We start from the raw sequence: 455801 nt of genomic DNA, 5'->3' as shown, positions 1-455801 counted from the left end.
ATCGCCCGCAACCTGGGCCTGGTCGTCACCGGTTCCAGCGATTACCACGGGACCGGGAAGACCGGGCACCCTCTGGGCGTGAACACCACCGATCCGACCGAGCTGCACCGACTGCTGGAGAGGGCCGCAGCGGCGTCGGCGGCGGCGGGACGGCGTACTCCCGTGGTGGAGTTGCCGTGATCACCGGTGCGCTCTTCGCGGAGACCTTCGTCACGCTGTTCGTCATCATGGACCCGGTCGGCACGGTGCCGATCTTCCTCTCGCTGACCAGCGGCCGGTCCGAGGCGACCGCCCGCCGGGCCGCCTGGCAGGCCGTGCTGGTCGCCTTCGGCGTGATCGCGGCGTTCGCGTTCTTCGGTCAGGCCATCTTGGACTACCTCGGCATCTCGGTGGCCTCGCTGCAGTGCGCCGGCGGGCTGCTCCTACTGCTGGTCGCGCTGGAGCTGCTCACCGGCAAGTCCGACGAGGCGCCGACCAGCGGGGACACCAACATCGCGCTGGTCCCGCTCGGCACCCCGCTGCTGGCCGGTCCGGGCGCCATCGTCGCCACGATGGTCTTCTCCCGCCGCGTGCACGACTTCGCCGACTTCTCCGCCGTCGCCCTCGGCGTCATCGCCGTCCACGTCGCACTGTGGCTGGTGATGCGCTACTCGCTGCCGATCCTCAAGCTCATCCGCGAGGGTGGCGTCATGCTCGTGACCCGCATCGCCGGTCTGCTGCTGGCCGCGATCGCGGTGCAGATGGTCGAGGACGCGGTCCGGGTCTTCATCGAGACCGCGTAGCCCGGCGTACGACGCGGATCACTTGCGACCCAGCGACTGGAACCGCTGGAGCAGGCCCTTCGGGATCGCACGGGTCACGCCGACCACCGCCTTGTACTGCGCCGACGGGATCGAGAAGACCTTCTTCCTGCGGTAGTCCTTGAGCGCCGTCGCGACCAGGTCGTCGACCTCGAGCCACATGAACCCCGGTGCGGAGTCGCGCGCCACCCCCATCCGCTCGTGGAACTCGGTCTTGGTGAAGCCGGGACACAGCGTCATCACGTGCACCCCACGCTCGGCGTACTCGTGCGAGGCCCACTCGCCGAAGCTGTTCACCCAGGCCTTCGCGGCGCTGTAGGTCCCGCGCGGGAGGAACGCGGCGACGCTGGAGACATTGATGATGCCGCCGCGTCCGCGCGCCGCCATCGCGCCGAGCGCGGCGTGCGAGAGGCGCAGTACGGCGACCACCAACACGTCGAGCATCTCCTGCTCCTGGTCGGCGCTGTTGTCCAGGAACCGCTGCTTGAGGCCGAAGCCGGCGTTGTTGACCAGGAGGTCCACCGGGCGCGAGGCATCGGCGACGCGTTCCTCGACGGCCGCCAGCTGCGCGCGGTCCCCGAGGTCGGCCGCAAGCACCTCCACCTGGATCGCGTGCGCGTCGGTGAGCTCGGCGGCGACCTCCTCCAGGCGGCCCTTGTCGCGGGCGACGAGGACCAGGTCGTGCCCCTGGCCGGCGAGCTGGCGCGCGAAGGCGAGGCCGATGCCGGCGGTGGCACCGGTGATGAGTGCAGTCTCGGACATGCCGTCAGTCTGACACCGACTTCGCCGGGTGTCGGGCATGATGGTCCCGATGACCACCACGCTCGCCGTCGCCAACCAGAAGGGCGGCGTCGCCAAGACCACCTCCGTCGCCTCGCTGGGCGCCGCGCTGGCGGAGCTCGGCCATACGGTGCTGCTGGTCGACCTCGATCCTCAGGCCTGCCTCACCTTCTCCCTCGGGATCGATCCGGAGGACCTGGAGCTCTCGGTGCACCACGTGCTCACCAAGGGCACCGCACCGGCCGAGGTCATCGTGCACACCGACGACGGCGTCGACCTGCTCCCGGCCACCATCGAGCTGGCCCGCGCCGAGGCCGACCTGCTGACCCGGACCGGCCGCGAGCACGTGCTCAAGGCCATCCTGGAGGAGATCGACGGCTACGACTGGGTCCTGCTGGACTGTCCGCCGTCCCTGGGGGTGCTGACGGTGGCCGCGCTGACGGCTGCCAGCGGCGTCCTGGTGCCGTTGCAGTGCGAGACGCTCTCCCACCGTGGGGTGGGGCAGCTGCTCGACACCGTCCACGACGTACGCCGCTTCACCAACAAGGACCTCGAGGTGTGGGGCGTCCTGCCGACGCTCTACGACGGGCGCACCACCCACGCGCGCACGGTGCTCGAGACCATCTCGGAGACCTACGGGCTCGACGTGGTCGAGCCGCCGATCCCGAAGACCATCAAGTTCGCCGAGGCGCCTGCCGCCGGCCGTTCGATCCTCGCGACCTCCCGCTCGAGCAAGGGCGCGCAGGCCTATCGGGACGTGGCGCGCCACCTGGTCGAACGGAGCACGCGGGGCCGCCGGTCGTGAGCCGACATCGCGCACAGGTCCGGCCCCGATGGGGGCGGATCGGGCTGCTGACCGCGGCGACGGTGGTCACGCTCGTCGCCGTCCTCGCCGGGTTCGGGCTCTTCTCCAGCTCACCCGACAGGTCGGTGGCGACCGACCCAGCCGCCGCTGCCGCCTCCTTGCCGAAGAGCGCTGCGGCGCAGACGCCGAGCAGCTCGCCGTCCGCTGTCGCGACGCCGTCGGCGGTTGCGACGCCGAGCGTGGAAGCGACGGCTTCGGCTTCGGCTTCGGCTTCGGCGAAGGCCGCTGAGGCCCCGGAGAGCACCGCGCTCCCGGCGGGCTCGGGCAAGGGCGAGCGTGCGGTGTTCTCCCAGACCGAGCAGCGGGTGTGGATCGTGGGCTCGGACGGAACCGTCGAGCGCACCTATCCGGTCTCGGGCAGCGACGAGGACAACCTCCGCCCCGGCACCTACCACGTCTACGGCAAGTCGCGGTGGGCCGTCGGCATCGACGACTCCGGCGTCATGCAGTACTTCGTCCGCTTCGCGCACGGTACCGACAACGGCGCCTCGATCGGCTTCCACACCATCCCGACCAAGGGTGGCAAGCCACTGCAGACCGTCGCCCAGCTCGGCCAGCGCCTCTCGCACGGCTGCATCCGGCAGAAGACGTCGGACGCGATCGCGATGTGGGACTTCGCCTCGGTGGGCACTGAGGTAGTCGTCGTCGCCTGAGTTGAGTCGGGCCTGCGTCCGGGTTGAGTCGGGCCTGCGTCCGGGTCGAGTCGGGCCTGCGTCCCTAGTGGCGGAACGCAGGCCCGAGTGAACGCGGACGCAGGCCCGAATGAACGCGGACGGAGGCCCGAATGAACGCGGACGGAGGCCCGAATGAACGCGGACGGAGGCCCTAGTCGATCACTCCGCGGCGGGAGCAGCCTCGCCGGCCGGCTTCGTGCCGGAGGGGCGACGGCGGCGGCGACGGGCGCGGGCGGGCTTCGCATCACCCTCGCCGGCGCCGGCGTAGACACCATCCGCGACGGCGCCGTCCGCGACGGCTGAGTCGCTCGACGCGGCGGCGTCCGGCGTACCACTGACGACCTCACCGCCCCGCGAGCGGGTCCGGCTGCGCGAGCGGTTGCGCGGCGCGCGCTCGGCGCGCTCGCCGTCCTTGCTCGCCGGTCGCTCGGCCTTCGGAGCGGACTCGGCCTTCTTGAGCCGACCCTTCGTCCCCTTCGGAATGCCCATGTCGTGCAGGAAGTGCTCCGAGGAGGAGTAGGTCTCCACGATGGTGTCGAAGGGCAGGTCGAGGGCCTTGTTGATCATCTTCCACTTGTGCACGTCGGCCCAGTCGACCAGCGTGACGGCGATGCCGGAGGCGCCGGCCCGGCCGGTGCGGCCGATGCGGTGCACGTAGGTCTTCTCGTCGTCGGGCGTCGTGTAGTTGATGACGTGGCTGACGCCTGTCACATCGATGCCGCGCGCCGCCACGTCGGTGCACACCAGGATCTGCACCTTGCCGTCGCGGAAGCGCTGCATGGTCTTCTCGCGGGCCACCTGCGCCATGTCGCCGTGCAGCGCACCGGCGTTGAAGCCGCGATCGGTCAGATCGTCGGCGACCCGCTGCGCCTGCCGCTTGGTGCGGGCGAAGACGACCACCTTGTCGACACCCTCGGAACCGACCAGGATGCGGCCGATCATCTCCGGCTTGTCGAGGTCGTGGGCCTGATAGACGAACTGCGCGGTCGCCGGAACGGTGGCGTTCTCGTACGACGACTCGGCGCGGATGTTCATCGGGTGGCGCATGTGGGTGCGCGCCAGTGCCACGATCGCACCCGGCATGGTGGCCGAGAAGAGCATCGTCTGGCGGGTCTCGGGGGTGAGGCTGAGCAGCTTCTCCACGTCGGGGAGGAAGCCGAGGTCGAGCATCTCGTCGGCCTCGTCGAGGACCAGCGCGTGCACGTGGGACAGGTCGAGGACCTTGCGGTTGGCCAGGTCGATGAGCCGTCCCGGCGTACCGATGACGATGTCGACGCCGGTCTCCATCGCCTCGATCTGCGGCTCGTATCCGACGCCGCCGTAGACGGCCACGGTGCGCAGGCCGCGGTGCGAGCAGGCGAGCGTGATGTCGCCGTACACCTGCAGCGCCAGCTCGCGGGTCGGCGCCACGATCAGCGCCTGCGGCTTGCCCTGCGGGAGGTCGACGTAGTCCGGGTCGGTGGGGGAGACGCTGCGCTGGACGACGGGGATGCCGAAGGCGAGCGTCTTGCCGGTGCCGGTGCGCGCCTGACCGATCAGGTCGGTGCCCTGGAGGGCCACCGAGAGGGTCATCTCCTGGATGGCGAACGGCTCGACGATGCCCTTGCTCTCGAGCGCGTCGCAGATCTCCGGCATGACGCCGAGGTCACGGAAGGTGGTCATGGTGTTCAGATGTCGCTTTCGCTTGAGGGGAGCGGCTCTGACTCTCAACCAGGTCGTCTCAACCAGTCAGGGAAAGCGCAGTGCCGCGCACATACAGTGTCTGAGTCTATCGGTAGGGTGCTGCCGTGGTTGCATCCGTGGCTCCCGACCTGACCGACCCGCACTACCGTGCCGCCATCGTCGATCTGCTCGGCGCCATCGGGTACGGCGAGATCTCCGCATGCGAGCGCCTCACCGAGGACGCCGGTCGCGCCCCGTCCCTGGCCGACAAGCTGGAGCTGCTGCAGCTCGCCCAGGTGCAGTTCGCGCAGGTCCAGCCGATCCTGGACGGGCTGCGCCAGCTCGACGCCGACCCCTACGAGGCGATGGCGCCGTTCCGGGCGCCGATCGACGCCTTCCACGCCTACACCGCACCGGCCGACTGGTGGGAGTCCCTGGTCAAGGCGTACGTCGGCGACAATCTGGTGCGCGACTTCTATCGCGAGTTCGCGGTGCATCTCGACGAGCACACCCGCTCGATCATCGCCTCCACCCTGGCCGAGGAGCGCAGCGAGTTCGTCGTCGAGCGGGTGCGTGCGGGCATCGAGGCCGACCACCTCATCGCGGGCCGGCTGGCGCTGTGGGGGCGCCGGATCATGGGAGAGGCACTGACCCAGACCCAGCACGTCGCGGCCGAGCGAGAGACCCTCTCCGAGGTGCTCGCCGGTGGGGTCATCGACAGCCTGGACCTCGCCTCCATCGCCGAGATCTTCGGGCGGATCACGCGACGTCACATCGAGCGGATGGGCCGCCTCGGGCTGGAGCACTGAGTGCACCGAGGCCCAGCGCGGGTGACGCGACGGTAAAGAGAATGCCGTTCTTTTTCTCACTGCTCGCCGCCAGGCGCCGATGGAGAGTCCTGCGCCGTCAGGTCCGGAGTGTCTCCGTGGACGGCAGTTCCCCGGTCCTCCTACAGAAGAGTCTCCATGCCCCGCATCACCACCTCGTTGCGCCGACGTGTCGGCGTCGCCCTGGCCGGCTGCATCGCCGCCACGGGCCTCTCGCTCGCCGTGCCGGTCGCCGCGGCCCATGCGGTGACCCCCGCGTGCCAGATGACGTTCTCGCCTGCATCGATCCGGCCCGGTGAGACAACTACCCTCACCATCACAGGCGACCCCGACGTCACCAACTACTCGGGAATGATGACGGTCGGCGGGCACCTCATCGAGAACCCTGGCCCGTGGCTGCTGCCCGGGAACGGCTCAAGCGAGTGGTCCTACGATCTGTTGCAGATACTCGGGGGCGCCACGGCCCCGTCGGTCGGCTTCCGAGTCTTCCCTTACCCCACCCCGTCGGTCAGCGAGAGCAGCACCCCGCTGTGCAGCGGTGAGGTCCAGCTCGTCCCGGCGCTCCAGAACCAGGCGATCACCTTTCCGGGGATCCAGGACACGGCTCTCAGCGTCCACACCGTCACCTTGAACGCGAGCGCGGACTCCGCCTTGCCGGTCGCCTACAGCTCTCAGACCACGGGCGTGTGCACTGTCAGCGGCAGCGTCGTCACGCTGGTATCGCAGGGCAAGTGCACGGTCTCGGCGTCGCAGGACGGCAACGGCGTGTATGCAGCGGCTCTTCCGGTCTCGAACAGCTTCTGGGTGCAGCTCCCGCCGGCCTTCACCTTCGCCCCGATCGCCGACCAGCTGCTGAGCAAGGGCAGCATGAAGCTCAGCGCAGTGTCCCCCTCGGACGGCTTCATCGAGTACAGCGTCGCCGACAGCTCGGTCTGCTCGGTGCCGGTCTACGCCCGTCGTCCGGCCGGCACGGTCCGCCCGGCGAGGTCGATCGACACCGATGAGCTTACGTTCCACAAGCTCGGCACCTGCACCGTCACGGCGAAGCAGTACCAGTACATGGGATGGACCGGAGCGGGGCCGGTCACGCGGTCTTTCAAGATCGTCGACGCCACGCCTGCGCTCGCCCTCCAGGTACCCGACGGCGTGGCCCTCTCGCGCGGCAAGGCCGCCATCTCCGCCACCGCGTCGGCCAAGGTCACCTCCTCGACGCCGTCGGTGTGCACGATCGCGAGCGCGACGAGCGTGAAGCTCGTTGCGGCCGGCGCCTGCAAGGTCACCGCCAAGCTGGCCGGCGCTACCCCCGTCAGTCGGTCCTTCCCGGTGTGGGGCGCCCCGGCCATCCCGGCCGCGGGGAAGACGACCCAGACCGTGTCGGTGCTGGGCAAGGGTGAGTCCCACCTGCACGTCACCGCCAAGCCCGTCGGCGTCTGCGGTGCCAGCGACGGCGAGGTCACGCTGATCGCCCCCGGCTCGTGCAAGGTGCGCGTCGCCGACCACGGCACGACGGTGCGCTCCGGCACGATCGAGGTCGCCTTCGTCAAGAGCGCCAAGCCCTCCCAGCAGCTCAAGCACGGCGGCAAGGTGCTGTTCGCCTTCAACTCGGCCAAGCTCACCTCGGCCGCCAAGCACGCGCTCCACGCTCACCTGGCCACGCTGCGCACCGCCAGCACGGTCGTCGTCTACGGCAACACCTACGGGCCGGGCAAGAACAGCGCCCACAGCCGCAAGCTTGCCGCTGATCGGGCCCACGCCGTCGTCAGGTACCTGCGGGCGCACGGGGTGAAGGCCAAGGCCGTCACGGTCGCCGCCGCGATGCAGAACCCGGTCAGCAAGGACCCGGCGAAGAACCGCCGCGCCGACGTCTACTACACCGAGTAGAAGTCCGACCAAGCACACGACCGCGCCTCCACCCGGATCGGGGGAGGCGCGGTCGGGTGTTCGGGCGCTGCGGATCAGACGCGGCGGCGGTCCCGCCCGGTGAGGAACGAGGCCGCCATCACGGCCAGGGCGGCGACGACGACCTGCCAGACGTGGCGCCACCAGTCGACGCCACGCGTCATGTTGTCCCACTTGTCGCTGGGGCTGTCCTTGAAGATCGCGTAGTACAGCGTGTTGCCGACCAGCATGCCGATGATGCCGCACACCACCGTGAGCCAGAACGGGATGTTGTCGCGGTCGCCCGGGGCGAGCCACTTCCCGAGCGCGCCGATGATGATGCCGCCGACGAGTGTGACGATGATCGTCCAGAGCATGGTGCTTCCCTTCCGTGGGTCAGGCAGGGCAGGTACCCCAAGCCCGATCTTCCACCCGTCGCACGCCCGTCGCCGACGCCCCCGACAACAGCAGTACGCCGCCGCGTGACGCGACGGCGTACTGACGAGGTGGGCCGGCTGGGGCCGGGGGTCAGCTCCGGAAGCCGACCGTTCCGAGGGTGCCGCCGCCGATCTCGACGTAGGCGATCTTCTCGGCCGGCACGATGATGTGCTTGCCCTTGCGGTCGCGCAGGGTCAGCACGCCGCCGGCGGCGACGGCGTCGGCGACGAGCTTCTCCACCGACTCCAGGGTCTCGTCGGTCTCCACGACCAGCTCACGGGCGGCGTACTGGACGCCGATCTTGATCTCCACGTCGGACTCCTTCTCGGGGGTGGGACGGCTCAGTGCTCGTCGGTCTTCGGGTAGCCGGCGATGCCTCGCCAGGCGAGGCCACCGACGAAGTCGGCGGCGGCGTCCTTGTCCATCCGCCGCTGGCTGTCGAGCCAGAACCGGGAGGAGACCTCCGCCATTCCCACCAGGCTCGAAGCGAGGAGCAGCGCGGCCGGCTCGGGGAGCTTGGTGTCGGCCGCGATCACCTCCGCGATCGCCTCGGAGCACTCGTTGGTGACCCGGTCGACCTGCTCGCGCACGAGTGGCTCGTTGGTCAGGTCGGACTCGAAGACGAGCCGGTAGGCGCCGGACTCGGCGGCCACGTAGTCGTAGAACGCGTGCACCGTGCGGGCCACGCGCTCCTTGTTGTCGGTGGTGGAGGCCAGCGCCTCGCGGACGTTGCCGATCATGGCGTCGCAGGACTGCTCGAGCAGGGCCAGGTAGAGCTCCAGCTTGCCCGGGAAGTGCTGGTAGAGGACCGGCTTGGAGACCCCGGCGCGCTCGGCGATGTCGTCCATCGCGGCGGAGTGGTAGCCCTGGGCGACGAAGACCTCCAGAGCCGCGCCGAGGAGCTGGGTGCGGCGCTCGGATCGCGGCATGCGGGCGCCGCGTCGGCGTACCTCGTCGATGTCGTACTGGTCGGTGCTCACGCCGTCCTGCTCCCGCTCGGTCATGCCGTCGATGTTCAGGTCCGCAGCCTACTCTTGGGTAGGCCGATATCGGATGCCGGGACCGTGCCGACGCGCGTTGCGCGGTGCGGGAACATGGAGGCGAGGACGCGTGTTGGGGCGGGTGTTGCGCCACCCCGTGCGCCACCCGGAACCACACCCAGCCACACCCGAAGGAGCACCCCGTGCCGCTCGCACCGCTCGTGGAGCCCGCCGACGAGCTCACCATCGACGAGGTACGCCGCTACAGCCGCCACCTGATCATCCCGGACGTCGGCATGGCCGGGCAGAAGCGGCTGAAGAACGCCAAGGTGCTGGTGATCGGCGCCGGCGGCCTCGGCAGCCCGGCGTTGCTCTACCTGGCCGCTGCCGGCGTCGGCACGCTGGGCATCGTGGAGTTCGACGAGGTCGACGAGTCGAACCTCCAGCGCCAGATCATCCACAAGCAGTCGACCATCGGTCAGCCCAAGGCGCAGTCCGCCAAGGCCGCCGTCAACGAGGTCAACCCGTACGTCGACGTGGTGCTGCACGAGGAGCGCCTCGACAACGACAACGTGTACCGCATCTTCGAGGGCTACGACCTCATCGTCGACGGCACCGACAACTTCGCGACCCGCTACCTGGTCAACGACGCCGCCTACTTCCTCGGGATCCCCTACGTCTGGGGCTCGATCTACCGCTTCGACGGTCAGGCCTCGGTCTTCGCGGCCGGGCTGCGCAACTCCGACAACGAGGAGCTCGCCCAGGCTGCTGCCGACGCCCCGTGCTACCGCTGCCTCTACCCCGAGCCGCCGCCGCCGGGCATGGTGCCCTCCTGCGCCGAGGGCGGCGTGCTGGGCGTGCTGTGCGCGAGCATCGGCTCGATCCAGGTCAACGAGGCGATCAAGCTGCTGGCCGGAATCGGTGAGCCGCTGGTCGGCAAGCTGATGGTCTACGACGCCCTGGAGATGGAGTACCGCAAGCTGAAGGTCCGCAAGGACCCGAACTGCCGGCTGTGCGGAGAGCACCCCGAGGTCACCGAGCTCATCGACTACGAGTACTTCTGCGGCAACATCTCCGACGAGGCCGCGGACGCCGCGGCCGGGTCGACCATCTCGGTCAACCAGCTCGAGCACATGCTCAAGGAGCGCGAGGAGGGTGGCCGGGAGTTCGTCCTGGTGGACGTGCGCGAGCCGAACGAGTACGAGATCAACAAGATCCCTGGCTCGGTGCTGATCCCGAAGGGCGAGTTCCTCAACGGCAACGCGTTCGACGAGGTCGGCAGGCTGACCGACAGCGGCTCCAAGCAGCTGGTGCTGCACTGCAAGAGCGGGGTGCGCTCGGCCGAGGTGCTCGCGATCGCCAAGGGCGCGGGCTACAGCGATGCGGTGCACGTCGGCGGTGGCGTGGTCGCCTGGGTCAACCAGATCGACCCCGCGCAGCCCGCCTACTGAGCCGCGGGCGTCGACCTCCCGCCAACCCGAGCAGATGACCACGGACCGCCTCGACGAGTATGTCGAGGCGGTCCTGTCGTTGGTGGAGCAGGTCCCGCGAGGCCGGGCCACGACGTACGGAGCCGTGGCGGACGCCCTCTTCGACGTGTACGGCGGCGGCCCTCGCCAGCCCGCTGCGGTGATGGCGCGCCACGGTGGCGCGGTGACCTGGTGGCGCATCGTGCGCGCCGACGGCTCGTTGCCCGAGCGGCTCGCCGCCGAGGCGCGCCAGGCCTACCTCGAGGAGGGTACGCCGCTGCGTCCCTCGGGTGCGGTCGACCTGCGTGCCGCGCTGTGGCTGCCCGCCTGATGGGCACCGAGTCGTCGTTACCGACCGGTCACCGACATCATCGTCTCCGTGCTCTACCGACTGCTGCACGCCCTCGTCCCGCCGCTGCTGCGGCTGATCTGGCGCCCTCGGGTGACCGGCCGGGAGCGGGTGCCGCGCACCGGCGGGGTGATCCTGGCCAGCAATCACCTCAGCTTCGCCGACTCGGTGGTGATCCCGGCGACCTCCCCGCGGCCCGTGCGCTTCCTCGCCAAGCAGGACTACTTCACCGGCAGCGGGTTCAGGGGCGTCCTCATGCGAGCCTTCTTCACCGGCCTGGGCATGCTGCCGGTCGACCGCGACGACCCGCAGGCGGCCCTGGGGTCGCTGGACACCGCGCTGGAGGTGCTGGGCCGAGGTGAGGCCTTCGGCATCTACCCGGAAGGGACCCGTTCGCGCGACGGTCGGCTCTACCGCGGCCGCACCGGTGTGGCCCACCTGGCGCTGACCGCCGGCGTCCCCGTCGTACCGGTGGGCCTGCGCGGGACCCAGAAGCTCCAGCCGGTCGGATCCAGCGTGCCGAGGATCGTGCGGGTCGAGGTCGCCTTCGGCGAACCGATCCAGGTGGCCGGACGGTTCGAGGGGATGGCGCTCGGCAAGGCGCGGCGCGTCCTGACCGACGAGATCATGGCCGCCATCGAGGCCCTGTCCGGCCAGCAGCCGGCCGGCGTCTACAACGATCGCGCTCCCGACGCCTGAGGGTTGAGAACGACCTCGCCGGGGCGCACCATGGGGGAAGCGCCCACATAACGAGGTGAGGTCGATGGGCTCGACCGAATGCTTGAAGGAATCCGTCCAGCGCACCTACGACGGTCTCGCGGACCGACTCGACGCTGCCGCGCAGGTCACCTGCAGCGCCGATCACTCCCGGCGCGGGTGCCCGCCGATCGACATGCTGTGCGCCTGCGTGAGCCAGCACCTGCACGCCGTTGACGAGGTGCTGCTGCCGTGCCTGCCGATGCAGCGCGACACCCACGACTACCGCGCTGCCGAGCACGAGATGGCGATCGTCCTCAGCCACGTGAAGGCGCACGAGTTCGGGTCCAGCTACGAGACCGGGTTCTCGTGGTCGCGGGTGTGGGACGCCGTGCTCGACGCGATGGTGGCGCTGCGCCGCGAGGAGGAGGCAGTCGTGCTGCGGCTCGGCGACCTGCTGAACGACGACGAGCTGCGGACGATGACCGACCAGCTGGAGCACCGCGAGCCGTACGAGCCGACCCGACCGCACCCCTACCTGCCGCACCGCGGCACCGGCGGTCAGGTCGCGCGCCGCGTGATGCGCGTCGTGGACGGCTTCTGGGACGCCACCGAGGGCCGCTACGTGCCCGCGCCGGTCAAGGTCGTCCGCAAGCCGCCGGGCAGGGTGTCGCAGTACTTCATGGGCAACCCGCGGATCGGCGATCCGGGTGCCGACGACTGAGTGCTGCTAGCGCTCGGCGTGCCAGCCCCACTCCATCTCGGTCTCGATCCGTGTGCGGACCGCCGTGCCGGCCAGCTCCTCGACCACCGCCAGTGACAGATCGATGCCGGCGCTGATCCCGCCGGAGGTGCGGACCCGGTCCGAGCTGCGCACGTATCGCCGGTCCCGGACGATCGCGGTGCTCGGCGAGATCGCTGCCAGCTCCTCGAAGGCGTCGTGGTGGGTGGTCGCGGCCAGGCCGTCGAGCAGCCCGGCGGCGCCTGCCACCAGCGCACCGGTACACACCGTGAGCAGCAGCTGCGCCGGCGAGCTGCGGACGTGGGCGAGCACCCGCTCGTTCGTGGTGAGGGGTCGGGTCCCGGCCCCGCCCGGCACGATCAGGATCTCGGCGGCAGGCGCCTGCTCAAGCGTGTACGCCGGCAGCACCGCGAATCCACCCCGGCCGCGCGGACGCTCGGTCACGCCGACCGAGACGACCTCGAAGTCACCGGTCATCTCGCCGGCGAGGTTGAACACCTCGTAGGGGCCCGCGTAGTCGAGCACCTCCATGTCGTCGAAGGCCAGGATCGCCACCGTGCGTGTCATGGGGCTGATGGTGCCGCAGGGCGGACTGTCGGTGCACCATGATTCAGTGATCCCATGACCACGTCGTACCGGCTCGAGCCGCCGCCGGCACCCGCCGCCGTGCCTCCGCTCGACGAGCACCAGCGGCGGGTGGTCGACCATGCCGGTGGCCCGCTGCTGGTGCTGGCCGGTCCGGGCACAGGCAAGACGACCACGCTGGTCGAGGCGATCGTGGACCGGATCGAGCGGCGCGGGGCGCGGCCCGACCAGGTTCTCGCGCTGACGTTCTCCCGCAAGGCGGCCGAGCAGCTGCGCGACCGGGTGACCGCCCGGATGGGGCGCACCACCGGCGCCGCCCTGAGCTCGACCTTCCACTCCTTCGCCTACGGCCTGATCCGGGAGTTCTCACCGGCTGATCTCTACGAGCAACCGTTGCGGCTCCTGTCGGCCCCGGAGCAGGACGTCGTGCTGCGCGAGCTGCTCGTGGACCATCCCGAGTCCGTGCGTTGGCCCGAGGCGCTGCGCCGGGCGGTGGGCACCCGCGGCTTCGCGCGCGAGGTGGAGGCGGTGCTCTCCCGAGCGCGCGAGAAGGGGCTCGACGGTGCCCAGCTGCTGGCGCTCGGTCGCCAGGAGGAGGTGCCGGAGCTGGAGGCGGCCGGTCTGTTCCTGGAGCAGTACCTCACGGTTCTGGACTCCCAGGGCGCCACCGACTACGCCGACCTGATCCGGCGAGCGACCTTGGAGGCGGAGGCGCATCGTGACGTGCTGCGCGAGCGGTTCCGTCACGTCTTCGTGGATGAGTACCAGGACACCGATCCCGGGCAGGTGGCGCTGCTGCGAGCGTTGGCGGGGGAGGGGCGCGACCTGACCGTTGTCGGCGATCCCCACCAGTCGATCTACGGCTTCCGCGGAGCCGACGTGCGCGGGATCCTCGAGTTCCCGACCGCATTCCCGCGCAGTGACGGCCGTCCGGCCGACGTGGTGGCGCTGCGCACCACCCGCCGGTTCGGGCCACGCCTCCTGATCGCCGCCCAGCGCATCGCCGGTCGGCTCGGCCTGCCGGGCACGATCGAGGAGGGTGCCCGGCAGGCGTTCCTCCAGCCGGAGGCCGTCGCGGGCCCCCACGGCGACGGTCTGGTACGAGTGCTGACCTTCGACACCGACCGTGCGGAGGCCGAGCACCTGGGCGACCTGTTGCGCCGCGCCCACCTCGAGGACGGCATCGGCTGGGACGAGATGGCGGTCCTGGTGCGCTCGGGCCGCGCGACGATCCCGTCGCTGCGGCGCGCGCTCGGGGCGGCCGGCGTGCCGGTCGAGGTGGCCGCCGACGAGCTGCCGCTGGTCCGCGACCCGGCCGTGGCGCCCTTGCTCGAGGCGCTGCGGGCGGTGCTCAACCTGGACAACACCGACCCCGACGACGTCGACTTCCTCGACCCGGGCCGCGCCGAGGCGCTGCTCACCTCCGCCCTCGGCGGCCTCGACGCCGGCGACGTGCGTCGGCTCGGCAGGCGGCTACGGGTGCGGGAGAAGGAGATTGCCCACCAGCAGGGTCGCTCGCCCCGGCCCTCCAAGGAGCTGCTTCGCGAGGCGGTCGTCGACGCCTCCGTGCTGGCAGAGCTCGAGGGCCCCGAGGCGGTGCGTGCCCGGGCGCTCGCCGGTCTACTGCTGCGTGCCCGCGCGCAGAGCGACGCCGGTGCGACGGCGGAGGAGCTCCTGTGGACGCTGTGGTCAGGGACCGCCTGGCCGACGCGCCTGCGACGCGGCGCCGAGTCCGGCGGCGGCGCGGCCCGGCGTGCCCACCGCGACCTGGACGCGATCTGTGCCCTGTTCGAGATGGCGGCCCGGACCGAGGAGAAGCGCGACCACGTCGGGGTGCGGTCCTTCCTGGCCACGCTGAGCGCCCAGCAGATCCCGGCCGAGACGCTGGCCGACCGCGGTGCGCGCGGTGCCGCCGTGCGTCTGCTCACCGCCCACCGCTCCAAGGGCCTGGAGTGGCGTCTGGTCGTGGTGGCTCACGTCCAGCACGAGGGCTGGCCGGACCTGCGCCGGCGGGCCACCCTGCTCCAGGCCGACCGGATCGGCCCCGCCGCCGGCCCCGACGACGCCGGCACGCTGGTGCCGCCGGTCTCGGCGCGCGAGCTGCTGATGGAGGAGCGCCGACTCTTCTACGTCGCCTGCACCCGCGCCCGAGAACGGCTCGTCGTGACGGCCGTCGACTCGGCCGAGGACGACGGCGAGACGCCGTCACGCTTCCTGGCCGAGCTGGGCGTCAACGTCCGCCGGATCGTCGGCCGGCCGAAGCGGCCGCTGTCCCTGCCGGGCCTGGTGGCCGAGCTACGGCGCACGGTCGCGGACCCCGCGACCTCACCAGCGCTGCGCGACGCCGCCGCACGTCGGCTGGCCCGCCTGGCGGATGAGGTCCCCATCGCCGACCCCGCTACCTGGTGGGGCACGCGAGGGGTCTCCCGGGCACGGCGACCGCTGGTGCAGCCCGAGGATCCGGTGGCCATCTCGGCGACGATGCTGGAGTCGATCCTGACCTGCCCGATGCACTGGTTCCTCGAGCGGGAGGCTGGCGGCGTGCCGCCGGCCCACCAGAGTGCCAATCTCGGCCAGCTCATGCACGCGCTCGCCGAGCGCGTCGCCACCGGTGAGCTGCCCTCGGACGAGGGGGCACTGGAGACGCTGATGGAGCACGTCGACGCCGTCTGGGACCGGCTCGACTTCCGCACGCCGTGGTCCAAGGCCATCGAGTACGACCGCGTCCGGGCCGCCCTGGGACGTTTCCTGGACTGGCACCGCGCCAACCGCCGTACCGTGCTGGCGACCGAGCAGGGGTTCAGCACCGAGGTCGAGCTGGACGACGGCGAGAGGGTGGTGCTGCGCGGTTACGCCGACAGGCTGGAGCTGGACGCCGAGGGCGAGGTGGTCATCGTCGACCTCAAGACGGGTCGCCGTGCGCCCAGCGGCCCGGAGGTGCAGCGCAACACCCAGCTGGCGCTCTACCAGTACGCCGTCGACCACGGGGCGGTCGAGGGGCGCGTCGCCGGCGGTGCCGAGCTCGTCCAGCTGGGCATCCTCGAGGGCGGCCCGAGCGCCGTCGTGCAGTCCCAGGACCGGCACCCCGACGGTAGCCCCGAGCGGGAGGCGCTGCGCGCCGCACTCGCGACGACCGCGCAGCGCGTCCGACGCGAGGAGTTCCCGGCGATCGCGGGGGACCACTGCCGTGGCTGCGCCTTCCTGTCGCTGTGTCCCGCCAAGGGCGCCGGGGCGGTGATCGCATGACCCCCGTCGCCATCGGCACGCCGGAGGAGCTGGCTGCGCTGATGCAGACGCCGTACGCTCCCAGCCCGCAGCAGTGGGCGGCGATCTCGGCCCCGCTGGAGCCGGCCGTCGTGATCGCCGGTGCCGGCTCCGGCAAGACCACCCTGATGGCAGCTCGGGTCGTCTACCTGGTGCTCACCGGGCAGGTGCGTCCCGACCAGGTGCTGGGGCTGACGTTCACCACCAAGGCCGCCGCCGAGCTGCGCGACCGTATCCGCGCGGCGCTGGAGCGGGCGGGGGCATTGGAGTCGGAGAGCGAGGACGAGGACGTCCTCGAGCCGACGGTGGCGACCTACAACGCCTACGCCGCGAGCCTGCTCAGGGAGCACGGCCTGCGGATCGGCTTCGAGCCCGACACGCCCGTCATCAGCAACGCCTCCCGCTACCAGCTGGGTGCGCGGGCCGTGGAGCGCTTCAACGGAGAGGTCTACCGGCTCAGCGACCACCCGCCCACCGTCATCCAGTACCTGTTGGCGCTCGACGGCGCGATGAGCGAGCACCTCTGCGCGCCCGAGCAGGTCCGCGAGCTCGACGCCCAGGCACGCAAGCAGTTCGAGGCAGCGCTGGCCGCCGAGCTCGCCGGCAAGGCCCGCAAGACCTATCGCGAAGCGATCGAGAAGGCGATCACGACGATCGACCGGCGCACCGAGCTGCTGGAGCTGGTGGCCTCCTACCGTCGGTTGAAGCGCGACCTGGGTTGGATGGACTTCTCCGACCAGATCGAGCTCGGTGCCCGGCTCGCCACCGAGCAGCCCAACGTCGGTGCTGCCGAGCGGGAGAGGTTCCGGGTGGTGCTGCTCGACGAGTACCAGGACACCTCGGTCGCCCAGGCCGTGATGCTCTCGCGCCTCTTCGGCCAGGGACATGCCGTCACGGCGGTCGGTGACCCCAACCAGGCGATCTACGGCTGGCGCGGTGCCTCGGTCTCCAACATCCTCAACTTCGCCGAGACCTTCCCGACCCGCGACGGGCGCGACGTCGCGCTCTACCCGCTCACGGTCAACCGGCGGTCGGACCGTCGGATCCTGGAGGTCGCCAACGCGCTGGCTGCGCCCCTGCTGCGGGCCTATCCCCAGGTCGCGGCGCTCGAGCCTGCTCCGGGAGCCGGCGTCGGCGAGGTGGCGGCGGCCGTCTACGAGACCCAGGCCGAGGAGCTGTCGGCCCTCGCCGGGAGCGTCGCAGCCGCTCATCAGGGGTCCTGGGCGGCGATCGGCGTGCTCACCCGGGACAACAGCACCGCCGAGCTCGTCTTCGACGCGCTCACCAGCGCCGGCATCCCGGTCGAGATCGTCGGTCTCTCGGGGCTGCTGCGGTTGCCGGAGGTGGCCGAGGTGGTGGCGACCCTGCATCTTCTTCACGACGTCACCTCCAACGCCGCCCTGCTGACCCTGCTGAGCGGTCCCCGGTGGGCCGTCGGGCCGCGCGACCTCAAGCTGCTCGCCGTGCGGGCCGCGGAGGTGGCCGGCCGCGGCGGTCGCGGCGCGGAGGCGGCCGACGTGGAGGCCCACCTGCTCCAGATCGCCGACGGCATCGATCCCGCGGAGCTGCCGGCTCTCGACGACGCGCTCGCCGATCCTGGCGACCTCGACTACTCCCCGCAGGCCCGCGAACGGTTCGGGCTGCTCGCCGCCGAGCTGCGCCAGCTGCGCACGCACGTGGGCGAGCCGCTCCTCGACCTGGTGCGGAGGATCATCGACACCCTCGGCACCGATGTCGAGCTGGCCGCCGCCGTCAGTCCCGCCGCGGCCGCTCGTCGGGACAACCTCGACCTCTTCGTCAAGGCCGTGGCGGAGTTCCAGTCCGTCGATGGCGACGTCAGCCTGGCGGCCCTGCTCGCGTACCTGACCGCCGAGGACGACCAGGGCAACGGCCTCGACGTGGCCACCCCGACCGAGGCGGACTCGGTCAAGCTGCTCACCGTGCACCGGTCCAAGGGCCTGGAGTGGGACAGCGTCTTCCTGGTGGGGATGTGCGAGACGAAGTTCCCCTCGACCAAGGGCCGCACGCTGTGGACCTCCTCGCCGTCGGTGCTGCCGGCTCCGCTGCGCGGGGACGCCGCCGACCTGCCCCAGCTCGAGGGCTACGACAAGCAGGCCCTCGATGCCTACCGTGCCGCCGCCAAGGCCAACGACGCCGAGGAGGAGCTGCGGCTGGGCTATGTCGCCTTCACCCGCGCGGCTCACCGGTTGCGCGTCACCAGTCACGTCTGGACACCCCGGACGACGCCGCTGGGTCCCTCGCCCTTCCAGTCGCTCACCCGCGAGGTGATGGCGGGTTGGGGTGATGTCCTGCCCGACGGCGTGTCAGGTGGATGGCTGGACAAGCCGGAGCGTGGGACTGCCGCCAACCCCTACGCGCAGGTCGACCCGGCCCGGCCGTGGCCGCCCGCCGGCCCCGGTGCCGAGGCTCAGCTGCGGCTCCGGGCCGCGGAGCGGGTGCGCGATGCCGACCCTGTCGCGCCCGACCAGGATCTCGACATGATCGAGACGGCCATCGTGGAGGAGTGGGACGGCGAGATCGAGCGGCTGCTCGTGGAGGCGCGCCGCGAGAGTCGCAGCGTCATCGAGGTGGCGCGACCGGGCAGCCTGTCGGCAACGTCGCTGGCGCGGCTGCGGGACGAGCCCGAGGAGTTCGCCCGCGAGCTGGCTCGCCCGATGCCTCGGCCTCCGTCCTCCGCAGCGAGGTTCGGCACCCGCTTCCACGCCTGGGTGGAGGCACGGTTCGGCCAGCAGGACCTCTTCGACGTCGACGACCTGCCCGGTCGTGGTGACGTCGGCATCGAGGACGAGGTCGACCTGAAGGAGGTGATCGCCGCCTTCGAGGCCGGCCCGTTCGCCACCCGTGTCCCGCATCGCGTGGAGGCGCCGTTCGCGCTCGTCCTCGCCGGGCAGGTCGTCCGCGGTCGGATCGACGCCGTCTACCTCGACCCCGACGCCGGCCCGGGGGAGCGCTTCCTCCTGGTGGACTGGAAGACCAACCAACGCGCCACCGCCGACCCGCTGCAGCTGGCGATCTACCGGCTGGCCTGGGCGGAGCTGAGCGGCGTACCGCTCGACCGGGTCCGGGCCGGATTTCTCTACGTGCGCAGCGGTGAGCTGGTCGAGCCGGGCCCGCTGCCCGGTCGGGACGAGCTGGAGCGGATCGTGGCCGCGGGGGCCGGTCCGGGCGGCTGGTGAGCGGCGGCTAGCGTGCGGGTGTGAGCTATGTGCACGAGCGGTTGAGCAGCGCGCGGTACGACAGGGCATCCGCCCGGCGTGCCGACACCGACTGGATCGACGATCGATGGGCCGATCCGGCCACCCGGGTCATCGTGATGGCCGGAACGCGCATCCGGCCCGTGGACGGTGCGATCGCGTGGGTCTCGCCGGCCGAGGCCCCTGCCGGTGCCCGGCTGATGCTCGGGATCCGCGATGGAGTGGCGCACTTCGCCGTGGTCACCCCGGAGCAGTCGGCCACCGACGCCTGGCTGCCGCTGCGCTCGCTTCTGCCCGACCTCAGCGCCGAGGAGGCGCCGCTGATCCTGCACGCTGTCGGTCTGGCGGAATGGCTACGCGCCACCCGCTTCTGTGCGCGCTGCGGTCTGCCGCTGGACCCGGTCAAGGAGGGCCACGAGCTGCTCTGCGGGAACGGGCACACCACCTTCCCGCGCACCGATCCGGCCGTCATCATGCTGATCACCCACGGCGAGCCGGGCGCGGTCGACGAGCGGTGCCTGCTCGGTCGTCATCCGCACTGGCCCGCCGGTCGCTTCAGCACCCTGGCCGGCTTCTGCGAGCCGGGGGAGTCGCTCGAGGACGCCGTCAGGCGCGAGGTGAGGGAGGAGACCGGCGTCGAGGTCGCGGACGTGACGTACTTCGGCAACCAGCCCTGGCCGCTGCCCGCCAGCCTCATGCTCGGCTTCACCGGGGTGGCGGCCACCACCGACATCGTGTGCGACGTGGACGAGATCGAGGAGGCGGGCTGGTTCACCCGCGCCGAGCTGCGCGCGGGCGCGGCGAGCGGCGAGCTCGTCCTGCCCGGAGGCGTCTCGATCAGCAGGTCGCTGATCGAGGCCTGGTACGGCGAGGCGCTTCCCGGCAGCTGGTGATCCGGCCCGGCGCTGGTGGGGCCGGGGCCGGGGGCCTGCTCAGGAGGCCAGCGCCGCCAGCTTCTCCTTGACCGACGCGAGCGACGGGTTGGTCATCGACGTGCCGTCCGCGTAGACCAGGGTGGGCACGGTCTGGTTGCCGTCGTTGACCGACTCCACGATCTGCGCCGCCTCGGGGACCTGCTCGATGTCGACGACCTCGTAGGCGATGCCCTCGCGGTCCAGCTGTCCCTTGAGCCGCTGGCAGTAGCCGCACCAGGGGGTCGTGTACATCGTGAACGTCTCGGCAGCCATCAGGTGTTCTCGCTTCGGCTTCTAGGGGCTTCTTCTCTGGAATCAACCTAACCAACGGCGCGGATGTTCCCCGCGCGGCGGGTGAGCAGGGGGTGCCGCGTCAGCCGAAGGTGCGCACCATCAGGGTGTCCGCGGCGCTGAAGCCGGCACGGCGGTAGAGCGGGGTCGAGGCGGGGCTGGGGGAGAGCACGATCCGGGCGAGCCGGTGGTCCTCGGCGTACGTCGTGCATGCGCCGATGAGCGCCGCGCCGATACCGCGGCCGCGCTCGGCGGGGCGCACGAACAGATTGGCCAGGTAGCCCCACGCCGTCGGGAGGTCGACCGATGCGGGGTAGGGCATCCGCGTGAAGAGCGTCAGGTTCACCATGCCCACGGCCTCGTCGCCGGCTTCGGCGAGCCAGAACACCCGGTGCGACGTCTCTGCGGCGAACCACGAGGTGAGGCGTTCCGCGAAGCCCGGGTCCGCGGTGTCGGCGCCGTTCTCGGCCGCCCAGACCAACCGGAGAAGGCCGAATGCCGCGGCGTCGTCGGCACGGGCGATCCGCACGACGAACCCGCTCACGTCGCGAGCCTAGCCGCCGAGACGTCGGCTCGGCCCCGATCCGACGCTCCGGACTGTCGGACCCGACATCTAGGGTGTGGGCAGCACCCGTCCCCGACCCGAGGAGCCGCAACCTCATGGCCTCGCCCGCCGAACTCCTCGACGCCCTCGACCCGGAGCAGCGCCAGGTCGCCGAGGCACTGCGCGGGCCGGTCCGGGTGCTTGCCGGAGCAGGCACGGGCAAGACCCGCGCGATCACCCACCGCATCGCGTACGGCGTGGCCACCGGGGTCTACGCGCCGACCGAGATCCTCGCCGTCACCTTCACCACCCGCGCCGCGGGGGAGATGCGACAGCGGCTCCGGACGATGGGCGCCGGCAGCGTCCAGGCGCGGACCTTCCACTCCGCCGCGCTCCGCCAGCTGCGCTACTTCTGGCCGCACGTGCACGGCACCGAGCTGCCGCAGCTGATCGAGTCCAAGATCGGGCTGCTGGCCTCGGCCGCGCGGCGGCACCGCGTGCAGTCCGACCAGGCCCTGCTGCGCGACCTCGCCGCCGAGGTCGAGTGGGCGAAGGTGAGCAACGTCCACCCCGACGACTACGCGAAGGTCGCAGCGCGCCGGGGTCGTGAGGTCAACAACCTCGACGCCGCGACGGTCGGCCGCGTCTTCGGCAGCTACGAGGAGGTCAAGCGCAGCCAGGGCCGGATGGACATGGAGGACGTGCTGCTGCTGACCGCCGGCCTGCTCGCGGAGGACGAGCGGGTGGCGGCACAGGTCCGCCGACAGTACAAGTGGTTCGTCGTGGACGAGTTCCAGGACGTCTCGCCGTTGCAGTCAGCGCTGCTCGACCTGTGGTTGGGCGGCCGCAACGAGATCTGTGTCGTCGGCGACCCGGCCCAGACCATCTACTCCTTCGCCGGCGCCGACGCTCGTTATCTGCGCGACTTCGGTCGGAAGTTCCCGGGCACGACCTCGGTGGAGCTGGTGCGCAACTACCGCTCCACGCCCCAGGTCATCGAGGTCGCCAACACCTTGCTGCGGGGCTCGGCCAGCCAGGGCGTGGACCTGCGGGCGCAGCGCCCGGCGGGCCCCGCGATCACCTACCACCAGCGCTCCGACGAGGTGGCCGAGGCCGATGCGGTCGCCGCGGAGATCGAGCGGCTGCACGCGGCAGGCCGGCCGTGGTCCCAGATCGCCGTGCTCTTCCGGATCAACGCCCAGTCCGAGACGTTCGAGGAGGCACTGACCGGCCGGAGCATCCCCTACGTCGTGCGCGGCGCGGCCCGGTTCTTCGACCGTCCCGAGGTACGGGAGGCGGTGACACGGCTGCGCGGTGCCGCCCGCTCCGAGGAGGCAGGCGACCCTTCGACCGACGCGGGACAGCGCCTGCTCGAGACCACCCACGCGACCCTGGCCGGGATGGGCTGGACCCAGCGGCCGCCCGAGGCTCGCGGGCAGACGCGCGACCGGTGGGAGTCGTGGCAGGCCCTGGTCGACCAGGCGCACGAGTTCGCCCAGACGGGCGGTGACCTAACCGCGTTCGTCGCCGAGCTGGACCGTCGCGCGGCCGAGCAGCACGCTCCGGTCGCCGAGGGAGTCACGCTGGCGACCTATCACGCGGCCAAGGGCCTGGAGTGGGACTCGGTCTTCCTGGTCGGCCTGCAGGAGGGCACGTTGCCGATCAGCTACGCCCTCGATTCGCCATCGGCGGTGGAGGAGGAGCGCCGGCTGCTCTACGTCGGCGTGACCCGGGCCCGGCTGGACCTGCAGCTCAGCTGGGCGCTGGCGCGGCAACCGGGGGGTCGCGGGGCGCGCAAGCCCTCCCGCTTCCTCGACCCGTTGCTGCCGGCCTCGGCCCGGCCCGAGCCGTCGCAGTCGGCCAACCGGCGCGCCCGGATGTGCAAGACGTGTGGCCGCCCCCTCGGCACGGCCGCGGAGAAGAGCCGCGGCCGGCACGAGGACTGCCCGGCGGCGTACGACGAGGAGCTCTTCGAGCGACTGCGAGAGTGGCGTCGCGAGGCCGCCGGCAACAAGCCGGCCTTCACCGTGTTCACCGACGCCACCTTGGAGGCGATCGCCGAGGCCAAGCCGGGCTCGCAGGCCGACCTTCTCCGGATCAGCGGCGTGGGGCGTTCGAAGCTCGATGCCTACGGGCAGGACGTTCTCGCGTTGATCGCCGCATCCGCCTGAATTTCGGTGGCAGGAATTCGTCGAAAAAAGATCGTTTATTCGTTTGCCGCCTGATCGCGGGGCGGGATACGGTTCTTTCGCCCGAGTCCGAGACGACGCACCGAAGGAGGTGGCCCCGATGAGCACGATCACGATCAGCCCGTCCGTTGAGCCGTCCTTCGGTATGCCCACGTCCGGTCACGCCCTCGCTGCCGCGCAGCCGGCGTGCTGGTCGCCGGCCACCGGTGTCACGGCTGCCATCACGGGTGCCGACCGCACGTACGCCCTTGCCCAGGGTGTGCTGGCCTTCGCCACCAAGCGTCGCGATGGCATGGGTTCCCCCTCGAGTCCGCCCGACTGTTGAGAAGACAGCCGAGTCGCCTCCAGGCCGCGGAACCCGAACAACGGGATCCGCGGCCTTCTTGTTTTCCAAGAGCTCGACAGCACCCGCGGGCCGCACCCACAGATGTCCGAAACACACACCGCGATCAGGTCAGTGAAAGGAGGTGACACATGACCGCCGTACTCGAGCCCACGCTCGGTCTGCTCCACGACGAGGCCGATCGGGTCGACGACGAGCTGTTGCCGTGCCGGGCGAACAACCCGGAGCTGTGGTTCGCCGAATCGCCGCACGACGTCGAGTTCGCCAAGGCCCTGTGCCAGGCATGCCCGGTCCAGGAGCTCTGCCTGGAGGGCGCCCTCAACCGGCGTGAGCCCTGGGGCGTCTGGGGTGGGGAGCTCTTCCTCCAGGGGATCGTGATCCCGCGCAAGCGCCCGCGTGGCCGTCCGCGCAAGTCCGACGTCGCCGCGTGATCACGACAGCGACACCCTGACCCGACCGAACCGCAAGCACCACCTCTGGACACACGAGAACTGACATGAAGACTGACCGAATCAGGAGCAACACCATGAACTTGATGTTCGAAGATCTGGCGCGCGCGCAAATGTCCGCGCGCCTGGGAGAGGCGCAGCAGTGGCGCCGGGCTCGCGCCGTGACCCGGGCCCGCCGGCTCAGCCGCAAGGCGGAGAAGGCGGCACAGCAGGCGCGGCTGGCCCTGGCCCGCGTCCTGTGAGCGTGGGGCGGTCGCGCCGGCTGCAGCCGGCGACCGGCCGCCTCCGACACCCCTGATCGCGGGAGTGTGAACGATCTGCCCGTCCGAGTCCGACTCGGACGGGCAGATCCATGTTCGAGGCACGAGGAGGCGCCTAGATTGGCGTCATGGCACGCACCTGCGACCACTGCGGTCGCGTCGAGGAGGACCCGACGGCTCTCCTCACCTGGTCGACCGCTGTCGAGCGCGGGCGGACGAAGTGGTTCTGCGCGGAGTGTTCGCGACAGCACCTGCGCGCCATGGAGGGCAAGCTCGACTCCGAGTGGTGGTGACCTCACCCCGCCAGGGCGTCCCAGGCGCAGCCGCAGTGCGGGTGCCGCAGCCACCGCTGTTCGGTGAGCGGGGCGTCGGCCGCAGCGTCGCTCAACCGCACGGTGGCCGACCAGGTGCTCGGCTGCTCCCCGCGGGCATGGGCGAGGAGGTCGCGGGCGACCCAGCCGAGCCCGATCGCCAGCACGGCTGGGTTCAGCACCGGTGCCACGGCGGCTCGCGCCAGCTGGTCGAGCACGAGGCCGTAGCGGGGATCGCGCTCGCTGCGGGCGGCATCCGCGCAGCGCAGGCACGCCGTCTGCCCGGGGACGACGAAGGGTCCCAGCTCCCACCCCCAGGCAGTGGCGACAGCGATGAGGTGGGCGGTGCCCTCGCGCAGCAGCCGGTCGGTGAGATCGCGCCGCAGCGCGCCGTGGGCCAGGAGCAGGTGCACCGTTCCCTGCGGCTCCTCCGTTGCGATCCGGACACCGCTGTCCCGCAGGCGCACCGACGCGGCGTCGGTGAGTGCACGCGGACCGCTCAGCACCACCGACGGCGCCGGGGTCGGCTGCGTCGGTGGGGGTGGGCCGACCAGGCCCGCCCGCTGCAGCTGCGCGAGTGCGGCGCCGGCATTGGGCGGAAGCGATCCCAGCGGCCGACCGTGCTGCAGGTCGTCGAGCAGGGCCCGCACCTCGGGTAGGTCGGCCAGCACCGCCCGCCGCGGCGGTTCGAGCCCTACCTGCAGGTGGCGGTCGTCGCGACGTACGACGACCAGACCGGGGCGCAGGCGGAGGCTCACCCGCCCACTGTCACACGGATCCGCCGCGAGCGTGGCGCCTCATCCACAGGTTGCGGGACCAGGCCTGAGGCGTCTGATCCGTCACGACATCTGCCTAGGGCTCCGCGAGGAGACCGTAGACGGCGACATCCTGCCGGGCGTCGCCCACCTGCAGGGCTGCCCGCAACGTTCCTTCATGCGCGAAGCCGAGGCGCTCGGCCACGGCACGACTCCTGGCGTTCTCGGTACCGGTGCGAATCTCGGCCCGCCGGATCCCACGCTGGTGGAACAACTCGGTGAGCAGCGCGGAAACGGCTCGTGACACCGCACCCCGCCCCTCGTGGTCGGCATCGATCCAGTAGCCCAGTTCGGCGGTCTGCGCGTAGTCGTCGATGGTTGCGCCAGCCGCCCCGACGGCGACCCCGTCGACGACGATGACGCAGGGGATGCTGCGACCCTCGACCCACGCGGTCATGCCCTGCCGCGTGAACGCTCTCAAGCCCTCCACATCCGGCTCCGCGTGCGCCCACGGCTCCCACGAGCGCAGGCGCTCCAGGTTCTTCACCGTCAGGTCGTGCATCCGCTCCACCGTGGAGAGATCGCGTAGCGCCAGGGCGAGACCACCACCGAGGTCATGGGTGAACATCGGAGTCCGCATGACCGGCACGGTAGCGGGCGGGGGTCAGCCGATGGTGGCGTCGTCGAAGGACAGGAGACGAACGACCCCCAGGCCGAGGGCCTGGGGGTCGAAGTCTTCGCTCGAGGTACGCGAAGGCAGGGCCTAGGCCTTGCCGAGGATCCGGTTGAGGTTGGTGCCACAGACCGGGCAGACGGCCTTGGCCATCTTCGTGCCCTTGTCGTTCACCTTGATCTCACCGGTCGCCTCGCGCTTCTCCTTGCACTTGACGCAGTAAAACTCGCCGCTCCAGCTCTCCGCCATGACGGCCTCCTTGCCTATTTCTCTTGGTCGTCGCGACGGGGTCTGAGAGGGAAGCCCGCCGGTGCCCACGGCGTCTGCCGCAGCCGCATCGACCTTACGGCACACAGGGCCGCGTTGCGCAACACGGGCGGCACGCGTGTTTTCCGCGTGTCGCAGCGTGGATTCCGCCGTGCGGGGCATAGGAGAGACCCCCGGTGCCTGGATCGTCCTTCGCCTTCCCCTTGCGAAGGACGTCCGGCGGCGCCGGGGGTCTCCTCTGAACACGAACCTAGGAGGTCCGCCGGGACGGGTCAACGCCGGCCATCCTCAGCCTGTGGACGGTCTTGTGGAAAGCCTGGTGACAACTCGCCGTTCGCCGTGGAGGAACTGTGCGCAACCGGGGACGACGCTGTGGAATCCTGGAGGGCGGCGGCGACGGATCCCGCGCTGACCTGCACGGACGGATCTCCACGGGCTGTGGAGGAGAAATACCTGATCGAGGAGCGGCGTGTCGGAGCATGAGTACGACGCAGGACCGGTCGCGGCGCTGCGCCGGATCGCCTTCCTGCTCGAGCGCGGCCGCGAGGACACCTACAAGGTCAAGGCGTTCCGGGCCGCTGCCGCGGCGATCCTGCCGCTGGGCGACCGGGAGCTGCGCGAGCGGGTGGCCGCCCGCACGCTCACGGACCTGCCCGGTGTCGGTTCGAGCACTGCAGCGGTGATCGCCGAGGCGCTCGCCGGCGGCGTACCGACGCGGCTGGCCGACGCCGAACGCACGCACGGTGGCCCGCTCAGCGCCGGGGGAGCGGAGCTGCGAGCCCGGCTGCGCGGGGACCTCCACTCCCACTCCGACTGGTCCGACGGTGGCTCTCCGATCGAGGAGATGGCGTTCACCGCGATGGAGCTGGGCCATGAGTACCTGGTGCTCACCGACCACTCGCCGCGACTCAAGGTGGCACGGGGGCTCTCCGTGGAGCGGCTGACCAAGCAGCTGGGTGTGGTGGAGGCGGTCAACGAGCACATCGCGACCTCCGGGGCGGGGGACTTCACCCTGCTGAAGGGCATCGAGGTGGACATCCTCGACGACGGTGGTCTGGACCAGACCGATGCGATGCTGGAGCGGCTCGACCTGCGGGTGGCCAGCGTCCACTCCAAGCTCGCGATGGAGAAGGCGGCGATGACCAGGAGGATGGTCACCGCCATCTCCACCACCCGCATGAACGTGCTGGGTCACTGCACCGGCCGGCTGGTCACGGGTGGACGCGGCACCCGGCCCGGCTCGACCTTCGACGCGAAGGCGGTCTTCGGCGCCTGTGCCGAGCACGGTGTCGCGGTGGAGATCAACTCCCGGCCCGAGCGGCGGGACCCGCCGACCCGGCTGCTGGAGATCGCCCGCGACCTCGGCTGCCTGTTCTCGATCGACTCCGACGCGCACGCACCGGGGCAGCTCGACTTCCTCGTCCTGGGGTGCGAGCGGGCCGAGGCGGTCGGCATCGATCCCGACCGGATCGTCAACACCTGGCCCAGGGAGCGCCTCCTGGCCTGGGCCAACGGGTAGTTTGCACCTCATGGACCCCGCCGCTGCCGCCGCTCGGCCGGAGGTGGAGGTACGCCGGAGCAAGCGCCGTCGGCGGACCGTCTCCGCCTACCGCGAGGGCGACCGCATCGTGGTGCTGATCCCGGCGTCGATGTCGCGCCGCCAGGAGGCGGAGTGGGTGGAGACGATGGTCGCCCGGCTCGAGCGCTCCGAGCAGCGCAGGAAGCCGAGCGATGCCGACCTGCTCAAGCGAGCCCTCGGCCTCTCCGACCGCTACTTCGGCGGCCTCGCGATCCCGGAATCGGTGCGCTGGGTGGAGAACCAGAATGCGCGCTGGGGCTCCTGCACGCCACTGGACCGCACCATCAGGCTCTCCGCGCGCCTGCAGGGCATGCCGTCATGGGTGCTGGACTACGTGCTCGTGCACGAGCTGGCCCACCTGTTCGAGCCGAACCACAACGCCCGGTTCTGGGGGTGGGTGGACAGGTTCCCGCAGGCCGAGCGCGCCAAGGGCTACCTGGCCGGGTGGTCGGCCGCGGCCCGGCTGGAGGCGCCCCCCGGCGACGAGCTCGACTGACGCCGAGACGTCACCTTCCGCGGGTCGAGACGTCACCTTCGGCCGGTCGAGAGGCCCGCCGCCGCCACGGCGCGCTCGAAGGTAGGTCGGTCGAGCGCTGACCCTTCCCGACGTACGTGGTCGAGCACCAGCAACCGGTCCAGCCGGATCTCGCTGGCGCGGTGGTAGCGGTCCCAGCCTCCGGAGCCGATGTCGAGCCAGCGGTGGCCGAAGCGATCGGTGGCGACGCCGTCGCGGTCGTGCTGGAGGGCTCCGCGGTCGTGGTCCTTGCTGGTCAGCATCAGGGCCAGCCACTGCGAGCCGCGTGTCCCGACGATCAGCACGGGCCGGTCCTTGCCCTGGGTGGCGTCCTCCTCGAACGGCACCCAGGCCCAGCACACCTCGCCCGGTTGGGGGCGGCCGTCGGAGCGCGGCGCGTAGGAGATGTCATCGCCGGCGGGCCGGCCGAAGCGGCGCGTGGGCCAGAGCCGACGCAGGAGGCTACGCATGGGCGGGACGCTACAGCGGTGGCCACTCGACCCGCCGTACGTGACCTCTCAACCGGCGAAAGGTGACGTCTCGGCGAGGCGACGGCGGGCCAGGTCGATCAGCTCCAGCATGTCCGGGTCCTCGCTGGGCAGCGCCGCCACCGGGAACCACCGTACGTCGAGGGACTCCTCGGAGACGGCGGGTACGGCGCCGGCGGCGGCCACCGCGACGAAGCGCACGTCGTAGTGGTGCACGCCCGGACCGCAGAACGGCACCTCGTGGTCGCTGAGCTGCACCGGCGCCGGATCGAGCGTCAGGCCGGCCAGGCCGGATTCCTCGGACGCCTCACGGGTGGCGGCGGCGAGCAGCGAGGCGTCGCCCGGCTCCAGGTGACCGCCGAACTGGAACCAGCGCTGCGCCTTGGCGTGCAGGGTCAGCATCACCTGCGCACCGTCGGCGGAGAGCACCAGCGTCGAGGCGGTGAGGTGGTGGGGCCGGTCCTCGCGCAGCACGCCGGAGGCGTGCCGGGTCAGGTAGTCGACGTAGCGCTGCCGCAGCTCCTGCTGGCCCACGGTGGGCGGCGACCAGGAGGCGAGGGTCCGCAGCGCGTCCTCGCGCAGGCTCACACGTCCTCGCCGGCGTCGCCCGCCGAGGGCCCCGAGCCACCGTCGAGCAGCTTGCGCAGCTCGGCGTCGAAGTCGTCCTCGGTCAGCGCCTCCGGCGCCTCGGCGCCTTCACGGAAGCCGAGCGGGTCGTCCAGGTCCGCCGAGGTCGGCAGCAGCGCCGGCGACATCCACACGCCGTCGCGGGCCTCCACGCCCTGGCGGGTGCGCAGCGATCCCCACAGCGTCGCGGCGTCGCGCAGGCGGCGGGGGCGCAGCTCCAGGCCGACGAGGTTGGCGAAGACCTGCTCGGCCGGGCCGCCGGCGGCGCGGCGGCGACGGACGGCCTCCTGCAGCCTGCCCGCCGCGGGCATCCGGTCGGTGGTAGCCAGAGCCACCACCTCGTCGACCCAGCCCTCGACCAGCGCCAGAGCGATCTCCAACCGCTCCAGCGCCGCCTTCTGCTTGGGCGACTGGGGCAGCTCGAACATGCCTCCCTCGAGCAGCTGCTGCAGCGACTCGGGGTTGTTCACGTCCACGCCCCGCATCTGCTCCTCGACCCGCTCCTGGATGGCCTGCAGGTTGACCTCGACCCCGGCCGCGTAGTCGCGCACAGCGCCGATCAGGTGCTCGCGCAGCCAGGGCACCCCGGCGAACAGGCGCTGGTGGGCGGCCTCGCGCAGTGCGAGGTAGAGCAGCACGTCGTCCTCGCTGACGCCGAGACCCTCGGCGAACGGCGCGATGTTGGTCGGCAGTAGCGCCGCCCGACCGGGCGCGGCCAGCGGGACGCCGACGTCGGAGACGCTGAGCACCTCGTTCGCGAGGGCACCGAGGCCCGACCCGACCTGACTGGCGAGCAGGGCGCCCACGGCCTTGCCGAGGAAGCCCGCCATCGGCCCGGCCATCGCCGCGACCTCGGCGGGCAGCGCGCCGGAGAGGGAGGAGACCGACGACTCCGCGACCGGCTCGACCAGCTGCTTCCACACGTCGGTCGTGTTCACGATCCACTCCGCCTTGCTCCAGGCGGTGACGGTCACGATGCCGGAGGGGAACGCGGTCGTCTCCTCCAGCCAGTGGTCCGCCAGCTGTACGGCGTCGGCCACGGCGTCCTTCTGCCGCTGCGTGGGCGTCGGGTCGGGGGTGGTGGCGGCGTTCTTGCGGGCGGTGTCGAGGGCAACGTCCCAGTTCAGCGGGCCGTCGTAGGGCTGCATGAGGGACTGGATCTGACCGAAGATCTGGCTCAGGTCCATCCCGCCGGGAAGGCCGCCACCGGCGCCGAAGAGAGCCTCGAACGGCGTGCCCTTGAACGGGTTCTGCGGGTTCTGCGGGTCCTCGGGGCCCGGCGTCTCACTCATGCACCCAACGGTACGCGGTCGCCGGATAGGGTCGCCGTGTGAGTGCCGTGCGACTGGTCGACATCCGCGAGGCCCCTCTCGACGTCGCCGAGGTGTGCGCCGCGCTCGACGACCCCGCCAGTGGCGGCCTCACCGTCTTCGTGGGCCGGGTGCGCGATCACGACGGGGGTGCCGGGGTGACGGGACTGGGCTACAGCGCCCACCCGACGGCGCTGGACCGGCTGCGCGAGGTCTGCGAGCGGGTGGCCGCCGATCACGACGTGCAGGTCGCGGCGGTGCACCGCGTCGGCGACCTGGTGGTCGGGGACATCGCCGTGGTGGTGGCGGCCAGTGCCGGCCACCGTGGCGATGCGTTCGCCGCCTCCCGCGACCTGATCGACACCCTCAAGCAGACGGTGCCGATCTGGAAGCACCAGCTCTTCGCCGACGGGACGGACGAGTGGGTCGGCACGCCGTAGCGGAAGCTGTTGCTACAGCAGCGTCGGCAGCGCCGCGGTGGTCTCCAGCCGGTGGGTGTGCGGTCGGGCACGTCGGTCCCGAAGAGACGACGCTGACCGCGTGCCTGCGCCGTACGTGGCCCACCGCTCCGTAGTCTTGCCGGGTGGAGATCCTGCTCTGGCTGGTGCCCGCCGTGGTGGTCACGGTGGTGGCGATGGCGTGGGTCGGCTGGGTCGGCCGGGAGGGCCGGGGCGAGGTCGACCCGGACGTCGCCGTACGTCGGATGGCGGCCGCGCTGAGCAAGCCCACCCCGCAGCCGTACGCCGGCGGCCAGCGTCGCGAGCGCTCCACCGGCGTCGCCGTCCGGCCCTCGCGCCGACCCGCACCGACGCCCGGATCCGAGTCCGCTCCGGCATCCGACTCGGCGCCGAGCTCGGGGACCGCCGAGAAGCACGCCTCCTGACCCGCGCGACCGCCCTGGCATCGGTGTGCGTGCGTCTTGGACCCGGATGAGAAGGTGGCGCCATGAAGCAGCGCTCCGTGGCGGCCCTGATCGCGCTCTCCACCGTCGTCGTGCTGCTCCTGGTCGCGTGGCTGGCACCCCTGCCCTACAGCGTCTACCAGCCGGGCGTCACGCTCAACGTGCTCAGCGACGAGAGCCCCGACGGCAAGCCGATCATCCAGGTCTCGGGTCACCAGGTCTACCGCGACGGCGGTGAGCTGCGGATGACCACCGTCTCCGTCACCCGCCGTGACACCCGGCTGGGCCTGTGGGACCTGCTCGGCGCCTGGTTCAACCGCGACGCCGCCGTCTACCCGCGCTCGGCGGTCTACCCCGACACCTCGGGCACCGAGCAGGACGACACCACCGAGGGCGCGGTGCAGATGGCCAGCTCGCAGGACACCGCCACGGCCGTGGCGCTCAAGGAGCTCGGCGTCTCCGTGCAGCAGATGCTGGAGATCGTCGCCGTCGTACCGAAGTCACCGGCCGACGGCCACCTGCAGGCGCACGACCTGCTGGAGAAGGTCGACGGCGCGTCGGTCACCTCGCCCGACGCCGCGGTCAAGGCGATCCAGTCGGCACCCGCCGGCCAGCCCGTCGAGCTCACGGTCCTGCGCGGCGGCCAGCAGACGAACGTCACCTTCACCCCGGGGGAGAAGAGCGGCAAGCCCTACCTCGGGGTCTCGCTCGGCATGGGCTACAAGTTCCCCTTCGAGGTGTCGGTGGACATCGATCCGGCGATCGGCGGCCCGAGCGCCGGGCTGATGTTCTCGCTCGGCATCTACGACACCCTGACACCGGGATCGCTGACGGACGGCAAGCCGATCGCCGGGACCGGGGAGATCGAGACCGACGGCAGCGTCGGCCCGATCGGCGGCATCCAGCAGAAGATCCCGGCCGCCCGCAAGGCGGGCGCGAAGCTCTTCCTCGTCCCGGCCGACAACTGCAACGATGCCGAGGGCGCCGACAACGGCGGCATGCGGCTGGTCAAGGTGACCACGATGGATTCGGCCGTGAAGGCGATCCAGACCTGGGTCAAGGACCCGAACGCGACCCTGCCGACCTGTGGGAGTGCCTCATGAGTGAGTACGACGAGCAGCGCGACAACGAGCTCGAGGGCCTCGACGGGTTCACCGGGGAGCTCGACGACGACCTCGACACCGACCCGGCGCTGGCTGCGGCGGTGCTGGAGATCGAGGAGCACGCGGCGGGTGAGGGGTGGGACCGCCCGGCCCGGCTGTACGCGCTGGTCGACACGGCCGCGCTGGTCGCGCAGGAGCCGGCGCTGGCGTCGCTGATGGGGCTGGACGAGGCCTCGGCGCAGGGCTCGTTGACCCCGATCGAGCAGGACCAGCTCGCCCCGGAGGTCCAGCTCGAGGACGTCCTGCCCACTTTGGTGTGGCCCGAGGGCGTGGTCGGCTGCGCCGCCGTGGTCGAGCGTCTGGTCCTTCCGCCGGACGCGAGCGGGGAGATCCCCGAGGATCCGGCCGCTGCGGCCGCGTTCGCGGCCAGCCACCCGGCCCGGCAAGAGGTGCGCATCACCGCCGGGGTCACCCGCGCGGGTGCCACCTACAGTGCGCTGCGGCTGCGCTCGCACGACGACGCCGCCTCGGTCGCCGCGGGCGCGGACCTGGTGCCGCAGCTGACCCAGCTGCTGGCCTCGACGCTGGAGAGCGACGCGTGAGCACCCCCGCCGGATGCTCGCCGTGCCCGGCTCCGAACGGGGGCCCCGCATGAGCGAGCTGTACGACGACGACCCCGTCGGTGCCCCGCGGTCCTCAAGCCGCCTGCGGGTGTTCACCGCCTCTGCGCTGGTGCTGGTGCTCCTCATCGTGCTGGTCAACCGGTTCGCGGCGTTCTACACCGACCACCTCTGGTACGACTCGGTCCACGCCGGCCACGTCTTCACCACGCTGTTCTGGACCAAGGTCGGGCTGTTCGCCGTCTTCGGCCTGCTGATGGCGCTGGCGATCGGCGGCTCGATGGTGCTCGCCTTCCGCGCGCGGCCGTTCTTCAGCCCCGCCGAGGAGCACAGCAGCCTGACGCGCTACCGGGACGCTGTCACGCCGATCCGCACCTGGCTGCTGGTCGGGGTCAGCGTGCTGAGCGGCATCTTCGCCGGCGTCTCCGGAGCGGGCCGCTGGCGGCTGTACCTGCTGTGGCGGCACGGCGGCTCCTTCGGCCAGAAGGACCCGCACTTCCACAAGGACGTCGGGTTCTACGTCTTCGACCTGCCCTGGTGGCACTACCTGGTCGACTTCGCCCTGACCGCCACCGCGCTCGGCCTGGTGGCGGCGGTGGTCGTGCACTACCTGTACGGCGGCATCCGCCTGCAGGGCGGTGGTCAGCGGATGACCGCTGCCGCCCAGGCCCACGTGTCGGTGCTCCTCGGCGCGTTCGTGCTGCTCAAGGGCCTCGACTACTGGCTCGACCGCTACGACCTGGTGCACAGCAACGGGCCGCTGTTCACCGGGATCGGCTTCACCGACGACCACGCGGTGCTGCCCGCCAAGAACATCCTGAGCGGCATCGCGCTGATCTGTGCCGTGCTTCTCTTCGTCAACATCTGGCGCCGCACCTGGGAGCTGCCCGCCATCGGCCTGGCACTGCTGGTGCTCTCCTCGGTGCTGCTCGGACTGATCTGGCCGGCCATCGTGCAGGGGTTCCAGGTCAACCCGTCCCGCTCGGACAAGGAGCGGTCCTACGTCGCGGCCAACATCGCCGCGACGCGGACGGCGTACGCGATCGACGACGCCAACGTCGCGCAGCAGAACTACCCGGACACGGCCGACGCCTCGAAGGCCAGCGCCTCCGCACTGGACGAGCAGGCCTCCTCGCTGCCGGTAGCGGACCCGGTCGCGCTGCAACCGCAGTTCGAGCAGACCCAGCAGGTGAAGTCCTACTACCAGGTGACGAACCCGTTGGACGTGGATCGCTACACCGTCGACGGTCAGGACCGGGCGGTGGTGCTGGGGGTGCGCGAGGTCAAGGACGCCGGCATCACCGGCAGCGACCGCAACTGGACCAACCTGCACACCGTCTACACCCACAGCGACGGCGTGATCGCCGCCTACGCCAACCAGCGCGACAAGTCCGACACCACCGAGGGCCGCGACGTGCAGTGGGCGCAGAACAGCGACGTCGACGACCTCAGCGGCGGCCCCATCGAGGACCGGATCTACTACGGCGAGCACAGCCCGAACTACTCGGTCGTCGGGCGGCCGAAGGGTGCCTCGTCGGTGGAGCTCGATCTGGGCAGCAACGGCTCGGACAACGCCACCACCACGACGTACGACGGCAAGGGCGGGGTGGCGATCGACTCGACGTTCCGGCAGCTGCTCTACGCGGTGAAGTTCGGCTCGGCGAGCTTCCTGCTCAGCGAGCGGGTCAACGACCAGTCCAAGGTGCTCTACAACCGCGACCCGAAGACGGCTGTGCACAAGGTCGCGCCCTGGCTGACGCTGGACAGCAACCCCTATCCGGTGGTGACCGGCGGCCGGATCGAGTGGGTGGTCGACGGCTACACCACCACCGACGAGTACCCGGAGTCCGAGCGCGAGTCGCTGCGCACGATGACCGATGACGCCACCCAGGCCACGCCGGGGTTGCGCGCGTTGCCCAACGACGACATCAACTACATGCGCAACTCGGTCAAGGCGACGGTGGACGCCTACGACGGCACCGTCACGCTCTACGAGTGGGACCCCGACCCGATCCTCAAGGCGTGGGAGTCGGCGTTCCCCGGGGTGGTGAAGCCGAAGAAGGACATCCCGGCCGACCTGCTGCCGCACCTGCGCTACCCGGACTACCTCTACAAGGTGCAGCGCTACCAGCTGGCGCGCTACCACGTCACCAACGCCACCGACTTCCTGCGCGGTTCGGACCGCTGGCAGGTGCCGGAGTCGCCGTCGGTCGCGGGCCACCTGCAGACGCCGGCGCGGATGTTCCTGGACTCCTCGGACGGCAAGAAGACCTGGGCGATGACCTCGACGTTCGTGCCCGACAGCCGCAGCAACCTGGCGGCGATCATGACGGTCGACTCGGATGCGACGGCGTCCGACTACGGGAAGATCACCCTGCTCACCGGCTTCGACCAGAACGCCAGCGGGCCGGCGCAGGTGTACAACGCGTTCCGCAACAACACCAAGATCGCCGAGGTGATCGGCGCCTTCGCGCGCAGCGGCAGCTCGGCGGTCTACGGGAACCTGCTCACGGTGCCGCTGACCGGGACGGGATTGCTGTACGTGCAGCCGGTGTACGCCGTGCAGGCCACCGGGTCACCCTCCTCCTACCCCGTGCTCGCCTACGTGCTGGTCTCCTACGACGGCCAGCTCGGCTACGGCCCGACCCTGGGCGATGCGCTCACCGACGCACTGAAGAACGGGGGAGAGGGCAGCACCACCACGAGCCCGGGCGGCGGTACGCCGGGCTCGTCGACCCCCTCGCCCAGCGACTCGGCCAGTCCGTCGCCCACCGGCTCCACCACGCCCTCCGCGCCCACCACGCCGCCGGCCAAGAGCGGCGCCGCCGCCCTGCTGGCCCAGGCCAAGGACCTGTTCGCGCAGGCCGACGCCGCCGGGAAGGCGGGCAAGTTCACCCAGCGCGAGAAGCTGATCAAGCAGGCCGAGAAGCTGGTCTCGCAGGCCGCCGAGAAGCTGTCGGGCTCGTGAGCCACCCCCGATTTGGCTTCGGTAGGAGGGTGGAGTAATGTTCTATTCACCGACGCGGGGTGGAGCAGCTCGGTAGCTCGCTGGGCTCATAACCCAGAGGTCACAGGTTCAAATCCTGTCCCCGCTACAAGAAGAAGTTGAAAGAACCACGCTCCTCTGAGGAGCGTGGTTCTTTCTTTTCCCCACGAGAGTCGGCCAGACGGTCGTCCGAGGGCCAGGGTGCCACTCCGGCCGCTCTTCGGGAGCGGTTCGGCATGCTCGAGATGGCAGCGGGGCGATGAGGTCACCGGCTTCTGCTCGCCGCTCAAGGCAGCATCTATGCCGACGGGAACCAGCTGCGGCGCGCCGAGCTTGGTGAGCCGCGCTGAGGACCAGCCCCGGCGACGACGGGCCGTCGGCGGTCGAACGGACCTGGTTGGGTAGGAGCATGCAGACGCAGAACATGGGTGGTGCGGAGGCGATCGACGCGGTCGTGTTCGACGTGATCGGGACGCTTGTCGACGAGGACAGCACCTGGGCGAGGACCGCGCAGCTGCTCGCGAGTCAGGCGCAGTTGGCCTCATCGGAGGATCTGCACACGAGCTGGGCGCGAGCGTTGAACGAGCGCATGGACGCCGTGATCGACGGGACCGCGGCGTGGCAGCCGCACAGCCGGCTCGTGGTGGAAGCAGCCAACGAGGCTCTCGTGGCTCTCGGGGGCAGCGTGACAGCGGCGACCACGGCGCTGGTGACGGATCTGGACGCGACGTACCTCGCCTGGCCCGACGTCGCGACAGCGACGGCGTCCCTGCGACGCCGCCGGCTGGTGGCAGGTGTCAGCAACGGGGATCTCGACTGCCTGGGCCGGCTCGCGAACACCTGTGCGATCAGTTGGGACGTCGTGTTGTCCACCGGGAGCGTGCAGACGTTCAAGCCCGCTCCCGCGGCCTACCAGTATGCGATCGACACACTGCGGCTGGACCCCGGGCGCACGCTGTTCGTCGCCGCGCATCCGTGGGATCTGCGGGCCGCGGCCGAGCACGGCTTCCGGACCGCGTATCTCGGCAGACCCGGTGCCGAGCAACCTTCATCGACCGACCGGTTCGACCTCACGTTGCCCGACCTGGCGGCCCTGGCCGAGCAACTGTCGTAGCGACACGACCGACCAGGCGCGGGGTCAGTCGGCCCGGATCGAGCTGAGCGTCGCACTTCGGGCTGGCGCGAGCTGACCCCGACTACACCGTCAAGCCAGGCGCCTCGCCCCGCGTCGGTCGCAGAACACCCGCATCTTCGACTCGCGTTCGGACCGAGGAAGGCCGGGCGGCGTGCCGGGAGCCGCCGATCTGCGACCAGAGCCGCCGGCTTCCTCGACGAGCACATGTCGCCGACCTCGCGCAGGATCGCGGGGTGCCAGACTGGAGGGGTGAGTGTCGCCGCCGAGCAGAGGAAGACCAGACGCCGCGGGAGGCTGCTTGAGGAAGCGGTGCTCGACGCCGCCTGGGTCGAGCTCGGTGAGAATGGCTGGGCCGGTTTCACGATCGAGGCCGTCGCGGTGCGTTCGGGAACGGCGAAGTCGGTCATCTACCGTCGTTGGAGCAACCGTGTCGAGCTCGCCCAAGCACTGCTCGAGCGCGGTCGGACATCTGCCCCCGGGCCTGGCAGCCCTCGAGGCGAGTTGCGCGCCGACCTGCTTGGCTTTCTCCACGACACGGCGCAGTTCCTGTGCGGGCCGTTCGGAGATGCGGTGCGCGGCATCGCGTTGGAGGGTGATCCCTCCGCGCATCACAGCGTCTTCGGTGTCGAGGTGCTCGTCGAGCTGGTGGCGCACCACGTGGAGCAGGCGCGAATCCGAGGCGAGCTGAACGGCGTGCCCTCCGCCCTTTCGCTCAACCTCGGCCACGCGGTCCTCATGTGGGAGTTCGCCCTCAGGCGGCAGACGCCCACGCCGGCGCAGTTGGAGGAGTTCGTGGACACCGTGTGGCTGCCCGCGATCAGGGCCTCGATCCGGTGAACCCGGCTGGGACGGAGCGAGGGCGCCGGAACTGCGACGAGCTCCGGCGCCCTGCTCAGCCGAGCGATGTCGGCACTGCGTCAGCGCGGGGCTATCGGCGTCTGGTGACGGTCAGCTTCACTGCCTTCGACCTCGAGCCGGTCACGGTCGAGGAGCCGGCGTAGATCGCACGGACGTGGTGCTTGCCAGCGCCGAGCCTGGGCAGCCTCACAGCGATCCGGCTGCCCGAGACGGTGACGGACCTACGGTCACGGCCGTCGATCCTGATGGTGACCGTTCCACGCACCGTCGTCGGTGTCGAGGGACTGATCGTCACGATCGCCTTCACGCGCCTGCCCGTGCGGACGTGCGTCTTGGCCAGCTTCACCCGGATGCTCGTCGTCGCCTTGGTCGTCCCGGGCGGCGCGGGCTTCCTCGCCGTGAGGGTGGTGTCGCGGTACGGGGTGAGGACGACCGGGCCCATCAGGCCGGTTCGTTGCCAGTCCGGCAGCTGGTAGTTGCTGTCACCGGTGCTTCGCACGGCGTTGAACATCGTGGTCGCCACCCGCACGGTGAGGGTGTTGGAGCCGGGGTGCAGCGCGGTGCCGAGGTCGATGCGGCCCCGGTCGGCCTGGTTCACCACGACGTCGGCGCCGTTGACGGTGACGGTGGCGGTGTCCAGGACATCGCCGAGTGCCACGTAGGCGCCGTCGCTGGGCGACCAGGTGCTCGGCAGTGTCACCGTCGTGGTGTAGGTGCCGATGCCGGAGGACTTGGTGAGGTCGACGGGTCCGGTGATCTCACGCCAGGAGGGCAACCCACCGCTGCCATCGGCAGTGAGGGTGACGGTGGGCTGGGTCGTCTTCACGGTGGTGTACTCGTTCGCCCCCGGCGTCCAGGTCTGCGCCGTCAGCGTCCAGCTGTTCAGCGGCCGAGCCGCGGGCAGGCCGGTGACCTCGGTGGTCCGCGTCGACCCGTCGCTCAAGGCCGTCGTGTACCGGCCGTTCGCCACCGCCCTCACCGTCACCGTGGCACCGCTGGCGGCCGTCACGTCGGCAGTGCTTCTCGTGGCGTGCAACGTGGGGGCCGCACCCAGGCCGGCAGAGGCCGGGGCGAGGGCGAGGACGACCTTGTCGTGTGCCGGGATCCGTACGTGCACCCTGACCCCGGCGGTGTCGCTGGTGTAGGCGCCGATCGGGTCGATCTTCCCGGTCCAGGTGTCGAGGAGGTACGGCGTTCCGCTGCCGGTGAGGGTCAGGTCCGTCGAGACGGTGCTCTCCGAGCGGTTGTAGACGTAGTCGTAGCTGACCTCGGCGGCCTGGCGACGGACCAACCCCAGGGCAGAGGTCGGCTGGGCCGGCGTGATCGCCGGGTGGATGCCGGCGTCCTTCAGGGCTGCGGGCAGAGCCGCCTCGGTCGGGACTCGTGTCACCGTCGGCTGCGCGAGCAGCGTGGTGACGATGTCGGCGAGTTGGGCGGCATCCGGGTCAGCGCCGGTGGTGCTGGTGGGCGTCGCGCCGACGACGAAGATCCGCAGGCCGTCCTCGGCCAGGGTGACCAGGCGCTGCGCGTTCGCGACCGACATGGTGCTCTGGTTGTTCAGTACCAGCGCGTGGTAGTCGGAGGTGTCAGCGAACAGGTCACCGTCCGCATCAGGGGTGGCCTTCGCGAGAAGGGCGGGGCTGAGGTACTCGTAGGTGTAGCCGGCACTCGCCGTGGCCGAGCCGGATCCCAGCATGTGCTGGGTCGACTGCTGGGAGCCGACGCTGTTACCGGACAGGCCGAGGTCCTCGTAGTAGACCGCGACGTCGGAGGTGCTGTGACCTTGGCGAAGGACCTCTTGGGTGCGGGCGAGCTCGTCGTTGACGGAGGCGTAGTCAGGCCAGCTCGCCTGGCGCGGTCCGAATTCGTCGTTGACGTTGAGCGCCCCGTAGATGTCCCAGGGGTGGTAGCCGGGCCAGGTGCCGCCGTCGCGACCCGCGGTGCCGACGCCGGCGGGTGCGTCGCGGTAGGCGTATCCGTGCCACACGAGTTGGTTCACGCCTCCGGCGTAGGCCTGGTAGATGCTGTCGAGCAGACCCTGGGAGGACTTGCCGCCGACGGAGCCGGAGCCGTCGCCGCCCTGGCCGTACTGGCCGTTGATGTTCGGCCCGGCGACGCTTGAGCGGAAGTTGCCCAGGAACGCCGCGCAGCACTCCGTGGAGATCACGTTGCGGTTGCTCGCGTGCGCGCCGCCTGCCAGCACCTTGTAGTCGTCCTCGGCCAAGCGGTGCGCCGAGTCGCCGTTGAAGTTCAGCGACTCGCCCTCCGCAACGCCGGCCGCCGCGGCTGCGTCACCCGAGGCGATCGGGACGCCGTAGGACTGGACGCGGAACTGCAGGCCGTGGCTCTGCGCCCAGCGCTGCATCGGCGCCACGTACGTGGTTGTGTAGAGGTCGCTGAGCGTCTGGCGGTAGTCCTCTCGAACCTGGGCGCCGACACCGGCAAGGTCGAAGGCGGGGGTGCCGGTGCCTTGGATGCCGGCTCCGGCGAGCGCCGGGAGCAGGAGAGTCGGGTCGTAACCACGCAGGCTCTGGAAGGACTGCAGGAAGTTCCAGGTCCACTTCTCCGCGGTGCCGAGCTCGAGGGAGTCCTCGAAGATCGCGCCGCGGCCGATCTTGTCGAGGTTGGCCTGGACGGGGTCGGTCAGGATCTTGTCGTCCCAGAAGTTGGTCTGGACCGCGACGCCGTCGCGGTTCCAGTGGTCGACGACGTAGTTCGGCTGCGTCTCGGTGTAGCCGCCGCTTTGTGCGATCAGGCCGGACGCGGTCTGGAGGAAGTCGATGACCACCCATGGGTTGCCGTTCCCGGCGGGGAAGGCGTAGTCGAGCCTGCCCCCAAAGACCTGCCCCGTCACGTCCACCACGGATGCCGGGTCGAGCGCGACCGAGCCGATGGTGCTGGTCGAACAGGCACTCGCGCACTGCGCGACCAACGTCTTGATGCGGGTCGTCCGCGCGACGTCCACTGCCGTCTCGGACGTCGCATGGGCGTTGGCGAGGGGCGAGACCGACAGGTCACCGCAGGTGACGGTCCGGTCGCCCAGCCCCGTCACCACGACCTTCTCGACATCGGCGCCGGTGCCAACGGTGACGGTGTCCCCGGCGGCGAGGCCGCCCAGGCTCGTGACGTGCAAGACGCTGTCGCCTGCCGCGGACGGCGCGCACAGCGTGGTGGTCACCGACGGCGGGGCCGTCACCGGGGTGGGCAGCGAGCCTGTCCGGCTGGTACCAGGCGCGTCGAACTCCCTGCCATAGATGAGCTGCTGCTCGACCTGCGGCTGGTTGAAGCTGTTCAACGTCGGCACCGTCGGGGGGTACGCCGGCCCCAGGTTCTGGTCCACCTCGAGGCCCAACTTCGCGGCCTCGTCGGTGATCATTTCGATCTTGTGCTCCCAGTTCGGTGTGCCCCAGCCGTACTGGGCGAGGAACGCGTTGCTCTGATGTCCCGCGCCCGGCACGATCATCGGGTCGACCTCGACTCCGCCGGCGCCGCCGGCCGCGATATCGCGCAGCTCCCGGCGCAGCTCGTCATCGTCGGTGTAGGCGAGCGGCATCCACCAGCGATACATCGGCCGCACCGAGGCAGGGGGATGGGCAAACGACGCACGGGTCAGGCTCTCGGCCGACGTGGATGACACGGCTGCCTTGACGCTGACGGGAGCGGCGTGCGCTGGGCTCGCGGCGTGCGCCGAGCCGGCTCCGGGGGACAGCGACACAGCGAGGACCCCAGCCATCGCGGCCCCCAGTGAGATCCGCGCCCAGGAGTGGCGCGTGAAGGAGAGAGGATTCATGGAGCGCCCTTAATTGAAAGGTTTCAACAGAATGGTGACGGGCGCCACACTAGACCCGAGCCCGCGCTTTAAGCAACGGTCAGTTGCTAAGCGCGCCGCTCGCTGGTTCATGCGCTGGGAGTGCTCGGAGCCGGGCACGCGGCAGGCCCCTCGGGAGACGGATCAGGAGGTCCGCCACGCAGATCTGCGCGCAACAAGGTCCGCTTCCACCAATGCTCGGCCGAGGTCGCCGGCCGGCCAGTCATTTCTTCGGCGTTAAGGTCTGATGATCGTTCCATTTCCCCTCTATTCAGCGAATCGGCGATCTCGCAGCATGGCGTTGCCCGGGCTCTCGACCGTCAGCGGTCGAGAGCCTTCACACGTGAACACGAGGTTCAGATGCCCAACACCCCACGGCTTGGGAGAAGATTTCGCGCCCTTGCTACCTGTTTGGTCGCCACCGCAGCTGCCGGTCTAGCAGCCCTGCCGGCCTCGCCGAGCCAGGCCGCGTCACCCGACGGTGTCGTCGCCTCCGGATCCACCTGGGACGTCACCCGCGTCGCCGGTGGCTACGCGGTCACCCTTCACCTGTCCGCGCCGCTGCCGGTCCGCGACGCTGCGCCCGACCTGGTCGCCGACGGCGTCGACCTCGGCGCCGCGACCGAGTCCGCCGACGGCAAGACGCTCACCGTGAGCACCTCCTCGACCGAGGTCGCCAGCGCGAAGGACGTCAGCTGGCAGTGGTCCACCGGCGGACAGGACACCACGACCGGCCCCACCAGCGCTGCAGCCCTCCCCAAGGCGTCCAAGCTCTCCAAGAGCGTGCGCGCGGACGTCGTCGGCAGCGCCGCCAACGACGACCCGCTGACCATCGGCACCGACGCCTACTCCGTCTCCGACTACGACTTCGGCGCGCAGTCTCTTCCGCTGACCGACATCGGCGGCATCCGCGGCGAGCTCCAGGGCCGGATCTACCTGCCCAGTACGCCGGGCCCGCACCCGGTCGTGATCTTCATGCACGGCCGGCACAGCGCCTGCTACAACTCGGTGTCCCTGAAGGGCGTGAGCCAGTGGCCGTGCACCGTCGCCAGTGACGGGAGCCCGAACTATTCGATCCTGAGCTACGCCGGCTACGACGGTGCGGGCGACGCTCTCGCCGCTGATGGCTACACCGTGGTGTCGATCTCGGTCAACGCGATCAACGCCAACGACAACCAGCTCTCGCCCGATGACGGTGCGGCATCCCGCGGCCAGGCCGTGCTGGACACGCTGACCATGCTGAAGAAGGCGAACGCGGGCGAGAGCTTCACCTACCACGACGCCGCGACCAACACCGACAACACCCTCGATCAAGCGCTCGTCAACGGTGCCTCGGTCGCGTCCGGCGGCAAGAACGCCTCGCAGGGCGCGATCGCCCAGACCCTGACCGCCAAGGATCTCGTCGGAACGATGGACTTCAGCGACATCGGCGTGATGGGCCACTCCCGTGGTGGCGAGGGTGCTGTCACCGCAGCCACCCTCAACGAGGGTCTGGCGCACCCGTGGAACATCAAGTCGGTCTTCGCGCTCGCACCGATCGACTTCACGCGCGACACGCTGCCCGACGTCGACACCGCCACCCTGCTGCCGTACTGCGACGGTGACGTCTCCGACCAGCAGGGTCAGCACTTCTACGCCGACTCCCGGCACAACTTCGACGACAACGTGCTGCGCTCGGACGTCTGGGTGATGGGCACCGACCACGACTTCTACAACACCTCGTGGACGCCGAACTACCCGGGCGCCTCCGACGACTGGAGCTCCTCGCAGGACGCGGTCTGCGGCTCGCAGTCGCCGACCACCACGCGGCTCTCGCCGAGCCAGCAGTTCGAAGCCGGTTCGGCGTACGTCGCCGGCTGGTTCCAGCTGACGCTCGGCGGCCAGAGCCAGTTCCAGGGCATGTTCGACGGCTCCGGAACCGAGCCGGCGTCGGTCGCCTCGTTCGCCGACGTGCGCACGGTGGCCCAGCAGCCCGCCTCGATGCGTGACGACATCACGGACTTCGCCGCCACCAGCCCGCTCGTCGGGACCTCGGGTACGGCGACCGCTGTGGTCTGCGCCAGCCGGTACGGCCGCACCGTCCCGGAGCCGCTGCCGTCCTGCACCACGGCGGCCAACGACACGCTCAGTGCCGCGCCGCTGACCAGCCAGCAGCAGCCGTACTGGACGCCTGCCAGCTTCGCGCCGAACGTGCCGCTCAACCCGATGACGGACCTGAGCTGGACCGACGGCACAGGGGCACTGACGGTCACGGTCCCCGCGGCCAAGCGCAACGTCTCCTCCTACCAGGAGATGACGCTGACCATGTCGCCCGACCAGAGTGTGCCGACCGGCACCGACATGACGCTCGCGGTCAGCGATGCGGCCGGTCACACCTGGAGCAAGCCGGTCTCCTCGCTCAACATCTGGGCGGTCAAGCGGATGCCGGGCAGTGACACCACCACCGGGAACAAGCCGGGCAACCTGCACAAGCTCGTCCTGCAGCAGGTGCACGTGCCGACGGCCGACCTGGCCGCTGCGGGTCTCAACCTGAGCAACATCGCCCAGGTCAAGCTCACCGCCGCCCAGGGTCTCGACGCGACCCCGGCCGGAGGGGTCTACCTCTCCGACCTGACCTTCGACTCGAAGGGCGTCGGCACCCCCGTCGTGGAGAGCTGGCCGACGGTCAACGTGAACTCGACCAACATCGAGGAGGGCTCCGGCCCTGGCACGGCCGACGTCGCGGTCTACCTCGACAAGGCGGCGACCAAGCCGGTCACGACGTACCTCTCGATGATCGGCTCGGCGACCGGCAAGGTGGGTCTGGCCATGCAGAAGGTCACCTTCCAGCCGGGCCAGACCTGCCAGGCGGTCACGGTGCCGACAACGGGTGACAAGACGGCGGGTACGGCGCCGTCCACGGCGTACAAGGTCGACGTGTCGAACTCGACCAACGCCGTGCTCGGTGCGCAGGACTACGGCACCGTCACGGTCCGCGAGGACGACTACGTCGCGGATCCGAAGAATCCCGACACGACCATGGCCCCGGCGGTAGGCGTGCAGGGTGACGTCTGCAAGGAACTCGCCGAGAAGGCCGTGCCGGGTGCGCTCGTGCTCGACTCCAAGGTGGCCATCGGCAGCAAGGTGACTGTCACGGGCAGCGGCTTCCGGAACGGTGAGAGCGTCGCGTTCTCGCTGGGCAACACCGCGCTGGGCAGCGCTGTGGCGGGCCCGGACGGCGACGTCGCCACCGTCGTCACCATCCCGGCGGACACCGCCGCCGGCAAGGTCGTCCTGACCGCGCTCGGCGCCGGCTCCGGTCGCACCGAGCAGTCGGTCCTGGACCTGCGCGCCACGAGTGACAAGGTCACCGTCAGCACCTCGTCGAGCACCTACGCCTACGGCCGGCCTGTCACCGGCACGGTGAAGGTGGCCGGCGCGACGGGTGGCACCGTCCAGGTGTCCTCCGGCACGACCAGGACGAGCGTGAAGCTCGGCGCCACCGGCTCGGCGGCGTTCACGCTGGCAGCCGGCCTGCCGGTGGGAGCGGACACGGTGACCGCCGCGTTCGCCGGGTCCGACACGCTGGCCCCGAGCACCGGGACCGCTCGGGTGACGGTCGCCAAGGCCGCCTCGACGGTCGCGGTGACCAAGGCGAAGGCGAAGGGCCACCGCAAGGTGGTCCTCGAGGCCCTCGTCGGCGGCCACACCGGTGGGCTCGCGCCCACCGGGAAGGTCGTGGTGACGGTGAAGATCGGCAAGAAGCACCAGACCTTCACCGGCAACGTCACCGCCTCGGGCACGGTGTCGATCACCATGAAGATGAAGAAGGCGGGCAAGGCGAAGCTCGCCGTCACCTACCTCGGTGACGCGGACTACGCCACCAGCCCGACCGTCCACACGACGGTGAAGGTCCGCTCCTGACCGACAGATGAGTTGTGGTGCCCTCGCGCACCACGGACCTAGGGTGGCCCCGGCGTTCTGCCGGGGCCACCTGTTCGTGACAGCGCCGCCGTACCGCCCTCGACCGCCTCGCGGTGCTCGCCGTGTCAGCGGGCGGAGCGCCGAGGTGCCAGCGCGCTCGGCGCGCGGAGCTGCTTTCGCACCTCGGGCTGTCCCGACCGAGGCTCGGCATGAACTTCCTTGCGGCCGAGCGCAGCGGTGGGGACGTCCTTCGTCTCCCGGGCGGTGAGGGCCGACAGCGAGGCGACCACGGCGATGACGGCGGTGAAGCCGGCGGTCACGTACCAGCCGCCCTTCTGCACCCCGCCGAGCGCCGTCACGATGGTGGGGGCGAAGCCGGCCATCAGGAAGCCGATCTGGGTGCCGATCGCCATCCCGGAGAAGCGCACGCGGGTGCTGAACATCTCGCCGTAGAAGGAGGGCCACACGGCGTTCGCGGCGGCGTAGCCGCAGGAGAACGTCACCACCGCGAGAGCGAAGATCACCAGCTCGTTGCTCTGGCCCATCGAGAGCAGGTAGAAGGGCATGAAGACCGCGCTGGACAGGGCGCCGTAGACGAAGACCGGCTTGCGGCCGATCCGGTCGGCGAGTCGGCCGAAGAGGGGCTGGGTCAGCAGGGCGAAGGCGTTGGCCACGACCACCAGCCACAGCGTGATCGACTCGCGCAGGCCGACCTCCTTGCCGTACGCGATGGCGAGGTTGCCGAACACCGTGGAGACGGCGGCGATGGTGGCGCACAGGATCACGCGCAGGACGTCGGCCCAGTGGTCGCGCAGGAGGACGGCGACGGGCAGACGGGCGATCTCGCCCTTCGACCGGGCCTGCTCGAACTCCGGCGTCTCGTGCAGCCCGCGGCGGATGAAGTAGGCCACCACCACGACCAGAGCGCTGCACCAGAACGGGATCCTCCAGCCGTAGCTGTCCTTGATGTGGTCGGGCATGTTGACCACGGGGATGAAGATGAGGGCGGCGAGGATCTGTCCGCCCTGGGTGCCGGTGAGCGTCCACGAGGTGAAGGCGGCGCGCTGGTGTTCGGGTGCGTGCTCGAGCGTCAGCGAGCTGGCGCCCGACTGCTCGCCGGCAGCCGAGAGCCCCTGCAACACCCGACACAGCACCAGCAGCACGGGTGCCGCCCACCCGATCGCTCCGAAGGTGGGCAGGCACCCGATCAGGAACGTCGAGCCGCCCATCATCACCAGCGTCGCCAGCAGCACCCGCTGGCGGCCGATCCGGTCACCGAAGTGGCCGACGAACACGGCGCCGACGGGGCGTGCGACGTAGGCGACGGCGAAGGTCGCGAACGACATCACCAGCGACGAGGAGCCGCCGTCGGGGAAGAAGACATGCGGGAAGATCAGTGCCGCCGCCGAGCCGAAGACGAAGAAGTCGTAGTACTCCACCGCGCTGCCCATGAAGCTGGCGACGGCGGCACGCACAGGCGTGCGGGTGGGGGCGCTGGTTGCGGTGCTGCTGGATCCCGTCATCGGGTCCTCCTGAGGAGAATCGTGCCGCAGGCTGGGCCTGGCGGTCGAGCGGCTGGGCCGCTGGTGGTCGATCGAGTGCGGGTCAGTGTTCGGTTCGCTGCTCGGAGGCGGCGAGCTCGCTGAGGTGGGCGAGCATGCGCGGGGCATCGGGGTCGACGCCGGTGATCAACCGGAAGGCGTCGACCGCCTGGTAGGTCGCCATGTGACCGCCGTGGAGGGTGCGGCATCCGACGGCCCGCGCTGCTCGCAGCAGCGCGGTCTCGATCGGCCGGTACACGATGTCGGCCACCCACAGGTCGGAGTGGAGCAGCGTCGGGTCCAGCGGCAGACCGGGGTGCTCCGCCATCCCGACCGGCGTGCAGTGCACAAGGCCGTCGGCCTCGGGGAGCAGGGCCGCCAGCTTGTCCGCGTCGGCCGCGACGACCCGGGACTCGGGGAAGCGGGCGGCGAGCTCGGAGACGAGCCGCTCGGCCCGGACCGGGTCCAGGTCCACCACCGTCAGCCGGTCGACACCGAGCGTGAGCAGCGCGTCCGCGACGGCGGCACCGGCGCCGCCGGCACCGAGCTGCACGACCTCGCGGGTCGGCACACCCGGAAGCCCCGTGCGGACCGCTGTCGCGAACCCGGTGGTGTCGGTGTTGTAACCGACTGCCGCACCATCCTCGAAGACGACCGTGTTGACCGCACCGAGCCGCTGTGCGGTCGGGTCGACCCGGTCGAGGTGGGGGAGCACGAGCTGCTTGCACGGGTGGGTGATGTTCAGGGCGTCGTACCCGAGGGTGCGGGCGCTGCCGACCAGGTCGCCCACGGCCGCCGCGGGCAGCCCCAGGGCGGACAGGTCGATCGTCCGGTAGACGTAGGCGAGTCCGTGGGCCGCCGCCTCCCGCATGTGCAACAGGGGTGTCAGCGACGGCGTCACGCCGTTGCCGATCAGTCCGACGAGAAACGGGCGGGTCATGCTGCGGCTCCTTATGAACTATCCGGTACGTTCATATCTACGACAGCATGTGACGGCCCTCACGTCAAGCCGCAGGGGGAGTATTTTGCGGAGCCGGCCTCAGGACCGGGTGAGCCAGCCGACGACGACGTCGCCGAGGATGCGGCGGTGCCGCGCGCGTACGTCGGGGGCGAGCATGTCGCGCCCGAACAGGAAGCCGAAGGTGGCGGCGTTGGCGACCTGGAAGACGCAGTAGGAGCTGATCAGCATGTGCACGTCGATGGCGTCGACGTCGTTGCGGAACTCGCCTGCCACGCGACCGCGCTCCAGCACCTGGTCGAGCAGGCTGGCGGCAGGTGCGCTCAGGTCGCGCAGGGAGTCGACCTTGCGCAGGTGCTCGGCCTGGTGGATGTTCTCGGTCGAGACCAGCCGGATGAATGCCGGGTGGGCGTGATGGTGGTCGAAGGTCAGCTCGGCGATGCGGCGGATGGCCTCGGTGGGTGCCAGATCGCCCGCGTTGATGCTCTGCTCGGCGGCGCGGATCGTGCGATAGGCCGACTCCAGGACGGCGAGGTAGAGCCCCTCCTTGCCGCCGAAGTAGTAGTAGATCATCCGCTTGGTGGTGCGGGTCCGCTCGGCGATCTCGTCGACCCTGGCACCGCTGTAGCCGCGCTCGGCGAAGACCTCGGTGGCGACCTCGAGCAGCTCGGCGCGGGTGCGGTCCGCGTCGCGGACGCGCTCGGCGGGATCAAGGCGGGCCATGGCGACGAGGGTAGTGGCAGTGGATCTTCCCAGGGTCTCGTTTTGTATGTACCGTTTAGTACATTGCTGAGCTGGAGGAGGATCTCATGCGGACATCCATCGCCACCGTCTGCCTCAGCGGCGGCCTGGTCGAGAAGCTGCACGCCTGCGCCGAGGCAGGATTCGATGGGGTGGAGGTCTTCGAGCCCGATCTGATCGCGGCACCGCAGAGTCCCGAGGAGATCCGGGCGCTGGCTGACCGGCTGGGTCTGCGCCTGGATCTCTACCAGCCCTTCCGGGACGCGGAGGGCGTCGACGAAAGCACGTTCGCCACCGTGTTGCGGCGGGCGGAGGCGAAGTTCGCCTTGATGCGGCGCCTGGGGATGGACCTGATGCTGGTGTGCAGCAACGTGGGCACCGCCACGATCGACGACGACGAGGTCTCCGCGGGACAGTTGCGCCGGCTGGGCGACCTCGCGTCGTCCTATGGCGTCCGGCTCGCCTACGAGGCGTTGGCGTGGGGCCGGTACGTCGACGACTACCGCCGCGCCTGGCGGATCGTGCGGCTGGCCGACCACCCCGCCGTCGGGGTCTGCCTGGACAGCTTCCACATCCTCTCGCGGGGACACGACCCCCAGGCGATCGAGGAGATCCCGGCGGAGCGGATCTTCTTCCTGCAACTGGCCGACGCGCCGGCGCTGAGCATGGACGTGCTGTCGTGGAGCAGGCACCACCGGCTGTTCCCGGGGGAGGGCAGCTTCGACCTGACCGGATTTCTCGGGCACGTGCTGCGCGCCGGCTACACGGGCCCGCTCTCGCTCGAGGTCTTCAACGACACCTTCCGGCAGACCGATCCCCGGCGTACCGCACGGCAGGCGCTGCGTTCGTTGCGCTGGCTGGAGGACGGGACCGCGCGGGGGCTCGGCACCGCTGCCGGTCCCGGGGTGACACGGCTGCCCGAGGTCCCGGCCCCTGCCGGGTTCGACTTCGTCGAGGTCAAGGCCCAGGACACCGGTGACGTCGAGGTGCTGCTGGAGCAGCTCGGCTTCGACTTCCGCGGCCGGCACCGCCGCAAGCAGGTCCGGCTCTGGACCCGGGGCCAGGCCCGGATCGTGTGCAACGAGCAGCAGGCACTCGGCCAGCAGCCGCGGATCTCGGCGGTCGGCTTCGACGTCACGGACCCGGCCGCCGCGGCGCAGCGAGCCGCGAGGCTGCTGGCGCCGCCGGTGCCGCGCCGTACCTATGCGGGCGAGGAACTGCTCCATGGTCTCGTCGCGCCGGACGGCACGGAGATCTTCCTGGGGCACGGTGCCGGCTGGGTGGGCGAGTTCGAAGGCGGTGTGGAGCCGGCAGGACCCGCTACCGGATCGATCACCCACGTCGACCACGTGAACCTCGTGCAGCCGTGGCAGTCCTTCGACGAGGCGGTGCTGTTCTATGGCAGCGTCCTCGGCCTGGAGCCGCAGCCGGTCAACGAGGTCGCCGGCCCGGCAGGCCTGGTCCGCAGCCAGGTGATGTGCTCGTGCGGCCGCGAGGTCAGGCTGCCGCTGAACCTGCTGCCCGCCGGCCAGCAGGGTGATGCCCAGGGTGATGCCCAGGGTCATGCCCAGGGTCATGCCCAGCACATCGCACTGGCCTGCGACGACATCGTGGCGCTGGCTCGCCGCGCTCAGGAGCGCGGGCTGCGGCCCCTCGCCGTGCCCGGCAACTATTACGACGACCTGGTCGCCCGCTTCGACCTGGCTCCGGAGGAGGTCGGGACCCTGCGGGACCTCGCGTTGCTCTACGACTGCGACCCGAGCGGCGCGTACGTGCACTTCTACACCCCCACCGTCGGTGGCGTCTTCTTCGAGGTCGTCGAGCGCCGGGGCTCCTACGACGGGTACGGCGCGGGCAACGCGCCGGTCCGCCTGGCCGCGCAGGCCACCGGGTGAGCGCAGCGGCCGCAACCGCTCCGACAGCACCTCTGTCTCCGCGGCGGGCGACGGCCCTCGCTTCGATCAAGGATGATCGCGCAGCAGCGCGCGAGCGGACGTCCTTGCCTCGTCCCGCGCACGGACTCGGCTCTCTTCGTCCACGCCGAACACGCCCTCTGCGAGGAAGGCGGCATAGCCATGAGCGCGTCCGGGATCCACTCGGCGCTGGTCGAGAAGGAGGTCCGACTGGTCTGAGGGAAGCGTACGGCGCCGCCGTCGGCCCGGTCGCCTAGGCTCTCGCTATGTCGACTCTCACGCGCAAGGGTCAGGAGACGCGGGCCCGGATCGTGGACGCCAGCGCCCTTCTCATCCGTGAGGCAGGTGCCGGCGAGACGAGTCTCGATGACATTCGCGCCGCGACAGCTACCAGCAAGAGCCAGTTGTTCCATTACTTCCCCGGCGGCAGGGAGGACCTGCTGGTCGCCGTGGCAGAGCACGAGGCGGCTCAGGTGCTGCTCGCCCAGCAGCCGTGGCTCGACCAGCTCGGGCCCGACGAGGCATGGGTCCGGTGGCATCGCGCCGTCATCGACCATTACGTCGCCTTGGGTAGCAGGTGCCCGCTCGGTTCGCTGACCACCGAGCTGGGCAAGACCTCGCCGCGCTCGCGGCAGGTCATCACGCACCTGTACGACGTATGGCAGTCCAAGCTGGCCGCCGGCATCGATCGACGGCCGGACTCGACGACGGACGCAGAGTGCGGTGCGCGCGCGATCCTCGCCGCGATCCAGGGAGGCGTCTTGATGCTGCGCGTCACTGAGCGCGTGTCTTACTTGCAGGACGCCTTGGCGGTGAGCCTGGAGGCGTTGAATATCGAGGCGTAGATTGGACTTGCCAGTCCAGAAGATTCGACGCACTATTGGACTGTGAGGTCCAAAAAACACACCGGGTTGGGGCTCAGTCAGCGTGTGAGCGAGTCAGGCCTGCTGTTCGCGCCGATGACGGCCACCATGCTGAGCGCGGGAATGGCTGCTGGCAGGCTCACGCGACCCGTCGACGCCCACCGCCTGGTCGCGACGACGTCGATGCTGTCGGTGCTCGCCTATCTCAGCGCGCACCAGGTAGATCGTGTTCCTAGCGAGCGCGGCTACGTCGCGATGTCCTTCGCGCTTGCCGCGGCCGGAGCGGCGCCCACGTCGGCGACCGACTGACCGCGGTTTCCCTTTCCCCTGTTCTCGGTGCGCCCGCTCTGCCGGGAGCACCGACCAACGCCCTTGCACGCTCACTCGAGAAACGGAAACCTCCATGTCCAACTCCTTCGACTTCACCGACCGCAGCGTCTTGGTCACGGGATCGACCGGCGGCATCGGCCGCGCCATCGCTGAGGCGTTCGCGGAGGCGGGCGCAGCTGTCATCGTGACGGGTCGCGACGCCGACCGCGGCGCCCATGCCGTCGAGGTGATCAAGGCTCACGGCGGCGACGCTCGCTTCATCCGGGCTGACCTGGGTCGAGGCGGGTCTGCGATCGACGCCTTGGTGGACGAGGCTCTCGAGCGAGTCGGTCGCCTCGATGTGCTGGTGAACAACGCCGCCCAGCTCATCACGCCGTCTGCCAGCGTCGAGGTGAGCCAGGAGCTCATCGACGAGGCGTTCGCGGTCAGCGTCCGAGCACCGTTCCTGCTGACCGGCCGGATCGCCACCCACATGGCGCAACACGGCGGCGGCGCCGTGGTGAACCTCGGCTCGCTCAACGGCTTCCGAGGCTCTGCAGGTTCTGCGCTCTACTCGGCCACGAAGGCCACGATGCACTCCTTGACCAAGTCGTGGGCCGCCGAGTACGGACCTCAAGGTGTCAGAGTCAACGCCGTCGCACCAGGTCCGACGTTGACCGAGAAGGTGCGCGCGATGCAGGACTACCTCGCACCCATGATCGCTGCCATGCCCTCGCGACGTCCCAGCGAACTCGCCGAGGTTGCCGCGGCCGTGATGTTCCTCGCCTCCGATCTGTCCAGCAACACCCATGGCGCGATCCTCTCGGTCGACGGCGGGGCAGCAGCTCTCTAGCGCGTGGGCTACGACGCGGGGGCGCGGCGGGAGAGCCCCCGCGTCAGGCGGTTCGCGGACCGAGCCTCGCCGACGTTGCCTCCAAGTGCTCGGACGCGGCCCAATCGTGCAGCGCATTGAGCGCCGGCTCGAGCGCCGCTCCTGCGGCGGTGAGGTCATACTCCACGCGCGGCGGCACCTCGGGGTAGGCGGTCCGTCGCACGACACCATCGACCTCGAGTGCGCGCAGCTGTTGAATCAGCATCTTCTGCGACACGGCCGGGATCGCACGTTCCAGGTCGGAGAAGCGTCGGGGTGCCGCCACCAGTAGATGATGGATGATGAGCAGCTTCCAGCGACCCTCGATGACCGATATCGCGTGCTCGACCCGATCGATGCTGCACTCGACACCGTCGGCCGTGCTCGGGACGGACGCTGCGCGAGGCTCCGCACTGGATGCGTCCATACTTACTAATTTGTCAGTACTTCCCATATGGGGAGTGTAGTTCTTAGCGTCATGCCATGACGAGTAACAGCGCCAACAACCGCACCGATCGCCTCCAGTACCTGACTGACCGCATCGAGATCCAAGACGTGATCGCCCGCTATGGATTGGGACAGGACCTTCATGAGGACGGTGACAACGACGTGCTGCGAGAGTGGGACGCCGTCTTCGCTCCCGAAGGCCGCGCCGACTACTCGATCACGGGCGTACCCGATCTCGCCGACATCGGCTACCGCGAGCTGGTCGACTTCATGCGGCGCCCGGGCGGCTCGATGAGTGGTCTCAAGCGATGGCAGCACTTCCAGGCGTGGTCAACGGTCGAGATCTCGGGAGACACCGCCACCGCCCGCACTCCCCACATCCACACCCACCAGGGCGAGACGGACGGGCAGGGCTGGAACCTGATCCAGACCGGAATGTTCGTCGACCGTCTCGAGCGGCGGCCCGAAGGATGGCGCATCGTGCACCGCACTCTCGAGATCTTGTGGATGGACACTTTTCCGGTCGCGGCCTGATGGCGCGACCACCGGGTCCGGACCGCGAGTCCCGAGAGCCAGCCGCTGAAGCACGCGCCGACGCTTCCCGCCTCGGTACAGGAGCAACGTCAGGGTCAGCTTCTTTCCGCTGATGCCGGCAGTCTCGAGCAAGGCCCGCGCGACGCGGGGATCGGCAGATCCGCGAGCGTGAGTGCGACACCGACGACCGCCAGGAGTGCGACCGCGGCGATGGAGGGCAGTCATGCCTGCCCTCCGAGCTGTTGCCCGAGCATCGTGCCGAGGCGAACTCCCAGCACTGTGCCGACCGGGATGCTGCGTCCGATCGGTCCGCCGCGCGCTGCGGCGGAGGCTGTTCACACCGCTACCGGCTTCCACGGCAGGACCTGGCCATCGCGTGAGAGCTGCCCGTACAGGTTCGGATCGATGGATTCCATCAGCGCCAGGTCGACCAGCGGAACAGCCGCCTCTTGGGGGCTGGGGGCATCGCTGACGTCCCAGAAGGCTGCGGAGGTGGGCGTGTTCATCATGCCCGGACAGACGGCAGTCACGAGAGTTCCCCGAGCGAGGTGGGCTTCGCGATGTGTCCGTGCGACCGCGCGGATCGCGGCGACCTGGGCGACTTTCGAGGGGATGTTGATGAAACCGGGCCACGGCGTGCCTCGCACAGAACCGTCGGCGACCAGGTCGCGCCATCCGGCCACCGCTGCATCGACATCGTCGAGGGTGGCGTCGTCGGGAAACCTCTCGTGCAGCACCGGTGCGAGGTAGTTCAGCGTGCCTAGGGAGCTGGCAATGACCACGAACCGACCGTTGTCACGCAGAAGCGGAAGGAGCGCGCGCAGGATGCGCGTCGTAGCGAAGTTGTTGACCTCGACGTAGGGAGCGACGACAGCCGCGATGTCGTCGTCCGGTGCGACGCGCATGACGGCGTTGTTGAAGACGATGTCGACGCCGCCGTGACGCTCCCGCATGAGATCAGCGAGCTGCGGGGTGCGCTGAGGATCGCTGACGTCGAAGTGCTCGGAGCGGACCTGGGCGCCGGTGGAGGTGCTTGCTGCCTCGCACACCTCGGCGAGGCGATCGAGGTCACGGCCGGTCGCGTAGACGGTGTCGTGCGGGCCGAGTCGTCGCGCGAGTTCGCCGACGAGTGCTGCTCCGAGTCCTTGGGTGGCGCCGGTGATGAGCGCAACCCGACCTGGTTCGGTCATGTCCAATCTCCCTGCTGGCCGTGATGGGTAAGGGCTGGCGGCCGCGTAGCGAGTCGCGGCCGACGCTGGCGGAGCCGACAAGAGCGCTCTCACCGTGCCGCTTCCACCACTGTGGGACCTGCGTAGCCAAGCGGGGGAGTGCCGTTGATACTGGTGGCAACGGCACCCGGCTGGGCGTTGAAATCGCGGTCCGCCGACAGGCACCGTCGTGGGCATGACACCGATCCTCAGCTCGGTCCAGACCCGCATCGACGTGTCGTCGATCGAGGATGCGCTGCCCATCTACCAGGCGCTCGCCGGCACCGACGACGTACGGCGCCTCCAGTTCCCGCAGTTCGACCTGGCGATCGTCGGACCGTTCATGCTGCTGCAAGGCGAGGCCGAGACGCTGCGTGAGTACCACCGCGAAGCGACGCTCGTCGTCGCCGACCTCTCAGCCGCAGTCGACGCGTTCGTGCGCGCTGGCGGCTCGGTCCTCGACGGACCGGTCGACTCGGCGGGCGGATCGCGAGTGATCGTGGCGGATCCTGACGGCAATGTGTTCGAGTGCTACCAGCCGGGCCGGTGATCGTGCACCCTCTGGTCGCTTCACCGTCGGGCCCTCCCGCCAGGGCACGTTCTGCTCGTCACATCGCCCCAGCGCCTGCCACCTATGCTGGAGCCGTCTCCCGCCTGGTCGAGCGGAGTGCTCACGAGGAGAATCCCGCAGATCGCGGAAGGTGAGAGGTGCGTGCGAAGCAATGGCAGACCTGGTGCAGAGGACGGAGCTGGCCGGGTTCCTTCGCTCGAAGCGTGAAGGGACGAGGCCCGAGGCCCTGGGACTCGAGCCAGGCCCACGCCGCCGAACTCCCGGCCTGAGACGCGAGGAGTTGGCGCTGCTTTCCGGAGTGTCGACGACGTGGTACACCTGGCTCGAGCAGGCTCGACCGATCAGTGTCAGCCGGCAGGTCATCGAGAGTCTTGCGCGAGCATTGCAGCTGGGCTCGCTGGAGCGAGCGCACCTCTTCACCTTGGCGGGGCTAGCACTTCCGGTCGACGCGCCAGCGCCGCCAGAGGTCGACGACACGATGCTGCGCCTGCTGCACAGCTTGGCGCCGAACCCCGCCTACATCGTCAATCCGTGGTGGGACATCCTGGCCTACAACAGTGCCTACGAAGCGTTGATCGGCAGACTTGACGGGCTCTCGCCGCACGAGTTGAACACGATCTGGTTGATGTTCACCGAGCCTCGGATGGCCGCACTCTTCATCGACTGGAACGACGAGGTCCGACAGCTCGTGGGACAGCTTCGAGCCCACTTGGCCCGCAACCCCTCCGACCCCCGGGGCCCGGAGCTGACCGAAGCCCTCCAGGCGGTCAGCTCGACGTTCACACAGCTGTGGGCCGAGCAGCGCGTCGATCGGTTCAAGGGCTCACGGAAACGGTTCAGCCATCCTCGACTGGGACGCCTCGATCTCGACTATGTGAAGCTCGCCGCCACAGACCGCGACCAGCAGTTCCTGATCGCTTTCGTGCCCGCCGATGCGGAGTCAGCCGCCGCACTGGGCCGTCTCGCGTTGGATGGATCCGTCTCGTCCGCTGATACCTGAGCATGCGATCGACGACCATGCTGCAACGCAGCCGTTCCTCAGCGGGACCGGGTCCGGACAGGTCCAGCCTCGGAGGCTGAGCTGAGGACAACGTCCGGGGCCGCGCGAACGGCGCGCGTCGCCTGGATCCGGCGACTCCGCCAGCCGAGCGTCGGACCGGACCGGGCGGTGCACGGCAGTCAGCTGTCCTGGTCAGCGGCATCGAGGGGCGACCGACGCCGCTTCTTAGCCTCGGCCGCCACCGTCAGGTACCCGATCGGCGGCGGCACCTTCCGGCGCGCCCTCCCGAGCGCACCGCCAGCGGTGACGGCACGCCGCCGGCGGCCGGATTGCCCCGGCATCGGGTGGGAAGCACGACCGGATCCGCTCGACCGGTGTACCGTCCACCACAAGACTGCGATCGTTCGGCTCCACCGTGAGTCCGACAGGGCAGCAATCGTGAGGCGGTGGCCTGATGGCCGCTGAGACACAGCCCACCCGATTCGTGCTGAGCGTTCGCGCCACGCCCGGTCCCTTCGATGCGGTGTGGTGGCCGCAGAGCCGACGCCTCGACGAGGAGCTCAGTGACCTCTTCGCGCTGTGGCCACCGGGGGCCGGCCGGATCGCGCGGGTTCTCTACTCGCCACCGGATTGGGATGACCGTCCTCGATCCGTCCCGGTCGGGGCCGGTCGGATCAAGACCGGCTGCTTCCCCGACGACGACACCCAGCTCCTGGTGCTCTCGATGATCGACGGTCGGCGCCTCAAGGTCAGGGTCATCCAGCCCGACACCCCTGCCGAGCTGGCTGCCAAGCTCCTCGAGGATGCCGCTGCCGGCGACGAGGTCGGGCCGACGACCTCACCCGACGGTTCGGAATCGCGCGTTCGTTTGGCCGGTGCGCTCTGCAGTCGGCCGTCGGGGCGCCGCCATCACCCCTAGCCCCGGTCGGCACCCCGAGAGGCGGTGGGTAGCGTGGGGTTGCGACGACGCCAGCCGTACCTGGCTGCTCTGATGGCCCTGATGGGGATGGACGGGGCCGATCACCTGATCCTGCGCGTCCACGCCGGCGAGTGCTCGTCCATCGTGGTGCGCAACCGGTTCGACGACGCGATAGCGATCCTCGACCGGGCGCAGTTCACCCACGATGTGAGGAAGGACGTCAAGTCGCTGAACCTGCCCCAGGCGACGCATGAGTCCCGGTGGCCGCCGGGCGAGGAGACGCTCGCCGGCGATCGCGCCCAGCGGGGTCCGTGCCTGTAGCGTGGCCCGAAGCACCGTCAGTCACAGGCCCATCGAGGCTCCGGAGTCGGCGGCAATCGACAGGCGGTGGCTGATGGCCACGCAGCACGATCGCACCACACGTCGGCAGGATCGTCTCCGCTCGCGAGCGGGCTCCGCTCGCGGGGTCCTGGGCGAGCACGGATCGTGGTTCGTCGAGTTCGCGCCCGGGGTTTCCGGCCGCTAGACCCAGCCCGCCTTCCCGGCCGGCCACTCGACCCGCGGAAGGTGACGTCTCGGCGTCAGGCAGGACCGAGCCCTCGACGATCCAACAGCCGCAGCGCCCGGGTGAGTGCGCGGTGCTGCCGGTCGAGGGTGAGCAGCGCCGGTGCGCGGGGGTCCGAGTACGGCGCGAGCCGCGCCTGGTCCCGCCGTACCTCGCTCTCGGCGCGCGCCAGCGTGGCGTAGACCTGCGGGTCGGAGTCCAGCCCCTCGCGCTGGCGCACGAGCTCGGCGGCGAGGAGCCGCACGGCCGTCAGCTCGACCGGATCGAGCCGGCCGGGGTCGCGTGGTCGGCGCGGTCGCAGCCAGGCACGGTCCGCCCAGGTGGGTGCGACGGCGAGCGACGCGCTGGTCAGAGCCCGGTGCAGCGAGCGGCCGTATCCGCTGTAGAGCCCGATCCAGACCGCCACGTCGTACAGGGCCTGGCGGCGAGCGCTCGCCGTGATCGCGACGTGGTACGGCGCGATCGGGTTCGCGGTGGCGACGGCGAGCAGGGGCAGCAGCGCCGTCGACTTCGACAGGGTGCGCAACTGTGCCGGATCCGGTGGTTCGCCCGTGTCGCTGAGGCCGAGTCGCTCGGTGAGCTCGGCGCGGGTCAGACCGAGCGCGGCACGGAAGCGGGCCCGTCGCTTCGGCGCCACGTGCTCGGCCAGGAAGTGTCCGTAGGCCAGCAGCAGGTAGGCATGCAGCTCGACGTCGTCGATCCACGGCTCGGGCACGGTCCCGACCGGCGCGAGCTCGCGGCTGCGACTGCCGAACAGCGCCCGCGCGACGGCCGTGGCGACGACCGGTGAGCCCAGGTAGTTCTCCATCGGGTGCCGGGCCGCCGGCAGCGCGATGTCGAGCACCCAGGGGAAGCGGTGGGAGATTCCGCGCATCCCGGTGACCGGGTCGGCGCCTCCCCAGACGTTGAGCCACCATCCGACCCGCTCGGGCGGCTCGCGCAGCACCTCCAGCCGGTCGCTGCCGCGATGCAGGGCGAGGTGCCCCGCGGGCGAGCCGAGGGTGATCAGGCCGACGACGGTGATGTCCTCGGGCAACCGGGTGAGCAGGTCGGCGGCGATGATGCTGCCCAGGCTGTGCGCCACCAGCACGATCGGGCCGGACCGAGGAATCGTGGCGAGCACGCGGTGGAGCGTGTTGGCGCGGGTCGCGTCGTCCTCCAGGTACCGCCGCGCCTGCGGGAGGACGCGCATCGCCGCCGGTACCGTCTCGGCGGCCAGCGGCGTCATCCGGCCCGCACTATGGGCGCCGAGCGCGCGCTCGAGGTCGGCGGTCGCCCGTTCGACCTGCCAGCGCACCTCGTCGCGACGCTGGGGCGAGAGGTGTCGGTCGTCCTGCGGTGGCAGCGGGTGGTTCTCGTCGCTGGGATAGCGCAGGGTGTTGGGGTACTTGGGAGCGAGGCACTCCACGCCGTCCAGGCCCGGATGGCCGGCGTCGCGCAACGCCCGGTCCAGCACGTCGCGCCAGGCGTCGTCGTGTTCGGCACCGATGCCGTGGAGGTAGATCAGCGTGGGGGTCATGAGGTGGCCCATGATGCCGTGCCGGGCCGGCTTCACGGTCGCCCTGCCGGTGTTTCGCCGAGCCGAGTGGGTTGCCGGTGGCAGGCCGGTGGCTAGGAAACTGAAGGCGATCGGCTGCCTTTCCCCAGGTGAGGGCAGCCGCTCGCCGTCGGTTTCCCTCGACGGCCCCCCACACCCACGGCTCACGCACCGCCCCCTTGTGTACCGTGAGCCTGCGCGCAAGCGCGGGGCGATCGGGATCAGCGGCCGGCCCGGGTGGTGCGGGGAGGTGTCTGCGTCCTGGTGGGCGCCGCGGTCTTCAAAACCGACGAGGGCGACACAGTCGGTCTGGCGGGTTCGATTCCCGTCCACCTCCGCCGCTCGCCACCTCCGCCGCTCGCCACCCGGCGGCGCCCTCGACCCCGGATCAGCGCCGGCTCAGCGCCGGCTCAGCGCCTGACCAGCGTCCGGCGCTGCTCGGCATCCGCCCGCGTGACGCGGCGACGGTCCAGCTCCTGCAGCAGCGGCAGCGCGACCCGTCGCGTCGTACCCAACGCCTGCCGTGCCTCGCTCGCCGTGAACGGCTGCGGGAGCTCACCGAGCGCCACGACCGCTCGGTCGATCGCGCCGGCGCCCAGGTAGACCCCGCGTGCGAGCCGCAGGAGCTGCCCCCGCCGGGCCGCGAGCTGGAGCGCCTCCTCGCTCAGACCGAGTTGCTCGAGCTGCGGCAGCTCGGGGGAGTCGAACGGCGCGGCGTCGAGCCGCTCCTGGAGGCCAGCCAACGCCTGCTCCACCGCTGCGGGCAGCGCCGGTGCGTGGTCACGGTGGTGGACCCCGTCGGCATCGCTGCGCAGCTGCGGGAGCGTGGCCAGCAGCTGGTCGAGCAGTGCCGCCTCGGGAAGCGCCAGCCGGCGTACGGCGGCCGCGCGTGGCAGGCCCGGCCGCATCGGGTGCTGCGCTGCCCACTCCTGGACCGCCGCCCCGAGCTCGGCGCGCCAGTGGCCCCAGCGCTCGGAGGTCACCAGCCAGTCGCCCGCGGTGACGGCCTGCGGCGGTGTCTCCTCGGCGGGACCGAGCAGACCCGCGCGGACGAGGTCGGTGCGCCGGACGGCGCCCCGCACCGCGAGCTCGGTGCCGGGGCCCGGTTCGGCGAGGAGCCGGTCCAGCTCGGCCGCACGCCGGCGCCCGGCACCACGCCTGCCCAGCGGCGGCGGGAAGACGTCGACGAGCTCCACGCCGGTCAGGTGTCCCACCTGCCCCGGATCCCGCAGGAGTGCGCGATCGCCGACCCGCAGCGGCAGCTCGTGTGTCAGCGTCAACCGGGCCGTGTGGGGACCGAGCCGGCGCAGGCGGGCGGCGACGGCGGCGGAGCCGATGTGCAGCAGCGGTTCGCGGGGGAGCTGCTCGGCATCCGAGCGCAGCCGGACGTCGAGCTCGGCGGTGGAGTGCCACCGCCCGGTCGCCACCAGTGCCGCGCCGCGTGGGACGTCCTCGGGCGCGACGCCCCGCAGGTTGAGCGCCACCCGGGCGACGGCCGGTGCCGACTCGACGCTCGCCTTCAGCGTCTGGATGCCGCGCACGGTGACGTGCCGTCCCGACGGAACGACCTCGAGGGTGTCGCCGACAGCGACCGCACCGGTGGGCAGGGTGCCGGTCACCACCGTCCCCGACCCGCGCACGGTGAACGACCGGTCGACCCACAGCCTGGTGGGCACGGGCGGCGGCTCCGGAAGCCGGTCGGCGACGCGGGCGAGAGCGGTCCGGAGCTCGGCCATGCCCTCGCCGGTGACGGCACTGACCCCGACCGACTCCAGGGCCGCCAGCGAGGTGCCGGCGAGGTGGTCGCGCGCCTCGCTCTCCGCCAGCTCGACATCGCCCAGGTCGGCGCGGCTCAGCACCAGCAGACCGTGCTCGACCCCGAGCGCGTCGAGCGCCTGGACATGTTCGCCCGTCTGCTGGCACCAGCCCTCGTCGGCGGCGACGACGAGCATGACGGCGGGCACCGGGCCGACACCGGCGAGCATGTTGCTGATGAAGCGCCGGTGCCCCGGGACGTCGACGAACGCGATCGGCTCACCGCCGGGCAGGGTCATCCAGGCATACCCGAGGTCGATGGTCATGCCGCGGCGCTTCTCCTCCGACCAGCGGTCCGGCTCCATCCCCGTCAGCGCGCGGACCAGGGTGGACTTGCCGTGGTCGACGTGACCGGCGGTGGCGAAGACGTGCACGACTCAGTGCCTCGCGGAGGCGGCGGCCACGATCGCCTCGCTGATCAGGAGGTCATCGGTCGGGTCGACGCACCGCAGGTCGACCAGGCAGCGGTCGCGCTCGATCCGGGCGACGACACAGGGCCTGCCCAGCCGGAGCCGCGCCGCCAGCTCGGCCGGGAGCTGCACCGCCCACCCAGGAAGCGGGACGCCCGGCGCGCCACCGCCGCCCACCAGACCTGACACCTCGACGACCGGTGCGTCGACGCGGGCCGCGACCAGCCGCCCATGCAGGTCCTCGGTACGGCGTCGGAGGGTCTCACCCGAGGCGCGCAGCGCGGCGAGGACCGGCGTCACCGGTGCCGCGAGCGTGGCCTCGAGGGCCGCGATCGTCAGCTTGTCGACGCGGACGGCGCGGGCGAGCGGGTGGCGCCGCAGGGCGTGCACGACCTCCGCCCTGCCGAGCACGAGGCCCGCCTGGGGTCCGCCCAGGAGCTTGTCCCCGCTCGCCGTCACGATGGTTGCGCCCTGGCGCAGCCAGGTGGTCGCGTCGGGCTCGTCGGGCAGCGTCGGCTCCGGCTCCAGCAGCCCGGAGCCGATGTCGGCGACCACCGGTACGCCGAGCGTCGACAGCTCGTGGACCCCGACGGCCGAGGTGAAACCCTGCACGCTGAAGTTCGAGGGGTGGACCTTGAGGATGAAGCCGGTCTCCGGCCCGATCGCGTCACGGTAGTCCGCGAGGTGCGTCCGGTTGGTCGTCCCGACCTCGCGCAGACGCGCGCCGGTGCTCTCCAGCAGGCTGGTGAGACGGAATCCGTCACCGATCTCGACGAGCTCGCCCCGGCTGACGACGATCTCGCGGCCCTGGGCGAGCGTCGTGGCCGCCAGCACGAGTGCCGCCGCGCCGTTGTTGACGACCAGGGCGTCCTCGGCGGCGGGCACCCGGTCCAGCAGCGCCTCGAGCGTACGCCGACCGCGCCGGGCGCGGGACCCGTCCTCGACGGCGTACTCCACGTCGACGTACCCCGCCGCGGCCTCCAGGGCGCGGACGGCGTCCGGATGCAGGGGCGCCCGTCCCAGGTTCGTGTGCAGCACGACGCCGGTGGCGTTGAGGACCCTCCTCAGTGTCGTCCCGTGCTGCGGGAGCCGTTCGATCACCGCCCCGACGAGCAGCTCGGGAGCGAGCCGGCCGGCGCGGGCCTCCGCGAGGCTGCGCTGCACCGCCGCCTTCAGCAGCGTCGGATGGATGCCGCGGCCGGCCGCGACGATCGCCGGGTCGGCCAACAGCGCGTCGACGCGGGGCAGCCGCCGGCGCGGGTCCTGATGGTCGTGATGGGTCATCCCGGAGCTCCGTCGGTGGCCGGCGTCAGCCGACGACCAGCTCGTGCCCCTGGTGGGGGAGGAGCTCACCGATGACGGGTGCGCCCGGGATCTCCCCGGCGACCAGCAGACCGCCGGAGGTCTGCGCGTCGGCGAGCAGCAGCCGGTCGTCCTCGGCGACGTCGCCGTTCCAGCGCACGTGCGGCGCGACCCAGTCGAGGTTGCGCCGGGTGCCGCCGCTGACGTAGCCGTCCCGCACCGCCTCGCGGGCGCCGTCCAGGTAGGGCACGGCGGCCGGGTCGATGCGGACCGTGAGGCGGCTGGCGCGGGCCAGCTTGTAGGCGTGCCCCAGCAGGCCGAAGCCGGTGACATCGGTGGCGCAGCGGACGCCGGCGGCGAGTGCTGCCCGGGCCGCGTCGCGGTTCAGCGCCGTCATCGAGGCGACGGCCTGGGGGAACACCTCGCCGGTCGACTTGTGCCGGTTGTTGAGCACGCCCACGCCCAGGGGCTTGGTCAGCGAGAGGGGCACCCCCGCGACGCCGTTCTCCAGGCGCAGGAGTACGTCGGGATCGGCGACACCCGTCACCGCCAGGCCGTACTTCGGCTCCGGGTCGTCGATGCTGTGCCCGCCGGCGAGGTGACAGCCGGCGAGACGGGCGATGTCGGCGCCGCCGCGCAGCACCTCGGTGGCCAGCTCGATGGGCAGCACGTCCCGCGGCCAGCCGAGCAGGTTGATCGCCAGCACCGGCGAGCCGCCCATCGCGTAGACGTCGCTGAGCGCGTTCGCCGCCGCGATCCGCCCCCAGTCGCACGGATCGTCGACGACCGGGGTGAAGAAGTCGGAGGTCAGGATCATCGCTGTGCCCGACTCCAGCCGTACCGCGGCGGCGTCGTCGCCGTACTCCAGGCCGACCAGGAGCTCGATGTCGGAGTCGGCGCCCGAGGCGAGGTCGGAGGGGATCGCGGACCCGCCGCCGAGTCCGGCGACCATCTGCTCCAGCTCGCCGGGCGGGATCTTGCAGGCGCAGCCTCCGCCGTGGGCGAACTGGGTCAGCCGGATCTGCTGCGTGTCGCTCTGGGTCACGACGGCTCCCTTCCGCGGTGTCGAGACGTCCTGCGGGACACCCTAGATGCTCGCCGAAGTCCCGATCGGGGCGCACACCGCGACGAGAGGGCGGCGCACGGTTTGCCGCGGGCCCGGCTCGGGTACGGCGCAGCGACCGGGTCTGACGGGACGCGGCGCGACGACCGCGGAGGGAAGACGTTGTCGGGTTCCTCAGCGATCGGGCTCGGTGCCGTCCCGGCCACGCGATGGGCGGAGCTCGCCGAGCAAGCGGCGCGGGCCGGCCGCGATCCGGCCGCGGCGCTGCGGCTCGCGGCCGAGGCCGCCGGTGACGTCCCGCTCCCCGGCGGTGGTGCCACCCTCGATCGGTGGAGCGCCTTGGCCACGCTGGCAGGGGTCGACGTCTCGGTCGCCCGCACCTGGGAGCCGCACCTGGACGCGCTGGCGATCCTGGCCGAGGCCGGCCGCTTCGACCTGGCGACGGCGGGCTCCACGTGGGGCGTCTACGCCGCCGAGGGAGCCGGGCAGCGCCTCCGGGCGGAGCGGACGGGGCAGGGGTGGCGCCTACGCGGCACCAAGCCCTGGTGCTCGCTCGCCGAGGAGGTCACCCACGCGCTGGTCACCGCCTGGGTGGATGAGGAGCAGCGCGGGCTGTTCGCCGTACCGATGCGCGACCCGGCGGTGCGCGGCACCGACGGGCCGTGGAGCCCGCACGGGCTCGGCAACATCCGCAGCGCACCGGTCGAGTACGACGGCGCGGCCGCGGAGCCGGTGGGGGAGCCGAGCTGGTACCTGCGCCGTGACGGCTTCGCCTGGGGCGGCATCGGCGTAGCAGCCGTCTGGTACGGCGCAGCGGTCGGGCTGATGCGGCGCCTGCAGGAGCAGGCCGCCTCGAGGCGGCTCGACCAGGTCGGCGAGCTGCACCTGGGCCGCGCCGATGTCGCGCTCAGCTGCGCCGGCGCCGTCCTCGCGGACTCGGCGACGGCGATCGACGCCGGCCGCGCGAACGGCGACGCGGGCGCCCTTCTCGCCCTGCGCGTCAGGCACGCGGTGCACGAGGCGGCGGAGGCGGTGCTGCGCGAGGCCGACCACGCGATGGGTCCGGCACCGCTCGCCCACGAGGAGGCGTACGCCGATCGGGTCGCCGACCTGCGGCTCTACCTGCGCCAGCACCACGCCGAGCGGGATGCGGCAGCGCTGGGCAGGGTCGTGGCCGCGGCGAGGCCCTGGTGAGTCGTGTCGAGCCCTCGATGAGCCGCCCGAACTTCACCCACGACGGACCGGGGACGAGCGCGGCCAGCTGGCGGGCGCGGCCCGAGCGGGTCGGCCTGGAGCGGATCGACCTGGCGCCGTACGAGCGGGTGGTGGTCGTCGCAGCGCACCCCGACGACGAGTCGCTCGGCGCCGGCGGCCTCATCGCCGAGGCCGGCGAACGGGGCCTGGAGGTGGTCGTGGTGCTGGCGAGTGCGGGGGAGCGCAGCCATCCGCACTCGCCGACCCACACCCCCGCCGATCTGGCCGTGCGCCGCCGAGCCGAGGCCGATGCGGCGCTCGCGGCGCTCGCGCCCAGGGCCGAGCTGGTCTTCCTCGCCGCAGCGGACGGGGCGGTGGCCGACGCCGGGGACGACCTCACCGCGGCGATCGTCGAACGGATCGGGGAGGCCGGTCCCACGACCCTGCTCCTCGCCCCGTGGCGGCACGACGGGCATCCGGACCACGAGGCCGCCGGTGTAGCGGCGGCCGCCGCGGCCTGGCGCACCGACGCCGCCCTGCTCGAGTACCCGGTCTGGTGGTGGCACTGGTCCGACCCGCAGGACGCGCCCTGGGCCGCCCTGCGAAGACTCCCGCTGAGCGGACCGGCGCGTGAACGACGTGGACGCGCGATCGCCGCCCACCGCAGCCAGGTCCGGCCGCTGTCGGACCGACCGGGCGACGAGGTGCTGCTCACCGCCGAGATGCTCGCGCACTTCGAGGGCTCCGACGAGCTGTTCGTGGCGGAGCCCCCCGTCGACACCCGGCTGGAGAGGCTGCACCGCGACGCTGACGACCCCTGGGGCGTGGACGAGCGCTGGTACGAGGAGCGCAAGCGCGAGCTCGTGCTGGCCAGCCTCCCGGCGCGACGGTTCGAGCGGATCCTGGACATCGGCTGCTCGACCGGAGCCCTCACCGCGCGGCTGGTGGACCGGCTCGCGCCCGGCGGCGGCCTGGTCGCGCTGGACGCCAGCCCCTCGGCCGCGCAGGCAGCCGCTCGCCGGCTGGCCGAGCCGATCGCCGAGGGGACCGTACGGCTCGGAGTGGCCGAGGTGCCCGACGCCTGGCCGGACGACCCGGGGTCGGGCGAGCCGGGCGGTGCGCTCGGGTTCGACCTCGTGGTGATCTCGGAGGTGGCCTACTTCCTCAGTCCCCAGCGCCTGCGACGTCTCGCCGCACGGCTGGAGGCGTCGTTGCGCAGCGATGGCGTCCTCGTGCTCTGCCATTGGCGCCACCCCGTGGTGGGCTGGCCGCTGGACGGTCCGCGCGCCCACCGGCTGCTGATCGAGCAGTCGAGCCGGCCGGTGCAGGCCGGTTACGTCGATCGCGACGTGGAGCTGCTGGTCCTCGCCCACGACGCGGTCTGGCTGGAGCCCGACCGGTGAGGCGGATCAAGCAGCTGCACGTGATCGTCCCGGTCCACGACGAGGAGCATCTGCTGCCCCGGTGCCTGGCGGCGATCGGCCGAGCCGTGGAGGAGGTACGCCGACGTCCGCGGGCGCCAGCGGTCGACGTCACGGTGGTGCTCGATGCGTGCACCGACGACTCGGCCCTCGTCGCCCGGCGTGCCGGTGTGCGCACGGTGCGCATCGCTGCCCGCGAGGTCGGTCAGGCGCGGGCCGCCGGCGTGGCCGACGCGGTGGCCCGGGTCGGCGGCGGCCCGCCCACGGCGATCTGGATCGCCAACACCGACGCCGACTCCTGCGTGCCGGCCTCGTGGTTGACGGCGCAGCTCGACCTGGCCCGCGACGGCTTCGAGCTGATGGTGGGCCGGGTGCGGCCCGACCGGTCCGAGCTCGCGGACGAGGTGGTCTCGCTGTGGTGGCGTCGCCACCGCGCACCGGTCCGGATGCCCGTTCACGGCGCGAACCTGGGCTTCTCGCTGGCGGCCTACCAGCGGGCAGGCGGCTATCCGGCGGTGGGCGAGCACGAGGACGTCGCCCTGGTCCGAGCCGCCATCGACGCCGGCTGCCGGTGGACCCAGGCGGGCCCGTGGGTCAGCACCTCGGGCCGGCTCCACGGCCGGGTCGCCGGCGGCTTCGCCGGCTACCTGCGCACGCTCGCCGCGGAGCCCGACCCGGCGTGACGCCGGGCCGGGCTCCGCTGCTCTGCCTCGGGCGAGGTCGGCTCGCCGCTAGCTCGACGGGGTGGCGGCCAGGTCGTAGACGGTCGTGCCGCCGATCGTCGTGGCGGTGTAGTGCGCCTCCACCCAGGCGGTGATCTGCGAGCTCGCGCTGCCACTCTGGCCGCCCGGGCCGCCGCCGGTGCCGCCGGCGATGTAGTAGTGGATCCGGCCGGCCGCGACGTACGCCTCGAACTGGGCGAGCGTGGGGGACTCGTCGGTCCCGCTCCAGCCGCCGATCGCCATCACCGACTTCCCGGTCGCCAGCTCGAGCTCGGCGGCGCTGCTGTCCCCGGCGGTGGCGGCCGCCCAGGTCGTGGTCGTCGCCTTCAGCGCCGTGGTCAGGGCCGAGCTGGTGGTGACGCCCATGCCGCCCCCGCCCATGCCGCCGCTCATGCCGCCGCCCGTGTCACCGGTGGTCTCACCGGTCGTGCTGCTGCCGGCGCCGGTGCCCGACGTCGTACCGGTGGTGCCGCTCGGTGGGGTTCCGGTCGGACGCGTGCCGCTCGGAGCACCACCGGACCCACTGGACCCACTGGACCCACCGGACCCACCGGATCCTCCGGGGCCGGCTGAGCCGCCGGGCCCGCCCATGCCGCCCGTGCTCGAGGCGGCGACGGCCGGACCGACCGAGGGGATGCTTCCGGTGTGCGGCGAGGCGGCGGTGGCCACCGCGAAGGAGCCGGTGCCGAGCAGGCCGCTGATGATCGCTGCCGCCAGCACTCCTGCCGTCGCCTTGCCGAGCCGGCCCGGCGGGACCAGCAGCCCGGCGACGGCCACGACCCCCAGGACGATGATCGCGTAGCGCAGCTCGGGGTGCCACGAGGAGACGTGGCCCAGCAGCACGACGCTCCAACCGGCGGCGGCGAGCACCATGGCCGCCAGCCCGACGCGTGCCGCCAGCTCCTGGCGGCGCAGCCACAGCGCCCTGCCCCCGCTGGCGACCGAGCCGGCGATCGCCGGGGCCAGCGCCACCGTGTAGTAGGGGTGGATGGTGCCGCTCATGTAGCTGAACACCAGCCCGGTCACGACGATCCAGCCGCCCCACAGGAGCAGCGCCGCGCGGGTCCGGTCCGTCCGCGGGCTGCGACCGGCGGCCCACAGGCCGCCGATCAGGGCGACGCCGGCAGCGGGCAGCAGCCAGGAGATCTCGTTGCCCATCTCGCTGCTGAACAGCCGGTTCAGGCCGGTCGCGCCGCCGAAACTGGACCCGGCCGCGCCGCCGCTCATGCCCCCACCCCCGGCGCCGTCCTGGCCGAAGAGCCGCCCCAGACCGTTGTAGCCGAAGACGAGGTTGAGGACGCTGTTGTCGGTGGACCCGCCGATGTAGGGCCGGGCGGAGGCCGGCCAGACCGCCACCGCCGCGACCCACCAGCCGGCCGAGACGACCACTGCACCCGCGGCCATCAGGAGCTGCCCGATCCGGCGTCGCAGCGAGGTGGGGGCCGCGACCAGGTAGACCAGGCCGAACGCGGGCAGGACCAGGAAGCCCTGTAGCATCTTGGTCAGGAACGCGAAGCCGAGCGCGGTGCCGGCCAGCAGCAGCCACCTCGTCGAGGCATGCTCCAGGGAGCGGACCACGGCGTACGCCGCAGCGACCATCAGGAGCACCAGCAGGGCGTCGGGGTTGTCGAAGCGGAAGATGAGCGCTGCGGCAGGAGTGAGCGCGAAGGCGATGCCCGCCAGGATCCCGGCCAGGTGACCGGAGGTGCGACGTACGGCGCCGTACAGCAGGCCGACGGCGGCGACGCCCTCCAGCGCCTGGGGGACCAGCAGGCTCCAGCTGCCGAAGCCGAAGATCCGGGCCGAGAGGCCATCGACCCACAGCGCTGCCGGCGGCTTGTCGACGGTGATGGAGTTGCCGGCATCGAGGGAGCCGAAGAACCAGGCCTTCCAACTCTGCGAGCCGGCCTGCGTGGCTGCCGCGTAGAAGCTGTTGGCGTAGCCGCTGGCGGCCAGGTCCCAGGTGTAGAGGGCGGCGGTCGCCAGCAGCAGCGCCAGCAGGGCGGGCCGGGCCCAGGGCGGGTCCTCCTCGCGGCCGCGGACCAGCCGGGCCAGCCGGCCCCGGTCGGCTCGGGTGGGTGGTGGCAGGGGGTGGTCGAGCGAGGCTCGGCGATCCAGGACGGTGCTCATGAGGCTCTTCTCCCGTGGTAGGTGGTCGGTGGGTCAGCGAGCGGAGGGCTGGGGGAACACCCAGCGCCGGAAGGCGATGAAGCGGACGAGGGTGGCCAGCGCACTGCTCGCCAGCAGGACCGACACCTCGAGCAGCCGGCCCGGCTGGTCGACGAGGCGGTGCAGGAGCGTCAGCGAGCCCGAGGTCAGTCCCAGGCCGACGGCGAAGATCGCCAGTCCCTGCAGGTGGACCCCCGCGCTGGTCCTGCCGGTGAGGCCGAAGGTGAGGCGGCGGTTGGTGGCGGTGTTCGCCACGGCGGTGAGGAGCAGCGCGAGCAGGTTGGCGGCCTGGGCCCCCACGGGCCCGCGCAGCACGAGGAACAGCAGCAGGTACGCGAGCGTGCTCAGGACGCCGATGGCGGCGAAGCGGACCGCCTGGCCGGCCATACCGCTCGGGACGCCCGGGACGGCGAGCTCCTCCGCCTCCGGGTCAGCGCCGAGGCGCCGCCGTCCCAGCTGCGCGCGGACGGCGTCCAGGGGCAGCGCCCCGGTGGCGAGCGCACGACCGAGCCTGGCGATGCCCCTGAGGTCGGCGACGGCGGTGGCGACGATGTCGACGCGGCTGTCCGGATCGTCGACCCAGTCGACGGGGACCTCGGCGATGCGCAGGTCGGCCCGCTCGGCCAGCACCAGCAGCTCGGTGTCGAAGAACCAGCCGGTGTCCTCGACCAGCGGCAGCAGGTGCTCGGCGACGTCCGCCCGGACCGCCTTGAAGCCGCACTGCGCATCGGAGAACCGGGCGGCCAGCGTGCGGCGCAGGAGGAAGTTGTAGTTGCGCGAGATGAACTCCCGCTTGGCGCCGCGCACCACCCGCGACCCGCGGGCCAGCCGGGTTCCGATGGCGAGGTCGGAGTGCCCCGACAGCAGCGGCGCCACCAGGGGGAGCAGGGCGTTGAGGTCGGTCGACAGGTCGACGTCCATGTAGGCCAGCACCGCCGCATCGGAGGAGGTCCACGCCGCCCGGAGCGCACGGCCCCGGCCCTTCTCCTCCAGCCGCAGCACGCGTACGTCGCTCATCGCGGCCTGCAGCGTCTCGGCGATCGTCGGCGTGGCGTCGGTGCTCGCGTTGTCGGCGATGGTGATCCGGAAGGGGTAGGGGAAGCTGTGGCACAGGTGCGCGTGCAGCCGCCGTACTGATCCCTCCAGGGCGCTCTGCTCGTTGTAGACCGGGATGACGACGTCGAGAACCGGTCGGCCGGGGGTGGTGGCGGTCAGGGTGGTGCGGGGGCCGGGCATCCTCACCGGCGGCGCTGTCGTGGTCATGACACGAGCGTGCGGCGGTGGTTTATCGCCACCGTGTCGCGTCTTTATCGAAACCGTATGAGCGCCGGATCACACCCACGCACCGCCGGCGCCCGGGGGGTGCTACTCCACGGGCAGTCGCACCACGAAGGCGGTCTGTCCGGGCCGGCTCGTCACCTCGACGGTGCCGCGATGCGCCTCCACGATCGCCCGGACGATGGCCAGGCCGAGCCCGGTGCTCCCCGTGGCGCGGCTGCGCGAGGACTCCGCGCGGGCGAAGCGCTCGAACACCGTCGGCAACGCCGGCGCGGGGATGCCGGGGCCGTCGTCGAGGATCGTCACCACGGCGTTCAGCGGTGAGCTGGTGGTCAGGCTGGCCGTCACCGCGGTGCCCGGCGGGGTGTGCACCCGGGCGTTGGCGAGCAGGTTGGCGAAGACCTGGTGCAGGCCGTGCGGGTCGCCGTACACCCAGACCGGGTCGGCGGGCAGCCTGGTCCGCCAGGCATGGTCGGGGCCGCTCGCGGCGGCGTCGCTGACCACGTCGAGCAGCAGGTGGGTGAGGTCCACCGGCTCGTGGGCCAGCTCGGGTGCGGTGTCGAGCCGGGCCAGCAGCAGCAGGTCCTCGACCATCGCGGTCATGCGTGCGGTCTCCGACTCCACCCGCTCCATCGCGTGGGCGATCTCGGGCGCCGTGTCCTGGCGCAGTCGCCGGGTGAGCTCGGCGTAGCCGCGGATCGCCGTCAGGGGAGTGCGCAGCTCGTGGCTGGCGTCGGCGACGAACCGGCGGACGTTGGTCTCGCTCTCGTGCCGGGCGTTGAGGGCACCGGTGACGTGGTCGAGCAGCCGGTTGACCGAGCCAGCGACCTGGCCGACCTCGGTGCGGTCGTCGACCTCCCGCTGCGCGATCCGCTCGGTGAGGGCCACCTCGCCCTCGGCCAGGGGGAGCTCGCTGACCCGCTCGGCGGTCTGCGCGACCCGCTGCAGCGGCCGCAGGGTGCGCCGGACGAGCACGGAGCCGACGATGGTGGCCGCCACGATCGCGCCCGCCGCGACCGCCGCCTCGACGGCGATCAGGCGGTAGACCGTGCGCTGCACGTCGTCCAGGGGCAGACCGGTGACCAGGACGTCTCCCGAGGACGTGCGCACCGCCAACAGCCGATACTGGCCCAGCGTGCCGACACGGGCGGTGTGCGGCCTCCCGTCGGTGGGGATCTTCAGCAAGGAGGCGACCGAGCCGGTGGACACGTTCCTGATCGAGCCGTCGTCCTGCAGCACGCCGGCCTGCTGGATGACCGCATCGCTGATGCGCGCGCCGAGCGTGCCGGAGGCCTGGCCCGGCGCGAGCAGGAACCTGTTGCCCTGCGGGTCGGGCGCCGACCCGCCTCCGGACGGTGGCTGTCCCGCCTGGGCCGTACGTCCGCCGGCTGCCTCGAGCGAGGCGTCCAGGCGGCCGATGAGGAACCCGCGCAGGGCGAGCACGGTGACCAGCCCGACCGTCGCGAGCACGACGGCGAGCAGCGAGACCAGGACGACGACCAGCCGGACCCGGAGGGATCCGCGGCGCCGCGGCGGGCCGGTGGTCTGCTCGGCCATCACTCGGCGGGCTTGATCACGTAGCCGACCCCGCGCACGGTGTGGATCATGCCGGCACGCCCGGCGTCGATCTTGCGGCGCAGGTAGGAGATGTAGAGCTCGACGACATTGGTCTGGCCGCCGAAGTCGTAGTGCCACACCTGGTCGAGCAGTTGGCGCTTGGTCAGCACCCGCCTCGGGTTCTGCATCAGGTAGCGCAGCACCTCGAACTCGGTGGCCGTCAGCTCGATCCGGTCACCGGCCCGGGTGACCTCGCGGCTGTCGAGGTCCAGGGTGAGGTCGCCGACCACCAGGACGGTGTCGTCCTGGGCGGCGGCGGCACCGACCCGGCGGAGCATGCCCCGCACCCGCACCACCACCTCCTCCAGGCTGAAGGGCTTGGTCACGTAGTCGTCGGCTCCAGCGCTGATCCCGGCGATGCGGTCGGTGACGGCGTCGCGGGCGGAGAGGAACAGCACCGGGGCGGCGATGGTCTCGGCCCGCATCCGCTTGAGCAGCTCCAGCCCGTCGTATCCCGGCAGCATCACGTCGAGGACGGCGACATCGGGCCGGAACTCCCGCGCCACCCGCACCCCGTCCGGGCCGTCGGTGGCGGTGCGCACCTCCCAGCCCTCGTACCGGAAGGCCATCGCCAGCAGCTCGGAGAGGGTGTCCTCGTCCTCGACCACGAGCACCCGCATCGCAGATCCGTCGGCACGGGTCAGCTGGGCCTGCTCGCTCATCACACCTCCGTCGACGGCACCGGGTTCTCTGCTCAGGGACCCTAGCCGAGGGGTCGATCGTGCCGGCGTGATCGATCGCCGGCGGGACTAACCCTGCGGTCCGGCTGCCCCTATCGTCAGACCCATGACGCAGACCCCACTCGCCGACCCGTTGCGAGCGACGAGCAACGCGGGTCGGTGGGTGCTGGTCGCGACGATCCTCGGATCGGGGCTGGCAGGGATCGATCAGACGGTGGTCGGGGTGGCGCTGCCGACGATCGGTCGCGATCTGGGCGCTTCGTTCGCGGGGCTGCAGTGGACCGTGAGCGCCTACACCCTCACCCTGGCCTCGCTCATCCTGTGGGGTGGAGCGCTGGGGGATCGGTTCGGCAGACGTCGAGCGTTCCTGTCCGGCGTGGTGGCGTTCACCGCGGCCTCGGCGCTGTGCGCGGCGGCGCCGAACATCACGTTCCTGATCCTCGCGCGCGCCGTCCAGGGCATGGGAGGCGCGTTGCTGACGCCGGCGAGCCTGGCCCTCATCGAGTCGTCCTTCGTGCCCGAGGACAGGGCCCGCGCGATCGGCACCTGGGCAGGCTTCAGCGGTGTCGCGACGGCACTGGCCCCCTTCGTCGGCGGCTGGATCCTGGCGGCGGCTTCCTGGCGGTGGGTGTTCCTGATCAACCTGCCGATGGCGGCGCTGGTCATCGCCCTGACCCTGCGGCACGTCCCTGAGTCCCGACAGGACCGGCACGGCCGTGCGGCCGGCGCGCGGTCGGGTGCCTCGGACTGGCAGGGCGCGGTGCTCACGGTGGTGGGGCTCGGCACGCTGACGTGGGCGGCGCTCGGCTCCTCGGGGAGCGGCGCCGTGGCCGAGCGCGTCGCCGCCGTGGCCGTCGCCGCGGTGGCCTTCACCTCCTTCGTGCTGGTGGAGCGCCGTTCGGACCACCCGCTCGTGCCGCTCGACCTCTTCGCCGATCGGACCTTCAGCGTCACGAACGTCGCGACCTTCCTGCTCTACGGTGCGATCGGCTGCTTCTTCTTCCTGCTGGTGATCGCCCTCCAGCTCGTCTGCGGCTTCTCGCCGCTGGCGGCGGGGGCCGCGAGCCTCCCCGTCACGGTGCTGACCCTCGCGCTCTCCGCGCGCAGCGGTGAGCTCGCCGCTCGGATCGGACCACGCACGCAGATGAGCCTGGGACCGCTGGTGTGCGCGGTCGGCGTGGTGCTCACGCTGCGGCTCTCGCCGGACTCGAACTACTGGGTCGACGTCCTGCCGGCGGTCCTGCTCTTCGGACTCGGTCTCGTCACGTTCGTCGCGCCGCTGACCTCGACGGCGCTGAGCTCGGCGCCCACCGAGAACGCCGGCGTGGCCTCCGGCGTCAACAACGCGGTGGCCCGATCGGGAACGCTGCTCGCTGTCGCCGTCATCCCGGTCCTCACCGGGCTGAGTGGCGACGCGTTCGGTGACGTGGGAAGCTTCCGGGACGGCTATCGCGCCTGCACCTGGGCCATCGCCGCCCTGCTGGTCGGTGCCTCGGTGATGGCGGCCGTGGGCCTGCCGCGGGTATGTCCCCGGCTGCGAGCGCCCCGGTGCCGTCCCGATCCCGTCGCCGGATCGCCCGGGCACTGAGGGCCGGGCGGGTCCCGCCCGCCTGCCGGAGCCAGCGGCGTCGTCGGGTGACCCCGGTCACGAAGCGGTCGGCGGCGCCCGCCCCGCGCGACGCGTGCATCCGGTTTGAGCGAAGTTATTGCAACGATGCAAAACCGTGCGTAGTCTCTGCATCCAACGCGGCCGGCACCCCGGTCCGACTCCGCTCGGGTCTCCTCAACGACGATGGGAATTGCAGCAATGAACGTTCCGAACTCCCGCGCGGCCGGCCGCGTCGGCATGCGCCGTACCTCGGCCCTGGCGGCCGTCGCGGCGGCATCGGTCCTGGCGCTCTCGGCCTGTTCGGGCTCCGGTGACGACGCGGCGACCGCAGGCAGCAAGGACAGCGCGTCGAGCGCGCCGACCTCGACGGCGAGCTCGACCACCGCCTCCTGCTCGGCCGGCGCCACCAAGCTCACCTTCTGGGGCTGGCCGACGGGCTACGACCTGGCGGTCGACAAGTTCAACCAGACCCACCCCGACATCTGCGTCGACCTCGAGAACGCCGGCGCCGCGGGGGACGAGTACACCAAGCTGAGCGACACCATCAAGGCCGGCAGCGGCGCGCCGGACGTCGCCACCATCGAGTACTTCGAGCTGCCCTCCTTCGAGGTCACCAACAGCCTCGTCGACCTCTCGGGCTACGGCATCGACTCGGCCAAGTCCAACGAGGCCTCCATCGCCTGGCAGCAGGTCTCGCAGGGCTCCCACGTCTATGCCATGCCGGTCGACCTGGGGCCGATGGCGCTCTTCTACAACCAGAAGCAGCTCAACGCCGCCGGGATCACCCAGCCGCCCGCCACCTGGACCGACTTCGCGGCGGCGGCCGACAAGCTGCACGCCAAGGACCCCAAGGCGGCGATCACCAACTTCGACCCGGAGAGCCCGCAGGACGTGCTCGCCCTGATGCAGCAGTACGGCGCGTTCCCGTTCACCTACACCGGCGGCTCCAAGCTCGGCATCTCCTTCACCGGCGCCAAGCAGATGGAGTTCGCCAAGTACTGGCAGGACCTGATCGACAAGAAGGAGGCCACCACCGCGGCCGACTTCTCGCCGCAGCAGTGGGCCGACTTCGACAGCGGCGCCACCGCCTCGCGTCTCAGCCCGGCCTGGGGCCCGGTGGGCATGCAGCTGAGCATCAAGAAGACCATCGGCGACTGGCGCACGGCCACGCTGCCGCAGACGACCGCCGGTGGCAACGCCTCCGGTAGCTGGGGTGGCTCGACGCTGGCGGTCATCAAGGGCACGCCGCACGCCAAGGAGGCAGCCGAGTTCGTGAAGTGGTTCGGTGGCAGCGACGACGCCTGGCAGATCCTCAGCGGTGACGTGGCCGGTGCGTTCCCGGCGTACGTGCCGCTGCTGAACGACGCGACGTTCCAGGCGAAGAAGCTGCCGATCACCGGCGACTCCACGCCCAACGCGGTCTTCGCGACCGCGGCGCAGAACGTCCAGGCCGCTCAGTGGCCGCCGATCATGACGGCCGCGCTCACGCAGTGGACCTCGACCTTCGCCGGTGTCACCAAGGGCACCGAGACGCTCCAGCAGGCGTTCACCGCGTTCCAGTCCCAGCTGACCAAGTACGCCACTGCGCAAGGATTCAGCGTCACCGGTTCGAACTGACAGATCGCCGACGGGCGTCCCGCAGCTCCAGCGGGGCGCCCGTCACACGGCTTCACCGAGAAGGAAGCGGCCCCATGTCGCAGCAGTTGATCCATCCGCCGGCCCTCGGCGCGGTCGGCGACGACCGTGCCGGTGGGTCCAAGCGACCGCAACGTCGCCGCAGCGCCTCGTCCCGACGCGAGTCACGGCGCGAGCGCGCCGGTGCGGCGTTCATCGCCCCGCACATGCTGATGCTCGGGCTGTTCATGCTCGTGCCGACCGTCTACGCGGTCTACAGCAGCCTGTTCGCGACCAAGCTCATCGGCGGTCGCCAGTGGGTAGGCCTGGAGAACTACCGGACGGTCCTGCACTCGAGCGAGTTCTGGTCAGGGGTCGTGCGGGTGCTCGTCTTCGGTGCCATCCAGGTGCCGCTGACCCTCGCGATCGCCTTCGGCTTCGCGGCGCTCTTCGATGCGGGGGTCATCCGGGGCAGCCGCTTCCTGCGGACGATCTACTTCATGCCCTTCGCCGTACCCGGCGTGGTGGCCTCGGTGATGTGGTCGTTCCTGCTGCTCCCGGGCTTCGGGTCCTACGCCAAGGCGTTGGACCGGCTCGGTCTGGGGCACGTCGACTTCTTCTCCAGCCGGCTCATCCTGCCCACGATCATGCTGATCGTGATCTGGGAGTGGACCGGCTACAACATGACCATCCTCTACACCTCGCTGAAGTCGATCCCCAAGGAGGTGACCGAGGCAGCGATCATGGAGGGCGCGTCGCTGTGGCGGATCATCGTGCACATCAAGCTGCCGATGGTGATGCCCTCGATCGTGATGCTGGTCTTCCTCAACGCCGTCGGGGCGCTGCAGCTGTTCACCGAGCCGTCGATCCTGGCATCCTTCCAGCCGCAGGCGGTCTCCTTCGGCTTCACCCCGACCCTGTTCGTCTACCACACCGCCGTCGGCAGCGGGGAGTACGAGCTCGGCGCCGCCGCCGCCGTCATCCTGGCGCTGATCATCGGCGCACTGTCTGTCGCCGGCTTCGCCGTGCGCCGCAGGAACGGAGAATTCCGATGACCGCCACGTCGCCCTCGACGCCCGCCGCCCGCCGCGCCCGGAAGGCGCCCGCCGACCAGGTCTCGCCCCACCTCTACGGCCTTCGGCGTACGACGACGCTCGCGATCAACCTGCTCGCCATCGCCTTCGCCCTCTTCATCCTCGGCCCGCTGGTCTGGCTGGCCTTCAGCGCCACCAAGTCCCAGGCCGAGATCTACGACAGCTTCGGGTTCTGGTTCGCCGGCCCCTTCCGGCTGTGGCACAACCTGTCCGCCCTGGGTCAGAACGTCAGCGGCACCGGCATCTTCGTGCACTGGCTGGGCAACACCCTGCTCTACGCGATCGCGGGCGCCGTCGGCGCGACGGTCCTCTCCGCGCTCGCCGGATACGGCTTCTCCCGCTACCGCTTCCGCGGCGCGAACACCCTGTTCCTGGTGGTGATGGCGACCCTGCTGGTACCGCTGACGGCCATCGCGCTGCCGCTGTTCCTCTTCTACTCCAAGGTCGGCCTGGTCAACTCGATCTGGGGGATGATCCTGCCCAGCATGGTCTCGCCAATCGGGATCTACCTGATGCGCACCTTCATCGACGCCTCGGTGCCCAAGGAGCTGATCGAGGCAGCCCGGCTCGACGGTGCCTCCGAGCTGTGGATCTTCTGGCGGATCGGCCTGCCGTTGGCCTTCCCGGGCCTGATGACGGTGCTGCTGATCTCGATCGTGGCGATCTGGAACAACTACTTCCTGCCGCTGATCATCTTCAGCAAGAGCGGCCTCTACCCGCTCACCGTCGGGCTCTCCGCGATCTCGCAGGCCGCCGAGACCGGCACCAAGGCCGAGCTCGTCCCGGTGCTCATCACCGGCGGCCTGGTCACGGTGGTGCCGCTGATCGCGCTCTTCCTGCTGCTCGAGCGCTACTTCCGCGGCGGCATGCTGCAGGGCAGTGTCACCGGCTGAGGTGGCGCCGGCGCTCCCGCGACACGACGAACCTGGCGAATCCGCTCCGACATCGACGGTGTCGGAGCGGATTCGTCGTCCCGACGGCACGGCACACGGCAGGATGAGGGCATGGTGGGCAATGCGCAGGGCGGCCAGATGAAGGGGCCGGCCAGGCTCCGCGACGTCGCCGAGCGGGCGGGCGTCTCCATCCGCACCGTCTCCAACGTCGTCAACGGCTACGCGCCGGTCTCGGACCAGAAGCGCCGGCTCGTGGAGGCGGCGGTGGCCGAGCTGGGATATCGGCCCAACGTCTTGGCCCGCAACCTCAAGAACGGCCGCAGCGGGCTGATCGCGCTGGTGGTGCCCGAGCTGGACGTGCCGTACTTCTCCGAGCTGGCGCGCGCCGTCGTGACCAAGGCGCGCGAGTTCGGCTACACCGTGGTGGTCGACCAGACCGACGCGGAGCCCGACCGCGAGCGCGAGCTGATCCAGGGGGAGGGCGACGCGGCGCTCTTCGACGCCGTCATCCTCAGCCCGCTGGCGCTCTCGCAGAAGGACCTGCCGAAGCGCGACCCGAAGCACCCGCTCGTGCTGCTGGGCGAGCGGATCGCCGACAGCGAGTTCGACCACGTCACCATCGACAACGTCGCCGCGGCCCGCGATGCGACGGCCCATCTCTTCGACCTCGGCCGGCGCCGCATCGCCGCGATCGGCGACCAGCCCTACGAGACCGGCGAGACCGCACAGCTGCGCACCCGCGGATTCGAGCTCGCGCACGCGGAGCGCGGCGTCTCCGTGGACCGGTCGCTGCTCGTCCCTCGCCGTACCTTCCACTTCGCCGACGGGGCCGATGCCATGGAGGAGCTGCTCCGCCACCCGGGCGGACGGCCGGATGCCGTGTTCTGCTACAACGACCTGGTCGCCATCGGCGCCGTCCGGACGCTGCTCTCACACGGTCTGCGGGTCCCGGAGGACGTCGCCGTGGTCGGCTTCGACGACATCGAGGCGGCGCGCTACCAGACGCCCTCGCTCACCACGATCGCGCCGGACCGCCGGCAGATCGCGCGGCTGGCGGTCGAGCGGGTCATCGCCCGTCTGGGCGGCGCGGCCGAGGAGGAGCCGGCGGAGTTCTACGCGGACTACGAGCTGGTGGTCCGGGAGAGCACCACCGGCACGACCCGGTAGCCGGGCGGCGTGCCGCCCGGCCACCGCGTCAGTCGCGTCAGTCGCGGACGACGTCGATGGCGCCGCGGCCCACGACGCGGCCGTCCGCGTGCAGCAGCACGTGCAGCCGCGCCGACGACGTACCGGCGGGCAGCTCGGCCTGCAGGCGCACGCTCTTGCTCAGCACGAACGGCTCCACCTGTACGGCGTCGACATCGCCGCGCGGCGTCGTGGGCTCGAGACCGAAGACCGGTCCCCAGGCGCTGCTGACGGTGATCTCGAGCGGGTCGCTGCCATGGTGCGAGACGGCGACCTCGAGGTCCACGGTGCCGTCGGCGCTGACGATGTCGCGGCCCGGAGCGACGGGGGAGACCCCGAACACGGGCACGGTCTCGGCGTTGGCGTGCTGCGGCGGCCGGCCGCCGTGGTCCTTCATCGTGCGGTTGCAGTCGACGATGCCCGCCGACTCGTGCTCGATGTCGTTGAGCTCGGTCCACACCCAGCCGGCGATGCTGTCATGGCGACGCAGCTCCTGGGTCTGCCAGTGCAGGTTCCAGCCGCGATCGATCGAGGTCCAGCCGCCGCCGAACTCGCTGTTGACGAACGGTACGTCCCGCGGCACGGGGCCCTCGACCATCAGTCGCTTGTGCACGATGGTGTCGACGGCGATCGCGACCGGGAAGGTCGGCTCGTCGTCGGCGACCAGATCGGCCACCTTCCGGGCCCAGCCCGCGGGGTGCTCGTCGTACACGTGCCAGTCGATCAGGTCGGACTCCAGGTGCGTCCAACCCGAGTTGTCGACGACGGGACGGGTGGGGTCGAGCGCCTTGAGCGAGCGGTAGTCGTTGCGGACCACCTCCTGCTTGGCGGGATCCTCCGGCAACGCCCAGTCCAGGCCCCACTCCTCGTTGTACAGCCCCCACACCACGATGCTCGGGTGGTTGCCGTCGCGCGCGACCATCGGCTCGATCTGGGCGCTGAACGCGGCCGCGGCGGCGGTGGAGAAGCGACCGGTCGACGCCGGCTCGGCCCACACGAGCATGCCGAGGCGGTCGGCGTGGTGGTGGAACCGCGGGTCCTCGAGCTTGAGGTGCTTGCGGACCAGGTTGAAGCCGGCGTCACGGGCGATCTCCAGGTCGCGGACGAAGGCCTCGTCGGTCGGCGCGGTGATGCCGGTGGTGGGCCAGTAGCCCTGGTCGAGCACGCCGCGCAGCGAGATCCGCCGGCCGTTGAGGAGGATCTGGCCACCCCGGGTCTCGATGCTGCGCAGGCCGGTGGTGCCCACCACGACGTCCTCGCCGTCGGCCGAGACGACCGTCGCCCGGACGCGGTACAGGTGCGGGTCGGCGGGTGACCACAGGCGGGGCTCGTCGATGGTGAGCGGGACGCCCGCCCGCAGGGCGGCGGCGTCTCCCGTCCAGGTCGCGACGGCGCCTTCGCCGGTGCCCTCGACGGCGAGCGAGATCGACGCGTGGTCGGCGTACGCACCCGCGACCGTGCCCGAGACGCGGATGCCGTCGAGCTCGGCGGTGGGGACCAGTCGCAGTTCGCTGAGGTGGGTCGAGGGTCGCGCCTCCAGCCAGACGGGCTGCCAGATCCCGCTGGAGGCGGTGAAGGCGCAGCTGTCGTAGTCGTCGCGCGGGGTGCTGCGCTGCTTGCCGTGGGCGATGTGCAGCTTGTCGGCCGGTGCGTGCACGGCCACCACGAGCGCGTGCTGCTCGATGCCGTCCTCGAGGGCGTCGGTGACGTCGAGCTCGAAGGGCGTCGAGCCGCCGACGTGGCTGCCGACCTCCGTCCCGTCGACCCAGACCCGGGCCTCGTGGTGGACGGCGCCGAAGTGCAGCACCACCCGCTCGCCGCGCCAGGCCTCCTCGACCGCGAACGTCCGCCGGTACGCCGCGTGCTCGAGCCAGTGGGCCTCCACGCCCGACGCCGGGGTCTCCCAGGCGAACGGCACCTGGATCGACTCCTCCCAGCCCTCGTCTGCGGCAGGGTCGGCGATCATGCCGCGGTGGAAGGACCACGTCCCGTTGAGCGGCAGCCACCGGTGCGAGCGGTCGAACTGGGGGCGCGGGTACTCGGGGCGCGGGATCTCCGCGGACGAACCCACGCCTGCCGTGGCCCCAGAGGTGATCGTCATGGTCAGGTCCTTCACTCGTGTGCGGCGGGCTGGAGGTTGGAAGATAGCAGCATTTTTGCAACGTTGCAGCACTCTACTGAGTCGAGCACGGAAGAGCCCTCCGTGCGGCCCTTGCGGGCCTGCGGAGAGCGGTCCTACAGTGCGAGGCGTTCAACTCTGCAACGCTGCAATTTCGCTGGTTCCCCTCGCAACGACGCGACGACGGAGGTCACGAATGACACGACAGCACTACCTGGCGCGACGCCTATCGATGATCGGTGCCGCACTCCTGCTCGCCTTCGGGGGAGCGCTGCTCGCCCCAGGCCCGGCCACGGCCGCCACCACCTCGGGTGGCGTCCTCTACGCTCCCAGCACAGCGTCCGGCTCGACCGAGGACGCGAGCTATCCCCGCGTCATCCGGCTGGCGCACAACGGCTCGGCCAACGGCACCCTGCTCGCCACGTTCTCGCACTCGGGAACAGGCGTCACCAAGGCCAACTTCCCGATCTACCGCTCGACCGACGGGGGTGTCACCTGGTCCTCCTCGCCGATCAGCACGGTGACCGACACCCAGCACGGCTGGGACCTGGACGGGCCGACGCTCTACGAGCTGCCGCAGGCCGAGGGCAGCCTGCCCGCAGGCACCCTGCTCGCGGCCGGGACCGCGTGGAACCACGGTGACTACACCCAGCAGGCCGTCGAGGTCTTCGTCTCCACGAACCAGGGTGCGAGCTGGAGCTACCGCAGCTCGTGCGCGTCCGAGTCGGGGCTGGCCAACTCCACCGGCCACGGCATCTGGGAGCCGGAGTTCGACGTGGCCGCCAACGGCGACCTGGTCTGCTACTTCTCCGACGAGCGGCCCTCGACCAACGGCTACGCCCAGGTCCTGGCTCACGTGGTCTCGACCAACGGCGCCACGAGCTGGGGCAGCGAGGTCTACGACGTCGCCGTCCAGAACGGTGTCGAGCGACCCGGCATGGCGACCGTCGTCAACCTGCCCAACGGCACCTACGCGATGACCTACGAGGACTGCAAGGCGGGCTACGACCCCGACCAGGCCTGCGACGTCTACCTCAAGACCACCTCGAACGCGGAGTCGTGGAACCCCTCCAGCCTCGGCACCCGCATCCAGACCAGCGACGGCAGGTTCCTGCTGCACACGCCGTACCTGACCTGGTCCCCGGCGGGTGGGGCCAACGGCACCCTGATCGCCTCGGGACAGCGGGTGGTGGCCGGCACCGACGGCTCGCTGGTCGAGCAGCCGGAGAGCGGACACGTGCTCCTGGTCAACCACTCCCTCGGCACCGGATCGTGGGACGAGATCACCACGCCGGTGACGACGTCGCCGACGGGCGGATACGACGCCGGCGAGACGGCCTGCGCCGGCTACAGCTCACCGCTCCTGGCGGCGTCCACGGGCAACAGCTTCCTGATGATGGCCGGCGTGCACGTCTCCACGGGCAAGTGCGAGACCTCGTTCGGTACGGCGACGCTGCCCACGGCCCAGGGAACGATCACCGGACCCGGCACCACCGGCAAGTGCGTGGACGTGAACACCAACACCTCGGTGAAGGGGAACGCCGTCCAGCTCTACACCTGTGGGATCGCGACCGGGCAGCAGTGGGCGTTGGAGACCGACGGCACCGTCCGCGCCTACGACAAGTGCCTCGACATCGTCGGCAACGGCACCGCGAACGGCGCGAAGGTCGAGCTCTGGGACTGCAACGGGGTCGGCGGCCAGCAGTGGGTGGCGCGCAGTGACGGCTCCCTCTACAACCCGCAGTCGGGTCGGTGCCTCGACGACCCCGCGGCCGTGACCACCGACGGGACCCAGCTGCAGATCTACGACTGCAACGGGCTGTTCACCCAGCAGTGGCACGTGCCGACCGCGTGAGGGTTCGTCGGGCAGTCGCCGGCTGAGCACTCCGGGGTAGGCCCGAACACGACCGAGCACGACCGAGCACAACCGAGCACGACCGAACACACAGCGGAGCCCGGGCCGATCGGCCCGGGCTCCGTCGTCGCGGGCGCGACGTTGCCTGCCCGGGTTCGCCGGGAGGTCCGGTCAGATCGCGAAGATCGTCCATCCCGCAGCGGCCGACTCCCCGGGCGCCAGCACGATCAGCCCTGCCTCGGAGTTGAACGCGTCCGGTGCGCAGGTCATCGGCTCCACGGCAAGGCCGATCCGGCTGATGTCGGGCGCGTCCGGTCGGTCGGCGGTATGGATCTGCACCCACGGGCTCGCCTCGTCCCAGGCCAGCCCCACGCCGGTGCCCTCGGCCGTGGTGAGGCGGACGGTCGCGAGACCGCGCCGATCGCGGTCCAGTGCGGTGAAGGCGTGGTCGATGAAGGTGGCGCCGATGCGGCGCGCCGAACGGAAGTCGAAGGTTCCGTCGGTCGCGACGCTCTCGACGTACTGGGGGATCAGCCGGTCCTCGTCGACGACCAGGAACCGCTCCGCCGGCAGCTCGAGGGTCCAGTCGTCGACCCGACCCCTGCCGGCGACGAGGTAGGGATGACCGGACAGCCCGACCGGTGCGCGGGTGGTGCTGTCGTTGCGCGCCGAGATACGGGTGTGCAGGCCGTCGTCGGTGAGGGTGTGGTGCACCGTGACCGGCACCCGCCACGGGTACCCGGTCTGCGGCTCGATCGTGGCGGTCAGGACGACCTCCGTCGCCGACTGTTCGGCGATCGCGAAGTCGAGCCAGATCGCCAGACCGTGCAACGCGTGACAGCGGGCCGGCTCGGTCAGCGGGAGCCGGTGGGCGACGCCGTCGAAGGTGTAGCGGCCGTCGACGACGCGGTTGGGCCAGGGCGCCAGCGCGGCACCGCGGTACGCCGGCCGGACCTCGTCCGCATCGAAGGGGACGACCAGGTCCCGGCCGTCGTGTCGCAGTGCGCGCAGCGAGGCGCCGACGCTGGCGATGTGCGCGGTGTACCGGCCGTGTCGGAGCTCGACCTGCGCGCCGGACATGGGTCGACGATCGGTCATCGGCTGTGCTGCTCCTGCTCACGACGCGCGCCGGCCGACGGTGTGACGGTGAAGATCCGAGGTGGGGTGAAACCGTGCTCGGCGAAGGCCCGGGTGACCCGGTCGCCGATCTCGTCGGCGACCTCGGTGCGCACCAGTGCGATCGCCGACCCGCCGAACCCGCCGCCCGTCATCCGGGCGCCGATCGCACCGGCGTCCATCGCCGTGGTGACGGCCAGGTCGAGCTCGGGGACGCTGATCTCGAAGTCGTCGCGCATCGAGGCGTGCGAGGCCACCAGAAGCTCGCCGATGCCGGTCGCACCGGTCGTCCCGAGCACCTCGACGGTGTCCAGCACGCGTTGGTTCTCCGTCACGATGTGGCGCGCTCGTCGGAACGTCTCGTCGTCGAGGACGGCGCGCGCGGCGTCGAGGTCGGCCACTGCCACGTCCCGCAGTGCGCTCACCCCGAGCGCCGAGGCCGCAGCCTCGCAGGAGGCCCGGCGCGAGGCGTACCCGCCGCCGGCATGCGCGTGGGTCACCCGGGTGTCGATCACGAGGACGCCCAGGCCGGCGTCCTCCAGGCCGAGCGGCACGTTCCGGCTCGTGGCGTCGCGACAGTCCAGGAAGAGTGCCGCATCGCGCTCGGTGAGCAGCGATGCGGACTGGTCCAGGATCCCGGTGGGCGCACCGACCACCTCGTTCTCGGCCAGCTGGGCGGCCCGGACGAGGGTGGTCCCGTCCAGCCCCAGCTTCCAGCTGTCGTTGAGGGCGACGGCCAGCGAGCACTCCAGCGCGGCCGAGGAGGAGAGCCCCGCACCCGTGGGCACCTCGGAGACGAAGTAGGCGTCGAAGCCGGCCACCTCCCGCAGGTCGCCACCGACCCGGCCCAGCGCCCAGGCGGTGCCCAGCGGGTAGGCCGACCAGCCGGAGACCGAGGTGGGCCCGAGGTCGTCCAGGGAGATCTCGGCGTCCTCGTCGAATCCTTCGGAGGCCACCCGGGCCCGGCGGTCGGGGCGCAGCGCCAGGGCGACGTACGTGCGCTGGTCGATCGCGAAGGGCAGGACGAACCCCTCGTTGTAGTCGGTGTGTTCCCCGATCAGGTTCACCCGCCCCGGGGCCGACCAGACGCCGTCGGGTCGGTGGCCGAAGCGGTCGGCGAAGCCGGCGACCACGCGGTCGAGCGGGGTGGAACTCATACGGGGTTCTCCTGGTCGGCGCGAGCGATCGCCTCGCGGATCCGTTCGGCCTGGGTCTCGGGTGCGATGTCGGCCACCCAGGCACCCATCGCCGCCTCGCTTCCGGCGAGGTACTTCAGCTTGTCCGAGCCGCGTCGCGGCGAGGTCAACTGCAGGGTCAGCCGGATCTCGTCACGGTGGCTGTGCACCGGCGCCTGGTGCCACGCGGCGATGTAGGGGGTCGGCGTGTCGTAGAGCGCGTCGATGCCGCGCAGGAGCCGCAGGTAGAGCCCCGACAGCTCGTCGCGCTGCTCGGGGCCGGTGGCGGCGAAGTCGGGCACGTGCCGGTGCGGCATCAGGTGCACCTCGACCGGCCACCGGGCGGCGAAGGGCACGTACGCCGTCCAGTGCTCGCCCGCGAGCACGACCCGCTCGCTGCCCCGCTCGAAGTCGAGGACCTCGGCCAGCAGGCCGGCGCCGTACTGCTCGACGGAGTCGACCAGGCGGCGGGTTCGCGGGGTGATGTAGGGGTAGGCGTAGATCTGGCCGTGCGGGTGCTGCAGGGTCACACCGATCTCGCGGCCCCGGTTCTCGAAGGGGAACACCTGGGCGACCCCCGGAAGGGCCGACAGCGCGGCGGTGCGGTCGGCCCACGCCTCGATCACCGTGCGGGCCCGGGAGCGGCTGATGCTGCCGAAGGAGCCCTCCCGCTCGGGGCTGAAGCAGACCACCTCGCAGCGGCCGACGGCGGGCGCGGTGGCCCCCAGGCCGAGGGCCGGGAGCTCGGTGGCGCCCGTCGCCGGGCCGAAGCTGGGGGAGCGGTTCTCGAAGACGGCGACGTCGTAGTTCGACGGCACCTCGCTGGGATTGTCCGGTGCCTGCGGCGCCAGCGGGTCCAGCAGCGGCATCACGACCCGCCCCTGCCGGGCGGTGGCCACCGAGATCCACTCGCCGGTCAGCACGTCGAGCCGCATGTCGGCGGTGGGCGGTCGGGACTCGATCACCCGCAGGTCGGGGGCCCGGTCCGGCGGCAGCGTCGTGTCGGCGTCGTCGAAGTAGATCAGCTCGCGGCCGTCGGCCAGCGCATGGGTGCGCTTGATGATCGAACTCACGACCCAACGCTAGGAACTTTCGATACCGAAAGCAAGATGACTTTCGCATTGACAACCGACCGGACGACGTTGAACGATGCCCGGGTGCCTGTGCCCGACCAGTCCTCCGCGGCCGAACGACGGGCGCGGATGCTCACCGCCATCGAGCAGCGCGGCTTCGTCCGGGTGATCGACCTGAGCCGTCAGTTCGGGGTCTCCGCCGTCACCGTCCGTGCGGATCTCGATGCCCTCGAGGCGGAGGCGCACGTACGCCGGGTGCGCGGCGGTGCGATGCCGGCCGCCGCCGTACCCGAGCTGCAGGAGCGGCCCTACGAGGCCGGCCTGGAGACGCTCGGTGAGGACAAGCGCTCGATCGCGGCGCGGGCGGTCGAGGAGGTCCGTTCGGGGATGAGCGTGCTGCTCGATGTCGGCACCACCACCGCGGCGGTGGCGCGCGAGCTGCTGCGGCGCGAGGATCTCGAGGACCTGACGGTGATCACGAACGGCCTGCGCATCGCCCTGCTCCTCGAGCCGGCGGTCCCGCGGTTGCAGGTGGTGGTCACCGGCGGGACGCTGCGTCCGTTGCAGCACTCGCTGGTGGCGCCGCTCGCGGACGGGCTGCTCGCACGGCTCCACACCGACCTCGCCCTGATCGGCTGCAACGGCGTCGACGCTCGTGCGGGCGTCACCAACATCAACCTGCCCGAGGCCGAGGTCAAGCGAGCGATGATCGCCGCCGCCGCGCGGACGGTCGTCGTGGCCGACGGGTCGAAGGTCGGCCGGATCCACCTCGGTCAGGTGGCGCGCGCCGGCGACGTCGATCTGCTCGTCACCACCGCGTCCGCGCCGGCCGAGGCGCTCGCCGAGCTGCGCGCCGTCGACGGGCTGCGGACAGTCGTGGTGTCGGGGTGGGGTCAGTAGCGGAAGGTGCTGACCAGCCGGTCCAGGGTGGTGGCCATCCCGGCCAGCTCCGCGGCTGCCGCGGAGGTCCCCGCCGCACCCTGCTGAGTCTCCGCGGCAGCCCCAGCAACCTTGGTGATATCCGCAGCGATCCCGTTCGCACCCGTCGCAGCCTCGGTCACCGAACGAGCGATCTCATTGGTCGTAGCAGTCTGCTCCTCCACCGCCGAGGCAATCGTCCCGGTGATGTCATTGATCTGCCCGATCACCGCCGTGATCTGAGTAATCGCCTCCACCGCATTGGTCGTATCACCCTGGATCGCCTCGATCCGACGCCCGATCTCCTCAGTCGCCTTCGCGGTCTCCCCAGCCAACTCCTTGACCTCGTTGGCCACCACCGCGAACCCCTTGCCCGCATCCCCAGCCCGAGCCGCCTCGATCGTGGCATTCAACGCCAACAAATTGGTCTGCTGCGCAATCGAGGTGATCACCTTGATCACCTGCCCGATCTCCGCACTGGAGACCCCCAAGGAATCGATCGTGCCCCGCGCCGTGGTCGCCACCTGCACCGCATCCGCAGCCACCGTCGAAGCATCAGTCGCGTTACGAGCGATCTCCCGGATCGAGGACGACATCTCCTCGGCCGCCGTGGCGACCGTGGCGATATTGACCGAGACCTGCTCCGCCGCCGCCGAGACATTCCCCGCCAGATCCGAGGCCTGCCCCGTCCCCCGCGTCATCTCCCCCGACACAGCCGTCAACTCCTCAGCCGCAGCCGCCATCGACGTCGAGGTCTGCCCGATCTGAGCGATGCTGCCCCGCAACGCCCCCGCCAACCGCCGCAACGCATCCGCAACCTGACCCAGACCATCCTCCCCCGAAACCTCCAACTCACCAGTCAGATCACCAGCGGCCAACCCCTGGGCATAGGTCAACATCACCGCCACCCGCTGCGCATCCTCACTGGCCTTCGCCGCGACCTGCGCAGCACGAGCCCGCTCCTGCTCCGCCGCCGCCAACTCCCGAGCCCGCTGCTCAGCCTGCGCCGCATCAGCCGCCGCCCGCTGCTCAGCCTCCACCGCAGCCTCACGATCCCGCCGCTCCGCCTCGACCCGGGCCTCCCCAGCCACCCGCTCAGCCTCCGCAGCAGCCCGCTCCTCGGCCTGCCGAGCCTCCAACTCAGCCCGCTCCACCGCAGCCCGCTGCTCAGCCACCAACCGAGCCTCCCGCTCAGCCTGCGCCACCGCAGCAGCCTCATCAGCAGCATCCAACGACGAGATCACCGCATCGATCGAGGTCGCGATCGACCCGATCTCATCAACATTGCGATGCACCACCCGCTTCGAACGATCACCCGAAGCAATCGCCCGCAACACCACCACCACACGACCCAACGGCCCCGCAATCGACCGAATGATCAACCACGCCACCACCAAGAACAACACCGCACCCACCAACGCCACCAACGCCAAACTCAACCGCAACGAGCTCAGCTTTCCGTCGATGCCGGCCGACCGGGCGTCCAGCACCTGGTTCGCGAGCTTCGACACCCGCTGGAACCCGTCGTCGACCTTGGTGTACATGGCGTTGCCGCCGATCATCGCCGTCCGCGCCGACGCCAGGGTGTGGCCGGCCTGCAGCTGCGCGACCGCCTTGACCTCGATGTCGTCGTGGTAGGCGACGACGAGCTTCTTCAGCGACTGCAGTCCCGCGACCATCGCCGCGGCGTCGTCACCGGGGGTGGTCTGGGCGGCGGCGATCGCCGCGTCGAGGTGCTGGGTGGTCGCCGCGTAGTCGCTGGCGAGGTCGTCGATCATCTCCGCGACGGTGCCCGGCGACTCGGACTCGATCGGGGTCGCGCTCAGTGACGATTGGACGTCGTCGTCGCTGGAGACCCAGGTCGTGTACCCGGCACTCATCTCGGTCATCGCCTTGGTGGTGGCGGTGTTCTCCCGGACGGCGCCGATCGAGGGACCGACCCGCAGGAGTCCGATCGCCGACATGATCAGGAACACCGCGATGGCGATCGCGGCCATCGCCCACAGCTTCTGCTTGATCGTCACCGTGGTGAGGAGGCCACCCGCGCCGCGCCGTCGTGGGCCCTCCGACCCCTCGGGGCGCCGCTCGAGCCGGTCGGTCGGGGGCGTGGTCGGGCGCTCGGTCTCGCGCTCGAAGGCCAGCGTGGCCATGAGGGTCCTCCATCGGGTGTCCAGGGATTGCTCCTGGCTATCGGCCGCTCAGCGCCGGAGCGGAGCCAGTACGGCGTCGATCACACCCGGAGTCCTCAGGCCAGGATCGCCCTGGTCACCGCCGCCTGCTCGGCGAGCACCCCGCTGATGCTCTGCTGGGTCTGGTTGATCTCCTGGACCGAGGAGTCGATCCGGCGCAGCGAGTCGATCAGGCGGGTCACCTGGGACTGGATGGTGGAGACGTTGTGCTCGACGGTCGTCGTCGCCGCGGCGGTCTGGGAGGCCAGCTGCTTGACCTCGCCGGCGACGACGGCGAAGCCACGACCGGCGTCGCCCGCACGCGCCGCCTCGATGGTGGCGTTGAGCGCGAGCAGGTTGGTCTGCGAGGCGATCGTCTGGATGACCTTGACGATGTCGCCGATCTGCGCGCTCGCCACGCGCAGGTCCGCGATGTCCTGGTTGGCGCCGCCGACCAGGGCGCCACCCTGCTGGGCGACCGAGGTCGCCGCGACGACGTGCCGCTCGACCTCCTCGATCGAGAGGACGAGCTCCTGGCCGGCCCGGGAGAGGCGGCCGGCCGCCTCGAAGCGCTCGATGACCTGGCCGAGCAGGACGGCTGTGCTGCGCAGGGCGCTGCGGCGGCCCTCGGAGAGGACCAGGGTCCGGGTGGCGAAGAAGTCCATCGTGCCGACCACCTGGCCGCGCACGATGATCGGCAGGCAGACCCCCGACTTCACGCCGGCCCGGCCGGCGGCCGGCGCCCGGACGCAGTCGGTGAGCTCGGCGAGGTCGGGCACGAAGACCAGGTCGCGTGCCTTCCAGGCGCGGCCGGAGAGACCCACGCCCTCGACGAACGAGGCCGTCTGGGTGACCCGGCGGAACTCCTCGTTGACGCTGCCGGACTCCTGGACGAAGTGCAGCGCACGGTCACGGTCGTCGATGCGCCAGTACGACGCGTAGTCCCAGCCGAAGTCGCGCCGGATCGTCTCCAGCGCGAGCGACATCCCGTGCTCGGCACTGGTCGCCTGCGAGATCTCCTGCAGCACCGTGGTGACGGCGGCGATGTCCTGGGCGGAACGCTCCTGATCGGCACTGCTGGCGAGCCGGTCGATCGTCTGGGACACCAGGGTGCCGACGGTGCGCAGCGCGGCCAGGCGCTCCTGCGAGGGCTCGAGGCGCTCGGTGGTGAAGAAGTCCATCGTGCCGGCCACCTCGCCGGCGACGACGATCGGCATGCAGATGCCGCTGCGGACGCCGGCCCGTTGGGCGGCGGGCGCCCGGACGCAGTCGGTGAGCTGGCCGAGGTCGGCCACGAAGATCAGGTCGCGCGCACGCCAGGCCCGGCCGGAGAGGCCGATGCCCTCGGCGAACGAGGCGGCGCGCGTGACGCGGCGGAACTCCTCCCCGGCGTCGCCGGACTCCTGGGCGAACACCAGGGCGCGATCCTTCTCGCTCAGCGTCCAGTACGACGCGTAGGCCCACCCGAACTGCTCGCGGACGGTCCGCAGCGTCGTGTCGACGGCCTCGTCCACCGTCCGCGCGCCTCGCAGGGCCTCGACGACCGCGGTGATGGCCCAGGTGTTCTGGCGTGCCTCGGCGACGGTGGCATCCTCCGTCGGCTCGGTGAAGGACCGCGGGCTCGGTACTGCCAGGTTGACGCTCACTGTGCTCCTCGGGGGATTGCCTGGGGGAAAGCCGCGACCGGGCCGCGACGTGCCGTTCGGGCTCGTCGCGACGATCACTTCGTGAGCGTGCTTCTTGGGTACCGGTGCCGAGTCACGCGAAGACTGTGGGAAGACCTCGTCGAGGTAAGTCGGGCGTGTGCGGGTAGCAGGTGGCCGATCGGCCGGGTCGGCAAACGTGTGAGTCGTTTCAAGATTCAACGATCCGGGTGCTCCCGGGTGCGCGATCCCAGCCGCTGGCTCAGTGATCGGGCGCAACGCGCCAGCTCGTCCGGGTGGGGAGGGCCGGCGACATCGGTCGGGTAGGTGACCGCGAGCCCGGCGACAGGATGGTCGTTGTGGTCGAGCACCGGCATCGCGATGCTTGCCATCCCGAGGGTCACCTCGCCGTCCTCGACGGCGAACCCGCGGCGGCGCTGCTCGGCGAGTACGGCGCGCAGCGCGCTGGGGGACTGCGGGCCCCGGCCGGTGCGGTCGGCGAACGCGGCCCGATCCGGGTAGAGCGCCCGCACCTGGCTCGCGGGCAGGCCGCCGAGGATGGCCCGGCCGCTCGCGGTCAGGTGGGCCGGCAGCCGCACGCCGACGTCGGTCACCAGGGGCGGGCGACCGGGCGCGCGCTCCTCGACGACGTACAGGACGTCCCGGCCGTGCAGGACGGCGAGGTGCGCGCTGTGCCCGATCATGTCGACCAGCTGGGCGAGTGGCCGACGGGCGATCCGCTGCAGCGGTGCCTGACGGATGTAACCGCTGCCCGCCTCGAACGCCGCGACGCCGAGGCCGTACCGCCGCTCGTCGGCGAGATGCACGACGAAGCCCTCCTCGATCATCGCGTTGACCAGGTGGTACGCCGTGCTCCGCGGCAGCTCGCACGCCCGCATCAGCGCCTCGAGGGGGACCGGGTCGGCCTGGGTGGCGAGGAACCGCAGCACGCGCAGCGCCCGCGTCGCGGCCGGGACCTGACTCATGGGTCCGAGGGTGCCACGGTCGGAGCCGCCGGTCTCGGATCCCAGACAGTCCTTTGTCTCGGATACGAGACGGCAAGGCCTCTTCGGCTCTGGTGCCACGCCGGCGACGGGCATGGAATGTCAGCATGGTCGAACACATCACCGTCGGCGTCGGGCCGCTCGCGATCGCCGACGTCGTGGCGGTCGCCCGCCGAGGCGCCACCGTCGAGCTGAGCGCCGAGGCCCTCACCGCGATCGACGCCGCCCGCACCGTCGTCGACGCTCTCGCCGCCTCCGCCACGCCGGTCTACGGCGTCTCCACCGGGTTCGGCGCCCTCGCCACCCGGCACATCCCCGGGGACCTGCGCGCCCAGCTGCAGCGCTCGTTGGTGCGCTCGCACGCCGCCGGCTCGGGTCCGGCCGTCGAGCGCGAGGTCGTCCGCGCCCTCATGCTGCTGCGGCTCTCCACGCTGGCCACGGGCCGGACCGGCGTACGACGGGCGACAGCGGAGCTGATGGCGGCGCTCCTCTCGGCCGGCATCACCCCGGTGGTCCACGAGTATGGTTCCCTCGGCTGCTCCGGCGACCTCGCCCCGCTGGCCCACTGCGCGCTGGTCCTGATGGGGGAGGGCGAGGTGCTCGACGCCGGGGGCACGCGCCTGCCGGCCGCCCAGGCCCTGGCAGCGGCGGGTCTGGCACCGGTCGAGCTGGCCGAGAAGGAGGGGCTCGCGCTGATCAACGGCACCGACGGCATGCTCGGCATGCTGGCGCTGGCGATCGACGACCTGACCGAGCTGCTCAAGGTCGCCGACGTCACGGCCGCGATGTCGGTGGAGGGTCAGCTCGGCACCGACCGGGTGTTCGCGCCCGAGCTGCAGGCGATCCGTCCCCACCCCGGCCAAGCGGCCTCCGCTGCCAACCTGACGGCGCTGCTGCGCGACTCGGGGGTGGTGGCCTCCCACCGCGGCCCGGACTGCCACCGCGTCCAGGACGCCTACTCGCTGCGCTGCTCGCCGCAGGTGCACGGCGCCGCCCGCGACACGCTCGCCCACGCCGTCGCCGTCGCCGGACGCGAGCTCGCCGCTGCGATCGACAACCCGGTGGTGCTGGTCCCGACAGGGTCGGACGAAGCCGGCCGGGTCGAGTCCAACGGCAACTTCCACGGTGCGCCGATCGCCTACGTGCTGGACTTCCTGGCGATCGTGGCCGCCGACGTCGCCTCGATCGCCGAGCGGCGTACCGATCGCTTCCTCGACACCGCGCGCAGCCACGGCCTGCCGCCGTTCCTGGCCGACGACCCCGGCGTGGACTCCGGCCTGATGATCGCCCAGTACACCCAGGCCGCGATCGTCTCCGAGCTCAAGCGGCTGGCCCATCCCGCGTCGGTCGACTCCATCCCCAGCAGCGCGATGCAGGAGGACCACGTCTCGATGGGCTGGTCGGCGGCGCGCAAGCTCCGCCGGTCGGTCGACGGCCTCGCCCGGGTGTTGGGCATCGAGCTGATGACGGCGGCCCGGGCGCTCGACCTGCGCCGTCCGCTCGAGCCGTCGCCCGCGACGGGCGCCGTCGTCGCGCTGCTGCGCGGGGCCGGCGTCGCCGGTCCCGGGCCCGACCGCTTCCTCGCCCCCGACATCGACACCGCCTACCAGCTCGTCGTGGACCGCCGGGTGACGGCCGCCGCCACGAGCGTGATCGGAGAGCTCGCATGACCACCTCGACAGGCTCCACGAACCAGCGACTGCCCATCCACGCGGCCACCGGCTCGGACCTGAGCGCGAAGTCGTGGCAGACCGAGGCACCCCTGCGGATGCTGATGAACAACCTCGACCCCGAGGTCGCCGAGCGCCCCGAGGACCTCGTCGTCTACGGCGGCACCGGCAGGGCGGCCCGCAGCTGGGAGGCGTACGACGCGCTCGTGCGCACCCTGCGCGACCTCGAGCCCGACGAGACCATGCTGGTGCAGAGCGGCAAGCCGGTCGGCGTGATGCGCACCCACGAGTGGGCACCGCGCGTCCTGATCGCCAACTCCAACCTGGTCGGCGACTGGGCGAACTGGGAGGAGTTCCGCCGGCTGGAGGAGCTCGGCCTGACGATGTACGGCCAGATGACGGCCGGCTCGTGGATCTACATCGGCACCCAGGGCATCCTCCAGGGCACGTTCGAGACGTTCGCCGCCGTCGCCGACAAGAGGTTCGGCGGCACGCTGGCCGGCACCATCACCGTGACCGCGGGGCTGGGTGGCATGGGTGGTGCCCAGCCGCTGGCGGTGACCATGAACGACGGCGTGGCGATCTGCGTCGACGTCGACGAGTCCCGGATCACCCGCCGCATCGAGCACCGCTACCTCGACGTACGGGCCGACTCGCTCGACCACGCCCTGGCGCTGGCCACCGAGGCCCGGGACGCCCGCCGCGGCCTGTCGATCGGGCTGCTCGGCAACGCCGCCGAGGTCCTCCCCGAGCTGCTGGCGCGCCGCGCCCCGATCGACATCGTCACCGACCAGACCTCGGCCCACGACCCGTTGTCCTACCTGCCGGCGGGGGTGCCGTTCGAGGAGTGGCACGAGCGGGCCGCCAGCGACCCGGAGGCGTTCACGCAACAGGCCCGCGCCTCGATGGCCGCTCACGTGCGGGCGATGGTGGAGTTCCAGGACGCCGGCGCCGAGGTCTTCGACTACGGCAACTCGATCCGCGACGAGGCTCGCAAGGGCGGCTACGACCGGGCGTTCGAGTTCCCCGGGTTCGTGCCGGCGTACATCCGCCCGCTGTTCTGCGAGGGCAAGGGCCCCTTCCGGTGGGCGGCGCTGTCGGGCGATCCCGAGGACATCCGCAGGACCGACGAGGCGATCCTCGAGCTCTTCGGTGACAACGAGCGCCTGTGCAGGTGGATCACCATGGCGCAGGAGCGCGTCCACTTCCAGGGCCTGCCGGCGCGGATCTGCTGGCTCGGGTACGGCGAGCGCCATCTCGCCGGCCTGAGGTTCAACGAGATGGTGCGCAACGGCGAGCTCAAGGCGCCGATCGTGATCGGCCGCGACCACCTCGACTGCGGGTCCGTGGCCTCGCCGTACCGGGAGACCGAGGCGATGCTGGACGGCTCCGACGCGATCGCCGACTGGGCGCTCCTGAACGCGCTGGTCAACACCGCCTCCGGCGCGACGTGGGTCTCGATCCATCATGGCGGCGGCGTCGGGATGGGCCGCTCGATCCACGCAGGCCAGGTCTGCGTCGCCGACGGCACCGACCTGGCAGCGCAGAAGATCGAGCGGGTGCTGACCAACGACCCGGGGATGGGCGTGATCAGGCATGTCGACGCCGGCTACGACCGGGCCGCCGAGGTCGCGGCCGAGCGAGGTGTCCGGATCCCGGTCAGGGAGGGGTGACCCGATGGCGGACTTCGAGGGGATGTGGCGTGACCTCGCCCCCGTCGGGCGCTCGGCGTCCTCGGGCGGGTACTTCCGCCAGCCCTGGCTCTCCGCGGAGCTCGAGCTTCGCGCGTGGTTCCGCGAGGCGGCGGCCGAGCGCGGGCTCGACCTCGAGGAGGACCCGTTCGGGAACCTGGTCGCATGGTGGCACCCGGCAGCGAGGGACACCGGTGCCGACCGGGTGCTGACCGGATCGCACCTCGACTCGGTGCTCGACGGCGGCGCGTTCGACGGGCCGCTGGGGGTCGTGTCGGCCTTCGCGGCGATCGACCTGCTGCGGGAGCGTGGCGTGCTGCCGGCGCGGTCGCTCGGGGTGGCGGCGTTCGTCGAGGAGGAGGGCTCGCGCTTCGGCCGTGCCTGCCTCGGCTCCCGGCTCGCGGTCGGCACCGCCTCCTGGGACGACGCCCGCGAGCTCACCGACCGCGACGGCGTCCGGCTGGGCGACGTGGTCGAGGGCGCCGCGGACGGCGCTCGCTCGACGCTGCTCGACGGTGTCGGCAGCTATGTCGAGCTCCACGTCGAGCAGGGCCGTGGCCTGGTCGATCGCGACGCGGCGGTCGGGGTCGGTGGTGGCATCTGGCCGCACGGCCGCTTCCGGTACGACGTCGCAGGTCGCGCCGACCATGCCGGCACCACCCGGATGGAGGATCGCGCCGACCCCATGCTGACCTATGCGATGACGGTGCTGGCGGCGAACAAGCAGGCCCGGCTGACCGGCGCTCGGAGCACCTTCGGGCGGGTCGAGGTCCGTCCGAACGGCACCAACGCGGTGCCCTCCCACGTCACCGCCTGGCTCGATGCCCGCGCGGAGTCCGACGAGGCGCTGGCCGCCCTGGTCGCAGGGATCGAGCGCCAAGCCGTCGACCGGGCCGAGCGGGACGGCACCTCGCTCACCGTCACCGCGGAGTCGGTCAGCCGCGCCGTGACCTTCGACGTACGGCTCCGGGACCGGGTGGCCACCGCCCTGGCTCCGGGAGGGACCGCGCCGGTCCTGCCGACGCAGGCGGGCCACGACGCCGGCGTCCTGCAGGAAGCGGGGCTGCCCTCGGCGATGCTCTTCGTGCGCAACCCGACCGGCGTCTCGCACGCGCCGCAGGAGACGGCCGCGACGGCCGACTGCCTCGCCGGCGTGCAGGCGCTCGCCGACGTGCTCGCCGGGCTCGTCCGGTGAGCCGTTACGTGCTCGAGCGCGCCTGGGTGGGCGGCCGGGTGCGTGACGGCGTCGTGGTGGAGGTCGAGCAGGGCCGGTTCACCCGGGTCGTCCCCGACGCGGCGCCTGAGCAGAGCACGGGCGCCGTCCGGGTGGACGGCCTGAGCCTGCCCGGCTTCGCCAACACCCACAGCCACGCCTTCCATCGCGCCCTGCGCGGTCGCACCCAGGCCGACCGCGGCACCTTCTGGACCTGGCGCGAGCGGATGTACGCCGTGGCCGAGTGGCTCGACCCCGACTCCTACCGGCGGTTGGCCCGCGCGGTCTTCGGGGAGATGGTGGCCGCCGGCTACACCGCAGTGGGGGAGTTCCACTACCTGCACCACCAGGGTGACGGCACCCCCTACGCCGACCCGAACGCGATGGGTGAGGCGCTCCTGGCGGCGGCCCGCGACGCCGGCATCAGGATCACGCTGCTCGACACGCTCTACCTCTCCAGCGGGTTCGGCGCGTCGCCCCAGGGTGTCCAGCGACGCTTCAGCGACGGCAGCACGCAGGCCTGGCAGGACCGGGTCGAGGCCCTACGCGCCTCCCTCGATGCCCGAGCCGCCCCGGACGTGCGGCTGGGGGTCGCCGCCCACTCGGTGCGAGCCGTCCCCCGCGCCGCGCTGCAGGCCTTCGCGCCGTACGTCGCAGCGGGCGTGCCGGTGCACGTCCACGTCTCCGAGCAGGTCAGGGAGAACGAGGACTGCCGGGCGGCGTACGGCCTGACGCCCACCGGCCTGCTCGCCGAGCACGGCATGCTGGGACCGATGACCAGCGTCGTGCACGCCACCCACCTGACGGCCACCGACGTCCGGCTGCTCGGGGAGGCGGGTGTGTTCGCCTCCTTCTGCCCGACCACCGAGCGCGACCTCGCCGACGGGATCGGGCCCAGTCGCGAGCTGCGGGAGGCCGGCGCCGTGATCACGCTCGGCTCGGACAGCCACGCGGTGATCGACGCCTTCGAGGAGATGCGCGCGCTGGAGCTCGACGAGCGCCTGGCCACCCGCGAGCGCGGCCACTGGAGCGCCGCCGAGCTGCTGTGCGCCGCCACGGTCGACGGACACCGCAGCCTCGGCTTCGACGACGCCGGTGAGATAGCGGTCGGACGGCGCGCCGATCTGGTGACGGTCGACCCTGACTCGCCGCGGACCGCCGGCACGGGCGGCGACGAGCACGGCGCCGTGTTCGCTGCCGGTGCCGCCGACGTCGTCGGGGTGATGATCGAGGGCCGGATCGTGTTCGACGGCGACCATCGCGCGGTCGGGGCGGCCCTGGGCGAGGCGATCGGGGCGATCGAGAGGATCGGGGCGATCGGGGCATGAGCGAGGACCACCGCACCCTGCTGATCACCGGCATCGGCGAGCTGGTCACCAACGACCCGGCCGCGGAGGACCTGCTCGGGATCCGCGCCGGCGCCGCGCTCGTCGTCGAGGACGGCCTGATCGCCTGGATCGGCGACGCCGCCCGGGCGCCGGCCGCCGACGCGGTCGTCGACGCCGGCGGACGTGCCGTGCTGCCCGGCTTCGTGGACAGCCACAGCCACCTGGTCTTCGCGGGGGACCGGGCGGCCGAGTTCGCGGCGCGGATGACCGGCGAGCACTACTCCGCCGGTGGCATCCGCACCACCGTCGCTGCCACCCGGGCCGCGAGCGACGACGAGCTCGCGGCGGGCGTGGCGCGGCACGTCGGCGAGATGCGCCGGCAGGGCACCACCACCGTGGAGATCAAGTCCGGCTACGGGCTCACCGTCGCCGACGAGGAGCGCTCGCTGCGGATCGCGCGACGGCTCACCTCCGAGACCACCTTCCTCGGGGCGCACGTGGTGCCGCCGGAGTACGCCGAGGACCCCGCGGCCTACGTCGAGCTCGTCACCGGGCCGATGCTGGCGGCCGCGGCGCCGTACGCGACCTGGATCGACGCGTTCTGCGAGCGCGGTGCGTTCGACGCCGACCAGGCCCGCACGGTGCTCCGGGCGGGCGCCGCGGCCGGGCTGCGCGGGCGGCTGCATGCCAACCAGCTCGGGCCGGGTCCGGGCGCGCTGCTGGCCGCCGAGCTGGGGCTGGTGGCCGTCGACCACTGCACCCACCTCGGCGACGAGGACGTCCATGCGCTCCGGGAGGCCGGCACCATCGCCACGCTGCTGCCCGGCGTGGAGTTCTCCACCCGGCAGCCGTATCCGGATGCGCGCCGCCTGCTCGACGCCGGCGTACGGGTAGCGCTCGCCAGCGACTGCAACCCCGGCTCGTGCTACACCAGCTCGCTGCCGCTGTGCATCGCCCTCGCCGTCCGGGAGATGGGGATGAGTCCGGCCGAGGCCGTGTACGCGGCCACCGCCGGGGGTGCTGCGGCGCTGGGCCGGTCCGACGTCGGAGCGCTGGTGCCCGGAGCGCGCGCCGACCTCGTCCTGCTAAACGCGCCCAGCCACGTGCACCTGGCCTACCGGCCCGGGGTACCGCTGGTGCAGAGCGTCTGGGTCGGCGGCCGCGCTCAGCTGTAACGCGGTGTCCGGCACTGTTCTGCGGTGCTGCGACACCGCGGAACAGAGCCGGACACCGCGTTACAAGGCGATGTCGTGACCCGATGCCGCCTCAGTGGGTCGACGGCTCGGTCTTCACCTCCCGGCGGTCCTCGGACCACATCGTGTGGAAGGTGCCCTCCTTGTCCACACGCTGGTAGGTGTGCGCCCCGAAGAAGTCGCGCTGCCCCTGGATCAGGGCCGCGGGCAGCCGCTCGGAGGCCAGCGAGTCGAAGTACGACAGCGCGGAGGAGAACCCCGGAGCAGGTACGCCGGAGGCCGCCGCGATCCCGACGATGCGACGCCACGCGGCCTCGCCCTCCGCCACCGCGTCGGCGAAATAGGGGTCGGCGAGCAGCGACTCGAGCTCCGGGTTCTTCGCGTACGCCTCCACGATCCGGTTGAGGAACTGTGCGCGGATGATGCAGCCGGCGCGCCAGATCTTCGCGATGGCGCCCAGGTCGATGTCCCAGTCGAACTCCTTCGCCCCGGCCACGATCAGGTCGAAGCCCTGGGCATAGGCGACCACCTTGGAGGCGTAGAGGGCGGCGCGGACGTCGTCCTCGAAGCCCTCGGGCGCCTCGACGGGCTCCGGGCGGGTCTTCACGCTGGCTCGCACTGCCGCGCGCTGGGTGGGCTTGCTCGAGACGGCGCGGGCGAAGACGGCCTCGCCGATGCCGGAGACGGGGATGCCGAGGCCCACCGCGTTCTGGACCGTCCACACGCCCGTGCCCTTGGAACCCGCCGCGTCGAGGATCACGTCCACCAGTGGCTTGTGCGTCTCCGCGTCGGTCTGGGAGAGCACCTCGGCGGTGATCTCGATGAGGTAGGACTGCAGGTCGCCGTCGTTCCAGGACCGGAAGACGTCGACCAGCTCGGTCACGTCGTGGCGACCCACCCGGCGCAGCAGGTCGTAGGCCTCGGCGATCAGCTGCATGTCGGCGTACTCGATGCCGTTGTGCACCATCTTGACGAAGTGGCCGGCGCCGTCGGTGCCGACGTGGGTCACGCACGGCTCGCCCTCGGCCACCGCGGCGATCGAGCGCAGGATCGGACCGAGCGTCTCCCACGCCTCGGCGGAGCCGCCCGGCATGATCGACGGCCCGTGCAGCGCGCCCTCCTCGCCGCCGGAGATGCCGGTGCCGACGAAGTTGAGCCCGCGCTCGCGCAGCTCCCGCTCACGCCGGATGGTGTCGTGGAAGTTGGCGTTGCCGCCGTCGACGATGATGTCGCCCGGCTCGAACCGGTCGGCCAGCTGCTCGATGACCGCGTCGGTGCCCTTGCCGGCCTGCACCATGATGATCGCGGTGCGCGGCGTGCGCAGGGAGGCGACGAAGTCGTCGATGGACTCCGAGGCGACGAAGCCGAGGTCGCCGTGCTCGTTCATCAGCTCCTCGGTGCGGGCGTAGGTGCGGTTGTAGACGGCGACGGTGTTGCCCTCCCGCGAGGCCAGGTTCCGGGCCAGGTTGGACCCCATCACCGCCAGCCCGACCACGCCGATGTTCGCCTGACCGCCCGTGCCGTTCGTCTTCTCCGCCATGTCGCAGCTCTTCTCGTGCTCGGTGTTCGGCGACGCGGCCCGCCGGCCTGGAGGGATGCCCCTCGCCTCGCCCTTCTCCTCCAGCGTTGCAGAGCGGGCGCCGGGAATCCATGGTCGGCCGCTCGCAGCCGGTACGGCGAGCCCGGCCGACTGAACTGCGCCCCGTGCGGTCACTGGTGGGCATGACCACCGTGAGCCGCACCTTCACCGTCGAGCCGTCCCCGTCCGTCGTGATCGCCTACCTCCAGGACTTCGGCAACGCCGAGCAGTGGGACCCGGGAACCGAGCGGTGCACCCGCCTCGACTCCGGTCCGGTCCGGGTGGGGAGCCGGTGGCACAACGTGTCCAAGATCGCGGGCATGACCACCGAGCTGGACTACGAGCTCACCGAGCTGGCGGGGGACCGGATCGTCTTCGTCGGCCGCAACGACTCCGCTACCTCGACCGACACCATCACGGTGGCGCCGCACGGGACCGGCAGCGAGGTCACCTACGAGGCGGTCATCGAGATGAAGGGCGCGGCCAAGCTGGCGGCGCCGCTGGTGAAGCTGGTCTTCGAGAAGATCGGCAGCGACACCGAGGAGGACCTGACCAACGTCCTCAACGGGTTGGTGGGCTGAACCGCTGTCGGGCGGTTGTGACCCCTGGGGGTCACAACCGCACGATGTCGGGCAAAGCATCGCCCCCCAACCTGCGGTTCTGACCCCTGGGGGTCACAACCATCGCTCAGCCCCGCAGCGCCTCGGCGATCGGCGTCGCGCCGTTGCGGAACCCGATGGTGCGACCCACCGTGCTGTCGTCGGCCAGGGTGGCCGCCACGACGGCAGCGACGTCGGCACGGCTCACCGAGGTGTCGCCGTCGTCGTCGGCGGTGATCACGTCGATCCGGCCGGTCGGCTCGTCGAGGGTCAGACGGCCCGGGCCGAGCACGGTGAAGGCGAGCGAGGTCGAGCGCAGGTGGTCGTCGGCTGCCGCCTTCGCCTCGGCGTAGGCGAAGAACGAGTCGTCCGGGGGTACGCCGTGGTCGTGCCGTGCCCCGAGATAGGACACCATCACGTAGCGCTGCACGGCAGCCGCGACGGCAGCATCCATGCTGCGGATCGCCGCGTCCCTGTCCACGGCGTACGTGCGCGCGGCATCGCCGCCGCCGGCGCCCGCCGACCAGACCACCGCGTCGTGTCCGCGGAGGAGGTCGGCGAGGCCCTCCACGTCGAGCGTCTCCACGTCGGCCACCACCGGGTGTGCGCCGGTCGCCGCGACCTCGGCCTCCTGTGCCGGGTTGCGGAACACGCTGGTGACCTCGTCACCGCGCTCGACCAGCAGCGGCGCCAACCGCAGGGCCACCTTGCCGTGCCCACCCAGGACCAGGATCTTCGCCATGCTTCCTCACTCTCGTGTCGTCGCTCGTGCCGTCCCCTCCTGGCGACGGTAGCCCGTTCGCCTAGGCTCGGCGGATGAGCCGGTCGGAGCGGACCCCCGACGGTCACCACGTCGTGATCGACGGGCGGAAGTGGCGCGCCACGGACCCCGAGATCCCCGCTCAGCGTCGCGATGAGCTCACCCGCGTCCTGATGGCGTGGCGGCGCGAGGTGCGCCGTACGAAGGGGACCGCCGCCGAGGGGGCCGCCCGCCGGGGCGTGCAGGCCGCGAAGGTCGCCCTCGGCGAGCGCGGCACCCCCTGGTGGGAGCAGTCCCGAGCGGAGCGGCAGGAGAGGTGGAGCGCACCCGTGCCGGCGCCCGGCGAGCGGCCGGCCGGACCCGATCCGACGCCGAGCTGAGCAGCGCCGAGCGGTGGTGATCCCGGCGTCGGGTACCGGACCGGCGACAGACGTCCCACACGAGGAGCGCAGATGCGAGCAGTGACCTGGCAGGGCCCGAAGCAGATCAGCGTCGAGCAGGTGCCGGACCCGACGATCGACCAACCCACCGACGCGATCATCCGCGTCACCACGACCGGGCTGTGCGGCTCCGACCTGCACCTCTACGAGCCGCTCTCGCCGTTCATGACGCCGGGCGACATCGTCGGCCACGAGCCGATGGGCATCGTCGAGGAGGTGGGACCCGGCGTGACCAACCTCCAGCGCGGCGACCGTGTCGTGATCCCGTTCAACGTCAGCTGCGGCGACTGCTGGATGTGCGGCCAGGGCCTGCAGAGCCAGTGCGAGACCACCCAGAACCGGGAGCACGGCACCGGCGCGAGCCTGCTGGGCTACAGCATGCTCTACGGCCAGGTGCCCGGCGGCCAGGCGGAGTTCCTGCGGGTTCCCTACGCCTCCTACGGTGCGATCAAGGTGCCCGAGGGCCCCTCCGACGACCGGTTCGTGTTCCTCTCCGACGTGCTGCCCACCGCCTGGCAGGCCGTCGAGTACGCCGGGGTCTCGGGCTCCGACCAGACGCTGCTCGTGATGGGTGCCGGCCCGATCGGGGACATGGCCGCCCGGATCGCTCTGCACCGCGGCGTTAACGTGATCGTCGCCGACCGGGTGGCCGAACGGCTCGCCCGGGTCGCCGCCCGCGGCGCCGAGGTGATCAACGTGGACGAGGTCGGCAAGGACTTCGCCGACGAGGTCCGCGCCCGCACCCACGGCCGCGGTGCCGACGCGGTGATCGACGCCGTCGGGATGGAGGCGCACGGCTCGCCGTTCGTCGAGATGACCCAGAAGGTCGTCGGGCTGCTGCCCGACGCGATCGCGCAGCCGTTCATGAAGAAGGCCGGGATCGATCGGCTCGCCGCGCTCACAGCCGCCTTCGAGGCCGTACGTCGCGGCGGGACCGTGTCGATCTCCGGCGTCTACGGCGGTGCCGTGGATCCGATCCCGATGATGCAGCTGTTCGACAAGCAGGTGCAGCTGCGGATGGGGCAGGCCAACGTCCGCCGGTGGAGCGACGACATCCTCAAGCTGCTCGAGCAGGACGAGGACGTCCTCGGGGTGGAGTCGTTCGCGACCCATCACCTGTCCCTGGACGAGGCGCCGCAGGCCTACGCCGACTTCCGGGCCAAGAAGGACGGCATGGTCAAGGTCGTCTTCAACCCGTGAGGGGGAGCGGTCAGCGCCGGGTCGGGCTGACCGGTCCGCGTCGGGGCGTCGGCACGACGGTGTCGTCGCCCCCGGCCACCTCGGTGCCGGCGGCCGCGCGCGATCGCCAGGTCCAGTCGGTCGGCAGGGTGATGCCGTCCAGGCCGATCGCCTGATAGATCAGCCGGTAGGCCTCGGGGTTGCTGCGCCGCTGCTGGTCGAACATCCGGTGGAGGTTTGCCCACAGCGGGATGCTGTTCGGCGAGCCGAGATACTCACCCTCGCCGGTGCCCGGCAGCACGTTGGGGTGCAGCCCGGAGGCGGAGAGCAGCCGGCGGGGCCGGGCGTCCATGATCATCACGATCGACTCGATGCCGTTGGCCAGGGCGGCGGTGACGATGCCGTGGTAGAGCGCGGCCGAGCACAGCGTCGTGCGGCCGGGCGCGCGCCGTACGGCGATGGTCGCGACGTCCCAGGTCCGGTCGGGGTCGATGCCGGCGGCGCGGGCCGAGCGGATGCCGTCCACGCCCCAGGGCGGCCGGGCGGTGTCGTTGAGCGTCTTGAGGCCGGCGGGGCCGGGCGCGATGAAGCGCGTGGTCGCCAACGCCCAGCCGTTCTCGTCGAGCACCGTCATGAAGCCGGTCTGGGCGTCGTAGGCGCCGTACTCCCGCTCGAACTCCTCGGCGGTGTTGCCGTAGGTGCTGAGGAACACTTGGGCCTCGCAGGCCAAGGCTGCTTCGAGCTCGTCTCCGACCGGGTCGAGGACGAAGCGCAGAGGTGTGCCGGTCATCCAGATCTCCCTGTCTCGGATCGCCACGTCACGGTAGTGCATCTCCGGGTGGGTCCGTCGGCGGATGCGAGGACTGCCGCCCGATGCGCACCCGGGTGGAGCGCGACGGTGCGGGCGTCAGCGGATGGGAGAGCGCCTCCGGGCCGGTGTCCTCGCAACCGTCGGCGTGCTCCTGGGTCGTCCGGGGGCTGTCGGTGTACTCGGGGGCGTCCGGGATGTCCTGGGAGTGCTCGGCGTCCTCGGCGTCCTCGGCGTCCTCGGCGTCACCCGGCCCCGCGGCGCCGGCGGCCCACTCCCGCACCCACCGCTCCACCTCGGCGGCCGGCATCGGCCGGGAGAGGTGGTAGCCCTGGAGGCTGTCGACACCCATCGCGACGAGCGTGGCCAGGTCGGTGGCGTTCTCCACGCCCTCGGCGACGATGCGCATGTCGAGGGCGTGCGCGAGCTGGATCGTGGAGGCGACGATCATCCGGCTCCGGTCGTCGGTGGAGACGTCGTGGACCAGCGACCGATCGACCTTCAGCTCCTGCACCGGCAGGTTGCGCAGGTAGGTGAGCGAGGAGAACCCGGTGCCGTAGTCGTCGATGGAGACCTGGATCCCGTGCTCGCGCACCTCGAGCAGGATGTCGCGGGCGCGCTGGGGATCGGCCAGGAACGAGTCCTCGGTGACCTCCAGGACCAGCCGGTCGGCGGGCACGTCCCACTCCCGCAGGGCGTGGTAGAGGCGAGGGAGGAAGGTCTGGCTGAGCAGCTCGGGGGGAGCGCAGTTGATGGCCAGGCGCAGGTCCAGCCCGGCCGCCAGCAGCCGGTGCAGGTCGCGGACCGCCTGCCAGGCGATCGCGTCCGACAGCAGACCCATCAGGCCGACCCGGCGTGCGGCCGGCAGGAAGGCGATCGGGCTGAGCAGGCCCTGGGTCGGATGCCGCCACCGCACCAGCGCCTCCAGGGCGTGGACCTGCATCGTGGTGGTGTCGACCTGCGGCTGGTACCAGACCTCGATCTGCTCGTCGGCGATCCCGCGGCGCAGGTCCTCGGCGAGCTCGAGCCGGGACCGGGAGAACTCGTCGAGGTGGGCGTCGTAGAGTGCCGCGCCGGCGCGCGAGCTCTTCGCCTGGTACATCGCGACGTCGGCGCGCCGGAGCACCTCGCCGCTGTCGGTGTCACTGTCCTTGACCACCGTGATCCCGATCGAGCCGGCCGGGGAGATCTCGATCCCGTCGACCATGATCGGCTCGGCCAGCTCGCGCAGCACCCGGTGGGCCGTCTCGACCAGGGCGATCTCGTCCACCGTCTCCAGCAGGATCGCGAACTCGTCGCCGCCGAGGCGGGCCACCAGGCCGTCGCCCGCGACGGCCTCCTGCATGCGCACCGCGACGAACGTCAACACCACGTCGCCCGCGTGGTGCCCCAGGGCGTCGTTGATCTCCTTGAACCCGTCCAGGTCCAGCAGCATCAGGCTCAACGGGCGCCGCTCGGCCAGGCACCGGGTCAGGTGGGCCCGGACCGCCCGGCGGTTGGGCAGCTTGGTCAGGTCGTCGGTCTGCGAGAGCGCGAACGCCTCGGTGGCCCGGTTGGCGTCGCGCAGCGCGAGCACCATCCGCGCCCCGACGGCTGCCAGGGTCACGACAGCGGGCGGCACGGTGTAGAAGGCGAGGGTGTCGTCGGGCCGGATCGTGAGGACGGCCAGGGCGACCGCCCCCGCTGTCACCAGCAGGCGGGTGCCGGCCAGCTTCGGGATCGTGCGCAGCACGCGCTGCTCGGGACGGCAGGCCGCCGCGACCAGCAGGGCCCAGGCACCGCCCCACAGCGCGTTGCTGGTGTTGCCGAAGTCGTAGGTCGGGGCCGAGACCTGCAGGGCGAAGCCCGAGTCCGCGCAGGCGAGCAGCACGAACGCGGCGCCGAGCATCAGCGACTTGCGCTGGTCAGTGCGGGTCTGCAGCAGCGCCTGGCCGAGCACCACCATCGACAGCGCGAGGTCGGCGAGCGGGTACATCAGCGCGAGCAGCAGCGGCAGCCCCTCCTCGCCCGAGGCCAGCTTGATCGGTGTTACCAGCAGGAGCGAGGCCAGGCACGACATCGCGCCGCAGATCACCGCCACGTCGAGCCAGCTGCGGGTCAGGCGGCTCTGCTTCCTGTCCACGTCGAGGATCAGGTAGCCGACCAGGCCCAGGTAGGAGGCCAGGAAGAGCCATTCGCCGGGCGCTGGGAAGTTCTGCTGCTCCTCCAGGCTCGCCGCATTGACCACCAGCGAGCCCAGCGACCAGACCGTCACCGTGACCGCCAGCATCAGCAGCGGGATCCGGCGGGTGGGATAGAGGCGGGCGGCCAGGACCAGCCGGACCACCAGGAGCGGGAAGAAGGCCGTCAGCGTCGTCAGCAGGATCGCCTGCGCGGTCTGGTACGACGCCGTCTCGGCGATCTGGTTGGCAGCCAGGCCGCCGACCAGCACCACCCAGGAGAGCCGGCCGATGGTGCGGTGCGCGGCGGCGGTGCGCCGGCGCGTGCCGGCGACCGTGCCGGACGCGGGATGCGTGCTCGGCACGGAGGTCTCGGTCTCCTTGGCGCGGCGCTCCATGTGTCCCCTTACCCAGAGCTGGCGTCTTGTCGGCATTTCGGTTGCCGGTGCGTCGGTCGACGACCCGGTCGGTGCGGTGGCCCGGCGCTCGGTCCGGCGGCGGTCGTTCAGGGCAGATCGTCCTTCAGGCTCATCAGGAGCAGGTCGACATCGGTGGCCGTCGTGCGCGGGTTGACGAAGCAGAGTCGCAGCACCGGCTCGTCGCCGAAGGTGGTCGGCGTGACCAGCCCGAGGCCGCTGCGGCGCGCCGCCTGCGACCACTGCTCGTACTCGGCCGCACCCCATCCCGTACGGCGGAACAGCACCACCGACAGCTGCGGCGCGGTGGCCAGCTCCAGCGTCGGGCTGGCCTCGATCTGCTTGGCGGCGTAGCCGGCGGTCGTGAGGCATTGCTCGACAGCGTCGACGTACGCGTCGGTGCCGTTGGCCAGCAGGGAGGCCCACAGCGGCAGCCCCCGCGCGCGCCGGGTCAGGTGCACGGCGTAGTCGGCCGGGTTGTCCGCGGCCTCGTGGGCCGCCTCGAGGTACTCGGCCCGCTGGCGGTGGGCCGCGCGGGCACGGTGGGGATCGCGGTAGAGGATCGCCGCACACTCGTAGGGCGTGAAGAGCCACTTGTGCGGATCGATCGTGATGGAGTCGGCGCGCTCGATGCCGGCGAACGCCTCGCGATGGCAGGGCGAGAGCATGGCTGCGCCCCCGTAGGCGGCGTCGACGTGCAGCCAGACCTCCCGCTCGGCGCAGAGGGCCGCGATCTCGGCCAGCGCGTCCACCGCGCCGGTGTTCGTGGCACCGGCACTCGCGACCACGGCGACGACGTCGTCGGGGTCGTGCGCGTCGAGGACCGGAGCGAGATCGGCGGCGCGCAGCCGGCCGTCGGCCGTACCGGCCGGCACGACCTCGCATCCCATGATCGCGGCGGCGGCTCGCACCGAGGCGTGCGCCGAGGCGGACATCACGATGACGCCGGGCGGCGCGCCCGCCGCCGTACGGCGCCCGTGCCGGGCCGCGACAAGGGCGCTGAGGTTCGCCAGCGAGCCGCCGCTGACGAACGCTCCGTGCGCCTCGGCGGGGTAGCCGAGGAACGCGCACAGCCACCCGAGAGCCGCCCGCTCGGCCGTCACGACCGTCCCCGCCTCCAGCTCGCTGCCGCCGTACACCGATGCCGCCGAGAGGGCCGCGTCGGTCAGGACCGCGGCAGGCGTGGGAGCGCCCCCGACGAAGGCGAGGTAGCGCGGGTGGTCGGTGGCGAAGGCCGTGGGCAGGACGGCGTCGCGGACCCAGGCCCACGCCGCGTCGGTACCGATGCCCTCGCTCGCCAGCGCGGGCAGCGGCTCGGCTCCCGTCCCGGGCTCGCCGGCGCGGCCGTACGCAGGCACGGCTGAGGGATCGGACAACCGCGCGGCCGTCCACGCAGCGATGTCGTTGAGCGCTTCGCGATCCTGCGCGACGAACTCGTGCACATCGGCCTATCGGCACTCTCGGGGCAGGCCTGAGCCGTTCTATGCCGACCCGTCACCTTTCGCAGGTCGAGACGTCACCTATCGCGGGTCGAGTGTCCGGGCGATGGCCTCTCGACCCCCGATACGTGACGTCTCGGGGTTGGGTCACCGGGCCGAGCGCGCGTAAGCGGCCGGCGTGGTGCCGAGCAGCCGACGGAAGTGCCGGGTCAGATGCGCCTGGTCGTAGAAGCCGACCTCGGCGGCGACGACCGACGGTGCGGTGCCCGAGAGCAGCAGCCGGCGGGCGTGGTCGAGGCGGCGACCGGTCAGGTAGCGGTACGGCGCGATCCCGTAGGACCGGCCGAAGGAGCGGACCAGGTGCGTCGGGTGGGCACCCAGCTCCGCTGCGAGGTCGGCCAGCACGACCTCCCCGGCGAGCCGCTCGTCGAGGAGGCGACGCAGCCGGGCGGCGAGCGGCCGGTCGCTCGCCGCCGGACCGGCCCGGCGCGGGCGACGGTCGAGCCGTTCGTGCAGGGCGTCGGCGACCAGGGCCAGCCGCGCCTCGGCCTCGAACCGGTCGTGCCGGCGGCCGAGCGCGTCGTCCAGGCCGCGCACCGCCGCCAGCAGATCGCCGTCGCGCCACCCGGGCCGATCGACGGCAGCGCCGATCCGTTCGGCACCGAGGACCTCCTCCTCCAGGTAGATCACCCGCTTGCGGAAGCCGGCGCTGGTGGCGTTGTGCCCGTCGTGCGGCACGTGCGGCGGCAGCAGCGTCACCAGGGAGGGCATCGCGCCGTGGTCGTGCCGGCCGAGCTCGAACCCGATGGTGCCGCTGTCGACCACGAGCAGGGTCCAGGTGCCGTGCGTGTGCGGCGGGTAGGCGTGCCGCGGGAAGTGCGCATGCAGCACCTCGGCAACGCCGGCGATCTCCGGGCGCCAGGCCCTGATCGTCGCGGCGGAGCCCATGTCAAGAACGTACAAGACCGCTCCGCCCCTGCCCACGAGGATCGGGGCATGGGCAGCTACCCCTTCGACACCAAGATCGCCGTCGTCCTGCGCGAGGACCTTGCCCCGTGGCAGCGGGTGAACGCCGCCTCCTACCTGATCGGTGCCATCACCCACGCCTTCCCGCAGCTGGTGGGAGCCGGCTACGAGGACGCCGACGGGACGCCGTACCTGGCCACGCTCGGGCAGCCGCTCTTCGTCTTCGAGGGCGGCAAGGAGACCCTGGCCGAGATCCGCGAGCGAGCCGTACGCCGGGAACTCGCGCTCAGCGTCTTCACCCACGACCTCTTCGGCACCGGCAACGACGAGGACAACCGCGCCGCGGTCCGCGCCGTACGCGGGGCCGACCTGGATCTGGTCGGGGTGGCGGTGCACGGAGCGAGCAACGCGGTCGACCGGGTGATGAAGGGCGCCCGCCGACATCCCTGACAGGCCGCCGGCCGGCCCGGGAGCCTGGCCACAACCTGCCCGCAACCTGCGCGCGCGGGCGTGTGCCGTCCGCTTCACGCGCTCGATCGTGGATCCGGCGGGACGTGGGTGCAGGATGTGCCGGTGAATGACGCGCAGGTAACGACCGCTACCGGCTCCGGGGAAGCGCTCGAGGGCGGTCCCGACAGGAGGCACCGCGACCTCGCGCTGGTCACCCTCGGGGCCCTGGGGGTCGTCTTCGGCGACATCGGTACCAGCCCGCTGTACTCGCTCAAGACGCTCTTCTCCATCGACGACCACGCCATCAAGCCCACGCCCGGCGACGTGTACGGCGTGATCAGCATGGTGGTCTGGTCGGTGACGCTGATCGTCTCGATCAAGTACATCGGCGTGATCATGCGGGCCGACAACGGCGGCGAGGGCGGCGTGATGGCGCTGGCCGGCATCGCCCGCCGCGCGATCGGTGCGAAGAGCCGGCGGGTCGGGGTCGTGATCGTCCTGGCGATCGTCGGCGCCAGCCTCTTCTTCGGCGACTCGGTGATCACCCCCGCGATCTCGGTCCTCTCCGCGGTGGAGGGGGTCAGCGTCGCGGCGCCGAGCCTGACCCACCTGGTGCTGCCGATCTCGATCACGATCCTGGTGGTGCTGTTCGCCACCCAGCGCTACGGGACCCACCGGGTCGGTGCGTTCTTCGGGCCGGCGATGCTGGTCTGGTTCACCGTCCTCGCACTGGCGGGGCTGCGGGTGGTGATCCCACACCCCGGCATCCTGCGCTCGCTATCGCCGACCTACGCGCTGGCCTTCATGATCGAGCACCCGCTCATCACCTTCATCGCGATGGGCGCGGTGGTGCTGTGCATCACCGGTGCGGAGGCCCTGTACGCCGACATGGGCCACTTCGGCCGGCGTCCGATCGCCCTGGCCTGGTTCGTGTTCGTCTTCCCCGCGCTCGTGCTCACCTACATGGGTCAGGGCGAGCTGATCCTGCGCGATCCCAGCGCGATCTCGAACCCGTTCTTCCTCCTGGTGCCGGGCTGGGCACAGGTACCGATGGTCGTGATGGCCACGATCGCCACGGTGATCGCCTCCCAGGCGGTGATCTCGGGAGCGTTCTCGGTCTCGCGCCAGGCCACCCAGCTGGGGCTGCTGCCGTCCCTGACCGTGCGGCAGACCTCGGAGGGATCGGCCGGTCAGGTCTACCTGCCGGTGATCAACGCGGTGCTCTTCGTCGGCGTGCTGGCGCTGATGCTGGTCTTCCGCAGCTCGGACCGGCTGGCCACGGCGTACGGGGTGTCCGTCACCGGCGCGCTGCTCATTGACACGATCCTGATGCTGGTCGTCGCGCGGCTGCAGTGGAAGTGGGCGACCTGGCGCCTGGTGCTGTTCGCGATCATCTTCGGCGGGATGGAGCTCAGCTTCCTGATCGGCAACCTGAACAAGATCCCGCACGGCGGCTGGCTGCCGCTGCTCATCGCGACGGTGATGTTCACGCTGATGAGCACCTGGTACCGCGGCCGGGAGATCGTGACCGACAGCCGGGTGCACAAGGAGGGCCGGCTGGTCGACTTCGTGCAGGACCTGCACGAGCATCCGGTGCATCGCGTGCCCGGGATGGCTGTCTTCCCGCACCCCTCCAAGGAGACGACGCCGCTGGCGATGCGCGCCAACGTCGATCACATCGGTGTGCTGCACGAGCGAGTCGTCATCTTCACGGCGATCCCGCAGACGGTGCCGCACGTGCCCGTGCACAAGGCCTTCGCCTTCGACCCGCTCGGCTTCACCGGCGACGGCATCATGCACGTGACGATGCGCTACGGCTTCTTCGACCGCCCCGACATCCCCGCGGCCCTGCACGCCCACCTGCACGACTCCGGCTGGGAGTTCATCCCCGACCTGGAGCAGGTGACCTACTTCCTCTCCCGGGCGAACCTGGCCCCGCAGGCGCACCACGGCAAGCTGCCGCGGTGGCGCAAGGCGCTGTTCGTGCTGATGGCCCGCAACGCCGCCAACCCGGCGGAGTACTTCAACCTGCCCTCGGAGCGGGTCGTGGTGATGGGCTCGCAGATCGACCTGTGAGCCGCCGGAGTGCCCGGCCGGCGGAACGGCCGGGCGAACCGGCGAGCGGTCAGTACGTCCCCTTGATCACGAAGAACGACCCGCGGATCGTGCCGGCGAGCTTCGACTTCTGCCGGGCGAACTTGAACCCCGCCTCGGCGAGCTCCTCGGGCACCTCCATCCCCTCGGCGAGCTTGAAGCCGACCGCACGCTTGCCGGCGTCGGCCAGGGTGTAGAGGACGTTGACGATCAGGCCGGACTCGTAGATGACCTCGGGCCACTTGATGCCGTCCACCTCGATGTCGGCCACCTCCAGCGGTCGGGCCGCGAACTCCAGGCCGCGCTCCTCCTTCAGGATGCGCTCCACCCAGGCGAGCACCTCGGGCGCCTCCTGCGCGGGGACCGTCGTGTAGGTGTGGTCGTACTTGTTCTTGAAGTAGCGGGCCTCGTTGGCCCGCAGCCCGGCCAGGGCCTCGGCGACGGGGGAGGTCTCCAGACCGATCGTCGAGACGTCCTGGAAGTCGACTGCGTAAGACATGGGTGCTCCTCGTGGGCTGGTGGCAGGGCCAGCATGATGGTGTCGTCCTCACGACGATCGACGACCCGCGGATGTGACATCCCATCACAGAACCGGCCCGCGCCGGGGTGGGCGGTGGGCCCGGGTAGCGTCGGACGGCAGACGACGGGAGGACACCATGTTCCGCAACACCCTGGCCGCGACGACGGGCGCCGTCGCCGCGACCGCCCTGGTCGGCGGTGTGGCCAGCAAGGAGACCTCGGGTCCCTGGTACGGCGGCCTGCGCAAGCCGGCGATCCAACCTCCGGCCGCCGCGTTCCCCGTGGTCTGGACGGCGTTGTACGCCGGTATCGCCGTCGCCTCCGCGGTGGCGCTGGAGAAGGCCGAGGCCACAACGGCCCGTTCCTACCGCCGGGCGCTCGGCGCGAACCTGGTGCTCAACGCCTCCTGGACCTGGGTCTTCTTCAAGGCCCACCGCATCGGGCCGGCCACCGGCGTCGCGGCCGCCCTCGCGCTGAGCAGCACCGACCTGGCGAGACGCGCCGGGAGGATCGACCGGCGTACGGGCTGGGGGCTGGCCCCGTACGCCGGGTGGTGCGGCTTCGCGACGGTGCTCACCGCAGCCATCGGGCGGGCCAACGCAGACCGGTGAGGCCTGCCGCGCTGCGGCCGGGCTAGGGCGGCGGCCCTACCGCGGACGCAGGTGTCGCGCCTTGGCCACGTTGTAGACGCCGTAGCAGGCGAAGCCGAGCGCTACCAGCACCAGCAGGGCGGTGCCGAAGGGCGCGCCGCGAAGTCGCTGCAGGGCGCGGTCCAGGCCGCCGGAACGGTTCGGATCCTCGGTGATCGCCGCCCACACGAACAGTCCACCGATGATTCCGAAGGCCACGCCGCGGGAGGTGTAGCCGGCGCGGGCCAGCACGGTGATGACCCTGCCCAGGTCTCCTCGGGTGCCCCGCGCATCGAGTTCCTTGCGCCAGCCGTCGCCGAGCCCCTTGGCGATGCTGTAGCAGCCGTATCCCGCGACCGCCACGCCGATGGCTCCCACGATCACCGGGCCGCCCGGCAGGCTCATCAACCGAGCGGTCCAGCCCTTGGTGTGGCTGCTGCTGCCGGCGCCGAGCGCGATCTTCGCCGTACTGATCGCGAAGGCGGCGAACACGATCGCCTTCGCCGCCGAGCCCAGTCCGCTGCGCACCCGGTCGGCGCCGTCCTTGTCCTCGTGCCCGCCCAGTGCCGTGGCGACCTCCCACAGCACGAGGGCGCAGAAGCCGACGAACGCGATCCAGAGCACCGTATGGCCGAGCGGCTGACGCGCGACCTCGCGCAACGCCCCCTGGCGGGAGACCGAGGCCGAACGACCGCCGGCGACGGCCACCTGCACGGCCAACCAGGCGAGCACGACGTAGACCAGGCCGTAGACCGCGAAGCCCATCCGCGCGCCCCACTCCATGACGGGATGGTCGCGGGCCTGCGCCGCGACCGCGTCCGCTCGATGAACGCTCATCGCCACCTCCTCGCGCGTCAGTGCCCGGTGCGGGTCCGGCGGACACCTGCCCGGGGATGCGGTTCGCAGACTACTGCTGTGACGCCGGTGGGGCGGCCCCGTAGGTTGGGCCCATGACCCGCCCCCTTCGGATCGGCGTCCAGCTGCAGCCGCAGCACGCCGACTACCAGCAGATCCGTGATGCCGTCCGCCAGGCCGAGGAGCTCGGCGCCGACGTCATCTTCACCTGGGACCACTTCTATCCGCTCTACGGCGAGCCCGAGGGCAAGCACTTCGAGGCCTGGACCACCCTCGCCGCGTGGGCCGAGCAGACCAGCAGGGCCGAGCTCGGCGTGCTGGTGACCTGCAACAGCTACCGCAATCCCGAGCTGCTGGCCGACATGGCCCGCACCGTCGACCACATCAGCGACGGCCGGCTCCTGCTCGGCATCGGCTCGGGATGGTTCGAGAAGGACTACACCGAGTACGGCTACGAGTTCGGTACCGCCGGTGGCCGGCTCAACGACCTCGCCGAGGCGCTTCCGCGGATCGAGTCGCGCTGGGCCAAGCTCAACCCTGCCCCGACCCGCAAGATCCCGGTGCTGATCGGTGGCGGCGGGGAGAAGAAGACGCTGAAGCTGGTCGCCCAGCACGCCGACATCTGGCACTCCTTCGCCGACGTCGACACGCTCAAGCACAAGCTCGGCGTGCTGGCCGGACACTGCGAGACGATCGGCCGCGACGCCTCGCAGATCGAGATCTCGGTCGCTGCCAGCGACCTCGACGGAGCCAAGGAGCTGCGCGACGCGGGCGCGGAGCTGATCACCGTCGGCGTCGGCGGCCCCGACTACGACCTGTCCACCCTGGAGAAGCTGATCGCCTGGCGCGACAGCTGAGCGACGTCGGCGGCTCGGGCCGTCGGTGACACGTCACAGGTGTCACCGACGCCGCTAACTGTCACGGTGACACTTTGCGGGCGCGACCGCCACGCTCAGCTGGTGCTGTGCCCCTCGGCGAGGCCGATGGGCTGGATGCGCATCCGCGCCTCGGCGCCGACGTCGCGCAGCGCGTTCACCGCCTCCTCGGCGCTGGTCACGCTGAGGCGTCGGGGGAGCGCGGTCGGCACGGCATCGAGCAGATCATCGACGGCCACTTCGTCCAGCCCGGTGATGTGACCGAGTCGCCGTGCGACGCGGGCTCGGTCGCCGCCGACCGACAGCAGTCGGACGTTCGTCGTCCCGGGCTGCCGGAAGCGTGCAGTGCCCGCGAGCCGTGGCTCCTCAGGTGGCCGATCGTGCTCCCCGGTGGTGACGTAACGCCACCAACCGGGCAGCTCGAAGAGCATCAGGCCGCCGGCGACGGCGAGCCCCAGCGCCCAGCCGAGCCACCCGTGCCAGTGATGGACAGCTGTCCCGACGGCGGTGAACGCGACGATGAAGCGGATACGTGCCCGCCAGAGCATCGCGCCCACAGCCGGTGCACCGTTCCTGCCCATGACCGCATTGTGCCTGAACGCGTCGGCCAGGACATGCCGTTCGCAGGGACGACCCACCGCCCCAGGACGAGACGTCCCCGCGGAGCAGCGGGCGCCGCGAGCGGCTAACGTGGCCACCCGCTGTCCGGGTCGACGTGGGGAGAGGGTGTGCGTGAGCTCGTCGCCGAGGCGTTCCTCGCCGGCGCAGGCGTGGCAGCCGGCGTGATCGGCACCGCCGGTGGGATCACCTCGCTGGTGGCCTATCCGGCGCTGCTCGCCGTCGGCATCCCGCCGCTCGCGGCCAACGTGACCAACTCGGTGGCGTTGCTGGGCAGCGGGATCAGCTCGGCCTTGCGTGCCGGGCCGGACGTCGTCGGTCGCGGTCACGCGATCCGTGCGTGGCTGCCGGCGTACGTCGCGCTGTCGCTGGCCGGCGCGGCGCTCCTGGTCCTCACCCCCGGACGGGTCTTCGACCGGATCGTGCCCTACCTGGTGGCGACCGGCGCGCTGGTGCTGCTGCTCCAGCCCGCGATCAGCCGTTGGCAGCGCGACAGTGGCCGTGCGTTGGCGCGGCCGATCGTGGCCGTGGCCGGGGGTGCGGTCGCTGTCTACAACGGCTATTTCGGTGCCGGGGCAGGCATCTTGCTGATCACGCTCCTGCTGCTCACCGTCGAGCCGGTGCTGCACCGGGCGAACTCGTTGAAGAACGTCATCCTGGTCGGCTCCGACGTGCTCCCGGCCGTCCTCTTCGCGGTCCTGGGCAGCGTGGTCTGGCATGCGATGTGGCCGCTCGCACTCGGGGCCGTCGTCGGTGGCCTGATCGGGCCGGCCGTCGCACGCCGGCTGCCCGCGGCGATCCTGCGGGTGCTGATCGCGCTGTGCGGCTTCGTGCTGGCGGGCTACCTGCTGACGCAGTGATGCCCAGCGTTCCTCACACCAGCCCGCGCAGCTTCGCGGTGATGGTCTGCTCGGCCGCCTTGACCACCGCTCGGGTGACCAGGTCACCGAGGTGATCGGAGTCGTCCAGGCCGGTCAGGAGGGAGCGTACGTCGAGGTTCTCGATCGCCTGCCGTAACACCTCGTCGGTCGGCAGGGCCCGGTCGACGATGCTGTCGGGCAGCGCCCGGATCGCCAGCTTCGCCAACGAGTTGAGGTCGCTCGCGTCGAGGGCCTGGTCGATCAGGTCGGCGGAGGGCGGCAGCGTCCCGGCGCTCTTCATCCGAGCGACGGCATCGAGCAGCCCCGCCTTCAGTGCCGCGACCTGGGCGTCGCTCGGGTCGTCGTGGTGCTGGGCCAGGTCGAGCGTCAGTGCCTCGCGGGAGGTGCCGAGCCGGCAGGCAGCGCCGTCCAGTCCCAGCAGCACCAGCTCCTGCCCGAGTGCGTCGAGGGTGGCCGGCGTGCTGGTCGCCGAGCGGGCGGCACACGGATCGGCCAGCGCGTTCGGCGCGTAGCCGCCGCCTCCGTTCGCGACCTGCACGACCAGCACGATCGCGACAAGGGCGAGGGCGAGCAGGGGCAGCGCGAGCCTCCGCAGGCGTACGTCGAGGCTCATCGCGGCCTCCGTCGTACGGAGAGGGGGACCAGTGCGAGCAGGGCCAGGGCGCCGGCGATCAGGAAGGAGTCGCGGAAGGCGCGCGTGGCCGCGCGACGTACCTGGTCGTCCAGATCCCGCTCGAGCCGGTCGGCCGCCGGCCGGTCGCCGGGCGCGATGTCGAGCGACGCGAAGGCGGGGCGCAGGTCGGGGACCTGGTCGTGCTGGTCGGCGAGCCGATCCCCGAGCGCCTGGGCGATCGCGACCTTGTCGCTCGCCTGCAGCGGCGCGTCGAGGACGAGCGCGGTAACCGCCTCCTGCGCCGGCCCCTGGGCGGCCTCCAGGCTGGCGGTGAAGACAGGCGTCAGGACGAGCAGCCCCGCAACCACCCCCAGATGCCGGGCGGCGATCGTCCAGCCGCCGTGCACCGCTCGGGGAAGCCGGTCACGCAGGGCGGCGGCGGTCAGCCTGTCGACCGTCATGCCGAGACCGAGCCCGACGAGCGCCTGCGGTGCGATGGTCCAGGCGAGGTGGGCTGAGGGCGGCAGCGCCAGGGCGACCAGCCCACCGGCGATGAGCAGGCTCCCGGCGGCCGCCTCGACCGTCGGCGAGGCGCGCAGGCCGCGCACCAGCGGCCGGGCGGCCGCAGCGGCCAGGGGGATGACCGAGACGGTCAGGGCTGCGGTGGCAGGGGAGTGGCGCCACCCCTCCACCAGCAGCAGCACCAGCAGGAACAGCGCCGCCGTCAGCGCGGCCGAGAGCAGCGCCAGGGCGAGGTTGGGCGCGAGCGCGGGTGGATGCCGCTGCGGAGTCGCCGTACGCACGGGGCGGATGCTGAGGGCAGCGGGTACGGCGAGGACCGCCACCGGCACCTGCACCACGAAGATCGCCTGCCACGAGATCGCCTGGGTGAGTAGACCCCCGACGACCGGGCCGGCTGCCGTCCCGACCACACCGGCGGCGATCCACCAGCCGACGCCGGTGCGCTCACCCTGCACGCTCACCAGCAGCTCCAGCGCTCCGACCAGCGCGAAGGCACCGCCGAGCGCCTGCGCCGAGCGCGCGGCGATGAGCAGCTCCATCGAGCCCGCGAGCGCGCACGCCGCCGAGGCGGCCGCGAAGAGCGCGATGCCGGCAGCGCAGCAGATCCGCTGGTCGAACCGCTCGCAGAGCCGGGCGGCCGGCACCGCGCACACCGCCAGCACCAGATTGAACGAGATCAGCACCCAGGCGATCTGCGGCACGCTCCCGTGCAGCTTCTGCAGGATCGCCGGTAGCGCGAGCGTGACCACCGCCGAGTCGGCGAGCACCAGTCCGACCGTCAGCGCGAGCAGGGGGACCCGGGAGCGACGCACGGCACCATCCTTCCCTGTGGGCGGGGACGGCATGCGCTTCGTCCGCGGAGTCGACCGTGGAGTGGAGCGCGCACCGGGTGCGCCGTTCGCTCCGCGGTCCGCGATCGCCTGGAACGGATCACGCGGAGCGAGCGAAGAACTCCTCGACGCGCTGCGTCCAGACCTGTGGGTCTCGGCACGCCGGGTCGCGCTCGACCCAGCGCCACAGGGCGTTCAGCGTGTCGCGGACGGGGACGGCCGGGTCCGGGGAGCGGATCAGCCAGCCGAAGCGGTCGTCGTCAGCGTCGAACGCGGCAGCCGCCTCGGCAAGCCACCCCCGATGCTCAGCCGGCCAGAGCGCGCCGAGGGCCATCGCTCCGGTCACCTCGGCGAGGGGGACGAAGCCGAGCTCTCGTGCGGCGGCGACGGTGACCGGCTCCTGATCCAGCGGCTCGCCACCACGGTCGGCACGCTTGAACGCGCAGTGCCGAGGCCGCGTACGCCCGCTTAGCGTCCGGCGCTGTGTCGTGTCGCATCATGACCGAGAGGGCGGCGCTGTCGTCCTGCGCGACGTAGAGCCTCTCGCACGGATCGCACAGCGCCCACGATGCCGGCAGGATGTGACCTTCCCCGTGGACCTCGAACGTCGCCAGGCGGGGGTCGAGCGGGTGCTCCCACCCGACGTCGGTGCTTCCGCAGAAGGCGCACGAGCGTCCAAGGCGGTTGGCCGAGCGCTCGTCGGGGTCGCGATGGCCCGCCGTCATCGGTCCACCACCTCGCCTCGGTGGAGCGGAGTGTCTGCGGCACGGGCCGAGACGTCGCGGGCCCAGCGGCGCCAGTTCCGGAAGAGCGCGCCGATGACGAGACCGATCCCGGCGCTGCGCAGCAGTCCCGGACCGCGAACGGTCAGCGCGGCACCAACGAGCAGCACGGCCAGCACAGGCAAGGCTCGCCACCAGGCGGCACGCTTCGACGGCTCGGCGATCACCGGCACACCGTAGCGTCCGGCGGTGGGACTCACGGTGAGAACCGAGAGCCACCGTGGCGGGTTCCTGGTGATTCCGCGGCGGCACGGGCGGGTCGTCTCCTACGGTGGCCCCAGCAGACGACGACAGAAAGGGGCCCGACGGCGTGGCTGACGACTTCCTCGTGGGTCAGGTGGCAGAGGTGGTCCTGCGCATCCCCGGCAACGACGTGCCGGGCGAGATCGTCGCTGACAGCCAGGGCGTTCCGGAGAGGTTCATCGCCTTCGGGGAGGAGCCGCTCGAGCCCGGTACGTCGGTGCTCGTCATCGGCATCCGCGGTCCCCGGCAGGTCGACGTCATCGCCTGCTAGGTCCGCAAGCCCAGCAACTCGACACGCTCGATCAGGAGCTCGATCAGAAGAAGGTGTTCCATGTTCGGATGGCACGTCCCCGCGCCCGACCAGGCGATGTTGATCTCCGGTGGCAAGAGCCGCGGTGACAACCGGTTGCCGTTCCGTATCGTCACCGGGCACGGCGCCTTCGTCGTACCGGTCTTCCGGCGCGTCTCCTACCTGACGCTGTCGCTGATGGAGGCGGTGATCGAGGAGGCGTGCGTGACCCAGCAGGGCATCGGCCTCGCGGTCAAGGGCGTGATCGCGTTCAAGGTCGGCTCGGACCACGCGAGCATCGCCGCGGCGGCCCAGCGGTTCCTCGCCGACCAGGACCGGATGAGCGTGCTGACCGGGCAGATCTTCGCCGGGCACCTGCGCTCGATCGTGGGCTCGATGACCGTCGAGGACATCATCCGCGAGCGGCAGAAGCTCGCCGAGCAGGTGCTCTCGGCCTCCAAGCTCGAGATGGCCAACCTCGGTCTGGTGGTGGACTCGCTGCAGATCCAGTCCATCGACGACCGCGGCAGCGGCTACATCAACTCCCTGGCGGCGCCGCACCAGGCGACGGTGCAGCAGGCCGCCAAGATCGCGCAGGCGCAGGCCGACCAGCTGGCAGCGGAGGCGCAGCAGCTCTCGGTGCAGAACCAGGCCGAGTACGCCCGGGCGACGGCGGTGAAGCAGGCCGAGTACCAGTCGCAGATCGACCAGGCGCAGGCCACCGCCGAGCAGGCCGGCCCGCTGGCGGCGGCGAAGGCGCAGCAGGCGGTGCTGGAGGAGCAGGCCAAGGTCGCGGCGAAGAACGCCGAGTTGCGCGAGGCCGAGCTGGTCGCGGAGGTCGTCAAGCCGGCCGAGGCGGAGGCCGAGCGGATCCGTACCCTCGCTCAGGCGGAGGCCGACCGCACCAAGATGTCGGCCGAGGCCTCCGCCGCCGAGGGCCGGATCGCGCTCGACCAGGCGATCATCGCCCAGCTCCCGCAGATGATGAAGGCGGCTGCGGACGGCCTGGCCAACGCCAACCTCACCATCCTCAACGGCACCGACGGGCTCAACGACGCGGTCGCCCAGCTCGCCGCGCAGGGGTCCACGATCCTGCAGACCGTGATGACCGGGCTGGCCTCCAGCTCCGGCTCGGGCTCCGGCTCGGGCCCGGCGGCGCTCGCCCCCGGCTCCGGCGCCTCGACCAACGGCACCACCGCGAACGAGAACGGGCAGGCCACGCCGCACGCCTGAGCCGGCGCTTGACCTCAAGCGCTTGAGGGAAGGTTTCGTCGTGCCATGACCACACAGCACGATGAGTTCCACACCGGCCGCCGCGTCCTCGTCACCGGAGGCAACGGCTACCTGGGCAGCTGGCTGACGGCGCGACTGCTGCAGTCGGGCGAGCGCGTCCGCGTGACGCTGCGCTCGCCGGACCGGGAGGCGGGTCTGCGGTCCGCCCTGGCCCGGGCGGGGGCGGACGACGGCGACCTCGAGATCGCTCTCGCCTCGCTGACCTCCGCCGATGGCTGGGCGGCGGCCGTGGCCGGCTGCGATGTCGTCCACCACGTGGCGACGCCCATGATCCAGCCCACCGACCCGGCCGAGGTGGTCGTACCCGCCCGCGACGGCGCGCTGCACGTGCTGCGGGCCGCCCGCGAGGCCGGCGTACGCCGGGTCGTGCTCACCTCCTCCTTCGCGGCGGTGGGTTACACGCCCAAGCCGGTGCGCGACTACACCGAGGACGACTGGACCGACCCGGAGACGCCGGGCCTGCCGGCGTACCCGATGGCCAAGACGGTCGCCGAGCGTGCCGCGTGGGACTTCGTCGAGCAGTACGCCGACGCGCCGGAGCTGGTCTCCCTCAACCCGACCTTCATCCTCGGGCCCGCCCTGACCGCCGAGGCGCGCTCCTCGCTGCAGCTGGTCCAGGGGCTGGCCTCGGGACATCTCACCACCGTGCCGAAGCAGCGGTTCGGGCTCGTCGACGTACGCGATGTGGCCGCCGCCCACGTCGCCGCCATGGACGTCTCCGAGGCCGCTGGCAGGCGCTACCTCCTGCTCGCCGACGGTCCCTCGCTGACCTATCGCGAGGTGGCACGGCTGGTGCACGAGGCCGCGAGCACCTCCGCGACCGTCACCGAGGCGCCGGGCGAGGAGCCCACCGCGTTGACGATCCACAACGACCGGGCGAAGGCCGAGCTCGCCTTCCGGCCGCGGCCCGTCGGCGAGACGATTGCGGAGACCGTCGCCAGCCTGCGCGAGCTCGGACTGATCGGCTGACGACGCGGTCTTGACTTCAAGCGCTTGAGGTCGTCTCTAGTGGACCCATGGCACTCACCATCCAGGCGGTCGCACGGCGTACGGGTCTCAGCGAGCCGACCCTGCGCTACTACGAGCAGGTGGGGCTCATCGGCCCGGTCCCGCGCGATGCGTCCAGCGGTCACCGCCGCTACCGGGAGGCGGACGTGGAGGCGCTCGGCGTGCTGGCGTGCCTGCGGGCGATGGGGATGAGCATCGAGGACATGCGGGTCTACCAGGCCAACCGGGTCGCCGGCCCGGACCGCGCCGGCGATCAGCGGGACCTGCTGCTGCAGCACGCGGAGCGGGTCGAGGAGGAGATCGCCACGCTGCGGGTCCACCTGCGCTACCTCCGGGCGAAGGCGGCGCTGTGGGATGCCCGCGCCGCCCGGGACGAGGAGGCGGAGGCGGTCGCCGACCGGCGGGTGCAGGCAGTGCTCCCCGAGCTGGAGGGGACGCTGCGCCGGGCCACGGCCTGACGCTGGACCCGACTCTCATGCGCGCAGTCCGGGCCCGAGGGCAGCGAGGAGCCGCCAACCCGCTGAAGGCGCCGTGAAGCCGACGTGAAGCCGCCCTGAAACCGCGCCCGCCTAGCGTCGGGGTCACGCCGTCAGACCGATCGGCGCCGTACCCGAGGAGCCCCCGATGAGCACCACCACGACCACCGTCGCGACCAGTCCAGGGTCGCGCACCTATCCGTCCCTGCGCGCGGCGTGGATCCCGCTGGCCGCGCTCTGTCTGGCCTTCTTCGTCGAGATGGTCGACAACACCCTCCTCTCGATCGCGCTGCCCACGATCGGGCGCGACCTCGGCAGCGGCACCACCGCGCTGCAGTGGGTCACCGGCGCCTACTCGCTGACCTTCGGCGGTCTGCTGCTGACCGCCGGCTCGGTGGCCGATCGCTTCGGTCGTCGCCGGGTGCTGCTGGTCGGGCTCGCCCTGTTCGGTCTGATCAGCCTCCTGGTGGTGGCGGTCGACACCTCCGGCGAGCTGATCGCGTTGCGGGCCGCCCTCGGCATCGCGGCGGCGGCCATGGCGCCGATCACCAACTCGCTGGTCTTCCGGCTCTTCGACGACAAGGCGCTGCGGATGCGCGCGATGACGGTGATGATCATCGTCGGCATGTCCGGCTTCATCCTCGGCCCGGTCCTCGGCGGCACCGCGCTCGCGCACATCCGCTGGGAGTGGCTGCTGGTCGTCAACGCTCCGATCGCGCTGATCGCCTGCATCGGCGTGTGGCGCGGCGTCGCCCCCGACGACCGCGACGGCCTGACCGACGACGCCCTGGACCTGCCTGGTGCCGCGCTGAGCGTGCTGACCATCGGCCTGGCGTGCTACGCCGCCACCTCCGGCGTCGACCATGGCTGGTCCTCGGCCGCCACCCTGGCGTCCATCGCCGGTGCCGTGCTCGCCGGACTCGCCTTCGTCTGGCACGAGCGCCGTACGGCGTCGCCGATGCTCGACCTCACCCTCTTCGCGAACGGCACCGTCCGGGGCGCCACCATCGCCCAGGCGGGCACGTCGATCGCGATGGCCAGCGTGATGTTCGGCCTGATCCTGCACTTCCAGTACGCCTACGGCTGGTCGCCGGTCCGCGCCGGTCTGGCGAACCTGCCGATGATCGCCACCATGCTGGTCGCCACGCCGTTCTCCGAAGGACTGATCAAGCGCTTCGGACACCGCATCGCGTGCGTCGTCGGTGGCGTTCTCCTCGCCGGTGCCCTGGCTGGCATGGCCTGGGGCGTCGAGCACGGCTACCTCGCGATCGCCATCTCGATGGTGGTCATGACCGCCGGACTGCGGACCGTGATGACGATCTGCGCGGTGGCGCTGGTCGACGCGATGCCGAGCAACCGCACCTCGATCGGCGCCGCCCTCAACGACACCGCCCAGGAGGTGGGCACCAGCGTCGGCACCGCCCTGGTCGGCACCCTGATCGCCGCGCTGGTCACCACCTCCCTGCCGACGGGCACCTGGAGCTCCGCCCTGGTGGCCAGCTTCTTCCACGGCGAGCGGGTGACCTACGCGGTCCTGGCCGCGGTCGTGGGGGTGATCGCGATCGGTGGGGCGCTGACCCTGACCGACTCGCGCAGCGCCGACGAGCACGCCGACTGACGGTGCCCCTCGGCCGACGACGAAGGGCCCCGCCGACGCTGATCGCGCCGCCGGGGCCCTCCGCTGTTGCTGAGGTGCTACTTACGCTTGACCAGCGGCACCGTCCCCTCGAGGGACGCCGTGGCTCCGGCGCTGCTGGTGAAGGTGAGGACAACCGTCGCCTTCACCTTGTGGTGCTTGACGAGCTTGTGGCGGAGCTTGCCCTTGGTCCTGACCACCAGCGTGGCGGTCGTGCTCACGCTCCTGGACTTGTGCACGATGCCCTTGCCCGACAGCGACACGGTGCCCGGACCGCTGACGGTCACGGTGATCTTCGCCGTGCCCTTCTTGGTCCGCTGCACCTTGTCGACGTGGATCACCGGAGCGGTCGGGGTGACAGGCGTCGTCGTGCCCACCTTGGCGACCGAGACGGTCACCGGGTCCGAGGTGGTCGACTGGCCGGACGAGTCGGTCACCGTCGTGGCGAGGGTGACCTTCTTGCCGGCGTACGCCGCGCTCGGGGTCCAGGCGAACTGGTAGGGCGCCTGCGACTCGGTCTCGACAGGTGTGCCGTCGACCAGCAGGGTGGCCGAGGCGACCGCGAAGTCGTCCAGACCGCGAGCCAGCGGGAAGACCGGCTTCCCGACCGACAGCGTCGAACCCGCTGCCGGATCGATCAGCGCGGCGCTGGGCGCCTTGTCGGTCGTCGCACCGTACGTCGTGGGCGACGTGGTGAGCGGGACACTCGAGCGACTGGTCAGCGTGACAGTCGCCTTGTTGTCGGTGCCCACCCCGGAGATCGCCTCCGTGCCGGTGCTCGGGTCGGCCGGGCCGCCCGAGATCGGCGCCGGGTTGCCCAGGTAGCTGCCGGTGAGGACGAACGGAGCACCCGTCCGCACCGCGCTCTTGTCGGCGTTGGCGTTGTAGACCGCGAACCCGTTGCCGGTGATCGAGTCGGCGGAGCCGACCAGCGCACCGGTGGTGTCGGTGCCGGCGTCGGTGAGCAGCAGACCGTACGACTTCGACGGGTCGGCCTTGTAGAAGTTCCCGGTGATCCGGGAGCCGTTCACGTAGCCGGTCACGCCGGAGGTGTACTGGATGCCGGTCTGCGGGAAGAGCCTGCTGGAGCTGCCCTTCACGACGGTGTTGCTCACGTAGCCGTGGTTGCGGATGCCGGTGCGGACCAGGTTGTCCGCGCTGCCGTCCTTGCCACGCGCTCCGTCGAACAGGATGCCGCCGGACTGGTAGCCCTGGACGACGCTGTTGGCGACGGTGAGCTCGCTCTCCACGGTGCCGGGCCCGGCACCTTGGACCCACCCGGTCTTGACGATGCCCCAACCGTGCGGGTGATCGGCCAGCTCGTCGGCGGTCGCGGCGACCTTCATCGGACCGACGACCGAGTTCGAGATCCGACCGGCGGCCTGGAAGTAGGCGATGCCGGCCTCGGCCCAGGTGTTGCCGGCCGTCACCGTCACGCCCGAGATGTCGACGAACATCTCGTTGGTGTCGGTCGAGCCCAGCGACTGACGCGAGACGGTGATGACGTTGCCGCCGCCGTCACGCAGGTCCGGGACCTGGCCGGCCAGCGAGTCGACCGACTGGTCGGGCTCGATGGTCACCTTGTCGGCGCCGGCGCCCTTGATCTTCAGCGGCTTGTTGATGGTCAGGCCGTTGGTGGAGCCGTTGGCCGTCGGGCTCGAGGTGCTCGAGCTCGGCGTCGAGGACTCCTGGTACACGCCAGCGCAGACCACGATCGTGTCCCAGGGCTGGGCGTAGTTGACCGCGTCCTGGATGTGGGTGAACTGGGCGTTCGGGCACTGCTTCTTGTCGTCGTCGACGGTCCAGGTGGTGTTCTGCTTGGCGTTGTTGACGATGTCGAGCAGCTGCTCGTGACCGGGAGCGGCGTCGTAGGCGTTCAGGTACGTCGCCGGGTCCGTCGTGGCGTCGGGACCGTAGCCGGCACCGTCGGCCTTGGTGGCACCGTCGGACAGGATCTGCGAGCCCGTGGCCGTCTCCTGGAACCGGACGTCAGCCAGCTGGATCGAGCCCGAGGTCGGCGTACCGGCCACGCCGAACTGCAGCTCCAGGCCGGCGACCTTGCTGACGTCGACACCCTGAGCGGTGAACTCGGTCAGCGGCACCCGGATCTGGTCGAGCACGATGTGCGTGTTCGGCGTGTTGGTGCCGGTCGACATGTGCAGAGCGTTGCCCCAGCGGGGGTCACCCGCGTCGACGGAGGCGCTGTGGCCCTCGGTGTCGGTGAGGACGATCTTGAAGTTCTGCGTGGTCGACGTCGGGTCGTAGGACGTGGGCTTCTCGTTGGGCCAGCACGGCAGCGCCGTGGTGCAGCCGGTCGAGGTGGTGTCCTTGGTGCTGTTGCCGCGGTTGTCGGCACCCGGGTTGCGCAGGTCGAAGAAGTTGACCGACGCGTCCATGGCCAGGGCCTTGTAGCCGCTCATGTCCTGCGAGGCGGACGGGATCTGGGCGTCCAGCTTCGCCGTCGAGCTCGGGTCCCAGGCCAGCGCGAGCTGACGGCCGTAGGACTCGTTGACCGGCGAGTTCTCCCGCATGCCGTTGTTCTGGCCGCCGAGGCCGGTGTTGGCATCGGGCAGCGGGCAGGGCTTGGCGGCAGTGGGCAGGCCGGCCATGCCGAGCTGCGCCGGGGCGAAGTCCGTCGGCTCCGGGTTGCACCAGTCGTAGCCGGTGGCGGTGGCCGCCGGCTTCGGCGAGACGCCCGGGGACTGGGCGTAGGCGTCGGCGAAGCCGCTGCCGCTCAGCGTGCCTCCGAGGGCGTTCTCGGTGAGCGGGTTCTGCACCTCGGGGTCGATGACGTCGGTGCGCTCGGTCGGCGCGCCGAAGTAGGTGGTGTTGACCCGCTGGTTGCACGGGATCGCCGTACCGCTGGCACTGGTCGGGCAGGCGGTGGTGGGCACCTGCTTGCCGGTGGTGGTGTCGGACAGCTCGCCGGTCATGTACGGCTCGAAGGCACCCTCGCCACCGACGTAACGGCGGAAGAACGCTGCCATCGTGGCCAGACCGAGCTTCTCCTGATCGCCCATCAACGAGGGGTCACCGGAGATCTTGGTGTCCTTGGTGGGGTCGAGCAGGTTGTTGTCGTCGATGAGGTAGTTCTTGGTCGGGTCGCTCAGCGACGGGTCGGGGCTGGCGGTGCCGATCGCCTTCGTCATGTCCGTGGTCGCATAGGCGGCCCCGCTCAGGCGGAGGTTGTGCGGGTGCACGTTGTTCGCCGCGAAGGGGTAGGAGTTGCCGCAGGCCGCGTCGTTGTTGGCCTGGCCGTCGGCCCCGCCGTCGGCGTACCACACCGAGTTGTACCAGTTGTGGATCGCGCCCAGCTGCTCCACCTGGATCCGGGGGAAGGGGTCGTTGGGGTTGATGTACTGGCTGCGCTCGAAGAGCCGCGCACCCTGCAGGTTTGACACGTCGCCGTCACACATCGGCAGGATCGACATGAACGGCATGCCGTACGGCGCCTTGCGCTCGTAGTCGACCGGCGCGAGGGAGATGACGCCGCGGATGGGGTAGCGCGGACCGTCGGTGCGGATCCGGTTGTAGTCCAGGAAGTTCGCCACCGCGTCGCCGCCGCGGGAGTGGCCCATCAGGCCGATCCGGGACATGTCGAGGTGACCGGACAGCGTCGTGCCGACGGTGGTGTGGGCATCATCGGGGAGGCCGGCCGGCTGGTTCGCCTTGGTCAGCGCGTCCAGGGCGGCAGCGATGAGCATGCGGCGCGCGTGCATGCCCTTGCCCATGTTCGAGTCCTGGCGAAGCATCAGCTGGTCCTGCGAGAGCGAGAAGACCGTGTAGCCCCACGTCGCCAGGTTCTGCCCGAGGTAGGCGTAGCCGGACTCGTTGTGCTTGTAGACCGTGCAGGTCGGCGTCGTCGTCCCCGTGGGGGCGGAGACGTCGCAGGAGCCGTGGTTGCCGTGCACGATGAAGATCAGCGGTGACGGCGTCGTCCGCTTGCTGTAGTCAGGGGTGTAGAGCTGGCCCCTGATCTCGAGTTGCTCCTCGGCCTGGTTGCTGCCGACCGTCGGAGCCGCACCGCTGGAGTTGGGCTCTTGGATGTCGGCGACGCCGAGCTTGACCTCCTGGACGACGTTCCAACCGAACGGCCCCTCCTTGGTGGGGTCCGGCAGGGTGTCGGAGGTGGCGGTGGAGGGTGCGGTGGTCGCAGCGGGGGTGACCGATGTGGCGGCGGTCGCCGACTGCGTCGCGGCGAGTGGGGTGAGCAGGAGGGCACCGGCGCCGAGCAACGTCGCCAGCCTCCTGCTTCGCTTCCCGACCCATGTGGGGTTCACACGTGTCTCCTTCTGAGAAAATCCCGAGAGCAAGATGAGATTCAAAGGGAAAGGGGTGAGTGTTTCTGTAACGTTTCAAGCAGATTGATTCGGTCGCTCCATCCCTCGCTCCGCCGCCCGGTGGTACGCAATGGCCCGATAAATGGCCCGATGAATGGCCCGATGAATGGCCCGATGATGGGACCGAGCGTGGCTCGGCGCCGCCTGCCGGCCGCTTTCCGGAGTAGGCTGGGAGGGCCGACGGCTCCGGCATGGAGAGTGCGTCTTCGTCGTCTTCGGTGCGGGATCCGGTCCGATGACCGGGGACGGGTCGGGCGAGCGTGAGAAGCGATGCGATCAGCGGGAGCGATGCGCCCGACCGGGAACAGCACCCGCCGCGTCCCCGTGAGGTGATCGAGCGGATCGCCGGCAGCCTGGCGCTCGCGGTCGTCGTACCCGCGCTGCTGCTGTGGGCGATGATCGAGCTGACCGACGTGACCATCGCGATCCTGGTCTGCCTGGCATGGATGGTGCTCGCGATGGTCTGGCGCTACGCCACCGGGCGCGCGGTCTCCGGCCTGCTCCTGCTCAGCCTCGGCATCCTCACCGTGAAGACCGCCCTCACGCTGATCACCGGGAGCAGCTTCGTCTACTTCGTCCAGCCGGTCTTCGCCGACGCCGTGGTGGCCATCACGTTCCTCGGCTCACTGTGGACCCGCCGGCCGGTCATCGCCCGCTTGGCGCCGGACTTCTACCCGATGAGCACGGCGGTGGCGGATCGACCCGAGATCCGTCGACACTTCTGGCGGCTCACCCTGCTGTGGGGGCTGGTGATCCTGGTGAAGGGCGGCGTCACGCTGTGGCTGCTGGAGTCGCTGTCCACGGCTGACTTCGTCCTGATCAAGGGCGGTGCCATCGTCACCCTCACGATGACGGCGGCGGTCGTCACGATCGCGTGGTCGTACGTCGTGGTCCGCCAGCAGGGCCTGCTCCCCGAGTCGGGCGCCGCCGTGGCGTCGGCTGCGGCAGGCGTGCCGCGCGTGACCGAGTCGTGAGTCGGTCCCCGAAAGCCGGGGTCAAGCGCGACTGCCAGCCTTCGGGGATACTCACCCGGTGCCCAGGCGGGCGGGGTCCATGTGCGACGGCGTCACCGGCGTCGTCGGGGTCATCGGGGTCATCGGGGTCGGCGACCGTGATGCATCCGGCGGCCGCACCAGACCATCGAGCCGCTCAGCAGGCCGATCAGCGCGCCGACCAGCGCGGCGGGGATGCCGACCTCGAGGATCGCGACGGCAGCGGTCGGTAGGTAGACGCGTAGACCGAGGACGAGTCCGACGATCCCGCCCACGGCACCGAGTGCCGCCGCCCCGACCGCGGCGTGGCGCAGCACGAGCGGCAGCTCGTCGAGCGGCTCCACGATGTCTCGGGCGATGCGGCCCATGCGACGACTATGACGCCGCGCGGCCTGCCCGGGAAGAGGCGTGGCCGCGCAATCCGCGGTCCAGCAGCACCAGCAGGACGACACCCGCCGAGCAGCTCAGGATGATCAGGCCGATCAGGTGCATGTCCCCGTCGCTGGGCGACTCCCCGAAGGTCGCACCGAGCACTCCGGAGGCGAGGATCGCGCCGAGGTAGACGAAGGTCCGCGAGAGCCCCGACGCCGTCCCGAGCTGCGCGGGTGGCGCCTGGCGGTAGAGCACCTGCTGGTTGCTGATGCTGGCCAGACCCTGCCCGAGTCCGAAGACTCCGGCCATCACGAGCAGGTAGGCCAGTGGGCGCTCGGAGTCGATGCCCAGCATGAACGCTCCGCCGACGAGGGGGAAGACGCCGGTGAGCAGGAGTGGCAGCCAGACCTTCGTGGTCCGCGCGATGGTGAGCGAGACGAGACCGGCCAGGACGGCGGTGGGCAGCTGCAGGAAGCCGGCCTGGGAGGAGGAGAAGCCGGCGGCGTCCTGGACCCACTGGCTGTAGCCGTAGGTCATCGTGTAGCTGCCGAAGTAGAGCAGCAGCATCCGCAGGTAGGTGCGGGTCAGGGCGCCGTTGCCGGCGAGCATCCGGAAGTCGATGAACGGCTGCTGTCGGCGCAGCTCCCACCCCAGCAGCGCGCCGAACGCGATCAGCGTCGCCGGCAGCAGCCACCACACCGGGGCGTCGAGATGGATGAGGAACACCAACAGCCCGGCGATCGTCAGGCCGAACAGGCCGATGCCGATCGGGTCGAGGTCGCGGAAGCGGGCGTCGGTGCGCCGGCGGCCGCCGTCCGAGGGCACCCACAGGACCGTCATCACCAGGGCGAGCAGGGCGAGCGGGATGTTCACCAGGAAGATCGCGTGCCACCCGCCGAGCGCGATCAGCAGGCCGCCCAGGACAGGCCCGATGACCGAGCTCGTCAAGGTGCTGATCGAGATCCCCGCCAGCACCGCCGGCGGGGTCTCGATGCCCGCCCGGTCGGACCGTTCCCGCACCAGGGCCATCACCGAGGGGTACGCCGCCGACGTACCGACGCCGAGCAGGATGCGCGAGATCAGGACCGGTGTGAAGCCCGGTGCCAGTTGCGGCAGGACGCCGGCCGCCATCACCACGACCAGTCCCGCCAGGTAGACCCGGCGCGGGCCCATGATGTCGCCGATACGGCCCATCGTCGGCTGGGCGATCGCGCTGGTGAGGTAGAGGCCGGCGACCAGCCACAGGACGGTGGCGCTCGAGATGTGCAGGGAGTGACTGATGGGGGAGAGTGCCACCGAGATCATGGTGGTGTTGATCGGGTTGAGCAGGGGACCGATGAAGAGCGGGGCCAGGAAGCGCCAGCCGTAGACGCCCCGGGCGGTCGCCGGGTCGACGCGTGGGTCGGTCGGGGCTGAGGTCACGCGCGGGTCGCCTCGGTTCCGGTGATGCGCAACCAGAGGGCGACGCTGTCGCGCAGGGCGAGCTGTTCCTCGGGGGTGAAGCGGGCGGAGATGGTGTGGGCGAGCCAATCCTCCTTGACGCTGCGCGCGTCCTTCACCACCTGCCGGCCCCGCTCGGTCACGGAGATCACCCGGCGCCGGCCGTCGTCGGGATCGGCGGCGATCCTCACCAGACCGCTCTCCTCGAGGACGCCGACGGTGGCGCCCATCGACTGCGAGCGGACGCCCTGTCGCCGGGCCAGCTCGGTCACCGTCAGCGGACCGTCGCGGTAGAGGTAGCCGAGCGCCTCCGACTGGCTCGGCGTGAGGCCGAGCCGGGCGCCGTGCTCGCGCAGGGTCCGGGTCATCCGGCCGACCGTGGCCCGCAGATCCGCCGCCAGCTCAGCGAGGGCAGCCTCGGTCATCGGATCGGTCACGAGACCAGGCTAGCACAATATGAAGGTAAACTTCGTAGGTGTGCTTCATATCTCCTTGGCGTAGTACAGGCACGGCTCGGACTGGCCCGGGTCGGTGTCGCTGTACCCGTGCCGGACGTAGAAGCGCCGCGCGTCCACGTCCTGCCCGTCGACGTTGATCTCGACCAGCCGCCCGCCGCGGTGCCGTACCTCCGCCTCGACCGCCGCGAGCAACCGCCCACCGATCCCCTGGCCGCGTCGGTCGGGGACGACGTAGAGCTCGTCCAGAACGGCAGCCGCGCCGTCGTACCAGAGGCTCGGCCGCAGTGACACGAGCGCGACCGCCCCCATCGGTTCCTCGCTGAGCACGGCGAACGTGGCCGGTCCGCTGAGCAGTCGCCGCAGCCGGTCCACCAGGACCGCGACGCCGGGAGTGGGCGAGTCGAACTCCCGGTTGAACGCGTCCAACAGCTGTGCCAGCGCCGGCGCATCGTCCGTCGTCGCCACCCGGATGGCCATGACACGCACCTCCTCGCCGGCGCGTACGGCGGCGCCGTCCCCGGCATCATCGCCGATATCGGGCGACAGCGCCCTCGCCGAACTCATAGCCTTGCCGGGTGAGAGCTTCCGCGCGTCGCCAGCACCCAGGCGCCCAGCGGTGATCACCGTCCGTCACCACGTCATCCCCGACAGCGACCTGAGCTGGCGCTTCTCCCGCTCGTCGGGGCCGGGCGGCCAGCACGTCAACACCACCGACACCCGCGTCCAGCTGAGCTTCGACCTGGCCGGCTCGGCTGCGTTCCCCGACCGGCTGAAGGAGCGGCTGCTCGCCCGGCTCGGTGGCGAGGTGGTGGTGGTCGCCTCCGAGCAACGCTCGCAGCTGCGCAACCGCCGCGCGGCCGAGGAGCGACTCGCCCGGATCCTGGAGGAGGCGATGCGGCCGCCGCAGGCCGCACGGGTGCCGACCAAGCCGTCGAAGGGCTCCCAGCAACGCCGGATCAACCACAAGAAGCGCCGCAGCGAGATCAAGCGGCTCCGCGGTCGGCCCGACGACTGACGAAAGCCGTGGTCGGGTGCCGTGGTGAGCGCCGGCCACGTGACCCTCCGGCGTACGCTGACGGTGACCGACACCTCTTCCGGAACAGGCCCCCATGGACCGAGTACCTGCCCGCCGCCACCGCGTGCGCCGCCTGATCGCGCCGGCCGCGCTGACAGGGGGCCTGACCCTGCTGTCGGCCCTCGCGCCGACCGCCGCCTATGCCCGGGGCGGCGGTGGTCGCGGCGGCTTCGGCGGCGGTGGCGGTGGTGGTGGCTTCGGCGGTGGTGGCGGCGGCTACCACGGCGGAGGTGGCTTCTTCTTCCTCGGCAGCGGTGGTGGCGGAGGGGGTGGCCTCCTGCTGGTCATCGTGGTCGTGGTGGTCGTCTACCTGCTCTACAAGACCTGGTCCCAGCGGCGGCAGGCGAGGCGGACCATGAACACCACCAGCGACCGCGTCGCCCACCGCGCGGACCGTACGGCGCGTGCTCGGGCCGCGGCAGTGGAGGCGCACGTCGGCGCGTTGGCGACCGTCGACCGCACCTTCGACGTCGAGGCCCTCAAACAGCGTGCCACCTCGCTGTACATCACGGCGCAGCGCGCGTGGACCGCGCGCGACGAGGCGACGCTGCGCGCCATCCTCGCGCCCGTCCTGTTCGGCAAGTGGTCCGAGCAGCTCCAGGAGTACGCCTCGCGCGGCGAGGTCAACGTCGTGGAGATCGTGGACGGTCCGAGCGTGGAGATGGTCAACGTCGCCAACCGCAGCGGCGAGACCAGCGACACGGTGACCTTCCGGATCACCGCCACGCTCAACGACTACGTCACCAGCAGCTGGTCGGGCGCGCACGCGAGCCGCCGCGACAGCTCCTCGCGTCCGGTGGAGTACTGGACCCTGCGCAAGAACGCCGCCGGGGAATGGATCGTCGCGTCGATCGAGCAGGCGGAGGACGGAAGCCACCACCTGACCGACGCGATCGAGACCGACAGCTGGAACCAGAAGGCGGTGGCGCGCGAGGCGGTCCTCGAGGTCGCCCAGCGCACCTCGGCCGGTGGCGCCTCCGACGTCCTGTCGCTGACGAACGTGTCATGGTCCGATGCGGCCGACCGGGCGGCCGGCGATGTCAGCCTCGTCGACGGCCGCTTCGACAAGTCGGTGCTCGAGGTCGCGATCGCGCAGTTCCTCGAGGAGTGGCAGCTCAACGACGGCAGCCTCGACTTCACCGCGGTGCGCACCCGCAACCGCACGGTGATGCGCACGGCCGTCATCCGCGGCATCGAGGTGCGCGAGCTGGTCTCCCGCGAGCCGGTCGTCTTCCGGGTCGCCGTCGCGGCCGAGGGCGTCTACTACGAGGTCGACCGCCGGACCGAGGAGGTGGTGGCGGGCGACGCGCACGCCCCCCGGACGATCTCGCTCGTCTTCACGCTCCGGCTCGAGGACGCCACCGCGCACGGATGGTCCGTGACAGGGGTCGACGCCGTCGGCTGAGCGCTTCCCCTTGCGGCACGGGCGCAAGAGGCGAATGCTGGTCGTGGAGGCGACGCCCATGGCCGATCAGCGCACACCCGACGGAGTCCCGGTCCTCTCCCGGGGCAAGCACCGCAGCCCTCGACGCGGGGCGTGCTTCATGGAGATGGCCTCGTTCCTGGCCGGTGAGCCGTGGAGCGACCATCCCGCGTGCACCCATCCGCTGCTGGCCCAGCTGGCCCGGATGGTGAACGACTGCACCAGTGACGCCGAACGGGGTCGGCTGGTGCCGCACATCCCCTCCGTGGTGGGGCTGCGCGGGGACGGACTGGGCTGGGAGGTGTCGGTATCGGCCGCCGTCGCGGGGGCTGCGCTTCCGCAGGTCTCCGAGTCGTTCCAACGGCCGCTCGCGGTGGGTCTGCTGCGTTGTGAGGAGGTCGCGCAGGGCCTCGAGCCCGGCGCCGTCGTCGGCCTGGACGAGCTGCGCCGGGCGATCGCCGGGGCACCTCACGCCGGGGGCTGGGCGCGCTGGTTCATCGGGGAGGCGCGCCCGAGCCTCAAGGCGTTCCGGGAGCACACCGCACCGCACCTGATGAGCTGCGCGGTCCGCGGCGTTGCGGAGTACGCCGCGCCCGACGTGGACAGCCGGCTGCGCGGCCTGCTCGTCGGTGCCATCGCCGTCGCGACGTCCTACAGCTCCAGGACCAGCCTCGGGCAGCCGGCAGCGGCGCGCGAGACGCAGACGTACATGACGTCGTTCTCCGCTCGCTCGGCCGGCGTGAGGATGGAGTCCCGGTGGTCCACGACGCCCTCGAGCACGCCCGTCTCGCAGGTCCCGCAGGTGCCTTCCTGACACGAGGACAGCACTGTCACACCGGCGGCCCGGACGGTCTCCAGGATCGTGCCGTCGGGCGGGACGGTCAGGGTCAGCCCCGCGTCGGCGAGCTCCACCTCGAACGAGCCGTCGTCGGCGGCGTGCAGCGGCTCCGCGGGTGCGAAGTGCTCCATGTGCAGCAGCCCGTCGGGCCAGCCGGCGCACAGGTCGCTGACGGCGTCCAGCAGCGGGCCGGGGCCGCAGCAGTAGACCAGCGTGCCGTCACCGGGCGTCGGCAGGAGAGCGGGGAGTGGCAGGAGGCCGACCTCGTCCTGCGGGTACAGCCGCACGCGGTCGCCGTACGTCGCCAGCAGCTCCTGGGCGAACGCCATCGAGGCACCGGTCCTGCCGCCGTACGCCAGCTCCCACTGCGCCCCGGCGGCCTCGGCCGCGGCGATCATCGGCAGCAGGGGCGTGATGCCGATGCCGCCGGCCACGAAGAGGTAGCGCGGCGCGGGCAGGAGCGGGAAGTGGTTGCGCGGGCCGCGGACCTGGACCAGGTCCCCCTCGGCGAGCTTGTCGTGCACGAAGCTCGACCCGCCGCGACCCTCGGGCTCGCGCAGCACCGCCACCGTCCACGTGGAGGCGTCGTCCGGGTCGCCGCACAGGGAGTACTGCCGCACCAGGTCGCCGAGGTGCAGGTCCACGTGCGCACCGGGCTGCCAGGCGGGAAGCGTGCCGCCGGACGGGTCCACCAGCCGGAGCCGGCGGACGCCGTCGGCGGGCGCGTCGATCGCCGAGACCCGCAGTTCGAGCTCGTGCTCGGCGGCCGGGTCCGGGACGGTGTGCGCGGTGCTGTGCGCGGCGTTCTGCGCGGCGTTCTGCGCGGCGTTCACGACCTCACCAGCTCTCGGTCGGGGGAGACGGGAGCCGGCGCGATGTCGGCGCGATCGTCCTCCCGGCCGTGGGTGGCGGGGTGCGCGAGCAGCCAGTCCCACAGCTCGATCGGATCGGTCGCCTCGTGCGCGGTCCCGCACCAGCAGTAGCCGACCAGGACGTCGGTGTTGAGCTTCCAGACCACGCGGTAGACGGTGTGGCCCTTGAGCATCTTCGACGGCGGGGGCAGGTCCGCCTTGACCGGGGCTTCGGGTTCGGCCATCAGACCTTCGCCACCGTCTTCTGCGTCGCCTCGTCGCCGACCTCGATCAGCTTCTTCAGGATCCGCCGGGCGGCGAGGCCGCCGGTGTCGATGTTGATCGACAGCTCCTGGTAGTTCTCCTTCTCGCCCTCGACGACCTCCTCGAGGATGTTGAGGGCGACCACGTCCTGCATGACCACCGTGTGGTTGTTGGTGGCGAGGTACTCGGTGACCTTCTCGTCGCCGAGGGCGAAGTCGCGTGCGACCATCCAGAAGTCGTGGGTCGAGTGCTCGCTCTCCGGGGTGATCGCGTAGACCACCTCGACGTGGAAGGCCTGGTCGTCGGGCCCCTCGGCGGGCGGCACGACGCCGACAGGCGCGATCCGGCTGTGCAGCTGGTACAGGCAGGGGGCGTGGTACTCGACGTCCTGCCAGCGGGTGATCCGGCCTTCGATCCCGGTGGAGTTGGCGTAGAACGGCGGGCACTCCGCGTCGTCCATGTGCCGGCTGACGTAGACGACGTTGGCCTCTTCGTCCACCTCGGTGGTGATCGGGGTCTCGGCGACCTCCGGCGTACCGATGTACCCGCCGTGTAGGTAGGTCTCGTGGGAGAGGTCCATGAGGTTGTCGACCAGGAGGGTGTAGCGGCCCTTGATCGGCTCGCGACCGCGGACCACGGCGTAGTCGGGGCTGTCGAGCCACGGTGCCCGCGGGATCGACGCGGTGTCGGCCAGGTCGGCGTCGCCGATCCAGACCCAGACGAACGAGTCCTGCTCGTGCACGGGGAAAGACGGCACCCGGGCGGCCCGCGGGATCCGCTTCTGCGCCGGGGCTGCCACACAGCTGCCGGCCTTGTCGTAGGTGAAGCCGTGGTACCCGCAGATGATCTGGTCGTCCTTGAGATGGCTCAGCGAGAGCGGGTAGCGGCGGTGCACGCAACGGTCGGCGAGTGCCACCGCCTCGCCCTGCGAGGTGCGGTAGAAGACCAACGGCTCGTCACAGATCGTACGGCCGAGGAGGCCCTCGTCGATCTCGCTGCTGTAGGCGGCGACGTACCACTGGTTGAGCGGCCAGCTCGGCATGGGAGCTCCTGAGTGCTGAGGGAGTGGGTCTATAGGAACCTTGCGCCCCGGAGCGTGACGGCCGACACATGCTTTCCGTCTACCGGAAGACATACTGGTCCCGTGCCCGCCTCCACCGGTGCAGCCTCGCTGACCACCAAGACGCTCGATGTGCTCGCCGCCTTCACCAGCGCCCAGCCTCGTCTGAGCCTCTCCGAGGTCGCGCGGCGCAGCGGCCTCGCGCTCACCACGACGCACCGCATCGTCACCGACCTGGTGGGCTGGGGCGCGCTGGAGCGCACGCAGGCCGGTGACTACGAGCTCGGCCTGCGGTTGTGGGAGATCGCCTCGCTGGCGCCGCGCGGCCTGCCGTTGCGGGAGGTGGCGCTGCCGATCATGGAGGACCTCTACGAGGCCACCCACGAGAACGTGCAGCTCGCCGTCCGCGACCACCTCGAGATCGTCTACCTGGAGCGCCTCACCGGGCGCGGCGCCGTACCTGTCCTGACCCGGGTGGGCGGGCGGTTCGCGATGCACTCGACGGGGGTCGGGCTGGTGCTGCTCGCGCATGCACCGGCGCCCGTGCAGGAGGAGGTGCTCGGCAACCGGCTGCGACGCTGGACCCCGCATACGGTCACCGACCCGGTCCACCTGCGGTCGGTGCTGGCGGACGTACGCCGCCACGACGTCGCGATCAGCGATCGGCAGGTGACCTCCGACGCTGTCTCGGTCGCCTGTCCGGTGCGGGGCGCGGACGACAGCGTCGTCGCTGCCCTCTCGGTGGTCTTCCATGCCGTGGGCCCGATCTCGCCGCAGGCGATCACGCCGGCCCTGCGAGCGGCCAGCAGGACGATCTCGCGGCTCCTCGGCTCACCGACCGCTCGCCAGCAGCCGCGGGGCTCGCGCCGACGCCCGGGCGGCCCCAACAACGCCGAGAGGTCAGGTTTCGCGGGTTGAGTGTCCAGCTCGCTGGACACTCGACCCGCGAAACCTGACCTCTCGGCCTGCGGGGGACTTACTGCGGTGCGGAGGCCTCGGCACCCGCCACGAAGGTGTGGCTGTGCTGGCGGCCGCCGAGCATCAGCGCCGCGATCACGGCGGCGACCAGGGCGGCGATGCCGCAGACCAGGTAGCCGATGGAGTAGGCGTGCGACAGGGCGTGGAAGGCGACGTCCTTGAGCGGGTTGAGCTCCGCCGGGATCGCGTTCGCGCCCAGCGGGCCCGAGTTGACCGCGCCCTTGACCGGCGGCGGGACCTGGGCGGAGGAGTTGAAGGCCTCCATCGCGCTCTGCAGCTTCGGCGAGCCGGCGACCTTGGCGCTGATCGCGTTCGCGGCGTTGGTCAGCGCGATGGCGCCGACGATCGCCGGGCCCAGCGTCAGGCCGAAGTCGCGCAGCATGCTGGTCGCACCGCTGGCCATGCCGGCCTTGTCGGTGGGCACACTGTTGACGGCGACCACCGTGATGGCGGTGACGGCGGTCTTGAAGCCCGCGCCGATGACGAGCAGCGGGATGGCCATGACCCAGACGCCGGCGTGCGAGGCGGCGGGAAGTGCCGCCAGGGCGACATCGCCGACACCGATGAGACCCATGCCGGCCGCGAGCACCCAACCGGGGTTGTAGCGCTGCAGCATCCGTGCGCTGACCGGGAAGAGCACCACGCCCATGATGTTGAGCAGGACGAAGCCGCCGGCGGTCTTGAGCGGGGAGTAGTTGAGGATCGCCGAGAGCCGGATGCTGGTCGCGTATGCGGTGCCGAGGTAGGCGAACATGCCCAGGACCGTCACGACGGCCGAGACAGTGAACATCCGGTTGCTGAACAGGTCGAGCTGGATGAGCGGCTTGTCGACGCGCCGCTCGATCACCACGAACGCCACCATGAAGACGACCGCGGCGACGAAGCTGCCGATGACCCGACCGCTGCTCCAGCCGTCCTCAGCGCCCTGGATGACGCCGAAGAGGAGGGCGAAGAGGGCGATGGCGATGGTGATCTGCCCGGGCCAGTCGAGCGAGCGACCGACAGGGGAGGACGAGTTCTGCGCTGCCACCAGGGTGATGGCGGTGCTGACCGCCGCGAGGACTGCCATCGCCAGGAACGCGTACCGCCAGCTGGAGAACTCACCGCCGGAGTGGTGGATCTTGGCCAGGAGGCCGCCGATCAGCGGCGACATGAATCCGCCGGTGGTCAGCGCGGCGGCCCAGATCGAGATGGCATGGGCCCGATCCCTGACGGTGTGGGTCCCGGCCGCGATCATCGCCACCGAGGTCGGGAAGATGGCGGCAGCGCCGAGACCGGCGATGACCTGGCCGGTCAGCAGCACGCCGACCCCGCTGGAGGGCGTGAAGAAGCCGAACAGGCCACCGATGACCATCAGCAGCGAGCCGATCGCCAGCAACCGCTTGCGACCGAACAGGTCGCCGACGACGCCGAAGGTCAGCTCGAACAGGGTCACCGGCACCAGGAAGGCGTCGGAGACCCAGGTCAGCTGGGTCGAGGTGGTCCCGAGGTCTTGGTTGATGTAGCCGTTGATGACGGCGGGGATGCTGACGCCGACCTGGGCGACGAAGCACGCACCGACAGCGGCAACGAGCGTGCCTGCGGTCAGCTTGGGCAACATCGCCGGGGCGCCGGAGGCTGCGACGGTCTCACTCATAAGTGTGAAGCAAACCACACTGCGAGCTTGATGTACAGGTTTCCTGATTAATATGCTCGGCGTCCCGTTTGATATGCGAAAGCCCAGGTCAGGGCCGGTCCGGGTCCCCGGCGTCGGGCCGGCGCAGGGCCCGTCGGCACAGCTCGACAGCGCGTCGGAGGGCGTCCGCCTCGGACGCCGACATCAACGACAGCATCTGTCGTTCCAGGTCCACGACGGCGGGTCGCAGGTCATCGAGCAGCCGCTGGCCCTCGGCGGTCAGCGCGATCACCAGCCGGCGCCGGTCGGCGGGATCGCGGTGCCGCTCGATCAGCCCGCGGTCGAGCAACGCCGTGACCATGTCCGCCATGCTCTGGGCGGTGACGAAGGAGAGTCGCGCCAGGTGGGCGGCGGTCAGGTCCGGGTGACGCTCGAGCACCGTCAGCGCGGTGTACTGCAGGGCGGTCAGGCCGACCGGACGGGCGAGCTCGTCCAGCTCGGCGCGCACGGCGAGCTCGACCTGCTTCATCAGGTAGAGCAGCGTCGGCGGCGCGGCGGTCGGCTGCGCGTCCATCGCTTCGGCGGTGTCCGTCATCGCAGCCCCTTCTCCGCGCCGGTCGTCACCGGCGGATCGCAGCCATCCTAGAGAACCTCAGGACAGCCGGCTCAGCCCAGCCCCAGCACGCCGGCGGCGTTCTGCTTCAGGATCCCCGGAAGGTACGCCGGGTCGACGCCGAGCTGCTCGAAGTCCTCCAGCCACCGCTCGGGCGTGATCAGCGGGTAGTCGCTGCCGAAGAGCACCTTGTGGCGCAGCATGCCGCCGGCCGCGCGGACCAGCTCGGGTGGGAAGTACTTCGGCCGCCAGCCGGACAGGTCGATGAAGACGTTCGACTTGTGGGTGGCCATCGAGATCGCCTCGCCCTGCCAGGGCACCGACGGGTGCGCGAGGATGACGGTCAAACCGGGGAAGTCGGCGGCGACGTCGTCGAGCAGGATCGGGTTGGAGTAGCGCAGCTTGATCCCGCGCCCACCGGGCAGCCCTGCCCCGATGCCGTTCTGACCGGTGTGGAAGAGCGCCGGCACGCCGAGCTCCTCCACCGCCGCCCACAACGGGCGGAACGCCGGATCGTCGGGGGAGAAGGCCTGCAGGCTGGGGTGGAACTTGAACCCGCGGACGCCGTACTCCTCCACGAGCATCCGCGCGCGCCGTACCGCCGCCTCGCCCTGGTGCGGGTCGACCGATCCGAAGGGGATCAGCACGTCGGCGTGTGCCGCCGCCGCGACGGCGATCTCCTCGCTGGACAGCGCCGGGTGGCCGGTCGCGGTGGTGGCGTCGACGGTGAACACGACCGCCGCCATCCCTGCCGCGCGGTAGCGCGCCGCCAGGTCCTCCACCGTGGGCGTGCGACTCTCCGTCCCCTTGAAGTAGGCCGCGGAGGCGTCCATCAGCTCCTCGTCGAGCGCGTGGTGGCCGTGGTCGTCGGCCTCGACGTGGACGTGGACGTCGATCGCCGTGATCGCCTCGAGGTCGATGCGCGGCTCGTAGCGGGTCACGGGAACGTCGGCGGGGTCGGTCACGGGGTCGCCTCTCGCAGTCGGGACTTCACCAGCTTGCCGGACGCGTTGTGCGGCAGCTCGGGCAGGAACACCACGGTCCGGGGCAGCTTGTAGCGTGCCAGCCGGCCGTCGAGGTGGGCGAGGACACCCGCCTCGTCGAGGTCTGCGCCTGCGCGGACCACGACGAAGGCCCGGCCGACCTCGCCCCACCGCTCGTCGGGTACGCCGACCACCGCGCACTCGGCGATGTCGGGATGGCTGTGCAGCGCCTGCTCGACCTCGGCGGGGTAGACGTTCTCCCCGCCCGAGATGTACATGTCCTTGAGCCGGTCGACGATGCGGAGGTAGCCCTCCTGGTCGCGCACCGCCAGGTCGCCGGTATGCAGCCAGCCGCGCTCGTCGGAGGCCGTGTCGAAGGCGGCGGCTGTGGCCGCCTCGTCCTGCCAGTAGCCGGGGGAGACGTTCGGTCCGGAGACCAGGACCTCGCCGGGCTCGCCGACGGCTGTCTCGCGCTCGCCCTGCACGTCCTGGGCCACCACTCGCACATCGGTGAAGAAGCAGGCCGTGCCGGCCGAGCCGAGCTTGCGGACGCCGTCGGCCGCGCGCAGCATCGTCGTACCGGGGGAGGCCTCGGTCAGGCCGTAGCCCTGCACGATCATCAGGCCGCGGTCGAGCCAGGTGTGCAGCAGCGACTCGGGGATCGGCGCGCCGCCGCTGAGCGCCAGCCGCAGGCTGCCGAGGTCGGCCTCGCCGAAGCGCGGGGCGGCGGCCAGAGCGAGGTACATCGAGGTGACCCCGAAGAGCAGGCTGACCCGCATCGACTCGATCAGGTCGATCGCCCGGACGGGGTCGAACCGCGCCTCGATCAACGCGGTGCCGCCCTTGAGGATGGTCGGGAACAGCACCTGGTTGAGCGCGGCGGTGTGGAACAGCGGGGCGGTGACGAGTGCGACCTCCTCGCTGGTGAGGTCGATGTCGACGAGCAGGTTGGCGACGTTCCAGAACACGTTGCCGTGCGTCAGCATCACGCCCTTGGGGCGACCGCTGGTGCCGGAGGTGTACTGGATCATGAAGAGGTCGTCGAGGCCGATCGGCTCGTCGATCTCGCTCTCGTCCTCGCTCCGGAGGCCGTCCAGGCCCGCGCCGGCCGCGCGGGTGAAGACGAGGGTGTCGATCCCCAGCGCCGTGATGGCGGGGTCCTCGGTCGGTCCGGCCAGGGCGTCCTCGACGAGCAGCAGGCTCGCGCCGCTGTGGCCGAGCACGTGGGCGAGCTCCGGTGTCGCGAGCCGGGTGTTCACCGGGACGAACACGCCGCCGAGCTGCGCGGTGGCGAACATCGCCGTCACCATCTCCACGGAGTTGAGGCCGAGGAACGCGACCCGGTCACCGCGTCGCACGCCTCGCTCGCGCAGCCCGTGGGCCAGCTGGGTCGCCCCGCGGTGGAGGTCGGCGTACGTCGTCGGCACGTCGTCTTGGATCAGGGCCGCCTTCGCCGGTGTCATCCGGGCGCGGCGGCGGGTCCAGGAGCCGAGGCCGTTGTCTCTCATCGCGCCTCACCCCCGTGGTCGTCGAGCTGGTCACAGTCGTCGAGCTGGTCACGGTCGCCGAGGCCGACGCGCTGCTTGAGCGCGATCAGCTCGCGCAGGGCACGGTCCCGCCGGGCGAGGACGTCGCGCTCGCGGCCGGCCATCTCGGCCCGTACGCCGTCGACCAGCTCGGCGGTGAGCTCGGGGGTGAGCTCGGGGGAGCCGAGGTCGTTCCACCAGTCGACCATCGGCGGCCCGAGGTGCTCCAGCACGTGCGCCATCCCGCCGGGACCGCCGGAGAGGTGCTGGGTCGCGATGGGTCCGAGCAGTGCCCACCGCAGGCCCGGCCCGGAGGCGACGGCCCGGTCGAGGTCGGCCACGGTGATCGCGCCCCGGCGGACCAGGTCGTAGGCCTCGCGCCACAGCGCCGACTGCAGCCGGTTCACCACGTGTCCGGGCAGCTCGGCACGCACGCGCACCGGTTGACGCCCGAGCCGGGTCATCGCGGTCATGGTCGCCTCGATCGTCTCCTCCGACGTCGCGCGCCCGCCGACCACCTCGACCAGCGGGACCAGGTGCGGCGGGTTGAAGGGGTGCGCCACCACCACCCGCTCGGGGTGGCGGCAGGCGTCCTGGAAGGCGCTCGGCCCGAACCCGGAGGAGCTGCTGGCCAGCACCACGTCGGGCGCCGCCACCGCATCGAGGGCGGCGAAGAGCTCACGCTTGAGGTCGACCCGCTCGGGCCCCGACTCGATGACCAGGTCGGCCGGTGCGACGGCACCGGCGGGGTCGAGGTGGACGTGCAGGCGCTCCAGCGCGCCGGCGTCCGTGTCGAGCTCGACCAGGTGCGCCGCCACGGCGGTGCGCAGCCGGTCCTCGGCCGCCGGGTCGGGGTCGGCGGCGTGCACGGTCAGTCCCTTGGCCAGGGCCAGGGCGGTCCAGCTGCCGCCGATCGAGCCGGCCCCGACCACCGCGAGGGTGCTGATGTCGGTCCTCATGCGTGGGTCTCCTGGTGCTCGGGAGCGAGGGCGATGAACGGGTCGAGCACCGTCGGGTCCGCCAGGGCGTCACGGCTGACCACCTGTGCCGCCGGCGTGCCCTGCAGGATCCGCTTGACCGGCAGCTCCAGCTTCTTGCCGGTCAGGTTGCGGGGGACGGCAGGTACGCCGACGATCCGGTCCGGCACGTGCCGAGGCGAGAGCGCGGTGCGCAGCGCGGTCCTGATGATGCCGATCAGCGTCTCGTCGAGCGGCTCAGCGCCGGCGGTGGCGACGAAGAGGATCAGCTCGCCGTTGCCGCCGGCCGGGTCCTCCAGATGCACGACCAGGCTGTCGGCCACCCCGGGCAGCTCCTCCACGACCCGGTAGAACTCTGCGGTGCCCAGCCGGACGCCGCCGCGGTTGAGGGTGGCGTCGCTGCGACCGGTGACGACGCAGCTGCCGTCGGGCTCGAAGACGATCCAGTCGCCGTGCCGCCACACGCCGGGATAGGTGTCGAAGTAGGTGTCGCGCAACCTGCTGCCGTCGGTGTCGCCCCACAGGCCGATCGGCATGGACGGCATCGGCGCGGTGACCACCAGCTCGCCGGGCTCGCCGATCACCTCGCGGCCCGCCTCGTCGTACGCGTGCACGTCGACGGCGAGGGCGCGACCGGAGATCATCCCGGCCCGGACGGGCAGCAGCGGGTTGTTCTGGACCAGGCCGCTGCACACGTCGGTGCCGCCGCTGCCGACGTTGAGCTGCACCTGTGCGCCGAGATGCTCGCCGATCCAGGCGTAGCCCTCCGGGGGCAGCGGCGAGCCGGCCGAACCGACGACGCGAATCTTGAGATCGAGGTCGCGCAGGTCGAGACCGGCCGCGCGGCAGGCCATCACGAAGCCCGGGCTGGCGCCCATCAGGGTCGCCCCGGTCTCCTCGGCGAGGCGCCACTGCCAACCGAGGTCGGGGTAGGCCGGGTCGCCGTCCAGCATCACGATCGTCGCGCCGACCAGCAGTCCCGAGACCAGCGCGTTCCACATCATCCAGGCGGTGGTGGAGTACCACAGCATCACGTCGCCGGGGCCGAGGTCCCACGACAGCGCGTGGTTCTTCAGGTGCTCCAGGGTGATGCCGCCGTGTCCGTGCACGATGGCCTTGGGCTTGCCGGTCGTGCCGGAGGAGAACAGCACCACCAACGGGTGGTCGAAGGGCACCGGTGTGATCTCGGCGAGCGGCTCGACCACCGCGGCCAGCAGCGCCGGCCACGAGGCGGCGCCGGCCACGCGCCACTCGCCGTACTCGATGTCGATGACCGTCCGAACGCTCGGCAGGCCGGTGACCACCTCGGCCACCTGGTCGCGCCGGTCGATCGGCTTGGCGCCGTACCGGTAGCCGCCGGCGACCAGCAGCACGACGGGCTCGACCTGTCCGAAGCGGTCGACGACGCTGCGGGGGCCGAACTCGATCGCGCAGCTGGTCCACACCGCACCCAGGCCGGCGGCCGCCAGGAACGCGACCAGCGCCTCGGGGGTGTTCGGCAGGTAGCCCGCCACCCGGTCGCCGGGCCGCACGCCGAGGTCGACGAGGACCCGCCGGGCACGCGCGACCTGATCACGCAGCTCGCGCCAGCTGAGGTCGACGTCGGGCCGGGCCTGCGAGCGGCCCAGGACGGCCGGGCGATCCTCGCTGCCTTCGCCGGCACCGCGCAGCGCCTGCTCGGCGTAGTTGAGCAGCGAGCCGGGGAACCACCGCGCGCCCGGCATCGTGCGCTCGGCCAGGACAGCGCTCCGCTCGCCGTGCTCGGCGACGTCGAAGAACTCCCAGAGCGCGGCCCAGAAGCCGTCCAGGTCCTCGACCGACCAGCGCCACAGGTCGTCGTGGCCGCTCAGGTCGAGACCGTTGTGCTCGTTCACCCAGCGGAGGAAGCGGCCCACTCGCGTCGTCTCCAGGACGTCGGCGGGCGGCGTCCAGAGGATGTCGCCGGTCTGCACGCTCATCGGTCGGTCACCTTCTGGGCCCGGCCGTCCAGGAACGCCTGCATGCGCTGCTTGGCGTCACCGGTGCCCTGGGCGATGGCGGCCATCATCGACTCCATCACGTAGCCCTCGCGCGGGTTGGCCTCCGCGATCCGGGGGAGTGCCTGGACGATCGCGTAGTTGCTCTGCGGTGCGTTTTCCGCGATCCGGGCGGCCAGGTCGAGCGCGAGGTCCAGGCCGGCACCGTCGTCCGCGACGTACTGGGACAGGCCCACGGCGGCACCCTGCTCGGCGTCGTACCGGCGACCGGTCAACATGAGGTCGGCCATCCGGGCCACGCCGATGAGGCGCGGGATGCGCACCGAGCCGCCGCCGCCGACGAACAGGCCGCGCATCCCTTCGGGGAGGGCGTAGAACGTGGAGCGCTCGGCGACCCGGATGTGGGTCGCGGCGGCCAGCTCCAGGCCGCCGCCGATGACGGCACCCTTCAGCGCCGCGACCACCGGGACGGTGCCGAACTCGATCTGCTCGAAGGCGCGGTGCCACATCCGCGAGTGCCGGACGCCGCCGAGCGTGTCCCGCTCGGCCATCTCCGCCAGGTCGAGGCCGGCGCAGAAGTGGTCGCCGTCGGCCGCGAGAACGACGCACGCGACGTCCTCGGGCAGGTGGGTGAAGAACCGCTCGATCCCCAGCACGGTCTCGTCGCTCAGCGCATTGCGCTTCTCGGGTCGGGCGAGGGTGAGGACGGCGACCTTGCCGCTGCGCTCCACGCGCAGGGTAGGGGGCAGCTCGAGGGCGGAATGCGACACAGGACCTCCAGAACAAACAGGAATCCTGATTATTACAGCAGGCCGGCGGGTCGCACGCAAGGAGCGCCGACGGCGGGTGGCCTCCGCCGGTCGGCTGCTACGCGGTCATCGCTGAGCGGCGCGGGCCGCTGCTGCGCACTCCTTGCAGATCTGCGCGAGGTGGGTGTCCATCCGCAGCTCCCAGAAGGTGTGCCAGGTGACCGACGGCTGCCCGCAGGCGGTGCGGTGCTCGCCGTTGCGCCGGATGTGGAACGGGCCCCAGGCGGCGCGTCGCCCGTCGAACCGGCGCTCCGCATGCCGGGCGGTCAGCAGCCACTCGGTCGGCCGGGGGGTCGGCCGGCCGGCGGGGGCGGTGCGGCTGGCGGGAGCGGTGCGAGCGCCACGCGCCGCGGCGGCCGGCATGGTGTTCGAGGTGTCTGCAGGTGCTGTGGTCATCCCGGCCATTCCTCACTCGCGTGATGCAGTCCACTCGGTGGGACTGAATGTCTTTAGGTGAGACTAGGTGTCAACAGGCAGAATGTCCACCACCGAGAGGAGCTTTGATGAGTGCTGGCCGCACCGACATCGCCGACGTGGCGTTCCACCTGTTCGCCGAGCGCGGCTACGACGCGACCTCCGTCGACGACATCGCCGCCGCGGCCGGGGTGAGCCGCAGTACGTTCTTCCGTTCCTACGGCTCCAAGGAGGCGGTGATCTTCCCCGATCACGACGCCCTGCTGCAGCGCGTCGAGGACCGATTGCGCAGCTCGCACTCCGACTCGGCGCTCGCGGCAGTCGTCGATGCGGTCAAGATCGTGCTCTTCCACTACGTCGCCGAGGGCGAGCGCGCCCGGGAGCGCTACCGGCTCACGTCGTCGGTGACGGCCCTGCGCGAGCGCGAGCTCTGGGGTGGGCTGCGCTACCAGCGACTCTTCCGCACCTACCTCGGCCGATGGGGCGATGGCTCGGAGGCCGCCGAGCTCAACGCGGAGCTGATGGCGGCGAGCGTGGTCGCAGCGCACAACCGCGTGCTCCGGCGCTGGCTGCGCGGTGAGATCGAGGACCCGCAGCGCGAGATCGAGTCCGCGCTCGCGGTGGTGCAACGCACCTTCTCCCCGAGTGACGCGGCCGGCGGCGCTGTGGTGGTGGTGAGCACGGCTGCGCCGCTGGCCCGGATCGAGGCGGCAGTGCGGCAGGCGCTGGCGCAGGAGGGTGGGTGAGCGTGCGTCGGGTTGGCGAAAGCGCCCGCGACGTGGGTGGATGGTGCCATGACGACGGATGACCCGGGCGCTGAGCTCGCCCGCCTGCGCGCCAGCATCGACAACCTCGACGCCGCACTGGTCCATCTGCTGGCCGAGCGCTTCAAGTGCACCGAGCAGGTCGGGCGGCTCAAGGCCCGGGTGGGGATGCCGGCCGCCGACCCGGGCCGGGAGGCGGCCCAGATCGAGCGTCTGCAGCGGCTCTCCGACGAGAGCGGCCTCGACGCCGCGTTCGCGCAGAAGATCCTCGGCGTGATCATCGCGGAGGTCATCCGCAACCACGAGGCCTTCCAGGACGCCGAGTCCGCCGGCACCGACGGCTGACCACCGCCGAGGCGTCACCTTCCGCGGGGCGAGGCGTCACCTTCCGCGGGTCGAGTGGCCGAGCTCAGGAGGCGAGCCCGTCCGCGGTGAGCGCCGGCTCGTCCGGCGGCGCGGGGGTGAGGACCGCGTCCTCGATCAGGTCGGAGCGCTCGATGTCGGCCTCCACCCGGCGGAAGCGCAGCGCGAGCTGGCCCTCCCGGTCGTCCCCGACCAGGTCGACCGCGGCGACCACGAACAGCCTGCTGGGCCCGACGTACTCCACGTGGAGGTAGGTGATCCGCTCGATCTCCGGGTGCTCCAACATCGTGCGGAGCACCTCGCGCTGCATCTCCTGGCTGAGCCCCTGACCGAGGAGGTAGGCCATGTTGCGTCGCATCAGGAAGATCGCGACGACGGCCAGCAGCAGGCCGACAGCGATCGACCCACAGGCGTCGTACGCCGCCTCGCCGGTCGCCTGGTGCAGCGCGATCGCACCCCCCGCCAGCGCGATGCCGATCAGGGCGGACGCGTCCTCGAAGAAGACAGCGCGCAGGGTGCTGTCGGAGGTGCGTGAGACGTACCGGAACGGATGCAGGCCGAGCGTGCGGGCCTTGCCGTGGACCTGCCGGTTCGCCTGGAAGAACGAGGAGCCCTCGAGCAGGACGGAGATGCCGAGGATGACGTAGTTGATGGTGAAGCTGCCGGCGTCACCCGGCTCCGACAGCAGATCGGTGACCCCGTGCCAGATCGACACCATCGCGCCCGCCGAGAACAGGCCGAAGGCGGCGACCAGCGACCAGATGTAGGTCTGCCGGCCATAGCCCCGGGGGTGCTGGGCATCGCGGGGCCGGCGCCCGCTGCGCTCGGCGATGAGCAGGAACACCTCGTTGCCGGTGTCGGACCAGGAGTGCGCCGCCTCGGCGACCATGGCGGCAGAGCCCGTCAGCGCCGCGGCGACGCTCTTGGCCATCGCCAGCAGCGCATTGGCACCCAGCGCGATGACGACGGTCAGCGTCGACTCGCCCGAGCCGCCGCCCTGGTCCCGGGCCTCGGCCTCGAACGCTTCCACATCCACGACGCGACGGTACCCACGACGGCCGGACCCGAGTGCCGACGCACCCCGGCACCTGTCCGCACCCCCTCGCGGACGTGTCGCGATCGGGAGCGCAGGCACCCGGCACGGCGGTGATCAGCGGCCGAGGTCCTCGATCACCTCGACGCCCGGGAGCGTGCCGAGAGCCGGCCCGGGCACCAGCAGCTTCGAGCGCCGTACGCCGGAACCGAGCACGACGAACTCCGCCCGGGTCAGCCGCTCGTCGACCAGCACCCGCCAGGCGGCGGGCAGTCCCACCGGCGTGATCCCGCCGTACTCCATCGCCGACTCCTCGACAGCGCGCTCCATCGGCAGGAACGACGCCTTGCGCACGTCGAGCAGCCGCCGCACCAGCCCGTTGACGTCGGCGCGGGTGTCGGCCGGGACCACACAGGCGGCGATCCGCTCGTCCCCGGCGCGCTGCCCGGCGACCAGGACGCAGTTCCCGCTCGCCGCCAGCGGAAGGTCGTAGGCGGCCACCAGGGCGGCGGTGTCCGCCAGCTCCGCATCGATCGCGACCACGCCGACAGCGGCGGCGTCGGGCCACCCGATCAGCGCCGCTGCCACCGGGTCGGCGAGCAGGTCGGGGTGATCGTTCGCGGGCAGGGTGGTCAGATCGGCGATCGTCGGCAGGCTCATGCTCAGCATCCTCGCTCACGGCCACGGGCGAGCGGGCGTCGCCCGCCGACCGGCGTCACCCGGACGGCGGCATCGCTTAGGCTTTTCGCAGACCTTTGCGCCGACGGGAAAGGCGGAATCGGCGTTGCTTCCGTGCTCGAGCGCACCGCGTCCGGCTTCCTGCCGTCCTCGGCGACGGTCGTGCAGCACCTCGACCTGGGGTCGGTGCAGTTCACCCGCACCCACGCCCGGCTCCCGCGCGAGCCCGGTGCCGACTACCGGGATCCTGGTGACGCGCTGGTGTGGGCATTCGTGCTGCGCGGCAGCGTGTCGGTACGGCAGGCGCGGGCCGAGCTCGACACCGATCCAGGTTTGATGAGCGTCAAGCACTTCCGGCGCCCCACCAGCTTCCGCTACACCCCGGACTTCCAGGCGCTCTCGATCCGGATGGACGCGGAGTCGCTGGGGCTGGGACAGCGCACCCTCGACGCGCTGAGCAGCGTGGCGTTCCCGGTGGTCGGCGGCGTCCCTCGGATGCTGTGGGCGATGGCGAGCAGCGCGCTCGAGAACGCCGCCGACCTCACGCCCGCGACCTCGGGCGCGGTGGCGCGTTCAGCGGTCGACTTCACCACCGCGTTCGTCGACGACTTCGTGGGCCGCCTGACTCCGACCGAGGTGGAGCGGCGCAACGTGGTGGCGCTCGCCCTGCGGCACATCGAGGTCCACGCGGCCGACCCGCGACTGACGCCGGCCCGGGTCGCCGAGGGAGTGCACGTCTCGCTGCGCTCGTTGCAGAAGGCGTTCCGCGCCTGTTCCCGCTCGGTGGCGGGGAGCATCCTGGACGCCCGGCTGGCACGAGCCGCTCGGCTGCTCGCCGGCTCGGCGCCGGGCATCCCCGTCGAGCTGATCGCCGAGCGCTCGGGATTCACCTCGCCGGCACGGTTCAGCCGCGCCTTCCGTGAGCGCTACGAGGCCACGCCGACCCAGTGGCGTCAGGAACAGGCGGTCGCGACGGTGCCTCGCGCCCGCCGTGCCGAGCAGATTGACAGCACGCGAACGCTTCCTTGACATCGCGCGCACAGCCTCGGCGTCGGCCGGGTCCGGGGCCTAACCTCGACCCAGGCGGTCGCAACGGCCGAGCGAGCGCGGGTTGCCGGCGTGAACGGTCGGGCCCGTGCGCGACGCCGTGGCCCCGGCGCCTGACGCCGCCTCCCGACGGCGAGACCCTCCCACCCACCAGAGAAGAGATCCCCATGGCAGGAAACCCGCACCACCTCGCCCTCGAGCCCGCCGCGCAGGCGTTCGTCGACGCCACCAGCGAGCCACCGTTCCTCTACCAGCTCGCGCCGGAGGAGGGCCGCAAGGCCGTCGACGGCGTGCAGGACGAGCCGATCGAGAAGCCCGACATCGACGAGGAGTGGATCGAGGTCCCGGGCGGCCCGAGCGGGTCGGTCCAGGTTCGGATCGTGAAGCCCCGGGGCGCCGACGCAGCGCTTCCGGTGGTGCTCTACGTCCACGGCGCCGGCTGGGTCTTCGGCGATGCCCACACCCACGACCGGCTCGTCCGCGACCTGGCGGTCGGGACCGGTGCCGCCGTCGTCTTCCCGGAGTACGACCGCTCGCCCGAGGTGCGCTACCCGCACGCGATCGAGCAGTCGTACGCCGTCGCGCAATGGGTCGGGACCGCCGGGGCCGAGCACGGCTTGGACGGCAGCCGGATCGCCGTCGCGGGCGACTCGGTCGGCGGCAACATGTCGGCCGCGCTGACGCTGCTGGCCAAGGAGCGCGGCGACGTGTCGTTCCGCTTCCAGGTGCTGTTCTACCCGGTCACCGACGCGAGCTTCGACACCGAGAGCTATCACACCTTCGCGGAGGGCTACTTCCTCGCCCGCGAGGGGATGAAGTGGTTCTGGGACCAGTACACGACCAGCGAGGAGGACCGCGCCCAGATCACCGCCTCCCCGCTGCGTGCCTCCACCGAGCAGCTCACCGGCCTGCCGCCGGCGCTCGTCATCACCGCGGAGGCCGACGTGCTCCGTGACGAGGGTGAGGCCTACGCCGCCAACCTGCGCCGGGCCGGTGTCCCGGTCACCGCTGTGCGCTACCAGGGCATCGTGCACGACTTCGTGATGGTCAACTCGCTGCACGACACCCAGGCCGCGAAGGCTGCCGTCGCCCAGGCCGTGGCGGCGCTGCGGGGTGCGCTGCTCGACTGAGCGACGCCTCGAAGGAGCGGCAGCGCGCCTCACCTGCTCCAGTCGATGGCGTCGTACGCCGCCTTGAGCCGAGCCCCGCGGGCCGGGTCGTGCTGGGCCACCCAGGCGACCCGGCCCCGCAGGTGCTCGGCGAAGGCCGGGACGCCCTCACGGTTCTGGCTGCCGGGGCCGTACCGGCCGCAGTTGTGCAGGATCGCGCGCAGCAGGTCCACCTCCGCGCGGGCGACGTGCGGTCGATCGTTGATGACGAGCCCACCGAGCACCTGCCGTCCGCCGTGCATCATGACGGCCGTCTTGCGCTGGTTGAGTCGGAACCCCTCGTCGCGCACGACCTCCTCGATCGCCTCGAGCAGGCGCGAGGTGCCGGTCGACCAGCTGCGGCCGCCGGAGAACGCCAGGTCGTCCGCGTACCGGGTGTAGCGGCCGCCCCACGCCTGCGCGAGCGCGCTGAGCCGCACGTCGAGGCGGTACGCCGCCAGGTTGGCCAGCGCCGGAGAGGTCGGTGCGCCCTGGGGCAGGTGGGGTGCGGCGAGTCGTCGGCCCAGCCGCCAGTGGGCGGCGTGCAGCCGCTCGGAGGCCGGGCGCGGGATCGCCTGCCACACCGCGTGGGGCAGCACCGTCGTCGTCAGGCCCGCCAGGAGGTGCGCCACCGGCTCCGGGTAGCCGGCGGTCCGCCAGATCCCGTAGACCCGGTTCACCGTGACACCGGCGAAGAACGACTCCAGGTCCATCCGGATCACCACGGCCCGGCCGGCGTGCGGTGCGGCGTAGGACCCGACCGAGCCACCCGGCCGGAACCCGCGCGCGGCCGCGTGCGCCGGGATCGCGGAGAGCATCCGGCCCAGGAGCAGCCGCTGGATGTCCTTGAGCCGCTGCTTGGGAGCCTCGAGCACGCGGATGGCGCCGCTGGCAGCAACCCGGTGGCTCACCCGGTAGTGCTGCAACCGGGGCTCGTCGGTCTGCCGGGCCCAGCGGCGCGGGTCGGCGAACCAGTCCAGCTCGCCGCTGTCGACGCGCAGCAGCCCGGCGAGCGCGCCGATGTCGTCGAGCGCCGGCAGCTGCCAGCGGTTGGCCGCCATCCGGGTCGGGCTGACCGGCTGCAGCAGCGGCCGCGCGCGTCTGGCCTTGGGCTTGGCCGCTGCGGGACGGCTCGCGATGAGGGTGGCCAGCTCACGCGGCCTGTCCACGGGGGCGCGGGGGAGGAGGTCGAGGGTCTGCCGCGCCAGGGCGGTGAGCCAGCCGGTACGTCGGCCGAGGACCTCCACACCGCCCGCGACCAGCGCCTCCTCGGTCCACTCGCCGCCCAGGAACGCTGCGGCGAGCGCTCGCGCCAGGTCGGCCCTCAACGGCGGCGTCCTGCCCGGCGGCCGGGGTGCGGCAGCGCCGCCCGACCTGTCCCGTCGTGCGCGCGATGTCCTGCAGCGGAGCGCAGCCTGTCGCGCGCGGTGCTGAGCCCGGACGTACCGGTGGCCCCCGGGGTAGCCCCGGGGAGGCGGACCGATGACGCGCACCGGCCAACCGTCTCGAGAGGGCGCTGCCGCACGTCGGCACGATAGCGACTCCGGCAGCGCCCGTACGGCAGAACCGACGAGGACGGCGTGACTTCACCACCCTGCCTCGTATCGTCGGTGGACATGGACCCACGTGCGACGACGATGGCGATGTTGCGAGCCGCGCTGGAGCAGGAGCTGCCGGCGGCGGTGGCGCTGCGTCGCCGGATCCACGCGCAGCCCGAGCTGTCCGGGGCCGAGTGGCGCACCGCGGAGGAGGTCACGGCGGCGATCGGCGCCGGCGAGACCTCGGTCGTCGCCGAGACCGGCCGGCTGATCCGGATCGGGCGACAGGAGGGCCCGTGCGTCGCCGTACGCGCCGAGCTCGATGCCCTGCCGGTGATCGAGTGCACCGGATCCGACGACGCGTCGACCAACGGGCTGATGCACGCCTGCGGCCACGACGTCCACCTCGCTGCGACGGCGGCGTTGGCCAGGGCGGCGGCACGGGTGGACCTGCCGGTGCCGCTGCTCGTCATCCTCCAGCCGCGCGAGGAGAAGCCGCCGTCGGGCGCCCGCGAGATCGTGGCGACCAAGATCCTCACCGAGCACGACGTGCGGGCCGTGGTGGGAGCCCATGTCCAGCCGCTGCTGTCGCGGCGTACGGTGGCCGCCACCGAGGGGGCCGTCAACGCCTCGACCGACGAGCTCGAGATCCTGATCACCGGACGCGGCGGCCACGGCGGCTATCCGCACCTCACCCGGGACCCCGTGCTGGCGCTGGCCCAGGTCATCGTGGCGCTGCAGCAGGTCGTCAGCCGGCGGGTCGACCCGCTGCACGCCGCGGTGCTGAGCATCGGCGCCGTGCGGGCGGGGTCGGCTGCCAACGTCATCCCCGACGAGGCGCACGCCCACGGCACGCTCCGGCTGCTCGACGTCGCCGACCGGGCGCGCGTGCACGAGGAGATCACGACCATCGTGGACCGGGTGGCCGCCGGCTTCGGCTGTCGCGGCGAGGTGCGGATCCAGGACGGTGAGCCGGCCCTGGTCAACGACGCACTGCTGGCAGCGGGGACGCACCCGCGACTCGCCGAGCTCGGATTCGAGCTGACGTCCTCACTGCGCTCGTGCGGAGCCGACGACTTCTCCCACTACGGCGACGTGGCCCGCATCCTGATGATGTTCGTCGGCGTCGACCAGCAGCCCGGTCTCGCCGAGCCGGCCATCCTGCACCACGCCACGTTCCGGCCCACCGACGACGCCGTGGGTGATGTGGCACTCGCGCTCCTGGCCGGATACGTCGCGGCGCTGGACGCTTCGATCATCGGGTGAGAGGGCACTGACGAGCCATGACACGGACAGTGGGAGTCGAGGAGGAGTTCCTCCTGGCCCAGCGCGAGTCCCCGTACCTGGCCGCCGAGGGCGGTCAGGTGGTGGCGCGGGCCGAGCAGGCGACGCACGGGCGCTTCGACAAGGAGTTCATGCAGCAGCAGGCGGAGCTCGGCTCGGCGCCGCACGAGGACATCGGTTCGCTGCACGCCGATCTCCGCGCCCGGCGTGCTGAGCTCGCAGAGGCGGCGCGGGCCCGCGGCGTGCGTCTGCTCGCCTCGGCGACCAGCCCGCTGGACCAGCGCGTCACCACCACGGCAGACGCCCGCTACGAGCGGATGATCGACATGTTCGGCAGGCTGGCGCAGATGCAGCTCGCCTGCGGCATGCACGTCCACGTCTCGATCGACTCGCCCGAGGAGGGCGTGGCCGTACTCGACCGTATCCGCGGGTGGCTGCCGGTGCTGCTCGCCCTCAGCGCCAACTCGCCGTTCCTGGCCGGCCGCGACACGGACTACGCCAGCTACCGCAGCGTGCTGTGGGGTCAGTGGCCGACGGCCGGCGCGGCCGATGTGTTCGGCTCGATCGAGGGGTACGAGCGTGCGCGCGCTGCCCTCATCAGCAGCGGTGCCGCGCTCGACGAGGCGATGATCTGCTTCGACGCGCGCCTCTCCGCCCGCTACCCGACCGTCGAGATCCGGGTCTGCGACGTGTGTGCCGATGTGCGCGATGCGGCGACGATCGCCGCCCTGGCCCGGGCGCTGGTCTCGACAGTGGCCGACCAGGCCGCCGACGGCATGCCGGTGCCGGCGATCCGCAGCGAGCTCATCCGCGCCACCTCCTGGCGGGCCGCGCGGTGGGGCGTCGAGGAGCAGCTGGTCGACCCCGCCTCCGGTGCGCTCGTCCCGGCCTGGGAGCTGGTCGGCGAGCTGCTCGCGATGGTCGAGCCGGCCCTGAAGAGCACCGGCGACGACGAGCTGGTCAGGACCGGCCTCGCCCGGATCCGCGAGCGTGGCTCCGGGGCGCGGCTGCAGCGCGACGCGTTCGCGCGCGGCGGCATCGACGCGGTGGTCGAGGCGCTGGTGGAGCAGACGACCGCCTGAGGTCGAGTCGGGCCTGCGTCCGGGTCGAGTCGGGCCTGCGTCCGGGTCGAGTCGGGCCTGCGTCCGGGTCGAGTCGGGCCTCAGCCGTCGGCGGGCAGGGGGTTCTTCGGCAGCTTCTTGACCCGCGGTCGCCGCTTCGGCCGGTCCGGGATCATCGTGCGCATCTCCTCGAGCTTGCCCCAGCACAGCAGCCGGTCCTCGGCCTCCAGCACGTGCCCGGTGTTCGGGTTGGGGATCACCATCGAGCCGCGGTGCAGGGTGAGGACGGTGATGTCCCGCTCGCGCAGTCCGGACTCTCCGAGTGTCTTGCCGACGAGGTCCGCGTCGCCGTGCACCACGAGCTCTGCCACGCCGTACCCGGTGGAGACGGCGAGCCGCTCGCGCACGTCGATCTGCGGGAAGGCCACCTGGTTGTCGATGTAGTCGATGATCGCGCCGGCGACGTCGAGCTTGGTGGCCGTCTCGATGCCTTCCAGGCCGGGGGAGGAGTTGACCTCCATCACCAGCGGCCCGTCGACGCTTTCCAGCATGTCGACGCCGGCCACCTTGAGGCCCATGATCTGGGCGGCCCGCACGGCCGTGCGCTCGAACTCCTCGTCCAGCTCGACCCGTTCGACCGCGCCGCCCCGGTGGACGTTGGAACGGAAGTCCTCTCCCTGAGCCGTACGCCGCATCGCCGCCACGACGCGGTCGCCCACCACGAGCGCCCGGATGTCGCGCCCCTTGGACTCCTTGATGAACTTCTGGATCAGCACGTTGTGCCGGGTGGAGTGCAGCGTCTCGATGATCGCCTCGGCGACCTTGATGTCCGGCGCCAGGATCACGCCGATGCCCTGGGTTCCCTCGAGCAGCTTGATGATGACCGGCGCACCGCCCACCCGGTTGATCGCCGGCACGACGTCGGCGCGGTTCCGCACGAACGCCGTCGGCGGCATCGCGATGCCGTGTCGGGACAGGATCTGGTTGGCCCGCAGCTTGTCGCGCGAGTTGGTGATCCCGCTCGAGGTGTTGGGCGTGTAGACGTCCATCTGCTCGAACTGCCGCACCACGGCGGTGCCGTAGTAGGTGATGGAGGCGCCGATGCGCGGCAGGATCGCGTCGTACTCCGTCAGCTGCCTGCCGCGGAAGTGCAGGTCCGGCTCGTCGCCGGACAGATCGATCGCGAACCGCAGGGTGTTGAGCACCTTGACGTTGTGGCCGCGGTCGAGGGCGGCCTGACGCAGGCGCTGGGTGCTGTAGCTGCGCGGCGCGCGAGACAAGAGGGCGATCTTCACGAAGGGATCCTGGTTGGATGGGGACGTGTCCACGAACGATCCCACCCGCACCGTCGGCTGGCGTGAATGGGTCGGCCTGCCGGGCCTCGGGATCGAGTGGCTCAAGGCCAAGATAGACACCGGCGCCCAGACGTCATCGTTGCACGCCTTCGCCTTGGAACGGTTCGGGCGCGACGGAGAGGACTGGGTCCGGTTCGAGGTGCACCCGTGGCAGCGCAGCTCGGCCGATCCGGTGGTGGTCGAGCTGCCCGTGCATGACCGCCGGCACGTCCGGTCCTCCTCCGGTCACGTCGAGGAGCGGTACGTCGTCACGCTCGACCTGCGCCTGGACGGTCGGATCGTGCCAGCCGAGGTCACGCTGACGCGCCGCGACGCGATGGGCTTCCGGATGCTCGTGGGCCGTGAGGTGCTGCGGCGGGGGTTCCTGGTCGACTCGTCGGCCTCCTATCTGGGTGGGAGGCCACCCAAGGACGTACGCCGCGCCAACCGCCGTCCGGAGTGATGCCGAGGCGTCATCGTGTGACCGTCGAGGCGTCAACGTGTGACTGTCGAGGCGTCGGTGCGTGGTAGTTGAGTTGCGTCGAGGCGGATGTCGCTTCGGGGTTGGTCTGAGGAAAAACGGAAAGCGTGGGCTAGTCCCAGCGTGGCCCGGTGTCTTGGCCGGGTCGAGTGCCTTAAGCACAGTTGCGTCGGGCCACGATGGCTGTGATCCAGTACGACGAGATTTCCGCGCTGGTCCGGTTACGAGAACAGGGTTGACCACACACATCCGACCACCTAGGCTTCGAACATGCGTTCGAACTGATCTCTCTCGGTGGTGGTCCTCATGCATCAGATCCAGACGGCACTCGCCACGATCACTGCTGCCCTCGACCAGGCCACGGACGCGAACCCGGTCTTCCTGGGAACGAATGACAAGAAGGACGTGCTCGCCGCGCTGATGCGGTCCCGCGCGCGGCTCGAGGAACTGTACCTGCGGGTGGTCGCCTCCGCCGACGATGTCGCCGCCGAGGTCGGTGCCCGCGATGTCGCGGCCTGGCTGACCGCGCAACACCGGGTCGAGAGTCCCGCCGCGCACACCACCCTTCGGTTGGCCCGGGAATTAGAGGCCCGGCCGGTGGTGCGGGCAAGGCTCGCGCGCGGTGCGTTCAGTCTCGAGCACGCCCGCGTCATCCTCCGTGGCCTGGACGACCTGCCCGACGACCTACCCGCCGAGGTGTTGGCGCGGGCGGAGGTCACGCTGTGCGACCTCGCGAGTGAGCACCGGCCCAAGGACCTGCGCCGCCTCGCCACGCATCTGTTGGAGGTCGTCGCACCCGAGGTCGTGGAAGCTGCCGAGGCCGAGGCGATCCGTCGGCTCGAGGAACAGGCCCAGGTGAAAGCGTGCCTGTCGATCACCGACCAAGGTGACGGGACGACCCGGATCCACGGCATCGTGCCCGAGGTCGTGGGTCATCGGTTGCGGACCTACCTGCAGGCCTACACCCAGCCCCGGGTGGCGGCCCTGGAGGCCGACGGCCGGGTCCAGCCTCGGAGCCGGCTCCTCGCGCACGCGTTCGCCCAGCTCCTGGAGAACACCGATCCCACCCGACTCCCCGCCCACGGGGGTGACGCGACAACGGTGGTGGTGACCATGACGCTGGACCAGCTACAGGCCGACCTCGGTGTTGCTTGGCTCGATGACGGCACCCCCATCAGCACCGGGGAGACCCGCCGGCTGGCCTGTACCGCGGGGATCATCCCCGCCGTCCTCGGCGGAGCATCCGAGCCCCTCGATCTCGGCCGCACCCGACGACTCTTCACCGGCCCCCAGCGCAAAGCCCTCGCGCTACGCGACAAACACTGCCGAGCAGAAGGCTGCACCGTCCCCGCACCCTGGTGCGACGCCCACCACGACCAACCCTGGTCAACCGGCGGCCACACCGACCTGAATCACGGATCCCTCCTCTGCGGACACCACCACAGACGCGCCCACGACCCGACGTACGAGACGATCAGGCTCCCCGACGGGCGCTACCGCTTCCAACACCGAACCCGGACCGCCCTGCGCCGTTGAGACAGCAGGCCCCCGGGTCCCGCCCGGCCCGGTGCCGGTTCAGCTCACGGCAGAGAGCGCGATCCTGCGCAGATCGACGACCGTGTAGCCGGGCCAGCCGTGAATGGCCTGCGTCCACTCCTGCGGGAACGCCGTGTCGCCGTGATGGGCACCGAGCAGGCTTCCCGCGACCGCTGCCACGGTGTCGGTGTCGTCGCCGACACCGATGGCCAGGGCGAGGGCGTCCTCGACGTCGTGGTTCGCCCGCAGAATCGCGCCGTACGCGACCTGGAGGGTCCTGACCGTCCAGCCGTTGGGGTGGAACCGTCCCAGGTCGCCGCCGGCGGCCTCGCGCAGGAGCTCGCCCCAGCGGTGGGGGTCGCTGACCAGGTCCAGGCCGGCGGGGAGGTCGATGCCGCCACCGGAGACAGCGAGTCGGACGGCTTCGGTCCACAGCACGCAGGAGTCGGCCACGTCGGGGTCGGCGTGGGTGAGTGCCGCCACGGCGCGCGCCGTCTCGGCGCAGGCCGCCCGGTCCTGCAGGTGGGCGAGGGCCACGGGTGCCGTGCGCATGAGCGCTCCGTTCCCGGCCGCGTGCGGATGCGCCGCGGCATAGGCCGCGGCGCGTGCGGACATCGCTTGCCCGAGCTGCGGCAGGTCGTCGTCGGCGAGACCATCGAGCACCGCGCGTGTCTGGATCCCGACATCCGGGGGAGAGGTGCGGTACCAGCCGAGGAAGCGCCGTGCCACCTCATCGAGTCGCGTCGGCAGGTCGTGGGCCGCCTCCAGGCCCTCGGTGACGGCCACTGCCATCGAGGTGTCGTCGCTCCACTTGCCCGGATCGAAGTCCCCGAGCCCACCACCGAGCATCGCCGGTCGCTGCCCGGGTCCCAGCGTGACCCTGTCGAACTCGTACGGAACACCCAGGGCGTCGCCGCAGGCCAGCCCCACGAGTACGCCGCGGGCGCGATCCTCCGTCGTCATGCGGTCCATCACACCACCCCGGCGACTGGAGCCGATGCGGTGCAGACGGTTAGCATCGCTAACGATGACGACGGTGTCCGATGCCCCCGAGACCACTGGCGCAGTGCTTCGCCGCATCGCCGCCTCGGCGTTGCTGCCCGCCTTCGTCTACGAGATCGGCAACGGTGCGATCGCCCCGATCATCGCGCTGGTGGCGCTGGGTGCCGGCGCCTCCACCAGCGTCGCGGGGCTGATGTTGTCCCTGGGCGGCGTGGGCCGGATCCTCGGCGACGTCCCGGCGGCCCTGATCGTCGACCGGGTCGGGGACCGCCGCGCCATGTTGCTCGCCGCCGGCGTGACGACGCTGGCGCTGATCGGCTGCTGGACCGAGCACGGTCTGTGGATGCTGGCCCTCTCCCAGCTGGTGATCGGGATGTGCGGCGCCGTCTTCTACCTGGCGCGTCAGTCCTACGTCTCCGAGGTCGTGGCGGTGCACCAGCGCGCTCGCGCACTCTCCACGCTGGCCGGCGCCCACCGGGTAGGTCTCTTCGTCGGACCGTTCATCGGTGCGCTCGCCATCGAGCTGTGGAACACCCGGGCCGCCTTCGGCGTCGCCGTCGCGGCGACGCTGGTGACCGCCGTGATCCTGATCGTTGTACCGGATCAGGAGCATGCCGGGGACCGGCCGCCCGCGCACCGGGGTGGCACGACAGCTCGGGCGATGTTCGCCTCTCACCGCGAGCTCTTCCTCACGCTCGGCCTGGCGGTGCTCCTGGTCGGCGCCGTGCGCGCGGCACGGCAGACGGTCCTGCCGCTGTGGGCCTCCCACATCGGTCTCGATGCGACCGCCACCAGCCTGATCTTCGGTGTCGCGAACGCCGCCGACATGTCGCTGTTCTACCCGTCCGGCCAGGCGATGGACCGCTTCGGCCGGCTAGCCGTCGCGGTGCCCTCCATGATGCTCCTCGGCCTGGGCATGGTCACGCTTCCGCTCGCCCACGACGCCGTGTGGCTCGGGGTGATAGCCGTCGTGATGAGCATCGGCAACGGCATCGGTTCGGGTGTGATGATGACGATCGGCGCCGACGCGGCTCCGGCGGACGGGCGCACGACGTTCCTCTCGGTGTGGCGGCTGCTCAGCGACACCGGCAATGCCCTGGGGCCCGTGGTGCCGGCGGTCATCGCCGGGGTGGCGTTCCTGGGCCTGGGCGTCTCCGTGACAGGCCTGCTCGGGCTGGGTGCGGCAGCCGGCCTGGCCCGCTGGGCGCCGCGCTACTCGCCGTACGCGACTCCGTCGATGGCCCGCCGACACCGGGAGGATCGGGAGCAGGGGCCCGCGCGCTCGCCCGTCGGTCCCGCCTGACGCCGCGTTCCGCAGAGGCCGCATGCGCGCCCGCGAGCGGGGCACCAGTCAGACATGAGCGAGTACGCCGACGACGCGAACCCAGCCGACGTGGACGAGCAGTCGATCCCGCTCGGGGACGGCGAACCGGACGCGGTCGAGGATGCGCCGACACCTCACGACGAAGTCGACGACGCCGATCTCCTCGAGCAGTCGACGCCCGTCGGCGGTGAGGATGAGGACTATCCCAACGACCTCGAGGTCGAGCCGGACGTGTGAGCCGCCGGCGCGGCGTTCCTCACCGGGGGATGACGACCGCCCGCTCGCACGCGTGCGCCAACTCGCTGCGCACCGCCGGCGCGGTGTCGGGCAGCGCCAGCTCCAGCAGCAGCAGAGCGGCGCTGCGGGCCGCTCGGCCGGGGTGATCGCCGGGCAGCTCGGGCGCGATCGCTATCACCTCGACACACACGTCGAGCGCCAGGTCGCGGTCGGCGGGATGCAACCGGCCGGTGAGCGTGAGGAGCGTGTCGGTGTGGTCCATGGTGGTGACAACGAGAGCCCCGCCGAGCCGGTTACGTCTCGGAACGGGGCTCTCGTCGATCGGTCAGTGGCCGACGGTGAACCGCTGGCGCGGGTGGCGGGACTGCTCGATCTCGTCGACGTACGCGAGCGCGAAGTCGGTACCGGAGATCTCCGAGGAGCCGTCCTCCTTCGTGACCAGCACGTCGCCGCCGGTGCGATAGCTGCCGGTCGTCTCGCCGGGCGCGAACGAGCCGAACAGCGCGGCGGGGGAGACGTAGAACCAGCGCAGCTCCTCCGGGGTGCGGCGCAGGGCCTCGAGCACCTCCGCGTGCGCCGACGCCTCCGCCTTCCACTCCTCGTGGAAGTCAGGGGTGTCGATCAGCCGGGGACCTCCCTCGGCGACCAGCGAGCTGCCGGCACCGCCGACGAACGAGAGCCGTACGTCGTTCGCCAGCGCCGCCGCCACCAGCTTGGGCAGCACGTCGACGAGCTTCTGTCCGTCCACACCGGCGCCGTGCACGGCGACCACGATCTCGTCGCCGTCCTGACCGGCATGGCCCAGCACGTGGGTGTCGGTGATCGAGCCGGTGCGGTACTCGACGCCGTCGAGAGGCTGTTCGGGCAGGTTGCGGGAGTAGGAGATGACGGTGTGGCCGCGCTTGACGGCCTCGGCGGCGATGTTGCCGCCCGCGTAGCCGGTGCCACCGAAGATCACGAGGTTGCTCATACTTTCAACCAACCGCGTCACCTGCGCGCTGATTCCCGCCGATCAGGCCTGGGCGATCTTCTCGATCAGCGCGGTGGTCGAGATCGCAGGGGTGCGGGGTAGGTAGAGGACCTCGCACACGTCCTGGAACTCGTCGAAGCGGCCGGCCCAGTCGTCGCCCATCACCAGCACGTCGGCGCCGTACTTGAGGATGTAGTCGCGCTTGAGCTCCAGGCTCTCCTCGAGGAAGACCTCGTCGACCGGCTTGAGCGCTGCCACGATCGCGAGCCGCTCGGCCTCGCTGAAGACCGGGTCCCGGTCCTTCTTGCGCCGGTTCAGCTCGTCGGCGCTCACGCCGACCACGAGACGCTCGCCGTACGTCGCCGCGCGCTCGATCATCCGCAGGTGGCCGACGTGGAAGACGTCGAACGTGCCGAAGGTGATCACGGTGCGAGACATGAGGGGAATCGTCCCATGCGTGGAGCGACCCGGCAGAATCGAGCCCATGACGGCCGGCCCGATCACGGACACCTCTGCCGACGCGGTCCGACGTCGGGCCCTGCGCCGGATGCGCACCGTGGCGACCTCGCTGCTCGTGCTCGCCGCGATCGTCTTCGCGCTGACCCTGCACCGGGACGGCTTCCTCGGCTTCGTCAACGCCGGCGCCGAGGCCTCCATGGTCGGTGCCATGGCCGACTGGTTCGCCGTCACCGCCCTGTTCAAGCACCCACTGGGGCTGCCGATCCCGCACACCGCGCTGATCCCGCGCCGCAAGGACGACATCGGGCACAGCCTCGAGGAGTTCGTCGGCGAGAACTTCCTCGCCGAGGACGTGCTGCGCGACCGGATCGCCGTCGTGCAGCCGGCACTGCGGATCGGCACCTGGCTCGCCGAGGAGACCAACGCCCGTGCGCTGGTGGACGAGGCGTCCACCGTCGCGGCCGCGGCTCTGAGCCGGGTGCGGGACGACCACATCGCCGAGCTCGTCAACGACGTCCTCGTCCCGCGCCTGAGCGAGGAGCCGATCGCACCGCTGCTCGGCGGTGCGCTGGAGGGGGCGCTGGCGGACAACCTGCACCACGGTGTCGTCGACCTCGCGCTGGTGGAGCTGCACGACTGGCTGGCGGCCAACCAGGACACGGTGACCGACGTGTTGGGCGAGCGGGCGCCGTGGTGGATCCCGACGGCTCTGCGCGACCCGGCGGCGGCCCGTATCCACCTCGAGATCGTGCGATGGGTCGCCGACATCCGTGACGACCCTGACCACCGCGCCCGCGAGGCACTGGACAAGCTGCTCGGCGAGCTTGCCTCCGACCTGCAGCACGACCCCGCCACCCAGCAGCGGGCCGAGAAGTTCAAGGACCGCCTCCTGCAGCACCCGCAGGTGATCGCCACCTCGATCGAGCTGTGGGATGCGTTGCGCCGAGCCCTGAGCTCCGCCCTTCGGGACGATGACAGTGCGCTGCGGGCGCGGCTGGTCGAGGAGGCCACCCGTTTCGGTGAGCGACTGCGGACCGATGCCGAGCTGCGCGAGCGCCTGCAGGCGGTGGCGGCCGACGCCGTCGTCTACGTGGTCAAGCGCTACGGCAAGGAGGCGACGGCCGTCATCACGCACACCATCGAGCGCTGGGACGGCCGCGAGGCCTCGCGACGCATCGAGCTGCACGTGGGACGCGACCTGCAGTTCATCCGGATCAACGGCACCCTCGTCGGCGGTCTGGTCGGGGTGCTCATCCACGCTGTGACGACGCTGGTGGGCTGACCGGCCGACCCATCGATCCCAGGCCGATTTGCGTCATGGCGTGCGGATTCGCGCGAAAATTTAACAACTTGCGACGGAATCGAAACACCAGAGAGTGTCGCGAAGCCTGATCGGTGTCTAACATCACACTCGCTGTCCCGATGAAGGCGAGGAAGACGTTGACCACTGTTGTCCCGACGCAGGAGTCCCAGGACCCCGAGTCCCAGGGCGGGCTCCGTGAGGGCGCTCTGCACATGTTCGACACGATCATCATGGCCTTCGCCGGGAGCGCTCCGGCGTACTCGCTCGCGGCGACCACGCCGCTGCTGATCGGCGCCGCCGGCCTGTACGGGCCGGCCGCCCTGCTGTGGTGCGCGATCCCGATGCTCGGCATCGCCATCGCCTTCAGCTACCTGGGCAAGCTCGACGTGCATGCCGGCGCGAGCTACTCCTGGGTCGCGCGCGCTCTCCACCCCGCCCTCGGCTTCATCTCGGGCTGGTCGCTGGTCGTCTCGGCGACGATCTTCATGGTGGCCGGCTCGCTGCCCGCGGGGCAGTACACGCTCTCGCTCTTCTCCCATACCGCTGCGGACAACACCTGGGCCTGTATCGGCGTCGGCGCCTTCGTCTTCCTGGTGATGGCGGCGCTGGTCCTGCGCGGGGTCACGATCACCGCACGGGCGCAATGGATCATGACCGGCATCGAGGTCGCCATCCTGGTGGTCTTCGGCATCGCCGCCCTGATCCACGGTGGCGACGCCGCCTCCTTCCAGTGGTCCTGGCTGTGGGGCTGGGGGCACTTCGGCGGCATGAGCGGCTTCGCCGGCGCTGCCCTGATCGCTGCCTTCTACTTCTGGGGCTGGGACGTCACCGCGAACCTGTCCGAGGAGACCCACGAGAGCGAGAAGAACTCCGGTCTCGGGGGCCTGATCGGCGTCGTCGGCGTCTTCCTGCTCTTCGAGATCTTCACCATCGCGGTCAACATGATGTTCACCGCCCACCAGGTCCAGCACAGCGACAACCTGCTCGGCGACCTCGGCAACATGGTCGCCGGCAATTGGGCCGGCAAGACGCTGGTCTTCGCCGTGGTTCTCTCCACCATCGCGACGCTCGAGACCACGCTGATCCAGGTCACCCGCACGCTGTTCGCGATGGGCCGCGACCGCACCATCCCGAGCATCTTCGGCGTTGCCCACCGCCGCTGGCTGACCCCGTGGTTCGCCGTCGTCGTGGTGACGGTCGTCTCGCTGGTCCTCTTCGTCGCCTCGACCAAGCTCGGCGGCGTCTCGACGATCATGGGTGACGCGATCACCGCGATCGGCCTGCAGATCTGCATCTACTACGCCTTGGCCGGGATCGCCGTGGTGGTCGCCTACCGCAAGGTCGTGTTCACCAGCGTGAAGAGCGCCATCCTGGTCGGCCTCTGGCCGGCGCTCGGCGCGGTGTTCATGATCTTCCTGCTCATCCAGTCGTGCTTCGGGCCCAACCGGCTCTCCGGTGCGGAGATGGGCATCGGCTTCGGCGCGGTCGCGCTGGGTCTGATCCCGATGGCCTACTACTGGCTCTCCGGCAGCCCGTGGTTCCGCAACCCCGGCCCGCGGCTGGACGCCGTCGCCGAGACGGTGACCGAGGTGGGGCTCTGACCGACGGCGGCCTAGGGTGGGGTCATGAGTGAGAAGCCCGAGATCGACTTCGTCGACCCGACCCCGCCCACCGACCTCGTCATCACCGACCTGTCCGAGGGCGACGGCGAGGAGGCGGTGGCCGGCAAGACCGTCAGCGTGCACTACGTCGGTGTCGCCCACAGCACCGGTGAGGAGTTCGACGCCTCGTACAACCGGGGTGAGCCGCTGCGCTTCCGCCTCGGCATCGGGCAGGTCATCTCCGGCTGGGACCAGGGCGTGCAGGGCATGAAGGTGGGCGGACGGCGCCAGCTCGTCATCCCGCCCCACCTCGGGTACGGCGACCGGGGCGCCGGTGGCGTCATCAAGCCCGGTGAGACCCTGATCTTCGTCGTCGACCTGCTCGGCGTCAGCTGACGCGCGTGGCCGAACCGCAGGACGTCCCCATCCGGGACGAGTCGATCCGGCTGGGGCAGTTCCTCAAGCTGGCCAACCTGGTCGACAGCGGTGCCGACGCCAAGCCCGTCATCGCCGAGGGTGCGGTGCGCGTGAACGGCTCGGTCGAGACCCGTCGTGGCCGCCAGCTCCACCGCGGTGACGTGGTGGAGCTGGGCGGCGTGACGGCGCGGGTCGTGGACGAGGCGACCTTCGACGACGGTCTGCCCTGGTAGCCAGGTGGTGTGACATCCCCCGGTGGGTACCTCTTCGGAAACGAAGGGAGTGGCCATGTCCACCATCGGTTGGATCATCGTGGCGATCGTCGTGGTCGTCCTGCTCGTGGCTCTGGCGATGTGGGCCCGTTCGCGGCGCCACCAGAAACTGAGCGCGCGGGCCGCAGAGTTGCGTACCGAGGCGCAGCAGCACACCTCGGAGATCGGCTCGCACCGGCACCAGGCCAAGGAGGCGAGCGTTCGAGCCGACGCGGCCCGACTCGAGGCCGAGCGGGCTCAGCGCGAGGCCGACGAGGCCAACACGGCGCTCGCCCAGGAGGAGGCGCTGCACGAGGACCGACTCCGCGAGGCGGACCGTCTGGACCCGGCCGTGGACCACAAGGCCGACGACTACCACCCGACCTCGGGTGGGAGCCACCGAGCGCGCGACTGAGTCCGGGCCGCCTAGCGCTGCCGGCGGTCCCGATCCGATCGGGTCAGGGCCGCCGCAGCGGCGTGACCGATCCCGGCCCGTGACTCGGCCAGTCCGGGTCATCACCGTCCGGAACCGTGCCGAGGAACGAGAGCGCCGCGTCGTGCAGGTGACCGTTCGTCGCCAGGCCGTTGCCGCCCCACGGGCCATCGGTGCCCTCGAGCGAGGTGAACCGGCCGCCCGCCTCGGTGACGACGGGCACGAGGGCGGCCATGTCGTACAGGGCGAGCTCCGGCTCGGAGGCGATGTCGACCGCACCCTCGGCCAGCAACATGTAGGACCAGAAGTCGCCGTACCCGCGGGTGCGCCAGCAGCGTCGCATCAGAGCGAGGAAGTCGTCGAGGCGCCCACGCTGCTCCCAGCCGTCCAGCGAGGAGTAGGCGAGCGACGCATCCTCCAGGCGCCGTACGTCGGAGACCTGGTTGCGGCTCGCCTTCATCAGTGACTTGCCGGTCCAGCTCCCCTGGCCACTGCTCGCCCACCACCGCCTCCCCAGCTGCGGGGCGGAGACGACCGAGAGGACGACCTCGTCCTCGACGGCCAGCGCGATCAGCGTCGCCCACACCGGCACGCCGCGCACGTAGTTCTTCGTGCCGTCGATCGGATCGATGATCCATCGCCGGGACGAGGTGCCGGAGGAGCCCTCCTCCTCACCGGTGACGGCGTCGCGGCTGCGCACCCGCGAGAGCGTTCGGCGGATCGACTCCTCGACCGCCCGGTCCGCGTCGCTGACCGGGGTCAGGTCGGGCTTGGTCATGACGTGCAGGTCGAGCGCCTTGAACCGGTCGGAGCTGATCGAGTCGGCGTCGTCGGCCAGCAGGTGTGCCAGACGAAGGTCGTCGGTGTAATCGGTCGCCACCCGATCAGCGTAGTGGGCCGACGGCGGACGCGCCGGGACGTCCTCAGGTCCTTGTCAGCCGGGCCGTGCAAGATTCAACCCATGACGATCGACGGCCTTCCGCTCCATCCGCTCATCGTGCATGCCACCGTGGTCGCGCTGCCGGTGCTCGCGGTCCTCTCGCTTGCCTACCTCCGGCCTCGCTGGCAGGGCGGTCTGCGCTGGCCCCTGGCGGCGATGGGAGTCGTCTCGGCGGCGCTGATGTGGCTGACCAGCTCCAGCGGCGACTCGCTGAAGCACGATCGGTTCGACCACATCAGCGGCATCCTCGCCCAGCGCATCCACCATCACGAGGACCTCGCCGGGAAGCTCGGCGTCGCCACCTATGTCCTCGCCGCCGTCGCGGTGATCATGACGGTGGTGCGCGGCCGGTTGCCGGTGCCGGTGCTCTGGCTCGGCTCGGTGCTGCTGGTCGTCGGCGCCGTCGGGGTCGGCGTGCTCGTGGTGCTCACCGGCCACGCCGGTGCCGAGGCGGCCTGGGCGCAATAGGCTCCGCGCAGTGTGACTCAGGTCGCTCGCGAGCCTGCCGATCCGGTTCCCGTCCGAGCCCGCCGGTCCACGCGGGAGCGGCCCCTGCTCCCGCCGCGGAAGGAACCGACAGTGACCGTTGACTTTGCCGAGGACGTCAGGACCACCTCGACCGCCCCGACCACGCCGGCCACGCCGGCCGCGCCGGCCGCGCCGGCCGCGCCGGCCGCTTCGGCCGCTTCGGCCGCTTCGGCCGCTTCGGCCGCTTCGGCCGCTTCGATCGGCTACGGCGTGGTCGACGCCATGACGGTCGGCGCCCTCGTGATCGACCCGCGGATGCGGGTGCTGCACGTCAATCCGGTCTCCATCAGGGACCTGCAGGCGGACTCCGGCGAGCAGGTGACGCTGGCCTCCCTCATCGGCATGGACTTCGCGGCGATGCTGCCGGACCCGGACGTGGCCGCCGCTGTCGCGGACCCCGCCCGGTTGCCGTACCGCACTCTGGTCCCTCTCGGCGAGCGGACGCTCGAGGTCTCGCTCAGCGCCATCCGCGACGTGGACGGTCACTACCACGGTGCTCTGCTGATGGCGCCCGACGTCACGGACAAGCTCGCCGCGGAGCGCGCCTCGGCCGACGCGGAGGCGGACGGCGCCACCACCAACGCGCTGCTGACCGGGCTGGTGGGCACCGACACCCGCGAGGGCACGATGCAGTACGTGCTCGACGTGCTGGCGAGCCACTGGCGGCTGCCCTACGTCGCCTACTGGTCGGTCGGCGACGAGGGCGTGATGACGGCGATCCAGGATGCCGGCACCCCTGGCATCCGGGAGCAGGGCCGTGCGCTCGACGCGGCGGTCACGTGGGCCCGCGGCCAGGGGCTGTGCGGCAAGGCGTGGGCCAGCCGCGACCTCTTCTACATCGCGGACGTCGCGACCGCTACCGACGCCGACTGGGCGGGCGCTCGCGAGGCGGCCGCGGCAGGGGTGAAGTCGGCGCTCGCCCTGCCGATCACCACCCACGGCGAGGTGGTCGGGGCGATCGAGGTCGCCTTCGACTACGAGCTGCTGCTCTCCGAGCAGCGCAAGGCGGCGATCCGCAGCATCGCGCAGATCGTCTCCGATGCGATGGAGCGCTCCTTCGACAGCGAGCGCGCGCGGACGGAGGCCGCCGAGACCGAGCGTCGCGTCGCCGAGCTGCTCGGGTTCGTGCGTGAGGTGGCCGCCGGTGACCTCGGGTCCCACACGGCGGTCACGGGTGCCGACACGCTCGGTCAGATGGGTGCGGGCCTCAACGACCTGGTCAGCGCGTTCCGGTCCTCGCTCTCGCGGATCAACCAGACCGCCGACGCGCTCAACGCCGCCGCCGGTCAGCTGACGGCCGTCGCGCAGGGCATGGACGACGGGGCCGCGCAGACGACCGACCGCGCCGCCACCGCGTCGAGTGCCTCCGTGGAGGTCTCCGCCTCGATCCAGACCGTCGCCACCGCCGCCGAGCAGATGACCGCAAGCATCCGCGAGATCGCCCGGAACGCCACCGAGGGCTCCACAGTGGCGACCCAGGCGGTGGGCATCGCCGGCAACACGCAGGACACGGTCGCCTCGCTCGGCGAGGCGAGCGCCGAGATCGGCAAGGTCATCAAGGTGATCACCTCGATCGCCGCCCAGACCAACCTCCTGGCCCTCAACGCCACCATCGAGGCGGCCCGAGCGGGTGACGCCGGTCGCGGCTTCGCCGTGGTCGCCAACGAGGTCAAGGAGCTGGCCGGTCAGACCGCCAAGGCCACCGAGGACATCAGCTCCCGGGTGGCCGCCATCCAGGGCAGCACGACCGACGCCGTCCAGGCGATCACCGAAATCAGCAACGTGATCGCCCAGATCAACGACATCACCGGCACCATCGCCTCGGCGGTGGAGGAGCAGACCGCCACCACCAACGAGATCGCGCGCTCCGTCACCGAGGCGGCGAATGGGGCCAACAGCATCGCCGAGGACGCCACCCAGGTGGCTCGGGCCGCCGCCGAGACGCAGTCGGGCGCCCAGGACACGCTCGGCGCCGCGACGCGACTCACAGCGATGGCCGGCGAGCTGAAGGAGCTGGTGGGCCACTTCCGGCTCTGAGGGCCGGGCGAGGGTCGCGGGCGATCAGTACGGCGAGACCGAGCGGGCGTCCAGCAGACGCCGGAAGGAGGCGACCCGCTCGGGGTCGGCGTCGCCGCGCTCGACCGCCTCGTCCAGGCCACACTCGGGCTCGTCGGCGGCGTGGGTGCAGCCGCGCGGGCAGTCCTCGGTCATCTCGTCGAGGTCGGGGAACGCCTCGATCAGGTGCTCCGGCTCGACGTGGGCCAGCCCGAAGGACCGGATCCCGGGAGTGTCGATGATCCAGCTGGTGCCGCCCTCGGCGGCCGGATCCGGGAGCGCCAGCATCAGCGCCGACGTCGAGGTGTGCCTGCCGCGGCCCGTCACGGCGTTGACCACGCCGGTCTCGCGGTTGGCGTCCGGGACCAGCGCATTGACCAGGGTCGACTTACCCACGCCGGAATGACCCAGCAGCACGCTCGCGTGGCCGGACAACCGCTCGCGCAGCTCGCCGAGGTCACCGCCACGTCGGGTGACCACCCACGGCACGCCGAGCGCTCGGTACGTGGACAGCAGGGTCTCGGGGTCGGCCAGGTCGGCCTTGGTGAGGCACAGCAGCGGAGCGAGCCCGGCGTCGTACGCCGCCACCAGCGCCCGGTCGATGAGTCCGTGCCGTGGCTCGGGGTCGGCCAGCGCCGTGACGACCACGAGCTGGGTCGCGTTGGCCACGATGACCCGCTCGACGGGGTCGTCGTCGTCGGCCGTCCGGCGCAGGACCGTCGTGCGCGGCTCGACCTCGACGATGCGGGCCAGCGCGCCCTCCGCTCCCGACACATCGCCGACGACCCGCACGCGATCGCCCACCACCACGCCCTTGCGTCCGAGCGGCCGCGCCTTCACCGCCCAGACCTGGACGCCCGCGACCAGCAGGGTGAAGCGCCCGCGGTCGACGGTGAGCACGACGCCGTCGACAGCGTCGCCGAAGCTCGGCCGCTCCTTGGTGCGGGGGCGAGAGCCACGCCGGCGAGGCCGGTCGTAGTGCTCGACGTCCTGCTCCGAGTAGCGGCGGCTCAATCAGGCCTCCTGCGGTGCGCCGAACAACGCTGCCCAGAACGGCGCGAAGTCGGTGAACGTCTTGCTGGTGGTGGCGACGTTCTCGACCAGGACGCCGTCGACCGCCGCACCGATGATGACGCCGGCATGGGCCATCCGGTGGTCGGCGTAGGTGTGGAAGACGCCGCCGTGCAGGGTCGCCGGACGGATCAGCAGCCCGTCGGGCTCCTCGGTCACGTCGGCCCCGAGTGCCCCGAGCTCGCGGGCGAGGGCGGCCAGCCGATCGGTCTCGTGGCCGCGGATGTGGCCGATGCCGGTGAGGTGCGAGGGCGTCGAGGCGAGCGCGCACAGCGCGGCGATCGCGGGCGTCAGCTCACCGACGTCGTGCAGGTCCTTCTCCAGCCCCTGGAGCCGACCGGTGCCGGGGCCGGCCACGGCGAGGCCGTCCTCGACGTACTCGACCGTGCAGCCCATCGCCGTCAGGATCGCGCGTAGCTCGTCACCGGGCTGGGTCGTCACCCGCGGCCAGTCCCGGATCACCACGCGACCGCCGGAGACGGCGGCCAGCGCGAGGAACGGCGCGGCGTTGGACAGGTCGGGCTCGATCGCCCGGTCCACGGCCTTGACCGGGCCCGGTGAGACCGTCCAGCGGTCGGGCTCGCCCCCGGGATCCGACGGAGCGTCCACGACGACGCCGTGTTCACGCAACATCTCGACGGTCATCTCGATGTGGGGGAGCGAGGGCACCGGAGCACCGGCATGGCGTACGTCGAGGCCGCGCTCGTACCGCGCCCCGGCCAGCAGCAGTGCGCTGACGAACTGGCTCGATGCCGAGGCGTCGATGACGACCGTCCCGCCGGCGACGGCGCCGGTGCCGTGCAGGGTGAACGGCAGGCCGTCGCCGCTGACGTCGACCCCGAGGGTTCGCAGGGCCGTCAGGACCTCACCGACCGGGCGTTGGCGCATGTGGGCGTCGCCGTCGAAGGCGACGGTGCCGGTGGACAGCGCCGCGATCGGCGGCACGAAGCGCATCACGGTGCCCGCCAGGCCACAGTCGATGGTGGCGTCCGCGGTGAAGGCGGCGGGGGTCACCGCCCAGTCCGCCCCGTCGGTGTCCACCCGGGCGCCCAGCGACGCCAGCGCGGCCGCCATCAACAGGGTGTCGCGCGAGCGGAGAGCCCGGGAGACCACTGAGGGACCGTCGGCGATGGCGGCGAGCAGCAGCGCGCGGTTGGTCAGCGACTTGCTGCCGGGCAGCGAGACGGCCGCCGTGACCGGTGTGTGGGCGCGAGGCGCCGGCCAGGGGTCGGCGATCGGAGGCTGCGTCACGTCCGCAGCCTATCGAGGTCCGACCCCTGGTCCCCCCTCAGGCGATCTTCGCCTTCGCGGATTCGGTCACGGCGGCCGCCTGGTCGCGCGCCGCGGCGACGATGGCAGGGCCCTGCTTGCGGGCCCGCTTCCTCGCCTTCTCGGCGTTCTTGCGGGCGTTCTTCGCGGTCTTCTTGGCTTGCTTGCGCAGGTCCTTCGAGGTGCTCTTGGCCTGCTTGCGCAGGTCCTCGGAGGTGTCACGGGCGGTGCTGATCGCCTGGTCGCGCCAGTCCTCGAGGACGGGGCCGGCGTTCTTGCGAGCGGTCTTGGCGGTCTTCTTGGCCTGCTTGCGCAGGTCCTTCGAGGCGCTCTTGGCCTGCTTGCGCAGCTGCTTGGAGGTACGGCGGGAGGTGGTGACCGCCTGGTCGCGCCAGTCCGCCAGGACCGGTACGGCCTCCTCCCGGGCCGTCTCGGCGATCGAGGCGAGCTGGTCGCGTGCCGCGGCGGCGACGACCGGTGCCTTCTCCTTCGCCGTGTCGGCCAGGCTGCTGGCCAGCCCGCTCGCCCGCTCGGCCAGGTGCTGGGTCGTCTCGGAGGTCGCGGCCTGGTGGGCGGCGTCCACGATCGCGTCCTTGGCATGCTGACCGGCTGCGACGAGCGCCGTACCGAGCGCGCCCACGCCGACCTCGGCCTCGAGCGCGGCGACCTTGCCCTCCAGCTTGGCGGTGCTCGCCTTGTGGCCGATCTCGCGCTTGGCGTCGCCGACGGCGTGCTTCGCCAGCCAGGCGACGCCCGGCTTGCCGTCGGTGTCGCCGGCCGCGATGATCAGACCGCCGAGGAGGGAGAGGTTCTTGGCCAACTGGAGCTGCTGCTGGCGGCGTACGGCGGGATCCGACTCGTTCCAGAAGTCGTGGCCGGCAACGGTCGTGGGGACCAGTGAGGTCGCCAGCACGGCCGCGGAGAGCCGGGGGAACCGACCGGTGGCCAGGCACAGGCCGGCGGCCAGCTGGACGCCGGCATTGATCTTGACCAGCTTCTCCGGATCGTTCGGAAGGGGCAGGCCGGCTCGCTGTGCCAGCCGGATCAGCGGATCCGTGACCGGCTCTGCCTTGGTGGCTGCGCCGGACGAGTTCCGCAACGTGTTGATCGGACCGACCACGAAGACCGAGGCCAGCAGAGGACGCGCGATGGTGCGGCTGATGCTCATGGCGGCCCTGTTACCGAGAACCACCGGGGGTATGCGCTCACTGGCCCAACGGGGTGCTCGCGGTGCGGTGGAAGGTGTTGTTCCCGGGATCGTCGTCGGTGAAGTCGTCCGGCGTGAGCGAGGCGTCCACGCTCCACCCCTCGGCCACGTCGAAGTCGAGGTGCAGCATCTCGCCGTCACCGGTCACGCTGCAGGTCAGGTCGAGGCTGCCGAGCGGCGCGGCGGGCAGGGTGCAGCCGGCGAGGTCGCCGCCGAGGGAGTGGGCCTCCCCGGGCGCCCATCCGGCGATGCCGGCGATGTGCAGGTGCAGGGTGGCGGAGCGCCCGTCGGGGATGCCGTCGGCCACCAGCCGGATGTGTTCGTAGCCTGCGACCCCCGCCGTCAGGTGGGAGAGCGTGAGGTCGGAGACGGGTGGCTGCACGATGACGGTGACGGTGGCGGCCTGTGTCCCGCCCCGGCCGTCGGAGACGGCGTAGACGAACGAGTCGTGGCCGAAGAATCCGCTCGCCGGTAGGTAGGTGGCGGTGCCGTCGGCGGCCACGGTGAGAGAGCCGTGGGCCGGCTGGGTCCGGGTCGCGAACGTCAGGTGGTCGCCGTCCGCGTCGCTGGCGAGCTCGCCCAGGTGGAGGGTGAGCGGCTCGCCGAAGGCGATGGTCTCGGTGGTCGAGGCGACCTGCGGCACACGGTCGGGCAGCCGACCGATTGTCACGGTGACGGAGGCCGTCGCGGTGCCGCCGTGGCCGTCGGCGACGGTGTAGCCGAAAGAGTCCGCTCCGGTGTAGCCGGCCGCAGGGGAGTAGCGGACCACGCCACCGGAGACTGTCGCGGTGCCGTGCGCAGGTGTGGTGACGCGCTTGACGCGCAGTGGGTCGCCGTTCTCGTCGCGGTCGTTGGCCAGGACGTCGAGACGCGTCGCCGTACCGCGCTGCCAGGTGCCGGGGATGCGGAGCACGTCGGCCTGCGCGACCGGCGCTGCGTCGGGGGTGGTCACCTGGACCGAGCCGGAGACGGTGCGGCCGTGCGCGTCGGCGAGCACGTACGCGATCGTGTCGGTGCCGCGCCAGCCGGTGTCGGGCGTGTAGGTGACGGAGGTGGCGGGGCCGGTGCTCCCGGCGACGCCTCGGGACACCAGCCGCGCCAGCGGCCGGTCCGAGACACCGTCGCGGTCGATCGCCACGGTGCCGTGCGCACGCCGCACGACCCGGGCCGACTGCACCCGGAGCGGATCGCCGTCGGGAGCGACGGCCCCCTTGGTGAGCCTGATCGTCACCGGCGTCCGGGCCGCGGGTGCCCGGACGGGGGACAGCGGCGTACGGATGACGGGGTGCGACGGTCCTGATGACGCCGACGACGAGGAGGCGAACGGGCCGTGGGCTGCAGGGGCACTCGCCGGCGGTGTCGTCGCGGGGGCCGTCGCCGAAGGGTTCGACGACGCCCGTCCGGTGGGCCTGGGCGGCCGCGCCGCGCCGGGGGAGGCGCCTGCCTGCGGCGTCGGCGGTGCGGTGCTCGGCGCGTCGGCGGACGGCTGGGTGCGCGCGTCGGAGAGAGGCGCTGGCCCGCTCTGGGCGAGCGCGACGGCCGCGACCACCGCCGCGGCGGCGACGGCACCGGTGGCGCCGGCCGCGATCCGCCCCGCTGGGTGGTGGACCACCCAGTCCCGGGTCCGGTCGAGGAACACCGGCAGGCCGCCCTTGGCGGCTCCGACAGCGCCGAGGTGGGCGAGATAGCCGGCACCGGCCGACCCGAGCAGCATCGGTGCGAGAACGGCCCCGAGGTCGTTGTTGACCTCGGCCAGCTCGAGGTAGATGGCGTTGCACTCCCGGCACGTGGCCAGGTGGTCCTCCACCTTGGCGGCGTCGCGGCGCGAGACGCCACCGCGCAGGTACCCGCCGAGCTGCGCCCGGATCACCGCGCAGTCGTCCTCGATCGCCTCCTGTGCATGCATCGAGATGAACGCCTGGCGCAGGCCCTCGCGCGCCCGGTAGGCCAACGCGGAGACCGAGTTGGCGCTGATCCCCAGCAGCGGCGCGACCTCGGCGGGCTTCTGACCCTCCACCTCGGTGTGCCACAGCACCTGCTGCCAGCGCTCGGGCAGCGAGGCGAAGGCCCTGGCCGCGGCGGCGTTGTCGAAGCCCGTCACGGCCGTGTCCTCGAACGGCACCCCCGGGTCGTACGCCGCGAGGTCGTCGGTCGTGGTGAGTCGCGCGCCCGCACGCAGGCGGTCGACGTGCAACCGGCGCAGTGAGGTCAACAGGTAGGCGCGGAACGCCAGGTCGGGGCCGCCGCCGCGCTGGAGGACAGCGAGCACCTTGGCGAACGCATCCGAGACGAGGTCGTCCACGTCGCCGGCCGAGACCAGCTGGCGGGCCAGCCGACGTGCCGAGTCGACGTGGCGCTCGAAGAGCGTGCCGTAGGCCTCGAGATCGCCGCCGCGCACGGCGGAGATCAGCTCGGCATCACCGGGCTCGTCAAGCGGAGGCAGCTCGTCCGGCTGGCTCGGATGCGCATCACTCACGAGAAGGTAGACGCACGACTTCGCGAATCATGACGCCGGATAGACCACTTTCATGTCCCCGTTCTCCCGTCGGTTCCGGGGGCCGGGTCGCGACCAGGGGTGGCCGCCGTACCTTTCGTCGCAGAAAGTACGGCAACCCGGCGTCATGATCCGGCCTGTGATGCGTCTCATCGTCGCACGAGGCGGTTGAGATCGTGTCTGGAACGGACGAGAGAGGGCATCGTGGGGCTATTCGTGCGCGCGCGCAGTTCCACCGGCCTCCGGCAAGACGGTGCGGAGCTGACCGAGGAGATGCGGGCGCTGCTGGCCCCGCACTTCGAGGCGGTAGGGGAGGCACTGGCCGCCGGCATCTCGTCCGTCGACGCGTGCTGGGTGGTGGGCAGGACGCTTGCGGAGCTCGGGTCCTCCCTCGGTGAGGGTCTGGAGGGACTGCGTGCCACCACCCAGCTCGTGGCCAGGCGCGACCCGCTCTTCGAGGAGTCCCAAGCACTCTCGCTCACCTGGAGCGACGCGACGCTGTCCTACCTGCACGGCCTCTCCTGCGCCGACCCGCTGACCGGGCTCTCGACGCATGCGCATCTGCGGGAGCGGATCGCCGAGCTCTATCGCGACGCGGTCCTGAGCGAACGCGACACGCACGGCAGCGCCGGTCCGGACGTGAGCAACGGCCACGCCCTGGTCGTCGCCGACGCGGGCGGAGCGCTCGACCCGATCTCGGCGGCCCACCGGCTCTCCCTGCTCGGCCAGGTCGCCCGCTCGGTCTTCGCCGGCGAGACCATCGCTCAGGTCGGGCACGGCAAGGTGGTCGTGCTCGCCCCGCGCCGCGAGGCGCTTCCCGGACGCGTGGCGCTGCTGCGTCGGATGGTCTCGGCGCAGGCGCAGCGGGTCTGGGTGGAGGGCCTACCCTCGACCGACGCCGCGGCGGTCAGCCTGCTCGACGAGCTCGCCCGAGCCTGATCGCCGGCGGACCCAGCCCGGTCCGGGCTCAGCCGGGTCCGCAGGCCGCCCCGTCGCAACCGCCGGCGCGTCCCGGCGCCCACTAGTCTGGCCGCATGTGCGGCCGCTACGCGTCGAGTCGGGACGTGGACGATCTCGTCGAGGAGTTCGACGTCGCCGAGACCCACCTCGCGGAGCGCCTGCCCGCGTCGTACAACGTCGCACCCACCGACGAGGTGTACGCCGTGCTGGAGCGGCCGGCGCGGGAGGAACGGCCGCAGCAACGCCAGCTGCGCACCCTGCGGTGGGGACTGGTGCCGTCGTGGGCGAAGGACCCCGGCATCGGCTCGCGGATGATCAACGCGCGGATGGAGACAGTGGCCGACAAGCCCGCCTTCCGCAAGGCGTTCGCCTCCCGCCGTTGCCTGCTGCCCGCCGACGGCTACTTCGAGTGGTACGCGACCTCCCGCACCGACGCCAAGGGGAAGCCGCGCAAGCAGCCCTTCTTCATCCGCCCCCGCGACGGCGGCGTGCTCGCGATGGCGGGGCTCTACGAGATCTGGCGCGATCGCACGCTCGCCGACGACGACCCGGCCGCCTGGCGCTGGACCTGCACCGTCATCACGACCACCGCCGAGGACGACCTGGGCCGTATCCACGACCGGATGCCGCTCATGGTCGCGCAGGAGCGCTGGGGAGCCTGGCTCGACCCGTTGCACCCGGCCGCCGTCGATCTCCTGCAGCCCGCCCTGCCCGGCCTCCTCGAGGCCTACCCGGTGAGCAGTCTGGTCAGCAACGTACGCAACAACGGTCCCGAGCTCGTCGAACCGCTGCCGCTGGAGGAGTCCCTGCTGTGAGCACCCAGATGATCGCCACGCCGTACGGTGAGGGGCGCCTGGAGGCCAGGCGAGCGCGCTCGACCATCGCGACCGTGCTGCTCAGCCATGGCGCGGGCAACGGGATCGAGACGCACGATCTCCAGGCGCTGGCCTCGGCGTTGCCCGCCGAGGGATTCACCGTGCTGCTCTTCGAGCAGCCGTGGCGGGTCGCCGGGCGGCGGGTCGCCTCGCCGCCCGCCAGCCTCGACGCCGCCCTGACCGCCGCCGTCGACCACCTGCGGCTGCGCACGCCACTCGTGGTCGGCGGGCGCTCGGCCGGTGCGCGATCGGCGGCCCGCACCGCCCGGGGCCTGGGGGCCGCCGGGTGCCTCGCGCTCGCCTTCCCGCTGCACCCCCCGGGCCGGCCCGAGAGGAGCCGAGCCCAGGAGCTGGAGGGTGCCGGCGTGCCGACGCTGGTGATCCAGGGGGAGCGGGACCCGATGGGCGGCCCGGAGGAGTTCCCCGGCGAGCTGGGGTCGATGGACCTCGTCGTCGTACCGGGTGCCGACCACTCCCTGCGGGTGGCCAAGCGCGGACCGGTGAGCCAGGAGGAGGCGGATGCGATCCTGGTGGAGTCGACGCTGGAGTGGCTGGTGCGCGAGGTGGCGGGCGCCCGGGAATGAAGCCACACCGGCGATGCGTTGACTCGACATGATCACCTGCCTCGACCGCCCTTCGGTGACGGACACCGATCCCGGTTCCGGCCGCGTAGTCTTGAGCACGATGAGTGACACCTTCGATGACCTGACCGCCGGGCTCTCGCACGACGAGAGCGCGGCCGACGCGGCTGTGACCGCTGCCCCCGAGACGGACGGGGAGCGTGCGCTGAGGTTCGAGCGCGACGCGCTGCCGTTCCTCGACCAGCTCTACTCCGCCGCGATGCGGATGACGCGCAATCCGGCCGACGCCGAGGACCTGGTGCAGGAGACGTTCGCCAAGGCGTACTCCTCCTTCCACCAGTTCAAGCCGGGCACCAACCTCAAGGCCTGGCTGTACCGGATCCTCACCAACACCTTCATCAACAGCTACCGCAAGAAGCAGCGGGAGCCGCAGCAGTCGATGTCGGAGGACGTGGAGGACTGGCAGCTCGCGCGCGCCGAGTCGCACACCTCGCACGGGCTGAAGTCAGCCGAGACCGAGGCGCTCGAGCACCTACCCGACTCGCAGGTCAAGGATGCGCTGCAGCGGCTGCCCGAGGAGTTCCGGCTGGCCGTCTACCTCGCCGACGTCGAAGGATTCGCCTACAAGGAGATCGCCGAGATCATGGAGACGCCGATCGGCACCGTGATGTCACGCCTACACCGCGGTCGGCGCCAGCTGCGCGACCTGCTGTCCGACTATGCGCAGAAGAACGACCTGGCCTCGGCCGGGCGCGACGGGGGAGCGTCATGAGCCAGGACCACGTCCACGACGTCGAGATCTCGGCAGCGGAGTGCGCCGACTACCTCGAGCAGATCGTCTACTTCATCGACAACGAGCTCGACGAGGCGGACTGCTCGGCGGTGCGCGAGCACCTCGACTCCTGCAACCCGTGCCTGGCGAAGTACGACCTGCAGCGCACGGTGAAGCAGGTCGTGGCGCGCTCGTGCTCGGAGACGGCACCCGGCGAGCTGCGCGCGAAGATCATGCTGCGGCTGCAGCAGGTCCGCGTGGAGATCACCGAGCGGTGACCTCGCGCCCCAGATTCGCCCTCCCGGGTCGAGTTTGAGAGACTGGCCCCTGCCCTTCGTGGGCGACGTATCGATCCAGGAGGACACCATGGGCAAGACCGGCCGCAAGCGCCGCGCTCGCAAGAAGAAGGGCGCGAACCACGGCAAGCGCCCCAACGCCTGAGCGCAACTCAAGCACACGAGCCCCCGGCCTTCCGGCCAGGGGCTCGCTGCATTTCGCCGAGGCGTCACCCATCGCGGGTCGAGTGGCCACGATGCGACCAGACGAACCGGCGCCTGCCCGGGATCAGCGGCGGCGCAGGTCGGCGTTGCGGCGGCGGAGCACCTCCACCAGGGTGAGCAGCAGGTCGGCCCGCACCTCGGGCGGGTGCGGGCCGAGCGCGAGCTGGAGGTAGAGCGCGCGCAGGAACGCCTCGGCGTTGCCGGCGTCCGGCGCCGGGACGGCGGTCGAGGCGCCGATCCGAGCGACCCACGGCTCGACCACGGTGAGCGGCACGAGGTCGCGCCGCAGCACGGCCATGGTGGCGCGCGCGAGCCGATCCGGCTCACCCTGCCCGTACGCCGCGGCGACCGGCGCCAGCACCCGGTCGGCCACCACGTCCAGGATCACGGTGAGCTCGGGCGTGGCCACGTGCGGGGAGGACGCCAGCGTGGCCAGGGCGTCGGCACCGTGTGCCACGGCATGGGCCCAGCCCTTGCCCACCACGAACCCGCGCAGGTCACGCTCGCGCAGCAGCCAGGTGGCGACCCGATCGCCCCACTCGAGCACCTTGCCACCGGGGACGAGCGGGCGTTCGTTGTCGCGCGCGATGCAGGCACCGAGCACCAGGGCCGAGTAGCTGCGACGGAAGACGCTGTCGGAGTCGGCGTCGCCCAGGCCGACCACGAGGCCCGCGGCCATGCCGTCGCCGAGCCCGGAGAGGAGGTCGTCGTACACCCCCTGCGCGATCCAGGTGGACAGGGCCGGATGGGCCAACGCCTCCCGGATCTCGGGATCGGGGTCGCCGAGCATGCGGGTGAGCTCGGCGGTGAGCTCGTCGAGTGGGCGGTCGGAGGGCACACTCAGCCCCGTCTCGCGCACGGCTTCCCAATATGACCCGGACATGGGCCCATTGTTTCAGACATCTATCGTGGCGCCGTGCCCTCGTTGCCCGAGCTCGCCCGCAGCCACACGGATCTGGATGCCGACGACGTCAGCTGGCTGCAGCTGCTCATGGCGGATTGGCAGATCGTCGCCGACCTGTCCTTCGCCGACCTCGTGCTGTGGCTGCCGGACCGCGAGGGCAAGGGCCTGTGGGCGGCGGGACAGATGCGTCCGACGACCGGCCCCACCGCGTACGTCGACGACGTCGTGGGCACCTTCCTGCCCACCGGCCGCCGCCCGGTGCTCGACGAGGCGCTGACCCAGGGCCGGCTCGTGCGGGAGGGCGACCCGGAGTGGCGCGACGACGTACCCGTCCGGGTCGAGACCATCCCGGTGCGCCGCCAGCAGCGCGTCATCGCCGTGGTCAGCCGCAACACCAACCTGCTCGGCGTCCGCACCCCCAGCCGGCTGGAGCTGACCTATCTCCAGACCGCCGCCGACCTGACCCAGATGATCGCCGGCGGCCAGTTCCCCTCGGCCGGGCAGCGCAGCGACCACGCCGACACGCCGCGGGTGGGGGACGGGTTCCTGCGGGTTGATGCCGAGGGGGTCGTCGACTACGCCAGCCCGAACGCACTCTCGGTCTACCGCCGGCTCGGCCTGTCCGGGGACCTGACCGGCAGCTCGCTGGCCGAGCTGACCCGGCAGCTGGTGCCGCCCCGCGACCGGCCGGACGAGGAGACGCTGAGCGCCGTGCTGGGCGGCAGGGCCTATCGCGACACCGAGATCGAGTCGCAGGGGGTCTCCCTGATCGTGCGCGCGATCCCGCTACGGCCCCAGGAACGTCACATCGGCGCCCTGGTGCTCGTCCGTGACGTCACCGACCTTCGTCGACGGGACCGGGAGCTGGTCACCAAGGACGCCACCATCCGCGAGATCCACCACCGGGTGAAGAACAACCTGCAGACAGTGGCAGCGCTCCTGCGCCTGCAGGCACGGCGGATCGGCGAGCCCAGCGCGAAGGCGGCCCTCGACGAGGCCGTGCGCCGCGTCGGCTCCATCGCGCTGGTCCACGAGACCCTCAGCCAGCAGGCCGTCGAGGAGCGGGTCGACTTCGACGAGATCGCCGACCGGCTCGGCACGATGGTCAGCGAGGTCTCGGCGGTCGGCACTCCGGTGCGCGTGCACCGCGACGGGTCCTTCGGGTCGCTGCCCAGCGAGATGGCCACCGCCTTGGCGATGGTGGTCACCGAGCTCCTCCAGAACGCCGTGGAGCATGGCTACGGCGGTGGCGGCAGCATGCCGGAGGGTGGCATCGGCCGGATCGAGGTCCGCGTCAGCCGGCCGCAGGGCAGACTGCGGATCACCGTCGAGGACCAGGGCCACGGGTTGCCCCACGACTTCGACCTGGAGCGCTCCACCAACCTCGGACTCTCGATCGTCAAGACGCTGGTCGAGTCGGAGCTCAAGGGCACCCTGCGCCTCGCGCCGCGTGCCGGCGGACCGGGCGCGAGCGCTGCCATCGACGTACCGCTGGAGGAGTGAGCGCGACCGGGTGATGGAAGCGGTCAGGCGGTGGAGCGGACCCGCGAGCGGGCGTTGCGCCGCTTGAGGGCGCGTCGCTCGTCCTCCGACAGGCCACCCCAGACCCCGTGGTCCTGACCAGCCTCGAGCGCCCACTGCAGACACTGCTCGCGTACGTCGCAGCGTCGGCAGACGGCCTTGGCCTCCTCGATCTGAAGAATCGCGGGGCCGGTGTTCCCGATGGGGAAGAACAGCTCCGGGTCCTCGTCGAGGCAAGCCGAACGGTGGCGCCAATCCATGGCCGGGGGATCCCTACTTCCTACAACGTCTCGATGGGCACGATCCGTGCCGAACCTGCGCGCGGGCGTAGTTGTGTGAACGCCTTCACACGCGCAGACCCAAGGATTCCAACTATTGGAGCGTTAAACAAGGCCTGCAGGGGTGGGATTCCTCACCGCGATCGCCCGACTCGTAGGCTGGCGCGGTGCCCCGCCCCGTCTTCCTGACTGTAGCCGCTGCCCTCGTCGCACTCCAGGGCGTCGTCCTGGCCGTGTGGGCGGTGCTCGTCCTGGTGAACGTGTCGACGATGTCGGTCACCACAGCGATCTTCTTCCTGGCCTACGCCGCCGCCCTCGGGGTGTGCGCCGTGGGCCTGTGGCGGCTGCGCTCGTGGTCGCGCGCCCCGATCGTGCTGACGCAGCTGATCACGCTGGGGCTCGCGTGGGACTCGCGACATTCCAACGTCGCTGTCGCGATCGTGCTCGGCGTCGTCGCACTCGTCACGCTGGCATGCGTGCTGCACCCGGCCAGCCTCGAGGCGCTCTCCGTCGACGAGGTGCACTGAGCCCGTCCGGCTCCGAGGCGGATCAGTCCTGGTCGAGCGCTGTCCGCAGGTGCAGCAGGGTGCGGTTGAGCAGCCGGGAGACGTGCATCTGCGAGATGCCGACCTCCTCGGCGATCTGCGACTGCGTCATGTTGCGGAAGAAGCGCAACATGAGGATCTTCTTCTCACGGGCGTCCAGCGCGTCCAGGAGCGGCTTGATCGACTCGCGGATCTCGACATGCTCCAGGTGCTCGTCCTCGGCACCGATCGCGTCGAGCATCGTCGCCGAACCGCCGTCCTCGCCGTCCTCCCCGGCGTCGAGCGAGAGCGTGGTGTAGGCGTTGCCCGACTCCAGTCCCTCGACGATCTCCTCGACGGTGCAGCCGATCCGCTCGGCCAGCTCGCGCGGAGTCGGCGAGCGGCCCAGTGACTGGGTGAGCTCGCCGCTGATGCTGCCGATCTGGAGGCGCAGCTCCTGCAGGCGGCGCGGCACCCGGATCGCCCAGCCCTTGTCACGGAAGTGCCGCTTGATCTCCCCGATGACCGTGGGCGTGGCGTACGTCGAGAACTCCACGCCCCGTTCGGCATCGAAGCGGTCGACCGCCTTGAGCAGGCCGATGGTGCCCACCTGGACGAGGTCCTCGTGTGGTTCCCCGCGGTTGCGGAAGCGACGCGCGCAATGCTCGACCAGCGGCAGGTGCAGGCCGATCAGCTGGTCGCGGGCCTCCTGCTGCTCGGCCACCGAGCCACCACCGTGCAGGACCGTGAAGAGCTCGGCGCTGCGGCGCCGGGTCTCCTCGACGGCCGCATTGCGGGGGACGTCGGCGATGTCGTCGTCCCGAGACGAGTCGGTGGACATCTCAGACGCCGGTCTCCAGCGGCGCGGCGCTGAGCAGCAGGGTGATGGCGAACGTGCCCTCGGTGCTGGTGACCGAGGCCTCGGTGGCCAGCGTGGTGAGGACCTGCCAGGCGAAGTCCTCCTCGGCGGCGAGCTCCGGCGTGGTGCCCGGCGCGGAGACCCGCAGGGTGATGGCGCGCTGTTCGAGCCAGAACGCGGCCGTCAGGTCGGTGTCGACATCGGCTGCCTCGAGCACGAGGGCGCTGGCCTCGCCCACGGCCATCCGCAGGTCCTCGATGTCGTCGAGGGTGAAGTCGAGGCGCGCCGCCAGGCCGGCGCTGGCGGTGCGGAGCACCGAGACGTAGGCCGAGTCGGCGGGCAGCCGCAGCTCGACGTCGGCGCGACGTGAGGGGTGGGACATGGCGGCCATCCTTCCCTATCGCCGCGGTCGCCACACCTCCCGCGGCGCGATGGTCACTGGGCAGTGCTGAGGCAGCTGGTGACCTTCGTGCCGACGTCGTCCAGTGCCGACTCGTCGGCCTTGGAGCCCTTGTAGTTCTTGTCCCCGTCGACGAAGGCCTGGAGGGTCTTGTTCGACAGCTTCGAGTCGTGCAGCGCGGTGGCGAGGCAGTCGGCCGCCTGGGTGGAGATGGCGCTGGTACTGCCGAGGAGCTCGGCCGCCTTGCCGCTCTGCAGGGACTTCGAGATCTCGGCGGTGGTGGGCCGGTCGTTCGAGGAGCTGCCGCTGCCGCAGGCGCTCAGGGTGACGGTCAGGGTGGCGGGCAGGACCAGGGCGGCGAGAACGCCGCGTGCTCGGATACTCACACCCGCCAGCCTGCCCCGCAGCTTCCTTGACGAAACCTGGCGATCGGACGGACGTGCGCGGGGAGCGCCGGACCCGGAACGAACTCGACGCCGCTCTCGGCCCACTGGGTCCCGGTGGGACTCCGTGCGGGCTCGAGGCGGCGTCGAGTGAGAGGTTGTCCAGGTCGGCGACCCGGGACAGGCGCTCAGGCCTTCTTGGTCTCCCAGAAGATCTCGGCGATCTCGTCGATCTTCGCGAGCAGCTGGTCGGCGACCTCGCCGTCGAGGGTGCCCTTGGTGCCGGAGGCGCCGGCCAGCTTGGTGGCCTCGTTGAAGAGGGTGTGCAGCTGGGGGTACTTCTCGAAGTGCGGGGCCTTGAAGTAGTCGGTCCACAGCACCCACAGGTGGTGCTTGACCAGCTCGGAGCGCTGCTCCTTGATGATCACCGCGCGGGTGCGGAAGTCGGGGTCGTCGCTGTCGGCGACCTTGGCGATGATGGCCTTGATCGACTCGGCCTCGATGCGGGCCTGGGCCGGGTCGTAGACGCCACACGGCAGGTCGCAGTGGGCCGAGACCTCGAGCGTGGGGGCGAACATGCGCGCAAACATGCGGGTCCTCTTTCGTCGTCGAACGGATCGTCCTGACTGCGACACTACTCGCGTGTCGCAGCGCTCTCCACGGGTACCCACTCCTCGACCCGCCCGACCCGCCCGACCGGCCCGACCGGGCCGTGCCGCCCGTCCGGCTCTGGGCCTGGCCAGGGTGGTCGGAGCCTCGATGCAGCCCACCCTGCGTGCCGGCGACCTCCTGCTGGTCTCCTACCGGCGGCCGCCGGCGGTCGGCGGGCTCGTCGTCGCTCGCTTCGCCGACGGCACGATCGCCGTCAAGCGGGCCGCCGAGGAGCGCCAGACCCGCACCGGCGAGCCGGGCTGGTGGCTGCTCAGCGACAACGCCGCGGAGGGGGTCGACTCGCGTCACCGTGGGGTGGTCGGGCACGCCGAGGTCATCGCCGTACCGCTGGCCCGGTTGTGGCCGCGGCCACGGCTGCTCTGACCACCGCCGGAGCGAGACCGGATGTGACGTAGGCCATCGCGGGACGGTGCTGCAGCGGTCGGCACGGCTGTGCCAGACTGACGCGGACCGGGGGCGACCCTCTCGGCAGCGACTGTTCCGCGCTCGACCCTTCGCGCGACGCCTTTCCGCCCGCCCGAGATTCGAGAAGCTGCGCTCCCATGACTGATACCCGACCCTTCGCCGGCGACCCCGTCTTCGACCTGCACGTCGGCGGCAAGATGGCGATCGTCGCCACCGCCTCCGTCAACGACCGCGAGGCGCTGTCCAAGGCCTACACCCCGGGCGTGGCCCGGGTCTGCACCGCGATCGCCGAGGCCCCCGAGCTGGCCGAGACCTACACCTGGATCCCCAACACCGTCGCTGTCGTCACCGACGGCACCGCCGTGCTGGGCCTGGGGGACATCGGTCCCACGGCGGCGATGCCGGTGATGGAGGGCAAGGCGGTGCTGTTCAAGGAGTTCGGCGGCGTCGACGCCATCCCGATCTGCCTGGACACCACCGACGTGGACGAGATCGTCGCCACGGTCGCCGCGATGGCACCGAGCTTCGGCGGCATCAACCTGGAGGACATCTCCGCGCCGCGCTGCTTCGAGATCGAGGACCGGCTCAAGGAGCGCCTCGACATCCCGGTCTTCCACGACGACCAGCACGGCACCGCCGTCGTGACCCTGGCGGCGCTGGAGAACGCGCTGAGGCTGACCGGGCGCTCGCCGGGGTCGACCCGGGTGGTGATCTCGGGCGCGGGGGCCGCGGGGGTGGCGGTCGCCAAGATCCTGTTGGAGTACGGCGTGCAGGATCTCGCCGTACTCGACCGCAAGGGCGTGCTGCACGGCTCACGCGAGGACCTCACGCCCTCGAAGCGCGCGCTGGCGGCGCTGACGGCCGACCGGACCGGTCGCCGCGGCGACCTGGCGGCCGTGATGGCCGGTGCCGACGTCTACATCGGCGTCTCCGGCGGTTCGGTGGAGCCCGCGATCGTCGCCTCGATGGCCTCCGACGCGATCATCTTCGCGATGGCAAACCCCGACCCCGAGATCCACCCCGACCTGGCCCACCAGCACGCGCGGGTGGTCGCCACGGGGCGCTCGGACTTCCCCAACCAGATCAACAACGTGCTGGCGTTCCCCGGCATCTTCCGCGGCGCCTTCGACGCGCGGGCGAGCGCGATCACCGAGGGCATGAAGCTGGCCGCGGCGCGGGCGCTTGCCGACCTGGTTGGCGACGCGCTGACGGAGGACTACATCATCCCGGCACCGTTCGACCCCCGGGTCGGGCCGGCGGTCGCGGCGGCTGTCGCCGATGCGGCGCGCCGCGACGGTGTCGCCCGTCGTTGAGCCGAGACGTCACCTTCTGCGCGTCGAGACGTCACCTTTCGCGGGTCGACTGGTCAGGTCTCGCGGGTGGGGTGACCACTCGACCCGCCGTACCTGACCTCTCGACCCGCCGTTTGTGACCTTTCGACCTTGTTAGGTTGGTGAGCATGTTCGCCGTCTACGCCGAGAAGATCAGCCGTGAGGACCCGCTGAGCGGCCTGGTGGTGGGGGAGCGCCCCGATCCGGTCGCCCCCGACGGCTGGACGACCGTGACGGTCAAGGCCGCCAGCCTCAACCATCACGACCTGTGGTCGCTCAAGGGCCAGGGGCTGAAGCAGGACCGGCTGCCGATGATCCTGGGCTGCGACGCCGCCGGGATCGACGCCGACGGCCGTCCGGTGGTGGTGCACGCCGTCATCAGCGACCCCGACTGGGTCGGCGACGAGACGCTCGATCCCCGGCGGTCGCTGCTCTCCGAGCTGCACCAGGGCACCTTCGCCGCGAAGGTGGTGGTGCCGCGGCGCAACGCCATCGCGCTGCCGGAGGGCTACTCCTTCGAGGAGGCGGCCTGCCTGCCGACGGCGTGGTTGACCGCCTATCGGATGCTCTTCACCCAAGGCGGCCTCAAGGCCGGCGACTCGGTGCTCGTGCAGGGTGCCGGTGGCGGCGTCGCCACGGCGCTGATCACGCTGGCGCGCGCCGCCGGGCTGCGGGTCTGGGCGACCTCGCGCGACGAGGCCAAGCGCGCCCGCGCCCTCGAGATCGGCGCGCACGAGGTGTTCGCCTCCGGCGAACGGCTGCCGGCGAAGGTGGACGCGGTCATGGAGACGGTCGGCCGGGCGACCTGGGAGCACTCGATCCGCTCGCTGCGACCGGGCGGTGCGCTGGTGATCAGCGGTACGACGTCGGGCCCCGACGTCGACAACGCGATGCTCACGCACATCTTCTTCCTGCAGCTGCGGGTCATCGGCTCGACGATGGGCACCAGCACCGAGCTCGCCTCGCTGGTCTCGCTGCTCGATGCGACAGGCACCAAGCCGCTGATCGACCGGGTGCTGCCGATGGAACGGGCGCGCGAGGGCTTCGAGGCGATCGCCTCGGGCGACGTGTTCGGCAAGATCGTGCTCACCCGATGACCGGTCCATCGAACCATCTGGTCACCGGCGCCGGCTCCGGCATCGGACGGGTCGTCGCCGAGCGCCTGCTCGCGCGCGGCGATCGGGTGTGGGCGGTGGTCCGCACCCGCGGTCGCGCCCCGGAGGGCTGCGTCGAGGTGCTGGCCGATCTCGCCGACGCGCAGACGCTCGAAGCGATCGGCGAGGCGGAGCGATGGCCCGAGAGTCTCGACAGTGCCGTGCACGCTGCCGGCGTCGTGGAGCTCGGCCCCGTCGCCGAGCTGAGCGCCTCCGCCTGGCAGGACCAGTTGGCCGTCAACCTGGTCGCCCCGGCCCTGCTGACCCGTGCGCTGCTTCCGCGGCTGCGCGCGGCGCGGGGCACGGTCGTGCTCGTCAACAGCGGGTCCGGCCTGCGCGCCAACCCCGCGTGGGCGGCGTACGCGGCCTCGAAGTTCGGCCTGCGCGCCCTCGCCGACGCCCTGCGCGAGGAGGAGCCGCTGATCCGGGTCACCTCGGTCTTCCCGGGCCGGACCGCGACGGCGATGCAGGAGAAGGTGCACGCCCAGGAGGGCAAGGAGTACGACGAGGGCAGGTGGATCAGGCCCGAGACCGTCGCTGACGCCGTCCTCGGCGCGATCGAACTGCCGCGGGACGCGACGGTGCCGGAGATCTCGATCCGCCCCGGAAACTGACGCTTCGACCCGCGGAAACTGACGGCTCGACGGTCAGGCGCGCGACTGCCAGTGCAGCACACCGATGAGCACCATCCGCAGCCGGGTCCGGGTCGTCTCCGCCACCGCCGCCTCCTGCTCGCGGCGGGCGGCCAGGAGCTCCTCGGTGCCGGCGACCATCAGCATCACGATCAGCCCTGAGACGGCGCGAAGGTCGCGCGCCGACCAGGTGCCGGCATCGGTGAGGCGGGCGAGGTCGGTGGCCAGCTCGTGCTCGCACAGCTCGATCTCGCGCCGGATCGCCTCCCGGACGGTCGCCGGGCCCGCGCCGCGCTCCCGGGCGAGGAATGCGAAGTGCGCCCGCTGGGCGTGCACGTGCTCGACCAGGACGTCGACGGAGGCGTCGGCGACGCCGACGAGGCTGTCGAGCGCCTCGGGCTGACGGACCGCGCGCAGCATCGCCCGCAGCGAGACCAGGGACTCCTCGACCAGCGCGAGCCCCAGCGCGTCGATGGAGTCGAAGTGCCTGTAGAAGGCGGTGGGCACGATGCCGACCCGCTTGGCCACACCTCGCAGGGAGAGCCCGGCGAGCCCCGTCTCCGCGGTGAGCTCCAGCGCCGCGTCGAGGATCGCCCGGCGGGTGCGCTCCTTCTGTTCGGCACGGGTCTCGCTCACCGATCCAGCCTAGTGGGTGCGCGTCATCGAGTGCACATGCGTGCACTCGAGTGGCCCGCCTCACCTTTTCTGCCCTTGCCTTGCCGCGTCCGCGCTTGCGATAGTTTCGGTGTACGCATGTTCACCGAAAGCGAGGAGGTTCCGATGAGCATCGCCGGCACCCTGCTGAGATCACGGGCCGTCGCCGCCCTTGCCTCGCCGCACGGGATCGACCGCTACCTCGAGCTCGTCAACCCGATGTGGGCTGCGCACGAGGTGCGGGCCCGCCTGGTCGAGATCCGTCGCGAGGTCGACGTCCCCGGCGAGCCGGCGGTCGCGACCCTGACGTTCCAGCCGACCAGCACCTGGCGCGGTCACCGTCCCGGGCAGTACGTGCAGCTCGCCGTGGACCTGCCGGGCGCCCGCCGGCTCACCCGGTGCTTCACGCTCTCCAGCGCCGGCTCGCGTCCCGGCGAGCGCTTCAGCGTCACGATGCGTGCCAACCCCGACGGCGAGGTCTCGCGCTACCTGGTCGATCAGGCCGCGGTCGGGCAGGTCGTGCACCTGTCCCAGGCGGCTGGTGACTTCGTCCTGCCCGACGCGGTCCCCGAGCACGTCCTGTTCATCACCGGCGGCTCCGGCATCACGCCGGCGATGGCGATGCTGCGCAGCCTGCTGCTGCGCACCCACCGCGGCCGGGTCACCTTCCTGCACTACACCCGCTCCGCGGAGCACCAGATCTTCCGCGCCGAGCTCGAGGAGATCGGCACCACCGGGTACGGCGTGGACCTGCACCTGGTCTACCCCGAGCAGGGCGGTCGCAACTTCTCCCCGATGGAGCTGGAGCGGATCGTGCCCCACTTCCGCGAGGTCGACACCTGGCTGTGCGGACCCGCGGGTCTGGTGGAGGCGGTGCGTCCGGCGTACGAGGTGGACGGCGTGCCGAACGACCGGCTCCGGGTGGAGTACTTCAAGCCACCGAGGACCAGCGGTCTCGCCGGCGGCCGGCTCGCGTTCGACAGATCCGGGGTCGTCGCCGACAACTCCGGGCAGAGCATCCTCGAGCAGGCCGAGGCGGCCGGTCTGAGCCCGACCTTCGGCTGCCGGATGGGCATCTGCTTCAGCTGCACAGCGACCAAGACGGAGGGGAAGGTCCGCAACGTGCTGACCGGTGAGACCTCCGACCGTCCCGACGAGGAGATCCGGATCTGCGTGAGCTCGCCCGAGGGCGACTGCGCGATCGATCTCTGAGACCACTACTTCCGCACCTTGCCGTGCGAAGAAGGATGACTGAGGAACCATGCACAGCATCAAGCTCACGCCCGAGCAGCTCGAGGAGTTCGGCGCCGAGATGGACGCCATCCGGCGACGGATCGTGGCCGACCTCGGCGAGGCCGACGCCGACTACATCCGCAGGATCGTGAAGTACCAGCGCGGCTTCGAGGTCGCCGGTCGCTCGATGTTCTACCTGCCGCCGCTGTGGCCGGCGGCCGTCGCCGCCCTCTCGGTGTCGAAGATCCTCGACAACATGGAGATCGGCCACAACGTGATGCACGGCCAGTACGACTGGATGGGCGATCCCGGGCTCAACTCCCGGATGTATGAGTGGGACAACGTCTGCCCCAGCGACCAGTGGAAGTACTCGCACAACTACATCCACCACACCTTCACCAACATCCTCGGCAAGGACCGCGACATCGGCTACGGCGTCCTGCGGATGGACGAGGACCAGCCGTGGCATCCCTACTACCTGGGGAACCCGCTGTACGCCTTCCTGCTGATGATCTTCTTCGAGTGGGGCGTGGCTCTGCACGACCTCGAGGTGGAGAACCTGGTCGCAGGCCGCCGTACGTTCGAGGACAACAAGCCGCTGCACCGCGGCATCATGCGCAAGGTCAGGCGACAGGCGCTCAAGGACTACCTGCTGTTCCCGGCGCTCACCGGTCCGCTGTTCCCGCTCACGCTCGCCGGCAACGCGACGGCCAACCTCGTGCGCAACATCTGGGCCTTCAACATCATCTTCTGCGGCCATTTCCCGACCGGCGTCGCGACGTTCTCCATCGAGGAGACCGAGGACGAGAGCCGCGGGCAGTGGTACTACCGGCAGCTGCTCGGCTCGGCCAACATCACCGGCAGCCGTCTCTTCCACGTGATGAGCGGCAACCTGAGCCATCAGATCGAGCACCATCTCTTCCCGGACATCCCGGCGCGTCGCTACCCGGAGATCGCCGAGGAGGTACGCCGGATCTGCGAGAAGTACGACCTGCCGTACAACACCGGCCCGCTGCACCGCCAGCTCGGCGGCGTCTTCGGCAAGATCCTCAAGCTCGCCCTCCCGGGTCGACCGGGGCGTCGCAAGGACACCGCCCCGGACCGGGTCCCGGACGGCGCGGTGGCGGCCTGAGTCAGAACGTGGAGACTGGAGAGGTGACGACTCCGCGCCTGAGCAAGCTCGAGATCCGCAAGGACGTCCTCCAGGGTGCCGTCGAGGCGATGGCCTCGACCGTCGGGGAGGTCACCGGCATCGTGACCGGGGCGGTCAAGGACGTGGCCGCCTCGGTCGGCGGTCTGGCCACCGAGCTGTTCGAGCTGCGTGAGTCGGCGCGACGGGCCGCCGAGGACGGTGCCGACCCGGACGACGACACGATGTGACGCCTCGACCCGCGGAAGGTGACGCCTCGACCCGCGGAAGGTGACGCCTCGACCCGCGGAAGGTGACGCCTCGACCCACGGAAGGTGACGCCTCGGCTAGTCCTCGGGGTCGTCCAGACGCGCCAGCCAGGTAGCGAAGCGCTCGATCGGCGTCTCGAACTCCGGATGGATGTCCACGAAGGCCTGCAGTTGCTCGGCGAGCCAGGCGAGCGTGACCTCGTCGTCGCCGCGCCGGTTGACGAGCTCCTCGATGCCGCGGTCGGTGAAGTACATGGCAGCACCCTACAAACGCCGGACCGGCGCCATCCCACCACGGTGGGACGGCGCCGGTCCGGCGTTCGTTGCTCAGGCGAAGGCCTGGTCCAGCAGTTCCTTCTGCTCGGCCAGGTGCCGCTTCGACGTACCCACGGCGGTGGTGGTCGAGGCGGTCCGGGCGATGACCTGGACGGGTACGCCGAGCTCGGGCACCACGTTGAGGGCGAAGGTCGGCCACGGGCCCTGGTTGAGCGGCTCGTCCTGCACCCACCGGACGTTCTTCAGGTTCGGGTAGGTGGCCAGCTCCGCCTTCAGCTCCTCGGTCGGCCAGGGGTAGAGCTGCTCGGTGCGCGCGATCGCGACCTTGCTCTCCAGACCCCGCTTGCCGCGGTCGACCATCAGGTCCCAGGTCAGCCTGCCCGAGACCAGCAGCAGCGTCTCGACCTGGCTCTTGTCGGCCATCGCGTCACCGATCACCGGGCGGAAGCTGCCGCTGGTGAAGTCCGCCGGCTGGGCGGCGGCCTCCTTGCGGCGCAGCATCGACTTCGGCGTGAAGACCACCAGCGGACGGTGGTCCTCGGAGTGCGCGTGGGTGCGCAGCAGGTGGAAGTGCGAGGCGGGCGTCGACGGCTGGGCGATCTGGATCGCGTCGTCGGCGGCCATCTGCAGGAACCGCTCGATCCGGGCGGAGGAGTGGTCCGGTCCCTGGCCTTCGTAGCCGTGGGGGAGCAGGAGCACCACCCCGGAGTCCTGCTGCCACTTGGTGCGACCGGAGGTGATGTACTCGTCGATCACCGACTGGGCGCCGTTGACGAAGTCGCCGAACTGCGCCTCCCACAGCACCAGCGCGTCGGGACGGGCGACCGAGTAGCCGTACTCGAAGCCGAGCGCGGCGTACTCCGAGAGCAGCGAGTCGTAGACGTAGAACTTGGCCTGGTCCTCGGTGAGGTTGGCCAGCGGCGTCCACTCGTCGGCGTTCGTGCGGTCGATCATCGTGGCGAAGCGCTGCGAGAACGTGCCGCGGCGGGAGTCCTGGCCGGCCAGCCGGACCGGACGGCCCTCCATCAGCAGCGAGCCGAAGGCGAGCAGCTCGCCGGTGGCCCAGTCGATGCCGCCCTCGCTGATCTGCTTGGCACGACGCTCCAGCTGCGGCATCACCTTGGGGTGGACGGTGAAGCCGACCGGCGGCGTCACGTAGGCGTCCGCGACCCGCTTGAGCACCTCGTCGCTGACCGCTGAGGGGGTGGCGAGCGGTGCCTTGGCCGGGTACTGCGGCACTGTCTGCCAACCGCGGTCGGGCAGCGCGTTCGCATCCCGGACCGAGGTGAAGACCCGCTCCAGCTTGGCCTGGTAGTCGGCGAGCACCTGCTCGGCCTCCTGCACGGTGATGTCGCCGCGACCGATCAGCGCCTCGGTGTAGAGCTTGCGCACCGAGCGCTTCTTCTCGATCAGGTCGTACATCAGCGGCTGGGTGAACGACGGGTCGTCGCCCTCGTTGTGGCCGCGGCGGCGGTAGCAGATGAGGTCGATGACGACGTCCTTGTTGAACGCCTGGCGGTACTCGAAGGCCAACCGCGCGACCCGGACACACGCCTCCGGGTCATCGCCGTTCACGTGGAAGATCGGCGCCTGGACCATCCGGGCGACGTCGGTGGCGTACAGCGTCGAGCGGGAGCTGCTCGGGCTGGTGGTGAAGCCGACCTGGTTGTTGATCACCACGTGCACGGTGCCGCCGGTGCGATAGCCGCGCAGTTGGGAGAGGTTCAGCGTCTCGGCCACCACGCCCTGGCCGGCGAAGGCCGCGTCGCCGTGGACGAGCAGCGGCAGCACCGAGAAGTCGCCCCGGTCCAGGACGTCCTGCTTGGCGCGCGCGATGCCCTCCAGCACGGGGTCGACGACCTCGAGGTGCGAGGGGTTGGCGGCGACGCTCACCTTGATCTTCTCGCCGGTGCCGGCGACCAGCTCGCCCTCGGCACCGAGGTGGTACTTCACGTCGCCGGAGCCCTGCACCGTCCGCGGGTCGATGTTGCCCTCGAACTCGCGGAAGATCTGGCTGTACTCCTTGCCCACGATGTTGGCCAGCACGTTGAGCCGGCCGCGGTGGGCCATGCCGATCGCTACCTCGTCCAGCCCGGACTGGGCGGCCGCCTCGCAGATCTCGTCGATCACCGGGATGGCTGTCTCACCGCCCTCCAGGGAGAAGCGCTTCTGGCCGACGAACTTGGTCTGCAGGAAGGTCTCGAAGGCCTCGGCCTCGTTGAGCTTCTCCAGGATGCGCAGCTGCTCCTCGCGCGGGGTCTTGTCGTAGGGCCGCTCGACGCGCTCCTGCAGCCAGGCCCGCTGCTCGGGGTCCTGGATGTGCATGTACTCGATGCCGGTGGTCCGCACGTAGGCGTCCCGCAGCACGCCGAGGATGTCGCGCAGCTTCATGAACGGCTTCTTGCCCGCCGCGAAGGAGCCCACCGGGAACTCGCGCTCGAGGTCCCACAGCGTCAGGCCGTGGTTCTCGATCTCGAGGTCGGGGTGGGTGCGCTGCTTGTACTCCAGCGGGTCGGTGTCGGCCATCATGTGGCCGCGGACGCGGAAGGCGTGGATCAGCTCGCCGACCCGGACCTGCTTGGAGATCTGGTCGTCGTGGCTGGTCGAGACGTCCTGGTTCCACCGGATCGGGGTGTAGGGGATCCGCAGGCTGGCGAAGATCTCGTCATAGAAGCCGTCGGCTCCCAGCAGCAGCTTGGAGACGATGTTGAGGAACTCGCCGGACTGGGCTCCCTGGATGACCCGGTGGTCGTACGTCGAGGTCATCGTCATGATCTTGCTGACGCCGTTGGCGGCGATAGCGGTCTCGGAGGCGCCCATCCACTCCGGGGGGTACTCCATCGAGCCCACCCCGATGATGGCGGCCTGGCCGGCCATCAGCCGCGGCACCGAGTGGCTGGTGCCGAGGCCGCCGACGTTGGTGAGGCTGACGGTGGTGCCGGAGTAGTCGGCCATGGACAGCTTGTTGTCCTTGGCCTTCTTGATGATCTCCTCGTAGGCCGCCCAGAAGCCGGCGAAGTCGAAGGTCTCGCAGTTCTTGATCGAGGGCGCCACCAGCTGCCGCGTGCCGTCGGGCTTCTGCTGGTCGATCGCCAGGCCCAGGTTGATGTGCGGCTGGGCGACGAGCGTCGGCTTGCCGTCGCGCTCCTCGTAGGTGTTGTTCATCGCGGGCATGGCCTTGATCGCCTTGATGATGGCGTAGCCGATGAGATGGGTGAACGACACCTTGCCGCCGCGCGCCCGGCGCAGGTGGTTGTTGATGACGACCCGGTTGTCCCACAGCAGCTTCACCGGGATGTTGCGCACCGAGGTGGCCGTCGGCACGGACAGCGACACCTCCATGTTCTTCGCGGTGGCGGCGGCGATGCCCTTGAGGGTGGTGTAGGTCGGCTCGTCGGTGCTGCTGCTGGGAGCGGCCGGAGTGATCCGGTTCTCCTTCGGGACGGGGGTGGTGGTGTCCTTGGCCGGCTCGGCCGCCTGGCTGGTGGCCGGTCGGGGGGTGGCGACGGGCGCCGCGACAGGGGTGACGCCGGTGGTCGGGGAGGTCGCGGCGGCCGGGGCCGGCGCGGCCTTCACCGGCTCGGGAGCGATGCTGCCGTTGGCCGCGGGCTTCGCCGTACCGGTGTCGGACGGACCGCCCGGCGAGCCGTTCGCCTCGAAGAACTTCACCCAGACCGGATCGACGCTCGAGGGGTCCTTGGAGTACTGGTCGAACATCTCCTCGACCAGCCACTCGTTGGCACCGAACTCTGCGGGGACGTCGGTGGTGTTGTTGGATGGGTTGCCTGAGGACACGGCTTGGCTCGCCTCTTCCGGATGCGCGCGTTGGATGACTTCCGGGGCTCAAGGCTAGTCCCCGGAGGTCCCAAATGCTCGGGCCGGGTCGGACTTTGAGCCCGCGTGTTGTGAGGACCACACCCCGGCGTGTCGCCGCGGGTCGAAAGGGCCTCCTGCGATGGCTCAGGTCACGGGGTTGGCGACCTTCTTCGAGCCGTCGGAGCAGGTGGGGTAGATCGAGCGCGGGATGGCGTGGGCGACCAGGTCCGCGCAGGCGGCGGTGCCCTCCCCGTCGAGCGCCACCGACCAGTGACCGGCGTCGTCGGACCAGACCTGCCAGCCGCTCGGGTTGCCGGCGTACTGCGGGCAGGTCGGCGTCGTCGCGCCCCAGCTCACCTGGACGTACGCCGCCGCGATGCTGGCCCGCTTGAGCCGGACCTGGCCGATGCCCTCGCAGCCCGGGTCGTTCTGGAACTGGTCGTGCCACATCTGCCTGAGCTGGAGCCGGGCGAAGTCGCGCAGCCCCGCGGGTGCGTCGGGGATGGAGGCGTTGGACACCGGGAGCTGGAGCAGGCCGGTCTTGTCGGTGTAGGTGACCACCGGCGGCGAGGTCGCCGCCCGCGAGGTGGCGGTCCCGTTCGGGGTGGGGGTCGCGGTCCGGCTCGGCGTGGACTGCTCGGCGGCCGGCGTGCTGGCGGGCGGCGCGGGGGACGTCGCCGTGCCGCCCGCGCCGTCTGCACTGCCTGTGCCGCTCGTGTCGCTGGTGCCGCTCGGGCCGGGCGTGTCGCTCGTGGGGCTGTCGGCGCTCGTGGAGTTGAGCCCGCAGCCGGTCAGGGCGACGGCGGCGGCGGCCAGCGCGATGTGACGGATGAGACGCATGTGATCAGCATGGCAGGTCTTGTCCGGGTCCGGGGTCGCATCGCCGCCGGATGCGGGTAGTCTCGGGCCGCCAGTCGTGCTCCACCTCGTGGAGTCAGGGAACCCGGTGCGACTCCGGGACTGACGCGCAGCGGTGAGGGTGACGGGCGGGGCAGCATGCCACTGATCGGGTCGAGAGGCCCGGCCGGGAAGGCGCTCCGTGCCGGATGATCCCGAGTCCGAAGACCTGCTGGCCCTAGCGGCACCCGCCGCCGGGTCATCCGCGGGCCCCGCGTACGGGCTCCCTGACCGAAGGACCGCCACCGTGCTCCGCACTCGTCCCGATCGCTGCCCCGGGGTGCTGCGACCCTGGCGCGCCGACGACGGCCTGCTGGTCCGGCTGCGGCTCGTCGGCGGCAGGCTCGCGTCCTCGACGCTGACGGCGCTGTGCGCCGTCGCCCGCGAGTACGGCGACGGGCGCGTCCACCTGACCTCCCGCGCCAACCTCCAGCTTCGGGCGCTGCCCGCCGTCGCCGCCCCCTCCGGTGTCCCCTCCGGGGCCTCGTCCGAGGCCTCGCCGGGGGCCGCGCTGCCTGCCGAGGTCGTGACGGCGATCGAGGCCACCGGCCTGCTCCCCTCGCGCAGCCACGAGCTGGCGCGCAACGTGCTGGTCTCGCCGCAGACCGGCCTGGCCGGGGGACGGGCGGACCTGCGCCCGCTGGCAGCCGACCTGGACCGGCTGGTGTGCGCCGACCCGCTGCTGGCTGGTCTGCCAGGACGCTTCCTGTTCGTGCTCGACGACGGTCGCGGCGACCTCCTGGACCGATCCGCCGACCTCGGTCTGGTGGTGCTCTCGGCGGGCGAGGCCCAGCTGCGGATCGGGGAGGGCTGGGGGCCGGTGGTGCCGCTCGAGGCGGCAGCCGCGGCGCTGGTCGAGCTCGCCACGGCCTTCATGGCGGGGCGCGGTGAGGGACCCGAGGCGGCCTGGCACGTCCCCGAGCTCTCGGCGCCGCTGGGTCCCGCGTCACCCGCCGATCCACGTCTCCCGGCGCCCTCGCCGGCGCTGCCCTTCGGGCGGGTGGCCGGCGGCGTCCACGTCGGCGTACCGACCGGGGTGGAGCCGGCGCTCGCCGCCGAGCTCCGCGACCGTTCCGACGAGCTGGTGGTGACGCCGTGGCGCGGCGTCCTCGTTCCCGAACCCGAGGAGGACCGATGACCCTCGACGACCCCACCGTGGCGGTACGACGCCCGCGTCGGCACTACGACTACGTCACGATCGGGGCCGACATCTACGTCGACTCCTTCGCCACCATCCGGCGGGAGGCCGACCTGTCGGGCGTGCCCGCGGACGCGGAGCGGCTGGCGGTGCGGATGATCCACGGCAGTGGGCAGGTCGACCTGGTCCGCGACCTGGCCATCCACCCGGGCCTGGTGGCCGCCGCACGCGGCGCCCTGGAGGCAGGCGCACCGATCCTGTGCGACGCCACCATGGTCGCCACCGGCGTCACCCGCAGCCGGCTGCCCGCCGACAACGAGGTGCGCTGCTTCCTCGGCGATCCGCGGGTGCCGGTGCTCGCGCAGCAGTGGGGGACCACCCGGACCGCTGCAGCGGTCTCCCTGTGGGAGCCGCTGCTCGACGGTGCCGTGGTCGCCATCGGCAACGCGCCGACGGCGCTCTTCCACCTGCTCGAGCTGCTCCGCGACGGCGGCCCCCGCCCGGCCGCGATCGTCGGTTGCCCGGTCGGCTTCATCGGGGCCGCGGAGTCCAAGGAGGCGCTGATCGCCCTGGCCGACGACGGTATCGACATCCCCTATGTCACCGTCCGCGGCCGGCGCGGCGGCTCGGCGATGACCTCCTCGGCGCTCAACGCCCTGGCCCAGGAGGCGGAGTGAGCGCGCCCGGCACCTTCACCGTCGTCGGCATCGGTCCCGGCGACCCCGAGCTGATCACCCTCAAGGCCGCTCGGCTGATCGGCACGGCCGACGTCGTGGCCTACCACGCAGGCGTGCGCAAGCAGTCGCACGCCCGGCGCATCGCGGCGGGGCTCATCCCGGCGGGGGCGATCGAGGAGGAGCTGCGCTACCCGGTGACGACCGGCACGACCGATCACCCGGGCGGGTACGTCGGCGCGCTGGCCGATTTCTACGAGGCCTGCGCGGTGCGGCTCGCGGTGCACCTGGACGCCGGGCGCGACGTGGTGCTGCTCGCCGAGGGCGACCCGCTCTTCTACGGCTCCTCGATGTACCTGCACGACCGGTTCAACGATCTCTACGACACGGCCGTCGTCCCGGGGGTGCCGTCCTTCGCGGCCGCCACAGCGGCGGTCTCCGCTCCACTCGTGCGGCAGACCGACGTGTTGACGGTGCTGCCGGGCACGCTGCCCGAGCCCGAACTGGCCCGCCGGCTGGCCGACACCGACGGCGCCATCGTGATGAAGCTGGGCCGGAGGTTCCCCGCCGTCCGGCGTGCGCTGGCGGCTGCGGGCAGGCTCGACGGCTCGTGGTACGTCGAGCGCGCCTCGCAGCCCGAGGAGCGGTGGCTGCCGGTCGCCGACGTGGACCCGGAGTCGGTGCCGTACTTCTCCCTCATCGTGGTGCCCGGCGACAGCGCGCCGCGGGCGGACACGGGGCGGCTGCGCGCTTCAGCCGAGTCGAGCGCGAGAGCCGAGCTGAGCGAGGTGCCCGAGCCCTCCGACGGCCCCGGAACGGCGCCGGACCGGCGAGCCGAGCTGCTGGTGATCGGACTGGGGCCCGGGCCCGACGGCTGGCTGACCCCCGAGGCGAGCGCCGCCCTGGCGGAGGTCGAGCACGTCGTCGGCTACGCGCCGTACGTCGCTCGTGTCCCGCAGCGCGCCGGCCTGCAGCGGCACGCCTCCGGCAACACCGTCGAGGTGGACCGGGCCCGGTTCGCGCTGGATCTCGCCCGTGCCGGCGAGCGGGTGGCGGTGGTCTCCGGTGGCGACGCCGGAGTCTTCGGCATGGCCGCGGCGGTCTTCGAGGCCGTCGAGGACGATCAGCGCGCGGGGCGTGCCGCCGTACCGGTGCGGGTGCTGCCCGGCGTGAGCGCGGTCCAGGCCGTCGCCGCCCGCGCCGGAGCGCCGATCGGTGCCGACTTCGCCGTCGTCTCGCTCTCCGACCGGCTCAAGCCGTGGGAGGTGGTGGAGCGGCGGCTGCGGGCGATCGCCGAGGCGGATCTCGTGCTGGCCGTCTACAACCCGGCCTCGCGCTCGCGCACGACGCAGGTGGCTCGGCTGCGGGAGGTCCTGCTGGACCACCGCAAGCCCGAGACGGTCGTCGTCGTGGGCCGCGACGTCGGCCGGGCCGAGGAGTCGCTGAGCGTCACCACGCTCGCCGAGCTGGATCCCGACCGCATCGACATGAAGTGCCTGCTGATCGTCGGCGCCTCCTCGACCCGCGTGACGAGCGCCGGTCAGGTGTGGACGCCGAGGTACGTGCGGTGACGGGCATCGTCCACTTCGTCGGCGCGGGTCCCGGGGCCGCCGACCTGCTCACCGTCCGGGCGACCCGGCTGCTGGCGCAGGCGGAGGTGGTGCTCTACCCGGGCACCTACCTGGATCCGGAGGTGCTCACCCACGCCGGAGCCCGAGCCCGCCTGGTCGACACCCAGGACCTGGACCTGGACGCGATGACCGAGCGGATGGTCGCCGCGGTCGGCGAGGGACGCACGGTCGTCCGGCTGACCTCTGGCGACCCGTCGCTCTACTCCGCGCTGCAGGAGCAGACCCGGCGCCTGGACGCCGCCGGCGTGCCCTGGGACGTCACGCCCGGCGTCCCGGCCTACGCCGCCGCCGCCGCCCGGGTGGGGGCCGAGCTGACGGTGCCGCTGGTCGCGCAGTCGGTCGTCCTGACCCGGACGCAGGCGCGGTCGACGGCGATGCCGCAGACCGAGGCGCTCGCGGCCTTCGCCGCCACCCGCTCCACCCTCGTGCTGCACCTCTCGATCACCCGGGTCCGCCAGCTGATGGCCGAGCTCGTGGGGGAGTACGGCGAGGGCTGCCCGGTGCTGGTCGTCCACCGCGCGAGCCAACCCGGGGAGCTGGTGCTGCGAGGCACCGTCGCGACGATCGCCGACCAGGTCGAGGCCGCCGGCCTGCGGCAGGCGGCCGTGATCATGGTCGGCCGCGCGCTCGACCGCGACGGTGGGGAGTCCTACCTCTACGACGCGACGCGCGACCGGACCGCGAAGCGGGGGCGGCAGCACTGATGGAGCTCTACGACGCCATCAACCGCCGCCGCGACACCCGCCGGGAGTTCACCGGCGAGCCGATCGCCGACGACGTCCTGGCGCGGCTGCTCTCGGCCGCGCACTGCGCGCCGAGCGTGGGGATGAGCCAGCCGTGGGACTTCGTGCTGGTGCGCTCGCCCCAGACGCTCGAGGCGTTCGCGACGCATGTGGCCCAGGAGCGCGAGACGTTCGCCGCGACGCTGAGCGGCGAGCGGGCCGAGACCTTCGACCGGATCAAGATCGAGGGGATCCGCGAGTCGGGGCTGGGCGTGGTGGTGGGCTACGACCCCACCCGCGGGGGGCCGAACGTGCTGGGGCGGCATGCGATCGCGGACGCCGGCCTGTACTCGGCGGTCTGTGCCATCGAGAACCTGTGGCTGGCCGCCACCGCCGAGGGCGTCGGTGTCGGCTGGGTGTCGTTCTACCGGGAGGAGTTCCTGCGTTCGCTGGTGGGGATGCCCGAGCACGTCCGGCCGGTCGCGTGGCTGTGCGTCGGTCCGGTCGCCGACCTGCCCGACGTACCGGACCTGGAGCGCCACGGCTGGCGGCACCGCTCGCCGCTCGCGTCGGTCCTGCACCAGGAGCGGTACGGCGGCTGAACAGCCGTTCAGCGCCACGGGGAGCCCCGCCGTCATCCTTGCCGTCAGCGGGTCAGCGCCCACTGGGTCACCGTGCGCAGCGGTGCCCAGCCGCGGAAGGTGCCGATCGCGTCGACCTGCTCCACCGAGATCCGGGTCAGCTCGCCGCCCCGTTCGCGATGGTGCCCCGCCAGCAGCGCCTCGGTCTCCAGGGTCACGCCGTGCACGACCAGGCGTCCGCCGGGTCGCAACGCCGCCACGCAGGCCTCGAGCACGCCGGCGCGGGTGGCGCCGCCCCCGACGAAGATCGCGTCCGGCGCGGGCAGGTCGACCAGCGCATCGGGCGCACGACCGACGACGACCTCCAGGCCGGGTACGCCGAGGCGCGCCGCGTTGCCCGCGATCCGCTCGGCCCGTCCGGGATCGGCCTCGACCGCGACGGTCCGGCAGGTGCGGTGCGCCCGCATCCACTCGATCCCCACCGAGCCGGCTCCCGCGCCGACGTCCCACAGCAGCTGACCCGGCACCGGCATGAGCCGCGCCAGCGCGGAGGCGCGCAGATCGCGCTTGGTGAGCTGACCGTCATGCTCGAACGCCTCGTCCGGCAGGCCCGCTACCCAGCCCGCGGCCAGGGGACCCGCACAGCTGATCGCGATGACGTTGAGCCGCGGCGTGTGGGAGGGCGGTGACTGGGCCCAGTTGTGCGCGACCGACCACGAGCGGGTCTCCTGCAACGTGCCGAGGTCGCCGAGCACGTCGAGGAGCGACTCGCCGTAGCCGGCCCGGGTCAGGAGCTCGCCGACCCGGTGCGGCGTGTGCTGGTCCGAGCTGAGCACCAGGATGCGGCGACCCGGGGCCAGTTCGCGCAGCACCAGGGCGGGGTCGCGACCGACCAGGCTGACGACCGTGCACGACTCGGCCGGCCAGCCCATCCGGGCGCGGGCGAGCGCGATCGAGGAGAGGGCCGGGTGCACCTGCACGCGGTCGGTGCCGAGCAGGTCGATCAGGGTGCCGGCGATCCCGGAGACGAGCGGGTCGCCGGAGGCCAGGGCCACCACGTCGGCCTCGGCGTGCTCCTCCAGGAGCGCCGGGAGTCCCGCTCGCAGGGGCGAGGGATAGGGCACCCGGACCTGCCCGGGCGCAGCCGCGGAGGCGGGCGGGAGCATCGCCAGGTGGCGCGCGCCGCCGATGACCACGCCGGCCCGGGCGACCAGCTCCGGATCGGCGAGGTCGCCGTCGGCGGTGACGCCCACGACCGCGACCGGACGTCCGGCAGGCGACGGGGTGGCGGAGGACATGGGCTCAGACGCTATCGTGAGGCCCGGCACGAGGTGCCCCTACGGCCCAGCCTTCGGAAACGGTGGCGAAGACCGGCGGGGAGAATCTGGGAAGCCGGTGAGATTCCGGCACAGGCCCGCTGCGGTGAGTCCGGCCCACTCGATGAGTGGGACCGGGTGAGTCCGAAGACCGGCCTCGCGTCAGCCCACGACCATGGCGAGCGAGCGGGAGCCTCAATGCCGGTGCACTATCCCTTTTCTGCTGTCCTCGGCTGCGCGCCGGGCGAGCCCGACGGGCCGGCCTCCGCAGGCCTCGACGACATGGGTCTCGCGCTGCTCCTCACCTCGATCTCCCCGGAGATCGGTGGCGTCCTGGTGCGGGGTGAGAAGGGCACCGCGAAGTCGACGACGGTGCGGGCCCTGGCCAGCGTCCTGCCGCCGGTGCGGGTCTACGCCGGGGACCGCTTCTCCATCGACCCCGCCGATGCCGACGCTGTCTCCCCGGACGGCGCCTTCGGCGCCGCCTCGAGGGTCGAGACCCGGCCCGTGCGCCTGGTGGAGCTGCCGGTCGGCGCCACCGAGGACCGCGTGCTCGGATCGCTGCACCTGGAGCGCGCGCTCTCGCACGGCAAGGTGGAGTACGAGCCCGGCCTGCTCGCGCGTGCCCACCGGGGCCTGCTCTACGTCGACGAGGTCAACCTGCTGCACGACCACCTCGTCGACCTGCTCCTGGATGCGGCCGCGATGGGTCGGGTCAGCGTCGAGCGGGACGGCGTCTCGGTCGAGTACGCCGCTCGCTTCGTGCTGATCGGCACCATGAACCCGGAGGAGGGTGAGCTGCGCCCGCAGCTGCTCGACCGGTTCGGACTCACCGTCGAGGTCGCGGCGCCGCGCGATCCGGCGCTCCGGGTGGAGGTGGTGCGCCGGCGGATGGCCTACGACGCCGACCCCGCCGCGTTCGCCGAGCGGTACGCGGCGGCCGACGAGGAGCTGCGGTCCCGCGTCGCCGACGCCCGGTCGCGGCTGGCGTCGGTGCAGCTGGGCGAGGCCGCGCTGCTCACGATCGCCGAGGTGTGCGCGGCGTTCGAGGTCGACGGGCTGCGTGCCGACATCGTCACCGCCCGGACCGCCGTCGCGCACGCCGCCTGGTCAGGCCGGAGCGAGGTGACGAAGGCCGACATCCGTCGAGCCGCGCTGCTCGCGCTGCCGCACCGTCGGCGCCGCAACCCGTTCGACGCTCCCGGGCTCGACGAGGAGCTGCTCGATCGGATCCTCGGAGAGGACGAGCTGCCGCCCGAGCCGCCCCCGGCCCCCGATGGTCCCGACGGTGACGCGCCCGAGGATCCGGCGGCGACATCGAGCACGCAGGATGCTCCCGGCGAGCAGGACGGTGCCGGCGAGCAGGATGCTCCCGAGGATCACGCGCCGCAGGTCCCCGACCCCGAGACACCGGGCGAGACACCGGGCGAGACACCGGGAGACACCCCGGGAGCCGCAGCCACCTCCTCGACCACCGCGGCGCGTGCCGCCACGCCGTACCGGCCCAAGCTCCTCCAGGTCGCCGGCCTGGGGGAGGGCCAGCCGGGCCGCCGCAGCCGCGCCACCGCCAGCACCGGCCGACGGGTCGGCGCACGCCGTCCCGACGGTCCGACCGGGTCGCTGCACCTGGTCGAGACCCTGCTCGCCGCTGCCGGGAAGCAGAGCGGCCGGGAGCGGGTCGGCAGCCGGGTGGCGTTGCACGCCGAGGACCTGCGCGTCGCCGTACGGGAGGGCCGGGAGGCCAATCTCGTGCTGTTCTGCGTCGACGCGAGCGGCTCGATGGCCGCGCGCAAGCGGATGGGTCAGGTCAAGACGGCCGTGCTGTCGCTGCTGCTCGACGCCTACCGCCGGCGCGACAAGGTGGGCCTGGTCACGTTCCGCGGGGCGAGTGCCGAGGTCGCCCTGCCGCCGACGTACTCCATCGACATCGCCGCTGCCCGGCTCGACGAGCTCCCGGCGGGCGGCCGCACACCCCTCGCCGAAGGGCTGCTGGAGTCCGCCCGGGTGCTGCAGCGCGAGCGGCTCCGCGACCCGCGGCTGCGCCCGCTGCTGGTGGTCCTCACCGACGGCCGTGCGACGGGTGGTGCCGAACCCAGGGCGGCCGTCGCACGCTCGCTGCAGGCGGCGCGGTTCGTCGCCGGGCTCGGCGTGACGACCGTCGTGGTCGACTCCGAGTCCGGGCCGATCCGGCTCGGCCTCGCGGAGCGACTCGCCGAGGCCCTACACGCCGAGCACCTGCCGGTCGGGGACGTCAGTGCCGAGGCGTTGACGGCGACCGTCACCGCCCACACCGGGAAGGTGGCCTAGCCGTGCCCCAGGGCAAGCCGCTCGTCGTCCCCGACGACGGGCTGACCACCCGCCAGCGCCGCAACCGCCCGCTGCTCGCCATCCACACCGGCGACGGCAAGGGCAAGTCGACCGCCGCCTTCGGGCTGGCCCTGCGTGGCTGGAACCAGGGTTGGCGTATCGGGGTCTTCCAGTTCGTGAAGTCCGCCAAGTGGCGCATCGGCGAGCAGACGGTGCTCGAGCGGCTCGGCCGGCTGCACGAGGAGACCGGCGAGGGCGGCCCGGTGCAGTGGCACAAGATGGGCTCGGGCTGGTCCTGGAGCCGGCGCGAGGGCTCCGAGGAGGACCACGCGCTCGCCGCCGCCGAGGGCTGGGCGGAGATCAAGCGCCGGCTGGGTGCCCAGACGCACGACCTCTACGTGCTCGACGAGTTCACCTACCCGATGAAGTGGGGCTGGGTCGACGTCGACGACGTCGTCGCGACGCTGGCGAGCCGTCCCGGCTTCCAGCACGTCGTGATCACCGGCCGGGCGGCCGACCCGCGGCTGGTGGAGATCGCCGACCTGGTCACCGAGATGACCAAGGTGAAGCACCCGATGGACGCGGGCCAGAAGGGTCAGCGAGGCATCGAGTGGTGAGGCTGCCGCGCCTGGTCGTCGCCGCGCCCTCCACCGGCCAGGGCAAGACGACCATCGCGACCGGCCTGATGGCCGCGTTGCGCGCCGCCGGCCCGCACGGTCCAGGGCTCGCCGTCAGCTGTCACAAGGTCGGACCGGACTACATCGATCCCGGCTACCACGCCCTGGCCACCGGCCGGCCGGGCCGCAACCTCGACCCGCACCTGGTCGGCGAGGACCTGATCGCGCCGCTGCTGCTGCACGGTGCGCGTGTGCCCGTACCCGCCGACGTCGCTGTCATCGAGGGCGTGATGGGCCTGTACGACGGACGCATCGGCGCCGACGGCTTCGCCTCCACCGCGCACGTGGCGGCGCTGACGGCGACGCCGGTGGTGCTCGTGCTCGACGTCGGCCGGCTCTCCCGCTCGGCGGGTGCCATCGTGGCGGGGATGATCGCCTACGACCCGGCGGTCCGGATCGCCGGCGTGATCTTGAACCAGGCAGGCTCGGAGCGCAACGTCGCCGAGGTCGTGCGGTCGATCCGGGAGGTCCCCGTGCTCGGCGTCGTACGGCGCGACGAGCGGCTGGCGACCCCGTCGCGCCACCTCGGCCTGGTCCCGGTGGCCGAGCGCTCGGTGTCGGCCCAGACGGTCGCCCTGCTCGGCGAGCAGATCGCCGCGCAGGTGGACCTGTCCGCCGTGCTCGAGGTCGCGCGGTCGGCTCCCGCCCTCGACGCCGTGCCGTGGGCGCCGCCGACCACACCCGTCGCGCGAGCCGACGGTGCCCGACCGCGGATCGCCGTCGCCGGCGGGCGGGCGTTCACGTTCCGCTACGCCGAGACCGAGGAGCTGCTGACCGCCGCCGGGTGCGAGGTGGTGACGTTCGACCCGCTGACGGACGCCGCGCTCCCCGCCGGGACCAGCGGTCTCTACCTCGGAGGCGGCTTCCCCGAGGTCTACGCGCCCGAGCTGGCCGCCAACCGGGCGCTGATGGAGGAGATCCGCACCGCCGTCCGCGACGGGCTGCCGACGGTCGCCGAGTGCGCCGGCCTGCTCTACCTGGCCGAGTCGCTGGAGGGCACGGCGATGGCCGGCGTGCTGCCGACCACGGCAACGATGGGGCGGCTCACGCTGCGCTACCCGGTCGCGCTGGCTCCCGCCGACTCGCTGCTGACCCGAGCGGGCGAGCGGATCACCGCGCACGAGTTCCACAAGACCCGCGCCACACCGGGTGCCGGAGCGGGTGCCGGAGCGGGTGCCGGAGCGGGTGCCGGCTGGGGGCCGGCCTGGGAGGTGGACGGTGAGGCCGTCGGCTTCGGTGGCCCGAGACTGCACGCGTCGTACCTGCACGTGCATTGGGCCGGCCACCCGCAGCTGGCCCAGCGCTTCGCCGAGGCCGCGTCGAGTCGGGCCTGCGTCCCGGTCGAGTCGGGGCTGCGTCACCACGGTGATGCGGAGGCTCGCGACGGGCACCTCGACTTCGCCGTGAACGTGTACGCCGCAGCCCGCCCCGACTGGCTCGACGCAGCGCTGACCGAGAGCCTGGCGGGCATCGACTCCTACCCCGACCCGACCTCGGCGGCGGCGGCGATCGGCGCCCGTCACGGCCGCGCGCCCGACGAGGTGCTGCCGACGGCCGGGGCCGCCGAGGCCTTCACCCTGATCGCCCGGCTGCGGCCCTGGCGGCGGCCGGTGGTGGTGCACCCGCAGTTCACCGAGCCGCACGCGGCGCTGCAGCAGGCGGGGCACACGGTCGCCACCGTCCTGACCCGACCCGAGGACGGCTTCGCACTCGACGCCGGCCGGATCCCCGAGGACGCCGACCTGGTCGTCGTCGGCAACCCCACCAACCCGACCGGCGTCCTGCACCGCCGGGCGGCGATCGCTGCGCTGCTGCGCCCCGGCCGGGTCGTGGTGGTCGACGAGGCGTTCATGGACGCCGTCCCGGGGGAGCCGGAGTCGTTCGCCGACGCAGTGACGCCTGGAGTGCCACGCGATGACGTCTCGGCGGGCCTGCTCGTGCTGCGCAGCCTCACCAAGCACTGGTCGATCCCCGGCATCCGGGCGGGCTACGTGCTCGGTGAGAGCGCCCTGATCCGCGAGCTGGCCGCACAGCAGACCCCCTGGTCGGTCGGCACGCCCGCCATCGCCGCGATGCTCGCGTGCAGCAGCCCGCAGGCGCGGCAGGAGGCCGCGCGGCGCGCCGCCGAGCTGACCCGGTGGCGCACCTACCTCGTCGCGCAGCTGCACGAGCGCGGGCATCGGCCGGTGGACTCGCAGGCGCCGTACGTCCTGCTCCAGGCCGGCGCCGGCACCCATCGCCTGCTGCGCGAGCAGGGCATCGCCGTACGACGGGGCGACACGTTCCCCGGTCTCGACGATTCCTGGATCCGGATCGCTGTCCGGCCGCCCGAGCTCACCGACCAGCTGCTCACCGCCCTCGAAGGAGCCCTCCGATGACCCTCGTCCCGCCCTCCACCATCACCCGCGACCACGCCGCCAAGCGGCTGGCCGCCCTGGCGACGCCACCGGGTGCGCTCGGCCGCCTCGGCGAGCTCGGCGTGTGGCTGGCGGCCTGCCAGGGTCAGGTGCCGCCGCAGCCACTGGACGGCGCCGAGAGCGTGCGGCTGGTCATCTTCGCCGGCGACCACGGCGTCGCCGCGCACGGCGTCTCAGCGTTCCCGCCTGCGATCACCGGGGCGATGGTCCGCACGTTCCTGGCCGGCAAGGCGGGCGTCACGGCTCTCGCCCGCGCCCACCAGGTGCAGGTGCGCGTGCTGGACCTCGGCGTCGACGACGACTTCGAGGACCTCGACAGCGACCTCAGGGCGGCGCTGCAGCGGCACAAGGTCCGTCGCGGCAGCGGCGCCATCCACCTCCAGGACGCTCTCACCCGGGCCGAGACCGAGCAGGCGCTCGCCGCCGGTGCGGCGGTCGCCGGTGAGGAGATCGCTGCCGGTGCGCGCCTGCTGATCAGCGGCGACATGGGCATCGGCAACACCACCCCGGCCGCCGCGCTCGTCGCGGTGGCGCTCGGACTGCCGGCCGGCGAGGTCGTCGGCCGGGGGACAGGCATCGACGACGCCGCGCTCGCCCACAAGGCCGGCGTCGTCGATGCTGCCGTCGCCCGCGCGGGTGCACGCACCGAGGATCCGGTCGAGACCCTCGCCGCGCTGAGCAGCGCCGACCTCGCCGCCACCACCGGCTACCTGCTGGAGGCGGCACGCCGAGGGGTGCCGGTCCTGCTCGACGGCCTGATGAGCGTCGCGTGCGCGCTGACGGCGGATCGGATCGAGCCCGGCGCCGCGGCCTGGTACGCCGCCGGCCACCGCTCCACCGAGCCCGCGCAGAGCCTCGCGCTGGCGAAGATGGGCCTCGAGCCGCTGCTCGACCTCGGTCTGCGGCTGGGCGAGGGATCGGGTGCCGTCGCCGCCGTACCGGTCGTGCGCAGCGCGATCGCCCTGTTGCGCGACGTCGCGCTGCTCAGCGACCTGTTGCCCTGAGCTGCGTCATGATCGCTGACTCCTGGCGGCTCGCCGTCGGCACGCTCACGGCGGTGCCCGTCCGTCCGCCGACGGTGGTCGATCGGCGCCGCGCGGGACTGGCGATGGTGCTGGCACCGGTCGCGACGGTCCCGCTCGGAGCGGCCGCCGCGATCACCGGGTACGCCGGCATCCGCCTCGACCTGCCGCCGCCGGTGGTGGCGCTGCTCGCGGTGGGGGTGATCGTGCTCGGCAACCGCGCCTTCCACGTCGACGGCCTCGCCGACACCGTCGACGGCCTCGCGTCCTCCTACGACCGCGAGCGGGCGCTGACCGTGATGAAGACCGGTACGTCGGGGCCGGCGGGCGTGGTCGCCCTCGTCCTGGTGATCGGTCTGCAGGCGGCCGCGCTGGCGTCGGTGCTCGCGGGGCCGCACGCCCTGCGCGGTGCGGTGCTGGCCGGGCTGGGCGTGTGCGTCTCGCGCGCCGCGCTGGTCCTGTGCTGCGCCGCCGGCGTACCGTCCGCGCGGCCCGGCGGACTCGGCGACACCTACACCCAGGCGGTGCCGCGACCGGTCGTGGCGCTGGTCTGGCTGGCGGGTGCCGCGGTGCTGGCACTGGCGGCGAGCGCCGCCGGCCTGGACTGGTGGCGTGGCGTGGTCGCCGTCGCCGCGGCCGCCCTGGCGGTGGCGGTGCTGGTGGCCCACGCCGTCCGGCGGCTCGGGGGCGTCACCGGCGACGTCTTCGGTGCCGCCGTCGAGCTGGCGCTGGCCGCGCTCCTGGTAGGCCTGTCGTGACGGGGCTCGCCCGGGCGGGCGGACTGGTGCTCGGCTTCGCCGCCGACCGGGCGTTCGGCGATCCCCGGCGGGGCCACCCGGTCGCCGGCTTCGGCAGGTTGGCCGGCGCGCTGGAGCGGCGGATCCACGGCGACGACCGCGCTCGCGGCGTGCTCCACGCCGGGATCCTGGTCGGGGGAGCGGTGGCCCTGGGTGTCGCGTCCGAACGGGCCGTGGCGTCCCGTCCGCTGGCCCGGACCGCCCTGACGGCCCTGGCGACCTGGGTAGTGCTGGGCGGCCGCAGCCTCGAGCGGGAGGCAGCCGCCGTCCGGGCGCGCCTGGCCGCCGGCGACCTGCCCGGTGCGCGACGGCGGCTGACCCACCTGGTCGGTCGCGACACGGCGGCCTTGGACGAGGGCGAGGTGGCCCGTGCCGTGGTGGAGTCGATCGCCGAGAACACCTCGGACGCGGTCGTGGCGCCGCTGGTCTGGGGGGCCGTCGCCGGCGTCCCTGGCCTGCTCGGCTACCGGGCTGCCAACACCCTGGACGCGATGGTCGGCCACCGCACCGCCCGCTACGAGAGGTTCGGCTGGGCGAGCGCGCGGCTCGACGACGTGGTCAACCTGCCGGCGTCGCGGCTGGCCGGTGTGCTCGCGGTCGCGCTGGGCGAGGACCCGGGCAGCGCTGCCACCGCGTGGCGACGCGACGCCCGCCGGCATCCGAGCCCGAACGCGGGCGTGGTGGAGTCGACCTTCGCCGGCGCGCTGGGCATCCGGCTCGGGGGCACCAACACCTACCACGGTGACCGGGTCGAGCATCGCGCCGTGATGGGGGTGGGCCGGGCGCCGGAGCCGGTCGACATCGCGCGCGCGACCCACTTGGCCCGGCGGGTCGACGGAGCCGCGCTAGCGGTCGGGGCGGCCGCCGTCCTGGCCCTCGCCGTGCTCAGGAGGAGCCGTTGACCGCGGCGCGGCAGGCAGGTGCGCCCCTCAGCTCGCGGAGGCGGCCTTGCGCCGGCGCAGGATGATCACCTGCAGGCCGAGGATGACCAGGATCGCCAGGCCGATCGCGCCGTAGGTCAGGTAGGTCCCGAGGTGGCCACCGGGCTGGTAGGTGAGCGTGCCGGTGATGTCGGCCTTCTGGGTGCCCGACGCGATCGGGATCTTCCAGTTGTTGATCAGGTGGGCGTGCTTGGGGTCCTTCTGCACCACCGGAGCGTTGCTGACGCCCATCCAGTGGATCCGGTGATCGTGCCACTGGGCATGGTTCGTGTCACTGATCTTGACCCAGACGGGCGGCTTGGTGGCGTTGGCATCGGCGGGGATGGCGCCGATGGTCTGCTCCTTGTTGAGGTAGGTGGCCGGGGAGAGCTTGTTCTGCCACACGCCCTCAGAGGTGATCTTGAGGTACTGGTCGCCCTGGTAGCCATAGACGATCAGCGGGGTCGCACCCGTGTTCGCGACGTTGATGTCCTCGCCGTTGGAGGGGACCCGCACCCGGATGCCGGAGATGTCAGGGGCGACGGCCTTGAACGTCGAGACGTAGGTGGAGAATCCGTCGGCGTGGGCGGGCAGGGGCAGGAGGACGGCCAGGGCCAGCAGGAGGGCAGCACAGCGACGCAACGACGGGTCCTTTCAACGGTCTGCAGCGATGGTAGGCCGCCCCGTCCACACCTCACGGATCGGGAGGTACGAGGCCCCCGTTACAGTCGGTCCCCGTGGTGTCCAGAGTGCTCGAGCCGCGAGGCCGGTGGGTCAGGTTCGCGGCGGCGCTCGGTGCGCTGGTGGTGCTCGCGGTCATGGCGGCGGCCGCTCCGGCCTCCGCCCATGCGGTGCTGGAGGGCAGCACGCCGCCACCGGACGTCGTCCTCGCGACCGCTCCCGACAGCGTGTCGCTGAGCTTCGACGAGGCGGTGACCCTGCTGCCGACCTCGTTGCGCGTCTACGGACCCGACGGCGCCCGGGTCGACGCCGGTGACGTGGCCCACCCGGCCGGGAAGGGTCAGGCCGTCAGCGTGCACCTGCGCAGCGGCGGCGCCCAGGGCACCTACCTGGTCTCCTGGCGGGTGATCTCGGCCGACTCCCACCCGGTCTCGGGTGCCTACACCTTCTCGGTCGGCCGGACGAGCGCGGCGCCGGTAGCCCCGGACGATGCGACGAACAAGGGCGTGGCCGTGGCGCTGGGCGCCGCGCGGCTGGTCGGCTACGCCGGCAGCGCGCTCCTGGTCGGCACCCTGCTCTTCGTCGCCTGGTGCTGGGCGGAGGGCTGGTCGCTGCGACGGGTGCGGCGGCTCGCCGCCGTCGGCGCGGGGCTGCTCGCCCTCGGCACCGTGGCAGACGTGCTCCTCAAGGGCCCCTACGACGCGGCGCTCGGCTTCGGCAGCCTGGGCCAGGGCCGGCTGCTGCGCGAGGTGCTCGGCACGACGTACGGCCATGCGGCGATCGCCCGGCTGGTGCTGGTGGCGGCCCTGACACTCACCCTGCGGCTCTCGCGCCTGCCGCGGCTGCCCGTCGGTGTCGGGGCGGTGCTGGTCGGGGTGAGCTTCGCGCTGTCCGGTCACGCCGCGGCGGGCTCGGGCCGCGTCGTGGCGGCGCTCAACGACACCGTGCACGTCCTCTGCGCGAGCATGTGGCTGGGCTCGTTGGCGGTGATCCTGGTAGCGGTCCTGCCGCTGGCCGAGAACGCCGCGGCCGTCGTCGCGCGCTTCTCGGCGCTCGCCGCCGTGCTGGTGCTCCTGATCGTCGCCAGCGGGACCTATCAGGCCGTGCGGCAGGTCGGCTCCTGGGCCGCGCTGGGCGGCACCACCTACGGCCGCGAGCTGCTCGTCAAGATCGGGGTGGTGGCGGTCGTGCTGGTCGCCGCCGCCGGCTCGCGGGCCTGGGTACGGCAACAGCGGCGGACGGCCGGCTCGACGCGGATCCTGCGGCGTGCGGTCCTGGCCGAGGCGGCCGGGCTCGTCGTGGTCCTGGGCATCTCCTCGGCGCTGGTGGCCACCGAGCCCGCCAAGACGGCCTACCACCCGAGCATCGCGGCGAACCTCGTGCTCGAGGGCGACACGGTGCAGGTCTCGGCGGTGCCCACCGGGGACCGCCGGATGGAGCTGCACCTCTACATCTTCGGCAAGGACCAGCTGCCGACCGATCCCAAGGAGATCGACGCCACGCTGAGCCTGCCCGCACGGTCGGTCGGGCCGCTGCCGGTCACGCTGGTCAACGCCGGTACGGGTCACCGTCAGGGCAGCATCGCCGTACCGGTGTCGGGAACGTGGCGGCTCTCGGTGACGTTGCGGACCACGGCCGTCGACGAGGCGACCGGATCGGTCGCGCTGCCGATCAAGTGATCCGCGCCTGAGCGGATGATCGGGCGGGTCCGCCGGCCCGGGTGGTGCGTGCCCAGCGTGCCAGCAGGATCACCATCACCAGGACCGTCGCCGCCTCCGAGGTGGCCCAGGCGATGCTGCCGGCCAGGGTCTGGTCGCTGAGGGGATCGACCGCCCAGGACGGGTCCGGGTCGTCGAAGAACCGCAGCACCGGCCCGGTCGAGAACATGATGATCAACCCGAACACCGCGTGCAACGGGGTGGAGGCGAAGGTCTCCGCCAGCCGGCGCGGCGCCGGCCGGACGTGGGGGAGGGCGCGGGGCTCGCTGACCAGCGGGCCGAAGAAGAGGCAGCCGGTGAGGAGGAAGTGCAGCAGCATCACGTTGTGGCCCCACACCGTGTGCATCAGGTCCTGGAAGAGCGGGGTGAAGTAGATGCCGTAGAGCGAGGCGAGGAACAGGCACCATCGCACCGGCAGGCTCAGCAGGACGCCCGCCGCCCGACTCCCGGCCGCGGCCGGCAGCAACCGCCGGACCGCCGCCCCGCCCGGGCCCTCGGGGGCCGCGGCGAGCGCCAGCCGGTAGGGCGAGCCCAGGGCCAGCAGGATCGGCACCACCATCGCCAGGACCATGTGCTGGGCCATGTGCACGCTGAACAGCATCATGCCGTAGGCCTCGATGCCGGTGGTGGTCACCGCCTCGAGGAGCACGATGCCGGCCAGCCAGCTCAGCGTGCGTCCCAGCGGCCAGCGCCCACCGCTACCTGTCACGACCGCAACGCCGAGCAGGTAGCCGATCAGTCCGACCAGGCCGAGCAGCGGCACGATCGGCACCGGCTGCAGGTGGAACGCGACGAGCCGGGACAGGGAGGGTGCGCGATCGGGCATCCACATCGGACCGGTCATCGACCACATCCCGCCGGCACCCTGCATCCCGGGCATGTCATCCACCGAGCGCCACCTCGCCCCGGGACGAGCGGGCCTCGATCCGCTGCGCCCTCAGACGCAGCCCGTCGTCGTGGTTCGCCGCACCCAGGGCCCGCAGGGCGCGCGCGGTCAGGCCGGCGCCGCACCGCCGTACGGCGTGGTCGTCGGCGGCCAGCTCGACCAGCAGGTGGATCGAGCGCTCCAGCGCCCGAGCGCACGGCAGCAGCGGCGCACACCGGTACTGCAGGTCGGCGAGCTGGACCAGGAGGTGGTGGCGCTGGAGCAGGTGGCCTCGTTCGTGCTCGACGACGGTGCGCAGCTCGGCGGCCGTGAGGAGGTCGCGCAGCTGCGAGGACACCACGATGACCGGCCGGCGGCCGGGGACGCTGATGGCACTGCGCGTCTCGCTGTCGACCACCACCGTGGTCACCCGGCGAGCGGGCGCTGCCGCGCGACGACCGAGGGCGGCGGCGATGCGCACCCGAAGGTGGCTTCGGCGCAGGCTCCCGGTGGCCGCGCGATAGAGGACGAGGCCGATCATCGCGCCGCCCACCGCCGTCGCCAGGCAGGCGACGGCGGTGATCCCGAAGCTGTTGAGGGCGGAGTGCCAGGTGACCTGCTCGCGGACGCCGTGCGGCCGGTGGGCGAGCGCGACGGCCGCGCCGATCGTGCAGCCGAAGCTGACCAGCATCGCCGTGCAGCCACTCGCGAGCGCCCCGATCCAGATCATGATCGCCAGCCGCGGCAGCCGGCTGGTCCACCGCCGCCGGGTCACCGCCAGCGGGGTCGCGACCATGACCGCCACCGCGTAGAGCAGGAGCAGGCAGCCGGTGCTGACCAGGTCCGCGACCACGGCGTGGTCAGTCGGATCCGACGAGTCGGCGCAGCGCGGCGAGGTCCTCGTCGCTCAGGGCGCCGGCGAAGCTGAGCAGTGCGCCGGTCCGATCCTTGCTGCGCAGCAGCGCGGCCAGCATGTCGTCGGCGGTCAGGTCGGCGTCGTGGCGTGCCACGCTGAAGCGCAGCTCACCGCCGACCTTGGCCTTCTCCACCTCGCCCGAGCGACGCAGGCGGTCCAGCACGGTGAGCACCGTGGTGATCGCCGGCACCGGGCCACCGGCCTCGGCGAGGCGGTCGGCGACCTCGCGCGCCGTCAGCGAGCCGGGGGAGTGCAGGAGTACGCCGAGCACCTCGTCGCGCAAGGCGCCGTGGCGGCGACGTCCGCCGTCGTGCTCCGCTGTGGTCATCGGTCCTCCCGGGTCGTGCTGCTCGCGCCGCCATTCTCACCGATGGCAGCGCGGGGGCGAAGACGGCCGTGGGGCCGCCCGCTATCAGGCGCGACGCCGGACGACGGAGAGCGCCGCGCCGCCGAGGGCGCCGAGCGCGACGACGAGGGCGATGGTCGAGAGGATCAGCGGCGCGTGCGAGGAGTCCTCCTTCTCGACCACCGTCGCCGGTCCGGGAGAGGCGGACTCGGTGCCGGAGTCGCCGGCCGGGCTGCTCGCCGTCGCACTCGGGTCGGCGGCGGCGGACGGGGTGATGGTGAGGACCGGGGCCGGGTGCTCCGGCTCGTCCTGACCGGCGACGCTGTCCTGGATCCAGCGCACGACCGAGCCGTCGCTGTAGGTCTGCAGCGCCTTGAACTCCACCGTCCCGGAGTCGGGCAGCGGACCCACCGACACGTCGAACTCGTCGAACTCCCCGGGCTTGATCGCGTCGGCGGCCGAATCGGCTGTCCACACGATCCGGGAGACGGCCTGGGTGACCTGACCGTCGTCGCTGCTGATCGGCGTCTTCAGCTTCTCGTCGGTGACCTTGAAGCTCCACCCCGGGTGCGGCTTGACGCTCACCGAGGCGAACGGGTGGTCGGTGGGGAAGTAGACGGCGACCTTCGTGGTCGAGGCCGTGTCGGACTCCGTCGGCACCCGGAAGGTCAGCTTGGTGTATCCGCCCGCACTCGCGGTGCTCGGGTTCACGGTGACGTGAGCGGAGGCCGGCAGGGCGAGGCCGACCACCGCGAGTGCGGGGGCGGCGACGAGAGCGAGCCGGACGGCTTGACGACGCGTCATGGGTTCCTCGGGATCGTGATCTGGCTCCCGGGGATCGGGAGCGCCGGCCAGACTCTACAAGACGTAGAACGTTGCCGGTCGCAGGCCCGTGCCGCGGCCCGCCCGGTTCGCTCGATCCGCTCGGTTTGCTGGGTCCGCTGGGTCCGCTGGGTCCGTGGCGATTACCCGTGTCGATGCGTCGTGGCCACGGCGGGTGCGACCTGGTCCAGGAGGGGCCCGAGCGCTGCGTCGAGGAGCCGGTAGCGCACGACGCGTCCCTCGCGGCCCGCCGCGACGGCGCCGGCGTTGCGCAGCAGCCGTAGCGCCTGGGAGACGGCCGTGTCCTTGAGGCCGGTGGCAACAGCGAGATCCGACACCGAGATCGGACCGACCCGGTGGATGCACACCAGCAGCGCGAGGCGCGTCGGGTCGCCGAGCAGGGCGAAGCGCTCGGACCAGGTGCGGACCCCTGCGCCGTCCGCGAGCACCGCTATCGCGTCGCAGACGCGGTCGGCGTCGATGATCCGGTGGTCGGCGCGCTCTGCAGGGACGAGGTGCATGGGGCCATCCTCCCAGGCGAGGGCCCGACCCGCAGCAACCTGTCGCCTGATCAGCTCATCAGGTGGGAAGGCTTGACGCCTCGAGTCGCTGGACCCTAGGTTCGAACCGTCCGGCCAACGGCCGGATGATCCAGACGGAGCGAAGCCGGTGAGATCCCGGCGCTGTCCCGCAACGGTAAAGCCCTCGTGCGCGCATGCACGCAGGGACGAGCCCGGTCGCCTCCCCCGGATCGCCGCTGACCGTCCCGAGGAGGATGGCGATGTCGCCTTCTGTTTCCCCTGCCACGCCCCCGCGAGGCCACGTCCTGCTCCGTGCTCTGACCACCTGGACCGCCAAGGACTGGATCGAAGCCGGTGGCCTGCTCGGCTTCATCGTGCTGATGCACGTGGTCGGCTTCGGCGTCCTGATCCTCGTGGTGGCGCCGCAGCACTACAGCCTGGGGACCCAGGTCTTCAGCGTCGGGCTCGGCATCACCGCCTACACCTTCGGCCTGCGGCACGCGTTCGACGCCGACCACATCGCCGCGATCGACAACACCACCCGCAAGCTGCGCAACGACGGGATCCGCCCCAAGTCGGTCGGCTTCTGGTTCGCGATGGGCCACTCCACGATCGTCTTCGGCATGGCAGCGCTCGTGGCCGTCGGCGCCCACGCCGTCGGAGCCCTGGTCGACGACGACTCGAGCGCCCACCGGACGATCGGCACGGTCGGCACCCTCTCCTCGGGCAGCTTCCTCTACCTGATCGGCATCCTGAACCTCGTCGCGCTGGTCGGCATCTGGCGCGTGTGGCAGGGCCTGCGGCACGGAGAGTTCGACGAGAGCGAGCTCGAGGAGCACCTGAGCAACCGCGGCCTCTTCGCGCGCTTCCTCAACGGCCTCACCCGAGCGATCCGCAAGCCCTGGCAGGCCTACCCCGTCGGCGTGCTCTTCGGCCTGGGATTCGACACCGCCACCGAGATCACCCTGATGGTCCTCGCCGGCTCCGGCGCGGCAGCCGGCGTTCCGTGGTACGCGATCCTCGTCCTGCCCCTGCTCTTCGCCGCGGGGATGAGCCTGCTGGACTGCCTCGACGGACTGTTCATGTCGATCGCCTACGACTGGGCCTTCCTCAAGCCCGTCCGCAAGGTCTACTACAACCTCGCCATCACCGCGCTCTCGGTCACCGTCGCGCTGCTCATCGGCACGATCGAGCTCGTCGGCGTCCTCGACGGCAATCTCGGTTGGTCCAACCCGGTCACCGACTGGATCAGCGACATCGACCTCAACAACGTCGGCTTCATCATCGTCGGACTGTTCGTCGCCATCTGGGCCGCGGCGATCGCCTACTGGAACATCGCCAAGGTCGAGGACAGGTGGGGCCACGTCGGCGTGGCCGTGGGCTCCGCCGAGGACTGAGGCTCCACGGAGGACCGAACAGCGCCCGTCCGCCCACCCGGCGTGACGAATCTCATCGTGCCGAGGGATGAGACGGTTCGGATGGGAGGCCGATCCCAATTAGGCTTGCCTTAGTTCCGTGGAAAGGCTCTGACACTCATGCGCTCCCTTCGCGTCGCCGTCGTCGGCGGTGGACCGGCCGGCATCTACGCCGCCGACATCCTCACTCGCCAGTACGAGCAGGCCCATGTCGACGTCATCGAGCGGCTGCCCGCGCCGTACGGGCTGGTCAGGTACGGCGTGGCCCCCGACCACCCGCGGATCAAGGAGATCATCAAGGCGCTGCGGCGGGTGCTGTCCAACGACCGGATCCGGTTCCTCGGAAACGTGGACTACGGCACCGACCTCAAGCTCAGCGATCTGCAGCGCTACTACGACGCGGTCATCTTCGCCACCGGCGCGACCGCCGACCGGGCGCTGAACATCCCGGGCATCGAGCTCAACGGCAGCTTCGGCGCGGCCGACTTCGTGTCCTGGTACGCCGGCCACCCCGACGTCGCCCGCGAGTGGCCGCTGGAGGCCGAGTCCGTGGCGGTGCTGGGCGCGGGCAACGTCGCCCTCGACGTCGCCCGGATGCTGGCCAAGCCGGCCGACGAGCAGCTGACCACCGAGATCGCGGAGAACGTCTACCAGGGTCTGAAGGCCAACCGGGCCACCGACGTGCACGTCTTCGCGCGGCGCGGCCCGGCGCACATCAAGTTCTCGCCGATGGAGTTGCGCGAGCTCTCGCACTCGCCCTCGGTCGACGTGCTCGTCACCGAGGAGGGCTTCGAGATCGACGACGCCGGCCAGTCGGAGATCTCCTCGCACAAGGCCACCAAGCTCGTCGTCGACACGCTGCTGAAGTACCTCGAGGCCGAGCCGACCGGCGCGCCGCACCGGATCCACATCCACATGATGCAGAACCCCGTCGAGATCCTCGGCGAGGACGGCAACGTGGTAGCGATCCGCACCGAGCGCACCGAGTACAACGGCGACGGCACCGTGCGCGGCACCGGCGAGTACGTCGACACGCCCGTCCAGGCGGTCTACCGCGCGGTGGGCTACCTGTCGAGCAACCTGGCCGACCTGCCGTTCGACGACAACGCCGGCGTGGTGCCGAACGAGGCCGGCCGCGTGCTCGACCTCGACGGCGTCCAGGTCCCGGGGGTCTACGTCACCGGCTGGATCAAGCGCGGTCCCGTCGGCCTGATCGGCCACACCAAGTCCGACGCCAACCAGACCATCACCTGCCTGCTGGAGGACCTCGACAGCCTCGCCCCGGCCGAGGTCACCGACCCCGACGCGATCCTCGGCCAGCTGGCCGAGGCTGGTGTCGAGGTCGTCACGTGGTCGGACTGGGAGCGGCTGGACGCCCACGAGGTCTCGCTCGGCGAGGCCGCCGGACGCGAGCGGATCAAGGTGGTGCCGCGCGAGGACATGATGCGCGCGGCCCGCGGCTGAGGCGCACGAGGCGCTCGTCATCCTGTCCCGAGCCGACGCCAGGACCGGCTAGAGCCGCATCACCCGGCCGGCGATCACCAGGTGCACCTGGTCGCAGACCGCGGCGAGCTCCTGGTTGACCAGGCCGAGCAGGTCGCGGAACAGCCGGCCCGACCGGTGCGCGGGTACGACGCCGAGCCCCACCTCGTTGGTCACCAGCACGGTGTCAGCCGTGCGTCGGGTGAGGACGGCGGCGGCCTCGGCCACCAGCCGGCGGACCACCGCCGTCACCTCGGCCGGCGGCGCCTCCCACAGCTCGCGCTCGTCCAGGGTCGCCGTCAGCCAGGTGCCGAGGCAGTCGACGATCACGGGACCCTCGACCGCCAGCCCGACGGCCAGGTGGTGGGTCTCCAACGTCGTCCAGGACGCGGAGCGGGCTGCCCGATGGACAGCGATGCGATCGGCCCAGTCGGCGTCGTCGATCGCCGGGCCCGGCGCGACGTAGGTCACCGGGCCGGTGGCGGGGAGCAGCGACTCGGCGTGCCGGGACTTGCCCGATCGCACGCCGCCGGTGACCAGGGTCCTCATCCCAGCCCCCGTACCCAGGCGAGCGCCGCGTCGACCTCAGCGACCGTCCGGATCCCTGCGGGGGCGGGCGGCCGGCGCACCACGACCACCGGCACGCCCAGCACGCCGGCGGCCTCCACCTTGGCCCAGGTGTGACGACCGCCGGAGTCCTTGGTGACCAGCACGTCGACGGCGTGTGAGCGCATCAGCGCCAGCTCGCCGGCGAGGGGGTAGGGGCCGCGGCTGGAGATCAGGGTCCAGGCCGGCGGCAGCTCGAACGCCGGCTCGTCGACGACCCGGGCGAGCGTCGGCAGCGCGCCGAGCGCGGGGACGAAGCGCGCGAGCTCCTGCCGGCCCACGGTGAGGAAGGGCCGGGTGCCGAGAGCCGCCGTCCGGGCGGCCGCCTCCTCGTGGGTGTCGGCGTAGTGCCAGGATGCGTCGGGCTCCCAGCCGGGCCGCTCCAGACGCAGCAACGGCCGTCCGGTCGCCGCGCACGCGGAGGCAGCGTTCACCGAGATCCCGCGCGCGAACGGATGGGTCGCATCCACGACCGCGTCGTAGTCCGCCAGCGCTGCGACCAGGCCCGGCACACCACCGAAGCCGCCGATCCGGACCGGCCCGAGGGGCAGCCGGGGTCGTGCCACCCGGCCGGCCAGTGAGGACGTGACGTCCACGCCGCCCTCGACGAGCCGGGCGGCCAGGTCGCGCGCCTCCGCCGTCCCGCCGAGCAGCAGCAGCCTCACAGCACGTCTCCGGGCGGCAGCACGGGCAGTCCCGCCGGGGCACCCTTCATCGCCAGCTCGAGCAGGCCGTCGACGTCGAGGTGCTGTTCGACCAGGTCGCTGAGCAGGTCCAGCCGCGCCTCGCGGGCGGCGGGGAACGACGCCCGCGAGGCGACGCCGAGGGCGGCGCGCAGGTAGCCGGCGCGGAAGTCGTCGTCCTCGAGCCGACCGTGCACCATCGTGCCGCTGACAGCACCGGACGCGGTCTCGCCGCTGATCCGGCCGTGGTGGATCTCGTAGCCGGCCGGGTCGTGCAGCCGCAGCGTCTTCTCCGCCTCGAAGGCGGTCGTCAGGTCGAGCAGGCCCAGGCCCTTCACCGCGGCACCCTCAACGCCTTCCACACCCTCGGGGTCGCTGATCGATCGGCCCAGCATCTGGCATCCGCCACAGATGCCGAGCACGGGCCGCCCCGCCTCGGCGTGGGCGACCACGGCCCGATCCAGCCCCCGAGCGCGCAGCCAGGCCAGGTCGCTGATGGTGGCCCGGGTGCCGGGAAGCACCACCAGATCGGCGTCGGCCAGGTCCCGTGGCGAGGAGGCGAAGACGACGTCGAGCTCCGGCTCGAGGCCGAGCGCGTCGACATCGGTGAAGTTGCTGATCCGGGGGAGCCGGACCACCGCCACCCGCCGGGTCGAGGCGGCCGTCACCGCACCGTCCGCCCGCCTGCCGTCCAGGTCGAGCGCGTCCTCCGAGTCCAGCCACAGCGACGGATCCCAGGGGAGTACGCCGAAGGTGGGTCGCCCGGTCGCCCGGGCCAGCATCTCCAGCCCCGGTGCCAGCAGCCCGAGGTCGCCGCGGAACTTGTTCATCACGAACCCGGCGACCAGGGCCTGGTCGGCGGGCGAGAGCAGCGCCACGGTCCCCAACAGCGCGGCGAAGACGCCGCCCCGGTCGATGTCGCCGACCACGATCGTCGGCAGGTCCGCATGGCGTGCCAGCCCCATGTTCACGTAGTCGCCGGCGCGCAGGTTGATCTCGGCGGGACTGCCCGCGCCCTCCGCGACGATGACGTCGTAGCGCGTGGCCAGGTCGTCGAAGGCCTCGTGCGCCGAGCGGGCGAGGTGACGCCGGCCGTGCACCCAGTCGGCGGCGGAGACGGCACCGGCGGGCCGGCCCATGAGGACGACGTGGCTGCGTCGGTCGCTGCCCGGCTTGAGCAGCACCGGGTTCATCGCCGGCTCGGGCGTCGCCCCGGCGGCCAGCGCCTGCACCCACTGCGCGCGCCCGATCTCGGCGTACCCGTCCCCGGACCGCACGACCATCGAGTTGTTCGACATGTTCTGGGCCTTGTAGGGCGCCACCTTCACACCCCGCCGGGCGAACGCGCGGCACAGCCCGGTGGTGACGACCGACTTGCCGGCATCGGAGGTCGTGCCCGCGACCAGCAGGCCGTGCGGCCGGCTCATGACGCCTGCTCCGGCTGCTCGGGCTGCTCGCCGAGCCACCAGGAGTGCAGCAGGCGGCAGTCGTGGTTGGCCCACCACTGCAGGTCGAGACGATCGAGCCGGACCGTCACCGGGAGGGTCTCGCCCAGCCGTTGGCTGACCGTGTGGGCGGTGACCGGATCCCCGGCGGCCGACCCGGTCGAGACCTGGTCGAGCGTGAGGTGCGGGGTGGGGTCGGGATAGGCCCCGCCGTACGGCGGGTGGTCGGGGAACTCCTGCGTCAGCCTGGCGGTGAGGTCCCGGATCGGGTCCTCGGGCACCGGCCGCAGGTGGAGCAACCCGTCGGGGAAGGCGTGCACCGCGCCGAGGGTGACGTCGATCGGCTCGGTTTCGGCCAGCACCTCGGCCACCCGGCCCAGGTCGTCCGGCCCCGGCGAGGCCAGCCACGGCCCGAGCACGGTGATGTGGGCGTGCACGAAGGCCGGGTCGGCGGAGACGAAGGACGCGTCGTAGTGCCGCGTCCGGTCGCGCACCCAGGCGTCCAGCTCCGGGACCGGGAAGGCGAGCACGCTGTGCCCCGCCGGGATCTCGGTGCTCATCGCGGGCCCCGCAGGAGGTAGAGGTCCATCACCCAGCCGTCGATAGCGCGGGCGTGCTCCCGGGCGACCCGCAGCGAGGCCTCGCCGACATCGCCGAGGCGTCCGGCCGCGAGCTGCTCGCCGGGCGCGCCGAGGTTGGCGCCGTACCAGACCTGCCAGTCCTCCAGCCCCTCCAGATCCGGTGCCGAGCCGAGCATCACGACCAGGTTCCGCTGGCCGGCCGCGATGTCCTCGCGCAGCCGGCGGGCGGTGGTGAGGTGCACCGGCCGGCCGACCTCGTGCAGGACCATCCTGTGCCGGGCGGCGAGCAGCTGGGGCGCACTGATCCCGGGGATCACGTCGAAGGGGAGGCCGAGCTGCTCCACGACCCGGATCGTCGAGTCGTAGAGCGCGGGGTCGCCCCACACCAGGAAGCCGGCGGTGCCGCCGCGCTCCTCCAGCACCGCCCGGTAGGACTCCACCCGGGCGGTGTGCCAGGCCCGCACCGCCCTGTCGTAGCCGGCGGTCGCGGTGGTGGTCGCGGCGTCGCGGTCGCGCTCGGGATCGGGTACGGCGACGAGCTCGGCGCCGTACTGCTCGCACACGGCCCGCCTGATCGCCAGCAGCGGGTCCTCGGCACCCTTGGCGGCGGCGAGGACGTAGTCGCAGGACCGCAGCGCGTCGGCCGCCTCCGGCGTGACGTGCTGCGGACCCATCCCGAAGCCGATGACCCGCACGGTCGAAGCGCTCATCGGTCCTCCAGGTCTCCCTCGACCTCGAGGTAGACCTGCTGCAGCTGAGCCATCACGTCCGGGTCCGGCTCCTGCCACAGCCCGCGCTCGGCCGCCTCGTGCAGCCGCTCGACGATGCCGCGCAGCGCCCACGGGTTGGACCGCTTGAGGAACTCCTGGTTGGTCTCGTCGAGCACGTAGGACTGCGCCAGCTTCTCGTACATCCAGTCGTGCACCACGCCGGCGGTGGCGTCGAAGCCGAACAGGTAGTCGACGGTCGCCGCGAGCTCGAAGGCGCCCTTGTAGCCGTGACGCTGCATCGCGCCGATCCAGCGCGGGTTCACCACCCGCGCCCGGAAGACGCGGGCGGTCTCCTCGGCCAGGGTGCGGGTGCGGATCGCGTCGGGTCGGGTGGAGTCGCCGACGTACGCCTTCGGGTCGCTGCCGGTCAGCGCCCGCACCGTGGCGACCATGCCGCCGTGGTACTGGAAGTAGTCGTCGGAGTCGGCGATGTCGTGCTCGAGTGAGTCGACGTTCTTGGCCGCGACCTTGATCCGGCGGTAGTTGGCCCGCATGTCCTCGGCCGCCGGGGCGCCGTCCAGGCCGCGGCCGTAGGCGAAGCCGCCCCACACCGTGTAGACCTCGGCCAGGTCCTGGTCGTCGCGCCACGAGCCGGACTCGACGGCCTGGAGGATGCCGGCGCCGTACGAGCCCGGCTTGGAGCCGAAGATCCGGGTGCTCGCCCGGCGGGCGTCGCCGTGCTCGGCCAGGTCCGCGCGGGCGTGGGCGCGGACGAAGTTGGACTCCGCCGGCTCCTCGAGGTCGATCACCAGCCGCACCGCGTCGTCCAGCATCGCGACCACGTGCGGGAAGGCGTCGCGGAAGAAGCCGGAGATCCGGACCGTCACGTCGACGCGGGGCCGGCCGAGCTCCTCGAGCGGGATCACCTCGAGCTCGCTGACCCGGCGCGACGCCTCGTCCCAGACCGGACGTACGCCGAGGAGCGCGAGCACCTCGGCCACGTCGTCGCCGCTGGTCCGCATGGCGCTGGTGCCCCAGACGGAGAGGCCGACGCTGGCGGGGTACTCGCCGGTCTCCTCCAGGTAGCGCTGCAGCAGCGAGTCGGCCATCGCCTGGCCGGTCTGCCAGGCCAGCCGGCTCGGAACGGCCCGCGGGTCGACGGTGTAGAAGTTGCGCCCGGTCGGCAGCACGTTGACCAGCCCGCGCAGCGGCGAGCCGGACGGTCCGGGCCGGACGAAGCCGCCCTCGAGGGCGTGCAGCACGGCGTCGAGCTCATCGGTCGTGCGGGCCAGCCGCGGGACGACCTGGGTGGCGGCGAAGGTCAGCACCGCGCCCACCTCCGGTGACTCGTGCAAGGCGGCGACCGCGGCGGGGTCCCAGTCGGCCTTCTCCATCGCCTCGACCAGCTCGCGGGCCTGCGCCTCGAACGCGTCGGTCTCCACGGCACCGGCCTCCGCTGCCAGACCCAGCGCCGTACGCAACCCCGGCACCGCGTTCCCGACACCGCCCCACACCTGGGCCGCCCGCAGGACGGCGAGCACGAGGTTGACCCGCGCAGCGCCGGACGGGGCCGCGCCGAGCACGTGCAGACCGTCGCGGATCTGGGCGTCCTTGATCTCGCACAGCCAGCCGTCGACGTGCAGGATGAAGTCGTCGAACTCCTCGTCCTCGGGCCGCTCGTCCAGGCCGAGGTCGCGATGGAGCTCGGCGGCCTTCATCAGCGTCCAGATCTCGCCGCGGATCGCCGGCAGCTTGGCCGGGTCCATCGCGGCGATGTTGCCGTACTCGTCGAGCAGCTGCTCGAGGCGGGCGATGTCGCCGTACGCCTCCGCGCGGGCCATCGGCGGGACGAGGTGATCGACCAGGACGGCGTGCGCGCGGCGCTTGGCCTGAGCCCCCTCGCCGGGGTCGTTGACCAGGAACGGGTAGATCAGCGGCAGGTCGCCGAGCACCGCGTCGGTGCCGCAGGCGGCCGAGAGGGCGGCGTTCTTGCCCGGCAGCCACTCCAGCGAGCCGTGTTTGCCCAGGTGCACGACCGCGTCGGCCCCGAAGCCGTGCTGCTCGATCGGCGCGGCGAGCCAGCGGTAGGCGGCCAGGTAGTGGTGGGTCGGCGCCAGGTCGGGGTCGTGGTAGATCGCGACCGGGTTCTCGCCGAAGCCGCGCGGCGGCTGGATCATGATGACCACGTTGCCGGCCTGCAGCGTCGCCAGCACGAGCTCGTCACGGTCGTTGACGAACAGCGATCCGGGCGCCGGGCCCCACTGCTCGGTCATCGCCGTCCGCAGGGCGGGGGCGAGATCAGCTGTCCAGCTGCGGTAGTCCTCGGCGCTGACCCGCACGTGCGCCTCGGTCAGCTGCAGGTCGGTGAGCCACTCCTCGTCCTGCCCGCCGGCAGCGATCAGGGCATGGATCAGCGCATCGCCCGCCTCGGTGTCGTCGGCCAGGTCGAGCACGCCGAAGCCGTCGCCGACGTCGTACCCCTCCGCGCGCAGCCGGCGCAGCAGCCGGACCGCGGAGACGGGGGTGTCGAGCCCGACGGCGTTGCCGATCCGCGCGTGCTTGGTCGGGTACGCCGAGAGCACCAGGGCCAGCCGCTTCTCGGCGTTGGGGAGGTGCCGCAGTCGCGCGTGGCGCACCGCGATCCTGGCGACACGGGCACAGCGCTCGGGGTCGGCGACGTAGCGCGGCAGGCCCTGCTCGTCGATCTCCTTGAACGAGAACGGCACGGTGATGATCCGGCCGTCGAACTCCGGGATGGCGATCTGGGTGGCGGAGTCCAGCGGCGTGACGCCGTCGTCGGAGTCCGCCCACTCGGCGCGGCTGCTCGTCAGGCACAGCCCCTGCAGCACCGGGATGTCGAGGGCGGCGATCCGGGCGACGTCCCAGGCCTCGTCCTCGCCGCCGGCGCTCGCTGCGGCCGGGGTGCTGCCACCGGCCGCGAGCACCGTCACGACCAGCGCGTCGAGGGTGGCGAACGCGTCGTACAGCTCCTCGGGTGCGCTGCGCAGCGAGCTGGCGAAGATCGGGACGCCGACGGCGGTCCCGGTGGCGTCGACGGCATCGGCCAGCGCATGGGCGAAGCCGGCGTTGCCGCTCACCTCGTGGGCGCGGTAGTAGAGCACCCCGATGCGCGGGAGCGGACGCTCCGGGGAGTCCGGACGCTCGGCGTAGCCCCAGACCGGCACGCTCATCGGGGGCTCGAAGCCCTCACCCGTCAGCAGGACGGTGTCGCTCAGGAAGGCGTGCAGCTGGCCGAGGTTCACCGGGCCGCCCTCGGCGAGGTAGCGATGGGCCTGCGCCGCGAGGCCGACCGGCACGGTGGAGAGCTCCATCAGCTCGGCGCTGGGCGTGACCTCGCCGCCGAGCACCACCACCGGCGTGCCCGCCGCCCGCACCTGCGCGACACCCGGCCACAGGTCGTGCGGGGAGCCGAGATGACGTACGACGACCAGCGCCGCGCCCTCGGTGAGCGCCGTCAGGTCGGCGTCGCTGCTGCGAGCGGGGTTCGCCCACGCGTAGGCCGCGCCGCTGCCGCGGGCGGAGAGCAGATCGGTGTCGGACGTGGAGAGCAGCGCGATCCGGGGGGACGGCGTCGCGTTCAGCGCAGGGGACGGCACGGCCGGGTCTCCTCCTCCGGGGTTCTCGCCCCGGCTTGCGGTCGGATGGCGGGTGCGTCCGCTGGTGCGGAGGCCCCCGGCCCGCGGCCAGTGTCTGGCTGTCCCCGGAGGGATCACAGTGGCGGAACCGCCCCGGAGTCGCACCGGGTTCCTGCAGCCACGAGCGCCGCCAGCCTACGGGAGGGTGCCGCCATCACGCCCATGCCGACCATGGAACGCGTCTGCGGCGGCGGCGCGCACGCCTCCCGCCACGGGGTCTCGGCACACGACGCGCCGCAGGGAGTCGCAGGAAATGGTCACACCCGCCGATGAACACAGGGATCCTGTTCGCAGGGCCTCCGGGTGATTCCGGGTAACGGGGGCTCTACCAGCCCCTACCCACGAGCCGACCATCGGGAGCCCCACGGATGCCGACCTCATCCGCACGCGCCGCGCAGGTGCGCGAGTGGTCCTACCACCTGCTGATCCTGGCCCTGGGCATCGTCGCCGTCGTGGCGGCGGTCGCCGAGGTCGCGCGGGGCGGCGGTGTCGGGACGCACTTCGTCGCGGCGGCGGTGATCGGCGTCCCGCTGATCGTGGTCATCGCCCGCTTCCCGATGGTGCTCGATGCGGGGGCCTCCGGGATCGAGGTCGGCTTCGACTCCTCCGTGCTCATGTTCCTGCTCTGCACGATGGAGAGCGCCCAGGCGGTGATCGTGTGGAGCGCCGGCGTGCTGGCGACCCAGGCGCTGTCCGGGAAGCGCGCGGCGGCTCGGGTGTTCAACATCGGCGTCGGCATCGTCGGCGGCGCGCTGGCGACGGTCGTGTACGGCGCGATCATCGACGGCACCACCATCGAGTCACCGCGCGGCCTGCTGGCCGTGGCGCTGGCCGCCGTGACCTACTTCGTGACCGACTACGTGCTCTCGGCCGTCGCGATCACCCTCTCCAGCGGCTCCCCGCTCAGGTCGACACTGGTCCAGACCGGCACGGTGCCGGCGATCGCCTGCTTCGTCCCGCTCGACTCGCTCGGCTACCTCGCGGCGGTGGTCGCGCGGGCGACACCGTCGTGGACGCTCATCCTGTTCGGCATCCCGCTCGTCACGCTCCTGATCGCCACCAGGGCGGTGACCCGTGGCCGGGAGAACGCCCGCCGGCTGACGGTGCTCTTCGGGGCCGCGGGCCGGGCGCAGTCGCTGGCCGACCGGCAGGCGGTGGCCGAGGCGCTCGCGCGCGACGCCGCCGAGCTGCTGCAGATGAAGGACGTGCAGATCCGCAGTGCGGCCCCGGCCGAGGGCGAGATCGGGGTGGAGGTGCAGCTGGGGGAGGAGACCGCCTGGGTGGTCGCCCGAGCGGCGCACCGGGCCCGGGCCACCGTCACCGGGGACCAGCAGGCGCTGCGTGCGCTGGCGGCTGTCGCCTCGGACGCCATGGCCCGCATCGATCTCATCGACGAGATGCTGCACCTGGCCCGGCACGACCCGCTGACCGACCTGCCGAACCGTGCCATCCTGCTCGACCGGGTCACCCAGGCGCTCGAACGGGCCCGGGAGTCCAACACCCAGACGGCGCTGCTCTTCTTGGACCTGGACGGCTTCAAACCCGTCAACGACCGGTTCGGCCACGGCGCCGGCGACCTCGTGCTGGTCGACATCGCCGGCCGGTTGCGCGACTGCGTCCGCGAGGGCGACACGGTGGCGCGACTCGGCGGCGACGAGTTCGCGGTGCTGGTCGAGGACGTCGACCCTCTCGGCGTACCGGCGATGTGCCAGCGGATCCTCGCCGCCGTCGAGGAGGGCACGGTGGTCGGCGGTCAGGCGATCCGACTCGGCGTCAGCGTCGGTGTCGCCTTCGACCGCGGTCACGACACCGCCGCCAGCCTGCTGCGCAACGCCGACCTGGCGATGTACGAGGCCAAGGCCGGCGGGAAGGGCCGCTGCGTGGAGTACCAGCCGGCGATGGGCCGGGCACGGGTCGATCGGCTCGAGCTGATCGACGACCTGCGCGGCGCTGTCGAGGCCGACCAGATCGAGGTCGTCTACCAGCCGGTGGTCCAGGTGGCGACCGGGCGGGTCGTCGGCGCGGAGGCGCTCGCCCGATGGAACCGCGCCGGGGTCCCGGTGCCGCCGGACACCTTCATCGGCATCGCCGAGGAGACAGGGCTGATCATCGCGTTGGGCGAGGCGGTGCTGCGCCGGGTCGGCACCGACGCCGCCGCCCTGCTGGTCACCGAGGGCGAGCCGTTCTCGCTGAGCGTCAACATCTCCGCCGCCCAGCTGCGCAGCCCGGGCTTCATCGACACCGTCCGCTCCGCGGCCCGGGCCACGGCCGGGATGTACCTGATCCTGGAGATCACCGAACGGCAGGGCGTCGACCTCACCGGCGAGGTCCTCGCCGTGATGCGCGCGATCGCCGACCTCGGGGTGAGGTTCGCGATCGACGACTTCGGGGTCGGCTTCTCCTCGATCAGCTACCTGCACGAGCTCCCGGCGCGGGTGATCAAGGCCGATGCGGCGCTCTCGGCGAACATCGACCAGGACGACCGTGCCCGCGGACTCCTGCGCTCGGTGATGGAGATGGGCCGGACGCTGGGCTTCCACGTGGTGATCGAGGGCATCGAGCGCGCCTCACAGCTCGACATCATCTGCGAGGACGCGCCGTACAGCATGGTCCAGGGCTACCTGCTGCACCGGCCGATGCCGCTGGCGGACCTGGTGGCGCTGCTCCGATCGGAGTCGGCCCTCGAGCAGCCGCAGGTCTGACCGGGCCGCCGGAGCTGCCGAAATCACCACCGCCGGCCCCGCATGCGCAGGTCCGGCGGCTTCCGATGTCGCGCGACATCTCGGAGCGCCTTCGGCAGGATTCGAACCTGCGACACCTGGTACCGGAAACCAGTGCTCTATCCCCTGAGCTACGAAGGCATGCACCGCGAGCAGTGCGAGAGCGACCCTACAGCCCCCGGGCGACGAGGGTGAAACCGGGCACGTCGGGGCGCCCCGTCGAGCCTCTACCGATCCTCCACCGAGCCTCCGTCGAGCGGGGCGGGGTCCTGGGAGCGTGCACGACGGCGTCCGGCCGCGGGATATCGGTGCGGGGGTTGGGCGCGAGCGCCGATAGGGTTGACCGGTGACCCCTGAACAGCTCTCCACCGCGATCGTCGACGTCCTGACGACGCTGTCGGAAGATGGCGCGCTCGCCCTTCCCGACGGCGTCCCGACCAGCGTGACGGTGGAGCGACCCCGGCAGAAGGGTCACGGTGACTACGCCACCAACGTGGCGATGCAGCTGGCACGGCGCGCCGTGATCGGGGGCGCTGCCACGAACCCACGCGCGCTGGCCGAGCTGATCGCGACCGGTCTCAAGGCCGTCGACGGGGTGGCCGACGTGGAGATCGCGGGTCCGGGCTTCCTCAACATCACCGTCGAGGCCGGTGCGCAGGGCGTGCTCGCGGCCCAGATCGTCGCGGCCGGCGCCGGTTACGGCCACACCGACACGCTGCAGGGCCAGCGGATCAACGTCGAGTTCATCTCGGCCAACCCGACCGGCCCGCTCCACCTCGGCCACACCCGCTGGGCAGTGCTCGGCGACGCGATCGGCCGGGTGCTCTCGGCCGCCGGCGCGGAGGTCACCCGCGAGTTCTACATCAACGACCGCGGCGTGCAGATGAACCACTTCGCGGACTCGATCATCGCGGCGGCGACCGGTCAGCCCAAGCCGGAGGACGGGTACGCCGGGGCCTACATCAACGACCTGGCCACGGCGGTCGGCGACGCCGTCCCCGGGATCTTCGAGCTGACCGACGGCTACGGCGTGGAGGAGCGCCGCACCGCGGTGCGGGCCAAGGGCTACGAGCTCCAGCTCCAGGAGCAGCAGGACCAGCTCTCCTTCTTCAACACCCACTTCGACGTGTGGTTCTCCGAGCTGTCGCTGCACGACAGCGGCGACGGGTCGGGCGGCGTACCCGACACGCTCAAGAGGCTCAAGGAGCTCGGCCACGTCTACGAGGAGGGCGGCGCGCTCTGGATGCGCACCACCGACTTCGGCGACGACAAGGACCGCGTCCTGATCAAGTCCGACGGCGAGCTGACCTACTTCGCCTCCGACACCGCCTACTACCTCAACAAGCGCGCCCGCGGCTTCGACAGGTGTCTCTACCTGCTCGGCGCCGACCACCACGGCTACGTCGGCCGGCTCAAGGCGATGGCCGCCTGCGTAGGCGACGACCCGGCGCAGACCCTCGACGTCCTGATCGGGCAGCTGGTCAAGATCCTGCGCGACGGCGCCGAGCTCAAGCTCTCCAAGCGGGCCGGGACGATCGTGACGCTGCACGAGCTGGCCGAGGAGATCGGCGTCGACGCGCTGCGCTACTCGCTGGCGCGCTATCCCGCCGACAGCCCGCTGACGCTCGACGTCGCCGAGATCACCAAGGCGTCCAACGACAACCCGGTCTACTACGTCCAGTACGCCCACGCCCGCACCTGCCGGATGGTGGCCAACGCCACCGACCTCGGCATGGTGCTGCCGACCGGGGACGACTTCGACCCGAGCCAGCTCTCGCACGAGCGTGACGGCGAGCTGCTGCGCGCGCTGGCGGACTTCCCGCGCGTGGTCGCCAGCGCGGCCGAGCTGCGCGAGCCGCACCGCGTCGCCCGCTACCTCGAGGACACCGCCTCGACGTTCAACAAGTGGTACGACACCAAGGAGTGCCGGATGCTGCCGCAGGGCGACGAGCCGGTCGGCCCGGCGAACCTCGCCCGGCTGGTGCTCGTGGTGGCGACCCAGACCGTCATCCGCAACGGCCTGGGCCTGCTCGGCGTCACCGCGCCGGAGCGGATGTGAGCGGCCGATGAGCGGCCGCGTCCCGCCCGGCGACTTCGCCGGCACGTCTCCGGTGTGGCTGCGTGAGCCGGCCGACGTCAACGCCCTCGTGCCGCTGCTGTGGTCGCGTACGGCGCAGAAGGTCGACGGTGTCCTGCGCATCGGCGGTCTCTCCGTCGCCGACCTGGTGGCGAACGTCAACACCCCCGCCTACGTGCTCGACGAGGACGACTTCCGCACCCGTGCGCGCGCCTTCCGCGACGGGTTCGAGGGGTACGACGTCTACTACGCGGGCAAGGCGTTCCTCAGCACGGCCGTCGCCCGGTGGGTGGCCGAGGAGGAGCTCTTCCTCGACGTCTGCTCCGACGGCGAGCTGAGCGTCGCGCTGCGTGCCGGCATCGATCCGGGCAGGATCGGCTACCACGGCAACAACAAGTCGGCGATGGAGCTGCGGCGGGCCGTGCACGTCGGCGTCGGGCGGATCATCGTCGACTCCTTCGTCGAGATCGAGCGCCTGGCCGACATCGCCGCCCAGCTCGGCGTGGTCCAGCCGGTGATGGTCCGGGTGACGGCGGGGGTGGAGGCGCACACCCACGAGTTCATCGCCACAGCGCACGAGGACCAGAAGTTCGGCTTCTCGATCAGCGCCGGCGACGGGTTCGAGGCGGCGCGACACGTGGTCGCCGCGGCGAGCCTGGAGCTGCGCGGCCTGCACAGCCACATCGGCAGCCAGATCTTCGACACCTCCGGCTGGGAGGTCGCGGCGCGCCGGGTCCTGGGTCTGCACGCCCGGGTCGCGACCGAGCTGGGTCACCCGATGCCCGAGCTCGACCTCGGCGGTGGCTTCGGCATCGCCTACACGACGCAGGACGACCCGGCCGAACCGGCCGAGCTGGCCGCGCAGATCACCCGGATCGTGACGGGGGAGTGCGCCGCGCTCGGCCTCGACGTACCGCACCTCTCGATCGAGCCCGGGCGCGCCATCGTCGGGCCGGCGATGTGCACCGTCTACACCGTGGGCACCGTCAAGGAGGTCAGCCTCGACGGCGGTGCCCGGCGGACCTACGTCAGCGTCGACGGCGGCATGAGCGACAACATCCGACCCGCCCTCTACGACGCCGACTACTCCTGCACGCTCGCGTCCCGGCCGTCGACCGCGGCGCCGGTGCTGGCCCGCGTGGTCGGCAAGCACTGCGAATCCGGCGACATCGTGGTCAAGGACGAGTTCCTGCCCGGTGACATCGGCCCCGGCGACCTGATCGCGGTCCCCGGCACGGGCGCCTACGGCCGCTCGATGGCGTCGAACTACAACCACGCGCTGCGTCCGCCGGTGGTGGCGGTCAAGGACGGTGTCGCACGGGTGATCGTGCGCCGCGAGACCGTGGACGACCTGCTGGCGACCGACGTCGGCTGAATCCGTAACGCCTCCACAGCGTTCATAGGACGTCGAGCATCGGGTACCGGTTGATCTCCGACAGCAAGGAGGCAACCGATGGGTTTCGACGACAAGCTGGGCAACAAGGCCGAGGAACTGAAGGGCGAGGCCAAGGAGCGGTACGGCGGCGCCACCGGCGACGAGAGCACGCAGGCCGAGGGCAAGATGGACAAGGCGAAGGCCGACCTCAAGCAGGCCGGCGAGAAGGTCAAGGACGCCTTCAAGTAGGCCACTGGAGATCGCAGCGGAGCGGTCCGCCGTGGGTCGATGACGACCCTCATCCGTTCCGCCGGCAACGGGCCCCGGTTCCGCCGGGGCCCGTTGCCATGCGCGCTGCCCGCGGTCCCACCGTCCTGGGCTCGCGCGTCGCGGCGCAGCGGCTGTCCAGAGTCCTGACACGGTTCAGCCGCCCGGGCGCTTCGCCGATACGCTTGGCCGGTGAGCACTCAACCCGTGGCTTCCGCCTCCGTCCCCGGCGCGCGCCCCCTGGGCGTGGCCCTGCTGGGCTGCGGCGTCGTCGGCTCGCAGGTGGTCCGGCTGCTCGAGGAGCAGGCCGACGACCTGGCGGCGAGGATCGGCGCTCCGGTCGTGCTCAGGGGCGTCGCCGTACGGCGCCTGGACGCGCCCCGCGAGGTCGACGTACCGGCTGAGCTGCTCACCACCGACGGGCCGGCGCTCGTGGCCCGCGACGACGTCGACATCGTGGTCGAGGTCATCGGCGGCATCGAGCCGGCCCGCACCCTGATCCTGTCGGCGCTGGAGAACGGCGCCAGCGTCGTGACGGCCAACAAGGCGCTGCTGGCCGAGGACGGCGCCACGCTCTTCGAGGCTGCCGAGAAGGCGGGCCGCGACCTGTACTACGAGGCGGCGGTGGCCGGTGCCATCCCGATCCTGCGGCCGCTGCGGGACTCGCTGGCCGGCGACCGGGTGACCAAGGTGATCGGCATCGTCAACGGCACTACCAACTACATCCTCGACAAGATGGACACCTACGGCGCGGGCTTCGCCGAGGCGCTCGCCGAGGCCCAGGAACTCGGCTATGCCGAGGCGGATCCGACCGCTGACGTCGAGGCGTTCGACGCGGCCGCGAAGGCGGCGATCCTGGCGAGCCTGGCCTTCCACACCCGGGTGACCGGCAGTGACGTGCACCGCGAGGGCATCTCGGACGTCACCGCGGCCGACGTCGCCTCGGCGAAGGACATGGGCTGCGTGGTCAAGCTGCTCGCCATCGCCGAGCTCAAGCACGACGCCGACGGGCAGAGCGCCGTCAGTGCCCGGGTGCACCCCGCGATGATCCCCCGCGAGCACCCGCTCGCGAGCGTGCGGGACGCCTACAACGCCGTCTTCGTGGAGTCCGAGGCCGCCGGGCAGCTGATGTTCTACGGCCGCGGCGCCGGCGGAGCCCCCACGGCCAGCGCCGTCCTGGGCGACCTCGTGACGGTGGCCCGCAACCTGGTCGCCGGGACCAAGGGCGTCGCCGCGTCGGCGTACGCCGCCCGCGCGGTGCTGCCGATGGGCGAGACGCTGACCCGCTACCACGTCGCGATCGACGTCGACGACCGCGCCGGCGTGCTCTCCGCCGTCGCGCTGGCCTTCGCCGAGCACGGTGTCTCCATCCAGACCGTGCGGCAGGAGGGGCGGGGTGCCGACGCCCAGCTCGTGGTCGTCTCGCACACCGCCACCGACGCCCAGCTCAGCGCGACGGTGGAGCGGCTGCGCACCATGGACATCGTGCGCGACGTCACCTCGGTGATGCGCGTGGAGGGAGAAGAATGAGCACCACCAGCGCCCAGTGGCGCGGCCTCATCGAGGAGTACCGCGAGTTGCTCGACATCCCGGCGGCGACGCCCGCGATCACGCTGGGCGAGGGCGGTACGCCGCTGGTGCACTCGGCCTGGCTCTCCGGCGTCACCGGTGGTGAGGTCTGGATCAAGGTCGAGGGGGCGAACCCGACCGGCTCGTTCAAGGATCGTGGGATGACCGCCGCGGTCTCGGTGGCGGTGCACGAGGGCGCGAAGGCCTGCGTGTGCGCCTCCACCGGCAACACGTCGGCGTCGATGGCCGCGTACGCAGCCAAGGCCGGCATCACCCCGATCGTGCTCGTCCCCGACGGCAAGATCTCGGCGAGCAAGCTGGCCCAGGCGCTGGTCCACGGCGCCCAGGTGCTGCGGGTGCGTGGCAACTTCGACGACTGCCTCAAGATGTCGCGCGGTCTGGCCGAGCACTACCCGGTCGCCCTGGTCAACAGCGTCAACCCGGTCCGGCTGGAAGGTCAGAAGACCGCCTCCTTCGAGGTCGTCGACCGGCTCGGCGATGCCCCCGACTTCCACCTGATGCCGATCGGCAACGCCGGCAACCTGAGCGCCTACTGGCTCGGCTACACCCAGTACCTGGCGGCCGGCAGGGCGACCAGGACGCCCGTCATGCGCGCCTTCCAGGCCGAGGGTGCCGCGCCACTCGTGCTCGGCCACCCGGTCGAGCACCCGGAGACCCGCGCGACGGCGATCCGGATCGGAAACCCGGCGTCCTGGAAGCTCGCGGAGGCTGCCAAGGACGCCTCCGGCGGTCGCTTCAAGGCGCTCTCCGACGAGCAGATCCTGGCGGCGCAGGCCGAGCTGGCGCGCCGGGACGGGATCTTCGTCGAGCCGGCCTCGGCAGCCGGCGTGGCGGGCCTCCTCGACGACGTCGCGGCGGGGGACGAGGTGGCCCGCGGCTACGTCGGCAAGGTCACCGTCGTCACGGTGACCGGTCACGGTCTCAAGGACACCGTCACTGCGTTGGAGTTCTTCGGTGAGGTGCCCGACGTGGTCATCGATGCCGACATCGACGCCGCCGCGGCGGCCGCCGGCCTGATCTGACCGGCGGACGTCGATGGCACAGACGTTCGTCGCAGGACCGGTCACCGTCACGGTGCCGGCCACCTCGGCCAACCTCGGTCCCGGCTTCGACTCGCTGGGCCTTGCCCTCGACCTGCGCGACACCCTCGTCGCAGAGGTGCTCCCAGCGGGCCTGGAGGTGGAGGTCGACGGGGCCGGCGCAGCGGCAGTGCCGCGCGACGAGTCGCACCTGGTCGTCCGCTCGATGCGCGCAGCGTTCGCCGCACTCGGGGAGCAGCCGCCCGGGCTGCGGCTGAGCTGTCGCAACGTCATCCCGCACGCCCGCGGCCTGGGCTCCTCCTCGGCCGCGATCGTCGGTGGCATCGTGCTCGCGCGGGCCCTCGTCGCCGGCGGCGCCGACCGGCTCGACGACGACGCCGCCTTCCGGTTGGCCGCCGAGCTCGAGGGCCACCCGGACAACGTCGCCCCGGCGATGTACGGCGGCTTCACCATCTCGGGCCGCGAGGGTGAGGAGTTCTACTCCGTCCCCTCGCCGGTGGCCACCGGCATCGGTGCGGTGGTCCTCATCCCGCCGGGCGGGGTGGAGACCGTCATCGCGCGGGGCCTGCTGCCCGGCACGGTGCCGCACGCCGACGCCGCCGCTGACGCCGGCCGGACCGCGCTGCTGGTGGCGGCGCTGGCCGGCCGGCCCGATCAGCTGTGGCGCGCCACCCGCGACTACCTGCACCAGGACTTCCGGCGGCCGGCCATGCCCGAGTCGTTGGCCCTGGTCGACGCGCTCCGGGCCGACGGGGTGCCCGCCGTCGTCTCCGGCGCCGGGCCCACGGTCCTCGCCTTCACCGGCGGCCACGACGCCGACACCCTCCTCGCCCGTACGCCGCAGGGCTGGCTGGGCCGTGCCCTCGCCATCGACCCGACCGGTGCGCGGGTCGAGGAATGATTCGCGCCACACCAGTGCTACATTGTCCGGGCGCCGGGCTTCCGGCGTCGTACCCACCGCGCAGCAGCGCCTGATCGGCCTTCTGCACGCAGGGTGCGCACTTCCCTCCAGTTCCCGTGCAGATCTGCTCTGCACAACCGTCGAGACCGCAGGCCGGTCCGCCGTCGGGGAGGGAGGTTTCGACAAGACAAGCCATGGGCGGACCGTCCGGTGCGCCCGGCTGTGATACGTGGGAAGGACCTCACGTGACGGAAACCATCGAATCCACCGAGGCAGCGCCGAAGAAGAAGGCCGCCGGTGGACTCAACTCCATGCTGCTCGCCGATCTCAAGGCGATGGCCAGCGGCATGGGCATCGCCGGCTCGGGCAGCATGAAGAAGGCCCAGCTGGTCGAGGCGATCAAGGACGCGCAGGGCAGCCGCCCCACCCAGCGGGCGACGCAGCGTCCCGCGCGTGCCAGGGCCGAGAAGCCCGAGAAGCCCGAGAAGTCGGCGTCGACCGACGAGCAGGCGTCCTCCGAGCAGCCCGCAGCGGTCGAGAAGCCGGCGCGGACCCGTGCCGCCCGCTCCGGTCGCGGTGTCGAGGCTGCTGCGGCGGCCGGCGAGACGACGGCCGCGGCGACGGCACCTACCGCCACGCCGTCGGGCGACGGTGCGAACGAGGGCTCGGCCACCGGGGAGACCCGCCCGCGCCGCGAGCGGCAGCGCAAGCCGAAGGCCGACGCTGCGGCATCGTCCAGCGGCACCGAGGGCCGCACCGACGCGCCCGTCGAGAGCCGGTCCGCCGGTGAGCGCGAGTCCGGGCACGACGACGGGCAGCACGACGAGGGCCCGCAGCGCGAGCGCCAGTCGCGCCAGAACCAGAACCGGACCCAGGGGCACGGTCAGGGCCAGAGCCAGAGCCGCGCGTCGGGCGAGCGCGCCGGCAACCAGCACCACCAGGGCAACCAGGGCAACCAGGGAACCCAGGGCAACCAGGGAACCCAGGGAACCCAGGGCAACCAGGACAACCAGGGCAGCGCTCACAACGCCGCCAACAACGCCGCCAACAACAACGCTGCCGGCGACGTCGACGGCGACGGCAGCCGTCGCAATCGCCGTCGGCGCGGTCGCGACCGTGAGCGCAACCGTCCGGCCGGCGCCGTACGGGGGGACTTCGACACCGAGGTCCGCGACGACGACGTCCTCGTGCCGGCCGCCGGCATCCTCGACGTCCTCGACAACTACGCCTTCGTGCGCACCAGCGGCTACCTGCCGGGCCCCGAGGACGTCTACGTCTCGCTGTCGATGGTGCGCAAGCTCGGCCTGCGCCGTGGCGACGCGATCGTCGGCCAGGTGCGCCAGCCCCGCGAGGGCGAGCGCAAGGAGAAGTTCAACCCGATGGTCCGCATCGACAGCGTCAACGGGACCGACCCGGCGCAGGCCGCGAGCCGGGTCGACTTCGCCAAGCTGACGCCGCTCTACGCCAACGAGCGGCTGCGGATGGAGACCGACGCGGCCAACATGATCGGTCGGGTCATCGACATCGCCGCGCCGATCGGCAAGGGCCAGCGCGGCCTCATCGTCTCGCCGGCGAAGGCCGGCAAGACGATGATCATGCAGTCGATCGCCAACTCGATCACGATCAACAACCCCGAGTGCCACCTGATGGTCGTCCTGGTCGACGAGCGGCCCGAGGAGGTCACCGACTTCCAGCGCTCGGTCAAGGGCGAGGTCATCTCCAGCACCTTCGACCGTCCGGCCAGCGACCACACCATCGTCGCCGAGCTGGCGATCGAGCGGGCCAAGCGCCTGGTCGAGCTGGGCCACGACGTCGTGGTACTGCTCGACGGCATCACCCGCCTGGGTCGCGCCTACAACCTGGCCGCCCCGGCCAGTGGGCGGATCCTCTCCGGCGGTGTCGACTCGGCCGCGCTCTACCCGCCGAAGAAGTTCTTCGGCGCCGCCCGCAACATCGAGAACGGCGGCTCCCTGACGATCCTGGCCACCGCGCTGATCGAGTCGGGCTCGAAGATGGACGAGGTGATCTTCGAGGAGTTCAAGGGCACCGGGAACATGGAGATCCGGCTGCGTCGCGACTTCGCCGAGAAGCGCCTCTTCCCGGCGATCGACGCCATCCAGTCCGGCACCCGCCGCGAGGAGCTGCTGGTGAGCAAGGAGGAGCTGGCGATCATCTGGAAGCTGCGTCGCGTCCTCTCCGGACTCGACGGCCAGCAGGCCCTCGAGCTGCTGCTCGAGCGGCTGAAGAAGACGCACAGCAACGTCGAGTTCCTGATGCAGGTGCAGAAGACGACGCCGGGCACCGACGGCGACTGACCGTTCTCGGCCCGCGCGAGCGACGGCCGCCGCACATCGGACCCGCGAGGGAATTGGTGGGCGGCGGTCGTTGTTCGTAAGATTGCCCGTCGGTTCCGGTTCACGTCTCGCAGTCCGCGAAGGCGACCCGGCACCCCAAGAGATGAGGACACCATGAAGGCTGACATCCACCCGACCTACGTGGAGACCCAGGTCACCTGCACCTGCGGCGCCACGTTCACCACCCGCAGCACCAAGACCGACGGCGTCATTCGCGCCGACGTCTGCAGCGCATGCCACCCGTTCTACACCGGCAAGCAGAAGATCCTCGACACCGGCGGCCGCGTGGCCCGCTTCGAGGCTCGCTACGGCAAGAAGAACAAGTAGCGCCTTCCGAGCGCCGACCTTCTCCGTCCGGGGAAGGTCGGCGCTCGTCATTTCTGCACGTACAGGGTCCAACGTCCAGGAGGCGCAGATGGCGCAGTTCGAGGCAGTAGAGGGGCTCGTCGAGGAGCACGCCGCGCTGGAGAAGCGCCTCGCCGAGCCCGAGACGCACGCCGACGCACGGCTCGCGAAGCGGCTCAATCAGCGCTACGCCCAGCTCAACGCCATCATCGGCGCGTGGCGCGAGTGGCAGCAGCTCGCCGACGACATCGAGGCCGCCCGCGACCTCGCGGCCGAGGACCCGGCGTTCGCCGAGGAGGCCGAGGCCCTGACGGTACGCCGCGGCGAGGCCGAGGAGCGGCTGCGGCGGCTGCTGGTGCCCCGCGATCCGGCCGACGACAAGGACACCCTGCTCGAGGTCAAGTCGGGCGAGGGCGGGGAGGAGTCGGCGCTGTTCGCCGGCGACCTGCTGCGGATGTACACCCGCTACGCCGAGCGGCTGGGCTGGAAGGTCGAGCTGCTGGACGCGACGGAGTCGGACCTCGGCGGCTACAAGTCGGTCACGGTGGCGGTCAAGGCCAAGGGCACGCCCGAGCCGGGGCGGGCGCCGTACGCGCTGCTGAAGTTCGAGGGCGGCGTGCACCGCGTGCAGCGCGTCCCGGTGACCGAGAGTCAGGGGCGTGTGCACACCTCGGCCGCCGGCGTGCTGGTGATGCCGGAGGCGGAGCAGGTCGACGTCGAGATCAACGAGAACGACCTGCGCATCGACGTCTTCCGCAGCTCGGGGCCCGGTGGGCAGAGTGTGAACACCACCGACTCGGCGGTCCGGATCACCCACCTGCCCACGGGGATCGTGGTCAGCTGCCAGAACGAGAAGTCGCAGCTGCAGAACAAGGACCAGGCCCTGCGCATCCTGCGTGCCCGGCTCCTGCAGGCCGCTCAGGAGGCCGCCGACGCCGAGGCCAGCGACGCCCGCCGCAGCCAGGTGCGGACGGTCGACCGCTCCGAGCGGATCCGCACCTACAACTTCCCGGAGAACCGGATCTCCGACCACCGCACCGGCTACAAGGCCTACAACCTCGACCAGGTGCTCGACGGGGACCTCGGCCCTGTCATCGAGTCCGCCGTCGAGGCCGATCTGGCGGCGCGGCTCGAGGCCCTGGACAGGTGAGCGAGTCCGCCTCGCGCCGCGCCCTGCTGGCCGCGGCGACGCGGTCGCTCCAGGAGGGCGGCGTCGCCAGCCCGGCGTACGACGCGGCAGAGCTCCTCGCGCACGTGCTCGGTACCGACCGGGCCCGGCTCGTGCTGGTGGACCAGGTCGCTGCGGACCGCGTCGAGGCTTTCGAGCAACTGGTGGCACGCCGCGCCGCGCGCGAGCCGCTGCAGCACCTGACCGGCGTGGCGTACTTCCGGCACGTCGAGCTGGCGGTGGGGCCGGGCGTGTTCGTCCCGCGCCCCGAGACCGAGCTGTTGGCCGGGTGGGCGATCGACGCCCTGCGGCAGGCGCAGCAGGCGGCCGGCGGGTCGGGCGCGCCGCCGATCGTCGTCGACCTGTGCACCGGCTCCGGTGCCATCGCCAGGTCCATCACGGACGAGTGCGCGCCGGCCCGGGTGCACGCCGTGGAGCTGAGCGAGGACGCCTACGCCTGGGCCCAGCGCAATCTCGCGGGGACGGGTGTCGACCTGCGGCAGGGTGACATGGCGACGGCCTTCGCCGACCTGGACGGGACCGTCGACGTGGTGGTCTGCAACCCGCCGTACATCCCGCTGGAGGCCTGGGAGTCGGTCGCCGCCGAGGCCCGCGACCACGACCCGCACCTCGCGCTCTTCTCGGGTGACGACGGGCTCGACGCCATCCGCGTCCTGGAGCGACGAGCCGCCGCCCTGCTGCGCCCGGGAGGGGTGGTCGGCTTCGAGCACGCCGACGAGCAGGGTGAGCTGGCGCCGGCCGTCTTCAGCGCGAGCGGACGCTGGGCCGACGTACGCGATCACCGGGACCTGGCAGGTCGACCGCGCTTCGTGACCGCGAGGCTGGCACGATGACCTCCATGAGCACGCGCGTTTCCACCGGCACCGACGAGGAGCGTGAAACGGCGATCGCCGCTGCGACGCAGGCGTTGCGGGCGGGCGAGGTGGCTGTGATCCCGACCGACACGGTCTACGGGATCGCCGCCGACGCCTTCGACCCCGCGGCGGTGCGCAAGCTGCTGGCAGCCAAGGGCCGGGGCCGGGAGATGCCGCCGCCGGTGCTGGTGAACGCGGCCGCGACCGTCGACGCGCTGGCGGTCCGTATCCCCGACTGGGCGCGGGCCCTGTTCGTCGAGTTCTGGCCCGGACCGCTGACCCTCGTGCTGCACCAGCAGGCCTCCTTGCAGTGGGACCTGGGGGAGACCCGGGGGACCGTGGCCGTCCGCGTCCCGGACCACCCGCTCACACTGGAGATCCTCGGCCGGACCGGCCCGCTGGCGGTCAGCTCGGCGAACAAGACCGGCCACCCGGCCGCGCTGGACGCGGACGAGGCCGAGGACATGCTCGGCGGGGACGTGGAGGTGATCGTCGACGACGGCCCCGTGCCCGGCGGCGAGGCCTCGACGATCCTCGACGCCACCGCCGCCGAACCGCGGCTGCTGCGGCTGGGCGCGCTCGCCGTGGAGAAGATCGACGCCGTCCTGGCCCCGCACGGGGTCAGCGTCCAGGGCGTCGTGCGGGAAGACTGAGGTAGGAGAAGAAGCGTGCGCGCCTACCTCCTGCTCTTCCTCGTCGCCGGGGCTGTCACCTACCTGCTCACGGTGGTGGCGCGCGAGATCGCGCTGCGCACCGGTGCGGTGGCTCGCGTCCGGGACCGTGACGTGCACGACGAGCCGATCCCGTACCTGGGCGGCCTGGCCATGCTCGGCGGCCTGGGTGCCGCCTACGTGGTGGCGCGACACATGCCCTTCCTCACCGAGTCGCAGCCATTCGTCGTCCACGACGCCGGTGTCGTGCTGATCGCCGGCGCGCTGATCTGCGCGGTCGGGGTGATCGACGACATCTTCGAGCTCGACGCGCTCACCAAGCTCGGCGGCCAGGTGCTCGCCGTGTCCGTCCTGATCTACTTCCAGATCCAGTACACGTTCATCACCTGGTCCGACGGCTCGGTCTTCACCCTCGACCTGGCCCAGGGGGCGCTGTTCACCGGGATCGTGGTGGTGGCGACCATCAACGCCGTCAACTTCGTCGACGGTCTCGACGGTCTCGCCGCCGGCGTGGTCGGCATCGGCGCTGTCGCGTTCTTCCTGTTCTCCTACGAGCTGACCCGGGCCAACGGCCTGAGCCACGCCACCACCGCCGCCCTGCTCAGCGCCGCGCTCGCCGGTGCGTGCAGCGGCTTCCTGGTGCACAACTGGCACCCCGCCCGGCTCTTCATGGGCGACAGCGGCTCGATGCTGATCGGACTGGTCCTGTCGGCGAGTGCCGTGAGCCTCTCGGGTCAGTTCTCCTCCGAGCAGCTCTCCGAGGGCGCCGGGGGAGCGCGTGCCAGCCTGCTGCCGACGCTGCTCCCGGTGCTGCTGCCGGTGACGATCCTGATCGTGCCGTTCACCGACCTGGTGCTGGCGGTCGTACGACGTACGCGTGCAGGGCGCTCGCCCTTCGCCCCGGACAAGATGCATCTGCACCACCGGCTGCTGGAGATCGGTCACTCCCAGCGGCGCGCCGTGCTGATCATGTGGCTGTGGGCCGCGCTGATCGGCTTCGGATCGGTGCTCGCCAGCCTCTACACCGGTCCGTGGATGTGGGGTGGCGTCATCGCGATGGTGCTGGTGACGCTCGCCCTGACGTTCCTGCTGCCGAAGGTGTCGGCGCCCGGGCACCCGGCCCAGCCGGCGCTGACCAGCGGGCCGGACCAGGGTTGAACGATCCATTTCGGCATCGACCCGCGCTCGTGATAGTTTTCACGAGCGATCAGGTTCGGCTTAGAAACTGGTCGTTGCCCTGACCCCCACCGGAAACGGCCGCCGATGATGACGACCGAGTCGAGCAAGATGTTCCGCGCCTCGAGCGCCGGAACGCTGCTCGGTGCGGCGTCTGTCGCGGCGCTCGCCGGCATGGTCGTCGCCGTGGTCGCGGCACTGGTCAGTGGCGGGGGAGCCGCAGCAGCCGCGCTGGTCGGCACCGGTCTCACCTTCGGTGTCCTGGTCGGCGGCGCTCTGATCGTCGACCTCGTCGCGACCGTGATGCCGTCGGCGGCGCTGATCTTCGCGCTGCTGACCTACGCCCTCCAGCTCCTGTTGCTGCTCGTGATCCTGGCCGCCGTCGACCGCTCGAACGCCTTCGCCGCCGCGGCCGAGTCGCGCGCCCTCGGCATCGCCGCGATCTGCGTCGCGCTGACCTGGACCGCGGCCCAGGTGCGGCTGGCGGTGCGCCGTCGGATCCCGCTCTACGATCTGCCCGTCCAGCGCACCACCGCGGGTGAGCGATGAGTCACCAGTGCTGTTATTGTCCGGGGCGTGAACGACCCCGAGCGCTCGTCGCAGGACGATCCGCACGGGGACCCGTGGCGCGCCTTCGCCTACACGGTCTCCGGCGTGGCCGTCTACGGCCTCATCGGCTGGCTGCTCGATCGCTGGTTGGGGACCTCGTTCCTGGTAGCGGTCGGGATCTGCGCCGGAGCGGCCATGGGGATCTACATGACCTGGGCGCGCTTCAGCCGCTCCGCACCACCACAGCCACAGCAGCCACACCAGCACGACCCTCACCACAAGACATGACGAAGCAGGAGGCACAGTGAGTTCCGTGATCCGAGCCGAGGAGTTCAACGCCCCGGGCCCGGCGAACTTCGACCTCCCGGGCTTCTTCAGCATCGGTGGCCACGAGATCACCAAGGCGATGTTCCTGCTGGTGCTCGCCGCGATCGTCGTCTTCGGGTTCTTCTTCCTCGCGATCCGCCGCGGGTCGCTGGTGCCCGGTCGCCTGCAGTACGCCGGCGAGAGCGCCTACGGCATGGTGCGCAACAGCATCGCCCGTGACGTGATCGGCAGCCACGACTTCCTCCGGTTCGTGCCGTACCTGGTCACGCTGTTCTTCTTCATCTTGGTGAACAACCTGTTCGCCACCATCCCGTTCCTGCAGTTCCCGGCCTTCTCGCGTGCCTCGATGGCGTACGCGCTGGCGGCGGTGAGCTGGGTGGTCTACAACGCGGTCGGCGTCAAGAAGCACGGGCTCCTGGGCTATCTCAAGCTCCAGTGCGTCCCTTCGGGCGTCACGCCGTTGATGTACCCGCTGCTGATCCCGCTGGAGTTCTTCTCCAACATCCTGGTCCGTCCGGTCACGCTGGCCCTGCGTCTGTTCTGCAACATGTTCGCCGGCCACCTGCTGCTGCTGCTGTTCGCGACCGGCGGTCTCTACCTCATCCAGCACGTCGGTGGCGTCGGCTACGTCGCCGGCCCGCTCGCCTGGGTCCTGGCGATCCTGATCAGCTTCCTCGAGATCCTGGTCCAGTTCCTGCAGGCCTACGTCTTCACTCTGCTCAACGCGATGTACCTCCAGGGTGCGCTCGCCGACGAGCACTGAGATCCGCTCGGCGGATCGTCGCAACTCATCACACCAACTGCTTCGTCCGAAGCGGAAAACAACCGAAAGGAAGAGTCATGGGTGGCTCGCTCAACATGATCGGCTACGGCCTGGCCGCTATCGGCCCGGGTATCGGTATCGGTCTGATCTTCGCGGCCTACATCTCTGGTGTGGCCCGTCAGCCGGAGGCGCAGAGCCGCCTCCAGTCGATCGCGATCCTCGGGTTCGCGCTCGCCGAGGCCCTTGCCATCATCGGCATCGCCCTCGCCTTCGTTCTCAAGGCTTCGAACACCTGATCGGTCTCGGGCACCCAGCCCTCGGTCCATCACTGGTGAAGACAAGGTCAGGTAGATGAATTCAATGTTGATCGTCGCCGCTGAGAAGGAGAGCGAGAACCCCCTCGGCTTCGTGTGGGTGGAGTTCGTGCTCGCCCTCGTGGTGTTCGGCATCCTGCTCTTCCTCATCTGGAAGTACGTGACGCCGCGCTTCGAGCAGACCTTCAACGAGCGCGCCACGGCGATCGAGGGCGGGCTGGCCGCTGCGGAGAGCAAGCAGGCCGAGGCCGACGCCAAGCTCGCCGAGCTCGAGCAGCAGCTCGCCGAGGCGCGTCACGAGGCGGCGCGCATCCGGGAGGACGCGCGCGCCCAGGGTGCCCAGATCGTCGCGGAGATGCGCGAGCAGGCACAGGCCGAGGCGGACCGCATCGTCGAGCACGGCAAGACCCAGATCGAGGCCGAGCGCCAGCAGGCTGTCACAGCGCTGCGCGCCGAGGTCGGCACGCTCGCGACCGGCCTCGCCGGTCGGATCGTGGGCGAGAGCCTGGAGGACGACGTGCGGCAGAGCCGTGTCGTCGAGCGGTTCCTCGCCGACCTCGAGTCCGGGGTGAACTGATGGACGTGCGTGGTGCCTCCGCGGACGCCGTCGCGAGCCTGACCTCCGAGCTGGAGACCGTCGTCTCCGGCTCGGGGGCCTCGGCCGCCGCCGAGGTCGCGGACTCGCTGTTCTCGGCCTCGCAGACCCTGCGCGGTGAGGCGGCGCTGCGCCGGTTCCTCACCGATCAGTCGGTCCCGGAGGAGGCCAAGTCCGGCCTGGTGCAGCAGATCTTCGGCGGCAAGGTCGCCGCGGGTGCACTGCAGGTGCTCAGCGCCGCCGCCACGCGGCGCTGGACGCACGCGGGCGACCTCGCGGACGCGCTGGAGCACCTCAGCGAGCTCGCTCTGGTCCGCTCGGCCGGTACCGAGGCCAAGCGGCTCGCCGACGAGCTCTTCGAGCTCGGCCAGGTGGTGCAGCAGAACCCGGAGCTGCGCGACGCACTGTCCGACCCCAGCCGGTCGGCCGACGACAAGGCCGCCCTGCTCGACTCCCTCCTCGACGGCAAGGCCCTCCCGGCCACCGTCGCGCTGGCCAAGCAGTCGCTCGCCGGCACCTACCGCACCGTGTCGGTGGCGTTGGGCGAGTACGAGAAGGTCGCCGCGGCGGCCCACAACGAGGGCGTCGCGACCGTTCGCGTCGCCAAGCAGCTCAGCGAGGCGGAGACGAGTCGTCTCGCCGCCGCGCTCGAGCGGCACTACGGTCGCCCCGTGCACCTGAACGTGCTGGTCGACCCCTCCGTCATCGGCGGCATCAAGGTGGAGATCGGTGACGATGTCATCGACGGCACCGTGGCCAGCCGTCTCGACGACGCCCGCCGCGCCCTGGCCGGCTGACCCGGCCCCAGCACGCACCAGACTTAGAGAGAACGAGAGAGAAGGCACCTGAGATGACGGAGCTGACCATCCGTCCGGAGGAGATCCGCGACGCGCTGGCGAAGTACGTCGCCGACTACCAGCCGGAGGCCGCCAAGACCGAGGAGGTCGGCACGGTCGCCCAGACCGCTGACGGCATCGCCCGCGTCGCCGGCCTGCCCTCGGCGATGGCGAACGAGCTGCTGCAGTTCGAGGACGGCACCCTGGGCATCGCCCTGAACCTCGACACCCGCGAGATCGGCGTCGTCATCCTGGGTGACTTCGACAAGATCGAGGAGGGCCAGACGGTCCGCCGTACGGGCGAGGTCCTCTCGGTCCCGGTCGGCGACGGCTACCTCGGCCGCGTCGTGGACCCGCTCGGCAACGCGATCGACGGCCTCGGCGAGATCGCCACCGTCGGACGCCGCGCCCTCGAGCTGCAGGCCCCCGACGTGATGCAGCGCAAGTCGGTGCACGAGCCGCTCGCCACCGGCATCAAGGCGATCGACGCGATGACCCCCATCGGTCGCGGTCAGCGTCAGCTGATCATCGGCGACCGCGCCACCGGCAAGACCACGATCGCGATCGACACGATCATCAATCAGAAGCAGAACTGGGAGACCGGCGACCCGTCCAAGCAGGTCCGCTGCATCTACGTCGCGATCGGTCAGAAGGGCTCCACCATCGCCTCCGTGCGCGGTGCCCTGGAGGAGGCCGGTGCGCTGGAGTACACCACGATCGTCGCGGCCCCGGCCTCGGACTCGGCGGGCTTCAAGTACCTGGCCCCCTACACCGGCTCGGCCATCGGCCAGCACTGGATGTACGAGGGCAAGCACGTCCTGATCGTCTTCGACGACCTGACCAAGCAGGCCGAGGCCTACCGCGCGGTGTCGCTGCTGCTGCGCCGTCCGCCGGGCCGTGAGGCCTACCCGGGTGACGTCTTCTACCTGCACAGCCGTCTGCTCGAGCGTTGCGCCAAGCTGTCCGACGACATGGGCGCCGGCTCGATGACGGGCCTGCCGATCATCGAGACCAAGGCCAACGACGTCTCGGCGTTCATCCCGACCAACGTCATCTCCATCACCGACGGCCAGATCTTCTTGCAGTCCGACTTGTTCGCCGCCAACCAGCGCCCCGCCGTGGACGTCGGCGTGTCGGTGTCCCGCGTCGGTGGTGCGGCCATGACCAAGGCGCTCAAGGCCGTCACGGGCTCGCTCAAGGTCGAGCTGGCGCAGTACCGCGCCATGGAGGCCTTCGCGATGTTCGCCTCGGACCTCGACGCCGCCTCCAAGCAGCAGCTCGCCCGCGGTCAGCGCCTGATGGCGCTGCTCAAGCAGCCGGCGTACTCGCCGTACCCGATCGACGCGATGACCGTCTCGCTGTGGCTGGGCACCAGTGGTCGCCTGGACAAGCTGCCGGTCTCGGACGTCCTCAAGTTCGAGCAGGAGTTCCTAGACTACCTGCGCCTCTCGCACGAGGGCATCCTGGCGGGGATCCGTGAGTCGCTGAAGTTCGAGGACTCCACCGAGTCCCAGCTCGCCAGCGCCTACGACTCCTTCCTGGACCAGTTCGAGACCTCCGACGGCGAGTCGATCAAGTCGGGTTCCTCTCGTGCGGAGGCGCTCGAGGACGGCGATGTCGAGCAGGAGCAGATCGTCAAGCAGAAGCGAGCCTGAGCATGGCCGTATCGCTGCGTGAGTACCGCGCGCGGATCAAATCGACCGAGTCGATGAAGAAGATCACGCGCGCCATGGAGCTCATTGCTGCGTCGCGCATCATCAAGGCGCAGCAGCGGGCCAATGCGGCCGCGCCGTACGCCCGCGAGCTCACCCGCGCGGTCTCGGCGGTGGCGACGTACTCCAACGTCGACCACGCCCTGACCAGCGAGCCGACCTCACCGGACCGGGCCGCCGTCCTCGTCATCGCGAGCGACCGCGGCCTGGCCGGGGCGTACGCCGCCAACGTCCTGCGCGAAGCCGAGGGCCTGGTGGAGAAGCTGCGGGGGCAGGGCAAGAAGGTGGACCTGTACGTGTTCGGTCGCAAGGCCGAGGCGTTCTACAAGTTCCGCAACCGCCCGGTCGTCCGGTCCTGGACCGGCGGCTCGGACCAGCCGACCTACGAGGTGGCCCGCGAGATCGGCGAGACGCTGATCGAGGCGTTCCTCGCCGGTCAGGACCAGGGGGCCGACGGCGTGCACGAGGTGCACCTGGTCTCGACCCGCTTCCAGTCCATGCTGGTGCAGAAGCCGCAGGCCGTGCGCCTGCTGCCGCTGGAGGTTGTGGAGGGCGAGAGCGCTCCCGAGCCCGGTGACGTGCTGCCGCTCTACGAGTTCGAGCCCAGCGCCGAGCAGGTGCTGGACTCGCTGCTCCCGCAGTACGTCGTGAGCCGGATCTGGTTCGCCATGCTGCAGGCCGCCGCGTCGGAGCTCGCCGCGCGCCAGAAGGCGATGAAGTCGGCGACCGACAACGCCCAGGAGCTGATCAAGAAGTACACCCGGATCGCGAACCAGGCTCGCCAGGCCGGCATCACCCAGGAGATCAGCGAGATCGTCGGTGGCGTCAACGCCCTCGCCGACGCCAACGCTGCCAACGACTGAGACCCCTCGAGAAGGAAACCGAATCACCATGACCGCAACGGTTGACGAGACCCAGACCGCGACGGGGCGCATCGTCCGCGTCATCGGCCCGGTCGTCGACGTGGAGTTCCCCGTCGACGCGATGCCGGACATCTACAACAAGCTCGAGACCGAGGTCACCCTCGGTGACGAGACCACCACCCTTCCGCTCGAGGTGGCCCAGCACATCGGTGACGGCGTCGTGCGCGCCATCTCGCTGAAGCCCACCGACGGCATGGTCCGCGGCGGTGCGGTGCACAACACCGGCGGCCCGATCAGCGTCCCGGTCGGCGACGTCACCCTCGGCAAGGTCTTCAACGCCACCGGTGACATCCTCAACCTGGAGCCGGGCCAGACCGTCGAGGTCAACGAGCGCTGGGGCATCCACCGCAAGGCGCCGGCCTTCGACCAGCTCGAGGCCAAGACCCAGATGTTCGAGACCGGCATCAAGGTCATCGACCTGCTGACCCCGTACGTCACCGGCGGCAAGATCGGCCTGTTCGGCGGTGCCGGCGTGGGCAAGACCGTGCTGATCCAGGAGATGATCGCGCGTGTGGCCCGCAACCACGGTGGTGTGTCGGTGTTCGCCGGCGTCGGCGAGCGCACCCGCGAGGGCAACGACCTGATCCACGAGATGCAGGACGCGGGCGTCTTCGGCCAGACCGCCCTGGTCTTCGGCCAGATGGACGAGCCGCCGGGCACGCGTCTGCGGGTGGCGCTCTCGGCCCTGACGATGGCGGAGTACTTCCGCGACGTGCAGAAGCAGGACGTGCTGCTGTTCATCGACAACATCTTCCGCTTCACCCAGGCCGGCTCCGAGGTCTCGACCCTGCTCGGCCGGATGCCGTCCGCGGTGGGCTACCAGCCGAACCTCGCCGACGAGATGGGCACCCTGCAGGAGCGCATCACCTCGACGCGCGGTCACTCGATCACCTCGATGCAGGCGATCTACGTGCCGGCCGACGACTACACCGACCCGGCTCCGGCGACGACCTTCGCGCACCTCGATGCCACCACCGAGCTCTCGCGCGAGATCGCCTCGCTGGGTATCTACCCGGCCGTGGACCCGCTGACCTCGACGTCGCGCATCCTCGACCCGCAGTACATCGGTCAGGCGCACTACGACGCGGCGATCCGGGTGAAGCAGATCCTGCAGCGCAACAAGGAGCTCCAGGACATCATCGCGATCCTCGGTGTCGACGAGCTGTCCGAGGAGGACAAGATCGTCGTGCTGCGGGCGCGCCGCATCCAGCGCTTCCTGTCGCAGAACACCTACGTGGCCAAGCAGTTCACCGGCATCGAGGGCTCGACGGTCCCGATCGGCGACACCATCGAGGCGTTCAACAAGATCTGCGACGGCGAGTTCGACCACGTGGCCGAGCAGGCGTTCTTCATGTGCGGTGGCCTCGACGACGTCGAGCGCAACTGGGCCGACATCCAGAAGAACCTCTGAGTCATGGCCGAGAACCTGCAGGTGGAGCTCGTCGCGGCGGACCGGGTGGTCTGGAGCGGCGAGGCCACCATGGTCATCGCCCGCACGATCGAGGGTGACGTCGGTGTCCTGCGGGGTCACGCGCCGATGCTGTCGGTGCTCACCGACGCCGTGGTCGAGATCAGCCCGGTCGACGGCCCGGTGGTCGTCGCCTCCGCCGACGGTGGCTTCATCTCGGTCGCGAACGACCGGGTCTCGGTGCTCTCGGCACACGTGCTGCTCGCCGAGGAGATCGACGTCGACGCGGCTCGTACCGAGCTGGAGAAGGCCCAGGGCCTGATCGGGAGCGACGACGAGGCCGAGCAGCGCATTCGTCGCGCCGAGGCACGTATCCGCGCTGTCGAGAAGGCTCGCTGATACCTTCATGACCTGGTGGGAGTGGGTGCTGACGCCCCTCAGCGTCGTGCTCGCACTCTTCCTGGTCCTCGTGGTGGCGCTGATGATCCGTCGCCGGATCATCAGCCGTCACGGCGGCACCTTCGAGCTGAGCTACCGCGCCCGGGCGACCAGCCCCGGGCGCGGTTGGCTCCTCGGCGTCGGCCGCTACTCCGGCTCCACGCTCGAGTGGTTCAGGGTCTTCTCGCTCGCCCCGGTGCCCAAGCGGACCTGGGAGCGAACCGGCCTGGTCTATGCGGCCAGCAGGATCCCGCAGGGCGGTGAGGAGCTCGCGCTCTACCCCGACCACCTCGTGGTCGAGTGCCGCACCCTGGACGGTGCCCTCGTCGAGCTGGCCATGGCCCCGCAGTCGCTGATCGGGTTCCAGGCATGGCTGGAGTCCCGCCATCCCGGAACGGACTGGTCGCGCTGAGCGTCACCCCCTCGCCCCTCCGGAGCCGCAACGCCGTGGTGGCGGCCTTCGCCCTCAACGGGTTCCTCTTCGCCTCGCTGGTCTCCCGGCTGCCCGACGTACGCTCGGCACTCGAGCTGAGCAACGCTCAGCTGGGACTCCTGCTCCTGTCCGCCTCCGTGGGCAGCCTGGTGATGCTGCCGTTCTCCGGTCGGCTGATCGAGCGCTTCGGTGCCGCCACCGTCGTGCGAGTGGCCGCCGTCGGCGTCGCCGCGGGAGTGGTCGTGGCCGCTCTCGGGGCGACAGTGGTCGGCTGGGTCCCGCTGGCGGCGCTCGGCATGCTCTCGGAGGGCATGGGCCTGAGCGCCTGGGACGTCGCGATGAACGTCGAGGGCGCCGAGGTCGAGCGGCGGCTCGGGCGCACGATCATGCCGCGGTTCCACGCCGCCTGGAGCATGGGGTCGATCGCCGGGAGCGGGATCGGCATTCCGATGGCGGCGCTGGGCGTCCCGGCCGTGGTCCACCTCCTCGTGGTCGGCGTGCCGGCGTACGGCGGTGTCCTCGCGGCCTGTGGCGCCTTCCTCCCCGTGCAGACCCATGCGCCCGATCCGACGGTGCCCGGCGAGCGACGCGCCTCGGCCTGGCGCGAGCCGCGCACCCTGCTGGTCGGGGTGATGGTGCTGGCCTTCGCCGCCGTCGAGGGCTCGGCGAACGACTGGCTGTCCCTCGGGCTGATCGATGGGTACGACGTACCGCACTGGGTCGGCGTGGCCGGCTTCTCGCTGTTCGTGGTCGCGATGACGACGGGGCGCTTCGTCGGCCCGGTGGCGCTCGACCGGTTCGGCCGCGCACCTGTCCTCTGGGCGTGCACCGTCGCCGGACTCGTCGGCGTGCTGCTCACCGTCTACGGCGCCCACCTGGCGGTAGCGGCCGTCGGCATCGTGATCTGGGGCCTGGGCGCCTCCCTGGGCTTCCCGGTCGGGATGAGTGCCGCCGCCGACGACCCGCGCCGCGCGGCGGCCCGGGTCAGTGTCGTCTCGACCATCGGCTACGGCGCGTTCCTGATCGGGCCGCCGTTCCTCGGCGCGATCGGCGACCGGATCGGGACGTTGCAGGCGCTGCTGGTCGTCGCGGCGCTGATGGTGCCCGCTGCCTTCAGCGTGCTGGCGGCGCGTCCGCAGCGCGGGCCCGTCGACGCGGCTGACCTGACCGGCTGATCGCCGCGGGTCACTCGCCCCGCTCGCCGCCCGGCACCCACAGGACGTCGCCGGGCTGGCGGTTCGCGTGCCGAGCGAGGATGAACAGCAGGTCCGAGAGCCGGTTGAGGTAGGTGATCGCCAACCGGTTCATCGTCTCGCCGTGCGCCTCGTAGGCGGCCCAGGCAGAGCGCTCGGCCCGGCGGACCACCGTGCGGGCGACGTGCAGGTACGCCGCCCCCGCGGTGCCGCCGGGCAGGATGAAGCTGCGCAGCGCCGGCAGGTCGGCGTTGTAGTCGTCGCACAGCCGCTCGAGCCGGTCGACGTACTCCTGCTCGACCCGCAGCGGCGGGAACGCGGGCTCGGCGACGACCGGCGTGGAGAAGTCGGCGCCGACGTCGAACAGGTCGTTCTGGATCCGGGACAGGTCGGCGACCACGCGCTCGTCCAGGGAGCCCATCGCGATCGCGACGCCGATGGCGGAGTTGGCCTCGTCGACGTCGGCGTAGGCCGCCAGCCGAGGGTCGGTCTTGCTGGTCTCGCTCATGTCGCCGAGCCGGGTGGTGCCGGCGTCGCCGGTGCGGGTGTAGATCCTGGTGAGGTTGACCATGTGCCGACTCTAGGACGCGCAGAATGGGAGGCACCATGTCGACCACCTCCTGGCGCGCTCCGGCCGTCGCGATGCTCGCGGTCCTCGGCACCTGGCTCACCGCCTGGCGCCTCGAGGTGGCCCGGGGGCTCCACCTCGACGTCGTCGTCCTCGCGACGGTGCTCGCGGTGACGCTGGCGCGGGTGGTGAGCAGGGAGCGGCCGCGCGCGGCGGCGCCGTACCTCCTGAGGATCGCGACGCTGCCGCTGATCGCCCTGCTCGCGACCGAGGTCGGCCGGCTGCTGGTCCGCCACCCGGTCCTCGGTGGCGTGGCGTTCGTCCTGGTGCTGTCCGGGGCGGTGTACCTGCGACGCTTCGGCAGCTGGTGGACCCGGCTGGGCACGCTGGTCAGCCTGCCGTTCATCGCGCTGCTGGTGGTGCCCGTCCCCGTCGATGCGGGCACCGCCAGCACCTGGTGGCCGGCCGTGTTCGCGATGGTGGCGTTCGGCTGGGTGGTGGCGGTGCATCTGCTCGCCTGGGGGATCGGCTTCCTGCCGGCACCGCCCGAGGACCACGGATCAGACACCGCGGCCCGGTCGGGTCGGGCCAGCACGCGGATGGCTGCCCAGCTCGCCGTCGGTCTGGCCGTCTCCTACGGCCTCGGCCGGTGGCTGATGCCGGAGCACTGGCCGTGGCTGGTGCTGTCCTGCTACGTGGTGTGCAGCGGCAACCGCGGTCGCGGCGACGTCCTGCACAAGGGCGTGCTGCGGCTGGTCGGGGCGCTGGTGGGGACCGGACTCGCCACCGTGATCGCCGGTCGATTCGTCGCCGGCGACCGGTGGGCGATCGTGCTGCTGTTCGCCGTGATGGCTGCGGCGCTGTGGGCGCGCCAGCGCAGCTACGCCTGGTGGGCGGCGGGGGTCACGGCGATGGTCGCCCTGCTCCACGGGTACGTCGGGATCGGCGGCGCCGGTGAGCTGGGTCAGCGACTGATCGGGGTCGCGCTCGGCGCGGTGATCGGGGTGCTGGCCTCCTGGCTGGTCCTGCCGGTGCGCAGCCGGGACGTCTACCGCCGGCGTCGCGGCGATGCCCTGATCGCGCTCAAGGAGCTCCGGGACGCGCTGCGCGCGGAGGAGGGCGTCGCCCCCGCGCGGCGCCGTTACGAGGCGGCGGTGGAGGAGCTCGTGCTGCTCGAGCCGCTGTGGAAGGCGCACGGGCGGCTCCGTCCGCGGCATGCCGTCGCCCTGGGCGAGCCGGCGGCCCTCATCCGCCGGCTGGTCGCGCTGCGTGCCGACCTTGCCGGGCTCTCGGCACAGGAGGCACTCGGAGCGGTGACGGCGGCGCTGCGGGCGAGCCTGACCCGTCCGACGGCCACGAAGCCCACGCACACCGGTGGCGGCTGAGCCTCGCGGTCGGCGGAGTGGCATTTTCCACATCGCGCAGGGTTACCAGCCGGTAAGGAAGGGCCTAGTCTCCGTTTCATGAGCAGCGAGAAGCCCACCCCGGAGCGCGCGCCCAAGGATCGTCCGTGGGTGATGAGGACCTACGCCGGCCACTCCACAGCCGAGGCGTCGAACGCCCTGTACCGGACCAACCTGGCCAAGGGTCAGACCGGCCTGAGCGTGGCCTTCGACCTGCCCACCCAGACCGGCTACGACCCCGACAGCCCGCTCGCGAAGGGTGAGGTCGGCAAGGTCGGTGTGCCGATCCCGCACCTCGGCGAGATGCGCAAGCTGTTCGACCAGATCCCGCTCACCGAGATGAACACCTCGATGACCATCAACGCGACGGCGATGTGGCTGCTGGCGCTGTACCAGGTCGTCGCCGAGGAGCAGAACCCCGATCTCTCGCCGGAGCAGGTCGCGGCCCAGCTGGCCGGCACCACCCAGAACGACATCATCAAGGAGTACCTCTCCCGCGGGACCTACGTCTTCGGCCCCGAGCACTCCCTGCGGCTGATCAGCGACATGATCGCCTACACCGTCCACCAGATCCCGAAGTGGAACCCGATCAACATCTGCAGCTATCACCTGCAGGAGGCCGGCGCGACGCCGGTCCAGGAGATCGCCTACGCGATGTGCACCGCCATCGCCGTGCTCGACCAGGTGAAGGCCTCGGGCCAGGTCGGCGAGGACGACTTCGAGCGGGTGGTCGGGCGGATCTCGTTCTTCGTCAACGCCGGCGTGCGGTTCATCGAGGAGATGTGCAAGATGCGCGCCTTCGTCGAGCTGTGGGACGAGATCACGCGTGAGCGCTATGGCGTCACCGACGAGAAGATGCGTCGCTTCCGCTACGGCGTCCAGGTGAACAGCCTCGGCCTGACCGAGGCGCAGCCGGAGAACAACGTGCAGCGCATCGTGCTGGAGATGCTCGCGGTCACGCTGTCGAAGAAGGCGCGGGCCCGAGCGGTCCAGCTCCCCGCCTGGAACGAGGCGCTGGGGTTGCCGCGGCCCTGGGACCAGCAGTGGTCCCTGCGGCTGCAGCAGGTGCTCGCCTTCGAGTCCGACCTCCTGGAGTACGGCGACATCTTCGACGGCTCGCCCGTCATCGAGGCCAAGGTCCGCGAGCTGGTCGAGGGCGCCAAGGCGGAGATCGACCGGGTGCAGGCGATGGGCGGTGCGATCGCCGCCGTCGACTCCGGCTACATGAAGTCCGAGCTGGTCTCCTCCCACGCCCGTCGCCGGGCGGCCATCGAGGAGGGCTCGGAGATCATCGTCGGGGTCAACCGGTTCGACACCACCGAGCCCTCGCCGCTGACCGCCAACCTGGATGAGGCCATCATGGTCGCCGACCCGCGCGCCGAACAGGCGGCGCTGGCCTCCGTCGAGGCCTGGAAGGCCGAACGCGACCAGGCCGAGGTCGACGAGGCGCTGGCGGCACTCGCCGCCGCGGCCAAGGGCACCGAGAACCTGATGCCTTACACCCTGGCCGCCGCGCGCGCGGGCGCGACGACGGGGGAGTGGGCGGCCACGCTGCGTGGCGTCTTCGGCGAGTTCCGGGCCCCGACAGGGGTCCAGGGAGCGGTCGGGGCCGGTGACCAGGCCGGTGAGGCCGGGCAGGCGCTCGCTGCGGTGCGTGAGCGGGTTCGTGCCACCGGCGAGGAGCTCGGCGGCCGCCTGCGCGTTCTGATCGGCAAGCCCGGGCTCGACGGTCACTCCAACGGGGCCGAGCAGATCGCCGTACGGGCCCGGGACGCGGGCTTCGAGGTGATCTACCAGGGCATCCGGCTCACGCCGGAGCAGATCGTCTCGGCAGCTGTCGCCGAGGACGTGCACCTCATCGGCCTCTCCATCCTGTCCGGGTCGCACATGGAGCTGGTGCCCGACGTGCTCGCCAAGCTCGAGGAGGCCGGGATGTCCGAGGTACCGGTGATCGTCGGAGGGATCATCCCCGAGTCCGACGGTCGGGCGCTCCAGGAGATGGGGGTCGCAGCGGTCTACACCCCCAAGGACTTCGGGCTGACCGAGATCATGGACGGGTTCGTCGACGTCATCCGGAGCGCCAACCACCTCGACTGATCCGCGTGGGTGAGCACCGAGGGTGCGGACGCCGTCGTCGCGTCCGCACCCTCGGTGCCTCCGGCTGCCGAACGTCGATCAGAGCCGGTGATGCTGGTGCTTGTGGTGCCCGCGGTGCTTGTGGTGCTTGTGGTGACTCACACGCACGATCGCTGCACCCCCGCTCTGGGCGACGGTGGTGAAGGTGATGCCCTCGGGCGTGGTGAGCGAGTGCCCGGGCAGCAACTGCGCCTGGTCGCGATCGTCGAGGCCCACCACGTGGGCGTCGACGTTCTGCGCGCGGCCGCTTGCGGGTAAGGCGTCGACCAGCCAGGTCTGGGCGGTGTGCGGCTTGGTGTAGTGGATCAGCACACCGGTCTGGGCCGGGTCGAGAGCCGCGTCGACGCCGGTCCGCGTGCGGTACTCGATCCAGTAGACCCGTCCGTTGCGGCCCTTCACCGTGATGGCCTGGGTGCCGCTCGCGCCCTCGAGCGGTGCGAGCGTCACCGTCGCCCTCTTGTGCACGTGCTTGACCTTGCCGGGCAGCCAGTGCAGCTTCTTGAGCCGGGGCGCGCTGAAGCTGCCGGGTGCGAAGCGCGAGCCCATCGCGTCGTAGTCGTCGCCGTACTCCACGCTCGTGCAGTGACCGGCGAAGGAGGTGGTGACGCCGTGCTTGCGGCACTGCAGCAGGTGGGCGTGGTCCAGCCCGAGGTTGTGGCCCATCTCGTGGATCGGCGTCAGGTCGACAGCCATGAACCGGCCGCCTCCGGTCACCGTGTCGGAGTAGCCGTCGGGCCAGGTGGCGGTGAAGTCCTGGAAGATCCACCACGACGAGCTGACCGTCGAGGTGGTCAGCGTCGTGCCGGCGGGTGCCGTCGGCGGGGTGATGTGCGGCTGCCGGTACTCGTAGAGCACGATCATCTTGCCGGGCATCTGGCCGAAGCCGCTGTGCTTGGGGATCGGGCAGGGGAGTGCCACCACGACACGGCCGTAGTGCCGGGGCCCGTATCCGGCGCGCTTCGCGGCCTTGATCCCCACCCGCTCGTACCTGAGCTTGAGCCGGCTGCTCTCGCCGCAGGCCATCGGGCTCACCTTGATCGGGCGGGTCACGGAGCCGGTGATGCCATAGCGGCCGTGCGAGACGGTGTGGTACCAGGCAGCGGGGCCGGTCAGGATGCGGGAGCGCAGCGCGGCGCTGTCATCGGCGGCCGGGAAGCCGTTCCAGTACAGCTGGACGACGAGCGTCTTGGTGACGCCCTTGGGCTTGGGTGCCTTGGGATGGGCGACGGTGCGGGCGTCGGAGGAGGCGCCCGGCGAGGCGACCGGGGTGCTGACCGGGGCGCTGAGCCGGCCCACCGGCGGCAACGCCCGGGCCGCATGGGCAGCGGGTGGGGCGACGGGGGAGAGGACGACTGTCGCCCCGAGCGCGACGGCGGCCGACCAGGCGGGCAGACGTGCGCGGGGGGCGGACCGGCTGAGGATGCGGAGGGAGCGCAGCAACGAGACTCCTGACAGGTCGGACATACGGCGGCCGGTGGGGCGACCTCCGCAGCATGCCCATCGACGGGGCCGGCAAACCGACACCGTGACGGTCGGTGGTGCCGCCCGAAGTCCGGTCAGGCAGGAGCCCGGGTGCGGCTGACGTCGCGGGTCCGGACCACCGCGTCGAGGCTGAGCGGGCCCGAGACCCGGGCACTGCGCGCTGCGACCCGTTCCTCGACTCGCGCGACGGGGTGGATCCTCACGAGGCCTCCGGCAGCCGACGCAGGATCTCGGTGAGCATCGTGCTGTGGTGGTCGATGGTTCCGTGGATGCCGGTGAGGGCGGCGCTGTGCTCGTCGATGGTCCTGCCGATGTCCGCCAGGATGTCGTAGATCGCGACGATCTCGTCGTCGTGCTGGCGCAGCTTCGTCTCGAGCTGCGCGTTGCTCGGGGTCATGTCTGCTCCCTTCCCCCCGGGGCATCACCCGCCCTCAGGCTAGGTGCCCTGCTCGCCGGCCGGGAGGGGACGGCGCCCTTCTGTGGATAACCTCAGAAGAGCCGGTCCTCGGCGTTGTCGAGGCCCCGGAGGGCGTCATAGTCGACGACCGCGCAGGTGATGCCGCGGTCCTCGGCCAGCACGCGGGCCTGAGGCTTGATCGCCTGAGCGGCGAAGATGCCGCGCACGGCACCGCCGCCGGTCAGCAGGGGGTCGCGGTTGAGCAGTTCGAGGTAGCGGGTGAGCTGCTCGACGCCTCAGATGCAGTCGCTACCCGCCGCTACGCCGACGCCGAAAAACCTGGTTGTTCGCCTCTGGAAGACTGGCGGCATGTCCGTTCACGAGCTTGGTGTCGCGTACGAGATCAAGGTCCGCACTGAGCGTGACGCATGGCGTCGGAGGAAGGTCAAGGAGACCGAATTCCGCGTGTGGGACTGGTTGGTTGACGGCAAGTCGTTCAATGCCATGGTTCACGCTGGGTCCGGTACGAGCGTTCTACTCGATCTTGACTATCCGATTCGGACATGGCAGCTCGCTGTGTTGCTGGGCGAGGGGGAGTCGAAGGACCCGCGGTTCGGTATGCCGGATGGGCGCGTTGTCCTGATGCACTGCGAGTGTGGCGATCCGAACTGCTCCGCCATGACCGCTGACCTGATCATGACTGCCGAAACGGTCGCGTGGCGCCGCATCGGATGGCAGGTTGCGTATGAGGACTTCGATGCGCCGGACTCGGGATACCACCCAATCGAGCCGTCGCTCGATCTGGTCTTTTCCAGGCTTCAATACGAGCAGGTGCTGCGCGACTTGCTAAACGTTGAGTGAGTTCAGAAGAGCCGCTCTGTCGGGTCGTCCAGGCCCCGCAAGGCGTCGTAGTCGACGAGTGCGACGGTGATCCCTCGGTCCTCGGCCAACACTCGCGCCTGAGGTGCAATCGACTGCGCGGCCAGGATGCCGCGCACCGGCTTCAGTAACGGATCGCGATTCAGCAACTCCAGATACCGGGTCAGTTGCTCGACGGCGTCGATGTTCGCCTTGCGCTTGATCTCGACCGCGACATGCCTAGCGGCGCCTGTCGCGTACGATCCGTCGATCTCGCCACGGCGCTTGATCTCGACGGCGACCGAGAGGCCGGCGGCGTCGCGGCACATCAGGTCGACCGGACCGATCGCCGTGGGGAACTCCCGCCGTACCAGCGTCAGGCCCGGCGCGAGGGTGGCCGGGTGCTCGGCGAGCAGTTCCTGCAGGTGCTTCTCGACGCCGTCCTTCTGCAGGCCAGGGTCCACCCCGAGCTCGTGCGAGGAGTCGTGGTGGATCTCCTCGATCAGGATCCGCAGCGTGTCCTCGCTCTTGGCCGCGCTCACCGTCCACTCCGGGCGACCGTCCTCGCTCACCCCCTCCTTGAAGGAGCAGGGCGGTGACATCCAGTTCAGCGGCTTGTAGGAGCCGCCGTCGGAGTGCACGAGCACCGATCCGTCGTTCTTGATCATCAGCACCCGGGTGGCCATGGGCAGGTGCGCCGTCAGACGCCCGGCGTAATCGACCTGGCAGCGGGCAACGACGAGTCTCACGGGCCAGCAATCTACCGTCCCGCCCGCTGCTGGTCGGCAGCCGACCCGGACCCGATCGGCAGGTCGACTAGCGCGGTGCGGGGATGAAGGCCTGCGGGTCGTCCAGCTCGAGCGCAGGCTGAGGACGTCCGATGAGGTAGCCCTGGACGCTGTCGCAGCCCAGCGTGCGCAGGCGCTCCAGCTGGCTCGGGCGCTCCACCCCCTCGGCGATCACCGTCAGCCCGAGGATGTGCGCGGCGCTGATCACGCCGGAGACCAGCTCGGCGTCGGCGCGGTCCGAGTCGATCCGACCCACGATGCTCTGGTCGATCTTCAGCGTGCTCACCGGCAGCCGGCGCAGCATCGCGAGCGAGGAGTAGCCCGTGCCGAAGTCGTCCAGGTGGACCCGTACGCCGGCGGCCTGCAACTCGTGCAGCTGCTGGCTGGCCAGGTCGATGTCGAGGACGGCGCTGCTCTCGGTGACCTCGATCTGCAGCAGCTCGGGTCCGATCCCGGTTTCAGCGATGGCGGCGAGCACCGTGTCGGCCAGCCCCGGAGCGGCCAGCTGGACAGGCGACACGTTGATCGCGACCGACCAGTTGCGGCCTTCGTCGCGCCAGCGACGTGCCTGGGCGCAAGCGGTCTGCAGGACCCAGTCGCCCAACGCGTTGATCTGCCCGGTGTTCTCCGCCACCGCGACGAGCTCACCGGCGGAGACCGGCCCCAGCTGCTCGTCGGTCCACCGGACCAGCGCCTCGACCGAGGTGACCTGGCCGGTACGCAGCTCGAGCTTGGGCTGGTAGTGCAGCCGCAGCCGGCCCTGGTGCAGCGCTTCGGGCAGGCGCAGGCGGATCAGGGCACGCCGCTCCGGAGCCCCCGCCGCCTCCGGCGCGCTGAGCCGGCCGGTGCGGGCCTTGCCGGCGCGCTTGGCGTGCAGCATCGCCCCGTCGGCGTGCTGGAGCAGTGCGTCCAGCGGGCTGAGCACCGAGCTGGCGACGCCGAGGTCGGCGCCCATCGCCACCCCGACCGTGGCGGAGAGCTGGAGCTGGGTGTCGTGCAGGCTGAACGGCTGCTGGGCGACCTCGACGATGCGATCGGCCACGGCGGTGGCCTCGCCCTCGTCGACATCGAACAGGAGGACGGCGAACTCGTCGCCACCGAGGCGCCCGGCGAGGTCGTGCGGACGCACGGCGCGCGCGAGCCGGCGGGAGAACGCCATCAGCAGTGCGTCTCCCGCCTGGTGGCCGAGGGTGTCGTTGACCTGCTTGAAGCCGTCCAGGTCGACGTACAGCACCGCCATCCGGGCCGGGTCGACGCCGGTGGCGAGCAGCTCGGCACCGCGCTCGTCGAGCATGCGGCGGTTCGGGAGCCCGGTGAGCTGGTCGCGCAGCGCGATCTGGCGGAAGACCAGACCGACCTCGCGGAAGATCACCGCCACCGGGACGATGCCGATCGGCTCGAGGTCGCCGTCGACGATGAGGACGTCGTCGTCGCGCAGGCCGCGAGCGAGGATCTCCGCCGCCACGTCCCGCAACGGCAGGTCGGCCGGGAACGGTGCGCCGTTCCACGCCACGATGTCGCCGACCGCGGCGCGCGAGAGCAGCGCCCGGCCGAACCCCAGCCGGCCGCTGAGCATCGTCTCCAGGTGCAGTCGCGTGAGCAGCGCGGTGCCGTCGTCGGAGGTGACGGCCACCGCGCGCAGGTCGGGGTCGTCGCGGAAGGCGCGCTCGACGTCGCGGAGGCGTCTTTCGGCCGTGACCACGGGTACGGGCAGGCTGAGCTCGCGCAGCATGGGCACCCGTACGGTGGCCAGCTCGGTCGAGGCGGAGTCCGTCACATCGCAGGCATCGGCGGTGGGGTCCTCGGCCTGACCCGACGCCTCGTGAACAGCAGCCGAACAGCCCGTGTCCTCACTCATCCGGGTCGACGTGACGCCGATCACCTACTGGTTACCCGCGGGTAGCTGGAATGCCATGATGCCGCTATGACCGAGACGTCGCCCGAGCTCATCGCCCAGACGCTGCTCTATCCCTACCTCAACCACGCGGTGAAGTTCCTCCAGGACGAGTACGCCACCGCTGCCGACATCGACAACGGCATGCGCTTCGGATGCGGCTACCCGACCGGTCCGTTGGCCCAGCTCGACGCCATCGGCCCGGCCGTGGTGCGCGACGCGCTGGCGGCCCGTTTCGCGCAGACCGGCGACAGTCTGCACCGACCGGTCGCCCTGCTGGACCGGATCGCCGACGAGGGCGGAGCCTTCCATGCGGCAACGGGCGTCACCGAGGCGGCCGCGCCGGAGTTCAAGCGCGTCATCAGCCGGATCGGTGTGGTCGGCACCGGCACGATGGCGGCCGGCATCGCCCAGGTCTTCGCGCAGGCGGGGTACGACGTGGTCTTCGTGGGACGCGGTCAGGACAAGGTCGACGGCGTCGTGGGCTACGTCGCCAAGAACCTCGACCGCGCGATCGCGAAGGGTAAGGCGACCGAGGCGGACAAGCAGGCCGTCCTCGGACGACTGACAGGGGCGACCGAGCGGGCCGCCCTCGCCGAGGCGGACCTGGTCGTCGAGGCGATCGCGGAGGATCTCACCGTCAAGACCGAGCTCTTCGCCGATCTCGACGCCCTGCTGAAGCCGGGCGCCATCCTCGCCACCACGACCAGCAGCCTGCCGATCACCCGGCTCGCCGCCGCCACGCGGCGTCCCCACGACGTGATCGGCATGCACTTCTTCAACCCGGCGCCGGTGATGAAGCTCGTCGAGATCGTCACCACGCCCCAGACCGGTGCCGATGTCGACGAGACGGTCCGAGCCCTGACGTCCGCCGTCGGGAAGGTCGGCGTGAGCTGCGGGGACCGGGCCGGGTTCATCGTGAACGCCCTGCTCTTCCCCTACCTCAACGACGCCGTCAAGCTCGCCGAGACCGGCGTCGGGATCGACGTCATCGATCGGGCTGTCAAGGAGCAGGTCGCGCTCCCGATGGGCCCCTTCGAGCTGCTGGATGTCGTCGGCAACGACGTCTCGCTGGCGATCCAGCGCGAGCTCCATGCCGAGTTCAAGGAGCCTGGCCTGGCGCCTGCGGCGCTGCTCGTGGCGAAGGTCGCCGACGGCAAGCTCGGGCGCAAGACCGGTGAGGGCTTCCACTCGTACTGACGCCGCGGCAGGGGTACCTGCGGGCGCATGAGCGTCGAGACAGGTCGCATCACCACCGACATCCCCGCCCGACTCGACCGCCTCCCGTGGGCGCGGTGGCACTGGCTGGTCGTGATCGGCCTCGGCACGGTGTGGATCCTCGACGGGCTCGAGGTCACGATCGTCGGGTCGATGTCGGACGCGCTGAAGTCGGCGAAGACCGGCCTGGGCATGAGCGGGTGGGACATCGGCTTCGCCGGTGCCGTCTACGTCGCCGGGTCCTGCGTGGGAGCGCTCTTCTTCGGCCAGCTCACCGACCGGCTGGGCCGCAAGCGGCTCTTCCTGGTCACGCTGGGCGTCTACACCTGCGCGACGGTCCTCACCGCGTTCTCGCCGACCCCGTGGTGGTACTTCGCGGCGCGCTTCCTCACCGGAACCGGCATCGGCGGTGAGTACGCCGCGATCAACTCGGCGATCGACGAGCTCATCCCGGCGACCTACCGCGGCCGGGTGGACGTGGCCATCAACGGTTCGTACTGGATCGGCGCCGCCGGCGGTGCGCTGCTGACCATCCCGCTGCTCGACCCGAGCGTGATCGACGCCCGGATCGGTTGGCGGCTGGCCTTCGGGCTCGGTGCGATCCTGGCGCTGGCCATCCTGCTGGTGCGCCGCAACGTGCCCGAGTCGCCCCGGTGGCTGTTCATCCACGGTCGCGAGGAGGAGGCCGAGCAGATCGTCCGCGAGGTCGAACACACCGTCGCGCAGGAGAGCGGCGAGCAGCTGCGCGAGGTGGACGAGACCATCACGATCCGGCAGCGGCGCTCGATCGGCTTCGGCCTCATCGCCCGTACGGTGATCACCCGCTACCCGCGCCGTACCGTGCTGTGCTTCGCGCTCTTCGTCGGGCAGGCGTTCCTCTACAACGCCTTCTTCTTCACCTACGGCGACACCCTCTCCACGTTCTTCGACGTGAAGCAGACCGGCTGGTACCTGGCCGTCTTCGCGGCGAGCAACTTCGTCGGTGCGCTCGCCCTGAGCCCGCTGTTCGACCGGGTCGGGAGGGTCAGGATGATCACCGCGACCTATGTCGTCTCCGGCGTCCTGCTGGCCGTGACCGGTGCGATGCTCGGCGGCCTCAATGCCACCACGCTCACGCTGATGGGCGCGATCGTCTTCTTCATCGCCTCCGCCGGTGCCAGCTCGGCCTACCTCACCGCCAGCGAGGTCTTCCCGATGGAGACCCGGGCGCTGTGCATCGCGTTCTTCTACGCCATCGGCACCGCCGCCGGCGGTATCAGCGGGCCGCTGTTCTTCGGCTGGCTGATCGACCGGGCCTCGGCGGACAAGGACGTCAGCGCCATCGCGATCGGCTACTTCGTCGGCGCCGCGCTGATGGTGGTCGGCGGTGTGGTCGAGGCGTTCCTCGGGGTGAGGGCGGAGGGTCGGTCGCTGGAGAGCATCGCCCAGCCGCTGACAGCGGACGACGATCCGCAAGACTCCCCGAGCGGGCAGAATCAGGCCCATGCAGAGCAGCAGGCTGGAGGCGTTCAGCGACGGCGTCCTCGCGATCATCATCACGATCATGGTGTTGGAGCTGCACGCCCCTGACGGGCCCACGCTCCACGACCTGTGGAAGGGCGCCGGTCAGAGTCTGCTGACCTACCTGCTGAGCTTCGTCTACGTCGGGATCTACTGGAACAACCACCACCACCTGTTCCAGGTGGTCTCCCGGGTCGACGGGCTGGTGCTCTGGGCCAACCTGCACCTGCTGTTCTGGCTCTCGCTGTATCCCTTCACCACCAGCTGGATGGACGCACAGGACCTTGCGCGGGTGCCGACCATCGCGTACGGCGTCAACCTCATCGGTGCCGCGATCGCCTATTCGCTGCTGGTCCTGGCCATCCGCAGGCTTCCGTCGGGGGCGCACATCGGCGAGGTCTTCGGCAGCGACTGGAAGGGGAAGACCTCGATCGCGCTCTACGCGGTCGGCATCGCGCTGACCTTCGTCGTGCCCTGGGTCGGGGTGGTCCCCTACGTCGCGGTGGCGCTGCTGTGGCTCATCCCGGACCGCCGCGTCGAGCGCTGGCTTCAGCGCCACGACCAGGTGCCGACCGGCTGAGGGCCGGCACCTGGTCGACGGGCCTCCTCAGACGGTCGCGGCCGGCCTCCACGGCTTGACGTACGGCATCTCCGGCCAGCCCTCCCGGCCGGCCAGCAGCTCGATCGAGGCGGCTCCGTCGATCGCCTCACGAATGATGTCGGCATGACCGGCGTGCCGGGCCAGCTCCTCGAGGAGGTGGAACCACACCCACCGCACGGACCACGCCTCGACGTCCTTGGGGAACCAGGGGGCGTCGGGGACCGGTACGGGGGTGTCGAGGTCGACGGTGGTGATCGCGTCGAGCACCTGGGCGCAGACCTCGTCGTACGCCCCGAGGACGGTTGCCAGCGAGTCGGACTCCTCCCAGCGCCAGGCGTCCGCCCAGGCCTCGGCGGCGTCCGCGGACTCCGGCCGGGGACCGGGTGCAGCGAGTGCGGAGGCGAGCCAGCCGCGGGAGACGAAGGTGGTGTGCTTGATCAGGGTGCCGATGCTGAGCGTGCTGGCGGTCGGGCGCGTGCCGGCCTGCAGGTCGGTCAGGCCGTAGGCGGCGTTGCGGTAGGCCTCCTGCTGCTGGTGCAGGAAGCCCCGCAGGGCCGAGCGCTCGTCGGGGGCGGCGGGGGCGTGTGCGGACATGGTCGTGCCTCTCGATGGATGCGGGTGGTGGCGACGAGTCTGGCCGGCCAAGAGGACAGGATCGGTCCGCTATCGATGGCAGAGTGGTGCCATGAGCGAGGCCGGGACCACTGAGCGCGTGCTGCGGCTGCTGGGCCTGTTGCAGCAGCGTCCCGTCTGGACCGGCCCGGAGCTCGCCACCCGGCTCGGCGTGACCACGCGCAGCATCCGGCGCGACGTGGACAGGCTGCGGGCGCTCGGCTATCCGGTCAACGCCACCCAGGGCGTCGGCGGCGGCTACCAGCTAGGAGCCGGCCGGGCGCTGCCACCGCTGCTGCTCGACGATGAGGAGGCGATCGCCACCGCCGTCTCGCTGCGGCTCGCTGCCGGTGGAACCGTCACCGGCGCGAGCGAGGCCGCCGTGCGCGCGCTCACCAAGCTCGACCAGGTCCTGCCGCGGAGGCTGCGCGCCGGCGTGCGGGCGTTGCAGGGGGCGATCGCCACGCTGGACGGTCACCGGTTCGAGGTCGATGCCGAGGCTCTGCTGCTCCTCGCGCGAGCATGCCGCGACACCGTGCGGATCGAGTTCGGGTACGTCGACCTGGCCGGTGCTGCCACCCGACGCCGGACCGAGCCCTACCAGCTGGTCGCGACCGGCAGCCGGTGGTATCTGGTCGCCTTCGATCTCGACCGCGAGGACTGGCGCACCTTCCGGCTCGACCGGCTCCGCGATCCACGCATCACCACCCTGCGCTTCTCCCCGCGCGCGCACCCGCCGGCCGTCGAGCTGGTCCAGCGCGCGATCAGCGTGGCCGCCTACCCGGAGCCCGTGCGGCTCCTCCTGCACGCCGACGCCGAGACGGTGCGCCGCCAGGTGCCGGCGACGGTGGCGGTCATCGAGTCCCGCGGTCCGGGACGCTGCCTCTTGGAGGCGGGCGCGCGCGATCCCGCCTGGGTGCTGCTGCACGCCGCGCGGCTCGGCCACCGCTTCGAGGTGCTCGGGCCCGCCGCCGTCCGCGAGCTCGCCGCCGAGCTGGGACGACGGCTGGCGGAGGCGGCCGGCCCGTCGACCTCACACTAAGGTTGTCCCATGGGTGGAGTGGTCCTGCTGGTCGTCGTCCTCGCGGTCCTGGCCGTTGTCGTGGTCGCACGCCGGCGCAGCCGACAGGCGGGTCTGGAGCGCGCCGCCCGCGAGCTGGCGCCGGTGAAGCGACTGGCGCTCGAGGACGTCACGGCGCTCGGCGAGCAGCTGCGAGACCTGGATCTGGACACCGCGGCGATCCAGCTGGACGAGGGCGCCCGCGCCGACTATCAGCGCGCGCTCGACGCCTACGCGGCAGCCGGTCAGGCCGGCGAGGCCCTGACCCGCCCGGAGGACATCGGCCACGTCACCACGATCGTCGAGGACGGCCGCTACGCGATCGCCTGCGTGCGCGCGCGGATCGCGGGTCAGCCGTTGCCCACCCGCCGTCCGCCGTGCTTCTTCGACCCTCGGCACGGTCTCTCGGTCGAGGACGTGCCGTGGGCGCCCGGGGGAGGCGCCGTACGGCAGGTGCCGGCGTGCGCCCTGGACGCCGAGCGGGTCAAGGCGGGTGCCGAGCCCGACAGCCGCCAGGTGCTCGTCGGCTCGCGTCGGGTGCCCTACTGGGAGGGCGGCCGCGCCTACCAGCCCTACGCGCAGGGTTACTTCGGCGGCTTCGGCATGCTGGACTGGATGTTCATGGGCTTCATGTTCGAGGGCCTCGGCGAGGGCATGGGCGCGCTCGCGGCCGGTCTGGGCGAGGGCATCGGCGACGTCGCGGGAGGCATCGGCGACGGGATCGGCGACGTCTTCGGGGGCATCGGGGACGGCATCGGGGATCTCTTCGACGGCTTCGACCTGTGAGCGCGGGGACGCTGCACACCCTCCAGTACGGCGAGGGTGCGGGGGCGGTCGTCTTCCTCCATGGCCTCTTCGGCCAGGGTCGCAACTGGAACACCATCGGCAAGGCTCTCGCCGGCGACCGCCGGGTGATGCTCGTCGACCTGCCCAACCACGGACGATCGGCCTGGACCGACCGGGTGGACTACGTCCAGATGGCCGATGCCGTCGCCGCGGAGGTGCTCACGCCGCTGGCGGCCCAGGGTCCGGTCGCGCTGGTCGGGCACTCGATGGGCGGCAAGGTCGCGATGCTGGCGGCGTTGCGCCACCCCGAGCTGGTCGAGCGCCTCGTGGTCGTCGACATGTCACCGGTCGGCTACGGCACGGCGCGGGAGTTCACCGGCTACATCCGCGCCCTGCAGGGGCTGGACCTCGCGGCGATCAAGGATCGTGAGGACGCCGAGGCGGCACTGACGGCGGCCGTGCCGACGCCCTCGGTGCGGTCGTTCCTGCTGCAGAACCTGCGTCGCGACGGCGACTCGTGGCGCTGGCAGCCGAACCTCGCGGTGCTGGGCCGCGACATCGAACAGCTCTCGGGATGGCCGGAGGAGGTGGCGGACGCGCTGGCGCCGTACGCGGGCCCGGTGCTCTGGATCGCCGGCGCCGAGTCGGGCTACGTCAAGCCCGAGTACGACGCGGCGATGACCCGCCTCTTCCCGCGCAAGCGACTCCTCACCATCAAGGGTGCCGGCCACTGGGTGCACTCGGAGAAGCCCGAGATCTTCACCGAGGTGCTGCGCCGCTTCCTCGATTCCTGAGCCGGTGCCGGCAGCGGCCGAGCCCGACTGCAACGAAACCTCGCGCCGCCGCGTGAGTCGTGCATGGATGTAGGGGTGAGTGAGCGCCTCGCGCCGGTCGTGCCACCGTTCGACGAGTGGGTCGCGGCCCGGTCCACGGCGCTGCTGCGGTTCGCCTATCTGCTGACGGGCAGCCAGAGCGAGGCCGAGGACGCGGTGCAGAGCGCGCTGGAGCGGGCGCTGGCGCGGTGGCAGCGTGTCGCCCGGACCGAGGACCCGGAGACCTACGTGCGCCGGATGATCGTCAACGAGCACATCTCGCTGTGGCGGCGCTGGCGGCGACGGGTCTCACCGGTCGCCGTGGTGCGGGAGACGGTCGGCGGTCAGGCCGATCTCGCCGAGACGGTGGCCAGCGCGGACGTCGTACGCCGCCTGTGCGCCGCGCTGCCCGCCACCCAGCGCGCGGCGGTGGTGCTGCGCTACTACCAGGACCTGGACTACCGCGAGATCGCGGCGCTGCTCGGCTGTGCCGAGGCCACGGCGCGCTCGCACGTCCACCGGGCGCTGCAGGCGCTCAGGCATGAGCTGGCAGGGGAGGACGACGATGCGTGACGTGGAGGAGCTGATCCGCGAGGGTCTGGGTCGCCTCGCCGACGAGGTGGGCACGGCCGTGCCGCTGGCGCGACGGGCGCGTGCGGGACGCCGGCGACGGATCCGGCGGCTGGCGGCGGTCGGCGCCGCAGCGGTCGTACTGGTCGTGGCGGGTGGCCTCGGCGTGACGCTGCACGGCGGTGGCTCGAACGCTGCTCCCAGTGTGAGCACGCCGACCGGGCGCACCGGGCTGCCTCCCGACGGCTACCGCCTCGAGGTCTGGGAGGACGTCGGGGTCTATGTTCCGGTCGGCTGGGGATGGGGCGGCGCCCCCGGATCCTGCGGCGTCGGCCCGGCGGTCGGCGCCGACGGCCACCGGTTGAGCGGCACCGAGCGCAGCGACGGTGTCCTGCAGGGGTATGTCGGCCGCCCGGTGGCGCAGACGCCACGGTGTCCGCAGAGCGCCACGCGGGGGAGGAGCTCGGCGATGCCGTTCGTCTGGCTCGGGGCAGACGTCGAGCCGGGCTCCAGCGACCTCGGCCATGGCTTCGTGGCGGAGACCCGCCGGTTCGGCGACACCACCGTCACCGTGGGGAGCAGCGACGCCCGGCAGCGACGCACGATCCTCGCCTCGGCGCACCTGATGACCGGCGGCTCCTGCGCCGCTCGGTTGGCCTCGCCGCCCCATGCCGGCGGGCAGACCGCCGCAGGATCGGCTCCCGTGGCGATGACCGTGTGCGCCTACGCGCCCGCGCCGACGTCGGGCTACCGGCTGCTCTACCAGGACCAGCTCGGTGCCGGGCCCGCCAAGCAGCTGGTCGACGCGGTGGCAGCCGCGGACCCCGCCGGGGAGTTCAGCTGCTTCGGCGCCAGCGGTGGCGAGTGGGCTCTGCTCCGGTTGGCGTCAGCGGACGGCAGCCGCGACTATGTCGTGGACCTGTCGTGCCCCAGCATCGCCGATCCCACCGGGCTGCAGCACGAGCTCACCTCGGCCGACGTGCTGCCCTGGGCTGTCGACGGTGTCAACGCGGTCCTGCACGGCAGTCCGCTGATCGACGTGCCAGGGCGCCTGATCGGACAGTGACGCGCTACTCGCCGCCGGCCTGGCGGGCCCGGTAGGCGGCCACGGCGTTGCGGTTGCCGCAGGTCACCGAGCAGAACCGCTTGGACCGGTTGCGGGAGAGGTCGAGCACCACCCCGGCGCACTCGTCGTCGGCGCAGACGCCGAGGCGGCCGTGCTCGTCGGCACGGATCACGTCGATCATCGCCATCGCCGTCTCCACGCCGACCCGGACCGCCAGCGGAGCCTGGGGCGGCACCGCGTGGATGTGCCAGTCGAGCGGCGCGTGGCGGACCAGTTGCGGTACGGCGCGAGCCTCGCCCAGGATCGCGTTCACCAGCTCGACCGCTTCGTCGCGCTCGGCGAGGAGGAGCGTGCGCAGACGCTGTCGCAGCGCGCGGACCTCGTCGAGCTCGGTGCGGGTGCCGTCGTGGCGGCCGGTGTAGCCGAAGCGGTCGTAGAACGCGTCGAGCTCGGCGACGGTCGTGAGCGTCTCCGGAGGCTCGGCGCTGTTGACCAGCGCCACCGCGGCGAGCAGCGCCTCCTCGGTGTCATGGGCGAAAACCACATTGACAGATTACCCAACGACTTCGTAGCGTCATGACCAATGAGTACCATCACCGATGACAAGGCGACGGCGATCCGAGCCGAGAGGTTCGGCGCCGGCCTGTTGCTCGCCGTCGCCTCGGCCGTCAGCTTCGGTCTGTCGGGCTCGGTGGCCAGCAGCCTGTTCGACACCGGTTGGACGCCCGGATCGGTGGTGCTCCTCCGCGTCGGGCTCGCGGCGCTGGTGCTCGCGCCGTTCGGGCTGCGCTCCCTGCGTCGCAGCGGTACGCCGTGGCGCGCGGTCCGCCGCCAGGCGCCGACCATCCTGATCTACGGCCTGCTGGCGGTCGCTGCCTCGCAGTTCTGCTACTTCTCCGCCGTACGGCACATGGAGGTGGGTCCGGCGATCCTGGTCGAGTACACCTCGCCGGCGGCCGTCGTGGTGTGGCTCTGGCTGCGGCACGGCCAGCGTCCCACAGCGATCACCGTGCTCGGAGCCGTCCTGGCAGCCCTCGGCCTGGTGCTGGTGCTCGACCTGACGGGCGGCGGCATCGGGCTCAGCATCGCGGGCGTGCTGTGGGCGCTCGGGGCGATGCTGGGCGCGGCGTTCTACTTCGTCCTCAACGCCGAGGGTGGGATAGCGCTGCCACCGATCGCGCTGGCCTGGCTCGGGCTCGTCTCCGGCGCGGCCGCACTGGGCCTCCTCGGGGCGACCCGGCTCATGCCCGTGCACGCCGCGACCCACACGGTCCGGTTGGCGGACACAGACGTGCCGTGGTGGGTCGCGATCCTGGTGCTCGGGGTGGTGACCGCCGCGGTGGCGTACGCCACCGGGATCGCCGCCGGCCGGCTGCTCGGCGCCCGGCTGGCCAGCTTCGTGGCGCTGCTCGAGGTGGTCTCCAGCGTGCTGTTCGCCTGGCTGCTGCTGGCGGAGCTCCCGGCGGCCGTCCAGGTGCTCGGCGGCCTGCTCATCCTCGCCGGCGTGGTAGCGGTGAAGCTGGGCGAGCCCGCGGTCCGGTCTGACCCGGCGGCGGTCCGAGCGGAAGAGCCGGCGGTCGGGCGCTAGCGCTCGTCCTGGGCGCGCACGAAGACCTCCCGGACCAGCATCAGGATCGCCGCGGCCGTCGGGATCGCGAGGAGCGCTCCGACGACGCCGAGCAGGGAGGCGCCGACCAGCGCCGCGATGACCGTGAGCACCCCGGGGATCTCGACCGAGCGGGACATCACCCTCGGGTAGATGACGTAGTTCTCCAGCTGCTGGTAGGCGATGTAGAAGATCGCCGCGATGATCGCGGTCTGGATGGAGTTGCTGAAGCAGATCGCCGTCACGATGACCGCGCCGATCGTCGCGCCGATCATCGGGATGACGTCGGTGACCATCACCACGAAGGCGAGCGCCACGGCGTACTTGCTCATCCCGATCACCAACAGCAGCAGCAGCGAGCTGAGACCAGCGCACAGGGCGATCACGAAGGCGCCGGAGACGTATCCGCCGATGCCCTCGAAGATGCGGTCGCCGAGCTTGCTGACCCGGTCGCGCCGGGATGCCGGCGCGAGGTGGTAGATCGCCGACTTGATGGTCTGGAACGAGGCCAGGAAGTACAGCGTCATCACGGTGATGACGAAGGCGTTGAGCAGGGCCCCGAGGACGGCGAGGCCGACGCCGAGCACCCCACCGAAGACCTCGCTGACGAAGTTGCCACCGGTGACGAAGTCCTGGAGCTTGTCGATGAAGTGGTACTGGTCGTCGAGGTCGCGGATGCGCTGGTTGTTCTGCAGGCTGTGCAGCCAGTCCGGCGCGTTCTTGCCGATCGAGGTGACCTGGTCGGCGATGACCGGTGCGAGCGCGAAGACGAACAGCGCGATGACGGCGAGCACCGCGACGATCACCACCAGCACGGCCGCCGAGCGGCGAAGCCCGCGCCGCTCGAGGAAGCGCACCGCCGGATCGAGGCCCGCCGCGATGAAGAGCGCGACCACGATCTGGATGATCACGCCGCTGATCGTGACCACGATCTGGCCCAGGGCATAGGCGGTGAGCAGGCCGAGGCCGCCCAGCAGCCCCATCATGTACGGCGCCCGGCGGTTGAAGGGCAGACCCGGCCTGCCGAGCACCGGCTCGTCGTCGGTCGGGCCCTCGCTCAGCGCGGTCTCCGGAGGGCCGCCGGAGGCCGCGGCCTCACTCACTCAGCGTCCTCGGTGTCCTCGGCGTCCCCGCTGTCCTGCGCCGCGCCCCTGCCCTGCGGCGCCTCGTCCTGGGCGAAGCCGGCGATGAGGTTGGTGAGCGGAGCGAGCTGGGCTGTGATCGCGTCCCGGCGCTTGGTGAGCCGCTCCACCTCGGCACGGATCGCTGCCAGGCCGCGCTCGGCCTCGGCGTGCCCGGCCTGGCTGATCGTCTCGGCCTGGGCGCGTGCGCTGGTGATCAGCTGGTCGGCCTCCCGCTTGGCCCTGGCCAGCAGGCCCTCGGCCTCGCTCTCGGAGTGGGCGCGCTGGGCAGCGATCTGGGCCGAGGCCTGGCGAGCGCGCTCCTCGGCCGCGGTCGCACGCGCCTCGGCCTCCTCGACGAGCCGTCGCGTCTCGGCCATCGAGCTGTTGTGGTGATCGGTGGCCTCGCGGGCCAGCCGCTCCTTCTCCACGGCCAGCATCCGTCGGGCCTCCTGGACCTCGCGATCGGCACCGGCGCGCGCCTGCTCGACCTCGCGCTGCGTGGCCGCCCGCAGCTCGGTCGTCTCCTGCTGGGCCGCCAGCCGCAGCTGATCGGCCTCCCGCTTGGCGGAGGCGAGCAGATCCTCGGCCTCGCTGCGTGCGAGCGAGCGCTCCTGCTCGGCCTGCGCGTTCGCGCGGGCGCGGTGGTCGTCCATCTCCTGGTAGTGGGCCTTGCGCAGCTCCTCCACCTCGCGCTGCGCCTCGGCTCGCAGCGCGGCCGCGTCGCGGGTGGCCAGGCTACGGATCTCGGCGGCCTCGCGGTCGGCCGCGGCCTTGATCTCGGCTGCCTCCTCCTCGGCCAGACGCAACATCGCGGAGGCACGGCCGCCCAGACCGGCGTACGACGGGTTGGCGTGCTCGGCGAGCTCGTCGCGCAGCCGGGCGATCTCCTTCTCCGCCTCGGCGGCGCGCTGCTGGGCGCTCTGGGCCGCGCTGTGCGCGGCACCGTGGGCGGCGGTGAGCTGCTGGATCCGGGAGTCGACGGCGGCCGGGTCGTAGCCGCCGCGGCGCACGATCGGCAGCGGCGAGGACGACACGCCCGGTACGGCGGCCGGTGCGCCGCCCGGACGGCTCGCAGCGGCGCTCGGCGTCGGCGGCGAGGTCGGGCGCGCGGCGGGAGCGGCCCCTGTCGGCGGTCCGGACGGGCCGCCCGCGGGGCCGTTGCCGGCGGGTCCGCCCGGCACCCGGGGGAGGACGCGGGTCTCGTCGCCGGACCGGTCGGAGTCCTCGGATGCGCCCTCGGCGGACGTGGGACGGTCGGCTGCGCTCGGCGGGCTCGCCGGCTTCCCGGCGGCCTTGCCCGCAGCGGCAGCGCCCTCCTCGGCGGTCGTGGTCGGCTCGTCGTCGAAGATGGACAGGCCCTGATCGCTCATGGTCGGCGTTACCTCTTCCTTGCAGTGCGGGGAACTGCCCCCAAGCGTCCCACATCGGGGGTTGCCGTGCAGCGAAGCCGCCCCGGGACTCCCGGGGCGGCTTCGGTGGGCGTGAGCGGTGCAGGACTCAGATGCCGCGGAACCGGTTGATGGCCTCGAGGTGGGTCTCGCGCATCTGCTCGTCGAGGACGCCGAGACCCTCCTGCGGGGCGAGGGCGAGGACGCCGACCTTGCCCTGGTGCAGGTTGTGGTGGACGTCGAGGGAGGCCTGGCCGACCTCGTCGAGGGTGTAGGTCTTCGACAGCGTCGGGTGGATCTTGCCCTTGGCGATGAGGCGGTTGGCCTCCCACGACTCGCGGTAGTTGGCGAAGTGGCTCGAGATGATCCGCTTGAGGTTCATCCACAGGTAGCGGTTGTCGTACTCGTGCATGTAGCCGGTGGTCGAGGCGCAGGTGGTGATGGTGCCGCCCTTGCGGGTGACGTAGACCGAGGCGCCGAAGGTCTCGCGGCCGGGGTGCTCGAAGACGATGTCGATGTCCTCGCCGCCGGTGAGCTCGCGGATCCGCTTGCCCAGGCGCTGCCACTCCTTGGGGTTCTGCTCGGTGCCCTCCTCGTTCCAGAACCGCCAGTTCTCCTCGGAGCGGTTGATGACGAGCTCGGCGCCCATCGAGCGCACGATCTTCGCCTTCTCCTCGTTCGAGACCACGCAGATCGGGGTGGCGCCGCCGTTGAGGGCGTACTGGGTGGCGAACCCGCCCAGGCCACCGGATGCGCCCCAGATGAGGACGTTGTCGCCCTGCTTCATCGCGCCACCGTTCTTGGAGACCAGCTGGCGGTAGGCGGTGCAGTTGACCAGACCGGGGGAGGCGGCCTCCTCCCAGGTCAGGTGCTCGGGCTTGGGCATCAGCTGGTTGGCCTTGACCATCGCGATCTCGGCCAGGCCGCCGAAGTTGGTCTCGAAGCCCCAGATCCGCTGCGAGGTGTCGAGCATGGTGTCGTTGTGCCCGTCGGGGGACTCCAGCTCGACGCTGAGGCAGTGCGCCACCACGCGGTCGCCGGGCTTCCACTTGGTCACTCCCGCGCCCACCTTGAGCACCACGCCGGACAGGTCCGACCCCACGATGTGGTACGGCAGGTCGTGTCGCTTGGCCAGGTCGGACTCGCGGCCGTAGCGCTCCAGGAAGCCGAAGGTCGAGACGGGCTCGAAGATCGAGGTCCACACGGTGTTGTAGTTGATCGCCGAGGCCATCACCGCGACGAAAGCCTCGCCCGGGCCGAGCTCGGGCAGGGCGACGTCCTCGACGTGGATCGACTTGCGGGGATCCTTGTCCCGGCTCGCGATCCCCTCGAACATGTCGACCTCGTCCTTGTGGACGGTGGCGGCTCTGAAGTGATCCGGGATCTCCAGGTTGGCGAAGTCCTCCGAGGAGGCCTCGCCGCTGACGATCGCATCGAGGATGTGCTGCACGTCGTACTCCTGAGAAGAGGGCGGCCCGGCACCGGGCCCTGGCGTGAACGAGACACTACTGGCGGGTAACACCGACATGCCACAGGTGTGACTGAGGACACTACGCGTCTCGTAGCGGCCATGTTCTCGTCATCTGGCCGGGGCCCGGAGTACAGATGGCGTCGCTTTGCTGTGCGCGATCACGACCGTGCGGCGACGGACGGTCTCGACCGTCTTAGGAGTTGCTGTGAACCGCACGACACGCATCTCGGCAGCGGTGGCCGCCGTCTCGGCCGCCGCGGTCCTCCCGCTCGGCGCCTTCGCCGTCGGCGGGTCGGGCCCATCCGCCTGCACGCCTCACCGCGGCGCCGTCGCCGCCGCCCAGAACACGGTCGACCACGACCAGGCCGCGCTGGGCGCAGCGAGCAAGAAGAAGGCGAAGACCGCCAAGGCGAAGGCGAAGAGGCAGAGGGCGGTGGCCAGGGCCACCACCCGACTGGCCCGCGACGAGGCGGCCCTCGCCCGTGCCCAGGCGGCGCTGATCGCGTGCCAGGGCTCGCAACCGGTGCCGACCGTCACCGCGACGACGACGGCCACGGCCACCGCCACCACGACTGCCACCACGACCGCCACCGCGACCGTCACGGCGACGGCCACCGCCGTCCCGACGGTCCCGGCGTACGGCGGCAAGGCTCCGGCGGACGGCACGACGCTGTTCCCGATGACGAACCCGGACGGGACCACCATCACCTCGAACGGCCTGTGGGACGGCACCACGATCGTCGGCAGTGGCTACGGCTCGGGGCTCACGCCGGACACCGCCGACGGAGCCGGCTGGTTCTACGGCATCACCGACCGCGGTCCCAACGTGGGCGGCCCCGACGGCGTGAAGATGGACCCGGTCCAGGGCTTCCAGCCGGCGATCGGAAAGTTCCACCTCGAGAACGGCCACGCCGAGCTCGCCCAGGTGATCGGCCTGACCGGCTTCTCCGGCGCTCCGATGAACGGCCTGGTGCCGCCGGACGACGCCACCGCCCACGGCACGGGCAGCGACATCGAGGACCAGTACGGCGCCGCCGCACCGCACAGCGCCAACGGCATCGACTCCGAGTCGGTGGTGGTCGACCCGGCGGGTGGCTTCTACGTCTCCGACGAGTACGGCCCCTACATCGTCCATCTCGACGCGACCGGCAAGGAGACCTACCGCTACAGCCCCTACGTCGCCGCGGACCCGTTCGACGGCACGGCCGCCCACCCGGAGCACATCTATCCCCTGCCCTCCGAGCTGATCAAGCGCAAGGAGAACAAGGGCATGGAAGGCCTGACCCTCACCCCCGACGGGAAGTACCTCGTCGGCATCATGCAGTCACCGCTGGACTCCAACAAGGGCACCAGCGGGACGACCGCCGCCACCACCGCCAAGGGCGCCGTCGCTCGCATCGTCAAGGTCAGCACGACCGACCACAGCGTGCAGGAGTACCTCTACGCGCTGCACTTCACCACTGCCAACAACCCGACCGTCGAGGCGAACAGCGAGATCACCGCGCTGGACGCCACGCACTTCGTGGTCGACGAGCGCGACGGCTGCTTCGAGGGGACCGACGCCGACGACATCGCGGGCTCAACGGCCTGCCCGGCGGCGTCCGTCAAGGACCTGTGGAAGATCGACCTGACCGATGCCACCGACGTCGGGCCGCACTCGCCGCTGCTCGCCACCCCGCCCACGGTCGGCGGCTCGGTCGCGACGGTGACCTACCACAGCAACCCGGCGACGCCGTTGGGCACCGGCAACTCCGGTCTCAACATCAACGGCCAGAGCGTCGAGGACATCACCGGCGCCTCGCTGCCCACAGCGGCGGTCTCCGCGCTGCAGGCCGACGGGATCACCACCGTCGACTCGGGCAACCGCACCACGGCCGGTGAGCTGTTCTTGAACTACGCGGGCCTGGTCGACCACATCGATGCCGGCGGCCGGTACTTCGGACACGACAAGGTGGAGGGCGTGGCGATCGATCCGGCCGACCCGAACGTGGTCTACCTGGCCGACGACTCCGACTTCGGGATCACCGACGTGCCGGCGGACGCAGGGTGGCCGGCGGACAGCATCAGCCACGGGGGCGAGAAGCGCGTCCTCGGCAGCGGCGCCCTCAAGCTGCTGCCGGGCCCCGGCGGCCTCGGCACCGGTGCGCAGGACTTCGGCGAGATCATGAAGGTCGACCTCGCCCAGATCCCGGCCGGCTACCGGGGCTGAGACGCACCGATGGCGACGGGGCGCCGCCGAGCCGCGGCGCCCCGTCGCCGTAGGAGCCTCAGTGGCCGGGGTTCTCGGCCGGCTCGACGAGCTCGATCAGGACACCGCCGGCGTCCTTGGGGTGGACGAAGTTGATCCGGGAGTCGGAGGTGCCACGGCGTGGGGCGTCGTACAGCAGCCGCACGCCACGGCTACGCAGGATCTCGCTGACCTGCTCGACGTCGACCACGCGGTAGGCGAGCTGCTGGATGCCCTGGCCGTTCTTGTCGAGGAACTTCGCGATCGTGCTCTGCGGGGTCAGCGGCGCGAGCAGCTGGATCTTGGAGTCGGTCGATCCGACCGCGAGCATCGCCTCGGCGACGCCCTGCTCCTCGTTCACCTCGCGGTGGATCTCCTTGAGACCGAACGTCGCCTCGTAGAACGAGATCGCCTCGTCCAGGTCGGGCACGGCGATGCCGACATGGTCGATGGCGGTGAACAGGTGCTCGGGGATCTGGATGCTCATGGCCTCACTCTGGTGCACCCCCGAAGCACGAGGGAGGATGTGTGACGATGGGCACACCGCGGCAGCGCCCGGGCCCCTCCCGCTGATGCCTACCCGTCGGTAGTGTCGGTGGCACGCGTTTCGCACACCATGGAGGCACCATGTCCGGAAATGTCATCGTCGCGGGGGCCCGCACGCCGATCGGTCGTCTGCTCGGCGGCCTCAAGGGGTTCTCGGCGGCCGACCTCGGCGCCATCGCGATCAAGGCCGCGCTGGAGAAGTCCGGCGTGGCGCCCGACCAGGTCGACTACGTGATCATGGGCCAGGTGATCCAGGCCGGTGCGGGTCAGAACCCGTCCCGGATGGCGAGCGTGGGCGCCGGCATCCCGATGAGCGTGCCGACGATGACGATCAACAAGGTGTGCCTCTCCGGCCTCAACGCGATCGCGCTCGCCGACCAGCTGATCCGGGCCGGCGAGGTCGAGATCGTGGTCGCCGGCGGGATGGAGTCGATGACCAACGCGCCGCACCTGTTGCCGAAGTCGCGCGAGGGCTTCAAGTACGGCGACGTCGCCCTGGTCGACTCGATGGCCTACGACGCGCTGTACGACCAGTTCACCAAGCAGGCGATGATCGACCTGACCGACGGCTGCAACGCCGCGCGGGACAACTTCACCCGCGAGGAGCAGGACGCCTTCGCCGCCCAGTCGCACCAGCGTGCCGCCGCCGCGCAGAAGAACGGCGTCTTCGACGACGAGATCGTGCCGGTCGCCATCCCGCAGCGCAAGGGCGACCCGATCGTGATCTCTGCCGACGAGGGGGTGCGTGCCGACACCACCGTCGAGACCCTGGCCGGGCTGCGGCCCGTGACCAAGGGCGGCACCATCACCGCCGGGTCGGCCTCGCAGATCTCCGACGGTGCCGCCGCCGTGGTCGTGATGAGCAAGGCCAAGGCCACCGAGCTCGGCCTGGAGTGGCTCGCCGAGATCGGGGCGCACGGCCAGGTCGCCGGCCCCGACTCCTCGCTGCAGCTCCAGCCGGCCGCCGCGACCGCCAAGGCGCTGGCGAAGGAGGGCATCGGTGCGGCCGACCTCGACCTGGTCGAGTTCAACGAGGCCTTCGCGGCCGTGGGGATCGCGTCCGCCCGTGAGCTCGGGATCTCCGAGGAGAAGGTCAACGTCAACGGCGGCGCGATCGCGCTGGGCCATCCCGTCGGGATGTCGGGCACGCGCGTCGTCCTGCACCTGGCGAACGAGCTCAAGCGGCGCGGGGGCGGCGTCGGCGCGGCCGCGCTGTGCGGCGGCGGCGGACAGGGTGACGCCCTGATCCTTCGCGTGCCGAAGGCCTGACCGGGCCCGATGCCGGGACGCCGTGACATCGAGGTCGCCGACCTCGTCGAGACCGCCCGTGGAGGCCCCGGACACCGGGGCTCGCCGCGGGCGGTCGCTCGTCTCATCTCCCTGGTGGAGGACGCCGACGGCGTGGCAGGCCCGCTGCTGCGCGAGGTGATGGCGATGCTCTCGCCGCACGTCGGGTCAGCGCACGTGATCGGGTTGACCGGCGCTCCCGGCGTCGGGAAGTCGACCACCACCAACGCCCTGGTGGGCGAGCTGCGTCGGGCCGGCAAGCGCGTGGGTGTGCTGGCGGTCGACCCGTCCTCGCCCTTCTCCGGGGGAGCCTTGCTAGGCGACCGGATCCGGATGACCGACCACGCGGGGGACCCCGGCGTCTACATCCGTTCGATGGCCTCCCGCGGCCACCTCGGCGGCCTGTCGTGGAGCACCCCGCAGGCGATCCGGGTGCTCGACGGCGTCGGGTTCGACGTCGTGCTGGTGGAGACCGTCGGTGTGGGCCAGTCGGAGGTGGAGATCGCCGGTCTGGCCGACACCACGGTGGTGCTGCTCGCGCCCGGGATGGGCGACGGCATCCAGGCGGCCAAGGCCGGCATTCTCGAGGTCGGCGACGTCTACGCGATCAACAAGTCCGACCGCGACGGTGCCACGAAGGTACGTCGCGACCTGCGCAGCATGCTGGCCCTCGGCACCCGGGACGAGGCCGCCTGGCGGCCGCCGGTCCTGGCGATCTCCGCGCAGAGCCGCACCGGCCTCGACGAGCTCGTCGAGTCGCTGGAGAAGCACCGCACCTGGTTGGCGGAGTCCGGCGCGTTGGGCGCGCGCCGGGAGCGGCGGGCCCGGGAGGAGATCGAGGCGATAGCGGTGGCGTCGCTGCGGGCCCGCTGGGAGCAAGGAGGCCGCGAGGGCCTCGACGACCTCGCCGCGGCGGTGGCGGGTGGAACGCTGGACCCCTACGCGGCGGCCGACGCGCTGCTGGGCTGAGGTCGCCGGATTCGGGTGAGCCGGTCGCCAGGATGCGGGGGAGATCGTCGAGGCGTCCCGCTCGCCGATGGCGGTGAGCCGCATCGCACCCAGGAGTCGTCGTGGCCAAGCAGTTCGCCGGAGTCGTCAACCTCGACGTGCGGGACTCGGTCCCGGACTGGACCCCGTTCCGGGAGTCGGCGGCGCCGGATGGCGCACCGAACGTGCTGCTGGTCCTCTACGACGACACCGGGCTGGCCGCCTGGTCGCCGTACGGGGGTCGGATCGAGATGCCGACGATGCAGCGGCTCGCCGACAACGGCCTGACCTACACCCAGTGGCACACCACCGCTCTGTGCTCGCCGACCCGCTCGTGCCTGCTGACCGGGCGCAACCACCACCAGAACGGCTTCGCACAGATCGCCGAGGGCGCGCAGGGCTTCCCCGGACACACCGGTCACATCCCGATGGAGAACGCCACCATCGGCGAGGTGCTGCGGGAGAACGGCTACAACACCTTCTGGGTCGGCAAGAACCACAACGTGCCGCTGGACGAGTGGGCGATGGGCGCCACCAAGCGCAACTGGCCGCTGGCCCGCGGGTTCGACCGGTTCTACGGCTTCATCGGCGGCGAGACGAACAACTGGTATCCAACGCTGGTCGAGGACAACCACTACGTCGAGCAGCCCTACCTGCCGGAGGAGGGCTACCACCTGTCCAAGGACCTCGCCGACAAGGCGATCGGCTTCATCGCCGACAGCAGGACGACCGCCCCGGACAAGCCGTGGTACCTGTGGTTCTGCCCGGGAGCCAACCACGCTCCGCACCATGCCCCCGAGGACTACATCGCGAAGTACGCCGGTCAGTTCGACGACGGCTACGAGGCCTACCGCGAGTGGGTGCTGCCCCGGATGATCGAGCGCGGCATCCTCCCTCCGGACACGGAGCTGACCAGCATCAATCCGCTCCCGGGCGAGGCCGCACAGCCGATGGACCACGTCAAGCCCTGGGACACCCTCGGCGAGGAGGAGAGGCGCCTGTTCGCTCGGATGGCCGAGGTGTACGCCGGCTTCTCCGAGTACACCGACGCCCAGGTCGGCCGGATCGTCGACTACCTCGAGGAGACCGGCCAGCTCGAGAACACGATGATCATGTACTGCGCCGACAACGGCGCCTCGGGCGAGGGCAGCCCGGTGGGGACGGTGAACGAGAACAAGTTCTTCAACGCCTATCCCGAGGACCTCCAGCAGAACCTCGCGATGCTCGACCAGCTGGGCTCCCCGGACACCTACAACCACTATCCGACGGGCTGGGCGACGGCGTTCTCGACCCCGTTCAAGATGTTCAAGCGCTACACCTACCAAGGTGGTGTCGCCGACCCGCTCATCGTCTCCTGGCCGCGAGGCATCGAGGCCCGCGGTGAGGTGCGCAACCAGTACCACCACGCGGTGGACATCGTGCCGACCATCCTGGAGTGCGCAGGACTGGAGATGCCCGACGAGGTCCTCGGCTACGCGCAGACACCGCTGCCCGGGGTTTCCATGAAGTACTCCTTCGCTGCGGACGGACCGACCGAGAAGCACATCCAGTACTACGAGATGATGGGCACGCGGGCGCTGTGGCACGAGGGCTGGCATGTCGTCGCCCAGCGCGCCCCCCAGCAGGGCGGTGATGCCAAGGCCCTGGTCAACGACACCTGGGAGCTGTACCACTCCGCGGTCGACCGGGCCGAGGCCCACGACCTGGCGGCGGAGCACCCCGACAAGGTCAAGGAACTGGTCAATCTCTGGTACGTCGAGGCCGGCAAGTACGACGTCCTGCCGCTCGACAACCGGTCGATAGCCGATCTGGTGGCGGCGCAGCCGGTCGCCGAGATCCCCGAGGGCGGGATCTACCGCTACTACCCGGGCACGCTGCCGATCCCGGAGTTCAACGCGGCGGAGATCCGGGGCCGCTCGTTCAAGATCCTCGCCCAGGTCGAGATCGCCGATGGTGACGCGCACGGCGTACTGCTCGCCAACGGCGCCCGCTTCGGTGGCCACAGCCTGTTCGTGAAGGACCGCCGGCTCTGGTACGCCTACAACTTCCTCGGCATCCCGCCCGAGCAGCAGCTCTCCTCGCCCGACGAGCTCGCCCCCGGTCAGCACGTCCTCGGGGTGGAGTTCACCAAGGAGAGCCACGGGGAGCACGGGGAGGCCGTCGGGACCGCGACCCTCTACGTCGACGACACGGCCGTCGCCAAGGCGCCCTGGAAGACCCAGCCCGGCCACTTCGCCCTGTGCGGTGAGGGACTCAGCATCGGCGAGGACTCCGCCGACCCGGTCTCGAAGGAGTACAGCAGCCCGTTCGCCTTCACCGGCGGCCGGATCCGGGTGGTCGAGATCAACGTCGGCGACGACCAGTACCTCGATCGCGAGCGCGACTTCCACGCCGCGATGTCGCGCGACTGATCCGGCCCTCCGGATCAGGCCCCGACCCGGTCCGGAGGGCGTCGCCCCTAGAATCGGGGCATGACGCAGCAGCCCTTCTCCCGTCCCGGAGCGATCGACCTCGGCGCGCTGAAGCGCCCCGCTCAGCCGGCGGCCGGCGGCGCACCCGGCGGGGTGCCCGGCAGCGCGCTGGGGAGCGGCCAGGCCGGCGGTGTCACCGGCGGGACACCGGCCACGGGCGGCTCGGCGTACAGCGTCGAGCTGAGCCGCGACAACTTCCAGACCACGCTCGAGGCGTCGATGACGGCGCCTGTCCTGCTGATGTTCTACTCCGCCACCCGGATGCCCGAATCGGCGACCATGGCGCACGACCTGCGCCAGCTCTCCGACGAGTTCGAGGGCCGGTTCCTGGTCGGGCTGGTCGACATCGACGCCGCGCCCGAGATCGCCCAGGCGATGCAGATCCCCTCGATCCCGCTCCTCGTCGGCGTCATCGACGGCCGGCCGCAGCCGCTGCTGCAGGACATCGTCCCGATCGAGGAGCTGCGGACGATGCTGACCCAGGTCTCCCAGCAGCTGACGGTCTCGGGTCTCAGCGGGCGGCACCAGCCCCGTCGAGCCGAGGTCGGCGAGGGTGAGGAGGAGGCGCTGGATCCGCGCTACGCCGCGGCACAGGAGGCGCTCGGCGAGGGCGACATCGACAGAGCCGTCGCGGAGTACCAGAAGCTCGTGGACGCCAACCCCGCCGACAGCGAGGCGGCCGCCGGCCTGGCGATGGCGAAGGTGCTGCAGCGCACCCGCGGCGTCGACCTCAACGCCGCCCGGGCAGCCGCGGCGGCCGACCCCGACGACGTGGACGCGCAGACGCTCTGTGCCGATCTGGACCTGCTCGGCGGCCACGTCGAGGACGCCTTCAACCGCCTGGTCGGGCTGGTGGCGCGCAGCGCCGGGGACGAGCGGAACAAGGCCCGCGAGCACCTCATCGGTCTCTTCGGCGCCGTCGGGAACGAGGACCCGCGGGTGCTGAAGGGCCGGCAGGCGCTGGCCTCCGCGCTCTTCTGAGCCTGCGACGGTTGTGACCCCTGAGGGTCAGAACCGCATGTTGTCGGGCAAAGCTTTGCCCCCCAGCGTGTGGTTGTGACCCCTAGGGGTCACAACCGTCCTCCGGCCTCGAGGAGCGCGTCGAGCAGCGCGGTGATGGCAGGGGAGTCGGTCATGCTGCGCCGGTGCAGTGCCAGGACGCTGCGGGTCGGCACCGGATCGTTGGCCCGTACGGCGACCAGGTCGGCGGCCAGGGTGGCCCGACCCAGCCGCGGTACCAGCGCGATGCCCAGGCCCGCGCCCACCAGGGCAAGATGGGAGTCGAACTCCATCGCGACGTGCGCGATGCGCGGCAGCCGGCCGGTGCCGACGTACATCCGGTTGAGCCACTGCCGGCAGATGGTGCCCTCGGGGGTGGCGATCCAGCCCTCGTCGACCAGGTCCGCGGGCGTGACGGCGGGCTGCCGTGCCAGCGGGTGGTCCGCGCGCATGATCACGTCCGCCAGGTCGGTGCCGATCCGGGTCGCGACGACATGGTCGGGGATCTGGAGCGGTACGTCGCCCCAACTGTGTACCAGGCCGAGATCGGACTCGCCGCGGGCCACCAGGTCGATCGTGTCCCACGGCTCGCGCTCGGCGAGGGCGACCTCGAGCGTCGGGTGCGCGTCGAGGACGGGCGGCAGGGTCGGCGCCACCAGCCCGCGCATCGCCGTGGAGAACGCTGTCAGCCTGACGTCGCCCGCCACCGTCGCGGCCTGGCGGTGCAGGCCCGCCTCGAGTTCCTCGAGGTCGGCGAGCAGACGGGTCCCGCGGTCGACGAGGTGACGGCCGTGCCGGGTCAGCATCACGCCGCGCCCCACCCGCTCCAGGACGGGGACGCCGCTGCTGCGCTCCAGTCGCTTGATCTGCTGCGAGACAGCGCTCGGGGTGAAGCCGAGCGCTTCGGCCGCCGCGACGACCGAGCCGTGGGTGGCGACGGCTCGCAGCGAGACGAGGGCATCCAGATCGATCATGAAGTGATGCTACCGAATGGGATGCAGTTCTATTCGCTGGTGCTACAAGGTCTCGTTCGGCCACGATAGGTCCATGAGCCGTCGTGACTCACTCCTCGCCGCACTGGTCGCCTCCGTATGGGGCTTCAACTTCGTGGTGATCGACTGGGGGATGGGCGGCGTGCCGCCGCTGCTGTTCGCGGCGATCCGCTTCACCTTCGTCGCCCTGCCGGCCTGCTTCCTGGTGCCGCGGCCGCAGGCACGGTGGCGGACGGTGGCAGCGGTCGGGATCTTCATGAGCCTGGGCCAGTTCGGCTTCCTCTACGCCTCGATGCATGCCGGCATGCCGCCGGGACTGGCGGCGCTCGTGCTGCAGGCGCAGGTGGTCCTCACCGTGGTGCTGGCGGCGGGAGCGCTGCGTGAGCGCCCGTCGGTGGCGCAGATGGCCGGGGTGCTGCTCGGCGCCCTCGGCCTGCTGATCGTGGGGTGGGGCCGAGGCGGTCACGTACCGGCCGGGGCGCTGTTGCTGTGCCTCGCGGCCGCCGTGTCGTGGGCGATCGGCAACGTCGTGTCCCGGGCCGCTCGGATCAGCGGCGGTGGTCTCTCGCTCACCGTCTGGTCGGCCCTCGTCGTCCCCGTGCCGCTGCTGGCGCTCTCGTTGGTCCTCGACGGCCCGCATGCCGTGGGCGAGGGGCTGCAGGCGTTCGGCTGGCACGCCGTGCTCTCCACCGTCTACACCACCGTGCTCGCCTCGCTGGTCGGCTACGGCATCTTCAACACCCTGCTCGCTCGCAATCCGTCCTCGGCTGTGGTGCCGTGGGTGCTGCTCGCCCCGGTGGTCGCCGCAGCGACGGCCTGGCCGTTGCGGGGAGAGGTGCCCAACGGCGCCGAGCTCGCCGGTGGCGCGCTGCTGATCCTGGGCGTGCTGATCGCGCAGGGCGTGCTGCGGCGGCACGCGCCCCGTGCGGTGGTGGCGCGCGCTGAGGTGTCGCGGTGACGCGGACGACGAGCCGCTAGGACCGGCCGCTCTCGGTGAACGGCGACCCGTGGCCGTGCGCTCGCGCCAGCGCCGACTCGATCCGGCGGGTGGTGAAGTCCGCGGCCAGCTCGCGGACCTCGTCGAGGGACTTGAACGCGACGGAGCGGATCTCCCGCTCCTCGCGGACGATGCGCTCGAGCAGCGAGGCGTCGTGGACGCCACCGTCGAAGACCAGGCACAGGGCGTCCTCCCAGCCGCTCCACGGGGGCAGCCAGTCGGTGAGCAGCAGCTCACCGGCGGGGATCGTGAGGCCGAGCTCCTCCTCGAGCTCACGGGTCACGCCGGCGCGCGGGGACTCGTCGACCTCCACCACGCCACCCGGCAGGTCCCAGTCCTGCTTGTAGGTCAGCTGGCACAGGAGCACCCTGTCCTCGCCGTCGCGCACCAGCATCTGCCCGATCGCGCGCTTGCGTGGCAGGAACGAGTTCAAGATCGCGCGGAAGCCCTCCGGCTCCTGCAGCGGCAGGTCACTGGCGAGGCGGGCGTAGACGATCCGATCCACCGCGGAGCCCTCGATCGTCACCCCGCGCATCAGTCCCTCGCGTCGCATCCCCGACCAGGTGGCGGTCCGCTGCGCCTGGGCGTCCTCCGGGTCGACGAGTGCCTCCACCCGGGCGTGGGTGAGCAGCGCCGAGGCCACCTCGCGGCGTACGACGTCGACCGGCTCCGTGGCGGCCCAGGCGATCCGCGCGACCCCGTCGCCGACGGTCTCGACGGTCGTCAGCGGCTGGTCGGTCATGCGGTCACTGTAGCGGCGCCCTCAGGCTCCGGCGGGTCCACCTCCGCTCCCGCTCGGCGCAGCCAGACCGTCGCGAGCGGCGGGATCGTGATCGAGGCGCGGGCGGGCTGACCGTGCGAGTCGCCCACCTCCGCCCGCACCGAGCCGAGGTTGCCCGCACCCGAACCGCCGTAGGCGTCGGCGTCGGTGTTGAGCACCTCCTCCCACACGCCCTCGGCGGGCAGGCCGAGCACGTAGCCGTGCTGCGGGACGGGGGAGAAGTTGGCGATGCAGACCAGCGGCGAGGCGCTGCCCTCCGCATCCGGACCCGTGGACGCGAAGCGGGTGAAGGCGTAGACGTTGTTGGCGGTGTCGTCGGCGATGAGCCACGCGAAGCTCTCCGGCTCGTCGTCGCGCGACCACAGCGCCGGCGTGTCCCGGTAGAGCGCGTTGAGGTCACGGATGACCGCCTGCACGCCGCGGTGCTCGGGGTGCTCGAGCAGCCACCAGTCGAGCTCGCGCGACTCGGCCCACTCCGACTCCTGGGCGAACTCGCTGCCCATGAAGAGCAGCTGCTTGCCCGGATGCGCCCACATGAAGCCGAAGTAGGCGCGCAGGTTCGCCAGCTGCTGCCAGCGATCGCCCGGCATCTTGCGCAGCAGCGAGCCCTTGCCGTGCACCACCTCGTCGTGCGAGAGCGGCAGCACGTAGTTCTCCGACCAGGCGTAGCTGAGCCCGAACGTCATCTCGTGATGGTGATAGGCGCGGTGCACCGGGTCGTGACGCAGGTAGTCGAGCGTGTCGTGCATCCAGCCCATGTTCCACTTGAACCCGAAGCCCAGGCCACCGGCGTCGGTCGGTCCGGTCACGCCGGGCCAGGCCGTGGACTCCTCGGCGATCGTGGCGATCCCGGGGGAGCGCTTGTAGGCGGTGGCGTTCATCTCCTGCAGGAACTGCACCGCCTCCAGGTGCTCGCGGCCGCCGTGCTCGTTCGGCAGCCACTCGCCGTGGCCACGGCCGTAGTCCAGGTAGAGCATCGAGGCCACGCCGTCCACCCGCAGCCCGTCGGCATGGAACTCCTCGAGCCAGTAGACGGCGTTGGAGTAGAGGAAGTTGCGCACCTCGCGCCGGCCGAAGTCGAAGATGTGCGAGCCCCACTCGGCGTGCCAGCCCCGGCGGGGGTCCGGGTGCTCGTAGAGCGGGGTGCCGTCGAAGCGGGCCAACGCCCACGGGTCGGTGGCGAAGTGGCCCGGCACCCAGTCCAGGATCACGCCGATACCGGCCTGGTGCAGCCGGTCGACCAGGTACTTGAAGTCGTCGGGGTTGCCGAACCGGCTGTCCGGCGCGAAGTAGCCGGTGACGTGATAGCCCCAGCTGCCGCCGTACGGGTGCTGCATCACCGGCATCAGCTCGACGTGCGTGAAGCCGAGGTCGGCGACGTAGCCGACGAGCTCCTCGGCCAGGTCGCGATAGGAAAGCCCGCGTCGCCACGAGCCGAGGTGCACCTCGTAGATCGACATCGGCTGGTCGACGCCCTGGCGTCGAGGGCGTGCGCTCTGCCACGCGTCGTCGTCCCAGGTGTAGGACGACTCCCACACCACCGAGGAGGTGGCCGGCGGCACCTCGGCGTACGTCGCCATCGGGTCGGCCCGCTCGGACCACTGTCCGTCGGCGCCGAGGATGATGAACTTGTAGTGCGCGCCGGTGCCGACATCGGGCACGAAGATCTCCCAGACGCCGGACTCGGCGAGCATCCGCATGGGGTGCTCGCGGCCGTCCCAGGAGTTGAAGTCGCCCTTGAGCCGTACGCCGCGGGCGTTGGGCGCCCACACCGTGAACGAGGTGCCGCTCACCGGACCGGCCGGGCCGTCGTAGCGGTGGATGCGCGCGCCGAGGGCGCGCCACAGCTCCTCGTGCCGGCCCTCGTTGAACAGGTGCAGGTCCAGCTCGCCGATGCTCGGCAGGAACCGGTACGGGTCGTCGACGACGTGCTCCTCGCCCGCGTAGGTCACCGCCAGGCGGTAGTCCGGCACGTCGGCCAGCGGCAGCACGCCCACCCAGACGCCGTCGTGCTCGTGGGTCAGCGCGGCCTCGCCGCCGGGCCAGCGCACCACCACCGACTCGGCGAGCGGCTTGAGCGCCCGGACGGTGATCCCGCCGGCGTGCGGATGGGCGCCGAGCACCCCGTGCGGACTGCGGTGCTCGCCGGCCACGATCATGGCCAGCTCGTCGGTGGGGATGGGCATCACGGGCACGGTGGTCATGAAGCTCCGATCCGCGCGACCGCTGCCAACGGGATGTCGATCCAGCTGGGGCGGTTGCGCGCCTCGTAGACGGTCTCGTACACGGCCTTGTCGGCGACATAGGCGTCGAGCAGGATGCGCTGCTCGCGCGTCAGGTCCCCGCCGTAGGCCACCACGAAGTGATTGCGGGCCCGGTTGGCCCATTCGTCGGCCCGGTTGGCCAGCATCTCCTCGAGGTCCGAGGTGGTGCCCGGGTCGTCGGGTTGTTGGTGCAGCACGGCGTGCGGTGCGTAGTCGAAGGAGCGCAGCATCCCGGCGACGTCACGCCACGGCGAATCGGGCAGCAGCCGCTCGGCCAGCGGCTTGGCCGGCTCGCCCTCGAAGTCGACGATCTTCCAGCCCAGGGACGTGCGCAGCGTCTGACCCAGGTGGAGGTCGCCGTGGATCCGCTGCACGTCCAGCTCCTCCAGGTCCGCGACCCGGTCGAAGACCGCCCCGAGGGCCTCGCCGTACGGCGCGAGCTCGGGTACGGCGGCCATCGCGGTCTCCAGCCGTGCCCGCATCGCGGCGGCGAGCGCGATCGCCGCGTCCCGGCCGCGGTGCTCGACCGGGAAGTGGGTCGCCAGGTCGCGGTGCACCTCCGCCAGCGCCTCGCCCAGCCGGGCGGCCTCGGCGGCGAAGTCGCCGCCCGACTCCGAGGCGTGCACCTCGGGATCGGCGAAGAGGTTGCGCACCGAGGCCAGCGCCAGGTCCCAGCCGTCGCTGGCGGTGCGCAGGAACCGCTGCAGCATCGCCAGCTGGACGGTGGTGGGCCCCTCGCCGAGGTCGACGACCGCGTCCAGCCAGCCGTAGAGGTCGGCGATGTGGGTGCTCTGGACGTTGGTCAGCACCTCGTGGATCTGGATGTCGGGGTTCACCCCGGGGGTGACCTTGCGGAACACCTTCATGATGGCGTCCTCGCCGTACGCGACCGAGGAGTTCGACTGCTGCCCGGAGAAGAGCGTCGAGTGCGCCTCGAGGTCCAGGTCGTGCCCCGGCAGCCGGTGGAACTGCAGGTCGCTGTCGGCGTCGATGTGGCCGCTGCTCGCGGCGTGGAACGCCCGGTGCCAGCACGCCATCGCCTCACGGTCGTGCAGCGCGTCGTAGGCGTGCACCCAGCCGTAGTCCGGGTCCTGCCACCAGCCGACGAAGGCGTGGTCGAGCCGGCCCTGCGGGTGCTCGTAGAAGGCCAGCGGGATCTGGTACAGATCGCTGCCGCCCTCGGCGTCCTCGAAGCGGACCTCGACGAGGTGGATCACCACGTAGGGGCTGTTCTCCACCCGGCCGGGCACCTCGCCCACGACCAGGATGGCGCCGACGCTGAACGGGCGGCCCTTGCCGCCGAACCAGCGGGTTCGGCCCAAGTAGTCGACGAAGACCTTGGGGTCGAGCCTCCTCGCCTCGGGGGTCGGGGCCGGGAGGCCGTTCCCCTCGGATCCGGCCTCGGTAGTGCTCGGCGGTACGTCCGTCACAGCAGCGCTCCCTCCTCGGTCGGCTCGACGGGATCGACGAGTCGGAACCAGTAGAACCCGTACCCACCCAGCGTCAGGAGATACGGCAGCTCGCCGATGACGGGGAAGGAGACTCCGCCCAGCACCTCGACGAGCTGCTTGCCCTCGAAGCGGCGCAGGTCGATCTCGGTCGGCTGGGGGAAGCGCGAGAGGTTGTTGACGCACACGATCACCTCGGTGCGGCCGTCGGGGTGCTCGAGGTCGCGGCTGTAGGCCAGCACCGACGGGTTGGTGCCGCCCAGGTCGTGGAAGGTCCCCAGACCGAACGCCGGGTGCTGCTTGCGGGCGTGGATCATCCGCTGGGTCCAGCGCAGCAACGAGGACTGATCCTCCATCTGCGCCTCGACGTTGACCGCCTGGTAGCCGTAGACGGGGTCCATCACCAGCGGGCGGTCGAGCTTGCCCGGGTTGGCCGTGGAGAAGCCGGCGTTGCGGTCGCCGGACCACTGCATGGGGGTGCGTACGCCGTCGCGGTCACCCAGCCAGATGTTGTCGCCCATCCCGATCTCGTCACCGTAGTACAGCACCGGCGAGCCGGGCAGGCTGAGGAGGAGCGCGGTGAAGAGCTCGATCTGGTTGAGATCGTTGTCCAGCAGCGGGGCCAGCCGGCGGCGGATGCCGATGTTGGCCTTCATCCGTGGGTCCTTGGCGTACTCGCCCCACATGTAGTCGCGATCCTCGTCGGTGACCATCTCCAGGGTCAGCTCGTCGTGGTTGCGCAGGAAGATGCCCCACTGGCAGCCGGCCGGGATCGGCGGGGTCTGCTCCAGGATCTCCGAGATCGGGTAGCGGGACTCGCGCCGTACGGCCATGAAGATGCGCGGCATCACCGGGAAGTGGAAGGCCATATGGCACTCGTCGCCGCCGACCTCCGGATCGCCGAAGTACTCGACCACGTCGGCCGGCCACTGGTTCGCCTCGCACAGCAGCACCCGGTCGGGGTACTCGTCGTCGACGATCTTGCGGACCTTCTTCAGCATCTCGTGGGTCTCGGGGAGGTTCTCGCCGTTGGTGCCAGGCCGCTCGTAGAGATAGGGCACGGCGTCGAGGCGGAAGCCGTCGATGCCCATGTCGAGCCAGAAGCGCAACGCGTCCATGATCGCGTCGTGGACGGCCGGGTTGTCGAAGTTGAGGTCCGGCTGGTGGGAGAAGAACCGGTGCCAGAAGTACTGCTGGCGCACCGGGTCCCACGTCCAGTTGGACGGCTCGGTGTCGACGAAGATGATCCGAGCCTCCTGGTAGAGCTCGTCGGAGTCGGACCAGACGTAGAAGTCGCCGTAGGGGCCCTCGGGGTCCTCCCGCGAGGCCTGGAACCACGGGTGCTGGTCGCTGGTGTGGTTCATGACGAAGTCGATGATCACCCGGATGCCGCGCTCGTGGGCTGCGTCGAGGAACGCGTGGAAGTCCTCGACCGTGCCGACCTCGGGCAGCACGCCGGTGTAGTCGGCGACGTCGTACCCGCCGTCGCGCAGCGGGCTGGGGAAGAACGGCGGCAGCCACAGGCAGTCCACCCCGAGCCACTGCAGGTAGTCGAGCTTCTCGCTCAGGCCGCGGAAGTCGCCGGTGCCGTCGCCGTTGGAGTCCTTGAACGAGCGGACCAGGACCTCGTAGAAGACGGCTGTCTTGAACCATTCGGGCTGGATCGAGATGGGCTGGCTGGTGATCGGTGCCTCCACGATGGACGGGCTCGGGACGGGTGGCAGCGACTGCGCGCTCAAAGGCTGCTCCTGACGGTGAGGATGTGGGCGGACTCATGGCCCGGGTCGAGCCGGACGTAGTTGTCCCGGCCCCAGGTCCAATCCTGCCCGCTGATCTCGTCGTGGACGGCGTAGTACTCGCCCGCCACGCCCAGGTCCGCCGGATCGAGGTGGACGGTCGTCTCGCGCGTTCCGTGCGGGTCGAGGTTGATCACCACGATGACGGTGTCGGAGCCGGCGGTCTTGGAGAAGCAGAGCACGTGGTCGTCGTCGCTGCTGTGGACGGTGATGTTGCGCAACAGCTGGAGGGCGGGGTGCTCGCGGCGCAGCGCGTTGAGACGGGTGAGGTAGGGCGCCAGGGTGCGCTCCTCGGCCGCTGCCGCCGCCCAGTCGCGCGGGCGCAGCTGGTACTTCTCCGAGTCCAGGTACTCCTCGCTGCCCGGGCGGACGGCGACGTGCTCGAACAGCTCGTACCCCGCGTAGACACCCCAGCTCGGCGAGGCCATGGCCGCCAGGGTGGCGCGGATCTTGAAGGCCGCGGGGCCGCCGTACTGCAGGAAGGCGTGCAGGATGTCGGGAGTGTTGACGAAGAAGTTCGGCCGCATGAGGTGGTCGGACTCGCTCGACACCTCGCGCAGGTAGTCCTCGATCTCGGTCTTCTCGTTGCGCCAGGTGAAGTAGGTGTAGGACTGGTGGTAGCCGATCGCGCCCAGCCCGTGCATCATCGCCGGGCGGGTGAACGCCTCGGAGAGGAAGAGCACGTCGGGGTCGGTGGCCCGGACCTCGGCCAGCAGCCGCTCCCAGAACGCCAGCGGCTTGGTGTGCGGGTTGTCCACCCGGAAGATCCGTACGCCGTGGGCCATCCACAGCCGGACCACGCGCAGCACCTCGGTGAAGATGCCGTCGGGGTCGTTGTCGAAGTTGACCGGGTAGATGTCCTGGTACTTCTTCGGCGGGTTCTCCGCGTAGGCGATGGTGCCGTCGGCACGGGTGGTGAACCACTCGGGGTGTGCCGCCACCCAGGGGTGGTCGGGCGCACATTGCAGCGCCAGGTCCAGCGCGATCTCCAGGCCCAGCTTGTTCGCCCGGGCCACGAAGGCGTCGAAGTCCTTGAACGTGCCGAGCTCGGGGTGGATCGCGTCGTGGCCGCCGTGCCGGGAACCGATCGCCCAGGGGCTGCCGGTCCACTCCGCCGGCGCCGGGCCCGGGGGATCCATCACGGCGTTGTTGGGACCCTTGCGGTTGACCTCGCCGATCGGGTGGATGGGAGGCAGGTAGAGCACGTCGAAGCCCATCGCCGCCACCGCGTCCAGGCGCTTCGCGGCGGTGCGGAACGTGCCACTGCGCAGCCGTCCGGTCTTCGGGTCTGCGGTCGCACCCTCCGATCGCGGGAAGAACTCGTACCAGCTGCCGAACAGTGCGCGCGGCCGGTCGGCGTACACGGGGAAGGGCCCCTCGGTGCTGAGCAGCTGGCGCAGGGGGTTCTCGTACAGCACCCGGGCGAGCTCGGGGGAGGTGATCGCCGCGAGCCGCGCCTCGACCGGCCGGGTCGGGTCCCCGCACGCGTCCAGCGCGCTCTCCAGGACCTGCCGATCGGTCTCGTCGGCGACCTCGACCTCCACCTCGTCCAGCAGGAGCCGGCCCTCGGTGAACATCAGCTCGACGTCGACGCCGGCCTCGATCTTGATCGGCGCGTCGTGCAGCCACGTGGCCAGCGGGTCGGACCAGGCCTGCACCTCGAAGGTCCAGGCGCCCTCCTGGTCCGGGGTCACCCAGGCCTCGTACCGGTCCGTCCCCGGTGCGATCAGGCGCATCCGGGCGGGAGGCCGGCGCCCGCCAGCGGGGTCGATGGCGACCACCTCGCAGCCGAGCAGATCGTGGCCCTCCCGGAACACGGTCGCCCGAACCGGGAAGGGCTCGCCGAGCGTCGCCTTCGCGGGGTGGCGGCCGCGGTCGACGAGGGGCATGACGTCCATGACGGGTATGCGTCCGACCATGCACCCAAACTATCCAGAACCGGGCCCGACCATGCGGGCGCCCGGCGCCAGCCGGGAGGATGTGACGGTGATCTACCTCTACCGTCGCGCGGTGGCCGAGCTGCTCGGCACGGCGTTCCTGGTGGCAGCCGTCGTCGGCTCGGGCGTGATGGCCCAGCGGCTCTCGCCGGACGACGTCGGTCTGCAGCTGCTGGAGAACTCGCTGGCGACCGGTGCCGCGCTGGTCGCCCTGGTGATCGCCTTCGGTTCGGTCTCGGCGGCCTTCAACCCGGTCGTGACCCTCGTCGAGATGGCACTGGGCCGGCTCTGGCTCGCCGAGGCGGTGCTGCTGGTCCTCGCGCAGCTGGTCGGCGGGCTGCTCGGCGCGGTGGGCGCGAACCTCATGTTCGGCCTCTCGGCGGTGAGCGTCTCGCACCACCATCGGGCGTCGGGCGCGCACCTGTTCGCCGAGGTGGTGGCGACGGTCGGCCTGATGCTGGTCATCCACGGGGCACTGCGCCGTACCCATCTGGAGTCGGTGGCGATGGCGGTCGGCGCCTACATCGCGGCGGCGTACTGGTTCACCTCCTCGACCTCGTTCGCCAACCCGGCCGTGACGATCGCGCGGTCGCTCTCCGACAGCTTCGCCGGCATCGCGCCGGCGAGCGTGCCGCCGTTCCTGCTCGCCCAGGTGCTGGGCGGTGCGCTGGCCCTCGTCCTGATCCGCTTCCTCCATCCCCAGGAGTCCCGATGACCGCCACCGTGCTGTTCGTCTGCGTGCACAACGCCGGCCGTTCCCAGATGGCGGCGGGCTTCCTGCGCGCGCTGGGAGGTGATCGGGTGCAGGTGCTCTCGGCGGGCTCCCTGCCGGCCGATCGGATCAACCCGACAGCTGTCGCCGCGATGGCCGAGGTCGGCATCGACATCGCCGGGGAGCAACCCACGGTGATCACCGACGCGGCGGTCCGGCAGGCCGACGTCGTGGTCACGATGGGGTGTGGTGACGCGTGCCCGTTCTTCCCCGGCACGCGCTACGAGGACTGGCCGCTCGAGGATCCGGCCGGGTTGGGCATCGCGTCGGTCCGGCCGATCCGCGACGAGATCCGCCAGCGGGTGCTGGACCTGCTGGCCAGCCTGGACTGATCGCGTCACACGCCTCGACATCTGGCGATCCTGCGTTAGTTTCGAGGTATGCGCGCGATCCGTCGTTTCACGGTCCGTCCTGTCCTGCCCGAGCCCCTCTCGGCGCTCGGCACCCTCGCCGGCAACCTGCGCTGGTCCTGGCACGGGCCGGCGCAGGACGTCTTCGCGGCGGTCGATCCACAGCTGTGGCAGCAGGTGGAGCATGATCCGGTCCGGCTGCTGGGAGAGGTCTCCCGCAGCCGCTTGGACGAGCTCGCGGCCGACGAGGTCTTCCTCGACCGACTCCGGGAGGCCCAGCGCGACCTGGACCGCTACCTGACCGAGGACCGCTGGTACCAGCGGTCGGTCATCGGGTCCGAGCAGGGCGGACCCGCGGCGATCGGCTACTTCTCCCCGGAGTTCGGCGTGGCGGCGGTGCTGCCGCAGTACTCCGGCGGCCTCGGCATCCTGGCGGGCGACCACCTCAAGGCGGCCAGCGACCTGGGCGTGCCGGTCATCGGGGTGGGCCTGCTCTACAAGCACGGCTACTTCAGCCAGGGGCTCTCCCGCGAGGGCTGGCAGCAGGAGTCCTACCCGGTGCTCGACCCGGCCGGGCTGCCGATCGCGGCACTGCGCGAGCCGGACGGCCAGCGCGCCACCGTCACCATCGACCTGCCCGACGGGCAGACGCTCACCGCACGGATCTGGGTCGCCTCGGTGGGCCGTGTCCCGCTGCTGATGCTCGACGCCGACGTCGAGGAGAACAGCGAGGGCCTGCGGGAGGTGACCGATCGCCTGTACGGCGGGAACTCCGAGCACCGACTGCGCCAGGAGCTGCTGCTCGGCGTCGGGGGCGTGCGGGCGCTGCGCGTCTACAGCCGGCTGACCGGTGCGCCCGCCCCCGAGGTCTTCCACACCAACGAGGGCCACGCCGGCTTCCTGGGGCTGGAACGCATCCGCGAGCTGACCACCGACCCCGACGGCCCGCGGCTGGACTTCGACACCGCGCTGGAGGTGGGTCGCGCCTCGACTGTCTTCACCACCCACACGCCGGTGCCTGCCGGGATCGACCGGTTCCCGCGGACGCTGATCGAGCAGTACTTCGCCGAGGGCGGTGGCGCCGTTCCCGGGGTGCCGCTGGCGCGGGTGCTGGCCTTCGGCAGCGAGGACTACGAGGGCGGCGACCCCGGTGTGTTCAACATGGCGGTGATGGGCTTCCGGCTGGCCCAGCGCGCCAACGGTGTCTCCCAGCTGCACGGCCACGTCAGCCGGGAGATGTTCAACGGGCTGTGGCCGGCCTTCGACGAGGCGGAGGTGCCGATCGGCTCGATCACCAACGGCGTGCACGCACCCAGCTGGGTGGCCCGGGAGTTCTTCGCGCTGGCCCAGGCGGAGGGCGCCGACCCCGCCAGCGACGACACCGACGCATTCTGGGCCGCGGTGGACAAGGTGCCCGCCGAGCGCGTCTTCGCCACCAAGCGCACGCTGCGGGCGCGGCTGGTCGAGGACGCCCGCCGGCGGCTGCACGCCTCCTACCGCCGGCGGGGCCTGGCCTCGGCCGAGCTCACCTGGATCGACCAGGCGCTGGATCCGGAGGTGCTGACCATCGGCTTCGCGCGCCGGGCCGCGTCGTACAAGCGACTGACGCTGATGCTGCGCGACCCCGAGCGCCTGCGCCGGCTGCTGCTGGATCCGGAGCGGCCGGTCCAGCTGGTGATCGCGGGCAAGGCCCATCCCGCCGACGACGGCGGCAAGAAGCTGATCCAGGACATCGTCCGGCTCGCGGACGACCCCTCGATCCGGCACCGCATCGTCTACCTGCCCAACTACGACATCGGGATGGCCCAGCCGCTCTACCCCGGCTGCGACGTGTGGCTGAACAACCCGTTGCGCCCCTACGAGGCCTGCGGCACCTCGGGCATGAAGGCCGCGCTCAACGGTGGGCTCAACCTCTCCATCCTCGACGGCTGGTGGGACGAGTGGTACGACGGCGACAACGGCTGGGCGATCCCGACGGCCGACCCGTCGACGGCGTCGGGGGAGTCGCTGGACCAGGACCGGCGCGACGACCTCGAGGCCGCCTCGCTCTACGACCTGATCGAGCACGAGGTGGCGCCCCGGTTCTACGACCGCGGCGAGGACGGCGTGCCGGTGCGCTGGGTCGAGATGATGCGCCACACCCTGAAGTCCCTGGGCCCGAAGGTGCTGGCCACCCGGATGGTGCGCGACTACGTCCGCGAGCTCTACGCCCCCGCGGCATCGGCGGTGCACTCGCTCGTCGACCGCACGCAGGCGGACGGGTACGGCGAGGCACGCGAGCTGGCCGCCTGGAAGCAGCGCGTCCGCGCGGCCTGGGCCACCGTACGGGTGGAGCACGTCGAGGGCACCGCCCCGCGGCATCCCGAGGTCGGCGCGAGCCTCGAGGTACGGGCCTATGTGGCGCTGGGTGCCCTCACCCCCGAGGACGTGGAGGTGCAGCTGGTGCACGGACGCACCGACGACAACGACTGCATCGTCGCCTCCGCGTTGACGCCGCTGGAGCTCGTCGAGACCTACGACGGTGGTCGCTACTGCTTCGCCGGCACCGTCGCGCTGGACCGGCCCGGCTCGTTCGGCTACACGGTCCGCGTCGTGCCGCGCAACGCCCATCTCGCCTCGGCCGCCGAGCTCGGCCTGGTGGCGATCGCCTGATCGCCCGCGCTCGCCCGCGCTTCCTCAGCGGTCGAGCGAGCGCAGCACGAGGTAGGTCTTCGGCCCGAGCTCCAGCCGCTCCCCGGAGGTCACCGTCGTGCCCTCGGCGATGCTCGGGTCGGTCGAGAGCACCACCTCGCCGGCGTGCACCCACTCGTTGACCGGCAGGGTCACCTCGACCGGCTGGTCGGCGGCGTTGCTCCACAGCAGGAAGGAGTGGTCGATCTGCTGCTCCCCGTGCGGCCCGGGCGAGCGCAGCGGTGAGCCGGTCAGGAACGACCCGACGGTGGCGAGCCCGGTGTCGGCCCAGTCCGCATCCGCCATCTCACGGCCGGTCGGGTGCAGCCACACGATGTCCTTGGGGCCACCCAGGATCGTCGGCTTGCCCTCGAACCAGTGCCGCTGGCGCAGCACCGGGTGCTGACGGCGCAGCCGCAGCGCGGTCTTGGTGATCTCGTAGACGTCCAGCCACGCGTCGTCGGGGCGCCAGTCGATCCAGGAGATCTCGTTGTCCTGGCAGTAGGCGTTGTTGTTGCCCCGCTGGGTGCGTCCGCGCTCGTCGCCCGCCACGATCATCGGTACGCCGTTGGCGAGGCACAGGGTGACCATCAGGTTGGCGGCCTGGCGGCGGCGCAGGGCGGTGATAGCGCCGTCGTCGGTCTCGCCCTCGACGCCGTGGTTGCAGGAGCGGTTGTTGTCGCTGCCGTCACGGTTGTCCTCGCCGTTGGCCTCGTTGTGCTTGCGCTCGTAGGAGACGAGGTCGCGCACGGTGAAGCCGTCGTGGGCGGTGATGAAGTTGACCGAGTTGTACGCCGAGCGGCCGTCGTCGGCGTACAGGTCCGAGGACCCGGCGAGGCGGGTGGCGACGTTGCGCACGCCCCCCGAGCGGCCGCGCCAGTAGTCGCGGATCGTGTCGCGGAACTGGTCGTTCCACTCCACCCACGGCGGCGGCATCCGGCCGACCAGATAGCCGTCCATGGAGGCGTCCCACGGCTCGGCGATCAGCTTGACGTGCCGCAGCACCGGGTCCTGGCCGATCGCGATCAGCAGCGCGTTGTGGAAGTCGATCTCGTAGCCGGTGCGGCACAGTGCGGGCATGAGGTCGAAGCGGAACCCGTCGACGTGCATCTCGGTGACCCAGTAGCGCAGCGAGTCCAGGATGAGCCGCAGGGCGAGGTCGTCCCAGCTGTTGACCGTGTTGCCACAGCCGGTGACGTCCCAGTAGGTGTCGTCGAAGCCGGGCGCGAAGTCGCCGCCGCCGGTCGGGACCGGCGGGATCACGCGCTTGTAGAACCCCCGGTCGTCCAGCCCGCGGAAGGAGATCGTCGGCCCGAGCGGGCCGGCCTCGGCGGTGTGGTTGTAGACCACGTCGAGGATGACCTCGATCCCGGCTCGGTGCAGCGCCTTGACCATCTGCTTGAACTCGGTCACCTGGCCCCCGCGGTCGCCGGAGGCGCTGTAGGCGGCGTCCGGGGCGAAGTAGGAGACGGTGTTGTAGCCCCAGTAGTTGACCAGGCCGCGGTCCAGCAGCGCGGGCTCGGAGAAGAACTGGTGCACCGGGAGCAGCTCGACCGCCGTGATGCCGAGGTCCTTGAGGTAGTCGACGACCGCCGGTGTGGCCAGGCCGGCGTACGTGCCGCGCAACTCCTCGGGCACGCGGTCGTGCAGGTGGGTGAAGCCCTTGACGTGGAGCTCGTAGATGACGCTGTCGCGCCACCGCACCCGCATCGGGGTGTCGCCCTCCCAGTCGAAGGCCGGGTCGATGACCACCGAGCGGGCCGTCACCGGCGCCGAGTCGGTCGGGTCGAGTTGGGTTGGGTCGTCCCAGTCGTAGCCGAACAGCGCCTGCTCGTTGCGGATGGTTCCCGAGGTCGCCAGCGCGTACGGGTCGAGCAGCAGCTTGTTGACGTTGAACCGGTGACCCTGGGCCGGGTCCCAGGGGCCGTCGGCGCGGTAGCCGTAGCGCTGGCCGGGTCGGATGCCGGGCAGCCGGCCGTGCCAGATCCCCAGCGACTGCTCGGTCAGCCGGTAGCGGGTCTCCACCTCCTCGACCGACCCGTCGGACCCGTCCGAGAACAGGCACAACCACACCGCTGTGGCGTTGGGTGCGTAGACGGCGAAGTTCGTCCATTGCTCGGTCCACTCCGCACCGAGGGGCCAGTTGCGCCCCGGCCAGACGGTGGCGGACTCGCCGAGCTTGCTCCAGATACCGGGTTCCACTCGGAGCATTCTTGCGGATCGGCCCGCAGGCCAGGCCCTCCGGATATGCCCTAGGGTCGGCTCCATGACTGGTACTGGTGAGTACACCGGCGAGTTCGTCCGTCTCGAGGTGGCCGACGGGGTCGCGACGCTGCGGCTCGACCGGCCCACGATGAACGCGATCAGCTTCCAGGTGCAGGCCGAGCTCCGGGCCGCGGCCGAGGCGGCCACCGCCAGCCCCGAGATCCGGGCGGTCGTCCTGTACGGCGGCGAGCGGCTGCTGGCGGCCGGCAACGACGTCAAGGAGATGGCCCAGCTGTCCTATGCCGAGATGGTCGATCGCTCGGCCGGGGTGCAGGCGGCGATCACCGCCCTGGCGCAGATCCCCAAGCCGACGGTCGCGGCCGTCACCGGCTACGCGCTGGGCGGTGGCTGCGAGCTGAGCCTGGCCGCCGACCTTCGGTTCGCCTCGCCGAAGGCCGTCTTCGGTCAGCCCGAGGTGCTGCTCGGCATCATCCCGGGTGCGGGTGGCACGCAGCGGCTGGCGCGGCTGGTGGGGCCGAGCCGGGCCAAGGACATCATCTTCACCGGCCGGTTCGTCGACGCCGAGGAGGCCCTGGCGATCGGGCTCGTCGACCGCGTGGTCGAGGACCCGTACGCCGAGGCGCTGACCTGGGCGCGACAGTTCGCCCAGGCGGCGCCGTACGCCGTGCGGGCGGCCAAGGAGGCGATCGACAGCGGCCTGGCCAGCGACCTGGCCACCGGGCTGGAGATCGAGCGGCAGCAGTTCGCGGCCGTCTTCGCCACCGAGGACGCCCGGTCGGGGATGCGTTCCTTCGTCGAGAACGGGCCCGGCAAGGCCACCTTCGAGGGGCGCTGAGGATGGCCGAGACCAAGACCGCCGCGACGGGCATCGCCCGCGCCCGCACCGTGCTGGCCCAGGTCGTCTGGACGCTGGCCGTGCTCGCCGCACTGTTCCTGGCCCTCGGCGCCCTGCTGATTGCGGTCAAGGCGAACGGGGACAACGCGCTGGTGAAGTTCGTGCTGAAGGTGGCGGACGCGGTCGATCTGGGTCTGTTCGACCGCTACAACGGCATCAAGCAGTTCACCGGCCACAACGCCGCCATCAAGGATGCGTTGTTCAACTGGGGCCTGGGCGCGCTCGCCTGGCTCGTGGTGGGCCGGATCCTGGACCGGATCCTGCGCCCCGGACGCTGACGCGAACGCGTCCGATGACGCCGGTGTGACCTCCCGCACTGCCAGAGCGAGGAGGCGTGTGACATTCTGCACTGCGGGGCGCCGTGAACAGGTGCATACCCGCCGGTAACATCGGCGTCGTCCTACGACCATCACAGGAGGGGCCGCTCCGGCCGCACACCATGAACATTGTTGTCTGTGTGAAGTACGTGCCCGACGCGACGGCCGACCGCCGCTTCGAGGCTGACAACACCGTCGACCGCGTCGACGTCGACGGCCTGCTGTCCGAGCTCGACGAGTACGCCGTCGAGCAGGCGCTGCAGATCAAGGAGAAGCGCGCCGATGAGGAGATCGAGGTCACCGCGTTGACGGTGGGCCCCGAGAAGGCCGTGGATGCGGTCCGCAAGGCGCTGCAGATGGGCGCCGACAAGGCCATCCACGTCCTCGACGACGCCATCGCCGGCTCGGACTATGTCGGCACCTCGCTGGTGCTGGCCGAGGCGATCAAGAAGGCCGGCGGCGGCTCGGTGCCGGACCTGGTCGTGTGCGGCCTGGCCTCCACCGACGCCTCCGGCTCGGTGGTCCCGGCCATGCTGGCCGAGCGTCTCGGCGTCCCGCAGGTCACGCTCGCCTCGGTGGTCGAGACCCAGGGTGACCAGGTCCGGATCAAGCGCGACACCGACACCGCGACGGAGGTCGTCGGCGGCACCATGCCGCTGGTGCTGTCGGTCACCGACCAGTCGGGGGAGGCGCGCTACCCCTCGTTCAAGGGCATCATGGCGGCGAAGAAGAAGCCGCTGGAGACCTGGAGCCTGGGCGACCTGGGCGTCGACGGCGGCCAGCTCGGCCTGGCGGCCGCGTGGACCGCTGTCGAGGACACCGCTGCCCGCCCGCCGCGCACCGCCGGCGAGATCGTCAAGGACGAGGACGGCTCGGGCGCCAAGGCGCTGGCCGACTTCCTCGCCTCGAAGAAGTTCATCTGAGCACCGGCGAGATAGGGAGAATTGGACATGTCTGAGGTTCTGGTCCTCGTCGACGCTGTGCCTGACGAGCAGGGCAACGTCGCAGTGAAGAAGCCGACCTTCGAGCTGCTCACCATCGCCAAACGACTGGGCACGCCCTCGGCCGTCTTCGTCGGCCCGGCCGCGCAGGTCGAGACCGTCGCCGAGGCGGTGAAGAAGTACGGCGCCGAGAAGGTCTACGCGATCGACGACGCCGAGATCAAGGGTTACCTGGTGGCCCCCAAGGCCGAGGCGCTGCAGCAGGTGGCCTCGGGCAAGGACCTGGCAGCGATCCTGCTGGCCTCCTCCGCGGAGAACAAGGAGGTCGCGGGCCGGTTGGCGATCAAGCTGGAGTCCGGTCTGATCACGGACGCGGTCGATGTCGACGGCGGGGACGGGGGAGTCACGACCACTCAGTCGGTCTTCGCCGGCAACTACACCGTGCAGGCCAAGGTCACCCGGGGCACGCCGATCATCACGGTCAAGCCGAACTCGGCCGCGCCGGAGGAGTCGGCCGGCGCCGGGGCGGTGGAGAACGTCGCCGTGACGATCTCGGACGCCGCCAAGACCGCCCAGATCGTGGCGACCCAGCCGCGGCAGGCGACCGGCCGCCCGGAGCTGACCGAGGCCGCGATCGTGGTCTCGGGTGGTCGCGGCACCGGGGGCAACTTCGAGCCGGTGGAGAACCTGGCCGACGCCCTGGGGGCCGCAGTGGGTGCCTCGCGTGCCGCCGTCGACTCCGGCTGGAAGCCGCATTCCTTCCAGGTCGGCCAGACCGGCAAGGTCGTCTCCCCGCAGCTGTACGTGGCCAACGGCATCTCCGGTGCGATCCAGCACCGCGCGGGCATGCAGACCTCCAAGACCATCGTGGCGGTCAACAAGGACGAGGAGGCGCCGATCTTCGAGCTCGTCGACTTCGGCGTCGTGGGCGACCTGCACACCGTCCTCCCGGCGCTGACCCAGGAGATCAACCAGCGCAAGGGCTGAGAAGTCGACACAGCGGGCCGCCGGACCTCCGGCGGCCCGCTGTGTCGTGCAGCCGTCTGGGCCGTACCTGTGAATATCCCGGGGACGTGGCTCTGAAACCCGCAAATCACAGCAGTCACAGGTACAGTCACCGGGAATTCTCGGATCTAGAGGGGGAGGGCCGGTGCTGGCTCGACGATGGACGGTGGCAGGTGCCACCGCGGCGATGGCGACGCTGATGGCAGCGGCGGTCGTCGCGCTGCCCATGCAGGCCGACGGGGCGCCCGGGAGCACGCCGACCACGACGGCGAGCGCATCGCCGAGCGCGACCCCCACCACGACACCCACGCCGCCGGTGGTCAAGAAGCCGTGGATGCCCGACCTGGGGCCGGCCTTCAACAACCCGCTCGGGTCGCAGAAGCAGAAGTACGTCGTCAACACCCGCATCCTCAAGGCGGTCAAGCACGCGAAGCCGAACAGCACGATCCGCTTCTCGACGTACTCCTTCGACCGCGAGGACATCACCAAGGCGCTCTACCAGGCGCACAAGAAGAAGCACGTCAACGTGCAGGTGGTGGTGAACCACAACGTGGTTACGCCGAACGAGCTGTGGCTGCAGAGGCGGCTCGGCAAGAACACCAAGAAGTCCAGCTTCTTCCACATCTGCCGGGGTTCCTGCCGCGGCAAGGGTGGCGGCAACGAGCACGCCAAGATCTACTCCTTCAGCGCCACCGGCGGCGCCAAGGACCTGATGATCGAGAGCTCGGGCAACCTGACCAGCGGTGCGGCCGCGGGTCAGTGGAACGACGTCTTCTCGATCATGGGCAACACCAAGCTCTTCGACACCTGGGTGAAGGTCTTCAACCAGTACAAGAAGGACAAGCCGGTCAAGAAGCGGACGATCCTCTACAAGTCGAAGCAGCTCGACGTGACCTGGCACCGGCTCAACACCGCCGCGACGTCGCAGCCGATCGCGACCAAGGACAAGGTCACCACGATCAGCGCGCGGAAGAAGAAAAAGAAGAAGGCCGGCGACCCGGTCCTGGCGCGCCTCAACAACGTCAGCTGCAGCACCAGTGCCGCGCACGGCGACGGCAAGGGCCACACCGTCATCCGGATCATCATGTACGCCTGGTTCGGCAACCGGTCGGTGCCGATCGCGCGGAAGGTCGCGGCGCTCAAGCACGCCGGCTGCAACGTCGAGGCCATCCTGACCGAGCCCGGTGGGCAGACCGTCAGCATCCTGCGCGCTGCAGGGGTGCCGCTGCGCGACGCCGCCTGGAACTACGGCGAGAAGCTGGCCACCGACGGCTCGAAGCAGGTCTGGGGTCCGCGGCTGTACTCCCACCTGAAGTGGATGCTGATCAGCGGCAAGTACAACGGCGTCAACCAGGACATCGTCTTCGCCGGCTCGGAGAACTGGTCGGGCATCTCCTTCTCCAACGACGAGGTGACCCTGCAGCTGACCGGCGCCGCCTTCTACAAGGCCTACCTCGGCCAGTTCAACCACATGTGGACGACCAACGCCACGCACACCGAGACCGGCCGCGAGGACTACGGCTGGCCGCCGAAGCCCTGGAACTGACCCTCATCGGGACAGGTTCGAACCGGTCGTGGAGCTGACAGGGCTCACCCCGCTCGAGGGCGGCTGGTCCGGCGAGACCTTCCTGGCGGAGTCTCCCAGCGAACGCAGCGTGGTGCGGATCTTCGCGGGTCCGCGCCACGCGCCGTTCGCCGCCGAGGTCAACGCCGCGCTGCTGCAGCTGGTCCGAGGTCTGGTCCCCGTGCCGCGCGTGCTGGAGGTGAGGCACGCCCGCGCCGGCGCGCCGGCCCTGCTCATCACCGAGTACGTCGTCGCCACCCGGGCCGATCTGGTCCTGCCGGAGCTCGACCCCTCCCGCCTCGCCGATGCCGGAGAGCGGCTCGGACGGATCGCCGGCACGCTGGCGGGGATGCCGCAGACGCGTGCCGGACGGTTCGTCGACGCCGAGCTGAGGGTGGCACCGTTCGAGTCCGAGGCGGCTGACCTGCCGGCCTGGGTCGAGACGCACGCCGCGTCACTCGACTGGGACGCCGGGACGCTGGACAGGCTTCGCACGCTGGCCCTGCGTGCCCAGGACCTCCTCGACGGCGTCGGACGCACCAGCCTCGTCCACGGCGACCTCAACCCGAAGAACGTCCTGCTGGAGCCCGCGTCGCTCGAGGTCGCCGCCGTCCTGGACTGGGAGTTCGCCCACGCCGGGTCGCCGTACGCGGACCTGGGCAACCTGCTGCGCTTCGACCGTCGCGCGGCCTGGGTCGAGGGCGTGCTCGCGGGCTATCTCGCGGTCCGCGGTGGCGAGCGTGACGCGACCCTCGACCTGGCCCGCGCCGCCGACCTGGTGGCCTTGGTCGAGCTCGCCGGGCGCCGAGCGGCGAACCCGGTGGCCGCCCGGGCACACGATCACCTGCTGACGATCGCCGAGGCCGAGGACTGGCACGTCGTACCCTGTGCTCCATGAGCTCCGAGCAGGACATCCGCGAGGTCGCACTGCGGGCGCGCGAGGCCAGCTACGAGCTGGCGCTGGCCACCCGCGCCGTGAAGGACGCGGCGCTGCAGGCGATGGCCGACGCGCTGCTCGCCCGCGCCGAGGAGGTGCTGGCAGCCAACGCGGACGACGTGGCCCGGGCCGAGGAGGGCGGCACGCCGGCCAACATCATCGACCGCCTGCGGCTGACCCCCGAGCGGCTGGCGGGCATGGCGCAGGGGTTGCGCGACGTGGCCGGCCTGCCCGACCCGGTCGGAGAGGTGGTGCGCGGGTTGACGCTCGCCAACGGGCTGGAGCTGCGTCAGGTGCGGGTGCCCTTCGGCGTCGTCGGGATCATCTACGAGGCCCGTCCCAATGTCACCGCCGACGCGGCCGGCATCTGCGTCAAGTCCGGCAACGCCGTGCTCCTGCGCGGTTCGTCCAGCGCGAGGGCCTCCAACGCCTCGATCGTGGCGGTGCTGCGCGATGCGGCGGTGGCCGGTGGCCTCCCGGCCGACGCCGTCCAGCTCGTGCCGGGGGAGAGCCGGGACTCGGTCAAGGCGCTGATGCGCGCTCGCGGTCTGGTCGACGTGCTGATCCCGCGCGGTGGTGCCGGCCTGATCCGTACCGTCGTCGAGGAGTCGATCGTGCCGGTCATCGAGACCGGCGTGGGCAACGTGCACGTCTACGTGGACAGGGCGGCCGACCAGGACAAGGCTCTGGCCATCGTGCTCAACTCCAAGACCCACCGGACCAGCGTCTGCAACAGTGCCGAGTCACTGCTGGTCCACGCCGACATCGCCGAGGAGTTCCTGCCCCGGGTGGTCGCGGCGCTGCAGGCCGAAGGGGTGGCGATCCACGGCGACGAGACCTTCTGCGGCTTCGACGGGGTCACGCCCGCCACCGACGAGGACTGGGCATCGGAGTACCTCTCGCTCGACATCGCGGCGGCCGTCGTACCCTCGCTCGAGGCGGCCATCGGCCACATCCGGCGCTGGTCGAGCCAGCACACGGAGGCCATCGTCACCGAGGACCTCGGCGCCGCGCGGCGGTTCACCGCGGCCGTCGATGCGGCCGCGGTGATGGTCAACGCCTCCACCCGGTTCACCGACGGCGGCGAGTTCGGCTTCGGCGCCGAGATCGGCATCTCCACCCAGAAGCTGCACGCCCGGGGTCCGATGGGCCTGCCGGAGATGACCTCCACCAAGTACGTCGTCACCGGTGACGGCCAGGTCCGCTGAGCGACCCGGGCCCGGCCTCGGATAGGGTGTCGCCCATGTCGAGCACTGTCCTGCGCCTGGCCGCCGAGGCCGGCGAGCACCACGAGAAGGTCAACCACTGGATCATCGGCCTCATCGCCCTGGTGATCCTGTTCGGCGCGATGGGCGCGCTGCTGATCTTCGGCTCGGGTCGCGAGCACTCCTGAGTCGGCTGGCCGCCCGGTGACCGACCTCCCGCGCGCCGACGGGCCGGCCCAGGGGGACGCGTCGCTGCCCGCCGGCCCCCGACGCGTCGGAGTCATGGGCGGCACCTTCGACCCGATCCACCACGGCCACCTGGTGGCCGCCTCCGAGGTGCAGGCGTGGTTCGACCTCGACGAGGTCATCTTCGTGCCGACCGGTGACCCGTGGCAGAAGTCCGACCGCGAGGTCAGCCCGGCCGAGCACCGCTACCTCATGACGGTGATCGCCACGGCGGCCAACCCGCGGTTCACCGTCAGCCGGGTCGACATCGACCGGTCGGGCCCGACGTACACCATCGACACCCTGCGCGACCTGCGCGACTCCATGCCCGACACGGAGCTGTTCTTCATCACGGGAGCCGACGCGCTCGCGGAGATCTTCACCTGGCGCAACGTCGAGGAGCTGTTCGCGTTGGCCCAGTTCGTGGGCTGTACCCGTCCCGGGTACACCATGGACGAGGAGACCCTGACCAAGATCCCGTCCGACCGGGTCACCATGATCGAGATCCCGGCACTGGCGATCTCCTCGACCGACTGCCGCGAGCGGCACCGTCGCGGAGAGCCGGTGTGGTACCTCGTTCCCGACGGCGTGGTGCAGTACATCGCCAAGCACGACCTCTATCCAGCCAAACCCCAGCCCGATCGGAAGGGCCCATGACCGCCACCGACTACGCACTCGAGCTCGTCGTCGTCGCCGCCCGCGCGGCGTCCGACAAGCTCGCCTCCCAGATCATCGCGTTCGACGTCAGCGACCAGCTCGCGATCACCGATGCCTTCGTGCTCGCCTCTGCCGGCAACGAGCGGCAGGTGCAGTCCATCGTCGACGAGGTCGAGGAGAAGCTGCGCGAGCACGGCGCCAAGCCGATCCGACGCGAGGGCGAGCGCGAGGGCCGCTGGGTCCTGCTCGACTACGGCGACGTGGTGGTGCACGTCCAGCACGAGGAGGAGCGTCAGTTCTACGCCCTCGAGCGGCTCTGGCGGGACTGCCCGACGATCCAGCTGCCGGCCGACGTCATCTCCCACCAGCGCTAGGCGCAGCGTTGGGAAGACGACTGGTCGTGCTGCGGCACGGCCTGACCGCCTGGAACGCCGAGCGGCGCTTTCAGGGACAGGCCGACACCGACCTGACCGAGACGGGTGTGCTGCAGGCCAAGGCGGCCGCGGCGGCGTTGGCGGCGTATGGGCCGACGGCGGTGTGGTCCTCCGACCTCACCCGCGCCAAGGTCACGGCACAGTACGTCGCGGCGGCGTGCGGGGCCGAGGTGGTCCTGGACGCCCGCCTGCGCGAGGTGCACGTGGGCGACTTCCAGGGCCTGACGCACGCCGAGGCAGCGGATCGGTTCGGCAACGGGCCGTGGGACTACGGCGACCACGGGGGCGAGAGTGACGCCGCGACCGCCGAGCGGATGACGGCCGTGCTCGGTGATGCGACCGCGAAGCTGCGCGACGGCGAGACCGCCGTGCTCGTCTCGCACGGTGCCGCGATGCGCTGCGGCATGCTGCGCTTCCTCGGCTGGCCGCTGGAGCAGGTCCGCACGCTCGGGCCGCTGGACAACTGCGGCTGGATCGAGCTCGTCGACGAGCCCGGGACGTGGTCCGGGGGCGCGCCGTGGCGGCTGGCGGCGTACAACCGGGTGACCCCGATTTCCTGAACGGCTCCTCTCTCCGCTAACGTTCATCTTCGTCGCCGGGTGTGATTCCGGGCGGTTCCGGGGCTGTGGCGCAGCTGGTAGCGCATCTGCATGGCATGCAGAGGGTCAGGGGTTCGAGTCCCCTCAGCTCCACCGGACGATGGTCGCTGCGGCGGAGATCGTCGGCTTCAACTGAACACGGGGCTGTGGCGCAGCTGGTAGCGCATCTGCATGGCATGCAGAGGGTCAGGGGTTCGAGTCCCCTCAGCTCCACCGACAGGGTCCTCGACCCATGACCGCCGGGCTCTTCGGAGCCCGGCGGTTTCGTTTTCCCCGGGACCCTTCGAGGGCGGCCCTCCTGGAAGCGGGGCTTCCTCGAAGCCGGCCCCCATGACGACGAAGCGCCCCGGTCCTCGTGAGAGGTCCGGGGCGCTTGGCCGGTGATGCGCGAAGATCAGATCGCGCGGACGTTCTCCGCCTGCAGGCCGCGCTGGCCCTGGGTGATGTCGAACTCGACGTTCTGACCCTCGTCCAGGCTCTTGTAGCCCTGCGTCTGGATGGCGGAGAAGTGCACGAACACGTCGTCGCCGCCGTCGTGCGAGATGAAGCCGAAGCCCTTCTCGGCGTTGAACCACTTCACGGTGCCCTGAGCCATGTCTGTTCCTTGGTGATGATCGACGCCTCGAGTGAGGCGAGCGGTGGAGCTGAAGACATCCGGATTGCACCTGATGTCCAGCTGAGCCGGTGATACCAAGAACCAACAAGATGAGCCCGGGTGATGGTCACCGCGGGGGAGCGACCACGTGGTCGCTCCTTCAACGGGTACAACCCTACCAGTTCCTCGTCCTGCGACCAGATCCCGGCGGCTGCTCAGACGGCGAAGAACTCCTCGAGAACCACGTCGAGGTCGGCATCGAGGTAGCGCTCCAGGGGATTGGCGCAGCAGCAGGTCGGACCGAAGATGCGCCGCTCCTGGTCGTGGCAGACAGCGACGCCGCTGAGTGCCCCGAGGCTGCACATCGCGTGTACCAGCGAGGCGCGCAAGCGCCAGATCCTCGATCCCATGTCCTGCCTTTCCGACCGTACCCGCGCAAACCTGTGTGGGAGGAGAATGTAAAGCATGGTGTGACCCGTGTCACCAAGATCCGCGGGTCGATTTCGCTGACCGGAAGTTCGCCCTGGTATCCGGCGGGCGAGCGGACTTGACTGGCGGAACTGGCCTCGAGAAGGGAAAGTCCATGAGCAATCGGTGGGACGGCAAGATCTTCAGTGGCGGATTCGTCACGGGCAACGGAGGCACGGCGCAGGTGATCGCACCGGCCACCGGGGCGCCGATCGCGACCGTCGGCCGCGCCGACGTCACGGACCTGGATGCGGCCGTCGCCGCGGCCAAGGCCGCCCAGCCGGCCTGGGCGGCGCTGCCCTACACCGAGAGGGCAGCGGTGATGACGCGCGCAGCCGCGCTCCTGGAGGCGGAGCCCGAGCGGCTGATCCGATGGCTGGTGCCCGAGGCGGGGTCCGGCCAGGGCAAGGCCGGGTTCGAGGCCATGCTGGTCACCTCCGAGCTCAGCGCCGCCGCCGCGCTGGCGGCGCAGCCGTACGGGCAGATGTTGCGCAGCATGAAGCCGCGCGTCTCGATCGGCCGCCACGTCCCGGTCGGGGTGGTCGGGGTCATCAGCCCGTTCAACTTCCCGGCGATCCTCTCGATGCGTTCGGTCGCGCCCGCGCTGGCCCTCGGCAATGCCGTCGTGCTCAAGCCGGACCCGCGCACGTCGATCTCGGGCGGCCTCGCCCTGGCGGACCTTCTCGCCGAGGCAGGACTGCCCGAGGGGCTTCTGCACGTGCTGCCGGGTGGGGCCGACGTCGGTGCCGCGCTGGTCGCGCACCCCGACGTACCGTGCCTCTCGTTCACCGGGTCCACCGCCGCCGGCCGCAAGATCGGCGAGGCGGCCGGCCCGCTGTTGAAGAAGGTCCACCTGGAGCTCGGCGGGAACAACGCGCTGCTGGTCATGCCCGACGCCGACATCGACGCCGCGGCCTCGGCCGGCGCCTGGGGATCGTTCCTGCACCAGGGACAGATCTGCATGACGACCGGGCGACACCTCGTGCCGAAGGACAAGGTCGAGGAGTACGCCGCCAAGCTCGCCGAGAAGGCCCGTCACATCCCTGTCGGCGACCCCAGCGACCCGAACAACGCGCTCGGCCCCATCATCGACGAGCACCAGCTCAAGCGGGTCCACTCGATCGTCGAGGAGACCGTCGCCGCCGGGGCGACGCTCCTGGCGGGGGGCACCCACGAGGGGCTGTTCTACCGGCCGACGGTGCTGACCGACGTACCGCTGGACAGTCCGGCCTTCGACCAGGAGATCTTCGGCCCGGTCGCACCGGTGGTGGGCTACGAGACCCTAGAGGAGGCGGTCGAGATCATCAATGCCTCCGAGTACGGGCTCTCGGTCGCCATCCTGACCGCCAACCCGTTCCGGGCCTTCGAGCTCGCCGAGAGGATCAAGTCCGGCGCGGTCCACATCAACGACCAGACGGTCGACGACGAGGCCGTCGCCCCGTTCGGCGGCGCGAAGGCTTCCGGGGTCGGGGGACACTTCGGCGGCTCGGTCAACCTGGACACGTTCTGCGACGTGCAGTGGGTGACGATGCAGGGCGAGATCGAACGGTATCCGTTCTGAGGTGGTCTCACCGGCGGAGGGCGGTCCGGGTTCGGTGTTGGAAGCGGTAGCGGCCGTCGGGGAGTCGGGTGGTTTGGTAGGTGGGGTCGTGGGCTCGTCTGTGGTGGTGGCCGCAGAGGAGGGATCCGTGATCTAGGTCGGTGTGGCCGCCGTGGCTCCAGGGTTGGTCGTGGTGGGCGTCGCACCAGGCGGTGGGGACGGTGCAGCCTTCTGCACGGCAGTGTTTGTCGCGTAGTGCGAGGGCTTTGCGCTGGGTTGGGGTGAAGAGTCGTCGGGTGCGGCCCAGATCGAGGGGTTCGGAGTTGCCGCCGAGGACGGCGGGGATGATCCCGGCGGTGCACGCGAGGCGGCGGGTTTCGCCGGTGCTGATGGGGGTGCCGTCGTCGAGCCACGCGGCACCGAGGTCGGCCTGTAGCTGGTCCAGGGTCATGGTGACGATGACGGTGGTGGCGTCGCCGCCGTGGGCGGGGAGTCGGGTGGGGTCGGTGTTCTCCAGGAGTTGGGCGAAGGCGTGGGCGAGGAGCCGGCTGCGGGGTTGGACTCTGCCGTCGGCTTCCAGGGCGGCGATGCGGGGTTGGGTGTAGGCCTGCAGGTAGGTCCGCAACCGGTGCCCCACCGTTTCGGGGACGATGCCGTGGATGCGGGTTGTCCCGTCGCCTTGGTCGGTGATCGACAGCGTGGCCTTCGCGTTCGCGGCCTGTTCTAACCGGCCGATGGCTGCGGCTTCGGCGGCTTCGGCGACCTCGGGGGCGATGACCTCTAACAGATGCGTGGTGAGGCGGCGTAGGTTCTTGGGCCGGTGCTCACCGGCGAGGTCGCACAGGGTGACCTCTGCCTGGGCGAGGACCTCGGCGGGTAGGTCGTCGGGCAGGTCGTCGAGTCCACGGAGGATGACGCGGGCGTGCTCGAGACTGAACCGACCCTGTGCGAGCCTTGCCCGGACCACCGGCCGACCCTCCAACTCCTGGGCGAGACGTAGCGTGGCGTGCGCGGCGGGACTCTCGACCCGGTGCTGGGCGATCAGCCAGGCTGCGACATCGCGGGCACCGACCTCGGCGGCCACATCGTCGGCGGAGGCGACCACGCGCAGGTACAGCTCCTCCAGCCGCGTCCGGGACCGCATCAGCGCGGCGAGCGCTTCCTTCTTCTCATTCGTTCCCAGGAAGACCGGGTTCGCGTCCGTGGCCTGGTCGAGGGCAGCAGCGATCGTGGCGAGTGTCGCCTGGATCTGATGCATGAGGACCACCACCGAGAGAGATCAGTTCGAACGCATGTTCGAAGCCTAGGTGGTCGGATGTGTGTGGTCAACCCTCTTTCAACAAACGCGTTCGGCGGAGATCTCGTCGTACTGGATCACAGCCATGGTGGCCCGACGCAACCGTAGGGAAGGCACTCAACCCAGCCAAGACACCGGGCCACGCTGGGACTGGCCCACGCCTTTCGTTTGTCTTTGCACCGACCCCGCGTACAGACCGGTGTCGCAGGCCCGACTCAACCCGGACGCAGGCCCGACTGAACGTGGACGCAGGCCCGACTCAACCCGGACGCAGGCCCGACTCAACCCGGACGCAGGCCCGACTCAACGCCCGGTCACCTCCGGTTCGCCGCTGCTGAGTAAGGTCGCGCTGTGCTGTCCTGGTTCGAGCGGAACACCCACGCCGCGAGCGAGTGGACCCTCGAGTCTCTGGTGGCGGCGAAGGCCGAGCACCGGGTCAGCCTCGTCGTACCGGCTCGGAACGAGGCCGCCACCGTGGGGCGGATCGTCTCGCGGGCGCGGGAGGCGCTGATGGAGACGGCGGCGCTCGTCGACGAGATCGTCGTCATCGACTCCGACTCGACCGACGCCACGGCGCGGGTCGCCGCCGAGGCCGGGGCGGCGGTGTTCGCGGCGGGTGCGATCAGGCCCGAGCTGGGCACCTATCCGGGCAAGGGCGAGGCGATGTGGAAGTCGCTGTTCGTGACCCGCGGGGACCTGATCGTGTTCATGGACGCGGACCTGGTCGAGTGGGACACGCACTTCGTCCCGGGGCTGCTCGGCCCCCTGCTGAACCGCCCCGAGATCGAGCTGGTGAAGGGGTTCTACCGGCGCCCGGGCGAGCACGGCCTCGACGGCGGTCGCGTCACCGAACTGGTCGCCAGGCCGCTGATCGCGATGCACTATCCACAGCTCGCCGGGCTCGTACAGCCACTGGCGGGGGAGTGGGCGGTGCGCAGAAGCCTGTTCGAGACGCTCGCCGTGCCGGTCGGGTACGCCGTGGAGATCGCCGCGCTCATCGACACCCTGGGCGAGCGCGGAGCCGATGCGATCGCGCAGGTCGACCTCGGTCGGCGCGGGCACCGGCACCAGGACCTGTTCGACCTCGGCCTCATGTCGACCCAACTGTTGGCCGCCGTCGCGCGCCGACGGGAGGGCGTCCCGGGGGACCTGATCCCCGTCGAGCAGTTCCTGCCCGGCCCGGCAGGGGTGGAGCGGGTCACGCGCGACGTGCTCACCCACGAGCGACCACCGGCACGGGAGGCCCGATGACCCTGCGGCTGAGACGACACGTCTTCGGCGACGACGAGACGCTGATGATGGCGATCGTCAACCGCACCCCCGACTCGTTCTTCGACAAGGGCGCGACGTGGGCCGAGGACGCGGCGTTCGAGCGCGTCCGGCTCGTCGCCGAGCAGGGTGCCGAGATCGTCGACATCGGCGGGATCAAGGCGGCGCCCGGAGTGGAGATCGGCGCGGCCGAGGAGAAGGCCAGGGTGGTGGACTTCGTCGCCCGGGTGCGAGCGGAGTATCCGGATCTGGTGATCTCGGTCGACACCTGGCGCGCGGAGGTCGGCGCCGCGGTGTGCGAGGCCGGGGCCGACGTGCTCAACGATGCCTGGGGCGGCGCGGACCCGGAGCTGGTCGACGTCGCGGCGCAGTACGACGCCGGGATCGTGTGCACCCACACCGGTGGCGTCACGCCGCGCACCAGGCCCTACCGGATCGAGTACGACGACGTGATGCGCGCCGTCCTCGAGGACACGCTCGGCTACGCCCGGCGCGCGCTCGATGCGGGGGTCGCCCGGGAGTCGATCGTGATCGATCCGGCTCACGACTTCGGCAAGAACACCTTCCACTCCCTGGAGGTGACCCGCCGGCTCGGCGAGATGGTCGAGACCGGCTGGCCGGTGCTGGTCTCGCTGTCCAACAAGGACTTCGTCGGCGAGGCCCTGGACCGCCCCGTCGGCGAACGGCTGCTCGGCACGCTGGCAGCGACGGCGATCTGCGCGATGGCAGGGGCGCGCATCTATCGCGTCCACCAGGTGGAGGAGACCCGGCAGACCGTCGACATGGCGTGGACGATCGCGGGTCGTCGCCGGCCGGCCTCGTCGATCAGGGGGATCCAGTGAGGATCGTCCTGATGCCCGGGTGCCTGGCGCTGCTGCCGGAGTACGCCTCGTTGAACGACCCTGTCGCCGACCTGCGACGTGCGGTGCTGGAGGCGGTCTCCTGGCTCGGCGAGGAGGTCGAGATCATCGGCACCGAGCAGGGCCGGCGGGTCGCGGCGAGCGCGTTGGCGGCTCGGCCGCGGGTCGCTGCCGACACGGGTGAGGAGCGCAGCGTTCTCGTGGTCGCGAACGGCAGCGCCTGCCGCACGGAGCGAGCCCCGGGCTTCCTGGATCCGCGCGCCGAGGCGTTCGACAGCGACCTGGGCGCGGCCCTGCGTGAGCCGTCGGCGGCCGCGCTCGGCGCGGTCGATCGTCGCCTCGCCGAGGAGCTCTGGGCCGACGTCGCAGCCCTCCCGGAGCTCGCGGCACTGCTGGCCGAGGCGCGAACGGTCGCCGTCGACCACGACGTCGCTCCCTACGGCGTCCAGTACTGGGTCGTCCGCTGGGAGGCTTGAGGCAGGCTGGGGCAGGCTTGAAGCAGGGCTCAGAGCGGCGCCGGCGCGCCGCGGAAGGCCGCGTCGGTCCTGCTGACCCTGCTCGATCCGCCGGGCCTCAGGTCCCGGCCGGTCACAGGTCCAGGAACGAGACCCGGCTCCCGGCGACCAGCAGGACGCGGTGGTCCGGCAGCTCGAGGGTGCGGACCGAACCGGGGTCGTGGCCGGTGCTCACCCGGACCGTCCGGCTGGTCATGGTGCTGCCGTCGACGCGGTATTCGCCCAGGAGCACGCCGTGGCGCGTGGAGAACGCGGTGAAGGCCGTGTGCAGGTCGTTCGACCAGGTGAAGGCACGCGGGTCGTCGTTCGCGAGCGGCCATGTCCAGCTCGGCAGGGCGGCCGTGTCCAGACGCCGTACGTCACCGGGATCACTGATGTCGAAGAGCCCTACCTGCGCCTTCTCGTCATCCTCGTTCGCACCGGAGAAGGCGACGCTCTGACCGACGCCGAGCAGCAGATCGTCCCCGATCGGGTGGAAGTAGGTCGTGTAGCCCGGGAGGTGGAGCGCGCCGGCGATACGGGGATGGGCGGGATCCGAGAGGTCGACGGTGTAGACCGGGTCGGTCCGCCGCGCCGTGGAGACGATCGCCAGGTCGTCGAACCACCGTGCCGCTGTCAGCGTCTCGCCCACCCCCAGGCCCTCGACCCGGCCCAGCTCGACGAGCTCGCGGCCGAGCGGCCTGAGCGTCACGACGGCGCTCGCCTGCTTGCTGTCGCCGTCGTGGGTCACGGCGACGCGGAGGATGCCGCCGGCCTCGTCCATCGACCACCGACCCGCGAGGAAGCCCTTCAGCTCACCGGTCGCGACGTGGGTCGCTGCGGTTCCGGACAGGTCGAACTGGAAGATCGTCGTGGTGTCGCCCTCGTCCGAGGACGGGCCCGCGGATCGGACGGGTCCGGCCGCTCCGGGAGCGATCGCGCACGAGCCCGGCCCGCAGCCTGCGCCACCGGCGGCCAGATACAGGTGGTCCGCCGACTCATACGCGACGGTGGTCTGTCCGGCGATGCCGATCGCCGTGACCGCTGTCGGGGTGCGCACGTCGAACCCGACGACGCTCTCGGTGCCGAGTGCGAGACCCGACGGGGGCAGTGCCACCTCGGCGCAGTCGAGGAGGCGGCGGCTGCCCGACCCGTTGTCGTACGTCGGCAGCCAGTCGGCCAGGGTCGAGCGCGCCACGATCGCGCGGTTGCGCGTGAGCGCCTCCTCGGTGCTCAGGCCGGCGTGGGGGTGGACGAACGGCAGGCTCGGCGCACCTTGGGTGAGCACCAGTCGGATCGTCGTGCCGTGCTGGCGTGCCGAGACCGAGGTGCCGGAGTAGCGGACGTCCGAGAGCAGCGCCGGATGGTGCGGATCGGCGATCGAGACCGTCTCGACGCGGGTGCCTGCGGCGCGCGTCCGCTCGGTGTCCAGCCCCACGGCGACGACGGTCGTGCCGCTGAGCAGGATCTGGCCGCCGCTCAGCCGGGGGAGCCGGAGGTGTGACACGACGCTCACCGCCGAGCCGCTCACGTCGTAGGTGGTCAGGGTGCCGTCGGCGATCCGGACCAGGAGCGAGCCGTCCGTCTTGACCTCGTCGGGCTCGTCGACACCGGCCTCCTGGACGTTGGTGCCGGTGGCCGAGCTCGCCACACCCTCCGAGGGTCCGGCGACGGCCGGGGACGGCAGGCTCGCCAGCGGTGACCCGAGAGCGTCCCCGACGGCGGCCAGAGCGTGGACCGATGCTTCCAGGCCGTAGGCGCTCACCTGCTCGGCGGCCCGGCTGCGGTAGTCGGCGAGCAGCGCGGCGCACGACGTCGCGGGGTGGAGGTCGGCCTGGAAAGCGCTGGCACGCAATCCCGCGTCGGCGCCGGCGCCGCCGTCCCGCGCGCTGGAAGCGGCACCCTGGCCGGACCCACCACCGGCGCCACCGAGTCCGCCGAACAGGCCGCCGTGCGCCCCCACGGCGTACGCCGAGCCCACTGCCGCGACCACCCCGGCGACGAGCAGTGGGCGGATGACGAGACGCCGTCGTCGCGCCGACGCCTCGCGCCGCGCGGCCCGCAGCCGCGTCTCGCGGCGCCCGCGTGCGAGCAGGTCCTCCAGGGGAGCGTCCGGGACCGGGTACCGGGCCCACAGGTCGTCGAGGTCCGTCATGACCTGCCTCCGGTGACGTCGGCGAGATGGTCGTTGGCGCTCAGCTGCGCCAGGGAGCGGGCGAGTCGGCTCTTCACGGTGCCCGCGGGAATGCCGAGCGCGGCCGCGGTCTGAGCCTCGCTGAGCTGCACGAAGTAGCGCAGCACGACCACCTCGCGCTGCTCCTTCGACAGGGTCGCGAGCGCCCGGTGGACAGCATCGGCGATCTCGGTGGCCTCCGTGGTGTCGGCCACGGGCTGATCGGTGGCCTCGCGGGGACTGCGGATGCGGTGCCAGGCTGAGCGGCGGTCCGAGCGCAGCACGTTGAGCAGCATGCGGTACACGTAGCCGTCCCGGTTCTCGGCGGTTCGGACCAGGTGCCACTTGCGGTAGCAGAGCACCAGCGTGACCTGGACCAGGTCCTCGGCCTCGTCCGGAGTGGCGCCGAGGAACACGGCGGAGCGCAGCAGCGTCGGCCAGCGTTCGGCGACGAACGCGGCGTACTCCCGCTCGTGCTGCATCCCCGCCCCTCCCTGAACGCTGTCTGACAGTACGACGCAGCGAGTCGGTCGGTCGGTTCCCTGGGATTCAACGAAATGTGGGCGGCGCGCCGTCGAAGTTTTCTTGACTCTTTCAAGATTGCGGGGAAGACTCGCGGCCATGGCCCCGACCGACCGCTACGAGCAGCTGCTGCGAGGTGCCGAGCTGCGGGTCACCCGCCCGCGCCTGGCCGTGCTGCACGCGGTGCACGAGCACCCGCACGCGGATACGGACTCGATCCTGACAGCGGTCCGGGGCGACCTGCCGGAGGTGTCGCACCAGGCGGTCTACGACTCGCTCAACACGCTCACCTCGGCCGGTCTCGTACGCCGCATCCAGCCGCGCGGGACCGTCGCGCGCTACGAATCGCGCGTGGCCGACAACCACCACCATGTCGTCTGTCGCGGCTGCGGTGTCATCGCAGACGTCGACTGCGCGGTCGGGCACACGCCGTGCCTGACCGCCGCCGATGACCACGGCTTCGTCATCGACGAGGCGGAGGTCATCTACTGGGGCTTGTGCCCCGCCTGTACCACCGCGTCCGATAACCCGTCCGGAAAGGGATGACCATGACCCAGGAGAGCCCGCAGGGCATCGACCGCAAGGCTGAGAGCGGCTGCCCCGTCGCGCACGACGGCGTGACCAGCCAGGGCAGTGAGAGCGAGAACCCCGCGCTGCACTCGCCGACGCCGAAGACCGACCGCCGGCCGCACACCAACAAGGACTGGTGGCCCAACCAGCTCGACCTGAGCGTGCTGCACGCCCACTCGACGGCCGGCAACCCGCTGGGTGCCGACTTCGACTACGCCGAGGAGTTCAAGAAGCTCGACGTCGAGGCGCTCAAGGCGGACGTCGCCGCCGTGCTGAAGGACTCGCAGGACTGGTGGCCGGCCGACTTCGGCCACTACGGCGGCCTGATGATCCGGCTGAGCTGGCACGCCGCCGGCACCTACCGCATCTACGACGGTCGCGGTGGCGCCGGTGAGGGTCAGCAGCGGTTCGCTCCGCTGAACTCCTGGCCGGACAACGGCAACCTCGACAAGGCGCGTCGGCTGCTGTGGCCGGTGAAGAAGAAGTACGGCCAGAAGATCTCCTGGTCCGACCTGCTGGTGCTGGCCGGCAACGTGGCGCTCGAGGACATGGGCTTCAAGACGTTCGGCTTCGCCTTCGGCCGCCCCGACACCTGGGAGCCCGAGGAGATCATCTGGGGTCCGGAGGACACCTGGCTGGGCGACGAGCGCTACAGCGGCGACCGTGAGCTCGCCTCGCCGCTCGGTGCGGTCCAGATGGGCCTGATCTACGTCAACCCCGAGGGCCCGAACGGCAACCCGGACCCGGTCGCCTCGGCGCGCGACATCCGCGAGACCTTCGCCAGGATGGCGATGAACGACGAGGAGACCGTCGCGCTCATCGCCGGTGGCCACACCTTCGGCAAGACCCACGGCGCCGGTGACGCGGCCCTCGTCGGTCCGGAGCCGGAGGGTGCCCCGATCGAGCAGCAGGGCCTCGGCTGGAAGTCCTCCTACGGCTCGGGCAAGGGCATCGACGCGATCACGTCGGGCCTGGAGGTCACCTGGACCTACCACCCGACGCGTTGGGACAACGAGTTCTTCCACATCCTGTTCGGCTACGAGTGGGAGCTGTTCAAGTCGCCGGCCGGTGCCAACCAGTGGCGGCCGGTCAACAACGGCGGCGCGGGTCTGGTGCCCGAGGCACAGGGCGACGGCAAGCGCGAGCCGCGGATGCTGACCTCCGACCTGGCGCTGCGGTTCGACCCGGCGTACGAGAAGATCTCGCGTCGCTTCCTGGAGAACCCCGACCAGTTCGCCGAGGCCTTCGCCAAGGCCTGGTACAAGCTGCTCCACCGCGACATGGGTCCGATCAGCCGCTACCTGGGCCCGTGGGTGCCGGAGCCCCAGCTGTGGCAGGACCCGGTGCCGGCCGTCGACCACGAGCTGGTCTCGGACCAGGACGTCGCGGCGCTGAAGGCCACCGTCCTCGACTCGGGTCTGACCGTCTCGCAGCTGGTCACCACCGCGTGGGCGTCGGCGGCGAGCTTCCGCTCCACCGACAAGCGCGGTGGTGCCAACGGTGCGCGGCTGCGCCTGGAGCCCCAGCGCAGTTGGGCGGTCAACGCCGGCACCGGCGAGGTCATCGAGAAGCTCGAGCAGGTCCAGGCCGAGTTCAACGCCGGTGACAAGCGGATCTCGCTCGCCGACCTGATCGTGCTGGCGGGCAACGCCGCCGTGGAGAAGGCAGCCAAGGACGCCGGTGTCGAGGTCACCGTGCCGTTCCACCCCGGCCGCACCGACGCCAGCCAGGACCAGACCGACGTCGACTCCTTCCGGGTCCTTGAGCCGCGTGGCGACGGCTTCCGCAACTACGTCCGTCCGGACGAGAAGCTGCCGGTCGAGACGCTGCTGCTCGAGCGCGCCTACTTCCTCAACCTGACGGCGCCGGAGCTCACCGTGCTCGTCGGCGGTCTGCGGGCGCTCGGCGCCAACGCGGGCGAGAGCAAGCACGGCATCTTCACCGACCGGGTCGGCGTGCTGTCCACCGACTTCTTCACCAACCTGCTCGCCCCGGGCACCGAGGTGAAGGCGTCGGAGGGTGAGGCGAACGCCTACGAGATCCGCGACAGCGCCACCGGCGAGGTGAAGTGGACGGCGACCGCGAACGACCTGATCTTCGGCTCGAACTCCCAGCTGCGGGCGCTGGCCGAGGTGTACGCCGCCGACGACGCGCAGGAGAAGTTCGTGCGCGACTTCGTGGCGGCGTGGGTGAAGGTCGCCGAGCTGGACCGGTTCGACCTGAAGTGATCTGAGGATCTCCGCGCACGAGGGTCGGTCTCCTGGAGGCCGGCCCTCGCTGCGTCGTGCCGCCGGGGGCACCGGGCGGGGCCGGTCGGTTCAGGCGAGGGCGGCGACCGACCAGAGCCGGTGCTCGCCGGCGAGGCCCTTGAGCTCGGTGGTGCTGCGGAGCTCGAGGGTGAGGCCCGGCGCGTGGGCGATGACATCGCGGACGGCGTCGCTGACCAGGACGTCGTCGGCGGCCCCGTGCGCTGCGACCCGCGCGGCGAGGGCCACGTTGCGACCGAAGTAGTCGCCGTCGTGGGAGAGGACACGGCCGGTGTGGAGGCCGATCCGGACGTGGATGTCGGCCCGGCGCAGTCGGCGAGCGGCGGGAAGGCGTTCCTGGATCGCGAGCGCCGCCCGCACCCCGGCGAGCGCGTCGGGGAAGACGACCATGTAGCCGTCGCCCTGGGACTTCACCACGTGGCCGCGGCGGGCCTCGACCTCGCGACGGACCACCGTGTCGTGGGCGTGGAGCACCCCGAGCCAGCGCCTGTCGCCGAGCAGCTCGTTGCGGGCCGTGGAGTCGACGATGTCGGAGAAGAGCACCGTCACGGTGCCGTCAGGCGTGGCGACCCGCTCGATCTCGATCCGGTCCTCGGTGACGAGTCGGGCGAGATCGTCCAGCGAGGCGGCCACCAGACCGCTGACGCCGCCTTCGCGCCATCTCCCGGCCGTGCCGACCACGGCGCGGGCGGCGGTCCGGGCGACCCGGACCGCGCGGGGGTCCGACCGATCGCCGTCCGCCGTCGCCTCGAGTCGCAGCACCGCCGACTCCAACTCGGCGATACGGGCGCGCGCCGCGACGAGCTCGGTGTCGCGCCGCCGCAGCGCCACGCCGGCTCCGAGGAGGACGGCGACCAGGGCGGCCACCAGCGCGAGCGCCAGCGCCCAGAACAGCGCCATCAGCGCACCGCCATCAGGGCACCGCCATCAGGGCACCGCCCGGTCTGGTCAGGTGGTGAAGGCCACCAGCGCGACCGGATCCGAGGTCGGTGCCGGTGAGCCACCGGCCGGCTCGACGGTGATGCCGGCGCCCTCGGCGGCGGAGGCATCGCCATTGAGAGCGGTAGCGGTGCTGGTGCCTGGTGCCAGGAAGCCGGCCGGGACCATCGCGCCAGCGGTGTTCTGCAGCCAGACCTGGTAGACCTTCCCGTCCGGGGCCTGGCCCAGATCGTGGGCCTCGACCGCGGCCTCGTTCAGCGAGACCGAGCGGTAGACGGTGACGGTGGCGTTGCCCGGGCCGTGGGTGGTGAAGCGCTGGACGTCGGGAGCCCGCTCGATCTGCGCCAGCACACCTGACTCCGGCTGCTCGGCAGGGTTCGTCCACGGGTGCCAGACTGCACCACCGAGCGCGATCGCGACAACGGCCGCGGCGACGAGCCCGATCCACCGGCGCCGTACGCCGGTGGCGGAGCGCCTGATGGGTTCGACGACCGGCGGCAGGGGGCGGACGACCCGGATGCTGTCCAGCACGTGCTGGCGCAGCGCCGCGGGAGGCTCCGCCGTGTGCAGCTCGGCGAGGGTCGTGGCCGCCTCGCGCAGCCCGTCGACCTCGGCCTGGCAGGTCGGGCAGTCGGCGAGGTGACGCTCGAAGTCGGCCCGCTCCTCGTCGTCGAGGGCGTCGATGGCATAGGCGCCCGACAGGGCGTGGATGTCAGTGCTCATCGTCCGCTCCCCACTCCCATCGTGTCTCGTAGTCTGATCAGGCCGTCCCTGATCCTGGTCTTGGCGGTGCCGATCGGCAGATCGAGCGTCCGGGCTATCTCGGTATGGGTGTAGCCCTGCAGGTAGGCCAGCTCGACCGCCTCGCGCTGGACCTCGGTGAGCGTCGCCAGAGCGGACCGGACCCGGTGCGCCTCCAGCGAGGCCGTCGCGGCCTCGGCTGTCTCGTCGTGGCTGACCGACCGGTTGCGGTCGTGGTAGACCGCGTCGCGGCGGGTGGCCGACTCGGCCGAACGCACCCGGTCGACCGCCCGACGGTGGACGATGGTGAGGATCCAGGCCATCGGGCTGCCCCGGTCGGGGTCGAACCGCGATGCCATCCGCCAGACCTCGAGGAACGACTCCTGAGCGACCTCCTCGGCCTGCGCCGGGTCCCTGACCACCCGCACGGCCAGGCCGTACACCTTGGCCGAGACGGCGTCGTACACCTCGGCGAAGGCGCTCTCGTCGCCGCGCGCCGAGCGGCGCAGCAGTGCGGCCAGGTCGGGGCCGGACGGCACCCCCTCCTCGGGGGCGCCGCCCGGCACAGGCCTGAGGTCGCTCATCTCTCCTCGATCCTCGTCAGGCTGGCGTCACATGCCCTTGGGCATGAGCACCGAGTCGATGACGTAGACGGTCGCGTTCGCGGTGGGGATGTTGCCACACAACACCTTCGCACCATCGACGGTCATGCCGTTGGTGTCGCCCTTCACCGTCACCGTGTCCTTGTCGAGGGTGGTCTGGGTGCCGACGACCTTGGTCGGGTCGAGCTGGCCGGCCACGACGTGGTGGGTGAGGATGGCGGTGAGCATCTTCTTGTTGGCCAGGACCTTCTTCAGCGTCGCCTTGGGCAGCTTGGCGAAGGCGTCGTTGGTGGGGGCGAAGACCGTCAGGCCATCGGCGCCGTTGAGCGTGTCGACCAGGCCGGCCTTGCCGACGGCTGTGACCAGCGTGCTGAGCAGCGGGTTGTTGCTCGCCGCCGTCGCCACCGGGTCCTTGACCATGCCGTCGAAGGAGCCGGCGCCGCTGGTCGGGATCGAGGAGCAGCCGGGGCCGAACGTCTGCGAGCCGGCGTTCGTCATGCCGGTCGCGGCCGAGCTGGAGTCCATCGAGCTCGCGCCCATCGAGCTGGAGTCCATCGAGCTCATCGAGCTCGAGCTCGCGGTGCTGTCGGTGGCAGCGGTGTTGTCGTTGCTGCCGCAGGCGGTCAGACCGAGGCCGAGGACGGCGGCGGTGGCGAGGACGGTGCCGGAGCGACGCAGGGTGGAGATCTTCATGGTGATGCCTTCCAGGTGAGTCGAGCTCGGGTACGAGGTTCTGGCAGTGATTCGGAGCAGGTACGCCGATGGATGGGTGCGACTCACGCCACACTCACGGTGATCGTCTGCACGCCGCTGGCGCCGGACGGGAACGGCTCGGCCCGCACCGGCGTCTGGGTCTGACCCGCCCCGTCGACGACGCGGCAGGCCAGCGTGTGCGTGCCCGGAGTGGCCCGCCACGGGGCGTACCACTGCCGCCAGTAGTCGTTGCCGGCCGAGGGTCCGAGGTGCGCGGCCGTCCAGGGTCCGCCGTCGATGCTGACCTCCACCTTGGCCACACCGCCGTTCTGCTGGGCCCAGGCGACGCCGCCGAGCACCTGGTCGCCGCGCTTGACGCTGGCCAGCGGTCGCGGGGTGTCGATCCGGCTCGAGATCTTGATCGGTGCATCGGTGGCCCAGCCGCGGTCGGTCCAGTAGGCGCTGTGCTGCGCGTAGGTGGTCAGCGTCAGCCTGGTCACCCACTTGGTGGCGCTGATGAAGCCGTACAGACCGGGGATCACCAACCGGGCCGGGAATCCGTGGGCGCGGGGGAGCGGTGCGCCGTTCATGCCGACGGCGACCATGGCGTCGCGGCCGTCGGTCGCCAGGGCCAGCGGGGTGCTGATCGTCATGCCGGCGAAATCGGTGCTCAGGATCTGGTCGGCGGAGTGGCCGACCCCTGCCCGCTCGAGCAGATCGCTGAGGCGCACCCCGAGCCAGCGCGCGCCACCGACGTACGGGCCGCCGACGCTGTTGGAGACGCAGGTCAGGGTGATGTCGCGCTCGATCATCGGCATCGCCAGGAGCTCGCGGTAGTCGATCTCGAAGGGCCGGGCGACGTCGCCGTCGATGCGCAGGGACCAGCCGTCGCTGTCGACCACCGGCACGTCGAGGCGGGTGTCCACGCGGTAGAACCTGCTGGCCGGCGTGCGGAAGGCGGTGATGCCGGGGACGGTGCGGTCGATGCCGGCCGGGAACGCCGGCGCCGGCTCCGCCGGGGCCGGCAGCGTGACATCCTCGGCTCGCGCCCGGCGCGCGATCACCAGGCGACCCGTCTCGCCGAGCGCCGCGGCGAGCGCAGCCAGCGCGCCGAGGACGACGAGGGTCCGCCGGGAGGAGCGCGGGCCGCGTGTCTGCCCGCCCCCGACCGCCTCCCCGGTCGAGGAGGGGCGGACATGCCGCGCCTGCAGTCGCAGCACCAGCATGAGGGCGAGCACCGCCACGACACCCGCCACCAGGCTCGGCACGGCGGCGCCGGCCGAGGCCTCCGGACGCCGCAGCGCGCAGGCGGCGGCGATGCCGGCGAGCAGCACGAGGGCTGCCGCGCCGTACACCGCGCGCCGGCGGGCGAGGGGGCCGACGGCCGTGGAGAGCAGGAGCACCACCACCAGCACCGAGCCGACCAGGATGGTCTTGTCGTGGGTGCCGAAGTGGGCGATCGCCCACTCTTTGAGCGATGTCGGGGTACGGTCGATCACCGTGGAGCCGACCGCGAGCACCGGTGAGGCGGCCGGGGTCGTGAGGGCGGCGACGAGATGGCCGGCCGCGAGCCCGAGGCCGCCGGTGACGGGCCCCACGAGCAGCCACAGCGCCGTGGCGAACGCCCCGCGCCGCCGACCCGCGGGTCGGGGCGGTGCTGGGAGAAGCGGCGGTGGGTACTGATGGCCGGCCGGCTCGTTGCTCATGGAGGGTGTTCGGAGCCGGAAGTCGTATCGGATCGCCACCCATCCGGATCCGCCGCGGCCCCGAAGAACGCATGAGAGCCCACGACGGGTCCCCAGGGAGCGCGGAGGAACGGATGCATCACACGCGGGCGCGCGTAGCCGTGATCGGCTCGGGCGTGGCGGGACTCGTGGCTGCCTACGAGTGCCGCGTCGCGGCCGAGGTGACCCTGTACGAGGCCGCGGACCGACTGGGTGGGCACGCCGACACCCACGAGGTGCACGAGGGCGGACGCACCCTCGCGATCGACACCGGCTTCATCGTGCACAACCTGCGCACCTACCCGGTGCTGACCCGCATCTTCGACGAGTTGGGGGTTGCCACCCAGGCGTCCGAGATGTCGATGTCGATCAGCGACCCGCGCCGCGGCGTGGAGTGGGCCGGCGCCCGCGGGCTGCGGGGGATCTTCCCGACCGCGGCCCGGCTCACCGACAGCGGTCACCTGCGGATGCTCTCCGAGATCCCGCGCTTCCACCGTCGCGCGCGCACTCTTCTCGCGGCCGACGACGCGTCACCGGGCGGTGCCGACCAGACGCTGGCCGCCTTCCTGGCCGAGGGCGGCTTCTCGGCGCGGTTCGTCCGCGACTTCATGGAGCCGCTGGTCGCGGCGGTGTGGTCGTGTGACCCCCGGGTGGCGACCGCCTACCCGGCTCGCTACCTGTTCCGCTTCCTGCAGCACCACGGCATGCTCTCCATCACGGGCAGCCCGACCTGGCGGACGGTGACGGGCGGCTCGCGGGAGTACGTGCGCAGGATCGCCGAGCGGCTGGACGAGATCAGGCTCGGGTCGCCCGTCGCCGAGGTGCGCGAGCACAGCGGCGGCGTGCGTGTGCGCACCCAGGACGGCACCGCCCAGGAGTACGACGCCGTCATCATCGCCGCCCACCCGGGCCAGGCACTGGCGATGCTGCCCGATCCCACCGCGCTGCAGCGCGAAGTGCTCGGCGCGATGGGCTACTCCAGCAACAGCGCGCTTCTGCACACCGACACCTCGCTACTGCCCCAGGCCCGAGGCGCCTGGTCCTCGTGGAACTTCCGGCGCGTCCGCGACGAGGAGGGACCGGTGGTCGTCACCTACGACCTGACCCGGCTCCAGCGCCTCGACACCGACGTCCACTACCTGGTCACGCTCGGTGGGGAGGACCTGGTCGACCCCGCCACCGTGATCGACCGGATGTCCTACGAGCACCCCCTCTACACGCCGGAGTCGGTCGCCGCGCAGGCGCGACTGCCCGAGATCGAGACGCCGAGGGTCGCGTTCGCCGGCGCCTACCACGGCTGGGGTTTCCACGAGGACGGTGCCCGGTCGGGGCTGGAGGCGGCGCACCGGCTCGGCTTCACCACGCCGGTGCGGCTCGCCCCCGCACCCGGGGGCTCCGCAGCCGCGGCGCCCGGGTCCCCGACAGCTGCCACCGAGGAGCCCGTTTCCCGGCCGGAGCCGGTCGATCCGGTCGATCCGGTCGTGTACGCCACCACGGTGCGGCATCTGCGCCGTACGCCGTGGCGCCGGGAGTTCGTGCACCGTTCCAACCTCTGGGTGGTCGACCTCGACCGGCTGCCCCCGACGCGCACCCGTCGCGACCGGTGGCGGGCGTGGTGGCGCGGCAGCATCGAGCCGCGCGACCACCTCGGCGACCCGGCGCTCAGCGTGCGGGAGAACCTCACCCGCTTCCTCGCCCGGCACGACGTCGTCCTGGGTCAGGGTCGGGTGCTGCTCGCGGCGCACCCGCGGGCATTCGGCTTCTGCTTCAACCCGATCAGCGTGTTCTGGTGCCACCGCGAGGACGGCAGCCCGCTGGCCACCGTCGTGGAGGTGCACAACACCTACGGCGACCGGCATGCCTACCTACTCGACCCCGAGCGGCAGGAGCCGCTGGCCAAGCAGATGTACGTCTCGCCCTTCCACGGCGTCGACGGAGAGTACGACGTCCGAGCGCCCGTGCCGACCGATCGGCTCGACATCGCGGTGCGGCTGCGCACCGCCGGCGGCGCACCGTTCAGCGCCTCGCTGAGCGGCCGCCGGGTCGCGCCGGGGAGCGCGGCAGCGCGCGCCGCCGGCCTCGCCGGTCTCCGCGACGCCCTCCTGATCCGGCTCCACGGCATCCGGCTGTGGACCCGCGGTCTGCCCCTTCAAGCCCGACCCGTCCACCACCAGGAAGGCGTGCGATGACCACCACCGACCAGCCCGTGCAGAGCCCACGCGCCAGCTGGGCCCATCTCGACCGGGTGCCGAGCGGCCCGGCCGTCGCGGTCACCGCGAGGATCGCCCGGCGGCTCTTCGTGCACGCGGTCGAGCGACTCGACGTCACCGTGCGGCTCGAGGGCCGTACGGTGGGACGGGGCGGCCCCGAGATGGTGATCCACCGTCCCGAGGAGTTCTTCGCCCGGCTGGGTCGCGACAAACTGGTCGGATTCGGCGAGGCCTATCTCACCGGAGCGTGGGACGCGGAGGACCTCGCAGGCTTCCTCGCCGTGCTCGCCGCCGAGGTCGAGCACCTGACGCCGCGCTGGCTGCAGGCGGTGCGGGGTCTGGCGATGCCGCGCACGCCGGCACGCGACCGTGGTGCGCGCCGCGACACCCAGCGCAACATCGCGCACCACTACGACCTGTCCAACGAGTTCTTCGCGCTCTTCCTCGACCCGACCATGTCCTATTCGGCAGCCTGGTTCCGGGCCTACGCCGACGGCCGTCCGGCGATCGGCGACGACCTCGAGCACGCGCAGCGACGCAAGATCGACGCGCTGCTGGACCTCGCCCGGGTCGGGCACGGCACCCGGCTGCTGGAGATCGGCACCGGCTGGGGGCAGCTGGCGATCATGGCGGCCGAGCGCGGCGCTCAGGTCCACACCGTCACCCTCTCGGTCGAGCAGCGGGCGCTGGCCATGGAGCGGATCGCTGCCGCCGGGCTGAGCGACCGCATCGAGGTCGAGCTGTGCGACTACCGCGAAATCCAGGGCCAGTACGACGCGATCGTCTCGGTCGAGATGATCGAGGCCGTCGGCTGGCGGCACTGGGGGACCTACTTCGGCACCCTGGATCGGCTGCTGGCGCCGTACGGCGCTGTGGCCCTGCAGGCGATCACCATGCCGCACCGGCAGATGCTGGCGACCCGCGACTCCTACACCTGGATCAACAAGTACATCTTCCCCGGCGGCTTCCTGCCCTCGGAGGAGGCGTTGGCCCACAGCGCCGGTGAGCACGGCCTGCGGATGACCCACCGCACCTCGCTGGGTGCGCACTATGCGGAGACGCTGCGGCAGTGGGACGAGCGCTTCCGGGCGGCCAGCACCGAGGTGGCGGCGCTGGGCTTCGACGGCGTCTTCGAACGGATGTGGCACTTCTACCTGGAGTACTCCCGGGCCGGCTTCGTCGCGGGCTACCTCGACGACCTGCAACTGCGCTACGAGCGAGAGGCAACCGCATGAGCACCGCCCTTGTGTCAGGAGCGTCGGGCGCCGACCCGATCGCTCCGCGGCTGGCCGCGGTCGTCGAGCCGATCGTCGGGGAGCTGCCCGTCCGGCTGCGCGCCTGGGACGGCTCGTCCGCCGGACCCGAGGATGCCCCCGAGGTGGTCATCTCCTCACCCGACGCGTTGCGGCGGATGCTCTGGCACCCCGGCGAGCTCGGCGCCGCCCAGGCGTACGTCACCGGTGAGGCGGACCTGCCCGGCGACCTGGACGAGACGCTCTCCCTGCTCCTCTCCGTGGGCCAGACCGTCGGCCGACCCTCGTTGAAGGCGTCGGCGACCGCGTTGGCCCGGCTCACCGGCCTGGCCCGGGAGCTGCGCCTGGTCGGCGCTCCACCGGCCGCGCCGGTCACCCAGGCGCGGGTCCGCGGCCGGTTGCACTCCCAGGCCCGCGATCGCGAGTCGATCCACCACCACTACGACCTCTCGACCGACTTCTACGCGCTGATCCTCGACCCGTCGATGGCCTACTCCTGTGGCTACTACGCCGACGAGACGACGACGCTGGAGCAGGCGCAGCATGCCAAGCTGTCGCTGATCTGCACCAAGCTGGGACTCGAGGCGGGCAGCACGCTGCTCGACGTCGGCTGTGGATGGGGATCGCTGGCGATCCACGCGGCCCGGCACTTCGGCGCCCGCGTGGTGGGGCTGACGATCGCCGCCGAGCAGCAGCGCTTCGTGCAGGAGCGGGTCCGCGCCGAGGGGCTCGAGCACCTGGTCGAGGTCCGGCTCTGCGACTACCGCGACGCGACGGGCCACTACGACGCCGTCGCCTCGGTCGAGATGGGCGAGCACGTCGGCGAGCGCAACTACCCGACGTACGCCGCCGTCCTCGCGCGATCCGTCCGTCCCGGCGGCCGCGTGCTCGTGCAGCAGATGTCGAGGCGTGGCCGACGTCCCGGCGGCGGCGCGTTCATCGAGTCGTTCATCGCGCCCGACATGCACATGCGACCGGTCGGGGAGACGGTCGGCTACCTCGAGCGCGCCGGGCTGGAGGTGCGCGACGTGCACGCCCTGCGCGAGCACTACGTGCGCACCGTCGCGGGCTGGATCGAGCGCTTCGAGTCGAACCTCGACGCGATCACCGCCCTCGTCGGGCCTGAGATGGTCCGCGTCTGGCGGCTCTATCTGGTCGGCGGCTCGGCCGCCTTCCGCGACGGCCGGATGGGCGTGGACCAGATCCTCGCGGTCCGTCCCGGCGCGGCCCACACGCTGCCGGCCCGACGGGAGTGGTGAGTCGATGACGACGGCGTGGGAGCTGGTGCTGACCACGCTGGTCGCGGCCGCTGCGGTGATGACCGCAGCGGCCGTGTGGTCGCACCGCCTGCGGCGCTTCGCCGTCGTCGACGCCGCCTGGGGCGCCGCCTTCGTGCTGGTGGCGGTGGCCACCGCCGTGGTGGCCACGATCATCGGTGCCGACGGGGGCTGGCGGCGCTGGCTGCTGGTCGTGCTCGTCGCACTGTGGGGCCTGCGCCTGACCCGCCACCTGTGGAGCCGCGTCCGCGCGGCCGGGCATGACGACCCGCGCTACGAGGAGATGCTGGGCGGCTCGTTCCGCGAGGTCGGCTTCGGCACGGTCGTCCGCCGGGTCTTCGCGCTGCAGGGCTTCGCCGTGGCGCTGATCTCCGCACCGGTGGTGGTCGGCGTCGCCACCCACACCCGGTGGTGGTGGGCGGTCGCGCTGGGTGTGGGGGTGTGGGTGGTCGGCGTCGTCTTCGAGGCGGTCGGCGACGCCCAGCTGGCGGCGTACCGCCGCGACGAGCACCGTGGACCCGTGCTCGACCGGGGACTGTGGGCGTGGACCCGCCACCCGAACTACTTCGGCGACGCCTGCGTCTGGTGGGGCCTGTGGCTCGCCGGAGCGCTCGCGGCCGGCCCGATCGCCGGGCTCGCCACGCTGCCGGCGCCGATCGTGATGACGCTGTTCCTGACCGTCGTCACCGGCGCGAAGCCGACCGAGAAGCGGATGGAGGGCCGGCCGGGCTGGGACGCGTACGCCGCCCGCACCTCGATGTTCCTCCCGCGTCCGCCGCGGCGGTAGTCCCCGATCTGCGTCGGCAGGCCTCAGCGTGCCTGCCGGCGCAGCCCCGCCCCGCTCAGGGCCGCGGGGCGTCCTGCGAGACGGCCACCAGCCAGTGGTCGGCCACCCCGCCGAGGACGCGCACGTCGAAGCCGGCGTTCGCCGGCACTCCCACGCGCGCGGTGGCTGTCTGCGACCCACCGCTGTCGGACCGCGTGGGGACGCATGGTGCGCCGACCCGGAGGTCGATCCCGTCCAGCACCACGCGCACTGTTCCCGGACCTACGCACGTGACAGACACGGTCACCTGACCCGAGCCGGAGAACGCTCCTAGATCGCGGACCCCGTGTCCCTGGGTGGCCGGAACGATGGGGGTCCCAGCAGTGGTGACGGCAGCCAGCACTCCACGCTGTGACGAGTCGCTGCCGCAGGCCGCGAGAGTGAGTCCCACGATCATCGCCATCGTTGCTCCGGCGGCGATCAATCTCATCTGCTTCATCCCGGCCACGTGCTTCCCTCGCTGAGTGCGTCGAGTGCGGACGCGGGCTGGGGGCGGAGCCGGCGTGGCAAGACGCTGAGTCTGTTGGTATGACAAGTACCACCTGACCAACATGGTCATACCAAGATGATGTTAGTCAAGGAAAGCGTCGCAGGCGCGTGCGGTCTGCTCATCAAGGGATGCCGACCAACCGACGACCGGCTCAGCCCCGCCGCAGCTCCTCGTACGCCGCCAGCGTGTCGGCACGCTGCTCGGCGTGGTCGACGATCGGCGTCGGATAGCCGTCCGGCGGACCGTCCGGCAGCTTCCACGGCTCATGCACCGCACGGCCCTCCAGCGACCGCAGCTCGGGAATCCAGCGGCGAATGTAGGCACCGTCGGGGTCGAACTTCTTCGACTGGGTGACCGGGTTGAAGATCCGGAAGTACGGCGCCGCGTCGGTCCCGCAGCCCGCCACCCACTGCCAGTTGTGCTGGTTGCTGGCGAGGTCGCCGTCGATCAGGTGCCGCAGGAAGTGCCGGGCACCGTGCTGCCACTCGATGTGCAGGTCCTTGACCAGGAACGACGCGACCAGCATCCGGACCCGGTTGTGCATCCACCCCTGGGCCAGCAGCTGCCGCATCCCCGCGTCGACCAGCGGGTAGCCGGTCCTGCCCTGTCGCCACGCCTCCAGCCGCTCGTGCAACCCTGCCCCCGTGACGTAGGGGAGGCCCCGCAGCTCGGGGCGGAAGTAGTCGCGTGCGCTGGCCGGCCAGGCGTCCAGCACCGCCGCGTAGAACTCCCGCCACGCCAGCTCGCGCCGGAAGGTGTCGTCGTGCGGGCCCAGCCCGGCGAGCAGGGTGCGCGGATGGATGCTGCCGATCTTCAGGTACGGCGAGAGCCGCGAGCTGCCGTCCTTGTCCGCCCGTTCCCGGGCCTCGGGGTAGTCAGCGAGCCGGTCGCGGAAGTCCGCCCAGGTCGCCAGGGCTGCTGCCTCGCCCGCCTCGGGCAGCGCCGTGTCGCCGATCGCCGGCTCCTTCGGCAGCGGATCGCCGGGCACCTTGCGCGAGGAGGTGGAGAGCGCCCACGCGATCCCGTTCGCGTCGGTGTGCGCCGGACCGCGCCAGCCGTGCGCGACCCACGCCCGGTAGAACGGCCCGTAGACCTGGAACGCGCCGCCGGACCTGGTCCGCACGCGGCCGGGCGCGACGGCATAGGGCGAGCCCGTCGCCGTGAGGTCGACGGGCACGTCGAGCGTGCCGAGCGCCTGGCGCACGCGCTCGTCGCGCTCCTTGCCGTACGGCGCGAAGTCGGCGCTGATGTGGACGCTGCCGGCGCCCGTCTCGGCGGCGACCGCCGGCACGACCTGTTCGGGCCTGCCGTGCCGGACCAGCAGGCGGGTGCCGTGCTCGCGCAGATCCCTGTCGAGGGCGTGCAGCGAGCGCAGCACCCAGGCGGTCCGGACCGGTCCGGAGGCGCGCAGCAGCGCGTCGTCGAGCACGAAGAGCGGGACGACGCCGTCCTCGCCCGCTGCCTCGGCCGCGGCATCCAGGGCGGGATGGTCGCCGAGCCGCAGGTCGCGCCGGAACCACAGCACCGAGGCGCTCATGCCTCAGCGCCCCTGCGTGCGGCCCTGCGCGCGCCCCTGGGCGTGCCGCAGCAGCGCCGGGTCGTGCGCGTTGACCAGGAGGAGGCCGGGATCCTGGCTCGACCACAGCTCCGAGAGCCGCTCGTGGTTGCGGCGTACCTGGGCCCAGTCGTGGGCGAAGCAGCGCTCGGTGAGCCGCAACGGCAGCGGGACACGCCCTGCTGCGGTGAGCTGTCGCTGGTCGTAGAACGCGTCACCCGCGTGCAGTACCCAGTGATCGCCGGCATCGACGGCCACCGCTGCATGGCCGCGGGTGTGTCCGGGCAGCCCGATCAGCACGATCCCGGTGCCGATCTCGGTCAGCTCGCGGGCAGCGGGGAAGCCGCGCCAGGCCTCACCGGCGACGGGGGAGTGCTCGACGAGGTGGGGGCCGTGAGCGAGCTGCGCGGCGGCGTACCTCGCCTTCTCCAGCCGGGTCAGCGGCCGCTGGAGGGCGCGGGCCTCGGCGATGGTCAGGTGCACCCGGGCGTGGGGGAAGTCGCTCAGGCCGCCCACGTGGTCGCTGTCGCCGTGCGTCAGCACGATGTGGCGCACGTCCGCCGCCGCGAAGCCGAGCGCCTCGACCTGGTGCAGAGCCGTCTCCCGCGGCTCGAGCACCGGCCGGATCAGGTGGCGCCCCGGCCCCAGCCGACCGGCCGCGTCAGCCACGTCGGCAACGCCGAAGCCGGTGTCGACCAGCACCAGACCGGCGGTGTCGGTCTCCACGAGCAGCACGTGGGCCACCAGGGCCGGCGTCAGTGGCGGCCGCATGGTCCCGCAGTTGAGGTGATGGACGCGCATGTCGGCCAATCTAGCCACGTCCCGACGCCAGGTGGGACGTGCTGTGCCGGATATCCGACCGTCGGCACCGCGCACCTGACACACTCGGCACCGTGAGAGCCGTCACCACCCACGAGGGCCGACTCGAGGTCGCGCAGGTCCCTGACCTCGAGCCCGGCCCCGGCCAGATCCTGCTCGACGTCCGGCGCTGCGGCATCTGCGGCTCGGACCTGCACGCCCGCACGCACGGCGACGTCACCGCCGACGCGCTGGCACAGATGGGATACAACGACTTCATCCGCTCGCGGGACACCGTCGTGCTGGGGCACGAGTTCGTCGGGACGGTCACGGCGTACGGCCCCGGGACCCGGCGGGCCTGGAAGCCCGGCACCCGGGTGGTGGCGCTGCCGATGCTCGGCACCGGCGACGGCGTCCAGCTGACCGGGTTGTCCGCCAAGGCGCCCGGAGGGTACGCCGAGCAGGTGCTGGTCTCGGAGGCGTTCGCCTTCCCGGTGCCGGACGCGGTGAGCGACGACCACGCCGCCCTGGTCGAGCCGCTCGCCGTCGCGCACCACGCCGTGCGCCGCAGCGAGATCGGCAGGCGCGAGGTAGCGGTCGTCGTCGGCTGCGGCCCGATCGGGCTGGCGGTGATCCTGCTGCTCAAGGCGGCCGGGGTGCGGACGGTCGTCGCCTCCGACCCCTCCCCGGGGCGGCGGGAGCTCGCGCAGCGGTGCGGCGCCGACGTCGTCGTCGACCCGCGTGAGACCGACCCCTTCGACGCGTACGGCGAGCGCCGCGGCCACCTGCGCAGCGCCCAGGGGCTCTTCGACCTCGCGCTGGGCAGCATGCGCGCGGCCCGCCGCCTGCCGGGCTCGTCGTGGGCGAGGCTCATGCGACTGGCCGAGCGGACCGGTCAGCTGCCGAAGGGCCCGGTCGTCTTCGAGTGCGTCGGCGTACCAGGGATGATCGACACCATGGTGGCCACGGCGCCGCTGCGCTCGCGGGTGATCGTGGTGGGCGTGTGCATGGAGCCGGACACCATCCGTCCCTCGATCGCCATCGGCAAGGAGATCGACCTGCGCTTCGTGTTCGGCTACGACCCTGCCGAGTTCCACCAGACACTGCAGTGGATCGCCTCCGGGAAGGTCGACCCGTCGCCGCTGATCACCGGCACCGTCGGCCTCGACGGCGTGGCGGGTGCCTTCGCGGATCTGGCCGAGGCGGGGGAGCACGCGAAGATCCTGATCGACCCGCGGGCGGCGGCTGCTAGCTGAGCCAGACCACGGTGTTGACCCAGTTGGTCAGCACAGCCGCCACGCCCGCTCGGATGGCTCGCCCGGTGCGCTCGGGGGTGAACGAGGCGGGGTCGTGGGTGGGGGCAGTGCCCAGGCCCTCGCCGCGGTAGGAGGCGCCGGCCCAGTCGACGGCGGTGACGTTCTGGGTGGGCTCGGCGAGCTCGCCGCCGAGGATGAGGAAGCGGATGCCCGGGGCGCTGGCGGTGACCAGTGCCATCGCGTCGACGAGGCTGTCGCCGGCCGAGACCAGCAGGTCGGGCTCGGCCTTCATGGCCGTGCTCAGGTCCTGGAGGTTGTCGGCCGGCTTCGCCACCTTGATCACGCTCAGGTCCACCGACTCGGCCCTCGCCCAGGATCGGACTGCTGCCACCGTCACGGCGGCCTGCCTGTCGTGGGCCGCGGCGACCAGCTGCACGCGGTAGCCCTTCGGTGGGTGTACCTCGCTCCACGAGCCCGGCGCGGGGGTGAAGGTGCCCTCGGGCGGCGGCGGGGAGTCGGTGGCGACGAAGCCGGGGGCGAGCGTCCCGTAGGTGGTGGGGTGGTGCGAGAGGTTCTCGTCGTACAGGCCGGTGGGGCTGGCCGACGGGCTCGCTGACGTGCTCTGTGACGTGCTCGCTGACGCGTCCGGGGCGGTGGTGCTCGAGCCCGAGCACGCCGCCAGCGTCGGGAGGAGAGCGAGCGTCGCCGAGACGATGCCGAGACGGGAACGGTTGCCCATGCGGGGTCCTTCGTGACGGAGGAGAGGCGTCGGTGCGGACCATTCCTACCTGATGGGTAGAGCCGCTCGAGTATCGACCGACAGCTGTCACATCCCGGTCGTCGCGGGTTCACCGCCAGGTCGATCGCAGGTCGTCGGCCACCGCGACTCTCGGCGCGATCCGGAAGGAAGTCCGCTCGTGTCCCGTCTCCTCCACGGCCGCTGCCGCGACGCTGTCGCCCTGCTGCTCACGACCGTCGCGATGCTGCTGTTCGTGCTGACCGCCCTCGCCGGCCCCTCGCAGGCGCACGGTCTCACCTCGGTCGTGTACGTCGACATGACCTCGCCCGAACGAGGGGTCGTGCGGGTCGACCTCGGGCTGGAGTACGACCTGTTCGAGGTCTCGGTCGCCGACTACGAGCACGACGACGCGCTCTACCGCGCGGGCCAGCCGGCCTGGGACGACGGTGACGCGCCGGGCATGGCGAAGGCGATGGATGACAACAAGTCCTCGACGCTGAGGTACATCGCCGATCACTTCCACATCACCGGGAGCGGAAAGGCCTGCACCACCACCTCGGTGAGTGACGCGACCATCAAGATGCGCCAGGGTGTGCCGTACGCGTTCGTCGACGTCGACTACGCCTGTGATCCGAACGCCTCGGTGCACGACTTCACGACGACGTTCTTCAACGCCGACGAGGGCTACGTCAAGGGCACGACCACGATCGCCACCTACGACCTCGACATGCGCCACGGCAGCGCCGCGCTGGAGATGGACCAGACGTCGTTCTCCACCCACCAGAGCTTCGGCCAGCGCTTCGGCGAGTTCTACCGGCTCGGCACCCACCACCTGCTCACCGGGATCGACCACCTGCTCTTCCTCGCCGCCCTCATCGTCGGCTCGCGCCGATTGCGCGAGGTCGTGCTCGGCGCCACCACCTTCACCATCGCGCACCTGGTCACGTTGGCGCTGACCGCACTGGGGATCGTGCACGTCTCGGAGAACCTGGTCGAGCCGCTGATCGCGCTCTCCATCGCTGCCGTGGCCGGCTGGCACCTGGTCCGGTTGTGGCGTCGTGGCAGCCATGCCACCGACATCATCACCGCCAGTCGCAGCCACTTCGCCCTCGACCGTGCCGGCTATCTGCGTCTCGGCGTGGTGTTCTTCTTCGGCCTCATCCACGGGATGGGCTTCGCCGGCGCGCTCGGCATCGACAACCCCTGGTCCTGGACGCTGCTGTGGTCCCTGCTGGTCTTCAGCATCGGCATCGAGTCGGTGCAGATCGGTCTGATCGTCCTGATCTTCCCGATCCTGGCGCTCATCCGGCACCGCTCGCCCCGCGTCGGCCTGTGGGTCAGCGGCTCCGTGGCCGCCGTCGTGGCGATCTTCGGTCTGCTCTGGTTCGTGCAGCGGGTGTGGGACGTCGCCCACGGCGCGCAGCTGAGTTGAGCCGCCCCAGCGGTCCTGTCGCCGCGGCGACGCGCGAACCTGAGAGAACCTGAACGCCAGACTTAGTTCATCGTCTCGATGAACTTTCCCTCTCATTTACCTGATCCCGAGAGCCTCGCGGCGCGGTCCGTTGACCGCGACTTCATGAAGAGAACGGGATCACTGATGAAACTCAGCATTCTCGCCGAGCGCCCCGGCCTCGTCCGCCGCGGCATCGCGGCGATGGCGGTCGCCGGCCTCGGCGCCACCGTCTTCCTGGGTGTCTCGGGCACGACCGCCCAGGCGGCCGGCCCGAACAACGACCACGGCATCATCCTCGGCGTCGGTGCAGACGCCTCCCAGCGCACGCTGGCGTGGTACTCCCAGACCGGCGACGTCCAGCAGCTGGTCTACGGGCCGACCAGCACGTTCGCTGCCGGCACCGGCACGACGTCGGTCGACGTCACGCCGGTCGCCAACACCCAGGGGGCCACCACCGAGTTCAACGCCCACGCGGTGCTGAAGAGCCTCGCCGCCAACACGCAGTACTCCTACAAGGTGGGCAGCACCGCTGGCGGCTGGTCGCAGACCTTCACCTTCACCACCAAGTCCTCGACCTTCGACTCCGGGTTCTCGGCCGACTTCTTCGGCGACCCGCAGATCGGCGCGTCGGGCCAGGACAGCCTGGACGGCGACGGCTGGGTCCAGACCGTGAAGTTCGCACAGTCGCACGACACCGACTCCGAGCTGTACCTCTCCGGCGGTGACCAGATCGACGCCACCAGCACCAGCTCCACGGTGCCGGGCGGAACGGCGAACCTGCTCGAGGACCAGTGGAACAACTTCCTGCGGCCCTTCGCCCGCGGTGGCTCCGACATCGCGACCGGCGACGAGATCCCGTGGGCCTCCACGATCGGCAACCACGACGTCGCCACCAAGACCTACCAGCAGCACCTCGCCCAGCCGAACCTGACCGACGACTCCCGGTACTACTCCGGTGACCCGGCATCGGTCAGCGGCGGCGACTACTGGTTCACCTACCGCGACGTGCTCTTCATCGACATCAACTCCAACTCCTACGCGGCGACCGGTGGCACGCTCACCGGTGACCCGGCACACGTGGCGTACATCAAGAACGTCGTCGCCGCGCACGGTGCGGACGCCAAGTACAAGGTGCTCATCTACCACCACTCGATCTACTCGCCGGCCGACCACGCCAACGACGCCGACAACGCCCAGCGGCGCGCCGACTTCACCACCGCGTTCTCCCAGCTCGGGATCAACCTGGTGTTGCAGGGGCACGACCACTCCTACTCGCGCAGCTACACGATCAAGAACGGGGCGCGCAGCGGCGAGGCGGCCGAGCTCTCGAACGGCCAGTGGACCGCCGAGCAGTCCGACGCGGCCGGTAACCCGGACGGCACCACGATCCTTCCGGGCCCCGGGGGCGTCATCTACGTGACCGCCAACTCGGCCTCCGGCTCGAAGTACTACGACCTGACCGCGCCCGGCACCGCCAACAACCGCGACTACGGCCCGGACCAGTCCGAGAGCGCGGCCCAGGCCGCCTCGAACGGCGCCGTCAGCGGGGGCCACACCAACCACTGGGCCAACGCGGTGGAGAACCAGGAGCACGTGCAGAGCTACCTGCAGGTGAACTTCGGCGCCGACGGCATCAACGTCAAGGACGTCCGCAGCGGTGACACCGCCACCACCAGCGCCAACGCGGCGGTCCAGCGCGGCAACGTGCCGTGGGCCGGCAACGTCGGCAACACCTGGGCCGGTGCGGTCAAGGACGCCAACGGCGTGCTGACGACGCCGGCCGCGCCCGTCGACGCCACCGCCAACAACGCCTGGACGACGGCCCACCCGAAGGGCTCGCTGGTCGACCAGGTCACCATCGCGCAGTTCGTCGCGCCGAGCGCGGTCACCATCTCCGGCAAGGCCGACGTCGGCCAGACCCTGACCGCGAACCTCACCGGTGCGTTCACCACCGGCACCTCGGTGGCCTACTCCTGGAAGGCCGACGGCGTCGAGTTCGCGACCGGCAACGCCGCCACCCTCACCGCCGACGAGCGCGGCAAGCGGATCACCGTCACGGCGACCGGCACGCTCGGCGACTACGACCCGTTGGCGGTCACCTCGGCGGCCACGTCCGTCGTACCGGGCGCCCAGGGTCCGGCCGGTCCCGCCGGCCCCGCGGGACCGGCGGCCTCCATCACGTCGACCGCCCCGGTGATCAAGGGCAAGGCCAAGGTCGGCAAGACGCTCAAGGTCGTCACCGGCTCATGGAGCAAGGGCGCCAAGCTGACCACCACCTGGTACGTCGGCAAGAAGGCCGTGCACAACGGCTCCTCGCTCAAGCTGAGCAAGAAGTACGCCGGCAAGAAGGTCAAGGTCCTGGTGACCGGCGTCCTCGGCGGCGCGCAGGCGAGCAACTTCAGCGCTCCGACCGCCAAGGTCAAGAAGTAGCACCACCGGCAGCGTCGACCGCTGCCCCGATCGCCCCCAGGTCCGCCGGATCTGGGGGCGATCGCCTCTCCCGACCTGACCGGAGCCTGGGCATGACCTGATCACAACCTGGAGATCGGGGCGATCCGCGCGGTCGTGGTCTGTTGGCTGCCCTCCGTTCACCGACTGGTCGGGCAAAGGGAGCCGCGATGTAGACGGCCGATTCCAGACTCCAACCGCCGCGCCGAGCGGCGCAGGGAGGGTGGAACGTGGCAAGCACCGATGACGCGCGGATCGCTGTCGAGCGCGGGACCACGTGGCGCGATCTCCTCGCAGCCCGGCGGGTGCGCGCAGGCATCGCGGTGCTCCTCATCGCCGCGGTGGCGCTGACCCTCTACCTGGTGCGCCGGCCCAGCGCACCGACCTGGCCGGTGCCGCATGCCGACGCGTCGGTGCAGGGCACGCCCGTCACGGTCGGGACCGACGTCTGCGGCGCCGGCTGGACGGGGGGAAGGGCCGGGCGGCAGACCTTCGCGCTGTGGAACAACTCGATCGGCGGCGAGGAGGTCTACCTGCGCGACGCTGCCAGCCAGAAGGTCTACCTCGAGGTGGAGAACCTCGGCGCTGGGGTGACGCGCAGCGCGAGCACGACGCTGGCCCCCGGGACCTACCAGTTCTACTGCCTGCCCGACGACGGTGACCCGGTCGCCGGCCCCGCGCACGGCGTCATCGGCGCGGCACCCGCCGCTGCCACGCCGGGGTTGGTGCCGGTCTCCTCGGCCGAGCTGGTGCCGGCGACGCAGGCCTACACCGCGTGGATCCAGACCCGGCTGCCGGTGTTGCACCGGCAGGTGGGGGCCCTCGCCGCGGACATCGGCAGGGGCGATCTCGGAGCTGCCAGGAAGGACTGGCTGGCGGGCCATCGCACCTACGAGACCCTGGGCGCCGCCTACGACGCCTTCGGCACGTACGACGCGGCCATCAACGGCGATCACGCCGGCTTCCACCAGATCGAGGCGCTGCTGTGGGGCGGCGCCCCGGCAGCTCGGATCACGCAGCCGGCTGCAGCCTTGGTGAGGGCCGTCCAGCGACTGCAGCGGGCGTTCCCGACGGTGGCCGACCAGATGGGCACCCAGGCGATCGGACTGCGCTCGCACGAGATCCTGGAGAACGCCGTCCAGTTCGAGCTGACCGGGTCCACCGACCGCGGCAGCCACACCAACCTGGCCACCGTCGACGCCAACCTCACCGGCACACGCCAGGCGCTCAAGCCGCTGCGCCCCCTGCTCGGTCAGCGCGATCCCGACCTGGCGGTCACCGACCGGTGGCTGCAGCGCTCGCAGGCGCTGGTGCGCAGCTTCGACCACGGCGGCACCTGGACGCCGCTCGGGCGACTGACCCGTGCCCAGCACGAGGAGATCGACGCCGATCTCGAGCAGACCGTCGAGTACCTCTCCGAGGTCGCCGCCATCACCGAGCCCCGAAGGACCGATCAGTGACCTGCCCCTTCAGCAGCCAGCACGATGAGGCGCTCCCGGAGTCTCGCGCCGAGTCGCCAGGGCTCAGCCGCCGCGGGCTGATGGGCGGCGCGCTCGGCGTGGCGGCGACCGCCGCGGTGGTCGCCACGGCGAGCGGCCGGGCCCAGGCCGTCGACCCGTCGACGGCCGCGTCGGGGACGGCGAAGGCAGCCGCGGCGTACCCCTTCCAGGGTGAGCACCAGCAGGGCATCCTCACCCCTGTCCAGCGGCATGCCGCCTACGTCGCCTTCGACGTCACCGCCGCCGACCGGGACGAGCTGCAGGCCGCGTTGCGCGAGCTCACCGACCAAGCGAGGTTCCTCACCAAGGGTGGTATCCCCGCCGACCACGGGATCGGTGCGACCCCCGCCGACGACGGCATCCTCGGGCCGGTCGTCCCGGCCGACGCTCTGACCGCCACCGTCAGCGTGGGTGCCAGCCTGTTCGACGACCGCTTCGGGCTCAGCGCGCTCAAGCCCGCGCGGCTGCGGCGGATGGACGAGTTCCCCAACGACTCCCTCGACCGTTCGGTCTGCGACGGCGACCTGCTGCTGCAGCTGTGCGCCGACAACGTCGACACCGTCACCCACGCGTTGCGCCAGATCATGCGCTCGACCCGCGGAGCACTGCAGGTGCGCTGGCGCAAGGACGGCTTCATGTCGCCGCCGCGTCCCAGTGGCACCCCGCGCAACCTGCTGGGCTTCAAGGACGGCACCGCCAACCCCTCGACCGCCGACAGCGCGCTGATGGATCGGCTGGTCTGGACCAAGGCCGGGGGAGACGAGCCCGCCTGGGTCGCCGGCGGCAGCTACCACGTGGTGCGGGTGATCCGGATGCTGGTGGAGTTCTGGGACCGGGTCTCCCTGCTGGAGCAGCAGCAGATGATCGGCCGTGACCGGGTCACCGGCGCACCCCTGACCGGCACCCACGAGTTCGACGTGCCGGCGTACGCCACCGACAGCACCGGCGACGCCATCCCCTTCACCGCGCACATCCGGCTGGCCAACCCCCGCAACGGGAAGACCGACGACCAGCAGATGCTGCGCCGTTCGTTCAACTACGACGCCGGCACCGACGCCAACGGCCAGCTCGACATGGGCCTGATCTTCACCGCGTTCAACGCCGACCTCGACCGGCAGTTCGTGACCGTCCAGAAGCGCTTGGTCGACGAGCCGCTCGTGGACTACATCGCGCCGTACGGCGGCGGCTACTACTTCGCCCTTCCCGGCGTCCGGGACAGCGGCGACTGGCTTGGTCGGGGGCTGTTCGCATGAACCCGACCTCGATCAAGGAATGCACTCAAGAGAGGAAACCCAGGGAATGAGGAATCCCATCGTCCGCGGCTCCCGCCGGGCGAAGATCGCCGGCTTCGGCATCGCGGCCGCGGCGCTCGTCGGAGCGTCGTTCACCTACGTCTCGATGGCGACGGCGGACCCCGCCGACAACTCGGCCAACACCACCACCCCGATCAAGCACGTGGTGGTGCTCTTCGACGAGAACGAGTCCTACGACCACTACTTCGGCACCTACCCGAACGCGGCCAACACCGACGGCGTCCCCTTCACTGCCGCCACCGGTACGCCGCTGTCGAACAACTACGCCAAGACCCCCTCGCTGCTGAAGAAGACCACCGACGGCGGCACGAACCCGAACAGCACCGCGCCGTTCCGGCTGACCAACAGCCAGGCCGTGACCTGCTCGCAGAACCACAACTACACCCCGGAGCAGAAGGCGGTCAGCGGCATCAACGGCGCCACCAACACCGGCGTTCCGATGAGCACCTTCCCGGAGAACACCAGCGGCTGCGCCATCAACGGCAGCACGCCGACGAACATGGGCTACTTCGACGGCAACACCGTCACCGGGCTATGGAACTACGCGCAGAACTACGCGATGAGCGACAACTCGTGGGCGGACAACTTCGGTCCCTCGACCGTCGGCGCGCTCAACGTCGTCTCCGGCCAGACCGGCAACGCCACGGCGTACTCCTCGACCAGTGACGACTCCAACCCGACGGCGCTGACCAACGCGGGCACCGTCTCCGCCTCCGGCTTCTCGGCGATCACCGCGACCAGCACGGGCAACACCGGCACCGTCATCGGCGACCCCGACCCGGTCTACGACGACTGCGCCGACGCCGACCACACCGGCACCAGCAACCTGGTCGGCATGAACGGCAAGAACATCGGCGACCTGCTCAACGCCAAGGGCGTGACCTGGGGCTGGTTCCAGGGTGGCTTCACCCCGACGACCAAGTACACCGGCAGCGGCTACGCCAAGTGCGACTCCACCCACACCAACATCGCGGGCGCGAGCGACATCGACTACTCGCCGCACCACAACCCGTTCGCGTACTACAAGTCGACGTCCAACCCGCACCACTACCCGGGCACCCCGGGCGTGGCGATCGGTGCCAACGACCCGACCAACGACACCACCAAGACCGGCGCCAACCACCAGTACGACCTGAGCGCCTTCGACATGGCGCTGGCGAACAACCAGCTGCCGGCCGTGTCCTACCTCAAGGCCGCGCAGTACGAGGACGCCCACCCGGGCTACTCCGACCCGGTCGACGAGCAGCGCTTCGTCACCGACGAGATCAACAAGATCGAGCTCTCGCCGGAGTGGTCCTCGACCGCGATCGTCATCGCCTACGACGACTCCGACGGGTGGTACGACCACCAGCTGCCGACGATCATCAACGGCTCGAACACCTCCGACGACGTCCAGGTCTGCAACACGGCCGCCAACGCGAACAGCCCGATCGGTGGCATCGCCGACCGGTGCGGTCCCTCGCAGCGGCTGCCCTTCCTGGTCATCTCGCCGTACTCGAAGCAGAACTACATCGACCACACCCAGACCAGCCAGGCCTCGGTGGTGAAGTTCATTGAGAGCAACTGGAGCCTGGACCCGATCGGTGGCGGTTCCTTCGACACCACCGCCGGCACCATCACCGGCATGCTCGACTTCGCCAAGCCGCAGCAGCGCAGCGTGCTGCTGAACCAGAACGGCACCGTGGCCCGCATCGTCTCCGACAAGACGACCACCGGCGGCGGCACGACCACGTCCCCGGCTCCGACCGTCGCGCGGATCACCAAGATCGGGGTCGTCGGCGTGGACAAGAAGGTCAAGGTCAAGAAGAAGATCAAGGCCTCGTTCCTCTTCGCCGCGACCGGCACGGTCGCGGGTCCGGTCAAGCTCTACGACGGCAAGAAGGTGATCGCCTCGGGCAACGCCAGCCAGAACGTGGCGACGCTGAGGTTCAAGCTGAAGACCAAGGGTCTGCACAAGCTCCACCTGAGCTTCCTGGGCACGCGCTCGGTCAAGGCCTTCACCGGCTCGACCTTCAAGGTGCACGCCAAGTGAGCCAGTGAACGTGGCTGACTGAGACAGCGGATCGCCCCCGGACCCAGCTGGGTCCGGGGGCGATCTGTTCGCGGTCGAGAGGTCACCTTCGGCGGGTCGAGTGGCCGGAGTGGGTGGACACTCGACCCGCGAAAGGTGACGTCTCGGCGTCAGAGCTCGGGCATCGCGTCAGTGTCGGCGTGGCGGGGGACCAGCAGCGCCAGTCCGGCCGCGATCATCGAGGCGACGATGCAGGCGGCGAACAGCGCCCGGTAGGCGCCCAGCGTGGACCAGCCGACGGCCGTGCCGTCGATCGTGGCGACCACGACGTGGCCGGCGAGGACGGAGCCGCCGATCGCGCTGGCCAGCGACGTGCCCAGTGAGCGGGCCAGCGAGTTGAGCCCGTTCGCGGCGGCCAGCTCGGTGACCGGCGTGTGCGTGTTGATCAGGGTGGGCATCGCGGCGTACCCGAGCGCGACGCCGACGCCGATGACGGCGGTGCCCACGACGATCTCCCACAGGTGGCCGGTCAGGGCGATGCGGAGCACCCAGCCGAGGGCGACGACGAGGGCGCCGATCGCCAGCGTCCGCGGAGCGCCGATGCGGTGGATCATGGCCGCCGAGACGTTCGAGAGCAACAGCATCATCAGGCCCGCGGGCAGCATGCACACGCCGCTGACCAGGATCGAGGAGGCGAAGCCGTAGCCGCTCTCCTTCGGAGCCTGGACGTACTGCGCGGTGCCGATCATCATCGCGAACAGCGCGAACCCGAACAGGACCGAGGCGGTGTTGGTCAGCACGATCGGCTTGCGCCGCAGCGCCGCCAGGTCAACCAGGGGCTCACGGGTGCGGGTCTGGACGAGCCCGAAGACGAGGAGCAGGACGACGGCGAGCACCAGCAGACCGATCGTCTTCGGCGAGCCCCAGCCCCACGTGGAGGTCTGGGCGAGCGGCAGCAGCAGTGCCACGAGCGCCGCGCTCAGCAGGACCGCGCCGACGACGTCGACCCGGCCTCGGGAGCGGCTGGGAGCCTCGGGGACGACCAGGAGGATGCCGCCCAAGGAGAGGCCGCCGACGATCGCGGTGATCCAGAACAGCCAGTGGAAGTCGGCGTGCTCGCCGACGAAGCCGCCGATCGGCAGCGCGAGCGCGCCGCCGACGCCCAGCATCGCGCTGATCAGCGCGATCGCGCGCCCGACCTTCTCGCGCGGCAGGAGCGAGGCCAGCAGGCTGATGCCGAGCGGGATCGCCGCCATCGACGCCCCCTGGATCGCGCGACCGAGGATGAGGAGGGGCATCGCGGAGGTGACGCCGCACAGCACCGAGCCGACGACGAGTGCCAGCACGGCGACCATCAGCATCAGCCGCTTGCCGAACATGTCGCCGAGCCGGCCGAAGAGCGGCACCGCCACGGCGCCGACGAGCAGCGTGGAGGTCAGCAGCCACTCGACAGCGGCGCTGGAGGGGTGTGAGGGGATCTGCTGGGGGAGGATGCCGAGGATGGGGATCAGGAGCGACTGACACAGCGACACCGCGAGCGCCGCCGTACCGATGATGAGCAGCTCGAGGCGGGCGCGTCCGGGCGAGGTGTGGGAGGCGATCTCGGCTTCCCGGCTCATCGTCGTCATGGGCATCACGGTAATGGACGAAGCCTCCGCTTAGGCACTCGTCGCCGGGCGATGGGAGGCAGATCACGCCGGCCCGACGACGGAGATGCGAGACGCCGCTGACCCGGCGACGACCTTGACGAGATGGGGGGGTCCTCGCCGCAGGCCGCGCGGCAGGTCAGCGGCGCAGGGACATCTTCACACGGAGTGCAAGCGGTTCCAAATCATTCGGTAAATGAATTTTCGGTGCTGTGTACGCCCTGTGTGACGAGCGCCGCTCGTATATCCGGATCATCCCTCCGCATGCGCGGTGACTTGACGTTCGTCAAAAAATTCCGGGGCCTCCCGACAGATTCTCCACTCGGGCCGATTCGGGTTCCTCAACCCGTCCCACCGGTTAGAGTGACGAGGTTGCTGCCAGCGAAAGGGGTGCACGATGAGCGCTGAGCTCGTGGAGGAATCGGTAGCCACCGCCACCGTCGTCCCGCGCCGCCGGCGAACGAAGGTCGACAAGCACCAGCAGCGTCGCGACCAGCTCGCCGAGTCCGCGCTGGTGACGCTGGGGGAGCTTGGCTACGCGCGCACCAGCCTGCGAGAGATAGCGGCCAACTCGCCGTTCAGTCACGGCGTCGTGCACTACTACTTCCGCGACAAGTTCGAGCTGATCGTCTACTGCGTGCGATTCCACAAGTCGACATGCGTGTTGCGTTACGACGACGTGATCGAGGCGGCGGATTCCGCGCAGGGGCTGATCGACGGGTTCGTCGCCAAGCTGCGTGAGACCCTCGTCGAGGACGCCCCGATGCACCGGCTCTGGTACGACCTGCGCACCGCCAGCATGTTCGAGGAGCCGCTGCGCGAGACGGTCGCGCTCATCGACGGCTGGCTCCAGGACATGGTGTGGCGCGTGGTCACCCGCTACGCGAGCCTGGCCGACAGGGGCATCGCGGTGCCGCCCGCGACGGCGTACGCGATCGTCGACGGCCTGTTCCAGCAGGCGCTGCTCGGCATGCACGACCACGCGTCCGAGGCGGTGGACCGGATCGAGGCCTCCATCCGCGACCTGCTCCCCACCCTGCTCCTGCCCGCCTGAGTGGAGTACCCTGAGCGGGTGCAGACGAGCGCCCTTCTTCTTGCCATGCCGCGTTGATCCCTGCGATCGCGCGGCAACCCCTCCCTGCGAGGGGTTTTTTCATGTCAGGGGCACTCGAGGTCGAGCGGTAGAGGAACGGGAACGATGACGCAGGAGCAGCAGGAGACCGCGGCGTACGACGCAGCGGCGCTGCAGGAGAAGTGGCGACCGGTCTGGGAGCGGCTGGAGCCGTTCAGGGCCGGGCTGCGCGAGAGCAGTCCCGGCGTTCCTGCTCCCAAGCGGTACGCCCTGACGATGTTCCCCTACCCCTCCGGCGACCTGCACATGGGTCACGCCGAGGTGATGGCGCTGCACGACGTGATCGCGCGCTACTGGTGGCACCAGGGCTACGACGTCCTCAACCCGATCGGCTGGGACTCCTTCGGCCTGCCGGCGGAGAACGCCGCGATCAAGCGCAACGAGCACCCGGCGCAGTTCACCTACGCGAACATCGAGACCCAGGCCGAGTCGTTCAAGCGCTACGGCGTCAGCTTCGACTGGTCCACCCGGCTGCACACCTCCGACCCGGAGTACTACCGCTGGACGCAGTGGCTGTTCCTGAAGTTCCGCGAGTGGGGATTGGCCTACCGCAAGAACTCCCCGGTCAACTGGTGCCCCAACGACCAGACGGTGCTCGCCAACGAGCAGGTCCTGGCCGACGGCACCTGCGAGCGTTGCGGGGCGGTGGTGACCAAGAAGGAGCTGACCCAGTGGTACTTCAAGATCACCGACTACGCCCAGCGGCTGCTCGACGGGATCGACCAGCTGGAGGGCAGCTGGCCCGAGCGGGTCGTCCACTCCCAGCGCAACTGGATCGGTCGCTCGGAGGGGGCGCACGTCGACTTCGTGCTGCAGCTGGCCGACGGCTCGCAGCGCACGGTCACGGTCTTCACGACGCGACCCGACACGCTCTCGGGCGCGACGTTCATGGTGATCGCGGCGGACGCCGCGCTGGCCTCCGAGGTGGTCGCGCCGAGCCGCGCCGGTGACCTGGAGAGCTACCTGGAGGAGGTCCGCAAGGCCTCCGACATCGACCGCCTGGCCACCGACCGGCCCAAGACCGGCGTGGACCTCGGCATCACCGCCACGAACCCGCTGACCGGGGAGCAGATCCCGGTCTGGGCCGCCGACTACGTGCTGGCCGACTACGGCACCGGCGCGATCATGGCCGTCCCGGCCCACGACGAGCGCGACCGCGAGTTCGCCGAGGTCTTCGGCCTGCCGATCGTGCCCGTCTACGACCCCGAGCAGCCGTACGACAAGGCCGGTCAGGTCGCCGCCGCGATCGAGAAGCTGGAGTCTGCCGGCACCGGCGAGCGGACGGTCAACTTCCGGCTGCGCGACTGGCTGCTCTCCCGCCAGCGGTTCTGGGGCGCTCCGATCCCCATCATCCACTGCGAGGCGTGCGGCGAGGTCGCGGTACCGGAGGACCAGCTGCCGGTGCGGCTGCCCGACGACGTGCGCGGCGAGGAGCTCAAGCCCAAGGGCAGCTCGCCGCTGGCGGCGATCGAGGACTGGGTCAACGTCGCGTGCCCGCAGTGCGGCGGCCCGGCCAAGCGCGACTCCGACACGATGGACACCTTCGTGGACTCCTCGTGGTACTACCTGCGCTACGTCTCGCCACACCTGGACACCGCTCCCTTCGACGTCGAGGCGATGCGCGCGTGGGGTCCGATCGACCAGTACGTCGGCGGCGTCGAGCACGCCGTGCTCCACCTGCTCTACAGCCGGTTCTTCACCAAGGTGCTGCACGACCACGGCTACCTGGACTTCGAGGAGCCGTTCAGCCGGCTGATGAGCCAGGGCGTGGTGATCAACCAGGGCAAGAAGATGTCGAAGTCGCTGGGCAACGGCGTCAACCTGGGCGAGCAGCTGGACGCGTACGGCGTCGACGCCGTACGGCTGACCCTGGTCTTCGCCAGCCCGCCGGAGGACAACATCGACTGGGCCGACGTCTCGCCGGCCGGCTCGCTGCGCTTCCTGCAGCGTGCCTGGCGGCTGGCGGGCGAGGTCACCTCGGAGCCGGGCGTCTCCTTCGCCGGGGGTGACGTGGCGCTGCGCCGCGTGACGCACAAGACGCTGCACGAGGTCGAGCACCTCATGGAGACCTACCGCTTCAACGTGGTCGTCGCGCGGACGATGGAGCTGGTCAACGCGACCCGCAAGGCGATCGACAACGAGCAGGTCGGCCCGGCCGACCCGGCCGTGCGGGAGGCAACCGAGGCCGTCGCGATCCTGCTCTCGCTGGTCGCGCCCTACACGGCCGAGGAGATGTGGGAGCGGCTGGGCCGCAATCCCGACCAGACCGGCACCGTGGCCCGCGCCGGCTGGCCCGTCGTGGACGAGGCCCTGCTGGTGGAGGACACCGTCACCGCGGTCGTCCAGGTCGCCGGGAAGGTGCGCGCCCGGCTCGAGGTGTCGCCGGCCGTCAGCGAGGCCGACCTGGAGGCGGCGGCGCTGGCCGACCCGACGATCGCCGCCCTGCTGGACGGTGCGACGCCGCGCAAGGTGATCCTGCGCGCGCCGAAGCTGGTCAACATCGTCCCCTGAACCGTCGAGACGTCACCTTTCGCGGGTCGAGAGGTCAGTTCTCGGGCCACGAGTGGTCGTGGTCGGTGCCTCCGGCACCGCCCGAACCGGTCAGAGACTGAGCCAGCAGATAGCGGTCAGCAGCGCCACCAGGACAAGCACCAGGATGATCCCGTGCAGCTCGGCGGGGTCGCTGTTCGGCTCGCGTTCGTTGATCTCGATCGTCATGGTGAGCTCAAGTACCCCGTTCCACGGGAGTCTGTCGCTCCTCCACCCAACGGATAGGGTTTCGCCATGCCCTCGGCGCCGAAGGTCGCGGTCGTCACCGACTCGACCGCCCTCTATCCCTCGGGTGAGGCGCCGGACGGCGTGAGCGTCGTTCCCCTCGAGGTGATCATCGACGGGGAGAGCTTCCCCGAGGGCGACGAGCGGGCCTCCCCGGACGCGGTCGTCGCCGCCTTCGCCGCGAAGAGGAACGTGACCACCTCGCGGCCCGCGCCCGCCACGATGCGCGAGACCTACGCCCGGCTCGCCGCCGAGGGGTACGCCGAGATCCTCTCGATCCATCTCTCGGCCGACATGAGCGGCACCTTCGAATCGGCCCAGCTGGCCGCCCGTGAGTCAGCGATCCCGGTCGTCGCCCTCGACACCCGCGCCGTCGGCCCGGGAGTCGGCTTCGCCGCGTCGGCAGCCGTCGCCGCCGTACGGCGGGGTGCGTCGGCGACGGAGGCGGCGCTGGTCGCCAAGGCTCGTGCCGAGGCGACCCGGTCGCTCATCTACGTCGACTCGCTGGAGCCCATGCGCCGCGGCGGCCGGATCGGGACGGCGGCGGCCCTGCTCGGCTCGGCCCTGGCCGTCAAGCCGTTGCTGACCCTCGACGACGGGCGGATCAAGGTCTTGGAGAAGGTCCGCACCGCCCAGCGCGCGCTCGCTCGGATGGAGGAGCTCGCGCTGGAGGCCGCGGGGGACGGGCCGGTCGAGGTGGCCGTCGCGCACCTGGCGGCTGCCGAGCGCGCCGAGCGCCTCGCCGACTCCTTGTCGACCCGTCTCGGTGACCGGCTGCGGTCGCCGGTGCGGTGCGGCCAGGTAGGGGCAGGGCTCGGAGCGCACGTGGGGCCGGGGATGGTGGCCGTCGTGGTGACACCGGCGCTCTGAGCATCGTCCTACCGGCCGCACGAGGTCCTGCAACAGGCGCCGTCCTGGATGCTTTCCGTCCACAGGCGGTCGCTTTCGCGGCGTTGTCCCCAGTCGGGTCGGCAGGCCGCGCGGGGAGGCGGGAGAGTTCCTAGCGTCGAGCCATGCGCACACGACCCGACGCCCACCAGGAGGCGCTGGCCCGTCGGCTCGCCCTGCTGCGTGCCGATCCCAGCCCCGATCCCAGCCCCGATCCCAGCCCCGATCCCAGCCCCGATCCCAGCCCTGAGCCGGCCCCTGACGCTGCCGACGACGTGACGCAGGAGTGGTGGGGTGCCCACACCAGCGTCGCGATCCGGGCCGGCGAGAGCGGCGAGGCCGAGTGGGAACCGCCGCCGGTGCCGGCGCCCGGCCCGGTGACGGTGCCGTTCCCGGGCCGGCACGCGTCACGGCGATCCACCGCGATCGCTCCGCGACTGCCGGAGGTGCTCCAGGGCCGGGCACGACTCGGGACGGCGCAGCTCGCCGTCGTCGTCCTTGCTCTGGTCGTCGCCCTGGTGGCGACCTGCTGGTGGCTCGCCCGCGGTCGGGCGACCACGGTGGTGGCGACGCCGGCCGCCGCTTCGCCCCTGGTGACGCCACTGGGTTCGGCGTCGGCTGCCTCGGTGCCGACCGCCCCAACGGCGACCGCCCCCTTCGCCACCACGTCGGCGGCCACCACCTCGGCGGCCACCGCCCCGACGTCGCCGGCGGCGATGGTCACCGTGGACGTCGAGGGCAAGGTCGCGCACGCCGGCATCGTCGTCGTGCCCGCCGGCTCCCGGGTGACCGATGCCTTGCGGGCGGCCGGGGGAGTGCCACGCCACCGCGTCCTCGACGGGCTCAACCTCGCGGCCGTTCTCACCGACGGCCAGCAGATCGTCGTCGGTGCGGGTGGCGGAGTCTCCGGGGGCGCCGCGGTGGCCGGGGCCGGCGCCCAGGCGCCCGCGGGGGCGCCTGTCGGGACACCGACAACGCCCGCGTCGGTCGATCTCAACACCGCGACCGCCGAGCAGCTCGACACGCTCCCGGGCGTCGGACCGGTCACCGCTCAATCGATCCTGGAGTGGCGCGAGCAGAACGGCGGGTTCACCTCGGTGCAGGAGCTGCTCGAGGTCGACGGCATCGGTCCTGCCACGCTGGCCAAGCTGACGCCGTTCGTGACGGTGTGACGGGCGTGCGCGACCTCCGGCTGCCGTTGCTCGGTGCCTGTGCCTGGGTCGGCGGCCTGGCGGTCGAGGCCCACCTTCCGATCCCGCCCTGGGTGCTGATACTGCCGGTCGCCGTCGGTGCCACGATCACGGCAGCGTGCCGCCCGCGACTGCGGGCCACTGTCGTCGCGGCGCTGGCGGTGCTCCTGACCGTCGTGGCGGTGGCCGGCCTGCGGACGGCTCAGATGCGGCACGATCCCGTCGCGCAGCTGGCCCGGCGGGGTGCGGTGGCCGACGTGGTCGGCGTGGTCACCAGCGATGCGCGCACCGTGGTGGAGGCGCATGGCACCCAGCAGCTCCTCCGTGTCCAGATCCGGCGGGTCACGGGCCGCGGCCAGGCCTACGCGGTCAGGGCGCCGGTCATCCTGCTCGGTGACGATGCGTGGGCGGGTGTTCGCCTCGGTACGTCGATCACCACCTCCGGGCGGCTCGTCGCGGCGGACGATTCCGATGTGGCGGCGCTGCTGCTGGCCCAGACCGAGCCGCAGGTGGTCGCTCCACCCAGCGCGTGGTGGAGCGCGTCCTCGCGCCTCAGAGCACAGATCCGAGCCTCGGTCGCCGGAAGGCCCGCAGCGGAGCGGGCGATCGTGCCCGCCCTCGTGGACGGGGACGAGAGCGACGTCGACGACGCGTTGGCGGACTCCTTCCGGGCGACCGGGCTGACCCACCTGCTCGCCGTCTCCGGGACCAACCTGACCCTGGTCGTCGGCTTCCTGCTGCTGGTCGCGCGGTGGGCCGGGGTCAGAGGGCGTTGGCTCACCGTCGTGGCGGCATCCGGGATCGGCGGCTTCGTGCTGCTCGCGCGATCGGAGCCGAGCGTGCTGCGCGCCGCGGCGATGGGCGCCGTCGGGCTGCTGGCCATGGGACACAACGGCCGTTCCCGAGCGCTGCGCGGTCTCGGTGCCGCCGTGGTCGGTCTGATGCTGCTCGATCCCGTGCTGGCGGTCTCGCCCGGCTTCGCGCTCTCGGTGCTGGCGACGGCCGGGATCCTGCTGCTCGCGCCGGCATGGCGCGACGCGCTGGGTCGGTGGCTCCCGCGGTGGTTGGCCGAGGCCATCGCCGTACCCGCCGCGGCACAGCTGGCGTGCACACCGCTGATCGCCGTCATCTCCGGTCAGGTCAGTGTCGTCGCGGTGCCGGCCAACCTCCTCGCCGAGCCGGCGGTCGGCCCGGCGACGGTGCTCGGCCTGCTCGGTGGGCTGGTCGGGCTGGTCTGGCCCGGGCTCGGGCGCTGCTTCGGTTGGCTCGCCTCGTGGTGCGTGGCCTGGATCGTCGCGGTGGCCCGGCACGCCGCCGCGTTGCCCACCGCGGCGCTCGACTGGGGCACCGGTGTCATCGCGCTGACGGTGCTCACGGTGCTCACCGTGGCGGCGGGTCTGTGCGCGCCCCGGTTGCTGCGACATCGTGGGGTGGGTGCGGCGTGCTGTCTGAGCGTGGTGGTGGCGTCGGTGGTGCGCTGGCCGACCCCTGGCTGGCCCCCGGCCGACTGGGTATACGTCGTGTGCGACGTGGGTCAGGGCGACGGCACCGTCCTCCGGGTCGGCCCGCACACGGCCGTCGTGGTCGACGCCGGACCCGACCCGGGCCCGATGGATGCCTGCCTCGACCGACTCCAGGTGCGCCGGGTGGCGCTGTTCGTGCTCACCCACTTCCATGCCGACCATGTGGACGGGGTCGGCGCCGTCTTCGACGGTCGGCAGGTGGACAGGGTGTGGACGACCCGGTTGCAGGACCCGCCCGACGGCGTGGCGCTGCTGCAGCACACGGCGCGGTCAGCCGGGGTGGCGCCGGTGCCCGCGCCGTACGGCGCCAGTGTGCGGATCGGTGAGGTGACGCTCCAGGTGCTGTGGCCGCTGCCCGATTCGCCGACCGAGGGGCCCGGCGACGGGTCTACGGCCAACGGGGCGAGTGTGGTGCTGCTGGCGCTGACCCACGGCATCCGGATCCTGCTCACCGGCGACGTCGAACCCGACGGCCAGGAGGAGATCGCCCGGACGGTTCCCGGCCTGGCTGTCGACGTGCTGAAGATTCCGCACCATGGCTCGCGCTACCAGGACGAGGGCTGGCTGCTCGGGCTTCGGCCGAGGCTGGCGATCGCGTCGGTCGGGGCCGACAACGACTACGGCCATCCGGCGGCCTCCACGCTCGGTCCGCTGACTGCTGCCGGTATCCCGGTGCTGCGCACCGACCGCGACGGCACGGTGGCCGTCACGGTCGGTGCGAACGGGTTGGGCTATGCGACCCGCTGAGCTGTCACAGCGGCAGCTGGGCGACCTGCATGAAGTGGTCCGAGGCGACGTGGGCTGCGCTGTTGTAGAAGAGGTTGCGGTACCAGAAGGAGCCCTTCGGGGCGCCGTAGCTGAGGATCACGTCGCGACGGTGCGGGCTGGGCTTGACCGGGAAGTCGAAGTCGTTCGTGGTCGGGTAGGCCTGGTTGGTGATCGATGTCGTCGCGAAGGCGTCGTAGAAGCCGGCTCCGATGAACGTGCGGTGCACCAGGCCCTTGGGCTTGCTGTAGATGGTCGAGTTGCTGTCGCCCGCGAGGTAGACCGGCGAGCCGTCGCTGGCGTGGAGCGCCCCGACACGGGCGATGATCTGCCTCGCCTCCTGCACCCGGGTGTTCTCTCCCGCTGCGGAGGTGTTGCTGAACAGGTGCATCGACACGTCCCAGAACGTCCGACCGCTGCTGCGCTCGGTGAACTTCGCCCACTCGATGAAGCGACTGCCCGTGAGCTGGGCGTGGCCCTCGCTGGAGACCGTGTAGAGGTTGCTGTTGTAGAGGATCCGGGTGCCCTGGCTGCCGCTGCCCGCGAAGAAGGAGCGATAGTTGGGGTTGGCCGGCGTCATCCCGGTGCCCTGCGCGATGTCCTGGAGCTGGGACAGGTAGGAGTAACCCTGCGCATCCTTCTTCATCCCGCTGGCCTCCTGCAGGTTGACGATCCCCGCGCCGGAGCTCTTGATCGTGTTGATCACGTTCTGCTTGCGGTTGGCCCAGGTGTGCGGACCGGACTTGTCGAGGTCCGCGTCGCGGACGTTGAACGTCCCGATCGTCACCCGGGCGCTGCCGGTCGGGTGCGCCGTCACGGGCGCCTGGATCCAGTGCGTCGCGCTGCCGTGCTTCTTGCCGTGCTTGGGCACGGTGTAGACCTTGACGAAGGTGTAGTCACCCGAGGCCGGGGTCACCGACGGCGCGGGCGACACGACGATCGAGCGCTTCTTGCGCTTGGCGGTGTAGGTCGTCACGTCGGTCTGGGTGGTGCGTGAGGTGGAGGTGACGATCTTCCACTTCTTGAGGCGCTTGCTGCGCGACTTCTTCCACTTCCACTTCACCAGGATGTGTCCATCGGCGGTGTTGCTCAGACTGACCTTGTAGAGACCGTGGCCGTTGAGCGTGTCCGGATCCTGTCCGGGCGCGTCGACCGCGCGGTGAGCGACAGTCACCGCGCTGGGCGCAGCGGTCGGGGAGGTGCCGGCGGAACGGGCGTCGGCGGCGCCGGCGGCGAGCATCGGTCCCGCGAGCAGAGCCGCCGTGGCGGCGGCAAGGCAGCGATATGTCACGTGCATGGAGTTCTCCGTAGATGGTGGGGGGACACCGTCAGGGGCCTGTATCCGGCCTAGACCTTAACGATTCGGGTCGATCGAGGTGACGTGAACGGCGGGGATGGGTCCGCACGGACCGTGCCCAGGCGCCTGATCGGTCGGTGCCGTGTGGCAGGCTGGCCGCACCATGGCACCTCCTTCCGCACCCGCCTCGCCCCGGGCCGCCGACGTGCTCGGCCGGGTCACCCTGGTGACGGGCAAGGAGGAGTTCCTCAGCGAGCGCACCGTCCAGGCGGTGCGCGCCGCTGTGCGCGCGCACGACGACCAGGCCGAGTTCTCCGAGGCGGTCGCCGCCGACCTGACGCTGGCGACCCTCGGCGAGCTCAGCGCCCCGAGCCTGTTCTCCAGCGTGCGGTGCGTGGTGGTGCGGGCCTTCGAGCAACTCCCGGACGAGTCCGTCGCCGGGTTGGTCGACTACGCCTCCCGGCCCGCCGAGGAGGTCGCCCTGGTGCTGGTGCACGGCGGCGGCCCGCGGGGGAGCGGCACCCTCGCCAAGCTGCGCAAGCTGGCCACGGTGACCGAGGTGAAGTCCGAGGCGGTCAAGTCGTGGGACCTGCCCGCGTTCGTGGTCGGTGAGGGTCGGGCGCGAGGTGCGCGCGTCGACACCGAGGCCGCCGCCGCGCTGGTGCAGGCGGTCGGTGAGGACCTGCGGATGCTGGCCTCGGCGGTCCAACAGCTGGTCAGCGACTTCCCGGGTGCCCGGATCGGGACGGCGGAGGTCGCTCAATACTTCGGCGGCCGCGCGGAGGTGAAGAACTTCGAGATAGCCGACGCACTGCTCGCGGGTCAGCGGCTGCAGGCGATGGAGGGCGTCCGCTGGGCCATCGAGTCCGGCACCAGCCCTGTCTACCTGCTCAGCAGCGTCGCCGGACAGCTGCGCACGCTGGCCAACTACGTCGGCGGGAATCGCAAGGACATCAATCCCTACCAGCTGAAGAAGCTGCCGGCCGTCGCTCGCGGGTGGGACGACGCCTCGCTCGCCGCTGCGATCCGGGCCGTCGCACGCGCGGACGCCGACCTCAAGGGTGCCGCCAGCGACCCGGAGTACACCCTGGAGCGGCTCGTCCTGACCATCACCGGCCTGCGCCGCTGACGGCGTCACCGACGCTCGTCGCCCGGAAAGCCAGCAGGCCCCGCGCTGGTGCGCGGGGCCTGCTGGGCGGTGCTTGTGGTGCGACCTCAGAGCGAGGCGGCCTGCTTGGAGACGGCCGACTTGCGGTTGGCGGCCTGGTTCTTGTGGATGACGCCCTTCGAGGCGGCCTTGTCCAGGAGACGGTTCGCGTCCTGGCCGAGCTTGGCCGCGGTCTCCTTGTCCCCGGCCCGAGCGGCCTCGCGGAACTTGCGGATAGCGGTCTTCAGCTCGCTCTTGACGGCCTTGTTGCGGGCCTGGGCCTTCAGGGCCTGCTTGTTGCGCTTGATCTGCGACTTGATGTTCGCCATGTGCTTCTTTCAGTCCTTGGGTTCGGTCAGTCAGGTCTTCGGTGCGATCCGCCCGGCCCCTCGGGGAAATCAGAGGGGAGAGGCCCAACTGCGAACACGCGACCACCGAGGTTACCAGCGGCGCTGCTGACGCCTCAAATTCACCAGCCCCGCCGCTCGGCGAGCCAGCGGAAGAGCACGTCTCGCTGCCAACCGGCGATCGTCCGCAGGTACGGCGAGTTGCTCACCCGGGGGAGGTCCGCCGAGGCGGTGAAGTAGCCGAGCAGATGCGCGAGCGCCACGTCCACGTCCTCGGAGGCCACTGTCGAGAGCAGCGGGTGCTCGGCGAGGTGACCTTTCACGTCGAGCCCGTCGCCGCGCGGTCCGATGAGCAGGATCAGCGAGTCGAGCCACGCTGCGCCTCGCACCGGCCAGTTCCAGTCGCACAGCCACACCTCGCCCCCGTCGCCGAGCAGCAGGTTGTCGTCGCGCACGTCGCAGTGCACCAGCGTCTCGCCGGCGCTCACCTCGCCGATCCGCGCCGCCAGCGCCGCGCACTCGTGGGCGTGGGGCAGGCCGGCCAACCGGGTCGTCCACAGCTCGGCCCAGGAGCCGAGTTCCTCGGCATAGGTCGGTACGCCGAGGCCCGGCGCCGGGGTGAGCGCGCCGGCGGCGTCGACCAGCATCCGGGAGCACGCAGCCAGGTCATCGGGCGTCCAGGGCCGCAGCGGGGCCCTGCCCTCGACGTACTCGATGCCGAGCACGACCCAGTCATCGGCCTCGTGCACCCAGCGCAGCCGCGGCGCCGGCACCGTCGGCGGCAGCGTCCGCAACCGGCGGGCCTCGATCCGATAGGCGTCGGCGGCCACCTTCTGCGCCTTGGTGGAGGCCGCCTTGAGGAAGTGCCGCGAGCCGTCCGCGCAGGTCACCACCGAGGCCAGCCCGGGGGTGAAGCCCGCGTCGCAGGAGACCGCCTCGACGACGGGTGAGCCGAGCCGTCGCTCCACAGCGGAGCGGATCGCCGGTGGCAGGTGCACCCAGCCGAGGCGACGGGCGGTACGGCCGACGGGGAAGTCGACAGGGATCGCGCTCACCCGCACATCCTGACAGGATCGCCGGGTGCGTGGACGGCTCGGGATGCTGATGGCCCTCGTCGCGGTCGGGCTCGCCCTCGCGCTGTCCGCGTGCGGGGGTACGGCGGCGCCCGCGGCCGACCCCGCCGTCACGACGGCGGCCGCGCCGCCGGCATCGGCGGCCGTCGTGCCGAGCCCCGCTCCGTCCTTGAGCCCGGTGCCGCCCGCGGTCCTGGCCACCTCGGCGGCGCCGTCGATCTCCGTCCCGTCGCTCTCGATCCCCCCGCTGCCGACCTTCACCGCCCGCGGGCCCGTGGTCGGTGGTGACGCGAGCTGGCCGCAGTGCCCGAAGGGGATGGGCATCGCGCAGAAGCGCTCGCAGGGGGCGCCGATGCCCCTGGCCTCGGCCCGGTTCGTGATCCTGGGGCTGACCAACGGCCCGGGCTTCGTCGCCAACCCCTGCCTCGGCTCGCAGCTGGCCTGGGCGAGGGAGCGGCACCTGCTGGTCTCGGCGTACTCGGTGATCAGCGGCCCCTACGGCGACGCGCTCCAGCGCTACGGGAGCACCGGTCCCTACGACGAGCGGACGGCGGCCGGGCGGCTGGCCAACCTCGGGTACCAGGAGGCGCTGTTCAACATCGCGACGCTGCGCGGCGCCGGACTCCAGACCCCGTTCGTGTGGCTCGACGTCGAGCCGGTCACGGGCTTCGAGTGGTCGCAGGACACCGCCGCCAACGCCGCCGTGGTCAAGGGTGCGGCGCGCGGCTACACCGACCAGGGGTACGGCGTGGGCGTCTACTCGATCGGCTCGCTGTGGCAGCGCGTGGTCGGCGACCTGCGGCTCGGGCTCCCCGAGTGGCGACCCGCCGGCAGCCGGGGCCGCGCCGAGGCGCTGCGCCGCTGCCAGGGCGACTGGATGTTCCAGGGTGGCGCAGCGGCGCTGGCGCAGTGGGTGGAGCAAGGTCGCGACCGTGACATCACCTGTCCCGGGCAGTCGGCGTACCTGTCCCTTTGGTTCCATCAGTACTGACAGGGGACAATGGCCACACCATGACCGCACCTGTGCCCGGATCCACTGATCCAGCGATCATCCGCAACTTCTGCATCATCGCCCACATCGACCACGGCAAGTCCACCCTGGCCGACCGGATGCTGCAGCTGACGGGCGTCGTCGGCGAGCGCGAGGCGAAGGCGCAGTACCTCGACCGGATGGACATCGAGCGTGAGCGTGGGATCACGATCAAGTCCCAGGCCGTGCGGATGCCGTGGACGGTCACCCCGGAAGCGGCGGCCGAGCTGGACATCGAGGCCGGCACCTACGTGCTCAACATGATCGACACGCCGGGGCACGTCGACTTCACCTACGAGGTCTCGCGCTCGTTGCAGGCCTGTGAGGCAGCCATCCTGCTGGTCGACGCCGCGCAGGGCATCGAGGCGCAGACGCTGGCCAACCTCTACCTGGCCATGGGTGCCGACCTGCACATCATCCCGGTGCTGAACAAGATCGACCTGCCCAGCGCGAACGTGGAGAAGTACGCCGAGGAGCTGGCCAACCTGGTCGGCTGCGATCCCGCGGACGTGCTGCTGACCAGTGCCAAGACCGGCCTGGGCGTCGAGGCGCTGCTCAACGAGATCGTCAAGCAGGTCCCGGCTCCGGTCGGCGACCCCGACGCGCCGGCGCGGGCGCTGATCTTCGACTCGGTCTACGACACCTACCGCGGCGTGGTCACCTACGTCCGGGTCTTCGACGGCAAGCTGACCCACCGCGACCGGATCAAGATGATGTCGAGCGGTGCCACCCACGAGATGCTCGAGCTCGGCGTGATCAGTCCGGAGCCGCTCAAGGCAGCCGACCTCGGCGTCGGCGAGACCGGCTATCTGATCACCGGCGTGAAGGACGTGCGCCAGTCCCGGGTGGGTGACACCGTCACCAGCCAGCACAACAGTGCGACCGAGGCGCTCGGCGGCTACGAGCACCCCAACCCGATGGTCTTCGCCGGTCTCTACCCGATCGACGGCGACGACTACCCGACGCTGCGCGACGCGCTGGAGAAGCTCCAGCTCAACGACGCGGCGTTGACCTTCGAGCCGGAGACCTCGGGAGCACTCGGCTTCGGCTTCCGGATCGGCTTCCTCGGCCTGCTGCACATGGAGATCACCCGGGAGCGGCTCGAGCGCGAGTTCAACCTCGACCTCATCTCCACGGCGCCCAACGTCGTCTACCACGTGACGATGGAGGACGGCACCGAGATCGAGGTCACCAATCCCTCGGAGTATCCCGACGGCAAGGTCCAGGAGGTGCGTGAGCCGGTCGTCAAGGCGACCATCCTGAGCCCGAGCGACTACATCGGCACGATCATGGAGCTGTGCCAGAACAAGCGCGGCACCCTGCTCGGGATGGACTACCTGTCCGAGGACCGCGTCGAGATGCGCTACACCCTGCCGATGGGTGAGATCGCCTTCGACTTCTTCGACCAGCTGAAGTCGAAGACGAAGGGCTACGCCTCGCTCAACTACGAGTTCGCCGGCGACCAGGCCGCCGACCTGGTCAAGGTCGACATCCTGCTGCAGGGCGAGCCGGTGGATGCGTTCAGCGCGATCGTGCACCGCGACGCGGCGTACGGCTACGGCGTCATGCTCGCCGGCAAGCTGCGCGAGCTGATCCCGCGCCAGCAGTTCGAGGTGCCGATCCAGGCCGCCATCGGAGCCCGGGTCATCGCCCGCGAGACCATCCGCGCCATCCGCAAGGACGTCCTGGCGAAGTGCTACGGCGGCGACATCAGCCGCAAGCGCAAGCTGCTGGAGAAGCAGAAGGAGGGCAAGAAGCGGATGAAGATGGTCGGCCGCGTCGAGGTTCCGCAGGAGGCCTTCGTCGCCGCCCTCTCGACCACACAGCCCGCCGAGAAGTCCAAGAAGTAGGGTCGTCACCATGTCACGCAGTGCTGATATCTCCACCGTCACCCGGCGCTCGGCGATCCTCGGCGCCTGCGCCGTCGCGACGCTGGTCCTGCTGATCTCCGGTCACATCGGCTGGGGCATCCTCAGCGCTGTCGCCACCGTCGGCGGCGGCGTCGTCTCCGCAGGCTCGCTGGGCGAGCTGCGCTCCGGCCGTGCCCGGGCGGCGGTGGCGGTCCCGGCGGTCGTCGCACTGATCGCGCTGGTCGCCGCGTTCTGAGCGCGGCGCCGCACACTGTCACGGTGACAGTCCGGTGTCGATGATCCCGCCCGCACTGCGGGAGTACGCCGCCCGCGGGCCGGACTGGGCCGCCTGGCTCGACCGGCTCCCACGGCTGCTGACCGAGCTGCTCGAGGAGTGGTCGCTGCAGCCGGACGGCGAGGCGACGCACGGCAATGCCGCGCTGGTGCTGCCGGTCCGCACCGATGCCGGCCGGCGGGCGGTGCTGAAGGTCGGGTGGCCGCACCCCGAGGCCGAGCACGAGGCCCTGGCGCTGCAGCACTGGCACGGGCGCGGCGCCGTACTGCTGCTGCGCGCCGACCCGCACCGCTGGGCGCTGCTGCTGGAGCGGCTCCGCTCCGAGGACCTCGGCGAGCACTGGGACCTGCAGGCCTGCGAGATCGTCGGCGGGCTCTACGCCAGGCTGCACGTGCCCGCGCCGGCCCAGCTGCGGCGGCTCTCCGAACATGCGTCGCGCTGGGTGGAGGAGCTTGCCGCGATCGACCGCGCCGCGCCGATCCCGCGCCGGATGATCGAGCACGCCCGGGCGCTCGCGCGCGACTTCGCCGCGGACGAGGCGACCGACGGCCGGCTGATCCACACCGACCTGCACTACGCGAACGTCCTGGCTCCCCGGGAGGAGCGCGGCGAGAAGTGGTTGGCGATCGACCCCAAGCCGCTCTCGGGGGACCCGCACTACGAGGTCGCACCGATGCTGTGGAACCGCTGGGAGGAGCTCGAGGGCCGCGTCCGTGACGGCGTCCGGGACAGGTTCTTCGCGCTGGTCGACGCGGCCGGGCTGGACGAGGATCGCGCTCGGGACTGGGTGATCGTGCGGATGCTGGTGAACCTGAAGGACGAGGTGGCCGTCCCCGTGCCGGACCGGTCGGCGATCACTCGATGGATCACGCTGGCGAAGGCTGTGCAGTAGCCCGATCGCGCAGAGAGTGAATCCGTAACATCGGGATGGGAGGATGCCGGCCATGGCATCGGTGCTCTCCGTCAACGTCGGCCGGCCGCAGGACGCGGCCTGGGCCGGACTGGGCTACACCTCGATGGACAAGCGCGGGGTCGACGGCCCTGTCCGGGTGCATCGCAACGGCCTGGTCGGTGACGTGGTCTCGGACACCAAGCACCACGGCGGTCCCGACCAGGCGGTCTACGTCTTCGCCCGCGAGGACCTCGACCTCTGGGGTGAGCGGCTCGGTGCGAGGTTGCGCAACGGTCACTTCTCCGAGAACCTCACCACCGAGGGCATCGATGTCAACGGCGCGGAGGTGGGCGAGCGCTGGCGGATCGGTACGGCGGAGGTCGAGGTGTGTCACGTGCGCACGCCGTGCAACGACTTCAAGAACTGGATGGGCGTCACCGGGCACGACAACAAGGCCTGGGTGAAGCGCTTCGCTCTCGAAGCGCGGCCCGGACCCTACCTGCGCGTGCTCCAGGAGGGGGTGGTGCGGGCCGGGGACGAGATCGAGGTGGTGCACCGGCCCGGTCACGGGCTGACCGTCTCCACGCTCTTCAGGGCGCTCAACCTCGACCACTCGCTGCGACCCCTGTTCGACGTCCCGGAGATCCTGGCGGCGCTCGGCGCGGAGGGTCGTGCGAAGATCGAGGAGTACGTCGCCGCGACGGTTTGAGGCGCGAGCCGCTGGCGCTGCGATTGCTGGGGATCCCCACTTGATCCGTTCGAACAAATGTTCGAACATAGAGGAGTGACAGCCGCACTCCTCACCCCCGATCCGCAGGCCGACCCTACGGCCGCGATCGCCCGGCTGCGCGAGCGCATGCGCGGGATGGAGGACGGGCTCGCCCGGCCCGAGCTCGATGCGCTTCCGGGGCTCTCCCAGGTGATCCGGCTGCGGGTGGGCGGCAGCTACCAGGTCGACAGCGCCAGTCTCGCGCTGGCGCTGATGGCCGGCCCCTCGCGTGGCGGCGCCTGGTGTGCGGCGGTGGGGCTGAGCGACTTCGGTGCCGAGGCCGCCGCGGAGCTGGGGGTGGTGCTCGAGCGCACCATCCTGGTCCCCGACCCGGGAGAGGCGTGGTTGGAGGCGACGGCGGCGCTGGTCGACGTGACCTCGCTGGTGCTGGTCAGGCCGACCGGGCGGGTGTCGGAGGCCGCCGCGGCCAAGCTCTCCGCCCGGTTGCGCAAGCGTGGTGCCGCCCTGGTCTCGCTCGGGGCCTGGCCGCGGGCCGAGGCATCGGTGAGCCTCGTCGAGCCCCAGTGGGTGGGCACCGGCCGGGGTGAGGGCCATCTGCGCTCGCGCCGGGTCGTGCTGGAGGTCCGCAGGGGTTCCGCTCCGCCACGTCGCACGGCACTGCTGTTCCCTGGGCCCGAGGGTGTCGTCGCTCCCGGGCCTGCCCGCTGGGCCGGCCGCGAGGTCGCGAGCCGTGCGGTCGAGAGCCGTGAGGTCGGCTGATGACCCAACGCACGCTCGTGGTGTGGTGCGCCGACTGGCCTGTCGTCGCCGCGTTGGCCGACCGCGACCTGCCCGGGCACCTGCCCGCAGCGGTCTTCGCCGCCAACATCGTGCAGGCCTGCAACGGCGCCGCCCGCGACTTCGGCGTGCGGCGAGGCATGCGGCGCCGTGATGCGCAGGCCCGCTGTCCCGAGCTGGTGGTGCTCGACGAGGTCCCGGAGCGCGACGTTCGGCGCTTCGAGCAGGTGCTGGCGGCGCTGGAGGAGCTGCGTCCAGGGGTCGCCCCGCTGCGCCCGGGCCTGGCGGCGTTGAGGTCACCGGGCCGGTTCTACGGGGGCGAGCCCGAGGCGGGGGCGGTGATCGCGGAGTGCCTGGTCCGGCTCGGAGTGCGCGACGTGCGCATCGGTATCGCCGACGAGCTCTTCACCGCCGAGCAGGCGGCCCGCTGCGCCGGCGTACAGGAGAGCTTCGTGGTGCCACCGGGGGAGTCGGGGGTGTTCCTGCGCACCCTGCCGGTCGACGTGCTCGACGAGCCCGAGGCGGTGAGCCTGCTCAAGCGGCTCGGGTTGCCGGGGCTGGGCGATCTGGCGGGGCTGTCCGCCGCCGACGTCGAGGCGCGCTTCGGCACCCGGGTGGCATGGGTGCACCGGGTTCTGCACGGCGGCGGCGCACGACCGCTGACGACCCGCACGCCGCCGCCGGAGCTGGTCTGCGAGGTCGACTTCGAGCCCGCCCTGGACTCCGCCGAGGCGGTCTGCTTCTCCGCCCGTCGGACGGCGGAGCGGTTCGTCGCCCAGCTCGCCACCCGTCAACTGGTCTGCACCGAGGTCCTGCTCGCCGTCGAGGCCGACGGTGCCCTCGCCTCGGAGCGGCGCTGGCTGCACCCGCGCTGGTTCGCCGCCACCGACCTGATCGATCGGTTGCACTGGCAGCTGGTCGGCTCGCTGCGGGTGGGCGACATCCGCTCGGCCATCACCCGGGTGCGGCTGGTCCCCGAGACGATGGTCCCCGAGGCCGACCATGCCGACGGCCTGTGGGGCGGGACCGATGCCAGGGTCGAGCGTGGCATCGCCCGGGTGCAGGGCATGCTCGGTCAGGAGGCGGTGGTGGCACCGGTGCTCCAGGGCGGCCGCGGTCCCGCCGACCGACAGGCGCTGGTGCCCTGGGGCGAGCGGGCCAGGGCGCTGCGGCCGCGTGGGCTGCCGTGGCCAGGATCGATTCCGCCGCCGGCACCGGCCCGGGTCTTCCTCGCGCCGTGGAGCGCCGACGTGCTCGATGCGACCGGGCGTCCGCTCGCGGTGCTGCCGCGTGGCCGGATGACCGGTGACCCGGCCCGGATCAAGCCCGGTGACGCCGAGGCCTGGCAGCCGGTCGCGTCCTGGGCGGGCCCCTGGCCGGTCGACGAGCAGTGGTGGGAGGGCGGCCGGACCCTGGTGCGGTTTCAGATGGTCGGCGTCGACGGCCGGGCCTGGCTGGTCGCCTTCGACGGCAGCGGCTGGATGACGGAGGCGGCTTATGACTGAGCAGGTCGGTTCGTCGAGGTATGCAGGCCGGCCGAGGCCTCCCGTGGCGGACTCCGCGAGGGAAGCGGCGGTTCGGCTGCCTGCCTCGACGAACCAGCAGGTCCGCTGATGGGCTGGAACAACCCCGCGATGCCCTGGAGGGAGCTGGAGCGCCGGCTCTCCGGCAAGCCGCCGCTGGATCCGCACGGCGATGCCCCGATCTCCCGTCGTCGCCGGCGCCCCGGTCGCATCGAGGTGCCCGAGCCGCAGGGCGAGGTGACGCCGTACGCCGAGCTGCACTGCCACTCCAACTTCAGCTTCCTCGACGGAGCCAGCGGCCCCGACGCCCTGGTCGTGGAGGCGCTGCGGCTGGGCCTGCACGGGCTCGCCCTGACCGACCACGACGGCTTCTACGGCGCGCCGCTGTTCGCTGAGACGGCCAGGGCGGCCGACAGCAGGATCAAGACGGTGTACGGCGCGGAGCTCTCCCTCAACCTGACCGGGCCGCAGAACGGCGTGCCCGACCCCGAGGGTGACCACCTGCTGCTCCTGGCCCGTGACGTGGACGGCTACCGTCGCCTCGCCGGAGCGATGACCGAGGCACACCTGCGCGGTGACGAGAAGGGCCGGCCGGTCTACGACCTCGACGAGCTGGTCGACCGTGGCCGGGGCAGCTGGGTGGCGCTGACCGGCTGCCGCAAGGGCTTCCGCAGCCGCGAGCGGATCGAGCGGCTGGTGGACTGGTTCGGTGCGGACGGTGTCGTCGTGGAGCTGACCGACCGGGGTCATCCGGGCGCCTCCGCCGAGAACGACCTCCTGGCCGGGCTGGCCGCCGAGCTCGGCCTGCCCGTGGTGGCGACCGGCAACGTCCACTACGCCGTCCCGCTGCGACACCGCCTCGCCGATGCCATGGCAGCGGTCCGGGCCCGGCGCAGCCTGACCGAGATGGACGGCTGGCTGCCGGGCCCCTCGGCGTACCTGCGCAGCGGGGCGGAGATGGCCCAGCGCTTCCGCCGCTACCCGGGTGCGGTGGCACGCAGCGTGGAGATCGCCGACGCCTGCGCCTTCGACCTGCGCAAGGCCAAGCCCGCGCTGCCCAAGCGTGGCATCCCCGAGGGGCACACCGCTGCCACCTGGCTGCGGGAGCTGACCGAGCGCGGCTTCGCCGAGCGCTACGCAGAGCCCTTCGCCCATGACCCAGCGTTCGTCGCGAGGGCGCGCGAGCGGGTGGAGAGCGAGCTGGACACCATCGAGCGCAAGGACTTCCCGGGCTACTTCGTCATCGTGCACGACATCGTCGCCTTCGCCCACAGCCGGCGGATCCTGTGCCAGGGGCGGGGGAGCGCGGCGGCCAGCGCTGTGTGCTACGCCCTGGGCATCACCGCGATCGACCCGGTCTTCTACGGCCTGCCGTTCGCCCGGTTCATCTCCGAGCATCGCGAGGAGGAGCCGGACATCGACGTCGACTTCGACTCCGACCGGCGCGAGGAGGTGATCCAGTGGGTCTACGACACCTACGGCCGGCGCAACGCCGCGCAGGTCGCCAACGTCGTCGGCTACCGGCCCAAGATGGCGGTCCGCGACGCCGCCAAGGCACTGGGCTACTCGCCCGGGCAGCAGGATGCCTGGTCCAAGGAGGTGCAGTCCTGGACCGAGGTCGACGGCGAGAGCCTGCCCGGCCCGGTCAAGGCCCTGGCCGAGGAGTTCCTGGGAGCGCCGCGCCACCTGGGCATCCACTCCGGCGGGATGGTGCTGACCGAGGAGCCGGTCGGTGAGGTGGTGCCGATCGAGCGGGCCCGGATGGACAGGCGCACCGTGCTGCAGTGGGACAAGGAGGGCTGCGAGTACATGGGGCTGGTGAAGTTCGACCTGCTCGGCTTGGGCATGCTGGCCGCGCTGGACCACATGATGCGGATGGCGGCCGAGCACTGCGAGGAGCACTGGACCCTGGCGAGCATCCCCAAGGAGGAGCCGGCGGTCTACGACATGCTCTGCCGGGCCGACTCGATCGGCGTCTTCCAGGTGGAGTCGCGTGCCCAGATCGGCACCCTGCCGCGGCTGCAGCCGCGCCGCTTCTACGACCTGGCGATCGAGATCGCCCTGATCCGGCCCGGCCCGATCCAGGGCGGTGCGGTGCATCCCTACGTACGCCGAGCGACCGGCAAGGACCCGGTCACCTTCGCCCACCCGCTGCTGGAGCCGCACGAGGTGCTCGGCCGCACCCGCGGGGTCCCCCTCTTCCAGGAGCAGCTGATGGAGATGGGTCGGATCCTGGGCGACTTCAGCGTGGACGACGCCGATCTGCTGCGCCGGGCGATGGGCTCCAAGCGAGGAGTGGAGCGGATCGAATCGCTCAAGGAGCGGCTCTACCGAGGGATGCGGGCCAAGGGCCTGGTCGGCGAGGTCGCCGATGCCATCTACGTCCAGATCCTCTCCTTCGCCAGCTTCGGCTTCGCCGAGTCCCACGCGCTCTCCTTCGCCAAGCTCGTCTACGCCTCCTCGTGGTTCAAGCTGCACTATCCGGCCGCGTTCCTGGCCGGTCTGTTGCGCGCCCAGCCGATGGGCTTCTACTCCGCACAGTCGCTGACCCAGGACGCCCGCCGGCACGGCGTGGAGGTGCTGCGGCCGTCACTGCTGCACTCGGCAGCGGTCGCCGATCTGGAGAGGCTCGCGGCGCCGGCTCGGCACACGTCGCCGAAGGACTCCTGCCTCCACGACTGCTCCGCGGAGCCCACCTCGTGGCTCCCCGGCACCCCTGACCCGACCCCTGAGCACCGCCGCGACGGCGACTACGCCGTCAGGCTCGGTCTCGACACGATCCGCGGCATCGGCAAGGAGGTGGCGGAGCGGATCGTGGCGGCTCGGGCCGAGCGGCCGTTCCGCGACCAGCTGGATCTCTCCCGCCGTGCCGGGCTGGAGCGTCCGCAGCTGGAGGCGCTGGCGACCGCGGGCGTCTTCGAGGAGGCGTTCGGGGGCCAGGACAGGCGGCAGGCGCTGTGGGCCGCCGGCTGGACCGAGCGAGCCGACCAGCTCGAGGGCATGGACCTCGCCGTACCCGCGCCGGAGCTGCCCGCGATGGTCCCGGTGGAGCTCACCCTGGCCGACCTGTGGGCGACCGGGATCTCCCCGGACGCGCATCCCTTCGAGCACGTTCGGGAGCGGTTGCGCGAGTACGGCATCCCCTCGATCGCCGACCTGGCGCGGCATCGGCCAGGTCGCACGCTCACCGTGGCGGGCCTGATCACCCACCGGCAGCGGCCGGGCACCGCCGGTGGGGTGACCTTCCTCAACCTCGAGGACGAGACCGGGATGCTCAACGTGGTCTGCACCCCCGACGTGTGGAAGCGCCACCGCAAGGTGGCGACCTCGGTCTCCACGATGCTGATCGAGGGGCGGTTGGAGCGGATGGACGGCGTCACCAACCTGGTCGCCACCCGACTCGGATCGCTCGCCCAGGTCTACCCCGAGGCGGCTCGGGCGCTCGCCCAGCGGCATCGCTCCCGCGACTTCCGCTGACGCCTGCGACGCAGTCTCGCCGCTGGCCGAGGTCCGGTCTCGAGCCCGGGAAAGCCCGGACTCGGCATGCACCGGGCGAGAATGGACCCATGCCCTCCACCCTGCCGCCCGGCGACCCGGCCCCCGCCGACGGCAACCTTCCGGACTCGGCCCTCGCCACCCTCGGGGAGAAGGGGTTCGGCTTCTACGTGCACGTGCCGTTCTGCACCGTGCGATGTGGCTACTGCGACTTCAACACCTACACCGCCACCGAGCTGGGGCCCGGTGTCTCCCGGCAGACCTACGCCGACCAGGCGATCGCGGAGATCCGCCAGGCCCGGGCGGTGCTGGGCGACGTCGACCGTAGCGTCGACACCATCTTCTTCGGCGGCGGCACGCCGACGCTGCTCCCGGCGCGCGACCTGACCCGGATCGTGGCGGCGATCCGGGAGGAGTTCACGCTGGCTGCCTATGTCGAGGTCACCACCGAGGCCAACCCCGACAGCGTGACGCTCCAGGACCTCGACGAGCTGCGAGCCGGCGGTTTCACCCGGCTCAGCTTCGGGATGCAGAGCTCGGTGCCGCACGTGCTCGCCGTACTCGACCGCACGCACGACCCGCTGCGCGTCCCCGACGTGGTGGCGTGGGCGCGAGCGGCCGGCTTCACCGCGGCCGAGAGCGGGGGCGTCAGCCTCGATCTGATCTACGGCACACCCGGCGAGACGATGGCCGACTGGGAGCGCTCGCTCGAGGATGCCCTCGCCTGCGCACCCGATCACGTCTCGGCGTACAGCCTCATCGTCGAGGACGGCACCGCCCTGGCCCGCCGGGTCCGCCGGGGCGAGCTGCCGATGCCGGACGAGGACGACTTCGCCGACAAGTACGTCGTGGCCGACGAGCGGCTGCGGGCGCACGGACTGGGCTGGTACGAGGTCTCCAACTGGGCGACCTCGCCGGAGCACCGCTGCCGGCACAACCTGCTCTACTGGCGCGGCGGCGACTGGTGGGGCGTCGGTCCGGGCGCGCACAGCCACGTCGGTGGGGTGCGGTGGTGGAACGTCAAGCACCCCGCCGCGTACGCCGACCGCATCCGCGCCGGTCTCAGCCCGGCCCACGGCCGTGAGGTCCTCGGCGCGGAGGACCGCCGGGTCGAGCGGCTGATGCTCGAGCTGCGGCTGCGCGAGGGGGTGCCGCTCGACGTCCTCGACGACGCGGGCCGAGCAGCGGTGCCCGACCAGGTCGCGCGCGGGCTGGTCACGCTCGAGCAGGGTCCGGGTGGCGGGCGGCTGACGCTCACCGATCCGGGCAGGTTGCTGGCCGACGGCGTGGTGCGCGAGTTGCTGCTGTGACTGTTGGGACAATCCCGACATGGTTGACCGCTACTCCACCGACGTACTCTCCACCGACTGGCGCGCGCCGAAGAACGGCCGCGCCGTTCCCGCTCCGGCGCAGCTGGGCGCAGTGGTCGAGGACGTGCAGAGCGACTTCGTCGGCGAGATCGTCGCCGTGGACCGCCAGCTGAACACCGTCACGCTGGAGGACCGCCGCAACAAGCGCCGGGTCTTCGAGCTCGGCCCCGGCTTCCTGCTCGAGGGCCGGCCGGTCATCCTCACCGCACCGATCGCCGCCGCCCAGAGCAGCGGACCCAAGCGCACCGCATCGGGATCCATCGCCGTGGAGGGCGCGAAGGCGCGGGTGGCTCGGCAGAGTCGGATCTTCGTCGAGGGCCGGCACGATGCCGAGCTCGTGGAGAAGGTCTGGGGCGACGACCTGCGCATCGAGGGCGTGGTGGTGGAGTACCTGGGCGGCGTGGACGACCTCGCCGACCACCTCAAGGACTTCCGTCCCGGCCCCGAGCGGCGCGTCGGGGTCCTGGTCGACCACCTCGTGCGCGGTTCCAAGGAGTCCCGGATCGCCGAGGCGATCATGCGCGGGCCCCATGGTGCCAGCGTGAAGATCGTCGGCCACCCGTTCATCGACATCTGGCAGGCGGTCAAGCCGGATCGTCTCGGTCTGCGGGCATGGCCGCAGATCCCGCGCTCGATCGAGTGGAAGAAGGGGACCTGCCAGCACCTCGGCTGGCCGCACCGCGACCAGGCCGACATCGCGCGCGCCTGGAAGCACATCCTGGGCAAGGTCACGACCTACGACGACCTGGAGCCCGCGCTGCTCGGTCGGGTGGAGGAGCTGATCGACTTCGTCACGGTGGGGTGACGTGGCCGCGACCACTCGACCTGCGGAAGGTGACGTCTCGGCCTAGCACAGCCGCGGGTGCAGCTGCTGCCGGAGCAGCGCGCCCAGCTCGGCGCTGGAGCGCGCGGGCTGGGGGAATGCCAGTGTCATCCGGTGGCCGCCGTCGGCCTCGACCCAGTCGAGCTCGGCGTCAGCGGCGCTGAGCGAGGCGAGCGAGACCGCGACGATCTCGGCCAGGTGCCTGCCCCGGCGGCCGGCGACGGCCTGGCGCAGCTCCTCCTGGTGCGCGCCGGTGGCGTGCTCGCACCAGCGCTGCAGGAGGCCGCGGTTGAGCTCCAGGTCGGGGGCCGCGAAGGCCGCCGTCGGCACCGTGACCCGCTCGCCGTCGAAGGTGAGCCTCACCGCGTCGACGTCCACCACGACCACGTCGCGCACCTCGCCGCAGCAGTTGCATCGCTCCGCGCCCGTACGCCGTAGCCGTCCTGCCAGGGCCAGGCTCGCGGCACGCTCCCGCGATCGTTCGGGCCCGAGACCGCTCGCCAGGGTGAGCACGCATCCTCGGCCCTGGACCGCGGCCCGCGAGAGCGTCGCACCGACGCGGCACGAGAGCGTCGGCACGCCGTCCGCGTCGCTCAGTGCGAGCCGCGGGTCGTCGGCGGTGGGATCGTCCACCCGCTCCACGACCAGGTCGATGCCGGCCGGGCACGACAGGATGCTGCGGGCGGTCTCGGCGACGCTGACCGAGCGGGTGGCTGCCATGGCTCCTCCTCATTTAGGTAAGGCTCACCTAACCACAAGCGACGAGGGCGACACAAGGGTCCGCGGCAGTGGTCCTGCTTCCGCCACGCGCTAGCATTGGCACTCACCGAAGTCGAGTGCCAGCGCGAAGGGGAGACGATGCAGAACGAGCGACGCCTCGACGTGCTCCGCGCGATCGTCGAGGACTACGTCGCCACCGAGGAGCCGGTCGGGTCCAAGGCCCTGGTCGAGCGGCACGGGCTGGGCGTCAGCCCGGCCACGGTCCGCAACGACATGGCGGCGCTGGAGGAGGAGGGCTACATCGCCCAGCCCCACACCAGCGCCGGCCGGGTGCCGACGGACAAGGGCTACCGGCTCTTCGTCGACAGGCTCACGACGGTCAAGCCGATGAGCGCCGCGGAGAAGCGCGCCATCTCCAGCTTCATGGAGGGGGCCGTCGACCTGGACGACGTCGTGCAGCGCTCGGTGCGGCTGCTCAGCCAGCTGACCCGCCAGGTCGCCGTCGTGCAGTACCCGACGCTGAGCCGCAGCACGGTGCGTCACGTCGAGCTCGTCGCGCTGGCGCCCACCCGGCTGCTGGTCGTGCTGATCCTCTCGACCGGACGGGTCGAGCAGCGCGTGGTGGAGCTGAGCGTCGCCATCGACGACGAGATGCTGGCTCGGCTGCGCGGCTCGATCAACGCAGCCGCCGGTGGCGAGGTCATCGCGGAGGCGGCGACCCGGTTGCGCGAGATCGCCGAGTGCGACGACCAGCCCGACGGCGACGGTGCCGGCACCGGCGACGGCGCCACCTCGGCTGTGGTCAACACCCTGCTGGAGGCGATGAGCGACCACCGCTCGGATCAGCGGGTGGCGGTCGGGGGAACGCGCAACCTGGCCCGCTTCGGCGACAGCTTCGACACCGCCGTACGCCCGCTGCTGGAGGCGCTGGAGGAGCACGTCGTGCTGCTCAAGCTGATGGGCGAGGCCACCGCCGGCGGCCTCGTGACCGTCCGCATCGGCGCCGAGGGACCCTACGAGGAGCTCTCCCGCACCAGCGTCGTGACGACCGGTTACGGGCCCCGGGACGACGCGCTCGCCTCGCTGGGCATCGTCGGCCCCACTCGCATGGACTACCCCGGGACGATGGCCGCCGTGCGCGCCGTCGCCCGCTACCTCAGCCGCATCCTCGACGAGGCCTGAGCCCCGTCGGCACCTGAAATCGGGAAGAGAACACGTGGATCCCTACGAGCTCCTCGGCGTCGACCGCGATGCGGACGACGCGACCATCAAGAAGGCCTACCGCAAGCTCGCGCGGCAGTACCACCCGGACGTCAACCCCGATCCGGCGGCGCAGGAGCGGTTCAAGGAGGTCTCGCACGCCTACGAGATCCTCTCCGACCCGCAGAAGCGGGCCGCGTTCGACCGTGGCGGCGACCCGTTCGGCGGCGGCTTCGGCGCCGCCGGCCAGGGCTTCTCCTTCACCGACATCATGGATGCCTTCTTCGGCGGAGCCGGGCAGGGCGGGGCGGCCAGCGGTCGTGGTCCCCGACCCCGCGTACGCCGCGGCCAGGACGCGCTGATCCGTCTCGACGTCGAGCTGGCCGAGGCGGCGTTCGGCGTCACCCGCGAGCTCAAGGTCGACACGGCCGTGGTCTGCGACACCTGCCACGGCGCCGGCTCGGCGGCCGGGACCCAGCCGAAGGTCTGCGAGACGTGTCGCGGTGCGGGCGAGGTCGCGCATGTGCAGCGCTCGTTCCTCGGTGAGATCCGCACCCTGCGCCCCTGCGCCGCATGCCGTGGCTTCGGAACGATCATCGTCGACCCGTGCCGCGACTGCGGCGGCGACGGCCGGGTGCGCTCCCGCCGTACGCTCACCGTCAAGATCCCTGCCGGCGTCGACACCGGCACCCGCGTCCAGCTCGCCGAGCAGGGCGAGGTCGGCCCCGGCGGCGGCCCGGCCGGCGATCTCTACGTCGAGATCAACGTCGCCCGGCACGAGACCTTCACCAGGCACGGCAACGACCTGCACTGCACCGTCACCATTCCGATGACGGCCGCAGCGCTCGGCACCACCATGTCGCTGCCGACCCTCGAGGCAGACCTGCCCGACGCCTCGCCCGAGGACTCCACCTTCGACCTGGAGATCAAGGCCGGCACCCAGTCGGGCACCGAGCAGGTGCTGCGCGAGCGTGGGGTCCCCGGTCTGCGCGGCGGCCGCGGCAGTCTGGTCGTGACCATCCACGTCGAGACCCCCACCCGACTCGACGGTGCTCAGGAGGAGCTGCTGCGGCAGCTCGCCGTGGCGCGCGGCGAGGAGCAGCCGGAGGGCCAGCTGCGTGCCTCCGGCAAGGGTGTCTTCGGTCGCTTCCGCGACGCGTTCAACGGTCGCTGAGTCCCGATGAGCCTGCCCGTCCACCTCGTGCCGGACCTGGCCGGCGTCGCCGTCGGCGACGAGGTCGGCGTGGACGGTGACGAGGCGCACCACGCCGTCGCCGTACGCCGCCTGCGGGTCGGCGAGCGGGTGGTCCTCACCGACGGCCGCGGGGTCTCGGCGACCGGTGCGGTGATCTCGACCGGCAAGCGTGTCTTCGCCGTCGGGGTCGAGGACGTGGCGCGCACCCAGCCGCCGTCGCCGACGGTGACGGTGGTGCAGGCGCTGCCGAAGGGGGAGCGCGGCGAGCTGGCCGTCGAGGTCCTCACCGAGATCGGCGCCGCCCGGATCGTGCCGTGGGCGGCCGCTCGCTCGGTCGCGGTCTGGAAGGGTGAGCGAGCGGAGAGGTCGCTGGCGAAGTGGCGGTCCACCGCCCGCGAGGCGGCCAAGCAGGCGCGTCGCTCCTGGTTCCCCGAGATCGCGCCGCTGGCCAGTACCGCCGAGGTGGTGGCGTCGGTCGGCGCCGCCACCACCGCCGTCGTGCTGCACGAGGACGGAGCCGGTCGGCTGGCCGAGGTGGAGCTGCCCGAGACCGGTGAGCTGCTGATCGTGGTCGGCCCCGAGGGCGGCCTCGACGCGGCCGAGCTCGCGGCGTTCGAGGCCGCCGGCGCGACGACCGTGCGGCTGGGTGCCGAGGTGCTGCGCACCTCGACAGCGGGCCTGGCGGCGGTCAGTGCCCTGCTGGCGCGGACGCCGCGCTGGGCCTGACGGCTCGCCGAGGTGGGCAGCCGGACCCGCGGTTCCCGCGGTGCCTGCCGCACGGGAACCGTCGGCTCGACTGCATCCCGTGCCGAACCGGCGGCCGCGACCGCCGGCCGCGGAACCTCACTTCTTGGTGAACGTGATCGTCGCCTCGGGCGGCTTCGTGCCCTCCTTGTCGGAGTCGTCGTCGACACGGGCGGTGAAGGTGTAGGTGCCCGGCTGCAGCGCCGAGACGTTCACCTCGGTCTTCCACGGGTAGGCCTTGTCGAGCCAGCCGTCAGCTGTCGCGCTCCCGGAGACGACCACCCCGTCGATGGGCGAGTCGACCTCCCACGGCACGTTCGCCTCGGGGGAGTTGGCGGTGCCCTGGACGCTCAACGTGTCGCCCACGGTCGTGCCGTTGGAGGGCGAGCTGATGCTGACCGAGGACGGCGCCGCGCCGTCGCTCGCCTGCGACGCGGTCGCGGCGGACGAGGGGTCGGCGGTGTCGGAGGCCATCTCGGTGGCGGAGCCGGTCGCGGTGCCCGAGGCGGCCGACGGAGCGGGATCGTCGGCGGTCGCGTTCGAGTCGGAGCCGCAGGCGACCACGCCGGTGAGCAGGAGGCCGCCCACGGCGAGCGCGACGGCGGTACGGCGACGGAACGGCAGCACTGTCATGGGACGAGACTACGCATGCGCGGCCGCTGGGAGGAGGAAGATCGCGGCCCGGCGCCGGATCGGGGAACATTGCAGGTGTGTCGCGCGGTTGAACTGCGTAGCATGAGCAGCGCCGATCGTGCGCCAACCGCGAAGGAGAGGGCCCGAGCAAGGGCATCCATGACTGACCAGCAACACGTCCAGGCCGAGCGCCGGCCCACCACCAAGCACACCGTCGTGGTGCCCAACAGCGTCGACATGGTCAGCGTGCTCGGCCCTGCCGACGAGCACCTCGGGATCATCGAGAGCCACTTCGACGCCGACGTCCACGTCCGCGGCAACCGGATCACCCTGCACGGTGAGCCCCACGAGATCGCGCTGATCGAGCGCGTCCTGGAGGAGCTGGTGCAGATCATCCGCACCGGCCAGGGCGTCAGCGGCGAGACGGTCGAGCGGGTCATCAGCATGCTGCGGATGGAGACCACCGAGAAGCCTGCCGACGTACTCTCGCTCAACATCCTCAGCAACCGCGGGCGGTCGATCCGCCCCAAGACGCTGAACCAGAAGCGCTACGTCGACGCCATCGACAAGCACACCGTCACGTTCGGCATCGGTCCGGCCGGCACGGGCAAGACCTACCTCGCGATGGCCAAGGCGGTGCAGGCGCTGCAGGCCAAGCAGGTCAACCGCATCATCCTGACCCGGCCGGCGGTCGAGTCCGGTGAGCGCCTGGGCTTCCTGCCCGGCACGCTGACCGAGAAGATCGATCCCTACATGCGCCCGCTCTACGACGCCTTGCACGACATGCTGGACCCGGAGCTGGTGCCCAAGCTGATGGCTGCCGGGACGATCGAGATCGCGCCGCTGGCCTACATGCGGGGCCGCACGCTCAACGACGCGTTCATCATCCTCGACGAGGCGCAGAACACCACCCCCGAGCAGATGAAGATGTTCCTGACCCGCCTCGGGTTCGGCTCCAAGATCGTCGTGACGGGCGACGTGTCCCAGGTCGACCTGCCCACGGGGCAGCGATCGGGACTGCGGGTGGTCGAGGAGATCCTGGCCGAGGTCGAGGATCTCAGCTTCAACCGGCTCACCAGCCACGACGTCGTCCGGCACCGCCTGGTCGGCAAGATCGTCGCCGCCTACGACGACTACGATGCCCGCGGCGAGCAGCAGGCCGCCGACAGCGCTCGTACGGCGAGGGCCGCGCACACCAAGAGGGGCGAGAAGTGAGCATCGAGGTCCTCGACGAGTCCGGCTACGACCTGGACGTCGACCACCTCGCCAGGCTGGCCCGCTTCGTGATGGACAGCATGCGCGTGCACCCGCAGGCCGAGCTGTGCATCAAGGCCGTCGACGAGGCGACCATCACCGAGCTCAACGAGCAGTGGATGGAGAAGGAGGGCCCGACCGACGTCCTGGCGTTCCCGATGGACGAGCTGCGGCCCGGGCTGATCGACGAGGAGCCCGAGGAGGGTGTCCTGGGCGACCTGATGATCGCCCCCAGCGTCGCCGAGCGGCAGGGCGAGTCCTCGGGGCACGGCCTGGTGGCCGAGCTGGAGCTGCTCACCACGCACGGCATCCTGCACCTGCTGGGTTACGACCACGCGGAGCCCGACGAGCACCGCGAGATGTTCACCCTCCAGGCCGAGCTGCTGCGGGAGTTCGGCTCGCAGGCGCAGCCGCCGTCGGCGGACTTCGCCGTCGGCAACCCCGGCCACTGACGCGCTCCGGCATCCATGGGTGAGGTCTGGCTGGTCGTCGCGGCCATCGTCCTGGTCGTGCTGGCCGGGCTGTTCTCGGCCGCCGATGCGGCGCTCGCCTCCTTCTCGCACGCCCGTGCCGAGGAACTGCTGGAGGAGCGTCGCGCCGGCGCCAAGCGGCTGGAGGCGCTGGTCGCCGACCCGCCGCGCTACCTCAACACGGTGCTGCTGCTGCGGCTGCTGTGCGAGATCTCGGCGACGGTGATCGTCGCGCTGCTGGTGCGGCACTGGTACGGCGACACCGGCCCGGCGACGTACGTCACCGCCATCGCGGCGATGCTGGTGATCTCCTTCGTGGCGATCGGCGTCGCGCCGCGCACCGTCGGCCGCCAGCACAACGAGCGTGTCGCGCTGCTCGCCGCCGCGCCCCTCGTGGCGTTGACCAGCGTGCTGGGGCCGATCCCGCAGCTGTTGATCCTCGTCGGCAACGCGCTGACGCCGGGGCGCGGCTTCCGGGAGGGTCCGTTCTCGACCGAGACCGAGCTGCGCGAGCTCGTCGACCTGGCCGAGGCGTCCAACGTGATCGAGGGCGACGAGCGCACCATGATCCACTCGGTGCTCGAGCTCGGGGACACGGTGGCGCGCGAGGTGATGGTGCCGCGCGGCGACGTGGTCTTCGTGGAGCGGCACAAGAACATCCGCCAGACCCTCTCGCTCTTCCTGCGCAGCGGCTTCTCCCGGATGCCGGTCATCGACGAGAGCCTGGACAACATCGTGGGCATGGCCTACCTCAAGGACGTCGTCCGGCGCGACTTCGAGGAGCCCGAGGTGGAGTTCACCCAGCGGGTCGACGAGCTGATGCGGCCGGTGATGTGGGTGCCCGAGTCCAAGCCGGTCGATGACCTGTTGGCCGAGATGCAGCAGCGTCGCCAGCACGTGGCAGTCGTCGTCGACGAGTACGGCGGCACCGCCGGCGTGATCACCATCGAGGACATCCTGGAGGAGATCGTCGGCGAGATCACCGACGAGTACGACGTGGACGTCCACGAGCCGGTCCAGCTGGAGGACGGCTCGTGGAGGGTGCCGGCGCGGTTCCTCGTCGACGACCTGGAGGAGCTGATCGGCTTCGACGTCGAGGAGGAGGACGTCGACTCCGTCGGCGGACTGCTCGCCAAGCACCTGGGCGTGGTGCCCATCCCCGGATCGCAGGTGGAGGCCCACGGCCTGCGATTCACCGCCGAACAGACCGCCGGTCGCCGCAACAAGCTCGGCACCGTGCGGATCACCCCCGTGGAGGAGGAGTCCGATGACCGAGCCGACGCCTGAGAGCGCCGCCACGCCGACCGAGCTCAGCGCCGAGGACCGCAAGCTGGTGACCCTGGCGCGCGCCACCCGGGCCCGCACCGGTGCCGCCGAAGGCGCCGCGGTGCGCGACACCGACGGCCGCACGTACGCCGCCGCGACCGTGGCGCTGCCCTCGTTGCAGGTCTCCGCTGTCGGCGTCTGCGTGGCGATGGCTGTCGCCTCGGGCTCGAGGGGCCTGGAGGCCGTCGTGCTGCTCACCGACGCCGGTTCGGTCAGCGACGGTGACCTGGCGGCGGTGCGCGAGTTCGCCGGTGCCGACGTGCCGGTGCTGGTGGGGGATCCGCGGGGCGCCGTAGGCGGGTCAACCGCCTCGTGACGGTTTTGACCCCCAGGGGTCGAAACCGCAGGTTGTCGGGCGAAGCTTTGGCCAACAACGTTCGGTTCTGACCCCCAGGGGTCAAAACCGACGCCGGGCAGGTTCTGACCCCCAGGGGTCAAAACCGACGCCCGACACCTACTCCAGCGGCAGCGTGCCCAGCTCGATCGTCAGGTGGATGCCGTCGTCGTCGCGGTAGGCGGTCAGACCGGTCATGGTGGCCATGTCGACCTTCTTCTCCCGCATGTGCTCCAGCAGCTGGGCGAGCCCCAGGGCGAGGCGGGCCTGGGTCACGGGCTTGCTGCGCCACTTGACCTGGTTGGCCTCGAAGTACGGGGCTGCCTTCTCGGCGAGATTGGCGATGGCGTCGCGCTCGGCGGCAGTGGACATGGGGGTCCTTCGATGAATGGGGGTGGGTGGGGCTCGGCCGAAGTTTATCCGGGACAGCCGCTCGATCCGACCCCGATCGGCAGCGACCGGACGCAGGAGTAGGTTTACGCTCGTGACCATTCCCTGGGCGCAGCACGAAGCGGCTGTCGATCGGCTCAAGGCGTCGTACGCCGCCATCCCGGCGGGCGCGCCGGTGCGGTTGGCCAAGCGCACCACGAACCTGTTCCGCGCGCGCTCGGCCAGCAACGCCCCGGGTCTGGACGTCAGCGGCCTGACCGGCGTCATCGCCGTCGACCCCCAGGCGCAGACGGCCGATGTCCAAGGCATGTGCACCTACGAGGACCTGGTCGACGCGACCCTGCCGCACGGCCTGATCCCCTACGTCGTGCCGCAGCTGCGCACCATCACCCTCGGCGGCGCCGTGACCGGCCTGGGCATCGAGTCGACCAGCTTCCGCAACGGGCTGCCGCACGAGTCGGTGCTGGAGATGGACGTCTTCACCGGCGCGGGCGAGGTCGTCACGACGCGGCCGGGCGAGGAGCTGTTCGACACCTTCCCGAACTCCTACGGCTCGCTCGGGTACGCCACCAGGCTCCGGATCAAGCTGGAGAAGGTGCCGGGCTACGTCGCCCTGCGCCACCTGCGCTTCGACGATGCCGAGGTGATGGCCAAGACCATCGGCGCCATCGCCGAGTCCCGCGAGTACGACGGCCAGCAGGTCGACGGCCTCGACGGCGTCGCCTTCGCGCCGGGGGAGTACTACCTGACCCTGGCCCGCTTCACCGACCAGGCCGGGCCGACCAGCGACTACCACTCCGGTCAGGCGGTCTTCTACAAGTCGATCCAGCACCGGGCCGCGTCGGGCTCGGGGACCGACATGCTGACGATGTACGACTACCTCTGGCGCTGGGACACCGACTGGTTCTGGTGCTCCGGCGCCTTCGGGGCGCAGAACCCTCGCATCCGCCGGTTCTGGCCGGAGCGCTTCCGCCGCAGCGACGTCTACATGAAGCTGCTCGGCCTCGACCGGCGCTTCGACATCGCCGACCGGTTGGACCGCCGCGCGGGCCGGCCACTGCGCGAGCGGGTCGTGCAGGACATCGAGGTGCCGCTGGAGAACATCGGCGCCTTCCTGTCGTGGTTCGACGCCGAGATCGGGATGCGGCCGGTGTGGCTGTGTCCGCTGGTCGCGAGCAGGGCGTGGCCGTCGTACCCGTTGGCGCCGGGCCGTGTCTACGTCAATGCCGGGTTCTGGGGCACCGTCCACGTCGGCCCCGAGGCGGTCGACGCGCCGAAGAACCGCGCCATCGAGGCGAAGGTGCACGAGCTCGACGGTCACAAGAGCCTCTACTCGGAGGCCTTCTACGACGAGGCGACGTTCAACGCCCTGTACGACGGCGAGAACCTCGCCCGGGTGAAGGCGATCTTCGACCCGGGCAACCGAATGACCAATCTCTACGACAAGGTGGTGAGGCGACGATGAGCAAGCGGGGTATCGCGGAGATCATCGACGGATTCTTCGACGGCGGTCTTCCGATCAAGCTCTCGGCGTACGACGGCTCGGTGGCCGGCGACACGACGTCGAGCTACGGCATGCGGATCCTCAACAAGCGCGGGCTCGCCTACATCCTGACCGCCTCCGGGGACCTGGGCCTGGCGCGCGCCTACGTCAGCGGCGACCTCGAGATCGAGGGGACGCACCCGGGTGACCCCTACCCGCTCCTGAAGCTGATCGTCGGCAGTACCGACTTCGCCCGGCCGAGCGTGACCGAGCTCGCCTCGATCGTCCAGACGCTCGGCATCGGCAGCTTCGTGCCGCCCAAGCCGCCCGCTCACGAGCACCTGCCGGCCTGGCGCACCGCGGTGGAGGGCATCCGTTCGGCCGGTCTCAAGGCGCTCAAGCGGCACACGCATGAGCGCGACGCGGAGGCCATCCACCACCACTACGACGTGTCCAACACGTTCTACGAGTACGTGCTGGGGCCCTCGATGGCCTACACCTGCGCCGTCTTCCCCTCCGACGAGGCCACCCTCGAGGAGGCGCAGGCGGAGAAGTTCGACCTGATCTGCCGCAAGCTGGGGCTCAAGGCCGGCGACCGGCTGCTCGACGTCGGCTGCGGTTGGGGCTCGATGGTCCGCCACGCCGCGAAGCACTACGGCGTCAAGGCCCTCGGCGTCACGCTCTCCCGCGAGCAGGCCGACTGGGCGGGTGAGGCGATCAAGCGCGACGGTCTCGACGACATCGCCGAGGTCCGCTTCTCCGACTACCGCGACGTGGTGGAGAAGGACTTCGATGCGATCAGCTCGATCGGCATGACCGAGCACATCGGCGTGGCGAACTACCCGTCGTACTTCGGCTTCCTGCGCGGGCTGCTCAAGGACGACGGCCGCCTGCTCAACCACACGATCACGCGCAACGACAACACCAACAACGGTCCTGCCGGTGCCTTCATCGACCGCTACGTCTTCCCCGACGGCGAGCTGGCCGGCTCGGGCACGATCGTCGCCGCGGCCGAGGACGCCGGGTTCGAGCTGCAGCACCACGAGAACTTCCGCCGTCACTACGCGCGGACGCTGACGGGCTGGAACAAGAACCTGGTGGACAACTGGGACGCGTGCGTCGCCGAGACAGACCTCGGCACCGCCAAGGTCTGGGGCCTGTACATGGCCGGCTCGCGGGTGGGCTTCGAGCACAACGAGATCCAGCTGCACCACACCCTATTCACCAAGACGGTGGACGGCCGCACGAGCTACCCGATGCGGCACGACTTCCGCCCGGTCGAGCTCTGAGCCATCCGGCGCGTCGGCCGGGTCCGTCGAGGCGACTCGACGGGCCCGGTGGACGGCCCGAGCTTCGGCGACCGCGGCGCGGGGGCACCCAGGCCCTAGGCTTGCCCCGATGAGCACGCGGGCCCGAACCTACGAGGCGCAGGTGCTGCGCCGTGAGCAGCTGAGCGACCACTTCGTCCGGGTGGTCCTGGGCGGGGAGGGGCTCGGCGGCTTCGTCTCCACCGGCATCCCCGACGAGTGGGTGGGTCTGGTGGTCCCCGGACAGTTCCAGAGTCGCTACTACACGGTGCGTGGCTGGGACGGCGCCGAGCTGACGCTCGACATCGTCGTGCACGAGGTCGGGCTGGTGACCGAGTGGGCGCGTCTGGAGGGCGAGAGCATCGTCGGCCAGACGGTGACGGTGACCGAGCCCAAGGGCTCCTTCGCGCTGCCGGCGGAAGCTGGGTGGCTGTTGCTGGTCGGCGACCTCACGGCGCTGCCGGCGATCGCCCGGATCGCCGAGTCGACGACGCTGCCGACCCGGTTGTGGGTGGAGGCGCCCGACCGCGTCGAGGAGTACCTGCCCGCGGGCACCGACGTACGGTGGTCGAGGCCGCCGGGCGACGGCGCCTCCTCGCTGGCAGCGGTGGTGGAGGGCATCGACTGGCCCGCCGGCGACGGCTACTTCTGGATGGCCGGCGAGTCCTCCCAGATGCGCGCGATCCGCAAGCACCTGATGCGCGAGGTGAAGCTGCCCTCGACGGCGTACGACGTGATGGGCTACTGGCGCGGTGGTGCGCTCAGGCAGCCGCGTGCGGTGGACCCGGGCCCGATCTACCGGGCCGGCAAGGCGGCGGGCAAGTCGGACGAGGAGATCTGGGCGGACTACGACCAGGCAGCAGGCCACCAGGCTGAGGAGCAGCAGTGAGCACGTATCGCAGTGGATTCGCCTCCTTCGTGGGGCGCCCCAACGCCGGCAAGTCGACGCTGACCAACGCGCTGGTCGGCCGCAAGGTGGCGATCACCTCGGACAAGCCGCAGACCACCCGGACGGTGGTGCGCGGCATCGTGCATCGCGAGGACGGCCAGCTCATCCTGGTCGACACACCCGGGCTGCACCGGCCACGCACCCTGCTGGGCGAGCGGCTCAACGACCTGGTCGAGGCGACCTGGACCGAGGTCGACGTGGTCGCGATGTGCTTCCCCGCGAACGAGAAGGTGGGCCCCGGTGACAAGCACATCGCCGCCAACCTGGCGAAGCTGAAGAAGAGCATCGTCAAGGTGGCGGTGGTGACCAAGACCGACCTGGCCGGGCCGGACCGGATCGCCGAGCACCTCCTCGACATCGCGGCGCTGGGCGTGGAGATCGGCATCGAGTGGGCCGAGATCGTGCCGGTCTCCAGCGTCAACGGTGACCAGGTCGCCCTGCTCGCCGACCTGCTGCTGGCTCGGTTGCCGGAGGGGCCGCCGCTCTATCCCGAGGGTGAGCTCACCGACAGCCCGGACGAGATCCTGGTCGCCGAGCTGATCCGCGAGGCGGCGCTCGACGGCGTCCGGGACGAGTTGCCGCACTCGATCGCGGTGGTGGTCGAGGAGATGGGCATGCGCGAGGGCCGGCCCGATGACAAGCCGCTGCTCGACGTCCACGCCAACCTCTACGTCGAGCGCGACTCCCAGAAGGGCATCGTGATCGGGCACAAGGGCAGCCGGCTCAAGGACGTCGGCAAGCGCGCGCGGCTGCAGATCGCCGAGCTCCTCGGCGTACCGGTCTACCTCGACCTCCACGTGAAGATCGCCAAGGACTGGCAGCGCGATCCCCGGCAGCTGCGCAAGCTCGGCTTCTAGCGCCGAGACGTCAGGTATCGCGGGTCGAGTGTCCAGCCTCCTGGACACTCGACCTCCCAAATGTGACGTCTCGACCTAGGCGGAGGGTGCCCAGCAGATGCCGTAGGTCTGACCGGCCTTCCACTGCTCCGCGGTCGGCCACTCGTAGCCCCAGCGGTAGTTGAGGGCGTCGGAGGCGACCGCCTGCCCGGCCTGCTGGCAGGGCTTCTGGCCGGCCTCCTTGACCGCCGCCTCGCCCGGGTAGTCCCCGGCCGGGAGGTCGATCGTCTTGAGCGCCTTCCAGGAGTGCTTGGCGCGGCAGGGGACCCGATGGAAGCCGGCGGTGCCCGGCTGCGCGGTGCCGCACATCGCCCAGTCGCCGGCACGGGCGGAGCCGAGCACGCCCTTGAGCGAGCCCCTCATCGACGCCAGCTGCTGGTCGCCGTCGAGGGCTATCACGTCGCAGCGGTACCAGTCCGCGCCGGTCGAGGCCTGGGCGACGGTCGGGGTGAACCAGACGCCACGCAGCATGCTCAGCCGCAGCCTCTCCCGATCCCCACCAAGGTACGCCGGAAGCGCCGCGGGGCACCTCTTCGCAACCTGCGCCTGCACGCGGGCGGAGTCGACGGCGGTGAGGTGGCCGTCGATGGCGGTCGACAGCGTGCCGACGGCGTAGGTCTGGGCGGTGTGCGTACCGCTGCACGGCACGGCTGTCTCACCCGCCGGCAGGGTCGGTGCGACGGCCTGCTGGTAGGTCAGGGTGCTGCAGCCCGAGGCTGCCGGGCGCGGCACGGCGGAGGCCACCGGCGGTGGCGCCGAGGAAGCCGGCGCCTTCGGTCGGGCGCTGCTGCTGCCGCCGCAGCCGCTGAGCACGACCGCCAGCATCACGGTGAGGACGGCCGCGAGGGCGGCAGCGCCCGGCGCCGCACCGACGCGGGTAGGCATCCGGGTCATGTCGTGGTCCTCGCCCAGCACACCGACCGCCGGTTGCCGGCCTGCCACTCCTGGGCGCCGAACCAGGTGTAGCCGAAGTCGTAGCTCGCCGGGTAGCCGAGCCAGGCGTCGATCGACTCGGCGCAGTAGGACTTGGTCTTGGCCTTCGCGGCGGCGTCGCCCGGATAGGACGCGTCGGCCTCGCCGAGCTTGATCGTGGTCGCGGCGCGCCAGTCGTGCGACATCGAGCACGGCACCTTCGTCCCGGTGTCCACCGACCTGCCCCGGGCGCAGGCCATCCAGTGGTCGTCGCCGCGGCCACCGAGCAGGCCCTTGGTGCTGGTCGGCAGGTCGACGTACTCGTGCTGGGTGGCGGATCCGCCGAGCACGTCGCAGCGGTACCACCGGGCGCCGGCCGACCAGGCGTCCTGGCTCGGCCTGAACCACACCCAGGTGAGCAGCGACCGCATCGCCGTGCTCTCGTCGGTGCCGAGATGGATCGGGAACGCCGTCGCGCAGGTGGCATAGGCCCAGGTGTCGAGGGCGGGGTCGTCCCAGGCCGCCTTCGCGAACCGGGTCGGCAACGCACCCACGGCGAACGTCTCGGCGTCGTGGGTCTCGCTGCACGCGACCGGGGCGGTGCTGTTGCTCTTGTCGGCGACCTGCGCGCTGGTCAGCATCCGGCACACGCCTGTCGCAGGCGGGGTGGTGGACGCCGAGGCACCGTGCGCTCCGCTCGCGCTGTCGCACGCGGTGGCCGTCAGCACGACGGCGGCGACGAGGGCGAGCAGGCGGATCACGGGGCCCAAGGCTAGTGGTCGGGCGAAGCGCCTCGAAACGGGCGCCGGACCGGGCGCGCCCGTCGGCTCAGGCGGCCTCGGTGCCCAGGGCGCTGCGCAGGTCGCGCAGGATGCGGGTCAGCAGCCGGGAGACCTGCATCTGGGTCACGCCGAGCTCGGCGCCGATCTCCTCCTGGGTCTGGTCCTCGAAGAACCGCAGGTAGATGATCCGCCGGTCGCGCTCGGGCAGCTCCTTGATCACCGGCGCCAGCGCGGTGCGCGCCTCGGCGGCGTCCAGGGCGCGTACGTCGCCGGCATCGTCGGGGAGCAGCTCGCCCACGGTCGCCGCGCCGTCGTGGGAGACCGGCTGGTCGAGCGAGGTGGGGGTGAAGCAGCCGAAGGCGACGATGGCCTCGTCGTACTCGGCGGGGGTGATGTGCATCGTGTCCTGGATCTGCCCGTCGGTAGGCTCGTGGCCGAGCTCCTGGGTGAGGTCCTCGATGCAGCGGTTGACCCGCCACTGCAGCTCTTGGACGCGGCGCGGCGGCCGTACGGTCCAGCTGTGATCGCGGAAGTGGCGCTGCAACTCGCCGCGGATGGTCGGGACCGCGTAGGTCAGCAGGTCCTTGCCGAGCGTCGGGTCGAATCGGTAGACGGCCTTCACCAGCCCCTCGTAGGCGGCCTGGTGCAGATCCTCCATCGGGACACCGCGGCGGCGGTAGCGCGAGGCGACGGCCTCGGCCACGCCCCGGTTCACCAGCACGACACCGTCGAGCAGGGCGCGTCGCTCGTCCTCGTCATCGGTCGCATGCGCGTCGCGCAGCAGGGCCTCGGTGGTGCTGGCCCGGGCGGCGCGGCTGACACCGCGGTCGCCGTCGAGCCGGGGCCCGGTGCGCTCAGCCGATCGGCGGGAACGCGTGGTCGATGCTGCCATGTCCAGCCTCCATCCCGAGTAGGCGGTGGTCGTGCAGTTCCCTTCGAACCTAGCCCATACCCGGCCCGGCGCAACCCCTGCGGGAGCCGCGGGAGTGTCGCGCCGGGCGGGTCGGACGGGTCGGACGGGCAGGGATCAGACCGCTGCCTCGAGGGCGGCGTACTCCTCGTCGGTGAGCTGCAGCGCCGCCGCGGCGAGGTTGTCCTCCAGGTGGGCGACGCTCGAGGTGCCGGGGATCGGCAGCATCACCGGCGAGCGGCGCAGCAGCCAGGCCAGCGCGAGCTGCGAGGGCGAGGCGCCCTTGTCCGCGGCGATCGAGGCGAGCGGGCTGCCCTCCTTGGACAGCTCGCCGGTGGCCAGCGGGAACCACGGGATGAATCCGATGCCGTGGGCCTCGGCGTGGTCGAGCAGCTTCTCGGCGGAGCGGTTCGCCAGGTTGTAGAGGTTCTGCACGGTCGCGATCGTGGCTACCTTGGAGGCCGCCTCGACGTCCTCCACCGAGACCTCGGAGAGGCCGATGTGGCGGATCTTGCCCTCCTGCTGCAGCTTGGCCAGCTCGCCGACCTGGTCCTCGAGCGGCACCTCGGGGTCGATGCGGTGCAGCTGGAAGAGACCGATCTGCTCGACGCCCAGGTTGCGCAGCGAGAGCTCCGCCTGCTGACGCAGGTAGGCCGGACGACCGACGGGCGTCCAGACGTTCGGACCCTGGCGGGTCAGGCCCGCCTTGGTCGCGATCACGATGTCGTCGGCGTACGGCGCCAGCGCCTTCTTGATCAGCTGCTCGGCGACGACAGGGCCGTAGGAATCGGCGGTGTCGATGAAGTTCACGCCGAGCTCGACCGCTCGGCGCAGCACCCGCACCGCCTCGTCCGGGTCCTTGGGGTCGCCCCACACGCCCGGTCCGGTGAGCTGCATCGAGCCGAAGCCGAGGCGGTTGACGGTCAGATCGCCGATGGTGAAGGTGCCACTGGCGGCAACGGGAGTGGTGGTCATGACGCTGCTCCTTCGAAGAGATGGTCAGTCGGCGAGCAGGGCGGCAAGGGTGCCGCCGAGCTCGTGGGCGGCCTCGCGATGCTCGTCCTCGAGGTCACCGATGATCTCCAACACCGGCGCGGCCTGTTTCCATGCCAGCGCCGAGACGATGCTCTGCACCGATCGGACGGCCCCGGTGGTGTCGTAGCGCCCGTGTACCCACAATCCGTAGGGCTGACGACCACCCGCCGAGCGGGCACTGCCGTCGTCGCTCAATGCGCCGCCGATCTGCAGGAAGACGGTGTCGAAGAAGTGCTTGAGCGCGCCCGACATGTAGCCGAAGTTGGCCGACGTGCCGAGCAGGAAGCCGTCGGCGGCGAGCACGTCCTGCGCGCTCGCCTCCAGGGCGGGGCGGACCACCACCTCGACGCCGGCGACGGCGTCGTCCCGGGCCCCCGCCAGGACGCTCTCGGTCAGCGCCCGAGTGGTGGGCGTGGGGGAGTGGTGGACCACCAGCAGGCGTGCCACCGCCGCGGTCGCCTCAGTCCTCGGACAGGCTCTTGCCGGTGATGACGTCAGCCTTCACCTGCAACCACAGCGGGCGTACGCCGGCGGCCCAGGAGCGCAGCTCCTTCACCTCGGCCGGTACGTCCTCGTCGTGGTAGAACGCCTCGGCCCGGCCGCGCAGCACGACGCTCCAGCCCACGTGCGTCCCCGGGTCGAGGTCGTCGATCTCGACGGCGACAGGGCTCTCGTCGGTCTGCTCGGCGATCGAGGAGTGCGCTGTCGTGCGCATCCACAGCGCACCGTCGTGCGTGACGTAGTTGACCGGCAGGATCTCCGGCCCCGCGCTGGTGTTCCAGGCGATCCTGGCCAGGTCGCGCGTCTCGAGCCGCTCCCAGCACTCGGCTTCGGTGAGGTCCACGAGGTGTCGTCCCATGCCGCCAGTCTGGCAGAGCGGCGCACCCGATCCCAGGGCGTCGCGCCGGCGGTGCCGGCGCGCGCCGACCTTCAGTGCAGGCGTCGCCGCAGCTCGACCTGGACGCCGGCGATCCGGCTGCCGAGCCGGTCCAGGACGGCCACCACGTGCGTCGCGCTGGCCGGCACCGAGGACTGCGCCACCCGCACTCGCGGGCGGTCCATCTGGATCCAGCTGAGCAGGTCGCCGAGCATCAGGATGCCCAGCCGGTTGCCCCGGTGCTCCGGTTCCACCCGTACGTCGCCGTCCGCGGCGTGTTCCGGCGTCGCCTCGGCGACGGTGAGCTCGGCGCTGCCCGCGGCGGCGCCGTTGATGAGGTGGCGGGCACGGACCCGGTAGATCCGGGCCCCGTCGACGTCCTCGCTCTCCCGCAGCACCTGGTAGGAGGCGCCGTAGGAGGACGCGTCGTCGGTGATCCGGCGCCTGCGCTCGGCGGTCGCTGCCAGGTCGAGGCGGCGTACGGTTCCGGGCGTCCCGCGCTCGCCGAACCCTCGCCGCCAGAGGAACTCCTCGGCCTCCGAGGCCTCCCAGACCGTGGCGGCGACGACGGTGCAACCTTCGTCGGCGGCCCGGGCCAGCGCACGCGACAGCAGCTCCCGGCCCAGGCCGCTCGCCCGGTGCTCGGCCGCGACCGAGCCGTGCAGGACGGCGATCCGCTCCACCGCCCCGTCCGGATCGGTGGCAGCGTCCTCGGCGCGGCGGCTCACCACACTCCAGCCCACGGGGTGGACGAGCGCCCGGGCGCCCGGGCCCGCCACCCATATCCCGATGCCATGGCGACGCAGCGCGGCGAGCAGCGCGGGGCCCGAGATCGACGCCACGTCGCGCCCGGCCCCGATCAGCTCGGCGCGGTCGAGCCTGGCCAGCCGGTTCGCGAGGTCGAGGGTGACGGCGTCGGGATCGACGGCGACGATCTCGTACGGTTCCTCGGCAGGCTCCTCGGCAAGCTCCTCGTCGGGCTGCGGGACGAGCTCCTGGCCGGGCTCCTGGCTGGGCTCCTGGCCGGGCTCGCCGGTCGCGACAGGGGTGTCCGGCACGCCGTTCGCGACGGCAGGCTGAGAAGGGGTGACGGGGGCGTCGCTGCGGGCACGGAGCCGGCTCGACGCACGCGCGAAGAACTTCACGATGCGGGCATCGGCCGCAACCACCGCGACCTTTGGGGTAACGTAGCCTCGTCATGATGAGCGCGCTGCTTCTTCTTAGCTGCCGCGGCGAGGTCTGAGAGCCGGACCCCTCGCCGCGGAGGTTTCGCGCGTGCGCCGGCACCCGATCCCAGCTGAGCGAGAGACCATGACCAACCTGAGCAACAGCCGCAACTTCCAGAAGCCGTCGCCGATGCCGTTCGGCCGCTACACCGCGTTCGTGCCCGTCGACGTACCGGACCGGACCTGGCCGACGAAGAAGATCACGAAGGCCCCGCGCTGGCTCTCCACCGACCTGCGCGACGGCAACCAGGCGCTGATCGACCCGATGACACCGGCGCGCAAGCTCACGATGTTCGAGCTGCTGGTGCGGATGGGCTACAAGGAGATCGAGGTCGGCTTCCCGAGTGCGAGCCAGACCGACTTCGACTTCGTGCGCAAGCTCATCGAGGAGGACCGCATCCCCGATGACGTCCAGATCTCGGTGCTGACCCAGGCCCGCGAGGATCTGATCGAGCGCACCGCCGAGTCGCTGGCCGGGGCACCGCGCGCGAGCATCCACCTCTACAACGCCACCGCCGAGCTGTTCCGGCGGGTGGTCTTCGGCGTCACCGCCGCCGAGTGCATCGGCATCGCCACCCGCGGCACCGAGCTGGTGATGAAGTACGCCGAGAAGTACGTCGGCGACATCGTCGGCACCGGTGACTTCGGCTACCAGTACAGCCCCGAGATCTTCACCCAGACCGACACCGACTACGCCCTCGAGGTGTGCGAGCGGGTCTCGGACGTGTGGCAGCCGGAGCCGGGTCGCGAGATCATCCTCAACCTGCCGGCGACCGTCGAGATGTCGACGCCGAACACCTATGCCGACCAGATCGAGTACTTCGGCCGGGGGCTGACCCGCCGCGACGTCTCCGCCATCTCGCTGCACCCGCACAACGACCGCGGCACCGCCGTCGCCGCCACCGAGCTGGCCCTGATGGCCGGCGCCGACCGGGTCGAGGGCTGCCTGTTCGGTCACGGCGAGCGCACCGGCAACGTCGACCTGGTGACGCTGGGGATGAACCTGTTCAGCCAGGGCATCGACCCGCAGATCGACTTCTCCGACATCGACGAGATCCGTCGCTCCGTCGAGTACGCGACCAACCTGCCGGTGCACCCGCGTCACCCCTACGCGGGCGATCTGGTCTACACCGCCTTCTCCGGCTCCCACCAGGACGCCATCAAGAAGGGCCTGGAGGACCTCGACCGGATCGCCGCGGAGCAGGGCCGACCCGTGGGCGAGATCCCGTGGGAGGCGCCGTACCTGCCGATCGATCCCAAGGACGTCGGCCGCACCTACGAGGCGGTCATCCGGGTCAACAGCCAGTCCGGCAAGGGCGGCGTCGCCTACGTGCTGAAGGCCGAGCACAAGCTCGAGCTGCCGCGCCGCGCGCAGATCGAGTTCAGCCGCGTCATCCAGCAGCACACCGACGCCGAGGGCGGCGAGGTCAGCCCGGACAAGATCTGGGACATCTTCCGGGCCGAGTACCTGGACAAGGAAGCGCCGCTGAAGCTTAACTCGGTGCACACCTCCTCGGCGGCGGGCGAGAAGGACGCGCTCACCGTCAACGTGTACGTCGACGGCCAGCTGCAGACCCTCGAGGGCTCGGGCAACGGTCCGATCGCGGCGTTCGTGGACGCGCTCAACAACATCGCGGCCGAGCAGAGCCGGGACTGGGACATCCGGGTCCTGGACTACGCCGAGCACGCGCTGTCCTCGGGCGGCGACGCGCTCGCTGCCGCCTACGTCGAGTGCTCGATCGACGGCGCCATCTACTGGGGTGTCGGCATCGACGCGAACATCGTCACCGCCTCGCTCAAGGCGCTCATCAGCGCCGTCAACCGCGCCGGCTGATGCTGCGTCATGGTGTGCGGCGTCATGGTGTGCTGCTCAGAGGAGCAGCTTGGCGTGGTACTCCCGATGGTGGTCGGTGGCGGTCGTGTGAACGGCGCGGTAGCCGTGCGGCCGCAGGCCCGGGGTGGCGTACATCTGGTCGATCGGCAGGATGCGGTGGCAGCGCTGCCTGGTCGCGACCAGGCTGGACATCCCCGCACGGGTGAACGCGCACGCGGGTGTCCACTCGGCGTTGAAGTCGCCCGCCACGACGATCTGCCAGTCCGGGTGTCGGCGGCGCAGCTGCCGCAACCGGGTGACCTCCCGATCCAACGAGATCCGCCGCCAGGGCCCGGCAGAGATGCGCGGGTTGTGCACCGGCATCACGGCGACCTTCGCACCGGTGACCCGGTCGGCCAGCACCGGGATCGGCAACCTGATCCGCTGACCGTGGACGTAGCGGATGGTGAGGGACCCGCGCTCGAGGAGGGTGAACGCCGTGCGCCGGTAGAAGACCACGTTGTCGATGGCGTTGCCGCCGTCGACCAGCGCCCAGGTACTGCCGCCGAGACGGCGGAAGTCGCGCCGCTGGTCGGGCGCGGTCTCGGCGAGGACGCCGAAGTCGACATCGGCGCGGCGCAGGTGGGCGATGTCGGTGCGCATCCGCGAGCCTGCGGTGGCCCGGGCGTGCCGGTCGTGGTTGGAGCGCAGTGCGTTCATCCAGAAGAAGACCCGCGTCCGGCGCGGAGTCGTTGCTGGCTGGGCCGCCGCAGGCTGGGCCGGGACGACGACCGGTGGGGGCGCGGGAGCGGTGCCGTCGTCGGTGGGCGCCGGCTCGGCGGCAGCGGTGAGGGGGAGGACGGCGAGGAGTGCCGTGAGCACGGCGGAGCGCGTCGTCGTACGCCGGAGGTCCATGGTGCTCCCGATCGAACACCGGCCGGGTGACCTCGGGGTGGCGCCTCTCAGTCCTTCGAGCGAACCGCTTGCCGCAACTGGGTGGCCGAGTTGCGGATGATGTCGCCGATCAGCTCGGTGGTGCGCGGATCCTCCAGGGCGCCGTCGACGATGCGCAACACCGTGTCGGCGGTCATCTGGACGATCTCGTCGTGGAAGGGGACGTAGCGCAGCTTGCCGGTGGTGGGGTCGTTGCGGACCAGGTCGAGCACCATCGCCTCGAGCTCGGTGCGGTTCTCGTCGAGCGCGGCCTTCACGTTCGCGGCGTACGTGCCGGCCTGGATGACGTCGATGACCTCGTCGAGCACGGCGACCGTGATCGGCCGCTTGATCGTCTCGATGATCGGGTTGGAGAAGTGGTTGATCGTCTGGGCGGTGATCCGGTCCCCGAAGACGTTGTCGGTGCGGTCGGCGGCCCGGGCGAAGCGCGCGACCGCCACCAGGACGCCGAGCCACAGCGGGCCGTCGGGCACCAGCGGCAGCAGCGGTACCAACGCGATCACCTCCCACCAGTGTCGGCGCAGGTAGCGCCAGCCGATCCGGAAGCGCAGCCACCGCCAGCAGATCGCCAGGAGGAACAGCGCGCAGCCGATCGCGTCGGCGTACTGGAGCCAGGACGGGCTCGACAGGAGCAGCACGATGCCTGCGGCGAGGGAGACCCACGAGAGGATCACCAGCGCCCAGTCCAGCGGGCTCGCCGTCCGGCGGTAGCCGGCCCCCGCGACCGGTCGATGGGGGGAGACCGGGGTGGCGGTCGGCCGTGGGGCAGTCATGGCCGCACAATAGGAGACGTGCCCCTCTACCGCGACGATGCGATCGTGTTGCGCACCCACAAGCTGGGCGAGGCCGACCGCATCATCACCCTGCTGACGCGTCAGCACGGGCGGGTCCGCGCGGTCGCCAAGGGCGTGCGACGTACGACGTCGAAGTTCGGCTCGCGTCTGGAGCCCTTCACCCATGTCGACCTGCAGATCGCCGAGGGCCGCAACCTCGACACGATCACCCAGGCCGAGACGGTCGACCTCTTCCACGCCGGCATCGGTCTGGACTACGACCGCTACACCGCCGGCACGGTGATGCTGGAGACCGCCGAGCGGCTGGTGGTGGAGGAGCGGGAGCCGTCGGTGCAGCAGTACCTGCTGCTGGTCGGTGCCCTGCGCGCCCTGGCCGCCGGCGACGGCCGGCTGCCCGGTCAGGTGCTGGACTCCTATCTGCTGCGCTCGCTCGCTGTCGCGGGCTACGCGCCGAGCTTCGAGCACTGCGCCCGGTGCGGACTCGAGGGCCCGCACCGCTGGTTCAGCCCGTCGATGGGCGGCGCGGTCTGCACCACCTGCCGGGTGCCCGGCTCTGCGTCGCCCGCGTCGGAGACGCTCAGCCTGCTCGGCGCGCTGCTCTCGGGGGACTGGGAGGCGGTCGCCGCCAGCGACGAGCGCCACCGCCGCGAGGCCAGCGGTCTGGTCGCCGCCTACCTCGCGTGGCACCTGGATCGGGGCCTGCGGTCACTGGAGTACGTCGAGCGCTGAGCCGGCGCGCTCGCTGAGCCGTCCGCACTGCCCCCGCAGGTGGGAGCCTCCGGTACGCCGGCTCGTCCAGGGCGCGAGCGTTCGGGAGCGGCGCGCGGGGCCACCCGGACGGGTCGGGCCCGGTGGGCGATTAGGCTGCCCGACGTGCCGAAGCAGTTCCGCCAGCCGACCCCGCATCCCTCCGGCGCTACGCCGCCGCCGATCCCGCGGGACCTGGTCCCGCGTCACGTCGCCGTGATCATGGACGGCAACGGCCGCTGGGCCAAGGAGCGCGGACTGCCCCGCACCCGCGGTCACGAGGAGGGGGAGTCGAGCCTCTTCGACGTCGTCGAGGGCGCGATCGAGCTCGGCGTCAAGGCGATCAGCGCCTACGCCTTCTCCACGGAGAACTGGGCGCGCAGCCCCGACGAGGTCCGGTTCCTGATGGGCTTCAACCGTGACGTGATCCGGCGGCGTCGCGACGAGATGAACGAGCTCGGCGTCCGCGTGCGGTGGGCGGGCCGGGCGCCCCGGCTGTGGAGGTCGGTGATCAAGGAGCTCCAGGTCGCCGAGGAGCTGACCAAGGACAACGATGTCTGCACGCTGACGATGTGCGTGAACTACGGCGGTCGCTCGGAGCTGATCGACGCCACCCGTCGCATCGCCGCCGACGTCGCCGCCGGCCGGCTGCGAGCCGACAAGGTCGACGAGAAGGTCTTCGCCCGCTACCTCTACGTGCCTGAGCTGGCCGAGGCCGACCTGGTCTGGCGCACCAGCGGCGAGCAGCGGCTCTCCAACTTCATGCTCTGGCAGGCGGCGTACAGCGAGTTTGTCTTCACCGACGTGCTGTGGCCCGATGTCGACAGGCGGCATCTGTGGGCGGCCTGCGAGACCTACGCTCGCCGGGATCGACGCTACGGCGGGGCGCTGCCCAACGAACCCGTTTGACAGAAGTGAGAATCATTCTCATTATTGGAGGGTGAAGTCACCACGGCTCGTCGCCCTCGTCTCCGCCGTCCTGCTCCTGGCCCCGGCGCTGGCCGCGTGCGGCTCCTCGCCCCGGAGCAGCACCGACGTGGTCGAGGTCGTCGCGGGGGAGAACTTCTGGGGCGACGTGGTCCACCAGATCGGCGGCTCCCACGTGCAGGTCACCTCGATCATCACCGATCCCGACGAGGACCCGCACGAGTACGAGTCCTCGGATCGCAATGCGATCGCCGTCGCCACCGCGCGGCTCGTGGTGCGCAACGGCCTCGGGTACGACGACTTCCTCACCAAGCTGGTCTCCGCCTCCGGCGCGCACCCGAAGGTGCTCACGGTGGCCGACGTCGTGGGGATCAGCGGGACCGACGCCAACCCGCACCTGTGGTACGACGCACCCGATCTTCCCCGGGTCGCCGACGCGATCGCCTCCGAGCTCGCTGAGCTCGATCCGGCGAACAGGTCCGAGTTCGAGGCCAACGCCCGGACGTTCATCCGCAGCCTCGACCCGCTGCTGGCCGTGATCGGCCAGATCAAGAGCCAGTACGCCGGCACCCCCGTCGCCTACACCGAGCGCGTCCCCGGCTACCTCCTCCAGGCCGCCGGACTGCGGCTCGGCATCCCCGCCGGCTTCGCGCAGGCGGTGGAGGACGGCAGCGATCCGAGCCCACAGGACACCGTGGCGTTCAACGACGCCGTCAAGGACGGTACGGTCAAGGTGCTGCTGTACAACGCGCAGGTGACCGATGCGCAGACCACCGAGATCAAACGGTTGGCCACGGACTCCGGCGTACCCATCGTCGGAGTGACCGAGACGATGCCGCCGACCTACCCGCACCTGCAGGACTGGCAGCTCGCCCAGGCGAGGGACCTGCTCGCGGCACTTCAGAAGGCGAGCCGATGAGTCGAGGACCGGCGGTCCAGCTCGACGGAGCCGCTCTGCGCCGCGGTGACCGGCTGCTGTGGCGCGATCTGACGCTCGAGATCGCGGCGGGGGAGTTCGTCGCGATCCTCGGGCCGAACGGTGCCGGCAAGTCCACCCTGCTCAAGGTGCTCCTCGGGCTGCTCCCGCTCAGCGAGGGCACCGCCCGGGTCGCCGGCAGGCCGCCGCGGCGCGGCAGTGCGGAGGTCGGCTACGTGCCGCAGCAGAAGGGCTTCGACACCGATCTCGGCGCTCGCGGTCGCGATCTGGTGACGCTGGGGGTCGACGGCCACCGGTTCGGGCCGCTGCGGGCGCACGGCCGAGCGGCCCGGGTCGAGGCGGCCATCACCGCTGTCGGCGCCACCGCCTACGCCGACCGACCCATCGGCCGGCTCTCGGGTGGCGAGCAGCAGCGCCTGCGCATCGCCCAGGCGCTTGTCGGGGATCCGTCGGTGCTGCTGTGCGACGAGCCGCTGCTCTCCCTCGACCTCAACCACCAGCGCGGCGTGGTCGAGCTCCTCGACCGGCGCCGCCGTACGGCCGGGACGGCGGTGCTGATGGTCACCCACGAGATCAATCCGGTGCTGCCCTTCGTCGACCGGGTCGTCTACATCGTCGAGGGCCGGGTGGCCGTCGGTCGACCCGACGAGGTGCTCACCAGCGACCGGCTCTCCGATCTCTACGGCACCCGGATCGACGTCTTGCGGGTGCGCGACCGGATCGTCGTCCTGGGGGCCGAGACCGAGCCGCACCACGACCACGATCACTTCGTCGAAAGCCGCCGTCACGACGGCGACGCAGGGGAGTGGCACGCCCGGTGAACGACATCTGGACCTACCTGCACTACCCCTTCGCCCAGCATGCCCTGATCGCTGCCACCCTGGTGGCACTGGTCAGCGGCCTGATCGCGCCCTTCGTCGCGGCCCGGGACATGGCGTTCGCCGTGCACGGCAGCGCCGAGCTCGCCTTCCCGACGGCCGTCGCCGGCCTGCTGATCTTCGACGACGCGCTGACCGGTGCCCTGCTGGGCTCGGTGCTGGTGGCGGTGGCGATCGCCGTGCTCGGCAGCCGGCGCGGCGACGGCAACACGGCGATCGGCGTGATCCTGGCCTTCGGTCTGGGCCTCGGTGTCTTCCTGCTGAGCTTCTACCACGGCTACGCCAGCCAGGCGACGAACATCCTGTTCGGCTCGATCGTCGCCGTCACCGGCCGCGACCTGGCGGTGCTGGGGGCGGTGGCGGGGGTCGTCGGCCTGCTGGTGCTGGTGATCTACCGGCCGCTGTTCTTCTCCTCGGTCGATCCCGAGGTCGCCGAGGCGCGCGGGGTGCCGGTGCGTGCCCTGGGTCTGCTCTTCGTGCTGATGCTCACCGTCACCGTCACCGAGGTGGCCCAGGTCGTCGGGACGCTGCTGGTGCTGAGCCTGGCGATCACGCCCGCGGCCGCCGCCCGGCGCTGGACGGCGGCGCCGCTGCTGGTCTCGGCGCTCTCGGTGGTGTTCGCGCTGGTCGCCGCCGACGGCGGGTTCCTGCTCTCGCTGGCCTTCGTCGACTCCGGGGTGAAGGCGAGCGTGTTCATCACCTTCATCAGCTTCGGCCTGTACGTCGTGGCCCGGGCGGCGGCGCTGGTGCGGAAGGTCTGACTCAGGCCTTCGTCGCGGCCGCAGCAGCGGTCGCGGCGCACTCGGCGCAGGTCCCGAAGATCTCCACGGTGTGGTCCACGTCGACGAACCCGGCGTCGGTGGCCACCTGCGCTGCCCACGCCTCCACGGCCCTGCCCTCGACGTCCTCGGCCCTGCCACAGCTGCGGCAGACCAGGTGGTGATGGTGGTGGGCCGGCCCCTCGGCGGCCGACTCACCGCACAACCGGTAGGTGGTCTCGCCGCTCGCGGTGCGGATGACGTCGGCCTCGCCGGTCTCGACCAGGCCCTGCAGATGGCGGTAGACGGTGGCCAGGCCGACAGCGTCGCCGCCGGTGCGCAGGGTGGCGTAGACGTCCTGGGCGCTGTGGAAGCCGTCCAGGGAGCGCAGGGCGTCGCGGACGGCTCCGCCCTGCTTGGTCACGCGCTGAGATCGGGCCATGGTTCCAGCGTAACTGGTAATCGTTATCGCCACCCGATGGAGGCGCCGGCGTACGCGGTGAGCGGTCCCCAAGGAGCCTCGATAGGGTAGGAGCGCGTCACAGCCGGTGGCGCACGCTCCACTACCGATAGGACTCCCCGTGGCCAAGCCGCCCGCCTCCACCGTCGACCACGTCGTCTCGCTCGCCAAGCGTCGAGGCTTCGTCTACCCGTGCGGTGAGATCTACGGCGGTACCAAGAGTGCCTGGGACTACGGCCCGCTGGGCGTGGAGCTCAAGGAGAACATCAAGCGCCAGTGGTGGAAGTCCATGGTGCAGCTGCGCGACGACGTGGTCGGCCTCGACTCCAGCGTGATCCTGCCCCGCCAGACGTGGGAGGCCTCCGGCCACGTCGCGACGTTCACCGACCCCCTCACCGAGTGCCAGAGCTGCCACAAGCGCTTCCGCTTCGACCACCTGCAGGAGGCCTACGCCGAGAAGAAGGGGCTCGACGACCCGGATGCGGTCAGCCCCGCTGACATCGTCTGCCCGAACTGCGGCACCCGCGGCGCGTGGACCGAGCCGCGTCAGTTCTCCGGCCTGCTCAAGACCTACCTCGGCGTGATCGAGGACGAGTCGGGGCTGCACTACCTGCGTCCCGAGACCGCGCAGGGCATCTTCCTGAACTTCGCCAACGTGGTGACCTCGCAGCGGATGAAGCCGCCGTTCGGCATCGCGCAGATCGGCAAATCCTTCCGCAACGAGATCACGCCGGGCAACTTCATCTTCCGCACCCGCGAGTTCGAGCAGATGGAGATGGAGTTCTTCGTCAAGCCGGGTGAGGACGAGGAGTGGCACCAGTACTGGATCGACACCCGTACCGCCTGGTACCACGACCTCGGCATCCGCCCGGAGAACCTGCGGCACTACGAGCATGCCAAGGAGAAGCTGTCCCACTACTCCAAGCGCACGGTCGACATCGAGTACCGGTTCAACTTCGCGGGCTCGGAGTGGGGCGAGCTCGAGGGCATCGCCAACCGCACCGACTACGACCTCTCCACCCACGCCCAGCACTCCGGCGCCGACCTGTCCTACTTCGACCAGGCCAACAACGAGCGCTACGTGCCCTACGTGATCGAGCCGGCGGCGGGGCTCTCGCGCAGCCTGATGACGTTCCTGGTCGACGCCTACACCGAGGACGAGGCGCCGAACACCAAGGGCGGCGTGGACAAGCGCGTCGTGCTGCGTCTGGACAAGCGGCTCGCGCCGGTGAAGGTCGCGGTGCTGCCGCTGAGCCGCAATGCCGACCTCTCGCCGAAGGCGAAGGACCTGGCCGCGGAGCTGCGCCGCAACTGGATGGTCGACTTCGACGACTCCGGCGCCATCGGGCGCCGCTACCGCCGTCAGGACGAGATCGGCACGCCGTACTGCGTGACGGTCGACTTCGACACCCTCGAGGATCAGGCCGTCACCGTGCGTGAGCGCGACACGATGGCCCAGGAGCGCGTCTCGCTGGACCGGATCGGCGCGTACTTCGCCGAGAAGTTCCTGGCCTGAGACCCGGGGCGGGGGTGCATGATGAGCGCCATGGCTCGCCACGGATCCTCGTCGCGCCGCTCCTCGCGTCGGCTGCACGCGCTCGCGGCGGGAGCACTCCTGGTCGCCGGTACGGCGCTCAGCGGCTGCGGCGGCTCGTCCTCGGACGGCAACGGTGACGCGGCGAGCGGGTCGGCCGCCGTCTCCGCGAGCGGCACGGCCACGTCGGCCGGCGGCTATCCGACGGGAGTGCCTACCGGGATCACGCTGACCTCGCCGGGCACGGCGCTGCAGCTCGGACAGGCCGCGACGGTGGCCTGGCAGCCCACCCAGAAGCTCGTCGGTGTGCTGGACGTGACGGTGACGGCGGTGCACAGCACCACGCTGCGCAAGTCGTTCAAGGGCTGGGAGCTCGACGAGGCCACGAAGCAGACGGCGCCCTACTTCGTCACCGCGACGGTCCGCAACGCCGGTCGCAGCGACCTGGCGGGCGCCGCCGTCCCGCTCTACGGCTCGGCGGCCTCCGGTGCGCTGGTGGAGGCGTCCACCTTCGCGACCGACTTCAAGCCGTGCAGTCCCGGCATCCTGCCGACGCCGTTCCCGGCCGGTGCCAGCGCCCAGGTCTGCCTGGTCTACCTGGTTCCGGCCGCCGGCACCCTGAAGGGTGTGAGCTTCCGGCCGACCGAGGCGTTCGCGCCGATCGCCTGGACCGGCGCGGTCACCCCGCTGGGCAAGGGCGGCTCGTCCGGAGCGACCGGCTCGCCGAGCGTGGCGCCCAGCGGGGTGCCGAGCGGGCTGCCCAGCGGGTCGACGACGGCGTCGCCCGCCCCGGCCGGGAGCCCTGACGTGCACATGTCCGGCTCGCCCCTGCGCTGAGCATCTCGGCCGCCGCGGTTTGGGCGGGCAGCGGCCCGATGGCGAGAATGATCCCATGACGTCCTTGCGCCTCGGCAGCCTCGAGATCGCGACCCCCGTCGTGCTCGCGCCGATGGCCGGGGTCACCAACGCCGCGTTCCGACGGCTGTGCGCCGAGCAGGGAGCCGGGCTCTACGTCTGCGAGATGATCACCTCGCGCGGCCTGGTGGAGGGTGACCAGCACACCAAGGACATGCTCGTCTTCGACGAGCTGGAGACGGTGCGCAGCGTCCAGCTCTACGGGACCGACCCGGTCTACGTCGGCAAGGCCACCGAGATCCTGTGCGCCGAGTACGGCGTGGCGCACGTCGACCTCAACTTCGGTTGCCCGGTGCCCAAGGTCACCCGCAAGGGCGGCGGCGGGGTGTTGCCGTGGAAGCGCAACCTGCTGGGCGAGATCCTGCGTCATGCGGTCAAGGCCGCCGAGCCCTTCGGCGTACCGGTGACGATGAAGACCCGCAAGGGCATCGACGATGCGCACCTGACGTTCCTCGATGCGGGGCGGATCGCTGCCGAGAGCGGCGCCGCCGCGATCGCGCTGCACGGCCGGACCGTCTCGCAGGCCTACTCCGGGACCGCCGACTGGGACGCCATCGCCGAGCTCAAGGCGAGCGTGTCCGACATCCCGGTCCTCGGCAACGGGGACATCTGGGAGGCCTCAGACGCGCTGCGGATGATGGCGCACACGGGTGTGGACGGCGTGGTCATCGGACGTGGTTGCCTGGGACGGCCGTGGCTCTTCCGCGACCTTGCTGCCGCCTTCGGCGGTGAGCAGGTCGCGACCCTGCCGAACCTCGGCGAGGTGGCCGCGATGATGCGCCGCCACGCCGAGCTCCTGTGCGAGCACATGGGCGAGGAGCGCGGCTGCAAGGAGATCCGCAAGCACGTCGCCTGGTACCTCAAGGGCTTCGGCGCCGGCGGCGACCTGCGCCGCGACCTCGGCCTGGTCAAGACCCTCGCCGACCTCGACGCCCTGCTCGCGCAGCTCGACCCGAGCGAGCCGTTCCCGGTCTCCGAGCTCGGTGCGCCGCGCGGTCGCCAGGGTGCGCCGCGCGACAAGATCGTCATGCCCGAGGGCTGGCTCGACGACACCGACGGCGTCGGCTGCGCCATCCCCGAGGACACCGTCTCCGGGGGCTGAGCCACCGGCGTACGCGTCTCAGGACCCGGCTGGGGGATTTTCCGCCGCCGGAGTGCCTGTGTTGTACTCGTTGAAAGCCGAACCGACTCGGGACCGGTCGGCAGCCCCCCGTCAGCAACAGCAAAGGATCAGCGCTGTGGCCACTGGCCGCCACAAGCGGGACACCGATGCCCGCCCGTCGCGTCTGCGACGGACCCGTCTTCCCCTCCTCGCCGCACCCATCGCACTCGCGGTGACCGGCGGCGCCGTCGCCCTCGGGGTCGCCACCCAGGGAGCGACCAGCCTGGTCGCCAGTGACGCCTCCGACAGCCTGTCGCGGGTGGCGTCGAGCCCGTCCGCGAGCGCCTCGACGAGTGCCTCTGCCGTGCCGGTGGCGCCGTCGACGTCGGCGACCCCTGCGCCGACGCGGCGGCCGGTCGCCTCCCGATCGCTCTCGCGCACCCGGATGTACGCCGAGGTCGACCTCAACCTGTGGTCCGCCGCCGGCGACGCCGCCACGCTCGACGGCCAGCTGTCCGCCGGGGACCAGGCGGTCTACACCGGCATCCGGCGCAGCGGCCGCCAGCAGGTGGTCGTCGACGGCGAGACCCGGTGGGTCACCTCCGGTCATCTCTCGGGTGACAAGCCGGACCCGGCCGCCGGTGCGCTCTCGGACGCACCGTGCCCCGACGGCAGCGTGGAGCGGGGACTCAAGCCGCAGACCGTGCGGGTCTACCGGGCGGTGTGCCACGCGTTCCCCGAGGTCACCAGCTACCTCGGCTGGGGTGCGCGCTCCGAACACGACACCGGCAACGCCATCGACGTCATGGTCTACGGCGACAAGGCCCTCGGTGACCGGATCGCAGCCTGGGCGCAGGCCCACGCCGCCGAGCTCGATCTGTACGACATCTTGTGGTATCACCGCATCTGGACCCCCGTCCGGGCCTCCGAGGGCTGGCGGACGTTCGCCGATCGGGGCTCCGCGACGGCGAACCACATGGACCACGTCCACCTGGGAACGAACTGAGCCGGCGGGCCGCACCCGCCCGACCCGCTGTCGGTGCCTGGCCCTAGGGTCGGTGTCGATGGATGACCTCTACGACGCTCACGCTCGTGAGCGGCTCGTTCCCGAGCCGCCCAAGCGGGTCCTCGCGCCCGAGCGCACGCCGTTCGAGCGTGACCGGGCGCGGGTGGTGCACGCCGCCTCCTCACGTCGCTTGGCGGCGAAGACCCAGGTGGTCGGGCCGCAGTCGGATGACTTCGTCCGCAACCGGCTCACCCACAGCCTGGAGGTCGCGCAGGTGGCCCGCGACCTCTCGCGGGCGCTCAACGGCGGCCAGCCCGAGCTGGCCGACCTGGCCGAGACCGCCGCGCTCGCCCACGATCTCGGCCACCCGCCGTTCGGGCACAACGGCGAGGAGGTGCTCGCCGTCCTCGCGCAGGACGCGGGTGGGTTCGAGGGCAACGCCCAGACGCTGCGGATCCTGACCCGGCTCGAGGCGAAGACGTTCGATGCCGCCGGCGAGTCGGTCGGGCTCAACCTGACTCGCGCGACCCTCGACGCCTGCACGAAGTATCCGTGGGCCCGCAGCGAGCGGCCTGGGCCGAAGTTCGGCGTCTACGGCGACGACCTGCCGGTGTTCACCTGGCTGCGCGCCGGCGCTCACGCCCAGCAGCGGTGCGTGGAGGCCCAGATCATGGATCTCGCCGACGACGTCGCCTACTCGGTGCACGACGTCGAGGACGGCGTGGTCGCCGGTCGGATCGACCTGACAGCGCTGGACGTGGCGGCGGTCGGCGCCGCCGTACGGGCCACCTACCGCCCCGATCTGGACGACGCGCAGGTCGCTGCGACGCTCAAGGAGCTGACGGCGATCGGGTCGTGGCCGCTGCGCGGCTACGACGGCACCCGTCGCAGCCTGGCCGCCTTGAAGAACCTGACCAGCGACGTGATCGGGCGCTTCTGCGGGGCGGTCCAGCAGGCCACCTTCGAGGCGGCCGAGGGGCCGTTCACCCGCTACCGCGCCGACCTCGTCGTGCCGGAGGAGACGCTGCGCGAGATGGCGGTGCTCAAGGGCGTCGCGGCCCACTACGTCATGCAGACCGACGACCGGCGCGCGCTGATGGCTCGCCAGCGCGAGCTGCTGGCAGAGCTGGTCGCGGCGCTGCTCGACCGGGACGGCGCGGCGCTGGACCGGCAGTACGCCGAGGACTGGGCGCAGGCGCCCGACGACGCCGCGCGGTTGCGGGTGGTGGTCGACCAGGTGGCCTCCCTGACCGACGCCAGCGCCGTGGCCTGGCACGCACGACTGATCGGAGAGCGATGAACCCGCTGGTGTGGCTGCCGTTCGACCCCAGCGAGCTGGGCGAAGTGCCGTCCGGACTGCGCTACGAGGTGGTCGATCCCACCCGGGACGTGCCGGCCTCGGTGCGGGAGGTGGAGTTCTACGTCACGCCGTACAACATGGGGCCGGGCGTCGCCGACGTGCTCGCGCAGATGACCTCGCTCAGGGTGGTGCAGACGCTCTCGGCCGGCGTCGACAACATCCGGTCGCGCGTCCCCGACGGGGTCACGCTCTGCAACGGGCGTGGCATCCATGACACGTCCACCGCCGAGCTCGCCCTGACCCTGATCCTGGCCTCGCTGCGGGAGATCCCGACCTTCGTGCGCCAGCAGGATCAGGCGCGATGGCGGCGCGACGGCTTCACCGAGGCGCTGGCGGACAAGCGCGTCCTGATCGTCGGGTACGGCGCGATCGGCGAGGCGATCGAGTCCCGGCTGCTGCCGTTCGAGTGCGACGTGGTGCGGGTGGCGCGCTCGGCCCGGGAGGGGGTGCACGCGATCGCGGAGCTGCCGGAGCTGCTGCCGGACGCGGACGTGGTGGTGCTGATCGTGCCCTTGACCGACCAGACCCGCGGCCTGGTGGACGCGGCGTTCCTCGCCCGGATGCGGCCGGGGGCCCTGCTGGTCAACGTCGCCCGCGGCCCGGTCGTCGACACCGAGGCACTCGACGCTGCGCTCCGGGCCGGACGGATCCGGGCGGCGCTCGACGTCACCGACCCCGAGCCGCTGCCCGCCGATCACCCACTGTGGGCAGCGCCGGGTCTCTTGATCAGTCCGCACGTCGGTGGGGCGAGCAGCGCGATGTGGCCGCGCGCCCACCGTCTGGTCCGCCAGCAGCTCGAGCGCTTCGCCGCCGGCGAGCCGCTGGCCAACATCATGCGAGGCGACTACTGATGCTGCGCGTGGCGGCGGTGCAGGCCGAGGCACTGCCGGGTGAGGTGGACCGCAACCTGGCCTCGGCCGCCGACTGGGTCCGCCGGGCGGCCCGACGCGGTGCGGGGGTGGTCGTCTTCCCCGAGGCGTTCACCACCGGGTACGACGAGGCCGCCTTCGCCGACCTGCTCCACACCGGGCACCTGCCCGGCATCGACCTGGCCTGGGCGGCTCCCGTGCAGGCAGCGGTCGAGGACGGGGGAGTCACGGCGGTGCTCAACTCGCCGCTGGACCACGGCACGCACCGGACGCTGAGCAGCGTGGTGCTGCGTCCGGGCGAGCGGCCTGTCGCGGCGTACGCGAAGCAGCACCTCTACGCCTCCGAGCGGGCGTTCTTCACGCCCGGCGAGTGCGGGGCGAGCCTGATGACGGGGGAGCGCGAGCTGGCGCTCTCGGTCTGCTACGACGCGAACTTCCCCGAGCACGCCGCGGCGGCAGCGGGCGCCGACGTCTACCTCAACAGCGGCGCCTACTTCCCCGGCGGCGAGCACCGGCGCGACCTGCACTATGCGGCCCGAGCGCTCGACAACGGCGTCTACGTGGTCTTCGCCGGGCTGCTCGGGGCGCCGTACGGCTTCATCGGCGGGTCCGCCGTCTTCGATCCGGAGGGGCGCATCATCGACCGGGTGCCTCCCGGGACGGAGGGCCTGGCCGTGGCCGACATCGACCCCGAGCGGATCGCCGAGGTGCGCGGGACGCAGCGGATGTGGGCCGACCGGCGGCCGGGTCTAGGCGAGCGGCACCGGCTCGCTCCGGTGGGACCGTAGGATCTGCTCGTGCCAGGGAGGATCCGCGACAAGAGCATCCAGGAGGTGCGCGAGAAAGCGCGGATCGACGACGTCGTGAGCCAGTACGTCACGCTGCGCAACGCGGGCGGCGGCTCGATGAAGGGTCTGTGCCCCTTCCACGACGAGAAGTCGCCCAGCTTCCAGGTCACGCCCGCACGGCAGATGTTCTACTGCTTCGGCTGCCAGGCGGGTGGCGACGTGATCAGCTTCGTGATGAAGATCGACGGCCTCGGCTTCACCGAGACAGTGGAGCGGCTCGCGGAGAAGTACGGCGTGCCGCTCGAGCACGAGGAGGGCGACGGCCGCGAGGACCGCCCCCGGGGCCCGCAGCGTGGCAAGCTGATCGAGGCCCACCGGATCGCCGCCGAGTTCTTCGCCGAACAGCTGCTCACCCCGGCTGCGCTACCGGCCCGGCAGTTCCTCGCCGAGCGGAGCTTCGACCAGGCCGCCGCCGAGCGCTTCGGCATCGGCTTCGCGCCCACCGACGGCAAGGCGCTGCGCCAGCACCTGCGCGGTCGGGGCTTCTCCGAGGAGGAGCTGGTCGTCGGTGGCCTGACCCGCCACAACGGCTACGACGTCTTCCAGAGCCGGCTGATCTGGCCGATCCGCGAGTCGAGCGGCGACGTGATCGGGTTCGGCGCCCGCAAGCTCTTCGACGACGACCGGATCTCGGGCAAGTACATCAACACCTCCGAGACGCCGATCTACAAGAAGAACACCGTCCTCTACGGCATCGACCTGGCCCGCGAGGGCATGCGGAAGACCGGGCAGGCGGTGGTGGTGGAGGGCTACACCGACGTGATGGCCTGCCATCTGGCCGGGATCACGACGGCCGTGGCCACCTGCGGGACCGCCTTCACCTCCGAGCACGGCAAGGTCGTACGACGGTTCATGGCCGACTTCACCCAGTCCTCCGGGGAAGTCGTCTTCACCTTCGACGGCGACGCCGCCGGTCAGGCGGCGGCGATGAAGGTCTTCAGCGGCGATCAGGACTTCGTCTCGCAGACCTATGTCGCCGTCGCGCCCGAGGGGCTCGACCCCTGCGACCTGCGGGTCAAGCAGGGTGACGAGGCGGTCCGCGCACTCGTCGCCGGCCGACAGCCGCTGTACCGGTTCGTGCTGGGCAACGTCTTGGCCAAGCACGACCTCGACCGCGCCGACGGCCGGGTCGACGCGCTGCGCGAGGGTGCCCGGCTGGTCTCCAGCGTGCGCGACCGGTCCAAGGTGGACGCCTTCGCCCGCGAGCTGGCCTCGATGGTCGGCGTCGATCCGGAGCAGGCCAGCGCCGAGGTACGACGCGCCGGCGCCCGGGATGCCCGGTCCAGTGCGACGGCAGCAGGCGGCGTCCGCCGGGACGGCGTCGGTGCCGGGGGTGCCGCCGGTGTCGGGGGTGCCGCCGGTGCCGTTCCGCCCGGCACAGCGGAGGCGGCACCGGCGCGGCCGGCGACGCCGGACCTGCGCGACCCGCGCTTCGCCCTGGAGCGGGAGACGCTCAAGGTGCTGGTGCAGCACCCGATGGCCGTCGGCCGGCTCACCGGCGAGATCAGCGCCGCCGACTTCCAGCACCCCGCCTACCAGCAGGTCTGGGCGCTGATCGCCGCCGCCGGCGGACCCGGGGCCGGAGCCGGCGACGCGAGCTGGGCGGCGCGGCTCGCGGCGGCTGCCGGCACACCCCACCTGGCCGCGCTGGTGAGTGCCCTCGCCGTCGAAGCGCTGCCGTCGCGGCGGGAGGTCGACGCGGGCTACGTCACCGAGCACGTCGTCGCACTGCGGCAGGCATCGCTGCAGCGCCGCATCGCCGACGTGCACAGCCGCCTGCAGCGCACGAACCCGACCGACGACCCGGAGGCCTACCGGGCGCTCTTCGCCGATCTGCATGCGCTGGAGCAGCAGCGCCGTTCGTTGCGCGAGCGCGTCGGGATGCCCTGAGCAGCTGCTCCCCGAGCCGAGGACGGCCCCGATTTGCAGGTCTCACCCAAGGCGTTGCTAAGGTTTCGCCTGCTGCCGACGAGGTGGCTGATCCCCGATAGCTCAATTGGCAGAGCTTCCGACTGTTAATCGGACGGTTGTTGGTTCGAGTCCAACTCGGGGAGCAAGATGGAGGCGTGAAGACGCTGCTGACCTGCAGGAACGCAAGAACCCCAATCCGTGAAGGATCGGGGTTCTTTGCGTTGTTGACAAGTTATTGACGAAGAACCCTCGCTCAGACTGCCTCAAGCATGGTCAGGTTCGGCTTCGCGGTGGGCAGCACCGTCGCGGCAGCCGCTCCTGTCGGCACGGTCTTCCTCTTCACGTACCCGGCCTTATCGAGTACGACGGTGACTGGCTCAACCGGATGATCATGGATGACGACGACGTGCCGACCCATGACCCGCAGGCTCCTTGACTGCGGACAAGACGCTGGAGCGCGCTCTGTGCCGCGTGTCGAGGTCGTTCCGGAGGCGGTTGGACTCTTCGAGAAGGTTCGTCCCGCAGCGTGGGCAGGCGAGATCACGGTGACTGCGGCGCAAGGCATCAACCAGAAGGCGGTGTGTCGCGCAAGGCGGCAGACTGTGCGCATGGCGAAGCCCACGTCTCCAGCGTCGGAAAACGACGTCCTGTGGATATCTGACAATCCGAGGTACGGAGTCGTCCGACGGGTGCTCTTCTGTGGCGACTATGCGGCTCGGTTCGACGACCTGAACAGCGACTTCCGTGAGGTCGAGTTGGGCCTCTTCGAGCGCGGTGCCACAGGGTGGGAGAAGCTGAGCTCCCACGATGACGTCGACTATCCGTACGACGGCGGCTCGCCGTCCTACGGCGAGTCCGGCGGCTACCAGGTGTATGCCTACGGGCGGGCACAACCACGCGCGCGGGTCCGGATCGAGCTGTACGGCGGAGCCTGGACCGTCGAAGTGGATGCCGATGGATGGTGGCTGCTCGTGGCCGATGCGCCCCAGGAGGGCTTCGATGCGGCGATGGAGGCATACGACGCTCGCTCGCTGTCGATCAGGGCGGAGATCGAGGCGAGAGGTTCCTACTCGGAGTCGAGCGACGGCTCGGGGAGCGACGGCTTTATCGTCTACGAGCGCGCCGAGGACGTCCCGGTGGGACTCCGAGACGCCTTCCGCTCGCCGCTGCGGGTGACCGTCGAATGATCGGCCGAACGGATTGACGAAGAACTGACGAGTTAGTCGTCAATCTCGTGTGATTCGGCGTCCGGTCAGCACGCTGATTCGGGTAGTTGTTGAGCGGTGAAAGCGAGCGCTGTGGTCGTGCGTGATCGCGTGTAGATCTACTCGGACGGTTGTTGGTTCGAGTCCCACTCGGGGAGCGGAAAGAGGCTCTCTGACCTGCTGAGATGCAGACCAGGGGCCCTTTTGCTGTCGTGCTGCGCGCCGGGCGCGCACGGTCGCTGCGTGCTCCCGCTCGGTGGCCGACACGCACGACGCCGGCAACCGGGATGGGGACCTTGGTCCTTGATACTGTCCCGTGGCGGCACCGACGGGCCGCGGTCACGGGCACTGCGTGCACGACCGGCCGTAGCCCACCGCGGCGCACCGACGTTTCGACCCGGTGCCGGCGCGGCGGCGTCGCTCGCGCGGGCCACTCCACCCGGGCCAGCGCACCCGACCGCCCACCCAGCTCGGCTCGCCCCGAGCCCGCAACAGCTCGAGATACGTGACCAGCTTCCACTCGCTCGCCCGTCTACGCCGCCTCTGCACCGCAAGCCTCATCTGCCTCACCGTCCTGGTGACCACCTTCGTCATCCTCGCCGGCGCCGAAAGCCGACCTGCCGACGCTGGGACGAACCCGACGGTGGTCTCCGTCTCGGTCGACGGCGCCACCGCCGCAGCCGCGAACGGGAGCACGAGCACGATCAGCGTGTGCCCGCAGCCGACGAGCATCGACGTCCAGTTCCGCAACCGGGCCACCGGCGAAGCACTCAGCCACAGCCCCTACACGCTCGACTGGTACTCCCACGGCGTCAAGACCGGCCACATCGACGCAGCCACCGCGAACGACGGCCGCGTCGCCCGCACCCTGGCGCGCCCGGTCGGCGCGATCGAGGTCAGCGGCGAGGGCTACTCGCACTCGTTCGACCTCACCTACCGGGCCTGCAGGGTCTGGGTCTCAGGCGTGAGCGTCTCCGCGCCGTACGGCGTCCCGGGAGACCACCGAGCCCACGTCCGCGTCACGGGCACCCTGTACGCCGAGCATGACGACGGCACCCACGCGACGTTCCCGCAGGGACAGGTGACGGTGCGCGCGGGCGGCGCGGCCAGCCCGGCCGTGACCCTGCGCGCGAACGCCGCCGGCGTCTTCTCCGGTGTGGTCACCGTCCCGGCCACCTCGCCGTTGACCCTCACTCCAGCCGGCGCGCCGACCCCTCAGGTCCGTCCGGTCTCCTACGCCGGAGTGACCTGGGTCCTCGCCCCCACGACGACCGCACCGGTGCGAGTGCCCGCCTGGATGGCGCGGAAGCAGATCCGCTACAGCACGAGCCGTTCGTTCTCCCCGACCATCACCGACTACCGGGGCGGCTTCGCCGACCCGACGGTGATGCGGGTCGGCAAGACGTACTACGCCGCCTCGACGACCCAGTCGAACCTCAACCTGCCGGTGATGACCAGCGCGAACCTCGAGCGTTGGCAGCCCCGGGCCGCGCTGCCGAACTACTACGACTACTCGAGCTGGCGCAGCTACAACGAGGCCCTGACGAAGGCACCCGAGTGGGCCGCGAGCTTCGCCAGGCGTGAGAACGTGGAGCGGATCTCGCAGTGGGCGCCGTCGCTGGCTCGCGTGCACAAGCACCGGTACGTCGTCGCGTTCTCCGCGGCCACCCGGACCACCTCCGGTGATCGACGGCACTCCTGCATCGGTCTGGCCGTCTCCTCCGACCCGGCCGGCCCGTACCGGGCACGCAGCAGGCCGTTGTTGTGCGACCCGTCCACGCCGTTCGGCGTCATCGACCCCGACGTGTTCGTCGACCCGCACACCCACCACGCCTACCTGGTGTGGGCCGCCGAGGGGATCCCTCACCGACGGCGCGCCCAGCTCGCTATCAGGCGCCTGAACAATGCGGGCACCGGATGGGCGAAGGGGAGCCGACGGCACGACCTGCTCACCTTCACCCAGCCGTGGGAGGGCGTCATCATGGAAAACCCGTCGATGATCCGCTACCGCGGCACGCTCTACCTCTTCTACTCCGCCAATCGCTACCAGACCGGCCACTACGCCACCGGGTACGCCGTCTGCGGCTCCCTCGCCGGCCCGTGCACCAAGCCCCGTTCGAGCCCGCTCCTGGCCTCCCGGGGCGCGATCTCCGGCCCGGGCGGCGCGGACGCCTTCATCGACACGCGTGGCCGGCTACGGCTTGCTTACGCCGCGTGGACGCGCGGGCACACCGGCGATGAGACAGTGGGCCGACGTCTGCACATCGCGACACTGCACCGCAACGGGCACACCAAGCACCTGAGCGTCCGCCGGCTGACGCAGTAGCGGCCTCCCGGCGGATCGGCGATCACCCGTTTCCGGGGAGGATGCGGGCGCAGGGTCCGGTCCTAGGGTGCTCGGAAGGCGGAGCCGCTCGGCGAAGGTGTTCCGCGACTCGGAAGTGCCTCTCGGAGCGCAGTGTCATTCAACGCCGCTTCGCCGGGTCTGGACTCGGGAGTTCGGGATGGGTGTACGCAATGTCGCCGGCGCCAGGTGTCGCCCGCTGATCGGCTGGGTCCTCGCGCTGTGTCTGCCGGGCTTGGCCGGTCTCGCGTCGCTGACGGGCAGCTCGGCGGACGGGGCCGTGCCGACGCCGACCGGGAACGATGCCGTCCTCACCGTCGAGGTCGGGGGCGATCGCCAGGTCAGCGGAGCTGTCGGCCCGCTCGCGGGCGTGGTGCTGCAGCTGTTGGTCGACGACGCCGGCACCGCGGGCGCCGCCGTGGACCAGCCGTGGTCGACCTGTACCTCCGACGCGGCCGGCGACTGCAGCTTCGTCGTGCCCGACACGCAGACCCGTGGTGCCAACCGCGACCGCCGCTTCTGGGTCTCCCAGGTCTCCGCGCCGGCCGGCTGGTACACCAACCCCCGTCTCCGGGTCGGCTCCTCGGATGCGAGCACCTCCCTGGTGGCCACCTACCGGTTCCGGACCGGCGCACAGCTGCGAGCGGGCACCACCTACCGCTCCGGCAGCGACTTCATGACCGATCTCGGCACCGCGACGACGCAGCGCCAGTCCTCGGGCGGGGTGTGGCAGCAGTCGCGGGACAATCCCGCCTTTCCCGCCAAGTGCGGCCTCGACGTCGCCCTGATCCTCGACCTGTCCGGGTCGGTCGGCTCCGACCTGCCGAACCTGAGGGGCGCAGCGGACAGCTTCGTCGACAGCCTGGTCGGCACTCCTTCGCGGATGTCGGTCTTCTCCTTCTCCTACACCTCCCCGGCCACCGGTGCCAGCGCGAACTATCCCTCCCTGCAGCCGGTCTCGACGGCTGCCGGAGCCGCCACCGTCAAGGGTCGGTACGCCGGCTGGGCGGCCGGCGGCGGCACCAACTGGGACCGCGGCATCGCGTCGGCGGCCAATGCCGCCGACCACTACGACCTCGCTGTGGTCATCACCGACGGCAACCCGACGAACTACGGCACCCGGGTGGGCGGCAACGGCGCGCAGGGCTCGGGCAGCAACGACCGTGTTCGTGAGGACGAGGAGGCCGTCTTCTCCGCCAACGCACTCAAGGCCCAAGGGACCCGCGTCGTCGCCCTCGGCGTCGGTGCGGGTGTGACGGACGGCAACACGGCCCTGAACCTGCGCGCGATCTCCGGCGCGACCGCGTACAACGGAAGCAACCCCGACACGGCCGACTACTTCCAGGAGCCGAGCTACGCCGCCGCGGCCACCGCCCTGCACGCCATCGCCTTGGATTCCTGCGAAGGGTCGATCAGCGTCGTCAAGCAGATCGTCCCTTCCGCCAACACCGGCGAGGACGTCACCGGAGCGGTGCCAGCACCGGAGGGCTGGGCCTTCCAAGCGGCGGGCAGCCCCAACCTCGCGGTGACCCCCACCACCGCGACCACCACCGATGACGGCACCGGGAGCGTGAACTTCGATCTGGTCTTCTCCGGCGGCGCCGAGACCGGACCCGCCACCTTCGAAGAGACCCAGCAGACCGGATACACGCTGGTCACCCAGGGCGGAGCGAACGCCGTGTGCACCAACCTGAGCACCGGCGCGTCCGTCCCGGTCACCAACACCGGCTCGGCCACCCATCCGGGATTCACCCTCACCGCCGTCTCGCAGGCAGCGATCTCCTGCACCCTCTACAACCGGCCACCGTCGGTCCCACCCGAAGCCAGCCTCTCGGTCGACAAGCTCTGGACGATCGACACGGGCACCAGCGTCACCACCGTCCCCGACGGCAGCCAACCCGGCTTCCTCCAGTCGCAGCTCACGGTGACCAGTCCCGTCGACGGCCTACCCGAGGACCTCGGCTGGGGCGTCACCGCCAACGGGTACGAGGCCGGCGACACCCCGACCCTGGACGAGACGGCCACGGTGGACCGTCCCGGATGCGCCCTGGTCTCGCAGGCCGTCACCGAGGTACGCGGGGACACCTTCGACGCGCCGGTGCCCTACACCGCGTCGCTCAACCCGGGCGCCAACCACTACACGATCACCAACACCGTCCGCTGCACCACCCACCTGACCCTGGTCAAGGTCGTGGACAACGCCGACACCGGCCGTACCGGCGTCCCCTCCGACTGGAACCTCACCGCCACCGGCCCGAGCACCGTCACCGGGCCGGGCGGCAGCACCGCCATCACCGACCAGACCATCGCGCTGGGCGACTACACGCTCAGCGAGTCCACCGGCCCGAGCGGATACGAGGCCGGTGGCTGGGACTGCGTGGGCGCCGAGCAGACCGGCGACGACAGCATCTCGGCCACCCTGGGGCAGGACATCGTGTGCACAGTCGTCAACACCGCCCAAGCCGAACCGGCTCCTCCGCTCGGGCCGGGAACCCCCCACCTCACCACGCACACCTCGGCGAGGCGCGTCGCACCCGGCACCGGGTTCTACGACCGCGTGCACCTCAGCGACGTCAGCGGCAGCGCTGCCAGCTCGGGCCTCACCGCACAGGCGCGGCTCTACGGCCCGTTCCCCTCACGAGCCCGCGCCGCATGCACCCCCGCGCACCTGGCGCGCACCATCACCTGGCACGCCGTCAGCGGTACCAGCCACTCACCCAAGGTCCACCTCCGCAAGCCGGGCGTGTACACCTGGCAGGTCACCACCCTCGCCGACGCCGCCAACCGAGCGGCCACCCACCCCTGCGGGCAGAGCGCCGAGACCACGACGGTCGCCAAGCGCAGCTATACCGCTCCGATCATCGACGGCGGCTTCTCCGGCACCCTCACCATGCCGGTCAGCGCACGTCGTACGCCGTTCGTGGTCGCGATGCGCTCCATCGGGCTCGACGCGCCGGTGACCAGGGAGAGGATCTCCCGCGACCATATGACCCTCCCGCGAGACGTTGCCGACGTCGGCTGGCTGGGTCGCTCCGCGGGGGTCGGCGACCTGATCGGCACGACCGTCATCGCCGGCCACGTCTCCGACCGGCATGACCGACCCGGCGCCATGAACCAGCTCTCCGGGGCCCGTCGCGGTCGGATCGTGACGATCTCCCACGGTGGCCGTGTCTACCGGTTCGACGTCACTCACACCGCGTCCTACGCCCGGGGCGCGGCGCTGCCGCGTCGCTTCTTCGACACCACCGGACGCCACCGCCTCGTGCTGGTCAGCTGCACCGACCGGGTGGTCTATCCCAACGGCCACTTCCACTACACCCGCTATCGGGTGGTGGTCGCCGCACCGGTGGCCGTGGCCGGCCCCTGACCCCGCGCTCGACGGCGGAGCCGCGCACCCGTGGGAGCGCGCCGACGGCCTCGGCCCGTGCGCGCCCGGTGGCCTCGAGCGCCGCCGACCAGCCGTGGTCCAGGTCGCGCGGGGGAGCGCCTGGACATCGACGACATGGGTCAGCGGTTGGCCGAGCGGGGGCTGACCTACCTCGACCGAGGACCGTGACCGAGCCCGGCCCGGTCGGCGTCCTCGAGACGGTGCCGGATCCGTCGCAGCGCCGCCCCGACCACGGCGAGATAGGCGGGCGCCCACCAGGGGACGCTCATCGCGACCCGGCACGTCCCGGACGTGAGCGCATGGACCGAGTGCTCGGTGGCGTGCACGCCGGCCACCCGCCACGACCACGATCGGGTCGCTTCGTCCTCGTGCCACCCGTCGATCTCGAACCGGAGGCCCAGACCCACCGTCGTCGTGATCCGCCCGGTGGCTCCGGGGTGGAGCCGACCGCTTCCGTCGTCGAGCACCGCGGAGCGGAGCGTGGGACCCCATTGCGGCCACGCGGAGAGGTCGACCAACTCCTCCCACGCCACGGAGGCGGGAACGGCCACGCGGGTGCTCAGCACAGGACGCACAGCACGACCGTACGTCGTCGCCGGAGCGCAGCGCTGGTGGGCGGCGTTGGTGGGCGGCGTTCATGGGGTGACGTGCGCGGTCAGGCCTCGGGGAGGGGCGGGACAGCGCGTTCCGGGCCGACGCCCGTCGACTCCCGGACCACCAGCTCGACCCCCAGCCGCACGCGTCGGGGGGCCCGTCCGGCCGCCGGCTCCCCGGCGTCCTCCCCGGCGTCCTCCCCGGCGCCGAGCAGAAGATCCACGGCGACGCGCCCCGCGGCCGCCCAGGGCAGCCTGACGGTGGTCAGCGCCGGTGCCGTCAGCGTTGCGAGCGCGATGTCGTCGAAGCCCACCACGGAGATGTCCTCGGGAACGCGGATGCCCCTGCTCTGGAGGCTGCGGACGAGGCCGACGGCCACCAGGTCGTTGTAGCAGAGCACGGCGCTCGCGCCGCACGCCATGACGGTATCGACGGCCGCGGCGCCGCTGTCGTGCACCGGCCGGTGGTGGCCGAGGTCGACGATCCTGAGCCCCGGCACCGCGTGGAGCGCCGATCGGCGCTCGGCGTCGGCCCAGGCCGAGTGCGGACCGCCGACGTACGCGATCACCCGGTGGCCCAGCGAACGCAGGTGCGCGAGTGCGGCGCGAACGCCCGTCGGCGTCTCGAAGCTGACCGAGGGCAGGTCGCTGGACTCGCGGTTGATCAGCACGGTCGGGCCGAGGTCGGCGAGCCCGCCGAGGTCCGCCGTACCCATCCGCGGCGAGCAGAGGATTACCCCCTCGACCCGCTCCTGGACGCGGCCCGCCACCTCTGCCTCGAGCTCCGCGTCCTCCTGGGTGTCGGCGATCAGCACCGAGGACCCGAGCTCGCGGGCACGCGCATCCACCCCCTTCGCGATCGAGGCGAAGAAAGGACTCTCGATGTCAGGGACGACGAGCCCGATCATGCCGCTGTCACCGGTCGCCAGGGCGCGGGCGGCCTGGTTGGCCCGGTAGCCGAGCTCGCGCGCGGTCCGGAGCACTCGCTCGCGGGTGCCGGCGGCGACGACATCGGGATTGCCGAGGGCTCGCGACGCCGTCGCGGGCGAGACCCCTGCCGCGCGAGCGACGTCTCGCAACGTGACCATCGTGGGCCTCCGGCCGACCGTGAGCGCGATTCCCCCACCGCGCTGCGTCGTCGTAGTATGCCCTGAAGGCGGATGAAACCGCATTCATTTCGACGTTCGTACGCCGAGGAGGCGACCTCGTGGCACTCGCGCAGCCGACCCGTACCGGGCTGCACCCCGACCGAGCCCTGCCGAGCGGGACGGTGGAGCGCGGCATCGCCCGTGAGATCCTGGGTCACACGCGGGATCTGCCGATCGTCTCCATGCACGGTCACGTGCCGGTCGCCCTCCTGGAGGCCGATCAGCCGTTCGGCGACCCGGCCTCGCTGCTCGTCGTCCCCGACCACTACCTGGTCCGAATGCTCCTGTCCCAGGGCGTGGCGCCGGAGTCCCTCGGACTGCACCGGCCCGACGGCACGACGGCGGCCGTCGACCCGCGCGAGGTCTGGCGCGCCTTCGCCTCCCGCTGGCACCTGTTCCGGGGGACACCGACGAGGTTCTGGCTCGAGCACGTGTTCGCCGAGACGCTCGGGGTGGAGTGGCGGCTGTCGGCCGACAACGCGGATCGGGTCTTCGACGACATCAGCGCGCGACTGGCCGAGCCCGACTTCCTGCCCCTGGCGCTGCTGGACCGGTGGGGTATCGAGGTCCTGGCGACGACCGACGCCGCGGACGCGGACCTGTCCAGCCACCACCGACTCGCCGAGCGCGGGTACACCGACCGGATCGTGCCGACGTTCAGGCCCGACGCAGTGCTGCGCCTGGACCGCACGGACTGGGCTGACAGTCTGGCGCTCCTCGGCCAGCGGACGGGCAGCGAGATCGGCGGATACGCGGACTTCGTCGCCGCCCTGGAGCAGCGCCGGTGGGCGTTCGTCGAGGCGGGCGCGCGCGCCACCGACCACGGCCACGCCAGCGCCGACACCACGCCGCTGGACGGCTCCGAGGCCGAGCGGATCTTCGCCGCGGCCCTGCGCGGGGAGGTCACCGCACCCCAGGCGGACGCGTTCGCGGCCCACATGCTGTTCGAGATGGCCCGGATGTCGACCCACGACGGGCTGGTCATGCAGCTGCACCCAGGGGTGCTGCGAGACCACGACCCGCGGACGCAGGAGTCGTGGGGGAGCGACATCGGCTACGACATCCCGGTCAGCACCGAGTTCACCCGAAGCCTGCGACCGCTGCTCAACGCCTTCGGGCACCACCCGGACTTCACGCTGGTGCTCTTCACCGTCGACGAGACGACCTACAGCCGCGAGCTCGCCCCGCTGGCGGGTGTCTACCCGGCGGTGCGGCTCGGCGCGCCGTGGTGGTTCCTCGACAGCCCGGACGGGATGCGCCGGTTCCGGGAGGCGGCGGTGGACACCGCAGGCTTCTTCAACACCGCGGGGTTCGTCGACGACACGCGTGCCTTCCTATCGATCCCGGCGCGCCACGACCTCGCCCGCCGGATGGACGCGGGCCACCTGGCCCGGCTGGTCGCCGAGCACCGTCTCGAGCTCGACGAGGCCGTCGAGACGGCTGTGGCGCTCGCCCACGACCTGCCCCGAGCCGTCTACCCGACCCTTCCCCGAGGAGCGAGCAGTGCCTGACCCCGACCGCGACCGGCTGAGCATCGACGTGGTCGTGCTCGGCGAGGTGCTCGTCGAGGTCTCCTCGACCGGACCGCTCGTCGATGGAGCGGCCACACGGCTCGGTTTCTCCGGTGACGCCCTGAACGCCGCCGCGGCAGCCGCGGCGGCGGGGGCTCGCACCGCCTTGATCGCCAAGGTCCCGAGCGACGAGCTGGGAGACGCGCTGGTGGCGCGCGCCGGGGCGCTCGGCATCGACACCGGATGGATCGTGCGGAGCGAGGGTCAGCACGGCCTGTACCTCTCCCACGCGGACCCCGAGGGCCGCCGCGAGTTCACCTATGTGCGCACGGGCAGCCTCGGCTCGCAGCTGTCCGTGGCCGACCTCGACGACGCCCTGCTGCAGCAGGCAGGGGTGGTGCTGGCCAGCGGCATCACCTGCGCCGTCTCGACCAGCGCCGCCGATGCCGTCCGGCACGCCGCACGGCTGGCCCGGCGCTTCGTCTACGACCCGAACTTCCGGCCGCGCCTGACGGATCGGACCGCCGCCGCGGCGATGCTGCGGGAGCTGGCGCCGCTCGCCGAGGTGATCGTGCCGTCGTGGCCCACGGAGACGCAGCAGCTGCTGGACCTGACGGGTGCGGGTGCCGAGGCGGCTGACACACCGATGGTGGGGGCACTCGCCGCGCTGGGTCGTCTCGGAGCGAGGAGCATCGTGATGACCTGCGGGGCCGACGGGGCGCAGCTGTGGGACGCCGAGCGGGGCACGCGACACGTACCACCGACGCCGGCACCGGCGGTGGTCGACCAGACCGGGGCCGGGGATTGCTTCGGCGGCACGCTCGCGGGCCGGCTCGCTCTCGGCGACGACCTGGAGACGGCGGCCCGGTTGGCCGGCGCGGCGGCTGCGCTGTCGGTGCAGGGACAGGGCGGCACCGGCTTCATCCCCACCCTGGCGCAGACCCGGGCGGCGCTCGAGACGCACCACCCCGAGGCTGTCTCATGAGCCGGCTGTCTCTGCGGACCCTGCCGCGCGGCGGTGCTGGAGTGCGGGTGCCTGTCGACCGCCCCCGCCGGGTCGGCGTCGTACACCTGGGCATCGGCGCCTTCCACCGCGCCCACCAGGCCGTGTTCACCGAGGACGCCGCGCTCGCGGCGGGGGAGGACGACTGGGGGATCTGCGGGATCACCCAGCGCTCGGCCACCGTGCTGGACCAGCTCGTGCCGCAGGACTTCCTCTACTCGGTGCTGGAGCGCGGCGGGGACGACCGGGTCCGCGTCGTCGGCCAGGTCGCCGACGTGCTGTTCGCGGCCGAGAGTCCCGCCCAGACGCGCTCGGCGATCGCCGACCCGGGCGTCAGCGTGGTGACGCTGACGGTCACCGAGAAGGGCTATCGGCGGAGGGCCGACGGTGGCCTGGACCTTGCGGACCCCGCCGTCGCGGCGGACCTCTCGGGGGCGAGCAGCACCGCCGTCGGGCAGCTCGTCCGCGGGTTGCAGGCCCGGGCCCGCGGCGACGCCGGCCCGCTGAGCGTGCTCTCCTGCGACAACCTCGCCGGCAACGGAGGGGTGCTGAGGCGGCTCGTGCGCGAGTTCTGCGCCGCGCTCCCCGACGGCGAGGGGGAGGCGATCGGCGGCTGGGTCGAGGAGCACGTCGCGTTCCCGAGCTCGATGGTGGACCGGATCGTGCCGGCCACCTCGGCGCCGGACCGGGCGCTGGTCGCGCAGCGTCTGGGCGTGACGGACCACGGCGTCGTGGTGGCCGAGCCGTTCCGGCAGTGGGTGATCGAGGACGACTTCGCGGCACGGCGACCGGCCTGGGAGCTGGCGGGCGCGGAGCTGGTCGACGACGTCGCGCCGTACGAGCGGCTCAAGCTGCGCACCCTGAACGCCACCCACTCCCTGCTCGCCTACCTGGGTGCGCTGCGCGGCCACGCCACCATCGCCGAGGCCGTCGCGGACGAGGAACTGCGCGGCTGGGCGGAGGGCTTCATCCGCGAGGATGTGGCGCCGACGCTGGCGGCCGACGGTCTCGACGTGCTCGCGTACGGCGGGCAGGTGCTCGACCGGTTCGCGAATCCGGCCCTCCGGCACCGGACCGCGCAGGTGGCGATGGACGGTTCGCAGAAGCTGCCGCTGCGGGTACTGCCGACGGTGCGCGCCCGGCTCGACGCCGGCGCCACTCCCGAGGGTGGAGCACTGATCGTGGCGGCGTGGATGGCCTACGTGGCCCGCTGCCGCGACGGCGGCGCCTTCGTGCTCGAGGACCCGCTCGCGGAGCGGCTGCTCACCGCCGTGGGCGATCGGGACGACGCTGCCGGCATCGTCGACGCCCTCCTCGGCGTGGAGGAGGTCTTCGGCGCCGACCTGCGCGAGGTGGGCCGCTTCCGCGACGCCTTGACCGCCCATCTCCGGGCGCTGCTGACCGTGAGGAGAGGATCCGCTTCATGAAGATGAGCTTCCGCTGGTACGGCGAGGGCAACGACCAGGTTTCACTCAACGACATCCGGCAGATCCCCGGCGTCGAGACGGTCGTGTGGTCGCTGCACCACAAGGCCGCCGGGGAGGAGTGGACCCAGGCCGAGATCGATGCCGAGGTCGCGAGGATCACCTCGATCACACCCGAGGACGCCGCGCGGGGGGTCACCAAGACGTTGGACGCGGAGGTGGTGGAGTCGCTCAACGTGCACGAGTCCATCAAGCTCGGCCGCGACGTGCTGGGCCTGTCCCGCGACGAGGCCATCCACCACTACATCACCGCCATCGAGCGGCTGGGCCGGGCGGGCGTGAAGGTCGTCTGCTACAACTTCATGCCGGTCTTCGACTGGCTGCGCACCGACATGTTCCACCCGCTGCCGGACGGGTCCACCGCGCTCTACTTCGAGCGGGCGGTGGTCGACGCCCTGGATCCGGAGCGGCTGATCGCCGACGTCCAGGCCAACACCCATGGCCTGACCCTGCCCGGCTGGGAGCCCGAGCGGCTCGCCTCGTTCCGGGAGCTGAGCGCGGCGTACGTCGGCGTCACCCACGAGGACATGTACCGCAACTACCGGTACTTTCTCGACGCGGTCATCCCCACCTGCGAGGAGTACGACGTGGCCCTCGGCGTGCATCCCGACGATCCGGCGTTCGACGTCTTCGGGTGGCCGCGGGTGGTCTCGCGCAAGCAGGACCTCGCCCGGGTGCTGTCGCTCAACGACTCGCGCCACCACGGCCTGACGCTCTGCGTGGGATCGTTCTCCTCCCATCCGGAGGCCGATGCGGTGGATGCGGTGCGCACGTTCATGGACCGCATCCACTTCTCGCACGTGCGCAACATCAAGCACCTGCCGAACGGCGACTTCTCGGAGGTCGCGCACCGGGCGTGCGAAGGATCGGTGGACACCGTCGGCATCATGCGGGCCTACGCCGAGGCCGGATTCGCCGGCTACATCCGCCCCGACCACGGCCGCCACCTGTGGGACGAGAACACCACCAAGCGAGCGGGTCTTCGTCCCGGCTACGGCCTCTACGACCGCGCGCTCGGCATCCAGTATCTGCTCGGGGTCTGGGACGCCTGCCGGAGCTGACGGCGGGTGGCGAGCATGACGAGGGGCCGTTGCTCCCCCGTTGCTCCCGCGTTGCTCCCGCGCCTCTCGTCGACCTGCACCGGGACCGATCCCGGTGCAGGTCAGAGGCGTAGGCCGTGCGGGGCTCGAACCCGCGACCCAAGGATTATGAGTCCTCTGCTCTAACCGACTGAGCTAACGGCCCGCCGGGACCCTACCGGGCGAGGACCTGCCGTGCCGAGACAGCACCAACGCGACCAGGGTCGGGACAGCAGCCCCGACGCGGTCGGCGCACGGCTCAACCGGCGGAGATCAGGTACTGCCCGTCGGTGTAGGCCAGCCGGAGATGGACGTCCTCGGTGCGCTTGCCGGCACCGCGCAGGACGTAGGTGTAGCGGTAGGAGACGCCGAGCGGGTCGAGCGAGGGCACCACCTCCCCGACGCTCTGCACCTTGCGGACGTTGCCCCAGAACCGCTCATAGCCCTTCAGGCCACCGCTGGCCCGCTGGTACGCCGGAGTCAGCATCGCGAACCCCTTCGCCGGGTCGCTGCTCGCCGTGGCCAGGTAGGTGGACACGAACGCGCGGACCCCATCGGCCGTCGGCCCCGCCGGGGCGACCGACGCGCTGGTCGAGGGGTCCGACGAGGGACTCGGGCCGGTCCGAGGAGACGCCGTGGGGCCGCTGCGGCTCCACGGGTGGACCGCCACGAGTGCCACCAGGAGCGCGATCGCGACGGCGCCGCCGGCGATCGAGGCCCAGAGCCGGCTCGGCCGGCGAGGGGCGCCGGGGTGGCGTCGTCCGGGAACGGCGCGTGCCCGGGCGTGGGCGACGCGAGCGCGGGTCGGCGCACCCGCGAGACGAGCGGTGGCGGCGGCCGCAGGGGCGGCTGGCGTGGGTGGGACCGGAGCCGGCGATCCCGGCGGGGCGGCGCCGGGTGGCGGACCGGGAGGCGGGGTGGTGGGAGCGACGGCGGCGAGGGTCGGGAGCGTGCGGGTCGCCGCGGCCGGCACGCGCCGACCGGCGAGGAACTCCTGCACCTGCGCCAGCGACCAGCGCCGAGCGGGGTCCTGTGTCATCGTGCCCTCCACGAGGGGAGCGAGCCAGCCCGCGGCCTCGGTACGTGGCGGCTGCTCGTGCACGATCCGGTAGAGCGTGCCCATGACGTTCTCGCCGACCTCGTACGGCGGCCGGCCGGTCAAGGCGTGGAAGGCTGTCGCGCCGAGGGACCAGACGTCGCTCGCCGGTCCGGCGGGGGCACCGGCCGCCACCTCCGGTGCCAGGTAGGCGGGGGAGCCGGTCAGGAAGCCCGTCTGGGTCAGGGTGGCGTCGAGGTCGTCGCTGCGTGCGATGCCGAAGTCGGTCAGCTTCGCCTCGCCGACGGCGTCGAGCAGGATGTTCGACGGCTTCACGTCACGGTGCACGATGCCGGCCGCATGTGCGGCGGCCAGCGCATCGGCGATCTGGCGCAGCAGCGGCGCCGCGGCGTCAGGGGAGAGCGGACCCTCGGCGGTCACGTGGGCAGCCAGCGTGCTGCCCTCGACGTACTCCATCACCAGCCACTGGTCCTCGGCCTCGGTGACGAGGTCGTAGACGGCGACGACGTGGGGGTGGCTGAGCCGGGCCGCGAGCCTCGCCTCGCGCTCGGCCCTGGCTCGGGACGGGCTGTGCGCGGGAGCGAGGCGCTTGAGCGCGACGGGACGGCCCAGCACCTCGTCGGTGCCGAGCCAGACGGCCCCCATCCCGCCCCGGCCGAGCTCGCGCCCGAGCGCGTATCTGCCTGCGATCACCCTGCCGACTCTAGGACGCCGGGCCAGATCGACAGGCATGCCCGAGCCGCGGAACCGAATGGGCGCGGACGCCTCCGATGCGGCACGCTTGGGGTGAAGCTCCGGCCGGGTGCGCCCGGTCCACCCGTGAGAAAGGCCTGTCGTGTCCATCGATCCCACCCTCCTCGACGACCTCGAGTGGCGAGGCCTCGTCGCCGACTCGACGGACCGCGATGCGCTGCGCGAGGCGCTGACCGTCGGGAGCGTGAGGTTCTACATCGGCTTCGACCCGACGGCGCCCAGCCTCCACATGGGCAACCTCCTCCAGATCGTCACGGCGATGCGCCTGCAGCGCGCCGGGCACACGCCGTACGCGCTGGTCGGCGGCGCGACGGGCATGATCGGTGACCCGAAGGACTCCGGCGAGCGTGTCCTGAACTCCCTGGACACCGTCAAGGAGTGGGTGGAGCGCGTACGCCGCCAGATCGAGCCGTTCCTCTCCTTCGCGGGCGACCCCGGCTTCGAGGGTGCCAACGGCGCGACCATGGTGAACAACTACGACTGGACGGCGTCGCTGTCGGTCATCGACTTCCTGCGCGACATCGGCAAGCACTTCCCGGTCAACCGGATGCTCGCGCGCGACACCGTGCGCCGGCGGCTGGAGAGCGGCATCTCCTACACCGAGTTCTCCTACGTGCTGCTGCAGTCGATGGATTACCTCAACCTGTTCCGCGACCACGGCGTGACGCTGCAGTTCGGCGGCTCGGACCAGTGGGGCAACATCACCGGCGGCGTCGAGCTCATCCGGCGCGCGGAGGGCGCGACGGTGCATGCGTTCACCACGCCCCTGGTGACGAAGTCCGACGGCACCAAGTACGGGAAGTCCGAGGGTGGGGCGCTCTGGCTCGACCCGGAGATGATGTCGCCGTACGCGTTCCACCAGTTCTGGCTCAACGTCGAGGACGAGAAGGTCGGCGAGCTGCTGCGCATCTTCACCTTCCTCTCCCGCGAGGAGATCGAGGAGCTGGAGCGGCAGACGGTCGAGAAGCCGTTCCTGCGCGCCGGGCAGAAGGCGCTCGCCGACCACATGACGACGCTGGTGCACGGCGCCCAGGAGACCGAGCAGGCCAAGGCTGCCGCGGCGGCCCTCTTCGGCGGTGGCGACCTGACAGCGCTCTCCGGTGCGACCCTGGCCGCCGCACTGCGCGAGGCCGGCACCGTGCGCGTCGACCGGGCGGACGGTCTCGGCGTCGTCGACCTGCTCCTGGCTGCGGGTCTTGCCACGAGCAGGGGAGAGGCGCGCCGAACCATCGGCGAGGGGGGCGCCTACGTCAACAACGTGCGCGTCGAGGACCCCGAGGCGGTCGTCGAGGAGCGCGAGCTGGTCGAGGGCACCTGGCTCGTGCTGCGTCGCGGCAAGAAGCGGTTCGCGGGCGTCGAGGTGCACTGACGGCATCGACGCCGATTTGTGGTGGCGACCCGGAGTGCGTACTGTTCTCCGAGTCGCCAGGGAGCGGCGGGGAGCAAGATCCGGTTCCGGGTCGGGCTTCCGGCCCCGGGATGGCCGCCTGCTTCGTACCTCCCTCACCGGGTGGGTGCTCGTGTCTCCGGACAGGAGCCGAGATCCGGTGCTGGGGTGCGGGATACGGGTGTGGAGACTGAGCGGTTATCGCGAAATTGCGGGACGCGGTTGGTTTCGGCTAAAGTGGTTATCACTGCGGCGGAAACGAAAAGCGCGGAACGCGAAATTGCGGGAAGTGAAAGTCTCCGGTAAGGTACTGCCAGGCGGTAAGACGCCGGGTAAGATAGTGCAAGCCCCGTAGGGGAGATGCTCGTCAGGGTGTTGATCCGCGGTGCGCGTGTGATTCTTGAGAACTCAACAGTGTGTCATAGTCGACGAATTAGTTTGTTATGCCCTGTCACCTTTTGGGTGATGGTTTTGACAATGAATTCTGGCAATATGTCAGGTTCTCTTGTTCAGGCATCTCTTCTTCTCAGCTGGTCCTTTTGGGGTTGGTTGGGTTTTGTTTTTCTACGGAGAGTTTGATCCTGGCTCAGGACGAACGCTGGCGGCGTGCTTAACACATGCAAGTCGAGCGGAAAGGCCTTTCGGGGTACTCGAGCGGCGAACGGGTGAGTAACACGTGAGTAATCTGCCCTGCACTCTGGGATAGCCACCGGAAACGGTGATTAATACCGGATATGAGCCCTTCATGCATGTGGGGGGTTGGAAAGTTTTTTCGGTGTGGGATGTGCTCGCGGCCTATCAGCTTGTTGGTGGGGTAATGGCCTACCAAGGCTTCGACGGGTAGCCGGCCTGAGAGGGTGACCGGCCACACTGGGACTGAGACACGGCCCAGACTCCTACGGGAGGCAGCAGTGGGGAATATTGGACAATGGGCGGAAGCCTGATCCAGCAACGCCGCGTGAGGGATGACGGCCTTCGGGTTGTAAACCTCTTTCAGCACAGACGAAGTTCTATCTTTTTGGGTGGAGTGACGGTATGTGCAGAAGAAGGACCGGCCAACTACGTGCCAGCAGCCGCGGTAATACGTAGGGTCCGAGCGTTGTCCGGAATTATTGGGCGTAAAGGGCTCGTAGGCGGTTTGTTGCGTCGGGAGTGAAAACCCAGGGCTTAACCCTGGGCCTGCTTTCGATACGGGCAGACTAGAGGCATTCAGGGGAGAACGGAATTCCTGGTGTAGCGGTGAAATGCGCAGATATCAGGAGGAACACCGGTGGCGAAGGCGGTTCTCTGGGAATGTTCTGACGCTGAGGAGCGAAAGTGTGGGGAGCGAACAGGATTAGATACCCTGGTAGTCCACACCGTAAACGTTGGGCGCTAGGTGTGGGACCTATTCCATGGGTTCCGTGCCGCAGCTAACGCATTAAGCGCCCCGCCTGGGGAGTACGGCCGCAAGGCTAAAACTCAAAGGAATTGACGGGGGCCCGCACAAGCGGCGGAGCATGCGGATTAATTCGATGCAACGCGAAGAACCTTACCTGGGTTTGACATACACCGGAAAGCTGCAGAGATGTAGCCCCTTTTAGTCGGTGTACAGGTGGTGCATGGCTGTCGTCAGCTCGTGTCGTGAGATGTTGGGTTAAGTCCCGCAACGAGCGCAACCCTCGTCCTATGTTGCCAGCACGTGATGGTGGGGACTCATAGGAGACTGCCGGGGTCAACTCGGAGGAAGGTGGGGATGACGTCAAGTCATCATGCCCCTTATGTCCAGGGCTTCACGCATGCTACAATGGCCGGTACAAAGGGCTGCGATCCCGTGAGGGGGAGCGAATCCCAAAAAGCCGGTCTCAGTTCGGATTGGGGTCTGCAACTCGACCCCATGAAGTCGGAGTCGCTAGTAATCGCAGATCAGCAACGCTGCGGTGAATACGTTCCCGGGCCTTGTACACACCGCCCGTCACGTCACGAAAGTCGGCAACACCCGAAGCCGGTGGCCTAACCCTTGTGGGAGGAGCCGTCGAAGGTGGGGCTGGCGATTGGGACGAAGTCGTAACAAGGTAGCCGTACCGGAAGGTGCGGCTGGATCACCTCCTTTCTAAGGAGTCAGTGGCCATGGTGGCCTGCACAGTGGGTGTGGGCTGGTGGTGCTGCTCGTAAAGTGGAATCGTCGATGAAGGCCTGTTGCCGGGCTTGTGATGTCAGTACTGCTTGCCATGTGTTTGTGTGGTGGGTGTGGAACCTCGGATCGGGTGTTGGTGGTGGGTGTGGCACACTGTTGGGCTTTGAGGGATCACACTCCTCTTGCCTCCTTCTGTTCGTGGTCGCGCTTTTGGTGTGGTTGTGGGTGTTGGTGGGTTGGGTGGTTGATAGTTGGATAGTGGACGCGAGCATCTTATGCGCACTGCCTTGCAATGCTTGGCTCTTGCTTCACCAGGTGAGGGTTGGGTGGGTGGTGCGCGGTCTTTGTAGTATGCCTTTGAGTTTTTTTGACGAGAACAGTGTTTGTTGTTTTTGTTGAGTGTTTGTTTGGCAAGCTATGAGGGGCACATGGTGGATGCCTTGGCATCAAGAGCCGATGAAGGACGTACGAGCCTGCGATAAGCCCTGGGGAGTTGGCAACGAAGCGTTGATCCGGGGGTGTCCGAATGGGGGAACCCAGCACGAGTCATGTCGTGTTACCCCTGCCTGAATATATAGGGCAGGTGGAGGGAACGCCGGGAAGTGAAACATCTCAGTACCGGTAGGAAGAGAAAACAATAGTGATTCCGAGAGTAGTGGCGAGCGAAATCGGATGAGGCTAAACCAGCTGCGTGTGATACCCGGCAGGGGTTGCGTGGTTGGGGTTGTGGGAGCCTTCGGGTCCATCTGCCGGTGGGCCGCACAGTGAGAAAATGTCGTTGAATGCGAAGTCCGTTGGAAAGCGGTGCCGTAGAGGGTGATAGTCCCGTAGTGGTAAGACGATGTCTGTGGAGGGTTGTCCCAAGTAACACGCTACTCCTGGAATGGCGTGTGAATCTGGCAGGACCACCTGTTAAGCCTAAATACTCCTTGATGACCGATAGCGGACAAGTACCGTGAGGGAAAGGTGAAAAGTACCCCTGGCGGGGAGTGAAATAGTACCTGAAACCGTGTGCCTACAATCCGTCAGAGCCCGGCTGCCCTTTGGGTGTTGGGGTGATGGCGTGCCTTTTGAAGAATGAGCCTGCGAGTTAGTGGTGTGTGGCGAGGTTAACCCGTGTGGGGTAGCCGTAGCGAAAGCGAGTCCGAACAGGGCGTTTCAGTCGCATGCTCTAGACCCGAAGCGAAGTGATCTATCCATGGGCAGGTTGAAGCGCCGGTAAGACGGCGTGGAGGACCGAACCCACTTCAGTTGAAAATGGAGGGGATGACCTGTGGATAGGGGTGAAAGGCCAATCAAACTTCGTGATAGCTGGTTCTCCCCGAAATGCATTTAGGTGCAGCGTTGTGTGTTTCTTGCCGGAGGTAGAGCACTGGATAGCCGATGGGCCCTACCAGGTTACTGACGTTAGCCAAACTCCGAATGCCGGTAAGTGAGAGCGCAGCAGTGAGACTGCGGGGGATAAGCTCCGTAGTCGAGAGGGAAACAGCCCAGACCATCAGCTAAGGCCCCTAAGCGGTGACTAAGTGGAAAAGGATGTGGAGTCGCAGTGACAACCAGGAGGTTGGCTTGGAAGCAGCCACCCTTGAAAGAGTGCGTAATAGCTCACTGGTCAAGTGATTCCGCGCCGACAATGTAGCGGGGCTCAAGTCATCCGCCGAAGCTATGGCATTCACATGTTAGCTAAGCCGCTCCTTGTGGGTTGGTTCAGGTGTGTGGATGGGTAGGGGAGCGTCGTGTGGGCGGTGAAGCGGCGGAGTGATCCAGCCGTGGAGGCCACACGAGTGAGAATGCAGGCATGAGTAGCGAATGATGAGTGAGAAACTCATCCGCCGGATGATCAAGGGTTCCAGGGTCAAGCTAATCTGCCCTGGGTAAGTCGGGACCTAAGGCGAGGCCGACAGGCGTAGTCGATGGACAACCAGTTGATATTCTGGTACCGGCAAAGTAGCGCCCATGACGAGGCGCATGATGCTAACCACCCGAAACACCGTGATCTATGCCTTCGGGCGTGGGCGTGTGTGCGTAGCGTGGGACCCGAGTGTGTAGTAGTCAAGCGATGGGGTGACGCAGGAAGGTAGTCGATCCGGCGCGATGGTTGTCGCCGGCTAAGGATGTAGGACGCTGTCTAGGTAAATCCGGGCGGCTGTGTTTGATCACGTGTCTGAGATCTGATGGGGACCCGTTTGGGGAAGTCGATGATCCTATGCTGTCGAGAAAAACCTCTAGCGAGCTATGCGCCGCCCGTACCCCAAACCGACTCAGGTGATCAGGTAGAGAATACCGAGGCGATCGAGCGAACCATGGTTAAGGAACTCGGCAAAATGCCCCCGTAACTTCGGGAGAAGGGGGGCCGGATCCGTGAACCCACGTGCTGGGGGTAGCGGTGATGGCCGCAGAGACCAGGCCCAAGCGACTGTTTACTAAAAACACAGGTCCGTGCGAAGTTGTAAGACGATGTATACGGACTGACTCCTGCCCGGTGCTGGAAGGTTAAGGGGACCGGTTAGAGCGTGAGCTCGAAGCTGAGAACTTAAGCCCCAGTAAACGGCGGTGGTAACTATAACCATCCTAAGGTAGCGAAATTCCTTGTCGGGTAAGTTCCGACCTGCACGAATGGAGTAACGACTTGGGCGCTGTCTCAACCGTGGACTCGGCGAAATTGCACTACGAGTAAAGATGCTCGTTACGCGCAGAAGGACGGAAAGACCCCGGGACCTTTACTATAGTTTGGTATTGGTGTTTGGTTCGGCTTGTGTAGGATAGGTGGGAGACTGTGAAGCATGCACGCCAGTGTGTGTGGAGTCATCGTTGAAATACCACTCTGGTCGTACTAGATGTCTAACCTTGGGCCATGATCTGGTTCAGGGACAGTGCCTGATGGGTAGTTTAACTGGGGCGGTTGCCTCCTAAAATGTAACGGAGGCGCTCAAAGGTTCCCTCAGCCTGGTTGGTAATCAGGTGTTGAGTGTAAGTGCACAAGGGAGCTTGACTGTGAGACAGACATGTCGAGCAGGGACGAAAGTCGGAACTAGTGATCCGGTGTCGGCATGTGGAAGCGGCATCGCTCAACGGATAAAAGGTACCCCGGGGATAACAGGCTGATCTTCCCCAAGAGTCCATATCGACGGGATGGTTTGGCACCTCGATGTCGGCTCGTCGCATCCTGGGGCTGGAGTAGGTCCCAAGGGTTGGGCTGTTCGCCCATTAAAGCGGCACGCGAGCTGGGTTTAGAACGTCGTGAGACAGTTCGGTCCCTATCCTCTGCGCGCGTAGGAAACTTGAGAAAGGCTGTCCCTAGTACGAGAGGACCGGGATGGACGAACCTCTGGTGTGCCAGTTGTACCGCCAGGTGCATGGCTGGTTGGCTACGTTCGGAAGTGATAACCGCTGAACGCATCTAAGCGGGAAGCACGTTTCAAGATGAGGTTTCCCACCCTTGATGGGTTAAGGCCCCCTATAGACGATGGGGTTGATAGGCCAGAAGTGTACAACCGTGAGGTAGAGCTGACTGGTACTAATAGGCCGAGGGCTTGCCTTACAAATGCTCAACTGAACCAACAACCATGTTGGCTACTGCGTGATGTTCGCGTCCACGAACCGACTATCTCCACTGATTCTTGAATAGTGGCAGACGATGTAACCATGTTTTCCCCGGGCACGGCGCTGTGTGCGTGTGTGGTGGGGTCTAGGGTTACGGCGGTCATAGCGAAAGGGAAACACCCGGTCCCATCCCGAACCCGGAAGTTAAGCCTTTCAGCGCCGATGGTACTGCAACCGGGAGGTTGTGGGAGAGTAGGACGCCGCCGGACAAACATTCACGTAGGGGCCACCACCAGGTGGCCCCTACGCTGCATTTGAGCCCGCTTCGGGCTCGGCGACGATGGCGCGAGGCGCGCCGGTAAGGAAGGCTGTGTCCATGGCAGAGGAGCGACGGGGCGGACGCCCCGGTCAGGGTTCGGGACGCACGGGCGGTCGCCCCCAGGGTGGCGCGGGCAAGCCGCGGTCCGGCGGTAAGCCCGGTACCGGCGGCAAGCCGAGCTCGGGCAAGGCCTACGGCAGCTCCGAGCGTGGGCGTGGTCCCGCCGGTGCCAGCGATCGGGGGAGCAGCGCTGCCCGGGGCGGAGCTCGCGACGGGGCGCGCAGCGGCGGTCGGGACGGCGCTGCTCGCGGCTCCCGCGACGGTGGCGAGTTCCGGGGAGGAGGTCGTGACGGGGCATCGCGCGGCGGCGCGAAGGCGGGGCCGAAGGGCCCCGGCAAGGGGCCGGCGAAGCGGGACGGCAAGTCCGCTCCCTACGCGGGCAAGAGCGCTGCAGGTCGTGGTGGTGAACGCCGCGCCCCCGAGCGCGAGGTCAGGACCTCGGACCAGGCGGCGTACGACGGCCCCGACCTGCCCGCGGAGATCACGGGCAAGGAGCTGGACCGCGCCGTCGCCAACCAGCTGAAGGGTCTGCCGGAGAAGCTCGCTGCGCGGATCGCGCGCCACCTGGCCGCTGCCGGGATGCTGATCGACGAGGATCCCGAGCTTGCCTACCAGCACGCCAAGGCCGCCAAGGCGCGGGCGCAGCGGATCGCGGTGATCCGCGAGGCGCTCGGCGAGGCCGCCTACGCTGCCGGCCACTACGCCGAGGCGCTGTCCGAGCTGCGGGCCGCCAAGCGGATGAACGGTGCCACGGCGTACCTGCCGATCATGGCTGACTGCCACCGAGCCTTGGGGCACCCCGAGCAGGCGATCAAGCTCGCGCACAGCCCGTCGGTAGTGAACTTCAAGCCCGAGGCCAAGGCCGAGATCACGCTGGTCGAGGCCGGCGCCCGCCGTGACATGGGTCAGCTCGATGCAGCGCTGCGGGTCCTCGAGCTCTCGCCGCTGACCAACAAGACGCGCGCCGCGTGGGTCGTCCGGCTGCGCTATGCGTACGCCGACACCCTCGAGGCCGCCGGTCGGCTCAACGAGGCGCTGACGTGGTTCCACCGGACCCACGCGATCGACGCCGAGGACCTCACCGATGCGGCGGCGCGTGCGGCCGACCTCGAGCGCCGCATCGGGGACTAGGCACGGGCAGTCGGATCGCACGTCCCTGGGCGGCGGCTGCGGAGCCGGGAGGCATCCGCAGCCGCCGTCGCTGCCTCTCAGGAGTCGCACTGCGGGGTGGAGCGACGGCTGCCGGGCCACCAGTCGGGGAGCAGTGCGGTGTAGACGTGCAGGAACCGATCGACCCGCGGTCGCGGCTCCTGTACCCATCCCACGAGTAGTCCGACGGTCCCGTCCGCGATGAAGCGGGTCGCGGCGTCGGTGATCGCCTGGCGGGTCAGCCCCGATACACGCACCTCCAGGCCCGCGCCCGGCTGGTTGATCAGGTGGTGCCCGCTCTCCCGGAAGTGCTGGCTGAGCATCGGGCGGAGGCTCGCCTCTCCGCTGTCCTCCCCGAGGCCCCTGCGATAGATCTCCAGATGAGCCTCGATGTGGCGCAGGACGCCCTCGGTCACGGCCGTGACCGCCGCCGCGACGTCACCGTCCGGCGCCACCAGGCCCGCGCGCAAGGCATCGAGCTCCTCCAGCAGGGCCTGCTCGAGGAGGGTCGCCGGCGAGCTGGCGTGCTGGTAGAAGGTGGAGCGGTGCACGCCCGCCGCGGTGGCGACGGTGGTGACGCTGAGGTCGGCGACCGGGCTGTCGGTCGCGAGCCGGAGGATGGCACGGTGGAGCCGTTCGCGGCTGCGACGCTGACGTGGATCCATGGTGCTCCTCGGGAATGTTGTCCGACAGATGTTGGTTATGCGTATGTAAGCGACAGACGTCGGATAGAGGTCGGGACAAGCGTGCCCGGAAGGAGCATCACATGGCAACGTACGAGGTGGGAGACCGGTCGGCGATCGTGACCGGTGCGGGAAGCGGTATCGGCCGGGCCGTCGCCCTGAAGCTCGCTGCCAATGGCGCGGCCGTGGTCGTGGCCGACCTCAACGGAGAGGCGGCCGAGGCGGTGGTCGCCTCGATCGAGCAGTCGGGTGGCACGGCGGTCGCCCTGGTCGGCGACGTCGCCGACCCGGAGTTCCAGTCGGCGGCGGTGGTGGCCGCCGAGAAGCTGGCCCCCTTCCGTATCGCCGTCAACAATGCCGGCATCGGCGGTCCCGCGGCGACGGTCGCGGAGTATCCCGTGGAGGCGTGGAGCAAGGTCCTCGACGTCAACCTCAACGCCGTGTTCCACGGTCTCCAGGCCCAGATCCCCGCCCTGGTGCACAACGGTGGCGGCAGCATCGTGAACATGTCCTCGATCCTGGGAGCGGTCGGCTTCCCCGGCAACGCGGCGTACGTGACGACCAAGCATGCGCTCCAGGGCCTGACGAAGAACGCCGCTCTCGAGTACGGTCCCCAGGGCGTGCGGGTCAACGCCGTCGCGCCCGGCTTCGTGGACACTCCGGCCGTGCGCGACAGCCTCGATGAGGCGACGCGCACCGCCCTCGCGGCCAAGCACGCACTCAACCGGCTCGCAGAGCCCGAGGAGATCGCCGAGCTGGTCGCCTTCCTGGCCAGCGACGCCGCGAGCTTCGTGACCGGCAGCTTCCATCTGGTCGACGGCGGCTACACCGCCAGCTGATCGTCGAGGGGGCTCGCGCGATCCTCGGCGGCCTCGAACGCACGCAAGGGCGGGATGCGCTGGCATTCCGCCCTCACGTGCGTCACAATGGCCCCACAACTACATATGTGTCATTCAGGCACCGTCGATCGAACCCGTTCCGACGCCAGACCGCTGGGGAAGGCGTCGCTCGCGCCGGAACGAAGGAGAACAACGGTGACTGGATACACGACATCGCACAGCGCCACCCGTACCGCGACCAGGGGTGTGCTCTACGTGCACTCGGCGCCGTCGGCGCTGTGTCCGCACGTCGAGTGGGCCGTCGGCGGGGTTCTGGGTGTCGCTGTGAACCTGGACTGGACGCCTCAGGGTGCCCAGTCCGGCACCTACCGTGCCGAGCTCTCGTGGACCGGAGCGGTGGGTTCTGCTGCTGCCGTCACGTCGGCGCTCAAGGGCTGGAACCACCTGCGGTTCGAGATCACCGAGGAGTCGACGTCCGGCTCCGAGGGTGCGCGATTCTCCTACACCCCCGAGCTCGGCGTCTTCCACGCCGTCACGGGACTGCACGGGGACATCATGATTCCCGAGGACCGGTTGAAGGCAGCGGTGGTGAAGGCAGCACTGGGCGAGACCACCCTCATGCTCGAGATCGACAAGCTCCTCGGCAAGCCGTGGGACGACGAGCTCGAGACCTTCCGGCACGCCGGCGAGGGCGCACCGGTCCGTTGGCTTCACCAGGTCGTCTGAGGGCGGATCCCGAGGACCACTCGTAGGGGAGGCACCACCGCGCCGTACGGCTCAGTGGTGCCTCTTCTTGTGCGACGTGCCGTGGTGCTTGGCGTGCTTGTGCTTGTGGTGCTTCTTGGCGAGTGTCAGCCGGAAGGAGTCGGCCGGCACCACCGTGGTGGTGGTGGGCCCGGCGCCGTCGTTGGTGTAGAGCGTGCCGCGCAGCGTGAAGGTGCCCGGCACGGTGTTCGAACGGCAGATCGTCAGGCTCTTGGTGCCCGACTCCGGGTCCGCTCCCGACAGGATGACATCAGAGCCCTGGGACACGCCGCGCGGGTCGGTCACGAAGATCTCCAGGTCGTACTCCTGGTCGGCCGGCACCGTCACGGTGTAGTCATAGGAGTAGCTCTTGCAGCCCTTGCGCAGCTTCTGGTCGGCCATGTGGAGACGGCCGCTGATCGGCGTCGCGCTCTGGGCCGTCGCCGAGTCGCCCGGACCGAGGAGGCCGCCGAGGAGCGAGCCGAGATCACCCAGCCCACCACCGCCGCCGGTGCCGAGCAGGCCGCCGAGCAGGGCGAGGCCGACCGCGCCGTGATAGATCCGCTGTCGCTTCCCGAGACCGTGCATGAGCCCTCCCTGACCTGGCGTCCGTCCAGGAGGACCAACGCAGCAACGCGGTGAGTGGTTACGCACCACTCACCGCGTCGCGACACTCGGGAAGGGTCAGAGCGGGATGTTGCCGTGCGCTCCGCGGTGCACGCCCGCTGTCTGGACGGCCTCGTGCAGCGCGATGGCGATGGCGCTGCGGGTGGCGGTCGGCTCGACCACCGCGTCGACGACGCCGATCTCGACCGCCTTGTCGACCCCACCGGCGATGCGTTCGTGCTCGGCGGCGAGCTCCTCCTCGACCTGCGACCGGATCTCGGGAGAGACCTCGGCCAGGCGCCGGCGGTGCAGGATGCGGACGGCCGCGACCGCACCCATCACCGCCACCTCGGCGCCCGGCCACGCGAACACCTTCGTCGCGCCGATGGAGCGTGCGTTCATGGCGATGTAGGCGCCGCCGTACGTCTTGCGGGTGATCAGTGTGACCCGGGGGACCACGCACTCGCCGAAGGCGTGCAGCAGCTTCGCCCCGCGGCGCACGACGCCGTCCCACTCCTGACCGACGCCGGGCAGGTAGCCGGGCACGTCCACCAGCACGACGAGCGGTACGCCGAAGGCGTCGCACATCCGCACGAAGCGCGCAGCCTTCTCCGCGGAGGCGGAGTCCAGGCAGCCGCCCAAGCGCAGCGGGTTGTTGGCCACGACGCCGACGGTCCGGCCGCCGAAGCGCCCCAGGGCGGTGACGATGTTGGGCGCCCAGCGGGCGTGCAGCTCCTGCGCGGTGCCCTCGTCCAGCAGCGTCTCCACCAGCGGGTGGACGTCATAGGCGCGCTTCTTGGACTCCGGCAGGACCTGGCTCAGGTCGATGTCCTCGACCTGGTCGACCCGCAGGCCGCCCTGGTCGCCCAGGAGCGAGGCGACGGTGCGGGCCCGGTCGAGCGCCTCCTGCTCACTCTCGGTGAGGATGTGTACGACGCCCGAGCGACGACCGTGCGGCTCGGGGCCACCGAGCCGGAGCATGTCGACGTCCTCGCCGGTGACGGAGCGGACCACGTCCGGGCCGGTCACGAAGATCCGGCCCTCGGGGCCGAGGATGACCACGTCGGTCAGCGCCGGCCCGTAGGCGGCGCCGCCGGCGGCGGGGCCGAGCACGACCGAGATCTGCGGGATCTTGCCCGAGGCCTGGGTCATCGCCTGGAAGATGCGCCCGACGGCGTGCAGCGAGAGCACGCCCTCGGCGAGCCGGGCCCCACCGGAGTGCCACAGCCCGATGATCGGGACCTGGTCGGTCAGGGCGCGGTGGTAGGCGTCGACGACCACCCGGCAGCCGACGTCGCCCATCGCCCCGCCCATCACGGTGGCGTCGGAGCAGAAGGCGACGACCGGCGCACCGTCGACGGTGCCGCGCACCGCGAGCATGCCGGAGTCGTCGATCTCGGACAGCAGCTCGATCGAGCCCTCGTCGAGCAGCGCCGAGAGACGCGTCAGCGGGTAGCGGGGGTCCTCCTCGCGCGGCGGCTTGGCAGCCGCCGTGCGCGGAGCCGGTGCCGACGCCGGTGCCGCTGTGACGCCGGACATCAGATGCTCCCGAACGCGACAGCGACGTTGGCGCCGCCGAAGCCGAAGGAGTTGTTCAGCGCCACCGCGTCGCCGGCCGGCAGGTCGCGGGCCTTGGTCGGGATGTCGAGTTCGACCTTGGGGTCGAGGTTGTCGAGGTTGATCGTGGGCGGCGAGACCCGGTCGCGCAGCGCGAGCACGGTGGCGACCGCCTCCAGGGCGCCGGCACCGCCCAACAGGTGACCGGTCATCGACTTGGTGCTCGTGACGACCACGTTCGAGACGTGCTGGCCCAGGGTGGCGTGCAGCATCAGACCCTCGGCGATGTCTCCCTGGGGCGTGGAGGTGGCATGGGCGTTGACGTGGATGATGTCCGCTGGGCTGATCTCGGCCTCGGCGATCGCGCGCAGGATCGCGCGCGAGCCCCCGCGCCCGGCCGGGTCGGGCTGGGCGATGTCGTGGGAGTCGGCGGTGATGCCGGCGCCGAGCACCTCGGCGTAGATCCGAGCGCCCCGGGCCTGGGCGTGCTCGAGTCGCTCGAGCACGAGGACGCCGGCGCCCTCGCCCAGGACGAAGCCGTCACGAGCGGTGTCCCACGGCCGGCTGACAGCGGTGGGGTCGCCCCCCTCGGGCCCGGAGGCGGTCTTGGACAGCGCCATCATGTTGGCGAAGGCCGCCATCGGCAGGGCGTGGATCGCCGCCTCCGTGCCGCCGGCGACCACGACGTCGGCCCGGCCCAACCGGATCTGGTCGAGGGCGTGAGCGATCGCCTCGTTGCCCGACGCGCACGCCGAGACGGGGGTGATCACGGCGGAGCGGGCCCCGACGTACAGGCTGACGTTCGCCGCGGGGGCGTTGGGCATCAGCATGGGCACCGCGAGCGGGGAGACCCGCCGCGGACCCTTCTCCCGGAGAGCGTCGTAGTTGTCCAGCAGCGTGGTGACGCCGCCGATGCCGGAGGCCAGCGCGACGCCGACGCGGTCGCCGTCGAGACCCGACTCGGCCTCCGAGCCCGCCGCGCCCGAGAAGCCGGCGTCACGCCAGGCCTCCATGGCCGCGACCATCGCCAGCTGAGCCGAGCGGTCGAGGCGGCGTGCCTTGACGCGCTCGATCACCTCGGTGGGCTCGACGGCGATCCGGCCCGCGATCTTGACGGGCAGGTCCTCGGCCCACGGCTCGTCGAGGAAGCGGACCCCGGAACGACCCTCGAGGAGGGCCTCCCAGGTGGACGGAACGTCTCCACCGACCGGGCTGGTGGTGCCCAGTCCGGTGACGACGACTCGGGTGCGGCTCATGTGCTCTCCGGGAGATGGGTGGGGCAGGGTGTCAGGCGGCCTGGGCGCGCTCGATGTAGCTCACCGCGTCGCCCACGGTCTTGAGGTTCTTGACCTCGCTGTCGGGGATCGTCACGCCGAACTTCTCCTCGGCGGCGACGACGACCTCGACCATCGAGAGCGAGTCCACGTCGAGGTCGTCCACGAAGGACTTGTCGAGCTGGACGTCGTCGACGTCGACGCCGGCGACCTCGTTGACGATCTCGGCGAGCTGGCTGCGGATCTCTTCGGTGGTGGCCATCAGGCGACCTTTCTCTTCAGCGGGTACGGAACCCAGGGGTGAACTGTGGGGTGGCCGATCAGGGCACGACGACGACCTGGGCGGCGTAGACCAGCCCGGCGCCGAAGGCGATGAGCAGGGCGGTGTCGCCGGACTTCGCCTGGCCCTCCTCGATCAGCCGCTCGAGGGCGAGCGGGATGGAGGCGGCCGAGGTGTTGCCCATGGTCGCGATGTCGCGGGCGATGGTCACCGACTCGGGCAGCTTCATCGAGCGCGCGAGGGCGTCGACGATGCGCATGTTCGCCTGATGCGGCACGAAGCAGTCGAGCTCCTCGGGAGCTACGCCGGCCCTGTCGAGGGCCTCGAGGCCGATCTTGGCCATGGCGAAGGACGCCCAGCGGAAGACCGGGTTGCCGTCCATGACCAGGTAGGGCTGCGGGGCGTGGTCGGCGTCCGCGCTCCAGGTGAGCCAGTCGACGTCCTGCTTGATGAGGTCGGCCTGCTCGCCGGCCGAACCCCACACGACCGGGGCGATGCCGGGCTCGTCGCTGGGACCGACGACGGCAGCGCCGGCGCCATCCGCGAAGATGAAGGCGGTGCCGCGGTCGTGCACGTTGGTCAGGTCGGAGAGACGCTCCACCCCGATCACGAGGACATGGCGAGCACTTCCGCCGCGGACCAGGTCGTTGGCCATCGCGATGCCGTGGCAGAACCCGGCACAGGCCGCCGAGATGTCGAAGGCGGCGGGGTGATCGGTGCCCAGCTCGTCGGCGACGAGCGCGGCCACCGACGGCGTCTGCAGCATGTGGCTGACGGTGGCGACGATGACGCAGTCGACCTGCTCGGGCTCGAGGCCGGCGGCCGCCAGCGCCTTGCGTGAGGCGGCGACCGACATCATCTGCACGGTCTCCTCCGGAGCGGCCCAGCGGCGCTCGGTGATGCCGGAGCGGGTTCTGATCCACTCGTCGCTGGAGTCGATCGCGTCGACGATCTCGCTGTTGGGGACGACCCGGCTGGGACGGTAGCCGCCGATGCCGAGGATGCGGGCGTGCGGTGCGCCGGCGGGTGCCTGGAGAGCCATCAGAGGACACCCTCCGGGTGCAGCCGCAGCAGCGGCTGGCCGGGGGAGACCAGGTCACCGTCCTCGACCAGCCACTCGACCACCTGGCCGCCGTGCGCAGTCGGTACGTCGATCCGGTCGCGCAGGCTGGCGATGGCGCCGATCAGCGTGCCTGGCAGCAGCACGTCGCGGTCGCGCGCCTCCTCGGAGAGATGGAAGGTGCCCTTGGCGGGCGCCACCACCATCCGCCACGTGGGGCTGGTCTCGATGAGGCTCTTCTCGCCGTGCTTCTCGCAGAAGGCGCGAGCGTCGTCGAGCTGGTCGGGAGTCTTCAGCGCGAAGGTGTCCACGCCCTTCAGGGCGCGCTTGGCGATGCCGGTCAACGTGCCCGCGGGTGGCATCTCCAAGATGCCGGTGACGCCGAGGTCGGTGAAGGTCTCCATGCACAGGTCCCATCGCACCGGCCGGGCGATCTGGCCCACGATCCGCTCGAGCACCTGGGCGCCGTCGTGGACGACGCGACCGTCGCGGTTGCTCACGACCGGCGTACGCGGGTCGTGCACCGACACGCTGCGGGCCAGCCGGCCGAGCCGGTCGACGGCCGGAGCCATGTGCGAGGTGTGGAAGGCACCGGCGACCTTGAGGGGGATCACCCGGGCCTTGGCCGGGGCGTCGTCGGCGAAGGCGGCCAGATGGTCGAGCGTGCCGGCCGCGACGATCTGGCCGGGGCCGTTGTCGTTCGCGGCGGTCAGGTCGTGCTCGGCGATCTTGGCGAGCACCTCCTCGCGGTCCCCGCCCAGCACGGCGGTCATCCCCGTGGGCGTCACCGCCGCCGCCTCGGCCATCGCCTTGCCGCGCTCGCGCACCAGCACCATCGCCTGCTCGCCGCTGATGGCGCGGGCGCCCGCGGCCGCCGTCAGCTCGCCGACGCTGTGGCCCGCCACGGCGCCGATCATGGCGAACGCGTCGGCCGGGTGCGGGAACAGCTCCAACGCGGCGACCAGCCCGGAGGCCACCAGCAGCGGCTGCGCGATAGCGGTGTCGCGGATGGTCTCGTCGTCGGCAGCGGTGCCGTAGTGGGCGAGGTCGAGCCCTGCGACGGTCGAGAGCCACTCGAGACGGCCGGCGAACACAGGGTCCTCGAGCCAGGGGGTGAGGAATCCGGAGGTCTGGGCGCCCTGACCCGGCGCAACGATGACGAGCACGCCTCCACTCTGCCGGTCTACCTGGGGGTAAGCGCGTCCGAAGCAGACGAACTTGTCACCCGCGATTTTGTAGGTGTCCTACAAATCAGGCGTCGGCCTGCCGTCCGAGGATCAGCGCCGTGGCGAGGGTGAAGGAATCGCGTGGGCTCGACGGCTGCAGACCGGTGAGGTCGCCGACCTGGCGCAGGCGGTAGCGGATCGTGTTCGGATGGACGAAGAGCACGCGGGCCGCAGCCTCGAGATTGCCGCCGGCGTCGAAGTACGCCGTCAGCGTCTCGACCAGCGCCGCCCGCTCCCGCACGGGCCGGTAGACCTCCTCGATCAGACACGTGCGCGCGTCCTCGTCGCCGGCCAGGGCGCGCTCGGTGAGCAGCTCCTCGGAGAGCACCGGCCGCGGCGCTGTCGGCCAGCCGGGTGCGGCCCGGTGCGCCGCCACCGCACCGGTGGCGGAGGCATGGGCGGCCGCCATGTCGGGCGCGACGGGCCCGGCGACCACCGGGCCGGGCCCGAAGACGTCGGCCACCGCCGCCGCCGCGGCGTGCGGGTCGCTCACCTCGCCCAGGACGACCACCAGTCGCTCGCCCTGCACCGCGCACAGGGCGTGCAGGCGCGCCGCGCGGGCGTGGCGGCGTACCTCCTCGAAGAGATCGTTGTCGTCGCGGTCCCGGGGTGCCGTGCCGAGCACCACCATGATCGAGCCCCGGGCACCCCAGCCCAGGGCGCTCGCGCGGCCCAGGACGGCCTCGTCGGGGTCGGCGCGGAGCACCGCGTCCACGATGAGGGCCTCGAGGCGGGCGTCCCAGGCCCCGCGCTGCTCGGCGGCGCGCGCGTAGATGGCCGCCGTGGCGAAGGCGACCTCGCGGGCGTAGTGGCCGATCGCGGTGCGCACCTCCACCGCCTCGTCGGGCGGGAGCACGTCGTCGATGCTCTGCTCCACCACGTCGATCGAGAGCCGGACCAGGTCCACCGTCTGCTGCAGGGTGATCACCCCGGCGAGGGCGCGTGGAGCGGCACCGAACACACTGGCGGCGAGGTCCGACTTGACGGCGGTGCGCACGCCCTCGGCGTACCACTGCACGAATCCCTGGATACCCGCCTGCACGATCATGCCGACCCAGGAACGCTCCTGCGCCGAGAGGGCCGTGAACCAGGGGAACTCCGTCTCCATCCGTCCTGTCGCGGCGGTCGCGAGCCGTCCCGTGGCGCGCTGGAGCGCGCGGGCTCCGGGGACGGTGGCGATGCGTGTCACCTGCCGATTCTCCCACCCCGCGCGGTCGCTGCGCGCTCAGGGCGGGTACCTGCTTGGGCGATAAGGCTCCCCTCGGGTCGGGAGTGATGGTTGAATCGCGGAACTGGACAGCCGGTCAGGAATCCCGGACCGATGTCGGAAGGGGAGCCATGGCAGTGACGACATCGGCGGCGGCGCCGGCGACGCAGACGGTGACAGTGCACGGCCACCGCCGGGCGTACGCCTTCGGCGGTCGCGAGATCGGTACGGCGCCGGCGCTGCTCCTGCTGCACGGCCTGGGCTGCGACCGGCACACCTGGGACCCGGTCTGGGGCCGGTTGGCCGAGAAGTACACGCTGATCGCGCCCGATCTGCTGGGCCACGGCGAGTCCGACAAGCCGCGGGGCGACTACAGCCCCGGCGGGTACGCGAACGGCATGCGCGACCTGCTGACCATCCTGGGCATCGACAAGGTGACGGTGGTCGGGCACAGCTTCGGCGGTGCGGTGGCGATGCAGTTCGCCTACCAGTTCCCCGAGCGCACCGAGCGACTCGTGCTGGTCGACCCGGGCGGCCTGGGCCGTGAGGTCACGGCCCTGATCCGAGCCCTCGGACTGCCCGGCTACCAGCTCACCCTCGGGCTGCTGACGCTGCCGGTGCTGCGCCAGCTCAACACCGGCTTCCTGCGCGCTCTGAAAGCCACCGGGCTGCGCGACCTGCGAGATCTGGACGAGGTCGCCGACATCCTGGAACGGCTCAAGGAGCCGCGCAGCAGGTATGCCGTGCACAAGCTGGTGACGGGCGTGATGGACTGGCGCGGGCAGAACATCACGATGCGCGACCGTGCCTACCTCACCGAGCTGATGCCGCTATGCGTGGTGTGGGGGGAGGACGACCGGGTGCTGCCGGCCCATCACGCACAGGTCGCGCGCGAGTTCGCGCCGAACGCGCAGGTGACGGTGATGCCCGACACCGGCCACTTCCCGCACAAGGACCACCCGGACGCCTTCGCGGACCTGGTGGAGGAGTTCATCGGCTCGACCGTCCCGGCGACGTACTCCCGCGCTCGGTGGCGGCGCCTGCTCAAGGACGGTGGCCCCGGCCACCTGAGCCCGGTCGAACCGGCCTCGGAGCTGGCCTGACGCACCACGGCCCCCGCGAGCTCCGCGGGGGCCGTGGTGTCGATCAGCTCGGCTGCTGTCGCCGTCGGGCTCAGGCGTCGCCGCCCTCCTGGCGAACGCCCTCCATCGTGGTCGGGTCGTCGATCCGGTAGGTCTCGAACGCCTTGGCCACGACCGAGCGGTCGATCTTGCCGGCGTCGGCGAGGGCCTGGAGCGACTGCACGACCACCGACTGCGCGTCGATCTGGAAGAAACGCCGCGCCGCCGGGCGGGTGTCGGCGAAGCCGAACCCGTCGGCACCGAGCACGCGGTAGTCGGCCGGCACCCAGCGCGCGATCTGCAGCGGTACGGCGCGCATGTAGTCCGAGACGGCGACCACCGGCGCGTCGGAGCCGGACAGCTTCTGCGAGACGTAGGCGGTCCGGGCCTCGGCGGACGGGTTGTTGAGGTTCCACTTCTCGGCGGCGATGGCGTCGCGGGCCAGCTCGTTCCACGAGGTCACCGACCAGGTGTCGGCGACGACGCCCCAGTCCTCGCGCAGCAGCCGCTGCGCCTCGGCCACCCACGGGAAGCCGACGCCGGAGGCGAGCAGCCGCACCCGCGGGCCCTCACCCTCGCCGGCGGAGACGTGGTGGAGGCCCTTGAGGATGCCCTCGACGTCGACGTCCTCGGGCTCGGCGGGCTGGCTGACCGGCTCGTTGTAGACGGTGAGGTAGAAGATGACGTCCTCACCCTTGCCGTTCGGGCCACCGGTGCCGTACATCCGCTCGAGGCCGCTGCGCATGATGTGCGCGACCTCGTAGGCGAAGGCCGGGTCGTAGTGCACCACGGCGGGGTTGGTGGCGGCGATCAGCGGGCTGTGACCGTCGGCGTGCTGCAGGCCCTCGCCGGTCAGGGTGGTGCGGCCGGCGGTGGCGCCGACGAGGAAGCCGCGCGCCATCTGGTCGGCCATCGCCCAGATCGAGTCACCGGTGCGCTGGAAGCCGAACATCGAGTAGAAGATGTAGAACGGGATCATCGCCTCGCCGTGGGTGGCGTAGGAGGAGCCCGCCGCGATCGCCGAGGCCATCGCGCCGGCCTCGGAGATGCCCTCGTGCAGCATCTGCCCCGAGGTCGACATCTTGTACGAGAGCAGCATGTTGCGGTCGACGCCCTCGAACTGCTGACCCGCCGGGTCGTAGATCTTGGCCGAGGGGAACATCGCGTCCATGCCGAAGGTGCGGTACTCGTCGGGGGCGATCGGCACGATGCGCTTGCCGATGCCGGGCTCGCGCATCCAGTCCTTGAGCAGCCGCACGGTCGCCATCGTGGTGGCGATCTTGTTGCTGCCGGCACCCTTCTTCAGGTCCGCGTAGACCTTGTCGCCGGGGAGTTCGAGCGCGGCGGCGTTGTTGACCCGCTGGGGCAGCGAGCCACCGAGCGCGCGACGTCGCTCCAGCATGTACTTGATCTCAGCCGAGTCAGCGCCCGGGTGGTAGAGCGGGAACTTGCCGGTCGAGGCGTACTTCTCCTCGATCTGCTGATCGCTGATCGGGATCTCGAGGCGGTCGCGGAAGCGCTTGGCGTCCTCCACGGTGAGCTTCTTCATCTGGTGGGTGGCGTTCTTGCCCATCAGGGCGTCGATCGTCCAGCCCTTGATGGTGTGCGCCAGGATCACCGTCGGCTGACCGACGTGCTTGGTGGCCGAGTCGAAGGCGGCGTACACCTTGCGGTAGTCGTGGCCGCCGCGCGGCAGCTTCTCGATGTCGCGGTCGCTGAGGTGCTCGACCATCTTGCGCAGACGCGGGTCGGGACCGAAGAAGTGCTCGCGGTTGTAGGCGCCGTTCTCGACCGAGAAGGTCTGGAAGGCGCCGTCGGGGGTGCTGTTCATCTTGTTGACCAGGACGCCGTCGACGTCGCGGGCGAGCAGGTCGTCCCACTCGCGGCCCCAGATCACCTTGATCACGTTCCAGCCGGCGCCGCGGAAGTTCGCCTCCAGCTCCTGGATGATCTTGCCGTTGCCGGTCACCGGGCCGTCGAGCTGCTGCAGGTTGCAGTTGACGACCCAGACGAGGTTGTCGAGCTCCTCGCGGGCGGCGATGCGCAGCGCGCCCATGGACTCCGGCTCCGCCATCTCGCCGTCGCCGAGGAAGGCCCACACCCGCTGGTCGGAGGTGTCCTTGATGCCCCGGTTGTGCAGGTACCGGTTGAACCGAGCCTGGTAGATGGAGTTGATGCCGGTCAGGCCCATCGAGACCGTGGGGAACTCCCAGAAGTCCGGCATCAGGCGGGGGTGGGGGTAGGACGAGAGTCCCTGCCCGACGCCGTGCTGCACCTCCTGGCGGAACCGGTAGAGCGCCTCCTCGGAGAGCCGGCCCTCGAGGAACGCGCGGGCGTAGATGCCCGGGCTCGCGTGCCCCTGGATGAAGACCTGGTCCCCGCCGCCGGGGTGCTCCTTGCCGCGGAAGAAGTGGTTGAAGCCGACCTCGTAGAGCGATGCCGAGGACTGGTAGGTGGCGATGTGACCGCCGACCTCCAGGCCCTTGCTGTTGGCACTCGAGACCAGCATCGCGGCGTTCCAGCGGATCATCGAGCGCACCTTGCGCTCGGTCTCCTCGTCGCCGGGGAACCAGGGCTCGCGCTCCGGCGGGATGCTGTTGATGAAGTCGGTGCTCCGCAGGGCGGGTACGCCGATGGCGCGCTCGCGGGCGCGCTCGAGGAGGCGGAGCATGACGTAGCGCGCCCGGTCACGACCACGCGCGTCGACCATCGAGTCGAAGGACGCCAGCCAGTCCCCGGTCTCGTCCGGGTCGATGTCTGGCAGCTGGGTCGGCAGGCCCTCGTGGATGACGGTGGCCGGCGTGCCGGAAGGAGGGGTGGTTTCTTCGGTCACATTCGAATGGTGCCACTCGCCGGGGCATCGGAAAATTTACTGATGAGTACATGGTCACCGCCGTGCGGGCGTACTGGGGAAGGAGGCGTTCACGCGGGGTTCTCCACCAGGGTTCCTCGGGACCGCCGGACCTGGACGAGGCCGAGCCCTTCGGGCCCGTCGCGGTGGAGCGGCAGGCGCGGGTCGGCTCGGGCGACGGGGTACCTGACCGCTGCCCGGACGAGGACGGGGATGTCAGCGGAGTGGACCAGGGTTGCGCCCCCGGCCGTTCTCCGCTGGACTACTCACCGGCCCTCCGGGCCGGACCAAGACAGAAGACTGCACAGATGCTGCGACAGATGCGGAGGACGACGTGAGCGCGACCGCGGGTGGAGGCTCCACCCAGACAGGCCCTGCAGGTCCTGCAGAACGCCTGGGTATCAAGGCCGGAATGGTCATCCAGGAGCTCGGCTGGGACAACGACACCGATCACGAGCTCAGGGTCGCGATCGAGGACGCACTCGATGCCGAGATGGTCGATGGTGACTACGGCAACGTCGTGGACTCGGTGCTGCTGTGGTGGCGCGACGACGACGGCGACCTGGTCGACGGCCTGGTGGACGCGTTGACCGACCTCGTCGGCGGTGGGTCGATCTGGCTGCTCACGCCGAAGGTCGGGCGGCCGGGCGCGGTCGACCCCTCCGACATCACCGAGGCCGCTCCGATCGCCGGCCTCTCCCAGACGACGACCGCTGCCGTGAGCAAGGAGTGGGCGGCCACGCGTCTCCTGGCTCCGAAGAACGTCGGATGATCCTGCGACCCTCCGCGGCACTGGCGAAGGCCGTGTCGGCAGGGTCCGGCGCGCTGGTGCTGGCCGGATCCGGCGTGGTCAAGCCGTTCTCGCCGGCCGTCCTGGCGCGCCTGGCCAAGGCGGTGCGCGCGTGGGGGCTCGGTCCGGCGGGCGGCTTCACGATGCTGGCCACCCGCTATCCCGACCGGATCGGCATCGTCGACGAGCTCGGCGAGATCACGTACGGCGAGATCCACCGCCGTAGCAACGTCCTGGCGCGTGCGCTGGCCGCCCGTGGCGTCGGTGAGGGTGACGGCGTCGCGGTGATGTGCCGCAACCACCGGGGATTCGTCGAGGCGACGGTCGCCATCGCGAAGCTCGGCGCCGACGCGCTCTACCTCAACACCGCCTTCGCCGGGCCGCAGCTCGTCGACGTGCTGGCCCGGGAGAAGCCGCGCGTGGTCATCCACGACGAGGAGTTCTCCGGCCTGCTGGCGGATGCGCCGATCGAGCAGCGGATCATCGCCTGGACCGACAGCGACCCCGCCGCCCTGCCTGCCGAGACCCTGGACGCGCTCGCCACCGGCAGCGATGCCGACGCCGGCGACCTGGCGTCGCCCTCCCGGCACGGCCGGATCATCATCCTGACCTCCGGCACCACCGGTACGCCGAAGGGCGCCCCGCGCAACGAGGCAGGGATCGACTCCGCCATCTCGCTGCTCTCCCGGATGCCGCTGCGGGAGGGGTGGCGCACCCATATCGCGGCGCCCCTGTTCCACACCTGGGGATTCGCCCACCTGATGCTGGCGATGTTGCTCGGCTCGACGATGGTGTTGCGTCGGCGCTTCGACCCCGCCGACGCGCTCGCCGTCACCGAGGGCTGCGACTCGCTGGTGGTCATCCCGGTGATGCTCCAGCGGATGCTGGCGGTCGACGCCGACGTCGACCTGACTCGGCTCAAGGTGGTCGCCTCCTCCGGCTCGGCGCTGCCGGGGGACCTCGCGCTGGAGTGGATGGACCGCTTCGGGGACAACCTCTACAACATCTACGGCTCGACGGAGGTCGCCTACGCCTCGATCGCCACCCCGGAGGACCTGCGCGCCGCGCCCACCTCGGCGGGCAGGCCGCCGTGGGGCACGGTGGTCCGGATCCTCGATCCGTCGGGGCACGAGGTGCCGCAGGGCGCCCCCGGACGGATCTTCGTCGGCAACAGCCTGCTCTTCGAGGGCTACACCGGCGGCGGTGGCAAGGAGGTCGTGGACGGGCTGATGTCCTCTGGCGACGTCGGCCGCTTCGGGGCCGACGGTCGCCTCTACGTCGAGGGGCGCGACGACGAGATGATCGTCTCGGGTGGGGAGAACGTCTTCCCCCAGGAGGTCGAGGACTGCCTGGCGCGGCATCCGGCCGTCGTCGAGGTGGCCTGCGTCGGCGTCGACGACGACGAGTTCGGCAAGCGCCTGCGCGCGTTCGTGGTCGTCCGCGGCGAGGTCGGCGAGGACGAGCTCCGGGGCTGGGTCAAGGACCACCTGGCGCGCTTCAAGGTGCCGCGTGAGATCGTTGTCCTTCCCGAGTTGCCGCGCAATGCCACCGGCAAGGTGCTCAAGCGGGAGCTGGTGAACTGGGACACGGCAGGAGAGAGCAAGGCGTGAGCGGGCTGCAGATCGGCGGACCGGCACCGGACTTCACCCTGCGCGACCAGTTCGGCCAGGAGGTCACGCTCTCGGCCTACCGCGACAAGAAGGCAGTGGTGCTGTTCTTCTACCCCTACGCGTTCTCCGGGGTGTGCACCGGCGAGATGGCCGGCATCCGCGATCGGCTCGACGAGTTCATGACCTTCGACACCGAGACGCTGGCGATCTCCTGCGACCCGATGTTCGCACTGCGCGCGTTCGCCGACGCCGACGGGATCAACTTCCCGCTGCTCTCGGACTTCTGGCCGCACGGCGAGGTCGCTCGGGCCTACGGCGTCTTCGACGAGCGCACCGGAGCGGCCCGGCGCTCGTCGTACGTCATCGACAAGGCAGGCCGGGTGCGCTGGTCGGTGCACAACGCGAACGCGGAGGGCCGCGACCTCGGGGAGCACCTGCACCAGCTGTCGGTGGCGCTCGCCTGACCGTCCGGCCAGCGGCCGGGGCCCCACGGTCCCGGCGGTCTAGACCGCCCGGTCCCAATCTTGCCCGGATCGCGTGTGTGATCGCCCGGCACCTGTTAGATTTCAACTGTTGAGCCGGTGGTGACCCGAGACGCCACCGGCTCAACACTCCATTTCGGGCCATCGACACCGTTCCGCGGCGCTGGTTTGGCCCACGGACCCGCTCAGCCCGTAGGCTGTGGCGTCGCGTCACGGGCGCATAGCTCAGTTGGTTAGAGCGCCTGCCTTACAAGCAGGATGTCAGGGGTTCGAGTCCCTTTGCGCCCACCCCGAGGATCGGCGTCCGACCTGCCGGAACGGCGTTGTCGGACGTCGCCTCCTTGCTGCCCACCAGGTGATCATCAGCTCCGTTCAGCTGCGATCGGGCGGATGGCGGCCGATGCTGCAGAGCGCATGCAGGCGGGAACATCGCGTGGCTGCGGCGTCGGTGGAGCACTCCGCCCGTACATCGGGGTGCGGCTCGAACGACCAAGGAATGGGATGTCGCACGTGGTGCAGCTGCGCAACCGAGGAGTCGGCACGCCGATGCGAGCGGTGCTCGCCCTGGCGATCCTGTGGTGCGGCTATCCGCTCGTCCCGCAGGGAGCGGTGCGGGACGGGGTGTACGACGCCTTCGCCCTCGCCTGCATCGCCGTCGGGTTCTGGGGAGCGAGCCGGCTGCCCTCACGTGTTCGTGGACGCTGGATGGTCGTGCTGGCGGGCTTCGGGTGTTGGGTGCTCGGCGACGCCGTGTTCTCCCTGGAGCAACACGTGTTCGACATCGACTTCTATCCCGCGCCGAGCGACGCGGCCTATCTGGCCGCGTACGTCGTGCTCGCGTGCGGGCTGCTCCGGCTGATGCGCTCGGCGGCCACCCGTTCGGAGCTGACGCCGTTGCTCGACGCCGCGATCGTGACGGCTGGTTCCGGTATCGTCGTCGCGACCTTCTTCATCGCCCCGATCGCGAGTGATTCGACCCTCGGCCTTCCGGGCCGGATCGTGGCATCGGCCTATCCGGCCGCCGACGTCCTGCTCATCGGGGTGCTCGTCAGCCTGTGGACGATGGCCGGTCTGCACGTGGGCGCCTACCGGCTGCTGCTGCTCGCGCTGCTGGCGATGCTCGCCGCCGACGTCGTGTGGAACGTCATCGCGATGCGCAACCCCGAAGCGCTGACGCCCGCCTGGCTCGACCAGTTGTGGCTGCTCGGCTATCTTGCCGCGGCGGGAGCTGCCTGCAGCCGTTCCGCCGCCCGGGTCAACCGCCCTCCGCGCAGCGACCACCCGGTCTCCGCGCGTACGAGGATGCTTGCCTTGGGGTGCGGTCTGATGCTCCCGGGCTTGACCCTCTTCCTCGACGCCCTGTTCCGCCACCACGTTCCCTGGCAGCTGGTGTCCGTCGGCTCCGTCGTGTTGTCGACCCTCGTGCTCGTGCGGATGGGGCTGCTGCTCAAGACCGTCGAGGTCCAGGCCGTCCGGCTCGCGGCGCTGGCACGCAACGACGCGCTCACCGGCGCGCCGAACAGACGAACGTGGGACCACGAGCTGGGCCGAGCCGTACGGCGGGCCCGCGACGGTGATGGTGGCCTGTGCATCGCGCTGATCGACCTCGATCACTTCAAGCGGTACAACGACGAGTTCGGGCACCAGGCCGGCGACCGACTGCTACGCGGAGCGGTCGCGGCCTGGAGCGCGGTGCTCGAGCCCGAGGAGCTGCTGGCGCGCTACGGCGGCGAGGAGTTCGGGCTGCTGCTGCCCGGCTGCGACGCGGGCGAGGCAGCGCGACGCCTTCGGGACATGCAGAAGCGCATGCCCGAGGGGCAGACGTTCTCCGCGGGCGTGGTGGTCGCGCGGCCCGAGCTCGATCCTGAGGCGCTGGTGGCGCTCGCCGACCGTGCTCTGTACGACGCCAAGCACGCCGGACGGGCCTGCGTCCGCGTGGCAGACGATCGCTTCAGCGAGGAGGCGCTGCCGGCGGTCGACATCGCGCTCAAGCCGATCGTCGACCTCGAGTCCGGGCGTCAGGTGGGCGATCGGGCGTGCAGCAGCTTCGACGAGGGAACGGCCGAATCGGTGCTGGCCGGGGCCTACCGCGACGGATACGGTCCCGAGTTGGAGTCTGCCCTGGTGCGGGCAGTGCTGCGGCGCCCCCGTGCGGGCTATCGAGCAGTCCCGCTCAGCGCAGAGGCGCTGCACAGCCCGCTCGTACGAGCCGAGCTGGCGGGAGACCTCAGCGGAGTCGTCCTGGAGATCGCCTCGCCGACGGAGGCCGCAAGCCTCACCGGCCTCGAGGACGTGCTCAGCGACCTGAAGGCCCGCGGCGCCCGCATCGCCGTCTCGAACTGGGGGAGCGGCTACTTCGACGGGGAACGGCTGGCGCGGGCCCAGGCTGACGCCGTCCGGCTCGACCTCTCGCACCTGCAGGATCTCCTCCGGGAGGATCGTGAAGCGGTGATGCGCGCCAGCGTCCGCTGGGCGCACGAGCGGGGCGTCAAGATCGGGATCGTCAACGTCGTCACGCCGCAGGACTGGGAGATGGCGGCCGACCTGCGCTTCGACTTCGCGCAAGGGTCGTACTTCGACGACCCGTCAGCTCACCTGACGACTCCGTCCACCGTCGCGGAGTGACGCGCCGCCCGCCGACGGTGGACGCAGGCCCACGGGGACGAGCCGTCGGCGCGGAGCGGACAGCCGGCTCGATGCCGGACGCCGATGGTCAGGTGCCGGCGAGACTGCGATCCGTCTCCCGGGCTACTGTGCACCTCTGGAGACGGTCGAGACGCCGAAGCGCGAGGAGGTGGCAGCGTGAGCCCCGAGCGCACCGTGCGCGCCGACGCTCGCGCGAACCGCGAACGGATCGTCGAGGCGGCGGCGTCGTTGTACGCCGAGGAGGGGCTGGATGTCTCCTTCAACGCCATCGCCCAGCGAGCCGGCGTCGGCAGCGCGACGCTGTACCGGCACTTCCCTCACCATGACGAGCTGCGGCAGGCGGTCTACCTCGCCCGCGTGCACGAGTCGACGGTGCTGCTGAGCGAGCTGGCCTCGTCCGGCGACCCGGCCACGGAGCTGTGCCGCTACCTGACCTGGACGTTCCACACGGCCGACCTCTCGCTGATCGGGCTCGGGATGACCCCGGGTACCGGTTCGGCCGAGCTGCAGGAGGAGGCCCGGCGGGTCAAGCAGCTCCTCGACGAGCTCATCGGGCGCGCGCATGCGGCCGGCGTCCTCTCCGAGGGCTTGGGGCGCGGTGACGTGCTGGTGGCCGCCGCCGCGCTCGTCCAGGTCGCTCGCAACGAGGAGCTTCCCAGTGAGCGCAAGGAGACCTTCCTCGGCGTGGTGCTACGCGGCCTCGGCCTCACCGACTGAGGGGCGACGAGGCGGCCGTGGGAACAGCACGGTCACCGGTGCCGTGCGGGGCCGACGATGCGTCGCCAGCCAGGACCCGAGGATGATCGCCTGACCGATGATGACGTCGATCGCCCAGTGGTTGGCGGTCGCGACCACCACCAGCGCGGTGCCGATGGCGTAGACCACGCCGATCGTGCGCAGCACCCGCGATCGGGTCGCGCTCCAGATCGCGAGCGCCACCCATAGCGCCCAGCCCGCGTGCATCGAGGGGAAGGCGGCGAGCTCGTTGGTCATGCCGCCCAGACCCTTGGGAGCTGAGGCGTCGGTGCCCCACCAGCCGGAGTTGGCGTGCAGCGCCATCACGTCGGTGAAGCCGATGACCATCCGCGGTGGAGCGGTCGGCATGGTGAGGTAGAAGCCCAGCGCGATCGCGGTGG

The 455801-nt window shown here is 71.2% G+C and carries 409 protein-coding genes, 8 tRNA genes, 3 rRNA genes, 1 pseudogene and 3 riboswitches (2 of these 424 only partly in view); of the genes and pseudogenes, 255 read left to right on the top strand and 166 right to left on the bottom strand.

From position 1 onward, the window contains the following. Together P5P86_RS16070 and P5P86_RS16065 are read left to right on the top strand one after the other, a co-directional pair. Window positions 1-180 carry the 3' end of a PHP domain-containing protein gene (locus P5P86_RS16070; protein ID WP_280608458.1) on the top strand. 699 nt of this gene lie to the left of the window's left edge, so only the last 180 of its 879 coding nucleotides appear in the window; the start codon falls outside the window, past its left edge; its stop codon occupies window positions 178-180. Next, window positions 177-782: a MarC family protein gene (locus tag P5P86_RS16065; protein ID WP_280608457.1), complete on the top strand. Its 606-nt coding sequence runs from the start codon at window positions 177-179 to the stop codon at window positions 780-782. Before P5P86_RS16070 ends, P5P86_RS16065 begins: the two co-directional genes overlap by 4 nt. Before the next feature lie 18 nt (window positions 783-800). On the opposite strand, the gene P5P86_RS16060 is transcribed toward P5P86_RS16065, so the two are convergent. After that, on the bottom strand, window positions 801-1562 hold the full coding sequence (locus tag P5P86_RS16060; RefSeq protein WP_280608456.1) for an SDR family NAD(P)-dependent oxidoreductase: 762 nt from the start codon (window positions 1560-1562) through the stop codon (window positions 801-803). A 49-nt stretch (window positions 1563-1611) separates the two neighbouring features. Here P5P86_RS16060 and P5P86_RS16055 point away from each other — a divergent pair, with 49 nt between their 5' ends. Then, window positions 1612-2385 (top strand): ParA family protein, encoded by a 774-nt coding sequence (locus P5P86_RS16055; RefSeq protein WP_280608455.1) that lies wholly within the window; start codon window positions 1612-1614, stop codon window positions 2383-2385. Next, a complete protein-coding gene (locus tag P5P86_RS16050) occupies window positions 2382-3098 on the top strand; it encodes a L,D-transpeptidase (RefSeq protein WP_280608454.1) in 717 nt (238 codons plus the stop codon). Before P5P86_RS16055 ends, P5P86_RS16050 begins: the two co-directional genes overlap by 4 nt. A 180-nt stretch (window positions 3099-3278) precedes the next feature. On the opposite strand, the gene P5P86_RS16045 is transcribed toward P5P86_RS16050, so the two are convergent. Then, window positions 3279-4781 (bottom strand): DEAD/DEAH box helicase, encoded by a 1503-nt coding sequence (locus P5P86_RS16045; protein WP_280608453.1) that lies wholly within the window; start codon window positions 4779-4781, stop codon window positions 3279-3281. 125 nt (window positions 4782-4906) lie between these two features. Between P5P86_RS16045 and P5P86_RS16040 the strand changes: the two genes are divergently transcribed. Next, window positions 4907-5590, top strand: coding sequence for a ferritin-like fold-containing protein (locus P5P86_RS16040; protein WP_280608452.1), 684 nt, complete (start codon window positions 4907-4909; stop codon window positions 5588-5590). 156 nt (window positions 5591-5746) lie between these two features. After that, entirely contained in the window at window positions 5747-7489 is a 1743-nt protein-coding gene (locus tag P5P86_RS16035) for an OmpA family protein (RefSeq protein ID WP_280608451.1), read from the top strand. 74 nt (window positions 7490-7563) lie between these two features. On the opposite strand, the gene P5P86_RS16030 is transcribed toward P5P86_RS16035, so the two are convergent. The 3 genes from P5P86_RS16030 to P5P86_RS16020 all read right to left on the bottom strand — a co-directional run bounded on the left by P5P86_RS16030 (window position 7564) and on the right by P5P86_RS16020 (window position 8928). Then, window positions 7564-7863 (bottom strand): hypothetical protein, encoded by a 300-nt coding sequence (locus P5P86_RS16030; protein WP_280608450.1) that lies wholly within the window; start codon window positions 7861-7863, stop codon window positions 7564-7566. Between the two features lie 151 nt (window positions 7864-8014). Further along, window positions 8015-8236 carry a DUF3107 domain-containing protein gene (locus P5P86_RS16025; protein WP_280608449.1) on the bottom strand — a complete coding sequence of 74 codons (222 nt, stop codon included), beginning with the start codon at window positions 8234-8236 and terminating at the stop codon, window positions 8015-8017. A gap of 29 nt (window positions 8237-8265) precedes the next feature. Continuing rightward, on the bottom strand, window positions 8266-8928 hold the full coding sequence (locus P5P86_RS16020; protein ID WP_280608448.1) for a TetR/AcrR family transcriptional regulator: 663 nt from the start codon (window positions 8926-8928) through the stop codon (window positions 8266-8268). Between the two features lie 179 nt (window positions 8929-9107). On the opposite strand from P5P86_RS16020, the gene moeZ reads away from it, so the two are divergent. The 4 genes from moeZ to P5P86_RS16000 all read left to right on the top strand — a co-directional run bounded on the left by moeZ (window position 9108) and on the right by P5P86_RS16000 (window position 12142). After that, window positions 9108-10355 (top strand): adenylyltransferase/sulfurtransferase MoeZ, encoded by a 1248-nt coding sequence (gene moeZ, locus P5P86_RS16015; RefSeq protein ID WP_280608447.1) that lies wholly within the window; start codon window positions 9108-9110, stop codon window positions 10353-10355. Between the two features lie 34 nt (window positions 10356-10389). Then, on the top strand, window positions 10390-10704 hold the full coding sequence (locus P5P86_RS16010) for an MGMT family protein (RefSeq protein WP_280608446.1): 315 nt from the start codon (window positions 10390-10392) through the stop codon (window positions 10702-10704). Between the two features lie 48 nt (window positions 10705-10752). After that, window positions 10753-11421: a lysophospholipid acyltransferase family protein gene (locus tag P5P86_RS16005; protein ID WP_280608445.1), complete on the top strand. Its 669-nt coding sequence runs from the start codon at window positions 10753-10755 to the stop codon at window positions 11419-11421. A 64-nt stretch (window positions 11422-11485) separates the two neighbouring features. Next, entirely contained in the window at window positions 11486-12142 is a 657-nt protein-coding gene (locus P5P86_RS16000) for a hypothetical protein (protein WP_280608444.1), read from the top strand. Window positions 12143-12148: 6 nt separating this feature from the next. Here P5P86_RS16000 and P5P86_RS15995 read toward each other — a convergent pair whose 3' ends face one another. After that, window positions 12149-12727: a DJ-1/PfpI family protein gene (locus P5P86_RS15995; RefSeq protein WP_280608443.1), complete on the bottom strand. Its 579-nt coding sequence runs from the start codon at window positions 12725-12727 to the stop codon at window positions 12149-12151. Between the two features lie 54 nt (window positions 12728-12781). Here P5P86_RS15995 and P5P86_RS15990 point away from each other — a divergent pair, with 54 nt between their 5' ends. From P5P86_RS15990 to nudC, 3 genes are read left to right on the top strand one after another with little or no spacing between them, the layout of a single operon-like run. After that, entirely contained in the window at window positions 12782-15991 is a 3210-nt protein-coding gene (locus P5P86_RS15990) for an ATP-dependent helicase (RefSeq protein ID WP_280608442.1), read from the top strand. After that, the gene (locus tag P5P86_RS15985) at window positions 15988-19206 is read left to right on the top strand and encodes an ATP-dependent helicase (protein ID WP_280608441.1); all 3219 of its coding nucleotides are present in this window, start codon (window positions 15988-15990) and stop codon (window positions 19204-19206) included. The genes P5P86_RS15990 and P5P86_RS15985 overlap by 4 nt, the downstream gene beginning before the upstream one ends. Before the next feature lie 20 nt (window positions 19207-19226). Then, window positions 19227-20117, top strand: coding sequence for an NAD(+) diphosphatase (gene nudC, locus P5P86_RS15980; RefSeq protein ID WP_280608440.1), 891 nt, complete (start codon window positions 19227-19229; stop codon window positions 20115-20117). Between the two features lie 39 nt (window positions 20118-20156). Here nudC and P5P86_RS15975 read toward each other — a convergent pair whose 3' ends face one another. Then, window positions 20157-20411 carry a mycoredoxin gene (locus P5P86_RS15975; protein WP_280608439.1) on the bottom strand — a complete coding sequence of 85 codons (255 nt, stop codon included), beginning with the start codon at window positions 20409-20411 and terminating at the stop codon, window positions 20157-20159. A 100-nt stretch (window positions 20412-20511) separates the two neighbouring features. Continuing rightward, window positions 20512-20973 (bottom strand): GNAT family N-acetyltransferase, encoded by a 462-nt coding sequence (locus P5P86_RS15970; protein WP_280608438.1) that lies wholly within the window; start codon window positions 20971-20973, stop codon window positions 20512-20514. A gap of 116 nt (window positions 20974-21089) precedes the next feature. Between P5P86_RS15970 and P5P86_RS15965 the strand changes: the two genes are divergently transcribed. From P5P86_RS15965 to P5P86_RS15945, 5 genes are all read left to right on the top strand, one after another. Then, window positions 21090-23144 (top strand): ATP-dependent helicase, encoded by a 2055-nt coding sequence (locus tag P5P86_RS15965; RefSeq protein WP_280608437.1) that lies wholly within the window; start codon window positions 21090-21092, stop codon window positions 23142-23144. 118 nt (window positions 23145-23262) lie between these two features. Further along, complete coding sequence (locus P5P86_RS15960) at window positions 23263-23487, top strand: hypothetical protein (RefSeq protein ID WP_280608436.1); 225 nt, start codon at window positions 23263-23265, stop codon at window positions 23485-23487. A 149-nt stretch (window positions 23488-23636) separates the two neighbouring features. Beyond that, window positions 23637-23936 (top strand): WhiB family transcriptional regulator, encoded by a 300-nt coding sequence (locus P5P86_RS15955; RefSeq protein ID WP_280608435.1) that lies wholly within the window; start codon window positions 23637-23639, stop codon window positions 23934-23936. A gap of 65 nt (window positions 23937-24001) precedes the next feature. Continuing rightward, window positions 24002-24196 (top strand): putative WhiB-interacting protein, encoded by a 195-nt coding sequence (locus P5P86_RS15950; protein WP_512699387.1) that lies wholly within the window; start codon window positions 24002-24004, stop codon window positions 24194-24196. Between the two features lie 146 nt (window positions 24197-24342). Next, window positions 24343-24507 carry a hypothetical protein gene (locus P5P86_RS15945; RefSeq protein WP_280608433.1) on the top strand — a complete coding sequence of 55 codons (165 nt, stop codon included), beginning with the start codon at window positions 24343-24345 and terminating at the stop codon, window positions 24505-24507. 2 nt (window positions 24508-24509) lie between these two features. On the opposite strand, the gene P5P86_RS15940 is transcribed toward P5P86_RS15945, so the two are convergent. The 3 genes from P5P86_RS15940 to P5P86_RS15930 all read right to left on the bottom strand — a co-directional run bounded on the left by P5P86_RS15940 (window position 24510) and on the right by P5P86_RS15930 (window position 26202). Continuing rightward, a complete protein-coding gene (locus tag P5P86_RS15940; RefSeq protein WP_280608432.1) occupies window positions 24510-25283 on the bottom strand; it encodes a hypothetical protein in 774 nt (257 codons plus the stop codon). A 94-nt stretch (window positions 25284-25377) separates the two neighbouring features. Continuing rightward, window positions 25378-25920 (bottom strand): GNAT family N-acetyltransferase, encoded by a 543-nt coding sequence (locus P5P86_RS15935; protein WP_280608431.1) that lies wholly within the window; start codon window positions 25918-25920, stop codon window positions 25378-25380. A 123-nt stretch (window positions 25921-26043) separates the two neighbouring features. Continuing rightward, the gene (locus P5P86_RS15930; RefSeq protein ID WP_017934894.1) at window positions 26044-26202 is read right to left on the bottom strand and encodes a DUF5679 domain-containing protein; all 159 of its coding nucleotides are present in this window, start codon (window positions 26200-26202) and stop codon (window positions 26044-26046) included. Between the two features lie 487 nt (window positions 26203-26689). On the opposite strand from P5P86_RS15930, the gene P5P86_RS15925 reads away from it, so the two are divergent. Together P5P86_RS15925 and P5P86_RS15920 are read left to right on the top strand one after the other, a co-directional pair. After that, complete coding sequence (locus P5P86_RS15925) at window positions 26690-27739, top strand: PHP domain-containing protein (protein WP_280608430.1); 1050 nt, start codon at window positions 26690-26692, stop codon at window positions 27737-27739. A gap of 10 nt (window positions 27740-27749) precedes the next feature. After that, a complete protein-coding gene (locus P5P86_RS15920) occupies window positions 27750-28295 on the top strand; it encodes a M48 metallopeptidase family protein (protein WP_280608429.1) in 546 nt (181 codons plus the stop codon). A gap of 32 nt (window positions 28296-28327) precedes the next feature. On the opposite strand, the gene P5P86_RS15915 is transcribed toward P5P86_RS15920, so the two are convergent. From P5P86_RS15915 to P5P86_RS15905, 3 genes are read right to left on the bottom strand one after another with little or no spacing between them, the layout of a single operon-like run. Then, window positions 28328-28783: a type II toxin-antitoxin system PemK/MazF family toxin gene (locus P5P86_RS15915; RefSeq protein WP_280608428.1), complete on the bottom strand. Its 456-nt coding sequence runs from the start codon at window positions 28781-28783 to the stop codon at window positions 28328-28330. Window positions 28784-28831: 48 nt separating this feature from the next. After that, complete coding sequence (locus P5P86_RS15910) at window positions 28832-29389, bottom strand: NUDIX hydrolase (RefSeq protein WP_280608427.1); 558 nt, start codon at window positions 29387-29389, stop codon at window positions 28832-28834. Further along, window positions 29386-30720 carry a zinc-dependent metalloprotease gene (locus P5P86_RS15905; RefSeq protein WP_280608426.1) on the bottom strand — a complete coding sequence of 445 codons (1335 nt, stop codon included), beginning with the start codon at window positions 30718-30720 and terminating at the stop codon, window positions 29386-29388. Before P5P86_RS15905 ends, P5P86_RS15910 begins: the two co-directional genes overlap by 4 nt. A 38-nt stretch (window positions 30721-30758) precedes the next feature. On the opposite strand from P5P86_RS15905, the gene P5P86_RS15900 reads away from it, so the two are divergent. From P5P86_RS15900 to P5P86_RS15865, 8 genes are all read left to right on the top strand, one after another. Beyond that, window positions 30759-31178 carry a molybdenum cofactor biosynthesis protein MoaE gene (locus P5P86_RS15900; protein ID WP_280608425.1) on the top strand — a complete coding sequence of 140 codons (420 nt, stop codon included), beginning with the start codon at window positions 30759-30761 and terminating at the stop codon, window positions 31176-31178. Between the two features lie 143 nt (window positions 31179-31321). Further along, on the top strand, window positions 31322-31621 hold the full coding sequence (locus P5P86_RS15895) for a hypothetical protein (RefSeq protein WP_280608424.1): 300 nt from the start codon (window positions 31322-31324) through the stop codon (window positions 31619-31621). Between the two features lie 62 nt (window positions 31622-31683). Then, window positions 31684-32742 carry a YlbL family protein gene (locus P5P86_RS15890; RefSeq protein ID WP_280608423.1) on the top strand — a complete coding sequence of 353 codons (1059 nt, stop codon included), beginning with the start codon at window positions 31684-31686 and terminating at the stop codon, window positions 32740-32742. Next, the gene (locus tag P5P86_RS15885; protein WP_280608422.1) at window positions 32739-33344 is read left to right on the top strand and encodes a PPA1309 family protein; all 606 of its coding nucleotides are present in this window, start codon (window positions 32739-32741) and stop codon (window positions 33342-33344) included. The genes P5P86_RS15890 and P5P86_RS15885 overlap by 4 nt, the downstream gene beginning before the upstream one ends. Before the next feature lie 49 nt (window positions 33345-33393). Beyond that, window positions 33394-36330: a UPF0182 family membrane protein gene (locus P5P86_RS15880; RefSeq protein WP_280608421.1), complete on the top strand. Its 2937-nt coding sequence runs from the start codon at window positions 33394-33396 to the stop codon at window positions 36328-36330. Between the two features lie 53 nt (window positions 36331-36383). Beyond that, window positions 36384-36457, top strand: a tRNA-Met gene (locus tag P5P86_RS15875). 300 nt (window positions 36458-36757) lie between these two features. Next, window positions 36758-37462: an HAD-IA family hydrolase gene (locus P5P86_RS15870; protein ID WP_280608420.1), complete on the top strand. Its 705-nt coding sequence runs from the start codon at window positions 36758-36760 to the stop codon at window positions 37460-37462. A gap of 270 nt (window positions 37463-37732) precedes the next feature. Continuing rightward, entirely contained in the window at window positions 37733-38320 is a 588-nt protein-coding gene (locus P5P86_RS15865) for a TetR/AcrR family transcriptional regulator (protein ID WP_280608419.1), read from the top strand. A 91-nt stretch (window positions 38321-38411) separates the two neighbouring features. Here P5P86_RS15865 and P5P86_RS15860 read toward each other — a convergent pair whose 3' ends face one another. Beyond that, window positions 38412-41909 (bottom strand): glycosyl hydrolase, encoded by a 3498-nt coding sequence (locus P5P86_RS15860; protein ID WP_280608418.1) that lies wholly within the window; start codon window positions 41907-41909, stop codon window positions 38412-38414. Between the two features lie 651 nt (window positions 41910-42560). On the opposite strand from P5P86_RS15860, the gene P5P86_RS15855 reads away from it, so the two are divergent. Next, window positions 42561-46052: an Ig-like domain-containing protein gene (locus tag P5P86_RS15855; protein ID WP_280608417.1), complete on the top strand. Its 3492-nt coding sequence runs from the start codon at window positions 42561-42563 to the stop codon at window positions 46050-46052. Between the two features lie 125 nt (window positions 46053-46177). Here the strand turns inward: P5P86_RS15855 and P5P86_RS15850 are convergent, their stop codons facing one another. The 3 genes from P5P86_RS15850 to P5P86_RS15840 form a co-directional block, all read right to left on the bottom strand. Next, entirely contained in the window at window positions 46178-47575 is a 1398-nt protein-coding gene (locus tag P5P86_RS15850) for an MFS transporter (protein ID WP_280608416.1), read from the bottom strand. 82 nt (window positions 47576-47657) lie between these two features. Then, window positions 47658-48533: a shikimate dehydrogenase gene (locus P5P86_RS15845; RefSeq protein WP_280608415.1), complete on the bottom strand. Its 876-nt coding sequence runs from the start codon at window positions 48531-48533 to the stop codon at window positions 47658-47660. Window positions 48534-48632: 99 nt separating this feature from the next. After that, a complete protein-coding gene (locus P5P86_RS15840) occupies window positions 48633-49274 on the bottom strand; it encodes a TetR/AcrR family transcriptional regulator (RefSeq protein ID WP_280608414.1) in 642 nt (213 codons plus the stop codon). Window positions 49275-49360: 86 nt separating this feature from the next. On the opposite strand from P5P86_RS15840, the gene P5P86_RS15835 reads away from it, so the two are divergent. From P5P86_RS15835 to P5P86_RS15820, 4 genes are all read left to right on the top strand, one after another. Continuing rightward, on the top strand, window positions 49361-51187 hold the full coding sequence (locus P5P86_RS15835; RefSeq protein ID WP_280608413.1) for a bifunctional sugar phosphate isomerase/epimerase/4-hydroxyphenylpyruvate dioxygenase family protein: 1827 nt from the start codon (window positions 49361-49363) through the stop codon (window positions 51185-51187). Window positions 51188-51471: 284 nt separating this feature from the next. Beyond that, window positions 51472-52050 (top strand): TetR/AcrR family transcriptional regulator, encoded by a 579-nt coding sequence (locus P5P86_RS15830; protein ID WP_280608412.1) that lies wholly within the window; start codon window positions 51472-51474, stop codon window positions 52048-52050. A gap of 84 nt (window positions 52051-52134) precedes the next feature. Beyond that, window positions 52135-52377 carry a hypothetical protein gene (locus tag P5P86_RS15825; protein ID WP_280608411.1) on the top strand — a complete coding sequence of 81 codons (243 nt, stop codon included), beginning with the start codon at window positions 52135-52137 and terminating at the stop codon, window positions 52375-52377. Window positions 52378-52471: 94 nt separating this feature from the next. Then, window positions 52472-53230 (top strand): SDR family NAD(P)-dependent oxidoreductase, encoded by a 759-nt coding sequence (locus P5P86_RS15820; protein ID WP_280608410.1) that lies wholly within the window; start codon window positions 52472-52474, stop codon window positions 53228-53230. 43 nt (window positions 53231-53273) lie between these two features. Here the strand turns inward: P5P86_RS15820 and P5P86_RS15815 are convergent, their stop codons facing one another. Further along, the gene (locus tag P5P86_RS15815; protein WP_280608409.1) at window positions 53274-53675 is read right to left on the bottom strand and encodes a winged helix-turn-helix transcriptional regulator; all 402 of its coding nucleotides are present in this window, start codon (window positions 53673-53675) and stop codon (window positions 53274-53276) included. A 56-nt stretch (window positions 53676-53731) separates the two neighbouring features. Here P5P86_RS15815 and P5P86_RS15810 point away from each other — a divergent pair, with 56 nt between their 5' ends. Continuing rightward, entirely contained in the window at window positions 53732-54229 is a 498-nt protein-coding gene (locus P5P86_RS15810; protein ID WP_280608408.1) for a nuclear transport factor 2 family protein, read from the top strand. Window positions 54230-54564: 335 nt separating this feature from the next. Here the strand turns inward: P5P86_RS15810 and P5P86_RS15805 are convergent, their stop codons facing one another. After that, window positions 54565-55500, bottom strand: coding sequence for an SDR family NAD(P)-dependent oxidoreductase (locus P5P86_RS15805; RefSeq protein WP_280608407.1), 936 nt, complete (start codon window positions 55498-55500; stop codon window positions 54565-54567). A 133-nt stretch (window positions 55501-55633) separates the two neighbouring features. Between P5P86_RS15805 and P5P86_RS15800 the strand changes: the two genes are divergently transcribed. The 4 genes from P5P86_RS15800 (at window position 55634) to P5P86_RS15785 (ending at window position 58248) form a co-directional block, all read left to right on the top strand. Beyond that, on the top strand, window positions 55634-55987 hold the full coding sequence (locus P5P86_RS15800) for a VOC family protein (protein ID WP_280608406.1): 354 nt from the start codon (window positions 55634-55636) through the stop codon (window positions 55985-55987). Then, on the top strand, window positions 55956-57008 hold the full coding sequence (locus P5P86_RS15795; protein ID WP_348537905.1) for a helix-turn-helix transcriptional regulator: 1053 nt from the start codon (window positions 55956-55958) through the stop codon (window positions 57006-57008). The genes P5P86_RS15800 and P5P86_RS15795 overlap by 32 nt, the downstream gene beginning before the upstream one ends. Before the next feature lie 454 nt (window positions 57009-57462). Continuing rightward, on the top strand, window positions 57463-57927 hold the full coding sequence (locus tag P5P86_RS15790) for a DUF5994 family protein (RefSeq protein ID WP_280608404.1): 465 nt from the start codon (window positions 57463-57465) through the stop codon (window positions 57925-57927). A 33-nt stretch (window positions 57928-57960) separates the two neighbouring features. After that, window positions 57961-58248, top strand: a complete 288-nt coding sequence (locus tag P5P86_RS15785; RefSeq protein WP_280608403.1) for a hypothetical protein — start codon at window positions 57961-57963, stop codon at window positions 58246-58248. 260 nt (window positions 58249-58508) lie between these two features. Here P5P86_RS15785 and P5P86_RS15780 read toward each other — a convergent pair whose 3' ends face one another. Next, the gene (locus tag P5P86_RS15780) at window positions 58509-60011 is read right to left on the bottom strand and encodes an alpha/beta fold hydrolase (protein WP_280608402.1); all 1503 of its coding nucleotides are present in this window, start codon (window positions 60009-60011) and stop codon (window positions 58509-58511) included. 264 nt (window positions 60012-60275) lie between these two features. Here P5P86_RS15780 and P5P86_RS15775 point away from each other — a divergent pair. Next, window positions 60276-60367: transfer RNA gene (locus tag P5P86_RS15775), tRNA-Sec, on the top strand. A 72-nt stretch (window positions 60368-60439) separates the two neighbouring features. On the opposite strand, the gene selB is transcribed toward P5P86_RS15775, so the two are convergent. From selB to selD, 3 genes are read right to left on the bottom strand one after another with little or no spacing between them, the layout of a single operon-like run. Then, the gene (gene selB / locus P5P86_RS15770; protein ID WP_280608401.1) at window positions 60440-62218 is read right to left on the bottom strand and encodes a selenocysteine-specific translation elongation factor; all 1779 of its coding nucleotides are present in this window, start codon (window positions 62216-62218) and stop codon (window positions 60440-60442) included. Window positions 62219-62221: 3 nt separating this feature from the next. Then, window positions 62222-63538, bottom strand: a complete 1317-nt coding sequence (gene selA / locus P5P86_RS15765; protein WP_280608400.1) for an L-seryl-tRNA(Sec) selenium transferase — start codon at window positions 63536-63538, stop codon at window positions 62222-62224. Between the two features lie 25 nt (window positions 63539-63563). Then, window positions 63564-64601: a selenide, water dikinase SelD gene (gene selD / locus P5P86_RS15760; RefSeq protein ID WP_280608399.1), complete on the bottom strand. Its 1038-nt coding sequence runs from the start codon at window positions 64599-64601 to the stop codon at window positions 63564-63566. 180 nt (window positions 64602-64781) lie between these two features. Here selD and P5P86_RS15755 point away from each other — a divergent pair, with 180 nt between their 5' ends. From P5P86_RS15755 to P5P86_RS15745, 3 genes are read left to right on the top strand one after another with little or no spacing between them, the layout of a single operon-like run. Next, on the top strand, window positions 64782-65813 hold the full coding sequence (locus P5P86_RS15755) for an acyl-CoA dehydrogenase family protein (protein ID WP_280608398.1): 1032 nt from the start codon (window positions 64782-64784) through the stop codon (window positions 65811-65813). Continuing rightward, the gene (locus tag P5P86_RS15750; RefSeq protein ID WP_280608397.1) at window positions 65810-67216 is read left to right on the top strand and encodes a PIG-L family deacetylase; all 1407 of its coding nucleotides are present in this window, start codon (window positions 65810-65812) and stop codon (window positions 67214-67216) included. The genes P5P86_RS15755 and P5P86_RS15750 overlap by 4 nt, the downstream gene beginning before the upstream one ends. Beyond that, a complete protein-coding gene (locus P5P86_RS15745; RefSeq protein WP_280608396.1) occupies window positions 67213-67917 on the top strand; it encodes a glycosyltransferase family 2 protein in 705 nt (234 codons plus the stop codon). Before P5P86_RS15750 ends, P5P86_RS15745 begins: the two co-directional genes overlap by 4 nt. 48 nt (window positions 67918-67965) lie before the next feature. Here the strand turns inward: P5P86_RS15745 and P5P86_RS15740 are convergent, their stop codons facing one another. The 4 genes from P5P86_RS15740 to P5P86_RS15725 all read right to left on the bottom strand — a co-directional run bounded on the left by P5P86_RS15740 (window position 67966) and on the right by P5P86_RS15725 (window position 73682). Beyond that, entirely contained in the window at window positions 67966-70086 is a 2121-nt protein-coding gene (locus tag P5P86_RS15740; RefSeq protein WP_280608395.1) for a glycosyltransferase family 39 protein, read from the bottom strand. 33 nt (window positions 70087-70119) lie between these two features. Continuing rightward, window positions 70120-71388, bottom strand: a complete 1269-nt coding sequence (locus tag P5P86_RS15735; protein ID WP_280608394.1) for a bifunctional glycosyltransferase family 2/GtrA family protein — start codon at window positions 71386-71388, stop codon at window positions 70120-70122. Between the two features lie 102 nt (window positions 71389-71490). Further along, complete coding sequence (locus tag P5P86_RS15730) at window positions 71491-72960, bottom strand: sensor histidine kinase (protein WP_280608393.1); 1470 nt, start codon at window positions 72958-72960, stop codon at window positions 71491-71493. Further along, window positions 72960-73682, bottom strand: coding sequence for a response regulator transcription factor (locus P5P86_RS15725; RefSeq protein ID WP_280608392.1), 723 nt, complete (start codon window positions 73680-73682; stop codon window positions 72960-72962). The genes P5P86_RS15730 and P5P86_RS15725 overlap by 1 nt, the downstream gene beginning before the upstream one ends. 124 nt (window positions 73683-73806) lie before the next feature. On the opposite strand from P5P86_RS15725, the gene P5P86_RS15720 reads away from it, so the two are divergent. The 5 genes from P5P86_RS15720 to P5P86_RS15700 all read left to right on the top strand — a co-directional run bounded on the left by P5P86_RS15720 (window position 73807) and on the right by P5P86_RS15700 (window position 80077). Further along, a complete protein-coding gene (locus tag P5P86_RS15720; RefSeq protein WP_280608391.1) occupies window positions 73807-75288 on the top strand; it encodes an MFS transporter in 1482 nt (493 codons plus the stop codon). A 219-nt stretch (window positions 75289-75507) separates the two neighbouring features. Further along, the gene (locus P5P86_RS15715; protein WP_280608390.1) at window positions 75508-76926 is read left to right on the top strand and encodes an extracellular solute-binding protein; all 1419 of its coding nucleotides are present in this window, start codon (window positions 75508-75510) and stop codon (window positions 76924-76926) included. A gap of 74 nt (window positions 76927-77000) precedes the next feature. Next, entirely contained in the window at window positions 77001-77978 is a 978-nt protein-coding gene (locus tag P5P86_RS15710) for a carbohydrate ABC transporter permease (RefSeq protein WP_280608389.1), read from the top strand. Next, the gene (locus tag P5P86_RS15705; protein WP_280608388.1) at window positions 77975-78910 is read left to right on the top strand and encodes a carbohydrate ABC transporter permease; all 936 of its coding nucleotides are present in this window, start codon (window positions 77975-77977) and stop codon (window positions 78908-78910) included. The genes P5P86_RS15710 and P5P86_RS15705 overlap by 4 nt, the downstream gene beginning before the upstream one ends. A gap of 111 nt (window positions 78911-79021) precedes the next feature. Further along, window positions 79022-80077, top strand: coding sequence for a LacI family DNA-binding transcriptional regulator (locus P5P86_RS15700; RefSeq protein ID WP_280608387.1), 1056 nt, complete (start codon window positions 79022-79024; stop codon window positions 80075-80077). 37 nt (window positions 80078-80114) lie between these two features. On the opposite strand, the gene P5P86_RS15695 is transcribed toward P5P86_RS15700, so the two are convergent. Further along, on the bottom strand, window positions 80115-82196 hold the full coding sequence (locus P5P86_RS15695; protein WP_280608386.1) for a glycoside hydrolase family 2 protein: 2082 nt from the start codon (window positions 82194-82196) through the stop codon (window positions 80115-80117). 214 nt (window positions 82197-82410) lie between these two features. Here P5P86_RS15695 and P5P86_RS15690 point away from each other — a divergent pair, with 214 nt between their 5' ends. Next, window positions 82411-84069 carry a sialidase family protein gene (locus P5P86_RS15690; RefSeq protein WP_280608385.1) on the top strand — a complete coding sequence of 553 codons (1659 nt, stop codon included), beginning with the start codon at window positions 82411-82413 and terminating at the stop codon, window positions 84067-84069. A 171-nt stretch (window positions 84070-84240) separates the two neighbouring features. On the opposite strand, the gene P5P86_RS15685 is transcribed toward P5P86_RS15690, so the two are convergent. From P5P86_RS15685 to galT, 3 genes are read right to left on the bottom strand one after another with little or no spacing between them, the layout of a single operon-like run. Further along, window positions 84241-85149: an aldose 1-epimerase family protein gene (locus P5P86_RS15685; RefSeq protein ID WP_280608384.1), complete on the bottom strand. Its 909-nt coding sequence runs from the start codon at window positions 85147-85149 to the stop codon at window positions 84241-84243. A gap of 14 nt (window positions 85150-85163) precedes the next feature. Continuing rightward, window positions 85164-86342 (bottom strand): galactokinase, encoded by a 1179-nt coding sequence (gene galK, locus P5P86_RS15680; RefSeq protein ID WP_280608383.1) that lies wholly within the window; start codon window positions 86340-86342, stop codon window positions 85164-85166. Beyond that, window positions 86339-87433, bottom strand: a complete 1095-nt coding sequence (gene galT, locus P5P86_RS15675; RefSeq protein ID WP_280608382.1) for a galactose-1-phosphate uridylyltransferase — start codon at window positions 87431-87433, stop codon at window positions 86339-86341. The genes galK and galT overlap by 4 nt, the downstream gene beginning before the upstream one ends. An 84-nt stretch (window positions 87434-87517) precedes the next feature. Between galT and P5P86_RS15670 the strand changes: the two genes are divergently transcribed. After that, window positions 87518-88333: a DeoR/GlpR family DNA-binding transcription regulator gene (locus P5P86_RS15670; RefSeq protein ID WP_280608381.1), complete on the top strand. Its 816-nt coding sequence runs from the start codon at window positions 87518-87520 to the stop codon at window positions 88331-88333. On the opposite strand, the gene P5P86_RS15665 is transcribed toward P5P86_RS15670, so the two are convergent. The 3 genes from P5P86_RS15665 to P5P86_RS15655 all read right to left on the bottom strand — a co-directional run bounded on the left by P5P86_RS15665 (window position 88327) and on the right by P5P86_RS15655 (window position 93148). Continuing rightward, complete coding sequence (locus P5P86_RS15665; RefSeq protein WP_280608380.1) at window positions 88327-90501, bottom strand: methyl-accepting chemotaxis protein; 2175 nt, start codon at window positions 90499-90501, stop codon at window positions 88327-88329. The two genes, P5P86_RS15670 and P5P86_RS15665, sit on opposite strands and share 7 nt — an antisense overlap. Before the next feature lie 95 nt (window positions 90502-90596). Further along, complete coding sequence (locus tag P5P86_RS15660; RefSeq protein ID WP_348537904.1) at window positions 90597-92165, bottom strand: GAF domain-containing protein; 1569 nt, start codon at window positions 92163-92165, stop codon at window positions 90597-90599. A gap of 215 nt (window positions 92166-92380) precedes the next feature. Continuing rightward, on the bottom strand, window positions 92381-93148 hold the full coding sequence (locus P5P86_RS15655; RefSeq protein WP_280608379.1) for an IclR family transcriptional regulator: 768 nt from the start codon (window positions 93146-93148) through the stop codon (window positions 92381-92383). Window positions 93149-93273: 125 nt separating this feature from the next. Between P5P86_RS15655 and hutH the strand changes: the two genes are divergently transcribed. From hutH to hutI, 5 genes are read left to right on the top strand one after another with little or no spacing between them, the layout of a single operon-like run. Further along, window positions 93274-94836, top strand: a complete 1563-nt coding sequence (gene hutH / locus P5P86_RS15650; protein WP_280608378.1) for a histidine ammonia-lyase — start codon at window positions 93274-93276, stop codon at window positions 94834-94836. Continuing rightward, on the top strand, window positions 94833-96509 hold the full coding sequence (hutU, locus tag P5P86_RS15645; RefSeq protein ID WP_280608377.1) for a urocanate hydratase: 1677 nt from the start codon (window positions 94833-94835) through the stop codon (window positions 96507-96509). The genes hutH and hutU overlap by 4 nt, the downstream gene beginning before the upstream one ends. Window positions 96510-96513: 4 nt before the next feature. After that, window positions 96514-97722, top strand: coding sequence for an allantoate amidohydrolase (locus P5P86_RS15640; RefSeq protein ID WP_280608376.1), 1209 nt, complete (start codon window positions 96514-96516; stop codon window positions 97720-97722). Next, window positions 97719-99068, top strand: a complete 1350-nt coding sequence (locus P5P86_RS15635; protein ID WP_280608375.1) for a formimidoylglutamate deiminase — start codon at window positions 97719-97721, stop codon at window positions 99066-99068. The genes P5P86_RS15640 and P5P86_RS15635 overlap by 4 nt, the downstream gene beginning before the upstream one ends. Beyond that, a complete protein-coding gene (gene hutI, locus P5P86_RS15630) occupies window positions 99065-100243 on the top strand; it encodes an imidazolonepropionase (RefSeq protein ID WP_280608374.1) in 1179 nt (392 codons plus the stop codon). The genes P5P86_RS15635 and hutI overlap by 4 nt, the downstream gene beginning before the upstream one ends. A gap of 91 nt (window positions 100244-100334) precedes the next feature. Here hutI and gnd read toward each other — a convergent pair whose 3' ends face one another. Then, window positions 100335-101801: an NADP-dependent phosphogluconate dehydrogenase gene (gene gnd, locus P5P86_RS15625; protein ID WP_280608373.1), complete on the bottom strand. Its 1467-nt coding sequence runs from the start codon at window positions 101799-101801 to the stop codon at window positions 100335-100337. Window positions 101802-101983: 182 nt separating this feature from the next. On the opposite strand from gnd, the gene P5P86_RS15620 reads away from it, so the two are divergent. After that, window positions 101984-102421, top strand: a complete 438-nt coding sequence (locus P5P86_RS15620; RefSeq protein WP_280608372.1) for an SRPBCC family protein — start codon at window positions 101984-101986, stop codon at window positions 102419-102421. 106 nt (window positions 102422-102527) lie between these two features. Here P5P86_RS15620 and P5P86_RS15615 read toward each other — a convergent pair whose 3' ends face one another. Next, entirely contained in the window at window positions 102528-103181 is a 654-nt protein-coding gene (locus tag P5P86_RS15615) for an NAD(P)H-binding protein (RefSeq protein ID WP_280608371.1), read from the bottom strand. Between the two features lie 74 nt (window positions 103182-103255). Between P5P86_RS15615 and P5P86_RS15610 the strand changes: the two genes are divergently transcribed. Then, on the top strand, window positions 103256-103579 hold the full coding sequence (locus P5P86_RS15610) for a hypothetical protein (protein WP_280608370.1): 324 nt from the start codon (window positions 103256-103258) through the stop codon (window positions 103577-103579). Between the two features lie 72 nt (window positions 103580-103651). Continuing rightward, window positions 103652-104839 carry an alcohol dehydrogenase catalytic domain-containing protein gene (locus P5P86_RS15605; RefSeq protein ID WP_280608369.1) on the top strand — a complete coding sequence of 396 codons (1188 nt, stop codon included), beginning with the start codon at window positions 103652-103654 and terminating at the stop codon, window positions 104837-104839. Between the two features lie 10 nt (window positions 104840-104849). On the opposite strand, the gene P5P86_RS15600 is transcribed toward P5P86_RS15605, so the two are convergent. From P5P86_RS15600 to P5P86_RS15585, 4 genes are all read right to left on the bottom strand, one after another. Then, a complete protein-coding gene (locus tag P5P86_RS15600; RefSeq protein WP_280608368.1) occupies window positions 104850-105608 on the bottom strand; it encodes a hypothetical protein in 759 nt (252 codons plus the stop codon). A gap of 28 nt (window positions 105609-105636) precedes the next feature. Beyond that, the gene (locus P5P86_RS15595) at window positions 105637-108183 is read right to left on the bottom strand and encodes a putative bifunctional diguanylate cyclase/phosphodiesterase (RefSeq protein ID WP_280608367.1); all 2547 of its coding nucleotides are present in this window, start codon (window positions 108181-108183) and stop codon (window positions 105637-105639) included. Between the two features lie 107 nt (window positions 108184-108290). Next, window positions 108291-109643 carry a pyridoxal phosphate-dependent decarboxylase family protein gene (locus tag P5P86_RS15590; protein WP_280608366.1) on the bottom strand — a complete coding sequence of 451 codons (1353 nt, stop codon included), beginning with the start codon at window positions 109641-109643 and terminating at the stop codon, window positions 108291-108293. Window positions 109644-109787: 144 nt separating this feature from the next. Further along, window positions 109788-110588, bottom strand: coding sequence for a helix-turn-helix transcriptional regulator (locus P5P86_RS15585; RefSeq protein ID WP_280608365.1), 801 nt, complete (start codon window positions 110586-110588; stop codon window positions 109788-109790). 48 nt (window positions 110589-110636) lie between these two features. Here P5P86_RS15585 and P5P86_RS15580 point away from each other — a divergent pair, with 48 nt between their 5' ends. Together P5P86_RS15580 and P5P86_RS15575 are read left to right on the top strand one after the other, a co-directional pair. Next, window positions 110637-111056 (top strand): DUF2000 family protein, encoded by a 420-nt coding sequence (locus P5P86_RS15580; RefSeq protein WP_280608364.1) that lies wholly within the window; start codon window positions 110637-110639, stop codon window positions 111054-111056. Window positions 111057-111263: 207 nt separating this feature from the next. Further along, window positions 111264-113132 (top strand): potassium transporter Kup, encoded by a 1869-nt coding sequence (locus P5P86_RS15575; protein ID WP_446724945.1) that lies wholly within the window; start codon window positions 111264-111266, stop codon window positions 113130-113132. Between the two features lie 49 nt (window positions 113133-113181). Here P5P86_RS15575 and P5P86_RS15570 read toward each other — a convergent pair whose 3' ends face one another. Continuing rightward, window positions 113182-113649, bottom strand: a complete 468-nt coding sequence (locus P5P86_RS15570; protein ID WP_280608362.1) for a DUF8821 family protein — start codon at window positions 113647-113649, stop codon at window positions 113182-113184. A 157-nt stretch (window positions 113650-113806) separates the two neighbouring features. Here P5P86_RS15570 and P5P86_RS15565 point away from each other — a divergent pair, with 157 nt between their 5' ends. After that, the gene (locus P5P86_RS15565) at window positions 113807-114280 is read left to right on the top strand and encodes a TspO/MBR family protein (protein ID WP_280608361.1); all 474 of its coding nucleotides are present in this window, start codon (window positions 113807-113809) and stop codon (window positions 114278-114280) included. A 36-nt stretch (window positions 114281-114316) separates the two neighbouring features. On the opposite strand, the gene P5P86_RS15560 is transcribed toward P5P86_RS15565, so the two are convergent. Continuing rightward, the gene (locus P5P86_RS15560) at window positions 114317-115135 is read right to left on the bottom strand and encodes a DUF1206 domain-containing protein (RefSeq protein ID WP_280608360.1); all 819 of its coding nucleotides are present in this window, start codon (window positions 115133-115135) and stop codon (window positions 114317-114319) included. A 113-nt stretch (window positions 115136-115248) separates the two neighbouring features. Here P5P86_RS15560 and P5P86_RS15555 point away from each other — a divergent pair, with 113 nt between their 5' ends. Beyond that, a complete protein-coding gene (locus P5P86_RS15555; RefSeq protein WP_280608359.1) occupies window positions 115249-116010 on the top strand; it encodes an LLM class F420-dependent oxidoreductase in 762 nt (253 codons plus the stop codon). A gap of 95 nt (window positions 116011-116105) precedes the next feature. On the opposite strand, the gene P5P86_RS15550 is transcribed toward P5P86_RS15555, so the two are convergent. Continuing rightward, a complete protein-coding gene (locus P5P86_RS15550; protein ID WP_280608358.1) occupies window positions 116106-116609 on the bottom strand; it encodes a hypothetical protein in 504 nt (167 codons plus the stop codon). Between the two features lie 147 nt (window positions 116610-116756). Between P5P86_RS15550 and P5P86_RS15545 the strand changes: the two genes are divergently transcribed. Continuing rightward, window positions 116757-117506: a sulfite exporter TauE/SafE family protein gene (locus P5P86_RS15545; RefSeq protein WP_280608357.1), complete on the top strand. Its 750-nt coding sequence runs from the start codon at window positions 116757-116759 to the stop codon at window positions 117504-117506. A 13-nt stretch (window positions 117507-117519) separates the two neighbouring features. Here the strand turns inward: P5P86_RS15545 and P5P86_RS15540 are convergent, their stop codons facing one another. The 4 genes from P5P86_RS15540 to P5P86_RS15525 form a co-directional block, all read right to left on the bottom strand. Beyond that, a complete protein-coding gene (locus P5P86_RS15540; protein ID WP_280608356.1) occupies window positions 117520-118140 on the bottom strand; it encodes a hypothetical protein in 621 nt (206 codons plus the stop codon). Then, the gene (locus P5P86_RS15535) at window positions 118137-119474 is read right to left on the bottom strand and encodes an MFS transporter (RefSeq protein WP_280608355.1); all 1338 of its coding nucleotides are present in this window, start codon (window positions 119472-119474) and stop codon (window positions 118137-118139) included. The genes P5P86_RS15540 and P5P86_RS15535 overlap by 4 nt, the downstream gene beginning before the upstream one ends. Before the next feature lie 118 nt (window positions 119475-119592). Next, window positions 119593-119838, bottom strand: a complete 246-nt coding sequence (locus P5P86_RS15530) for a hypothetical protein (RefSeq protein ID WP_280608354.1) — start codon at window positions 119836-119838, stop codon at window positions 119593-119595. A gap of 375 nt (window positions 119839-120213) precedes the next feature. After that, complete coding sequence (locus P5P86_RS15525) at window positions 120214-120474, bottom strand: hypothetical protein (protein ID WP_280608353.1); 261 nt, start codon at window positions 120472-120474, stop codon at window positions 120214-120216. A 110-nt stretch (window positions 120475-120584) separates the two neighbouring features. Between P5P86_RS15525 and P5P86_RS15520 the strand changes: the two genes are divergently transcribed. From P5P86_RS15520 to P5P86_RS15500, 5 genes are all read left to right on the top strand, one after another. Beyond that, complete coding sequence (locus tag P5P86_RS15520; RefSeq protein WP_280608352.1) at window positions 120585-120788, top strand: NfeD C-terminal domain-containing protein; 204 nt, start codon at window positions 120585-120587, stop codon at window positions 120786-120788. Between the two features lie 60 nt (window positions 120789-120848). Continuing rightward, window positions 120849-122039, top strand: a complete 1191-nt coding sequence (locus tag P5P86_RS15515) for an SPFH domain-containing protein (protein ID WP_280608351.1) — start codon at window positions 120849-120851, stop codon at window positions 122037-122039. Window positions 122040-122084: 45 nt separating this feature from the next. Then, window positions 122085-123068: an NAD-dependent epimerase/dehydratase family protein gene (locus P5P86_RS15510; RefSeq protein ID WP_280608350.1), complete on the top strand. Its 984-nt coding sequence runs from the start codon at window positions 122085-122087 to the stop codon at window positions 123066-123068. Window positions 123069-123115: 47 nt separating this feature from the next. Next, entirely contained in the window at window positions 123116-123565 is a 450-nt protein-coding gene (locus tag P5P86_RS15505) for a MerR family transcriptional regulator (protein WP_280608349.1), read from the top strand. Between the two features lie 166 nt (window positions 123566-123731). Continuing rightward, window positions 123732-125201 (top strand): MFS transporter, encoded by a 1470-nt coding sequence (locus P5P86_RS15500; RefSeq protein WP_280608348.1) that lies wholly within the window; start codon window positions 123732-123734, stop codon window positions 125199-125201. A gap of 77 nt (window positions 125202-125278) precedes the next feature. On the opposite strand, the gene P5P86_RS15495 is transcribed toward P5P86_RS15500, so the two are convergent. Continuing rightward, window positions 125279-129499 (bottom strand): Ig-like domain-containing protein, encoded by a 4221-nt coding sequence (locus tag P5P86_RS15495; RefSeq protein WP_280608347.1) that lies wholly within the window; start codon window positions 129497-129499, stop codon window positions 125279-125281. A gap of 320 nt (window positions 129500-129819) precedes the next feature. On the opposite strand from P5P86_RS15495, the gene P5P86_RS15490 reads away from it, so the two are divergent. Beyond that, a complete protein-coding gene (locus P5P86_RS15490; RefSeq protein WP_280608346.1) occupies window positions 129820-130533 on the top strand; it encodes a VC0807 family protein in 714 nt (237 codons plus the stop codon). Between the two features lie 119 nt (window positions 130534-130652). Here P5P86_RS15490 and P5P86_RS15485 read toward each other — a convergent pair whose 3' ends face one another. From P5P86_RS15485 to P5P86_RS15470, 4 genes are read right to left on the bottom strand one after another with little or no spacing between them, the layout of a single operon-like run. Continuing rightward, window positions 130653-130919: a hypothetical protein gene (locus tag P5P86_RS15485; protein WP_280608345.1), complete on the bottom strand. Its 267-nt coding sequence runs from the start codon at window positions 130917-130919 to the stop codon at window positions 130653-130655. A gap of 7 nt (window positions 130920-130926) precedes the next feature. Then, window positions 130927-132345, bottom strand: a complete 1419-nt coding sequence (locus P5P86_RS15480; protein ID WP_280608344.1) for an MFS transporter — start codon at window positions 132343-132345, stop codon at window positions 130927-130929. Continuing rightward, complete coding sequence (locus tag P5P86_RS15475) at window positions 132342-132800, bottom strand: MarR family winged helix-turn-helix transcriptional regulator (RefSeq protein ID WP_280608343.1); 459 nt, start codon at window positions 132798-132800, stop codon at window positions 132342-132344. The genes P5P86_RS15480 and P5P86_RS15475 overlap by 4 nt, the downstream gene beginning before the upstream one ends. A 45-nt stretch (window positions 132801-132845) precedes the next feature. Beyond that, window positions 132846-133385, bottom strand: coding sequence for a GNAT family N-acetyltransferase (locus tag P5P86_RS15470; protein ID WP_280608342.1), 540 nt, complete (start codon window positions 133383-133385; stop codon window positions 132846-132848). A 52-nt stretch (window positions 133386-133437) separates the two neighbouring features. Here P5P86_RS15470 and arfB point away from each other — a divergent pair, with 52 nt between their 5' ends. Both arfB and P5P86_RS15460 read left to right on the top strand, forming a co-directional pair. Continuing rightward, on the top strand, window positions 133438-133836 hold the full coding sequence (arfB, locus tag P5P86_RS15465) for an alternative ribosome rescue aminoacyl-tRNA hydrolase ArfB (protein ID WP_280608341.1): 399 nt from the start codon (window positions 133438-133440) through the stop codon (window positions 133834-133836). A gap of 94 nt (window positions 133837-133930) precedes the next feature. After that, window positions 133931-135301 (top strand): TIM44-like domain-containing protein, encoded by a 1371-nt coding sequence (locus tag P5P86_RS15460; protein ID WP_280608340.1) that lies wholly within the window; start codon window positions 133931-133933, stop codon window positions 135299-135301. 669 nt (window positions 135302-135970) lie between these two features. On the opposite strand, the gene P5P86_RS15455 is transcribed toward P5P86_RS15460, so the two are convergent. From P5P86_RS15455 to P5P86_RS15445, 3 genes are read right to left on the bottom strand one after another with little or no spacing between them, the layout of a single operon-like run. Then, window positions 135971-136990, bottom strand: a complete 1020-nt coding sequence (locus P5P86_RS15455; protein ID WP_280608339.1) for a PDR/VanB family oxidoreductase — start codon at window positions 136988-136990, stop codon at window positions 135971-135973. Then, a complete protein-coding gene (locus tag P5P86_RS15450) occupies window positions 136987-137253 on the bottom strand; it encodes a hypothetical protein (RefSeq protein WP_280608338.1) in 267 nt (88 codons plus the stop codon). Before P5P86_RS15450 ends, P5P86_RS15455 begins: the two co-directional genes overlap by 4 nt. Beyond that, window positions 137253-138314: a Rieske 2Fe-2S domain-containing protein gene (locus tag P5P86_RS15445; protein WP_280608337.1), complete on the bottom strand. Its 1062-nt coding sequence runs from the start codon at window positions 138312-138314 to the stop codon at window positions 137253-137255. Before P5P86_RS15445 ends, P5P86_RS15450 begins: the two co-directional genes overlap by 1 nt. 102 nt (window positions 138315-138416) lie before the next feature. Here P5P86_RS15445 and P5P86_RS15440 point away from each other — a divergent pair, with 102 nt between their 5' ends. Continuing rightward, window positions 138417-139250: an IclR family transcriptional regulator gene (locus tag P5P86_RS15440; RefSeq protein ID WP_280608336.1), complete on the top strand. Its 834-nt coding sequence runs from the start codon at window positions 138417-138419 to the stop codon at window positions 139248-139250. Window positions 139251-139308: 58 nt separating this feature from the next. On the opposite strand, the gene P5P86_RS15435 is transcribed toward P5P86_RS15440, so the two are convergent. The 8 genes from P5P86_RS15435 to P5P86_RS15400 all read right to left on the bottom strand — a co-directional run bounded on the left by P5P86_RS15435 (window position 139309) and on the right by P5P86_RS15400 (window position 148205). After that, window positions 139309-140946 carry an MFS transporter gene (locus P5P86_RS15435; protein ID WP_280608335.1) on the bottom strand — a complete coding sequence of 546 codons (1638 nt, stop codon included), beginning with the start codon at window positions 140944-140946 and terminating at the stop codon, window positions 139309-139311. A gap of 88 nt (window positions 140947-141034) precedes the next feature. Next, window positions 141035-141520: a MarR family winged helix-turn-helix transcriptional regulator gene (locus P5P86_RS15430; RefSeq protein ID WP_280608334.1), complete on the bottom strand. Its 486-nt coding sequence runs from the start codon at window positions 141518-141520 to the stop codon at window positions 141035-141037. Window positions 141521-141591: 71 nt separating this feature from the next. Continuing rightward, window positions 141592-142458, bottom strand: a complete 867-nt coding sequence (locus P5P86_RS15425; protein ID WP_280611272.1) for an amidohydrolase family protein — start codon at window positions 142456-142458, stop codon at window positions 141592-141594. 41 nt (window positions 142459-142499) lie between these two features. After that, entirely contained in the window at window positions 142500-144029 is a 1530-nt protein-coding gene (locus P5P86_RS15420) for an acyl-CoA synthetase (protein ID WP_280608333.1), read from the bottom strand. Next, on the bottom strand, window positions 144026-145006 hold the full coding sequence (locus P5P86_RS15415) for a 3-hydroxyacyl-CoA dehydrogenase NAD-binding domain-containing protein (protein ID WP_280608332.1): 981 nt from the start codon (window positions 145004-145006) through the stop codon (window positions 144026-144028). Before P5P86_RS15415 ends, P5P86_RS15420 begins: the two co-directional genes overlap by 4 nt. After that, the gene (locus P5P86_RS15410) at window positions 145003-146982 is read right to left on the bottom strand and encodes an acetoacetate--CoA ligase (protein ID WP_280608331.1); all 1980 of its coding nucleotides are present in this window, start codon (window positions 146980-146982) and stop codon (window positions 145003-145005) included. Before P5P86_RS15410 ends, P5P86_RS15415 begins: the two co-directional genes overlap by 4 nt. After that, the gene (locus tag P5P86_RS15405; RefSeq protein WP_280608330.1) at window positions 146979-147770 is read right to left on the bottom strand and encodes a crotonase/enoyl-CoA hydratase family protein; all 792 of its coding nucleotides are present in this window, start codon (window positions 147768-147770) and stop codon (window positions 146979-146981) included. Before P5P86_RS15405 ends, P5P86_RS15410 begins: the two co-directional genes overlap by 4 nt. A gap of 105 nt (window positions 147771-147875) precedes the next feature. After that, the gene (locus P5P86_RS15400) at window positions 147876-148205 is read right to left on the bottom strand and encodes a hypothetical protein (protein WP_280608329.1); all 330 of its coding nucleotides are present in this window, start codon (window positions 148203-148205) and stop codon (window positions 147876-147878) included. Window positions 148206-148312: 107 nt separating this feature from the next. On the opposite strand from P5P86_RS15400, the gene P5P86_RS15395 reads away from it, so the two are divergent. Further along, window positions 148313-148969, top strand: a complete 657-nt coding sequence (locus P5P86_RS15395) for a TetR/AcrR family transcriptional regulator (protein ID WP_280608328.1) — start codon at window positions 148313-148315, stop codon at window positions 148967-148969. A gap of 48 nt (window positions 148970-149017) precedes the next feature. After that, window positions 149018-149332 carry a chorismate mutase gene (locus P5P86_RS15390; protein WP_280608327.1) on the top strand — a complete coding sequence of 105 codons (315 nt, stop codon included), beginning with the start codon at window positions 149018-149020 and terminating at the stop codon, window positions 149330-149332. A 64-nt stretch (window positions 149333-149396) separates the two neighbouring features. Here P5P86_RS15390 and P5P86_RS15385 read toward each other — a convergent pair whose 3' ends face one another. Together P5P86_RS15385 and P5P86_RS15380 are read right to left on the bottom strand one after the other, a co-directional pair. Beyond that, window positions 149397-150386, bottom strand: a complete 990-nt coding sequence (locus P5P86_RS15385; RefSeq protein WP_280608326.1) for a cation diffusion facilitator family transporter — start codon at window positions 150384-150386, stop codon at window positions 149397-149399. A 114-nt stretch (window positions 150387-150500) separates the two neighbouring features. Then, window positions 150501-151043, bottom strand: a complete 543-nt coding sequence (locus P5P86_RS15380; RefSeq protein ID WP_348537903.1) for a YbaK/EbsC family protein — start codon at window positions 151041-151043, stop codon at window positions 150501-150503. A 132-nt stretch (window positions 151044-151175) separates the two neighbouring features. Here P5P86_RS15380 and P5P86_RS15375 point away from each other — a divergent pair, with 132 nt between their 5' ends. Beyond that, complete coding sequence (locus P5P86_RS15375; RefSeq protein WP_280608324.1) at window positions 151176-152090, top strand: helix-turn-helix domain-containing protein; 915 nt, start codon at window positions 151176-151178, stop codon at window positions 152088-152090. Between the two features lie 185 nt (window positions 152091-152275). Further along, window positions 152276-153238 carry an alpha/beta hydrolase gene (locus tag P5P86_RS15370; protein ID WP_280608323.1) on the top strand — a complete coding sequence of 321 codons (963 nt, stop codon included), beginning with the start codon at window positions 152276-152278 and terminating at the stop codon, window positions 153236-153238. Between the two features lie 29 nt (window positions 153239-153267). Here P5P86_RS15370 and P5P86_RS15365 read toward each other — a convergent pair whose 3' ends face one another. Beyond that, on the bottom strand, window positions 153268-154584 hold the full coding sequence (locus P5P86_RS15365; protein ID WP_280608322.1) for a reverse transcriptase family protein: 1317 nt from the start codon (window positions 154582-154584) through the stop codon (window positions 153268-153270). A gap of 288 nt (window positions 154585-154872) precedes the next feature. On the opposite strand from P5P86_RS15365, the gene P5P86_RS15360 reads away from it, so the two are divergent. Further along, window positions 154873-156060, top strand: coding sequence for a M20 metallopeptidase family protein (locus P5P86_RS15360; protein ID WP_280608321.1), 1188 nt, complete (start codon window positions 154873-154875; stop codon window positions 156058-156060). A gap of 17 nt (window positions 156061-156077) precedes the next feature. After that, window positions 156078-157160 carry a carboxylate-amine ligase gene (locus tag P5P86_RS15355; protein WP_280608320.1) on the top strand — a complete coding sequence of 361 codons (1083 nt, stop codon included), beginning with the start codon at window positions 156078-156080 and terminating at the stop codon, window positions 157158-157160. 80 nt (window positions 157161-157240) lie between these two features. Here the strand turns inward: P5P86_RS15355 and rimK are convergent, their stop codons facing one another. Further along, the gene (gene rimK, locus P5P86_RS15350; protein ID WP_280608319.1) at window positions 157241-158434 is read right to left on the bottom strand and encodes a 30S ribosomal protein S6--L-glutamate ligase; all 1194 of its coding nucleotides are present in this window, start codon (window positions 158432-158434) and stop codon (window positions 157241-157243) included. A 25-nt stretch (window positions 158435-158459) separates the two neighbouring features. Here rimK and P5P86_RS15345 point away from each other — a divergent pair, with 25 nt between their 5' ends. Both P5P86_RS15345 and P5P86_RS15340 read left to right on the top strand, forming a co-directional pair. After that, window positions 158460-158936 (top strand): ATP-dependent zinc protease family protein, encoded by a 477-nt coding sequence (locus P5P86_RS15345; RefSeq protein ID WP_280608318.1) that lies wholly within the window; start codon window positions 158460-158462, stop codon window positions 158934-158936. A gap of 324 nt (window positions 158937-159260) precedes the next feature. Then, on the top strand, window positions 159261-160490 hold the full coding sequence (locus P5P86_RS15340) for an HNH endonuclease signature motif containing protein (protein ID WP_280608317.1): 1230 nt from the start codon (window positions 159261-159263) through the stop codon (window positions 160488-160490). A 39-nt stretch (window positions 160491-160529) separates the two neighbouring features. Here P5P86_RS15340 and P5P86_RS15335 read toward each other — a convergent pair whose 3' ends face one another. Next, window positions 160530-161453: an ADP-ribosylglycohydrolase family protein gene (locus P5P86_RS15335; RefSeq protein WP_280608316.1), complete on the bottom strand. Its 924-nt coding sequence runs from the start codon at window positions 161451-161453 to the stop codon at window positions 160530-160532. Window positions 161454-161517: 64 nt separating this feature from the next. On the opposite strand from P5P86_RS15335, the gene P5P86_RS15330 reads away from it, so the two are divergent. Both P5P86_RS15330 and P5P86_RS15325 read left to right on the top strand, forming a co-directional pair. Beyond that, window positions 161518-162795, top strand: a complete 1278-nt coding sequence (locus P5P86_RS15330; protein ID WP_280608315.1) for an MFS transporter — start codon at window positions 161518-161520, stop codon at window positions 162793-162795. A 54-nt stretch (window positions 162796-162849) separates the two neighbouring features. After that, the gene (locus tag P5P86_RS15325) at window positions 162850-163053 is read left to right on the top strand and encodes a hypothetical protein (protein WP_280608314.1); all 204 of its coding nucleotides are present in this window, start codon (window positions 162850-162852) and stop codon (window positions 163051-163053) included. Window positions 163054-163072: 19 nt separating this feature from the next. Here the strand turns inward: P5P86_RS15325 and P5P86_RS15320 are convergent, their stop codons facing one another. The 3 genes from P5P86_RS15320 to P5P86_RS15310 all read right to left on the bottom strand — a co-directional run bounded on the left by P5P86_RS15320 (window position 163073) and on the right by P5P86_RS15310 (window position 164461). Next, window positions 163073-163315, bottom strand: a complete 243-nt coding sequence (locus P5P86_RS15320; protein ID WP_280608313.1) for a hypothetical protein — start codon at window positions 163313-163315, stop codon at window positions 163073-163075. 63 nt (window positions 163316-163378) lie between these two features. Continuing rightward, complete coding sequence (locus P5P86_RS15315; protein WP_280608312.1) at window positions 163379-164023, bottom strand: NAD(P)-dependent oxidoreductase; 645 nt, start codon at window positions 164021-164023, stop codon at window positions 163379-163381. Between the two features lie 42 nt (window positions 164024-164065). Next, window positions 164066-164461 (bottom strand): FAD synthase family protein, encoded by a 396-nt coding sequence (locus tag P5P86_RS15310; protein WP_280608311.1) that lies wholly within the window; start codon window positions 164459-164461, stop codon window positions 164066-164068. Window positions 164462-164507: 46 nt separating this feature from the next. Between P5P86_RS15310 and P5P86_RS15305 the strand changes: the two genes are divergently transcribed. The 5 genes from P5P86_RS15305 (at window position 164508) to P5P86_RS15285 (ending at window position 168469) form a co-directional block, all read left to right on the top strand. Further along, window positions 164508-165764, top strand: coding sequence for a DUF445 domain-containing protein (locus P5P86_RS15305; RefSeq protein WP_280608310.1), 1257 nt, complete (start codon window positions 164508-164510; stop codon window positions 165762-165764). A 158-nt stretch (window positions 165765-165922) separates the two neighbouring features. Continuing rightward, window positions 165923-167386, top strand: coding sequence for an APC family permease (locus P5P86_RS15300; protein WP_280608309.1), 1464 nt, complete (start codon window positions 165923-165925; stop codon window positions 167384-167386). 24 nt (window positions 167387-167410) lie between these two features. Next, window positions 167411-167782, top strand: a complete 372-nt coding sequence (locus P5P86_RS15295; RefSeq protein ID WP_280608308.1) for an FKBP-type peptidyl-prolyl cis-trans isomerase — start codon at window positions 167411-167413, stop codon at window positions 167780-167782. 5 nt (window positions 167783-167787) lie between these two features. Continuing rightward, window positions 167788-168036: an RNA-binding S4 domain-containing protein gene (locus P5P86_RS15290; RefSeq protein WP_280608307.1), complete on the top strand. Its 249-nt coding sequence runs from the start codon at window positions 167788-167790 to the stop codon at window positions 168034-168036. A gap of 55 nt (window positions 168037-168091) precedes the next feature. Then, a complete protein-coding gene (locus tag P5P86_RS15285; RefSeq protein ID WP_280608306.1) occupies window positions 168092-168469 on the top strand; it encodes a hypothetical protein in 378 nt (125 codons plus the stop codon). Window positions 168470-168512: 43 nt separating this feature from the next. Here P5P86_RS15285 and P5P86_RS15280 read toward each other — a convergent pair whose 3' ends face one another. Next, complete coding sequence (locus P5P86_RS15280; protein ID WP_280608305.1) at window positions 168513-169367, bottom strand: inositol monophosphatase family protein; 855 nt, start codon at window positions 169365-169367, stop codon at window positions 168513-168515. Between the two features lie 81 nt (window positions 169368-169448). Between P5P86_RS15280 and P5P86_RS15275 the strand changes: the two genes are divergently transcribed. Together P5P86_RS15275 and P5P86_RS15270 are read left to right on the top strand one after the other, a co-directional pair. Beyond that, complete coding sequence (locus P5P86_RS15275; protein WP_280608304.1) at window positions 169449-169895, top strand: DUF2231 domain-containing protein; 447 nt, start codon at window positions 169449-169451, stop codon at window positions 169893-169895. Window positions 169896-170006: 111 nt separating this feature from the next. Continuing rightward, a complete protein-coding gene (locus P5P86_RS15270) occupies window positions 170007-171992 on the top strand; it encodes a methyl-accepting chemotaxis protein (protein WP_280608303.1) in 1986 nt (661 codons plus the stop codon). 24 nt (window positions 171993-172016) lie between these two features. On the opposite strand, the gene rsgA is transcribed toward P5P86_RS15270, so the two are convergent. From rsgA to P5P86_RS15250, 4 genes are read right to left on the bottom strand one after another with little or no spacing between them, the layout of a single operon-like run. Continuing rightward, window positions 172017-173024: a ribosome small subunit-dependent GTPase A gene (gene rsgA / locus P5P86_RS15265; protein WP_280608302.1), complete on the bottom strand. Its 1008-nt coding sequence runs from the start codon at window positions 173022-173024 to the stop codon at window positions 172017-172019. Then, window positions 173025-174332: a 3-phosphoshikimate 1-carboxyvinyltransferase gene (gene aroA / locus P5P86_RS15260; RefSeq protein ID WP_280608301.1), complete on the bottom strand. Its 1308-nt coding sequence runs from the start codon at window positions 174330-174332 to the stop codon at window positions 173025-173027. It abuts the gene before it with no gap. A gap of 37 nt (window positions 174333-174369) precedes the next feature. Beyond that, on the bottom strand, window positions 174370-175518 hold the full coding sequence (locus tag P5P86_RS15255; protein WP_280608300.1) for a DoxX family protein: 1149 nt from the start codon (window positions 175516-175518) through the stop codon (window positions 174370-174372). A gap of 37 nt (window positions 175519-175555) precedes the next feature. Further along, entirely contained in the window at window positions 175556-178033 is a 2478-nt protein-coding gene (locus tag P5P86_RS15250; protein ID WP_280608299.1) for a sigma-70 family RNA polymerase sigma factor, read from the bottom strand. Window positions 178034-178267: 234 nt separating this feature from the next. On the opposite strand from P5P86_RS15250, the gene P5P86_RS15245 reads away from it, so the two are divergent. From P5P86_RS15245 to P5P86_RS20110, 6 genes are all read left to right on the top strand, one after another. Then, complete coding sequence (locus P5P86_RS15245) at window positions 178268-178990, top strand: hypothetical protein (RefSeq protein WP_280608298.1); 723 nt, start codon at window positions 178268-178270, stop codon at window positions 178988-178990. A gap of 95 nt (window positions 178991-179085) precedes the next feature. Further along, on the top strand, window positions 179086-179826 hold the full coding sequence (locus P5P86_RS15240; protein ID WP_280608297.1) for an SOS response-associated peptidase: 741 nt from the start codon (window positions 179086-179088) through the stop codon (window positions 179824-179826). Continuing rightward, on the top strand, window positions 179823-180470 hold the full coding sequence (locus P5P86_RS15235) for an alpha/beta hydrolase family protein (protein WP_280608296.1): 648 nt from the start codon (window positions 179823-179825) through the stop codon (window positions 180468-180470). Before P5P86_RS15240 ends, P5P86_RS15235 begins: the two co-directional genes overlap by 4 nt. Window positions 180471-180498: 28 nt before the next feature. Beyond that, window positions 180499-181239 carry a sigma-70 family RNA polymerase sigma factor gene (locus P5P86_RS15230; protein WP_280608295.1) on the top strand — a complete coding sequence of 247 codons (741 nt, stop codon included), beginning with the start codon at window positions 180499-180501 and terminating at the stop codon, window positions 181237-181239. Next, window positions 181236-181517: a mycothiol system anti-sigma-R factor gene (gene rsrA, locus P5P86_RS15225; RefSeq protein WP_280608294.1), complete on the top strand. Its 282-nt coding sequence runs from the start codon at window positions 181236-181238 to the stop codon at window positions 181515-181517. Before P5P86_RS15230 ends, rsrA begins: the two co-directional genes overlap by 4 nt. An 88-nt stretch (window positions 181518-181605) precedes the next feature. Then, complete coding sequence (locus P5P86_RS20110; protein ID WP_369759046.1) at window positions 181606-181680, top strand: 50S ribosomal protein bL37; 75 nt, start codon at window positions 181606-181608, stop codon at window positions 181678-181680. 123 nt (window positions 181681-181803) lie between these two features. On the opposite strand, the gene P5P86_RS15220 is transcribed toward P5P86_RS20110, so the two are convergent. Beyond that, window positions 181804-182622: a DUF2785 domain-containing protein gene (locus tag P5P86_RS15220; protein ID WP_280608293.1), complete on the bottom strand. Its 819-nt coding sequence runs from the start codon at window positions 182620-182622 to the stop codon at window positions 181804-181806. A 33-nt stretch (window positions 182623-182655) separates the two neighbouring features. Between P5P86_RS15220 and P5P86_RS15215 the strand changes: the two genes are divergently transcribed. After that, complete coding sequence (locus P5P86_RS15215) at window positions 182656-184146, top strand: sensor histidine kinase (RefSeq protein ID WP_280608292.1); 1491 nt, start codon at window positions 182656-182658, stop codon at window positions 184144-184146. A 23-nt stretch (window positions 184147-184169) separates the two neighbouring features. Here the strand turns inward: P5P86_RS15215 and P5P86_RS15210 are convergent, their stop codons facing one another. Beyond that, complete coding sequence (locus tag P5P86_RS15210; protein ID WP_280608291.1) at window positions 184170-184424, bottom strand: WhiB family transcriptional regulator; 255 nt, start codon at window positions 184422-184424, stop codon at window positions 184170-184172. A gap of 185 nt (window positions 184425-184609) precedes the next feature. On the opposite strand from P5P86_RS15210, the gene P5P86_RS15205 reads away from it, so the two are divergent. Next, a complete protein-coding gene (locus P5P86_RS15205) occupies window positions 184610-184969 on the top strand; it encodes a hypothetical protein (RefSeq protein ID WP_280608290.1) in 360 nt (119 codons plus the stop codon). Between the two features lie 22 nt (window positions 184970-184991). Here P5P86_RS15205 and P5P86_RS15200 read toward each other — a convergent pair whose 3' ends face one another. From P5P86_RS15200 to sodN, 4 genes are all read right to left on the bottom strand, one after another. Beyond that, window positions 184992-185807: an RNA polymerase sigma factor SigF gene (locus tag P5P86_RS15200; RefSeq protein WP_280608289.1), complete on the bottom strand. Its 816-nt coding sequence runs from the start codon at window positions 185805-185807 to the stop codon at window positions 184992-184994. 1 nt (window position 185808) lies between these two features. Continuing rightward, entirely contained in the window at window positions 185809-186207 is a 399-nt protein-coding gene (locus P5P86_RS15195) for an ATP-binding protein (protein ID WP_280608288.1), read from the bottom strand. 53 nt (window positions 186208-186260) lie between these two features. Then, window positions 186261-186611 carry a hypothetical protein gene (locus P5P86_RS15190; RefSeq protein ID WP_280608287.1) on the bottom strand — a complete coding sequence of 117 codons (351 nt, stop codon included), beginning with the start codon at window positions 186609-186611 and terminating at the stop codon, window positions 186261-186263. A gap of 185 nt (window positions 186612-186796) precedes the next feature. Then, the gene (gene sodN, locus P5P86_RS15185; RefSeq protein ID WP_280608286.1) at window positions 186797-187186 is read right to left on the bottom strand and encodes a superoxide dismutase, Ni; all 390 of its coding nucleotides are present in this window, start codon (window positions 187184-187186) and stop codon (window positions 186797-186799) included. A 151-nt stretch (window positions 187187-187337) separates the two neighbouring features. Between sodN and P5P86_RS15180 the strand changes: the two genes are divergently transcribed. The 4 genes from P5P86_RS15180 (at window position 187338) to P5P86_RS15165 (ending at window position 190784) form a co-directional block, all read left to right on the top strand. After that, entirely contained in the window at window positions 187338-187643 is a 306-nt protein-coding gene (locus tag P5P86_RS15180) for a S24/S26 family peptidase (protein ID WP_280611271.1), read from the top strand. A 179-nt stretch (window positions 187644-187822) separates the two neighbouring features. After that, window positions 187823-188998, top strand: coding sequence for an NAD(P)-dependent malic enzyme (locus tag P5P86_RS15175; protein WP_280608285.1), 1176 nt, complete (start codon window positions 187823-187825; stop codon window positions 188996-188998). 146 nt (window positions 188999-189144) lie between these two features. Further along, a complete protein-coding gene (locus tag P5P86_RS15170) occupies window positions 189145-190113 on the top strand; it encodes a zinc-binding dehydrogenase (protein ID WP_280608284.1) in 969 nt (322 codons plus the stop codon). Continuing rightward, window positions 190110-190784 (top strand): SDR family oxidoreductase, encoded by a 675-nt coding sequence (locus P5P86_RS15165; protein ID WP_280608283.1) that lies wholly within the window; start codon window positions 190110-190112, stop codon window positions 190782-190784. Before P5P86_RS15170 ends, P5P86_RS15165 begins: the two co-directional genes overlap by 4 nt. Window positions 190785-190817: 33 nt before the next feature. Here P5P86_RS15165 and P5P86_RS15160 read toward each other — a convergent pair whose 3' ends face one another. Then, window positions 190818-191438, bottom strand: coding sequence for a TetR family transcriptional regulator (locus P5P86_RS15160; protein ID WP_280608282.1), 621 nt, complete (start codon window positions 191436-191438; stop codon window positions 190818-190820). Window positions 191439-191582: 144 nt separating this feature from the next. Between P5P86_RS15160 and P5P86_RS15155 the strand changes: the two genes are divergently transcribed. The 3 genes from P5P86_RS15155 to P5P86_RS15145 are packed head-to-tail and all read left to right on the top strand — an operon-like array spanning window position 191583 to window position 194069. Beyond that, window positions 191583-192668: a ferredoxin reductase gene (locus P5P86_RS15155; protein WP_280608281.1), complete on the top strand. Its 1086-nt coding sequence runs from the start codon at window positions 191583-191585 to the stop codon at window positions 192666-192668. A 49-nt stretch (window positions 192669-192717) separates the two neighbouring features. Continuing rightward, window positions 192718-193821, top strand: coding sequence for a fatty acid desaturase family protein (locus P5P86_RS15150; RefSeq protein WP_280608280.1), 1104 nt, complete (start codon window positions 192718-192720; stop codon window positions 193819-193821). 23 nt (window positions 193822-193844) lie between these two features. Continuing rightward, window positions 193845-194069 carry a hypothetical protein gene (locus P5P86_RS15145; protein WP_280608279.1) on the top strand — a complete coding sequence of 75 codons (225 nt, stop codon included), beginning with the start codon at window positions 193845-193847 and terminating at the stop codon, window positions 194067-194069. A 96-nt stretch (window positions 194070-194165) separates the two neighbouring features. Here P5P86_RS15145 and P5P86_RS15140 read toward each other — a convergent pair whose 3' ends face one another. From P5P86_RS15140 to P5P86_RS15130, 3 genes are all read right to left on the bottom strand, one after another. Beyond that, entirely contained in the window at window positions 194166-194342 is a 177-nt protein-coding gene (locus tag P5P86_RS15140) for a DUF6104 family protein (RefSeq protein WP_280608278.1), read from the bottom strand. Between the two features lie 72 nt (window positions 194343-194414). Further along, window positions 194415-198158, bottom strand: a complete 3744-nt coding sequence (locus P5P86_RS15135; protein WP_280608277.1) for a multifunctional oxoglutarate decarboxylase/oxoglutarate dehydrogenase thiamine pyrophosphate-binding subunit/dihydrolipoyllysine-residue succinyltransferase subunit — start codon at window positions 198156-198158, stop codon at window positions 194415-194417. A gap of 165 nt (window positions 198159-198323) precedes the next feature. Then, on the bottom strand, window positions 198324-199019 hold the full coding sequence (locus P5P86_RS15130) for a hypothetical protein (RefSeq protein ID WP_280608276.1): 696 nt from the start codon (window positions 199017-199019) through the stop codon (window positions 198324-198326). A 69-nt stretch (window positions 199020-199088) separates the two neighbouring features. Then, a riboswitch (cobalamin riboswitch) is annotated at window positions 199089-199253 on the top strand. Window positions 199254-199323: 70 nt separating this feature from the next. Here P5P86_RS15130 and P5P86_RS15125 point away from each other — a divergent pair. The 5 genes from P5P86_RS15125 to bluB are packed head-to-tail and all read left to right on the top strand — an operon-like array spanning window position 199324 to window position 203843. After that, window positions 199324-200214, top strand: a complete 891-nt coding sequence (locus P5P86_RS15125) for a ferredoxin-like domain-containing protein (RefSeq protein WP_280608275.1) — start codon at window positions 199324-199326, stop codon at window positions 200212-200214. Next, window positions 200211-200891 carry a precorrin-8X methylmutase gene (locus P5P86_RS15120; RefSeq protein ID WP_280608274.1) on the top strand — a complete coding sequence of 227 codons (681 nt, stop codon included), beginning with the start codon at window positions 200211-200213 and terminating at the stop codon, window positions 200889-200891. Before P5P86_RS15125 ends, P5P86_RS15120 begins: the two co-directional genes overlap by 4 nt. Further along, window positions 200888-202459 carry a precorrin-3B C(17)-methyltransferase gene (gene cobJ / locus P5P86_RS15115; protein WP_280608273.1) on the top strand — a complete coding sequence of 524 codons (1572 nt, stop codon included), beginning with the start codon at window positions 200888-200890 and terminating at the stop codon, window positions 202457-202459. Before P5P86_RS15120 ends, cobJ begins: the two co-directional genes overlap by 4 nt. After that, window positions 202456-203223, top strand: a complete 768-nt coding sequence (cobM, locus tag P5P86_RS15110) for a precorrin-4 C(11)-methyltransferase (protein WP_280608272.1) — start codon at window positions 202456-202458, stop codon at window positions 203221-203223. Before cobJ ends, cobM begins: the two co-directional genes overlap by 4 nt. Next, entirely contained in the window at window positions 203223-203843 is a 621-nt protein-coding gene (bluB, locus tag P5P86_RS15105) for a 5,6-dimethylbenzimidazole synthase (RefSeq protein ID WP_280608271.1), read from the top strand. The genes cobM and bluB overlap by 1 nt, the downstream gene beginning before the upstream one ends. A 44-nt stretch (window positions 203844-203887) precedes the next feature. Here bluB and cbiE read toward each other — a convergent pair whose 3' ends face one another. Further along, window positions 203888-205120, bottom strand: coding sequence for a precorrin-6y C5,15-methyltransferase (decarboxylating) subunit CbiE (cbiE, locus tag P5P86_RS15100; protein WP_280608270.1), 1233 nt, complete (start codon window positions 205118-205120; stop codon window positions 203888-203890). A 51-nt stretch (window positions 205121-205171) separates the two neighbouring features. After that, a riboswitch (cobalamin riboswitch) is annotated at window positions 205172-205312 on the top strand. Between the two features lie 24 nt (window positions 205313-205336). Between cbiE and P5P86_RS15095 the strand changes: the two genes are divergently transcribed. Genes P5P86_RS15095 through P5P86_RS15070 form a run of 6 tightly spaced genes read left to right on the top strand, consistent with a single transcriptional unit; the run spans window position 205337 to window position 213260 of the window. After that, on the top strand, window positions 205337-207445 hold the full coding sequence (locus P5P86_RS15095) for a VWA domain-containing protein (protein ID WP_280608269.1): 2109 nt from the start codon (window positions 205337-205339) through the stop codon (window positions 207443-207445). A gap of 2 nt (window positions 207446-207447) precedes the next feature. After that, the gene (gene cobO / locus P5P86_RS15090; protein WP_280608268.1) at window positions 207448-208062 is read left to right on the top strand and encodes a cob(I)yrinic acid a,c-diamide adenosyltransferase; all 615 of its coding nucleotides are present in this window, start codon (window positions 207448-207450) and stop codon (window positions 208060-208062) included. Beyond that, complete coding sequence (gene cobBC, locus P5P86_RS15085; RefSeq protein WP_280608267.1) at window positions 208059-210500, top strand: bifunctional hydrogenobyrinic acid a,c-diamide synthase/histidinol phosphate aminotransferase CobBC; 2442 nt, start codon at window positions 208059-208061, stop codon at window positions 210498-210500. Before cobO ends, cobBC begins: the two co-directional genes overlap by 4 nt. Then, the gene (gene cobT, locus P5P86_RS15080; protein ID WP_280608266.1) at window positions 210497-211543 is read left to right on the top strand and encodes a nicotinate-nucleotide--dimethylbenzimidazole phosphoribosyltransferase; all 1047 of its coding nucleotides are present in this window, start codon (window positions 210497-210499) and stop codon (window positions 211541-211543) included. The genes cobBC and cobT overlap by 4 nt, the downstream gene beginning before the upstream one ends. Window positions 211544-211551: 8 nt before the next feature. Continuing rightward, complete coding sequence (locus P5P86_RS15075; protein ID WP_280608265.1) at window positions 211552-212319, top strand: adenosylcobinamide-GDP ribazoletransferase; 768 nt, start codon at window positions 211552-211554, stop codon at window positions 212317-212319. Continuing rightward, window positions 212316-213260, top strand: a complete 945-nt coding sequence (locus P5P86_RS15070; protein WP_280608264.1) for a cobalamin biosynthesis protein — start codon at window positions 212316-212318, stop codon at window positions 213258-213260. Before P5P86_RS15075 ends, P5P86_RS15070 begins: the two co-directional genes overlap by 4 nt. 27 nt (window positions 213261-213287) lie before the next feature. Here the strand turns inward: P5P86_RS15070 and P5P86_RS15065 are convergent, their stop codons facing one another. Next, entirely contained in the window at window positions 213288-213920 is a 633-nt protein-coding gene (locus P5P86_RS15065; protein WP_280608263.1) for a hypothetical protein, read from the bottom strand. Window positions 213921-214018: 98 nt separating this feature from the next. On the opposite strand from P5P86_RS15065, the gene P5P86_RS15060 reads away from it, so the two are divergent. Then, entirely contained in the window at window positions 214019-215638 is a 1620-nt protein-coding gene (locus P5P86_RS15060; RefSeq protein ID WP_280608262.1) for a copper resistance CopC/CopD family protein, read from the top strand. On the opposite strand, the gene P5P86_RS15055 is transcribed toward P5P86_RS15060, so the two are convergent. From P5P86_RS15055 to P5P86_RS15035, 5 genes are all read right to left on the bottom strand, one after another. Next, entirely contained in the window at window positions 215631-216557 is a 927-nt protein-coding gene (locus P5P86_RS15055; protein ID WP_280611269.1) for a cytochrome c oxidase assembly protein, read from the bottom strand. The genes P5P86_RS15060 and P5P86_RS15055 overlap by 8 nt on opposite strands. Before the next feature lies 1 nt (window position 216558). Beyond that, window positions 216559-217395: a M56 family metallopeptidase gene (locus tag P5P86_RS15050; RefSeq protein WP_280608261.1), complete on the bottom strand. Its 837-nt coding sequence runs from the start codon at window positions 217393-217395 to the stop codon at window positions 216559-216561. Between the two features lie 7 nt (window positions 217396-217402). Further along, window positions 217403-217786 carry a BlaI/MecI/CopY family transcriptional regulator gene (locus P5P86_RS15045; RefSeq protein WP_280608260.1) on the bottom strand — a complete coding sequence of 128 codons (384 nt, stop codon included), beginning with the start codon at window positions 217784-217786 and terminating at the stop codon, window positions 217403-217405. Between the two features lie 84 nt (window positions 217787-217870). Beyond that, entirely contained in the window at window positions 217871-218608 is a 738-nt protein-coding gene (locus P5P86_RS15040) for a YcnI family copper-binding membrane protein (protein ID WP_280608259.1), read from the bottom strand. A 161-nt stretch (window positions 218609-218769) separates the two neighbouring features. Next, the gene (locus tag P5P86_RS15035; RefSeq protein WP_280608258.1) at window positions 218770-219147 is read right to left on the bottom strand and encodes an ArsR/SmtB family transcription factor; all 378 of its coding nucleotides are present in this window, start codon (window positions 219145-219147) and stop codon (window positions 218770-218772) included. Window positions 219148-219407: 260 nt separating this feature from the next. On the opposite strand from P5P86_RS15035, the gene nicT reads away from it, so the two are divergent. Further along, complete coding sequence (gene nicT, locus P5P86_RS15030; RefSeq protein ID WP_280608257.1) at window positions 219408-220544, top strand: Nickel transporter NicT; 1137 nt, start codon at window positions 219408-219410, stop codon at window positions 220542-220544. 138 nt (window positions 220545-220682) lie between these two features. Beyond that, window positions 220683-222026: an FAD-dependent oxidoreductase gene (locus P5P86_RS15025; protein WP_280608256.1), complete on the top strand. Its 1344-nt coding sequence runs from the start codon at window positions 220683-220685 to the stop codon at window positions 222024-222026. Window positions 222027-222074: 48 nt separating this feature from the next. On the opposite strand, the gene P5P86_RS15020 is transcribed toward P5P86_RS15025, so the two are convergent. The 6 genes from P5P86_RS15020 to cobN are packed head-to-tail and all read right to left on the bottom strand — an operon-like array spanning window position 222075 to window position 229686. Then, window positions 222075-222593 carry a bifunctional adenosylcobinamide kinase/adenosylcobinamide-phosphate guanylyltransferase gene (locus P5P86_RS15020; protein WP_280608255.1) on the bottom strand — a complete coding sequence of 173 codons (519 nt, stop codon included), beginning with the start codon at window positions 222591-222593 and terminating at the stop codon, window positions 222075-222077. Then, window positions 222590-223315, bottom strand: coding sequence for a cobalt-precorrin-6A reductase (locus tag P5P86_RS15015; protein WP_280608254.1), 726 nt, complete (start codon window positions 223313-223315; stop codon window positions 222590-222592). Before P5P86_RS15015 ends, P5P86_RS15020 begins: the two co-directional genes overlap by 4 nt. Next, window positions 223312-224760 (bottom strand): cobyric acid synthase, encoded by a 1449-nt coding sequence (locus P5P86_RS15010; RefSeq protein ID WP_280608253.1) that lies wholly within the window; start codon window positions 224758-224760, stop codon window positions 223312-223314. Before P5P86_RS15010 ends, P5P86_RS15015 begins: the two co-directional genes overlap by 4 nt. Continuing rightward, window positions 224757-225338, bottom strand: coding sequence for a 2'-5' RNA ligase family protein (locus P5P86_RS15005; protein WP_280608252.1), 582 nt, complete (start codon window positions 225336-225338; stop codon window positions 224757-224759). Before P5P86_RS15005 ends, P5P86_RS15010 begins: the two co-directional genes overlap by 4 nt. Continuing rightward, the gene (locus P5P86_RS15000) at window positions 225335-226069 is read right to left on the bottom strand and encodes a precorrin 6A synthase (protein WP_280608251.1); all 735 of its coding nucleotides are present in this window, start codon (window positions 226067-226069) and stop codon (window positions 225335-225337) included. Before P5P86_RS15000 ends, P5P86_RS15005 begins: the two co-directional genes overlap by 4 nt. Further along, entirely contained in the window at window positions 226066-229686 is a 3621-nt protein-coding gene (cobN, locus tag P5P86_RS14995; RefSeq protein WP_280608250.1) for a cobaltochelatase subunit CobN, read from the bottom strand. The genes P5P86_RS15000 and cobN overlap by 4 nt, the downstream gene beginning before the upstream one ends. Window positions 229687-229754: 68 nt before the next feature. Further along, window positions 229755-229863: riboswitch (cobalamin riboswitch) on the bottom strand. A gap of 230 nt (window positions 229864-230093) precedes the next feature. On the opposite strand from cobN, the gene P5P86_RS14990 reads away from it, so the two are divergent. After that, window positions 230094-232427 (top strand): putative bifunctional diguanylate cyclase/phosphodiesterase, encoded by a 2334-nt coding sequence (locus P5P86_RS14990; RefSeq protein WP_280608249.1) that lies wholly within the window; start codon window positions 230094-230096, stop codon window positions 232425-232427. Between the two features lie 86 nt (window positions 232428-232513). On the opposite strand, the gene P5P86_RS14985 is transcribed toward P5P86_RS14990, so the two are convergent. Next, window positions 232514-232586 (bottom strand) — tRNA-Arg (locus P5P86_RS14985). Window positions 232587-232791: 205 nt separating this feature from the next. Here P5P86_RS14985 and argS point away from each other — a divergent pair. From argS to P5P86_RS14865, 24 genes are all read left to right on the top strand, one after another. After that, window positions 232792-234504, top strand: a complete 1713-nt coding sequence (gene argS, locus P5P86_RS14980) for an arginine--tRNA ligase (RefSeq protein WP_280608248.1) — start codon at window positions 232792-232794, stop codon at window positions 234502-234504. Between the two features lie 7 nt (window positions 234505-234511). Then, entirely contained in the window at window positions 234512-235897 is a 1386-nt protein-coding gene (gene lysA / locus P5P86_RS14975) for a diaminopimelate decarboxylase (protein ID WP_280608247.1), read from the top strand. 78 nt (window positions 235898-235975) lie between these two features. Next, complete coding sequence (locus tag P5P86_RS14970) at window positions 235976-236146, top strand: CsbD family protein (RefSeq protein WP_280608246.1); 171 nt, start codon at window positions 235976-235978, stop codon at window positions 236144-236146. 225 nt (window positions 236147-236371) lie between these two features. Beyond that, the gene (locus P5P86_RS14965; protein ID WP_280611267.1) at window positions 236372-237694 is read left to right on the top strand and encodes a homoserine dehydrogenase; all 1323 of its coding nucleotides are present in this window, start codon (window positions 236372-236374) and stop codon (window positions 237692-237694) included. After that, window positions 237691-238776 carry a threonine synthase gene (gene thrC, locus P5P86_RS14960; RefSeq protein ID WP_280608245.1) on the top strand — a complete coding sequence of 362 codons (1086 nt, stop codon included), beginning with the start codon at window positions 237691-237693 and terminating at the stop codon, window positions 238774-238776. The genes P5P86_RS14965 and thrC overlap by 4 nt, the downstream gene beginning before the upstream one ends. Before the next feature lie 13 nt (window positions 238777-238789). Further along, on the top strand, window positions 238790-239695 hold the full coding sequence (gene thrB / locus P5P86_RS14955) for a homoserine kinase (protein WP_280608244.1): 906 nt from the start codon (window positions 238790-238792) through the stop codon (window positions 239693-239695). A gap of 245 nt (window positions 239696-239940) precedes the next feature. After that, the gene (gene rho / locus P5P86_RS14950) at window positions 239941-242010 is read left to right on the top strand and encodes a transcription termination factor Rho (protein ID WP_280608243.1); all 2070 of its coding nucleotides are present in this window, start codon (window positions 239941-239943) and stop codon (window positions 242008-242010) included. Window positions 242011-242163: 153 nt separating this feature from the next. Then, complete coding sequence (gene rpmE / locus P5P86_RS14945) at window positions 242164-242376, top strand: 50S ribosomal protein L31 (protein ID WP_280608242.1); 213 nt, start codon at window positions 242164-242166, stop codon at window positions 242374-242376. A gap of 88 nt (window positions 242377-242464) precedes the next feature. After that, window positions 242465-243544: a peptide chain release factor 1 gene (prfA, locus tag P5P86_RS14940; protein ID WP_280608241.1), complete on the top strand. Its 1080-nt coding sequence runs from the start codon at window positions 242465-242467 to the stop codon at window positions 243542-243544. Continuing rightward, complete coding sequence (prmC, locus tag P5P86_RS14935; protein ID WP_280608240.1) at window positions 243541-244416, top strand: peptide chain release factor N(5)-glutamine methyltransferase; 876 nt, start codon at window positions 243541-243543, stop codon at window positions 244414-244416. The genes prfA and prmC overlap by 4 nt, the downstream gene beginning before the upstream one ends. Before the next feature lie 5 nt (window positions 244417-244421). Continuing rightward, complete coding sequence (locus P5P86_RS14930; RefSeq protein WP_280608239.1) at window positions 244422-245090, top strand: L-threonylcarbamoyladenylate synthase; 669 nt, start codon at window positions 244422-244424, stop codon at window positions 245088-245090. Window positions 245091-245105: 15 nt separating this feature from the next. Continuing rightward, the gene (locus P5P86_RS14925) at window positions 245106-246266 is read left to right on the top strand and encodes a glycosyltransferase family 4 protein (RefSeq protein WP_280608238.1); all 1161 of its coding nucleotides are present in this window, start codon (window positions 245106-245108) and stop codon (window positions 246264-246266) included. A gap of 105 nt (window positions 246267-246371) precedes the next feature. After that, the gene (locus P5P86_RS14920) at window positions 246372-246833 is read left to right on the top strand and encodes a hypothetical protein (protein ID WP_280608237.1); all 462 of its coding nucleotides are present in this window, start codon (window positions 246372-246374) and stop codon (window positions 246831-246833) included. A 27-nt stretch (window positions 246834-246860) separates the two neighbouring features. Continuing rightward, entirely contained in the window at window positions 246861-247121 is a 261-nt protein-coding gene (locus P5P86_RS14915; protein WP_280608236.1) for an AtpZ/AtpI family protein, read from the top strand. A 16-nt stretch (window positions 247122-247137) separates the two neighbouring features. After that, window positions 247138-247923 (top strand): F0F1 ATP synthase subunit A, encoded by a 786-nt coding sequence (atpB, locus tag P5P86_RS14910; RefSeq protein WP_280608235.1) that lies wholly within the window; start codon window positions 247138-247140, stop codon window positions 247921-247923. A gap of 77 nt (window positions 247924-248000) precedes the next feature. Then, a complete protein-coding gene (gene atpE / locus P5P86_RS14905; protein WP_280608234.1) occupies window positions 248001-248219 on the top strand; it encodes an ATP synthase F0 subunit C in 219 nt (72 codons plus the stop codon). Between the two features lie 64 nt (window positions 248220-248283). Then, complete coding sequence (locus tag P5P86_RS14900; RefSeq protein WP_280608233.1) at window positions 248284-248814, top strand: F0F1 ATP synthase subunit B; 531 nt, start codon at window positions 248284-248286, stop codon at window positions 248812-248814. After that, complete coding sequence (locus P5P86_RS14895; RefSeq protein ID WP_280608232.1) at window positions 248814-249629, top strand: F0F1 ATP synthase subunit delta; 816 nt, start codon at window positions 248814-248816, stop codon at window positions 249627-249629. Before P5P86_RS14900 ends, P5P86_RS14895 begins: the two co-directional genes overlap by 1 nt. 53 nt (window positions 249630-249682) lie before the next feature. After that, a complete protein-coding gene (atpA, locus tag P5P86_RS14890; RefSeq protein WP_280608231.1) occupies window positions 249683-251323 on the top strand; it encodes a F0F1 ATP synthase subunit alpha in 1641 nt (546 codons plus the stop codon). A gap of 2 nt (window positions 251324-251325) precedes the next feature. Then, window positions 251326-252243: a F0F1 ATP synthase subunit gamma gene (locus P5P86_RS14885; protein ID WP_280608230.1), complete on the top strand. Its 918-nt coding sequence runs from the start codon at window positions 251326-251328 to the stop codon at window positions 252241-252243. A 28-nt stretch (window positions 252244-252271) separates the two neighbouring features. Next, on the top strand, window positions 252272-253714 hold the full coding sequence (gene atpD, locus P5P86_RS14880) for a F0F1 ATP synthase subunit beta (protein WP_280608229.1): 1443 nt from the start codon (window positions 252272-252274) through the stop codon (window positions 253712-253714). 3 nt (window positions 253715-253717) lie between these two features. Next, the gene (locus P5P86_RS14875; RefSeq protein WP_280608228.1) at window positions 253718-254110 is read left to right on the top strand and encodes a F0F1 ATP synthase subunit epsilon; all 393 of its coding nucleotides are present in this window, start codon (window positions 253718-253720) and stop codon (window positions 254108-254110) included. A 7-nt stretch (window positions 254111-254117) separates the two neighbouring features. Next, window positions 254118-254561, top strand: a complete 444-nt coding sequence (locus P5P86_RS14870; RefSeq protein ID WP_280608227.1) for a DUF2550 domain-containing protein — start codon at window positions 254118-254120, stop codon at window positions 254559-254561. Continuing rightward, window positions 254519-255757 carry an MFS transporter gene (locus tag P5P86_RS14865; protein ID WP_280608226.1) on the top strand — a complete coding sequence of 413 codons (1239 nt, stop codon included), beginning with the start codon at window positions 254519-254521 and terminating at the stop codon, window positions 255755-255757. Before P5P86_RS14870 ends, P5P86_RS14865 begins: the two co-directional genes overlap by 43 nt. Before the next feature lie 10 nt (window positions 255758-255767). Here P5P86_RS14865 and P5P86_RS14860 read toward each other — a convergent pair whose 3' ends face one another. Continuing rightward, window positions 255768-256346, bottom strand: coding sequence for a cob(I)yrinic acid a,c-diamide adenosyltransferase (locus P5P86_RS14860; protein ID WP_280608225.1), 579 nt, complete (start codon window positions 256344-256346; stop codon window positions 255768-255770). A 35-nt stretch (window positions 256347-256381) separates the two neighbouring features. Between P5P86_RS14860 and P5P86_RS14855 the strand changes: the two genes are divergently transcribed. Beyond that, entirely contained in the window at window positions 256382-257728 is a 1347-nt protein-coding gene (locus P5P86_RS14855; RefSeq protein WP_280608224.1) for an FUSC family protein, read from the top strand. A gap of 78 nt (window positions 257729-257806) precedes the next feature. Next, window positions 257807-259843 (top strand): ethylmalonyl-CoA mutase, encoded by a 2037-nt coding sequence (locus P5P86_RS14850; RefSeq protein WP_280608223.1) that lies wholly within the window; start codon window positions 257807-257809, stop codon window positions 259841-259843. 78 nt (window positions 259844-259921) lie between these two features. On the opposite strand, the gene P5P86_RS14845 is transcribed toward P5P86_RS14850, so the two are convergent. From P5P86_RS14845 to P5P86_RS14835, 3 genes and pseudogenes are all read right to left on the bottom strand, one after another. Continuing rightward, a complete protein-coding gene (locus tag P5P86_RS14845; RefSeq protein WP_280608222.1) occupies window positions 259922-261322 on the bottom strand; it encodes a metallopeptidase domain-containing protein in 1401 nt (466 codons plus the stop codon). Between the two features lie 241 nt (window positions 261323-261563). Continuing rightward, window positions 261564-261761 (bottom strand): hypothetical protein, encoded by a 198-nt coding sequence (locus P5P86_RS14840; protein ID WP_280608221.1) that lies wholly within the window; start codon window positions 261759-261761, stop codon window positions 261564-261566. A 92-nt stretch (window positions 261762-261853) separates the two neighbouring features. After that, window positions 261854-262057: pseudogene (locus tag P5P86_RS14835) on the bottom strand (endonuclease NucS domain-containing protein); the annotation flags it as partial. 73 nt (window positions 262058-262130) lie between these two features. Here P5P86_RS14835 and P5P86_RS14830 point away from each other — a divergent pair. Then, window positions 262131-262622 (top strand): hypothetical protein, encoded by a 492-nt coding sequence (locus tag P5P86_RS14830; protein ID WP_280608220.1) that lies wholly within the window; start codon window positions 262131-262133, stop codon window positions 262620-262622. Between the two features lie 2 nt (window positions 262623-262624). Here the strand turns inward: P5P86_RS14830 and nucS are convergent, their stop codons facing one another. Further along, window positions 262625-263368 carry an endonuclease NucS gene (nucS, locus tag P5P86_RS14825; protein WP_280608219.1) on the bottom strand — a complete coding sequence of 248 codons (744 nt, stop codon included), beginning with the start codon at window positions 263366-263368 and terminating at the stop codon, window positions 262625-262627. A gap of 67 nt (window positions 263369-263435) precedes the next feature. After that, a complete protein-coding gene (locus P5P86_RS14820) occupies window positions 263436-265265 on the bottom strand; it encodes a putative bifunctional diguanylate cyclase/phosphodiesterase (RefSeq protein ID WP_280608218.1) in 1830 nt (609 codons plus the stop codon). 66 nt (window positions 265266-265331) lie between these two features. Here P5P86_RS14820 and P5P86_RS14815 point away from each other — a divergent pair, with 66 nt between their 5' ends. Genes P5P86_RS14815 through P5P86_RS14805 form a run of 3 tightly spaced genes read left to right on the top strand, consistent with a single transcriptional unit; the run spans window position 265332 to window position 268599 of the window. Then, complete coding sequence (locus P5P86_RS14815) at window positions 265332-266501, top strand: 3-hydroxyacyl-CoA dehydrogenase NAD-binding domain-containing protein (protein ID WP_280608217.1); 1170 nt, start codon at window positions 265332-265334, stop codon at window positions 266499-266501. Window positions 266502-266528: 27 nt separating this feature from the next. Beyond that, window positions 266529-268088: an MFS transporter gene (locus tag P5P86_RS14810; RefSeq protein WP_280608216.1), complete on the top strand. Its 1560-nt coding sequence runs from the start codon at window positions 266529-266531 to the stop codon at window positions 268086-268088. Then, complete coding sequence (locus P5P86_RS14805) at window positions 268003-268599, top strand: TMEM175 family protein (protein WP_280608215.1); 597 nt, start codon at window positions 268003-268005, stop codon at window positions 268597-268599. Before P5P86_RS14810 ends, P5P86_RS14805 begins: the two co-directional genes overlap by 86 nt. 27 nt (window positions 268600-268626) lie before the next feature. Here P5P86_RS14805 and P5P86_RS14800 read toward each other — a convergent pair whose 3' ends face one another. Beyond that, window positions 268627-269214: a DinB family protein gene (locus P5P86_RS14800; RefSeq protein WP_280608214.1), complete on the bottom strand. Its 588-nt coding sequence runs from the start codon at window positions 269212-269214 to the stop codon at window positions 268627-268629. 91 nt (window positions 269215-269305) lie between these two features. Here P5P86_RS14800 and P5P86_RS14795 point away from each other — a divergent pair, with 91 nt between their 5' ends. The 5 genes from P5P86_RS14795 (at window position 269306) to P5P86_RS14775 (ending at window position 273526) form a co-directional block, all read left to right on the top strand. After that, complete coding sequence (locus tag P5P86_RS14795; protein WP_280608213.1) at window positions 269306-270274, top strand: helix-turn-helix transcriptional regulator; 969 nt, start codon at window positions 269306-269308, stop codon at window positions 270272-270274. Window positions 270275-270283: 9 nt separating this feature from the next. After that, entirely contained in the window at window positions 270284-271078 is a 795-nt protein-coding gene (locus tag P5P86_RS14790) for a hypothetical protein (RefSeq protein ID WP_280608212.1), read from the top strand. Further along, the gene (locus P5P86_RS14785; protein ID WP_280608211.1) at window positions 271075-271872 is read left to right on the top strand and encodes an alpha/beta fold hydrolase; all 798 of its coding nucleotides are present in this window, start codon (window positions 271075-271077) and stop codon (window positions 271870-271872) included. Before P5P86_RS14790 ends, P5P86_RS14785 begins: the two co-directional genes overlap by 4 nt. A gap of 75 nt (window positions 271873-271947) precedes the next feature. After that, entirely contained in the window at window positions 271948-272463 is a 516-nt protein-coding gene (locus tag P5P86_RS14780; protein WP_280608210.1) for a SigE family RNA polymerase sigma factor, read from the top strand. Continuing rightward, a complete protein-coding gene (locus tag P5P86_RS14775; protein WP_280608209.1) occupies window positions 272432-273526 on the top strand; it encodes a hypothetical protein in 1095 nt (364 codons plus the stop codon). Before P5P86_RS14780 ends, P5P86_RS14775 begins: the two co-directional genes overlap by 32 nt. A gap of 4 nt (window positions 273527-273530) precedes the next feature. Here P5P86_RS14775 and P5P86_RS14770 read toward each other — a convergent pair whose 3' ends face one another. After that, window positions 273531-274070: a CGNR zinc finger domain-containing protein gene (locus P5P86_RS14770; protein WP_280608208.1), complete on the bottom strand. Its 540-nt coding sequence runs from the start codon at window positions 274068-274070 to the stop codon at window positions 273531-273533. A gap of 39 nt (window positions 274071-274109) precedes the next feature. On the opposite strand from P5P86_RS14770, the gene P5P86_RS14765 reads away from it, so the two are divergent. Beyond that, a complete protein-coding gene (locus tag P5P86_RS14765; protein ID WP_280608207.1) occupies window positions 274110-275114 on the top strand; it encodes an EamA family transporter in 1005 nt (334 codons plus the stop codon). Here P5P86_RS14765 and P5P86_RS14760 read toward each other — a convergent pair. From P5P86_RS14760 to ccrA, 3 genes are all read right to left on the bottom strand, one after another. Then, the gene (locus P5P86_RS14760) at window positions 275111-276235 is read right to left on the bottom strand and encodes an AI-2E family transporter (protein ID WP_280608206.1); all 1125 of its coding nucleotides are present in this window, start codon (window positions 276233-276235) and stop codon (window positions 275111-275113) included. The two genes, P5P86_RS14765 and P5P86_RS14760, sit on opposite strands and share 4 nt — an antisense overlap. After that, entirely contained in the window at window positions 276232-277626 is a 1395-nt protein-coding gene (locus tag P5P86_RS14755) for a coiled-coil domain-containing protein (protein WP_280608205.1), read from the bottom strand. Before P5P86_RS14755 ends, P5P86_RS14760 begins: the two co-directional genes overlap by 4 nt. Before the next feature lie 127 nt (window positions 277627-277753). Next, window positions 277754-279094, bottom strand: coding sequence for a crotonyl-CoA carboxylase/reductase (gene ccrA / locus P5P86_RS14750; RefSeq protein ID WP_280608204.1), 1341 nt, complete (start codon window positions 279092-279094; stop codon window positions 277754-277756). Between the two features lie 226 nt (window positions 279095-279320). Here ccrA and P5P86_RS14745 point away from each other — a divergent pair, with 226 nt between their 5' ends. After that, on the top strand, window positions 279321-281324 hold the full coding sequence (locus P5P86_RS14745) for an esterase-like activity of phytase family protein (protein ID WP_280608203.1): 2004 nt from the start codon (window positions 279321-279323) through the stop codon (window positions 281322-281324). 58 nt (window positions 281325-281382) lie between these two features. Here the strand turns inward: P5P86_RS14745 and mce are convergent, their stop codons facing one another. Further along, window positions 281383-281829, bottom strand: a complete 447-nt coding sequence (gene mce, locus P5P86_RS14740; RefSeq protein ID WP_280608202.1) for a methylmalonyl-CoA epimerase — start codon at window positions 281827-281829, stop codon at window positions 281383-281385. Between the two features lie 140 nt (window positions 281830-281969). Between mce and P5P86_RS14735 the strand changes: the two genes are divergently transcribed. The 4 genes from P5P86_RS14735 (at window position 281970) to P5P86_RS14720 (ending at window position 287614) form a co-directional block, all read left to right on the top strand. After that, a complete protein-coding gene (locus P5P86_RS14735) occupies window positions 281970-283157 on the top strand; it encodes an acetyl-CoA C-acetyltransferase (RefSeq protein WP_280608201.1) in 1188 nt (395 codons plus the stop codon). Window positions 283158-283166: 9 nt separating this feature from the next. Next, on the top strand, window positions 283167-284144 hold the full coding sequence (gene meaB, locus P5P86_RS14730; protein WP_280608200.1) for a methylmalonyl Co-A mutase-associated GTPase MeaB: 978 nt from the start codon (window positions 283167-283169) through the stop codon (window positions 284142-284144). A 101-nt stretch (window positions 284145-284245) separates the two neighbouring features. Continuing rightward, a complete protein-coding gene (locus P5P86_RS14725) occupies window positions 284246-286573 on the top strand; it encodes an arylsulfatase (RefSeq protein WP_280608199.1) in 2328 nt (775 codons plus the stop codon). 60 nt (window positions 286574-286633) lie between these two features. Then, window positions 286634-287614 carry a co-chaperone YbbN gene (locus P5P86_RS14720; RefSeq protein WP_280608198.1) on the top strand — a complete coding sequence of 327 codons (981 nt, stop codon included), beginning with the start codon at window positions 286634-286636 and terminating at the stop codon, window positions 287612-287614. A gap of 89 nt (window positions 287615-287703) precedes the next feature. On the opposite strand, the gene P5P86_RS14715 is transcribed toward P5P86_RS14720, so the two are convergent. Beyond that, a complete protein-coding gene (locus tag P5P86_RS14715) occupies window positions 287704-288606 on the bottom strand; it encodes a LysR family transcriptional regulator (RefSeq protein ID WP_280608197.1) in 903 nt (300 codons plus the stop codon). A gap of 73 nt (window positions 288607-288679) precedes the next feature. On the opposite strand from P5P86_RS14715, the gene P5P86_RS14710 reads away from it, so the two are divergent. Beyond that, window positions 288680-289582, top strand: a complete 903-nt coding sequence (locus P5P86_RS14710) for an EamA family transporter (RefSeq protein WP_280608196.1) — start codon at window positions 288680-288682, stop codon at window positions 289580-289582. 16 nt (window positions 289583-289598) lie between these two features. Here P5P86_RS14710 and P5P86_RS14705 read toward each other — a convergent pair whose 3' ends face one another. Genes P5P86_RS14705 through P5P86_RS14685 form a run of 5 tightly spaced genes read right to left on the bottom strand, consistent with a single transcriptional unit; the run spans window position 289599 to window position 297829 of the window. Next, window positions 289599-290363 (bottom strand): NUDIX hydrolase, encoded by a 765-nt coding sequence (locus tag P5P86_RS14705; protein ID WP_280608195.1) that lies wholly within the window; start codon window positions 290361-290363, stop codon window positions 289599-289601. After that, entirely contained in the window at window positions 290360-292606 is a 2247-nt protein-coding gene (glgB, locus tag P5P86_RS14700) for a 1,4-alpha-glucan branching protein GlgB (RefSeq protein WP_280608194.1), read from the bottom strand. The genes P5P86_RS14705 and glgB overlap by 4 nt, the downstream gene beginning before the upstream one ends. Then, window positions 292603-294096 (bottom strand): maltokinase N-terminal cap-like domain-containing protein, encoded by a 1494-nt coding sequence (locus P5P86_RS14695; protein WP_280608193.1) that lies wholly within the window; start codon window positions 294094-294096, stop codon window positions 292603-292605. Before P5P86_RS14695 ends, glgB begins: the two co-directional genes overlap by 4 nt. Beyond that, window positions 294093-295853 carry a maltose alpha-D-glucosyltransferase gene (gene treS, locus P5P86_RS14690; protein WP_446724907.1) on the bottom strand — a complete coding sequence of 587 codons (1761 nt, stop codon included), beginning with the start codon at window positions 295851-295853 and terminating at the stop codon, window positions 294093-294095. The genes P5P86_RS14695 and treS overlap by 4 nt, the downstream gene beginning before the upstream one ends. Beyond that, window positions 295850-297829, bottom strand: coding sequence for an alpha-1,4-glucan--maltose-1-phosphate maltosyltransferase (locus P5P86_RS14685; protein WP_280608192.1), 1980 nt, complete (start codon window positions 297827-297829; stop codon window positions 295850-295852). Before P5P86_RS14685 ends, treS begins: the two co-directional genes overlap by 4 nt. A 67-nt stretch (window positions 297830-297896) precedes the next feature. Between P5P86_RS14685 and P5P86_RS14680 the strand changes: the two genes are divergently transcribed. The 3 genes from P5P86_RS14680 to glgP are packed head-to-tail and all read left to right on the top strand — an operon-like array spanning window position 297897 to window position 301621. Further along, window positions 297897-298562 (top strand): aquaporin, encoded by a 666-nt coding sequence (locus P5P86_RS14680; RefSeq protein ID WP_280608191.1) that lies wholly within the window; start codon window positions 297897-297899, stop codon window positions 298560-298562. Further along, window positions 298559-298951, top strand: a complete 393-nt coding sequence (locus P5P86_RS14675; RefSeq protein WP_280608190.1) for an arsenate reductase ArsC — start codon at window positions 298559-298561, stop codon at window positions 298949-298951. The genes P5P86_RS14680 and P5P86_RS14675 overlap by 4 nt, the downstream gene beginning before the upstream one ends. Window positions 298952-298999: 48 nt before the next feature. Further along, entirely contained in the window at window positions 299000-301621 is a 2622-nt protein-coding gene (gene glgP / locus P5P86_RS14670) for an alpha-glucan family phosphorylase (RefSeq protein WP_280608189.1), read from the top strand. Window positions 301622-301645: 24 nt separating this feature from the next. Here glgP and glgX read toward each other — a convergent pair whose 3' ends face one another. Then, on the bottom strand, window positions 301646-303841 hold the full coding sequence (gene glgX / locus P5P86_RS14665) for a glycogen debranching protein GlgX (protein ID WP_280608188.1): 2196 nt from the start codon (window positions 303839-303841) through the stop codon (window positions 301646-301648). Window positions 303842-303905: 64 nt separating this feature from the next. On the opposite strand from glgX, the gene P5P86_RS14660 reads away from it, so the two are divergent. The 13 genes from P5P86_RS14660 to P5P86_RS14600 all read left to right on the top strand — a co-directional run bounded on the left by P5P86_RS14660 (window position 303906) and on the right by P5P86_RS14600 (window position 312857). Then, complete coding sequence (locus P5P86_RS14660; RefSeq protein ID WP_280608187.1) at window positions 303906-304700, top strand: enoyl-CoA hydratase/isomerase family protein; 795 nt, start codon at window positions 303906-303908, stop codon at window positions 304698-304700. A 2-nt stretch (window positions 304701-304702) separates the two neighbouring features. After that, window positions 304703-305038 carry a hypothetical protein gene (locus P5P86_RS14655; protein ID WP_280608186.1) on the top strand — a complete coding sequence of 112 codons (336 nt, stop codon included), beginning with the start codon at window positions 304703-304705 and terminating at the stop codon, window positions 305036-305038. Between the two features lie 179 nt (window positions 305039-305217). After that, window positions 305218-306000 (top strand): electron transfer flavoprotein subunit beta/FixA family protein, encoded by a 783-nt coding sequence (locus P5P86_RS14650; protein WP_280608185.1) that lies wholly within the window; start codon window positions 305218-305220, stop codon window positions 305998-306000. Window positions 306001-306027: 27 nt separating this feature from the next. After that, window positions 306028-307005, top strand: a complete 978-nt coding sequence (locus tag P5P86_RS14645; protein ID WP_280608184.1) for an electron transfer flavoprotein subunit alpha/FixB family protein — start codon at window positions 306028-306030, stop codon at window positions 307003-307005. A gap of 184 nt (window positions 307006-307189) precedes the next feature. Continuing rightward, the gene (locus tag P5P86_RS14640) at window positions 307190-308569 is read left to right on the top strand and encodes a phospholipase D-like domain-containing protein (RefSeq protein WP_280608183.1); all 1380 of its coding nucleotides are present in this window, start codon (window positions 307190-307192) and stop codon (window positions 308567-308569) included. 28 nt (window positions 308570-308597) lie between these two features. Then, window positions 308598-309485: a phosphotransferase family protein gene (locus P5P86_RS14635; protein ID WP_280608182.1), complete on the top strand. Its 888-nt coding sequence runs from the start codon at window positions 308598-308600 to the stop codon at window positions 309483-309485. Beyond that, window positions 309482-310732 carry a glutamate-5-semialdehyde dehydrogenase gene (locus tag P5P86_RS14630; RefSeq protein WP_280608181.1) on the top strand — a complete coding sequence of 417 codons (1251 nt, stop codon included), beginning with the start codon at window positions 309482-309484 and terminating at the stop codon, window positions 310730-310732. The genes P5P86_RS14635 and P5P86_RS14630 overlap by 4 nt, the downstream gene beginning before the upstream one ends. 35 nt (window positions 310733-310767) lie before the next feature. After that, a complete protein-coding gene (locus tag P5P86_RS14625; RefSeq protein WP_280608180.1) occupies window positions 310768-310917 on the top strand; it encodes a hypothetical protein in 150 nt (49 codons plus the stop codon). A gap of 94 nt (window positions 310918-311011) precedes the next feature. After that, window positions 311012-311611, top strand: coding sequence for a nicotinate-nucleotide adenylyltransferase (nadD, locus tag P5P86_RS14620; RefSeq protein WP_280611265.1), 600 nt, complete (start codon window positions 311012-311014; stop codon window positions 311609-311611). Then, window positions 311608-311985, top strand: a complete 378-nt coding sequence (gene rsfS, locus P5P86_RS14615) for a ribosome silencing factor (RefSeq protein ID WP_280608179.1) — start codon at window positions 311608-311610, stop codon at window positions 311983-311985. Before nadD ends, rsfS begins: the two co-directional genes overlap by 4 nt. A gap of 8 nt (window positions 311986-311993) precedes the next feature. After that, window positions 311994-312605 carry a histidine phosphatase family protein gene (locus tag P5P86_RS14610; RefSeq protein ID WP_280608178.1) on the top strand — a complete coding sequence of 204 codons (612 nt, stop codon included), beginning with the start codon at window positions 311994-311996 and terminating at the stop codon, window positions 312603-312605. 59 nt (window positions 312606-312664) lie between these two features. Further along, a tRNA-Ala gene (locus P5P86_RS14605) sits at window positions 312665-312737 on the top strand. 47 nt (window positions 312738-312784) lie between these two features. Further along, window positions 312785-312857: transfer RNA gene (locus P5P86_RS14600), tRNA-Ala, on the top strand. Window positions 312858-313038: 181 nt separating this feature from the next. Here the strand turns inward: P5P86_RS14600 and P5P86_RS14595 are convergent. Next, window positions 313039-313239, bottom strand: a complete 201-nt coding sequence (locus tag P5P86_RS14595) for a cold-shock protein (protein ID WP_280608177.1) — start codon at window positions 313237-313239, stop codon at window positions 313039-313041. Between the two features lie 215 nt (window positions 313240-313454). After that, complete coding sequence (locus P5P86_RS14590; RefSeq protein ID WP_280608176.1) at window positions 313455-313628, bottom strand: hypothetical protein; 174 nt, start codon at window positions 313626-313628, stop codon at window positions 313455-313457. A 194-nt stretch (window positions 313629-313822) separates the two neighbouring features. Here P5P86_RS14590 and P5P86_RS14585 point away from each other — a divergent pair, with 194 nt between their 5' ends. After that, window positions 313823-315268, top strand: coding sequence for an aldehyde dehydrogenase family protein (locus P5P86_RS14585; protein WP_280608175.1), 1446 nt, complete (start codon window positions 313823-313825; stop codon window positions 315266-315268). A gap of 7 nt (window positions 315269-315275) precedes the next feature. Here P5P86_RS14585 and P5P86_RS14580 read toward each other — a convergent pair whose 3' ends face one another. Continuing rightward, window positions 315276-316505 (bottom strand): HNH endonuclease signature motif containing protein, encoded by a 1230-nt coding sequence (locus P5P86_RS14580; protein ID WP_280608174.1) that lies wholly within the window; start codon window positions 316503-316505, stop codon window positions 315276-315278. Window positions 316506-316895: 390 nt separating this feature from the next. On the opposite strand from P5P86_RS14580, the gene P5P86_RS14575 reads away from it, so the two are divergent. Genes P5P86_RS14575 through P5P86_RS14565 form a run of 3 tightly spaced genes read left to right on the top strand, consistent with a single transcriptional unit; the run spans window position 316896 to window position 319149 of the window. Beyond that, on the top strand, window positions 316896-317795 hold the full coding sequence (locus P5P86_RS14575) for a glucosyl-3-phosphoglycerate synthase (protein WP_280608173.1): 900 nt from the start codon (window positions 316896-316898) through the stop codon (window positions 317793-317795). Further along, complete coding sequence (folP, locus tag P5P86_RS14570) at window positions 317792-318655, top strand: dihydropteroate synthase (RefSeq protein WP_280608172.1); 864 nt, start codon at window positions 317792-317794, stop codon at window positions 318653-318655. The genes P5P86_RS14575 and folP overlap by 4 nt, the downstream gene beginning before the upstream one ends. Then, window positions 318652-319149, top strand: a complete 498-nt coding sequence (locus tag P5P86_RS14565; protein ID WP_280608171.1) for a class III extradiol ring-cleavage dioxygenase family protein — start codon at window positions 318652-318654, stop codon at window positions 319147-319149. The genes folP and P5P86_RS14565 overlap by 4 nt, the downstream gene beginning before the upstream one ends. Before the next feature lie 112 nt (window positions 319150-319261). Here P5P86_RS14565 and P5P86_RS14560 read toward each other — a convergent pair whose 3' ends face one another. Together P5P86_RS14560 and P5P86_RS14555 are read right to left on the bottom strand one after the other, a co-directional pair. Further along, window positions 319262-321322, bottom strand: coding sequence for a beta-propeller domain-containing protein (locus P5P86_RS14560; RefSeq protein WP_280608170.1), 2061 nt, complete (start codon window positions 321320-321322; stop codon window positions 319262-319264). Then, entirely contained in the window at window positions 321319-321822 is a 504-nt protein-coding gene (locus P5P86_RS14555) for a SigE family RNA polymerase sigma factor (protein ID WP_280608169.1), read from the bottom strand. The genes P5P86_RS14560 and P5P86_RS14555 overlap by 4 nt, the downstream gene beginning before the upstream one ends. Before the next feature lie 139 nt (window positions 321823-321961). Here P5P86_RS14555 and P5P86_RS14550 point away from each other — a divergent pair, with 139 nt between their 5' ends. Beyond that, the gene (locus tag P5P86_RS14550; protein ID WP_280608168.1) at window positions 321962-322408 is read left to right on the top strand and encodes a Fur family transcriptional regulator; all 447 of its coding nucleotides are present in this window, start codon (window positions 321962-321964) and stop codon (window positions 322406-322408) included. Beyond that, the gene (gene katG, locus P5P86_RS14545; RefSeq protein WP_280608167.1) at window positions 322405-324660 is read left to right on the top strand and encodes a catalase/peroxidase HPI; all 2256 of its coding nucleotides are present in this window, start codon (window positions 322405-322407) and stop codon (window positions 324658-324660) included. Before P5P86_RS14550 ends, katG begins: the two co-directional genes overlap by 4 nt. Before the next feature lie 90 nt (window positions 324661-324750). On the opposite strand, the gene P5P86_RS14540 is transcribed toward katG, so the two are convergent. The 5 genes from P5P86_RS14540 to P5P86_RS14520 all read right to left on the bottom strand — a co-directional run bounded on the left by P5P86_RS14540 (window position 324751) and on the right by P5P86_RS14520 (window position 329380). Next, entirely contained in the window at window positions 324751-325599 is an 849-nt protein-coding gene (locus tag P5P86_RS14540) for an adenylate/guanylate cyclase domain-containing protein (RefSeq protein WP_280608166.1), read from the bottom strand. A gap of 48 nt (window positions 325600-325647) precedes the next feature. Further along, a complete protein-coding gene (locus P5P86_RS14535) occupies window positions 325648-326361 on the bottom strand; it encodes an anti-sigma factor (protein WP_280608165.1) in 714 nt (237 codons plus the stop codon). Further along, window positions 326358-326963: an ECF RNA polymerase sigma factor SigK gene (sigK, locus tag P5P86_RS14530; RefSeq protein WP_280608164.1), complete on the bottom strand. Its 606-nt coding sequence runs from the start codon at window positions 326961-326963 to the stop codon at window positions 326358-326360. The genes P5P86_RS14535 and sigK overlap by 4 nt, the downstream gene beginning before the upstream one ends. A gap of 27 nt (window positions 326964-326990) precedes the next feature. After that, window positions 326991-327674: a fasciclin domain-containing protein gene (locus P5P86_RS14525; RefSeq protein ID WP_280608163.1), complete on the bottom strand. Its 684-nt coding sequence runs from the start codon at window positions 327672-327674 to the stop codon at window positions 326991-326993. Window positions 327675-327757: 83 nt separating this feature from the next. Further along, on the bottom strand, window positions 327758-329380 hold the full coding sequence (locus tag P5P86_RS14520) for a molybdopterin-dependent oxidoreductase (RefSeq protein ID WP_280608162.1): 1623 nt from the start codon (window positions 329378-329380) through the stop codon (window positions 327758-327760). A 113-nt stretch (window positions 329381-329493) separates the two neighbouring features. Here P5P86_RS14520 and P5P86_RS14515 point away from each other — a divergent pair, with 113 nt between their 5' ends. Genes P5P86_RS14515 through P5P86_RS14500 form a run of 4 tightly spaced genes read left to right on the top strand, consistent with a single transcriptional unit; the run spans window position 329494 to window position 334925 of the window. Next, window positions 329494-331587 (top strand): FAD-dependent oxidoreductase, encoded by a 2094-nt coding sequence (locus tag P5P86_RS14515; protein ID WP_280608161.1) that lies wholly within the window; start codon window positions 329494-329496, stop codon window positions 331585-331587. Then, window positions 331584-332843, top strand: a complete 1260-nt coding sequence (locus P5P86_RS14510) for a class I SAM-dependent methyltransferase (RefSeq protein ID WP_280608160.1) — start codon at window positions 331584-331586, stop codon at window positions 332841-332843. The genes P5P86_RS14515 and P5P86_RS14510 overlap by 4 nt, the downstream gene beginning before the upstream one ends. Next, on the top strand, window positions 332840-334120 hold the full coding sequence (locus P5P86_RS14505; protein ID WP_280608159.1) for a class I SAM-dependent methyltransferase: 1281 nt from the start codon (window positions 332840-332842) through the stop codon (window positions 334118-334120). The genes P5P86_RS14510 and P5P86_RS14505 overlap by 4 nt, the downstream gene beginning before the upstream one ends. 4 nt (window positions 334121-334124) lie before the next feature. Further along, a complete protein-coding gene (locus tag P5P86_RS14500; protein WP_280608158.1) occupies window positions 334125-334925 on the top strand; it encodes a DUF1295 domain-containing protein in 801 nt (266 codons plus the stop codon). A gap of 55 nt (window positions 334926-334980) precedes the next feature. Here the strand turns inward: P5P86_RS14500 and P5P86_RS14495 are convergent, their stop codons facing one another. The 3 genes from P5P86_RS14495 to P5P86_RS14485 form a co-directional block, all read right to left on the bottom strand. Then, window positions 334981-335166, bottom strand: a complete 186-nt coding sequence (locus tag P5P86_RS14495; RefSeq protein WP_280608157.1) for a hypothetical protein — start codon at window positions 335164-335166, stop codon at window positions 334981-334983. Window positions 335167-335605: 439 nt separating this feature from the next. Then, complete coding sequence (locus P5P86_RS14490; protein ID WP_280608156.1) at window positions 335606-336991, bottom strand: cryptochrome/photolyase family protein; 1386 nt, start codon at window positions 336989-336991, stop codon at window positions 335606-335608. A gap of 3 nt (window positions 336992-336994) precedes the next feature. Further along, on the bottom strand, window positions 336995-337810 hold the full coding sequence (locus P5P86_RS14485) for an MBL fold metallo-hydrolase (RefSeq protein ID WP_280608155.1): 816 nt from the start codon (window positions 337808-337810) through the stop codon (window positions 336995-336997). Between the two features lie 92 nt (window positions 337811-337902). Here P5P86_RS14485 and P5P86_RS14480 point away from each other — a divergent pair, with 92 nt between their 5' ends. Further along, on the top strand, window positions 337903-339063 hold the full coding sequence (locus tag P5P86_RS14480) for a zinc-binding dehydrogenase (RefSeq protein WP_280608154.1): 1161 nt from the start codon (window positions 337903-337905) through the stop codon (window positions 339061-339063). On the opposite strand, the gene P5P86_RS14475 is transcribed toward P5P86_RS14480, so the two are convergent. Next, the gene (locus tag P5P86_RS14475) at window positions 339056-339802 is read right to left on the bottom strand and encodes a type 1 periplasmic-binding domain-containing protein (RefSeq protein WP_280608153.1); all 747 of its coding nucleotides are present in this window, start codon (window positions 339800-339802) and stop codon (window positions 339056-339058) included. The genes P5P86_RS14480 and P5P86_RS14475 overlap by 8 nt on opposite strands. A 178-nt stretch (window positions 339803-339980) precedes the next feature. On the opposite strand from P5P86_RS14475, the gene P5P86_RS14470 reads away from it, so the two are divergent. The 5 genes from P5P86_RS14470 to P5P86_RS14450 all read left to right on the top strand — a co-directional run bounded on the left by P5P86_RS14470 (window position 339981) and on the right by P5P86_RS14450 (window position 348547). Continuing rightward, complete coding sequence (locus tag P5P86_RS14470; protein ID WP_280608152.1) at window positions 339981-341234, top strand: HupE/UreJ family protein; 1254 nt, start codon at window positions 339981-339983, stop codon at window positions 341232-341234. Between the two features lie 165 nt (window positions 341235-341399). Next, the gene (locus P5P86_RS14465; RefSeq protein ID WP_280608151.1) at window positions 341400-343685 is read left to right on the top strand and encodes a purple acid phosphatase family protein; all 2286 of its coding nucleotides are present in this window, start codon (window positions 341400-341402) and stop codon (window positions 343683-343685) included. A 248-nt stretch (window positions 343686-343933) separates the two neighbouring features. Next, window positions 343934-345163, top strand: coding sequence for an imelysin family protein (locus P5P86_RS14460; protein WP_280608150.1), 1230 nt, complete (start codon window positions 343934-343936; stop codon window positions 345161-345163). Next, window positions 345160-346455: an iron uptake transporter deferrochelatase/peroxidase subunit gene (gene efeB / locus P5P86_RS14455; protein WP_280608149.1), complete on the top strand. Its 1296-nt coding sequence runs from the start codon at window positions 345160-345162 to the stop codon at window positions 346453-346455. The genes P5P86_RS14460 and efeB overlap by 4 nt, the downstream gene beginning before the upstream one ends. Before the next feature lie 46 nt (window positions 346456-346501). Then, complete coding sequence (locus tag P5P86_RS14450) at window positions 346502-348547, top strand: phospholipase C (protein ID WP_280608148.1); 2046 nt, start codon at window positions 346502-346504, stop codon at window positions 348545-348547. Between the two features lie 149 nt (window positions 348548-348696). Here the strand turns inward: P5P86_RS14450 and P5P86_RS14445 are convergent, their stop codons facing one another. After that, entirely contained in the window at window positions 348697-350154 is a 1458-nt protein-coding gene (locus P5P86_RS14445) for an MFS transporter (protein WP_280608147.1), read from the bottom strand. Between the two features lie 415 nt (window positions 350155-350569). Between P5P86_RS14445 and P5P86_RS14440 the strand changes: the two genes are divergently transcribed. The 5 genes from P5P86_RS14440 to P5P86_RS14420 all read left to right on the top strand — a co-directional run bounded on the left by P5P86_RS14440 (window position 350570) and on the right by P5P86_RS14420 (window position 358427). Then, a complete protein-coding gene (locus tag P5P86_RS14440; RefSeq protein ID WP_280608146.1) occupies window positions 350570-351226 on the top strand; it encodes a TetR/AcrR family transcriptional regulator in 657 nt (218 codons plus the stop codon). 144 nt (window positions 351227-351370) lie between these two features. Further along, window positions 351371-353815, top strand: a complete 2445-nt coding sequence (gene leuS / locus P5P86_RS14435; RefSeq protein ID WP_280608145.1) for a leucine--tRNA ligase — start codon at window positions 351371-351373, stop codon at window positions 353813-353815. Between the two features lie 273 nt (window positions 353816-354088). Continuing rightward, on the top strand, window positions 354089-354949 hold the full coding sequence (locus tag P5P86_RS14430) for a DegV family protein (RefSeq protein ID WP_280608144.1): 861 nt from the start codon (window positions 354089-354091) through the stop codon (window positions 354947-354949). A gap of 143 nt (window positions 354950-355092) precedes the next feature. Further along, a complete protein-coding gene (locus tag P5P86_RS14425) occupies window positions 355093-356139 on the top strand; it encodes a helix-hairpin-helix domain-containing protein (RefSeq protein ID WP_280608143.1) in 1047 nt (348 codons plus the stop codon). Between the two features lie 5 nt (window positions 356140-356144). Continuing rightward, complete coding sequence (locus P5P86_RS14420) at window positions 356145-358427, top strand: ComEC/Rec2 family competence protein (RefSeq protein ID WP_280608142.1); 2283 nt, start codon at window positions 356145-356147, stop codon at window positions 358425-358427. Between the two features lie 4 nt (window positions 358428-358431). Here P5P86_RS14420 and P5P86_RS14415 read toward each other — a convergent pair whose 3' ends face one another. Further along, a complete protein-coding gene (locus tag P5P86_RS14415; RefSeq protein ID WP_280608141.1) occupies window positions 358432-359742 on the bottom strand; it encodes an endonuclease/exonuclease/phosphatase family protein in 1311 nt (436 codons plus the stop codon). Between the two features lie 163 nt (window positions 359743-359905). Here P5P86_RS14415 and holA point away from each other — a divergent pair, with 163 nt between their 5' ends. Continuing rightward, a complete protein-coding gene (gene holA / locus P5P86_RS14410) occupies window positions 359906-360871 on the top strand; it encodes a DNA polymerase III subunit delta (RefSeq protein ID WP_280608140.1) in 966 nt (321 codons plus the stop codon). A gap of 86 nt (window positions 360872-360957) precedes the next feature. Here holA and rpsT read toward each other — a convergent pair whose 3' ends face one another. Beyond that, window positions 360958-361218 carry a 30S ribosomal protein S20 gene (gene rpsT / locus P5P86_RS14405; RefSeq protein WP_280608139.1) on the bottom strand — a complete coding sequence of 87 codons (261 nt, stop codon included), beginning with the start codon at window positions 361216-361218 and terminating at the stop codon, window positions 360958-360960. A 140-nt stretch (window positions 361219-361358) separates the two neighbouring features. Continuing rightward, entirely contained in the window at window positions 361359-362291 is a 933-nt protein-coding gene (locus P5P86_RS14400; RefSeq protein ID WP_280608138.1) for a phosphotransferase, read from the bottom strand. Between the two features lie 25 nt (window positions 362292-362316). Between P5P86_RS14400 and P5P86_RS14395 the strand changes: the two genes are divergently transcribed. From P5P86_RS14395 to P5P86_RS14350, 10 genes are all read left to right on the top strand, one after another. Continuing rightward, window positions 362317-363300, top strand: coding sequence for a glycoside hydrolase family 25 domain-containing protein (locus P5P86_RS14395; RefSeq protein WP_280608137.1), 984 nt, complete (start codon window positions 362317-362319; stop codon window positions 363298-363300). Window positions 363301-363320: 20 nt separating this feature from the next. Beyond that, window positions 363321-365189 carry a translation elongation factor 4 gene (gene lepA / locus P5P86_RS14390; RefSeq protein WP_280608136.1) on the top strand — a complete coding sequence of 623 codons (1869 nt, stop codon included), beginning with the start codon at window positions 363321-363323 and terminating at the stop codon, window positions 365187-365189. A gap of 10 nt (window positions 365190-365199) precedes the next feature. After that, window positions 365200-365445, top strand: a complete 246-nt coding sequence (locus P5P86_RS14385; RefSeq protein WP_280608135.1) for a hypothetical protein — start codon at window positions 365200-365202, stop codon at window positions 365443-365445. 40 nt (window positions 365446-365485) lie between these two features. Beyond that, window positions 365486-366376: an aminoglycoside phosphotransferase family protein gene (locus P5P86_RS14380; protein ID WP_280608134.1), complete on the top strand. Its 891-nt coding sequence runs from the start codon at window positions 365486-365488 to the stop codon at window positions 366374-366376. A 52-nt stretch (window positions 366377-366428) separates the two neighbouring features. Beyond that, window positions 366429-367085, top strand: coding sequence for an MOSC domain-containing protein (locus P5P86_RS14375; protein WP_280608133.1), 657 nt, complete (start codon window positions 366429-366431; stop codon window positions 367083-367085). Between the two features lie 75 nt (window positions 367086-367160). After that, on the top strand, window positions 367161-367865 hold the full coding sequence (gene imuA', locus P5P86_RS14370) for a DnaE2-dependent mutagenesis accessory factor ImuA' (protein ID WP_280608132.1): 705 nt from the start codon (window positions 367161-367163) through the stop codon (window positions 367863-367865). Beyond that, window positions 367865-369388 carry a DNA polymerase Y family protein gene (locus P5P86_RS14365; RefSeq protein WP_280608131.1) on the top strand — a complete coding sequence of 508 codons (1524 nt, stop codon included), beginning with the start codon at window positions 367865-367867 and terminating at the stop codon, window positions 369386-369388. Before imuA' ends, P5P86_RS14365 begins: the two co-directional genes overlap by 1 nt. Before the next feature lie 108 nt (window positions 369389-369496). Further along, on the top strand, window positions 369497-372883 hold the full coding sequence (locus tag P5P86_RS14360) for an error-prone DNA polymerase (RefSeq protein ID WP_280608130.1): 3387 nt from the start codon (window positions 369497-369499) through the stop codon (window positions 372881-372883). Window positions 372884-372972: 89 nt separating this feature from the next. Further along, window positions 372973-374211 (top strand): radical SAM family heme chaperone HemW, encoded by a 1239-nt coding sequence (gene hemW / locus P5P86_RS14355; protein ID WP_280608129.1) that lies wholly within the window; start codon window positions 372973-372975, stop codon window positions 374209-374211. Window positions 374212-374230: 19 nt separating this feature from the next. Then, window positions 374231-375076, top strand: coding sequence for a DUF3097 domain-containing protein (locus P5P86_RS14350; protein WP_280608128.1), 846 nt, complete (start codon window positions 374231-374233; stop codon window positions 375074-375076). Between the two features lie 42 nt (window positions 375077-375118). On the opposite strand, the gene P5P86_RS14345 is transcribed toward P5P86_RS14350, so the two are convergent. Then, window positions 375119-375814: a hypothetical protein gene (locus P5P86_RS14345; protein WP_280608127.1), complete on the bottom strand. Its 696-nt coding sequence runs from the start codon at window positions 375812-375814 to the stop codon at window positions 375119-375121. A 138-nt stretch (window positions 375815-375952) separates the two neighbouring features. Between P5P86_RS14345 and hrcA the strand changes: the two genes are divergently transcribed. The 3 genes from hrcA to P5P86_RS14330 are packed head-to-tail and all read left to right on the top strand — an operon-like array spanning window position 375953 to window position 378935. Further along, window positions 375953-376996, top strand: coding sequence for a heat-inducible transcriptional repressor HrcA (hrcA, locus tag P5P86_RS14340; protein WP_280608126.1), 1044 nt, complete (start codon window positions 375953-375955; stop codon window positions 376994-376996). Window positions 376997-377030: 34 nt separating this feature from the next. After that, window positions 377031-378188 carry a molecular chaperone DnaJ gene (dnaJ, locus tag P5P86_RS14335; protein WP_280608125.1) on the top strand — a complete coding sequence of 386 codons (1158 nt, stop codon included), beginning with the start codon at window positions 377031-377033 and terminating at the stop codon, window positions 378186-378188. Between the two features lie 6 nt (window positions 378189-378194). Further along, window positions 378195-378935, top strand: a complete 741-nt coding sequence (locus P5P86_RS14330; protein ID WP_280608124.1) for a 16S rRNA (uracil(1498)-N(3))-methyltransferase — start codon at window positions 378195-378197, stop codon at window positions 378933-378935. Window positions 378936-379052: 117 nt separating this feature from the next. Here P5P86_RS14330 and P5P86_RS14325 read toward each other — a convergent pair whose 3' ends face one another. Further along, entirely contained in the window at window positions 379053-379586 is a 534-nt protein-coding gene (locus P5P86_RS14325) for a Gmad2 immunoglobulin-like domain-containing protein (protein WP_280608123.1), read from the bottom strand. Window positions 379587-379745: 159 nt separating this feature from the next. Here P5P86_RS14325 and P5P86_RS14320 point away from each other — a divergent pair, with 159 nt between their 5' ends. The 4 genes from P5P86_RS14320 to P5P86_RS14305 are packed head-to-tail and all read left to right on the top strand — an operon-like array spanning window position 379746 to window position 382952. After that, window positions 379746-380801 (top strand): PhoH family protein, encoded by a 1056-nt coding sequence (locus tag P5P86_RS14320; protein WP_280608122.1) that lies wholly within the window; start codon window positions 379746-379748, stop codon window positions 380799-380801. After that, window positions 380798-381292: an rRNA maturation RNase YbeY gene (ybeY, locus tag P5P86_RS14315; protein ID WP_280608121.1), complete on the top strand. Its 495-nt coding sequence runs from the start codon at window positions 380798-380800 to the stop codon at window positions 381290-381292. Before P5P86_RS14320 ends, ybeY begins: the two co-directional genes overlap by 4 nt. A gap of 15 nt (window positions 381293-381307) precedes the next feature. After that, window positions 381308-382597, top strand: coding sequence for a hemolysin family protein (locus P5P86_RS14310; protein WP_280608120.1), 1290 nt, complete (start codon window positions 381308-381310; stop codon window positions 382595-382597). Then, entirely contained in the window at window positions 382578-382952 is a 375-nt protein-coding gene (locus tag P5P86_RS14305) for a cytidine deaminase-like protein (protein WP_280608119.1), read from the top strand. Before P5P86_RS14310 ends, P5P86_RS14305 begins: the two co-directional genes overlap by 20 nt. A gap of 138 nt (window positions 382953-383090) precedes the next feature. Here the strand turns inward: P5P86_RS14305 and P5P86_RS14300 are convergent, their stop codons facing one another. Further along, the gene (locus tag P5P86_RS14300) at window positions 383091-383342 is read right to left on the bottom strand and encodes a hypothetical protein (protein ID WP_280608118.1); all 252 of its coding nucleotides are present in this window, start codon (window positions 383340-383342) and stop codon (window positions 383091-383093) included. Between the two features lie 112 nt (window positions 383343-383454). Between P5P86_RS14300 and P5P86_RS14295 the strand changes: the two genes are divergently transcribed. The 4 genes from P5P86_RS14295 to era all read left to right on the top strand — a co-directional run bounded on the left by P5P86_RS14295 (window position 383455) and on the right by era (window position 387956). Beyond that, window positions 383455-384825 carry an FAD-binding oxidoreductase gene (locus P5P86_RS14295; RefSeq protein WP_280608117.1) on the top strand — a complete coding sequence of 457 codons (1371 nt, stop codon included), beginning with the start codon at window positions 383455-383457 and terminating at the stop codon, window positions 384823-384825. Then, window positions 384822-386132, top strand: a complete 1311-nt coding sequence (locus P5P86_RS14290) for a class I SAM-dependent methyltransferase (protein ID WP_280608116.1) — start codon at window positions 384822-384824, stop codon at window positions 386130-386132. The genes P5P86_RS14295 and P5P86_RS14290 overlap by 4 nt, the downstream gene beginning before the upstream one ends. A gap of 109 nt (window positions 386133-386241) precedes the next feature. Further along, window positions 386242-387039 (top strand): siderophore-interacting protein, encoded by a 798-nt coding sequence (locus tag P5P86_RS14285; protein ID WP_280608115.1) that lies wholly within the window; start codon window positions 386242-386244, stop codon window positions 387037-387039. After that, a complete protein-coding gene (gene era / locus P5P86_RS14280; protein ID WP_280608114.1) occupies window positions 387036-387956 on the top strand; it encodes a GTPase Era in 921 nt (306 codons plus the stop codon). The genes P5P86_RS14285 and era overlap by 4 nt, the downstream gene beginning before the upstream one ends. Before the next feature lie 75 nt (window positions 387957-388031). Here the strand turns inward: era and P5P86_RS14275 are convergent, their stop codons facing one another. The 7 genes from P5P86_RS14275 to P5P86_RS14245 all read right to left on the bottom strand — a co-directional run bounded on the left by P5P86_RS14275 (window position 388032) and on the right by P5P86_RS14245 (window position 393680). Continuing rightward, window positions 388032-388889, bottom strand: a complete 858-nt coding sequence (locus P5P86_RS14275; RefSeq protein WP_280608113.1) for a septum formation family protein — start codon at window positions 388887-388889, stop codon at window positions 388032-388034. Beyond that, on the bottom strand, window positions 388886-389668 hold the full coding sequence (locus P5P86_RS14270; RefSeq protein WP_280608112.1) for a septum formation family protein: 783 nt from the start codon (window positions 389666-389668) through the stop codon (window positions 388886-388888). Before P5P86_RS14270 ends, P5P86_RS14275 begins: the two co-directional genes overlap by 4 nt. A 67-nt stretch (window positions 389669-389735) precedes the next feature. Next, window positions 389736-390581: a sigma-70 family RNA polymerase sigma factor gene (locus P5P86_RS14265; protein WP_280608110.1), complete on the bottom strand. Its 846-nt coding sequence runs from the start codon at window positions 390579-390581 to the stop codon at window positions 389736-389738. A gap of 135 nt (window positions 390582-390716) precedes the next feature. Next, entirely contained in the window at window positions 390717-391574 is an 858-nt protein-coding gene (locus tag P5P86_RS14260) for an aldo/keto reductase (RefSeq protein WP_280608109.1), read from the bottom strand. A 24-nt stretch (window positions 391575-391598) separates the two neighbouring features. Continuing rightward, window positions 391599-392081, bottom strand: coding sequence for a flavodoxin family protein (locus P5P86_RS14255; RefSeq protein ID WP_280608108.1), 483 nt, complete (start codon window positions 392079-392081; stop codon window positions 391599-391601). Between the two features lie 13 nt (window positions 392082-392094). Beyond that, a complete protein-coding gene (locus tag P5P86_RS14250) occupies window positions 392095-392493 on the bottom strand; it encodes a pyridoxamine 5'-phosphate oxidase family protein (protein WP_280608107.1) in 399 nt (132 codons plus the stop codon). A gap of 71 nt (window positions 392494-392564) precedes the next feature. Beyond that, window positions 392565-393680 (bottom strand): GNAT family N-acetyltransferase, encoded by a 1116-nt coding sequence (locus tag P5P86_RS14245; protein ID WP_280608106.1) that lies wholly within the window; start codon window positions 393678-393680, stop codon window positions 392565-392567. Between the two features lie 142 nt (window positions 393681-393822). On the opposite strand from P5P86_RS14245, the gene leuA reads away from it, so the two are divergent. Further along, window positions 393823-395571, top strand: coding sequence for a 2-isopropylmalate synthase (leuA, locus tag P5P86_RS14240; protein ID WP_280608105.1), 1749 nt, complete (start codon window positions 393823-393825; stop codon window positions 395569-395571). Between the two features lie 36 nt (window positions 395572-395607). Here leuA and P5P86_RS14235 read toward each other — a convergent pair whose 3' ends face one another. Both P5P86_RS14235 and P5P86_RS14230 read right to left on the bottom strand, forming a co-directional pair. Next, complete coding sequence (locus P5P86_RS14235) at window positions 395608-396432, bottom strand: endonuclease/exonuclease/phosphatase family protein (protein ID WP_280608104.1); 825 nt, start codon at window positions 396430-396432, stop codon at window positions 395608-395610. Window positions 396433-396512: 80 nt separating this feature from the next. After that, a complete protein-coding gene (locus P5P86_RS14230) occupies window positions 396513-397277 on the bottom strand; it encodes an ion transporter (protein ID WP_280608103.1) in 765 nt (254 codons plus the stop codon). 18 nt (window positions 397278-397295) lie between these two features. On the opposite strand from P5P86_RS14230, the gene recO reads away from it, so the two are divergent. From recO to P5P86_RS14205, 5 genes are all read left to right on the top strand, one after another. After that, entirely contained in the window at window positions 397296-398027 is a 732-nt protein-coding gene (gene recO, locus P5P86_RS14225) for a DNA repair protein RecO (protein ID WP_280608102.1), read from the top strand. 135 nt (window positions 398028-398162) lie between these two features. Continuing rightward, entirely contained in the window at window positions 398163-398954 is a 792-nt protein-coding gene (locus P5P86_RS14220) for an isoprenyl transferase (protein WP_446724944.1), read from the top strand. A gap of 31 nt (window positions 398955-398985) precedes the next feature. Next, window positions 398986-399891, top strand: coding sequence for a metal ABC transporter solute-binding protein, Zn/Mn family (locus tag P5P86_RS14215; protein ID WP_280608099.1), 906 nt, complete (start codon window positions 398986-398988; stop codon window positions 399889-399891). Continuing rightward, a complete protein-coding gene (locus P5P86_RS14210) occupies window positions 399888-400730 on the top strand; it encodes a metal ABC transporter ATP-binding protein (RefSeq protein ID WP_280608098.1) in 843 nt (280 codons plus the stop codon). The genes P5P86_RS14215 and P5P86_RS14210 overlap by 4 nt, the downstream gene beginning before the upstream one ends. Further along, window positions 400727-401548, top strand: a complete 822-nt coding sequence (locus tag P5P86_RS14205; RefSeq protein ID WP_280608097.1) for a metal ABC transporter permease — start codon at window positions 400727-400729, stop codon at window positions 401546-401548. Before P5P86_RS14210 ends, P5P86_RS14205 begins: the two co-directional genes overlap by 4 nt. A gap of 1 nt (window position 401549) precedes the next feature. On the opposite strand, the gene P5P86_RS14200 is transcribed toward P5P86_RS14205, so the two are convergent. Further along, window positions 401550-401987 carry a Fur family transcriptional regulator gene (locus P5P86_RS14200; protein WP_280608096.1) on the bottom strand — a complete coding sequence of 146 codons (438 nt, stop codon included), beginning with the start codon at window positions 401985-401987 and terminating at the stop codon, window positions 401550-401552. A 139-nt stretch (window positions 401988-402126) separates the two neighbouring features. On the opposite strand from P5P86_RS14200, the gene P5P86_RS14195 reads away from it, so the two are divergent. The 9 genes from P5P86_RS14195 to P5P86_RS14155 all read left to right on the top strand — a co-directional run bounded on the left by P5P86_RS14195 (window position 402127) and on the right by P5P86_RS14155 (window position 411693). Further along, entirely contained in the window at window positions 402127-403521 is a 1395-nt protein-coding gene (locus P5P86_RS14195) for a glycine--tRNA ligase (RefSeq protein WP_280608095.1), read from the top strand. Between the two features lie 30 nt (window positions 403522-403551). After that, window positions 403552-404376: a hypothetical protein gene (locus P5P86_RS14190; protein ID WP_280608094.1), complete on the top strand. Its 825-nt coding sequence runs from the start codon at window positions 403552-403554 to the stop codon at window positions 404374-404376. Between the two features lie 55 nt (window positions 404377-404431). Then, window positions 404432-405556, top strand: a complete 1125-nt coding sequence (dusB, locus tag P5P86_RS14185; protein WP_280608093.1) for a tRNA dihydrouridine synthase DusB — start codon at window positions 404432-404434, stop codon at window positions 405554-405556. A 136-nt stretch (window positions 405557-405692) separates the two neighbouring features. Then, window positions 405693-406562, top strand: a complete 870-nt coding sequence (locus P5P86_RS14180; RefSeq protein ID WP_280608092.1) for a VldE C-terminal domain-containing protein — start codon at window positions 405693-405695, stop codon at window positions 406560-406562. A 58-nt stretch (window positions 406563-406620) separates the two neighbouring features. Beyond that, window positions 406621-407862 (top strand): deoxyguanosinetriphosphate triphosphohydrolase, encoded by a 1242-nt coding sequence (locus P5P86_RS14175; RefSeq protein ID WP_280608091.1) that lies wholly within the window; start codon window positions 406621-406623, stop codon window positions 407860-407862. Continuing rightward, a complete protein-coding gene (locus P5P86_RS14170) occupies window positions 407859-408773 on the top strand; it encodes a 2-hydroxyacid dehydrogenase (protein WP_280608090.1) in 915 nt (304 codons plus the stop codon). The genes P5P86_RS14175 and P5P86_RS14170 overlap by 4 nt, the downstream gene beginning before the upstream one ends. After that, the gene (locus P5P86_RS14165) at window positions 408773-409579 is read left to right on the top strand and encodes a carbon-nitrogen hydrolase family protein (RefSeq protein WP_280608089.1); all 807 of its coding nucleotides are present in this window, start codon (window positions 408773-408775) and stop codon (window positions 409577-409579) included. The genes P5P86_RS14170 and P5P86_RS14165 overlap by 1 nt, the downstream gene beginning before the upstream one ends. A 9-nt stretch (window positions 409580-409588) precedes the next feature. Beyond that, window positions 409589-411529: a DNA primase gene (gene dnaG / locus P5P86_RS14160; protein ID WP_280608088.1), complete on the top strand. Its 1941-nt coding sequence runs from the start codon at window positions 409589-409591 to the stop codon at window positions 411527-411529. Between the two features lie 91 nt (window positions 411530-411620). After that, window positions 411621-411693, top strand: a tRNA-Asn gene (locus P5P86_RS14155). Window positions 411694-411803: 110 nt separating this feature from the next. Here the strand turns inward: P5P86_RS14155 and P5P86_RS14150 are convergent. Further along, window positions 411804-411968: a hypothetical protein gene (locus P5P86_RS14150; protein ID WP_280608087.1), complete on the bottom strand. Its 165-nt coding sequence runs from the start codon at window positions 411966-411968 to the stop codon at window positions 411804-411806. Between P5P86_RS14150 and P5P86_RS14145 the strand changes: the two genes are divergently transcribed. The 3 genes from P5P86_RS14145 to P5P86_RS14135 all read left to right on the top strand — a co-directional run bounded on the left by P5P86_RS14145 (window position 411967) and on the right by P5P86_RS14135 (window position 418466). Then, complete coding sequence (locus P5P86_RS14145; RefSeq protein ID WP_280608086.1) at window positions 411967-412737, top strand: hypothetical protein; 771 nt, start codon at window positions 411967-411969, stop codon at window positions 412735-412737. The genes P5P86_RS14150 and P5P86_RS14145 overlap by 2 nt on opposite strands. A 523-nt stretch (window positions 412738-413260) precedes the next feature. Continuing rightward, on the top strand, window positions 413261-415081 hold the full coding sequence (locus P5P86_RS14140; protein WP_280608085.1) for a glycoside hydrolase family 43 protein: 1821 nt from the start codon (window positions 413261-413263) through the stop codon (window positions 415079-415081). A 178-nt stretch (window positions 415082-415259) separates the two neighbouring features. Beyond that, a complete protein-coding gene (locus P5P86_RS14135; protein WP_280608084.1) occupies window positions 415260-418466 on the top strand; it encodes a sortase domain-bontaining protein in 3207 nt (1068 codons plus the stop codon). Window positions 418467-418633: 167 nt separating this feature from the next. Here the strand turns inward: P5P86_RS14135 and P5P86_RS14130 are convergent, their stop codons facing one another. Together P5P86_RS14130 and P5P86_RS14125 are read right to left on the bottom strand one after the other, a co-directional pair. Further along, the gene (locus P5P86_RS14130; protein WP_280608083.1) at window positions 418634-419062 is read right to left on the bottom strand and encodes an SRPBCC family protein; all 429 of its coding nucleotides are present in this window, start codon (window positions 419060-419062) and stop codon (window positions 418634-418636) included. An 80-nt stretch (window positions 419063-419142) separates the two neighbouring features. Next, window positions 419143-420168, bottom strand: coding sequence for a LacI family DNA-binding transcriptional regulator (locus tag P5P86_RS14125; RefSeq protein WP_280608082.1), 1026 nt, complete (start codon window positions 420166-420168; stop codon window positions 419143-419145). A gap of 119 nt (window positions 420169-420287) precedes the next feature. On the opposite strand from P5P86_RS14125, the gene uxaC reads away from it, so the two are divergent. From uxaC to P5P86_RS14105, 4 genes are read left to right on the top strand one after another with little or no spacing between them, the layout of a single operon-like run. Further along, window positions 420288-421739, top strand: coding sequence for a glucuronate isomerase (gene uxaC, locus P5P86_RS14120; protein ID WP_280608081.1), 1452 nt, complete (start codon window positions 420288-420290; stop codon window positions 421737-421739). Continuing rightward, on the top strand, window positions 421732-422724 hold the full coding sequence (locus P5P86_RS14115) for a PfkB family carbohydrate kinase (protein WP_280608080.1): 993 nt from the start codon (window positions 421732-421734) through the stop codon (window positions 422722-422724). Before uxaC ends, P5P86_RS14115 begins: the two co-directional genes overlap by 8 nt. Beyond that, window positions 422721-424169: a mannitol dehydrogenase family protein gene (locus P5P86_RS14110; protein ID WP_280608079.1), complete on the top strand. Its 1449-nt coding sequence runs from the start codon at window positions 422721-422723 to the stop codon at window positions 424167-424169. Before P5P86_RS14115 ends, P5P86_RS14110 begins: the two co-directional genes overlap by 4 nt. Then, complete coding sequence (locus tag P5P86_RS14105) at window positions 424166-425287, top strand: mannonate dehydratase (RefSeq protein ID WP_280608078.1); 1122 nt, start codon at window positions 424166-424168, stop codon at window positions 425285-425287. The genes P5P86_RS14110 and P5P86_RS14105 overlap by 4 nt, the downstream gene beginning before the upstream one ends. 110 nt (window positions 425288-425397) lie before the next feature. On the opposite strand, the gene P5P86_RS14100 is transcribed toward P5P86_RS14105, so the two are convergent. Both P5P86_RS14100 and P5P86_RS14095 read right to left on the bottom strand, forming a co-directional pair. Then, window positions 425398-425471 (bottom strand) — tRNA-Ile (locus P5P86_RS14100). 93 nt (window positions 425472-425564) lie between these two features. Further along, window positions 425565-427055, bottom strand: a complete 1491-nt coding sequence (locus P5P86_RS14095) for a serine/threonine-protein kinase (RefSeq protein ID WP_280608077.1) — start codon at window positions 427053-427055, stop codon at window positions 425565-425567. A 142-nt stretch (window positions 427056-427197) separates the two neighbouring features. On the opposite strand from P5P86_RS14095, the gene tyrS reads away from it, so the two are divergent. The 5 genes from tyrS (at window position 427198) to P5P86_RS14070 (ending at window position 435671) form a co-directional block, all read left to right on the top strand. Beyond that, window positions 427198-428484 carry a tyrosine--tRNA ligase gene (tyrS, locus tag P5P86_RS14090; RefSeq protein WP_280608076.1) on the top strand — a complete coding sequence of 429 codons (1287 nt, stop codon included), beginning with the start codon at window positions 427198-427200 and terminating at the stop codon, window positions 428482-428484. 581 nt (window positions 428485-429065) lie between these two features. Next, window positions 429066-430594: ribosomal RNA gene (locus P5P86_RS14085) — 16S ribosomal RNA — on the top strand. A 432-nt stretch (window positions 430595-431026) separates the two neighbouring features. After that, window positions 431027-434159 (top strand): 23S ribosomal RNA (locus tag P5P86_RS14080). Between the two features lie 154 nt (window positions 434160-434313). Beyond that, window positions 434314-434430, top strand: a 5S ribosomal RNA gene (gene rrf, locus P5P86_RS14075). Together the 16S, 23S and 5S rRNA genes form the textbook arrangement of a ribosomal RNA operon. A gap of 107 nt (window positions 434431-434537) precedes the next feature. Continuing rightward, window positions 434538-435671 (top strand): tetratricopeptide repeat protein, encoded by a 1134-nt coding sequence (locus tag P5P86_RS14070; protein ID WP_280608075.1) that lies wholly within the window; start codon window positions 434538-434540, stop codon window positions 435669-435671. 77 nt (window positions 435672-435748) lie between these two features. Here the strand turns inward: P5P86_RS14070 and P5P86_RS14065 are convergent, their stop codons facing one another. Then, window positions 435749-436354, bottom strand: a complete 606-nt coding sequence (locus P5P86_RS14065; protein WP_280608074.1) for a TetR/AcrR family transcriptional regulator — start codon at window positions 436352-436354, stop codon at window positions 435749-435751. A 101-nt stretch (window positions 436355-436455) separates the two neighbouring features. Here P5P86_RS14065 and P5P86_RS14060 point away from each other — a divergent pair, with 101 nt between their 5' ends. Then, window positions 436456-437211 carry an SDR family NAD(P)-dependent oxidoreductase gene (locus P5P86_RS14060; RefSeq protein ID WP_280608073.1) on the top strand — a complete coding sequence of 252 codons (756 nt, stop codon included), beginning with the start codon at window positions 436456-436458 and terminating at the stop codon, window positions 437209-437211. Between the two features lie 246 nt (window positions 437212-437457). Then, window positions 437458-437937, top strand: a complete 480-nt coding sequence (locus P5P86_RS14055; RefSeq protein ID WP_446724943.1) for a DUF3145 domain-containing protein — start codon at window positions 437458-437460, stop codon at window positions 437935-437937. A 51-nt stretch (window positions 437938-437988) separates the two neighbouring features. On the opposite strand, the gene P5P86_RS14050 is transcribed toward P5P86_RS14055, so the two are convergent. The 7 genes from P5P86_RS14050 to P5P86_RS14020 all read right to left on the bottom strand — a co-directional run bounded on the left by P5P86_RS14050 (window position 437989) and on the right by P5P86_RS14020 (window position 445147). Further along, complete coding sequence (locus P5P86_RS14050; RefSeq protein ID WP_280608071.1) at window positions 437989-438543, bottom strand: hypothetical protein; 555 nt, start codon at window positions 438541-438543, stop codon at window positions 437989-437991. A 96-nt stretch (window positions 438544-438639) separates the two neighbouring features. Beyond that, a complete protein-coding gene (locus P5P86_RS14045; RefSeq protein ID WP_280608070.1) occupies window positions 438640-440100 on the bottom strand; it encodes an acyl-CoA carboxylase subunit beta in 1461 nt (486 codons plus the stop codon). Then, window positions 440100-441374 carry a beta-ketoacyl-[acyl-carrier-protein] synthase family protein gene (locus P5P86_RS14040; protein WP_280608069.1) on the bottom strand — a complete coding sequence of 425 codons (1275 nt, stop codon included), beginning with the start codon at window positions 441372-441374 and terminating at the stop codon, window positions 440100-440102. Before P5P86_RS14040 ends, P5P86_RS14045 begins: the two co-directional genes overlap by 1 nt. A gap of 31 nt (window positions 441375-441405) precedes the next feature. Next, complete coding sequence (locus P5P86_RS14035) at window positions 441406-441654, bottom strand: acyl carrier protein (RefSeq protein WP_280608068.1); 249 nt, start codon at window positions 441652-441654, stop codon at window positions 441406-441408. Between the two features lie 58 nt (window positions 441655-441712). Next, entirely contained in the window at window positions 441713-442714 is a 1002-nt protein-coding gene (locus P5P86_RS14030) for a beta-ketoacyl-ACP synthase III (RefSeq protein WP_280608067.1), read from the bottom strand. After that, window positions 442714-443898 (bottom strand): acyltransferase domain-containing protein, encoded by a 1185-nt coding sequence (locus tag P5P86_RS14025; RefSeq protein ID WP_280608066.1) that lies wholly within the window; start codon window positions 443896-443898, stop codon window positions 442714-442716. Before P5P86_RS14025 ends, P5P86_RS14030 begins: the two co-directional genes overlap by 1 nt. An 85-nt stretch (window positions 443899-443983) precedes the next feature. Continuing rightward, window positions 443984-445147: a PucR family transcriptional regulator gene (locus tag P5P86_RS14020; RefSeq protein ID WP_280608065.1), complete on the bottom strand. Its 1164-nt coding sequence runs from the start codon at window positions 445145-445147 to the stop codon at window positions 443984-443986. A 149-nt stretch (window positions 445148-445296) separates the two neighbouring features. Between P5P86_RS14020 and P5P86_RS14015 the strand changes: the two genes are divergently transcribed. Then, on the top strand, window positions 445297-446268 hold the full coding sequence (locus tag P5P86_RS14015; RefSeq protein ID WP_280608064.1) for an alpha/beta fold hydrolase: 972 nt from the start codon (window positions 445297-445299) through the stop codon (window positions 446266-446268). A gap of 70 nt (window positions 446269-446338) precedes the next feature. On the opposite strand, the gene aceE is transcribed toward P5P86_RS14015, so the two are convergent. Beyond that, window positions 446339-449119, bottom strand: a complete 2781-nt coding sequence (gene aceE / locus P5P86_RS14010; RefSeq protein WP_280608060.1) for a pyruvate dehydrogenase (acetyl-transferring), homodimeric type — start codon at window positions 449117-449119, stop codon at window positions 446339-446341. A 352-nt stretch (window positions 449120-449471) separates the two neighbouring features. On the opposite strand from aceE, the gene P5P86_RS14005 reads away from it, so the two are divergent. The 6 genes from P5P86_RS14005 to P5P86_RS13980 all read left to right on the top strand — a co-directional run bounded on the left by P5P86_RS14005 (window position 449472) and on the right by P5P86_RS13980 (window position 455382). Then, entirely contained in the window at window positions 449472-449909 is a 438-nt protein-coding gene (locus P5P86_RS14005) for a DUF3052 domain-containing protein (protein WP_280608059.1), read from the top strand. Further along, entirely contained in the window at window positions 449906-451537 is a 1632-nt protein-coding gene (locus P5P86_RS14000) for an AMP-binding protein (protein WP_280608058.1), read from the top strand. The genes P5P86_RS14005 and P5P86_RS14000 overlap by 4 nt, the downstream gene beginning before the upstream one ends. After that, the gene (locus P5P86_RS13995; RefSeq protein WP_280608057.1) at window positions 451534-452001 is read left to right on the top strand and encodes a peroxiredoxin; all 468 of its coding nucleotides are present in this window, start codon (window positions 451534-451536) and stop codon (window positions 451999-452001) included. The genes P5P86_RS14000 and P5P86_RS13995 overlap by 4 nt, the downstream gene beginning before the upstream one ends. A gap of 232 nt (window positions 452002-452233) precedes the next feature. Then, a tRNA-Val gene (locus tag P5P86_RS13990) sits at window positions 452234-452307 on the top strand. Between the two features lie 213 nt (window positions 452308-452520). Beyond that, the gene (locus P5P86_RS13985) at window positions 452521-454644 is read left to right on the top strand and encodes a GGDEF domain-containing protein (protein ID WP_280608056.1); all 2124 of its coding nucleotides are present in this window, start codon (window positions 452521-452523) and stop codon (window positions 454642-454644) included. Window positions 454645-454821: 177 nt separating this feature from the next. Continuing rightward, window positions 454822-455382 (top strand): TetR/AcrR family transcriptional regulator, encoded by a 561-nt coding sequence (locus P5P86_RS13980; RefSeq protein ID WP_280608055.1) that lies wholly within the window; start codon window positions 454822-454824, stop codon window positions 455380-455382. On the opposite strand, the gene P5P86_RS13975 is transcribed toward P5P86_RS13980, so the two are convergent. Further along, a protein-coding gene (locus P5P86_RS13975; RefSeq protein WP_280608054.1) for a phosphatase PAP2 family protein crosses the window boundary here: on the bottom strand, window positions 455356-455801 show its 3' portion. 334 nt of this gene lie beyond the right edge of the window; the window shows 446 of its 780 coding nt (coding positions 335-780); its start codon lies beyond the right edge, outside the window — the gene reads right to left on this strand; it ends in the stop codon at window positions 455356-455358. The genes P5P86_RS13980 and P5P86_RS13975 overlap by 27 nt on opposite strands.

The organism is Nocardioides sp. BP30, from assembly GCF_029873215.1.
GTDB lineage: Bacteria > Actinomycetota > Actinomycetes > Propionibacteriales > Nocardioidaceae > Nocardioides.
The sequence above is the reverse complement of the archived record's forward strand: the minus strand, read 5'-3'. Positions and strand labels throughout refer to the sequence as shown.

What these genes read in the sequence shown, in the direction of transcription:
- P5P86_RS16060 (WP_280608456.1), bottom strand. Translation starts at nt 1,562, where the DNA reads ATGTCCGAGACTGCACTCATCACCGGTGCCACCGCCGGCATCGGCCTC.
- P5P86_RS16055 (WP_280608455.1), top strand. Translation starts at nt 1,612, where the DNA reads ATGACCACCACGCTCGCCGTCGCCAACCAGAAGGGCGGCGTCGCCAAG.
- P5P86_RS16045 (WP_280608453.1), bottom strand. Translation starts at nt 4,781, where the DNA reads ATGACCACCTTCCGTGACCTCGGCGTCATGCCGGAGATCTGCGACGCG.
- P5P86_RS16035 (WP_280608451.1), top strand. Translation starts at nt 5,747, where the DNA reads ATGCCCCGCATCACCACCTCGTTGCGCCGACGTGTCGGCGTCGCCCTG.
- P5P86_RS16030 (WP_280608450.1), bottom strand. Translation starts at nt 7,863, where the DNA reads ATGCTCTGGACGATCATCGTCACACTCGTCGGCGGCATCATCATCGGC.
- P5P86_RS16020 (WP_280608448.1), bottom strand. Translation starts at nt 8,928, where the DNA reads ATGACCGAGCGGGAGCAGGACGGCGTGAGCACCGACCAGTACGACATC.
- P5P86_RS16010 (WP_280608446.1), top strand. Translation starts at nt 10,390, where the DNA reads ATGACCACGGACCGCCTCGACGAGTATGTCGAGGCGGTCCTGTCGTTG.
- P5P86_RS16000 (WP_280608444.1), top strand. Translation starts at nt 11,486, where the DNA reads ATGGGCTCGACCGAATGCTTGAAGGAATCCGTCCAGCGCACCTACGAC.
- P5P86_RS15995 (WP_280608443.1), bottom strand. Translation starts at nt 12,727, where the DNA reads ATGACACGCACGGTGGCGATCCTGGCCTTCGACGACATGGAGGTGCTC.
- P5P86_RS15990 (WP_280608442.1), top strand. Translation starts at nt 12,782, where the DNA reads ATGACCACGTCGTACCGGCTCGAGCCGCCGCCGGCACCCGCCGCCGTG.
- P5P86_RS15985 (WP_280608441.1), top strand. Translation starts at nt 15,988, where the DNA reads ATGACCCCCGTCGCCATCGGCACGCCGGAGGAGCTGGCTGCGCTGATG.
- P5P86_RS15975 (WP_280608439.1), bottom strand. Translation starts at nt 20,411, where the DNA reads ATGGCTGCCGAGACGTTCACGATGTACACGACCCCCTGGTGCGGCTAC.
- P5P86_RS15965 (WP_280608437.1), top strand. Translation starts at nt 21,090, where the DNA reads ATGGCCTCGCCCGCCGAACTCCTCGACGCCCTCGACCCGGAGCAGCGC.
- P5P86_RS15960 (WP_280608436.1), top strand. Translation starts at nt 23,263, where the DNA reads ATGAGCACGATCACGATCAGCCCGTCCGTTGAGCCGTCCTTCGGTATG.
- P5P86_RS15955 (WP_280608435.1), top strand. Translation starts at nt 23,637, where the DNA reads ATGACCGCCGTACTCGAGCCCACGCTCGGTCTGCTCCACGACGAGGCC.
- P5P86_RS15950 (WP_512699387.1), top strand. Translation starts at nt 24,002, where the DNA reads ATGAAGACTGACCGAATCAGGAGCAACACCATGAACTTGATGTTCGAA.
- P5P86_RS15945 (WP_280608433.1), top strand. Translation starts at nt 24,343, where the DNA reads ATGGCACGCACCTGCGACCACTGCGGTCGCGTCGAGGAGGACCCGACG.
- P5P86_RS15935 (WP_280608431.1), bottom strand. Translation starts at nt 25,920, where the DNA reads ATGCGGACTCCGATGTTCACCCATGACCTCGGTGGTGGTCTCGCCCTG.
- P5P86_RS15930 (WP_017934894.1), bottom strand. Translation starts at nt 26,202, where the DNA reads ATGGCGGAGAGCTGGAGCGGCGAGTTTTACTGCGTCAAGTGCAAGGAG.
- P5P86_RS15920 (WP_280608429.1), top strand. Translation starts at nt 27,750, where the DNA reads ATGGACCCCGCCGCTGCCGCCGCTCGGCCGGAGGTGGAGGTACGCCGG.
- P5P86_RS15915 (WP_280608428.1), bottom strand. Translation starts at nt 28,783, where the DNA reads ATGCGTAGCCTCCTGCGTCGGCTCTGGCCCACGCGCCGCTTCGGCCGG.
- P5P86_RS15905 (WP_280608426.1), bottom strand. Translation starts at nt 30,720, where the DNA reads ATGAGTGAGACGCCGGGCCCCGAGGACCCGCAGAACCCGCAGAACCCG.
- P5P86_RS15890 (WP_280608423.1), top strand. Translation starts at nt 31,684, where the DNA reads ATGAAGCAGCGCTCCGTGGCGGCCCTGATCGCGCTCTCCACCGTCGTC.
- P5P86_RS15885 (WP_280608422.1), top strand. Translation starts at nt 32,739, where the DNA reads ATGAGTGAGTACGACGAGCAGCGCGACAACGAGCTCGAGGGCCTCGAC.
- P5P86_RS15880 (WP_280608421.1), top strand. Translation starts at nt 33,394, where the DNA reads ATGAGCGAGCTGTACGACGACGACCCCGTCGGTGCCCCGCGGTCCTCA.
- P5P86_RS15870 (WP_280608420.1), top strand. Translation starts at nt 36,758, where the DNA reads ATGCAGACGCAGAACATGGGTGGTGCGGAGGCGATCGACGCGGTCGTG.
- P5P86_RS15860 (WP_280608418.1), bottom strand. Translation starts at nt 41,909, where the DNA reads ATGTATCGCTGGTGGATGCCGCTCGCCTACACCGACGATGACGAGCTG.
- P5P86_RS15850 (WP_280608416.1), bottom strand. Translation starts at nt 47,575, where the DNA reads ATGACGGGATCCAGCAGCACCGCAACCAGCGCCCCCACCCGCACGCCT.
- P5P86_RS15845 (WP_280608415.1), bottom strand. Translation starts at nt 48,533, where the DNA reads ATGACCCGCCCGTTTCTCGTCGGACTGATCGGCAACGGCGTGACGCCG.
- P5P86_RS15840 (WP_280608414.1), bottom strand. Translation starts at nt 49,274, where the DNA reads ATGGCCCGCCTTGATCCCGCCGAGCGCGTCCGCGACGCGGACCGCACC.
- P5P86_RS15835 (WP_280608413.1), top strand. Translation starts at nt 49,361, where the DNA reads ATGCGGACATCCATCGCCACCGTCTGCCTCAGCGGCGGCCTGGTCGAG.
- P5P86_RS15830 (WP_280608412.1), top strand. Translation starts at nt 51,472, where the DNA reads ATGTCGACTCTCACGCGCAAGGGTCAGGAGACGCGGGCCCGGATCGTG.
- P5P86_RS15820 (WP_280608410.1), top strand. Translation starts at nt 52,472, where the DNA reads ATGTCCAACTCCTTCGACTTCACCGACCGCAGCGTCTTGGTCACGGGA.
- P5P86_RS15815 (WP_280608409.1), bottom strand. Translation starts at nt 53,675, where the DNA reads ATGGACGCATCCAGTGCGGAGCCTCGCGCAGCGTCCGTCCCGAGCACG.
- P5P86_RS15810 (WP_280608408.1), top strand. Translation starts at nt 53,732, where the DNA reads ATGACGAGTAACAGCGCCAACAACCGCACCGATCGCCTCCAGTACCTG.
- P5P86_RS15800 (WP_280608406.1), top strand. Translation starts at nt 55,634, where the DNA reads ATGACACCGATCCTCAGCTCGGTCCAGACCCGCATCGACGTGTCGTCG.
- P5P86_RS15795 (WP_348537905.1), top strand. Translation starts at nt 55,956, where the DNA reads ATGTGTTCGAGTGCTACCAGCCGGGCCGGTGATCGTGCACCCTCTGGT.
- P5P86_RS15790 (WP_280608404.1), top strand. Translation starts at nt 57,463, where the DNA reads ATGGCCGCTGAGACACAGCCCACCCGATTCGTGCTGAGCGTTCGCGCC.
- P5P86_RS15780 (WP_280608402.1), bottom strand. Translation starts at nt 60,011, where the DNA reads ATGACCCCCACGCTGATCTACCTCCACGGCATCGGTGCCGAACACGAC.
- selA (WP_280608400.1), bottom strand. Translation starts at nt 63,538, where the DNA reads ATGACCCATCACGACCATCAGGACCCGCGCCGGCGGCTGCCCCGCGTC.
- P5P86_RS15740 (WP_280608395.1), bottom strand. Translation starts at nt 70,086, where the DNA reads ATGAGCACCGTCCTGGATCGCCGAGCCTCGCTCGACCACCCCCTGCCA.
- P5P86_RS15735 (WP_280608394.1), bottom strand. Translation starts at nt 71,388, where the DNA reads ATGACCACGACAGCGCCGCCGGTGAGGATGCCCGGCCCCCGCACCACC.
- P5P86_RS15730 (WP_280608393.1), bottom strand. Translation starts at nt 72,960, where the DNA reads ATGGCCGAGCAGACCACCGGCCCGCCGCGGCGCCGCGGATCCCTCCGG.
- P5P86_RS15725 (WP_280608392.1), bottom strand. Translation starts at nt 73,682, where the DNA reads ATGAGCGAGCAGGCCCAGCTGACCCGTGCCGACGGATCTGCGATGCGG.
- P5P86_RS15720 (WP_280608391.1), top strand. Translation starts at nt 73,807, where the DNA reads ATGACGCAGACCCCACTCGCCGACCCGTTGCGAGCGACGAGCAACGCG.
- P5P86_RS15715 (WP_280608390.1), top strand. Translation starts at nt 75,508, where the DNA reads ATGAACGTTCCGAACTCCCGCGCGGCCGGCCGCGTCGGCATGCGCCGT.
- P5P86_RS15710 (WP_280608389.1), top strand. Translation starts at nt 77,001, where the DNA reads ATGTCGCAGCAGTTGATCCATCCGCCGGCCCTCGGCGCGGTCGGCGAC.
- P5P86_RS15705 (WP_280608388.1), top strand. Translation starts at nt 77,975, where the DNA reads ATGACCGCCACGTCGCCCTCGACGCCCGCCGCCCGCCGCGCCCGGAAG.
- P5P86_RS15700 (WP_280608387.1), top strand. Translation starts at nt 79,022, where the DNA reads ATGGTGGGCAATGCGCAGGGCGGCCAGATGAAGGGGCCGGCCAGGCTC.
- P5P86_RS15695 (WP_280608386.1), bottom strand. Translation starts at nt 82,196, where the DNA reads ATGACGATCACCTCTGGGGCCACGGCAGGCGTGGGTTCGTCCGCGGAG.
- P5P86_RS15690 (WP_280608385.1), top strand. Translation starts at nt 82,411, where the DNA reads ATGACACGACAGCACTACCTGGCGCGACGCCTATCGATGATCGGTGCC.
- P5P86_RS15685 (WP_280608384.1), bottom strand. Translation starts at nt 85,149, where the DNA reads ATGTCCGGCGCGCAGGTCGAGCTCCGACACGGCCGGTACACCGCGCAC.
- galK (WP_280608383.1), bottom strand. Translation starts at nt 86,342, where the DNA reads ATGAGTTCCACCCCGCTCGACCGCGTGGTCGCCGGCTTCGCCGACCGC.
- P5P86_RS15665 (WP_280608380.1), bottom strand. Translation starts at nt 90,501, where the DNA reads ATGGCCACGCTGGCCTTCGAGCGCGAGACCGAGCGCCCGACCACGCCC.
- P5P86_RS15655 (WP_280608379.1), bottom strand. Translation starts at nt 93,148, where the DNA reads ATGAGTCAGGTCCCGGCCGCGACGCGGGCGCTGCGCGTGCTGCGGTTC.
- hutH (WP_280608378.1), top strand. Translation starts at nt 93,274, where the DNA reads ATGGTCGAACACATCACCGTCGGCGTCGGGCCGCTCGCGATCGCCGAC.
- hutU (WP_280608377.1), top strand. Translation starts at nt 94,833, where the DNA reads ATGACCACCTCGACAGGCTCCACGAACCAGCGACTGCCCATCCACGCG.
- P5P86_RS15640 (WP_280608376.1), top strand. Translation starts at nt 96,514, where the DNA reads ATGGCGGACTTCGAGGGGATGTGGCGTGACCTCGCCCCCGTCGGGCGC.
- hutI (WP_280608374.1), top strand. Translation starts at nt 99,065, where the DNA reads ATGAGCGAGGACCACCGCACCCTGCTGATCACCGGCATCGGCGAGCTG.
- gnd (WP_280608373.1), bottom strand. Translation starts at nt 101,801, where the DNA reads ATGGCGGAGAAGACGAACGGCACGGGCGGTCAGGCGAACATCGGCGTG.
- P5P86_RS15620 (WP_280608372.1), top strand. Translation starts at nt 101,984, where the DNA reads ATGACCACCGTGAGCCGCACCTTCACCGTCGAGCCGTCCCCGTCCGTC.
- P5P86_RS15615 (WP_280608371.1), bottom strand. Translation starts at nt 103,181, where the DNA reads ATGGCGAAGATCCTGGTCCTGGGTGGGCACGGCAAGGTGGCCCTGCGG.
- P5P86_RS15610 (WP_280608370.1), top strand. Translation starts at nt 103,256, where the DNA reads ATGAGCCGGTCGGAGCGGACCCCCGACGGTCACCACGTCGTGATCGAC.
- P5P86_RS15605 (WP_280608369.1), top strand. Translation starts at nt 103,652, where the DNA reads ATGCGAGCAGTGACCTGGCAGGGCCCGAAGCAGATCAGCGTCGAGCAG.
- P5P86_RS15600 (WP_280608368.1), bottom strand. Translation starts at nt 105,608, where the DNA reads ATGACCGGCACACCTCTGCGCTTCGTCCTCGACCCGGTCGGAGACGAG.
- P5P86_RS15595 (WP_280608367.1), bottom strand. Translation starts at nt 108,183, where the DNA reads ATGGAGCGCCGCGCCAAGGAGACCGAGACCTCCGTGCCGAGCACGCAT.
- P5P86_RS15585 (WP_280608365.1), bottom strand. Translation starts at nt 110,588, where the DNA reads ATGGGCTCCGCCGCGACGATCAGGGCCTGGCGCCCGGAGATCGCCGGC.
- P5P86_RS15580 (WP_280608364.1), top strand. Translation starts at nt 110,637, where the DNA reads ATGGGCAGCTACCCCTTCGACACCAAGATCGCCGTCGTCCTGCGCGAG.
- P5P86_RS15570 (WP_280608362.1), bottom strand. Translation starts at nt 113,649, where the DNA reads ATGTCTTACGCAGTCGACTTCCAGGACGTCTCGACGATCGGTCTGGAG.
- P5P86_RS15565 (WP_280608361.1), top strand. Translation starts at nt 113,807, where the DNA reads ATGTTCCGCAACACCCTGGCCGCGACGACGGGCGCCGTCGCCGCGACC.
- P5P86_RS15560 (WP_280608360.1), bottom strand. Translation starts at nt 115,135, where the DNA reads ATGAGCGTTCATCGAGCGGACGCGGTCGCGGCGCAGGCCCGCGACCAT.
- P5P86_RS15555 (WP_280608359.1), top strand. Translation starts at nt 115,249, where the DNA reads ATGACCCGCCCCCTTCGGATCGGCGTCCAGCTGCAGCCGCAGCACGCC.
- P5P86_RS15550 (WP_280608358.1), bottom strand. Translation starts at nt 116,609, where the DNA reads ATGGGCAGGAACGGTGCACCGGCTGTGGGCGCGATGCTCTGGCGGGCA.
- P5P86_RS15540 (WP_280608356.1), bottom strand. Translation starts at nt 118,140, where the DNA reads ATGAGCCTCGACGTACGCCTGCGGAGGCTCGCGCTGCCCCTGCTCGCC.
- P5P86_RS15515 (WP_280608351.1), top strand. Translation starts at nt 120,849, where the DNA reads ATGTTCGGATGGCACGTCCCCGCGCCCGACCAGGCGATGTTGATCTCC.
- P5P86_RS15510 (WP_280608350.1), top strand. Translation starts at nt 122,085, where the DNA reads ATGACCACACAGCACGATGAGTTCCACACCGGCCGCCGCGTCCTCGTC.
- P5P86_RS15505 (WP_280608349.1), top strand. Translation starts at nt 123,116, where the DNA reads ATGGCACTCACCATCCAGGCGGTCGCACGGCGTACGGGTCTCAGCGAG.
- P5P86_RS15500 (WP_280608348.1), top strand. Translation starts at nt 123,732, where the DNA reads ATGAGCACCACCACGACCACCGTCGCGACCAGTCCAGGGTCGCGCACC.
- P5P86_RS15485 (WP_280608345.1), bottom strand. Translation starts at nt 130,919, where the DNA reads ATGGGCCGCATCGCCCGAGACATCGTGGAGCCGCTCGACGAGCTGCCG.
- P5P86_RS15470 (WP_280608342.1), bottom strand. Translation starts at nt 133,385, where the DNA reads ATGAGTTCGGCGAGGGCGCTGTCGCCCGATATCGGCGATGATGCCGGG.
- P5P86_RS15460 (WP_280608340.1), top strand. Translation starts at nt 133,931, where the DNA reads ATGGACCGAGTACCTGCCCGCCGCCACCGCGTGCGCCGCCTGATCGCG.
- P5P86_RS15450 (WP_280608338.1), bottom strand. Translation starts at nt 137,253, where the DNA reads ATGGCCGAACCCGAAGCCCCGGTCAAGGCGGACCTGCCCCCGCCGTCG.
- P5P86_RS15445 (WP_280608337.1), bottom strand. Translation starts at nt 138,314, where the DNA reads ATGCCGAGCTGGCCGCTCAACCAGTGGTACGTCGCCGCCTACAGCAGC.
- P5P86_RS15435 (WP_280608335.1), bottom strand. Translation starts at nt 140,946, where the DNA reads ATGAGTGAGACCGTCGCAGCCTCCGGCGCCCCGGCGATGTTGCCCAAG.
- P5P86_RS15430 (WP_280608334.1), bottom strand. Translation starts at nt 141,520, where the DNA reads ATGACGGACACCGCCGAAGCGATGGACGCGCAGCCGACCGCCGCGCCG.
- P5P86_RS15420 (WP_280608333.1), bottom strand. Translation starts at nt 144,029, where the DNA reads ATGAGAGACAACGGCCTCGGCTCCTGGACCCGCCGCCGCGCCCGGATG.
- P5P86_RS15415 (WP_280608332.1), bottom strand. Translation starts at nt 145,006, where the DNA reads ATGAGGACCGACATCAGCACCCTCGCGGTGGTCGGGGCCGGCTCGATC.
- P5P86_RS15410 (WP_280608331.1), bottom strand. Translation starts at nt 146,982, where the DNA reads ATGAGCGTGCAGACCGGCGACATCCTCTGGACGCCGCCCGCCGACGTC.
- P5P86_RS15400 (WP_280608329.1), bottom strand. Translation starts at nt 148,205, where the DNA reads ATGACCACAGCACCTGCAGACACCTCGAACACCATGCCGGCCGCCGCG.
- P5P86_RS15395 (WP_280608328.1), top strand. Translation starts at nt 148,313, where the DNA reads ATGAGTGCTGGCCGCACCGACATCGCCGACGTGGCGTTCCACCTGTTC.
- P5P86_RS15390 (WP_280608327.1), top strand. Translation starts at nt 149,018, where the DNA reads ATGACGACGGATGACCCGGGCGCTGAGCTCGCCCGCCTGCGCGCCAGC.
- P5P86_RS15380 (WP_348537903.1), bottom strand. Translation starts at nt 151,043, where the DNA reads ATGAGCCTGCCGACGATCGCCGATCTGACCACCCTGCCCGCGAACGAT.
- P5P86_RS15370 (WP_280608323.1), top strand. Translation starts at nt 152,276, where the DNA reads ATGGCAGGAAACCCGCACCACCTCGCCCTCGAGCCCGCCGCGCAGGCG.
- P5P86_RS15360 (WP_280608321.1), top strand. Translation starts at nt 154,873, where the DNA reads ATGGACCCACGTGCGACGACGATGGCGATGTTGCGAGCCGCGCTGGAG.
- P5P86_RS15355 (WP_280608320.1), top strand. Translation starts at nt 156,078, where the DNA reads ATGACACGGACAGTGGGAGTCGAGGAGGAGTTCCTCCTGGCCCAGCGC.
- P5P86_RS15340 (WP_280608317.1), top strand. Translation starts at nt 159,261, where the DNA reads ATGCATCAGATCCAGACGGCACTCGCCACGATCACTGCTGCCCTCGAC.
- P5P86_RS15335 (WP_280608316.1), bottom strand. Translation starts at nt 161,453, where the DNA reads ATGACGACGGAGGATCGCGCCCGCGGCGTACTCGTGGGGCTGGCCTGC.
- P5P86_RS15330 (WP_280608315.1), top strand. Translation starts at nt 161,518, where the DNA reads ATGACGACGGTGTCCGATGCCCCCGAGACCACTGGCGCAGTGCTTCGC.
- P5P86_RS15325 (WP_280608314.1), top strand. Translation starts at nt 162,850, where the DNA reads ATGAGCGAGTACGCCGACGACGCGAACCCAGCCGACGTGGACGAGCAG.
- P5P86_RS15320 (WP_280608313.1), bottom strand. Translation starts at nt 163,315, where the DNA reads ATGGACCACACCGACACGCTCCTCACGCTCACCGGCCGGTTGCATCCC.
- P5P86_RS15315 (WP_280608312.1), bottom strand. Translation starts at nt 164,023, where the DNA reads ATGAGCAACCTCGTGATCTTCGGTGGCACCGGCTACGCGGGCGGCAAC.
- P5P86_RS15310 (WP_280608311.1), bottom strand. Translation starts at nt 164,461, where the DNA reads ATGTCTCGCACCGTGATCACCTTCGGCACGTTCGACGTCTTCCACGTC.
- P5P86_RS15305 (WP_280608310.1), top strand. Translation starts at nt 164,508, where the DNA reads ATGACGGCCGGCCCGATCACGGACACCTCTGCCGACGCGGTCCGACGT.
- P5P86_RS15295 (WP_280608308.1), top strand. Translation starts at nt 167,411, where the DNA reads ATGAGTGAGAAGCCCGAGATCGACTTCGTCGACCCGACCCCGCCCACC.
- P5P86_RS15285 (WP_280608306.1), top strand. Translation starts at nt 168,092, where the DNA reads ATGTCCACCATCGGTTGGATCATCGTGGCGATCGTCGTGGTCGTCCTG.
- P5P86_RS15275 (WP_280608304.1), top strand. Translation starts at nt 169,449, where the DNA reads ATGACGATCGACGGCCTTCCGCTCCATCCGCTCATCGTGCATGCCACC.
- P5P86_RS15255 (WP_280608300.1), bottom strand. Translation starts at nt 175,518, where the DNA reads ATGAGCATCAGCCGCACCATCGCGCGTCCTCTGCTGGCCTCGGTCTTC.
- P5P86_RS15240 (WP_280608297.1), top strand. Translation starts at nt 179,086, where the DNA reads ATGTGCGGCCGCTACGCGTCGAGTCGGGACGTGGACGATCTCGTCGAG.
- P5P86_RS15230 (WP_280608295.1), top strand. Translation starts at nt 180,499, where the DNA reads ATGATCACCTGCCTCGACCGCCCTTCGGTGACGGACACCGATCCCGGT.
- rsrA (WP_280608294.1), top strand. Translation starts at nt 181,236, where the DNA reads ATGAGCCAGGACCACGTCCACGACGTCGAGATCTCGGCAGCGGAGTGC.
- P5P86_RS15220 (WP_280608293.1), bottom strand. Translation starts at nt 182,622, where the DNA reads ATGTCCGGGTCATATTGGGAAGCCGTGCGCGAGACGGGGCTGAGTGTG.
- P5P86_RS15210 (WP_280608291.1), bottom strand. Translation starts at nt 184,424, where the DNA reads ATGGATTGGCGCCACCGTTCGGCTTGCCTCGACGAGGACCCGGAGCTG.
- P5P86_RS15200 (WP_280608289.1), bottom strand. Translation starts at nt 185,807, where the DNA reads ATGTCCACCGACTCGTCTCGGGACGACGACATCGCCGACGTCCCCCGC.
- P5P86_RS15195 (WP_280608288.1), bottom strand. Translation starts at nt 186,207, where the DNA reads ATGTCCCACCCCTCACGTCGCGCCGACGTCGAGCTGCGGCTGCCCGCC.
- sodN (WP_280608286.1), bottom strand. Translation starts at nt 187,186, where the DNA reads ATGTTCGCCCCCACGCTCGAGGTCTCGGCCCACTGCGACCTGCCGTGT.
- P5P86_RS15175 (WP_280608285.1), top strand. Translation starts at nt 187,823, where the DNA reads ATGACTGATACCCGACCCTTCGCCGGCGACCCCGTCTTCGACCTGCAC.
- P5P86_RS15170 (WP_280608284.1), top strand. Translation starts at nt 189,145, where the DNA reads ATGTTCGCCGTCTACGCCGAGAAGATCAGCCGTGAGGACCCGCTGAGC.
- P5P86_RS15165 (WP_280608283.1), top strand. Translation starts at nt 190,110, where the DNA reads ATGACCGGTCCATCGAACCATCTGGTCACCGGCGCCGGCTCCGGCATC.
- P5P86_RS15155 (WP_280608281.1), top strand. Translation starts at nt 191,583, where the DNA reads ATGAGCATCGCCGGCACCCTGCTGAGATCACGGGCCGTCGCCGCCCTT.
- P5P86_RS15150 (WP_280608280.1), top strand. Translation starts at nt 192,718, where the DNA reads ATGCACAGCATCAAGCTCACGCCCGAGCAGCTCGAGGAGTTCGGCGCC.
- P5P86_RS15140 (WP_280608278.1), bottom strand. Translation starts at nt 194,342, where the DNA reads ATGTACTTCACCGACCGCGGCATCGAGGAGCTCGTCAACCGGCGCGGC.
- P5P86_RS15130 (WP_280608276.1), bottom strand. Translation starts at nt 199,019, where the DNA reads ATGCGTCTCATCCGTCACATCGCGCTGGCCGCCGCCGCCGTCGCCCTG.
- P5P86_RS15120 (WP_280608274.1), top strand. Translation starts at nt 200,211, where the DNA reads ATGACCCTCGACGACCCCACCGTGGCGGTACGACGCCCGCGTCGGCAC.
- bluB (WP_280608271.1), top strand. Translation starts at nt 203,223, where the DNA reads ATGGAGCTCTACGACGCCATCAACCGCCGCCGCGACACCCGCCGGGAG.
- cbiE (WP_280608270.1), bottom strand. Translation starts at nt 205,120, where the DNA reads ATGTCCTCCGCCACCCCGTCGCCTGCCGGACGTCCGGTCGCGGTCGTG.
- P5P86_RS15095 (WP_280608269.1), top strand. Translation starts at nt 205,337, where the DNA reads ATGCCGGTGCACTATCCCTTTTCTGCTGTCCTCGGCTGCGCGCCGGGC.
- cobT (WP_280608266.1), top strand. Translation starts at nt 210,497, where the DNA reads ATGACCCTCGTCCCGCCCTCCACCATCACCCGCGACCACGCCGCCAAG.
- P5P86_RS15075 (WP_280608265.1), top strand. Translation starts at nt 211,552, where the DNA reads ATGATCGCTGACTCCTGGCGGCTCGCCGTCGGCACGCTCACGGCGGTG.
- P5P86_RS15055 (WP_280611269.1), bottom strand. Translation starts at nt 216,557, where the DNA reads ATGCCCGGGATGCAGGGTGCCGGCGGGATGTGGTCGATGACCGGTCCG.
- P5P86_RS15045 (WP_280608260.1), bottom strand. Translation starts at nt 217,786, where the DNA reads ATGACCACAGCGGAGCACGACGGCGGACGTCGCCGCCACGGCGCCTTG.
- P5P86_RS15040 (WP_280608259.1), bottom strand. Translation starts at nt 218,608, where the DNA reads ATGACGCGTCGTCAAGCCGTCCGGCTCGCTCTCGTCGCCGCCCCCGCA.
- P5P86_RS15035 (WP_280608258.1), bottom strand. Translation starts at nt 219,147, where the DNA reads ATGCACCTCGTCCCTGCAGAGCGCGCCGACCACCGGATCATCGACGCC.
- nicT (WP_280608257.1), top strand. Translation starts at nt 219,408, where the DNA reads ATGTCGCCTTCTGTTTCCCCTGCCACGCCCCCGCGAGGCCACGTCCTG.
- P5P86_RS15025 (WP_280608256.1), top strand. Translation starts at nt 220,683, where the DNA reads ATGCGCTCCCTTCGCGTCGCCGTCGTCGGCGGTGGACCGGCCGGCATC.
- P5P86_RS15020 (WP_280608255.1), bottom strand. Translation starts at nt 222,593, where the DNA reads ATGAGGACCCTGGTCACCGGCGGCGTGCGATCGGGCAAGTCCCGGCAC.
- P5P86_RS15010 (WP_280608253.1), bottom strand. Translation starts at nt 224,760, where the DNA reads ATGAGCCGGCCGCACGGCCTGCTGGTCGCGGGCACGACCTCCGATGCC.
- P5P86_RS15005 (WP_280608252.1), bottom strand. Translation starts at nt 225,338, where the DNA reads ATGAGCACCGAGATCCCGGCGGGGCACAGCGTGCTCGCCTTCCCGGTC.
- P5P86_RS15000 (WP_280608251.1), bottom strand. Translation starts at nt 226,069, where the DNA reads ATGAGCGCTTCGACCGTGCGGGTCATCGGCTTCGGGATGGGTCCGCAG.
- P5P86_RS14990 (WP_280608249.1), top strand. Translation starts at nt 230,094, where the DNA reads ATGCCGACCTCATCCGCACGCGCCGCGCAGGTGCGCGAGTGGTCCTAC.
- lysA (WP_280608247.1), top strand. Translation starts at nt 234,512, where the DNA reads ATGAGCGGCCGCGTCCCGCCCGGCGACTTCGCCGGCACGTCTCCGGTG.
- P5P86_RS14970 (WP_280608246.1), top strand. Translation starts at nt 235,976, where the DNA reads ATGGGTTTCGACGACAAGCTGGGCAACAAGGCCGAGGAACTGAAGGGC.
- thrC (WP_280608245.1), top strand. Translation starts at nt 237,691, where the DNA reads ATGAGCACCACCAGCGCCCAGTGGCGCGGCCTCATCGAGGAGTACCGC.
- thrB (WP_280608244.1), top strand. Translation starts at nt 238,790, where the DNA reads ATGGCACAGACGTTCGTCGCAGGACCGGTCACCGTCACGGTGCCGGCC.
- rpmE (WP_280608242.1), top strand. Translation starts at nt 242,164, where the DNA reads ATGAAGGCTGACATCCACCCGACCTACGTGGAGACCCAGGTCACCTGC.
- prfA (WP_280608241.1), top strand. Translation starts at nt 242,465, where the DNA reads ATGGCGCAGTTCGAGGCAGTAGAGGGGCTCGTCGAGGAGCACGCCGCG.
- P5P86_RS14930 (WP_280608239.1), top strand. Translation starts at nt 244,422, where the DNA reads ATGAGCACGCGCGTTTCCACCGGCACCGACGAGGAGCGTGAAACGGCG.
- P5P86_RS14920 (WP_280608237.1), top strand. Translation starts at nt 246,372, where the DNA reads ATGATGACGACCGAGTCGAGCAAGATGTTCCGCGCCTCGAGCGCCGGA.
- atpE (WP_280608234.1), top strand. Translation starts at nt 248,001, where the DNA reads ATGGGTGGCTCGCTCAACATGATCGGCTACGGCCTGGCCGCTATCGGC.
- P5P86_RS14900 (WP_280608233.1), top strand. Translation starts at nt 248,284, where the DNA reads ATGTTGATCGTCGCCGCTGAGAAGGAGAGCGAGAACCCCCTCGGCTTC.
- P5P86_RS14895 (WP_280608232.1), top strand. Translation starts at nt 248,814, where the DNA reads ATGGACGTGCGTGGTGCCTCCGCGGACGCCGTCGCGAGCCTGACCTCC.
- atpA (WP_280608231.1), top strand. Translation starts at nt 249,683, where the DNA reads ATGACGGAGCTGACCATCCGTCCGGAGGAGATCCGCGACGCGCTGGCG.
- P5P86_RS14885 (WP_280608230.1), top strand. Translation starts at nt 251,326, where the DNA reads ATGGCCGTATCGCTGCGTGAGTACCGCGCGCGGATCAAATCGACCGAG.
- atpD (WP_280608229.1), top strand. Translation starts at nt 252,272, where the DNA reads ATGACCGCAACGGTTGACGAGACCCAGACCGCGACGGGGCGCATCGTC.
- P5P86_RS14875 (WP_280608228.1), top strand. Translation starts at nt 253,718, where the DNA reads ATGGCCGAGAACCTGCAGGTGGAGCTCGTCGCGGCGGACCGGGTGGTC.
- P5P86_RS14870 (WP_280608227.1), top strand. Translation starts at nt 254,118, where the DNA reads ATGACCTGGTGGGAGTGGGTGCTGACGCCCCTCAGCGTCGTGCTCGCA.
- P5P86_RS14865 (WP_280608226.1), top strand. Translation starts at nt 254,519, where the DNA reads ATGGCTGGAGTCCCGCCATCCCGGAACGGACTGGTCGCGCTGAGCGTC.
- P5P86_RS14860 (WP_280608225.1), bottom strand. Translation starts at nt 256,346, where the DNA reads ATGGTCAACCTCACCAGGATCTACACCCGCACCGGCGACGCCGGCACC.
- P5P86_RS14855 (WP_280608224.1), top strand. Translation starts at nt 256,382, where the DNA reads ATGTCGACCACCTCCTGGCGCGCTCCGGCCGTCGCGATGCTCGCGGTC.
- P5P86_RS14850 (WP_280608223.1), top strand. Translation starts at nt 257,807, where the DNA reads ATGAGCAGCGAGAAGCCCACCCCGGAGCGCGCGCCCAAGGATCGTCCG.
- P5P86_RS14840 (WP_280608221.1), bottom strand. Translation starts at nt 261,761, where the DNA reads ATGACCCCGAGCAACGCGCAGCTCGAGACGAAGCTGCGCCAGCACGAC.
- P5P86_RS14830 (WP_280608220.1), top strand. Translation starts at nt 262,131, where the DNA reads ATGTCCGTTCACGAGCTTGGTGTCGCGTACGAGATCAAGGTCCGCACT.
- P5P86_RS14820 (WP_280608218.1), bottom strand. Translation starts at nt 265,265, where the DNA reads ATGAGTGAGGACACGGGCTGTTCGGCTGCTGTTCACGAGGCGTCGGGT.
- P5P86_RS14815 (WP_280608217.1), top strand. Translation starts at nt 265,332, where the DNA reads ATGACCGAGACGTCGCCCGAGCTCATCGCCCAGACGCTGCTCTATCCC.
- P5P86_RS14810 (WP_280608216.1), top strand. Translation starts at nt 266,529, where the DNA reads ATGAGCGTCGAGACAGGTCGCATCACCACCGACATCCCCGCCCGACTC.
- P5P86_RS14805 (WP_280608215.1), top strand. Translation starts at nt 268,003, where the DNA reads ATGCAGAGCAGCAGGCTGGAGGCGTTCAGCGACGGCGTCCTCGCGATC.
- P5P86_RS14800 (WP_280608214.1), bottom strand. Translation starts at nt 269,214, where the DNA reads ATGTCCGCACACGCCCCCGCCGCCCCCGACGAGCGCTCGGCCCTGCGG.
- P5P86_RS14795 (WP_280608213.1), top strand. Translation starts at nt 269,306, where the DNA reads ATGAGCGAGGCCGGGACCACTGAGCGCGTGCTGCGGCTGCTGGGCCTG.
- P5P86_RS14790 (WP_280608212.1), top strand. Translation starts at nt 270,284, where the DNA reads ATGGGTGGAGTGGTCCTGCTGGTCGTCGTCCTCGCGGTCCTGGCCGTT.
- P5P86_RS14775 (WP_280608209.1), top strand. Translation starts at nt 272,432, where the DNA reads ATGAGCTGGCAGGGGAGGACGACGATGCGTGACGTGGAGGAGCTGATC.
- P5P86_RS14765 (WP_280608207.1), top strand. Translation starts at nt 274,110, where the DNA reads ATGAGTACCATCACCGATGACAAGGCGACGGCGATCCGAGCCGAGAGG.
- P5P86_RS14755 (WP_280608205.1), bottom strand. Translation starts at nt 277,626, where the DNA reads ATGAGCGATCAGGGCCTGTCCATCTTCGACGACGAGCCGACCACGACC.
- mce (WP_280608202.1), bottom strand. Translation starts at nt 281,829, where the DNA reads ATGAGCATCCAGATCCCCGAGCACCTGTTCACCGCCATCGACCATGTC.
- P5P86_RS14735 (WP_280608201.1), top strand. Translation starts at nt 281,970, where the DNA reads ATGTCCGGAAATGTCATCGTCGCGGGGGCCCGCACGCCGATCGGTCGT.
- meaB (WP_280608200.1), top strand. Translation starts at nt 283,167, where the DNA reads ATGCCGGGACGCCGTGACATCGAGGTCGCCGACCTCGTCGAGACCGCC.
- P5P86_RS14720 (WP_280608198.1), top strand. Translation starts at nt 286,634, where the DNA reads ATGACGCAGCAGCCCTTCTCCCGTCCCGGAGCGATCGACCTCGGCGCG.
- P5P86_RS14715 (WP_280608197.1), bottom strand. Translation starts at nt 288,606, where the DNA reads ATGATCGATCTGGATGCCCTCGTCTCGCTGCGAGCCGTCGCCACCCAC.
- P5P86_RS14710 (WP_280608196.1), top strand. Translation starts at nt 288,680, where the DNA reads ATGAGCCGTCGTGACTCACTCCTCGCCGCACTGGTCGCCTCCGTATGG.
- P5P86_RS14705 (WP_280608195.1), bottom strand. Translation starts at nt 290,363, where the DNA reads ATGACCGACCAGCCGCTGACGACCGTCGAGACCGTCGGCGACGGGGTC.
- glgB (WP_280608194.1), bottom strand. Translation starts at nt 292,606, where the DNA reads ATGACCACCGTGCCCGTGATGCCCATCCCCACCGACGAGCTGGCCATG.
- P5P86_RS14685 (WP_280608192.1), bottom strand. Translation starts at nt 297,829, where the DNA reads ATGGTCGGACGCATACCCGTCATGGACGTCATGCCCCTCGTCGACCGC.
- P5P86_RS14675 (WP_280608190.1), top strand. Translation starts at nt 298,559, where the DNA reads ATGACCGCCACCGTGCTGTTCGTCTGCGTGCACAACGCCGGCCGTTCC.
- glgP (WP_280608189.1), top strand. Translation starts at nt 299,000, where the DNA reads ATGCGCGCGATCCGTCGTTTCACGGTCCGTCCTGTCCTGCCCGAGCCC.
- P5P86_RS14660 (WP_280608187.1), top strand. Translation starts at nt 303,906, where the DNA reads ATGACTGGTACTGGTGAGTACACCGGCGAGTTCGTCCGTCTCGAGGTG.
- P5P86_RS14655 (WP_280608186.1), top strand. Translation starts at nt 304,703, where the DNA reads ATGGCCGAGACCAAGACCGCCGCGACGGGCATCGCCCGCGCCCGCACC.
- P5P86_RS14645 (WP_280608184.1), top strand. Translation starts at nt 306,028, where the DNA reads ATGTCTGAGGTTCTGGTCCTCGTCGACGCTGTGCCTGACGAGCAGGGC.
- P5P86_RS14630 (WP_280608181.1), top strand. Translation starts at nt 309,482, where the DNA reads ATGAGCTCCGAGCAGGACATCCGCGAGGTCGCACTGCGGGCGCGCGAG.
- P5P86_RS14625 (WP_280608180.1), top strand. Translation starts at nt 310,768, where the DNA reads ATGTCGAGCACTGTCCTGCGCCTGGCCGCCGAGGCCGGCGAGCACCAC.
- nadD (WP_280611265.1), top strand. Translation starts at nt 311,012, where the DNA reads ATGGGCGGCACCTTCGACCCGATCCACCACGGCCACCTGGTGGCCGCC.
- rsfS (WP_280608179.1), top strand. Translation starts at nt 311,608, where the DNA reads ATGACCGCCACCGACTACGCACTCGAGCTCGTCGTCGTCGCCGCCCGC.
- P5P86_RS14595 (WP_280608177.1), bottom strand. Translation starts at nt 313,239, where the DNA reads ATGGCTCAGGGCACCGTGAAGTGGTTCAACGCCGAGAAGGGCTTCGGC.
- P5P86_RS14585 (WP_280608175.1), top strand. Translation starts at nt 313,823, where the DNA reads ATGAGCAATCGGTGGGACGGCAAGATCTTCAGTGGCGGATTCGTCACG.
- P5P86_RS14580 (WP_280608174.1), bottom strand. Translation starts at nt 316,505, where the DNA reads ATGCATCAGATCCAGGCGACACTCGCCACGATCGCTGCTGCCCTCGAC.
- folP (WP_280608172.1), top strand. Translation starts at nt 317,792, where the DNA reads ATGACCCTGCGGCTGAGACGACACGTCTTCGGCGACGACGAGACGCTG.
- P5P86_RS14560 (WP_280608170.1), bottom strand. Translation starts at nt 321,322, where the DNA reads ATGACGGACCTCGACGACCTGTGGGCCCGGTACCCGGTCCCGGACGCT.
- P5P86_RS14555 (WP_280608169.1), bottom strand. Translation starts at nt 321,822, where the DNA reads ATGCAGCACGAGCGGGAGTACGCCGCGTTCGTCGCCGAACGCTGGCCG.
- P5P86_RS14550 (WP_280608168.1), top strand. Translation starts at nt 321,962, where the DNA reads ATGGCCCCGACCGACCGCTACGAGCAGCTGCTGCGAGGTGCCGAGCTG.
- katG (WP_280608167.1), top strand. Translation starts at nt 322,405, where the DNA reads ATGACCATGACCCAGGAGAGCCCGCAGGGCATCGACCGCAAGGCTGAG.
- P5P86_RS14540 (WP_280608166.1), bottom strand. Translation starts at nt 325,599, where the DNA reads ATGGCGCTGTTCTGGGCGCTGGCGCTCGCGCTGGTGGCCGCCCTGGTC.
- P5P86_RS14535 (WP_280608165.1), bottom strand. Translation starts at nt 326,361, where the DNA reads ATGAGCACTGACATCCACGCCCTGTCGGGCGCCTATGCCATCGACGCC.
- sigK (WP_280608164.1), bottom strand. Translation starts at nt 326,963, where the DNA reads ATGAGCGACCTCAGGCCTGTGCCGGGCGGCGCCCCCGAGGAGGGGGTG.
- P5P86_RS14525 (WP_280608163.1), bottom strand. Translation starts at nt 327,674, where the DNA reads ATGAAGATCTCCACCCTGCGTCGCTCCGGCACCGTCCTCGCCACCGCC.
- P5P86_RS14520 (WP_280608162.1), bottom strand. Translation starts at nt 329,380, where the DNA reads ATGAGCAACGAGCCGGCCGGCCATCAGTACCCACCGCCGCTTCTCCCA.
- P5P86_RS14515 (WP_280608161.1), top strand. Translation starts at nt 329,494, where the DNA reads ATGCATCACACGCGGGCGCGCGTAGCCGTGATCGGCTCGGGCGTGGCG.
- P5P86_RS14510 (WP_280608160.1), top strand. Translation starts at nt 331,584, where the DNA reads ATGACCACCACCGACCAGCCCGTGCAGAGCCCACGCGCCAGCTGGGCC.
- P5P86_RS14505 (WP_280608159.1), top strand. Translation starts at nt 332,840, where the DNA reads ATGAGCACCGCCCTTGTGTCAGGAGCGTCGGGCGCCGACCCGATCGCT.
- P5P86_RS14500 (WP_280608158.1), top strand. Translation starts at nt 334,125, where the DNA reads ATGACGACGGCGTGGGAGCTGGTGCTGACCACGCTGGTCGCGGCCGCT.
- P5P86_RS14490 (WP_280608156.1), bottom strand. Translation starts at nt 336,991, where the DNA reads ATGAGCGCCTCGGTGCTGTGGTTCCGGCGCGACCTGCGGCTCGGCGAC.
- P5P86_RS14485 (WP_280608155.1), bottom strand. Translation starts at nt 337,810, where the DNA reads ATGCGCGTCCATCACCTCAACTGCGGGACCATGCGGCCGCCACTGACG.
- P5P86_RS14475 (WP_280608153.1), bottom strand. Translation starts at nt 339,802, where the DNA reads ATGGGCAACCGTTCCCGTCTCGGCATCGTCTCGGCGACGCTCGCTCTC.
- P5P86_RS14465 (WP_280608151.1), top strand. Translation starts at nt 341,400, where the DNA reads ATGAAACTCAGCATTCTCGCCGAGCGCCCCGGCCTCGTCCGCCGCGGC.
- P5P86_RS14450 (WP_280608148.1), top strand. Translation starts at nt 346,502, where the DNA reads ATGAGGAATCCCATCGTCCGCGGCTCCCGCCGGGCGAAGATCGCCGGC.
- P5P86_RS14445 (WP_280608147.1), bottom strand. Translation starts at nt 350,154, where the DNA reads ATGACGACGATGAGCCGGGAAGCCGAGATCGCCTCCCACACCTCGCCC.
- P5P86_RS14440 (WP_280608146.1), top strand. Translation starts at nt 350,570, where the DNA reads ATGAGCGCTGAGCTCGTGGAGGAATCGGTAGCCACCGCCACCGTCGTC.
- leuS (WP_280608145.1), top strand. Translation starts at nt 351,371, where the DNA reads ATGACGCAGGAGCAGCAGGAGACCGCGGCGTACGACGCAGCGGCGCTG.
- P5P86_RS14430 (WP_280608144.1), top strand. Translation starts at nt 354,089, where the DNA reads ATGCCCTCGGCGCCGAAGGTCGCGGTCGTCACCGACTCGACCGCCCTC.
- P5P86_RS14425 (WP_280608143.1), top strand. Translation starts at nt 355,093, where the DNA reads ATGCGCACACGACCCGACGCCCACCAGGAGGCGCTGGCCCGTCGGCTC.
- P5P86_RS14415 (WP_280608141.1), bottom strand. Translation starts at nt 359,742, where the DNA reads ATGCACGTGACATATCGCTGCCTTGCCGCCGCCACGGCGGCTCTGCTC.
- holA (WP_280608140.1), top strand. Translation starts at nt 359,906, where the DNA reads ATGGCACCTCCTTCCGCACCCGCCTCGCCCCGGGCCGCCGACGTGCTC.
- rpsT (WP_280608139.1), bottom strand. Translation starts at nt 361,218, where the DNA reads ATGGCGAACATCAAGTCGCAGATCAAGCGCAACAAGCAGGCCCTGAAG.
- lepA (WP_280608136.1), top strand. Translation starts at nt 363,321, where the DNA reads ATGACCGCACCTGTGCCCGGATCCACTGATCCAGCGATCATCCGCAAC.
- P5P86_RS14385 (WP_280608135.1), top strand. Translation starts at nt 365,200, where the DNA reads ATGTCACGCAGTGCTGATATCTCCACCGTCACCCGGCGCTCGGCGATC.
- P5P86_RS14380 (WP_280608134.1), top strand. Translation starts at nt 365,486, where the DNA reads ATGATCCCGCCCGCACTGCGGGAGTACGCCGCCCGCGGGCCGGACTGG.
- P5P86_RS14375 (WP_280608133.1), top strand. Translation starts at nt 366,429, where the DNA reads ATGGCATCGGTGCTCTCCGTCAACGTCGGCCGGCCGCAGGACGCGGCC.
- P5P86_RS14365 (WP_280608131.1), top strand. Translation starts at nt 367,865, where the DNA reads ATGACCCAACGCACGCTCGTGGTGTGGTGCGCCGACTGGCCTGTCGTC.
- P5P86_RS14360 (WP_280608130.1), top strand. Translation starts at nt 369,497, where the DNA reads ATGGGCTGGAACAACCCCGCGATGCCCTGGAGGGAGCTGGAGCGCCGG.
- hemW (WP_280608129.1), top strand. Translation starts at nt 372,973, where the DNA reads ATGCCCTCCACCCTGCCGCCCGGCGACCCGGCCCCCGCCGACGGCAAC.
- P5P86_RS14350 (WP_280608128.1), top strand. Translation starts at nt 374,231, where the DNA reads ATGGTTGACCGCTACTCCACCGACGTACTCTCCACCGACTGGCGCGCG.
- P5P86_RS14345 (WP_280608127.1), bottom strand. Translation starts at nt 375,814, where the DNA reads ATGGCAGCCACCCGCTCGGTCAGCGTCGCCGAGACCGCCCGCAGCATC.
- hrcA (WP_280608126.1), top strand. Translation starts at nt 375,953, where the DNA reads ATGCAGAACGAGCGACGCCTCGACGTGCTCCGCGCGATCGTCGAGGAC.
- P5P86_RS14330 (WP_280608124.1), top strand. Translation starts at nt 378,195, where the DNA reads ATGAGCCTGCCCGTCCACCTCGTGCCGGACCTGGCCGGCGTCGCCGTC.
- P5P86_RS14325 (WP_280608123.1), bottom strand. Translation starts at nt 379,586, where the DNA reads ATGACAGTGCTGCCGTTCCGTCGCCGTACCGCCGTCGCGCTCGCCGTG.
- P5P86_RS14320 (WP_280608122.1), top strand. Translation starts at nt 379,746, where the DNA reads ATGACTGACCAGCAACACGTCCAGGCCGAGCGCCGGCCCACCACCAAG.
- P5P86_RS14310 (WP_280608120.1), top strand. Translation starts at nt 381,308, where the DNA reads ATGGGTGAGGTCTGGCTGGTCGTCGCGGCCATCGTCCTGGTCGTGCTG.
- P5P86_RS14305 (WP_280608119.1), top strand. Translation starts at nt 382,578, where the DNA reads ATGACCGAGCCGACGCCTGAGAGCGCCGCCACGCCGACCGAGCTCAGC.
- P5P86_RS14300 (WP_280608118.1), bottom strand. Translation starts at nt 383,342, where the DNA reads ATGTCCACTGCCGCCGAGCGCGACGCCATCGCCAATCTCGCCGAGAAG.
- P5P86_RS14290 (WP_280608116.1), top strand. Translation starts at nt 384,822, where the DNA reads ATGAGCAAGCGGGGTATCGCGGAGATCATCGACGGATTCTTCGACGGC.
- P5P86_RS14285 (WP_280608115.1), top strand. Translation starts at nt 386,242, where the DNA reads ATGAGCACGCGGGCCCGAACCTACGAGGCGCAGGTGCTGCGCCGTGAG.
- P5P86_RS14275 (WP_280608113.1), bottom strand. Translation starts at nt 388,889, where the DNA reads ATGACCCGGATGCCTACCCGCGTCGGTGCGGCGCCGGGCGCTGCCGCC.
- P5P86_RS14265 (WP_280608110.1), bottom strand. Translation starts at nt 390,581, where the DNA reads ATGGCAGCATCGACCACGCGTTCCCGCCGATCGGCTGAGCGCACCGGG.
- P5P86_RS14260 (WP_280608109.1), bottom strand. Translation starts at nt 391,574, where the DNA reads ATGACCACCACTCCCGTTGCCGCCAGTGGCACCTTCACCATCGGCGAT.
- P5P86_RS14250 (WP_280608107.1), bottom strand. Translation starts at nt 392,493, where the DNA reads ATGGGACGACACCTCGTGGACCTCACCGAAGCCGAGTGCTGGGAGCGG.
- leuA (WP_280608105.1), top strand. Translation starts at nt 393,823, where the DNA reads ATGACCAACCTGAGCAACAGCCGCAACTTCCAGAAGCCGTCGCCGATG.
- P5P86_RS14230 (WP_280608103.1), bottom strand. Translation starts at nt 397,277, where the DNA reads ATGACTGCCCCACGGCCGACCGCCACCCCGGTCTCCCCCCATCGACCG.
- P5P86_RS14210 (WP_280608098.1), top strand. Translation starts at nt 399,888, where the DNA reads ATGAGTCGAGGACCGGCGGTCCAGCTCGACGGAGCCGCTCTGCGCCGC.
- P5P86_RS14200 (WP_280608096.1), bottom strand. Translation starts at nt 401,987, where the DNA reads ATGGCCCGATCTCAGCGCGTGACCAAGCAGGGCGGAGCCGTCCGCGAC.
- P5P86_RS14190 (WP_280608094.1), top strand. Translation starts at nt 403,552, where the DNA reads ATGGCTCGCCACGGATCCTCGTCGCGCCGCTCCTCGCGTCGGCTGCAC.
- dusB (WP_280608093.1), top strand. Translation starts at nt 404,432, where the DNA reads ATGACGTCCTTGCGCCTCGGCAGCCTCGAGATCGCGACCCCCGTCGTG.
- P5P86_RS14175 (WP_280608091.1), top strand. Translation starts at nt 406,621, where the DNA reads ATGGATGACCTCTACGACGCTCACGCTCGTGAGCGGCTCGTTCCCGAG.
- P5P86_RS14170 (WP_280608090.1), top strand. Translation starts at nt 407,859, where the DNA reads ATGAACCCGCTGGTGTGGCTGCCGTTCGACCCCAGCGAGCTGGGCGAA.
- P5P86_RS14165 (WP_280608089.1), top strand. Translation starts at nt 408,773, where the DNA reads ATGCTGCGCGTGGCGGCGGTGCAGGCCGAGGCACTGCCGGGTGAGGTG.
- P5P86_RS14145 (WP_280608086.1), top strand. Translation starts at nt 411,967, where the DNA reads ATGACCCGCAGGCTCCTTGACTGCGGACAAGACGCTGGAGCGCGCTCT.
- P5P86_RS14150 (WP_280608087.1), bottom strand. Translation starts at nt 411,968, where the DNA reads ATGGGTCGGCACGTCGTCGTCATCCATGATCATCCGGTTGAGCCAGTC.
- P5P86_RS14135 (WP_280608084.1), top strand. Translation starts at nt 415,260, where the DNA reads ATGGGTGTACGCAATGTCGCCGGCGCCAGGTGTCGCCCGCTGATCGGC.
- P5P86_RS14125 (WP_280608082.1), bottom strand. Translation starts at nt 420,168, where the DNA reads ATGGTCACGTTGCGAGACGTCGCTCGCGCGGCAGGGGTCTCGCCCGCG.
- P5P86_RS14110 (WP_280608079.1), top strand. Translation starts at nt 422,721, where the DNA reads ATGAGCCGGCTGTCTCTGCGGACCCTGCCGCGCGGCGGTGCTGGAGTG.
- P5P86_RS14105 (WP_280608078.1), top strand. Translation starts at nt 424,166, where the DNA reads ATGAAGATGAGCTTCCGCTGGTACGGCGAGGGCAACGACCAGGTTTCA.
- P5P86_RS14070 (WP_280608075.1), top strand. Translation starts at nt 434,538, where the DNA reads ATGGCAGAGGAGCGACGGGGCGGACGCCCCGGTCAGGGTTCGGGACGC.
- P5P86_RS14065 (WP_280608074.1), bottom strand. Translation starts at nt 436,354, where the DNA reads ATGGATCCACGTCAGCGTCGCAGCCGCGAACGGCTCCACCGTGCCATC.
- P5P86_RS14060 (WP_280608073.1), top strand. Translation starts at nt 436,456, where the DNA reads ATGGCAACGTACGAGGTGGGAGACCGGTCGGCGATCGTGACCGGTGCG.
- P5P86_RS14050 (WP_280608071.1), bottom strand. Translation starts at nt 438,543, where the DNA reads ATGCACGGTCTCGGGAAGCGACAGCGGATCTATCACGGCGCGGTCGGC.
- P5P86_RS14045 (WP_280608070.1), bottom strand. Translation starts at nt 440,100, where the DNA reads ATGTCCGGCGTCACAGCGGCACCGGCGTCGGCACCGGCTCCGCGCACG.
- P5P86_RS14040 (WP_280608069.1), bottom strand. Translation starts at nt 441,374, where the DNA reads ATGAGCCGCACCCGAGTCGTCGTCACCGGACTGGGCACCACCAGCCCG.
- P5P86_RS14035 (WP_280608068.1), bottom strand. Translation starts at nt 441,654, where the DNA reads ATGGCCACCACCGAAGAGATCCGCAGCCAGCTCGCCGAGATCGTCAAC.
- P5P86_RS14030 (WP_280608067.1), bottom strand. Translation starts at nt 442,714, where the DNA reads ATGGCTCTCCAGGCACCCGCCGGCGCACCGCACGCCCGCATCCTCGGC.
- P5P86_RS14015 (WP_280608064.1), top strand. Translation starts at nt 445,297, where the DNA reads ATGGCAGTGACGACATCGGCGGCGGCGCCGGCGACGCAGACGGTGACA.
- P5P86_RS14000 (WP_280608058.1), top strand. Translation starts at nt 449,906, where the DNA reads ATGATCCTGCGACCCTCCGCGGCACTGGCGAAGGCCGTGTCGGCAGGG.
- P5P86_RS13985 (WP_280608056.1), top strand. Translation starts at nt 452,521, where the DNA reads ATGTCGCACGTGGTGCAGCTGCGCAACCGAGGAGTCGGCACGCCGATG.